406 protein-coding genes, 3 tRNA genes, 17 pseudogenes, 1 riboswitch and 1 other annotated feature (1 of these 428 only partly in view) are annotated in these 461,373 nt (G+C 43.5%); of the genes and pseudogenes, 270 read left to right on the top strand and 156 right to left on the bottom strand.

Annotation, left to right across the window (positions count from 1 at the left end; all coding sequences use genetic code 11):
- Nucleotides 1–143: 143 nt before the first annotated feature.
- From cmoB to KHN79_RS08905, 3 genes are all read right to left on the bottom strand, one after another.
- Nucleotides 144–1,115 (bottom strand): tRNA 5-methoxyuridine(34)/uridine 5-oxyacetic acid(34) synthase CmoB, encoded by a 972-nt coding sequence (gene cmoB / locus KHN79_RS08915; protein ID WP_182008452.1) that lies wholly within the window; start codon nucleotides 1,113–1,115, stop codon nucleotides 144–146.
- Nucleotides 1,116–1,189: 74 nt separating this feature from the next.
- Entirely contained in the window at nucleotides 1,190–1,927 is a 738-nt protein-coding gene (gene cmoA, locus KHN79_RS08910; RefSeq protein ID WP_182008451.1) for a carboxy-S-adenosyl-L-methionine synthase CmoA, read from the bottom strand.
- Between the two features lie 141 nt (nucleotides 1,928–2,068).
- On the bottom strand, nucleotides 2,069–2,950 hold the full coding sequence (locus tag KHN79_RS08905; RefSeq protein WP_182008450.1) for a DUF72 domain-containing protein: 882 nt from the start codon (nucleotides 2,948–2,950) through the stop codon (nucleotides 2,069–2,071).
- A gap of 271 nt (nucleotides 2,951–3,221) precedes the next feature.
- On the opposite strand from KHN79_RS08905, the gene aspS reads away from it, so the two are divergent.
- From aspS to KHN79_RS08800, 21 genes are all read left to right on the top strand, one after another.
- Entirely contained in the window at nucleotides 3,222–5,000 is a 1,779-nt protein-coding gene (gene aspS, locus KHN79_RS08900) for an aspartate--tRNA ligase (protein ID WP_182008449.1), read from the top strand.
- Nucleotides 5,001–5,083: 83 nt separating this feature from the next.
- Nucleotides 5,084–5,605, top strand: coding sequence for a crossover junction endodeoxyribonuclease RuvC (gene ruvC / locus KHN79_RS08895; protein WP_182008448.1), 522 nt, complete (start codon nucleotides 5,084–5,086; stop codon nucleotides 5,603–5,605).
- A gap of 128 nt (nucleotides 5,606–5,733) precedes the next feature.
- The gene (locus KHN79_RS08890; RefSeq protein WP_182008447.1) at nucleotides 5,734–7,185 is read left to right on the top strand and encodes a methyl-accepting chemotaxis protein; all 1,452 of its coding nucleotides are present in this window, start codon (nucleotides 5,734–5,736) and stop codon (nucleotides 7,183–7,185) included.
- Between the two features lie 78 nt (nucleotides 7,186–7,263).
- Nucleotides 7,264–7,878, top strand: a complete 615-nt coding sequence (ruvA, locus tag KHN79_RS08885; RefSeq protein WP_182008884.1) for a Holliday junction branch migration protein RuvA — start codon at nucleotides 7,264–7,266, stop codon at nucleotides 7,876–7,878.
- Between the two features lie 38 nt (nucleotides 7,879–7,916).
- Nucleotides 7,917–8,921, top strand: coding sequence for a Holliday junction branch migration DNA helicase RuvB (gene ruvB, locus KHN79_RS08880; RefSeq protein ID WP_182008446.1), 1,005 nt, complete (start codon nucleotides 7,917–7,919; stop codon nucleotides 8,919–8,921).
- 459 nt (nucleotides 8,922–9,380) lie between these two features.
- Complete coding sequence (cydA, locus tag KHN79_RS08875) at nucleotides 9,381–10,967, top strand: cytochrome ubiquinol oxidase subunit I (RefSeq protein WP_182008445.1); 1,587 nt, start codon at nucleotides 9,381–9,383, stop codon at nucleotides 10,965–10,967.
- Nucleotides 10,968–10,984: 17 nt separating this feature from the next.
- The gene (gene cydB, locus KHN79_RS08870; RefSeq protein ID WP_182008444.1) at nucleotides 10,985–12,121 is read left to right on the top strand and encodes a cytochrome d ubiquinol oxidase subunit II; all 1,137 of its coding nucleotides are present in this window, start codon (nucleotides 10,985–10,987) and stop codon (nucleotides 12,119–12,121) included.
- Between the two features lie 12 nt (nucleotides 12,122–12,133).
- A complete protein-coding gene (gene cydX / locus KHN79_RS08865) occupies nucleotides 12,134–12,241 on the top strand; it encodes a cytochrome bd-I oxidase subunit CydX (RefSeq protein ID WP_006075291.1) in 108 nt (35 codons plus the stop codon).
- Nucleotides 12,234–12,536: a cyd operon protein YbgE gene (ybgE, locus tag KHN79_RS08860; RefSeq protein WP_182008883.1), complete on the top strand. Its 303-nt coding sequence runs from the start codon at nucleotides 12,234–12,236 to the stop codon at nucleotides 12,534–12,536. The genes cydX and ybgE overlap by 8 nt, the downstream gene beginning before the upstream one ends.
- Before the next feature lie 172 nt (nucleotides 12,537–12,708).
- Entirely contained in the window at nucleotides 12,709–13,128 is a 420-nt protein-coding gene (gene ybgC / locus KHN79_RS08855; RefSeq protein ID WP_182008443.1) for a tol-pal system-associated acyl-CoA thioesterase, read from the top strand.
- A complete protein-coding gene (tolQ, locus tag KHN79_RS08850) occupies nucleotides 13,118–13,816 on the top strand; it encodes a protein TolQ (RefSeq protein ID WP_182008442.1) in 699 nt (232 codons plus the stop codon). The genes ybgC and tolQ overlap by 11 nt, the downstream gene beginning before the upstream one ends.
- 3 nt (nucleotides 13,817–13,819) lie before the next feature.
- Nucleotides 13,820–14,263, top strand: coding sequence for an ExbD/TolR family protein (locus tag KHN79_RS08845; RefSeq protein WP_182008441.1), 444 nt, complete (start codon nucleotides 13,820–13,822; stop codon nucleotides 14,261–14,263).
- Between the two features lie 13 nt (nucleotides 14,264–14,276).
- Entirely contained in the window at nucleotides 14,277–15,347 is a 1,071-nt protein-coding gene (gene tolA, locus KHN79_RS08840; RefSeq protein WP_182008440.1) for a cell envelope integrity protein TolA, read from the top strand.
- A gap of 10 nt (nucleotides 15,348–15,357) precedes the next feature.
- Nucleotides 15,358–16,710 carry a Tol-Pal system beta propeller repeat protein TolB gene (tolB, locus tag KHN79_RS08835; RefSeq protein ID WP_182008439.1) on the top strand — a complete coding sequence of 451 codons (1,353 nt, stop codon included), beginning with the start codon at nucleotides 15,358–15,360 and terminating at the stop codon, nucleotides 16,708–16,710.
- Nucleotides 16,711–16,760: 50 nt separating this feature from the next.
- Nucleotides 16,761–17,288: a peptidoglycan-associated lipoprotein Pal gene (pal, locus tag KHN79_RS08830; protein WP_182008438.1), complete on the top strand. Its 528-nt coding sequence runs from the start codon at nucleotides 16,761–16,763 to the stop codon at nucleotides 17,286–17,288.
- Between the two features lie 18 nt (nucleotides 17,289–17,306).
- Nucleotides 17,307–18,065, top strand: a complete 759-nt coding sequence (ybgF, locus tag KHN79_RS08825; protein WP_182008882.1) for a tol-pal system protein YbgF — start codon at nucleotides 17,307–17,309, stop codon at nucleotides 18,063–18,065.
- Between the two features lie 189 nt (nucleotides 18,066–18,254).
- A complete protein-coding gene (gene nadA / locus KHN79_RS08820; protein ID WP_182008437.1) occupies nucleotides 18,255–19,316 on the top strand; it encodes a quinolinate synthase NadA in 1,062 nt (353 codons plus the stop codon).
- A 116-nt stretch (nucleotides 19,317–19,432) separates the two neighbouring features.
- On the top strand, nucleotides 19,433–20,476 hold the full coding sequence (locus KHN79_RS08815) for a potassium channel family protein (RefSeq protein ID WP_182008436.1): 1,044 nt from the start codon (nucleotides 19,433–19,435) through the stop codon (nucleotides 20,474–20,476).
- Nucleotides 20,476–20,892: a DUF350 domain-containing protein gene (locus KHN79_RS08810; protein ID WP_182008435.1), complete on the top strand. Its 417-nt coding sequence runs from the start codon at nucleotides 20,476–20,478 to the stop codon at nucleotides 20,890–20,892. The genes KHN79_RS08815 and KHN79_RS08810 overlap by 1 nt, the downstream gene beginning before the upstream one ends.
- An 8-nt stretch (nucleotides 20,893–20,900) precedes the next feature.
- A complete protein-coding gene (locus KHN79_RS08805; protein WP_182008434.1) occupies nucleotides 20,901–21,470 on the top strand; it encodes a DUF1190 domain-containing protein in 570 nt (189 codons plus the stop codon).
- A gap of 8 nt (nucleotides 21,471–21,478) precedes the next feature.
- Nucleotides 21,479–22,645 carry a glutathionylspermidine synthase family protein gene (locus KHN79_RS08800; protein ID WP_182008433.1) on the top strand — a complete coding sequence of 389 codons (1,167 nt, stop codon included), beginning with the start codon at nucleotides 21,479–21,481 and terminating at the stop codon, nucleotides 22,643–22,645.
- A gap of 69 nt (nucleotides 22,646–22,714) precedes the next feature.
- On the opposite strand, the gene KHN79_RS08795 is transcribed toward KHN79_RS08800, so the two are convergent.
- Nucleotides 22,715–23,326, bottom strand: coding sequence for a YecA family protein (locus KHN79_RS08795; RefSeq protein ID WP_182008432.1), 612 nt, complete (start codon nucleotides 23,324–23,326; stop codon nucleotides 22,715–22,717).
- Between the two features lie 415 nt (nucleotides 23,327–23,741).
- Between KHN79_RS08795 and KHN79_RS08790 the strand changes: the two genes are divergently transcribed.
- The gene (locus KHN79_RS08790; protein WP_176291262.1) at nucleotides 23,742–24,191 is read left to right on the top strand and encodes an L-alanine exporter AlaE; all 450 of its coding nucleotides are present in this window, start codon (nucleotides 23,742–23,744) and stop codon (nucleotides 24,189–24,191) included.
- Nucleotides 24,192–24,335: 144 nt separating this feature from the next.
- A tRNA-Ser gene (locus KHN79_RS08785) sits at nucleotides 24,336–24,423 on the top strand.
- 358 nt (nucleotides 24,424–24,781) lie between these two features.
- On the opposite strand, the gene KHN79_RS08780 is transcribed toward KHN79_RS08785, so the two are convergent.
- Nucleotides 24,782–25,699: an IS5 family transposase gene (locus tag KHN79_RS08780; RefSeq protein ID WP_182008431.1), complete on the bottom strand. Its 918-nt coding sequence runs from the start codon at nucleotides 25,697–25,699 to the stop codon at nucleotides 24,782–24,784.
- A gap of 478 nt (nucleotides 25,700–26,177) precedes the next feature.
- Here KHN79_RS08780 and dptF point away from each other — a divergent pair, with 478 nt between their 5' ends.
- The 5 genes and pseudogenes from dptF (at nucleotide 26,178) to KHN79_RS08755 (ending at nucleotide 36,489) form a co-directional block, all read left to right on the top strand.
- Complete coding sequence (gene dptF / locus KHN79_RS08775) at nucleotides 26,178–27,773, top strand: DNA phosphorothioation-dependent restriction protein DptF (RefSeq protein WP_182008881.1); 1,596 nt, start codon at nucleotides 26,178–26,180, stop codon at nucleotides 27,771–27,773.
- A 1-nt stretch (nucleotide 27,774) separates the two neighbouring features.
- A pseudogene (dptG, locus tag KHN79_RS21745) lies at nucleotides 27,775–29,114 on the top strand (DNA phosphorothioation-dependent restriction protein DptG).
- Complete coding sequence (dptH, locus tag KHN79_RS08765; RefSeq protein WP_182008429.1) at nucleotides 29,095–34,245, top strand: DNA phosphorothioation-dependent restriction protein DptH; 5,151 nt, start codon at nucleotides 29,095–29,097, stop codon at nucleotides 34,243–34,245. The pseudogene dptG and the gene dptH overlap by 20 nt, the downstream one beginning before the upstream one ends.
- Nucleotides 34,238–34,573, top strand: a complete 336-nt coding sequence (locus KHN79_RS08760) for a hypothetical protein (protein WP_182008428.1) — start codon at nucleotides 34,238–34,240, stop codon at nucleotides 34,571–34,573. Before dptH ends, KHN79_RS08760 begins: the two co-directional genes overlap by 8 nt.
- Before the next feature lie 14 nt (nucleotides 34,574–34,587).
- On the top strand, nucleotides 34,588–36,489 hold the full coding sequence (locus KHN79_RS08755) for a DUF262 domain-containing protein (protein WP_182008427.1): 1,902 nt from the start codon (nucleotides 34,588–34,590) through the stop codon (nucleotides 36,487–36,489).
- A 93-nt stretch (nucleotides 36,490–36,582) separates the two neighbouring features.
- Here KHN79_RS08755 and KHN79_RS08750 read toward each other — a convergent pair.
- Together KHN79_RS08750 and KHN79_RS08745 are read right to left on the bottom strand one after the other, a co-directional pair.
- Nucleotides 36,583–36,699 (bottom strand): annotated as a pseudogene (locus KHN79_RS08750) (DndE family protein); the annotation flags it as partial.
- Between the two features lie 17 nt (nucleotides 36,700–36,716).
- Nucleotides 36,717–37,822, bottom strand: a pseudogene (locus tag KHN79_RS08745) (IS3 family transposase).
- A gap of 272 nt (nucleotides 37,823–38,094) precedes the next feature.
- Between KHN79_RS08745 and KHN79_RS08740 the strand changes: the two are divergent.
- The 5 genes from KHN79_RS08740 to KHN79_RS08720 are packed head-to-tail and all read left to right on the top strand — an operon-like array spanning nucleotide 38,095 to nucleotide 43,437.
- Nucleotides 38,095–40,185, top strand: a complete 2,091-nt coding sequence (locus KHN79_RS08740; RefSeq protein WP_211907239.1) for a DEAD/DEAH box helicase family protein — start codon at nucleotides 38,095–38,097, stop codon at nucleotides 40,183–40,185.
- A 2-nt stretch (nucleotides 40,186–40,187) separates the two neighbouring features.
- Nucleotides 40,188–40,355 carry a hypothetical protein gene (locus tag KHN79_RS08735; RefSeq protein ID WP_182008426.1) on the top strand — a complete coding sequence of 56 codons (168 nt, stop codon included), beginning with the start codon at nucleotides 40,188–40,190 and terminating at the stop codon, nucleotides 40,353–40,355.
- Nucleotides 40,345–42,420, top strand: a complete 2,076-nt coding sequence (locus KHN79_RS08730) for an AAA family ATPase (protein ID WP_182008425.1) — start codon at nucleotides 40,345–40,347, stop codon at nucleotides 42,418–42,420. Before KHN79_RS08735 ends, KHN79_RS08730 begins: the two co-directional genes overlap by 11 nt.
- Before the next feature lie 2 nt (nucleotides 42,421–42,422).
- Complete coding sequence (locus KHN79_RS08725) at nucleotides 42,423–42,890, top strand: DNA phosphorothioation-associated protein 4 (protein WP_182008424.1); 468 nt, start codon at nucleotides 42,423–42,425, stop codon at nucleotides 42,888–42,890.
- Nucleotide 42,891: 1 nt separating this feature from the next.
- Nucleotides 42,892–43,437, top strand: coding sequence for a hypothetical protein (locus KHN79_RS08720; RefSeq protein ID WP_182008423.1), 546 nt, complete (start codon nucleotides 42,892–42,894; stop codon nucleotides 43,435–43,437).
- Nucleotides 43,438–43,684: 247 nt separating this feature from the next.
- Here the strand turns inward: KHN79_RS08720 and dndE are convergent, their stop codons facing one another.
- From dndE to KHN79_RS08675, 9 genes and pseudogenes are all read right to left on the bottom strand, one after another.
- Complete coding sequence (dndE, locus tag KHN79_RS08715) at nucleotides 43,685–44,035, bottom strand: DNA sulfur modification protein DndE (RefSeq protein WP_182008422.1); 351 nt, start codon at nucleotides 44,033–44,035, stop codon at nucleotides 43,685–43,687.
- Nucleotide 44,036: 1 nt separating this feature from the next.
- Nucleotides 44,037–46,046: a DNA sulfur modification protein DndD gene (dndD, locus tag KHN79_RS08710; RefSeq protein ID WP_182008421.1), complete on the bottom strand. Its 2,010-nt coding sequence runs from the start codon at nucleotides 46,044–46,046 to the stop codon at nucleotides 44,037–44,039.
- Nucleotides 46,047–47,813: a DNA phosphorothioation system sulfurtransferase DndC gene (locus tag KHN79_RS08705; protein WP_211907238.1), complete on the bottom strand. Its 1,767-nt coding sequence runs from the start codon at nucleotides 47,811–47,813 to the stop codon at nucleotides 46,047–46,049.
- A complete protein-coding gene (gene dndB / locus KHN79_RS08700; protein ID WP_182008420.1) occupies nucleotides 47,806–48,915 on the bottom strand; it encodes a DNA sulfur modification protein DndB in 1,110 nt (369 codons plus the stop codon). The genes KHN79_RS08705 and dndB overlap by 8 nt, the downstream gene beginning before the upstream one ends.
- A gap of 242 nt (nucleotides 48,916–49,157) precedes the next feature.
- A pseudogene (locus tag KHN79_RS08695) lies at nucleotides 49,158–51,153 on the bottom strand (DNA phosphorothioation-associated putative methyltransferase).
- Between the two features lie 26 nt (nucleotides 51,154–51,179).
- Complete coding sequence (locus KHN79_RS08690) at nucleotides 51,180–51,719, bottom strand: hypothetical protein (protein ID WP_244812551.1); 540 nt, start codon at nucleotides 51,717–51,719, stop codon at nucleotides 51,180–51,182.
- Between the two features lie 195 nt (nucleotides 51,720–51,914).
- Nucleotides 51,915–53,252, bottom strand: a complete 1,338-nt coding sequence (locus KHN79_RS08685) for a hypothetical protein (protein WP_182008418.1) — start codon at nucleotides 53,250–53,252, stop codon at nucleotides 51,915–51,917.
- A 10-nt stretch (nucleotides 53,253–53,262) separates the two neighbouring features.
- On the bottom strand, nucleotides 53,263–53,616 hold the full coding sequence (locus KHN79_RS08680) for a hypothetical protein (RefSeq protein ID WP_182008417.1): 354 nt from the start codon (nucleotides 53,614–53,616) through the stop codon (nucleotides 53,263–53,265).
- A 118-nt stretch (nucleotides 53,617–53,734) separates the two neighbouring features.
- Nucleotides 53,735–54,490 (bottom strand): hypothetical protein, encoded by a 756-nt coding sequence (locus KHN79_RS08675; protein ID WP_182008416.1) that lies wholly within the window; start codon nucleotides 54,488–54,490, stop codon nucleotides 53,735–53,737.
- 435 nt (nucleotides 54,491–54,925) lie between these two features.
- Between KHN79_RS08675 and KHN79_RS08670 the strand changes: the two are divergent.
- From KHN79_RS08670 to KHN79_RS08650, 5 genes and pseudogenes are all read left to right on the top strand, one after another.
- Nucleotides 54,926–55,177, top strand: a pseudogene (locus KHN79_RS08670) (transposase); the annotation flags it as partial.
- Nucleotides 55,178–55,670: 493 nt separating this feature from the next.
- Nucleotides 55,671–57,791 (top strand): anti-phage ZorAB system protein ZorA, encoded by a 2,121-nt coding sequence (zorA, locus tag KHN79_RS08665; protein WP_182008415.1) that lies wholly within the window; start codon nucleotides 55,671–55,673, stop codon nucleotides 57,789–57,791.
- On the top strand, nucleotides 57,784–58,515 hold the full coding sequence (locus KHN79_RS08660) for an OmpA family protein (protein ID WP_182008414.1): 732 nt from the start codon (nucleotides 57,784–57,786) through the stop codon (nucleotides 58,513–58,515). Before zorA ends, KHN79_RS08660 begins: the two co-directional genes overlap by 8 nt.
- Complete coding sequence (locus KHN79_RS08655) at nucleotides 58,515–59,966, top strand: EH signature domain-containing protein (RefSeq protein ID WP_182008413.1); 1,452 nt, start codon at nucleotides 58,515–58,517, stop codon at nucleotides 59,964–59,966. Before KHN79_RS08660 ends, KHN79_RS08655 begins: the two co-directional genes overlap by 1 nt.
- Nucleotides 59,957–63,420: pseudogene (locus KHN79_RS08650) on the top strand (SNF2-related protein). Before KHN79_RS08655 ends, KHN79_RS08650 begins: the two are co-directional and overlap by 10 nt.
- 521 nt (nucleotides 63,421–63,941) lie before the next feature.
- Here KHN79_RS08650 and KHN79_RS08645 read toward each other — a convergent pair.
- Nucleotides 63,942–64,778, bottom strand: a complete 837-nt coding sequence (locus KHN79_RS08645; protein ID WP_244812641.1) for an IS3 family transposase — start codon at nucleotides 64,776–64,778, stop codon at nucleotides 63,942–63,944.
- Nucleotides 64,779–64,780: 2 nt separating this feature from the next.
- Nucleotides 64,781–65,086 carry a transposase gene (locus KHN79_RS08640; protein ID WP_182008412.1) on the bottom strand — a complete coding sequence of 102 codons (306 nt, stop codon included), beginning with the start codon at nucleotides 65,084–65,086 and terminating at the stop codon, nucleotides 64,781–64,783.
- Nucleotides 65,087–65,164: 78 nt separating this feature from the next.
- Between KHN79_RS08640 and KHN79_RS08635 the strand changes: the two genes are divergently transcribed.
- Complete coding sequence (locus KHN79_RS08635; protein WP_182008411.1) at nucleotides 65,165–65,377, top strand: hypothetical protein; 213 nt, start codon at nucleotides 65,165–65,167, stop codon at nucleotides 65,375–65,377.
- A 131-nt stretch (nucleotides 65,378–65,508) separates the two neighbouring features.
- On the opposite strand, the gene KHN79_RS08630 is transcribed toward KHN79_RS08635, so the two are convergent.
- A complete protein-coding gene (locus KHN79_RS08630) occupies nucleotides 65,509–66,165 on the bottom strand; it encodes a HEPN domain-containing protein (protein ID WP_182008410.1) in 657 nt (218 codons plus the stop codon).
- Nucleotides 66,166–66,237: 72 nt separating this feature from the next.
- On the opposite strand from KHN79_RS08630, the gene KHN79_RS08625 reads away from it, so the two are divergent.
- The 9 genes and pseudogenes from KHN79_RS08625 to KHN79_RS08585 all read left to right on the top strand — a co-directional run bounded on the left by KHN79_RS08625 (nucleotide 66,238) and on the right by KHN79_RS08585 (nucleotide 75,414).
- Entirely contained in the window at nucleotides 66,238–66,393 is a 156-nt protein-coding gene (locus KHN79_RS08625; protein ID WP_182008409.1) for a hypothetical protein, read from the top strand.
- Nucleotides 66,394–66,844: 451 nt separating this feature from the next.
- On the top strand, nucleotides 66,845–67,132 hold the full coding sequence (locus tag KHN79_RS08620; protein WP_211907237.1) for a DUF1778 domain-containing protein: 288 nt from the start codon (nucleotides 66,845–66,847) through the stop codon (nucleotides 67,130–67,132).
- Nucleotides 67,128–67,226 (top strand): annotated as a pseudogene (locus KHN79_RS08615) (GNAT family N-acetyltransferase); the annotation flags it as partial. The gene KHN79_RS08620 and the pseudogene KHN79_RS08615, both read left to right, overlap by 5 nt.
- An 847-nt stretch (nucleotides 67,227–68,073) precedes the next feature.
- On the top strand, nucleotides 68,074–68,487 hold the full coding sequence (locus KHN79_RS08610) for a VF530 family DNA-binding protein (RefSeq protein ID WP_182008408.1): 414 nt from the start codon (nucleotides 68,074–68,076) through the stop codon (nucleotides 68,485–68,487).
- 478 nt (nucleotides 68,488–68,965) lie between these two features.
- Nucleotides 68,966–70,480 (top strand): chondroitinase-B domain-containing protein, encoded by a 1,515-nt coding sequence (locus KHN79_RS08605; protein WP_182008407.1) that lies wholly within the window; start codon nucleotides 68,966–68,968, stop codon nucleotides 70,478–70,480.
- A 411-nt stretch (nucleotides 70,481–70,891) separates the two neighbouring features.
- Nucleotides 70,892–72,097 carry a hypothetical protein gene (locus KHN79_RS08600; RefSeq protein WP_182008406.1) on the top strand — a complete coding sequence of 402 codons (1,206 nt, stop codon included), beginning with the start codon at nucleotides 70,892–70,894 and terminating at the stop codon, nucleotides 72,095–72,097.
- A 5-nt stretch (nucleotides 72,098–72,102) separates the two neighbouring features.
- A complete protein-coding gene (locus KHN79_RS08595) occupies nucleotides 72,103–72,546 on the top strand; it encodes a hypothetical protein (protein WP_182008405.1) in 444 nt (147 codons plus the stop codon).
- On the top strand, nucleotides 72,509–74,110 hold the full coding sequence (locus KHN79_RS08590; protein ID WP_182008404.1) for a sensor domain-containing diguanylate cyclase: 1,602 nt from the start codon (nucleotides 72,509–72,511) through the stop codon (nucleotides 74,108–74,110). The genes KHN79_RS08595 and KHN79_RS08590 overlap by 38 nt, the downstream gene beginning before the upstream one ends.
- A 359-nt stretch (nucleotides 74,111–74,469) precedes the next feature.
- The gene (locus tag KHN79_RS08585) at nucleotides 74,470–75,414 is read left to right on the top strand and encodes a LysR family transcriptional regulator (RefSeq protein WP_182008403.1); all 945 of its coding nucleotides are present in this window, start codon (nucleotides 74,470–74,472) and stop codon (nucleotides 75,412–75,414) included.
- Here the strand turns inward: KHN79_RS08585 and KHN79_RS08580 are convergent.
- Nucleotides 75,409–76,467 (bottom strand): AraC family transcriptional regulator, encoded by a 1,059-nt coding sequence (locus tag KHN79_RS08580; RefSeq protein WP_182008402.1) that lies wholly within the window; start codon nucleotides 76,465–76,467, stop codon nucleotides 75,409–75,411. The two genes, KHN79_RS08585 and KHN79_RS08580, sit on opposite strands and share 6 nt — an antisense overlap.
- A gap of 264 nt (nucleotides 76,468–76,731) precedes the next feature.
- Here KHN79_RS08580 and KHN79_RS08575 point away from each other — a divergent pair, with 264 nt between their 5' ends.
- Nucleotides 76,732–78,138, top strand: coding sequence for an aspartate aminotransferase family protein (locus KHN79_RS08575; protein WP_211907236.1), 1,407 nt, complete (start codon nucleotides 76,732–76,734; stop codon nucleotides 78,136–78,138).
- Between the two features lie 336 nt (nucleotides 78,139–78,474).
- On the opposite strand, the gene KHN79_RS08570 is transcribed toward KHN79_RS08575, so the two are convergent.
- From KHN79_RS08570 to KHN79_RS08560, 3 genes are read right to left on the bottom strand one after another with little or no spacing between them, the layout of a single operon-like run.
- Entirely contained in the window at nucleotides 78,475–79,149 is a 675-nt protein-coding gene (locus KHN79_RS08570; protein ID WP_182008401.1) for a DUF1028 domain-containing protein, read from the bottom strand.
- Nucleotides 79,150–79,165: 16 nt separating this feature from the next.
- On the bottom strand, nucleotides 79,166–79,576 hold the full coding sequence (locus KHN79_RS08565) for a RidA family protein (RefSeq protein ID WP_182008400.1): 411 nt from the start codon (nucleotides 79,574–79,576) through the stop codon (nucleotides 79,166–79,168).
- Nucleotides 79,577–79,624: 48 nt separating this feature from the next.
- Complete coding sequence (locus tag KHN79_RS08560) at nucleotides 79,625–80,875, bottom strand: NAD(P)/FAD-dependent oxidoreductase (protein WP_211907235.1); 1,251 nt, start codon at nucleotides 80,873–80,875, stop codon at nucleotides 79,625–79,627.
- 225 nt (nucleotides 80,876–81,100) lie between these two features.
- Between KHN79_RS08560 and KHN79_RS08555 the strand changes: the two genes are divergently transcribed.
- A complete protein-coding gene (locus KHN79_RS08555; RefSeq protein ID WP_182008399.1) occupies nucleotides 81,101–82,588 on the top strand; it encodes an aldehyde dehydrogenase in 1,488 nt (495 codons plus the stop codon).
- 110 nt (nucleotides 82,589–82,698) lie between these two features.
- Here KHN79_RS08555 and argE read toward each other — a convergent pair whose 3' ends face one another.
- From argE to KHN79_RS08530, 5 genes are all read right to left on the bottom strand, one after another.
- On the bottom strand, nucleotides 82,699–83,868 hold the full coding sequence (argE, locus tag KHN79_RS08550; protein ID WP_182008398.1) for an acetylornithine deacetylase: 1,170 nt from the start codon (nucleotides 83,866–83,868) through the stop codon (nucleotides 82,699–82,701).
- 100 nt (nucleotides 83,869–83,968) lie between these two features.
- Nucleotides 83,969–84,835 carry an ABC transporter ATP-binding protein gene (locus KHN79_RS08545; protein WP_182008397.1) on the bottom strand — a complete coding sequence of 289 codons (867 nt, stop codon included), beginning with the start codon at nucleotides 84,833–84,835 and terminating at the stop codon, nucleotides 83,969–83,971.
- On the bottom strand, nucleotides 84,823–85,626 hold the full coding sequence (locus KHN79_RS08540; RefSeq protein WP_211907234.1) for an ABC transporter permease: 804 nt from the start codon (nucleotides 85,624–85,626) through the stop codon (nucleotides 84,823–84,825). The genes KHN79_RS08545 and KHN79_RS08540 overlap by 13 nt, the downstream gene beginning before the upstream one ends.
- Before the next feature lie 14 nt (nucleotides 85,627–85,640).
- Nucleotides 85,641–86,573 (bottom strand): ABC transporter substrate-binding protein, encoded by a 933-nt coding sequence (locus KHN79_RS08535; RefSeq protein ID WP_211907233.1) that lies wholly within the window; start codon nucleotides 86,571–86,573, stop codon nucleotides 85,641–85,643.
- 324 nt (nucleotides 86,574–86,897) lie between these two features.
- Entirely contained in the window at nucleotides 86,898–87,440 is a 543-nt protein-coding gene (locus KHN79_RS08530; RefSeq protein ID WP_182008396.1) for an XRE family transcriptional regulator, read from the bottom strand.
- A 100-nt stretch (nucleotides 87,441–87,540) separates the two neighbouring features.
- Here KHN79_RS08530 and KHN79_RS08525 point away from each other — a divergent pair, with 100 nt between their 5' ends.
- The 4 genes from KHN79_RS08525 to KHN79_RS08510 all read left to right on the top strand — a co-directional run bounded on the left by KHN79_RS08525 (nucleotide 87,541) and on the right by KHN79_RS08510 (nucleotide 94,071).
- The gene (locus KHN79_RS08525) at nucleotides 87,541–88,710 is read left to right on the top strand and encodes a benzoate/H(+) symporter BenE family transporter (RefSeq protein ID WP_182008873.1); all 1,170 of its coding nucleotides are present in this window, start codon (nucleotides 87,541–87,543) and stop codon (nucleotides 88,708–88,710) included.
- A 484-nt stretch (nucleotides 88,711–89,194) separates the two neighbouring features.
- A complete protein-coding gene (locus KHN79_RS08520; protein ID WP_182008395.1) occupies nucleotides 89,195–90,334 on the top strand; it encodes an efflux RND transporter periplasmic adaptor subunit in 1,140 nt (379 codons plus the stop codon).
- 2 nt (nucleotides 90,335–90,336) lie between these two features.
- Entirely contained in the window at nucleotides 90,337–93,492 is a 3,156-nt protein-coding gene (locus tag KHN79_RS08515; RefSeq protein ID WP_182008394.1) for an efflux RND transporter permease subunit, read from the top strand.
- A gap of 126 nt (nucleotides 93,493–93,618) precedes the next feature.
- The gene (locus KHN79_RS08510) at nucleotides 93,619–94,071 is read left to right on the top strand and encodes a MarR family transcriptional regulator (RefSeq protein WP_182008393.1); all 453 of its coding nucleotides are present in this window, start codon (nucleotides 93,619–93,621) and stop codon (nucleotides 94,069–94,071) included.
- Nucleotides 94,072–94,129: 58 nt separating this feature from the next.
- On the opposite strand, the gene KHN79_RS08505 is transcribed toward KHN79_RS08510, so the two are convergent.
- Nucleotides 94,130–95,086 (bottom strand): AEC family transporter, encoded by a 957-nt coding sequence (locus KHN79_RS08505; RefSeq protein WP_182008392.1) that lies wholly within the window; start codon nucleotides 95,084–95,086, stop codon nucleotides 94,130–94,132.
- 594 nt (nucleotides 95,087–95,680) lie between these two features.
- On the opposite strand from KHN79_RS08505, the gene KHN79_RS08500 reads away from it, so the two are divergent.
- Nucleotides 95,681–97,321 (top strand): methyl-accepting chemotaxis protein, encoded by a 1,641-nt coding sequence (locus KHN79_RS08500; protein WP_182008391.1) that lies wholly within the window; start codon nucleotides 95,681–95,683, stop codon nucleotides 97,319–97,321.
- A gap of 81 nt (nucleotides 97,322–97,402) precedes the next feature.
- On the opposite strand, the gene KHN79_RS08495 is transcribed toward KHN79_RS08500, so the two are convergent.
- Nucleotides 97,403–98,173 (bottom strand): tRNA isopentenyl-2-thiomethyl-A-37 hydroxylase MiaE, encoded by a 771-nt coding sequence (locus KHN79_RS08495; RefSeq protein WP_182008390.1) that lies wholly within the window; start codon nucleotides 98,171–98,173, stop codon nucleotides 97,403–97,405.
- Between the two features lie 418 nt (nucleotides 98,174–98,591).
- Complete coding sequence (locus tag KHN79_RS08490; protein ID WP_182008389.1) at nucleotides 98,592–99,362, bottom strand: DNA repair protein; 771 nt, start codon at nucleotides 99,360–99,362, stop codon at nucleotides 98,592–98,594.
- Nucleotides 99,363–100,030: 668 nt separating this feature from the next.
- Between KHN79_RS08490 and cysB the strand changes: the two genes are divergently transcribed.
- Both cysB and KHN79_RS08480 read left to right on the top strand, forming a co-directional pair.
- Nucleotides 100,031–101,005: an HTH-type transcriptional regulator CysB gene (gene cysB, locus KHN79_RS08485; RefSeq protein WP_182008388.1), complete on the top strand. Its 975-nt coding sequence runs from the start codon at nucleotides 100,031–100,033 to the stop codon at nucleotides 101,003–101,005.
- A 57-nt stretch (nucleotides 101,006–101,062) separates the two neighbouring features.
- Nucleotides 101,063–102,259: a methyltransferase gene (locus tag KHN79_RS08480; protein WP_182008387.1), complete on the top strand. Its 1,197-nt coding sequence runs from the start codon at nucleotides 101,063–101,065 to the stop codon at nucleotides 102,257–102,259.
- 92 nt (nucleotides 102,260–102,351) lie between these two features.
- On the opposite strand, the gene ald is transcribed toward KHN79_RS08480, so the two are convergent.
- A complete protein-coding gene (gene ald / locus KHN79_RS08475) occupies nucleotides 102,352–103,476 on the bottom strand; it encodes an alanine dehydrogenase (protein WP_182008386.1) in 1,125 nt (374 codons plus the stop codon).
- 156 nt (nucleotides 103,477–103,632) lie between these two features.
- Between ald and lrp the strand changes: the two genes are divergently transcribed.
- The 6 genes from lrp (at nucleotide 103,633) to KHN79_RS08445 (ending at nucleotide 111,891) form a co-directional block, all read left to right on the top strand.
- Nucleotides 103,633–104,127, top strand: a complete 495-nt coding sequence (gene lrp / locus KHN79_RS08470) for a leucine-responsive transcriptional regulator Lrp (RefSeq protein ID WP_005378234.1) — start codon at nucleotides 103,633–103,635, stop codon at nucleotides 104,125–104,127.
- Between the two features lie 151 nt (nucleotides 104,128–104,278).
- On the top strand, nucleotides 104,279–107,335 hold the full coding sequence (locus tag KHN79_RS08465) for a DNA translocase FtsK 4TM domain-containing protein (RefSeq protein WP_182008385.1): 3,057 nt from the start codon (nucleotides 104,279–104,281) through the stop codon (nucleotides 107,333–107,335).
- Between the two features lie 76 nt (nucleotides 107,336–107,411).
- A complete protein-coding gene (gene lolA / locus KHN79_RS08460) occupies nucleotides 107,412–108,038 on the top strand; it encodes an outer membrane lipoprotein chaperone LolA (RefSeq protein ID WP_182008384.1) in 627 nt (208 codons plus the stop codon).
- 66 nt (nucleotides 108,039–108,104) lie between these two features.
- Nucleotides 108,105–109,394: a replication-associated recombination protein A gene (locus KHN79_RS08455; RefSeq protein WP_280519662.1), complete on the top strand. Its 1,290-nt coding sequence runs from the start codon at nucleotides 108,105–108,107 to the stop codon at nucleotides 109,392–109,394.
- 97 nt (nucleotides 109,395–109,491) lie between these two features.
- Nucleotides 109,492–110,799, top strand: coding sequence for a serine--tRNA ligase (gene serS, locus KHN79_RS08450; protein WP_182008382.1), 1,308 nt, complete (start codon nucleotides 109,492–109,494; stop codon nucleotides 110,797–110,799).
- 192 nt (nucleotides 110,800–110,991) lie between these two features.
- On the top strand, nucleotides 110,992–111,891 hold the full coding sequence (locus KHN79_RS08445; protein WP_182008381.1) for an N-acetylmuramidase domain-containing protein: 900 nt from the start codon (nucleotides 110,992–110,994) through the stop codon (nucleotides 111,889–111,891).
- 530 nt (nucleotides 111,892–112,421) lie between these two features.
- On the opposite strand, the gene bioA is transcribed toward KHN79_RS08445, so the two are convergent.
- On the bottom strand, nucleotides 112,422–113,699 hold the full coding sequence (gene bioA / locus KHN79_RS08440) for an adenosylmethionine--8-amino-7-oxononanoate transaminase (RefSeq protein WP_182008380.1): 1,278 nt from the start codon (nucleotides 113,697–113,699) through the stop codon (nucleotides 112,422–112,424).
- A gap of 130 nt (nucleotides 113,700–113,829) precedes the next feature.
- On the opposite strand from bioA, the gene bioB reads away from it, so the two are divergent.
- From bioB to bioD, 4 genes are read left to right on the top strand one after another with little or no spacing between them, the layout of a single operon-like run.
- Nucleotides 113,830–114,882 carry a biotin synthase BioB gene (gene bioB, locus KHN79_RS08435; protein WP_182008379.1) on the top strand — a complete coding sequence of 351 codons (1,053 nt, stop codon included), beginning with the start codon at nucleotides 113,830–113,832 and terminating at the stop codon, nucleotides 114,880–114,882.
- Nucleotides 114,869–116,020, top strand: coding sequence for an 8-amino-7-oxononanoate synthase (gene bioF, locus KHN79_RS08430; RefSeq protein ID WP_182008378.1), 1,152 nt, complete (start codon nucleotides 114,869–114,871; stop codon nucleotides 116,018–116,020). Before bioB ends, bioF begins: the two co-directional genes overlap by 14 nt.
- Nucleotides 116,020–116,829 carry a malonyl-ACP O-methyltransferase BioC gene (gene bioC, locus KHN79_RS08425; protein WP_182008377.1) on the top strand — a complete coding sequence of 270 codons (810 nt, stop codon included), beginning with the start codon at nucleotides 116,020–116,022 and terminating at the stop codon, nucleotides 116,827–116,829. The genes bioF and bioC overlap by 1 nt, the downstream gene beginning before the upstream one ends.
- 3 nt (nucleotides 116,830–116,832) lie before the next feature.
- On the top strand, nucleotides 116,833–117,510 hold the full coding sequence (gene bioD, locus KHN79_RS08420) for a dethiobiotin synthase (RefSeq protein WP_182008872.1): 678 nt from the start codon (nucleotides 116,833–116,835) through the stop codon (nucleotides 117,508–117,510).
- Nucleotides 117,511–117,596: 86 nt separating this feature from the next.
- On the opposite strand, the gene KHN79_RS08415 is transcribed toward bioD, so the two are convergent.
- Complete coding sequence (locus KHN79_RS08415; protein WP_182008376.1) at nucleotides 117,597–117,764, bottom strand: hypothetical protein; 168 nt, start codon at nucleotides 117,762–117,764, stop codon at nucleotides 117,597–117,599.
- 348 nt (nucleotides 117,765–118,112) lie between these two features.
- Between KHN79_RS08415 and htpX the strand changes: the two genes are divergently transcribed.
- The 9 genes from htpX to KHN79_RS08370 all read left to right on the top strand — a co-directional run bounded on the left by htpX (nucleotide 118,113) and on the right by KHN79_RS08370 (nucleotide 125,295).
- Nucleotides 118,113–118,979, top strand: a complete 867-nt coding sequence (gene htpX, locus KHN79_RS08410) for a protease HtpX (RefSeq protein WP_182008375.1) — start codon at nucleotides 118,113–118,115, stop codon at nucleotides 118,977–118,979.
- A 201-nt stretch (nucleotides 118,980–119,180) separates the two neighbouring features.
- The gene (locus KHN79_RS08405) at nucleotides 119,181–119,600 is read left to right on the top strand and encodes a nuclear transport factor 2 family protein (RefSeq protein ID WP_182008374.1); all 420 of its coding nucleotides are present in this window, start codon (nucleotides 119,181–119,183) and stop codon (nucleotides 119,598–119,600) included.
- Nucleotides 119,597–120,322: an SDR family oxidoreductase gene (locus tag KHN79_RS08400; RefSeq protein WP_182008373.1), complete on the top strand. Its 726-nt coding sequence runs from the start codon at nucleotides 119,597–119,599 to the stop codon at nucleotides 120,320–120,322. The genes KHN79_RS08405 and KHN79_RS08400 overlap by 4 nt, the downstream gene beginning before the upstream one ends.
- Before the next feature lie 12 nt (nucleotides 120,323–120,334).
- Nucleotides 120,335–121,627 (top strand): NAD(P)/FAD-dependent oxidoreductase, encoded by a 1,293-nt coding sequence (locus tag KHN79_RS08395; protein ID WP_182008372.1) that lies wholly within the window; start codon nucleotides 120,335–120,337, stop codon nucleotides 121,625–121,627.
- Nucleotide 121,628: 1 nt separating this feature from the next.
- A complete protein-coding gene (locus KHN79_RS08390) occupies nucleotides 121,629–122,444 on the top strand; it encodes a DUF1365 family protein (RefSeq protein ID WP_182008371.1) in 816 nt (271 codons plus the stop codon).
- Nucleotides 122,438–123,694 (top strand): cyclopropane-fatty-acyl-phospholipid synthase family protein, encoded by a 1,257-nt coding sequence (locus KHN79_RS08385; protein ID WP_182008370.1) that lies wholly within the window; start codon nucleotides 122,438–122,440, stop codon nucleotides 123,692–123,694. Before KHN79_RS08390 ends, KHN79_RS08385 begins: the two co-directional genes overlap by 7 nt.
- A gap of 5 nt (nucleotides 123,695–123,699) precedes the next feature.
- A complete protein-coding gene (locus KHN79_RS08380; RefSeq protein WP_182008369.1) occupies nucleotides 123,700–124,212 on the top strand; it encodes a DUF2878 domain-containing protein in 513 nt (170 codons plus the stop codon).
- A gap of 25 nt (nucleotides 124,213–124,237) precedes the next feature.
- Nucleotides 124,238–124,768 carry a chalcone isomerase family protein gene (locus KHN79_RS08375; RefSeq protein ID WP_244812640.1) on the top strand — a complete coding sequence of 177 codons (531 nt, stop codon included), beginning with the start codon at nucleotides 124,238–124,240 and terminating at the stop codon, nucleotides 124,766–124,768.
- Complete coding sequence (locus KHN79_RS08370) at nucleotides 124,765–125,295, top strand: DUF3833 domain-containing protein (RefSeq protein WP_182008367.1); 531 nt, start codon at nucleotides 124,765–124,767, stop codon at nucleotides 125,293–125,295. Before KHN79_RS08375 ends, KHN79_RS08370 begins: the two co-directional genes overlap by 4 nt.
- A 77-nt stretch (nucleotides 125,296–125,372) precedes the next feature.
- On the opposite strand, the gene purB is transcribed toward KHN79_RS08370, so the two are convergent.
- From purB to mnmA, 3 genes are all read right to left on the bottom strand, one after another.
- Nucleotides 125,373–126,743 (bottom strand): adenylosuccinate lyase, encoded by a 1,371-nt coding sequence (gene purB, locus KHN79_RS08365; RefSeq protein WP_182008366.1) that lies wholly within the window; start codon nucleotides 126,741–126,743, stop codon nucleotides 125,373–125,375.
- Between the two features lie 139 nt (nucleotides 126,744–126,882).
- Nucleotides 126,883–127,500, bottom strand: coding sequence for a high frequency lysogenization protein HflD (gene hflD / locus KHN79_RS08360; RefSeq protein WP_182008365.1), 618 nt, complete (start codon nucleotides 127,498–127,500; stop codon nucleotides 126,883–126,885).
- A gap of 10 nt (nucleotides 127,501–127,510) precedes the next feature.
- Entirely contained in the window at nucleotides 127,511–128,635 is a 1,125-nt protein-coding gene (gene mnmA, locus KHN79_RS08355; protein ID WP_182008364.1) for a tRNA 2-thiouridine(34) synthase MnmA, read from the bottom strand.
- 191 nt (nucleotides 128,636–128,826) lie between these two features.
- Here mnmA and KHN79_RS08350 point away from each other — a divergent pair, with 191 nt between their 5' ends.
- Both KHN79_RS08350 and KHN79_RS08345 read left to right on the top strand, forming a co-directional pair.
- Nucleotides 128,827–129,096 carry a hypothetical protein gene (locus KHN79_RS08350; RefSeq protein ID WP_182008871.1) on the top strand — a complete coding sequence of 90 codons (270 nt, stop codon included), beginning with the start codon at nucleotides 128,827–128,829 and terminating at the stop codon, nucleotides 129,094–129,096.
- Nucleotides 129,097–129,213: 117 nt separating this feature from the next.
- Nucleotides 129,214–130,518 carry an inosine/guanosine kinase gene (locus tag KHN79_RS08345; protein WP_182008363.1) on the top strand — a complete coding sequence of 435 codons (1,305 nt, stop codon included), beginning with the start codon at nucleotides 129,214–129,216 and terminating at the stop codon, nucleotides 130,516–130,518.
- A 123-nt stretch (nucleotides 130,519–130,641) separates the two neighbouring features.
- Here KHN79_RS08345 and KHN79_RS08340 read toward each other — a convergent pair whose 3' ends face one another.
- Nucleotides 130,642–131,049, bottom strand: a complete 408-nt coding sequence (locus KHN79_RS08340) for a DNA-binding protein H-NS (protein WP_182008362.1) — start codon at nucleotides 131,047–131,049, stop codon at nucleotides 130,642–130,644.
- 574 nt (nucleotides 131,050–131,623) lie between these two features.
- Nucleotides 131,624–131,804: riboswitch (Lysine riboswitch) on the top strand.
- A gap of 108 nt (nucleotides 131,805–131,912) precedes the next feature.
- On the opposite strand from KHN79_RS08340, the gene tet(35) reads away from it, so the two are divergent.
- On the top strand, nucleotides 131,913–133,514 hold the full coding sequence (tet(35), locus tag KHN79_RS08335) for a tetracycline efflux Na+/H+ antiporter family transporter Tet(35) (RefSeq protein WP_182008361.1): 1,602 nt from the start codon (nucleotides 131,913–131,915) through the stop codon (nucleotides 133,512–133,514).
- A gap of 308 nt (nucleotides 133,515–133,822) precedes the next feature.
- Here the strand turns inward: tet(35) and KHN79_RS08330 are convergent, their stop codons facing one another.
- Nucleotides 133,823–134,776, bottom strand: coding sequence for a sigma-54 dependent transcriptional regulator (locus KHN79_RS08330; protein WP_182008360.1), 954 nt, complete (start codon nucleotides 134,774–134,776; stop codon nucleotides 133,823–133,825).
- A 379-nt stretch (nucleotides 134,777–135,155) separates the two neighbouring features.
- Nucleotides 135,156–135,293: a sequence feature (His leader region), on the top strand.
- 52 nt (nucleotides 135,294–135,345) lie between these two features.
- Between KHN79_RS08330 and hisG the strand changes: the two genes are divergently transcribed.
- From hisG to hisIE, 8 genes are all read left to right on the top strand, one after another.
- Nucleotides 135,346–136,242 carry an ATP phosphoribosyltransferase gene (gene hisG / locus KHN79_RS08325; protein WP_182008359.1) on the top strand — a complete coding sequence of 299 codons (897 nt, stop codon included), beginning with the start codon at nucleotides 135,346–135,348 and terminating at the stop codon, nucleotides 136,240–136,242.
- Between the two features lie 5 nt (nucleotides 136,243–136,247).
- On the top strand, nucleotides 136,248–137,540 hold the full coding sequence (gene hisD, locus KHN79_RS08320; protein ID WP_182008358.1) for a histidinol dehydrogenase: 1,293 nt from the start codon (nucleotides 136,248–136,250) through the stop codon (nucleotides 137,538–137,540).
- Between the two features lie 15 nt (nucleotides 137,541–137,555).
- Entirely contained in the window at nucleotides 137,556–138,596 is a 1,041-nt protein-coding gene (gene hisC / locus KHN79_RS08315; protein ID WP_182008357.1) for a histidinol-phosphate transaminase, read from the top strand.
- Nucleotides 138,597–138,688: 92 nt separating this feature from the next.
- A complete protein-coding gene (hisB, locus tag KHN79_RS08310; protein WP_182008356.1) occupies nucleotides 138,689–139,762 on the top strand; it encodes a bifunctional histidinol-phosphatase/imidazoleglycerol-phosphate dehydratase HisB in 1,074 nt (357 codons plus the stop codon).
- A 35-nt stretch (nucleotides 139,763–139,797) separates the two neighbouring features.
- The gene (hisH, locus tag KHN79_RS08305; RefSeq protein WP_182008355.1) at nucleotides 139,798–140,412 is read left to right on the top strand and encodes an imidazole glycerol phosphate synthase subunit HisH; all 615 of its coding nucleotides are present in this window, start codon (nucleotides 139,798–139,800) and stop codon (nucleotides 140,410–140,412) included.
- A gap of 13 nt (nucleotides 140,413–140,425) precedes the next feature.
- Complete coding sequence (gene hisA, locus KHN79_RS08300; RefSeq protein WP_182008354.1) at nucleotides 140,426–141,163, top strand: 1-(5-phosphoribosyl)-5-[(5-phosphoribosylamino)methylideneamino]imidazole-4-carboxamide isomerase; 738 nt, start codon at nucleotides 140,426–140,428, stop codon at nucleotides 141,161–141,163.
- Nucleotides 141,145–141,918, top strand: a complete 774-nt coding sequence (hisF, locus tag KHN79_RS08295) for an imidazole glycerol phosphate synthase subunit HisF (protein WP_182008353.1) — start codon at nucleotides 141,145–141,147, stop codon at nucleotides 141,916–141,918. The genes hisA and hisF overlap by 19 nt, the downstream gene beginning before the upstream one ends.
- Nucleotides 141,915–142,550 carry a bifunctional phosphoribosyl-AMP cyclohydrolase/phosphoribosyl-ATP diphosphatase HisIE gene (gene hisIE, locus KHN79_RS08290; RefSeq protein WP_182008352.1) on the top strand — a complete coding sequence of 212 codons (636 nt, stop codon included), beginning with the start codon at nucleotides 141,915–141,917 and terminating at the stop codon, nucleotides 142,548–142,550. The genes hisF and hisIE overlap by 4 nt, the downstream gene beginning before the upstream one ends.
- A 252-nt stretch (nucleotides 142,551–142,802) precedes the next feature.
- Here hisIE and KHN79_RS08285 read toward each other — a convergent pair whose 3' ends face one another.
- The 4 genes from KHN79_RS08285 to KHN79_RS08270 form a co-directional block, all read right to left on the bottom strand.
- Complete coding sequence (locus tag KHN79_RS08285; protein ID WP_182008351.1) at nucleotides 142,803–143,306, bottom strand: YchJ family protein; 504 nt, start codon at nucleotides 143,304–143,306, stop codon at nucleotides 142,803–142,805.
- A gap of 100 nt (nucleotides 143,307–143,406) precedes the next feature.
- A complete protein-coding gene (locus KHN79_RS08280; protein WP_182008350.1) occupies nucleotides 143,407–144,621 on the bottom strand; it encodes an EAL domain-containing protein in 1,215 nt (404 codons plus the stop codon).
- 109 nt (nucleotides 144,622–144,730) lie between these two features.
- Nucleotides 144,731–145,459, bottom strand: coding sequence for a UDP-2,3-diacylglucosamine diphosphatase (gene lpxH / locus KHN79_RS08275; RefSeq protein ID WP_182008349.1), 729 nt, complete (start codon nucleotides 145,457–145,459; stop codon nucleotides 144,731–144,733).
- 61 nt (nucleotides 145,460–145,520) lie between these two features.
- Nucleotides 145,521–146,015, bottom strand: a complete 495-nt coding sequence (locus tag KHN79_RS08270) for a peptidylprolyl isomerase (RefSeq protein ID WP_182008348.1) — start codon at nucleotides 146,013–146,015, stop codon at nucleotides 145,521–145,523.
- A gap of 204 nt (nucleotides 146,016–146,219) precedes the next feature.
- On the opposite strand from KHN79_RS08270, the gene cysS reads away from it, so the two are divergent.
- From cysS to KHN79_RS08225, 9 genes and pseudogenes are all read left to right on the top strand, one after another.
- Nucleotides 146,220–147,602, top strand: coding sequence for a cysteine--tRNA ligase (cysS, locus tag KHN79_RS08265; RefSeq protein WP_182008347.1), 1,383 nt, complete (start codon nucleotides 146,220–146,222; stop codon nucleotides 147,600–147,602).
- Between the two features lie 76 nt (nucleotides 147,603–147,678).
- Nucleotides 147,679–148,257 carry a thymidine kinase gene (locus KHN79_RS08260; protein WP_182008346.1) on the top strand — a complete coding sequence of 193 codons (579 nt, stop codon included), beginning with the start codon at nucleotides 147,679–147,681 and terminating at the stop codon, nucleotides 148,255–148,257.
- A gap of 366 nt (nucleotides 148,258–148,623) precedes the next feature.
- Nucleotides 148,624–149,886, top strand: a complete 1,263-nt coding sequence (locus KHN79_RS08255) for an imelysin family protein (protein ID WP_182008345.1) — start codon at nucleotides 148,624–148,626, stop codon at nucleotides 149,884–149,886.
- A 94-nt stretch (nucleotides 149,887–149,980) separates the two neighbouring features.
- Nucleotides 149,981–151,379, top strand: a pseudogene (locus KHN79_RS08250) (di-heme oxidoredictase family protein).
- A 10-nt stretch (nucleotides 151,380–151,389) separates the two neighbouring features.
- Nucleotides 151,390–152,427, top strand: a complete 1,038-nt coding sequence (locus KHN79_RS08245) for an imelysin family protein (RefSeq protein ID WP_182008343.1) — start codon at nucleotides 151,390–151,392, stop codon at nucleotides 152,425–152,427.
- Nucleotides 152,408–153,490, top strand: a complete 1,083-nt coding sequence (locus KHN79_RS08240) for a DUF1513 domain-containing protein (protein ID WP_182008342.1) — start codon at nucleotides 152,408–152,410, stop codon at nucleotides 153,488–153,490. The genes KHN79_RS08245 and KHN79_RS08240 overlap by 20 nt, the downstream gene beginning before the upstream one ends.
- 147 nt (nucleotides 153,491–153,637) lie before the next feature.
- Nucleotides 153,638–155,194, top strand: a complete 1,557-nt coding sequence (locus KHN79_RS08235) for a L,D-transpeptidase family protein (RefSeq protein WP_182008870.1) — start codon at nucleotides 153,638–153,640, stop codon at nucleotides 155,192–155,194.
- 242 nt (nucleotides 155,195–155,436) lie between these two features.
- The gene (locus KHN79_RS08230) at nucleotides 155,437–155,985 is read left to right on the top strand and encodes a DUF882 domain-containing protein (RefSeq protein ID WP_182008341.1); all 549 of its coding nucleotides are present in this window, start codon (nucleotides 155,437–155,439) and stop codon (nucleotides 155,983–155,985) included.
- Nucleotides 155,986–156,067: 82 nt separating this feature from the next.
- Nucleotides 156,068–156,724 (top strand): MBL fold metallo-hydrolase, encoded by a 657-nt coding sequence (locus tag KHN79_RS08225; RefSeq protein ID WP_182008340.1) that lies wholly within the window; start codon nucleotides 156,068–156,070, stop codon nucleotides 156,722–156,724.
- 15 nt (nucleotides 156,725–156,739) lie between these two features.
- On the opposite strand, the gene KHN79_RS08220 is transcribed toward KHN79_RS08225, so the two are convergent.
- Complete coding sequence (locus KHN79_RS08220; protein ID WP_182008339.1) at nucleotides 156,740–157,405, bottom strand: DUF2982 domain-containing protein; 666 nt, start codon at nucleotides 157,403–157,405, stop codon at nucleotides 156,740–156,742.
- Nucleotides 157,406–157,690: 285 nt separating this feature from the next.
- Here KHN79_RS08220 and KHN79_RS08215 point away from each other — a divergent pair, with 285 nt between their 5' ends.
- The 6 genes from KHN79_RS08215 to KHN79_RS08190 all read left to right on the top strand — a co-directional run bounded on the left by KHN79_RS08215 (nucleotide 157,691) and on the right by KHN79_RS08190 (nucleotide 163,793).
- The gene (locus KHN79_RS08215; protein ID WP_182008338.1) at nucleotides 157,691–158,092 is read left to right on the top strand and encodes a MarR family transcriptional regulator; all 402 of its coding nucleotides are present in this window, start codon (nucleotides 157,691–157,693) and stop codon (nucleotides 158,090–158,092) included.
- Nucleotides 158,093–158,659: 567 nt separating this feature from the next.
- Nucleotides 158,660–159,748, top strand: a complete 1,089-nt coding sequence (locus KHN79_RS08210; protein WP_182008337.1) for a TRAP transporter substrate-binding protein — start codon at nucleotides 158,660–158,662, stop codon at nucleotides 159,746–159,748.
- Between the two features lie 128 nt (nucleotides 159,749–159,876).
- A complete protein-coding gene (locus KHN79_RS08205) occupies nucleotides 159,877–160,416 on the top strand; it encodes a TRAP transporter small permease subunit (protein WP_182008336.1) in 540 nt (179 codons plus the stop codon).
- 12 nt (nucleotides 160,417–160,428) lie between these two features.
- Nucleotides 160,429–161,715, top strand: coding sequence for a TRAP transporter large permease subunit (locus KHN79_RS08200; RefSeq protein ID WP_182008335.1), 1,287 nt, complete (start codon nucleotides 160,429–160,431; stop codon nucleotides 161,713–161,715).
- 97 nt (nucleotides 161,716–161,812) lie between these two features.
- Nucleotides 161,813–163,168 carry a cache domain-containing protein gene (locus KHN79_RS08195; RefSeq protein ID WP_182008334.1) on the top strand — a complete coding sequence of 452 codons (1,356 nt, stop codon included), beginning with the start codon at nucleotides 161,813–161,815 and terminating at the stop codon, nucleotides 163,166–163,168.
- Nucleotides 163,161–163,793, top strand: a complete 633-nt coding sequence (locus tag KHN79_RS08190; protein ID WP_182008333.1) for a response regulator transcription factor — start codon at nucleotides 163,161–163,163, stop codon at nucleotides 163,791–163,793. Before KHN79_RS08195 ends, KHN79_RS08190 begins: the two co-directional genes overlap by 8 nt.
- A 61-nt stretch (nucleotides 163,794–163,854) precedes the next feature.
- On the opposite strand, the gene cosR is transcribed toward KHN79_RS08190, so the two are convergent.
- Nucleotides 163,855–164,331 (bottom strand): MarR family transcriptional regulator CosR, encoded by a 477-nt coding sequence (gene cosR, locus KHN79_RS08185; protein ID WP_182008332.1) that lies wholly within the window; start codon nucleotides 164,329–164,331, stop codon nucleotides 163,855–163,857.
- Nucleotides 164,332–164,762: 431 nt separating this feature from the next.
- On the opposite strand from cosR, the gene KHN79_RS08180 reads away from it, so the two are divergent.
- Complete coding sequence (locus tag KHN79_RS08180; protein ID WP_182008331.1) at nucleotides 164,763–166,334, top strand: BCCT family transporter; 1,572 nt, start codon at nucleotides 164,763–164,765, stop codon at nucleotides 166,332–166,334.
- Between the two features lie 206 nt (nucleotides 166,335–166,540).
- The gene (locus tag KHN79_RS08175) at nucleotides 166,541–168,424 is read left to right on the top strand and encodes a methyl-accepting chemotaxis protein (protein ID WP_182008330.1); all 1,884 of its coding nucleotides are present in this window, start codon (nucleotides 166,541–166,543) and stop codon (nucleotides 168,422–168,424) included.
- Between the two features lie 102 nt (nucleotides 168,425–168,526).
- Here the strand turns inward: KHN79_RS08175 and KHN79_RS08170 are convergent, their stop codons facing one another.
- Both KHN79_RS08170 and KHN79_RS08165 read right to left on the bottom strand, forming a co-directional pair.
- On the bottom strand, nucleotides 168,527–169,246 hold the full coding sequence (locus KHN79_RS08170) for a 3'-5' exonuclease (protein WP_182008329.1): 720 nt from the start codon (nucleotides 169,244–169,246) through the stop codon (nucleotides 168,527–168,529).
- 8 nt (nucleotides 169,247–169,254) lie between these two features.
- Nucleotides 169,255–171,144: a DUF294 nucleotidyltransferase-like domain-containing protein gene (locus tag KHN79_RS08165; RefSeq protein WP_182008328.1), complete on the bottom strand. Its 1,890-nt coding sequence runs from the start codon at nucleotides 171,142–171,144 to the stop codon at nucleotides 169,255–169,257.
- Between the two features lie 192 nt (nucleotides 171,145–171,336).
- On the opposite strand from KHN79_RS08165, the gene KHN79_RS08160 reads away from it, so the two are divergent.
- Nucleotides 171,337–171,978 (top strand): outer membrane beta-barrel protein, encoded by a 642-nt coding sequence (locus tag KHN79_RS08160; RefSeq protein ID WP_182008327.1) that lies wholly within the window; start codon nucleotides 171,337–171,339, stop codon nucleotides 171,976–171,978.
- A 72-nt stretch (nucleotides 171,979–172,050) separates the two neighbouring features.
- Here the strand turns inward: KHN79_RS08160 and KHN79_RS08155 are convergent, their stop codons facing one another.
- Both KHN79_RS08155 and KHN79_RS08150 read right to left on the bottom strand, forming a co-directional pair.
- Nucleotides 172,051–173,241, bottom strand: a complete 1,191-nt coding sequence (locus KHN79_RS08155) for an amino acid aminotransferase (RefSeq protein ID WP_182008326.1) — start codon at nucleotides 173,239–173,241, stop codon at nucleotides 172,051–172,053.
- Between the two features lie 692 nt (nucleotides 173,242–173,933).
- Entirely contained in the window at nucleotides 173,934–174,185 is a 252-nt protein-coding gene (locus tag KHN79_RS08150) for a hypothetical protein (protein ID WP_182008325.1), read from the bottom strand.
- 174 nt (nucleotides 174,186–174,359) lie between these two features.
- Between KHN79_RS08150 and KHN79_RS08145 the strand changes: the two genes are divergently transcribed.
- Nucleotides 174,360–175,757, top strand: coding sequence for a PLP-dependent aminotransferase family protein (locus tag KHN79_RS08145; RefSeq protein ID WP_182008324.1), 1,398 nt, complete (start codon nucleotides 174,360–174,362; stop codon nucleotides 175,755–175,757).
- 86 nt (nucleotides 175,758–175,843) lie between these two features.
- Nucleotides 175,844–176,053 (top strand): hypothetical protein, encoded by a 210-nt coding sequence (locus KHN79_RS08140; protein WP_182008323.1) that lies wholly within the window; start codon nucleotides 175,844–175,846, stop codon nucleotides 176,051–176,053.
- A gap of 85 nt (nucleotides 176,054–176,138) precedes the next feature.
- Here KHN79_RS08140 and asnS read toward each other — a convergent pair whose 3' ends face one another.
- Both asnS and KHN79_RS08130 read right to left on the bottom strand, forming a co-directional pair.
- The gene (gene asnS, locus KHN79_RS08135) at nucleotides 176,139–177,539 is read right to left on the bottom strand and encodes an asparagine--tRNA ligase (protein WP_182008322.1); all 1,401 of its coding nucleotides are present in this window, start codon (nucleotides 177,537–177,539) and stop codon (nucleotides 176,139–176,141) included.
- A 187-nt stretch (nucleotides 177,540–177,726) separates the two neighbouring features.
- Nucleotides 177,727–179,352, bottom strand: a complete 1,626-nt coding sequence (locus KHN79_RS08130) for a methyl-accepting chemotaxis protein (protein ID WP_182008321.1) — start codon at nucleotides 179,350–179,352, stop codon at nucleotides 177,727–177,729.
- Between the two features lie 284 nt (nucleotides 179,353–179,636).
- Between KHN79_RS08130 and queD the strand changes: the two genes are divergently transcribed.
- A complete protein-coding gene (gene queD, locus KHN79_RS08125) occupies nucleotides 179,637–179,999 on the top strand; it encodes a 6-carboxytetrahydropterin synthase QueD (protein WP_014232353.1) in 363 nt (120 codons plus the stop codon).
- Between the two features lie 190 nt (nucleotides 180,000–180,189).
- On the opposite strand, the gene KHN79_RS08120 is transcribed toward queD, so the two are convergent.
- From KHN79_RS08120 to pabB, 4 genes are all read right to left on the bottom strand, one after another.
- Complete coding sequence (locus KHN79_RS08120; protein WP_182008320.1) at nucleotides 180,190–181,551, bottom strand: L-serine ammonia-lyase; 1,362 nt, start codon at nucleotides 181,549–181,551, stop codon at nucleotides 180,190–180,192.
- A gap of 97 nt (nucleotides 181,552–181,648) precedes the next feature.
- The gene (locus KHN79_RS08115; protein ID WP_182008319.1) at nucleotides 181,649–182,902 is read right to left on the bottom strand and encodes an aromatic amino acid transport family protein; all 1,254 of its coding nucleotides are present in this window, start codon (nucleotides 182,900–182,902) and stop codon (nucleotides 181,649–181,651) included.
- A 331-nt stretch (nucleotides 182,903–183,233) separates the two neighbouring features.
- Nucleotides 183,234–183,833: a CoA pyrophosphatase gene (locus tag KHN79_RS08110; RefSeq protein WP_182008318.1), complete on the bottom strand. Its 600-nt coding sequence runs from the start codon at nucleotides 183,831–183,833 to the stop codon at nucleotides 183,234–183,236.
- Between the two features lie 213 nt (nucleotides 183,834–184,046).
- On the bottom strand, nucleotides 184,047–185,408 hold the full coding sequence (gene pabB, locus KHN79_RS08105; RefSeq protein ID WP_182008317.1) for an aminodeoxychorismate synthase component I: 1,362 nt from the start codon (nucleotides 185,406–185,408) through the stop codon (nucleotides 184,047–184,049).
- Between the two features lie 288 nt (nucleotides 185,409–185,696).
- Here pabB and KHN79_RS08100 point away from each other — a divergent pair, with 288 nt between their 5' ends.
- The 8 genes from KHN79_RS08100 (at nucleotide 185,697) to KHN79_RS08065 (ending at nucleotide 193,562) form a co-directional block, all read left to right on the top strand.
- On the top strand, nucleotides 185,697–187,214 hold the full coding sequence (locus KHN79_RS08100) for a fumarate hydratase (RefSeq protein ID WP_182008316.1): 1,518 nt from the start codon (nucleotides 185,697–185,699) through the stop codon (nucleotides 187,212–187,214).
- Nucleotides 187,215–187,386: 172 nt separating this feature from the next.
- Nucleotides 187,387–187,572, top strand: a complete 186-nt coding sequence (locus KHN79_RS08095) for a hypothetical protein (RefSeq protein WP_182008315.1) — start codon at nucleotides 187,387–187,389, stop codon at nucleotides 187,570–187,572.
- A 255-nt stretch (nucleotides 187,573–187,827) separates the two neighbouring features.
- Nucleotides 187,828–189,204, top strand: coding sequence for a YcjX family protein (locus tag KHN79_RS08090; protein WP_182008314.1), 1,377 nt, complete (start codon nucleotides 187,828–187,830; stop codon nucleotides 189,202–189,204).
- Nucleotides 189,201–190,241: a TIGR01620 family protein gene (locus tag KHN79_RS08085; protein ID WP_182008313.1), complete on the top strand. Its 1,041-nt coding sequence runs from the start codon at nucleotides 189,201–189,203 to the stop codon at nucleotides 190,239–190,241. The genes KHN79_RS08090 and KHN79_RS08085 overlap by 4 nt, the downstream gene beginning before the upstream one ends.
- A 91-nt stretch (nucleotides 190,242–190,332) precedes the next feature.
- Nucleotides 190,333–191,874 (top strand): transcriptional regulator TyrR, encoded by a 1,542-nt coding sequence (tyrR, locus tag KHN79_RS08080; RefSeq protein ID WP_182008312.1) that lies wholly within the window; start codon nucleotides 190,333–190,335, stop codon nucleotides 191,872–191,874.
- A 27-nt stretch (nucleotides 191,875–191,901) separates the two neighbouring features.
- A complete protein-coding gene (gene rimJ, locus KHN79_RS08075) occupies nucleotides 191,902–192,483 on the top strand; it encodes a ribosomal protein S5-alanine N-acetyltransferase (protein WP_182008869.1) in 582 nt (193 codons plus the stop codon).
- A gap of 4 nt (nucleotides 192,484–192,487) precedes the next feature.
- The gene (locus KHN79_RS08070; RefSeq protein ID WP_182008311.1) at nucleotides 192,488–193,075 is read left to right on the top strand and encodes an HD domain-containing protein; all 588 of its coding nucleotides are present in this window, start codon (nucleotides 192,488–192,490) and stop codon (nucleotides 193,073–193,075) included.
- Between the two features lie 13 nt (nucleotides 193,076–193,088).
- The gene (locus tag KHN79_RS08065) at nucleotides 193,089–193,562 is read left to right on the top strand and encodes a DUF2947 domain-containing protein (protein ID WP_182008310.1); all 474 of its coding nucleotides are present in this window, start codon (nucleotides 193,089–193,091) and stop codon (nucleotides 193,560–193,562) included.
- A gap of 58 nt (nucleotides 193,563–193,620) precedes the next feature.
- On the opposite strand, the gene KHN79_RS08060 is transcribed toward KHN79_RS08065, so the two are convergent.
- Entirely contained in the window at nucleotides 193,621–194,583 is a 963-nt protein-coding gene (locus KHN79_RS08060; protein WP_182008309.1) for an integron integrase, read from the bottom strand.
- Nucleotides 194,584–194,838: 255 nt separating this feature from the next.
- Here KHN79_RS08060 and KHN79_RS08055 point away from each other — a divergent pair, with 255 nt between their 5' ends.
- From KHN79_RS08055 to KHN79_RS07970, 16 genes are all read left to right on the top strand, one after another.
- Complete coding sequence (locus KHN79_RS08055; protein ID WP_182008308.1) at nucleotides 194,839–195,297, top strand: hypothetical protein; 459 nt, start codon at nucleotides 194,839–194,841, stop codon at nucleotides 195,295–195,297.
- 152 nt (nucleotides 195,298–195,449) lie between these two features.
- Nucleotides 195,450–196,085, top strand: a complete 636-nt coding sequence (locus KHN79_RS08050; protein WP_182008307.1) for a hypothetical protein — start codon at nucleotides 195,450–195,452, stop codon at nucleotides 196,083–196,085.
- Between the two features lie 145 nt (nucleotides 196,086–196,230).
- The gene (locus tag KHN79_RS08045; RefSeq protein ID WP_182008306.1) at nucleotides 196,231–196,575 is read left to right on the top strand and encodes a hypothetical protein; all 345 of its coding nucleotides are present in this window, start codon (nucleotides 196,231–196,233) and stop codon (nucleotides 196,573–196,575) included.
- A 145-nt stretch (nucleotides 196,576–196,720) separates the two neighbouring features.
- A complete protein-coding gene (locus KHN79_RS08040) occupies nucleotides 196,721–197,365 on the top strand; it encodes a hypothetical protein (RefSeq protein ID WP_182008305.1) in 645 nt (214 codons plus the stop codon).
- 135 nt (nucleotides 197,366–197,500) lie between these two features.
- Nucleotides 197,501–197,923 carry a hypothetical protein gene (locus KHN79_RS08030; RefSeq protein ID WP_182008304.1) on the top strand — a complete coding sequence of 141 codons (423 nt, stop codon included), beginning with the start codon at nucleotides 197,501–197,503 and terminating at the stop codon, nucleotides 197,921–197,923.
- A 136-nt stretch (nucleotides 197,924–198,059) separates the two neighbouring features.
- The gene (locus tag KHN79_RS08025) at nucleotides 198,060–198,593 is read left to right on the top strand and encodes a cysteine hydrolase family protein (RefSeq protein ID WP_021706455.1); all 534 of its coding nucleotides are present in this window, start codon (nucleotides 198,060–198,062) and stop codon (nucleotides 198,591–198,593) included.
- Nucleotides 198,594–198,732: 139 nt separating this feature from the next.
- On the top strand, nucleotides 198,733–199,194 hold the full coding sequence (locus tag KHN79_RS08020) for a GNAT family N-acetyltransferase (protein WP_182011756.1): 462 nt from the start codon (nucleotides 198,733–198,735) through the stop codon (nucleotides 199,192–199,194).
- 153 nt (nucleotides 199,195–199,347) lie between these two features.
- Nucleotides 199,348–200,208, top strand: coding sequence for a hypothetical protein (locus tag KHN79_RS08015; protein WP_045626588.1), 861 nt, complete (start codon nucleotides 199,348–199,350; stop codon nucleotides 200,206–200,208).
- A 136-nt stretch (nucleotides 200,209–200,344) separates the two neighbouring features.
- On the top strand, nucleotides 200,345–201,226 hold the full coding sequence (locus KHN79_RS08010) for a hypothetical protein (protein WP_025818695.1): 882 nt from the start codon (nucleotides 200,345–200,347) through the stop codon (nucleotides 201,224–201,226).
- 139 nt (nucleotides 201,227–201,365) lie between these two features.
- Nucleotides 201,366–201,746, top strand: coding sequence for a VOC family protein (locus KHN79_RS08005; RefSeq protein ID WP_182011766.1), 381 nt, complete (start codon nucleotides 201,366–201,368; stop codon nucleotides 201,744–201,746).
- Between the two features lie 146 nt (nucleotides 201,747–201,892).
- Entirely contained in the window at nucleotides 201,893–202,864 is a 972-nt protein-coding gene (locus tag KHN79_RS08000) for an HNH endonuclease (protein ID WP_182011757.1), read from the top strand.
- Between the two features lie 130 nt (nucleotides 202,865–202,994).
- Nucleotides 202,995–203,534 carry a class I SAM-dependent methyltransferase gene (locus KHN79_RS07995; protein WP_244812548.1) on the top strand — a complete coding sequence of 180 codons (540 nt, stop codon included), beginning with the start codon at nucleotides 202,995–202,997 and terminating at the stop codon, nucleotides 203,532–203,534.
- Nucleotides 203,535–203,796: 262 nt separating this feature from the next.
- Nucleotides 203,797–204,456: a hypothetical protein gene (locus KHN79_RS07990; protein WP_182011767.1), complete on the top strand. Its 660-nt coding sequence runs from the start codon at nucleotides 203,797–203,799 to the stop codon at nucleotides 204,454–204,456.
- Nucleotides 204,457–204,617: 161 nt separating this feature from the next.
- Nucleotides 204,618–205,319 carry a hypothetical protein gene (locus tag KHN79_RS07980; protein ID WP_182011759.1) on the top strand — a complete coding sequence of 234 codons (702 nt, stop codon included), beginning with the start codon at nucleotides 204,618–204,620 and terminating at the stop codon, nucleotides 205,317–205,319.
- A 197-nt stretch (nucleotides 205,320–205,516) separates the two neighbouring features.
- Nucleotides 205,517–205,798: a type II toxin-antitoxin system Phd/YefM family antitoxin gene (locus tag KHN79_RS07975; RefSeq protein WP_017420803.1), complete on the top strand. Its 282-nt coding sequence runs from the start codon at nucleotides 205,517–205,519 to the stop codon at nucleotides 205,796–205,798.
- Nucleotides 205,795–206,082 carry a type II toxin-antitoxin system RelE/ParE family toxin gene (locus KHN79_RS07970; protein WP_029865673.1) on the top strand — a complete coding sequence of 96 codons (288 nt, stop codon included), beginning with the start codon at nucleotides 205,795–205,797 and terminating at the stop codon, nucleotides 206,080–206,082. The genes KHN79_RS07975 and KHN79_RS07970 overlap by 4 nt, the downstream gene beginning before the upstream one ends.
- 398 nt (nucleotides 206,083–206,480) lie before the next feature.
- On the opposite strand, the pseudogene KHN79_RS07965 reads toward KHN79_RS07970, so the two are convergent.
- Nucleotides 206,481–206,612: pseudogene (locus KHN79_RS07965) on the bottom strand (IS110 family transposase); the annotation flags it as partial.
- A 123-nt stretch (nucleotides 206,613–206,735) separates the two neighbouring features.
- Between KHN79_RS07965 and KHN79_RS07960 the strand changes: the two are divergent.
- Nucleotides 206,736–207,089 carry a DUF1428 domain-containing protein gene (locus KHN79_RS07960; protein WP_182011760.1) on the top strand — a complete coding sequence of 118 codons (354 nt, stop codon included), beginning with the start codon at nucleotides 206,736–206,738 and terminating at the stop codon, nucleotides 207,087–207,089.
- Between the two features lie 359 nt (nucleotides 207,090–207,448).
- Here KHN79_RS07960 and KHN79_RS07955 read toward each other — a convergent pair whose 3' ends face one another.
- The gene (locus KHN79_RS07955; RefSeq protein ID WP_182011761.1) at nucleotides 207,449–208,828 is read right to left on the bottom strand and encodes an L-cystine transporter; all 1,380 of its coding nucleotides are present in this window, start codon (nucleotides 208,826–208,828) and stop codon (nucleotides 207,449–207,451) included.
- Nucleotides 208,829–209,017: 189 nt separating this feature from the next.
- Nucleotides 209,018–209,710, bottom strand: a complete 693-nt coding sequence (locus tag KHN79_RS07950) for an NAD(P)H-binding protein (protein ID WP_182011762.1) — start codon at nucleotides 209,708–209,710, stop codon at nucleotides 209,018–209,020.
- Between the two features lie 506 nt (nucleotides 209,711–210,216).
- Between KHN79_RS07950 and KHN79_RS07945 the strand changes: the two genes are divergently transcribed.
- From KHN79_RS07945 to btuD, 4 genes are all read left to right on the top strand, one after another.
- Entirely contained in the window at nucleotides 210,217–212,013 is a 1,797-nt protein-coding gene (locus tag KHN79_RS07945) for a M3 family oligoendopeptidase (RefSeq protein ID WP_182011763.1), read from the top strand.
- Nucleotides 212,014–212,312: 299 nt separating this feature from the next.
- Nucleotides 212,313–213,341 carry a succinylglutamate desuccinylase gene (locus KHN79_RS07940; RefSeq protein ID WP_182011764.1) on the top strand — a complete coding sequence of 343 codons (1,029 nt, stop codon included), beginning with the start codon at nucleotides 212,313–212,315 and terminating at the stop codon, nucleotides 213,339–213,341.
- 132 nt (nucleotides 213,342–213,473) lie between these two features.
- Nucleotides 213,474–214,469: a vitamin B12 ABC transporter permease BtuC gene (gene btuC / locus KHN79_RS07935; RefSeq protein WP_211907232.1), complete on the top strand. Its 996-nt coding sequence runs from the start codon at nucleotides 213,474–213,476 to the stop codon at nucleotides 214,467–214,469.
- Nucleotides 214,456–215,241 (top strand): vitamin B12 ABC transporter ATP-binding protein BtuD, encoded by a 786-nt coding sequence (gene btuD / locus KHN79_RS07930; protein ID WP_182007656.1) that lies wholly within the window; start codon nucleotides 214,456–214,458, stop codon nucleotides 215,239–215,241. The genes btuC and btuD overlap by 14 nt, the downstream gene beginning before the upstream one ends.
- A 78-nt stretch (nucleotides 215,242–215,319) precedes the next feature.
- Here btuD and KHN79_RS07925 read toward each other — a convergent pair whose 3' ends face one another.
- From KHN79_RS07925 to KHN79_RS07915, 3 genes are all read right to left on the bottom strand, one after another.
- Nucleotides 215,320–215,895: a nucleoside triphosphate pyrophosphohydrolase family protein gene (locus KHN79_RS07925; RefSeq protein ID WP_182007657.1), complete on the bottom strand. Its 576-nt coding sequence runs from the start codon at nucleotides 215,893–215,895 to the stop codon at nucleotides 215,320–215,322.
- Nucleotides 215,896–216,046: 151 nt separating this feature from the next.
- Nucleotides 216,047–216,634, bottom strand: coding sequence for a DUF1415 family protein (locus KHN79_RS07920; protein ID WP_182007658.1), 588 nt, complete (start codon nucleotides 216,632–216,634; stop codon nucleotides 216,047–216,049).
- 50 nt (nucleotides 216,635–216,684) lie between these two features.
- Nucleotides 216,685–217,908: an MFS transporter gene (locus tag KHN79_RS07915; RefSeq protein ID WP_182007659.1), complete on the bottom strand. Its 1,224-nt coding sequence runs from the start codon at nucleotides 217,906–217,908 to the stop codon at nucleotides 216,685–216,687.
- A gap of 112 nt (nucleotides 217,909–218,020) precedes the next feature.
- On the opposite strand from KHN79_RS07915, the gene KHN79_RS07910 reads away from it, so the two are divergent.
- Nucleotides 218,021–218,890, top strand: a complete 870-nt coding sequence (locus KHN79_RS07910; RefSeq protein WP_182007660.1) for a LysR family transcriptional regulator — start codon at nucleotides 218,021–218,023, stop codon at nucleotides 218,888–218,890.
- 32 nt (nucleotides 218,891–218,922) lie between these two features.
- On the opposite strand, the gene KHN79_RS07905 is transcribed toward KHN79_RS07910, so the two are convergent.
- On the bottom strand, nucleotides 218,923–219,153 hold the full coding sequence (locus tag KHN79_RS07905) for a glutaredoxin family protein (RefSeq protein ID WP_182007661.1): 231 nt from the start codon (nucleotides 219,151–219,153) through the stop codon (nucleotides 218,923–218,925).
- Between the two features lie 162 nt (nucleotides 219,154–219,315).
- Here KHN79_RS07905 and KHN79_RS07900 point away from each other — a divergent pair, with 162 nt between their 5' ends.
- From KHN79_RS07900 to KHN79_RS07880, 5 genes are all read left to right on the top strand, one after another.
- Nucleotides 219,316–219,831 carry a M48 family metallopeptidase gene (locus KHN79_RS07900; RefSeq protein ID WP_182007662.1) on the top strand — a complete coding sequence of 172 codons (516 nt, stop codon included), beginning with the start codon at nucleotides 219,316–219,318 and terminating at the stop codon, nucleotides 219,829–219,831.
- Nucleotides 219,818–220,939: a 23S rRNA (adenine(1618)-N(6))-methyltransferase RlmF gene (gene rlmF / locus KHN79_RS07895; protein ID WP_182007663.1), complete on the top strand. Its 1,122-nt coding sequence runs from the start codon at nucleotides 219,818–219,820 to the stop codon at nucleotides 220,937–220,939. The genes KHN79_RS07900 and rlmF overlap by 14 nt, the downstream gene beginning before the upstream one ends.
- Nucleotides 220,940–221,273: 334 nt before the next feature.
- Nucleotides 221,274–222,422 carry an OpgC domain-containing protein gene (locus tag KHN79_RS07890; RefSeq protein WP_182007664.1) on the top strand — a complete coding sequence of 383 codons (1,149 nt, stop codon included), beginning with the start codon at nucleotides 221,274–221,276 and terminating at the stop codon, nucleotides 222,420–222,422.
- A gap of 247 nt (nucleotides 222,423–222,669) precedes the next feature.
- Entirely contained in the window at nucleotides 222,670–223,005 is a 336-nt protein-coding gene (locus KHN79_RS07885; protein WP_182007665.1) for a hypothetical protein, read from the top strand.
- 246 nt (nucleotides 223,006–223,251) lie between these two features.
- Nucleotides 223,252–223,509, top strand: a complete 258-nt coding sequence (locus KHN79_RS07880; protein ID WP_182007666.1) for a hypothetical protein — start codon at nucleotides 223,252–223,254, stop codon at nucleotides 223,507–223,509.
- Between the two features lie 87 nt (nucleotides 223,510–223,596).
- On the opposite strand, the gene KHN79_RS07875 is transcribed toward KHN79_RS07880, so the two are convergent.
- Both KHN79_RS07875 and KHN79_RS07870 read right to left on the bottom strand, forming a co-directional pair.
- A complete protein-coding gene (locus tag KHN79_RS07875) occupies nucleotides 223,597–224,367 on the bottom strand; it encodes an ABC transporter ATP-binding protein (protein ID WP_244812546.1) in 771 nt (256 codons plus the stop codon).
- A complete protein-coding gene (locus tag KHN79_RS07870) occupies nucleotides 224,367–225,419 on the bottom strand; it encodes an iron ABC transporter permease (protein ID WP_182007667.1) in 1,053 nt (350 codons plus the stop codon). The genes KHN79_RS07875 and KHN79_RS07870 overlap by 1 nt, the downstream gene beginning before the upstream one ends.
- A gap of 189 nt (nucleotides 225,420–225,608) precedes the next feature.
- Between KHN79_RS07870 and KHN79_RS07865 the strand changes: the two genes are divergently transcribed.
- Nucleotides 225,609–226,691, top strand: coding sequence for an ABC transporter substrate-binding protein (locus tag KHN79_RS07865; RefSeq protein WP_182007668.1), 1,083 nt, complete (start codon nucleotides 225,609–225,611; stop codon nucleotides 226,689–226,691).
- Between the two features lie 104 nt (nucleotides 226,692–226,795).
- On the opposite strand, the gene KHN79_RS07860 is transcribed toward KHN79_RS07865, so the two are convergent.
- Both KHN79_RS07860 and KHN79_RS07855 read right to left on the bottom strand, forming a co-directional pair.
- Nucleotides 226,796–227,224 (bottom strand): hypothetical protein, encoded by a 429-nt coding sequence (locus tag KHN79_RS07860; RefSeq protein WP_182007669.1) that lies wholly within the window; start codon nucleotides 227,222–227,224, stop codon nucleotides 226,796–226,798.
- A 254-nt stretch (nucleotides 227,225–227,478) separates the two neighbouring features.
- On the bottom strand, nucleotides 227,479–228,585 hold the full coding sequence (locus KHN79_RS07855) for a M20/M25/M40 family metallo-hydrolase (RefSeq protein WP_182007670.1): 1,107 nt from the start codon (nucleotides 228,583–228,585) through the stop codon (nucleotides 227,479–227,481).
- A gap of 490 nt (nucleotides 228,586–229,075) precedes the next feature.
- Here KHN79_RS07855 and hppD point away from each other — a divergent pair, with 490 nt between their 5' ends.
- From hppD to maiA, 4 genes and pseudogenes are all read left to right on the top strand, one after another.
- Nucleotides 229,076–230,149 (top strand): 4-hydroxyphenylpyruvate dioxygenase, encoded by a 1,074-nt coding sequence (hppD, locus tag KHN79_RS07850; RefSeq protein WP_182007671.1) that lies wholly within the window; start codon nucleotides 229,076–229,078, stop codon nucleotides 230,147–230,149.
- Nucleotides 230,142–231,272 (top strand): homogentisate 1,2-dioxygenase, encoded by a 1,131-nt coding sequence (locus tag KHN79_RS07845; protein ID WP_182007672.1) that lies wholly within the window; start codon nucleotides 230,142–230,144, stop codon nucleotides 231,270–231,272. The genes hppD and KHN79_RS07845 overlap by 8 nt, the downstream gene beginning before the upstream one ends.
- Nucleotides 231,273–231,297: 25 nt before the next feature.
- Nucleotides 231,298–232,336, top strand: a pseudogene (locus KHN79_RS07840) (fumarylacetoacetate hydrolase family protein).
- 26 nt (nucleotides 232,337–232,362) lie between these two features.
- Entirely contained in the window at nucleotides 232,363–233,031 is a 669-nt protein-coding gene (maiA, locus tag KHN79_RS07835) for a maleylacetoacetate isomerase (protein WP_182007674.1), read from the top strand.
- Between the two features lie 206 nt (nucleotides 233,032–233,237).
- Here maiA and KHN79_RS07830 read toward each other — a convergent pair whose 3' ends face one another.
- Nucleotides 233,238–233,852, bottom strand: a complete 615-nt coding sequence (locus KHN79_RS07830; protein WP_182007675.1) for a 3'-5' exonuclease — start codon at nucleotides 233,850–233,852, stop codon at nucleotides 233,238–233,240.
- 224 nt (nucleotides 233,853–234,076) lie between these two features.
- Between KHN79_RS07830 and KHN79_RS07825 the strand changes: the two genes are divergently transcribed.
- From KHN79_RS07825 to KHN79_RS07810, 4 genes are all read left to right on the top strand, one after another.
- Nucleotides 234,077–234,739, top strand: a complete 663-nt coding sequence (locus KHN79_RS07825) for a DUF2726 domain-containing protein (protein WP_182007676.1) — start codon at nucleotides 234,077–234,079, stop codon at nucleotides 234,737–234,739.
- A 123-nt stretch (nucleotides 234,740–234,862) separates the two neighbouring features.
- Nucleotides 234,863–235,198, top strand: a complete 336-nt coding sequence (locus KHN79_RS07820; RefSeq protein WP_182007677.1) for a hypothetical protein — start codon at nucleotides 234,863–234,865, stop codon at nucleotides 235,196–235,198.
- Between the two features lie 178 nt (nucleotides 235,199–235,376).
- Nucleotides 235,377–235,453 (top strand) — tRNA-Val (locus tag KHN79_RS07815).
- Between the two features lie 33 nt (nucleotides 235,454–235,486).
- Nucleotides 235,487–235,563: transfer RNA gene (locus KHN79_RS07810), tRNA-Val, on the top strand.
- Nucleotides 235,564–235,647: 84 nt separating this feature from the next.
- On the opposite strand, the gene KHN79_RS07805 is transcribed toward KHN79_RS07810, so the two are convergent.
- Both KHN79_RS07805 and KHN79_RS07800 read right to left on the bottom strand, forming a co-directional pair.
- Nucleotides 235,648–235,914, bottom strand: coding sequence for a hypothetical protein (locus KHN79_RS07805; protein ID WP_182007678.1), 267 nt, complete (start codon nucleotides 235,912–235,914; stop codon nucleotides 235,648–235,650).
- Nucleotides 235,915–235,962: 48 nt separating this feature from the next.
- A complete protein-coding gene (locus KHN79_RS07800) occupies nucleotides 235,963–236,916 on the bottom strand; it encodes a homocysteine S-methyltransferase family protein (RefSeq protein WP_182007679.1) in 954 nt (317 codons plus the stop codon).
- Nucleotides 236,917–237,212: 296 nt separating this feature from the next.
- Here KHN79_RS07800 and KHN79_RS07795 point away from each other — a divergent pair, with 296 nt between their 5' ends.
- The 9 genes from KHN79_RS07795 (at nucleotide 237,213) to KHN79_RS07755 (ending at nucleotide 245,588) form a co-directional block, all read left to right on the top strand.
- The gene (locus tag KHN79_RS07795) at nucleotides 237,213–237,839 is read left to right on the top strand and encodes a TetR family transcriptional regulator C-terminal domain-containing protein (protein ID WP_182007680.1); all 627 of its coding nucleotides are present in this window, start codon (nucleotides 237,213–237,215) and stop codon (nucleotides 237,837–237,839) included.
- Between the two features lie 132 nt (nucleotides 237,840–237,971).
- Nucleotides 237,972–238,907: a PDR/VanB family oxidoreductase gene (locus KHN79_RS07790; protein ID WP_182007681.1), complete on the top strand. Its 936-nt coding sequence runs from the start codon at nucleotides 237,972–237,974 to the stop codon at nucleotides 238,905–238,907.
- 2 nt (nucleotides 238,908–238,909) lie between these two features.
- Nucleotides 238,910–240,121, top strand: a complete 1,212-nt coding sequence (locus tag KHN79_RS07785; RefSeq protein ID WP_182007682.1) for an amidohydrolase family protein — start codon at nucleotides 238,910–238,912, stop codon at nucleotides 240,119–240,121.
- A 35-nt stretch (nucleotides 240,122–240,156) separates the two neighbouring features.
- Nucleotides 240,157–240,615 (top strand): RidA family protein, encoded by a 459-nt coding sequence (locus KHN79_RS07780; protein ID WP_182007683.1) that lies wholly within the window; start codon nucleotides 240,157–240,159, stop codon nucleotides 240,613–240,615.
- A 29-nt stretch (nucleotides 240,616–240,644) separates the two neighbouring features.
- Nucleotides 240,645–241,493 carry a creatininase family protein gene (locus KHN79_RS07775; RefSeq protein WP_182007684.1) on the top strand — a complete coding sequence of 283 codons (849 nt, stop codon included), beginning with the start codon at nucleotides 240,645–240,647 and terminating at the stop codon, nucleotides 241,491–241,493.
- Between the two features lie 72 nt (nucleotides 241,494–241,565).
- On the top strand, nucleotides 241,566–242,555 hold the full coding sequence (locus KHN79_RS07770; RefSeq protein ID WP_182007685.1) for an ABC transporter substrate-binding protein: 990 nt from the start codon (nucleotides 241,566–241,568) through the stop codon (nucleotides 242,553–242,555).
- Nucleotides 242,552–243,391 carry an ABC transporter ATP-binding protein gene (locus tag KHN79_RS07765; RefSeq protein WP_182007686.1) on the top strand — a complete coding sequence of 280 codons (840 nt, stop codon included), beginning with the start codon at nucleotides 242,552–242,554 and terminating at the stop codon, nucleotides 243,389–243,391. Before KHN79_RS07770 ends, KHN79_RS07765 begins: the two co-directional genes overlap by 4 nt.
- Nucleotides 243,388–244,203: an ABC transporter permease gene (locus tag KHN79_RS07760; RefSeq protein WP_182007687.1), complete on the top strand. Its 816-nt coding sequence runs from the start codon at nucleotides 243,388–243,390 to the stop codon at nucleotides 244,201–244,203. The genes KHN79_RS07765 and KHN79_RS07760 overlap by 4 nt, the downstream gene beginning before the upstream one ends.
- 32 nt (nucleotides 244,204–244,235) lie before the next feature.
- The gene (locus KHN79_RS07755; RefSeq protein ID WP_182007688.1) at nucleotides 244,236–245,588 is read left to right on the top strand and encodes an FAD-binding oxidoreductase; all 1,353 of its coding nucleotides are present in this window, start codon (nucleotides 244,236–244,238) and stop codon (nucleotides 245,586–245,588) included.
- Nucleotides 245,589–245,929: 341 nt separating this feature from the next.
- Here the strand turns inward: KHN79_RS07755 and KHN79_RS07750 are convergent, their stop codons facing one another.
- A complete protein-coding gene (locus KHN79_RS07750; RefSeq protein ID WP_182007689.1) occupies nucleotides 245,930–246,520 on the bottom strand; it encodes a response regulator transcription factor in 591 nt (196 codons plus the stop codon).
- 204 nt (nucleotides 246,521–246,724) lie between these two features.
- Here KHN79_RS07750 and KHN79_RS07745 point away from each other — a divergent pair, with 204 nt between their 5' ends.
- Nucleotides 246,725–247,660, top strand: coding sequence for a LysR family transcriptional regulator (locus KHN79_RS07745; RefSeq protein ID WP_182007690.1), 936 nt, complete (start codon nucleotides 246,725–246,727; stop codon nucleotides 247,658–247,660).
- Nucleotides 247,661–247,791: 131 nt separating this feature from the next.
- Here the strand turns inward: KHN79_RS07745 and KHN79_RS07740 are convergent, their stop codons facing one another.
- Nucleotides 247,792–248,022, bottom strand: a complete 231-nt coding sequence (locus tag KHN79_RS07740) for a PAS factor family protein (RefSeq protein WP_182007691.1) — start codon at nucleotides 248,020–248,022, stop codon at nucleotides 247,792–247,794.
- 278 nt (nucleotides 248,023–248,300) lie between these two features.
- On the opposite strand from KHN79_RS07740, the gene KHN79_RS07735 reads away from it, so the two are divergent.
- The 4 genes from KHN79_RS07735 to KHN79_RS07720 all read left to right on the top strand — a co-directional run bounded on the left by KHN79_RS07735 (nucleotide 248,301) and on the right by KHN79_RS07720 (nucleotide 252,629).
- Nucleotides 248,301–248,690, top strand: coding sequence for a hypothetical protein (locus KHN79_RS07735; RefSeq protein WP_182007692.1), 390 nt, complete (start codon nucleotides 248,301–248,303; stop codon nucleotides 248,688–248,690).
- A 263-nt stretch (nucleotides 248,691–248,953) separates the two neighbouring features.
- Entirely contained in the window at nucleotides 248,954–250,387 is a 1,434-nt protein-coding gene (locus tag KHN79_RS07730) for a diguanylate cyclase (RefSeq protein ID WP_182007693.1), read from the top strand.
- A 7-nt stretch (nucleotides 250,388–250,394) separates the two neighbouring features.
- Nucleotides 250,395–251,771: a GGDEF domain-containing protein gene (locus KHN79_RS07725; protein WP_182007694.1), complete on the top strand. Its 1,377-nt coding sequence runs from the start codon at nucleotides 250,395–250,397 to the stop codon at nucleotides 251,769–251,771.
- A 9-nt stretch (nucleotides 251,772–251,780) separates the two neighbouring features.
- A complete protein-coding gene (locus KHN79_RS07720; protein ID WP_182007695.1) occupies nucleotides 251,781–252,629 on the top strand; it encodes an HD domain-containing phosphohydrolase in 849 nt (282 codons plus the stop codon).
- 140 nt (nucleotides 252,630–252,769) lie between these two features.
- Here KHN79_RS07720 and puuE read toward each other — a convergent pair whose 3' ends face one another.
- The 3 genes from puuE to KHN79_RS07705 are packed head-to-tail and all read right to left on the bottom strand — an operon-like array spanning nucleotide 252,770 to nucleotide 255,165.
- Entirely contained in the window at nucleotides 252,770–253,699 is a 930-nt protein-coding gene (gene puuE, locus KHN79_RS07715; protein ID WP_182007696.1) for an allantoinase PuuE, read from the bottom strand.
- A 56-nt stretch (nucleotides 253,700–253,755) separates the two neighbouring features.
- Nucleotides 253,756–254,487, bottom strand: coding sequence for an aspartate/glutamate racemase family protein (locus tag KHN79_RS07710; protein WP_182007697.1), 732 nt, complete (start codon nucleotides 254,485–254,487; stop codon nucleotides 253,756–253,758).
- A 6-nt stretch (nucleotides 254,488–254,493) separates the two neighbouring features.
- Complete coding sequence (locus KHN79_RS07705) at nucleotides 254,494–255,165, bottom strand: GntR family transcriptional regulator (RefSeq protein WP_182007698.1); 672 nt, start codon at nucleotides 255,163–255,165, stop codon at nucleotides 254,494–254,496.
- A gap of 337 nt (nucleotides 255,166–255,502) precedes the next feature.
- On the opposite strand from KHN79_RS07705, the gene KHN79_RS07700 reads away from it, so the two are divergent.
- The 9 genes from KHN79_RS07700 (at nucleotide 255,503) to KHN79_RS07660 (ending at nucleotide 267,220) form a co-directional block, all read left to right on the top strand.
- A complete protein-coding gene (locus KHN79_RS07700) occupies nucleotides 255,503–256,936 on the top strand; it encodes an NCS1 family nucleobase:cation symporter-1 (RefSeq protein ID WP_182007699.1) in 1,434 nt (477 codons plus the stop codon).
- 107 nt (nucleotides 256,937–257,043) lie between these two features.
- Nucleotides 257,044–258,225 carry an amidase gene (locus tag KHN79_RS07695; RefSeq protein ID WP_182007700.1) on the top strand — a complete coding sequence of 394 codons (1,182 nt, stop codon included), beginning with the start codon at nucleotides 257,044–257,046 and terminating at the stop codon, nucleotides 258,223–258,225.
- 2 nt (nucleotides 258,226–258,227) lie between these two features.
- Nucleotides 258,228–259,796: a gamma-glutamyltransferase family protein gene (locus KHN79_RS07690; protein WP_182008284.1), complete on the top strand. Its 1,569-nt coding sequence runs from the start codon at nucleotides 258,228–258,230 to the stop codon at nucleotides 259,794–259,796.
- Nucleotides 259,793–261,022 (top strand): alanine--glyoxylate aminotransferase family protein, encoded by a 1,230-nt coding sequence (locus tag KHN79_RS07685; protein WP_182007701.1) that lies wholly within the window; start codon nucleotides 259,793–259,795, stop codon nucleotides 261,020–261,022. The genes KHN79_RS07690 and KHN79_RS07685 overlap by 4 nt, the downstream gene beginning before the upstream one ends.
- A 20-nt stretch (nucleotides 261,023–261,042) precedes the next feature.
- Nucleotides 261,043–262,296 (top strand): allantoate amidohydrolase, encoded by a 1,254-nt coding sequence (locus tag KHN79_RS07680; protein ID WP_182007702.1) that lies wholly within the window; start codon nucleotides 261,043–261,045, stop codon nucleotides 262,294–262,296.
- Nucleotides 262,286–263,188 carry a DUF5718 family protein gene (locus tag KHN79_RS07675; protein ID WP_182007703.1) on the top strand — a complete coding sequence of 301 codons (903 nt, stop codon included), beginning with the start codon at nucleotides 262,286–262,288 and terminating at the stop codon, nucleotides 263,186–263,188. The genes KHN79_RS07680 and KHN79_RS07675 overlap by 11 nt, the downstream gene beginning before the upstream one ends.
- 20 nt (nucleotides 263,189–263,208) lie before the next feature.
- Nucleotides 263,209–263,793 carry a chromate transporter gene (locus KHN79_RS07670; RefSeq protein ID WP_182007704.1) on the top strand — a complete coding sequence of 195 codons (585 nt, stop codon included), beginning with the start codon at nucleotides 263,209–263,211 and terminating at the stop codon, nucleotides 263,791–263,793.
- 2 nt (nucleotides 263,794–263,795) lie between these two features.
- A complete protein-coding gene (locus tag KHN79_RS07665) occupies nucleotides 263,796–264,323 on the top strand; it encodes a chromate transporter (RefSeq protein WP_182007705.1) in 528 nt (175 codons plus the stop codon).
- 314 nt (nucleotides 264,324–264,637) lie between these two features.
- On the top strand, nucleotides 264,638–267,220 hold the full coding sequence (locus KHN79_RS07660; protein WP_182007706.1) for a mechanosensitive ion channel domain-containing protein: 2,583 nt from the start codon (nucleotides 264,638–264,640) through the stop codon (nucleotides 267,218–267,220).
- A gap of 49 nt (nucleotides 267,221–267,269) precedes the next feature.
- Here KHN79_RS07660 and KHN79_RS07655 read toward each other — a convergent pair whose 3' ends face one another.
- Both KHN79_RS07655 and KHN79_RS07650 read right to left on the bottom strand, forming a co-directional pair.
- Nucleotides 267,270–268,172, bottom strand: a complete 903-nt coding sequence (locus KHN79_RS07655) for a response regulator (RefSeq protein WP_182007707.1) — start codon at nucleotides 268,170–268,172, stop codon at nucleotides 267,270–267,272.
- A 146-nt stretch (nucleotides 268,173–268,318) separates the two neighbouring features.
- The gene (locus KHN79_RS07650) at nucleotides 268,319–271,396 is read right to left on the bottom strand and encodes an ATP-binding protein (RefSeq protein ID WP_244812544.1); all 3,078 of its coding nucleotides are present in this window, start codon (nucleotides 271,394–271,396) and stop codon (nucleotides 268,319–268,321) included.
- 442 nt (nucleotides 271,397–271,838) lie between these two features.
- Between KHN79_RS07650 and urtA the strand changes: the two genes are divergently transcribed.
- From urtA to KHN79_RS07570, 16 genes and pseudogenes are all read left to right on the top strand, one after another.
- Nucleotides 271,839–273,113, top strand: a complete 1,275-nt coding sequence (gene urtA, locus KHN79_RS07645) for an urea ABC transporter substrate-binding protein (RefSeq protein WP_182007708.1) — start codon at nucleotides 271,839–271,841, stop codon at nucleotides 273,111–273,113.
- Between the two features lie 183 nt (nucleotides 273,114–273,296).
- Complete coding sequence (urtB, locus tag KHN79_RS07640) at nucleotides 273,297–274,913, top strand: urea ABC transporter permease subunit UrtB (RefSeq protein ID WP_244812542.1); 1,617 nt, start codon at nucleotides 273,297–273,299, stop codon at nucleotides 274,911–274,913.
- 2 nt (nucleotides 274,914–274,915) lie between these two features.
- Nucleotides 274,916–276,001, top strand: a complete 1,086-nt coding sequence (gene urtC / locus KHN79_RS07635; protein WP_182007710.1) for an urea ABC transporter permease subunit UrtC — start codon at nucleotides 274,916–274,918, stop codon at nucleotides 275,999–276,001.
- On the top strand, nucleotides 275,998–276,834 hold the full coding sequence (urtD, locus tag KHN79_RS07630) for an urea ABC transporter ATP-binding protein UrtD (RefSeq protein WP_182007711.1): 837 nt from the start codon (nucleotides 275,998–276,000) through the stop codon (nucleotides 276,832–276,834). Before urtC ends, urtD begins: the two co-directional genes overlap by 4 nt.
- Nucleotides 276,831–277,526, top strand: a complete 696-nt coding sequence (gene urtE, locus KHN79_RS07625) for an urea ABC transporter ATP-binding subunit UrtE (RefSeq protein ID WP_182007712.1) — start codon at nucleotides 276,831–276,833, stop codon at nucleotides 277,524–277,526. The genes urtD and urtE overlap by 4 nt, the downstream gene beginning before the upstream one ends.
- A gap of 4 nt (nucleotides 277,527–277,530) precedes the next feature.
- Nucleotides 277,531–278,388 (top strand): urease accessory protein UreD, encoded by an 858-nt coding sequence (locus KHN79_RS07620; protein WP_182007713.1) that lies wholly within the window; start codon nucleotides 277,531–277,533, stop codon nucleotides 278,386–278,388.
- Between the two features lie 82 nt (nucleotides 278,389–278,470).
- Nucleotides 278,471–278,773 carry an urease subunit gamma gene (gene ureA / locus KHN79_RS07615; protein ID WP_182007714.1) on the top strand — a complete coding sequence of 101 codons (303 nt, stop codon included), beginning with the start codon at nucleotides 278,471–278,473 and terminating at the stop codon, nucleotides 278,771–278,773.
- A gap of 8 nt (nucleotides 278,774–278,781) precedes the next feature.
- Entirely contained in the window at nucleotides 278,782–279,087 is a 306-nt protein-coding gene (locus tag KHN79_RS07610; RefSeq protein WP_182007715.1) for an urease subunit beta, read from the top strand.
- A 13-nt stretch (nucleotides 279,088–279,100) separates the two neighbouring features.
- Nucleotides 279,101–280,807: an urease subunit alpha gene (ureC, locus tag KHN79_RS07605; protein WP_182007716.1), complete on the top strand. Its 1,707-nt coding sequence runs from the start codon at nucleotides 279,101–279,103 to the stop codon at nucleotides 280,805–280,807.
- 16 nt (nucleotides 280,808–280,823) lie between these two features.
- The gene (gene ureE / locus KHN79_RS07600) at nucleotides 280,824–281,285 is read left to right on the top strand and encodes an urease accessory protein UreE (RefSeq protein WP_182007717.1); all 462 of its coding nucleotides are present in this window, start codon (nucleotides 280,824–280,826) and stop codon (nucleotides 281,283–281,285) included.
- Nucleotides 281,285–281,947, top strand: coding sequence for an urease accessory UreF family protein (locus tag KHN79_RS07595; RefSeq protein WP_182007718.1), 663 nt, complete (start codon nucleotides 281,285–281,287; stop codon nucleotides 281,945–281,947). The genes ureE and KHN79_RS07595 overlap by 1 nt, the downstream gene beginning before the upstream one ends.
- Nucleotides 281,948–281,949: 2 nt before the next feature.
- The gene (gene ureG, locus KHN79_RS07590; protein WP_182007719.1) at nucleotides 281,950–282,591 is read left to right on the top strand and encodes an urease accessory protein UreG; all 642 of its coding nucleotides are present in this window, start codon (nucleotides 281,950–281,952) and stop codon (nucleotides 282,589–282,591) included.
- A gap of 11 nt (nucleotides 282,592–282,602) precedes the next feature.
- On the top strand, nucleotides 282,603–283,133 hold the full coding sequence (locus KHN79_RS07585; RefSeq protein ID WP_182007720.1) for a HupE/UreJ family protein: 531 nt from the start codon (nucleotides 282,603–282,605) through the stop codon (nucleotides 283,131–283,133).
- A 334-nt stretch (nucleotides 283,134–283,467) separates the two neighbouring features.
- Nucleotides 283,468–284,885 (top strand): annotated as a pseudogene (locus KHN79_RS07580) (SLC13 family permease).
- A 19-nt stretch (nucleotides 284,886–284,904) separates the two neighbouring features.
- Nucleotides 284,905–286,242, top strand: a complete 1,338-nt coding sequence (locus KHN79_RS07575; RefSeq protein ID WP_182007721.1) for an ATP-binding protein — start codon at nucleotides 284,905–284,907, stop codon at nucleotides 286,240–286,242.
- Entirely contained in the window at nucleotides 286,229–286,702 is a 474-nt protein-coding gene (locus KHN79_RS07570; RefSeq protein WP_182007722.1) for a response regulator, read from the top strand. The genes KHN79_RS07575 and KHN79_RS07570 overlap by 14 nt, the downstream gene beginning before the upstream one ends.
- A gap of 1,087 nt (nucleotides 286,703–287,789) precedes the next feature.
- On the opposite strand, the gene KHN79_RS07565 is transcribed toward KHN79_RS07570, so the two are convergent.
- On the bottom strand, nucleotides 287,790–288,731 hold the full coding sequence (locus KHN79_RS07565) for a LysR family transcriptional regulator (RefSeq protein ID WP_182007723.1): 942 nt from the start codon (nucleotides 288,729–288,731) through the stop codon (nucleotides 287,790–287,792).
- A 178-nt stretch (nucleotides 288,732–288,909) separates the two neighbouring features.
- Between KHN79_RS07565 and KHN79_RS07560 the strand changes: the two genes are divergently transcribed.
- Nucleotides 288,910–289,512 carry a 2OG-Fe(II) oxygenase gene (locus KHN79_RS07560; protein WP_182007724.1) on the top strand — a complete coding sequence of 201 codons (603 nt, stop codon included), beginning with the start codon at nucleotides 288,910–288,912 and terminating at the stop codon, nucleotides 289,510–289,512.
- A gap of 155 nt (nucleotides 289,513–289,667) precedes the next feature.
- Here the strand turns inward: KHN79_RS07560 and KHN79_RS07555 are convergent, their stop codons facing one another.
- On the bottom strand, nucleotides 289,668–290,531 hold the full coding sequence (locus KHN79_RS07555) for an AraC family transcriptional regulator (protein ID WP_182007725.1): 864 nt from the start codon (nucleotides 290,529–290,531) through the stop codon (nucleotides 289,668–289,670).
- A gap of 188 nt (nucleotides 290,532–290,719) precedes the next feature.
- Here KHN79_RS07555 and KHN79_RS07550 point away from each other — a divergent pair, with 188 nt between their 5' ends.
- The 4 genes from KHN79_RS07550 (at nucleotide 290,720) to KHN79_RS07535 (ending at nucleotide 294,651) form a co-directional block, all read left to right on the top strand.
- Nucleotides 290,720–291,556, top strand: a complete 837-nt coding sequence (locus tag KHN79_RS07550; protein ID WP_182007726.1) for a DUF481 domain-containing protein — start codon at nucleotides 290,720–290,722, stop codon at nucleotides 291,554–291,556.
- 219 nt (nucleotides 291,557–291,775) lie between these two features.
- Complete coding sequence (locus tag KHN79_RS07545) at nucleotides 291,776–292,981, top strand: aromatic amino acid transport family protein (RefSeq protein WP_182007727.1); 1,206 nt, start codon at nucleotides 291,776–291,778, stop codon at nucleotides 292,979–292,981.
- Nucleotides 292,982–293,221: 240 nt separating this feature from the next.
- Complete coding sequence (locus KHN79_RS07540) at nucleotides 293,222–294,340, top strand: HD domain-containing phosphohydrolase (RefSeq protein WP_182007728.1); 1,119 nt, start codon at nucleotides 293,222–293,224, stop codon at nucleotides 294,338–294,340.
- A 104-nt stretch (nucleotides 294,341–294,444) separates the two neighbouring features.
- Nucleotides 294,445–294,651 (top strand): hypothetical protein, encoded by a 207-nt coding sequence (locus KHN79_RS07535; RefSeq protein ID WP_182007729.1) that lies wholly within the window; start codon nucleotides 294,445–294,447, stop codon nucleotides 294,649–294,651.
- Between the two features lie 279 nt (nucleotides 294,652–294,930).
- On the opposite strand, the gene KHN79_RS07530 is transcribed toward KHN79_RS07535, so the two are convergent.
- From KHN79_RS07530 to KHN79_RS07515, 4 genes are all read right to left on the bottom strand, one after another.
- Nucleotides 294,931–295,479 carry a hypothetical protein gene (locus tag KHN79_RS07530; protein WP_182007730.1) on the bottom strand — a complete coding sequence of 183 codons (549 nt, stop codon included), beginning with the start codon at nucleotides 295,477–295,479 and terminating at the stop codon, nucleotides 294,931–294,933.
- 245 nt (nucleotides 295,480–295,724) lie between these two features.
- On the bottom strand, nucleotides 295,725–297,503 hold the full coding sequence (locus KHN79_RS07525) for an ABC transporter transmembrane domain-containing protein (protein WP_182007731.1): 1,779 nt from the start codon (nucleotides 297,501–297,503) through the stop codon (nucleotides 295,725–295,727).
- Between the two features lie 3 nt (nucleotides 297,504–297,506).
- Nucleotides 297,507–299,246 (bottom strand): ABC transporter transmembrane domain-containing protein, encoded by a 1,740-nt coding sequence (locus KHN79_RS07520; protein WP_182007732.1) that lies wholly within the window; start codon nucleotides 299,244–299,246, stop codon nucleotides 297,507–297,509.
- Nucleotides 299,247–299,593: 347 nt separating this feature from the next.
- Nucleotides 299,594–300,280: a DNA-3-methyladenine glycosylase I gene (locus KHN79_RS07515; RefSeq protein WP_182007733.1), complete on the bottom strand. Its 687-nt coding sequence runs from the start codon at nucleotides 300,278–300,280 to the stop codon at nucleotides 299,594–299,596.
- Between the two features lie 93 nt (nucleotides 300,281–300,373).
- Between KHN79_RS07515 and KHN79_RS07510 the strand changes: the two genes are divergently transcribed.
- Nucleotides 300,374–300,568, top strand: coding sequence for a hypothetical protein (locus KHN79_RS07510; RefSeq protein ID WP_182007734.1), 195 nt, complete (start codon nucleotides 300,374–300,376; stop codon nucleotides 300,566–300,568).
- A gap of 92 nt (nucleotides 300,569–300,660) precedes the next feature.
- Here the strand turns inward: KHN79_RS07510 and KHN79_RS07505 are convergent, their stop codons facing one another.
- The 3 genes from KHN79_RS07505 to KHN79_RS07495 are packed head-to-tail and all read right to left on the bottom strand — an operon-like array spanning nucleotide 300,661 to nucleotide 306,135.
- Nucleotides 300,661–303,483 (bottom strand): Hsp70 family protein, encoded by a 2,823-nt coding sequence (locus KHN79_RS07505; RefSeq protein WP_182007735.1) that lies wholly within the window; start codon nucleotides 303,481–303,483, stop codon nucleotides 300,661–300,663.
- Between the two features lie 55 nt (nucleotides 303,484–303,538).
- Nucleotides 303,539–305,503 carry an Hsp70 family protein gene (locus KHN79_RS07500; RefSeq protein ID WP_182007736.1) on the bottom strand — a complete coding sequence of 655 codons (1,965 nt, stop codon included), beginning with the start codon at nucleotides 305,501–305,503 and terminating at the stop codon, nucleotides 303,539–303,541.
- Complete coding sequence (locus KHN79_RS07495) at nucleotides 305,503–306,135, bottom strand: DUF2760 domain-containing protein (protein ID WP_182007737.1); 633 nt, start codon at nucleotides 306,133–306,135, stop codon at nucleotides 305,503–305,505. Before KHN79_RS07495 ends, KHN79_RS07500 begins: the two co-directional genes overlap by 1 nt.
- Before the next feature lie 533 nt (nucleotides 306,136–306,668).
- Here KHN79_RS07495 and KHN79_RS07490 point away from each other — a divergent pair.
- Nucleotides 306,669–307,199, top strand: coding sequence for a 3'-5' exonuclease (locus KHN79_RS07490; RefSeq protein ID WP_182007738.1), 531 nt, complete (start codon nucleotides 306,669–306,671; stop codon nucleotides 307,197–307,199).
- A gap of 220 nt (nucleotides 307,200–307,419) precedes the next feature.
- On the opposite strand, the gene KHN79_RS07485 is transcribed toward KHN79_RS07490, so the two are convergent.
- From KHN79_RS07485 to KHN79_RS07475, 3 genes are all read right to left on the bottom strand, one after another.
- Nucleotides 307,420–307,860, bottom strand: a complete 441-nt coding sequence (locus tag KHN79_RS07485) for a TerB family tellurite resistance protein (RefSeq protein ID WP_182007739.1) — start codon at nucleotides 307,858–307,860, stop codon at nucleotides 307,420–307,422.
- A 145-nt stretch (nucleotides 307,861–308,005) separates the two neighbouring features.
- A complete protein-coding gene (locus KHN79_RS07480) occupies nucleotides 308,006–309,955 on the bottom strand; it encodes an alkaline phosphatase D family protein (RefSeq protein WP_182007740.1) in 1,950 nt (649 codons plus the stop codon).
- A 9-nt stretch (nucleotides 309,956–309,964) separates the two neighbouring features.
- Nucleotides 309,965–310,327: a hypothetical protein gene (locus tag KHN79_RS07475; protein ID WP_182007741.1), complete on the bottom strand. Its 363-nt coding sequence runs from the start codon at nucleotides 310,325–310,327 to the stop codon at nucleotides 309,965–309,967.
- Between the two features lie 261 nt (nucleotides 310,328–310,588).
- Here KHN79_RS07475 and KHN79_RS07470 point away from each other — a divergent pair, with 261 nt between their 5' ends.
- From KHN79_RS07470 to KHN79_RS07435, 8 genes and pseudogenes are all read left to right on the top strand, one after another.
- Complete coding sequence (locus tag KHN79_RS07470; protein ID WP_182007742.1) at nucleotides 310,589–311,893, top strand: MipA/OmpV family protein; 1,305 nt, start codon at nucleotides 310,589–310,591, stop codon at nucleotides 311,891–311,893.
- A gap of 131 nt (nucleotides 311,894–312,024) precedes the next feature.
- Nucleotides 312,025–312,417, top strand: a complete 393-nt coding sequence (locus KHN79_RS07465) for a hypothetical protein (RefSeq protein WP_182007743.1) — start codon at nucleotides 312,025–312,027, stop codon at nucleotides 312,415–312,417.
- 59 nt (nucleotides 312,418–312,476) lie between these two features.
- Entirely contained in the window at nucleotides 312,477–313,736 is a 1,260-nt protein-coding gene (locus tag KHN79_RS07460) for a hypothetical protein (protein ID WP_182007744.1), read from the top strand.
- The gene (locus KHN79_RS07455; RefSeq protein ID WP_182007745.1) at nucleotides 313,723–314,418 is read left to right on the top strand and encodes a DNA alkylation repair protein; all 696 of its coding nucleotides are present in this window, start codon (nucleotides 313,723–313,725) and stop codon (nucleotides 314,416–314,418) included. The genes KHN79_RS07460 and KHN79_RS07455 overlap by 14 nt, the downstream gene beginning before the upstream one ends.
- Nucleotides 314,419–314,622: 204 nt before the next feature.
- On the top strand, nucleotides 314,623–314,838 hold the full coding sequence (locus KHN79_RS07450; RefSeq protein WP_182007746.1) for a DUF4177 domain-containing protein: 216 nt from the start codon (nucleotides 314,623–314,625) through the stop codon (nucleotides 314,836–314,838).
- Nucleotides 314,799–315,065 (top strand): membrane protein insertion efficiency factor YidD, encoded by a 267-nt coding sequence (yidD, locus tag KHN79_RS07445; RefSeq protein WP_348541281.1) that lies wholly within the window; start codon nucleotides 314,799–314,801, stop codon nucleotides 315,063–315,065. The genes KHN79_RS07450 and yidD overlap by 40 nt, the downstream gene beginning before the upstream one ends.
- Nucleotides 315,065–315,451: a TM2 domain-containing protein gene (locus KHN79_RS07440; RefSeq protein WP_182028363.1), complete on the top strand. Its 387-nt coding sequence runs from the start codon at nucleotides 315,065–315,067 to the stop codon at nucleotides 315,449–315,451. The genes yidD and KHN79_RS07440 overlap by 1 nt, the downstream gene beginning before the upstream one ends.
- A 166-nt stretch (nucleotides 315,452–315,617) precedes the next feature.
- Nucleotides 315,618–316,067 (top strand): annotated as a pseudogene (locus KHN79_RS07435) (DUF3291 domain-containing protein).
- Nucleotides 316,068–316,156: 89 nt separating this feature from the next.
- Here KHN79_RS07435 and KHN79_RS07430 read toward each other — a convergent pair.
- Nucleotides 316,157–316,741: an FMN-dependent NADH-azoreductase gene (locus KHN79_RS07430; RefSeq protein ID WP_182007748.1), complete on the bottom strand. Its 585-nt coding sequence runs from the start codon at nucleotides 316,739–316,741 to the stop codon at nucleotides 316,157–316,159.
- Nucleotides 316,742–316,926: 185 nt separating this feature from the next.
- Here KHN79_RS07430 and hrpA point away from each other — a divergent pair, with 185 nt between their 5' ends.
- The 5 genes from hrpA to KHN79_RS07405 all read left to right on the top strand — a co-directional run bounded on the left by hrpA (nucleotide 316,927) and on the right by KHN79_RS07405 (nucleotide 324,863).
- A complete protein-coding gene (gene hrpA, locus KHN79_RS07425) occupies nucleotides 316,927–320,907 on the top strand; it encodes an ATP-dependent RNA helicase HrpA (protein ID WP_182007749.1) in 3,981 nt (1,326 codons plus the stop codon).
- A 193-nt stretch (nucleotides 320,908–321,100) separates the two neighbouring features.
- Entirely contained in the window at nucleotides 321,101–321,580 is a 480-nt protein-coding gene (locus tag KHN79_RS07420; protein WP_182007750.1) for an outer membrane beta-barrel protein, read from the top strand.
- A gap of 348 nt (nucleotides 321,581–321,928) precedes the next feature.
- On the top strand, nucleotides 321,929–322,444 hold the full coding sequence (locus KHN79_RS07415) for an outer membrane beta-barrel protein (protein WP_182007751.1): 516 nt from the start codon (nucleotides 321,929–321,931) through the stop codon (nucleotides 322,442–322,444).
- Between the two features lie 323 nt (nucleotides 322,445–322,767).
- Entirely contained in the window at nucleotides 322,768–324,372 is a 1,605-nt protein-coding gene (locus KHN79_RS07410) for a BCCT family transporter (RefSeq protein ID WP_182007752.1), read from the top strand.
- A 101-nt stretch (nucleotides 324,373–324,473) separates the two neighbouring features.
- Nucleotides 324,474–324,863, top strand: a complete 390-nt coding sequence (locus KHN79_RS07405) for an ATP-binding protein (protein ID WP_182007753.1) — start codon at nucleotides 324,474–324,476, stop codon at nucleotides 324,861–324,863.
- A 484-nt stretch (nucleotides 324,864–325,347) separates the two neighbouring features.
- Here the strand turns inward: KHN79_RS07405 and KHN79_RS07400 are convergent, their stop codons facing one another.
- The 8 genes and pseudogenes from KHN79_RS07400 to KHN79_RS07365 all read right to left on the bottom strand — a co-directional run bounded on the left by KHN79_RS07400 (nucleotide 325,348) and on the right by KHN79_RS07365 (nucleotide 332,326).
- Nucleotides 325,348–325,731, bottom strand: a complete 384-nt coding sequence (locus KHN79_RS07400) for a hypothetical protein (RefSeq protein WP_182007754.1) — start codon at nucleotides 325,729–325,731, stop codon at nucleotides 325,348–325,350.
- 242 nt (nucleotides 325,732–325,973) lie between these two features.
- Entirely contained in the window at nucleotides 325,974–327,386 is a 1,413-nt protein-coding gene (locus KHN79_RS07395; RefSeq protein ID WP_182007755.1) for an ATP-binding protein, read from the bottom strand.
- Nucleotides 327,373–328,032: a response regulator gene (locus KHN79_RS07390; RefSeq protein WP_182007756.1), complete on the bottom strand. Its 660-nt coding sequence runs from the start codon at nucleotides 328,030–328,032 to the stop codon at nucleotides 327,373–327,375. Before KHN79_RS07390 ends, KHN79_RS07395 begins: the two co-directional genes overlap by 14 nt.
- A 3-nt stretch (nucleotides 328,033–328,035) precedes the next feature.
- Nucleotides 328,036–328,670: pseudogene (locus tag KHN79_RS07385) on the bottom strand (hypothetical protein).
- 13 nt (nucleotides 328,671–328,683) lie between these two features.
- The gene (locus tag KHN79_RS07380; protein WP_182007757.1) at nucleotides 328,684–329,478 is read right to left on the bottom strand and encodes an SDR family oxidoreductase; all 795 of its coding nucleotides are present in this window, start codon (nucleotides 329,476–329,478) and stop codon (nucleotides 328,684–328,686) included.
- An 8-nt stretch (nucleotides 329,479–329,486) separates the two neighbouring features.
- Nucleotides 329,487–330,170: an iron-containing redox enzyme family protein gene (locus KHN79_RS07375; protein WP_182007758.1), complete on the bottom strand. Its 684-nt coding sequence runs from the start codon at nucleotides 330,168–330,170 to the stop codon at nucleotides 329,487–329,489.
- Between the two features lie 10 nt (nucleotides 330,171–330,180).
- The gene (locus tag KHN79_RS07370) at nucleotides 330,181–331,713 is read right to left on the bottom strand and encodes an AMP-binding protein (RefSeq protein ID WP_182007759.1); all 1,533 of its coding nucleotides are present in this window, start codon (nucleotides 331,711–331,713) and stop codon (nucleotides 330,181–330,183) included.
- Nucleotides 331,714–331,720: 7 nt separating this feature from the next.
- Nucleotides 331,721–332,326: a thermostable hemolysin gene (locus tag KHN79_RS07365; RefSeq protein WP_182007760.1), complete on the bottom strand. Its 606-nt coding sequence runs from the start codon at nucleotides 332,324–332,326 to the stop codon at nucleotides 331,721–331,723.
- Nucleotides 332,327–332,505: 179 nt separating this feature from the next.
- Here KHN79_RS07365 and KHN79_RS07360 point away from each other — a divergent pair, with 179 nt between their 5' ends.
- Nucleotides 332,506–332,877 carry a hypothetical protein gene (locus KHN79_RS07360; RefSeq protein ID WP_182007761.1) on the top strand — a complete coding sequence of 124 codons (372 nt, stop codon included), beginning with the start codon at nucleotides 332,506–332,508 and terminating at the stop codon, nucleotides 332,875–332,877.
- 171 nt (nucleotides 332,878–333,048) lie between these two features.
- Here KHN79_RS07360 and KHN79_RS07355 read toward each other — a convergent pair whose 3' ends face one another.
- On the bottom strand, nucleotides 333,049–333,618 hold the full coding sequence (locus KHN79_RS07355; RefSeq protein ID WP_182007762.1) for an NnrU family protein: 570 nt from the start codon (nucleotides 333,616–333,618) through the stop codon (nucleotides 333,049–333,051).
- 166 nt (nucleotides 333,619–333,784) lie between these two features.
- Nucleotides 333,785–334,306, bottom strand: a complete 522-nt coding sequence (gene thpR / locus KHN79_RS07350) for an RNA 2',3'-cyclic phosphodiesterase (RefSeq protein WP_182007763.1) — start codon at nucleotides 334,304–334,306, stop codon at nucleotides 333,785–333,787.
- Between the two features lie 294 nt (nucleotides 334,307–334,600).
- Here thpR and KHN79_RS07345 point away from each other — a divergent pair, with 294 nt between their 5' ends.
- On the top strand, nucleotides 334,601–335,443 hold the full coding sequence (locus KHN79_RS07345; protein WP_182007764.1) for a DNA ligase: 843 nt from the start codon (nucleotides 334,601–334,603) through the stop codon (nucleotides 335,441–335,443).
- Here KHN79_RS07345 and KHN79_RS07340 read toward each other — a convergent pair.
- A complete protein-coding gene (locus tag KHN79_RS07340) occupies nucleotides 335,433–336,374 on the bottom strand; it encodes a DUF3080 domain-containing protein (protein WP_182007765.1) in 942 nt (313 codons plus the stop codon). The two genes, KHN79_RS07345 and KHN79_RS07340, sit on opposite strands and share 11 nt — an antisense overlap.
- A gap of 433 nt (nucleotides 336,375–336,807) precedes the next feature.
- The gene (locus KHN79_RS07335; protein ID WP_182007766.1) at nucleotides 336,808–338,178 is read right to left on the bottom strand and encodes an MATE family efflux transporter; all 1,371 of its coding nucleotides are present in this window, start codon (nucleotides 338,176–338,178) and stop codon (nucleotides 336,808–336,810) included.
- A gap of 272 nt (nucleotides 338,179–338,450) precedes the next feature.
- On the opposite strand from KHN79_RS07335, the gene KHN79_RS07330 reads away from it, so the two are divergent.
- Nucleotides 338,451–339,062: a riboflavin synthase subunit alpha gene (locus KHN79_RS07330; RefSeq protein WP_182007767.1), complete on the top strand. Its 612-nt coding sequence runs from the start codon at nucleotides 338,451–338,453 to the stop codon at nucleotides 339,060–339,062.
- 86 nt (nucleotides 339,063–339,148) lie between these two features.
- Here the strand turns inward: KHN79_RS07330 and KHN79_RS07325 are convergent, their stop codons facing one another.
- Both KHN79_RS07325 and KHN79_RS07320 read right to left on the bottom strand, forming a co-directional pair.
- A complete protein-coding gene (locus KHN79_RS07325) occupies nucleotides 339,149–339,343 on the bottom strand; it encodes a CPXCG motif-containing cysteine-rich protein (RefSeq protein ID WP_182007768.1) in 195 nt (64 codons plus the stop codon).
- A gap of 247 nt (nucleotides 339,344–339,590) precedes the next feature.
- A complete protein-coding gene (locus tag KHN79_RS07320; RefSeq protein WP_182007769.1) occupies nucleotides 339,591–340,457 on the bottom strand; it encodes a fructosamine kinase family protein in 867 nt (288 codons plus the stop codon).
- A 224-nt stretch (nucleotides 340,458–340,681) separates the two neighbouring features.
- On the opposite strand from KHN79_RS07320, the gene KHN79_RS07315 reads away from it, so the two are divergent.
- From KHN79_RS07315 to KHN79_RS07305, 3 genes are all read left to right on the top strand, one after another.
- The gene (locus KHN79_RS07315) at nucleotides 340,682–341,656 is read left to right on the top strand and encodes a response regulator (protein ID WP_182007770.1); all 975 of its coding nucleotides are present in this window, start codon (nucleotides 340,682–340,684) and stop codon (nucleotides 341,654–341,656) included.
- A complete protein-coding gene (locus KHN79_RS07310; RefSeq protein WP_182007771.1) occupies nucleotides 341,656–342,624 on the top strand; it encodes a sensor domain-containing diguanylate cyclase in 969 nt (322 codons plus the stop codon). Before KHN79_RS07315 ends, KHN79_RS07310 begins: the two co-directional genes overlap by 1 nt.
- Nucleotides 342,625–342,755: 131 nt before the next feature.
- A complete protein-coding gene (locus KHN79_RS07305) occupies nucleotides 342,756–343,100 on the top strand; it encodes a DUF3802 family protein (RefSeq protein ID WP_182007772.1) in 345 nt (114 codons plus the stop codon).
- A gap of 95 nt (nucleotides 343,101–343,195) precedes the next feature.
- On the opposite strand, the pseudogene KHN79_RS07300 reads toward KHN79_RS07305, so the two are convergent.
- Nucleotides 343,196–343,690 (bottom strand): annotated as a pseudogene (locus KHN79_RS07300) (NlpC/P60 family protein); the annotation flags it as partial.
- A 141-nt stretch (nucleotides 343,691–343,831) separates the two neighbouring features.
- Between KHN79_RS07300 and KHN79_RS07295 the strand changes: the two are divergent.
- Together KHN79_RS07295 and KHN79_RS07290 are read left to right on the top strand one after the other, a co-directional pair.
- Complete coding sequence (locus KHN79_RS07295; RefSeq protein WP_182007774.1) at nucleotides 343,832–345,838, top strand: methyl-accepting chemotaxis protein; 2,007 nt, start codon at nucleotides 343,832–343,834, stop codon at nucleotides 345,836–345,838.
- Nucleotides 345,839–346,216: 378 nt separating this feature from the next.
- Nucleotides 346,217–346,597, top strand: coding sequence for a hypothetical protein (locus KHN79_RS07290; protein WP_182007775.1), 381 nt, complete (start codon nucleotides 346,217–346,219; stop codon nucleotides 346,595–346,597).
- 105 nt (nucleotides 346,598–346,702) lie between these two features.
- Here the strand turns inward: KHN79_RS07290 and KHN79_RS07285 are convergent, their stop codons facing one another.
- Entirely contained in the window at nucleotides 346,703–347,521 is an 819-nt protein-coding gene (locus KHN79_RS07285; RefSeq protein WP_182007776.1) for a sterol desaturase family protein, read from the bottom strand.
- 320 nt (nucleotides 347,522–347,841) lie between these two features.
- Between KHN79_RS07285 and KHN79_RS07280 the strand changes: the two genes are divergently transcribed.
- The 3 genes from KHN79_RS07280 (at nucleotide 347,842) to KHN79_RS07270 (ending at nucleotide 350,355) form a co-directional block, all read left to right on the top strand.
- Nucleotides 347,842–348,588 carry a tRNA-uridine aminocarboxypropyltransferase gene (locus KHN79_RS07280; RefSeq protein ID WP_182007777.1) on the top strand — a complete coding sequence of 249 codons (747 nt, stop codon included), beginning with the start codon at nucleotides 347,842–347,844 and terminating at the stop codon, nucleotides 348,586–348,588.
- Between the two features lie 171 nt (nucleotides 348,589–348,759).
- Complete coding sequence (nagK, locus tag KHN79_RS07275) at nucleotides 348,760–349,668, top strand: N-acetylglucosamine kinase (protein ID WP_182007778.1); 909 nt, start codon at nucleotides 348,760–348,762, stop codon at nucleotides 349,666–349,668.
- 174 nt (nucleotides 349,669–349,842) lie between these two features.
- Nucleotides 349,843–350,355 (top strand): DUF6515 family protein, encoded by a 513-nt coding sequence (locus KHN79_RS07270; protein WP_182007779.1) that lies wholly within the window; start codon nucleotides 349,843–349,845, stop codon nucleotides 350,353–350,355.
- 69 nt (nucleotides 350,356–350,424) lie between these two features.
- Here the strand turns inward: KHN79_RS07270 and KHN79_RS07265 are convergent, their stop codons facing one another.
- The 3 genes from KHN79_RS07265 to mobA all read right to left on the bottom strand — a co-directional run bounded on the left by KHN79_RS07265 (nucleotide 350,425) and on the right by mobA (nucleotide 353,211).
- Entirely contained in the window at nucleotides 350,425–350,691 is a 267-nt protein-coding gene (locus KHN79_RS07265; RefSeq protein WP_182007780.1) for a DUF2960 domain-containing protein, read from the bottom strand.
- 157 nt (nucleotides 350,692–350,848) lie between these two features.
- Nucleotides 350,849–352,627: a bifunctional molybdopterin-guanine dinucleotide biosynthesis adaptor protein MobB/molybdopterin molybdotransferase MoeA gene (locus KHN79_RS07260; protein WP_182007781.1), complete on the bottom strand. Its 1,779-nt coding sequence runs from the start codon at nucleotides 352,625–352,627 to the stop codon at nucleotides 350,849–350,851.
- Nucleotides 352,624–353,211 (bottom strand): molybdenum cofactor guanylyltransferase MobA, encoded by a 588-nt coding sequence (mobA, locus tag KHN79_RS07255; protein WP_182007782.1) that lies wholly within the window; start codon nucleotides 353,209–353,211, stop codon nucleotides 352,624–352,626. Before mobA ends, KHN79_RS07260 begins: the two co-directional genes overlap by 4 nt.
- Before the next feature lie 467 nt (nucleotides 353,212–353,678).
- Between mobA and KHN79_RS07250 the strand changes: the two genes are divergently transcribed.
- Nucleotides 353,679–353,966, top strand: a complete 288-nt coding sequence (locus KHN79_RS07250) for a hypothetical protein (RefSeq protein WP_182007783.1) — start codon at nucleotides 353,679–353,681, stop codon at nucleotides 353,964–353,966.
- Nucleotides 353,967–354,284: 318 nt separating this feature from the next.
- On the opposite strand, the gene KHN79_RS07245 is transcribed toward KHN79_RS07250, so the two are convergent.
- The 3 genes from KHN79_RS07245 to KHN79_RS07235 are packed head-to-tail and all read right to left on the bottom strand — an operon-like array spanning nucleotide 354,285 to nucleotide 356,571.
- The gene (locus KHN79_RS07245; protein WP_182007784.1) at nucleotides 354,285–355,004 is read right to left on the bottom strand and encodes an energy-coupling factor ABC transporter ATP-binding protein; all 720 of its coding nucleotides are present in this window, start codon (nucleotides 355,002–355,004) and stop codon (nucleotides 354,285–354,287) included.
- A gap of 43 nt (nucleotides 355,005–355,047) precedes the next feature.
- Nucleotides 355,048–355,746: an ABC transporter permease gene (locus tag KHN79_RS07240; protein WP_182007785.1), complete on the bottom strand. Its 699-nt coding sequence runs from the start codon at nucleotides 355,744–355,746 to the stop codon at nucleotides 355,048–355,050.
- 6 nt (nucleotides 355,747–355,752) lie between these two features.
- Complete coding sequence (locus tag KHN79_RS07235; protein ID WP_182007786.1) at nucleotides 355,753–356,571, bottom strand: substrate-binding domain-containing protein; 819 nt, start codon at nucleotides 356,569–356,571, stop codon at nucleotides 355,753–355,755.
- Nucleotides 356,572–357,093: 522 nt separating this feature from the next.
- On the opposite strand from KHN79_RS07235, the gene KHN79_RS07230 reads away from it, so the two are divergent.
- The 3 genes and pseudogenes from KHN79_RS07230 to KHN79_RS07220 all read left to right on the top strand — a co-directional run bounded on the left by KHN79_RS07230 (nucleotide 357,094) and on the right by KHN79_RS07220 (nucleotide 362,412).
- Entirely contained in the window at nucleotides 357,094–358,545 is a 1,452-nt protein-coding gene (locus tag KHN79_RS07230) for a sigma-54 dependent transcriptional regulator (RefSeq protein ID WP_182007787.1), read from the top strand.
- Nucleotides 358,535–360,588, top strand: a pseudogene (locus KHN79_RS07225) (cache domain-containing protein). Before KHN79_RS07230 ends, KHN79_RS07225 begins: the two are co-directional and overlap by 11 nt.
- 231 nt (nucleotides 360,589–360,819) lie before the next feature.
- Nucleotides 360,820–362,412, top strand: coding sequence for an ABC-F family ATPase (locus KHN79_RS07220; protein WP_182007789.1), 1,593 nt, complete (start codon nucleotides 360,820–360,822; stop codon nucleotides 362,410–362,412).
- A gap of 250 nt (nucleotides 362,413–362,662) precedes the next feature.
- Here the strand turns inward: KHN79_RS07220 and KHN79_RS07215 are convergent, their stop codons facing one another.
- Nucleotides 362,663–363,487: a formate dehydrogenase accessory sulfurtransferase FdhD gene (locus tag KHN79_RS07215; RefSeq protein ID WP_182007790.1), complete on the bottom strand. Its 825-nt coding sequence runs from the start codon at nucleotides 363,485–363,487 to the stop codon at nucleotides 362,663–362,665.
- A 335-nt stretch (nucleotides 363,488–363,822) separates the two neighbouring features.
- On the opposite strand from KHN79_RS07215, the gene KHN79_RS07210 reads away from it, so the two are divergent.
- From KHN79_RS07210 to KHN79_RS07165, 10 genes are all read left to right on the top strand, one after another.
- Complete coding sequence (locus tag KHN79_RS07210; protein WP_182007791.1) at nucleotides 363,823–364,290, top strand: DUF3305 domain-containing protein; 468 nt, start codon at nucleotides 363,823–363,825, stop codon at nucleotides 364,288–364,290.
- Nucleotides 364,280–364,879: a DUF3306 domain-containing protein gene (locus KHN79_RS07205; RefSeq protein WP_182007792.1), complete on the top strand. Its 600-nt coding sequence runs from the start codon at nucleotides 364,280–364,282 to the stop codon at nucleotides 364,877–364,879. The genes KHN79_RS07210 and KHN79_RS07205 overlap by 11 nt, the downstream gene beginning before the upstream one ends.
- 303 nt (nucleotides 364,880–365,182) lie before the next feature.
- A complete protein-coding gene (locus tag KHN79_RS07200) occupies nucleotides 365,183–366,847 on the top strand; it encodes a 4Fe-4S dicluster domain-containing protein (protein ID WP_182007793.1) in 1,665 nt (554 codons plus the stop codon).
- Nucleotides 366,848–366,856: 9 nt separating this feature from the next.
- Nucleotides 366,857–367,483 (top strand): molecular chaperone TorD family protein, encoded by a 627-nt coding sequence (locus tag KHN79_RS07195; protein ID WP_182007794.1) that lies wholly within the window; start codon nucleotides 366,857–366,859, stop codon nucleotides 367,481–367,483.
- Nucleotides 367,484–367,556: 73 nt separating this feature from the next.
- Nucleotides 367,557–367,757, top strand: a complete 201-nt coding sequence (locus KHN79_RS07190; protein ID WP_182007795.1) for a twin-arginine translocation signal domain-containing protein — start codon at nucleotides 367,557–367,559, stop codon at nucleotides 367,755–367,757.
- 10 nt (nucleotides 367,758–367,767) lie between these two features.
- A complete protein-coding gene (locus KHN79_RS07185; protein ID WP_182007796.1) occupies nucleotides 367,768–370,623 on the top strand; it encodes a formate dehydrogenase subunit alpha in 2,856 nt (951 codons plus the stop codon).
- 11 nt (nucleotides 370,624–370,634) lie between these two features.
- The gene (gene fdh3B, locus KHN79_RS07180) at nucleotides 370,635–371,243 is read left to right on the top strand and encodes a formate dehydrogenase FDH3 subunit beta (RefSeq protein ID WP_182007797.1); all 609 of its coding nucleotides are present in this window, start codon (nucleotides 370,635–370,637) and stop codon (nucleotides 371,241–371,243) included.
- A gap of 14 nt (nucleotides 371,244–371,257) precedes the next feature.
- Nucleotides 371,258–372,313, top strand: a complete 1,056-nt coding sequence (locus KHN79_RS07175) for a formate dehydrogenase subunit gamma (protein WP_182007798.1) — start codon at nucleotides 371,258–371,260, stop codon at nucleotides 372,311–372,313.
- The gene (locus KHN79_RS07170) at nucleotides 372,297–372,713 is read left to right on the top strand and encodes a hypothetical protein (protein WP_182007799.1); all 417 of its coding nucleotides are present in this window, start codon (nucleotides 372,297–372,299) and stop codon (nucleotides 372,711–372,713) included. The genes KHN79_RS07175 and KHN79_RS07170 overlap by 17 nt, the downstream gene beginning before the upstream one ends.
- Nucleotides 372,714–373,097: 384 nt before the next feature.
- Nucleotides 373,098–374,318: an ammonium transporter gene (locus KHN79_RS07165; protein ID WP_182007800.1), complete on the top strand. Its 1,221-nt coding sequence runs from the start codon at nucleotides 373,098–373,100 to the stop codon at nucleotides 374,316–374,318.
- Nucleotides 374,319–374,351: 33 nt separating this feature from the next.
- Here KHN79_RS07165 and KHN79_RS07160 read toward each other — a convergent pair whose 3' ends face one another.
- Entirely contained in the window at nucleotides 374,352–374,531 is a 180-nt protein-coding gene (locus tag KHN79_RS07160; protein WP_182007801.1) for a hypothetical protein, read from the bottom strand.
- A gap of 120 nt (nucleotides 374,532–374,651) precedes the next feature.
- Here KHN79_RS07160 and cobB point away from each other — a divergent pair, with 120 nt between their 5' ends.
- Nucleotides 374,652–375,383, top strand: coding sequence for a Sir2 family NAD+-dependent deacetylase (gene cobB, locus KHN79_RS07155; RefSeq protein WP_182007802.1), 732 nt, complete (start codon nucleotides 374,652–374,654; stop codon nucleotides 375,381–375,383).
- 71 nt (nucleotides 375,384–375,454) lie between these two features.
- Here cobB and KHN79_RS07150 read toward each other — a convergent pair whose 3' ends face one another.
- From KHN79_RS07150 to potA, 5 genes are all read right to left on the bottom strand, one after another.
- Complete coding sequence (locus tag KHN79_RS07150) at nucleotides 375,455–376,492, bottom strand: extracellular solute-binding protein (RefSeq protein WP_182007803.1); 1,038 nt, start codon at nucleotides 376,490–376,492, stop codon at nucleotides 375,455–375,457.
- A gap of 235 nt (nucleotides 376,493–376,727) precedes the next feature.
- Nucleotides 376,728–377,759 (bottom strand): extracellular solute-binding protein, encoded by a 1,032-nt coding sequence (locus tag KHN79_RS07145; RefSeq protein ID WP_182007804.1) that lies wholly within the window; start codon nucleotides 377,757–377,759, stop codon nucleotides 376,728–376,730.
- A 104-nt stretch (nucleotides 377,760–377,863) separates the two neighbouring features.
- A complete protein-coding gene (potC, locus tag KHN79_RS07140; protein WP_182007805.1) occupies nucleotides 377,864–378,634 on the bottom strand; it encodes a spermidine/putrescine ABC transporter permease PotC in 771 nt (256 codons plus the stop codon).
- The gene (gene potB, locus KHN79_RS07135) at nucleotides 378,634–379,494 is read right to left on the bottom strand and encodes a spermidine/putrescine ABC transporter permease PotB (RefSeq protein WP_182007806.1); all 861 of its coding nucleotides are present in this window, start codon (nucleotides 379,492–379,494) and stop codon (nucleotides 378,634–378,636) included. The genes potC and potB overlap by 1 nt, the downstream gene beginning before the upstream one ends.
- Nucleotides 379,475–380,590: a spermidine/putrescine ABC transporter ATP-binding protein PotA gene (gene potA, locus KHN79_RS07130; RefSeq protein WP_244812540.1), complete on the bottom strand. Its 1,116-nt coding sequence runs from the start codon at nucleotides 380,588–380,590 to the stop codon at nucleotides 379,475–379,477. Before potA ends, potB begins: the two co-directional genes overlap by 20 nt.
- 564 nt (nucleotides 380,591–381,154) lie before the next feature.
- Here potA and KHN79_RS07125 point away from each other — a divergent pair.
- From KHN79_RS07125 to ttcA, 3 genes are all read left to right on the top strand, one after another.
- Complete coding sequence (locus tag KHN79_RS07125) at nucleotides 381,155–381,958, top strand: hypothetical protein (protein WP_182007808.1); 804 nt, start codon at nucleotides 381,155–381,157, stop codon at nucleotides 381,956–381,958.
- 66 nt (nucleotides 381,959–382,024) lie between these two features.
- On the top strand, nucleotides 382,025–382,684 hold the full coding sequence (locus KHN79_RS07120) for a DUF2987 domain-containing protein (protein WP_182008286.1): 660 nt from the start codon (nucleotides 382,025–382,027) through the stop codon (nucleotides 382,682–382,684).
- Nucleotides 382,685–382,876: 192 nt separating this feature from the next.
- A complete protein-coding gene (gene ttcA / locus KHN79_RS07115) occupies nucleotides 382,877–383,770 on the top strand; it encodes a tRNA 2-thiocytidine(32) synthetase TtcA (RefSeq protein ID WP_182007809.1) in 894 nt (297 codons plus the stop codon).
- 99 nt (nucleotides 383,771–383,869) lie between these two features.
- On the opposite strand, the pseudogene uspE reads toward ttcA, so the two are convergent.
- The 10 genes and pseudogenes from uspE to ccoN all read right to left on the bottom strand — a co-directional run bounded on the left by uspE (nucleotide 383,870) and on the right by ccoN (nucleotide 392,874).
- Nucleotides 383,870–384,818: pseudogene (uspE, locus tag KHN79_RS07110) on the bottom strand (universal stress protein UspE).
- Nucleotides 384,819–384,999: 181 nt separating this feature from the next.
- A complete protein-coding gene (locus KHN79_RS07105) occupies nucleotides 385,000–385,746 on the bottom strand; it encodes an FNR family transcription factor (RefSeq protein ID WP_182007811.1) in 747 nt (248 codons plus the stop codon).
- Between the two features lie 90 nt (nucleotides 385,747–385,836).
- The gene (locus KHN79_RS07100) at nucleotides 385,837–386,514 is read right to left on the bottom strand and encodes a sulfite exporter TauE/SafE family protein (protein WP_182007812.1); all 678 of its coding nucleotides are present in this window, start codon (nucleotides 386,512–386,514) and stop codon (nucleotides 385,837–385,839) included.
- Nucleotides 386,515–386,525: 11 nt separating this feature from the next.
- On the bottom strand, nucleotides 386,526–386,690 hold the full coding sequence (gene ccoS / locus KHN79_RS07095) for a cbb3-type cytochrome oxidase assembly protein CcoS (RefSeq protein ID WP_182007813.1): 165 nt from the start codon (nucleotides 386,688–386,690) through the stop codon (nucleotides 386,526–386,528).
- A 15-nt stretch (nucleotides 386,691–386,705) separates the two neighbouring features.
- Nucleotides 386,706–389,069, bottom strand: a complete 2,364-nt coding sequence (locus tag KHN79_RS07090) for a heavy metal translocating P-type ATPase metal-binding domain-containing protein (RefSeq protein WP_182007814.1) — start codon at nucleotides 389,067–389,069, stop codon at nucleotides 386,706–386,708.
- Nucleotides 389,070–389,073: 4 nt separating this feature from the next.
- On the bottom strand, nucleotides 389,074–389,550 hold the full coding sequence (locus KHN79_RS07085) for a FixH family protein (protein WP_182007815.1): 477 nt from the start codon (nucleotides 389,548–389,550) through the stop codon (nucleotides 389,074–389,076).
- 105 nt (nucleotides 389,551–389,655) lie between these two features.
- The gene (ccoP, locus tag KHN79_RS07080; protein WP_182007816.1) at nucleotides 389,656–390,630 is read right to left on the bottom strand and encodes a cytochrome-c oxidase, cbb3-type subunit III; all 975 of its coding nucleotides are present in this window, start codon (nucleotides 390,628–390,630) and stop codon (nucleotides 389,656–389,658) included.
- Complete coding sequence (locus KHN79_RS07075) at nucleotides 390,630–390,803, bottom strand: CcoQ/FixQ family Cbb3-type cytochrome c oxidase assembly chaperone (RefSeq protein ID WP_182007817.1); 174 nt, start codon at nucleotides 390,801–390,803, stop codon at nucleotides 390,630–390,632. Before KHN79_RS07075 ends, ccoP begins: the two co-directional genes overlap by 1 nt.
- 9 nt (nucleotides 390,804–390,812) lie before the next feature.
- Complete coding sequence (gene ccoO / locus KHN79_RS07070; protein WP_182007818.1) at nucleotides 390,813–391,433, bottom strand: cytochrome-c oxidase, cbb3-type subunit II; 621 nt, start codon at nucleotides 391,431–391,433, stop codon at nucleotides 390,813–390,815.
- Between the two features lie 13 nt (nucleotides 391,434–391,446).
- Nucleotides 391,447–392,874: a cytochrome-c oxidase, cbb3-type subunit I gene (ccoN, locus tag KHN79_RS07065; RefSeq protein WP_182007819.1), complete on the bottom strand. Its 1,428-nt coding sequence runs from the start codon at nucleotides 392,872–392,874 to the stop codon at nucleotides 391,447–391,449.
- Between the two features lie 256 nt (nucleotides 392,875–393,130).
- On the opposite strand from ccoN, the gene KHN79_RS07060 reads away from it, so the two are divergent.
- The 6 genes from KHN79_RS07060 to KHN79_RS07035 all read left to right on the top strand — a co-directional run bounded on the left by KHN79_RS07060 (nucleotide 393,131) and on the right by KHN79_RS07035 (nucleotide 400,119).
- Nucleotides 393,131–393,487, top strand: coding sequence for a hypothetical protein (locus tag KHN79_RS07060; protein ID WP_182007820.1), 357 nt, complete (start codon nucleotides 393,131–393,133; stop codon nucleotides 393,485–393,487).
- 113 nt (nucleotides 393,488–393,600) lie between these two features.
- On the top strand, nucleotides 393,601–394,782 hold the full coding sequence (locus KHN79_RS07055) for an FIST N-terminal domain-containing protein (protein ID WP_182007821.1): 1,182 nt from the start codon (nucleotides 393,601–393,603) through the stop codon (nucleotides 394,780–394,782).
- Nucleotides 394,772–396,508 carry an ATP-binding protein gene (locus KHN79_RS07050; RefSeq protein WP_182007822.1) on the top strand — a complete coding sequence of 579 codons (1,737 nt, stop codon included), beginning with the start codon at nucleotides 394,772–394,774 and terminating at the stop codon, nucleotides 396,506–396,508. Before KHN79_RS07055 ends, KHN79_RS07050 begins: the two co-directional genes overlap by 11 nt.
- Nucleotides 396,509–396,789: 281 nt before the next feature.
- Nucleotides 396,790–397,200 (top strand): hypothetical protein, encoded by a 411-nt coding sequence (locus KHN79_RS07045; RefSeq protein WP_182007823.1) that lies wholly within the window; start codon nucleotides 396,790–396,792, stop codon nucleotides 397,198–397,200.
- Complete coding sequence (locus KHN79_RS07040) at nucleotides 397,197–397,499, top strand: hypothetical protein (RefSeq protein WP_182007824.1); 303 nt, start codon at nucleotides 397,197–397,199, stop codon at nucleotides 397,497–397,499. The genes KHN79_RS07045 and KHN79_RS07040 overlap by 4 nt, the downstream gene beginning before the upstream one ends.
- A gap of 1,189 nt (nucleotides 397,500–398,688) precedes the next feature.
- The gene (locus KHN79_RS07035) at nucleotides 398,689–400,119 is read left to right on the top strand and encodes an endo alpha-1,4 polygalactosaminidase (RefSeq protein WP_182007825.1); all 1,431 of its coding nucleotides are present in this window, start codon (nucleotides 398,689–398,691) and stop codon (nucleotides 400,117–400,119) included.
- 75 nt (nucleotides 400,120–400,194) lie between these two features.
- Here KHN79_RS07035 and KHN79_RS07030 read toward each other — a convergent pair whose 3' ends face one another.
- The 4 genes from KHN79_RS07030 to matP form a co-directional block, all read right to left on the bottom strand.
- The gene (locus KHN79_RS07030) at nucleotides 400,195–400,545 is read right to left on the bottom strand and encodes a RidA family protein (RefSeq protein WP_182007826.1); all 351 of its coding nucleotides are present in this window, start codon (nucleotides 400,543–400,545) and stop codon (nucleotides 400,195–400,197) included.
- Between the two features lie 45 nt (nucleotides 400,546–400,590).
- A complete protein-coding gene (locus KHN79_RS21595; RefSeq protein WP_244812538.1) occupies nucleotides 400,591–400,917 on the bottom strand; it encodes a hypothetical protein in 327 nt (108 codons plus the stop codon).
- A gap of 115 nt (nucleotides 400,918–401,032) precedes the next feature.
- On the bottom strand, nucleotides 401,033–401,344 hold the full coding sequence (locus tag KHN79_RS07025; protein ID WP_182007827.1) for a DUF3634 family protein: 312 nt from the start codon (nucleotides 401,342–401,344) through the stop codon (nucleotides 401,033–401,035).
- A gap of 10 nt (nucleotides 401,345–401,354) precedes the next feature.
- Nucleotides 401,355–401,804, bottom strand: a complete 450-nt coding sequence (gene matP / locus KHN79_RS07020) for a macrodomain Ter protein MatP (RefSeq protein ID WP_182007828.1) — start codon at nucleotides 401,802–401,804, stop codon at nucleotides 401,355–401,357.
- A 211-nt stretch (nucleotides 401,805–402,015) separates the two neighbouring features.
- On the opposite strand from matP, the gene KHN79_RS07015 reads away from it, so the two are divergent.
- Both KHN79_RS07015 and fabA read left to right on the top strand, forming a co-directional pair.
- Nucleotides 402,016–403,656 carry a Lon protease family protein gene (locus KHN79_RS07015; RefSeq protein ID WP_182007829.1) on the top strand — a complete coding sequence of 547 codons (1,641 nt, stop codon included), beginning with the start codon at nucleotides 402,016–402,018 and terminating at the stop codon, nucleotides 403,654–403,656.
- A gap of 70 nt (nucleotides 403,657–403,726) precedes the next feature.
- Nucleotides 403,727–404,245, top strand: coding sequence for a bifunctional 3-hydroxydecanoyl-ACP dehydratase/trans-2-decenoyl-ACP isomerase (fabA, locus tag KHN79_RS07010; RefSeq protein WP_182007830.1), 519 nt, complete (start codon nucleotides 403,727–403,729; stop codon nucleotides 404,243–404,245).
- 132 nt (nucleotides 404,246–404,377) lie between these two features.
- Here fabA and rmf read toward each other — a convergent pair whose 3' ends face one another.
- The 14 genes from rmf to KHN79_RS06940 all read right to left on the bottom strand — a co-directional run bounded on the left by rmf (nucleotide 404,378) and on the right by KHN79_RS06940 (nucleotide 425,525).
- Nucleotides 404,378–404,551 carry a ribosome modulation factor gene (gene rmf, locus KHN79_RS07005; protein ID WP_014231881.1) on the bottom strand — a complete coding sequence of 58 codons (174 nt, stop codon included), beginning with the start codon at nucleotides 404,549–404,551 and terminating at the stop codon, nucleotides 404,378–404,380.
- A gap of 170 nt (nucleotides 404,552–404,721) precedes the next feature.
- A complete protein-coding gene (locus tag KHN79_RS07000; RefSeq protein WP_182007831.1) occupies nucleotides 404,722–406,446 on the bottom strand; it encodes a DUF3466 family protein in 1,725 nt (574 codons plus the stop codon).
- A gap of 7 nt (nucleotides 406,447–406,453) precedes the next feature.
- Nucleotides 406,454–408,373 (bottom strand): ABC transporter ATP-binding protein, encoded by a 1,920-nt coding sequence (locus KHN79_RS06995; RefSeq protein WP_182007832.1) that lies wholly within the window; start codon nucleotides 408,371–408,373, stop codon nucleotides 406,454–406,456.
- Nucleotides 408,351–408,593 carry a glutaredoxin family protein gene (locus KHN79_RS06990; RefSeq protein WP_182007833.1) on the bottom strand — a complete coding sequence of 81 codons (243 nt, stop codon included), beginning with the start codon at nucleotides 408,591–408,593 and terminating at the stop codon, nucleotides 408,351–408,353. The genes KHN79_RS06995 and KHN79_RS06990 overlap by 23 nt, the downstream gene beginning before the upstream one ends.
- Nucleotides 408,594–408,606: 13 nt before the next feature.
- A complete protein-coding gene (rlmKL, locus tag KHN79_RS06985) occupies nucleotides 408,607–410,730 on the bottom strand; it encodes a bifunctional 23S rRNA (guanine(2069)-N(7))-methyltransferase RlmK/23S rRNA (guanine(2445)-N(2))-methyltransferase RlmL (protein ID WP_182007834.1) in 2,124 nt (707 codons plus the stop codon).
- Between the two features lie 526 nt (nucleotides 410,731–411,256).
- Nucleotides 411,257–411,799 carry a cell division protein ZapC gene (locus KHN79_RS06980; RefSeq protein ID WP_182007835.1) on the bottom strand — a complete coding sequence of 181 codons (543 nt, stop codon included), beginning with the start codon at nucleotides 411,797–411,799 and terminating at the stop codon, nucleotides 411,257–411,259.
- Nucleotides 411,800–411,966: 167 nt separating this feature from the next.
- A complete protein-coding gene (gene pyrD, locus KHN79_RS06975) occupies nucleotides 411,967–412,977 on the bottom strand; it encodes a quinone-dependent dihydroorotate dehydrogenase (RefSeq protein ID WP_182007836.1) in 1,011 nt (336 codons plus the stop codon).
- Nucleotides 412,978–413,286: 309 nt separating this feature from the next.
- Nucleotides 413,287–418,128 (bottom strand): NAD-glutamate dehydrogenase, encoded by a 4,842-nt coding sequence (locus KHN79_RS06970; protein WP_182007837.1) that lies wholly within the window; start codon nucleotides 418,126–418,128, stop codon nucleotides 413,287–413,289.
- 200 nt (nucleotides 418,129–418,328) lie between these two features.
- Nucleotides 418,329–418,547 (bottom strand): DUF2835 domain-containing protein, encoded by a 219-nt coding sequence (locus KHN79_RS06965; protein WP_182007838.1) that lies wholly within the window; start codon nucleotides 418,545–418,547, stop codon nucleotides 418,329–418,331.
- 59 nt (nucleotides 418,548–418,606) lie between these two features.
- Nucleotides 418,607–421,213, bottom strand: a complete 2,607-nt coding sequence (gene pepN / locus KHN79_RS06960) for an aminopeptidase N (RefSeq protein ID WP_182007839.1) — start codon at nucleotides 421,211–421,213, stop codon at nucleotides 418,607–418,609.
- Nucleotides 421,214–421,438: 225 nt separating this feature from the next.
- A complete protein-coding gene (locus KHN79_RS06955) occupies nucleotides 421,439–422,107 on the bottom strand; it encodes a hypothetical protein (RefSeq protein WP_182007840.1) in 669 nt (222 codons plus the stop codon).
- A gap of 195 nt (nucleotides 422,108–422,302) precedes the next feature.
- On the bottom strand, nucleotides 422,303–424,309 hold the full coding sequence (prc, locus tag KHN79_RS06950) for a carboxy terminal-processing peptidase (RefSeq protein WP_182007841.1): 2,007 nt from the start codon (nucleotides 424,307–424,309) through the stop codon (nucleotides 422,303–422,305).
- A gap of 17 nt (nucleotides 424,310–424,326) precedes the next feature.
- On the bottom strand, nucleotides 424,327–424,953 hold the full coding sequence (gene proQ / locus KHN79_RS06945; protein ID WP_182007842.1) for an RNA chaperone ProQ: 627 nt from the start codon (nucleotides 424,951–424,953) through the stop codon (nucleotides 424,327–424,329).
- Nucleotides 424,954–425,051: 98 nt separating this feature from the next.
- Complete coding sequence (locus KHN79_RS06940; protein ID WP_182007843.1) at nucleotides 425,052–425,525, bottom strand: GAF domain-containing protein; 474 nt, start codon at nucleotides 425,523–425,525, stop codon at nucleotides 425,052–425,054.
- 92 nt (nucleotides 425,526–425,617) lie between these two features.
- On the opposite strand from KHN79_RS06940, the gene KHN79_RS06935 reads away from it, so the two are divergent.
- From KHN79_RS06935 to rsmF, 4 genes are all read left to right on the top strand, one after another.
- A complete protein-coding gene (locus tag KHN79_RS06935) occupies nucleotides 425,618–427,414 on the top strand; it encodes an ABC transporter ATP-binding protein (RefSeq protein ID WP_182007844.1) in 1,797 nt (598 codons plus the stop codon).
- A 24-nt stretch (nucleotides 427,415–427,438) separates the two neighbouring features.
- Nucleotides 427,439–428,686 carry a paraquat-inducible protein A gene (locus KHN79_RS06930; RefSeq protein WP_182007845.1) on the top strand — a complete coding sequence of 416 codons (1,248 nt, stop codon included), beginning with the start codon at nucleotides 427,439–427,441 and terminating at the stop codon, nucleotides 428,684–428,686.
- Nucleotides 428,679–431,327: an MlaD family protein gene (locus KHN79_RS06925; protein WP_182007846.1), complete on the top strand. Its 2,649-nt coding sequence runs from the start codon at nucleotides 428,679–428,681 to the stop codon at nucleotides 431,325–431,327. The genes KHN79_RS06930 and KHN79_RS06925 overlap by 8 nt, the downstream gene beginning before the upstream one ends.
- 140 nt (nucleotides 431,328–431,467) lie before the next feature.
- Nucleotides 431,468–432,904: a 16S rRNA (cytosine(1407)-C(5))-methyltransferase RsmF gene (gene rsmF / locus KHN79_RS06920; protein WP_182007847.1), complete on the top strand. Its 1,437-nt coding sequence runs from the start codon at nucleotides 431,468–431,470 to the stop codon at nucleotides 432,902–432,904.
- 304 nt (nucleotides 432,905–433,208) lie between these two features.
- Here rsmF and KHN79_RS06915 read toward each other — a convergent pair whose 3' ends face one another.
- Nucleotides 433,209–434,042 carry a S1-like domain-containing RNA-binding protein gene (locus KHN79_RS06915; protein ID WP_182007848.1) on the bottom strand — a complete coding sequence of 278 codons (834 nt, stop codon included), beginning with the start codon at nucleotides 434,040–434,042 and terminating at the stop codon, nucleotides 433,209–433,211.
- Nucleotides 434,043–434,225: 183 nt separating this feature from the next.
- Here KHN79_RS06915 and KHN79_RS06910 point away from each other — a divergent pair, with 183 nt between their 5' ends.
- On the top strand, nucleotides 434,226–435,578 hold the full coding sequence (locus KHN79_RS06910) for a hypothetical protein (protein WP_182007849.1): 1,353 nt from the start codon (nucleotides 434,226–434,228) through the stop codon (nucleotides 435,576–435,578).
- 39 nt (nucleotides 435,579–435,617) lie between these two features.
- Here KHN79_RS06910 and KHN79_RS06905 read toward each other — a convergent pair whose 3' ends face one another.
- Nucleotides 435,618–436,115, bottom strand: coding sequence for a DUF4442 domain-containing protein (locus KHN79_RS06905; protein WP_182007850.1), 498 nt, complete (start codon nucleotides 436,113–436,115; stop codon nucleotides 435,618–435,620).
- Nucleotides 436,116–436,530: 415 nt separating this feature from the next.
- On the opposite strand from KHN79_RS06905, the gene KHN79_RS06900 reads away from it, so the two are divergent.
- Nucleotides 436,531–437,583, top strand: a complete 1,053-nt coding sequence (locus tag KHN79_RS06900) for a 3-deoxy-7-phosphoheptulonate synthase (protein ID WP_182007851.1) — start codon at nucleotides 436,531–436,533, stop codon at nucleotides 437,581–437,583.
- Nucleotides 437,584–437,631: 48 nt separating this feature from the next.
- The gene (locus tag KHN79_RS06895) at nucleotides 437,632–438,114 is read left to right on the top strand and encodes a YajQ family cyclic di-GMP-binding protein (protein ID WP_182007852.1); all 483 of its coding nucleotides are present in this window, start codon (nucleotides 437,632–437,634) and stop codon (nucleotides 438,112–438,114) included.
- Between the two features lie 105 nt (nucleotides 438,115–438,219).
- Here KHN79_RS06895 and KHN79_RS06890 read toward each other — a convergent pair whose 3' ends face one another.
- Entirely contained in the window at nucleotides 438,220–439,140 is a 921-nt protein-coding gene (locus KHN79_RS06890; RefSeq protein WP_182007853.1) for a bifunctional precorrin-2 dehydrogenase/sirohydrochlorin ferrochelatase, read from the bottom strand.
- 460 nt (nucleotides 439,141–439,600) lie between these two features.
- On the opposite strand from KHN79_RS06890, the gene KHN79_RS06885 reads away from it, so the two are divergent.
- The 5 genes from KHN79_RS06885 to KHN79_RS06865 all read left to right on the top strand — a co-directional run bounded on the left by KHN79_RS06885 (nucleotide 439,601) and on the right by KHN79_RS06865 (nucleotide 444,849).
- Entirely contained in the window at nucleotides 439,601–440,629 is a 1,029-nt protein-coding gene (locus KHN79_RS06885) for an amino acid ABC transporter substrate-binding protein (RefSeq protein WP_182007854.1), read from the top strand.
- Between the two features lie 229 nt (nucleotides 440,630–440,858).
- The gene (locus KHN79_RS06880; protein ID WP_182007855.1) at nucleotides 440,859–442,064 is read left to right on the top strand and encodes an amino acid ABC transporter permease; all 1,206 of its coding nucleotides are present in this window, start codon (nucleotides 440,859–440,861) and stop codon (nucleotides 442,062–442,064) included.
- A gap of 1 nt (nucleotide 442,065) precedes the next feature.
- Nucleotides 442,066–443,163 carry an amino acid ABC transporter permease gene (locus tag KHN79_RS06875; RefSeq protein ID WP_182007856.1) on the top strand — a complete coding sequence of 366 codons (1,098 nt, stop codon included), beginning with the start codon at nucleotides 442,066–442,068 and terminating at the stop codon, nucleotides 443,161–443,163.
- Between the two features lie 23 nt (nucleotides 443,164–443,186).
- Nucleotides 443,187–443,933, top strand: coding sequence for an amino acid ABC transporter ATP-binding protein (locus tag KHN79_RS06870; RefSeq protein WP_182007857.1), 747 nt, complete (start codon nucleotides 443,187–443,189; stop codon nucleotides 443,931–443,933).
- A gap of 253 nt (nucleotides 443,934–444,186) precedes the next feature.
- Nucleotides 444,187–444,849, top strand: coding sequence for a Bax inhibitor-1/YccA family protein (locus KHN79_RS06865; RefSeq protein ID WP_118118594.1), 663 nt, complete (start codon nucleotides 444,187–444,189; stop codon nucleotides 444,847–444,849).
- 72 nt (nucleotides 444,850–444,921) lie between these two features.
- Here the strand turns inward: KHN79_RS06865 and KHN79_RS06860 are convergent, their stop codons facing one another.
- The gene (locus KHN79_RS06860) at nucleotides 444,922–445,296 is read right to left on the bottom strand and encodes a chromosome partitioning protein ParB (RefSeq protein WP_182007858.1); all 375 of its coding nucleotides are present in this window, start codon (nucleotides 445,294–445,296) and stop codon (nucleotides 444,922–444,924) included.
- A 361-nt stretch (nucleotides 445,297–445,657) separates the two neighbouring features.
- Here KHN79_RS06860 and KHN79_RS06855 point away from each other — a divergent pair, with 361 nt between their 5' ends.
- Nucleotides 445,658–445,987, top strand: coding sequence for a TusE/DsrC/DsvC family sulfur relay protein (locus KHN79_RS06855; RefSeq protein WP_065299691.1), 330 nt, complete (start codon nucleotides 445,658–445,660; stop codon nucleotides 445,985–445,987).
- Between the two features lie 2 nt (nucleotides 445,988–445,989).
- Here the strand turns inward: KHN79_RS06855 and yccX are convergent, their stop codons facing one another.
- Nucleotides 445,990–446,262 carry an acylphosphatase gene (yccX, locus tag KHN79_RS06850; RefSeq protein ID WP_182007859.1) on the bottom strand — a complete coding sequence of 91 codons (273 nt, stop codon included), beginning with the start codon at nucleotides 446,260–446,262 and terminating at the stop codon, nucleotides 445,990–445,992.
- A gap of 175 nt (nucleotides 446,263–446,437) precedes the next feature.
- On the opposite strand from yccX, the gene KHN79_RS06845 reads away from it, so the two are divergent.
- The 3 genes from KHN79_RS06845 to KHN79_RS06835 all read left to right on the top strand — a co-directional run bounded on the left by KHN79_RS06845 (nucleotide 446,438) and on the right by KHN79_RS06835 (nucleotide 450,348).
- A complete protein-coding gene (locus tag KHN79_RS06845; protein WP_182007860.1) occupies nucleotides 446,438–447,631 on the top strand; it encodes a class I SAM-dependent methyltransferase in 1,194 nt (397 codons plus the stop codon).
- Nucleotides 447,632–447,828: 197 nt separating this feature from the next.
- Nucleotides 447,829–448,182 carry a DUF2750 domain-containing protein gene (locus KHN79_RS06840; RefSeq protein WP_182007861.1) on the top strand — a complete coding sequence of 118 codons (354 nt, stop codon included), beginning with the start codon at nucleotides 447,829–447,831 and terminating at the stop codon, nucleotides 448,180–448,182.
- A 183-nt stretch (nucleotides 448,183–448,365) separates the two neighbouring features.
- Complete coding sequence (locus KHN79_RS06835) at nucleotides 448,366–450,348, top strand: diguanylate cyclase (RefSeq protein WP_182007862.1); 1,983 nt, start codon at nucleotides 448,366–448,368, stop codon at nucleotides 450,346–450,348.
- Nucleotides 450,349–450,352: 4 nt separating this feature from the next.
- Here the strand turns inward: KHN79_RS06835 and queC are convergent, their stop codons facing one another.
- Together queC and queE are read right to left on the bottom strand one after the other, a co-directional pair.
- Nucleotides 450,353–451,048 carry a 7-cyano-7-deazaguanine synthase QueC gene (queC, locus tag KHN79_RS06830; protein WP_182007863.1) on the bottom strand — a complete coding sequence of 232 codons (696 nt, stop codon included), beginning with the start codon at nucleotides 451,046–451,048 and terminating at the stop codon, nucleotides 450,353–450,355.
- Between the two features lie 14 nt (nucleotides 451,049–451,062).
- A complete protein-coding gene (queE, locus tag KHN79_RS06825) occupies nucleotides 451,063–451,713 on the bottom strand; it encodes a 7-carboxy-7-deazaguanine synthase QueE (RefSeq protein WP_182008287.1) in 651 nt (216 codons plus the stop codon).
- A gap of 201 nt (nucleotides 451,714–451,914) precedes the next feature.
- On the opposite strand from queE, the gene KHN79_RS06820 reads away from it, so the two are divergent.
- A complete protein-coding gene (locus tag KHN79_RS06820; protein WP_182007864.1) occupies nucleotides 451,915–452,724 on the top strand; it encodes a Cof-type HAD-IIB family hydrolase in 810 nt (269 codons plus the stop codon).
- A 236-nt stretch (nucleotides 452,725–452,960) separates the two neighbouring features.
- Entirely contained in the window at nucleotides 452,961–453,497 is a 537-nt protein-coding gene (locus KHN79_RS06815) for an outer membrane beta-barrel protein (RefSeq protein WP_182007865.1), read from the top strand.
- Nucleotides 453,498–453,620: 123 nt separating this feature from the next.
- Here the strand turns inward: KHN79_RS06815 and KHN79_RS06810 are convergent, their stop codons facing one another.
- Both KHN79_RS06810 and KHN79_RS06805 read right to left on the bottom strand, forming a co-directional pair.
- On the bottom strand, nucleotides 453,621–454,340 hold the full coding sequence (locus KHN79_RS06810) for a hypothetical protein (protein WP_182007866.1): 720 nt from the start codon (nucleotides 454,338–454,340) through the stop codon (nucleotides 453,621–453,623).
- Between the two features lie 374 nt (nucleotides 454,341–454,714).
- Nucleotides 454,715–455,878, bottom strand: a complete 1,164-nt coding sequence (locus KHN79_RS06805) for a threonine/serine exporter family protein (RefSeq protein WP_182007867.1) — start codon at nucleotides 455,876–455,878, stop codon at nucleotides 454,715–454,717.
- 263 nt (nucleotides 455,879–456,141) lie between these two features.
- Between KHN79_RS06805 and KHN79_RS06800 the strand changes: the two genes are divergently transcribed.
- The 4 genes and pseudogenes from KHN79_RS06800 to KHN79_RS06790 form a co-directional block, all read left to right on the top strand.
- Nucleotides 456,142–457,098 carry a GntR family transcriptional regulator gene (locus KHN79_RS06800; RefSeq protein WP_182007868.1) on the top strand — a complete coding sequence of 319 codons (957 nt, stop codon included), beginning with the start codon at nucleotides 456,142–456,144 and terminating at the stop codon, nucleotides 457,096–457,098.
- A 322-nt stretch (nucleotides 457,099–457,420) separates the two neighbouring features.
- Nucleotides 457,421–459,577, top strand: a complete 2,157-nt coding sequence (locus tag KHN79_RS06795) for a TonB-dependent receptor (RefSeq protein WP_182007869.1) — start codon at nucleotides 457,421–457,423, stop codon at nucleotides 459,575–459,577.
- Between the two features lie 292 nt (nucleotides 459,578–459,869).
- Nucleotides 459,870–460,122: pseudogene (locus tag KHN79_RS21590) on the top strand (hypothetical protein).
- 638 nt (nucleotides 460,123–460,760) lie between these two features.
- Nucleotides 460,761–461,373 carry the start of a hypothetical protein gene (locus tag KHN79_RS06790; RefSeq protein WP_182007871.1) on the top strand. The gene runs 674 nt beyond the window's last position, so the window shows 613 of its 1,287 coding nt (coding positions 1–613); its start codon is at nucleotides 460,761–460,763; the stop codon falls past the right edge of the window.

Here is a 461,373-nt window from a genome sequence, read left to right as displayed (position 1 = left end):
ATTTCTCTGTCTCTTATAGAGTGAGGATTAGTGATAAAAAGCTTAAAAGCAAGGATGCGAGCTGCATCCTTGCAGAGAATGGAAGAGAGGGTAATGTCTTAATAGATACGTTAAGTTAGGAGAATGTCAGAAATCTCAGTTAATTACAGTTTTTTTGCGACTAGAACCGCACGACGAGGCGCTGGATAACCTTCAACTGTTTTGCTTGGGTCGTTAGGATCGAGATAATCTGGCAAAGAGTTATGTGTCATCCAGTCGGTAGTGCGTTGCTCTCCAACCGAGGTAACGTTCTCATCAACAATTCGAACATCTTCAAAACCAACCAGTTCCAACCATACTTTCAGTGCCTTAGCTGACGGGAAGAAGTAAACGTTGCGCATCTGGGCGTAGCGAGAAGTAGGTACAAGTACAGCATTTTCATCGCCTTCAATAACCAAGGTTTCTAAGATGAGCTCACCACCAGATACCAGTTGGTCCTTCAGTTGAATCAGGTGATCCAACGGAGAACGACGGTGATAAAGGACACCCATGCTGAATACAGTATCGAACGCTTCTAGTTTTGGAAGTTGCTCTATCCCCAGGGGCAAAAGGTGCGCACGCTGGTCCCCGCCCATCAGCTTACGAATGGCTTCGAACTGGATAAGAAACAGGTGGGAAGGGTCGATACCAACACAGAGGCGAGCACCTTCACCTAGCATGCGCCACATGTGGTAACCATTGCCACAACCAACATCGAGCACGCTGCGATTTTTCAGTGGTGTGATATGCGGAAGCACACGATCCCACTTCCAGTCACTGCGCCACTCGGTATCGATATGAATACCGTGCACGGTGTATGGGCCTTTTCGCCATGGATGGAAAGTGCGCAATAAGTTCTCTAACTTTTTCAGTTCACCTTCATGGAAAGGGGTGTCATTGCTGATGGTCACAGAGTTCTTGATATCAATCTGATTCGGGGAACCTTCCGGAATCTTATTCAGTGCTTTCAACCAGCGACCAAAGTCACCGTGCTCTGCATTTTGCCAATCCGTTAACTGTTGTGGTAACACATTCAGCCAAGGTTGAAGACGGGTGTCTTGGGCAATCAATTGGTAGAAATTTGCAAAGTTAAACATAGTTAGTTAATCGCTGAGTTGATGGTGTAAAAGTAAAGTGGATTTATGTTTTAACGGTGTTTTAGTCACCAGCTCTATTTAATCGCAAACATAGAGCCGAAGTTAAAGCACTGGAACCAGACGTCATAGCTGGAGAAGCCGATTTTCGCGAAACGCTCTTTGTGGTCTTTCTTAGAATCCGGGCGCATTACATTTTCAATCGCGCTGCGTTTTTGACTTATTTCCAGTTCGCTATAGCCGTTTGCACGTTTAAAGTCGTGGTGAAGGTCAATCAATAGCTCATTAGATACTTCGTCTTCAAACACAAATTTTTCCGACAGAATCAGGATGCCGCCCGGACGCAGCCCTGCGTAAATTTTCTCTAGCAACACATAGCGATCTTCCGGAGAGAGGAACTGTAGTGTGAAGTTCAGAACCACGACCGAAGCGTTATCTATCTCAATATCACGAATGTCTGCTTCAACAACGTTTACAGGCGTGTCGCTACGGTAAGCGTTTACGTGGAGCTTACAGCGTTCGACCATGGCTGGTGAGTTATCAACGGCAATGATCTGGCAGCCTTCTTGTTTGATATGGCGACGCATCGACAGCGTTGCCGCACCTAAAGAGCAGCCAAGATCATAGATATTGCTATGAGGTTTAACAAAGCGTTCAGCCAGCATGCCGATTGCAGAAATAATGTTACTGTAGCCCGGTACTGAGCGCTGAATCATGTCCGGAAAAACTTCCGCTACACGTTCGTCAAAGGTGAAATCCCCAATTTTATCGATTGGAGCCGAAAAAATAGTATCTGGATTGCTCTTAGGGTTCATAACCAAATCTCTGTTTACAAGCTGACGGGGCGATTCGCCTTCAAAAAACTATTAGCCTAGTCTTCAAAAACGTCAGGCATTAAAAAAGGCGCGTATTTTATGAGAAATTTGCGCCACTGTCATGTATTGCTTTGGGTTGCGTCAGAACATCTGCAACTGCGTGTTGCCATCATTGGCAGGGAAGGGCGCTAAATCAGGGAGTGTAATGCGCTTTTGTATATTCTTATACAGATTAGCCGCCAGTTCGGGAGCAATAATATTATCGGCAGTGTGGATCATCACATAGGGCTGCTTACCTTCTTCAATCCACTGCGGCAGTTTACTTAACCACGGATTGAAAAAGTCATAATTCTGTTGCTCTTCGGGATGACCAATAAAGCGAACCATAGGGTGTGATGCAGTCGCAATGGCGTGAACAGGAACTTTGGGTTTTTTCATCTGTGCATCAATAATGGCTTCGTTATTTGGCTTAGCAGCGCTCGTTTTAGCTGAGAACAGGGGGCGGCTGTCCATAATTATTCTGTCGATACCATTTTCTACCAACCATTGATTGAGCGCTCGTTCATCGTCACCTTTGGAGAAAAATGCCATATGACGTACTTCTACGCCAAGTGGAAAGTTAGGTGGAAAGCTGGCGCAAAACTTTTTCAACCTATCGAGATGTTCCGGGCCAAACGCCGCAGGCAATTGGATTGTCCACTGTCCAACACGTTCATGAAGAGGTTCCATGATTTTCATGAAGTCTCGTAACTGCTCATCACAACCTCTGAGCATCTGTTCATGGGTAATAGCTTTAGGCAGTTTAAAAGTAAACTTGAACTTATCGTGTGTTGCTGCCTTCCAGTTTTGTACTGTGTGAATGGTTGGCGTAGCGTAAAACGTAGTATTACCTTCTACCGTGTGGAATACCTGCGCATACTTTTCCAGACGCTCTGCTGGTTTAGTGCCACTGCCATAAAAGCTTTGCTGCCAAAGGTTGTGTGACCACATGGTTAATCCGAGACGAAGGGGTAAATTATCCATTATTCTTCTTTATCTTAAATCCAGCGCTCACTTTACGAGAGTTTTGCTGAAATAGGTAATTTCAAGTTATAATTAGCGCCAATTTTTCGCTTTGATGCGGTTTTGAACAGTTGTTGTTCTAAAAAGCACCAATGAATGATAAAACACACTTAATTGTACGTTGAATAGTCGATTTTCAAAGACTTTCAGCGTATAAATGAATTTTTACTCTGCTTGGCAATGAAGCTGACAGAACGTAGTCAACAATATTTGAGAGATTGGGAATTTCATTATGCGTACCCATTACTGTGGTCACCTGAACAAGTCCCTTGCAGGACAAACTGTAGAACTTTGCGGCTGGGTTAACCGTCGCCGTGATTTAGGCGGTCTTATTTTTATCGATATGCGAGATCGCGAAGGCATCGTTCAGGTAGTTGTAGATCCAGATATGGCAGATGCGTATGAAGTAGCTAACACACTTCGTAATGAATTCTGTATCAAACTTACAGGTGAAGTTCGCGTTCGTCCAGACAGCCAAGTGAACAAAGATATGGCGACAGGTGAAGTTGAGATCCTGGCAAAAGGTCTTGAGATCATCAACCGCAGCGACGTTTTGCCTCTAGACTTCAATCAGAAAAACTCAGAAGAACAGCGTCTAAAGTACCGCTATCTTGATCTGCGTCGCCCTGAAATGAGTGACCGCATCAAGCTACGTGCTAAAGCGTCAAGCTTTGTGCGTCGTTTCCTAGATGACAACGGTTTCCTAGATATCGAAACGCCAGTACTAACTAAAGCAACGCCAGAAGGTGCTCGTGACTACTTGGTACCAAGCCGTGTTCACAAAGGCAGCTTTTACGCGCTTCCTCAGTCACCACAGCTATTCAAACAGCTACTGATGATGTCTGGTTTCGACCGTTACTACCAAATCGTTAAGTGTTTCCGTGACGAAGATTTACGTGCAGACCGTCAACCAGAATTCACTCAGATCGATATCGAAACGTCATTCATGACGGCTGATCAAGTACGTGAAGTAACTGAGAAAATGGTTCGCGATATGTGGCAAGAGCTACTAAACGTAGACTTGGGTCAGTTCCCAGTAATGCCATTTAGCGAAGCGATTCGTCGTTTCGGCTCTGACAAACCTGACTTGCGTAACCCTCTAGAGCTAATGGACGTTGCGGACCTAGTTAAAGACGTAGACTTTAAAGTCTTCTCTGGTCCAGCTAACGACGAGAAAGGCCGCGTTGCAGTTATCCGTGTTCCAGGCGGCGCGTCTCTGACTCGTAAGCAAATCGACGGCTACGCTGAATTCGTAGGTATCTACGGCGCGAAAGGTCTGGCTTGGATGAAGGTTAACGACCGTGCTGCAGGCGTAGAAGGTATTCAGTCTCCAGTGGCTAAGTTCCTAAACGAAGAAGTGATCAACGGCATTCTTGAGCGCACTGAAGCTGAGTCTGGCGACATCATTCTGTTTGGTGCAGACAAAGCAGGCATTGTTGCAGAAGCAATGGGTGCGCTACGTCTGAAACTAGGTAAAGACTTAGAGCTAACAGATGAATCAGCATGGGCACCACTATGGGTTGTTGACTTCCCGATGTTCGAAGAAGATGACGAAGGCAACCTGCACGCGATGCACCACCCATTCACATCGCCTCTAGGTGTTAATGCGGAAGAGCTGAAAGCGAACCCGGCGGCAGCAAACTCAAACGCATACGATATGGTTCTGAACGGCTACGAAGTAGGTGGTGGTTCTGTTCGTATTCACAACGCAGAAATGCAAGCGGCGGTATTCGATATTCTGGGTATCGAGGCAGACGAGCAGCGACTAAAATTCGGCTTCCTGTTGGACGCGCTGAAATTCGGTACGCCTCCACACGCAGGTCTTGCATTCGGTCTTGACCGTCTAGTGATGCTGCTTTGTGGTACTGAAAACATCCGTGATGTTATCGCGTTCCCGAAAACTACCGCAGCAGCGTGTCTATTGACAGACGCTCCAAGCGTTGCAAACCCAGCAGCGCTAGAAGAGCTAGCAGTTGCAGTGACAGTAGCGAAAGAAAAAGACGCAGAGTAAGTGCAAATCTGTTAAAGAAAACTCCCGCATATGCGGGAGTTTTTGTTTTAATGTACACAGATAGTTGTTTAGCAGGAAACTTCATGTCAATAATTTTGGGCATTGACCCCGGTTCTCGCATTACCGGTTACGGTGTCATTCGCCAACAAGGCCGCCATCTGCACTATCTTGGTAGTGGTTGTATTCGTACCTCCGAAAAAGAACTTCCGGGTAGGTTAAAACAAATCTACGCAGGTGTGTCGGAAATCATCACTCAGTTTCAACCGGATGTCTTTGCTATTGAACAAGTCTTTATGGCGAAGAATGCGGACTCTGCTTTGAAGCTGGGTCAGGCACGGGGAAGTGCAATTGTAGCTGCGGTAAATTCAGATTTGCCCGTTTATGAGTACGCTGCGCGTCTGATAAAGCAAGCTGTTGTTGGAACGGGTGGCGCGGATAAAGCTCAGGTTCAGCATATGGTTCAGCAGATGTTAAAACTGCCGGCAAAACCACAAGCCGATGCAGCCGATGCATTGGGTGTGGCGATCTGTCACGCCAATACTAACAAAACGCTGGTGGCTCTGGCTGGAAAGGCGACCAGCGCACGAAAAGGGCGTTACCGTTAATCGTACGATTATAATAAAAGTGAGATATATCAAATACGTTTAGATGTTTGCGTTGTTGTTAATATGTTAAATGTTTATAATGGTTAGACTTTTGACTCTAATAAGAAATCAATCAAGGAAGATTGAACATGAACCCAGCAACGCTGTGGCGCAGTGCATTTTTGCCGCGCGAAACTCAATGGACGAAGGCGCAACAACGTCAAGCAGACATTCTTTACCTGTTTACATTTATTGCTTTTCTAGTCGGGATTTATAGCCTGGTTAAATGGTCCAAACATGGGCACGACAGTCTGATCTTTACCTCAGTAATCCTTATCGCACTCGAATTGCTTTCAGCATTCAGTCTTAAGTGGTTTAAACAGCCTGCATTATCACTCAACCTTGGTTTTGTAGGGATGACGGTTCATGCACTCAACATCGTTTATCAGACTGGCGGGATTGTAGTGTCTACACAAACCTTTTGGTTACCTCTACTTGTTGTTGCCTTCTTTTTGTCAGGTACACGCATGATGGCCATGTCATGGAGTGCAGCCGTGATAGCGGTTTCTGCTGGGATGACTTATCAACATGTATCCGGTTTTAACTTCCCCCAATTAAACCTTTCAGAATCTGCACAGCGAGTAGAGATTTGGTCAGGTACCGTGTTGCCGCTGTTGGTGATATGTATTGCACAAGCCTTTACAGTGAGACAGCGAGACATTGCGATTGACAGCGCTGAGCAAGCTAAAATTGAGAGTGAGTTGGTTGCTCAAAAGGCGACACAAGGTGAACGGTACTTAGCGGAAGTATTAGCGCAAGCGAATCAAAATTCCACCGAACTCAAACAAGTGTCGCAAGTGCTCGATGCGCAATCCTCACAACTGGACAAGCAAGTGACATCGCTCAATCTCAACAGTGAGTCTCAAGCCAGCGCTGCGGAGCAGATGAGCCAGCAAGTGCATCACATGGCAAGTGGGATTGAGGAGTCAAGTAAGTTCGTTGAAGAGCTCCGCGAAAAAAGTGAAGACGTTCATCAACAAGCAGAGAAAAGCTCCGAGCTTTTAGAGCACTCGACCCAAGCGATCGGCCAAATCATTACAAGCCATGAAGAGATTATGAAAGTCGCAGATTTGATTACTTCTGTCGCGGAACAGACGAACTTGCTGGCACTGAATGCGGCAATTGAAGCCGCTCGCGCGGGAGAACATGGCAGAGGCTTCGCCGTTGTTGCCGATCAGGTCCGCGAGCTTTCGGCTAAAAGTAGCCAGTCGGCGGTTGAAATTCGTAATTTGCTTGAACGCAGTGAACAAGAAGTGAAACATGGACAAAGCGTGGTAACTTCAAGTACTGAGCGGATGAATAACATCATTCAACAAGTCACCACTATCTCTCATGATGTGCAAAGCCTATCGAGCATAATGACGACTCAAATGACTGCGTTAAAAGAACTGGCTGAAGCGAGCAGTGAAGTGGCTAATGGTGTGGTAAACACTAAATCTATTGCGGAAACTGTGACTCAATATGGTACCGAGCTGAGTGTTCAAGTGGTCGCGGTACGCAATCTTACCCTGCAGCTTGATCAAGTTGTCTCAAAAATCTAGCCTTTCTGAATAAAGAACTGGATGTCTATCCAGTTCTTTATTATCCTGTCGCAAATTCATTTCCAAAGAGTATTTATCGTGATTGGACGTCTTCGCGGCATCTTGCTTGAAAAGCAACCACCTGAAGTTTTAATAGAAGTTAACGGCATAGGTTATGAAGTACAGATGCCAATGAGTTGTTTTTACGAGCTGCCAAATCTCGGCGAAGAAGCCATCATTTATACTCATTTTGTTGTCCGTGAAGATGCACAGTTACTTTATGGCTTCAACACTGTAAAAGAGCGCGCTTTGTTCCGTGAAGTGATCAAAGCAAACGGTGTTGGTCCTAAACTAGGCTTGGGTATTCTTTCTGGTATGACGGCAAGCCAGTTTGTTACCTGTGTGGAACGTGAAGATGTATCTACACTGGTTAAGCTGCCGGGTGTTGGTAAGAAAACTGCAGAACGTCTGGTTGTTGAAATGAAAGACCGCCTGAAAGGGTGGGGAGCTGGCGACTTATTTACGCCATTTACAGATGCAGCTCCGGCAGACTCGGGTGTCGCGGCTTCAAACAACGCTGAAGATGAAGCAGTCAGCGCGCTTCTTGCTCTTGGTTATAAGCCAACACAAGCATCTAAAGTCGTTGCACAGATAGCTAAACCGGATATGAGCAGCGAGCAGCTGATCCGCGAAGCGCTAAAGTCAATGGTGTAAAGGCAGTCTCAAGGTAACCATTTCCTCAAGGTAACAACATGATTGAAGCCGATCGTTTAATCGCTCCAGAAAATCCGGCGTTTCGTGACGAAGACGTTATCGACCGCGCAATCCGTCCTAAGAAGCTCGAAGATTATCAAGGGCAGGATCACGTACGTGATCAGATGGAAATTTTCATTAAGGCGGCGCAGCTGCGCAGTGAAGCCTTAGACCACCTTCTTATATTTGGTCCTCCGGGGTTAGGTAAAACCACACTTGCTAACATCGTAGCTAATGAGATGGAGGTGAATATCCGAACTACCTCCGGCCCGGTGTTGGAAAAAGCAGGTGACTTAGCGGCGTTGCTGACTAATTTAGAAGAAAACGACGTTCTTTTTATCGATGAGATTCACCGCTTAAGCCCTATGGTTGAAGAGGTGCTTTATCCTGCGATGGAAGACTACCAGCTGGACATTATGATTGGTGAGGGACCGGCTGCCCGTTCAATTAAAATCGATTTACCGCCGTTCACCTTAATTGGTGCAACGACGCGTGCTGGTTCACTGACATCGCCACTTCGAGACCGTTTTGGTATTACTCAGCGCCTTGAGTTTTACAAAATTAAAGATCTCCAGGATATCGTCCAGCGCAGTGCGAACTGTTTGGGCCTTTCTATGGATCCCGAGGGGGCGTTAGAAGTTGCACGTCGTGCCCGAGGTACTCCGCGTATCGCAAACCGTTTACTGCGACGTGTACGGGATTATGCCGAAGTAAAAGGTAATGGTCATATCTGTGCTGACGTGGCAGACAGGGCGCTTAACATGCTTGATGTTGATGCTCAGGGCTTTGACTACATGGACCGTAAACTTCTTTTAGCAATTATGGAGAAGTTTGGTGGAGGACCTGTCGGACTAGACAACATGGCTGCCGCAATTGGTGAAGAGAAAGACACAATAGAAGACGTTCTAGAACCTTATCTCATCCAGCAAGGTTATTTACAACGCACACCGCGCGGAAGAATAGCGACTGATCGTGCTTACCTTCATTTTGGTATTGATAAATAGAACTCAGAGGGCTGGACAAAATGTTCAGCCTTTTTGTTTGGTGATCAATGTCACATTTTTTCAATTTCCTTACAATCCCAAAAAGTAACAGATAAGCGTTGATTGTTAAGTCAATGTACAGCTGCAACTGTTTAATATTTCTTCTGATTACCCTTCATTAACATTCTCGCCTAATGCGGTTTGATCTAAATCAAACTGATGGATTTTTGTTCAAATTCGGCGCATAAACATTGATGTGCATCAAAGCGTTATTCAGCTATAAATCTTTTGAAACAATCTGCTTTTACAAGTAATATTAGCTCCAGCTATATTAGCTGATGCTTAACAATTAACTAACTAACGAAGTACATTTTCGCAACAAAAAGTTGTGACAATTCAACATATTTCAAGTGTGAATAACACTTGATTACGGATTGTAATATGTAGAGAGTGTCATTCAGCCGACACATAGGAGTTACCATGATTGACGTAGTTGATCTATCGCGGTTGCAGTTTGCACTGACTGCGATGTATCACTTCCTATTCGTACCATTGACCCTTGGTATGGCTTTTTTATTGGCCATTATGGAGTCGTTGTACGTAATGACGAACAAGCAAATCTATAAGGACATGACCAAGTTCTGGGGTAAGCTGTTTGGTATTAACTTTGCACTTGGTGTGGCCACCGGCCTTACCATGGAATTCCAGTTTGGTACTAACTGGTCGTATTACTCTCACTATGTAGGCGATATCTTCGGCGCGCCACTAGCGATTGAAGCACTTGTCGCTTTCTTCCTGGAGTCTACCTTTGTTGGTCTGTTCTTCTTCGGGTGGGATCGACTATCTAAACGTCAACACTTAGCGGTAACCTGGTTGGTTGCTCTGGGTTCTAACTTCTCAGCGCTTTGGATTCTTATTGCAAACGGCTGGATGCAAAACCCAGTAGGCGCAGAGTTCAACTTCGAAACCATGCGAATGGAAATGGTGAGTTTTGCTGAGGTTGTGTTTAACCCGGTAGCTCAGGTTAAGTTCGTTCACACGGTCGCTTCTGGCTACACCTGTGGCGCAATGTTTGTTCTAGGCATCAGCTCATACTATCTACTGAAAGGTCGTGATGTTGCGTTTGCTCGCCGTTCGTTTGCTATTGCTGCTTCTTTCGGTATGGCTGCAATATTGTCGACTATCGTACTGGGTGATGAATCTGGTTACGAGCTTGGTGAAGTTCAGAAAGTGAAACTGGCTGCTGTAGAAGCAGAGTGGCACACTGAGCCAGCACCAGCGGCATTCACTCTATTCGGTATTCCTAACCAGGAAGAGATGCATACTGACTACGCGATCAAGATCCCTTACGTAATGGGTATCATCGCAACTCGTTCTATTGATGAAGAAGTTACGGGTCTGCGCGATCTGCGTGACGAACACGTTGAACGAATCCGTACCGGTATGTATGCCTATGAGCTGCTAGAGAAGCTGCGTGCGGGTGATAAGTCTGATGCCAACATGGCAGAATTTGATGAAGTTAAGGGTGACCTTGGCTACGGCTTACTACTGAAACGCTACACAGAAAACGTTGTTGATGCGACGGAAGAGCAAATTCAGGCAGCTGCTGATGACTCTATCCCAACTGTATGGCCTCTATTCTGGTCATTCCGTATCATGGTTGCTTGTGGTTTCATTATGCTGTTTGTTTTCGGTATGGCGTTTATCCAGACCTGCCGTCAGAAAATTACGCAGAAACAATGGCTGCTTAAAGCTGCACTGTTTAGTATTCCACTACCATGGATTGCTATCGAAGCCGGTTGGTTTGTTGCGGAATATGGTCGTCAGCCTTGGGCGGTTGGTGAAATTCTACCGGTACACGTTGCGGCTTCAGCACTGACAGCTGGTCAAATTTGGACGTCACTATTCGCGATTCTGGCGCTTTACACGGTATTCCTGATTGCAGAAGTTTACCTGATGGTGAAATTTGCTCGCAAAGGACCAAGCAGCCTGAAAACAGGTCGCTACCACTTCGAGCAAAATGCTGACTCTGTTGAAGACAAAGTTAGTCGCCAAGTAGAAGCGTAAGGGAAGGAGACAACAAGATGTTTGATTATGAAATCTTGCGATTCATCTGGTGGGTACTGATCGGTGTTCTGCTAGTTGGTTTTGCGGTAACAGATGGTTTCGATATGGGTGTAGGCGCGCTTGTACCTTTTATCGGTAAAAACGACACACAACGTCGTGTAATGATTAACTCAATTGCTCCTCACTGGGATGGTAACCAAGTTTGGCTTATCACCGCTGGTGGTGCATTGTTCGCGGCGTGGCCGTTGGTTTACGCAACATCGTTCTCTGGTTTCTATCTGGCAATGATCCTGACACTTGCGGCGCTGTGGTTGCGTCCACTGGGTCTGGATTACCGCTCAAAGATCGAAGATCCAAAGTGGCGTAACGCCTGGGATATCTGTATCTCAATCAGTGGCTTTGTTCCACCAATTATCTTTGGTGTTGCGTTTGGTAACCTTCTACAAGGCGTGCCATTCCAGTTAAGTGATTTCTTAATGCCTACTTACCATGGTTCATTCTTTGGTCTACTAAACCCATTTGCTCTGCTATGTGGTCTGGTAAGCCTGTTTATGATCCTTATGCAGGGTTCAAGCTGGCTACAGATGAAAACGACTGGCGATGTACACACTCGTGCACGAAATGTTGCTCAGCTAACCGGTTTGTTAACAGTGGTGACTTTTGTCGTGGCAGGGTTTTGGGTACAGAATATCGAAGGCTATGTCATTGTTGGTGGTATCGATACCAATGCGGCTTCTAATCCTCTGAATAAAGAGGTTATTCGTGAAGCTGGCGCGTGGATGAAGAACTTCGAAAGCTACCCGCTACTATGGGCAGCGCCAGTTCTGGGTGTTGCGATGCCACTTCTTGCTGTTTTGGCATCTCGCCTGGAAAAATGTGCAATTTCATTCATCACATCAAGTCTGGGTGTTGCGGGTATTATCTTTACAGCTGGTTTTGCGATGTTCCCATTCATCATGCCATCAGACCTAATGCCTAATCACAGCTTGACGATGTGGGATGCGACTTCTTCTGAACTGACTCTGAACCTAATGACAGGCGTAGCCTTTGTTATGGTTCCAATCATCCTTGGTTACACGTCTTGGACTTACTACAAGATGTTTGGTCGCCTGGATGACAAGTACATTGAAGACAACAAAAACTCACTTTACTAAGGAGCTGTTACTATGTGGTATTTCGCATGGATTCTAGGTGTGCTACTTGCTTGCGCATTCGGTATCATCAATGCTCTTTGGTTAGAGCACTCAGAAATGATGGATGAAGACAGTGAGTGATCTCGCTGAGAAGATAGCCAAGTTACATGAACCAATGGATAAGACTCTGCTAAGAGTCTTATCTCTCATCCTCGGCTTTATGCACGTAGGATTGGTGATGTGGGATCCCGAAGCGTATCATCAGGCGATTGGTGGTTTTAACGCAGTGATTGCACCAGCACTCATTTGGGCGGTCTGCTCAAGTATGGTGTTTGGCGTTGGATTCAAGCCGAGAAACTGGTACTGGCAAGTATTGTTCAGTCCATACTTCTCGCTAGCTATCTTGCTTTACTTAACGGCGCTTTATTTCCTGTAGCTTGAAACAAGTTGAAATAAAGTCGTTGTTCAAATCATCTTATTGAAGCCAAGCATATTGCTTGGCTTTGATTTTTGTAGAAAAAATCAAAAATATTCTTTCCACTCGGTGTCAATTACTTTTGCTTCAGTTATAGTGACTACTTTAAAGAATTGAACTTATTGGTACTCTCTTGCAAGGCACATCTAACTCGTTCTGCTGGCCGATAACTGTGTACTATGAAGACACAGACGCGGGTGGCGTTGTATATCATTCAAATTATCTCAAATTCTTTGAGCGTGCCCGAACTGAGATGTTGCGCGCGAAGGGTATCTCTCAACAAGTATTGCTGGAACAAAATATTGGTTTCGTTGTCCGACACATGGATATCGATTTCAAACAAGGGGCAAAACTGGACGATCATTTAACCGTCGTCACCCGAGTGTCAGAAATAAAACGTGCGTCTTTACAATTCTGTCAGGAGTTGGTCAATGATCAAGGTGGCGTATTGTGCAAGGCCTTTGTTAAGGTAGCATGTATCGATAATAAGAAAATGAAACCTATAGCTATTCCAGCGTTTATTAATTCGGAGCTAACAAATAGTGACTGCTGATATATCCATTTTAGACCTCTTTCTTGAAGCAAGTCTGCTAGTAAAACTTGTGATGTTGACACTGCTTGGCATGTCAATAGCCTCTTGGGCAATGATCATCAAGCGCAGTAAAGTGCTTTCTCATGCATCAAAAGATGCGGAATCATTTGAAGATAAGTTTTGGTCAGGTACGGATCTTTCTCAGCTTTATCAAAAAGTGAAAAGCCGTAAAGAAGACATCATCGGTACAGAAGAAATCTTCTATGCCGGTTTTACTGAATTTGCTCGTCTGCGTAAGAGTAACGCCAACTCTCCTGCATACATTATGGAAGGTACTGGTCGTGCAATGCGCGTTGCAGTAGCGCGCGAAGTAGACGAGTTGGAAACCAGTTTGCCATTCCTGGCAACAGTCGGTTCTATCAGCCCATACATCGGCCTGTTTGGTACCGTTTGGGGTATTATGCATGCGTTTGTTGCGCTGGGCGAAGTGAAACAAGCAACGTTATCAATGGTTGCTCCAGGTATCGCGGAAGCGTTGATCGCGACTGCAATGGGTCTGTTTGCTGCGATTCCGGCAGTAATGGCTTACAACCGCCTAAGCAACAAAGTAAGTAAGCTTGAACATACTTACGCGACTTTCTCTGAAGAATTCCACAGTATTCTTCACCGCCAGGCAATGGCTGGCCGAGATAGCGCAGATAAGGAATAAAGCATGGCGGGTTACCAACCTAAAAAGCGAAAAATGACGGCAGAAATTAACGTTGTTCCATATATCGACGTGATGTTAGTGCTGCTGATCATTTTCATGGCTACCGCTCCATTTGTGACTCAAGGTGTGGACGTAGATTTACCACAAACGTCGAATGCAACACCTGCTCAGGAACTAGCCGGCGATACTGACAGCAGTTTTATCATTATCGAAATTGATCGCGATGGTAACTTGGGGCTAAGTGTCAACGACGAAGACGTTCAACGTGGCCTATCGCTGCAAGACGTAATTGTCCGCGTTAAAGCAGAACGTTCACTTAAACCTGATTCGCCTGTTGCGGTAGGTGGTGATGCGGCGACACCTTATGCCGAGGTAGTCCTTCTACTTGATGAATTGAGTCGTGCTGGTATCCCTAAAGTAGGGCTCCTGACCGATATTAGGGAATAGACGTCTACCATTCATGAAAGAAAAAAAGAACAGAACGAAATCGTACACTAAACCGATAATGATCTCGGTGGGTTTGCATGCCCTCTTGGTCGTTGCATTACTTTGGGGTACGGATTTTACCATGTCAAAACCTGAGCCAACCGGACAGATGGTTCAGGCTGTTGTTATCGACCCTAAACTTGTAAAACAGCAGGCAAACGAGATTCGTCAGCAACGCGAAAAAGCGGCTAAAAAAGAACAGGATCGTCTTGATAAACTGAGACGCGAAGCCGAACAGTTAGAACAAAACCGTAAAGCTCAGGAAGAGCAGATTCGTCAGCTTAAAGAGCAGCAAGCCAAAGATGCTAAAGCGGCTCGTGAAGCAGAAGCTGAACGTAAGAAGAAAGAGCAGGAACGCAAAGCGGAAGAAGAGCGTGTTCGCAAGGAAAAAGAGCGGGCTGCCAAGCTGGAACAAGAGCGTAAAGTTAAAGAAGAGGCCGTACGTAAAGCTGAGCAGGAGCGTATAGCTAAAGAGGCTGCGGTTGCGAAAGCGGAACAAGAGCGCGTAGCACGTGAGAAAGCAGCGAAAGAAGCTGAAGAGCGAGCGAAACGAGAGCGAGAGGCTGCGCAGAAAGCAGAGCAAGAGCGTATAGCGAAAGAAAAGGCCGCGAAAGACGCTGCAGAACGCGAACGTAAAGCTCGAGAAGCTGCAGAAAAAGCAGAGCGTGAACGCAAAGAGCAAGAAGCTGCGCTTGATGATATTTTTGCGGGCCTTGAAAGTGAAGCTAGTGCAAATCAGCAGGCACAGGGGAAATTTGTGGCTGATGAAGTCTCCCGTTACAGCGCAATCTATACTCAGCTTATTCAAAGCCGATTGCTAAAGGATGACTACCTATTGGGAAAGGAGTGTAGAGTTAACATTAAGCTGATTCCTACGGGGACTGACATGATTGTTGCGTCAGTTAACGTGCTTTCTGGTGACTCTAAAGTATGTGCGGCTGCAAAGAGCGCAATCGCACAAGTGTCAAGCTTCCCAATGTCAACCGATTCAACAGTTAACAATAGGCTTAAGGATATTAACCTTACGGTCGCACTACAACAATAAGGGATAAGCCGTGATTAAACGTCTTTTACTAGGATTGTTTTTACTGCTAAGCAGTATGACGAATGTAGCAAATGCTGCATTGGAGCTGGTCATTACCGACGGTATTGATTCAGCAAGACCTATAGCGGTAGTTCCGTTTAAGTGGGAGGGTACAACGCCTCTTCCTACGGACATTTCCGCTGTGATTACCTCTGACTTACAGCGTAGCGGTAAGTTCAGCCCGGTACCAACCAACAAGATGCCTCAAACTCCATTTAATGAATCAGAAGTGAATTTTGATTCATGGACTAGTCTTGGTGTTGATGCGTTGCTGACTGGATCAATTACCCAAAACGGACAGGGTGATTACGTTGTGAATTACCAGCTTGTGGATGTTGTGCGTGGTCAGTTGACCAGTGGTCAGGGTAAGGCACTAAGCAGCGACGGTGAGTTGGTGCTTTCTAAGGACCATGTGTTATTCAATAAAGTCGCAACGGTAAAAGAATCTCGTATGCGTGAGTACGCACATCGCATTTCTGACTTGGTTTACGAGCAATTAACCGGTGAGCGTGGTGCTTTCATGACGCGTATCGCTTATGTCGTTGTTAACGACCAAGAGCGCTTCCCTTACCAGTTGCGTGTCGCTGATTATGATGGTTTTAATGAGCGTTTAGTTCTTCGCTCAAAACAGCCGTTAATGTCACCTTCATGGTCTCCTGACGGACAGAAGCTTGCTTACGTAAGTTTTCAGAATGGGCAGTCAGAAATTTACGTCATGAACATCTATACGGGTGAGCGTGAAAAAATTACGTCGTATCCTCGACATAATGGTGCGCCAAAATTCTCACCAGATGGCAATAAGTTAGCTTTGGTACTGTCTAAGTCGGGCTCGCTACATGTCTACACTTTTGACCTTAAGTCTCGCAAGCTCACAGAAATTACGCGCGGCAGATCAAATAATACAGAACCGTTCTGGCACCCAGACGGGAAATCACTGATATTCACGTCGGATAGGGGTGGAAAACCTCAGATTTATCAAGTAGATTTGGGCAGCGGCAATACTAATCGACTGACTTGGCAAGGTAGTCAGAATCTAAGTGGTCAAATCACGCCTGATGGTCGATTCCTGGTGATGGTGAATCGCAGTGATTCAGGTTTCAACTTGGCGAAACAAGATTTAGAAACGGGCGCTCTTCAAATACTGACAAAGACATTGCTTGATGAGTCTCCGAGTATCGCTCCAAATGGTGGTATGGTTGTATATAGCTCGATTTATAATAAGAAAAATGTACTGTCTATGGTCTCCATTGATGGTCGCTTTAAAGCGAGATTACCAGCAACAAACGGGCGTGTCAGAGCGCCGGCATGGTCACCGTTTTTATAATAATTAGCGTTTTTTAAATACTAAGATTGATTTAATAAAGGAAAAATAAGATGCAACTTAACAAGGTTCTTAAAGGGCTATTAATCGCGCTTCCAGTAATGGCAATGACGGCTTGTAGTTCAAGCGACGACGCAGCTTCAAGCACTGGCGCTGCGACTACTAACCAAAACGGTGCGGTTGAAACTACAGTGGCAACACCTATTGATCAAAACGGTCAGCTATCAGAGCAAGATCTAAAAGAGCAAGCTCTACGTGAAACTCAGACAATCTACTTTGCATTTGATAACTCAACAATTGCAGGTGATTACGAAGAAATGCTAGCGGCTCACGCTTCTTACCTAAGCAAAAATCCAGCACTAGGCGTTACTATCGAAGGTCACGCAGATGAGCGTGGTACTCCTGAGTACAACATCGCTCTGGGCGAGCGTCGTGCACAAGCGGTTGCTAACTACCTACAAGCTCTGGGTGTTCAGGCAAGCCAAATCTCAATCGTTAGCTACGGTGAAGAGAAGCCACTTCTTCTGGGTCAATCAGATGATGTTTACGCTAAAAACCGTCGTGCGGTTTTAGTATACTAATTCGAGGAAATCCTCATGTTGTTCAGTAACACTAAGCGCGCTGTTGCGCTTACGTTACTGGCAAGTGCAGCGAGCATTGCGTTCGCTGCACCAGCTCCAGTATCCGATCTCAACAGCACATCTTCAGTATCTGGCGTTCGCTCATCCGAAACGGATGTACAGCGATTAGAGCGCTTGCTACAAACTCGCAGTCGTCTACAGTTGCAGATGCAAGAACAAATTGACCAAATGTCACGTGAGATCAGTGATTTAAGAGGTCAGTTGGAAAGAAATAACTACGAAATGCAGCAAATGTTACAACGTCAACGAGAGTTGTTCGTTGAGCTTGACCGCATGCGTGGAGAGATGAAGTCTACGCCAGCAACTCAGGAGACCGCCCAGCCTGCAGAAACTGGTGGGCAGTACACTCCCAATGCTGACGAGCAAACGGCCTATCAGAATGCCGTCGATCTTATTCTCAAAAAGCGTGATTACGCTGGCGCAATTGCTGCCTTCCAGCAGTTCCAGAAGGACTACCCTGATTCTACTTACTCAGCGAACTCACACTATTGGTTAGGCCAATTGTATTACGCTAAGAAGCAAGATAAGGAAGCCGCTCAGAGCTTCGCTGCTGTGGTGTCTTATAAAGACTCTAACAAGCGTGCAGACGCCCTGGTTAAGTTAGGCGATATCGCTGAACGCAACAATAATGCAGAGCAGGCGAAGAAGTTCTATCAACAAGTGGTTGATGAATACCCGGACAGTGCTTCAGCGAAAATCGCTGGCTCTAAGCTGTAATAAACGTTGTTGGTTGTATTAAAAAGGAGCGTAATGCTCCTTTTTTATTGTTTGAGTGCATGCAGTAGAACTGTCAATTAGAACAAAGATATACGGCTAGACCTCTATTATTCCTCGTTACGGGTTGGTTTTTAAAAATTAACAAGGTTACAATACGCGGATTAAAGGAAGTTGCGTAGAGCAAGAGCAATGAGCCATATACTAGATAAAATCGACACTGTTTACCCATTCCCTCCAAAACCAGTTCCGTTAAGCGAAGAAGAGAAAGCTTCTTATATTGAGCGTATTAAAAAGCTGCTTAAAGAAAAGGATGCCGTACTTATCGCACACTACTACACGGATCCAGAAATTCAGGCTTTGGCCGAAGAGACTGGCGGTTTTGTCGGTGACTCGTTAGAAATGGCGAAATTTGGTAATCGTCACCCAGCAAGTACACTGATCATCGGTGGCGTGCGCTTTATGGGTGAGTCAGCTAAGATCCTGACACCAGAAAAACGTATTCTGATGCCAACATTGGAAGCAGAATGTTCACTTGATCTCGGGTGTCCTGCAGATAAATTTAGTGAGTTCTGTGATGCTCATCCTGACCATACAGTAGTGGTTTACGCGAATACTTCTGCAGCGGTAAAAGCGCGTGCTGACTGGGTCGTAACTTCAAGTATTGCACTTGAAATCGTGGAACACCTTGACGCTGAAGATAAGCCGATTATCTGGGGACCAGATCGCCACCTTGGTTCATACATTGCGAACAAAACCGGTGCAGACATGCTGTTATGGCAAGGTGAGTGTGTCGTTCATGATGAGTTCTCTGCTGACGCGCTGCGTAAGATGAAGAGCGTTTATCCTGATGCAGCGATACTTGTTCACCCAGAATCACCGGCAAGTGTGGTTGAACTGGCAGACGCTGTTGGTTCGACGAGTCAGCTTATTAAAGCCGCCAAAGAGCTTCCTCACAAGCAAATGATTGTTGCGACAGACAAGGGCATCTTCTTCAAGATGCAGCAACTTGTTCCTGAAAAAGAGCTTATCGAGGCTCCGACAGCGGGCGCTGGCGCGACATGCCGCAGTTGTGCACACTGTCCGTGGATGGCAATGAACGGCCTGAAAGCAATAGAAAAAGCACTTAGTGAAGGTGGTGAAGAGCACGAAATCTTTGTTGATGAAGCGCTGCGTGTTAAATCTCTTATCCCGCTCAACCGCATGTTAGATTTTGCGGAACAGTTAAATATGCAGGTGAAAGGTAACGCGTAAGATTCCGCGTTACCTTAAGACAAATATCAAAAACCAGCCAGTTAAGGCTGGTTTTTTTGTATCATATAATCAATAGTTTACTTTGATTTTGGTTGTTTTATTAGGGACAGAAACTTATGGCAGTGTGGCTGGTTGTTAAAAGGTGGTTGAGTTCTAACCTTTTTAAGTTAAGCACCCGCAATCTACTTATCATTAGCCTTGTTTATATCAGCCTATCGTGGGCTATGTTGGTTTTAGCCGGAGAAGAGGAACTCACGGGTAACTTTTCCAGCTTCATTTACTATCTGATGGTTACGGCGAGTACGGTTGGCTATGGTGACCACTCACCGGTTACAGATTTGGGTAAATGGATTGTAGTGTTGTTCGTTATTCCCGGAGGCCTAAGTCTGTTCGCTGCGCTATTGGGACGTGTTGCGGGGACAGCAGTAGATTATTGGCGCGCGGGTATTATCGGTAAGCGGAGAGTAAGAGTGGAAAATCATATCGTTTTGTTAGGGTGGAACGGGGCAAGAACAATGCATCTGATCCGTATGTTACAGCATGAAGAAGCGGGTAAGCGCCCGATCGTTTTGTGCAGTCGTTCAGATATTGAAAACCCGTTACCGGGCGAGATTAACTTTATCAGCGTAACCAGTTATACCGATTCTCAGGAGATGAAAAATGCCAACATCACAGAGGCCAGCTGTATCATTGTTGATAATCTTTCTGATGATATCACTCTCTCTGCGGCGCTTTATTGTGCTTCAGTCAATCCTGATGCACACTTACTCGCCTATTTTAAAGACGAGGCGTTAGGGCGTTTACTGAGTCAACACTGCCCGAAAGCTGAATGTATTCCCGCTGTTGGTGCCGAGATGCTGGCAAAAGCCGCTGTTGACCCTGGCTCAAGTGCTCTTCATCAAGAGTTACTCGCCTCAACTCGTGGGATGACTCAATATTCCGTCGTTTATCCTGAAGAGCAACCGACGACTAAGATAGAGAATATCTTTAGCTTTATTAAAAAACATCATCATGCAACGCTAATCGCCTTGGATGTTGGCAGTGGTATTGAACTTAACCCTGATTTAAGTACCGAAGTGCCGCCGAACACTAAACTGTTCTACATTTCAGATGAGCGAATAGAAAAATTTGCATGGAATGAAATGAATAAGGACAAATAATGGACATTATCGCCGACCTGTTGGCAGGTTTTCCCTATTTCTTACTCTATTTCTCTGTGTCGATCGTGTTCGTTCTGGCATTCAAATTCGTCTATATCAAGCTAACACCTTACGACGAATGGCACTTGATCAAAGAAGAGCAAAATACGGCGGCAGCCGTTGCTTTAAGTGGGGCATTAGTTGGTTATTGCCTGGCAATAGCGGGCGCGGCAAGCAACTCTGTCAGTATTATTGATTTCATGTTGTGGGGAATAGTTGCACTGTTAGCGCAGCTAATCGCATTTGGAATTGTTCGATTTATATTAATACCCCAAGTCTCTGAACGGATTGAAAACAACGAATTGCCTGCTGGTATCGTACTGGCGGCAGTCTCGGTGTCGGTCGGTATGCTCAACGCCGCTTGTATGACTTACTAGGAGGAATAATGAAACGCAGCTCTGACGTTAAACGTTCTTCTATGGATAAAAGCTTTAAAGTGAGTCGACTGATTCCGTTTGCTGCCTTTGGGGGGATGTTTTTTCTTGCTACTCAGCAGTCGCAGACTGAAGGGACAATTTACCTTGATGCAGACGAGTGTAAGTCTTCTGAGCCCGAATTTAGCGAACAATGCGATATCGCTTATAAGGACGCGATGGAAAGGGCAGAGCAGAACGCGCCCCGTTATACCACCGAGTACGAATGTGAGACTGATTTCGCTCAAGACAACTGTTATCACAGTAACCGCTACAACTCTTATGTCCCTTTCCTCGGAGGGTTCTTTTTCAGCCGCGCCATTAGCGATATGAAAGGGTATAACAAGAGTTACTACTCGGAGCCCATGTACCGTTATCGATCAAAGTACTATAACGGGGACGGGCAGTTTTATGGTTCTTATCGGAATCAACCGACTAAAGTCGCTACGAGCAGATTAAACCAACGAGCAGGTGGTACGGTTGGGCGTGCTATGTCTCGTGGTGGATTTGGTAAAGCCGTTTCAGTTAGTCACGGTGGATAACCAGCCCTATGTTTCGTCGCGAAATCCAAGAGCGAGATAATTGGCGCGAGTTAGCTCGCCAGTATGGTTTTGGATTCCATTCCATGTACGACCAACCGTATTGGGACGAGACTGCTTATTACCAATTCACGCTTGAACAAATTGAACGAGATCTTGAAGCGCCGACAGAAGAGCTTCATCAGATGTGTCTCGAGATTGTGGATGAGGTGGTACGCAGCGAGCGATTACTTACTCAATGTGCAATCCCAGAATCAATGTGGTCACAAGTTGCTTCTTCATGGCAACGTAAAGAGCCATCGCTTTATTCTCGGATGGATTTTGCTTATAACGGCTCTTCTCCCGCTAAGTTATTAGAAAATAACGCTGATACGCCAACGTCACTGTTCGAAACCGCTTTCTGGCAATGGGTGTGGCTGGAAGATGTCGTTAATAAAGGGCGTATTCACCAAAGCGCGGATCAGTTCAATATACTGCAAGATTTCCTTATTGAGCGGTTTACTGAAATCGCAAAGTTCCAACCCGGGCAAACGCTGCATTTTAGCTGTTGTAAATATACGGAAGAAGATAAAGGCACAGTGCAATATCTTGAGGACTGCGCTCGAGAGGCAGGATTGTCGACCGCTTTCGTATACGTTGAAGATATTGGTGTAACAGAAGACGGAGCGTTTGTTGATACCGATGACCGGGCAATACGCTGGATGTTTAAGCTTTACCCGTGGGAGTTTATGTTTGAGGAGGAGTATAGTGCTTACCTCAAAGACGCTCGTGTTAACTGGCTGGAACCGATGTGGAAATCCATTCTTTCTAACAAAGCTTTACTTCCGCTACTTTGGCAACGCTTTCCTAACCACCCTAATTTATTACCCGCGTATTTTGCAGATGATCCTGAGGCGGGAAGCTTACAAGACTATGTAGTCAAGCCACTCTTTTCCCGTGAGGGGGCGAATATCGAAATCGTTAAAAAAGGTCAGCGTATAGTGAAAACACCTGGACCTTATGGATCTGGGAAAAATATTGTTCAGCAGTATCATCCTTTACCCAAGTTTGGGCAAAGTCATACTCTAATCGGCAGTTGGTTAGTCAATGACAAAGCGGCGGGAATTTCAATTAGAGAGGACAGCAATATAGTGACGCAGGATATGGCGCGTTACATCCCGCATATCATTTTGAGTTGATCAAAAAAGCTCTCCGAAGAGAGCTTTTTACTTTTTATTAGTGCCGTATCGCTGGCAGGTGCCTGGCGCTTACTGCTCTTCTGCTAACGTGACGCCACGCTGAGTCAGACCACAAAGCATTACCGGCATGGCGTTGAAGATCTCTTCGAATTGCTCCAGTCCTTCCATTCCTTGTTCTGCTAGTGTTTCGATGGTGGTTTCTGGATCATAGAGCATAGTAAGAGAAAGCAGAACGCCACCAAGCAGTGCGTTGTCTTCACTGTCTTCAGGCATTAGTGTTTCCCAATCATCGCGGGCTAATTGCCAACCCTGTAAAACGCCTTCACAGAAATCACGAGTCGTCGCCGTTACGATGTCTTGCTCATCCAGTGCACAACCTTCAGGCCACTCCCAAGCTCCATCTAGTAACGCCGGACGAGTTTGATTCCACATCTGAACAATTTCATCAATGTACTGTTCTAGCTGTTCTCCATCACTAAAAGGTGCGGTTTCTTCTCCGCCCCAAAGGAATGGCAGCCAGTCTTGTGGCATCAGAACATTTGGCGCTGATGCCATTGCAGTTACAAAGCCTTGAGTTTTAGCCAGATTGAGTAATTTTCCATCAAGCTCGGGAAGGGAGAGAATGTCTTGTAGTTTCAAAATAGAATACCATTTGTTAATGGGCTGGTCAGTTACGGCCATATTACCAATCAATTTGCGATAAATCGATATCAGGTAGTAATTCGAAGGCTTCTCACGTTAAGTTAACTCTGAATTCTTGTCAGTTAATAGCATAACTTTACGATTTCCTATCTAACAAGCCGCATTTTGTTCTGAAAAATGGCGTTGACCCATTTTGTAACTCTCTTAAAGCACTAGAATTTTTGTTTTTTTACTCCATTTTTTGCCTAAAAAGACCGTTTTATATTCGAAATGGTGAAATGAACTACTTTTGTGCGGAAATTTGGTCATTAATTTACTTCTTTAATTTAAAAATGGAGCCATAAGCTGTAAATTGTATGCTCTAATGGAGATATAATCTGGATGGTTAGCTATATGGCAGTTGATCATGTGTATTTTGTTGTTAATTACAGTGTTTGATTTTAGAGGTTGTTGAATGAAGTCGCGTGGACCATTTTGTATTCGTAATGCTGCAGCGGATACCTTTGCTATGGTGGTTTTTTGCTTTGTCACAGGAATGATTATTGAGATTTTGATTTCAGGTATGACGTTTGAACAGTCTCTAGCATCACGTACACTGTCCATTCCAGTTAATATTGCTATTGCATGGCCGTATGGTGTTTTTCGTGATTGGGTATTACGTCAAGGTAATAAAGTTTCACCATCATCATTTATGAAGAATGTATCTGACCTTATCGCTTACGTACTTTTTCAATCTCCTGTGTATGCAGGTATTCTGCTTGCGGTAGGTGCATCTACAGACCAGATCATTACAGCTGTTGCAAGTAATGCGGTTGTATCTTGTGGAATGGGTATCTTGTATGGCTACTTTTTAGATATGTGCCGTCGCTGGTTCCGAGTCCCTGGCTACTATCAAGGCATCTGATTGACACTGTTTTGTTCAATTTAGTTACTTAGTGAGCAAACAACAGAAAAACAGCGCTTTTTTTCATGTTTGGCCTTGACCGTTGGGCACATAATCATTAAATTAGCGCCTCGTTAGCCAACAATGCTAACCACAATTTGATTCGGTGAGTTGTCCGAGTGGCTGAAGGAGCACGCCTGGAAAGTGTGTATACGGCAACGTATCGAGAGTTCGAATCTCTCACTCACCGCCACATTCCAAAAGGTCTGATTTATCAGGCCTTTTTTTGGTTTTTACAAGGTCATGTGAGCTACCCAAGGTACAATGGAGCGCACAATGGCACAATTTTCTTCCAAACCTTCTACCATCCGTGAATGCACATACCTAGTGCGTAGTAAAACGGGTGTTTACTCCTTTCGCTGGAATGTTTCTGAAAACAATAGATACCGCCAGGTAAAGCTCAGCCTCAAAACCCGCAATTACCTTACAGCATTGAATCTAGCGTCTTCTCTAGCATTAAAGATAACTGAGTTAAGCGAGCCAACACTTAGTGACGTGGCTTTGTTGCTTAATTCTGAGATAAGACATACTTACTCCATTGTGCTTAATTCTTAAACAATATACTGAGTTTCAGGCATACCTAGCCTCGTAAGTTTGTTCAGCGCTTTGATCATGGCGTAAGGCTCGCCAACTTGAGCGTTGTAGTTCCTCAGGCTTAATTTCCCACCTAATAACTGTTTCACTCGATACATTGCTGTCTCTGATAGCGAGCGCTTATGGTAGCCATAGCGTTTTTTCCACTTCTTATTGGAGCCGTAGAGCTTCTGACAACCTACTGCTAAATTACGAGGGTGTCCTTGCTCCCAGAAAGCTGCCCCTTCTCGTGGTGGGATAAGCGGAACCGCTCGCTTGACCCGTATGGCATTATGGCAATTCCTTGTGTCATAAGCGCCATCGCCTGATATCTCGATGATTTTCCGATGTGTCTGCTTAAGCAAGTTGGGAAGCACTTCAGCACCGGTTACGTTAGATAAGCTCAGCTCTGCTGCGACTATTTCGTGGGTGCTTGTATCTACTGCGATATGCAGCTTACGCCAAACCCTACGTTTCCCGTCAGTACCATGCTTCTTAACCTTCCATTCACCTTCTCCATAAACCTTGAGGCCAGTGGCATCAATGGCGAGGTGTTGTATCGCACCTCTGGTTTTAGTTTTAAATGAAACCTCAACTTCCTTGGCTCGACGGCTTATACAGGTGTAGTGCGGACAAACTAGCGGGATAGCAATCTTAAACACTGAGTCTAGAAAACCTTGCAGTGCTCTCAATGGCATGGAGAAAACGCGTTTCACCATCAGTGCAGTGGTAATGGCTAAGTCGCTGAATCGGCGAGGTCTACCACGTTTACCTTGTTTGTTTTGCTTCCACTCGGCTATCGTTTCCTCATCAATCCAAAAGGTCAGAGAGCCACGGTTGATTAGCGCTTTGTTGTACTGTTTCCAGTTGTTTGTTTTGTTACGAGGTTTAGGCATGAGACTACGATGATTGATGGGTGTAGCCGATCAGCTCGTAGCTTCTTGATTTAGTTCCATCGATTTAAGCAACAAAGCCCTTGCGTATGATAAATCCTATTGGTCAGTAAGAGGCGTCTCTATCAATATTCACCTAATACATCTTGCTAATATTTTATGAAACTATAACGGTATGCTTTTACAACCATTTTATTTTATGGTCCTAGAATATACGTACATTTCTGCGGAGTTACAGCATATCTCTCGCACATAAATGTAATGCCTTCGTTTAAAAGAATCTCAGTTAGCTCTAATTTTCAAAAGGTTAGAGTACAACTTTAGTGCAAGAGTAAGTAATATGCCTTAGTTGCATAATTAATGGTTGTGAAATACTCATTTAGTCAATTTTTATCTGAAGCGTTGTATCTGACAATCCCTCCGTTTGATAAAACCTAACCCAGAATTTTTGTGGTTAATTAACTGTTTAAGAGAAATATCTTTGAATTTAGCACAATCCCTCAGCATTCTCTCTAAATCTTCGCCTTATGCGGTAAGTACTGAAAGAGATCAAAATCAAGATCTTCTGGCTGAATATAAAAGTCATATCTATATCAAAACTGACATTGAAGCTGATTTTAAGCGGGCACTTTTGTCTGCTAAAAAGGACGAAATCATCTTTTTGTGTGGCAGTAGTGGCGACGGTAAGTCGGAAATTTTGACTCAATACAGCCAAAAACATAAAGCAACGCATGATTTTCATCTTGATGCGACACACAGTTTCAATCCGAGTCAGACGGCTATTGACGCGCTAGATGAACGTTTTTCACAGTTTAAAGAAAATGACAAGCCACTCGTCATCGGCATCAATATTGGTATGTTGGGTAACTATGCTGAGGAAGGTGCTGACCAACATTACGACGTGAAAACGTCGATAAAGGCTTTTCTGGAAAATAAAACGAACGACATTCCACCAAATCATCTATTTCTAGATTTCGAACGCTACCCTAAGTTTACCCTTGGTCATGAAGTGAGCACTTCCGATTTTGCCGCTCAATTTCTTGCTCGCTTAACTGAGCCAACTTTAGAAAACCCATTTTATGCGCTCTATGCGAATGAAGTGGAAAAATCAGGTCATAGCACGTTGACTGCCAATTACGCTTTATTGGCTTTGGACTCTGTCCAGAAGAATATTATTGCTTTGTTGTTGAAAACTCGTTTAATTAAAGACCAATTTTTGACAGCACGTGCCTTGCTAGATTTTGTCTTTCAGATTTTAGCAATGGACGGTTATTTATTTGATAATTTGTTCTCTGGTGCTGACAACGAGCTTTTAGAGCATATCCAAAGTTTCGACCCAAGCAACATTCATACTCGCAAAATTGATGAGTTTGTTTTGCAATTTGGTCTAGGTATTGAAAATGAAGGGTTTACAAATCTTAAAAATCAAATGAAGTCTATAGGTGTCTTTGACGTATCAAATGCTGCATCGTACTTGCGTATGGTGTATTTGTTAAAAGATGAAGAGCAGTTCGCTAACGCTTACATCAACGAACTAAAAGCGGATTTTGATAACTCCTTAGTAAATAAGTATGCAAACACTTGGTTGCTTCATAGCGAGTTTGACGGCTCAGGCAAGCAGAAAAAAGAGTTAAACAAATTCTACAAGGATATCCTAATTGCGGCTATCCACCGCTACTGTAATCGTAACTCGCCAACTCTTGATAAAGACCAATTTTTCATTTCTGAATATAACGGTTTTAAAATTGCAGCTGAGCTAGAAGTTAAGTCGGATTTTACTGCAATCAAAACGCGAGGTGTCAGTAAAATTGGTTCCTTTAATACGTATATCCGTGCAGATGACAACGCACTTCTCCCAATTCCAATTAGTATCAATTTGTTTGAACTGTTAGAAAAAATCAATCAGGGCTATCGACCTAACAAACATGATAAGAATGCGGTGCTTTTGTTGGATGAAGTGATTGAGCAAATCATCACTGTAGCGAACGAGAAAAACACCTTGTTTATTCTGAAAAACGATAAGCGTTACAAGATCGTCAATGAAGATGATGAATATTTCGAAGTGAGTGGTATCTAAGATGACAATGGATAAATACATCAAACCGTTTAATCCGAACTTGCCACAAACGGCGGAAAACGTACCGAATAAGAACAGCTTAAACAGCTATTTACCAATTCGTACCAAAGGTAATGACTTTGACAGTGATGCAGTAATTGGCTTGGTATTACGTGGTTTATTTCGCAAGAAAATTGAAGGGTACAAATATGAAGATTTTGTATCTGATTGTCAGTCTGCGTTTGAAGAGAAGCTAGGTGAAGAAGGCTTTTGGGAAGTACTAAGCGAAATGTACTTTGATGACAAAGATATCTTTTCTGTTAGCCCTGAGTTATTGCTGTTTCGTGCGCAAAAAGGCGAATTTGTTGCTGGTGACTCTCGTATCGCCGCTATGTACATAAATTTACTACAGAATATGCGTGTCGAAGATTTTGATGCAAAATTAAACTTCATTGAACGCGAGATGCTTTCTACGTTGCGCGGTAAGATGAAAGCTGATTCATCGATGCAAGCGACTGAGCACCCATATCTGCCATATCTATCTAAAGCATTTCGTGATGATTTGAAGTTTTTGGCAAGTCGTCCTAAGTACCTGTTAAGTGAAATTGAGTCGTTCTTGTCTTTTTATGGTTTTGCTTACACCGCTCAATTGAGTCTATCGCTCACAGATTGGCGCTCTGGCGAGGCGCCAGTTGCTAAGCCGCTGTACTTTATCATGGATCATGAGCGTGCTAGTAATGAACGTACACACATAAAAAATCACGGTTATAAGCTATTCAATGAGTCTGCGACTCGTTTATTCCCGATGCTGACAATGTTAGAGCTTTTACAACCAGGTATGGGATATAAGAGTGCAACTAAAGTGCCATTGTGGGCGATTTCAAGGGTATTCAAGAATCCCGTTATGAACACCTAAAGAGTGATCTAGAGAACTTTGCTCGAGCATTTAAAACGCAACGTAATTTAGATACATCACTTGATGAGTCGGAATCTGCCCTTGATTGGCTTGGTCATATTATGAAGTTAGCCACGGCTCAGTTTAGTGTTGGTGAGCGATTCAACATCAACAAAAAATACGTTTCAGAAGTAGAGAAGCATCTCGCATCTCATTTTATTCAAAGTCGAGGCCGTAGTGGTCGAGTTTTGGTTCTCAACCAAGACTACATCATTTTATTAACCAACCTTGTTGTTGGAGAAAAAGACAAGCTCCGTTTCCACGAACTGATCGCTGCATTTAAACAACGTGGCATTTTCGTTGATAAACAAACCGAACAAGAACTAATTAAATTCTATGAGCGCATTGGCAACGTTGAGCGCATGAGTGATAGTGGAGACGCAGTTTATGTCCGTAAAACAATTTGAGACCTTTCTAGTTGAACAGTTTTTAGCTGACGCTGAAACTCACATCAAGGCAGGCTTCCGTTATCAGTTCAAGTCACCAGATAGCGAAAACAGTGTGCGTTTGTACAAAGCGATGAGCGCACATTCACAGAGTAGTATTAGTGCGAGCAACGGTATCGAGCTGCCATTTATTCAGTTGTCTAACTGTAAGATCGTACCTGTTATTCATAGTGAAGATCCTGCTGAGTACCAAGGCTTTACCGAAAACTATGTTTCTCACCTACGTGATGAAGTTGCAAGCCAGTCCGGCTACTTGAAGGGCTGCGCGCTGGTTGTAATTCACAATAGCTTGTTGGATACCTTGATTAACTCGGCAGAAGATCTGGCACAGCTTGGTCAGGTGTGGAGCCCAAGTAAAATCAAAGCAGCGATGAAAGGGCTGATTGAACAACAAGACAAAGGCCGTGATGTGTCTAATTGTCTTTTGGATGATCAGTTTGATGCGATCCTTGACGATGGCGCGACCATGTTCGGTTTCGAATCATTATATAAAGCTGTGGAAGATGGTGATCTGCGCTTTAATGAACTTGGTATGTTTGAAGACCCGCTCGTTGCAGAGATGAGTGGCAATCCAAAGCAAATCAAAAAACGTCTGGAAGACAACCGTGCACTTTATGAAGAACTTTCTTTTGAAGTGGAACACTTCGGCGACCAGCTTCAGGACCGTTTGAAGTCGTTTGGTGAAAAATTCATTAACGAAAACTTCTCTGAAACTGATGCGTGGAAAGATGTTGAATTTGAAGCGTTTCTGCAAGAGAAAAAACGCAATGCACAGCAGCAACTTGTCCTTGAAGAAGAGCAAGCTAGCGAAGGCATGACCATTACTGCGCGAAACCGTGCAGAAACCAAAGCAGGTATGCGTGATCGTCACCTTATCATTGAGCTAGATGAAGGTGTCAATGACTTTGAATTAAAGTTGATTTTCCAAGGTGCAAGCAATCTAGAAAAGAGCCAGTTTAAAATTCAACCAGCTAAAGCACTTGGTAATCAAGAGGTGATTTCAACGCTGAATGGCTTGAAGACGACTCGAGCAAGCTTGAAAGGTACTTACAATAACGAACCGTTGTTTTTCAACCTAGCGTTGAAGCGTGAGAATAAATCGGAGGTCTACAACTTTCGCTGTCTTGTTATTCGCAAGGGTGAGTTTTACATCGAGCCATTCAAAAACATCTTTTTGATCGAGCCTACTCCTGCTAAGCAGCGTTTAACCTTGAACATGGAAGAAAATAAGCTTCAGATTCGAGCTGAAGAGGGTACAGCTTGTTCTTTGGCGGATGCAAAGCAAGTCGTAGACGTAGCAGAGTATTCTCTGGTGGATTTCGAGGCGCTTGCGAACGAAGCAGATGAAATCGACTTTGCAGTAAAATCGGGCGACAACAAACTGAAATTTAATGTTGAAGGCGCAGTCGCGACAGACTCGCTGAGCTTGCCATTGTTACTTAACCGAGGCCGTTACCATAAGTTATTCAAAGATGAATACAACGGCGAGTTTTACTCCCAAAAAGGCAAAGTCGGCATCGATAACAGCGAATTTGTTGTACCTGGTGTTCGTTTAAAACTGCTGCGCTGGGAAGAAGCCTTCATCAATGACAAAGTCGTGTCTATTTCTGACTCTGACAAAATCAAGTTGGATGATGTTCAAGCCATTGATGACGCGATGCATTCATCCTATGTCGAACTATATGATTACCTTGAACAGCGCCGTAGTACGCCATCTCTAGCCTCTTGGGGGGATGATTTCACGACGCTTATACAAAATGTAGTAGATGCAAGTCTTGCTTATTTTGAAGCGATTCCAACGGGCAGTATGCTGACCAAAGAGCAAAAAGCGGCGCTGCAAATTGGTTTGGTTAAATCTGAAGGTGAAGAATATTACTCTCCGTTCCACCCATTAATCTTGGCTTACTACCTAAACCTGCGCAAAGTGATTCGTGAAGATGAAAGTTTCGCTAGCTTGCCAGATGTGACGTTTGAGCGTTTATCACCAAAAGGCTTACTGCCTTATGTTTATCATCCTCAGCACGAGTTTGCTTACAACCAACAAGTGAAAGAAAACGCGTTTTGGATCAAGAGTGTCCCTCAAGAGAAGAGCTCACTGACATTCGTTCGTAAACTCGTCAAAGAAAAAATCGACGAGTTCCAAACCGCATTTAGTCAATTATTCACAGGTTCAGAGAAGAGCATCATCATTAATGCAGTGAATCAAGACAGCGCTGAAGAACTGTTCATGGGGTTAGTGGATTACATCCGTAGTAATCAAGAACAAGCGGCTTCGATTCACATCAACCTTTATGATGACAAACTGACGTTTAATGCGTTTGACCGCTTTGCAGAAACAGCAAACTACGATGAACTGAAAGAGTGGTTAGAGCTGAACAAAGGCAAGGTACGTGAAGTGGCGGATACTATTATTGATATCCTTCGCACTCGTTTAACCTACAGCAAATTCACCAATACACAAGCTGAAAAAGGCGGTCAGTCTTATGCTCATCTTACTTTCTTTCGTAACAATGAGGATGTTGATTGTTCGGAAGTTGGCATTGAAAGCATGGCATCAGGAATAGCATGTGATGGTTTATTAACAGGCGATGCGTCTGAAAATCAAGCTGAATCTTACTTAACTGGCTTTGGTTTGAGAGGAACTGATTATCAGGACTTCCAGCATTTACGGATGGCAAAGCTAATTGGAGAACTGAGACTTCCTTCACTCAAGCCAAATACGCAATACGATGGTAAAAAAGCTATTGTGCTTGCTGTTAACGATTCTTTTAAAGATGATTTGGAACGTTCATACGACAGCTCCATTTGGACAACCATCATTGATCCAAAAGTGACATTAGACTTCTTCCATAGCAATGAAGATGTGGTGCTGATTCACTATTCCGATCAGTACACCAGCTCATCCAGTTATGATGCGATTACCGTAACGGCGCAGCGTGGTCTGTTTGAAAAAGTCATTAAGCAGGGTGATGGTGGTCAAATCAACGAGTTCAATGCCTTTAATGGCGATTGGCTGTTGAAGATGATGACCTGTGCGCCAACCATTAACAAAGAGCGCAAAGGTGTTATTGGTGCTTATAAGTTTGTAACCAGCTTAGTGCACAACTCAGACATTACTTGGGTTCCGCTTTCAGTAGCAGAAATGATCCGTGTTTCAGGTAACATCGGCCTGAAAATGTCCGACAGTGAATTCTCGCGTAACGTTCATGGTTACAAAAAAGGCGAGATTTCTGATGATGTATTGCTCGTAGGCTTTAAAGGGCAAGACATGTACTTGCTGCCAGTGGAAGTAAAAACGGGTTCAATTCCGGACTACAAAAAAGCAGTTAAGCAATCAAAAGAGTTGTTGCGTTACCTGAGCGAAGATCTGCTTGGGAATGACAACCTTGCCAGCAAACTTTACCGCGGCCTGTTCATGCGTCAAGTGCTAATGCAGGTAGACAAGTACCGCTTGTACAACGTGTTCGATCCAAACTACTTTGACGCACTACTAGACAACAAAGAAGAGTGGCTGAAAGGCGATTACTCGCTAGCAAAAGTTGCTGATTACCCAGATGGATTTGTTGTCAGCCATCTTGAAGGCGCAAGTTGCTTGCAACCAGAATACCAAATGTTGGAAGGCGTGCTAAAAGTCGACCTTCCGATGGGCTTGCTTCCTCGCTTAGTAGAAACGCCATTACAAGAAGTACTCGGAGACTTAGATATCGTCAAGCTTTGCCACGTGCCGACTGAGTATGTACTCAATGGAAAAACTCAGGCTGAAGTTATCGAAGCCGACAGTCACGCTGATGCTATTCGTGATAAGGTTTCTCACGATGCTGTTAGTTCTGAGACGGAGAAAAACACCGAAACTAAAGGGACTAGCGCTGAAATAGAAGAAGGGCAAGCAGATTCAGAGAGAGATGCTTCGGTGCAAGGTGCTTCAGAAGCCGTAGATTCATTCAAAGCACAATCATCGGGCACCAACTTAAATGTGCTCTTTGGTCACAATGCTTTGACGCAAGCACCGCTGAACTGGGAGCCAACCAATACCGCCAAATTTATGAATACCAATACCGGTATTATTGGCACCATGGGTACGGGTAAAACTCAGTTTACCAAGTCGGTGATCACTCAGCTTTACCGAAGCCAAGCAGACAACGTGAACAGCGCATCAATAGGTATGCTGATTTTCGACTACAAGTCAGATTATGTAGACGATAAATTCCAGCAAGCAACAGCGGGTAAAAAGTTTAACCTTCACAAACTGCCATATAACCCACTGAGCCTGTTTGGTGATACGCCAATGCTGCCAGTGCATACCGCACGCGGTTTCTCAGAGACCATGGGCAAAGCGTTCAATCTAGGTCAAAAACAGCAACTGCGCCTGCGTAAGCTGGTGGGTGAAGCTTATGAGTTGGCAGGTATTCGCAAGGCGGATCCAAGCACTTGGACAAAAGCAGCACCAACAATTGCAGATGTTTGGGCGTTGTTTATTGAAACTGATCCAGATGAAGATTCATTATATGCGGCACTTGAAAGCCTATACGAACTAGAAATTTTTGAAGACGATAACACCAAGTGTATGAGCCTTTACGATCTCGTTGATGGCATTACAGTTGTAGAGCTGGCAGGTTACCCGTCAGAGATTCAAAACCTCGTAGTAGCTTTAACACTGGATTTGTTCTACTCACAAATGCAGAAGAAAGGTAAGCCAGAAGTTCAAGGCGATTTCCGACAAATCACTAAGATGATCTTGGTGGACGAAGCCGACAACTTTATGTCTCAAAACTTCCCAAGTTTGCGCAAGATCTTAAAAGAAGGTCGTGAGTATGGTGTTGGTGTGATTCTGTCTACTCAAGATATTACGCACTTCCAAACTGGTGAGAACGACTACTCAAGTTATGTGCTTACATGGGTAATTCACCGCGTTGCGAAGATCCGCCCGCAAGAGCTTAAAGCCATGTTTGGTGTAAACGAAAAAGCAGAGCAAGAGAAGCTCATGGAAACCATCAATAAGCTAGAGAAGCACTACAGCTTATACATTGATGGCGCGAAGAAGATAGTTAAGATGCGCGATAGGGCGTTTTGGGAGTTGCCAGTTTATGAATAGCAAAAAAGTAAGCATTCGTAAAACACCTGAGGTGTTAGCGAAAATTGAGGAAGTAGAATTAGCAAAGCGAAATGCAGAAGTAGTTACGCTACGAGAATGGTATGAAACTACCGATGATCATAGCCTAGAGATAAAAATTTATATGAAAAAATATAAGCAATTGGGACGACTTGGTAAAGAATTGCACAACCGAGGAGTTCCAAGGGTTAATGAAAGGTTTGGAGACGGTATTAGGACTTTAGTTGAAGCTACCTATACAAGAGCAACTTTAGATTATGCAGCCCCACTTTGTGCGTTGGCGTGTACACAAAAAATAAATGTAGAGTAAAGGTCAGATTTTAAATGATTTCAATAGAGAAACTTCTTGGGGCAAGAGCTTTTGTTATACCAAAAAACCAACGTGGTTATAGTTGGACTTATAAAGAAATTGATGATTTGTTTAGTGATATGGAATTAATGGGAGATAAATGCCACTATTTAGGCACTATAATATGTTCAAAAATAGATCACTTTATGGAACAGGAAACTCAAAGTCCTAATTATCGCTATTCTTTAGAAGATGGTCAGCAAAGATTAACTACATTTATGATTTGTCTTAAGTTGTTAAGAGACCGATTCCTAGAAATTGATGGTAAGGAGACTATTGATTCTCAACAATTAGAGAGATTATATACTTATAAGCAAGATGGTGTTAAGTTACGACTTTCGAATGAAAATGTAAAAATTAACGATTTTTTGTCTTATTTGTTGCTGAATAGTCCATCTGAGCCACCTGCTACAAAAACACCACCGATTAGATGCCTAGAAAAGGCATATCAACATATCAAAAATAGACTTGTTTCAGAGCTTACTACCAGTGAAAGTCTAAAAAAATTCAGAAATAAGATCTGTCATCAAGTACAGTTAATTGATGTGGATTTATCCGATTTGATGATAGACAGATATTTGACATTTGATGCTATAAATTCACGTGGCTTACCACTTACAGAGTTTGATAAAATTAAAAACTTTTGCATCTTAGTGTGTGAAAGAAGGGGAATAGATATAAAGGTAGATGATGTTTGGTATAAAGCGATATCCAACTTAGAAAGTTTTGGGGTTGGGAGTAGAAATAGTGAAAATGCATTTATTTCCGAATTATTCTCAACTTTCCATGGATATTCTTCAAGTAATTCAGATGTGCATGAGAAGTTTGTAAGTGAATATAGAATATTACTTGAAGGAAATAGTGATAGCAAAGCTAATAATCTTAAAGCTTTTATTCAACTATGGGACTCATATTCTAAATCATATGGTTTCATCAATTGTAAACGTAAAGAAAAATATTATGAAGAGCTTTGTAGTAAGCAGGCATTTGATTGGTTAACGAAAATAGAAAGACTTGGTTTAGTCGGTATAACTAGAAGCCTTTTAGCTGCATCTCATTATGCTATCACAAATAAGGAAGATTTCTCAGAAATTTCTAGAGCTTGTGAGATATACACATTTAGAATGCATGCAATTTCTAGATATCGTACTGATAAAAACTCGAAAGAACTATTGAAACTATCACATCGTGTTTTAAGAACTAATTTTTCTAAAGATGATGTTTTAAATGAAATAGCTCGTATGCTTTATAACAATTCTCCACTTTTAACTAATGTAGAAAAATTAATTTCTGGAGAGATTAATTATAGAAATTGGTCTTATGGGTATTATTTCCTTTACGAATATGAGCTTTTTAATTCTTCTGTTGCAGTTGTTGAGTGGAAAAATAGTGATGATGAGAAGCAGTCAAGTATTGAACACATCTTACCTCAATCGATATCAAGTTCTGAATGGTGGAAAGCTCATTGGCCTGACAGCTTAGTGGCAGAAAAATGGTGTCATAGACTAGGTAATCTAGTAATTACTAATGGAAACAGCCACTTAGCTAGAAAGTCTATAATGCTTAAGTTGCATGATCCTGATTGTGAATACGACTATAATTCACATTCAGCCACAAATAGCGAGAAGTTGATTAAAAACCATACAGATGGCTCTGTGTGGAAAGAGCATCAAATTCTTTCTAGGGAAATAGCGTATATTGATTTTATTATTAAGCGATGGGGTATTCCTTGTATTCAAGATTCTGGATGTATTAACTTTCCTTCTGAGTACAGTAGCTTTAGTCCAAGCTTAACATACCCAAAAATTGAAATTTCTGAAGGAGTAGATCTTTTTCCGACAAGTGAAGAATTAATAAGTGACGAGGAAATCGATTAAATATCTTACTTCTTAGGAATATATTGGTTTTAATTAGGTCACTAATTCGGTTTAGAATGCATAGCCCTTGAATAGGGCCATGCTAATGAGAATCTATATTGATGTTGATAAATCACTAAGATTTCGCTGAGTACGAATCGAAGCAATCCCATCCTCAACATGTGCTGCCCAAGCTTGTTGGTATTCTTTACTATCAAGCTCTGGGTAGTACTGACCTGCCCCAAGAACTAATCCAGAACTTTATTAGTAATGCTTGTTAAATTACCGCTGTTTCGTGCCGTTCTTGTTGTCGCTGAAAATTCAGAAGGAGTTAGGTAACCCAAAGCTGAGTGGGGGCGATTTTCATTGTAATCCATTCGCCAGAGGTTGATTAGGTCACGAGCATGACTCAAATCCCTAAACCAGTGCTCGTTTAAACATTCATCTCTGAACTTACCATTAAAACTTTCAATATAAGCATTTTGTGTCGGTTTTCCTGCTTGGATTAATTTCAAAATCACATCATGCTGATGAGCCCATTGGTCGAGCGCTTTCCCTGTAAATTCTGGACCTTGATCCGTTCGAATCGCTTCTGGATAACCTCGAAACGCAGCGATAGACTCCAGCGTCATCACGACTTCATACCCCGAGATCCCCGTAGCAACAGGTATATCTAGACACTCCTTTGTGTAGTCATCCACAATCGTCAGGCATTTAATCCGTCTGCCGTTACTGAGCGCATCCATCACTAAGTCCATAAACCAAGTGTGATTTGGTACTGAAGGAAGCAAGAGAGGCTCTCGCTCAACATACTGTGATTTTCTACGTCTCCGTTTGCTGACCATTAAGCCTAATTCGCAGTACAAGCGATAAACTCGCTTATGGTTAACATCAAAACCTTCTCGCCTCAGAAGGCGATGGATTCGACGATAACCAAATCGACGTCGTTCTAATGCCAGTTCTTTTATACGAGCCTGAAGCTTATCATCCTCGCGATTAGATTGAGGTTGATATCGCACTGACGCGCGTTTAATACCGACGAGCAGACAGGCTCTGCGTTCTGAAAGCTGGGTGCCTTTCTGAATGACTTTAACAGCCTTGCGCTTGTCCTCGACGGTCAGTCATTTTGGCTGAGAGCGATTTTAAGTGCTTCTGCATCCAGCAGCGTTTCAGCCAGCAGCTTTTTAAGCCGAGCGTTCTCGTCTTCCAGAGCCTTGAGGCGACGGGCTTCAGAGGCATCCAGTCCTGCGTATTTCTTGCGCCATGTGTAAAACGTCGCATCCGATATCCCATGCTTGCGGCAAAGTTCTCGTGCGGGGATACCTGCTTCCGCTTCCTTTAAAATGGCAATGATTTAATGAACAGAATATCACTGCCACCTTAAAAACAAGCGGAAACTGGTATATCTGTTTGATAACTCTATTGTAAGCCTGTGATACCAGATACGATGTTCTATCATAGCGTAAAAATATGCAGGGATGAATGTGTGGAAGTGCGTCCTCTGTATCCGCTTTATAGCAATCTTACAATATGTAGTGAGTCACAGAAATATCAATTGACTATCTAAAATACCATCCTTTTAACTATGCTATATAACAAGACACTTATATAAAGCTCTAAGAGAAAATGAACACATATAAAGCTTTAAGGGATATTGAACTAGATATTGAGTACAGTAGCGAGCGTTCCGATATGCTTGGTGCTTTTTATAGACCTTGTTTCTCTGTCTCACAATCATATTGTCGTGCTGTGGGATATTTTACTAGTGACGGCTTAGGTCTGGTTACATTTGGTATGGAGCAGTTTATTCGCTCTAAAGGTAGCATTCATATGATCGCATCGCCAAAGCTTACAGAAGAAGATATAGAGGCGATTAATTTAGGTTACAAATCTAGAGAAGAAATTGCTAAAGCCCACTTTGAAGCATCAATAGATAAAACAGGCCGTAATGAGCATCTCAACTTACTCTCTTGGCTAATAGCAAATAAAATATTAGATATAAAATTAGCGATTAGAGTAGATAGAAATGGCCGCATCGCTAGAGGTATGTTTCATGAAAAGTTTGGATATTTTCGTGATGTAAATGGTGACGTTGTTGCATTTACAGGCTCTGCAAATGAAACAGTCGGCGGGCTGATCGACAACCAGGAATCGATAGATGTTTATTGGAGCTGGGACGACCCTCATAAACGAGTTTCAAGGAAAGTAGCGAGATTTGAAGAGCTTTGGGATGGAAAGCCAACTTCGCTAGAGGTTTTTGATTTTACAGATGCGACGGAAGAGCTCTTAGAGCCATATAAAAAGCCAGTACCTCCAGCTTTTGAACATATAGACATCGAGTTCTCCCAAATTAACCGCTTTTCGGTGCCTCCAAGTATTAATTTACGAGATTATCAGCGCCAGGCCATAAATAATTGGTTTAAAAACCAAGGAAAGGGAGTATTCCAACTTGCAACAGGTACGGGTAAAACTATTACAGCATTAGCTCTTGCCAGCGCTTTATATGAAAAAATTAATTTAAAGTGGTTAATTGTCGTTTGTCCATATAAGCATTTGGTATCGCAGTGGGGTGAGGAATGTAGGAACTTTGGTTCTAACCCCATATTGGCTTTTGATAATAAGAGAAAGTGGGTTTCGTTACTGGGCAATCAGCTACTTCAAAGTGTTATTGAACAAAAAAGTAATCAGCAATTAAATGTAGTTATAGCTACAACATCAACATTTATGACGGATACTTTTCAGTCGAAATTAGAGCATTTTCCCAAAGAGACACTCTTGGTTTCTGACGAAGTTCATAACATGGGAGCTAAAAAGCTACGTGGTGTACTTCCTCATTCAATCCCTATGCGATTAGGGCTTTCTGCGACACCAGAGCGCTTGCACGATGATGAAGGTACGTCCAAAATAATCGAGTATTTTGGCAAGATTTTAGAACCCAAATTAGGTATCGCAGATGCTATAAAAATGGGAGTGCTTACGCCTTATTATTACTATCCAATATTAGTAGAACTAACGGATAGTGAGCACGATGAATATCTTGAGCTATCGATGAGCATCTCTAAACTCGCATACTCGGAAGAGGAAAGTGAAAGAGGGCAAGCGTTAAAAAGCTTGCTCATCAAGAGAGCTAGGTTGATGTCCTCAGCATATAACAAACTTGAAGCATTACATGAAGTTGCAACTTGTTTGCAAGATGAATCTCATATGCTTTTTTATTGTGGTGATGGAAGGGTTGATAGTGATGCTGACCAAAGTGAAATTCGTCAAATTGAGGCTGTAACACGACTGCTTGGCGTAGAGCTAGGAATGAAAGTGAGTCAGTATACGGCCTCAACTAGCATAGAAGAGCGTGGGAACCTTAAGAAGTCACTTGCTTCAGGAGAATCACAAGGACTAGTGGCAATAAGATGTTTAGACGAAGGTGTTGATATTCCAGCAATAAAAACTGCTGTTATTTTGGCTAGTAGTACCAACCCTAGACAGTTTATTCAACGGCGAGGGCGCGTATTACGAAAATATGAAGGAAAACACAGTGCCACAATTTACGACATGATAGTACTTCCACCTATTGATGAAGAAGTGACTCAGATTGACAGAAAATTAATTAGGAAGGAACTTCAACGAGTGGTTGAGTTTGCTGATCTGGCTCTAAATTCAGGAGAGGCGCGATTGAAGTTGGTTCCTATACAAAAAAAATATGGCTTAATGGAGTTGTAGAAATGATAAAACCAGATCCTCATAAACCATTTAAAGAAGCTCCTCAGTATATACAATTAATCATGAAAGAAGTACTTAAGCTGGAAACTGATGTATTACATCAAAACCGTCCAAGATTAAAATCAGAAATAATCCAAATCATTAAAGAGGCGGTAAAGGATGAAGCTTGATTACATAAAGATAAGTAATTTTAGACAGTTTTATGGTGATACACCAAAAATTTCCTTTTGTTCAGGAGATAAAAATGTAACTGTTTTGCATGCTAACAATGGTTCAGGAAAAACTGCTTTATTAAATGCGTTTACATGGGCACTTTACGAGAGTTTTACATCAGGTTTTAAATTAGAAGATCAACTAGTAAATAAAAGAGCTTTAAGAGAAGCTGGAATCGGCGAGACAGTAACAGCATGGGTAGAAATTAAGTTTGAGCACAGTAGTAAGAATTACGTTATTCGACGTGAGCAAAAAGCAATGCGTACGGATAGCGACCCTGGTTTTCAATCTGCAGCTGAAAGCGAAGTTACTTTGCAGTGGGAAGCAGGAGACGGTAATTGGCGTTATGAAGATAAAGTTTCTGATAACGTTGGCCGAGTGTTACCTAAAGATCTACATAGTTACTTCTTTTTTGATGGTGAGCGTATTGAGCGAATTGTGCAGCCAGACAAAAAGCAACAAGATGAAATAAAAGCAGCTGCCAAGAAATTATTAGGATTAGAAGTTATTGAACGCAGTGTTCACCACCTAAATGAAGCTAGAAAAGAACTAGAATTAGAGTACAAGTCAATTGGCTCCCCTGCAGTGAAGAAAGAGTTAGAAGAAAAAGAAGAATTAGAGATATTTATTGAAAGGTGCGAAGAAAGAGTAAAATGCATAGAAAAAGAAAAAATCAATAATAAAAAAATAGTAAAAGAAATCGAGGAAAGGTTATTAGCTCACCAAGAGGTTAAAGAAGCTCAGGAAAGAAGGAATAAGTTAAATTCTGAAAGTGAAAATAATAGAAATCTAATAAGAGAGAAAAAAAAGAGCCTTAAAGAGAGTATCTCTAAAAATGGTTACCTAGTCTATGCTTCTAATTTAATAGATGACTTTAAACAACAAATAGAGTTAATGAGAACTAAAGGTGAACTTCCAGCAGGAATCAAGAAGCAGTTTGTCGAAGATCTCCTAGAGCAGCATGAATGTATTTGTGGAAGTAAATTAATTCCCAGTACTGAACCGTATAGCAATGTTGAGCGCTGGAGAGAGCAAGCCGGATTGGCTGATGTTGAAGAAAAAGCCCTTCGTATGGGAGGAGAAACGAGAAATTACGAACAACGTCTTAATGATTTTTGCGACACATTTTCAGGTATGCAAAGTTCACTAATTGAAATTAAAAAAGTAAGTAGCGATATTGAAAGAGAACTAGAAGATATAACAGCTGAGCTGAAGAATAGCCCTGAAGAGCAAATTAGTGAGTTGGAAACTCGACGAAGTGAATTAGAAGCGGCAAGTTTAGAGTTAGCTCGTGAGCAAGGTAGTAAAGAACGGGACATTCAGGTTTCGAACGAACGGATTAAAGTGATTGATGATGAGATCCAAAAAACTAAAGCAAATGAGAGAAAACAGCAAATCGCGCAAGTGAGAGTAGCCGCCGCTCAGGAAGCTCATGATCGTATGAAAGAAATGCTCGGTCTATACGATAAATCGTTTAGGCTATCACTTGAAAATAAAGTGCGAGAATTGTTTGCTCACATGTCACTAACCCCCTACATAGCTACTTTATCTGAAAATTATGCGATTCGGCTTAGTGAAAAGGCTGGGGGGGAGCTAATGGATGTAGCTGCATCTCAAGGTGAAAGTCAGATTCTAAGCCTTTCTTTTATTGGGGCCATTATCGATGTTGTAAGAGAGCAAAAAAAGAGAAATGAGGATTTAGGTGTAGCAAACGCAGCTAGTTACCCGGTAGTAATGGATTCGCCGTTTGGGGCTTTAGACCAGAACTATCGCACACAAATAGCTGATAACTTGCCAAAAATTGCAGATCAGGTCGTAGTATTAGCATCTCAAACACAATGGAGGGGAGAAGTATCTGACACGATGGGGGCAAAAGTAGGAAAACAGTATGTACTTACCTACTATACGCCTAGACAAGACATTGATATTAACGACGAAGCAGTTATTAATGGTTCAGGCTATCCATTGGTAAAAAGAAGCCCGAATGATTATGAATTCACAGAAATCATAGAGGTCTCGTGATTATGATTGATCGACGTATACAGTTTGACAAAGATAAGCAGTCCCTTATTGAGTTATTGTGTTCTGGAGAAGAGCATAAAAAAGTGTTTTCTAGTATGGCTGATTGCTTAAGCTTTGCGGCTGCGTATGGTTTTTTTCACAATGAAAGAAAGAAAATTGAGAAGGCATCCTCTAACCCTATTAAGTTTAATGTATTTGAAAACTCCAGCCACGATACACTTGTATATTTATTAGCAATGAAAGATGAAAAAGATGCTCACATCTTGGCTGAGGGTGATGATAATGTGAACAAAAGAGCGACAATTTTTGAAGAATATGCTAATGGTGGGCTTGAGAGGTTAAGCAGGGAGTTGGCTGGCACTTTGGAGTCATTAGACCATTTTTTGTTAATCATTAACAAAGAACTATTATTTAAAAATAATAGTCAAGATGGCTCTGATAGCTTTAATTTAGGTGACTTGGAGATTTAATTTGGACTTTTCAACGAAATCAGTCAGATTGATAGCAAAAATGGATCTTTCTCAAAAACGTTATAAAAATGGTGAATTGTTATTCTGTCTAATAGAAGAAGAGGATGGAAGCATTATTGGTTATGATATTCGTTATTTTTATCTAGACAATGACAATATAAGAAAGGCTAGTAGATCTGGCTTCAGAGTGCCTCTAGAAAAGCTCAAGTTATTTATTAAAACATTAAGTCTAGATTTTTGCGAGCTCGTTGATATATGCCTTTGGGATAAAGGGAATAAAAAGTTTCATGTTAGATATTCTGAAAGTTATGGAGGAGGAATAGATTTTCGTAGATATGTGGATTCAGAAAAGTACGTAGGTTGGGAAAAGAGCGGAATTCGTATATCTGAAAAGGACTGGCCACTATTTTTGAGAAAACTCAAAATGTTGGACAACATTCAACAACCTAAGTTTTATGAACTTCTAAGTCAAAGTAAAAAGCAAGATCATGGCGACTCAGGTAATAGACACGTAGCTCATGATATTCTACTATTATTAAAAGATTGATAATTGGGTGTACTTGTATTATTCCAAGATGATAGTATCTTGACCGGCGAATTACCTACCGTCTTTATGTAGCTACTATTGTAGCTTTTCCTAAATGAAAAAGGGCCTATGGTAATTATTAAACTAAATACGGGATCGTGAACTGAAGTATACTTTAGAAGCATAGAAGCATAGAAGCATAGAAGCATAGAAGCATAGAAGCATAGAAGCGTGGGTATTTGAAAACCCACGCTTTAATTTTAATATTTTAAAGTGAAGAAGAAAAATCTTTTAAATTCCGAAGGTTTCGAATAGAAGCTATGCCATCCTCAACATGCGCAGCCCAAGCTGCCATTGTTTCTTTATCATCAAGATCTGGGTAGACTTGCTTTAGTAGCAACTCAGTAACTAACTGGGTATCGCCGAGCCAAGTCACTTTATCAAGTACTGAGCTACCATCAAGCTTTTTTGCGGCTGCAGGAGAATACTTAAAACCAGATTCAACCGAACGGAAGAAAGCGATACGTGATGAAACGTTAGGGGAGATACCCGTATATCCCTTTAGCTTCTTTAGCTGTTCTTCAGTTGTTTTCGATAAATTCATTCTATTTGGCAGCATCTTAGTTTACCTCCGCAGCTGATTTTGCTTTCTGTTCCCAGAAATAGCCTTCTTTTAGTTTGGAAGACTTTGTGGTGCCATCAAATTGGATTTCAAAGGCGTGTGAAATACCGTATTTGAAATCGGCTTTGTTAAAGTAGCTTTCATCAATCTCTGTATCAGTTGATAGGATGATGACCTGATGGCTAGCTTCAGGGAAGTAATGCTGAATAAGCTTGTCGCGATGTTTAGAATCTAAACGTCCTAACGGCGTATCAATAATGATTGGTAATTGATTACCTGAAGTGCGGCCTAATGCTTCTAGAATCGAGATGGCATAAATTTGCTTCTCGCCAGCAGATAGGGCTTTACGGCTTATCGTATGGCCTTTTTCATCAATCAACTCAACATCAAAGGATTTGGTGTTAATACGTGCTGATAGCTGCAAGTCTTCTTTGCGAGCAAGTTTCTGGTAGCTTTTAATAAACTCAGATTCAAGTTGCTTGACACGTACTTGCGTTAGTTTTTCGCTGAAGTCAGCTAGCATAATGTGTGCGTTTTGAGCATTAGTTAATGATGCTTTAGCATTATGTGCTACTTTATGTTTATCGTGAAGCTTTTGAATTTTACGCGTTAATTCAATTGCTTCACGATATTTACGTTTTGCATCTTCGGTTGTAGCTTTGTGCTCTATAATCGCTTCAGTGCGTTTATTGGTGAGAGACTTAATTACCGCTAATTGTGATTCAACTTGCTCTTGCTCTGGAGCGCGAGCAATGTTGACAGAAAGGCTTGCGATTTCTTCTTCAACAATACTTAAGCGCTGGCGCGCAGCATCAAAGTTTTGGAATGACTTTGGTGCTTGAACGTTTACTTGTGAATAAATTTGATTGAATTCACGATCAGAAATATCAAGTAAAATATCTGTTTCTTGTTGGGAAGCGTTGCGCTCATTCAAACAATCTTGAATGGTATCAAGTGCTGTTGTTGCATTCGCAAGTCGGAAAGTTAGCTGTTGGCTAAGCTCATTCATAAAGCCTTGTAATTCATCATTAAAATTTTTAGCCTGTTTCGCCGATTTTTCAGATTCAAGTTGTGTAAATAGATTCGCTAATACTGTTGGTGCAAAAGAGTAGGGAAGGTTGCCCTCAATTTCAGAACGAAGTACTTTCTCGAGCTCTTTGCGTTCAGCCTCAAGTTCATTTTGCTTTGCTTTTTCTTGTTCGCGACTGTTTGCCCATGCGCCACCACGCACTGATAATTCATTCTCTGCTTTATCAATTTCAGTGGCTATTAGAGCTATTTTCGCTTTACAAAGAACAGCTTCATTTGCTATTTCTTTTGCGGCATTTTCAGCATTAACTCGTTCACTTTCAAGCTTTTCTATTTGCGATTTGATGTTTGCTGGCATAGCGGCAGCATCGTTACGCTTTAAGTAAATGGCTAGGTCATTACGAAGACGCTCTACAACATCAATACCCAGCAAGCGTCTTACAGCTGTCTGAAGAACTTCTCCTGACTCATCTTCAGCAAGCTCGGCGATTTTTTCGCCATCAAAGAAGAATAAATCAGCGATACCTGATGGGATAAGTTCATTAAGGAAGCTCTGGCATTGGTCGTAGTTCATTTGGCTTAGTTCTACAGAGTCTTTCTCAAGAACTAGACGGTCTTTTTGACCTTTGGACCAAGCTCTGGTGATTTTATATTCACTTTCAATGCCGTTTTGGCTATGTGTGAAAATAAGTTCAATGGAGGATTTACCCTCACTGATTCCAACGCCTTTATGAATTAGTGCGTCAAGTTGTTCTTGGTATTCTGATGCCGTCATGCCACGACCAAAAGCAGCGCGACCATAAAGAGCGACACGTACCGCAGTTAGGATCGATGTTTTACCTGCACCATTTAAACCACCAAATAATACGATTGGCGCTGGGGCTTCGTGGTATTCACGTTGTTTCCGAGGGGCAAGGTCAATTTCGTGTACACCACGGAAAACACGGAAGTTATTGACTACAAGCCTTTTAATGATCATTTATAATTCCACCTTGGCTAAGAGATCCAGTTTTGCAATTTCATCTTCGTATCTTTTAATCTGATCTTTGTGAATATCGAAGTCAGCTTTGCTTTGAAGTTCAGCGTGCTTTTCTTTGATCTCTTCAAGTGAGCCCCAGTCTTGTTTCAGTAAGCTACCGATTTTATCAAACACACCGGTTCGACGGCTTAAGCCTTCAAGTGATACTTCAAGATCGAGCAGCTTTTGGATCATTTCAGGTGATACATTGTATTCATCACCTAGTTGTTGCAATATTTGAGCTTCTACTTCGCCAAAACTGTTATTGTCATTGATTATCCAATCAAGATCTTTCCCGTAAATTTCACGGTAAATTTGAGGAAGCGAATCAGCCCAATCTGGCTCATTTGGATCGTTTAACCATTCTTGACGAATTGCATGGAGTTCAGGTTCAGTAACCAGCGTGACTTGATAGCCTGTTTCATTGAAGGCTTTTTCTTGTTCCAGTAATTCTTTTAACCATTTCTTACGGAACTTGAGCATGTAAGGGCCAGGTACGTGGTTACGCTCGGCTGCTAATTCTTGGCCTTCTTTCGCTCTCTGATAACTAACACGGCCTGTACGTCGCTTGAAGTTGCGATACAGCGGTTTGTTTTCTGGAATGTTGGTTTCAGCTAACATGTTTCGGAAATCAAGTAGTGGACGCATCCACTCTTCACCGTTTTGGATCAAGCTTTCCATAGCTCGGTCTTTGGTCACAACGGTACACGTCCAGCAACCAAAACGTGAGTTTCCGCATGATGGAGTACTATCATCGATAACCATTGGGCATTCGCCTTGATCTGATGAATCTTTGTACAAGTTCCATAGGGTAAGATTCTTACCACCCCATGGGTTTTCCCATTCTAAATCATAGTCATTTGACCACTTTTTGCCGATGCCCATCGGTGAAATCGTGACTTCTAACTTACATGCGCGAAGAATCTTCCAAACATCATCCATGCTCCAAGTATCAATTGGCGTATAGATGAATGCATTGGCTAGAGTTGTATGACGAGCTAATCGCGAGTTTTCGATTTTGTGCTTGGCTATAACCTGAGCACGAGAAGCGCTTTCTTGACTACGAGAGCCAAGTACAACAATAACTTCGTCAAACTTAGCCACTTTATCGGTAATGAAATCGCTTACAGGATCAATTTTCATGCGCTCAGTACACCAACGGAAACTTTTTGTTGGTGCAGGGTAGCCCTTGCCTAGCAGGCAAGACCAAAAAGTTTGATGAGGCTTCGGTAGCACTTTATGAGTGGTTATAGGTAAACCATCACGACGTGCTTGATTACCTATAGACTCAAGTGATTTATTGACGTGATCAACAACAAGGGGTGTTTCTACTAATGTATCCGAGGCAACAACATACACTTGTTTAGTGCGCTTCGACTCGTTTAATGCTTGCAGAGCAAGGTATACAAGAGTTACGACTGCAGAGGAGTCTTTACCACCGCTGTAGCCAATAACCCATGGACGATTGTCAGCGCAGTACACTGCCTGGATATCATCAATGAAGTGTTTTAATACAAACCCTTCATGCTTTTCATGTTCACGTTGAAGTTCGCGACACAGATTCGTGCTGCTAACGTTTCTTAATTCTTCATCCAGATTCGCATAGTGATCTAACTTTGCTGGTAACGATTGATGATTGCTATACCGTTTAAAGCCTGCAAAAAACTCATTCTCGATATATTTAATCTGTTCTTCTTGCAGACAGTCGGCTTGATACAACTCAGCCATTAGAAGCCTCACTACTTGTTATATGTTGGTTTTCTAGCGCTCTTTCATCTGGTGTCAGTGGGAGCGATAACGCTTGCTTTAGGGCATTTGTTGTAAGCATAATGTTCGTTGATGCCTTGCTTAGTTTGCCATGTAGCATGCTACGATTTGCCCAATTTGGATTGGATTTTCGCCAATCAACATCTTTTAGTTTTTTGATTGTTTTTTGCCATTCCGTTGGCTGAGCTGTGATCAATGCACAACCAAGTGCCCCCAATGCATGTAGCCCTACACCATGTGCGTGAATATAATCTTGACGGAATTGAGATGGTGATAATTCTTTATTTAAAACCATTTGCCATTCGGGTGTAGCATTATAGACGGCTTGCCAGTAATCATTGGCTAATGACTTTTCTTCCTCAGTAAAGCCTCCTTTACCGTTCTTACCTAGCAGTGCTTTATTTGCTTGCTTTAGGCTACTTAATGTAAACAGCTTCCCACTTTTTGAGCTGATACTAGATTTTTCCATCTCAGTAAAGCCTTTAAACGGTGCAATATTTTGAGCTTGATAACGCGCGAGTTCTGAACTTTGATCGCGATGATCATATAGTGCGCCCAATGATGGACTTGGTTTCACTGCATATTTATTTAAGTCAGCAAACATTTGCTGACTGCGTTTCAAGCCTTCATCGACGAAAAACAATACTGGGATATTGTCATGCGCTAAATCTGGGTTTTCTTTCAGGGCTGCTTCAATAGCAGCACGGCGATGTTGTCCATCGTTGATTAAAATTTGAGCATTCATAGGAACCTTTAAGATACCTAGATTAGGCATATCCAAACTAGAGTTTTCTTCAAAGCTGACTGAGGATGCTACAGATACCGTCAAAGCAGAGAAAACATAGTCTTTTGGGTTTTCAACAAGGTAACGTACCATTTCAGGAATACGTGATTTGTTTAACGTGCGCTGAGCACGAAGATCCGGTGGAACCTCATCTTCATCAAAGACAAAAATTTTAGGGATTGTACTGAGTGGGCAAGTTGCGATGTAAAATGGTTTTCCTGCTTGAAGTCCCCTTACTGCAGGGAAAGAAAAACAGTAACCGTCTTGTGCATTTCTCATTCCTTACCTTATAACGTTATTTTTGACGTTGTTTCATCATAGTTTGTTATTTTTTTGACGTCAATTTTGTTTTTTAACGTTATTGTGTTTTGTCAAAGGAGCGATATTTTAATAGAGATATATAAAAATTGCACGGAAGAAAAATATCTTTACACCATATGTGCCTGTAAACGCTTTCCTAAAGCAGAGTTGTTTAAAGGCATCGTTTTTACTTTGAGCGTCAGCAAAATTGTTATTTTTCTTTATGGTACAAGTTGTATCTTGATCCAAAGGTTTTCAAACTCCGCTCGAATCATCTGAGTTTCTTCTGTTAGTTCAAACTTCATCAACTTTGCTAAACGCTTATCAAAGCTCAACTGCTTTTTATAGCTATTGTGGTCTGCTGACATATATAGATGTTTATTCAACAAAGGCGGCCTACGCTTTTCATCCACATAATCAAAGAAATCGATATCCTGTTCGGTCATTTTGATTTTTATTCGTTCAACCAAGAATGGGATTGATTTTTCGAAGTCATCATAAGCTGTTAAGGTAAGCTTACCTGAAGTGGTGTGGATTTTGATAAGGTCGATTTCTTCATAAAGCTCACCATACATTTGCAATCCTGCGGCAACGTATACGCGAAGCAGCAAAGGTAAATCATCTATAAAATCGCGATGAAAGATGAGCGAATGCCCTTCATTCAACAAACTTGCGGATAGCTGTGTGTGCGCTTTTGCACATTGCTCGTTTATCAGTTCGGTATCGGCAATTGAGAATAAAAGTTCTGTAGCAAGGTTTATCGCGGTTTTGTAATCACCAAAAAGTGCTTTTATATCTCTCTTGAGGGGTTCTGGCTGTTGCGTGTATGGCTTTCTTTTCTCGAATAACCCAACAGCAAAGTAAAGCAATAAGTCTTCTTTACGGCTCTTCTCTGCTTGCTCAAATTCTTTGGTATCAAACATCTCTTGGAGCAAACTGAACACTTTTTTGTGTGAGCCGATCAGTTCTCGGACTGTGTTAGATTGCTCAAATTCATCAATGGCCGGTATACGACCTAGTTCTAAGCATGTATTCCAGAAGGCGTTAAATAGCTCCTGATTTTGGGTGATTAAGAGCTTGGCTTTGTCTTTCGCTTCGACCGGTTCTGGAGAGGTGAGTTGCTGCCATTGATGATGGCGCTTGTACTTACTTTGTAGATACTGTTGTTCTTCTAGTTTGTCTTTGAAAACGTAAAAAATACCGGGTGCAACAGTGATGGCATCTTCTTGCAAACTTCTTTCTATGTAGGCTTTGATTTCAGACTGTGCGTAGTATTTTTGAAAGGTGTTGCGAGAGGTAATAACGCCGTCTTTATAGGGTTTAAATTGGGCGATATAGCTTTCATTTGCAAGCATTACTGACACCACTAGAAACTTCTCGGAAAGGTCCCACGCGCTAAGCAGTGCTTCTAATCGTTCGTCCTGATCTTCAATGACATTCAGTACAAAGCCTAAGTTGACTATGTCAGATGATACTTTGTCGTTGTCTGGCTGAAAATTAGGGTCCCAACCTAAAGCATCTAGGCCATGTGCTTCTAGCTCTCGTAAGTCATCGCCTCGGCCACAACCATAATCAAAAATGGAGTGGGAGCCTTCTAGATAGCCATGTTTTACTAGTGTTTTCATTGGAGCAGAAAGCTCGTGCCTCACCAAGGCGGTTTTGTGTCGGTCAATACCAGACTCTTCTAGCGGAATAACAGCGGAACTTCGAAACAACCGCCCGTCGACAAGTTCATACCCATGATGCGAAATGAGGTTTTCCCAAGAGCGCTTAAAACCGATTAGGCGGCTGTTTTCATATAGTCCCGCGTTTTCGCCTTCTTGTGTCAGTGTTATAAAGTGTTCGTAATGTTCGCTCTCGGGCAAAATCATCGTTTCTTTTCGGTGCAAAATGGGGGGGATTATCAGCATCCTTGTAACTTGTGATTTTGTGGCTCAGCTTTGAAAGGTCGACATTTAAGCTCTGTCTCAGTGCAGGGTAAGAATCAGTATAAAAGTCAGGGTAGTGCAGTAAGGATAAACGGAACTCTTTTTTAAACAGTTTAACTAAATTCCAGCTTTCATCGTCTAAGCTGACGGCTTTTGCTACCGCAGGAATGAATTGATTGAGAACACTAGGTAGAGCGCTAAACGCATCTTTATGAAGGTAGATAGCATCCGGTAGTTGTTTTCCTATTTTGATTTTCCCAATAAGATCCGCAAACAGTTCTTCGTTCATTATCGGTCCTCAATGATGTTTTTCGATTATAAATGATCGAATAAGGTCTGTGTGGCGTAGCCTTTTGCACTTTTCTTGTTTACGCGAAGCCCATCACTTCGTTTTTCTCGAATTAAGGCATAGCGACTGTTATCAGGCCCAATGCTGATATGGATCGGCTTGTCCTTACCGTAAAAATAGAGTCGGTCGAACTCAAGGTTTTCGCAAATGTATTTCGCGATCTCGTCCATTCGCTGCTCATAACCTTTCACATAAAAATCACAGGAGGCTCCATCACGTTTGCATATACGGTTATCTTTGCTGTTTAGCTCCATCGAAGCGTGTTGATCGATGTCCGGAGCCATATCACCAGGACTGTTCTTTAGGATATAACGGAGCAGAGAATGTCCGGTGAAGCCGTATGTAATTTGTACAGATCCGAATTTTTCCTGGAGGGGAAGTAATATATTTTCTGTTAGGTATTGAAGCTGCTGTGTCGATTTCGCATTTGCTAGGTTTTCACCCGAGAAATTTGGGTGACGCTTTCTATGCCAATTAAGTAATGATATTTCCAATTGATTTTCCATGGGATGCATATTAGCCCGGGTTGTATATAAATGTAGGTGAGTAATGAAGCCTCTGTTTACAAAAGTATCATCCTAGAGGCAACTCACTTTTGGACAAAATTATTCCTCGTCCGCATTCGGCTATCTTGAATCGCCCTATTATTGAACAACAATGAACAATTCAAGATAGAGTAAGCGCTCAGTAGCCTGCTTTTCTTACTGACCTTCAAGGTACTGTTTAAAAAACGAAGTTAACGGATGGTAACCAGCCGACACGTCAACAATATAAGCGATGGCAATATGCTCATTAGTCTTAATTTCAGTAGAGAACCCTTTGCTCTTGAAGTCTCGATAGTTTGAGCTTGATATATAACGAGACTCTCTACCAACCTTAATGGCCACATTATCTAATTGCTGTACTCGGCTATCCATCTGGTTTTTATATTTTGGATGTAGACAGATGGTTAGTTTGGCGTCTTTGAGTCCGGTGACCCTACTAATGTAGGCTATAACAGAGCCACCTGACGTTACGGCAAGTTCTTTCGACTGCCGTGACTTGATAGGGTTAGTGGTTAAACCTAGCTTAGACAATGACGCCCTCAATTGCTTTTCTACATCGTCGCGCATAAATCTATCATTTGGAGAACGTAGATCGCTCATTTGTTTAGCGCAGGTTGAAGTGTTCATGGTCTTTATACCTTCTGTAGGAATTAAATTAATGTGTTTGTACGGTTCTTCTTGGCTAAGTTTGGAAATCGAGTTATCTGTACATTCAGCGCGAGGCACTGTAACTCCAAGACCTTTTAGTTGCTGGAATAAAGCCGACTTCATTTCATCCAATGCCTTACTATTGGTTTTGCTAGACAAGTTTTCTTTGTCTTTTCTGCCCATGTAGTAGGCTATCCTTTCTGCGTTGGCGCCTGATGGATGTGGAATGCCAGTTAAGATCTGCTCGTGTCCAATGTGGCCCTGCTCGGCTAAATAACTAAGGATCTCTGCCGTTCCCTGACCAAGCGGAATATACAAGACATCGGAGGATAAAATCTGGCATTCACTCGTCAGATAGGTGTCGACCATAAATTTTAAGGTTGCCTGTTTAAGTCCTTGCTGCGCCGAACTAATAGGCTCGCCATTCATTAACACTGGGTAGCGAAAAACGGAGGTGCTATGCAGTAGATGCTGGTCTGTTGTAAATAACTGGTTGGCGGATGTTAAGCCCCAATGTTTGCTCAGTCCAATGTAGTCTAAAAGAGCAACCAAGTTGTTACGAAGCGTACCTGAAAAGCTAGCGGTAGTTTTGGCATTCTCTAGGATCGTTGAGGTTGATGCACCACGATTTAGCCACTCGCACGCGCACGCATTCGCATTATCAGCTTGCGTTTTCCCAGGCGATATCCCAACGATGCATATCTTGGCTCTGGGGTTTATCGCATCAAAGGGGGAGTAGTAAACCTCGATCGGTCCATCACTCATCATCTTCAATTCAGGAGTGAAGGGGTTATTTTTTTTGTAATTCAATAAGTACGGTTTGTATGCTTCAAATTGATTTTTCATAATATCCTACTTAGTTTCGTTGTATTTTGCCGCTAAAGTGATAGCCGCATGTAATCATTGAATTACCTTCTTCGCAGATGATTAGATAAGGTGGATGCTTTGCGCTGAGCTTGTCGATTAAGTGTCTAATTGCTTTCTGTTTGCGTTTCTTAATTCCATGCGGAATTTCGTCTGAGCTCCCCAGGTAGTTCAGGACTTCCTTGAGTGCGTCCAACCACCGGATTTTTTCTTTCTTCGAAATGGTGCAAAGTAATGTACCTCCTTTTTGATAGAAGTCTTGGCCTATGGAAGATAAAACATTAAGTTCATCTTCACCTAAACCTCGCTGGCCGGCTCTAATGCTTCCGTGCTTAGTTGTACGCATCTTGGTTCTCCTATTTTAGTCCTAGGGCTCTTAAGATAAGTGCGGCGTCTTTTGAGACTTGTTTGCTTGACGTTTGTTGTTTTGAATTAGCCATAAGTTGTTCCTGTCATAATCAGAATTACTTGCGGTTTAAGCTATTTAGCCATCGAATTGCTTCTTCACGCGTTACGAACGTCGATCGGCCTTTCTTAACGACGGAAAGCTTTCGATGTTCTGGTGTTGAAGGAGAGGCGAGGTTTCTGACTGCACGCTCTGTCTGGTAGCCGCTCAATAGCGTTAATTCACGAAAGCTAAAATGTTCAAGGTGAAGACCAAGACTTTCAATATGTTCATAAGGTAGCTCCAAATGAAGATGCTTTTCATCTGGTTCATGTAAACAGTAAGGAAAGCCAGATGAATCTCCAAAAGCCATTTTTAAATTGGCAATGAATATTATGAAAAATCGATGAATACTGTCTGATGAATATTGAGTTTCTAAAACACCATGTTGGACAAGGGACTCATAACTCAAGCAGGGTGCTATAGTTTCGGCATAAAACATATCTAAGCCGTTATTAATATCAATAAAATGCTCATACAAATATTTCTTCTTATCTTTCGTAACAAAACAAAACTCATAGATCTGCCTAAGATTCCGAAGTAAAAATGATTGAGCGTATTCCACAAGTTCATTCTTATTAGGGTCAAACTGAGTCGTTATCATGCTACCTATTTCATCATCTTCGAATCTTGATTCTGTATCCAAATATCCGTTATTCACCATTTCTAGATAACGCTCTAAAGTCTGCTTCACATAAAACGCCATCTCAGTAATATCTTGTTCTTTGAATGCAGGATTTTGGGTAATTTCTTTAACGTTGATTTTGAAAGCCATGCTAACCCCTAGGTTCTAGTTACATTATCAATGTAATCTTAGTTTAGGTTTCATTATCGATATAATGCAAATTAAAATTACATTAAAAATGTAACCGAGAGGAAAGTATCTGTTTTATATAGATAAACTGTAAAAATAAAATGCGAGGGTTGGTGAATGTATTTAAGGGAAAGACCGTGAAACTACTATTTGAAAGTTTACTTTTGATAGAAAATGATTGGCGTGGGGCACTGATGAGTCAGCGTAGGGCTTGTTAACGACACCAACTAGCTCGACCCAAAACCATGTCAAAGCCAAAATGAAACATGGCACGGTTGCAGAGGCAGATGGCTTTGTTGCGTAATTCAATAGAACTTAATCAGGAACTTACGATCTGATCGGCTACATCCATAATTTCATGTAGCCTCATGCCAGACCTCGTTACAAAACAAACAACTGGAAGCAAAGCAAACAGAACAAAGAAAAATTCATATCGCCGTAGATACTAGCGCTAACGAAATAGTTGCAGCAGAGCTGAGTTTATTTAATGTCACTGATGCTGAATTGTTACCGAATTTACTTAAGCAGACACGAAGAAGGGTCCTAGAGATATCTGGCGATGGTGCTTATGATACAAGGGATTGTAACGATGCTATACGGTTCAAGCGAGCGGTTCCGCTTATCCCTCCGAGAGAAGGAGCTTCCTTCTAGGAGAAGAAATGCATGATAAGGTTATCGAACGGGAGTTCTATCGGTAGAAAAACCTATTTGAATCACGACAGAATATCACTTCTTAGGAGTGCATATAATGAGAGTGGAATTGGTTAATATTATGCACTTATTCTAATATTGAGCTTCATGTCATTGTCTATTCTAAAATTTTTTCATATTCTTTTTGTTATAAAACTTAACACTCTGAAATTACCAACCAAATATTAAATTTGGGTGACATGGAGACCTATCTGAAGTTAGCTACAACGGCTGCACTTTAAGTTCCTAGATAAAGTGCTCCCATAGTTATTCAGAAATTCTGGACAAAGCTACGGCCACATCATGTGATATTACTTATGGCTTGCATGGGAATAAAACAGTGGTTATGTAGAGGGGACTAAAGTTTGCTAATGATGCTCATTGCTGCTGAAGGTTACTAATTTTTTAGTCGGTATGTTTAAGATTAGCTCGAAAAAATGGAATTTGTTTAATGGAAAATAGTATCAATCTCTGGAGCTTATGGCCGGACTTAAGTCAGTTGGGGGGAATACCACCTCAAACACCGGGTCAACTTAGTGCTTTATTTGTTGTGGTGTTATGGAGTGTCGCGGGACTGTTCTTGGTAGTTTCGTTAGGAGCGTTACTTAGGTCTTTAAAAAAGGTTTTTTGGGTAAATAAGTTGCTAAATTCCGCTGAAGAGTCAGATCTCGTGACGTCTCGTGAGGATTTGTTATCCATAGCACGTAAACAGAATGACTCTGTAGGCCATCTGTGGTTAGAGTTTGATGAAACCCTTATTGAAGTTAAAGGAGTGGATGATGTAGTTCGATTACACAACACTTTTGATGCTAGTTACTTCTTTAATACATCCTCACTTGCTGGTGGTAGTACTGAAAACCGTATGATCGCTGCCGTACCGGGATTTTTGACCGCGCTAGGTGTCATCGGTACTTTTGTTGGCTTGCAGCTTGGCTTAGCAGATCTGAATATTGCAGGTAATGTTGATGTTAACGAAATGAAAAATGGCGTAGCCGGCGTAATTAATGGTGCAAAAATTGCGTTTATGACATCGGTGTGGGGAGTATTTCTCAGTGTAATTTTCAATTTTGTTGAAAAGATTTTTGAACAGATAATCAGAAGAAAAATTAATACCTTACAAATTCGTATCGATAGACTATTCCCTCGCCTGAGTGCTGAAAACCAATTGCAATCGATAGCTAACAACAGCCAGCAATCTCGAGAAAGTTTACAAGGACTTGCGGAAAAAATTGGCGAAAAAATGCAAGAATCCTTATTGCAGGCTACTCAAGGTATACAGCAAGGCTTAGAAAGCAGTCTAGAAAAAATCATGGCACCGGCTATTAATAAGCTTGTTGATGAAACCTCAGACGGAAATCAAAAAGCACTCGAAAGTGTACTTAAATCTTTTATGGATGGCTTTGGCCAGCAAGGAGAGCAACAACGTCTGGCTATGGATTCTGCATCTCAGAATGTGAACAAGACACTAGAGTCAATGAGCACTTCAATGGAGGCGTTTGTTAATAGATTAGAGGTCCAGCAGAATGCTTCATCTGAGAGAGAAAAGGAGCTGATTTCCTCTATATCTGTGCAAGTATCTGAGCTTGTGACTCAAGGAAACGAGCAGAAGCGGGTGCTGACAGAATTTGTAGAAAGACAAGTTTCTGAAATGGGTGAGCAACTTTCCAGAAGAGAATCTGCGGCATCAGACAGGGAGCAGAAGCTGGCATCTTCCATAGAAGCGAGTATCACGGAACTCGTGGATAACGTATCTGCACAGAGCCAAGTATTAACTGATTTCGTGCAGAACCAAGTTGGAGAGCTTACGCAGACATTTTCAAGACGAGATGAGTTGTCCAATCAGATGGAAAAAGAACGAAATGAGATTTTCCTGAATCAAACTCAAGCCATGAAGCTTGGTACGGATGAACTGCTCGCCCAAGTTAGAGCGAGCTCTGAATCTCAGCAAGTCGCGTCGAACGATATCATCTCTCAAGGGAAACAATTACAAAATAGTATTGAAACTTCTGTTTCTGCTTCGGCCAAAGCTACAGACAGTATGTTGCAGTCTGCCAATGAGTTAAGAGCGGCGGCAGACAGCATGAATGTGTTCGGATCGAATATTAAAGATGCAGGTAACAAGCTGTCAGGAGCTGTAACTGAGGCTGTAAGCAGTACTAAAGATCTGGCACAACAAAATCAGCTTAGCAGTGAGAAGATTGAGTCACTCAGGGAGCAGTTACTTGAAGACACCAGTAAGTTCGGTGACATAGCGGCACAGATTGACCGTATGTTAAATACTGCTGAAGAGTCATTCACTACATTACGTAGTTCGCAAAGTCGCTTCTTAGAGGAACAAAAGAGCACCCTGGCTGCGTTAACAGCTGGGATGAAAGACAATGTTCTTGACTTGACAAAGCAAATGACAAAGTTACTGGAGGACTACGCCAACGAAGCTAATAGTCAGACAACGGAACACCTTAAGGTCTGGGCCACCGGTACTACGCAATATGCCGAGACTATGAACCATGCAGTAAAAGCGATTGCAAATGTTGTTGATGAAATTGAAGACAAAGTGAGTCAGTATGCATAAAGGCGCTCGTTTTAATTCTCAAACATCTGTAGATGAAGAGAATCCCTACTGGATGTCATTTTCTGATTTGATGTCTGCTTTACTTGTTATTTTTATTCTTGCGGCGGTTGCGTTGATTATAGAGTTAACACAAAAAACAAATGATGTAGAAGCGGGAATTGAAGAATTAAGAAAGGCAGAACTAGCGAGAAAGAATATTATTTACGATGTTAGAGATGAGTTGGCAAAACGTAACGTCATTGTCGAGATCGCCGATAATGATACGGTAATACGAATCCCAGAAAGAACACTTACCTTTGCTTCTGGCAAAGACACAATTCCGGATACTCAAGAAGTTCAAAAAGCAGTAAAAGACATTGGCTTCGTTCTTCATACTGCGATACAAAAAAATAACCGTTTTCAATACCTTGATACAGTTTTTGTCGAAGGCCATACTGATAGTGATGGCATTCATTATAGAGGGAAAGGAAATTGGGGGTTATCAGTCGATAGAGCAATATCGGTGTGGAATGTTTGGCAAACTGAAATTGAATTGACTCCTAAGTTAGGCGATTTGGAGAACGCTTTTGGACAAAGACTATTTTCTGTAAGTGGTTATGCGGAAACACGACGAGTGAACCTAGCAGAAACAACTCAAACGGAAAAAAGTAAAAATAGAAGAATAGATATTCGGTTCACGGTTAAGAAGCCTTCGATTTCAGACCTTGAGAGGATTGTTAATTAGTGAGTCTTAACATAAAAAAGCTGAAAGTAAATCTGCCCGACAATCCGTTTGGTAAAGCTATCAAGGATTTGGATAAACTATCACAACAGCTTGATATCTGGTCTAAAAAAACAGGCACAGAGAACAAGAAGTTCCGAGCTGCTTATAATGATGTCTACAATGCATTAGCAACGAACTTGCCTGTTGAAGATGTTTTGGATACTTCAATACATGTACGTGCATTAGCACTTTCGTTACAGACGGAAGTCAAAGAAAAGATCAGTTTTACTCGCAGGTTACTTAATAAAATTACTGAAATAGTAGGAAAGCCTAGTGCGCTGGTGATTGAGTTGTTTTATCAACACTTTTTATCAGAATATGATCAACTTACCGATCTTGAAGCTACAGCTGAGTGGTTGTTGGATTCTAAAAAGAAGCGAGGTTATGACGAAGAGTATGATGCTAAGTTATTGTCAATGAATGGACCTCAATGGGTTGCACATCAAGCCATTGAAAGGGGCATCGATTTTGATAATTGGATTACTAGTATTGGTTTAGCTCATTACTCCAATGGCCGCTACTTAACCACCGCGAAAGGTATATATTATATTGAGCAGTTACGTTCTATACCTTTAGGTGATGCACACCCTCTACTTGCTGAAGTTCAAAAAGTAACGGTTTTCGAATCCCAATATAACTCCGATGAATTACTTGGCCATCAGGTATTAAGAATTTTAATCGAGCGTTCATTAGGTTCACAAATAAGTGACCCTTGGATGAATGTTGTGCTTTCAATTGCTGGTGACCCAAGAGTCCCAAGTTCTAATCCTCGATATATTAAGTGGTGGAGAAACATTGACCAGCACTTAATTCAAGCTGTTCGAGGTTGGCTATCAAAGCTAGATTTGAAGTTATTTTTGGAAGCATTAAAGGATTACTCGCATTCCTCTTTTAACTATGAATTGCAAAGAATGTTTCCGTCGAGAAAGCACTTTTTAGAAGGGATGTTCGATGCTGGAGTAATTACTAATACAAGGCTTTACTTGAGCCGGGATGCTGCCCGTTACCTGAAAAAAAATTATGATCCTAAGCACTTACCTAACTTCTCTTTTGTAAGGGATGGTGAAAAGTCGATTATTTACGTTCAGATGAATGGTGCACACATGGTTGAGGGAAGCCATAGTTGTTATTTGTGGTTGTATCGAACGTTAGACCCTTCAATTTGTGTGTTCAATTATGACATTGATAGACCGACATATTCACAGTTAACTAGCGGCATTCATAATCAAATGACTCAGTTATCGACCGGTGCGGTGGCAAAAATAACACACACACCAAGTAGTTATTTATGGCAGCGAAATGCGCTGACGACGCTTCGAAAGCTAGGGGTGAACTTAACGCCTAGAGATGTACTTTCAGACGAAGACTATAAAGATTTTAAACAGCGTTTCGGAGTGAGAGAGTGGAGTTAACATCTTTAGTTAGTAAGTTTTTTTCTGGTCTAGACAAAACGTCAAAGTTCGAGCTTATCTGTGATGGTAGTCTTGACTTTACAACTTCGAAAAATACCTTAGATAAAATTAAAAGTGGACGCGCAAACGAGTGGATAACCGCTCAATTTGTCGCACTAAAAATGCTTGAAGAACAAGGCGAAATAACATCATTCCCAGATGGTTTTATGATGCCAGCAGATACGGCTGTAAGACTTGATTCTGAATTAAGAGAGCTTTTTGAACTGCCGAAAATTTGGCAAGGGGTCATTGATGCTGATATTCAGGGTAAAGCTAGTATACCTACCTTCAATATAAATCTTGCAGCCACCACTAAACAGGGGAGGACAACACTAAATTACAAAGTTGATGGCCCTTTTATTAGTTTTAGCAAAGATGAACGTTATCTGTTAACTCCTGAGCAGTTGATGGTGTTTGAGGCACAAAAAAAGCACAGTCAATCTGAAAAATCTGAATACGAAAATTTGCTGTTTCTACATTCTTTACAAGAAGCACAAAAGAATGGCTGTAGAATAAAACTTAAGCACTTTGAAAAGTTACAAATACTGACACCAAGCAAAGTAACAGTTGAAGCTGAGATAAATTCGAATGGTGACTTAGTCTTAACACCTAATATGGGGCAAAGTGCTAGTCATGAAGCGATTCAAAGAGTTTTGGGACAGCTATATAGTGATAGTTCAGTATCTTTAAAAGTAGGTAATGAAATTGTCCTTTTTTCTGAAGAGAAACTGATGGCGGTAAAAGAAATTATCAGTAATAGAATTGTTCCCAAAAAACAAGTCAAAGCTTTTCTTGAGAATCCTACTGCATTCATAGATGCAAGTTTGGTTGATCTCGATTTGGGCTTTTCTTTGAGAGTGCATGGTGCAACAGTATTTAAGCATGCATATTTTGGGGAAACTGACGAGTCAGGGATCGATTGGTTTGGTTCCGCACCTCTTAGAGGAGTGACCCATCCTATTCCAACGTTGATTACTGTTATTAATGATGGTCCTACTTTCATTGATGTATCCAAGAAACTTGAGGATGCTCAACAAACCGGAGCAACTGTTTTTGACTATGATGGTAAGTCTTACGACATTAGCGATCCTAGGGCCGTTGAAGAGACTTTAAAGGAGATTGAAGAAAAGCTTTCTAGTCCTGCTATCGATGTGCCTAGTGATGAAGCTCCTGAGCTAACAGATACTGAATCGGAAGCCCCCGAATCTAAAGAGCCTGAAATACATGTAGTTGATATTGATCTAAATGATGAAGAGCTCTCTGAAAATTCACCGCTAGTAGACCAATTGATTGCTAATATTTCGTGGGGTGGGAAATTAAACTGGAATAATTATAAGCGTAAGCCATTTCCACATCAGGAAGTTGGTGTGCGTTGGATTCTGGGGGTTGGAAAGAAAAGTTCATCTGAACCAAGTATAGGTGGTGCATTGCTAGCGGATGATATGGGGCTAGGGAAAACATTTATGGCTCTATCTGCTATCGAGCATCTCTATCAGCGCTGGGCTTGCGAGGAAAAAACTAAAAAGCCGGCACTCATTGTGGCTCCTTTGAGTTTGCTGGAAAACTGGAAAGAAGAAGTAGATAAAACGTTCGAAAACTCTCCGTTTAAAGATATTGTTATTTTGCAGTCTGCTGCCGACCTCAATAGCTATAGAGTTGGTGGTGTTGAGATTAGAGAGCAGAATACTTCAGATGATATGTTTGAACCTAGGTATTCTCTTAAAGTCGGGCAAAAATATGGTCCATCACGATTAGACTTACCAGAGAGACTTGTTATTACGACATATCAAACATTACGTGATTATCAATTTTCACTGTGTTTAATCGATTGGGGCGTAGTTGTATTTGATGAGGCTCAGAATGTAAAGAATCCTAATGCACTTCAAACGCGAGCAGCCAAAGGGCTAAAAGCTGACTTCAAGTTGATGGCGACAGGTACACCTGTTGAAAATAGCTTGGCCGATTTTTGGTGTTTAATGGATACCGCTTGTCCAGGCCTACTAGGAAGTTATCAGGAATTTCGTTCTCGCTATATTTCTCCCATTTTGAAGGCGGCTGGTGATGAAGTTGAAGAAACTAGAGCAAGACTAGGTAGAGAGTTGCGTATTACTGTTGGTGCCCTGATGCTTAGACGAGTCAAAGAGGATAACTTGCAAGGGCTCCCAACTAAACATATGTATGCTGGAGGACAATTTGAACGGTGGGAGTATCTCAAGGAACTTGAGTCGACCATGACAGGGTATCAGCGCGATGTTTATGAAGGCACAATCAGTAGTCAAATCGAAAACGAAGATAGCCACGCTCTCACAACATTGATGAGGCTTAGGGACAGCTCCCTACATCCGAGACTGACGGATGGTGGAAGGTTAGACATTCCTAAAGTGGTAACGTTGCTCGCGAACTATATTCGGAGTCAGGAAAACTAATCTCTTTGCTGGGCACTTTAGATAGAATTAAACGAAAGCAAGAAAAATGTATTATTTTTGCTGTTAATAAGCGCTTACAGAGCTTTTTAAGCGTCACGCTAGGGCAGATATATGACTTGGGGCCTCTTTCAGTAATAAATGGAGATACGAAGGCTGTTGCAAAACGCAAGTCTGTTCCTACTCGGAAATCGATGATCGCAGACTTTGAAGCTAAAGAAGGATTCAATTTGATAATTATGTCTCCGGTTGCTGCTGGTGTTGGATTGACCGTCGTAGGTGCCAATCATGTTGTTCATCTCGAAAGACATTGGAACCCGGCTAAAGAGGCTCAAGCTACAGATCGTGTATACCGTATCGGACAAACCAAAGATGTGCATATTTATATCCCACTGCTGCACCATCCTGAGTTCGAGTCATTTGATGTAAATCTTCACAGGCTTTTGACTCAGAAAACTTTGTTAAAGGATGCTGTAGTAACGCCAGAAGATGTAATTCCTAACCCTTCTGGCATAGGGAATGGGATCTCTGGAGAGTTAATCAATAAACGCATAACAGCAGAAGAGATAGACAAGCTAAGTTGGCAACAATTTGAAGCATTATGTGTGGAGTTACTCTCTAAAGTGATGAATAGTGATAGTGCATGGCTCACAAATAGTGGTGCTGATCATGGCGCTGATGGGGTCCTTTTGTGCCAGTCTGGTAATACATTGATACAAGCCAAGCACACACATCGACGATATGATGGTTATAAGGGTATACAAGAAGTTCATTCTGCAAAACCTGTATATGAATCAGGGATGCAGAAAACATTCGAGCGTCTAGTATTTATGACAAATTCACCATCATTAGCTAATCGGACTTACGATGTAGCTATGACGTGTGGTGTTGAAATTCTAGAGCGAGCAACGCTGCTTAACTACCTAGAAGAGCATGAGGTGACTTTTAGAGAAATATTAACTAGGTTAGCGAAATCGAGAATGAAAGTGTAGGGATCTGATATGCCTCCTATACGCCATTGTAGTGGTTTAATGACACCTTTATTATAAATAATGTTGACACCATCTCTATGTCGATGGTTATGCAGGAATTTACTAATAACTATAAGTTTAAAGTCAAAAATTTAAATATTTATCAGTGGGATAGTTAAACACGAGCGATTAAGAAAGTGAGATAAGACGTATTCATTGTCAGAAAACTTTACACATTCTAATTGTTATCAAATGTGGCAAAGTATTTTGCTGATATTGTAAAGATCACGGCATTGTGTTGATTGATTGATTGATTGATTGATTGATTGATTGATTGATTGATTGATTGATTGGTGGTTACAGTTAGATAGCCCGACGTCTGGAGAGTATGCGTCTGTGTGGCTCCCTAAGGATGAGCCAAAACTGTTGAGTACAACAATGGATATAAAGTTGTATTCAGAAGAAGAGGGTCGACACAGTTGTACGCACAAAACACGCGGTCTAGAGAAAGGTGTAATGGTCAACTTAAATTGGAGACAGTTTTAGGCAGCTTTTCTTAAATTCATCTCGTATTGAGCTGGCGAGATATTTCCCAACTTATGGTGTTTTCGTTTCTGATTATAAAATGGCTCTATATAGTCAATAATATCTGCCATTGCCTGAGAACGTGTTTCATAGCGTCGATAGTTAACTCGTTTTGACTTTAAGCTTCTAAAAAAACGTTCTGTTACTGCATTATCTAAACAATTTCCCCTTCGACTCATGCTAGATTCAATACCATTTTCCTGTAAAGTCCTTTGAAAGTAGTCACTGGTATACTGGCAGCCCTGATCTGAATGAAAAACAATATTACCTGCTGTTTTTCTTTTCTGTGCGGCTAAACGTAGAGATCGTGCAGTCAGTTCACTATTTGGTTTGTCGGAGAATGCCCAACTGATAACTCTACGTGAACATAAATCCATGACGATAGCGAGATATAACCAGCCTTGTTGAGTTCTGATGAAAGTAATATCACCCGACCAATAACGATTAATCTCTTCTGGATTAAACTGACGATTCAGCTTGTTAGGAGCTATCATTGATGGTGTTCCACCTGATGGGTAACGGTGCTGCTTCGGTCGCTTAGCGACTAAATTTAAGCGTTTCATCCAACGGCGAACTTTATCGATACCAAGCCTAAATCCCATATCCAAAAGCTCTGAAAGCATTCTCCGCTTGCCATAAGTGGCATCCATATCTGCATGAACCTGCTTCATCGCGGCTTCTAACCGAACACGTTCTGAATCAATAGCTTTAGGCTTGCTCCGATAATAAAAAGTACTCGATGCAAGCGATAAACAACGGCATACTTGGCGTACACTGTATCCCGCCTTCTTCAGATTTAACGCGACTTGTTGCCGTTGTTCATTTCCATGGCGAAGAAGGCCGATGCTTTTTTTAGCAGCTGATTGTCACTTTGAAGTTGTTTAACTTGTCTTTCTAGTTCTTGGATCCGTTGTTGCTCTGGGGTTAGCGCTGCAGGCTTAGGCGTATGCCCTGATTGTTCTTTTTTGTACTGGCTCACCCAGCGTTGAATCGATGACAATCCAACCCCCATCGCTTTTGCTGCATCTTTATGTTTATAACCATGAACGAGAATGAGTTCGACACATTCTCGTTTAAATTCGGTGGAAACAGGTCTTGGCATTGTTATCTTCCTTACTAGTCGTATTAAATAATACCTCTAACTAGCTCTCCAAGATAAGTCTACCGTTACAATTTGGATATGGATTGTAATGTTGTAAAAGACGAAGCTCTAATTCATTTGTTAAATGAGATGATTAAAAACAATACAACAGAAGATATTCTCAGAGAGCCTGATGATTTGTTGTCTATTCTTGAAGTGGCTAAGGGTTTTTTATCTGAACAAGTATTGAGCCTCGGGTTACCTTACAAGTTACCTACAGTAGAGCCTTTGACTGCTTTCTATAAAGTCTAGGTATTAGAGGGCTAGATCGCCTTATTCTATCCCTCAATTTCAACTCAATCCATGCTCCTTGAGATGGCGCACCGTTAGGGCGGCACTCGTTGGCTTACGATGATTCTCAATGCTTTTAATTATCGGTCAAGCTAGTTCTGGCTGATAAGCGGATAAACAGCTTCTCCCCAAACTTTGTCTGCGGAGTCCATCATGATTTCAATAATACTGGGTACCAGTTTTTCTAGAATACCGCAGCAGTCTTTGAGCTGCTGTCTATTTGCCGAGCTCAAGTAAGTAGCTCCGCCATGGATTAGCTGGTTACGTAGGGTGTAAAGGCGAGAAAACAATACCGATAGAACTTTTGCCGTATCATTTTGACCCAGTGCTTTGTTAGCGGCGACTTTGGCTTTGCTGCGTTCGCTCTTCCAGCTATCTTCACTAATTCTTCCAGCATGATAATCCCAATATGCCTGGAGGATAAACTCGTTATCCAAAATCACTCGAATAGTGTTGGAGTACTCGTCCCAAACTAAACTGTGTAATTTCTGTCGCTGATCACAAGTGATGAGCTTTTCTAAGAACTTGCCATAGAGGCCTTGTTCCCCAAATTGTTGCCGTTGTTTAAATTCTTGCGCATAAGCGGAGTTAAAAGCTATCCAAAGGAAAATAAACTTGGAGTCTTCATCGTCACATAGTTCTGACTTCTGTAGCCAACTTAGTGCTCGATGAACACGGAGACTAAGGTTTTGTGGGTAGCCATCTCGTTCAATTCTTTGACGCTGTTTTAATACTTGGTAGGTTTGCATGTTGTTATCCAGAGCATATTACTATTGTCCTGTTAGTGTATAAGCATTTTGATGCTTATAAGTTGACATGTTATGCAATTTAGGCAAGTAAAGTTAAGGGTAGCGGACTTGTTCAGACTAGAGTTTGTCGTCGCCAAACAAGGGCTGCAGCAAGAGCCGTTTGAAGATATTGATAGCGCGGCTTCTAACGGAACTGATCCGCACCAGCTGCTTTGGACACCGAGTTAAGTGAGTACAATCACTAAGCCACTACATTGATTGCGTCGTAAGTAACTTGATTTACTCTTGAATCACCTTCTTTAAACGCGCAAAGGTTTTCATTGAATCATCCGCACGCATGAGTGAGTCACCAAGCTGAGCGTTGTAACTTCTTAGGCTTAATTTCCCGTGGAGATCGGAGTTAGTTGTCAATACGTGATCTAATCGGTGGACTTCTAAATTAGAAAAAACACTGACACGTTTTGTCTAAAAGTGATGTGTTGAACGTTAGGTTTGTTCATTTTGATAGCTATATATTTGCTACATTTATTGTTGTTTAGGGTTTGTATTAAGTTTTTGTATTTAAAGGGTTTGTTTGTTCATGGTGCCCCCCTTGATTGGGTATATCCTCCCACATTCCGTAAGTTCCCCGTACACATTGAATGCGTGCTATTTTTTCTATAATCTATGAAATTACGGAATGTATCCGTACATAGGTGGGGCAACGGCACGTTTAGATATCCGCCTTGATGAAGAGATCAAGGCAAAAGCCGAAAAAGCATCGGTTTTACTTGGTTTAAAAAGTCTCACTGAATATGTAGTGAGACTTATGGACGAAGATGCGACTCATGTTATTGAACAGCATGAAAGCATCGTGGTTAAAGACAGTGTCTTTGATGAATTTATGGCAGCTTTTGATAAAGCAAAAGCACCGAACCAAGCTTTGCTTGAAGCTGTAAAATTTACAGATGAGAGTGGTATCAAGTGAGTTCGGCTTTGAAGTACTGTGCGAACATGAACATAATGGGCGTATTCGTATGTTCTTACCAATGAGAATGGTAGAACAGCTTTTTAATCCATAGGCAATGAACTTAGTATCAAGTTTGAAGTGCGATTTGACCATTCAAGTGTGTCGAGGAAAATATGCGGCCTTGAAACTTATCGTTGAAATGTACTATTTTAACGAAAAAGTCCCTAATCCGAGTGGCGAAAAGGCACAACCTTTATGCGTTAATATGTTTAAAATGTGACCTCTGTAACAGGGTTGAAAATGTATAGATGGCCGTATAAATTTTTTAAAAATTACAAATTTTCGTTTCTATATCAATAGTATAAATTTAGCGTTCGCCGTTCTCACTCCCACATTCCCTAAAAAAGACGTCCTTGGACGTCTTTTTTGGTTTATAAATCAACATATTGCCTCTCATTAACGTCCATACGCCTCATTTAAATCCACGCATTTGATGTATAGGAAATGTATAATTTATTGTTCTATTGTGGCGTCGAGTCTGGTTGAAACGTGCGCGACGAAACATGTATCAGCTGAATTCAAAGAGATGATCAGATCGTTTACTCCGATTTAGAAGTAACAACACTTGAAAGCGTAGCGAATACAGTATGCTACCTTGCGAGTGAAGTACGCTCTCACATTACAGATACATTTAACCCAGTATGTGGTGGTACGTATACTCGTAATATGAAGCGTAAACGCCGATATGAATACGAAAAAGCAAGGTGTTCCGCTCGCTTTTCTGGAAGTAGTGTATTGGTCGGCTACGATTGAAGGTGCCTCCTATTTAAGATTAGGGAAGGAAGGCTAACTCTGCTAGAATCCGCTCCCTTCCTATCTTTATGACAAAATATGATTGTCTTATTAAGAACGGAAATCATACCCACAACCCCAGTTAGTTAGATACTTAGGAACTCGTTATGATGACTGATGAAGAAAGAATTGAATTACAACAAAATAATCCATTACACGGTCTTAAGTTAGAAACAATGCTACAAGAGCTGGTGGATTTCTATGGTTGGGACATTCTCGATACGGCTATGCGTTTTAACTGCTTTCATACCAAGCCATCGATTGCCAGCAGTGTTAAGTATTTGAAGAAAACCGACTGGGCGAGGGAAAAGTTAGAGAACTTTTATTTATACCGCTTTAAGCGCATGCCTCGCGCTTCTAGCGAAGAATATGATTTATCTCCTCGCGCCCGCACGTTCCCACATGGCCTCAAGCCTAAAGAGCCGATGGAACTGACGGTTGAATCAATTTTGAAGTCTCAAGCTAAAGCTGCATCTGCTCATAAAGAGCGCTCATCTCGTAATCGTAATTTTCGCCGTTAATTCAATTCACAATATCGATTTGTATAAAAGAGCCATGCATAGTTTCTACACGCACAGTCACTATGTTTGGCTCTTTACTTTTTAGTTTATTTCTTGAGAGCTTTTTACGAAATAACTCATGTCTATTTCTGTCATGAGCGGCAAAGTGAAAAATATTTTCCTAAGATCTATACCGATGATGTGAGCGGTTGACATGTGGCACCTTCTTAGTAGCGCTAACGTAGTTAAAGTTTAGCTGTGAAGAGGGACGTACCATCTTATTAAACGGGCTGGAACACGAACTGATCTGGAGTCGATATAGGTTATCACTCAAAGGTTGTATTCACAGAAATTCAGCTAGAGGTAAACACTGTCCTGAAATTGTTGGCCACTACAAGCAATTTTTATCACGGAAAGTGGCGAGCAAGTGACCTGTAACAATAAGAGATCTAATTTGAAGCTATACTGTTTTAGTCTGCTTAAATTAGGGCAGTAAGTTATGGATAAAAATACGTCTAAAAGTAAGTTAACGTTCTACTTAAAAAATTATTTTCTTATCACTGGCGTTTTAACGAATCTGATTCTATGCATGGTCTTGCTTTACGGGATTAAAGCGTTTTTTCATAGTGGACCCACTTTAGCAAAAGCAACCGCAAACGTGGGCAGAACTATACAAGGTTACCCATTTATCTCACCGATGGGGAGCGCGTTGATTTCACTGGGTAACTATTTCCGAGTTGACGACTACTTTGGGCATGATTTTAATCCGGGCTACTGGCCAACTGTAGGGCCGAAAAAAGGTACGAGCTATCATGAATTTGTTCCTGAGTCACTATGGAGTAATACGATATTCGTCGATGATGTTACAGAACTTACAGAAGCGGTTAGAAATGCAGAGCCCGGCAGAGTTATTGTAGTTAAAGACGGGGATTATGACTTTGCAGGAAATCGCATAATGATCAGCAAGCAGACTCCCAGCCAAGAAAAGCCTGTTTATCTCGTTGCCGAGAATATCGGCAAAGTAAATATAACTCTAGATACGCGCGAAGGTTTTTATATAAATAAACCGCATTGGCATGTTATAGGGTTCAACTTTACCGGTGTCTGTAAATCACAATCAAGGTGTGACCACGCATTTCATGTTGTCGGAGAAGGGTCAGAGTTTTACGCTGCACATAATGAATTTTGGGATTTTAATGCCGCGATAAAGGTTAATCGATTAAAAGGAAAATATCCTGATAATGGGCGCTTAGAATATAACTATTTTTCATTTACCGCGCCCAGACAAGTTAGGAATTCAGTGACGCCAATAAATTTGGACCACGGGAATAACTGGCGTACTTCATACAATATAATCCGGGACTTCGTTAAAACCGGAGGTAATAGAATTTCATACGGGCTATTTTTCAAAGGAGGGCTTGTTGGAGGAGAGATAAGTAACAATTTAATTATTTGTAATACGAAACAGGAAAAACCTAAATCTGCACTAGTTGGGATGTCTATTGGTGGAGGGGGAATGTCAACAAGAAATCGACGAAATAATGTTGATTTTGAAGCTATGGATGTTGTAGTAAAAAACAATATAGTAATGCATTGTAATGATGTTGCTTTATATGTGAATAAAGGCAAAGACTCCGTTATTCATAATAATACATTTTATAATACCAATGGACTGGATCTGAGGTATCCGGAGAGCTCTGGTAAAGTATTTAATAACGTCCTCAATGGCAAGATACGTTTGCGCGATGGCGGAAAAGGTGACGTAGTTGATAACTTATTAGTGGAAGTGGACTATTGGTCTGGTGAGAATAAGATGCAAGCTTTATATCAAGCCCCAGAACGAGGGGATTTTACATTAACAAACCTAGATATGCTTTTGCAGGAAAACAGTTCTTTATTATCACTTTCTCCAGACAGGTCTTCCTCAGTTGATTTTTGCGGAGATGAAACGCCAAAAGCTAGAATCGCAGGCGCTGTCCAAGTGAACAGTCGATGCTTTTATACCCAAGAATAGGGATTTATTACCGAACTCTTCACATCTTTGATGTATTGTCACCAACGTGGCAAGCCTACTGCTATTCTAAATTACTCCTACTATCTTCCACTTTCAGTGTATTGTTGATACTACCGTTGTAACTGCTGATAACCTTTTCTTATTAACATCGAACTTTTAAAAGCAGTAAGAGGGCTTAAGAATGCGATAAGCGTCTTTCCTGGGGCTGAATTTTCAATAACAAGGGCTGGCCACCGGACGGTGGTTAATGTGTCTGTACAAATTTTCTCTCGTTATATCAGTAGGAAGAGCTTCAAATTCAGATAAACTAATGTACTATTTACGGGGTTTTTATAATCAATGCTTATTAAACAATTTGCTTAGCTGTTTTTAGTGGTTTGACAGCGGTTGTTATGGGGTAAGGGAGCAACCATGAGGTTACAGTTACGGGGAGTGCTACTCGGGGCATTAATGCTTCCGTCAGTAAGTTATTCCAGTACTGATATGGTGGAGTTTCGAGGGTTTGGGTCTTTAAGCGGTGCCTATTCAGATTCAGATACGTTAGGTTTCCGTCGAGATATCACTCAAGAGGGTAAAACAAGGCAGTTCAGCTTAAGCCAGGACTCATTGATTGGGCTGCAAACCGATTTACAGTTAAGTGATGCCTTTAAAGCATCAGTACAAGTCGTCGGTAAAGACCGGGTTAATAACAGCTTAGATGAATTAGTGACATGGGCTAATGTCAGTTACGACTTCAATAATGCCTGGAATATACGCGTCGGCAGGATTGGCAGTGATTTAACCCTGATAGGCGACGTCGGAAATATCAGCTATGCCTACGATTGGGTAAGACCTCCTGTTGAATTCTACGGTGCAATACCTTTCTATCACTTTGATGGAGCGGAGGTTTTGTATCGTCGCTCTATTGAGTATGGTTACTTTTCAGCTAAGGTGTTTTATGGACGATCCGGAAGTACTTACAAATATGAATCCGGTGAGTCGGAGTTTGAACTTGCTCCTTTTTCCGGAGCTGCGCTTCAGTATGAAAACGGTGGTTTCACTTATAGAGCCGCATATGCCTGGACCAAGCTAGATTCTGCCCACAATACAGGGTTGGATTTAAGAAGCTTTCTTGAGCAAAACGTGGATTTGTCAGGAATGCCGGAAACCATAGCCCAGTACGCGATTGATCGCTCGCCTATTCAATATTATACGACCGGGTTCGAATATCGTAATTCGAGCTGGAAGTGGTTAGCGGAGGCGTCTTATATGTACGCGGATTTAGCGTCAATATTGCCGTCATTCTCAGCATACACGGGGCTAGTTAAACGCTATGACAGGGTCGCTTTTTATGGACTGTTTGCACATATTCAGTCGACGAAATCGCCTGAATCGGCCAACTCGAAACTACCTGAACCTTATCGTACTTATATGCAATCTGCGTTGGATGAGGTTGATATAAAACAGAGTACCGCGTCTTTGGGCATGCGTTGGGATGTAGTACCGAATATCGCTATCAAAGGTCAGTGGGATCACTCCTGGGTCGCCGCGGGTAAATCTTTGCTATGGGATGGTAAAGAGTCTGTGAGTGATGAGCAGATAAATGTGTTTACCTTGGGTGTGAGTCTTATATTCTGATGCTGATGAAACGTTATCTTGCTCTACTTTTTTTATTGCTGTGTGCTCTCCCTGTCCGGGGCTGGAGTCAGGATCTAGTGGTCATCGTTAACAGAGACAATCCACTCGATACTATCTCAAAGCAGCAGCTGATTGACCTTTTTATGGGGCGAACTCCTTACTTCCCTAGTGGTAGTGCTGTGGTGAAACTCGATGCACCCAGTACATCTGCTGTTCGCAAAGCGTTTTATCACTCGCTGGTGGACATGTCTTTGAGCGAGGTGAACGCGTACTGGGCGAGGCTCATGTTTAGTGGCCGGGCAACGCCTCCAATGCAGGTTCCTCGAGAGCAGGATATCGTAAAACTCGTGACTGACAATTCAAATGCGATTGGCTATGTCCCCAAAAGTACTTCCGGAGACTTGAATAACAATGTCAAAGTTGTTTTCGTTATACCAGTGGATCAATAGTCGAATCGGGTTCAAATTGATGGCATCGATTCTTGCTGTTGCTATCATTTTTATTCCGATAACCAGCTTTATAAGTTACCAGTACACTTATGGCGAAGTTCAGCAACTTGCTCAGGAGCGGGTTCAGCGTCTGGTATCGATGATCAAATATAACGCGTCAATGGCAGCATATTTATCGGATGTCGATTTAGCAGCAGATATTACCGCTAGTCTGGTTGGTAACCCTGAAATAAAAGGGGTGCGTTTTAATGTTAATGAAGAGATTCTCGTAGTTAGCGGTGAGATATCGCGGGACAAGAGTGACATTACAGAAGTCCTTACGCCGCCATTTGGGGATGCTCAGTTCGGCTCTCTGGAGGTGTTTCTTAATCGAACTTTTCTTCACCAGCAAGCTCGTGATAAGGGGATATCATTAGTTATCTGGCTGTCTTTTTTGTTGATAACGATACTGCTCTGCGTTTACGTGATTTTCCGACAGCTTGTTTCTCGTCCGTTAAGCCAACTGCTTGAGCAGATCCGTAGTGCACCTGCTGACGGTGTTCAGGCAGAGAACAGTATTCAAGTTGCTTCAAGTGATGAAATAGGCTTTCTTGCTCAAAACACTGATAATCTGATGAACCGAATCGCGAGTTTTTATCGCAGTGAAGCGGAAAAAAATCTGCAAATTATCCAACTGGAACGTCAGTTCAGGATTATATTTGAGCATTCACATGCTGGCATTGCACTTATCGACAACAATAACCAAGTCTATCTGGCAAACCAATCGTTTAAGTCGACCTTTAAGCATGATGAGCTAGCTTTGGAACAGCTTGATTTACCAGAATTTTTTGATGATCAAAAAGAGTTTGAATCACTTTTGGAAGAGGTAAGAGAGGGGTGCTCCAGTTCGTTTCAGGATTTCCGTTTAAGTGACAAAGAAGATGTGTGGCTCAGGGTTATCTGTTCTCCGGTAAAGCACAAGCAAAATAGAGAGTTGGAACGCTTTGTTGAGTTAGTGGTTTATGACATTTCTGATAGAGCAAACAAAGAAAAAGCCTTTATTTATAATGCCACTCACGATGCTTTAACCGGAATATATAACCGCCGGGGAGGAGACATTCGTTTTAAAGAGATGTCAGCAATCGCCGAAGAGAATGGTTCACACCTGGTCATGATCTGGCTGGATCTTAACGATTTTAAAATCGTTAATGATGAACACGGTCATGAAGCCGGAGACATCGTTCTGAAGGAACTCAGTTCTCGTTTACGAAGTATCTCGCGGCCAAACGATATAATCGTTCGCTGGGGGGGAGACGAGTTTGTTGTTGCTACGCAATTAAATGATCTTTCGGTATTACCCAATATCCTGAATGATATGGAAATGGTGTTTACCCAATCTATTGAAATCAATAACGACCTTTTTGTTTCAGTAGGTGCAAGTATCGGAGTCAGCACTTCTTTACATTCCGGATACGATGTTGAAAAGTTGCTTATACGCGCCGATAAGATGATGTATCAGGTTAAGCGAGAAGGAAAAAAAGGCGTGCTTGTAGACGGCGCTGTCCTATCAGAACTACACACCTAATACTAAGTTGTTTGAGAGTGAAAGTTTACAACTGGTTAACCTTTAGCTTCTTCAATTACTTATTATGTTAAAGCTTACTAAGCCCCGGTAGCTTTGTTTGGGCTTTCGAGTATGACTGGTTCTAGGTTAATACACTATAAGGGACTAAAGCGTGAGCTACTGAAAACTATCGTGATGCACCAAAATAGCGCCCTGAATTGATGCATTTGTGAATGAAGTTCTCTAATTAAGATCGCGATGGTATAGATTCCCGTTAGCCTGTTGAGTGGCAGAGATTTTGCTTGTATGTTAATGCTTCGTTAAATTAATTTTTGATGGACAGAAGTAAAGTGTATAAAGCTCATTAAGGAAAACTATAAATGACAACTAAATTTACCTTAAAGCAACTGAGGTATTTTGTCGTCGCAGGGGAGCATCAGAGTGTAACCAAAGCGGCGTCGTTAATGTTTGTTTCTCAGCCTTCGATCTCTTCTGCTATTCAACATCTGGAACACGTTACCGGGCTTCAGCTGTTTGTTCGTCATCATGCGCAAGGCTTATCGCTTACACCCCAAGGATATCGGTTCTTTCATAAAGCGAAGTTGTTACTGAATGATGCTGATGATTTATCCCGTTTTGCGGAAACACTGGGGACAGAGATTTCAGGTATTCTAAATGTGGTTGGCTTTCCTACGTTTACCTCAATGATGATGCCGGCAATGCTCAAGCAGTTCGTTGAAAAATACCCAGCGGTCGACATTCAGTGTGATGAACTCCACCAGCAAGATATTATCCAGGGGTTAAGTAATTGCAAATACGAGCTTGCTATCACTTATGACATGCAGCTTCCTGAGAGTATTGAGTTCATTCCGTTGATGGTGATGCCACCTTATGCCGTGGTCAGTAAAGATCACGCTTTGGCAAAACGATCATGTTTATCGATAGAGGAACTGGATGAGTACCCGATGGTGATGCTCGACTGGCCACTGAGTAAAGAGTATTTCAATTCTCTGTTTTATAGTCATGGAATCGAGCCAAAAGTGGCTTTCAATGCGCATTCACTGGGTATGGCTCAGGGGCTGGTAGAGAACGGGTTAGGATATTCTCTGCTTAATACACCGATGCCGAGCGAAGATGGCGCGAACGGAAAGCTCGTATCTATTCCGCTCAAAGGTAACTTGCTGCCCCTGACCATGGGAATTGCAAAGCTGAAACAGTCTCGCTTATCTCCGGTAGGGAATGCGTTCGTGGAAGTACTGAAAGAGTTTAACTCCTCTGCACAAAAGCAATCCCCTTATTCTGTTATAACCTCACTTGCCTCATAAATTATTCTGCTTAAGTTTTCTAAATTCGGTCGGGACTAATCCCGACCAACGCTTAAACGCATGACGGAAACTGGCGGTATCACTGTAGCCTAGTTGATCAGCGATATTTGAGATAGCCGTGCCTGTCGTTTCCAGTAATTCTGTTGCTTGTTGGTAACGTACTTGATTCACCAGTTTCTGGAAGCTTATCCCTTGTTCTTTTAAGCGTCTTCTCAGTGTTCGTTCGGTCATCCAGAGTTCTTTCGCAACGACCGGCATTGAGTTCGACGCGGGATTCTGCGAAACGATGTATTTAATTTTGGATACCAGATCCTGAGACGTTCTGATATGCCATTCGTTTTCTCTGAGCTCGCATTGTCGATAAAGGTCTTCAAAGCTCACTTTGTTCGCAAGCGTGCAGCGGGTTAAGAACGTACTCAGTTTAAAAGTAATGCCATCGTAATTACCATGCTCGACGTTACAGTCAAGAAATGCCGCGACGGCTTTAAGGTGCGTAGTAGAAGGACATGCGAGTGTAAGAGCTGGTTTCACTGCATGACCAAGCAGATCCTCAATCAATGTCAGTACGGAAGAAAGCGCCATCTCAATACTGAACTGTCGCAATTCGTCCGAATAACAGTAGTCACTGATTTTAAGCGTTACGCTGTCATCATCAGACTCTACTTCAATATTGAAGTACCAGCCAAGCATTAGCGGAAAGGCTATCAGGCAGGATACCGCCTGTGCGACGTTTTCGCTGACTAACATTGCGTAACCGGGCAAACCGAGGCAGGAGACTTTAATCGATCTCCCAATTTGCAGGCCCAGAATGTCACTTTGTGTGATGTTTAGCAGGCTTTCAAAGGTCGCTAGTTCGTGAAAGCGGTTGAACTCTGTTTCAGGTAAGTAGAGTGACTCGCTGGTTAACCCAGAACGGGCGAGTACATCGTGAGTACTTATTCCGTTTTGTCTGGCAAGTTCGATCGCGATAGCAATCACATGAGACGTAGCGGGAATATGCCTGGGATCTACTTTGTTAATTAAAACATTATTCTCCGTTTGAACATTGCTCATCTTTAATGGCGACGTGTACGGATGTTCCTTGTAGTTGCTGATAGTGGTGAATCCTTCATCACGTTAAATATCGGGAGCGAATTCCGTATCCTCCCTGTGAATAGTATCAATATTACACATTGTCCGAAATTATCCCATTTTTGTCCTGATTTTGTATGACGATATGTCGGGTAACGCAAGTAATGTGGTGGTGTGAGTTGTTAATTAAAGTCAGTGGCTGAAATTACCCCCTGACAAAAAACAGGACATCTAGGAGAAATTGATATGGATATTGATACGCAGTCGATGCAAAAAAACAATGAAGAGCTGCAACACTTGGCAAAAGAACACCTGCTGATGCACTTCACACCTCGCAAGTATTACCACGAAAAAGCACTGACCGTTATGGACAAAGGTGAAGGTTGCTGGATTTGGGATACTAACGGTAAGAAGTTTTTTGATGCCCTGGGCGGACTGTTCTGTGTGCAGGTTGGTTACAGCCATGGCGAAGAAATTGGTGAAGCGGTTAAACGCCAAATGAGTGAGTTGCCTTACTTTACCAACTGGAGTGTTGCTCATGAGCCTTCTATTCGCTTGGCGGCAAAAATAGCGTCGCTCGCTCCGGGTGATCTGAAGCGTGTGTTCTTTACCTCCAGTGGTTCAGAATCAAATGAAGCGGCAATCAAGCTGGTACGTCAGTACCACCAGGCTAACGGTGAGCCTTCAAGACGTAAGTTTATTGCCCGACGTGTCGCTTATCACGGCACCAGTTATGGCGCGCTATCTCTGAATGGTATGACCGATCTGCGTAAAGATTTTGAACCTCTGATGGCGGGCGTTCGTCACGTTTCAAATACCAACCGTTACCGCCGACCTGAAGGCGAGACTGAAGCTCAGTTTACCGCTTTCCTGCTGGAAGAAATCGAGTCGCTGATAATTCAGGAAGGACCGAGCACGGTTGCAGGCATCTTTATCGAACCGCTGCAGAACGCAGGCGGAAGCTTCACACCACCAGCCGGATATACGCAAGGTCTGCGTGAACTCTGTGATAAGTACGGTGTGCTGCTGATTGCTGACGAAGTGATTTGTGGTTTTGGGCGTTTAGGCGAATGGTTTGGCTCTAGCCGCTACGGACTGGAGCCGGATGTCATCACTTTTGCTAAAGGTGTCGCTTCAGGTCATGTCCCTCTAGGCGGTGTGATTACTTCGAATAAAGTGATGACTCCAATCCTCGACAATGGTGCCCAGATGTTCCTGCACGGACTGACCTATGGTGGTCACCCTGTGGCTTGTGCTGCGGCGCTAGCTAACATCGCAATACTCGAGCGAGAAAACATCATCGGTAACGTAAGAGAGAATTGCAATTACTTTAAAGAGTCACTGCAAAGCTTACGCAACATTGAACTGGTTGGTGACGTTCGTGGTGATGGTTACCACTATTCGGTAGAGCTGGTAACTAACCGGGAGAACTGCAGTTGGGAAGGTCAACTGGCTGTTGCTGACTTTGTAGCGGACTATCTGGAACCTGCGTTGTACGAGAAAGGTTTGCTGTTCCGTGTTGCGATTGATCAGCGTGGCACGCCATTAATCCAGATGTCTCCACCGCTTATCATGAACCGCGAAGAGATTGATTGGCTAGTGAAAGAGCTTAACCAGGTTCTTGACCAGTTGACAAAGTTAGTTGCTGTTTAAATACATATTCAGAGTAAGAAGCGCACATCTTTTTGGGATGTACGCTTTTTTATTTTGGGGGGAAGTTCTTTTTAAATTTGTAGTTAAGTACGCCATATGAGTTAGAGCTTAAAAGGGGTAAGCGCTAATAGCTGGTATCTCTATTTCACGTTCAGTCTTATGTAAGCTCGCCAGAAAGCGGAGTAGCCGGCGCTCTCCCGGTAACATGGCGCTGAAATCGTAACAATCACATACCCCCGAAGGGAGAGTCGCTTCTGAGCAAGTTGAGGGAGGAGTAGATAAAAAGAAACCAGAGCATCAAAACTCTGGCTTAACACAGGAAGAAATAAAACCCAACTACTCGTTCCCAGGTACACCGTAACTTGGTGCGCTGTTTGGATAGTCAGCTCTTAAAATGTAGTCCTTCATCTGAGGTTTATACACTTTCCACGCTTCTTTAAGTGCATCAATGGGAGATTCGTTCCAATCAACTCTCAAATCGACTTCTGGCCAGGAGTGATCAATGCAAACCATCAGTCCCGCTGACTTGAGATCGCCTAACTCGCCCCCTTGGACAACACCAGCATTTAACGCATGAATAAGCCTGGATGGTAGATCCATATCCGCTGCTGATTCAAATGTATTAATCATGGCCTGAGGTACCTGATCATTTGCTAGCAAATTGCCCATAGCAATGCAGTTATTGCCCTGGCTGGTGCTGAAAATACCAAGCGCATTTTGCCCACTGAATGTCGCGCCATTTCCCGAAGCGTCCAATACGCCAAGCTGTCGGTGATCGATATGCTCATCAGCGTGTTTAAGTTCCTCAAGAGCTTGTGACGCTGTAGCACCTTCACTCAGTAGTAAAAGACCGAGTGGCCCTAAAGCCGGATTAGTGACGTTTTGCGTTAGCGTTACGCCCGTTTTCGCTTTAACAAAAGCACAGCGGCTTGCCACGCTAATGCTTGATGACGAAATAGCACAGCCAAACATTCCGGTTTTTGCGCAGTAACCTGCTATCGAAATGGTCATAAAGTCTCCTGTGTGGTTATTCTGGTATCACGGCAATAACATCAATTTCCATCAGCCACTCTGGCTGCGCTAGACCCGCAACCACAAGTCCGGTGGAGATAGGGTAAACGCCTTTCAGCCACTTACCGACTTCGCGATAGACCGGTTCACGGAAGCGAGGATCGGTAATATAGGTAGTGGTTTTCACGATGTGAGTCAGGTCAGACCCACATTCTTTTAGTAGCTGCTCCACATTTTGCATCGCTTGTCTTGCTTGCGCTTCCGGATCACCCAGACCGACAAGTTTTCCTTCGAAATCGGTACCTACCTGACCACGAAGGTAAATCGTGTTGCCAGCAATAACTGCTTGGCATAAATCATTATCAAGAGATTGATTCGGGTAAGTTTCTTTTGTGTTGAACATGCGAATACGAGTATGCGTCGGCATAATTACAGTCCTTTATGAAATCTTCTAATTGTGCTTAACCAAGCGGAATTACAGCGCGTAGTCTTCGTAACTACGTTGTGTGTCAATGTGGCCGGCAATGTATTTTGCGTCATGCCAAACACCCCAGATAAAAGTGGATCCTCTGCGTGACAGCCAAGGCAAACCAAGGAAATATACGCCCCGAACCGGGGAAATGCCGCGCTGATGAACTGGGTAACCGCGTTCATCCAGCACATCACATTTGAGCCAACTGTAGTCGACGTTAAATCCCGTCGCCCAGATGATGTTTGTGATGTTGTTTTGCTTCAGATTGAGTGATAAAACCGGGCTGGTCATACACTCAGGATCGTCTAAGCGAATACGGGCTTGCGGTTCTTGTGGGAAGTCCAGACCATTACGCTCAATGTAGGCATCCGCTTCATCTAATAATGACAGGTAGTTTTCGTCTCCCTGAGCAATATTTCTGTTCAGGTCGTTGGTAAAAGTAAGTACACCCTGGTTGAATGTTTCGGTTCTGCCGAGCAGAGTAATTCCGTCATGGGCAAGCTCGCGGAAATCAACAGTCTTACCGCCTTCCGCGCCGCTTACGGCAATGGTCACGTGCTCTAAGCCAGGTTTCATTGCTGCTTCGTCCCATTTACCAAGCACACCGAGCCACCAGACAAAGTCTTTGCCGCGGTATGCGCGAGGCGGTCGGTCGTGTGGACCAACAGAAAGGAATACTTCTTTCCCAGACTGGCGTAACTCCTTAGCAATTTGAACGCCGGAAGAGCCGGCTCCTACCACCAAGACTGCACCGTCGTTAAGTTGTTCCGGATTACGGTATTGAGACGAGTGAATTTGATCGATCTCTTCGTCAGGTACGATTGCAGGGATTGACGGCAACTGAAATGCACCAGTCGCTGATACAACGCGCTGAGCAATGATAGTGCCTTGTGATGTTTCGACTAAAAAGCCTGCTGAGTTTTTGATTGGTGTTACTTGTGTGACTTCGACGCCTGTGTGGACCGGGGCTGAAAACTTCTCGGCATACTTTTCAAAATAGGCAGCGTCGCGTCTTGTATCAAATACAATGTCTTTGTCGAAATCAGTAAACTCAAGGCCCGGAAAGCGGTCGTGCCACGCCGGACCGTTTGCGACCAGGGAGTCCCAGCGCTGTGTTCTCCAGCGTTCGGCAATGCGGTCTCTCTCTAAAACCACATGGGAAATATCGTGTGCGCTTAAGTGCTCACTCATTGCAATGCCAGCCTGACCGGCACCGATGACCACCGTATCTACTTTTGTATTGTCAAATTTCACTACTAAATCCTTTTAGTTATAACGGTCAGTTAACCTTTCTCCGTTGGGAAATAGTAGGGCAGTGATATAGAGCAATAAAATATTATTAATTGAACCTCTGTATAAAAAAATACTATTCAATAAAGTCGTCCCTAAAGTTTAACTAATACTCTATTTACGGTATTACTAATAAGCGAGAAAGAAAGTTGATATTTCAGTTTTAAAGGAATAAACGAGGAGAATATCTTGGACAAATATACAAAAAGTTACTGGACGGATAAGCTTTCAACGATCGAATTAAAAAATAAAGCCTTCATCAACGGAAGTTATGTTGATGCGACGGACGGTGGCACTTATGAAGTAATGAATCCGGCTACAGGCAGAAAATTAGCGGACGTAACGGCATGCACATCTGAGGATGTTGATGTGGCTGTCGAAGGGGCTCGTCAAACGTTTGAGCAAGGCGTCTGGTCAAAACAAGCTCCCAGTGACCGTAAGCAGGTGATTAAAAAACTGGCTGAGTTGATTTTAGAAAATCGCGAAGAGCTCGCGCTACTGGAAACAATTAACGTCGGCAAGCCAATCTCAGATGCATTCAATGGTGACATCCCGGGCGCTGCAGGCTGTTTTGAATGGTATGCAGAAGCAGTAGATAAAATTTATGGTGAAGTCGCACCAACAGACGGAAACAACGTTGCGATGATCACCCGAGAGCCTATTGGTGTAGTCGCAGCTATCATTCCCTGGAACTTCCCGTTGGACATTGCGGCATGGAAATTAGCGCCCGCTTTGATTTCAGGTAACTCTGTGGTTCTTAAGCCGGCAGAACAGTCGCCACACAGTGCGTTACGCCTTGCCGAACTGGCTCAGCAAGCAGGTTTACCAGATGGTGTGCTTAATGTAGTAACAGGGACTGGTGAAGTAGTCGGCCAGGCGCTGGGCCGACACAATGACATAGACAGCCTGACGTTTACCGGCTCAACAGCAACGGCGAAACGCCTGATGTCTTACTCTGCCGAATCTAACATGAAACCGGTATGGCCGGAGACAGGAGGTAAGAGCCCGAATCTTATCTTTGCTGATTGCGATCTCGATGCTGCGGTTCAACATGCTGCTTCGGGTATATTCTTTAATCAGGGTGAGGTTTGTTCGGCTAACTCCAGAATATTGGTAGAGCGCAGCATTCAGGAGGCATTTACACAAAAACTGATTGCTCATACTCAAGAGATGAAGTTGGGTGACCCACTTGACCCGCAAACCCAGCTAGGTTCGCTCATCAGCGAAGAGCACGCGCAAAAAGTCAGGAGTATGGTTGCCGCGGCAGAAGAAGCAGGAGCGACATCCGTATGTGGCTTCGATAAAGCAGATTCGAACAGTAACTTTGTGGAACCGACTATCTTAACCAACGTTTCTCCGGAGATGACTATTGCGCAAGAGGAAGTCTTCGGGCCAGTGGTTGTAATTATGCCTTTTGATACTCAGGAAGAAGCAGTATCGATAGCGAACAACTCGATTTACGGTTTGGCTGCATCGGTATGGACGCGAGATCTGACGCGAGCGCATTTGGTATCAAAGGCGCTAAGAGCAGGAACGGTATCGGTGAATACCATGGATGCATTAGATTTCTCAACGCCATTTGGTGGCTATAAGCAATCTGGATTTGGACGTGATCTTTCTCTGCATGCGTTTGATAAGTTTACGCAGCTAAAAACAACCTGGATTAAATTAGGCTAATTCGCACTCAGCTAGGTCAAACTCAGAGAACACTTAAAAAGTAAGTAAAAAAGGAAGCAATAATGTAATGCTTCCTTTTTGTTTTCGTCAGTTTTAAAACCAAATAAAAACTAAATAAAAGCGTTATCAGCTAATGACCGGGCGAGTTTATGAATAAATGCCTCGGCTTTTTCTAATTGCTCGAAAGTAATATATTCATTTGGTTTATGGCCCTGTTCCATATTACCCGGACCGCAAACTAACGTCGGTATTTTAAGCTGCTCTGAAAACAGGCCACCTTCGGTTCCGAAATTGATCCGGCTGATCTCAAAGTCCTGCGCGAGATTTTGTACATAATCAATCAAACGGGTATTTTCGGATGTATCTAGCCCAGGGTATTCGGTCAGGATCTCTATTGTGATATCGCACTCTTCGCTGGTTTCGCGCATCTCTTCAACCAGTTGTTCCGTGTATGTGCGTAACTCACTCAATATTTGCGCTGGATTATCACCGGCGATATTACGCATTTCGAAGTCGAACTGACATAGATCCGGGACGATATTCAGTGCCTGACCACCTCGGATTGTCCCGGTGTGAATGGTGGTGTAAGGGATCTCATACTCAGCGTTAAATGGGCCGTGATCCCGCTTGGTCAATGCCATGTTCTCCAGCCAGTTAACGAGGCGCGCTGCATAGTTGACCGCGTTAACCCCGTAAGGAGCCATGCCTGAGTGACAGGATTTACCGGTTACCGTCACCTTAGCTGCCAGCTTTCCTTTATGGCGGGTCGCGACTTGCATTGAAGTAGGCTCGCCAACGATACAAGCAACAGGCTTGATGGAGAGGTGTTGCAACTGTTCGATTAATCCGCGCACCCCGAGACAGCCAATTTCTTCATCATAAGAAAACGCAAAATGAACGGGATAGTGCAGGGGACGAGCCAAAAACTCCGGTATAGCGGCCAAGACCACTGCGATGAACGATTTCATGTCGGTTGTGCCACGACCAAAGCAGCGCTGATCATCGATGACAAGTTCAAATGGGTTGGTGTCCCATTGCTGACCGGTTACTGGAACCGTATCGGTGTGTCCGGACAACATTACTCCGGCTTTGTCTTTCGGTCCTATGGTCGCAAACAGGTTCGCTTTGGTTTTGTCGTGATTAAAAACCAACGTTGATTCAATTCCGTAATCGCTTAAATAGGTTTGAACGTAATCGATAAGCGGCATGTTGGAATGTGCGCTGGTGGTGTCGTAACTAATGAGCGTTGAGAGAATATCTAATGTACTTTGATTCGGCATTGCAAATACAACTCGCTTCCGTCTGTTGAGTAAAAAGTGATGACTGACGATATAAAACCCATGATGTCTGATGAGGAGCATCATGGGTTAAAAAGAAAGATTAATGTACTTCAAGCAAGTCGTCGTGCAGAAGTGACAGTATTTCTTTCTTAAGTGTGAGGAACTCTGGCTCCATCGCCATATCAAGTGTTCTCGGGTGAGGAATATTAACGTCCAGAATCTTTTGAATGCGCCCCGGTTTAGAGCCCATTACAAACACCCGGTCACCGAGCATGATCGCTTCGTCAATATCGTGAGTTACGAACACCACGGTTTTACGGCTCTTTTCCCAAACCTGTAACAGCAGTTGCTGCATTTGCAGGCGAGTCTGGCTATCCAGTGCTCCGAACGGTTCATCCATTAACAGAATTTTCGGGTCGTTAGCCAGTGAACGGGCGATAGCCACACGTTGCTTCATACCACCAGATAGCTGTTTTGGAAAATGATTCGCGAAGTTTTCCAATCCAACTTGCTTGATGTAATCATCAACGATTTTCTTGCGCTCAATTGCCGGCATTTTCTTCTGCTTCAGACCGAACTCAATATTCTGCGCAACCGTCAGCCAGGGGAATAGAGTGTAGCTCTGGAAAACCATGCCGCGTTCTGCACTCGGTCCCTTAACGGTGTCACCGGCAACCCGAATTTCGCCGTCTGTCGGGTTATTTAGGCCCGCAGTTAGATAGAGCAAGCTCGATTTACCGCAGCCCGAAGGGCCGACAATCACGACAAACTCTTCATTTTTTACTTCTAATGACAGGTTTTCGATTGCCGTGAACTCGCCACCGTCTTTGGTTGGGAACTTCAGCGTAATATTATCAATATGAAGTTGGGTTGGTTGCTCAGAAACGGATTTTAAACGTCTGGTTGATTGTGAGTCATCGCTCTCGTCCTCGTTAAGGGGCTTAGTATTTGTGGCTAGTTGTCCCATGCGCTTAACCTCAATCGTAAAACTTTAAAGAACTGGTCGGTGATAAGTCCGAGCAGGCCAATGATGACAATGGCAAGGAAAATAATGTCGACCTGGAATCCTCGCATTGCTTTGAGGCTGATATAGCCAAGACCACTGTTTGCCGCAACAAGCTCTGCAACTACCAGGTAAGTCCATGCCCAACCTATAGTCACTCGAAGTGCATCCAGAACGCCCGGTACTGACGCAGGCATAATGATTTGAGTGAGCACTTTTCTTCGGCTCGTACCCAGAGTGTATGCCGCGTGCAGCAGGTCTTTAGATACGCCGCGTGAAACGTCTGCAATCATCACCACTTGCTGGAAAAACACGCCGAAGATAATCACGGTTACACGTTGTTCGATACCGATACCAATCCAAAGGATAAACAGGGGTACGAACGAGGTGACCGGTAAGTAACGGATGAAGTTAACCAGTGGATCCAGGAATGCCTGTACGATTCGGAAGCTGCCCATAAGCAGCCCCAGCGGGATGGCGACCAGGGATGAGAGCCAGAAGCCGATGATCACGACTTCTAAGCTCGACCAAATATGGGTAAACAGTGAACCATCTTCGGCTAAACGCATACCCGTTTTGAGTACTTCAAGCGGCGAAGGTAGGAACATACTTGGCACCCACTCGGTGTACGAGAGGATAACCCAAGCTGTCAGTAGCACTATCCAACTGATAGCGCCGGCACTGATGACAAACTTGCTAGGGATATCCTCTTTAGGTGCAGTTAACTGCTGTAAAGAGAATGATTGATTAGCCACAGATGATTCTCCAATTATTGTTTAACGAATCGGTTGTCGACTAATTGTTCGTAGGTTACTTGGTAATCTTCTTTTTTCAGCTCACTCCAGGTTTCATTCGCTAGTTTAATCACAGGTGCGATCTCGCCTTCTTTGCCCAATTCGCCAAGAAGTTTGGTCGCCATTTCCTGGTCGTAGAAACGTACTGTCGCTGCGGCTTCAGCTAAGTCTTTTGGATCCGATAGGTAGCCACCAAGTTGTTTTGCCATGATCTCGTAGGCTTTTTCCGGGTGATCTTTGGTGTACTGAACCGCGCGGTATAAGCCGTCTACCAGGGCTGCTACGTCGTCAGCTTGCTTTTCAATGACATCACAGCGCAGGTTAACGACATCAACAATGACACCAGGAGTTGCTGTACTATCGATGAGAATTTTGCCAGCATTTTGTGAGCGGGCAAAAGACAGGTTTGGTTCCCACGTCACCGCTGCCGGAACACGACCAGAAATAAATGCACTCGCAGCGTCGTCCGCTGTCATGTTCTGCACCGTGATATCAGACATGCTCATACCAGCATCTTTAAGCAGATTAGATAACCAGAACTGAGATACTGAACCTTCGTTTACTGCGACGGTTTTGCCTTTCAGATCCTGAATCGAGTTAATACCGTCCTGAACCAGGATACCGTCACCACCGTAGCTGTCATCCAGTACAGCAACAGCTTTAAAGCAGAATTTTGGTCGGTATTTCAGAATTTCGTCGATGGTTGAAGCGGAGCCGTCAAGGTGACCAGAGGCGGTTGCAGCCATATACATTGACGCTTCTTCGATAGTCTGAAGATCGACTTCCAGCCCTTTTTCTTTGAAGTATCCCAATTCGTCTGCAAGATAAAGTGTGCCGTAACCAACCCAAGTGGTCATTCCCAGTGAGAGTTTACCTGCGTGTGCTAGTTGGCTTGACAGTGCAAGCACAGAAAGAACCTGAGCAGCCGTTTTTACGTGTTTTTTTTACCGCGCTTTGCTGTTTACGCATATTCAATTTCCTTTTGAATCGATGGGCTTTAATTGAGCAAATTCAGTTAAGCACGAGTAAATTTTGTGAACAATTATTAAAAACTTAGCTTTTGGATAGGTTTTTTTTATCCAGTCAGGTTTGAGAGAAACAAGATTGATGTCAGGCGCGAGAGGCTAAATGTGGGAAGGCAACCTAGCGTTGCAACGCTGAGCCTGTTTGCAAAACGGAGGTTTGTTAACCTTTACCTTGCTACAGGCTAGCGCGAATTTATTTGCAGTGGGTTATCCTCTTGGATAACAAACAATATTCTGAAATGTTGTGGTTTTCGTTGCGGCTTCGTATCCATGCGGTTGATCGCTAAAAAAACGAATACTATCTCCGGTTGTCAGGTGGTGCCATTCATCATTGAAGAAGACATTCATCTCGCCGCTTAGCACGTGGATATGTTCGATCACACCCACACCATGTGGTGAAGACATTTGGCGATGATGATCAGTTAAAGTTATCTCAAACATCTCCAGACCAGCGTCCGCCTTATAAGGAAATAGCGTGTTCACTTTCATTTTGGCGTCATCAGGGAAAGCGCGATCACTGGAACGTAACTCCGGGTCATTGGCAAAGAAGGCTGAGAACGAAGTGTCCAGTCCGCTGGCTATCTTCCAGAGCGTCGAAATTGTCGGGCTAGACTCTTCTCGCTCAATTTGTCCCAGCATTGCTTTAGAAACGCCTGTCAGCTTAGACGTAGCATCTAAACTCAAGCCTCTCTTTTTCCTTTCAGATTTCAGATGGTGAGCAATTTCAGATTTAAATGCTGATTCATTCATAACCAAATACCTTGTTGTGCGTTATTGCGCACGATGTTATCTTTTCGTTGTATGTTATAGCGCACAGAAAATATTATCATAAAGCAGGGAAGAGCGAATGATGAAAAAGCTATTCAATTTAAGTCATGCATCTGCGGGGTTTACCGCTGTGTTAGTCGGCTATACCAGTTCGGTGGTGATCATCATTCAGGCAGCAACTTCGGCCGGTGCAACGCCGCTACAAATCGAGAGTTGGTTACTGGCGTTGGGCGTCGCAATGGGGGTTACCTCCATCGGGTACTCCTGGTTTTATAAAACGCCGATTTTAACCGCGTGGTCCACACCGGGTGCAGCGATGTTAGTGATCGCTTCGCAGCAGTATGAATTACCCGTTGTGGTCGGGGCATTTGTTGTCTCAGGGGTACTGATCTTGCTGACCGGGTTAATTACACCTTTAAGTAGAGCGCTTGAGAGAATTCCTCCTCAGTTAGGTACGGCGATGCTTGGGGCAATCTTGCTACCTTTCTGCCTGAACAGTTTTAAAGTGGTGAGCAGTGCGCCCATCTCTTTTCTGCTGATGTTTAGCGTTTTATTGTTAGCAAAGAATGTGATTCCCAGATACGCGATGCTTGTCCTGCTTATTATTGGTGTCTTCTGTTCTGTTGGCGTTGAAGATGCAACAATTGATATTACGGGGTTATCTTTCGCGCAGCCGGAATGGGTGACGCCGGGAATCACTGCCAGTGCGATACTTAATCTGTCTGTTCCTCTCTACATTATCACCATGCTTTCACAAAATCTTCCCGGCATTGCGATGATGAAAAGTTACCAGTATGACACCCCCGTAAAACCGATTCTTATCGGTACAGGATTAACGAATATTCTTGCCGCACCTTTCGGCGGTTTCAGTGTTAACCTTGCCGCGATTTCAGCTGCGATCTGCATGACAGAGGAAGTAGATTCAGACAGACGGCAGCGCTACCGGGCTGTCATTTGGGCTGGAGCGTTTTATCTGATTGCCGGCGTATTCGCGACAACGGTCGTTGCGGTATTTTTATCCTTACCTGACGCAGTAACAAAAATTCTGGCGGGATTTGCGCTGCTGGGCACCCTGATGATGTGCCTGCAAACCGCTTTTCATGATGAAGGCTACCGTGAATCTGCGCTGCTTACCTTTCTTATCACTTTGTCGGGTTTTAGTTTTCTAGGCCTGAGTGCGACCTTGTGGGGCCTGTTGGTCGGCATCGTCCATTTACGTTTATTGAGTAGCCAAAAAAGCCGAGTTGCTTAGCGAGTTTAGGTTCCGTATTTGCCTTTGTTAGCAGGTCAGGAAGTTTGATCTGGTAATAAAAATAAGAATCTACGTATAAGTTGAATTATTTGCTAAGGCTTTAACTAAGATTAGTTCGAATACTTCTTGTTATCCGTGGACTGTTTTTAAACGTTTACTGAATAAAAGTGGACTTGAAGACAAAGTTTTGTACACATTTCGGGTGGTTTTGGCATCACTTTGGTTGCAAATTCACCTTTGTCCTTGCACACAGAAAAATGTGATTTCCAACGCAAAATGATCGTTAATGAGATCTAGAGCACACCTTTTAGACAAACGTAATCTTTAAGCGTATAGAACTGTAAATGTTGTTGTATGTACAACACTGGATAACTATCATCCTAGCTAATTTTTGAATGTAAACTCATCAATTATAACCACAATTTTTAGGTGGCTTTTAAGGTGCCTAACTGGTTTCTAGATCAAGTAAGAAGAGAGATGTTTCATGAGATGTAAAACCACGCTATCACTGCTGATAGCGTCAAGCCTGTTCATGGCTGGATGCCAGCCAAGTCAAGAAGCAACAAATCAAAGTAGTGGCGCAGCGCGAACAGCTGAGGTTAATGTATTAACGGTAGAGCCTGTACGCCAGATGCTAACGGTAGAGTTACCGGGTCGCAGCAGGGCATTTAAAGAGGCGGAAGTACGTCCTCAGGTGAGTGGTATCGTTTCAGAGCGTAACTTTGTTGAAGGTGGTATCGTTAAACAAGGTCAGTCTCTGTATCAGATAGATGACTCAACATACCAAGCCGCTTTGCTTAGTGCAGAAGCGGAACTGATCCGCGCTAATGCGGCTGAAGACTCAACCTCTGCAACGGCTAAGCGTTACCGTGCCCTAATTTCTAAAAAGTCGATCAGCCAACAAGATCTTGATGAAGCCGAAGCTGCTTTTAAAGAAGCGAGAGCTCAGGTTTTAGTGGCGAAAGCAGCCATTAATACTGCGAAAATCAATCTTTCTTACTCTCAGGTAAAAGCACCTATCAGCGGCGTTATTGGTAAATCTAGCGTGACAGCTGGTGCCCTAGTTACTGCAAACCAGTCTGACAAACTGGCGACGATTCAACAGCTTGATCCAATCAATATTGATATCGTGCAGTCATCAGCTCAATTGTTACGTCTGAAAGCTGCATTGGCTCAAGGTCATATCGAGCAGGATGAGTCTGCGGAAGTAACATTACAGCTTGAAGACGGCACGACATACGCCCATAAAGGCACGATGAAATTTGTCGAAGTGAATGTGGATGAGAGTACTGGCAGTGTGACACTGCGTGCGGAGTTCCCAAACCCTGACGGTCTGCTGCTACCGGGTATGTTTGTTCGCGCAACTGTCATTACCGGTGTCGATCCTGAAGCAATTCTTATTCCGCAAAATACCGTAACACGTGACGCGCGAGGTCAGGCAACAGTGATGACTGTTAGTGCGGACAACAAAGTTGTTGCGACTCCTGTTACTACCGCAGAGACGGTAGGCAATCAATGGCGCATTATTTCAGGCCTGAAAGCGGGTGATAAAGTGATTACTGCTGGTTTACAAAAAGTAGGTCCGGGTAGTCCTGTCAGTATTCAAAGCGGTGAACAGGAGTAATCATGGCACGATTCTTTATCGATCGTCCGGTCTTTGCTTGGGTACTGGCTATTCTGACCATGTTGGCAGGGGTAATGTCGCTGACCAACTTGCCAGTTTCGCAGTACCCAACCATTTCACCGACTACGGTCAACATCTCGGCTCGATACCCGGGTGCATCAGCAAAAACAGTTGAAGATTCGGTTACTCAGGTAATTGAACAGAATATGACTGGTCTTGACTACTTACGCTACATGTCGTCAAGCAGTGATGCGTTTGGTAACGCAACAGTAACTCTGACTTTTGACAGCGAAGCCGATCCGGATATTGCTCAGGTACAGGTACAGAACAAGCTTCAGTTGGCGCTTACTTCACTTCCGAGTGAAGTTCAGAGCCAGGGCATTGTTGTTGAGAAATCGAATTCCTCTTTCTTGATGGTTGTTGCGCTGTATTCAGAAGATCCGGACTATACCCAGAACGATATCGCTGACTATGTTGTCTCGAACATCAAAGACCCGATCAGCCGTGTATCAGGCGTGGGTAAGGTTCAGGCGTTTGGTTCTCAGTACGCGATGCGAGTTTGGCTTGACCCGTTTAAGTTAACCCAATTTAATCTGACGGCCATTGATGTTGCCAGCGCGATCAGAGAGCAAAATGCTCAGGTATCGTCGGGTCAGCTTGGTGCGGCTCCTGCGCAGAAAGGGCAGTTATTAAACGCTACAATCTCTTCTGCGAGCCGTTTAAGCAGTGTTGCAGAGTTTGAAAACATTATCCTGAAGTCAGATACCAGTGGCGCGAACGTGTACCTAAAAGATGTTGCACGTATCGAGCGCGGTGCTGAAAGTTACGATATTAAGGGGCAGTTCAACGGTTACCCTGCGTCAGGTTTGGGCCTTTCTCTGGGTACTGGTGCTAACGCATTAGAAACCGCCGAGGCAGTAAAAGAGCGCTTGGCACAGTTACAGGAAAACTTCCCTGAAGGTTTGCAGATAGCGTATCCGTTTGAGACGACACCATTCGTTCAGGCGTCGATTCACGAAGTGGTGAAAACGCTGCTTGAAGCGATTGTTCTCGTGTTCTTAATCATGTACCTGTTCTTACAGAACTTCCGTGCAACGTTGATCCCGACTATCGCTGTACCTGTTGTATTGCTTGGTACTTTCGCGATTTTGTACGCTACCGGATTCAGCGTGAACACGTTAACTATGTTTGCTATGGTTCTTGCCATCGGCTTGCTGGTGGATGATGCCATCGTTGTGGTAGAAAACGTTGAACGTGTCATGCACGAAGAAGGCCTTGAACCTAAAGAAGCCACGAAAAAGTCGATGGGACAGATCACCGGAGCTCTGGTTGGTGTCGGTCTGACCTTGTCAGCGGTATTTGTACCAATGGCGTTTATGTCGGGTTCAACCGGGGTGATCTACCGTCAGTTTTCTATCACCATTGTTGCTGCGATGACGCTTTCTGTACTGGTTGCAATCATCCTGACGCCTGCTTTATGTGCGACATTATTGAAGAGAGGTGATGCAGAGTTTACAGAGAAGAAAGGATTCTTCGGTTGGTTCAACCGCAAGTTTGACTCGTTAACTGCGGGCTATGAATCAGGCGTAGCGAAACTGCTGAAACGCACTGGCCGAATGATGCTGTTGTTTGTTGCGATGACGGCTGGCGCTGGTTGGCTGCTTACGAACCTGTCGACGTCATTCTTACCAGACGAAGACCAGGGAACCATCTTCTCGATGGCGATTCTTCCGCCGAATTCGACTCAGGAACAGACGGAAAAAACGCTTGATAAGATGCGTACTTACTTCCTGGAAGAAGAGAAAGATGTCGTCAGATCCTTGTTTACTGTGGCTGGCTTTAGCTTCGCTGGTCAGGGACAAAACATGGGTATGGCGTTCATCAACCTGAAAGATTGGTCAGAGCGTAAAGAACCGGGAATGGACGCAGGGTCATTAGCGGGTCGCGCGATGGGGTACTTCTCAACGATTAAAGAAGCACTGGTATTTGCTTTTGCTCCTCCGGCTATCCAGGAACTGGGTAATGCGACTGGTTTTGACTTCTATCTTCAAGATGCCTTGAACCAGGGACATGGTGCACTAGTTGCGGCACAAGGGCAGTTACTTGGAATGGCTGCACAAAACCCGAAACTGGTTGGTGTACGCCCGAATGGCCAGTCTGATGCGCCAATGTATCAGGTTCATGTTGACCACGTTAAGTTACGTGCGCTGAACGTGAGCATAGATGATGTTAACCAGATCCTTTCCTCGGCGTGGGGCGGTGCTTACATCAACGATTACATTGACCGTGGCCGCGTTAAAAAGGTAATGATGCAGAGTGATGCTCCGTACCGTATGCAGCCTAAAGATTTTGACTCTTGGTACGTGCGTAACTCAAACGGCGATATGGTTCCTTTCTCAGCCTTTGCTCATGGTGAGTGGACGTACGGTTCGCCTCAGCTACAGCGCTTCGATGGTCTCCCTGCGATGAACATTCAGGGCGGTGCAGCGCCGGGAGTAAGTACTGGTGAAGCGATGGCAGAAATAGAAGCACTCGTAGATCAGTTACCTGACGGTTTCCAGGTGAAATGGACTGGCATCTCTTATGAAGAGCGCCTATCTGGTAACCAGGCTCCAATGCTGTATGCGTTGTCGATTCTGGTGGTATTCCTGGTACTGGCGGCATTGTATGAGAGCTGGTCGGTGCCGTTTGCAGTCGTACTGGTTGTGCCTCTTGGCGTGCTGGGTGCCGTGTTAGCCGTCATGGGACGTGGGCTGGATAATGACGTGTTCTTCCAGGTCAGTCTGTTGACGACGGTTGGTCTGGCAACGAAGAACGCTATCCTGATCGTTGAATTTGCAAAAGAATACTACGAGAAAGGTGCAGGCTTGCTGGAAGCGACTCTACATGCGGTTCGTGTACGTCTTCGTCCTATCATCATGACATCACTGGCGTTTGGTCTGGGTGTTGTTCCTCTGGCGATCAGTTCAGGTGTAGGTTCTGCGGGTCAGAATGCGGTTGGTACAGGTGTACTTGGCGGTATGATCAGTGCGACTTTGCTGGGTATATTCTTTGTACCGATTTTCTTTGTTGTGGTAGAGCGATTATTTGACCGCCGGGCAAAAAAAGAGCAGCAAACTGAACAACTAGAAGAGACAGCTTCAGAATCTGAGTCTTAAGAGTAGTACTTAATGGTTTTAACTAAGTTATACTACTGATATCTAATGTAATCACAGAGCGCTTCGGCGCTCTTTGTTTATGTGAACAATAGGACTTACCGCCAGTCACTGGTTGTTTAGAAAATTATGAAAGAAAAGAAAGTTTCTCCTATTACCATTTTGGATCAAAGCCCGATGTTTGTTTGCGGAGTTATGCAGCGTATGTATCGCAATCGTGCACAGGCAGAGCTGTCACGCCTGAATTTAATCACCTTAGAGATGGCGAGTGCGTTAGCTGCGGTAGAAGAGTTTCAGCCTATGAGTCAGCAAGCTCTTGCTAATGCGGTTCTCAGTGAACGCAGCGTCGCTAAACGCATGGTGGATAATTTAGAAAAACGCGGCTTAGTACATGTTTCAAAAAGTGAAACTAACCGCAGACTCAAGATGTTGAGTATTACGGCAGAGGGGGAGAGGGCGCTGCGTCAGGTTCAGCTAATCATGAGCAACCTCCAAAAGGAGTATTTTGCAAGTTTAACTGAAGCTGAGTCGGCTGAGTTCTTTCGGTTGGTACGTAAAATCACTCTGGCCAATCAAGCGTGATCGTGACCAGGTGATGTATTACTGCAAGATAAGTAATACTCAACTAACCATTTGATTGTTAGATTAAATTAAAAGAGTTCAACACAACAATACCTAGTGTGCACGTTAGGGTAGAAAGAACAGTTGTTAAAGCAATAATGTTTGCTGCTAAAACAGCGTTTCCCCCCATGGAACGAGCCATTACGTAGCTTGCGGCTGCAACTGGCGATGCATTCATAAAAAACAAAATCCCCAGCTCTACACCACGGAAACCCATCAAATACGCTCCCAATGTCACGACTAAAGGTGCGACGACCAGCTTATAACTGCTGGCGAACCACGATGGCCCTTTTTCTTTTCTCATCAGACTAAAATTTAACGAGCCTCCTGTACACAAAAGTGCGAGTGGCAGGGTCATTTTTGACAGGTAATTTCCCGCATCAATAGCGATTTTCGGAACAGGGATAGATAGTAAATAAAATGCTATGCCAAGCAGGATCGCGATAATTAACGGGTTTTTGGTCATGGTTCTGACCATTAACTTCGCTGCCTGTGAGGCGGAGGTTGCTCCTTTGGGAGATAAGCAAATGACCGCTTGCACATTGTAGATGAAGGTCGTCACAGCAACGTAGAGTGCAGCTAATGCAACGCCTTGAGAACCGTATGCACTGGCTACATAGGCGATACCTATGATACCGGTATTAGCACGAAAGCCACCTTGTATTAGTACGCCTTGATCAGAGGATGCCGGAAAAAATAGCTTAACGGAGGCGTACGTGAAAATGAAAAAGGAGATACTCGCGATTACCCCGTAGCGAATAAAGCTGCTGGCGGCAGAGAAATCATGTTCAGATGAGACAATGCTTATAAACAGCATTGCTGGCAGAGTAACTTGAAATACCAATTTAGAGCCGACATCGATAAAGTGTTCGTCAATAAGGCCGATTCGTTTGAAGAGTACACCCAGCAATAACATTAAGCAGATAGGGCCAGTTATCGACAAAGAAAACTGTAACTGGTGTAAAACAAAATCCATGTAAGTGTCCGCAGGCAAACAAGTTTTATGAGTCACTATTAAGCCATAACTCAGAGGCGGGGGATAGACATCGGACGGATTTTTCTTGCTTAGCGAATTTGTCGCATTAGCTTGCCATTTATACTACGGCTGAAGATAGAAAAGAGCAGTTGTTTCTTCGGTCAAACTTATCGCTTTAATTGATATTCATGTTAATTGTTAGAGGTTATACTCTGCCCGCTAAAAAAGTATGGTTATTGGTTGCCACTCTTATCTAAATTTTTCAGAACATTATCCCCAAATAACCTCAAGATGCTAGGTTCAGCGAGAATGACTTGGCTTACAGGCGCGGCAACGATTTGAAGATCTAGTGGTTCTAAATCAAGAATCGTAAACAAAGACTGTGAGCCCAGTCAGCTCGCCCTTCAGGAGCGTGTCACAGACACTATTTCAGCGTAAAATAACTTGGAAATAGCTTGCTATTCCACTGCGTTATCTTCCTTGAACTTGTGCCAGTGACAACGTTCTGAATCCTGCATATTGAGGTCATTTGGGGATATAAAGAGGTTGCCAGTGAAGCATCCTCAAAAATCTCATTGCGTTTAGGAGTATAGAATGCAATACCTTGCACACTTGAAAGTGAGAACTCGCTTAGCTCTCGGATTTGGGGTACTAGTAGCATCAATGGTCGTGCTTACTATTGTCGGAATTCAAAAAGTTAATTTTATAGACAAAACCCTTTCTGAGGTGACGGATATCAACTCAGTAAAACAGCGTTACGCAATTAATTACCGCGGCAGCGTTCATGACCGCGCAATTACAATTCGGGATATCGCGGTAGCTCGCAATGTGCAGGAAATCGGGCTTTTTGAGGATGAAATTCATCGGCTGGAACGCTTCTACCGTCAGTCTGAGCAAAATATGCAAAGTATGATGGAAAAGAATGTCCCGTTTTCATCGGAAGAACGGGCTATTCTCCAACGTATTGATGAGATACAAGCGAAAACGCTACCGCTGGTAAAAGAAGTCATTACGAAGAAACGTAATGGAGAGGAAGTCACTGCGCTTTTACTTGACCAGGTGCGTCCTAGCTTTAACCAGTGGTTACAAGTGATCAATGAGTTTATTGATTACCAGGAATCGCTCAATCAAAATTTAACTCCGGTGGCTCGCTCTGAAGCAAGTGGTTTTCAGAATCTGATGCTGCTTTTGACAGGAGTCTCGCTTCTTATTGCGCTTGTGGTGGGCAACATCATCGAGCGCAGTTTCCGTCGTTCGTTAGGTGGTGAACCCTTTGTTGCGCAGCATGCGATTCAGTTGATGGCAAAAGGGGAACTAACTCAAGAGCATAAGAGCAGTGAGACCGGGAGTATTTTACACTCACTCTCTTTGATGTCTGACAAAGTGAGTAATATCGTGCGCAATATACGTATTGCATCGGAGCAACTCGCGGAACAGGTGGCAGAAGTTTCACAAGGTTCCAGCTCAGTTTTTGACTCAGCACAGCAGCAATCTTCTTTGACTACGCAAATGGTAACAAGAATAGAAACCATGCACGCCAGCATTGATGAAATCGCCAAAATCGTGAATATGTCCGAGCAAAACTCTGCGAAAACATCTGATCATGCCCGTGATGGTAAAGAGCGTATTGCTGCTGTCGCAGAACAAATGCAGTCGGTTACTGCCGCAGTAAACAGCTCTGTTGAGCAGGTGAAGGAGCTGGAGGCGAAAACGCGGGATATCGGTGGCATAGTAAATATGATCAGCAGTATCTCTGAGCAGACAAACCTGCTAGCGTTAAATGCAGCTATTGAAGCGGCGAGAGCAGGGGAGTCCGGCAGAGGGTTTGCTGTTGTTGCCGATGAAGTGAGAAACCTGGCAAAGCGTACAGGTGAAGCGACGACTCAGATCGAGACTATGCTGAAAGAAGTTCAGGCTCAAACTCTGGTTAGTGTATCTGCGATGGAAAATACGCAGCCACAAGTTGAAACTTGTCAAAAGAATACGGAAGAAGCCAGCCAGCTTCTGATGAGTATTGAGGCGCAATCTCAAGATTCACTGAGTCGTGTCCGGGACATTGTAGTTGCTACGGAAGAGCAGGTAGGAGTCGTCAGTGAACTTGTGGTAGCGATGGAACAAATCTCTTGTATGTCCAATGAATCGATCAATTCGATGAAAAACAACGAAGTAGCAAGTCAGAATCTGGATGCGTTATCCAATCAGCTAAAACAAGAAGTGGCATTTTTTAAAGTTTAAGGTGGTTTAGTAACGTACGCTAACTTGAAAAGAAAAAGCCGGACATGAAGTCCGGCTTTTTCTTTTATAATAGGTATATTTTTAAACAGGTACACCACTGTGGAACTTGAAGTCTGAATCTGGTGTTGAGATTAGGTCTGCCTCAACACGTCCAAAGTAAGCGACGCGTTCACTGATGTCTTTACCGGCAATCTGCTCTGCTAATACCAGGTAGTCTTGGTAGTGGCGCGCTTCGGAACGTAACAGAGAAACATAGAACTTCGCGATGTCCTCTTCCATGTGAGGAGCAAGTTTAGCGAAGCGTTCACACGAGCGAGCTTCGATATACGCACCGATAATCAGTTTGTCGATCAGTGTTTCCGGCTCGTGAGTTTTCATATGGGAAATAAGCCCTTTCGCGTAACGACTCGCTGGAATGTTTTTGTACTCAATTCCGCGGCTTTCCATGATTTCTAATACTTGATAGAAATGGTGTAACTCTTCTTTAATCAGCAGAACCATCTTATCAATAAGCTCTTGGCTATACGGCGAATCAGACTTTGCCATGATGGCTTTAGAAATATTGCTCTTACCTTTTAGCGTCTCTAGTGAGCCGACATTACGATAAGCGAAATCTTCATAGGGCTTGAACCAGTCAAGCAGTGCGTGTGAACTGGTTTGATCAACATCGTATTTTCGGATTAAAAACATCGCCGACTGGCCTGCTTTAAGCTCACACAGCAGGTGGTCTAATAAAATGGTTTGGAGGTTGTCTGGTTTCTTCGCTTCCTCTACCCATTCATCAGGGGTACTGCAATGTAGAAACTGATTGATAGGAGTGAGAAGTTCTTGGTAAGCGTTGAGATTAATCATTTTAATGTATAGGGTCTGTTGACCTTTCGCGGTTAAATTTTGTTCGAGATAAAAGCGTTTTAATCGCGGCGAGAGGCGGACGGCTAGTTGTTTGTAGCCTAGCCATTCTAAGCAAATACCTCTCAACAAAGAGTAAAACGCTTTTAGTGGGGGCGCCTAGCTCGAACCCTTCGGGCAGCATTTGTGGCTTCTATCTATTGCGTTATCGGCTTATCAGGTAGAGTAACTACATTTCAAAGCCTCTGCCTTGTATAAAGCACCCACAAATTGCTGCAAAAATCAGCTCGAAAGGTCAACAGACCCTAAGACTTTACTTTATTTTTGGGGTTATCCCGCCACTACTTGTCGTTAAAGGCATGGATAGAAAAAGGCTGCAAGTGCAGCCTTTCATCGAATATTATGCAAACTTGATGGGATGTTACCACTTTTTCTTCTCGCCGAAGAGCGCATCCATATCATTATTACGCTCTTTATCTGCATCGACTAGCTGTTGCATTTCTTCGTTGTTTTTATCCTGACGTTTTCTATCCAAATCACCCAACATATCTTCGAGGTTTTTCTTAGCCTGAATAGAATAAGCGTCGCTTTTAGTACTCAGAGCATCAATACCTTTGCGCAGTAATTGCAGCGCGGTACCTGGCTGACCTCTGGAGATAGAGTCTTTGGCTCTTTTGATCACGTTTTCAATATTGATGCGTATTTGCATGGTTTCCAAACGTGCATTTTCAGTCACGTAAGTTTGCGTATCCAGGCGGCCTTTATTATGTTCGTTACGAATGGTATCTCTGAGGCGTTTAACCAGTTTAAGCATAGCGATAGCTTGTTTATCGCTACTTGGCATTTTGAAGGTAGTGCTCTCTCCAACTTGTTCACTGTCTTTTAGTTGAACAATTTGTTGTTTGAGGTTTTCAATGCGCTGTGCGAGCTGTTTGTTCTTAGGATCAAGTTGCTGCATGTTTTGCAACGCATCGAGAATACGATTGTTGAGACAAAGCAGAAGCTCTTTACTGAAAGGAATATTGTGGGCATGACCAATTAAATCTTCGGTGCCGTCAATTAATGAAACGTAACGAGCGGCTTCTTGACGCTTCGTCGTTTCTAATTTGACCTTGTATTGCAACATGATGTTATAGCCAAGGATTAATACCAATAAGATGGCTACCAAAGCGATTATTAAACCAATACTCATATTCTTTGCGTCTGCTTTTAGTTTCTGCGGCTAACGATTAAGAATACATGAATCTCATCCTACAAGGCACCCCTATTTGTTTGATTATTTGTACTTCATACGCGTTTTAGTCTCTTTGGAGCACACAATTATAAATTTTAGGTAACTAGTAGTTTCAATTAATTGCATATCATTTTCATGTCAAAGCACGTTTTGAGTGGTTCTTCGCTTTCAATACTTTGTTTTTTTTTTAACTAACTCCAGTGCTAGAAACAAAACTGACTATAGTGAGGTAAATTGGCTATATGTTAGAAATAGCTGTTCATTTTAATGCTATGGCGTTATAACTAATGATTATATTGATATATACCCAAGTGACTTCAAGATGCAGGATTCAGAGCGTTGTCACTGATTCAAGTTCAAGGAAAGCAACGCAGCGAAATAGCGAGCTCTTTCCAAGTTGTTTGACGATGAAATTGTGTCAGTGACACGCTCCCAAAGGGCGAGCTGTCTTGGCTTACATACTTCGTTAACGATTTTTGATTTAGGGCCGCTAGATCATCAAATCGTTGCCTCGTCTGTAAGCCAAGACATTCTCGCTGAACCGAGCATCTTGAGGTTACTTGGGTATAGCGAGTGAGCAAATTTAACACAACTTTTAGTGTCTCGAGAACGAGTAAGGGATTACGATGAAACTGCAACAACTGAAGTATATTGTTGAGGTTGTAAACCATAATTTAAATGTTTCTGCTACCGCAGAGAGTTTGTATACCTCCCAACCGGGCATCAGTAAGCAGGTCAGATTACTGGAAGATGAACTGGGTATCCAAATCTTTGAACGTAGTGGAAAGCATCTGACGCAGGTGACTCCCGCTGGTGAAGAAATCATACGTATTTCTCAGGAGATACTTGGACGTGTTGAGAGCATTAAAGCAGTGGCGGGAGAGCACACACACCCAGAAATGGGTACGCTGAATATTTCCACGACACACACTCAGGCACGCTACGCGCTACCGGATGTGATTAAAGGTTTTACTAACCGTTATCCAAAAGTTTCCCTGCACATGCATCAGGGAACGCCTTCACAAATGTCGGAAGCAATCGCGAAAGGTACGGCTAATTTTGCGATTGCAACAGAGGCGCTGCACCTTTATCAAGATGCAATCATGCTGCCTTGTTACCACTGGAATCGCTCGATAGTGGTACCAAAAGATCATCCATTGGCCAAAAAAGACAATATCACTATTCACGATCTGGCGGCTTACCCGCTCGTAACCTATGTGTTCGGTTTTACCGGTCGCTCAGAGCTCGATACTGCGTTCAACCGCGAAGGGCTGACTCCGCGAGTTGTTTTCACCGCTACGGATGCTGACGTCATAAAAACGTATGTACGCATGGGTATTGGTGTCGGTGTGATTGCAAGCATGGCTGTTGATGAGAAGCAAGACAGCGACCTGGTCGCGATTGATGCGAGTCACTTGTTTGGCGCAAGCACCACGAGTATTGGTTTCCGTCGCGGCACCTTCCTTCGTTCTTACATGTTTGACTTCATGGAGCGCTTTGCTCCGCATTTGACTCGCCCTGTGGTTGAGCGAGCGATTTCTCTCAAATCGAATGCTGAAATTGAAGAGATGTTTAAAGACATTGATCTTCCGGTCAGGTAATACTTCATTGATGTCGAATTTCCCTCTACAATGCGTCGGCTCATTGTAGGGGGAGCTATGAACACGCAATTTCAATTTATTAATGACTGCCTAATCGAAAACCAATCACTATGGCGTTTCGATCCCTTCCAGAGCAGTGTTCAACAATTGTTACCCTGGCAAGATTCCCACCCTGATCTTTGTCAGTGGTTAGAATCTCTTACCCCCTCTGAAGTTGAGTGTTTGAAGGAAAACCCAGAACAAGCATTGGCAGAGCTAAGCGTTTATTTGCCTGTATTACAGTCACTCGCTATCCAGACACAGTTGGAGTCTGTACCTCTAAATGGACTGAATCTTGGACGCGGGCTCGATAGTGGTATACCGGGACGTAAACTAGAACAAATCAGTGCAATGGGTGAGGCTGCGATTCAGAATCATCATGGTGAAGAGTGGCTTGAATGGTGCTCTGGAAAGGGCTATCTCGGGCGAGTTCTCACTACACAAACTAACCAGCCAGTCACGAGTTTCGAATATCAACAAGCGTTGTGTGATTCGGGGCAAAAATCAGCTGATGAACAACACTGGAAGATGACCTTTATACAAGGGGATGCGTTTGATACAAAGGCGAAAGCGGTTTTCAAGCCTACACAACACGCAGTGGCATTACATGCTTGCGGGGACTTACACGTTCGTTTGCTTCAGCATGCTACTGAAGCTGGTTTGGCGGCGATAACGATTTCTCCTTGTTGCTATCATCTTATTCAGGCAAATACCTACCAGGCATTATCAGAGATAGCAAAAGTCTCCACGCTCACTCTCTCTAAACAAGAGTTACGCATTCCGCTGCAACAAACTGTCACGGGTGGGGAGCGCGTACGTCGACACCGACGACGAGAAATGATCTTTAGGCTAGGGTTCGATTTGATTACTCGTCAAGAAATGGGGTTTAAAAAGTATCAACCTGTGCCGAGTATTCGGAAATCACAGCTGAGTGAGGGATTTGAAGCTTTTTGTCGTTGGGCTGCTGAATATAAAGTGTTTGAGATAGATCCACAGCTTAACTTCGGCGAGTATGAGGCATTAGCTGAAGCTCGCTTCTGGCATATGGAAAAAATGAGCTTAGTTCAACTGGTTTTTCAACGTCCGCTGGAAATCTGGCTAGCATTAGATAAAGTGCTTTATCTTGAGGAACGTGGTTATTGTGCCAGATTGTTGGAATTTTGCGCTAAATCAGTTACGCCGCGAAATATTTTAATTTTTTCATATAGGAAATAGTTATTATTTATAATCAAATGCTCTATATGAAAAAGCCCACTTAACAGTGGGCTTTTGTAAACAAAACGTGACAAATGTGGATTAATTGATTGTTAATTGAACATTGCAATCGCTTGCTCTGCTTCCACATACTCAAGGTCAAAACTCTCTGCCACTTCTTTACAAGTTACTTTTCCGTGAATCACGTTCAGACCTTCAAGGAAGCCTTTCTCGTCTAGAAGTGCTTTTTGGTAACCCTTGTTCGCTAGTTTCAAAATGTAAGGCAATGTTGCGTTATTCAATGCAAAAGTAGAGGTGCGAGCAACGGCGCCTGGCATGTTTGCTACACAGTAGTGAACAACATCATCAACGACATACGTTGGCTCAGCGTGCGTGGTAGCATGCGAAGTTTCAAAACAACCGCCTTGGTCAATAGCGACGTCAACCACTGCCGCGCCTGGCTTCATCTTAGCAATGTGTGCTTTTGTTACTAGTTTAGGAGCTGCTGCGCCAGGGATTAGAACCGCACCGATCACCAAGTCTGCTTCTACAACATGCTTCTCAATAGCGTCTTCTGTAGAATAAACGACTTTAGCGCGACCTTGGAATTCTTCATCTAATTTACGCAGTGTGTCTACGTTACGGTCAAGAATAGTGACATCAGCCCGAAGGCCAACTGCCATACGAGCAGCATTCGCACCAACCACGCCACCACCAACGATAACGACTTTTGCAGGCTCAACACCCGGTACGCCACCAAGCAGTAAACCTTGGCCACCGTGTGATTTTTCCAGTGTTTGTGCACCTGCTTGAATAGACATCCGACCTGCCACTTCTGACATTGGTGCTAACAGTGGTAAACGACCCATATTATCTGTTACAGTCTCATACGCTATACAGACAGCTTTGCTCTTGATTAGCTCATCAGTTTGTGGAAAATCTGGTGCTAGGTGTAAATAAGTAAATAAAATTTGTCCTTCGCGGAGCATTGCTCTTTCAACAGCTTGGGGTTCTTTTACTTTTACTATCATGTCTGCTTGCGAGAAAACGTCCGCAGCATGAGGGAGAATGGATGCGCCGACAGCGATATAATCGTCGTCTGAAAAACCAATGCCGGCACCTGCATTGGTCTCAACTAAAACTTGGTGACCATGTGAGATTAGTTCTCTCACGCTAGCTGGGATCATGCCAACGCGATATTCGTGGTTCTTGATTTCCTTTGGTACGCCAATGATCATCCTGTATCCTCTTTATATAATGGTTGTATTAACTGTTTGTAGGGTGTTATTGTCGAATTAATAACTAGTATAGTTATTAGTTTGTAAAATTTGGCACCAAATATTAAAAAGTTGTAGTATATTTTTTTGCAAGGAAGTAATAAGGTGGAATAAAAAATGGCAGACAACTATAAAAAGCCGTCCAAGGAACTAGACCGTATCGACCGCAACATTCTTAATGAATTGCAGAAAGACGGTCGTATTTCGAACGTAGAACTTTCAAAACGTGTAGGTCTTTCTCCAACACCATGTTTAGAACGTGTACGTCGATTAGAACGTCAGGGGTACATTACAGGGTATACTGCGTTACTGAATCCGCAGTTTTTAGACGCTTCACTATTAGTGTTCGTTGAAATTACGTTAAACCGCGGAGCACCGGATGTGTTCGAGCAGTTTAACTCTGCGGTTCAAAAACTGGATGACATTCAAGAGTGTCATCTTGTATCAGGTGACTTTGACTATCTTCTGAAAACTCGCGTATCAGATATGGGTGCTTATCGTCGATTGCTTGGCGATACGCTTCTGCGTTTACCTGGTGTAAATGACACTCGTACATACGTAGTAATGGAAGAAGTGAAACAATCTAACCAGCTCGTGATTAAAACTCGTTAATTTCTTGCAAAGAAAGCGGAATATGGTTCCGCTTTCGGCACAGAGTAATTGGGTTTTTCTCTTTGATATGGTTAAATCAATTTACCGAGCGGCTTTGTGCCGCTCGGAATGTTTATAAAGTCCTATTCCATTTCCATATTCAAGTTGATTTATGTTCAGAGAGAACGCAAAGAAAGTCGAAACCATCATCAAGACCAGTGAAGAGCCTCAGTCTTCACGTTTAAATGGCTTCCAACGCTTAAAAGAGTGCTGCTTTATCGTTGGCGTTCTTAGCTCGGTATTGTTAGCCGTCGCGCTATTTACCTTTAGTCCTGCCGATCCTTCTTGGTCTCAAACTGCCTGGGGGGGAGAGATCAATAATGCTGGCGGCCTGTTTGGTGCGTGGTTAGCCGATACTCTATTTTTCACTTTTGGTTCACTTGCTTATCCACTGCCTGTATTAATAGCGGCAGCAGCATGGGTGATTTGCCGCAAACGAAGTGCAGACGAGCCAATTGATCTGATGCTGTGGGGTACAAGAATACTTGGCCTTACCATTCTAATTTTGACCAGCTGTGGTTTAGCCGATATCAACTTCGACGACATCTGGTATTTCTCATCCGGGGGCGTAGTCGGTGATGTGCTCTCCAATCTTGCTCTTCCAACACTTAACGTACTTGGTACTACGCTTGTGCTGCTCTTTCTTTGGGGCGCTGGCTTTACCTTATTTACAGGTATCTCCTGGCTAAATATCGTAGAGTGGGTGGGGGAGCGTACGCTAAGTACAGTTGGTGCGCTAGCTAATATGCTAAGAGGCTCGAAGCAAGAAACCTTAGAACCTCAACTGGATGATTTTATGGAAGATAAAGTTGTTCAGAAGAACTCAGAGCAAGATGCAGACGAAGAGTTACTTCCTCACCTCACCGCATTCGATGTTGAGGAGCCTAAAGCTGGGGCTAAGCCACATGAATATCCTATTTACGTACCTCAAGCTAAAAAAGAATCGCCGATAGAAAAAGCTAGTGAAGATTTAGTTAAGCCGGTAGTAGCATCTGGCGTTATTGCTGAACCCGCTAACGTTCAACCAGATATACCAAAAGCTGTTGATACTCATAATGTTGACCCACTAGTTGAACGTACTAAGCAACTTAACGTAACAATAGAAGAACTAGAGGCCGCTGCCCAACAAGCAGACGATTGGGTAACAGAAGAGCAACCAGCTCAATCAGTATCTCCAGCGTCATCATCTTATACAGAGTCGGCACCTCAAGCGAAACAAGAGTCTGACTCCGATGTATTCCAGAATGAGTCGGAATACTCCGAGTATGCCCAATATGCAGCTCAGCAAGAACAACAGACTCCAGTTGAACCTGAACTGTTTGAAGAGCCGGTCATCGATACCGAGGCACTGGATTATATTTCTGAGCAAACAGAACCGAGCCAACATATTGAGCCGACGATTTCAGACTTTGATGTCCTTGATGAAGAAGATGAATATGTTGAGCCTCAACAGGCGAGAGTTGAACAATCGGTACAAACTAACCTCGCATCTCAAAAGGTTCAGCCAGTTGCCACATCGACAATAGAACCGGCTCCTGTAGTGGAAATCGAAGAGGTTGTTGAAGGTGATCAGGATGTAGCAGCTTTCCAGGACATGGTTTCGGATGCCCAGGCGAAAGTTGCCGCCACACAGAATCCATTCTTGATGAAACAAGAAGAAAACCTGCCAGTGCCAGAAGAACCTCTGCCGACATTAGAACTTCTTTACCATCCGGAAAAACGAGAGAACTTTATTGATCGTGAAGCTCTGGAGCAAGTTGCTCGTTTAGTAGAAAGCAAACTTGCAGATTACAAGATTAAAGCAGATGTGGTGGGTATTTATCCTGGGCCTGTAATCACTCGTTTCGAGTTGGATTTAGCACCTGGTGTAAAAGTCAGCCGTATTTCAGGACTTTCTATGGACTTGGCGCGTGCGCTATCGGCTATGGCTGTACGTGTTGTTGAGGTTATCCCAGGTAAACCTTATGTTGGTTTGGAACTGCCGAATATTAGCCGTCAGACCGTTTTCTTATCTGATGTTGTCAGTAGCCCGCAATTCCAGCAAGCGAAATCACCAACAACGGTAGTACTTGGACAGGATATTGCCGGCGAAGCCGTGATAGCTGATATTGCTAAAATGCCTCACGTTCTTGTAGCTGGTACAACGGGTTCAGGTAAATCTGTCGGCGTAAACGTTATGATCCTGAGTATGCTTTACAAAGCGTCACCAGAAGATCTGCGCTTTATCATGATTGACCCGAAAATGCTGGAGCTTTCTATTTATGAAGGAATTCCTCATCTTCTGTCCGAAGTCGTAACTGACATGAAAGATGCATCTAACGCGCTGCGTTGGTGCGTTGGTGAAATGGAACGTCGTTACAAACTGATGTCGGCGCTCGGCGTGCGTAATGTAAAAGGCTTCAACGAGAAGTTGAAGATGGCAGCAGAAGCAGGTCATCCAATTCATGACCCGTTCTGGCAAGAAGGTGACAGCATGGACACAGAGCCACCGCTGTTAGAGAAGTTGCCATATATTGTCGTGGTAGTTGACGAATTTGCTGACCTGATGATGGTCGTAGGTAAGAAAGTAGAAGAACTGATTGCGCGTTTGGCACAAAAAGCTCGTGCAGCGGGCATTCACTTGATTCTTGCAACACAGCGTCCTTCGGTTGATGTTATCACTGGTCTTATTAAGGCGAATATTCCAACGCGAGTTGCGTTTACTGTATCGACGAAGACAGACTCACGCACGATCCTAGACCAAGGTGGCGCAGAGTCTCTACTTGGTATGGGTGATATGCTTTACTTGCCGCCTGGATCTAGTCACACAACTCGTGTTCACGGAGCGTTTGCATCGGATGATGATGTTCATGCCGTTGTGAATAACTGGAAGGCCCGTGGTAAGCCGAATTACATCGATGAAATTATAAGTGGCGATCAAGGACCTGAAGCGCTACTTCCTGGTGAGCAAATGGAAGCTGACGAAGATGTCGACCCGCTGTTCGATCAAGTAGTTGAGCACGTGGTTCAGTCACGTCGAGGTTCGGTTTCTGGTGTACAGCGTCGCTTCAAAATTGGTTACAACCGTGCAGCTCGAATTGTTGAACAGCTGGAAGCGCAGGGGATAGTGAGTGCTCCTGGTCACAATGGTAACCGTGAAGTTCTGGCTCCGGCGCCTCCAAAAGAATAATGAACTTGTCTTACTCACCTCAGTCTCAAAAGAGGTGAGTAACAATAGGTCTGTTGACCACTTCATAGGTATTTGAATGAAAAAAATATTTTCAGCGAAAGTCTTCTCTGCGCTAGTTTTGAGCTTTTCTCTTTTTTCTACTGCAAATGCAGCTTCTCCAAAATCTGAGTTAAGTAAGCGTTTATCAATAAATGAAGGCTTTAGTGCGGATTTCTCTCAGCAGGTTATCAGCCCTGAAGGTGAGACGGTCATGGAAGGTGAAGGGACCGTAGAAATTGCCCGTCCGAGCCTTTTCCGCTGGAGCACGACGTTCCCGGATGAAAACTTGCTGGTGTCTGACGGTAAAACATTATGGTACTACAGCCCGTTCATTGAACAGGTCAGCATATACTGGCAGGAACAAGCTGCAGAGCAAACGCCATTTGTACTCTTAACGCGCAACCGTGCAAGCGATTGGGATAACTATACTGTATCGCAACAAGGTAACGAGTTCACATTGATTCCTACTGCAGTCGACTCAACTCAGGGGCGTTTCCAGATTAATATTGATGCAAAAGGTATCGTGAAAGGCTTCAATGTCATTGAGCAAGATGGCCAAAAAGGTCTGTTTAAGTTCAGTAATGTCAAACTTGGTAAGCCAGATACCAAAAGATTTACATTCTCCATTCCAAAGGGAGTGGAAGTGGACGATCAAAGGAATTAACGGGTAGTGTCAAATTACACATTAGATTTCTCGGGGGACGAAGATTTTCGTCCCCTTGCTGCACGTATGAGACCGCAAACGGTTGAGCAGTACATCGGTCAGCAACACATTTTAGGGCCAGGCAAGCCTTTGCGTCGTGCACTGGAAGCGGGACATATTCACTCAATGATCCTGTGGGGTCCTCCTGGTACAGGAAAAACAACGCTAGCTGAAGTTGCTGCTAATTACGCTAACGCTGAAGTAGAGCGTGTTTCCGCCGTTACATCGGGTGTGAAAGAGATACGTGCAGCAATTGAGAAAGCACGCGAAAATAAAATGGCTGGTCGCCGCACGATTTTGTTCGTGGACGAGGTGCACCGTTTTAATAAGTCTCAGCAAGATGCATTCTTACCGCACATCGAAGACGGTACCGTTACCTTTATCGGCGCTACAACAGAAAATCCATCGTTCGAACTCAATAACGCTTTATTGTCTCGTGCTCGCGTTTACAAGCTGACCTCTTTAGATAAAAGCGAGATTTTGCTCGCGCTCAACCAGGCGATAAACGATACGCAACGTGGGTTAGGTGAGATATCAGCGCATTTTGCCGATAACGTTCTTGAGCGATTAGCGGAGCTGGTTAACGGTGACGCCCGAATGTCACTTAACTATCTCGAACTGCTGTACGATATGGCTGAAGACAACGCTCAGGGTGAGAAGGAGATTACGCTCAAGTTGTTGGCTGAAGTTGCGGGAGAAAAAGTCTCTCGCTTCGATAACAAAGGCGATATTTGGTACGATCTGATTTCCGCTGTTCATAAATCGATTCGTGGCTCTAACCCCGACGCCGCTTTATATTGGGCGGCGAGAATGATTGCTGCGGGTTGCGATCCGCTTTATATCGCGAGACGATTACTTGCCATCGCCTCAGAGGATGTTGGCAATGCCGATCCTCGCGCAATGCAAGTAGCACTCTCGGCGTGGGATTGTTTTACGCGCGTTGGTCCCGCCGAGGGGGAGAGAGCGATTGCACAGGCGATTGTATACCTAGCGTGCGCTCCTAAGAGTAATGCGGTATACGTGGCGTGGAAACAAGCACTCACAGATGCGCATAACCTACCAGAGTATGAAGTGCCTTATCACTTGCGAAATGCACCAACAAGTTTGATGAAAGACATGGGCTATGGCGAAGAATACCGTTACGCTCACGATGAGCCGGGTGCATACGCCGCGGGTGAACAGTATCTGCCACCTGAAATGGCAGAGCGTAAGTACTATCAGCCGACAAATCGTGGTCTTGAAACCAAAATCGGCGAAAAGTTAGATTACTTGGCTACTTTAGATGCAAATAGCCAACAAAAGCGCTATGAAAAGTAGGCGTTTTTGGATACATTTATTCGATAAATTTTTTATAGCATGCTAGCGCGATGTCAGCTGGTATGCGATTTCATAAATACAAAGCATAGGATTAACAATGCTGGATTCTAAATTACTTCGAACTGAGCTGGATGAAACAGCTGCAAAACTTGCGCGTCGTGGCTTTAAGCTAGACGTAGAAACAATTCGTAAACTTGAAGAACAACGTAAGTCCATTCAAGTAGAAGTTGAAAATTTACAATCCACGCGTAACTCCATCTCCAAGCAAATCGGCCAAAAAATGGCAGCTGGTGATAAAGAAGGTGCAGAAGAAATCAAGAAGCAAATCGGTACACTAGGTAGCGATCTTGATGCGAAAAAAGTTGAGCTTGAGCAAGTAATGGCTCAACTAGACGAAATCACTCTTTCTGTTCCTAACATCCCTGCGGATGAAGTGCCTGATGGTAAAGATGAAGATGACAACGTAGAAGTTGCTCGTTGGGGCGAACCAAAGACTTACGATTTTGAAGTAAAGGATCACGTTGACCTCGGTGAGATGGGCGATGGTTTAGACTTCGCAAGCGCAACTAAGATTACTGGTGCACGTTTCATCGTAATGAAAGGCCAGTTTGCCCGCCTGCACCGCGCAATTGCACAGTTTATGCTTGACCTGCATACAGATGAGCATGGCTACACAGAGATGTACGTGCCATACCTTGTGAACTCTGACAGCCTATTTGGTACTGGTCAGCTACCGAAGTTTGGTAAGGATCTTTTCCACACTGAACCGCTAGTAGAAAAAGCAAGTGATGAAGAGCCACGTAAACTATCTCTGATCCCAACTGCAGAAGTACCTGTGACGAACCTGGTTCGCGACACGATTACTGATGAAGCGGATCTACCGCTTAAAATGACAGCTCACACGCCATGTTTCCGTTCAGAAGCGGGTTCATACGGTCGTGATACTCGTGGCTTGATCCGTATGCACCAGTTCGACAAGGTTGAGCTAGTACAAATTACCAAACCAGAAGATTCAATGAACGCTCTTGAAGAGCTGACTTGCCATGCAGAGAAAGTTCTTCAACTGTTAGAACTTCCTTACCGTAAAGTAGTTCTGTGTACTGGTGATATGGGCTTTGGGGCACGTAAGACTTACGACTTAGAAGTATGGGTACCAGCTCAGGAAACTTACCGTGAAATCTCGTCATGTTCTAACATGTGGGACTTCCAGGCTCGTCGTATGCAAGCTCGTTTCCGTCGTAAAGGCGAGAAAAAACCTGAGCTTGTACACACGCTAAACGGTTCTGGCTTAGCAGTTGGCCGTACAATGGTTGCTATTTTGGAAAACAACCAGGAAGCAGACGGCCGCATTGCAATCCCGACAGTACTACAGAAGTACATGGGCGGCGCAACGCACATCGGTTAATTTCTTAACCTGTAGAACATTAAAACCCAGCTTTTTAGCTGGGTTTTTTGTTATCTGCGTCGAGTAAAACAAGGTTACGATGTAATTCAATTATGGGCGAATGCATAGTTAACCGAAACTATATTAATGATATTTTTCTAAGCTTCTTTGAACTGACAAGCTCCTCCAATACTTACGTAAGGAGGTAGCTTTATGGGTTCGTTAAGATTAAATGGATCCGTTGGTTTAGGTGGCAAAAACGCAGATGCTGATGTCCGGATGGTACAAAGGTCTATTAACCAATTGCTTAGTTCATTGAGAGGAGTAAATGAACTTAAAGTTGATGGAAAGTTAGGCTCAAGACCGGAGAACTCGAAGACTGTAGCTGCAATCAAGGTTTTTCAAAAAAGCGTTGTTGGAATGGTTCGCCCTGACGGACGTATAGATGTTAATGGGAGAAGTCATCGTAAGTTAAGTGGACAGGTTGTCCGACAATCTCTTGCCACTGTATATACACTGCCAATAGTTAGTTCTAAAGAGTCTTTAACTGAGTCTGATTATATAAACGTTGCCCAAAAACTTGGCTGTGAAGCTGCTGCTATTAAAGCTGTATCAGAAGTAGAAAGTCATGGTGACGCTTATTTTAGTAATGGGAAACCAAAGATCTTATTTGAAGCACATATATTTTCTAGGCTGACCTCAAGGGTATATGATACGAGTTATCCAAGCATTTCAAGTAGAAGTTGGAATAGAAGTTTATATATTGGTGGTGTCTCAGAATACACTCGCTTGAATAAAGCTATTAAGCTAAATCCAAATGCAGCCATTCAAGCGGCGTCTTGGGGACGTTTCCAAATCATGGGGTTCAATTTTAAACTGGCAGGCTATTCGACAGCAGAGTCATTTGTAGAAGGGATGTTTAAATCGGAGAAAGCGCAATTATATGCTTTCGTTGCATTTATTGAAAAATCCGGTTTAGCGGAGCATATCCGTGATAAAAACTGGGCGTCTTTTGCTCGTGGTTACAATGGATCTCAGTACCAAAAAAATCAATATGATTTGAAATTAGAAAAGGCTTATAGAAAATATGCTTCGATTAAAGTTGCTTCATAAAACAGTAGTACTTTGGTCTCTTATTAGTTCTTCGGCATGTGCTTCAAGTGACATGGAGTCTCTAGTATTCGAGTGTTTTTCATCACAACCTATCCTTATAGAAATTACAATACACCAGAAAAATAGTCATTTAGAGTTGGTGGCTTTTAGTTTTAAGGGAAAAAGTTTAAGCCAACCAGAGCTGCTAACTGACTTTACGTTGGATCAATATCATCGAGCCTTAGTTGACGAAAAGTCAGTAACATTTAATCTAGGTGAGCGCTCCATATTGTTAAGCGAGTATCATAGCGAAGAGTTTGGTGAGGCTGAAACGATAATTAGCGTTACTCTAAAGCACTTAAAGCAAACTCAATATTTCGAATGTGAAGCGGGTAGTTCCAGTAACTTAAGTCTACTTTTCAAAGAGTAATGCAAATTTTTCCCGAATAGTAAAGATGCAACAAGAATACGTTATTAATCTAATTTACATCGGTGTGTAAGAAACGGTTTGACCAAGTCCTCAAACCGTTTTTCCGTTTTCAAAGAGCTTGTTAAATGAAACAGTCTTGGCGTTGAAGCGCGGTAGCAATCGCATTAACCAGCTTTTCAATGTGCTCTGGCTCGCTTATAAATGGTGGCATCATATAAATAAGTTTTCCGAACGGTCGAATCCACACACCTTGTTCAACAAACAACGCTTGGATTTTTTCCATGTTGACGGGACGATGAGTTTCTACAACGCCAATTGTACCAAGCCAGCGTGTATCTTTGACTAATTCGTACTGTTCTAATTTTGGTAATAACTCCGAAAATAGCGTCTCGATTTGTTTGGTTTGCTGCTTCCAGTTACCTTGCTCTATTAGCTCTAAACTTGCCGTTGCGACGGCGCAAGCGAGTGGGTTACCCATAAAAGTTGGTCCGTGCATAAAACAGCCAGCTTCGCCGCCACACACGGTATCAGCAACCTGCTTGGTTGCTAACGTAGCGGATAACGTCATGTAGCCCCCCGTAAGTGCTTTACCGACACAGAGGATGTCTGGCTGAATATCGGCATGTTCACACGCAAACAGTTTACCGGTACGCCCGAATCCCGTTGCAATCTCATCAGCTATTAATAGCAAGTCATGTTGGTCGCAAAGTTTTCGAACGCCTCTTAAGAACTCTGGATGATAGATTCGCATACCACCTGCACCCTGAACGATAGGTTCTAGGATCACGGCGGCGAGTTCGTGTTGGTGCTGCTTAAGTTTTTGTTCGAAATCTGCCAAGTCTTGCGGGTTCCATTCATCCCAGTAACCTGTAGCTGGTGACTCAGCGAAAATGTGCTCGGGTAAAAATCCTTTATACAGTGAATGCATCGAGTTATCTGGATCGGTGACTGACATTGCAGCGAAAGTGTCACCATGATAGCCGTGTTTTAGAGTAAGGAACTTAGGTCTGCGTTCGCCTTTTGCATGCCAATATTGCAATGCCATTTTCAGGCTGACTTCAACAGCTACGGAACCAGAGTCTGCCAGGAAAACATGCTCAAGATTACTCGGCGCGAGGGAAAGAAGCTTCTTACATAAATTGATGGCTGGCTGGTGGGTAATACCACCAAACATGACGTGCGATACCTGATCAATTTGTTGGTGTGCGGCTTGGTTTAAATGAGGGTGATTGTAGCCATGAATCGTTGACCACCATGATGACATGCCATCTACGAGCTTAGTTCCGTCTTCTAGTTTTATGTGGACACCACTTGCCGAGGCGACTGGGTAACAGGTCAGAGGTGTAAGAGTCGAAGTGTAGGGATGCCAGATGTGCTGGCGGTCAAAGGCAAGATCCATGTCTAATTCCAACTATCGTCTAGATTAAAGTATAACCAAATGTAAACTTTGTTGTTTTTGGTTGTGTTGACAGTTTATCGAGACTCAGTAGACTGTCAACACAACAAAAAAAGTGATCAAAGGAATACACGTGGAAGTTCGTCACAACTGGACGCATGCAGAAGTTCAAGCTCTAATGGAAAAACCATTCATGGATCTTCTGTTCGAAGCTCAGCTTGTTCACCGTCAATACCAACAAACTAATCATGTTCAAGTCAGCACACTGCTATCAATCAAGACGGGTGCATGCCCGGAAGACTGTAAGTACTGTCCTCAAAGTGCCAGATACACAACAGACATAGAAAAAGAGCGCTTGATGGAAGTGGAGCGCGTACTCGACGCCGCTCAAAAAGCAAAGAATGCTGGTTCAACCCGATTCTGCATGGGTGCAGCGTGGAAGAATCCGAAACAGCGTGATATGCCACATTTGACGGATATGATCAAAGGCGTGAAAAGCATGGGCTTAGAAACCTGTATGACGCTGGGCATGCTGACACCAGATCAAGCGCAGCAACTTGCCGATGCAGGCCTGGATTACTATAACCACAACCTAGATACTTCGCCTGAGTTTTACGGCAATATCATTACTACTCGCACTTATCAGGATCGCTTGGATACCTTGTCTCATGTCCGCGATGCTGGGATGAAAATTTGCTCCGGTGGCATTATTGGTATGGGCGAAAGTGCTAATGACCGTGCTGGTCTATTAGTTGAGCTGGCAAATCTACCTACTCATCCGGAAAGTGTACCTATCAATATGCTCGTGAAGGTCAAAGGTACGCCACTAGAAAAAGTGGAAGACGTTGATCCATTCGACTTCATTCGCCTGATCGCCATCGCACGCATCATGATGCCTCAGTCTGCCGTCCGTTTATCCGCAGGTCGCGAAAACATGAACGAGCAGATGCAAGCGCTGTGTTTTATGGCAGGCGCGAACTCAGTTTTCTACGGCTGTAAGCTTCTGACGACCCCAAACCCTTCAGAAGACAAAGATATGATGCTATTTAAGAAACTTGGGATTAACAGCCAACAAGTTTCTCAGAAGCCAGATGAAATCGAAGAGAACGAGTTGCTTGACCGCGTAGTAGAGCGTGTTGCGGCTCGACCGACGAAAGACGATCTTTTCTACGATGCCAGCGTTTAAATCCCGTATCGAATCAGCACTTTCTCAACGAAAAGAGCAGGGACTTAATCGTTCCCTCAACCTAGTGTTTGCCGGTAATCAGTCCATTCTGGAACACGATGGCAAACGCTATATCAATTTTTCCAGTAACGATTATCTCGGATTGGCTAATGACCAAGCGCTGATCCGTGCTTGGCAGCAAGGGTTAAGTGTTTACGGTAGTGGTAGTGGTGCTTCACCGATGGTTACTGGATTTAGTGCTGCCCACAGCAACTTAGAAGCAGCGCTGACTGAGTGGCTAGGTTATGAACGGGCAATACTTTTTGGTTCGGGATTCAGCGCCAATCAAGCCTTACTGTTTACCTTACTGGAAAAATCCGATGTCTTACTGCAAGACAGGCTCAATCACGCCTCTTTGATGGAGGCTGGTGCTTTGTCTCCGGCTAAAATGAAACGTTTTAAGCATAATGATCTAGTTCACCTGAAGTCTTTGATTGATGAAGAGAGCAATCATCTTGTGGTTACGGAAGGCGTCTTCAGTATGGATGGTGACTGTTCGCCATTAGATGAGATAGCCAAACTTACCCAAGCTAATGACGCTTGGCTTGCTGTGGATGACGCGCATGGTATTGGTGTCCTTGGTAATACTGGTGGTGGTTCCTGTGAGTACGCTAACGTCAAACCTGAGATTCTGGTTGTTACCTTTGGTAAAGCATTCGGTATGTCCGGAGCGGCTATTTTATGTGATCGAGTAACTGGTGACTTTCTGACTCAGTTTGCGAGACATCATGTGTATTCTACGGCCATGCCACCTGCACAAGCTTTTGCGTTAACGCATGCCGTTTCTATTGTTCAAGAGCAGAGCTGGAGGCGTGAAAAACTGGCTGAGTTAGGTGCTTACTATAAAGAGTGCTTACAAAATACGGAGGGCTTTGTAGATACCATGACTCCGATTAAGCCTTTCGTTGTTGGTGAATCAGAACAGGCATTAAGTGTAGCCAACTCTTGTCGGCAGCATGGTTTTTGGGTTACAGCTATTCGACCGCCTACGGTACCTCTAGGTACGTCCCGGCTGCGTATCACCGTGACCGCGAATCACAGCAAAGACCAAATTAAAACACTGTCTCACGCACTTGAACAAGCATTAGGAGCGCGGTAATGGAGCATGCTGAACAAATAGCATCACAACTTGAAGTACAAGACAAGAAAGCCATCGCGACTTCCTTTGGTAAAGCTGCTGAGACTTATGATAAGCATGCGGCTTTTCAAAGAGATGTAGGGCATCGGCTATTGGAGAAACTCCCGAGCGATTTATCTGGCAAGCGGGTGTTAGACCTTGGATGTGGAACCGGCTATTTCTCCGCGCTGTTACAGGAACGTGGAGCAGACCTGGTATGTGTTGATATCTCGCAAGGGATGCTAGATAAAGCTCAGCAACGTTGTGGAAAAAAAGGCAGAGCAACCTTTGTTCTTGCCGATGCGGAAAACTTGCCCTTTGGAGAAAACAGCTTTGACTATGTGTTCTCAAGCCTGGCACTTCAGTGGTGCTGTGATTTGAGTTATCCCCTTAAAGAAATACGAAGAGTATTAAGAGAGGGTGGTAAGGGACTTTTTTCCACACTTACAGACGGCTCACTCTACGAGCTACGTGAATCCTGGAAAAAAATTGATGCATATCAACACGTGAATAACTTTATAACTATCAATCAGGTAAAAATTGCGTTGGCGCAATCTCAATGCCATAACCATCATCTAGACTTGAACTTGATCACAGTTTGGTACGACGCTGCATTTTCTGTAATGCGTGACTTAAAAGGCATTGGTGCAAATCACGTCAGTGGGCGTTCACCTGCTCTTACGAGTCGAAGCACTTTGTTGCAAGTAGACCGCGAGTACCAAAAATTTAAAAACGATAAAGGTCTTTTACCTGCAAGTTATCAGGTTTGTTTTGGAGTAATACATCTATGATTGATGCTTTTTTTTATTGCTGGTACGGATACTGATGTAGGAAAAACAGTCGCTTCGAAAGCTATTTTACAAGCTTTGGCGGCTAAAGGGTTGAGTACCATTGGCTATAAGCCGGTGGCTGCAGGAAGCGAAAAGACAGAGCAAGGCTTGCGTAACGATGATGCGCTGCATCTGCAAAAGGTCGCGACGGTAGAAGCGGCTTATGATGATATTAATCCGTACGCCTTAGAATTGCCTACGTCACCTCATATTGCGGCGAAACATGAACACGTGACGATCGAGTACAACGTATTAAGCGAGAAACTAGCTCAGCACAAAGCAAGAGCAGACGTTGTATTAGTTGAAGGAGCTGGTGGGTGGCGTGTACCTGTTTCTGACACTGACAGCCTGTCAACTTGGGTCAAACAAGAACAGTTACCGGTTGTCTTAGTGGTAGGGATCAAGCTTGGGTGTCTGAGCCATGCACTATTAACAGCAGAGACGATTAGAGCTGACGGTCTGAACCTTATAGGATGGGTAGCTAGCCGAGTAAATCCGGGTACTGAGCATTACGCAGAGATTATTGAAATGCTGGAGGAGAGACTGGATACACCTAAGATAGGTGAAATCCCTTATGTCCCAAGTGCTAAGCGTCAGGAACTCGGTAAGTACATTGACGTCGAGCCATTGCTCAATCTTTGATTACCAGGTCAATAGACCCGAAATTAAAATACTGAAAGGGCTGCGTAGTGCAGCCCTTTCCTTTTTATATTCAACCTTATTAAGGTTTACTTCTCGTTACTAAGTCCCATTAGGGCATGTTGTGTTTCTGCGACACGATTGGCCATGTGGTCATCAGTTGAAATACCAAGCTGTTGCTTTGCCTCATCCTCTGAGATCCCTAGGTGACAGCGCAGTAAATCGATAGCCATTTGATAGTCGTTAGTTTCTACCATGATTTTTCCCTCATGACATGGAAGTTTTGAGCCACTAAACTTTAGTTAGCTCTTTACCGTTCGTTTGAATTGAATTTAGCATGCTTATTGATGAGGGCAATAAGACCAAAGTCTAAACCTATTCTAATATACTGTTTTTAAGCTATAAAAATGTTTGAATAATTCAGCTAAGAAAACAAATGTTGCAATTTATTGCTTAACCTTGTTTTTAATAGAGATAAACTATATCTATAAGGCACGGAGCGCGAAACCAAGCGGAATCGGCTTTTAGAGCAATAATTTCTAAGGTCAACAGACCCTAATAACAATCCGTTTTAAAAAAACGATAAGCTTCCTCGGAGAAAAGAAATGAAGCGAATTATGTTATTCCTGGCAACAAACCTAGCAGTCGTGCTGGTACTAAGCGTTGTTCTGAATATTGTTTACGCTACCACTGGAATGCAGCCAGGCAGTCTGTCTGGTCTACTCGTCATGGCAGCAGTCTTTGGTTTTGGTGGTGCACTGATTTCGTTAATGATGTCTAAAGGCATGGCATTACGTTCAGTTGGGGGTATGGTCATTGAAAGCCCGCGCAACGAAACAGAGCACTGGTTATTAGAAACGGTCGGTCGTCAGGCTCAGCAAGCGGGTATTGGTATGCCAACCGTAGCTATCTACGACTCACCTGACATTAACGCTTTCGCGACAGGTGCAAAGCGAGATGACTCTCTCGTAGCAGTATCAACGGGGCTTTTACACAACATGACCCGTGATGAAGCCGAAGCGGTACTAGCACATGAGGTTAGCCATATCTCGAATGGTGATATGGTTACTATGACCTTGATGCAAGGCGTAGTGAATACGTTTGTTATCTTCCTTTCTCGCTTTATTGCCAATATTGTCGCGTCGAATGACAATGAAGAAGGCGAAGGCGGTTCAAACATGATGGTGTACTTTGGTGTCTCCATGGTGTTGGAACTAGTGTTCGGTTTCCTGGCAAGCTTTATTACCATGTGGTACAGCCGTCATCGTGAGTTCCACGCAGATGCGGGTGCGGCTAGATTAGTCGGTAAAGAGAAAATGATTGCGGCACTTGAACGCTTGAAAATGAGCCAGGAGTCAAAGTTGGACGGTACCATGATGGCATTTGGGATCAACGGTAAGCAGTCTCTGACTGAGCTACTAATGAGCCACCCGCCATTAGATAAACGTATTAACGCATTACGTAATCAATAAGCTTAATTAACTAATTTTCTGAAAAGGCTTGGTTTTTACCAAGCCTTTTTTTTCGCCTGTCTGATCGTTCGTTTACTCCTTCACGTATCAATCCTCAGTAATAAAGTTATACAAAATATTTTTTGTATAACTTTGTGTGATTGCGCTAAGTTATACATATGATGTTTTTGTATAACTATTTTAAGTAAGCAGGAGCAAAACATGGAGATAGGCTCTGTTGTCGAGGTTTACCAAAAACTCGATAAGCAAAACTTACATCTATTGGAAGAGATTTATCACCCTGACGTGGTTTTTGAGGATGCGGCACATCGGCTTGAAGGGAGAACTGCGCTTTATGATTACTTTCAGTCACTTTACGCCAATGTAAACCGCTGTGACTTTGTGATAGATGAGCAACAGCAGGTCGGAGATACTGGCTTTCTCACCTGGAGAATGGAACTCCAGCACCCTAAGCTCCAAAACGGTGCTCCTATTCTGGTTAATGGAGCGTCCCATCTCAAGTTTTCTCAAGGGCAGGTTATCTACCATCGCGACTACTTTGATCTCGGTGAAATGCTCTATGAAAACCTACCTCTACTTGGTTCGGTGATAAGGCTCGTTAAGCAGAGGCTAGGGCAATGAGTAGTACAGTATTAATCACTGGTGCCACGTCAGGTATCGGTAAGCAGCTTGCGCAAGATTATGCGCAGTCAGGCTGGAAAGTGATTGCCTGTGGACGTAACGAAAGAGTGCTTACTGAACTGAGCAACGGCTCTGCTCTTATCGACATGCTTAAATTTGACGTGACGGACTACGATGAAACTCTTAGAACGTTGTCATCACTGAACGTTGTCCCGGATACCTGGATATTTAATGCCGGTGATTGTGAGTACATGGACCACGGCCAAGTAGATGCGAAACTCATGTCGAGAGTACTTAATGTCAATGTGCTTGGGGTAGCGAATTGTGTTGAAGGGTGTCAGGGCTATTTCAAGCCTGGCCACCGAGTTGTGATTATCGGTTCGATAGCATCCGAGGTTGCGCTGCCGAGAGCGGAAGCGTATGGCGCATCAAAAGCGGCCGTTAGTTACTTTGCTCGTTCACTGGCGCTAGATCTGCAAAAGAACGGCATTAAGGTGATAACTGTATTTCCCGGTTTCGTGGAAACCCCGTTAACCGACAGAAATAACTTCGAGATGCCAATGATTATCTCCGTAGAACAAGCGTCTGAGTCGATAAGAAAGCAACTCTTGTCGAACAAAAATCATATCTATTTCCCGACGAGATTTACCAGCATTCTTCGTTTTATTTCATTGCTTCCGTACAACTGGCAAGCTCGTTTAACGCGTAAACTTTTGTCGTAAAAAGGATTAAATATGAAAATTGCAATTGTAGGGACTGGAATATCAGGATTAACGTGTGGTTATTATTTGCACAAGGAACATGAAATTACCTTGTTTGAAGCAAATGATTATATTGGTGGGCACACAGCAACGGTTGATGTAAATATTGACGGCAATGATTATGCCGTTGACACGGGGTTCATCGTTTATAACGACCGCACTTATCCTAATTTCATTAACATGATGAAGGAAATTGGTGTCGAAGGCGTACCGACCCAGATGAGCTTTAGTGTGCGAAATAACGGAAGCGGATTAGAGTACAACGGACATACAATTACGACACTATTTGCCCAAAAGCGTAACTGGGCAAATCCAGCTTTTTACCGCTTTATTTTCGAGATCCTTCGCTTTAACAAGTTAGCGAAGTCGTTCGCAGACAAAGAAGATACCAGCATACAAACGCTGGGTGAGTTTCTCGATGAGAACAAATTCAGCGCATACTTTTCGGATAATTACATTCTTCCTATGGGGGCGGCGATTTGGTCTTCTACCTTGGCAGATATGCGCGCCTTTCCCTTAATGTTTTTCCTGCGTTTTTTCCTGAACCATGGATTGTTAGATGTGACGAATCGTCCGCAGTGGTATGTCATTAAGGGAGGTTCACGCGCTTACATCCCACCACTTACTAAAGGGTTTGCAGATAAAATTCGCCTCAACAGCCCTGTCGAAAGTGTTACACGCAGTAAAGGTCGTGTCTTACTGCACGTCAATGGTACAACGGAATGGTTTGACGAAGTAATCTTTGCCTGCCATAGCGACCAAGCTATGAAAATGCTTGATGACTCAAGTGTTGATGAGCGCACTATTCTTGGCGATATGGCGTATCAAGCTAATGAAGTTGTGTTGCATACAGATACCAGTTTGCTTCCAAAACGTAAAGCGGCTTGGGCATCGTGGAATTATCTTCTCGACGGTAAAAAGGGTGATCATCTAAAGTTGCCGTCACTGACTTACAACATGAATATCCTCCAGCATTTGAATTCGGAGCATACCTTCTGTGTGACGTTAAATAGTACAGAGCAAATAGACGAACGAAAAATGTTGCGTACGTTCACGTATCATCATCCTGTATTCACCACCGAATCTATTGCTGCTCAACAAAGAAAAGACGAAATTCAGGGCATTACGAATACGTGGTTCTGCGGCGCTTATTGGTACAACGGATTCCATGAAGATGGTGTGCGTAGTGCACTAGATGTGGTGAAAGCGCTGGAAAATAAATATCAACAGCGTGACGCGGTCACGTTGCACCAAGGCGCGGCGTAATATGGCCAGCGAAATTAAGAGTCGGCTATTTATTGGTAGTGTGCGACATCGTCGATTCACCCCCGTTTTGCATGAGTTGAACTACTCGTTATTTATGCCGGCCATTGATGTTGATGAGATTGATGAACTTGAAAGCAAAGTATGGGGATTCGGTACGCGCTGGTGGCATTGGGCAAGGTTTAAACGAAGCGATTACGTCGGTCAAGGTAGTTTAAAAACAGCGGTACGGGATAAATTAGCAGCGTTAACTGGCAATAAATGTGACGGTAAAGTGATCGCTGTTTGCCATTTGCGCTATTTAGGCTTCTATTTTAGTCCTGTTAATTTCTACTATGTTTATAACAAGAAGGGGGAGTGGAAATACATTCTGGCTGAAGTGAGCAATACGCCTTGGAATGAGCGTCATTATTATGCGATAGCGGCAAATAGTGATGACGAACACTTTGGTTGGAAACAAGATAAAGCGTTCCATGTTTCTCCTTTTAATCCTATTGACCAACAGTATTTATGGAAGATAAAACCGCTGACGGATAAGTTAAATATTCATTTGGAATGCCACAAAGGCGAAAAGCATTTTGATGCCACGATGGCAATGAAAGCGAAAACCTTGTCGAGCAAGAATCTGTTGAAGTGTTTGATAGTCACTCCGATACAAACCATAAAAGTGGTCTTCGGAATCTACTGGCACGCATTAAAACTCTGGGTCAAAGGTGCGCCTTTTTATTCTCATCCTAAATATTCCGTTAAGAATGAAAATAAAACTAAGCCAGAAGAGAAAAATAAGGAAAGCAATAACAAGGAGAATTCTGCATGTTGAATAGTGGTGCTATAACATGGCCGTGCGAACTAAGTACGACTCAAAAAGCGGCTCGCAGAGTTATCGTTCAGTGTTTAAAAAACATGGAAGTGGGCAGTTTAACTTTGATTGAGACCTATGCTTCAGAAAGCAACCAAACGAGTGAACGTTTTGATGCTGAGGTTGAAACTCATCTCGGAAAAAAAGTGTCGGCGACCATAGAGGTGAAACATCCCGGCCTGTATTCACGCGTACTACGTGGCGGCAGTATAGCGGCGGGAGAGGCTTATATGGATGGCTGGTGGGATAGCCCGGATCTTACGGCATTGATGAAACTCATGGCGCTCAATATGCGAGCGTTAGATCAGATTGAAGAGCGGGGAAGCTGGTTAACTAAGCTGCTGTACAAAATCAGTCACTGGGCAAATCGAAACTCCCAGGAGAATTCCCGTCAAAATATTCACGCACACTACGATCTGGGTAATTCTCTATACGAGTCATTTCTCGATAGCTACATGCTTTATTCGTCAGCTCTCTACTTACAAGACTCTGACTCGTTGGAGCAAGCGCAAATAAACAAAATGGAGCGTCTGTGCCAGCAGCTCAACCTCCAGCCATCCGATCATGTTATCGAGATTGGAACGGGTTGGGGTGCTATGGCTATATACATGGCTGAGCAATATGGTTGTCAGGTGACGACAACGACGATATCTGAAGAGCAGCACTTGTACACGCAACGTAAGATAGAAGAGAAAGGGTTGGCTGACAGAATTACGTTGTTAAAAGAAGACTATCGAAACCTTTCCGGCAGTTACGACAAACTTGTGTCAATTGAGATGATTGAAGCCGTAGGGAAAGCGTATTTGCCATCTTACATAAAGAAGTGTGAATCGCTACTTAAGTCTGGCGGTATAATGGCAATACAGGCAATCACCATCGCCGATCAGCGTTATGAATACTACAGCAACAACGTCGATTTTATACAGAAGTACATTTTCCCAGGTGGCTTCCTGCCCTCTGTCACTTCGCTTACTCACGCGGCTACTAAGTACAGTGACCTAGTAGTCAGAGACTTGTTCGATATTGGTATCGACTACGCGAAAACACTCAGTGAATGGCATTCCCGTTTTAACCAATCAGAACAAGTTGTTCGTCGTTTTGGCTATGACGATAAGTTTATTCGTATGTGGCGCTTTTACTTGAGCTACTGTGAAGGCGGTTTTCTTGCACGTACTATCAGTGCGGTTCATATGACGTTTCAGCGTCCGTAGGCCAGATGAGAGTGTTTCTGGCGTCAACATGGTTTCAACTCTGTTGGTTTGCCGCTGTTCTCGGTACCTATCAATGGCAATGGGTTACTGTTTTGTTGACGTTAGTGACCCTGGGGTATTGTGTTGTCAGCGATGCCGCTTCCCTGAAGAGTATCGCTGTAGTTACCTTGATAGGGTTGGTTGTTGATACTCTGAATCAACACTTTACCCTTCTTAAATTTCCAACTTCATGGTTGCCAATTTGGTTACTCTGTCTGTGGGCTTTGTTTGCGTGGTATGCCTATCAACTTAAGCCAGTTTTGCATCGTTTCCCAAAAGTTTACGTATCACTAGTAGGTGGCTTTGGGGGAGGGGCTAGTTATTACGCTGGTTACCGGCTACAGGCCGTTGAATTTAACTATGACGTCACCGTTACTTTAATGGCGCTGTTCATCGAGTGGTGTGTTGTGATGTTTTTGATACTTAAGGTATACGGAAATGAAACGCTTACAGGGAAACTTAACCGAGAGACTGATTAGAGGGGTAATACTAGCCTGCTTACTGATGGGTACTTCTTTACAAGCCCAAACTGTAAACAGCAGTTCTGGTAAGTCGAATAGCTCAGACTGGCGTGAATGGAAAACCGTTGGAGAGGCGAAGCTAACCTGGTTTATTTTCGATATCTATACTTCTCGCTTAAAGACGCCAGACGGTGAGTACAAATTGTCGGGTGATATTTCACCTCATCCGTTCGCGCTGGAAATAAACTATCAACGTGATATCAGTAAGCAGCAGTTACTCGATGTTACCGACGAGCAATGGCAAAAGCTTGGATTCACTGACTCTTATCGTCGGCAATGGCTTTCAAATCTAAATACTCTCTTCCCAGAAATTAAAAAGGGAGATGAACTGACTTATCTGACAGACGGTAAAGTAGGGCAACTTATTTACCGTCAAGCGGGCAAAAGTGTGGATCAAACGCTTGGATACGTAAGGGATGAGAAACTTAATGATGCGTTTCTTTCTATCTGGTTGTCGCCTAACACTGAGTACCCAAAACTGCGCAAACAACTTATAGGGCAGGTGAGACCATGATCCTTTTTAAGCGATTAGCTGTTGCTGTGTTAGCTGTTTTTCTGGGTTCTTGTTCTGCCGACATAGATAATTATCAATCATCCGCACCACGTTTTGACCTGTTTGGATACTTCGAAGGAAACGTAAGAGCGTGGGGGATGGTGCAAGACTATACCGAACAGCAGACGCGTCGCTTTGAAGTGGAGATAGTTGGTACTGTAGAAGGCAACAGGCTTACGCTGGTGGAAGACTTCGTTTTTGATGATGGAGAGCTAGACCAGCGAATATGGTTTATCACCAAATTAGATGACGGCAGTTACCAAGGCGAAGCGGATGACATTATAGGTCTAGCGGCGGGGCAAGAACGAGGTAATGCTCTGCAATGGCGCTATGATTTTGAACTGAAAACGGATGATTCAACTATCACGGTTGCGTTTGACGACTGGCTATATCGTCAAGACGATAAGCATGTGTTTAACCTTACCAAAATTAAGAAATTCGGCGTAGAAGTGGGGACAATAACGCTGTTTTTCCAAAAGCAGCCTTAAGCGTCTATACCCTGCTAACAAAAAAAGGTTGACGCTTTCACGTCAACCTTTTCAATTTCTGGCTAATAGTTTAGTACTTATAGCTTGTCAGTCAGCTCGATTGCCTGACCAATGTAATTTGCTGGCGTCATCTCTTTAAGACGTACTTTCTCATGCTCAGGAAGCTCAAGGCCGTCGATGAAGTTACGCATTGCTTCGCCGTCTACACGCTTACCACGAGTTAGCTCTTTTAGTTTCTCGTATGGTTTCTCGATGCCGTAACGACGCATTACTGTTTGTACTGGCTCAGCAAGTACTTCCCAGTTTTGGTCTAGCTCTTTAAGCAGTGCTTCGCGGTTGACTTCCAGCTTACTGATACCTTTCAACGTTGAAGTGTATGCAATTACTGCGTAGCCAACACCAACACCTAAGTTACGTAGAACAGTTGAGTCTGTCAGGTCACGCTGCCAGCGAGAGATAGGCAGTTTTTGCGCAAGGTGACCGAATACTGCGTTCGCAAGACCCAGGTTACCTTCAGAGTTTTCAAAGTCGATTGGGTTAACTTTGTGCGGCATTGTTGAAGAGCCGATCTCACCAGCAATCGTTTTTTGCTTGAAGTGACCTAGTGCAATGTAACCCCAAACGTCACGATCGAAGTCGATAAGGATTGTGTTGAAACGTGCAACTGCATCGAATAGCTCTGCGATGTAATCGTGCGGTTCGATCTGCGTGGTGTATGGGTTCCAAGTTACGCCTAGAGACTCAGTGATGAACTCTTCAGAGAACTTGTGCCAGTCTAGCTCTGGGTAAGCAGACAGGTGTGCGTTGTAGTTACCTACCGCGCCGTTGATTTTCGCTAGGATCTCAACGTTCTCGATCTGTTTGTATTGACGTTCCATGCGGTACGCCACGTTAGCCATTTCTTTACCCATTGTAGATGGAGAAGCAGGCTGACCGTGTGTACGAGACAGAAGGGGAATGTCACGGTACTCAACAGCAAGTGCTTTAATCGCATCGATCAGGTTGCGGATTTCTGGAAGAATTACCGTTTCGCGCGCTTCTTTAAGCATTAGAGCGTGAGAAGTGTTGTTGATGTCTTCAGAAGTACAAGCAAAGTGGAAGAATTCGTTTACTGCGTGCAGTTCAGGAACATCAGCCACTTTTTCTTTTAGGAAGTACTCAACCGCTTTTACGTCGTGGTTAGTGGTGCGCTCAATCTCTTTGATTCGGCGCGCATCTTCTTCAGAGAAGTTTGCAGCAAGGTCGTCTAGGAATTGGTTAGCTTCTGCACTGAAGGCTGGCACTTCTGCGATTTCAGCAGTAGCAGCTAGCTTTTGTAACCAGCGGACTTCAACGATAGTGCGGTATTTTAGCAGACCGTACTCACTGAAAATTTCGCGTAACGCAATCGTCTTACTTCCGTAACGGCCGTCTACTGGTGAAACAGCAGTCAATGCTGACAGTTCCATGATGTTCTCCTGAATTGGGTTTCTAAATTTCGTGAGCGTTATACCAATAACTGTGGCAATTGTCACGAACATTGCGCAAACGTTTGCGCGAGATTTGTTTTAGTCAAAAAATTAGCTCGCGATGAACGCGAGCTATCAATTAGATTCGGGCTAACAGGATCTGCGCCTGCTCGACCATTTTTTTGCGTCCGAAGATTAAGTGACGACGTTTGCCACCAACCTGACGCCAAAGAACTGAACAACGAATGCCAGACAGCAGTAGTGCTCGAACTTTATGCTGAACAGATGTCTGTTGTAGGACTGCCGGTGTACCTGTTACTTGGATACGAGGGCCAATCGGGCTAACTACATCCAGGTAAATGCTTGCTAGATTACTGATCATCTGATCTTCCAGCAACTCAAAATGTTCTGTTTGGCGTTGGGCCATTTGGATACGATCACCAAGCTGCGACATCGCATCGTTGCGAGATGTCAACTTACGTTCCAATGCCATCAGGCTAATAATATAACGAGTGATCTCACTGCCTGATGGCGTGCTATCAATACCTTTTACCAGACATTCAAGGCCGAGTCTCAGATCTGCTTCGCGACCGAATACGCCAATTGTGTTGGCTGGATTCGTGTTCAAAATGGCGTTGATGGATGTTTCAAAAGCATCTTGGTCACAATGTCCGTTTCTCGCAACTTGTTGAACCAAAGCTACAGCTTGGCAAATGCCAGCAAACGCGATAGTACGGTCATAAAGTGTATTCGCCACGTAACAACTCCTAAGCTTGAGAATATTTAATGCGTTGCTCGATGATGCCGCCACCAAGGCAAACGTCATCTTTATAGAACACAGCAGATTGACCCGGAGTCACTGCAATTTGTGGTTCATCAAAGATAACTTTAATGTTCTCATCATCAATTGGAATGATTGTACAAGGAATATCTTGTTGACGGTAACGGGTTTTTACCGTGCACTTCATAACATCGCGAATTGGCTCACGATCTACCCAATGAAGTTGTGATGCAAGTAGACCTTCTGATTTAAGCATTGGATGGTCTTTGCCTTGTACCGCTATTAACACGTTACGTTTTAGATCTTTTTCACCAACAAACCATGGTTCTTCATTACCACCACCGCCTTTGCGGCCTCCAATATGCAGGCCTTTGCGTTGACCTAGCGTGTGGTACATCAGACCTTGGTGCTGGCCAATGACTTCACCTTCTGGTGTTTCGATGTTACCAGGTTGCGCTGGCAGGTAACGACCTAAGAAGTCAGTAAACTTGCGCTCTCCGATGAAGCAGATACCAGTTGAGTCTTTCTTCTTCGCCGTAATTAAATCTTGCTCTTCCGCGATACGTCGTACTTCTGGCTTTTCTAAATCACCAACAGGGAACAGACTGCGAGCAACTTGTTCGTGGCTTAGTGTATACAGGAAATAGCTCTGATCTTTATTACTATCCAGACCACGTAGCATTTGAGGTTTTTCACCGTTTTCCGGGAAAGAACGACGTACATAGTGACCCATAGCGATGTAATCGGCATCGAGTGCTTCGTCAGCAAATTCTAGGAATGCTTTGAATTTGATTTCTTTGTTACAAAGAATGTCAGGGTTAGGCGTACGACCTGCTTTGTACTCAGCAAGGAAGTATTCAAACACGTTATCCCAGTACTCTGCTGCAAAGTTAATGGTGTGTAGGTGGATGCCAAGTTTGTCACATACTGCCTGAGCGTCGGCTAAATCTTCTGCCGCTGTGCAATATTCTTCGTTGTCATCCTCTTCCCAGTTCTTCATAAACAGGCCTTCTACCTGGTAGCCTTGTTGCTTTAGAAGATACGCAGAAACAGATGAATCAACGCCGCCGGACATACCGACGATGACTTTCTTTTGGCTGTTATCAGACATTACTAAACACCACTAAAATAAACGGGACGCAGATTCTAACAGAAACCACACACCGGTGACAGATCCGAGACGGAAATCACAATTTGTTTTTGCTGTATTTTCAAGCAGCAAAACTATCGATTGATAATTTCCCTAAGTATAGAGGACTTATATATGGCATAGTTACCCAAAATCCAAGAGGTAATATGAAGATGACAGACGAAAATAAGTTCATGCAAGAAGCTGAGTTAATTGAGATTGTTGAAAACCAGTTAGAAGATGGCAACCCAATCAAAGTAAAAGAAACATTAATGCGCTTAATGATGACGGGAACACCGCGTGAAGACGCAATCGCCATGATGGCTTGCGCTATGTCAATTGAGGTGTTTGATGTTATGAAAAATGAAGGTGAATTTAACCTGAAGCGTTATAGCGAGCACCTGGAACAGCTTCCGGATTTAAGCTTTATGGAAGGGGAATAACTCGTCGAAAATAAAAAAAGAGGAAGGTAATCGTTTGCTATAATTGCTTTTATTGCTGCTTTGTTAATAGCGTTATAGAATCCGTTCTCTTTTTCTTCCCTTACTCAGACGAACAATATGAAATTTCCTGGACAACGCAAATCCAAGCATTATTTTCCTGTACATGCTCGCGACCCATTAGTGAGTCAAGCACAAGAAAGCAAGAAGATGACGCGCACTCATATCATTGGCATCGACCAAACTTTGGTAGATATTGAAGCTAAAGTTACCTCAGATGTGATTGAAAAGTACGGGTTGAGTAAAGGTCATTCGTTGGTTATTGATGATGCAACAGCAGAAGCACTTTACCAGCACCTGAGAGAAGAGAATCTCATCAGCAACGAATACGCCGGTGGTACGATTGGAAATACGCTCCACAACTACTCGGTTCTCGCTGATGACCGTTCGACGCTGCTGGGAGTGATGAGCCAGGACATCAAAATTGGTAGTTACGGCTATCGATACCTTTGCAAAACGTCCAGCCGCATGGATCTAAATTATCTTCAAGGCGTTGACGGTGCGATTGGGCGCTGTTTTGCCCTGATCACTGAAGATGGTGAACGCACCTTTGCAATTAGCGAAGGTCAGATGAATCAGCTTCACCCTGATAATATCCCTGAAAAAATCTTCAAAAATGCTTCTGCATTGGTGCTCACATCGTATTTGGTTCGTTGTAAAGAAGGCGACCCAATGCCTGAAGCAACGATGAAGGCCATTGAGTTTGCGAAAAAATACGATGTGCCAGTTGTATTAACGCTGGGAACTAAATTTGTTATTCAGGATGATCCAGAGTACTGGCAAGAATTTATTCGTGACAATGTTTCTGTTGTTGCAATGAATGAAGATGAAGCAGAAGCGTTAACAGGAGAGTCTGATCCGTTAGCTGCATCAGATAAAACGCTAGAATGGGCTGATTTAGTGCTTTGTACTGCAGGGCCTGTTGGTTTGTTTATGGCCGGTTACACGGAAGAAAGTGCGAAACGTGAAACGACGTTGCCATTACTTCCAGGCTCAATAGCGGAATTTAACCGTTATGAATTTAGTCGCCCAGCGAAAAAAGAGTCATGTGAATCGCCAATAAAAGTGTACTCACATATATCTCCATATATGGGCGGGCCTGAAAAAATTAAGAATACCAATGGGGCAGGTGATGCTGCATTATCTGCTGTTCTTCATGATATGGCTGCCAATAAATACCACAAAGAAAATGTGCCTAACTCAAGTAAGCATAGTCATGAGTATTTAACTTACTCTTCTTTCTCACAGGTTTGTAAATATGCTAACCGCGCGAGCTATGAGGTTCTTGTTCAGCACTCTCCACGTCTCTCACGTGGTCTTCCTGAGCGTGAAGATAGTCTTGAAGAAGCATATTGGGAACGTTAATTTATTTATGAATTAACAGTTTGTTCATGAATGTAAATATGGCGCGTTAGGATATGCGCCATATTTATTTGTTGTTACAAAAAAAAAAGGCTCCCTGAGGAGCCTTTTTTATAAAAAGCAATTTTAGATTAGGAAATCGTCCAGCGATTTACCAGCATCAAGCTGCTCTTGGATTGCAGAAGGTGTACGACCTTGACCTGTCCAAGTTTTTTCTTGGCCATTAGTGTCAGTGTACTTGTATTTTGCAGGGCGAGGAGCACGCTTAGACTTGGCTTTAGACTTAGTTTCGCCAGAAAGTGCACTAATAAGTGCTTCAACGTCGATGCCGTCTTGAGCAATTTTATCTGCAATTTCAGCTAGTTTAGCTTCTTGCTCAGCTTGCGCTGCGCGTTCTGCTTCTTCCGCTTCGATGCGTTCTGCTACAACAGTAGTCAGTTTATCTAGAGCTTCTTCCAATTGTTCTAGAGTCAGCTCACGAGAAAATGCACGAAGGCTACGGATATTTAGAAGTGTTTTAGTCAGCTCTGACATAACGATTCCTATTAATAGATTAATGTGTTTGGCACTTTTTATCGCTACGACCGAATAATGCCATTCTACAAATAAATAGTAAGTCCTTATATTTAACTTTATCTTTTGGTTATGTGCAAATACTAAATTGAGTTTTTGTTTAATTTTTGCGAGTTTTTCTAGATAAGTAATATTATTAATTAGTAAATATTACTTAATGAGATGAAAATTCAAGTTCTGTCGCATTATCGCGTGTTCATTACTATTGATAATTTTTGTTAATAAATCTAAATCGCGCTTTCTCCATCGTGTAATAGCAAAGTAATCGAAGTTTTCCACTTCTCATTAACCTTATTTATCAAATCAAAGTGAATTATGACATTTGTTAATGGCAAAGAGGTTTCATAATAGATTCAATTGAAATGATGCTAGTTGCACAATAATCACTTAAGGTTACTGAATTTAAGCGTTTGTTATAGATTTATTTTAGTTTGATGTGTTGCATTGGTCCTCATCATGAGTACAATAACGTCACCTGATGCAATATTGCAGATATATTGTTGCTAAATTGTTTATTTAGTGGTCGATTGTTTGTTATTGCCGTAGAGGTGCAGTCTCGAAGAGTAGCTATTATTGGGGTGATGCCAATGAATAATAGTGGAAGGCGAAGATTGCCGAAGTAAGTAATCCATCAAAGTTACTTGCTGGGGTTGTATTCGAAAGGAACAACACTGCCATAGTATATTTACATTAAACTATGGAGCGCTACTGTAGGGTTGGGTGGAGTGTTCGCTTCCCTGTCGCTAAGTTCAACATGAGCGTGCTTTAAAATAGCATGACTTGTCTGCAGTAGATCTCTAGCCAAACTTTGGTTTTTGAAGATCATGAATTTAATAGATTTCTCTAGTGACCCTGTTTCGTTATTACCGCCGCTTGTCGCATTGACACTGGCGATTTTGACTCGAAAAGTATTAATTTCCCTGGGCGTAGGTGTCGTACTGGGTGCGATTCTACTCAACGACTGGTCTATCGTTGATTCCGCCAGTTATGTCAGTTCAAAAGTGTCTTCTGTTTTTATAGAAGATGGTGGTCTGAATACTTGGAATATGAGTATTGTTGGCTTCCTTATTCTATTAGGGATGACAACGGCTTTGTTAACGCTATCTGGCGGTACTCGTGCATTTGCTGAATGGGCTCAATCTCGAGTAAAAAGTAAGCGCGGCTCTAAACTTCTTGCTGCCTTTTTAGGTGTGTTCATTTTTGTCGACGATTACTTTAACAGTCTTGCTGTTGGCGCGATCTCACGTCCGGTAACGGATCGCTTTTATGTCTCGCGAGCTAAACTAGCGTATATCCTGGATTCCACAGCAGCACCAATGTGTGTGATTATGCCGGCTTCTAGCTGGGGTGCTTATATCATTACAATTATTGGTGGGATTTTGGTTTCGCATGGTATTACCGAGTACTCGGCTCTAGGGGCATATATTCGCTTGGTTCCGATGAACTTTTATGCGGTATTTGCCTTACTAATGGTTTTTGCTGTTGCTTGGTTCGGGCTAGATATTGGTAAGATGCGTGAGCATGAAATTTCTGCATCTCAAGGCCGAGGCTTTGATAAAGATACCGAGAATGATGCTCCCGAGGCACATGAGATCAATGAAGAGCTTGATATCCGTGAGAGCGATAAAGGCCGGGTTTCTGACCTAGTGCTGCCTATCGTAACGCTCATCGTCGCGACCATCGCTTCTATGCTTTACACCGGTGGTCAGGCGTTGGCTGCTGACGGTAAAGAGTTCGCGTTGCTAGGCGCATTTGAGAATACAGATGTCGGTACTTCTCTTATCTACGGTAGCTTACTTGGTTTAGCGGTTGGCTTGTATACAGTGCTTAAGCAAGGCATCCCAATGGCTGAGATTATCCGCACGCTTTGGATTGGTGCTAAATCAATGTTTGGCGCGATTCTAATCCTTGTTTTTGCATGGACGATTGGTTCTGTTATCGGTGACATGAAAACAGGGTCTTACTTGTCTACACTGGCACAAGGTAATATTAACCCACACTGGCTTCCAGTAATTCTGTTCTTATTGTCTGGCTTGATGGCATTTTCGACCGGCACATCTTGGGGTACTTTCGGTATCATGTTACCTATTGCAGGCGATATGGCAGGCGCAACTGATATTGCTCTTATGCTACCAATGCTAAGTGCGGTGTTAGCGGGTGCGGTGTTTGGTGACCACTGTTCTCCAATTTCTGATACTACGATTCTTTCATCGACTGGCGCACGTTGTAATCATATTGATCACGTAGCTACACAGTTACCTTATGCATTGTCAGTCGCGCTTGTATCTTGTGTAGGCTTTATCAGCTTAGGCATGACAGCATCTGTGGCTCTCTCTTTCATGGCGGCATCGATTACGTTTGTTATTGTTTGTGCGGTTTTGTCGTGGTTGTCTAAATCTAAAATGGCATCGTACCAAAAAGTATAATGAATTTAGGTTAGCTAAAAATTAGAAAGCTCCGCTAGAAATAGCGGAGCTTTTTTGCGATTTAGTGTTTAAAATATCGCTTGGCTTGTGAGCAACTTGCGCTACTCATTGACGATGTAGCCCAAAGAGGTTGTTGTGAATATGATGGCGTCATCCAACCTCGTAAAAGTCGACATTGAATATACGAGATCCATGGAAGATATCACTACAGTCGTTACTTAGGTTGGACTGTTTAAGCGATCAGAGCTTAAGTAAATGAAATGTTTGGATAATGCTGTTACACAATGTCACGTTACAGGTTTACAAATCTAAACACTCAAATTGTGTTTTTTGATCAAACGATACAACGTGGTTCTGGATATGCCGAGGCTACGGGCGGTAGCCGTCATATTATGCTTATTTCTTTCTATAGCTTGTAAGAGGTAGTTAAGGTCAATTTGCTTACGGGGAGAAGGAGACGTACTTTCGATATTTTCAAGACCCAAATTCTCAGCAAGTAGCGTACGATCCTCACACAAAACAATCGCGCGCTGAATTACGTTCCGCAACTCACGGACATTTCCCGGCCATTGGTGTTTTAAAAGTATCGCCTCTACTTCTGGAGACATAGTATTTAACGGTCCGCCTGATAGGTTTCTCAAGAAATGCTCCGCTAGCATAAGAATATCTAGTCCTCTTTCTCTAAGTGGCGGTATAGAGAGGGGTAAAATATTAAGTCTGTAGAACAAGTCTTCCCGAAAGTCACCATGTACTACTTCACTTAGTAAGTTTACGTTACTGGCCGCTATGACACGGCAGTCTACATTAATCTTTTTAGCTGCTCCGACTTTGCTTATTTCTTTGCTTTCCAAAAAATGTAAGAGGTGAGTTTGAAGTTCAGGAGGCATATCTCCGATTTCATCCAAAAACAGAGTTCCTTTATCCGCTTTTTGAATAAACCCGATGCGATCAGAAATGGCGCCGGTAAATGCGCCTTTTTCATGCCCAAATAATTCTGTCGCTACTAGGCCACTTGGTATCGCACCACAATTTACTTCGATAAAAGGTTTCAATCTTCTCGTCGAAAATTGATGGATGAGGCGAGCACACAAGCCTTTGCCTACACCTGTCTCACCCTGGATGAGTACTTCGGCATCGCATTGGGCGTACTTCCTGATTACCTTACGGAGTTTTTGAATACACTCGGTGTTTCCAATTAATGAATGTATATCAGCATCGCAGACACCCGCATCTCGGTTCGCGTTATTGGTATGCCATTTCATATAATTCTAATTTTATTGGTTATTTAGGTTTAGTTTAGACCCGCTAAAATAATAGTTTTTAATGAGTGGCCTGAAGGCGAAGTGATTGTCTCTTTATTGAGACATTTATTGATTTCATATAGCAAATGTGTCTAAAAATATGCTTATTAACAACTTAGTAATTAGTTTGATTTACGATTAATGAGCTAAATTAAACGTTAGTTACCTAATTGCTTACTTATTATTTTGGATGATGATTGTTCAAAATCAATGGTTTAGGTTGATGGAACAAAGAAAGATAAATTTTTGGTTGAAAAAAATCGAATCCTTGGTTAGTGTGGTTGTTAACAACTCAACGGATATAAGTTTAAATAACTATGCGCAATTTTGTAATGAACATTCATCACCATCATCACCCAATCTAGTCTTTCGGGAGATGCGCGCATACCCGGGAGGCAGGAAGCTCCCGGCGGTTGAAATCAAAGAAATTCAGATTTAAAACCCTCGGGAGAGAACAATCTCCCGAGGGTTTTTTCGTTTTTGGCTTTTAAAATAATTTAGATTTCAATATCTTGGATAGGGACAAAGCAATGCAAACACAACGCTTAAGAATCGCAATTCAGAAAAAAGGTCGCCTTAGCAAAGAGAGCCAGGCTCTACTTAAACAATGTGGTGTCAAATTTAATTTAATGGGTGAGCGACTTGTGGTTCATTCAGAAAATATGCCAATCGATTTGTTGCTAGTTCGTGATGACGACATTCCAGGACTGGTTATGGATGGTGTCGTAGATCTTGGCTTTATCGGTGAAAATGAACTGGAAGAAGTACGTTTAGACCGCAAAGCGCAGGGAGAACCATCGGAATTTGTTCAGCTTCGTCGTCTTGATTTCGGCGGGTGTCGATTGTCTATTGCCATCGACAAAGACGAAGAATACAACGGTCCCCAAGACTTAGCAGGTAAGCGTATTGCTACAACCTACCCACACTTACTTAAAGCGTATATGGATCAAGCTGGCGTAGCTTTCTCAACCTGTATGCTAACAGGCTCGGTTGAAGTTGCTCCACGAGCAGGTCTGGCTGATGCGATTGCGGATTTAGTTTCTACCGGTGCAACGCTGGAAGCAAACGGGCTAAAAGAAGCTGAAATCATCTTTAAATCAAAAGCAACGTTGATTCAACGTACCGGTGAATTCGACGCGGATAAGACGGCCCTGATTAATAAACTGCTTACGCGTATGCAGGGCGTACAGCAAGCCAAAGAATCAAAGTACATCATGCTGCATGCTCCAGCCGACAAGCTTGAGCAAATTAAAGCCTTGTTACCAGGCGCAGAAGATCCAACGGTGTTACCACTCTCAGCAGACAAATCAAAAATGGCTGTTCACTTAGTAAGTTCCGAGAATCTGTTCTGGGAAACAATGGAGCAGCTGAAAGAGCTTGGTGCTAGCTCAATTCTAGTGCTACCAATTGATAAAATGATGGAGTAAGCACAATGAGAACAGTCGTTTGGCAATCGTTAAGTGAAAATCAGCAAGATTCAATTTTGGAACGTCCGGCTATCACAGAAGGTGCAAATATTACTGCTGCGGTCGCAGAAGTAATTGCGAAAGTTCGTAACGAAGGTGATGCTGCACTTTTAGAGCTGACAGAGAAATTTGACCGGGTAAAACCAGATTCAATTCGCGTTTCAGCTAAAGAGATTGATGCTGCATCAGAACGTCTATCAGAGCAGATGAAAGGAGCTCTAAACCAAGCTTATGCAAACATCTCCAAATTTCACAAAGCGCAAAAGCCTCAGCCTATCAAGGTAGAGACACAGCCTGGTGTCATGTGTGAGCAAGTTACCCGTCCAATTCAAAAAGTGGGTTTATATATTCCTGGTGGTAGTGCACCACTGCCATCGACAGTGCTGATGCTTGGTGTACCTGCCAAAATTGCTGGTTGTCGTAAAGTAGTCTTGTGCTCTCCGCCACCTATCGCTGACGAAATCCTCTACGTAGCGAAACTTTGCGGTATCGATGAGGTATATAACGTTGGCGGCGGTCAAGCTGTTGCTGCGATGGCTTACGGAACAAAAACAGTGGCTAAAGTCGATAAAATCTTTGGTCCGGGTAACGCCTATGTCACTGAGGCAAAACGTCAGGTAAGTAATGATTTCCGTGGTGCAGCAATTGATATGCCTGCAGGTCCTTCTGAGGTACTGGTACTTGCTGATGAAACCGCTGACCCTGACTTTATTGCGGCTGATTTACTTAGCCAGGCAGAGCACGGTCCAGATTCACAAGTGGTATTGGTTACTCCTTCACCGATCATTGCTGATCAAGTGACAGATGCGGTTCAACGCCAATTGAAGCAATTGTCGCGTGCCGATATTGCTGAAAAAGCACTAGGTTCAAGTTTAATTATTATTGCCGAGTCCTTAACTCAAGCTGTGTCTATCTCGAACTTTTACGGCCCTGAACACTTAATTGTACAGACTAAAAATCCGCGTGAGTTGCTACCACTTCTTGATAATGCAGGCTCTATATTCTTGGGCGACTGGTCACCTGAGTCTGCGGGTGATTATGCGTCAGGTACTAACCACGTACTTCCGACGTATGGTTACACGCGTACCTATTCCAGCTTGGGTTTAGCGGACTTCTCCAAGCGTATGACGGTACAGGAACTGTCTGAAGAAGGGCTTAAGAATCTGGCTCCAACAGTTGTTACGATGGCAGAAGCGGAAGGTTTGGATGCACACAAACGTGCAGTGACGATACGTGTAGAAAAACTGGCAGCGAAGTAAGAAGGGAATATTGAGATGGAAAAGCTAGCGCGTAAACAAGTCCAGAAACTAACACCTTACCTATCTGCTCGTCGTATTGGAGGTAGTGGTGATGTGTGGCTCAACGCCAACGAATCACCATTTGATAATGAATACAAAACGGAATTTGCTCGTCTTAACCGTTACAGCGAATGTCAGCCAAAAGAGCTTATTTCTGCATATGCTGCTTATGCTGGTGTCAAACCAGAACAGACTCTGACTTCTCGCGGTGCAGACGAGGGTATTGAACTACTTGTTCGCGCCTTTTGTGAACCGGGTGAAGATGCCATTCTCTACTGTCCGCCTACTTACGGTATGTATGCGATTAGCGCAGAGACTATCGGTGTTGAGCGCAAAACAGTACCTTTGACTTCGGACTGGCAGCTGGATCTCGCTGGTATCGAAGCAAATCTGGAAAACGTTAAGCTTGTGTTTGTATGTTCGCCGAACAACCCGACGGGTAATTTAGTTAAGCGCGAAGATATCGTCTCATTACTTGAGATGACTAAAGACCGGGCCATAGTGGTTATGGACGAAGCGTATATCGATTTTTGCCCGGAAGCGTCAACCGTAGACTTATTGGAACAGTACCCGAACTTAGCGATCTTACGTACGTTATCGAAAGCCTTTGCTCTCGCTGGTCTTCGCTGTGGCTTTACGCTTGCTAATGAAGAGCTGATTAATGTGCTTCTTAAAGTCATTGCGCCTTATCCGGTTCCGGTTCCGGTTGCAGAAATTGCAATACAAGCGTTATCAGAGGCCGGTCTGGCCCGCGCTAAATATCAGGTTCTTGACCTCAATGCGAACCGAGCTTACCTGCAAGTCGGGTTAACTATGATTCCGGGTCTTGAGGTGTTCGAAGGATGGGGGAACTACTTATTGGTTAAGTTCCCTGACGGCGATGCATTGTTTAAAGCTGCATGGGATACAGGAATTATTTTACGTAATTCACCAATCGAAAACTGTGTACGTATCAGTGTTGGAAACCGCGAAGAATGCGAAAAGACACTTGGATTTATTCGAAACCACTATTCGTAAAGTTGTACAGCCGTAAAGTAGTAAAGCCGTAAAGTTACCAAGCTTCCATTCTTGAGTGGGGGCCAACGAAGATTAGCAATAAGGATGTTCCAGTGAGTAAACAACAAAAAATCCTTTTTATCGACCGTGATGGCACATTGATTGTTGAGCCGCCGATTGATTTTCAAGTAGATCGCTTAGACAAGCTGCAACTCGAGCCATACGTGATCCCGAGCCTGTTAGCTCTTCAGGATGCTGGTTACTGTTTAGTGATGGTGACCAACCAGGATGGTTTAGGTACAGACAGCTACCCACAAGAAGACTTTGATGCGCCACACAATATGATGATGGAGATTTTCGAATCTCAAGGCGTAAAGTTTGATGACGTACTGATTTGTCCTCACTTTGATGAAGATAACTGTTCTTGTCGTAAGCCTAAGCTTGGCATGGTGAAAGAATACCTTCAGGGTGGCAAAGTAGATTTCCAAAACTCGGTAGTGATTGGTGACCGAGCAACGGACCTACAACTTGCTGAAAATATGGCGATTCGCGGTATTCAATACAACCCTGAAACCATGGGCTGGAAGCAAATCCTTAAAGATCTGACTGTGAAAGCTCGTGTTGCCGAAGTTACACGCACGACTAAAGAAACTGATATTAAAGTGGCAGTCAACCTTGATGAACAAGGTGGCAATGAGATCTCAACTGGTTTGGGGTTCTTTGACCATATGCTTGATCAGATAGCGACTCACGGTGGCTTTCAGCTTGTGTGTAAGGTCGAAGGCGATCTTCACATCGATGATCACCACACAATCGAAGATACAGCACTGGCCCTTGGTCAGGCATTGAAAGAAGCATTAGGTGATAAACGTGGTATAGGTCGATTCGGTTTCAGCCTTCCGATGGATGAATGTCTGGCGCAATGCGCGTTGGATTTATCCGGTCGTCCATACCTCAAGTTCGATGCTGAATTTGGCCGCGATCAGGTAGGTGATTTATCTACGGAGATGGTTGTGCACTTCTTCCGCTCTCTAACGGATACTCTGGCATGTACGCTACACCTTTCTTCTGCGGGTGATAACGATCACCACATCATCGAGAGCTTGTTTAAAGCGTTTGGTCGCACTCTTCGTCAGGCGATCAAAGTAGAAGGTAATGAGCTGCCAAGTAGTAAGGGCGTTCTCTAAGGTATGCCTCAGAGTAAAGTTAGGAGATGAGTACAGTGACAGAACAAAAAGTTGTGATAATTGATACTGGCTGTGCCAACGTTTCTTCGGTGAAATTTGCCATTGAGCGTCTTGGCTACAAAGTAACAATTTCGAAAGATCCTCTAGTCGTATTGTCGGCCGACAAACTTTTCTTACCTGGTGTTGGTACAGCAAGCGAAGCGATGAAAAATCTTAAGGAACGCGACCTTATTGAGCTGGTTAAGAAAGTTGAAAAGCCGCTTCTTGGTATTTGCCTCGGAATGCAATTACTCGGTAAAGTTTCTCAAGAAAAAGGCCAGAAAGCGGACGAGTTAGTAGAGTGTTTGGGGCTTTGCGATGGAGAAGTAAAATTGCTTCAAACCGGCGATTTACCTCTCCCTCACATGGGCTGGAATACGGTGTCAGCGAAATCTGGTAATCCGTTGTTTAAAGATATTGAAGAAGGTGAGTATTTCTACTTTGTACACAGTTTTGCTATGCCAGTGGGGGATTACACAATTGCAGAGTGTGATTATGGAAATCCGTTTACTGCGGCAGTACAAAGTGGCAACTACTATGGTGTTCAGTTCCACCCAGAGCGTTCTTCAAAAGCGGGCGCGAAGCTTATTCAGAACTTCTTAGAACTATAAAAAGGGATTTAGTGTGATTATTCCAGCTCTTGATTTAATTGAAGGACAGGTGGTTCGTCTTTACCAAGGTGATTACGGCCAAGTAACCGAATACAAAGTTGATCCAGCAGAGCAGTTCAACTTATACCATCAGGCAGGTGCAAACTGGCTTCACCTAGTGGATTTAACTGGTGCAAAAGACACATCAGCACGTCAGCTTGATTTGATTGCAAAACTGCTTGCTAGCACGCCAGCAAATATCCAGATTGGTGGTGGCGTCCGCAGTGAGCAAGATGTTATGGATTTACTTGAAGCCGGCGCTCAGCGAGTCGTAATTGGCTCGACGGCAGTTAAACAGCCAGAGTTAGTTAAAGGATGGATGGAAAAATACGGTGCAGAAAAGATTGTACTGGCTTTGGATATTAACATTGACGCGGACGGAACGCGTAAAGTGGCAATTTCTGGCTGGCAGGAAGATTCAGGTGTTACGATTGAAGCACTGATTGATGACTACCTAACTGTTGGTTTAAAGCACGTACTGTGTACGGATATCTCCCGAGATGGAACGTTAGAAGGGTCAAACGTTGAGTTGTACGTGGATCTTTGCAATCAGTATCCTCAAGTGCAATTCCAGTCTTCAGGTGGTATCGGCTCACTGGCGGATATCGAAGCACTTAGAGGTAGCGGAGTGGCTGGTGTTATTGTTGGCCGAGCGTTACTCGACGGTAAGTTTACAGCAGAGGAGGCATTTGCATGCTGGCAAAGCGAATAATCCCATGTCTAGATGTGCGTGATGGTCAGGTAGTTAAAGGCGTTCAATTTCGTAACCATGAAATCATCGGTGACATTGTCCCTCTGGCGAAGCGTTATGCGGAAGAAGGCGCAGATGAGTTAGTATTCTACGATATCACCGCATCTAGTGACGGACGTGTGGTAGATAAAAGCTGGGTGAAACGCGTAGCCGAAGTTATTGACATTCCTTTCTGTGTCGCAGGTGGTATTAAATCAGCAGAAGACGCAGCACGAATCTTGGAGTTTGGTGCAGATAAAGTGTCTATAAACTCTCCTGCGTTGGCTGATCCGCAATTGATTACTGATCTTGCAGATAAGTTCGGTGTGCAATGTATCGTTGTTGGTATCGACTCATACTACGACAAAGATACTGGTAAGTACCAAGTTTACCAGTTTACGGGTGATGAAGAGCGAACGAAAGCGACGCAATGGGAAACTCGTGATTGGGTACAAGAAGTGCAAAAGCGCGGAGCCGGTGAAATCGTATTGAACATGATGAACCAAGATGGCGTGCGCAACGGTTACGATATTGAACAGCTCAATATGGTACGCGAAGTATGTAAAGTTCCTCTGATTGCTTCTGGCGGCGCTGGTGCAATGGAGCACTTCGCAGAGGCGTATCAAAAAGCGAATGTCGACGGTGCATTAGCTGCGTCAGTGTTCCACAAACAAGTCATCAATATTGGCGAGTTGAAAAAGTATTTAAAACAGCAAGGGATAGAGGTACGAGTATGAGTTTTACAGCCGCCGAAGTAAGTTCGCTACAAGAGCGAATCAACTGGGAGAAGGTGGATGGTCTGGTACCTGCTATTGTCCAGGACTTCCAGTCCAGCCAAGTGCTGATGATGGGTTACATGAATCAGGACGCGCTAGCTAAAACAGGTGAAACAGGTCAGGTAACGTTTTTCTCCCGTACTAAAGAACGTTTGTGGACCAAAGGAGAAACCTCAGGTAACGTTCTTCAGTTGGTGAATATCTCACTGGATTGTGACGATGATACTTTGCTTGTGAAAGTTAATCCGATTGGTCCTACGTGCCACACAGGTACCACAACATGCTGGGACGGTGATCCACAGGAAGAGTCTCAGATGGTGTGGCTTCATCAACTTGAGCAGTTACTGGCTGCCCGCAAGAACTCCGACCCTGAATCCTCGTATACCGCGAGTCTTTATGCCCGTGGCACGAAGCGTATTTCGCAGAAAGTGGGCGAAGAAGGTGTTGAAGTCGCGCTTGCGGCAACGTCGGGTGATAAGGCGGAACTAGTGTGTGAATCCGCTGATTTAGTTTATCACTTGCTGGTGTTGCTTCAGGATCAGGGCTTGTCGATGAATGATGTCGTAAACAAGCTGAAAGAACGCCATAAGTAGGAAAAAGAAAGGAACTAGGATCCTAGGTTTTAGGATCCTAGGTTTCTAAGGGAGAGCGCTGAAGTTTATGTGCCAACTAGCGATTTTTGTTCTTGTTGTTTTGGAATACTGATTACAGAGTACAGACGTATTTGATATTATATTGAACAATAATCCGTAATATCATGCCGCTACCCACTTAACCTTGCGTTTATTACTGAACTACCAATAAACTCCTCTAGGATCCTAGAACCTAACATCTAGGACCTTCTTTTACCCACAACACTTCTTAAATTTCTTACCGCTGCCGCATATACACGGATCGTTACGGCCGACTTTAAGAGCGTTCACTGGCTGGCTGAGGCGAGGATCTTGCTCCGTTTCTTCTTCTGGAAATGTACCGTCAATGTAGTACCAAAGACCATTTTCTTTAACAAAGCGTGAGCGTTCAGTGAGACAGTATCGTTTACCGTCTTCATTGAAGTAAGCGTTAAACTCTACAAAACCTTCATTTTCGCTACAGCCTGGTTCGGCCTTTATTACTTCGAGTTTGCACCAGTCGCTATCAATAGATTGTGCAATACCTTCACGTTGTTCTTCTGCATTGCAACTTGGGTGGTAAGTGGCAACAACAAAATCAACCAAACCTAAAACATGAGCGCTGTAGCGTGAGCGCATGAGTTGTTCTGGTGTTTTTACGTTGGCGTGGTCGTTGTGAGCATCTTCGCAGCATTGCTGATAAGTCAGAGTAGAACCACATGGGCAAGAAGAAGACATAAAAAGAAATCTCGAATGAATAATAATCTAGTAGGGAAGGGGCATTATACACCCATATTCGTCGAAACTTCGAATGTCTATATAAATCTAGCCTGTTGGTTTAAGCGCTTTGGGACATTAAATCCTGAGCCCATTCCATAGACTCATTAAATGCTTCTACAAGTTGGGTTTCTGAAAGTTTCAGGGCTGAACAATATTTCTCGATGGTTTCCCAGTCAGCTTGCTCGTAAGTAATAGAGAGGGAGAGTAGGTAGCCCAAAACCCCTTTTCGGCTGGTTAACGCGAGCTTAATATCATCGTCTACAGGGATGTCGTCTATCACGTCTGCAAGCGGTTGATCGAGCAATGAGCCCAGTAGTGAAAACATGCCAGTCAGAAAAGCTTGCCCGGGATCGTATTTAGTCTTCATCTGGCTTAGCAAAAGTTCACACATGCGAGCACGCTGAATAGCAAGTGCATACAAGGAATCGGGCTTGTCGTCTTGTACTGATGCGATAGCTACGAGTGATATAAAGCGTCTTAAGCGATCTTCGCCAAGATAAATCAAAGCTTGTCTGAACGACTTAATTTTCGTGCTAAGCGTATAACCAGAATTGACGAAAGTAAGCAGTTTGTATGAAAGCGTAATATCAATTGAAAATAGTCGTTCTACTTCATCAAAATCGATAGGCTTATCTGCAATCTCTTTACACAGTTGGATGACAGCCAAAAAAGAGGGCTTCAGGCGTTTTTTCTTTATCATTTCTGGCTTACTAAAGAAATAACCCTGAAAGTAGTTAAACCCAGCATCTAGTGCTTGTGTAAACTCTTCGTATGTCTCAACTTTTTCAGCAAGAAAGCTAATTTTGTATTGGCTGAGTGCTTTAATATAACTCGCTGCTTTATTGATAGGAACCATACGAATATCAAACTTAATGATTGATATGTATGGAAGGAATTGTATCCAGGCTTTAGTTGGGACGAAATCGTCCAGAGCGATTCGATAGCCTAACTTATGTAGGTGCTTTACAGCTCCAAGAAGCGCTTCAGTTGGCTCGCAATCCTCCAGAACTTCAATAACTAATGAGTCTTTTGGAAACAGGGTCGGTACTAAATTTATTAGGCTTTGCTGCGGGAAGTTAACAAACCCGAGCTTATTGCCCAAAGTATTGTAGTGTGTCGACATAAAATGGTCAGATAGCAAACGACTAGTAGCCAGTTCTGGTTCTACTTCAGGGAAGGTATTTTTAGGGCCGTCGCGAAATAGAAGCTCATAACCTATGGTTCGCTTTTCTCTATCTAAAATTGGCTGACGGGCTACGTAAGAATACTTCAATTAGGTACTTCTTTTGGCTTAACTGACTGATGTGATAATAATTACTTTTTTGTGAAATATCTATGCTTAACGTCTTAATATTGTGAGTGATAGAGGGGTTTTGTGTAAATTATGTGTCAAATGGCCTTGTTTTAAGGTCTAAACCGTTGTAATCCACATGCAATACAGACCCTTGCGTATACCAATCACCTAAAACGATACGAGTTTTGGGCATGCCATTGACGTCAAACACATGAGTCTTCGGACGATGCGTGTGACCATGAATCATGAGGTCGACAGAATATTGTGACATCACTTGCTCAACTTCACTCTGATTCACGTCCATAATATCCATAGGCTTACTTTTTTTGTCATCTCGAATATCCGACTGAACTTTCGCAACTATCTTTTTCTTAATAAACCACGGGATATGATTGAATACCCATTGTAGCCAAGGTTGGTGAACAGTCTTACGAAATTTTTGGTAATCCACGTCGTCAGTACAGAGTGTGTCGCCATGCAAAATCACAGCTCGGGTTCCATAAAGATCAATGGTACAAACATCTTCAAGTAGTGTTATTCCGGTCTGTTTACAAAAACGCTCACCCAATAGGAAATCCCTGTTTCCCTGAATAAAGAATACCGCGACACCATTATCAGTAAGATTTTTAAATTCTGACCGAATTTGATTCGCGAAAGGGGTCTTATCATCGTCGCCGACCCAAAACTCGAAAAGATCACCCAATACGTAAAGTGCATCGGCAGTTTTTGCTTCTGTACGCATAAAGGTCATAAAACACTGCGTAATGTCAGGACGCTTAGGAGTAAGGTGTAGATCAGATATAAATAATGTCGTCATAGAAATAAGGGGAGGCGATGCCTCCCCATTTAAATTAGTTCTGGGTAATAATTCTTACGAATTACTCTTCAATTGTTGTACCAGTAATGACTACGTCTTCTAGTGGTACGTCTTGGTGCATGCCGTAAGAACCAGTGCTAACGCCTTTGATCTTGTTTACGATGTCCATGCCTTCAACTACTTCACCAAAAACACAGTAACCCCAACCGTCCAGGCTTTCGCTACGGAAATCCAGGAATGTATTGTTATTTACGTTAATGAAGAACTGAGAGCTTGCTGAGTGCGGCTCCATTGTACGTGCCATAGCAAGTGTACCGACTTTGTTGCTCAGACCGTTGTTTGCTTCGTTTTTGATAGGTGCACGTGTTGCTTTTTCACGCAGACCTGATTCCATGCCACCACCTTGGATCATGAAACCATCAATAACACGGTGGAAAAGCGTGTTGTCGTAAAAACCGTCGCGGCAGTACTGAAGGAAGTTTGCGCTTGTTTCTGGCGCTTTTTCTTCGTTTAGTTGAATCTTGATGTCACCAAAATTAGTGTGAAGGGTGATCATGCTACTGTCCTTTACTGTGTTGTATTGAATCCGAGATTCTAGCCTAAGTTGTCACGCTTTAAAAACTCAGGAAGAGGAAATTAATCGTTGTATGGATGAAGTTTAGCCAATTATCCTTTTTATCGATCAATTGTTATTACCTAATAAGGCTGGAATTGTTATACTCGGCCTTCTTTTATTCATTCACAATCATAGATAGAGATCATGTTAAAGATATATAACACACTCACAAGACAGAAAGAGGAATTCAAACCAATTACGGCCGGTAAAGTTGGCATGTATGTCTGTGGAGTTACCATCTACGATCTCTGTCACATCGGCCACGGTCGTACTTTTGTCTCTTTTGATGTTGTATCACGTTACCTGCGTTACTTGGGTTACGATCTGACATTCGTTCGTAATATCACGGATATCGACGACAAAATCATCAAGCGCGCGGCAGAAAACGGTGAATCTTGTGACTCACTGACCGAGCGTCTTATCGGTGAAATGCACGCTGATTTTGATGCGCTGAACATGAAACGTCCAGACGTTGAGCCTCGTGCCACGCAGTTTATTTCTGAAATCATCGAGTTAGTTGAAAAGCTGATTGAACGTGGTTTTGCATACGTTGCAGATAATGGTGACGTAATGTTCGAAGTAGGCAAGTTTGACGAATACGGTAAACTGTCTAAACAAGACCTTGATCAGCTTCAGGCTGGTGCTCGTGTCGATATCGAAACCGCAAAACGCAGCCCACTGGATTTTGTTCTGTGGAAAATGTCTAAGCCTGGCGAACCGACATGGGAATCCCCATGGGGCCCAGGCCGTCCGGGGTGGCACATTGAGTGTTCTGCGATGAACTCTTCTATTCTGGGGAACCACTTTGATATCCACGGCGGCGGCTCTGACCTTCAGTTTCCTCACCATGAGAATGAAATCGCTCAGTCATGCTGTGCTCACGACACTCAGTACGTGAATACCTGGATGCACAGCGGAATGGTGATGGTAGACCGCGAGAAAATGTCTAAGTCTCTGGGTAACTTCTTTACGATCCGTGACGTATTAGGTCATTACGATGCTGAAACAGTGCGTTACTTCCTAATGTCAGGTCACTACCGTAGTCAGCTGAACTACAGCGAAGAGAACCTGAACCAAGCGCGTGCGTCTCTTGAGCGTCTGTATACGTCGCTGCGTGGTCTTGATTTGAAAGCTGCACCTGCTGGTGGTGAAGAGTATGTTACTCGCTTCACTGCTGCGATGAATGATGATTTCAATACACCAGAAGCGTACTCAGTGCTGTTCGACATGGCGCGTGAAGTCAACCGTCTGAAGACCGAAAACCTTGAGAAAGCGAGTGAGCTTGGCGCATTAATGCGTGAGCTGGCTGAGGTTATCGGCATTCTTCATCAGGATCCTGAGGCCTTCCTTAAAGGTGATGCGGGTAACGATGACGAAGTGGCAGAAATTGAAGCGCTGATCAAGCTGCGTAACGATTCTCGTGCTGCTAAAGATTGGGCAAATGCAGACATGGCGCGTGATAAGCTGACTGAAATGGGCATCGTACTTGAAGATGGCCCTGAAGGTACAACGTGGCGTCGTAAGTAATTGAATTTTATAAAAGGGCTGATGATTCAGCCCTTTTCTTTGCTAGCTATTATATATTTTAACAAGGTAATGCACTGTGGCTCAGATGTATTTCTATTACTCGGCAATGAATGCGGGTAAATCGACAACTCTTCTTCAATCTTCTTTTAACTATCAAGAACGTGGTATGACGCCAGTGATCTTCACCGCAGCGCTCGATGACCGCTATGGTGTTGGCAAGGTGAGTTCACGGATTGGTTTGCAGTCTGATGCGCACCTATTCCGCCCGGACAGCAATTTATACCAGGAAATTGCAGCTTTAAATGAAGTGGAAAAACGTCATTGTATTTTAGTCGATGAATGTCAGTTCTTATCAAAAGAGCAGGTGTATCAGTTGACTGAAGTGGTCGACAAATTACACATTCCCGTACTTTGTTATGGTCTTCGTACCGATTTTCTTGGTGACCTTTTTGAAGGCAGCAAGTATTTGCTTTCCTGGGCTGATAAGTTGGTTGAACTTAAAACAATTTGTCACTGTGGCCGCAAGGCAAACATGGTTATCCGTACTGATGAGCTCGGCGTGGCAATTAAAGAGGGTGACCAGGTTGCGATTGGTGGTAACGATCGTTACGTTTCAGTTTGCCGTCAGCATTACAAAGAAGCATTAGGGAAGTAACTCCTTGATTGTCAGAGCAGGTTCTGAAAAGTCTCTTAGGTTACTTACTACACATTATCAGGCTTTCCAGCGTACTGATTAGGCATATTCACTCTTCCATACGGTCCTTTATTAGGGCCGTTTTTTATATCCGTAGTCTGCTTTTATCGTACTCATCTTCGAACATAGCCTTCGAAATCCCAATTCCTTTACGAAACACGTTAGTCAGGAACTCACATAGACGACTCTGTCACACAGACAACGCTTTTTTTTGAATCTCAAGTTGCAAAAAAATTGTAAATTTGTATTATCTCGTGATTAAAAGTGTAAATAAGAATAATTAGCACTATTACTACAGAATTACATTGCTCAACAAGGATGCTTCAAATGAATGCAAAAACAGTTTTAGTCCAAGCTATTGCTGCCTCTTTTCTCATTTCCAGTGGTGCTGCGGTTGCTACTCAGATAACTGAACAACAAGTTGTCGAGCACTACGCTGATGTTGCTCATGCAGTATTTGCAGACTCACTGACAACGGCAAAAACGCTTAATGTAAAAATTGATGAATTTCTGAATACTCCTTCTGCTGCAAAGCTTGAAGAAGTAAAGCAGGCTTGGCTTGACTCTCGCGTACCTTATCAACAATCTGAAGTATTCCGTTTTGGTAACGCAGTTGTAGACGACTGGGAAGGTCAGCTTAATGCATGGCCGTTAGATGAAGGCCTTATCGATTACGTTGCAGCAGATTACCAATATGAACTCGGTAACGAAGGTGCAGCGGCTAACATTGTTGCAAACACAAACCTCACTATTGGTTCAACGAAACTGGATGTTTCAAAAATTACCCCTGAACTGATTGCAGATCTAAATGAAGTCGGTGGTTCTGAAGCGAACGTTGCTTCTGGCTATCACGCAATTGAGTTTCTGCTTTGGGGTCAGGATCTTAACGGTAACAATGCGGGTGCTGGTCAACGAGCATACACGGACTTCGTTGTTGGCTCTGGCTGTACTAACGGCAACTGTGACCGTCGCGGTGAGTACCTTAAAGCGGCTGCGGGTCTGTTAATTCAAGATCTGGAGTGGATGGAGAAGCAGTGGTCTTCTGATGTAAAAGACAATTACCGTCAGGAGCTATTAGCAGATTCAGCTCAAAATGGTCTGCGTAAAATGCTGTTCGGCATGGGTTCTCTTTCTCTTGGAGAACTGGCTGGCGAACGCATGAAAGTAGCTCTGGAAGCTAACTCAACAGAAGATGAGCACGATTGTTTCTCTGATAACACGCACAACTCTCATTACTACAATGAGCAAGGCATCTACAACGTTTACACCGGTTCGTATAAGCGTCAAGACGGTACGCTACTTAGTGGCCCAAGCATTGCTAATTTAGTTACACAGAAAGATGCGCAAGCAGGCAAAGAGATTCAAAAGCAGTTTGATGATACACGTAATCAAGTCGGCGAGCTGGTGACATCTGCTGAGAAGAATAACCAGCACTTTGATCAGCTGATCGCTGCTGGAAACGAGCAAGGCAACGCGCTGGTTAATGAGACTATCATGGCTCTTGTTGCGCAAACTGGTGCAATAGAACGTGCTGCCGGTATCGTAGGCATTGATAGCCTGAGCCCGGACACTGCTGACCACGAGTTTTAAAATCAAAGTAAAGTAATTACCCAAGGGCTCATCTTACAGATTGAGCCCTTTGCCGTTTGAGCTCGCTGTTATCAATTCATTTAAGAGCAATGATATGAAGCCATCCATTAATCAATTCAACTTAGCGCTAGCATTTACCGCTTTGCTTTCTTTTTCTGCATCCGCTTATGACGTTCGTTCTGGCGGGAGAACAAGCGTTAAAAAAGACGGCGCGAATGCCTATTCTCTTCCAGCTGCGAATTTACCAATGAGCAAGCGACTGGATTTTAGTGTGGGGAATAGCTTTTTCAGAAACCCTTGGGTGCAAGCTCCCGCCTCAACCGACGCACGTGACGGTCTTGGGCCACTATTCAACACCAATGGTTGCCAAAACTGCCATATTAAAGATGGCAGGGGCCATCCGCCGGAAGAAGGTGACATTCATGCGGTTTCAATGCTAGTGCGTCTGAGCATCCCTGCGGTAACACCAGAGCAAAAAAAAAGCATACATCCTTGATGGCGGTATACCTGAGCCGACCTACGGCGGTCAGTTACAAGACTTCGCCCTTCAGGACCAGAAGCCAGAAGGCAAAATCAAAATTACATATAAGGAAGTTCCGGTACAGTTTAACGATGGCACAACGGTGACGCTGAGAAAACCGGACCTCAAGATAACGGACTTAGGTTACGGAGCTATGCATCCGGATACTGAGTTTTCTGCTCGTGTTGCACCGCCAATGATTGGCTTAGGGTTATTGGAAAGCATTCCTGATGAAACGTTGCTTGCCTGGGCGGATGAAAACGACAGCGATAACAATGGTATTTCAGGCAAAGTGAATAAAGTCTGGGATATCGAGAAAGGAGATTTCGCACTCGGTCGATTTGGCTGGAAAGCGGGCCAACCGACGTTGATGCAGCAAAATGCAGCAGCCTTTAATGGCGATGTCGGTTTGACAAGTCATTTGTTCCCAAATGAAAACTGCACTTCAAAGCAGACAATCTGTAAAGAGTTGCCAAATGGTGGTGATCCAGAGGTAAGCCAGAATATATTGGACTTTGTTGAGTTTTACAGTCAGCACTTAGCAGTGCCGATTCGTCGCAATATGGACGATCCTAAAGTTCAGCTCGGTCAGAAACTTTTCGCGTCGTCCGGTTGCGAAAGCTGCCACAAAACCAACGTAAAAACCGCAAAGCGCTCAGGTTTACCAGCGCTTTCTGAGCAAAATATTCACCCATATACAGACTTGCTACTACACGATATGGGGGAAGGGCTCGCGGATAATAGACCTGAATATCTTGCAAACGGTCGTGAGTGGCGTACTCCGCCTCTATGGGGATTAGGATATACCGAAGAAGTTAACGGGCACACATACTATCTGCATGACGGTCGCGCACGTAATGTCATGGAAGCCGTACTTTGGCACGGTGGTGAGGCGGAAGCTTCCAAGCAAAACGTATTGGCTTTAAGCAAGAATGAGCGTGATGCCCTTATTGCTTTCTTAGATTCTTTATAAGGAACTCATCTTGAATAAAACACTATTAGTTAGTTCTGTGACTGCAGTACTCGGCCTGACTGGTTGTCAATCGACATTGAGTTCAGAAACAAGCATTGCTGAGAAAACGAACCATATTTCGCAAAGTGTGTATGAAGTTGAGTATCAGTCAGCACACAGGTTTTTAAACCAAAGTCAAAAACTAAAGCAGAGTTTCAGTGCCTACTGCCAAGCAGAAAACAGAGACCAGACAGCAGTCAAACAACAATGGCATGAAACCATGCGAGCGTGGATGGCTTTGCAAGGGCAGGAGAGAGGCCCTGCCAGGGCATTAGAGCAAAGCTGGAATGTGCAGTTCTGGCCGGATAAGAAGAACACGACGGGTCGAAAAATGTCTTCACTCATCAACGCTGACCATGCTTGGATCTCGGAACAGATATCGACCCAAAGCGTTACTGTACAAGGGCTAGGTGCTCTTGAATGGCTGCTTTATGATGAATCTTCAACACTAGCTACTAACGATCTAACCTGTTCCACAGGCGTATCAATTGCACAAAACTTACAAGACAAAGCACAAATCATCGCGGACTCTTGGGCTCAGAATCCATGGAAGTCGCTGAAAAAGACCGAGTGGGAATCAGAATATATTTCACTGCTGTCTAATCAGCTTGAATACAGTATGAAGAAGCTAAGCCGCCCAATGGCGAAAATCGGCCACCCAAGACCTTACTTTTCTGAGTCGTGGCGGTCAGGCACCTCTTTGGCGAATTTGAAAGCGAATCTACAAAGCATGCAAGCCCTGTATCTGGCCAACGGCAGTGGTTTGGATTCACTTTTACGAGAGCAGGGTAAGGTAGAGTTAGCTGATAGAGTTGCTCGACAGTTTGAGCTGACACTTGATACCTGGCCAGAAGAGCAGAGCCTGTTTACAGCGTTACAAACCGTCGATGGTTATCGCAATGTATTGGCTCAATACAATAAGTTAGAGCAGCTGAAGTACCTTATCCATGAAGAGGTAGCGATCGAGCTTGGAGTAGTTATAGGATTCAATGCTACCGATGGTGACTGATAAAACGCGTCGTACTTTACTCAAAGCCGCATTATTTGGTGCGGCCATGCCAATACTGCCGTTTGGTTGTGCGGCAACTGAACGACGGATACCGGCTTTAATCGGCTGCTCTATTATAGGACGGGATAAATTTGCTGCGGTCGTTGCAGACGAGCATGGTATGCCGATTTCCACATTTCCCATTCCTGAGCGCGGTCACGGTGTCGCGATAAATCAACACGGTCATGCGGTGGTGTTTGGTCGCCGTCCTGGTACCTTTTTTATGGTATTTGACTATCGTACCGAGCAAGTGATTAAACTTCAGCCTGCTTTAGGAAGCCGCCACTTCTATGGTCATGGCGTTTACTCGCACGATGGGCACTATCTGTTCGCAACGGAAGGCGAAAGCGGGACGAGTCGCGGTATTATCGGCGTTTACGATGCGCGTAACCAATATCAAAAAATCGATGAATTGTCAGGCTTTGGGATAGGCCCGCATGAAGTCATTATGATGCCTGATGGAACATTAGCGATTGGTGTCGGTGGGGTACATACTAACGGGCGGGAGCCGCTGAACCTAGAGTCAATGACACCCACCCTTAGCTATCTTTCTCAGGACGGAGAGTTGCTCGACCAAGTCTCGTTGTCCGACCATAAACTGAGCATTCGCCATTTGGCTCACGATGGATCTGAAACCGTGCTATGTGGGCAGCAATATCGAGGGGAACCTGATGAGTATCCGGCACTGATCGCTACGCATAAGCGCGGTGAAGGTATGTCTGAACTGAGAGCAGAGCCTGAGCAATGGGCACGGTTCAACCATTATGTCGCCAGTATTGCGGCAACCAAAGACTGGATTTTGGCTACCTCTCCTCCCGGGAATTGCTATGGTATTTGGTCTAAAGAAACGGGTGAACTGGTAGAACTGAACGCACTGCCTGATGCATCAGGCGTTGTTATCTATGGTGATGAGTTCCGCGTCAGTTCAGGCGCAGGTAAAGTGGTTGAACAGTTGCCGGGAGAGTTTAAGAATACCTTCTCAAGCGGAATACAATGGGATAATCACTGGTCTAGGATTAGCTAATATTCATCTGGTTTTATACTGTGCTGTAAAACAGATTGAGCAAAAGATTATTGGGATCTTGTTTTTAAATCTGCAAGACATGGGATCTTTGCCATACTTTTAATATCGTTAGATAGAGAAAGGGGCGTCTCAGTGTTTGCTAGATTAATGATAATAACAGCACTGTTAGTGCCGTTTTGCAGCTTCTCTACTACAGTTTCGTTCGATAATGCGTCAGAAACAGAGCAGAAAGGAGCGGTACACCAACTCTCAATTGAAAAGATGATCCACTATCCAGGGGTTATCGATCAGTTATACCAGAGCACCAATTATCGCCTGAACTGGAAAAACGAAAGTGATATAGAGCAATTCATCTTTCAGTTAAAACTGGTCGCGCTTGCAGATGTCACAAGAGAGTTTGAGAATCAAGTACAGAGAATTAATCAGATCAGATTTCATGGTGATAATCTAGATTTTGATCTGGTTATGACTGACTCATTACTTATGTATTTGAGCTATCTCGAGCAGCTTCCACTCCAAGGGGTTAATTGGTTGTTTGCTAACAAGACCAACGTAACACTTCCTTCTCCAAGTATCGAAACACTCTCAGTTCTTAGTAATGAACTTACGGTTGGTAAGCTAGGTAGTTTTTTGGCTAGTCTTCGTTCGCCGCTGCAAATGAACTCCGACTTTAACGCCGCTTTCTCCTCGTTGACAGAGCATACGCAATACCAGTATCCGTTATATCTGCAATCGGGTTCTCTGAAAGTTGGGGAGCCGATGAAAAATAAAAGTTGGTTGGTCGAGCGTATAGCCGTAGTGGGCGTTGATGTTAGTTATGTTTCTTTGGACAAACCGTGGTACGACGAAGACCTGGAACTGGCGATAAAAGAGTTTCAACGAATACATGGATTGAAAGAGGATGGTGTAATAGGGCCAAATACTCTACGCTGGATAAACTTTTCTCCAAAGCAACGTTTACATTTGCTCGCACTTAATTCAGAGCGGTCCAGGATCTGGGCAAAAGAGCGCGATAATGTCGTGTTTGTTAACGTTCCGGGATATCAGGTGACATATTGGCACGATGGCAGACCTCTGTTTGAATCGAAAGTCGTGGTTGGAAAGAGCTCCAGAAAAACGCCAATTATGACCGTTAACATGGAATCGGTTATTTTGAATCCAACCTGGAATGTGCCATGGAAAATCATGGTGAAAGACATCATTCCTAAAGTTAAACGCAATCCAATGTACCTGGTTCATCATAACATTGAAATTATCCGCTCCTGGACGTCTCCTGAAGTTATTGACCCGACAACGATTAATTGGGCTGAGGTCAACCCCAGAACTTTCCCTTACCGTATGCGGCAAGACTCAGGAACCAAGAACGCACTGGGGCTCTACAAGTTCTATATGCCAAATCCACAGGCGATTTATATGCATGATACCCCAAGTAAGTACTTGTTTGAGAAGGACCGACGCGCATTCAGTTCTGGCTGTGTCCGAGTGGAAAATGCGGATCAACTTGCGGAAATGCTTTTTAGAACGCAAGGACTGGAAGAGCGTTTCGCTAAGAAGAGGGAAAGTGCATACCGCTCATATAGTTCGAACACGTCAGTTCCATTAGGTGAGCGGATTCCGGTGCATTTCATCTATCAAACTGCTTGGCTGGAAGAGGGAGTACTGAATTACCGCGATGATATTTACTCTTACGATAGTAAAGGGTAAGCGAGTGTACCGCTTTGCTAAAACGTGTGTTCGAGAGTATTTTTCGCTAAACCAGCATTCAGTATTATTTAGCTGAAAAATTTTGAATAAATTTACATTGCTGAAAATTTACTTGCCGTTCAATAAGTAAACAATCTGCCGTTGTCGATTGGTACGTTCTATGCTGGTTGGTGCGTTTGACGACAGTGACTCGTTTGGTTACTTTTCACTGCTAATGGAGTTTTTAGAGCAGTGTTTCAATAATGGTAAGTCGTAATTTTTCTCGTCGTGATTTCCTTAAAATGACCGCTGGCGGTATTGTTTTGTCATCTGCTATGCCAACGTTTGCGTGGGCGTCCCTTCCCGATAAACCCCGTGTTTTGGCAATGAACAACCTTAATACAGGTGAGCAATTAGAAACGTGCTATTTTGATGGCAACGGGTACGTGAAAAAAGAGCTTCAAAGGTTAGATCAGTTCTGCCGCGATCACCGCCGCAACGAGGCTTTTCCGATGGATCGCCGATTGTTTGATCAGATCAGCCAAATTCAGAAGCTGATAGGTAAAGACTCTGAAGTTGTTGTTATCTCAGGCTATCGTTCACCTGCAACAAACACCGCTTTGCGCAGCCGTTCATCCACGGTGGCGAAGAAAAGCTTTCATATGCAAGGTAGGGCCATAGATTTCCGCTTGGATGGCGTCAAGTTGTCTACCGTTCGTGAGGCTGCGTTGAGTTTGAAAGCAGGGGGAGTCGGCTACTACCCAAGTAGTAACTTCGTTCATATTGATACAGGACCAGTGCGTTCTTGGTAAATAGCTTATTCTTGAAGTCACCTAGGCTTAGTGTCATAGTTGCCAAAGTTTAAACGTAATTTTATGTGTTAATAGGTTCTCTATGTCTCTGCAATATCAAATTGTCCCTGTGACTTCTTTTTCTCAAAACTGTTCTATCGTCTGGTGTGACGAAACAATGAAAGGCATCGTGGTTGATCCGGGTGGCGACGAAAAGCAACTTGCGATGCTAATTAAAGAGCTGGGTGTCGAAGTGGTGAAATTGGTATTGACGCATGGCCACTTAGATCATGTTGGTGGTACTCAGCCTTTAGCTGCATTGCTAGGCGGAACAGAAATTGTAGGGCCTCATAAAGCTGACAACTTCTGGTTACAAGGCCTTGAAGGGCAGAGCAAAATGTTTGGTTTCCCTCTTACGGAAGCATTTGAACCCCATCAATGGTTAAATGAGGGTGACGTTGTCACTTTTGGTAATCAAGTTTTGAATGTCATCCACACTCCGGGGCATACACCTGGTCACGTTGTGCTTTACAGTGAAGAAGCGCGCTTAGCGTTTGTGGGGGATGTTCTGTTTAACGGAAGTGTTGGCCGAACAGATTTCCCGCAAGGTGATTTCAATACATTGATCAGCTCGATAAAAGAGAAATTGTGGCCACTTGGAAACGATGTCACTTTTGTTCCTGGTCATGGCCCGCAATCTACTTTTGGTCATGAGCGCAAAACTAACCCGTTTGTTGCTGATGAGATGCCACTTTACTAATAACAGACGTTAAAATTAGTCCGGCTCGGCTGCTGCTAAGTAGCGCCGAGTCAATCCGACAAAGTCTTCTGCTTCTCTGTCTAAATCACTGGCAGAGATAAATATGTCATAACCGTAGAAATCTCTTTGATATTTCATTCGGTTTGCTAGCATAGCCTGCAACCCTTTATATTGCATGCCGTTACTATTGGTGTACGGACTTGGGTCCAACACCATATCCTCAAACTTTTCTTCACACTTATTTTGTCTCGCCCCTAAATAAAGTAATGCTCGTTGGCCAAGAAGTATCTCTGTGGCTATCCGGGGACATATTGCGTCAAGGTAAGGGGAGTAGTGTTTTAAACGGACACCAATCCAAGGAAGGGGCTGATACCAACCATCCTGCTGGTATCCACATATCCCAATTGACTCGATGTTGCGCCAGCGTACTACCCAACCACCTTTAAACAAATGTTGCTGAAAATGCGTTGCGGTTAGAGTGAAAGCGACCTGGCTTTTTTTAATCATCAGTACAGCAAAACCAACGATGGCGGACATCAAAATTACAGACAGCATGGCTTGTTTCCATCCCGGTGCCATCAAAACCAGAAAGAGGGTAATCAGAGCGACGAGCAGTAAGATGATTCTGGTAGTCGGGGAGTCAGATTTAAAATGTGAGTTCGTCAGATACAGCGTTTCCATACCATCTACCTCATTAGCAACTATCTTGTTAGATAGGAGAATAAACACACCACTGTTATGTGTGAAACTAAGTGCATCTCGTAGGAAAGAAGCCTCTGTTTTTATATCCAGTATTCAATAAGAATAAGCACAATTTGTTTGATTAAATAGTAGTCGCTCTGCACTTTGGACGCATTTTTCCTCTCGTTTAGACGCCAAAACCTACAAATTGCTTGTGAATTTTGGTATAAAACGCGCTTCAAATTTTCATCCCTGCTGAGATGCAGTGAACTGGAGAAATATTCAATGAGACTTGCTCATAAGCGTAAAGTGCAAATGAAACTGCAAAAGCGCACTAAAGCGACAGTAGCAAAGACTGCTGCGGTACAAAAACCAGCTAAGCCTGTTGCTGAAAAAGCAGCGCCTTCTGTAGCAGAAAAAACTGTTGCGGAGAAAGTAGTAGCTGAGAAGAAAGTTGCTGTAGCGAAAACTGTTGATGTTGCCCTGACTCCTAAGCAACAACAAGTACTGGATATCGTTGTGGCGAATGCGGAAGGTATTAATCCTAAAGGTATCGGTCTGGCTGCGGGTCAGGAAGAAGCGAAGGCGGCATCATGGGCTACAGGCGCATTGAAGAAGCTTCTTGAAGAAAACCTAGTTCAAAAAGAGCAGTTAGCAGGTAACAAGGTTATCTACAAAGCAGTGTAATAGCTGCTGTATATCCAAATAACTTCAGGATGGCCGATTCCTCCTGAAAAGTTACTTCGGTATCATTCTGTTTCTAATAGAAACTATCTAATACCTCGACGAATGTCGGGGTATTTTTTTAGGTTGAATTTATCCAGTTCCATTCATTCGTTCGGCTAGTCTAGCTTCGTCAAAATGCCTTTTGTCACATTTCTTTAAATACTATGCAAATTTTAGGAAAATTAACGCGTACGTATTAATCTCGCTATGAGATTTTGCTTCCAAACTAAAAGATGCCTTTTTTCAGGAGTATGTCGTGGTTTATGGAATAAATACTACGTGTTTATACGTAAGACCAATGGCTAATATCAGGTTTGTCACTAAAAGAAACTGCGTGTTCACGCCGATTTCGAAATAAACATTATTGTTACATCTTTAGCACCAAGTTACGTCAGGTGATGACAAGAGAGCGCATTGGTACCGTTTAAGAAGCGGTCAGATGACACTCATTTTGTTTTTAGTTGGTCGTAATAAAAATCCTTATCAAACGGATGATAACAATAACCTTGGTGACAAAGGACGTGAACGATGAGTCTAATCCAAAAATCTTTGAAACGAGTGCTTAAAGCGACTGCTGTAGTTGCAGCGATGACGTTAGCCGCTACTTCTGCTAATGCTGCTGATAAAGTGTACCGTCTTAAACTTGCTGAAACTTGGGGGCCTAACTTCCCAATCTTTGGTGATACAACTAAAAATATGGCCAAAATGGCAGAGGAGATGTCGAACGGACGTCTTCAAATCCGCATTGATTCAGCTAACAAACATAAAGCGCCATTTGGTGTATTTGACATGGTCAAATCAGGTCAGTACGACCTGGGACACTCTGCTTCTTATTACTGGAAAGGCAAAGTACCAAACACACTTTACTTTACCTCTATGCCATTCGGTATGCTGCCAACAGAACAGTATGCCTGGTTCTACTACGGTGGCGGTATGGAGCTGATGGAGAAAGTGTATGCTCCGCATAACATGATGTCATTCCCTGGCGGTAATACGGATACTCAGATGGGTGGCTGGTTCCAGAAAGAGATTAAAACACTGGATGATCTTCAAGGCCTGAAAATGCGTATTCCGGGTTTTGCTGGCGAAATCTTAGCGGAACTGGGAGCGAAACCAACCAACATCGCACCTGGCGAGCTATACACCTCTTTAGAGCGCCGCACAATCGATGCTCTAGAGTGGGTTGGTCCTTCACTGGACTTACGTATGGGTTTCCACAAAATCGCGCCTTACTACTACACAGGTTGGCATGAGCCAGCAACAGAGCTTCAGTTCCTTGTAAACAAGCGTACCTGGGAAAAGTTACCTGATGATCTCAAAGCAATCTTACAAGTAGCAATGAAAACGGCTGCTTACGACATGTACACTCAGTCTAAGCATGAAAGCGGTAAGAACTGGGCGTCTATCAAGTCAGAGTACCCGAACGTAGAAGTTAAAGATTTCCCGCCTGAAGTTATGGCTGCAATGGCAGAAGCCAATGACCGACTTCTTAAAAAGCACGCAGATGAAGATCCGTTGGCGAAAGAGATTCAAGAGTCACAAGCGGCTTACATGAATCAAGTACGTCCATGGACCAATATCTCACAACGCGCTTACCTAAACAGCCAGGCTGATTAGTAAGTCTATACGCTGACCAAGCTATATCGTTTGGTCGGCGATGAAGCCCAAGAAAACTTCTTTTGAAATCATAATAATGCTCCGTGAAAGAATTTGCGGAGCCCATCATACGTTCCACGGAGTTCGGAATGAGAAGTCTTATTTATATTGAGCGAATCTTTAACCGCTTCAGCGATTTTTTAGGTTGGCTGTCCAGCATCCTATTTATCATTTTGCTATTGAACGTGGTTTATGACGTCATCATGCGTTACGTGTTTAACGATGTATCTATCGCCTTTCAGGAGATGGAGTGGCACCTATTTGCGTCGGTATTCTTACTTGGTGTGCCATACGCCATTAAATCTGGCGGCCATGTTCGGGTCGATATTTTCTATGAGCGTCTGTCTTATAAAGCGCAATCCATCATCGACATTATAGGCACGCTACTTTTCCTGTTTCCTTTTTGCTTATTGGTTGCGTGGTTCGGAATCGACTTTGCTAAAGAGAGTTATGCTCTGGGCGAAACATCGGGCGACCCAGGTGGTCTTCCTTATCGCTGGATAATTAAAGCCATGATTCCAGTTTCGTTCTTCTTTATGGCGGTCAGTGGTATCGGTTTGCTGCTGCACTCTATCAATAAGATTGTTAACCCCCACCTCATCTATGCCGGTACTTCCGGTAAGTCGTAAAAGGAAGTCATTATGATCGGTATAGTGATGTTTTTCGTAGCCTTGTTTGCGCTACTTTTAGGTTTCCCTGTCGCCTTTACTTTTGGCGGTATTGCCCTGATTTTTGGTGTCTGGGCAGAAGGTATCGAAATGTTTGCCTTCATGCCATATCGCATTCAGTCCATCATGCAAAATACGGTATTGATGGCCGTACCTCTGTTCGTGTTTATGGGGCTGGTTTTACAAAAAACCAAACTGGCAGAGCAGCTGCTTGAATCAATGGGGCGCTTGTTCGGTGGCGTTCGTGGCGGTATCGCAATTTCGACGGTACTTGTAGGTGCTTTGCTTGCAGCCTCAACTGGTGTTGTTGGTGCATCTGTAGTAGCGATGGGCTTAATCTCGCTGCCAGTAATGCTCAAATATAACTATGATAAAGGGCTTGCCTGCGGAACCATCTGTGCGTCCGGTACGCTGGGGCAAATTATTCCGCCGTCTATAGTTTTAATCTTGTTAGGTGACGTGCTCGGTGTACCCGTTGGTGACCTTTTCCAAGCCGCAGTATGGCCGGGTATAACACTAGTCGTTGCGTATGTTATCTACATTCTTATCTACGCAAAATTTAATCCCGAGGCTGCTCAGCCTATTGAACGTGACGAATCTGTCAGTCGACAAGAGGAAGTCATCAGCGCGCTGAAAGCCGTGCTACCACCACTTGCGTTAATCGTAGTCGTATTAGGTTCTATCTTTGCCGGTGTTGCTACACCAACAGAATCTGCTGCTCTGGGCGGCGCGGGTGCAATCGTGCTTGCACTGCTATACAAGCAGTTCAGCTGGTCTATGGTTTATGATGCTTCGAAAGAAACCGTAAAAGTAACGGCAATGGTATTCGCCATTTTGCTCGGTGCGACTGCGTTTTCAATGGCCTTTACCTATACAGGTGGTGACTACCTGGTTGAAGAATGGATGCTCAGTATTCCTGGTGAGAAGTGGGGCTTTTTGATCATAACTATGGTCGTCATTTTGATTCTGGGTTTCTTTATTGATTTCGTAGAAATCTGTTTCATCATTGTTCCTATTATTGCCCCTGTTGCTGAAACGCTGGGCATCAATATGACTTGGTTTGCGATTCTCGTAGCAATGAACTTACAGACATCCTTCTTAACCCCGCCATTCGGATTCAGCTTGTTTTACCTGAAAGGGGTGGCACCTTCCGGCGTCACAACGCGTGATATCTATAGGGGGGTAATGCCGTTTATTGCTATCCAGATTGCTGTACTTGCGTCACTACTATTCTTCCCAGGCTTCTACGGTATGGGTTAAAAAGAGATTTTGTGAACTGAGAGTTTCCACCTTCTGAAACAAGTTGTTAAGCTGTTTGTCAGTTGAGCGTTCGGCAGCGGTTTCATGGAGTGAAGGGATGCCTCTCAAAGCAAAATTAATTCTGCTGGCACTGATACCTGTGGTATTGGTGTCAGCCAGTATCAGTTGGATTTCGATCTACCAGGCAAAAACTCTCGGCCAGCGAGAGGTAGAACTCTTTCAACAAAATCTCATTCAATCAAAAGAAGCAGCACTGAAAGACACAGTGAATGTTGCTTTTGACTCTATCTCACATATCTATAACGACCCGACCATCGAAGAAAGTGTTGCCAAAGAGCGTGTAAAGGCGATTTTGAATCGTTTAACTTATGGCTCAGATGGCTATTTTTTTGCTTACGACAAATACGGTACTAACCTTGTTCATCCTGCCCAACCGAATTTGGTGGGACAAAACTTATTAGGCCTAAAAGATGAGAATGGCGATCGGCTCATCGAAGCTTTGCTGTATCAGGCACAATCCGGCGGTGGGTTTCACCAATATTTGTGGCAAAAACCGTCGACAGGGGAAGTTGTTCCTAAGTTGAGTTATTCAGGGTGGTTAGACAAGTGGGAATGGATGGTTGGAACCGGATTGTACATTGAAGATGTGAGCCGTGAAGTCGCAACTATGCGCGCAGCTGTAAATAAAAATATTGAAACTACTTTTTTCTCGGTGGTTATAATTCTGGTCGTGACGGTCGCGGTAATTATTGTGCTCACTCTTGCTATTAATCTGCATGAACATCGTTTGGCCGACAAGAACCTTAAAGAACTCGCCCATAAAACCGTGATGTTTCAGGAAGACGAGAAAAAGCATCTTGCTCGTGAGCTACATGATGGAATTAACCAGTTGTTGGTTTCCAGTAAATGCCATTTAGACCTGATGAGTCATCGTCTGGAAGATGAAAAACTCAAATTACATTTAGAGAAATCCCAACGTTCATTACTCACAGCGATTAACGAAGTCAGGCATATTTCTCATCAGCTACGACCTAGTGCACTAGATGATATAGGCTTAGAGGCTGCACTGACGACCTTACTTCAGGATTTTCACTCACATTCCGGTATTGATATCGACAGTCATTTTGATACCCAGCAACAGCGTCTGAGCTCTGAAGTGGCTACGACTCTTTATCGTATTGCTCAAGAGTCGTTAAACAACATCGAGAAACATGCAAAAGCAAAGAAAGTGACGGTTACTCTGCAAAAAATGGGCAATATGCTCCAATTGCTGATCCGTGATGACGGGATAGGTTTTATTGTAAACCAGGCAGTACATCGTCAGGGAATAGGGCTCCGCAATATGCAGGAGCGCGTAGAGTTTATAGGTGGCGAGTTTGAGCTTATCAGTGAGCTGGGCCTCGGGACGGAAATTACAGTGCTACTGAATTTGGATGAATTAATTTATGGGTAAGATTAGTGTTCTGATCGTCGATGATCATCAGGTTGTAATAGATGGCTTTCTGGCTCGTTTGGAATTGGAATCCGATATTGAAGTTGTCGGTACTGCTAGCAACGGAATGGAAGCCGTAGAAATGGCTAAATCGCTTCAGCCCGACGTTATTCTGATGGATATCAGTATGCCTATAATGAACGGGATAGAGGCGACGGGTATCATTAAAGAGGAGTTACCCGAGAGCAGAATTCTGATGTTAACCATGCATGATAATCGAGAGTACATCATGAAGGTCATGCAAGCGGGAGCAGTGGGTTATATGCTCAAAGAGATCTCAGCAGAAAAAATGGTGCAAGCGATCAAAACCGTGAATCAAGGTTCGACATATTTTTGCGAGTCGGTCACGCAAACACTTTTCACTCAAGAAGTTGCGCCTGTAACTCAAAGACCTAATCCACTGAGCCGTAGAGAAGAAGCCGTTTTGAAGCTTGTTGCACAAGGTCATAGCAGCAAAAAGATCGCTTCACTGCTGAATATAAGTTACCGGACGGTAGAGACTCACCGTCATAACATCAAACATAAGTTAGATCTACATTCGACGGCTGAGTTGGCGAAATATGCATTTGAAACGGGGTTAACGTAAGAAGGCATTGTTGAAAAGTGCCCGCTTGATGCGGGCGCTGAGATTTGTAAAGAGTGCGTAACTATTCTGCTTTAGTGATGCTGCCAATCTCAAGCATTGGCGCTACATCAATGTCTTCAGCGTTCATCATGGTCGAGATACGCTGTACAGAAGATAAAAGAAGAGATTGTTCCCATTCTTCCAGCTTCTGAAATCGGTTAATGAAGTGTTCTTGCAGAGGGGTAGGCGCTTGTTTCAGAACCTCTTGCCCCTTTTCTGTCAGTACAGCATGTACTTTTCGTTTATCTTCGACACTACGACGTCGCTCTACAAACTGATTACGCTCTAATCTATCTAGAATGGTTGTCGCCGTTGCCTGACTCATATTGGTATGGCTAGACAGCTGCTTGATAGTAACGTTGTCTAGTTCGTCGATAGCACGCATTAAAATCAACTGAGGTGCAGTCAGACCAGACTCTTTGCTCAGCTTTTTAGAATGTAAATCAATAGCGCGGATGATCTGACGAATCGAGACCAATACTTCTTCGTATTTTTCCAATTTATTCATCCAGTCTGTAGTAACAATTAACTAGGCGACACTAACTCAAAAGCCTTGTTATTTAAAGCTCTGTATTAAAAATACCTCGATAATCTTTCACTACTCGCTCGGGTGTTCTAATTTGTTTGTATACTCAAATAAGCGGCTTGTTGAGCTCACTTTGATATCGATGTCAGAGCAACTAACACACCAAGACTTAGAATTATTATAGCAACAATTATTTGTGGTCTAATTAATAAAGCAATCAGTCGCACTGTTTTGGTAGGAAATTTCTGATGTTAGAGTAGTAAATTAGGTTTTTTTTCGCGTAATTCTAGACAAAAACACCTCAAATGTTAGGATCTTAGGCTTTAAGAAGATGTGAAGTGTATCGTGTTCGAACTATTTTTCTGTTTGATGCGTTAGAGATTACAAGAGTTAAGAGAGGGACCATGACAAAAGGTGTAGATAAGTACAGTATCGACAGTACTGACTATACAGTGGGTCAGGATAACGTTCAGAAATGGGGCTTTGATGTTCACAACCCTGTTTTTGGCATAAGTGCGGGCTTTATTGCGCTGTTTCTTGTTGCCGCTTTGGTACTGGATGCACACACTGCTAAGACGGTACTTGATGGGATCAAATGGCAGATCATTGGCACATTTGATTGGTTGTTTATTATTTCGGGTAACATTTTCGTTATTTTCTGTTTAGCGCTGATTGTTTCTCCGCTGGGCAAAATCCGTTTAGGCGGCAAGGATGCGGTATCTGATTACTCGTTCATGTCTTGGCTTGCAATGTTGTTTGCTGCAGGGATGGGTATTGGACTTATGTTCTGGAGTGTTGCGGAGCCTGTGGCTTACTTCACCGGGTGGTATGAAACACCACTTGGTGTTGAAGCGAATACACCGGAAGCAGCAAGACTGGCACTTGGTGCCACTATGTTCCACTGGGGCCTTCACCCTTGGGCAATTTATGGTGTAGTAGCTCTTTCTCTGGCATTTTTTTCCTATAACAAAGGACTGCCACTGTCGATGCGCTCGATCTTTTACCCGTTACTAGGTGATCGTGCATGGGGTTGGGCTGGACACATTGTTGATATTTTAGCGGTATTGGCTACCTTATTTGGTCTGGCGACCTCGCTGGGTTTAGGTGCACAACAGGCTGCGAGCGGTATTCATCATGTGTTTGGTATCGACTCGGGTATAGGTCTTCAGGTTGTCGTGATTACAGTGGTTACACTGTTGGCGGTGATCTCAGTGGTACGCGGTATCGATGGTGGTGTGAAAGTCATCAGTAACATCAACATGATCGTGGCTTTCTTGTTGCTGATTTTAGTCGGTTTGATTGGTTGGGCGACGACGCTTGGTTCGATTCCGACGACATTAATGGCGTACGCAGAAAATATTATTCCACTAAGTAATCCGTTTGGTCGTACCGATGAAGCGTGGTTCCAGGGGTGGACTGTATTCTACTGGGCTTGGTGGATTTCATGGTCACCATTCGTTGGTATGTTCATCGCACGTGTTTCTCGTGGTCGTACTGTTCGTGAGTTCATTACTGCAGTTCTTCTAGTACCTACTGCGGTAACGGTTGTTTGGATGTCAGTGTTTGGTGGTCTCGCGATTGAGCAGGTCGTTGATAAAGTCGGTGATCTTGGCGCAAATGGTCTGACCGACGTTTCACTAGCAATGTTCCAAATGTTTGATTCACTGCCATTCGGTCATATCTTGTCAGTCATTGCGATTGTTTTGGTACTGGTATTCTTCATTACCTCTTCAGATTCAGGTTCGTTGGTAATTGATAGTATTACTGCTGGCGGTAAGGTAGATGCACCGGTACCACAGCGTATTTTCTGGGCAGTAATGGAAGGGGCAGTTGCAGTTGCTTTACTTTGGGTCGGTGGCTCAGAAGCAGTTCAGGCTCTGCAAGCTGGTGCTATTTCGACGGCATTACCTTTCACTGTTATCCTGCTTGCAATGTGTGTCAGCTTGCTGATGGGTATGAGAACCGAGCGTCAGTAAACAATACCGTCCGTACAAAATTGTAAAAGCCAGCTAAGCTGGCTTTTTTGTGCGAATTTTCTGACGCAGACAAAATAATGACGCTAATAATCCTATTGTTTACAAGGGCTTATGCCAGAACCTAAAGTTGTAAAATTTAGTGAATAGTTGTAGGAATGTGTGTAATATTCACGCTCCTTGGTTGTCCTCCCATTTTAAAAATAAATATGAAACTTTCACTAAAACAAAAGCTTATTGGAGCGAGTCTGTCCGCTGTTGTCGTAATGGCTGCAGCGCTTACTTGGTTGTCGGCTGGTCAATTGTTTGATCAGACTTCTTCAGGTGTCTATTCCCGGGCACAAAGCCTGAGCACTGTCGCGTCAGAAGGAATTTCTGACTGGGTTACGATCCGTAAAGACATTGCTAGTGCATTTAACGATTACTCAACTGAGCAAGATGTTGTACCGTTCTTGCAGCAAGCACGTAAGGCGGGTGGTTTTGATGACATCTTCCTTGGTACGCCGAAAGGCGATATGTTCCGTTCTCACCCTGAACGTAATCGTGCGGGTTATGATCCGAGAACCCGTCCTTGGTATAAAGATGCTAATGCAGCTGGTAAGCAGATCATTACTGAGGCTTATCAGGATGCAATTACTAACGCACTGTTAATCACGATCGCTGAACCAGTAATGAAAAATGGTCAGTTTGTTGGTGTAGTGGGTGCAGATGTACTTATCGATCAGCTTATCAATGACGTGATCAATTTGGATGCGGGTAAAAATGCCAATGCAATGCTGATTGATATGAATGACAGTACTTTCCTCGCGCATCCCGACAAAAGCTTAACACTAAAACCTATCACTACCTTATCAAAAGACTTTTCAAAACAAGCTATTGAGCGTGCTGCTGATGAAGCCAAAATTGAAAGCACGACCATTAATGGCGTAGAAAAACTGTACTTCTTCCACAAGGTAGAGGGAACACATTGGATGTTCGCGATAGAGATGGATCGCGCAACCGAAGAAGCGGCGAATACAGTGCTATTGCGTGATTTGCTGATCACTGCTGTGATGATCACTATCGCTGTCATCGCTGCTGTATCTTGGCTGGTGGGTTTCTTATTCCGCGACCTAAATCGTGTATCACAGGCACTAGAAGAGATTGCTTCTGGTGAAGGTGACCTGACTCAGCGTCTTGAGCCGCGTAGTGACGATGAAGTGGGTAAGTTGGCTGAAAACTTTAACCGTTTTGTTGGTAACATGCATACCATGGTAACGAAACTAAGCCATGTTTCTTCGTCTTTGTCTGAACAGGCTCGTACAACAGCTCAGCAAGCAGAAGAGCGTAGTCAGCGTATTTCTTACCAGCAAGATGAAATCAACATGGTTGCAACGGCTGTTAATGAAATGGCTGCAGCGACGCAAGAGATTGCAGGTAATGCAGACAGCACCGCGAGTAACTCGGAAGAAGCAGTACAAGCCTGTTCTCACGGTTCTAGCCAGGTGTCACAGACGCAAAGCTCTATTCAGAGTCTTGCACAAGAAGTTCAGGTCGCGACTGATGTTATTCAGGATCTGGAAGCGCACGGAAACAGCATTAATGCGATTCTTTCGACCATCCAGGGTATTGCAGAGCAAACTAACTTACTTGCGCTTAATGCGGCTATTGAAGCTGCCCGTGCCGGTGAACAGGGGCGTGGATTTGCAGTTGTTGCCGATGAAGTGCGTGTGTTGAGTCAACGTACACATGCTTCAACGAAAGAGATTCAAGAAACAATTGAATTGTTGCAGGGCACAACAGCGAAAGCTGTAGGGATTATGGGTGATAGCCGTCGTTTGGCTGACACCAGTGTTGATGACGCAAACTCAGCAGCAGTAAGTCTGACTCAGATTCACAGTGCAGTAGAGCAAATCAGCGACATGGCGACGCAAATTGCTTCAGCAGCGGAAGAGCAAGCGTCAGTTACTACTGAGATCACTCGTAACACCGAAGGCATCCGTGACGTTTCTAATGAACTGGCTACAGAAGCTCATCATGCCGCTGAGCAGGCCGCTCAGTTATCTGAGCTGTCACACGAGCTAGAACAAGAGATTAAACGTTTCAAGCTGTAGTTAATAAAGCTTTAGAAACGTAATTCAGAGTGAAATACGTTAACTGCGAAAATCAAAAGGAGCCGTTTGGCTCCTTTATTTTTTCTTTTACTTTAGCGTTATTTACAGCCAAAACTCACTGATGGCCTGACTATCACGATAATGATGAGCTATCTGTGCCTGAAACAGCTCAGCAGTTGCTATAGCATCCGTCAGGGCATGGTGAGGGGTGTAATCAGGTAAGCCATAGCGGCGTCGTGATTGTGCCAGCCTTAATGACTCCGGTTTTTTACCTTTTATCTTGTCCCACAGGCTACTGGTGAGATTTTTCTGAATATCTTCCTCAAGTTGCAAGGTATCCAGTACCGGGAATTCAATCCCTTCTCCGATACGATCTCTGAGTGCTTTATCAAGAAATTCCCGCTCAATACGGCGGTAATGCACGACGACTATTTTGCCACTCAGGCAAGGTAGCAGTTCGCCGAGAATATCGCCTAAATCCGGCGCGTCGATAAGTTCGCTATGCGTAATACCATGGATGATGACAGAATCTTCATCCAGTTTTTGTTTGGGTCTCACTTTCCAATGGCGGGATTCTCGCAAGTAAATCCGCTTTAAATTGAAAGGGACGAGACCGATAGTAATAATATCGTTTTCATCCGGGTCCAGACCTGTGGTTTCAAAATCTATCGCAACGAAATCCACCTCAGAAAGCGGCGTATCAGGCGCGGGCAGACCAGCGCTATAGTAGGCGACTAGATTTTGATCAGAAGTCAGCGCAAGCTTTTGCTCAAATTTAGAGTTCCATTGAATACTTGGTTTTTGAAAGAGCTTTTTCAACATGATAAACCTCACTGAAAGCTCTTGTTCGCTTGATAGCGGAATTTAAGGAAGTTCTGGCCGTTACTCAGGTTTTGGAATGCGTCCTTTAGGTTTCTACGTTCAAAATCGGACAAGCTCTCCGGCTCGATGTTGTTGTCCGGCTCAATACCCATCTCAACATCATAAGCCTGATGTCGGATCCTGACCATAGAGATAAACTCCAATGCGTCCTTTAGGTCCTGAGCTCGTCCTTTCGGCAAAATACCCGCATCTATAATGTCATCTAAGCGCTCGAAGGAATTTTGGGCACGCGAGCCAACAGCAAGTGCATGGACACGGATTAAGTCGACTAACGGAGCTGTACCACGACGTTTCAAGTTTATGGAGTTTTTATGCTGGCCGTCTTTCTCAACCACAAAGCTTTTGAAGAACCCGAGTGGCGGTGTGCGGTTAAGTGCGTTTCGCGCCAGACATGCGAGGAAACGATTGTTTTTACGTGCGCGACGCACAATGAAGCTGGTCAGTTGCTCTGCCCATTTCAGGCGACCGTAGACACCATCTAGATCGAAGAAAATGGAAGCGTTAAGCAGGGCTTTCGGGTTTGGGTCATCAATCCAGTCTGCAAAGCACTCTTCCCATTCTGATCGCGTCATGCGCCACATCGGATTGGTTGCCATGATATCGCCGGTACAATATTTGTAGCCACAAGCATCTAAGCCATCGCTGACAAATTTGGCTAGTTCTTCAAAGTACTTACCGTGTTTTTCTGCTTCATAGCTTTCGTCGAGAATGATTGCATTATCCTGATCTGTTACTAGAAGTTGCTCATCCCGACCCATCGAGCCTAAAGCGAGGTAACAGTATGGAACCGGTGGTGGACCAAGTTTTTCTTCGGCCATTTCTAACAAGCGTTGTTTGAAACTGCGGCCAATCACCGACATAGCAGTGCCTACCATGTGTGAGTTTGCGTCTTCGTTTACTAATCGAACAAAACTACTCTTTACTTCCTCAGCGACAGCAGCAAGATCTTCAATCGATTGTTGCTGGAAAATACTGCTCACTAACAGAAGCGAGTTTTGTGATTCATAGCGAACAATATCTGTCGTTTCAATAATTCCGATAGGCTGCTGGTTTTTGACTACAGGAAGATGGTGCACGTTGTAGCGCAGCATAGTCAGCATTGCTTCATAAATGTAAGCATTGTGGTCGAGCGAGATGACTTCGGTGGTCATCGCAGTAGAGACTTCATCTTGTGGTGATAGCCCTTCTGCTAATACCCTGGTACACAAGTCTCTGTCAGTAATAATACCTAATACCGGAGATTGCGGGTCATCTTCATCTCTTACAAAGTCTGGATCGATGACGAGCAGGGCAGAGACGTTCTCGTTTGCCATGATTTGCGCTGCTTGCTGTATTGTCTGGCCACGCTCAATGGTTGGTGTATCGCCGGTCAATAACGTCTTTACTTTCGAAGTTGTGAGATCATTGGCGTCTTTGTTCTCAGAAATTGCCTGGCGTAAACGCGCACTGTCTTCTACCTCAACAAAGTCGGCAAATGTGTCGAAATTGTCGTATAAATCCTGGAAAACATCACCAGGGATACAGTAGAGCAGAGTATCTTCTATCGCCTTGACTGGGAAACGAACCTTGTTGTTGGTGAGCAGGCCCATTTGGCCGAACAGGTCACCTTCATCCAGACGGTTATAGAGCTCACCTTTACGTCGGTACACTTCCACAACGCCACTGCGTACTACATAAAGGTCTTGAATGTCATCACCAAAATGGATTATGGGGGTATCTTGTCGGTAGTATGAGATCTCGACACTTTCCGTGACTTTACTTAGCTTTTCTTCAGGGAGTTCATTGAAAGGGGGATACTTGGCGAGAAAGTTAAAAATCTCAAGTAGCTCTGCATCCATCTGGTTGCCTTTTGATTTTCAGGTAATAAAGTAATCTTAACTTAGTTTTAAAACAGAGTCTTACTCGATTGCTGTTTTGGGGTATTAATCATAAGATTCTGACATCTGGCACGACAGAGCAATGCCATTCGTCTAATATCGAATTAATCTAGTGGGTACAGAGTTTTTAATAACTCTCAGAAAGGATATCGAATGTTGAGAAGTTTATTACTTGTTTCACTGTTAGCTGCTCCTGCCTTAAGCAGTGCTTCTGAATTGGAACAGGCTGAGAGATTTGGGTATGAGCACATTCATCTGAACATTGGTGCTGGCACAACAGACAAAGAGTGGTTAGAGAATTCTAACGTTACAACCATGGTTTTAGGTGGTAACTATCTGTATACGAATAACTGGCTATTTAACTTTGATTATACGGCGCAATTTTTTCATCCTGACACTTACACTCTGCGAATCGACCGCTTAACATTTGGTGGTGGTTACCGCTACGGCTTGGCACCACAATTTGATATATACGGCCTGTATCGATTAGGTGCGATAAAAGCAAAAGCGACCGATAACGACACAGATAAAGCCCTGGTATCAGACACCGATTTTATTCATGCTGCTGTTATTGGCGCGAGTTACCTGCTACGCGAAAACTTTATTGTAACTGCTGAGGCCGAAGCCAACCGCAGTGATATTGTTGATGAAAACAAAATAACCGTCGGTTTCAACTACCAATGGCATGACGTTATAGGTACGGGGCTTTACTACCAGTATCGAGATACCGATTATGCGGGAGCAAGCTCAGATTACATCAACGAGGTTGGTTTGAGTCTCAAGTTTCTTTACTAAGCGTGCGAACATCAGCGAAAAAACAAAAAAGGTCAGCGAGTGCTGACCTTTTTCTTAATGTGGGGCTACAGACTAAAGAACCGCTGCAATGCCTTTACATAGAGGGCCCATGTTTGACTTAGTCATACCAGCCACACTGATTCGGCCTGAGCCTACGATGTAAATAGCGAACTCTTCTTTCAGACGGTTTACCTGCTCTTTAGACAGACCAGAGAACGAGAACATGCCGTTTTGACGTTCGATGAAGCTGAAGTCTGCGTCTACGCCTTCCTCTTTCAGTGTCGCCACAAACAACTCACGCATCTCCTGGATGCGGTCACGCATTTCTGCGACTTCCGCTTCCCACTCTGCGCGAAGCTCAGCGTTGTTCAGGATGTGTGTAACCACTGCGCTACCGTGAGCTGGTGGGTTAGAGTAGATAGAGCGGATGATCGCTTTAACTTGCGAGAACGCTGTTGTTGCAACTTCTTCAGTTTCAGCAACAAGAGTGAAAGCTCCTACACGCTCGTTGTACAAACCAAAGTTTTTAGAGAACGAGCTAGCAACAAGGATTTCTTTGTTGTATTTAGCAAAAGTACGCAGACCCGCAGCATCTTCCTCAACCCCTTTCGCGAAACCTTGGTAAGCGAAATCAAATAGCGGCAGTAGTTTTTTCTCTGCAACTAGCTTAGCCAGTGTTTCCCACTCATCTGCTGTTGGATCAATACCCGTCGGGTTGTGACAGCAGCCGTGAAGAAGAACAATATCACCTTCTGATGCAGCTTGAAGGTCGCTAAGCATTGCATCGAAGTCTTTATCTTTAGTTTCAGCATTGTAGTAGCTGTATTGTGCTGTTTCGATACCAGCAGCAGTGAAAACACCGTTATGGTTTGCCCAAGTCGGGTTACTGATCCAGATTTTTACATCGCCTAGCTGACGCTTAATGAACTCGCCTGCTACACGCAATGCACCTGTACCACCAGGAGCTTGAGCTGTTTTAGCACGCTTGCCTGTAACAACTTCTGCGTTATCACCGAATAGCAGTTTTTGTACTGCCAGAGCGTATTCCGCTGTCCCTTCGATAGTTAGGTAAGATTTGGTTTTTTCAGTTTCAATCAGAGCTGCTTCAGCTTTCTTTACTGTTGCAAGAACAGGGGTTTCGCCTTGTTCGTTCTTGTAAATACCTACGCCAAGGTTGATTTTTTCTGAGCGAGTATCTTTTTTAAATTCTTCAGTAAGACCAAGAATAGGGTCGGCCGGAGCGGCTACTACTTTTTCAAACATAATCTTCATCCATGTTAATCGAAGGGTGTGCTCGTATTTATACCTTTCAGCATTACTTGTTACAACACTTAGTGTTAAGAAAACTTAAAAAAGATGCGATTTGAAATTGAAATCTACGATAAGCCAGACTTTTACTATGCAAACATAGCTGATAAAGACAGTTCGACGCGCGCTTTATCTCGAATTGGCGTTAAATTACCCATCTAATGCAATCGTTTTCTTTGTGGGCTAGGTTAAGCGTTGTTGTTACAAAAAGCTCACAAATTTTTTGTCCTGATTTAACAAATAGCCATTGTTGGCTCTATACAAATGGCGGTATAGGAATTGACACCGGAACATCAAATAAAGATGCAATCAATCTTCATTTCTTATTCATCTTAATAACCAGTTAATGCTGTATTTTTCAGGTTTACATGCATTGGGTTAAATATCCGAGCTGATGGTTCATTTTCTACATTAATATATCGGATGTGATAATGGATAAGGTTAAATAGAGGGGGGCTGGAACTTACCAAACTTAACAGGCTACAGTCGTACAGAACAACGACATTCGTTGTACCGAGTGGAGGGGTGCACCATCATCACTTACTCAGATTGCGGACTCAATGCAAATAGCATAGCTAATCATCGAGTTGAGACACTAGTTCGTCGACAACGATGCACAGAAAATACTTTTGATCTGTCAGCTAGTCTTACTTTTCTTCTTCGTCAGCACCTTCTTCATTAAGGTGTTTAACAATTGCCTCTTCAGCGTGTTCTTTTGTCGCTTCTTCACCCGGAGGCACGACGAGATCCGCTGTTTTGTGTACGCCCATTGCGTCTTCAGCTATATGGAGCCAATCGGGGTGCCAGTAATAAGGATTAGTGGCTCCGGGATGATCCCAGCTATGAACGCCTTTATGTGCACCTCTGTAAGAGAGGTCATCCATGGTAAACACTTTCATGACTTCCTCCAAAAAATTGTCATTCCCTTGAAAGTATGGAACATAATTTTGTATTTAGGATCGGGAATTTGTAGTACCAAGTTTGAGTAATTACCTTGCAAGAACGAGACGCACGATATCAGTATGTCGGCGCGAAGTATGCTAAGGTGCACTCGAATGTGGAGTGAGAGATAGATGAACCGATACCGTCAATTAGCAGAGCTATTTAAGAGCCAGATTCAGCAGAATACCTGGAGGGCGGGGGAGAAACTGCCCTCTGTGCGTGCCACTAGCCGCAGTCATTTAGTAAGCTCAGGTACAGTTTTGCAGGCCTACCAGTTGCTGGAAGCCCAAGGATGGGTAATGGCCAAGCCTCAATCTGGCTATTATGTTACCGCAGAGTTAGAACGCCTAGAGCCAACCTGTGCAACAAAAAATGTCGCTCATTCTAATATTAATGATGAATTGTATACGTATCTCAAACAGCAAGGATTGCCCAATGCTGTTCGGTTAGGCTCTGCTTTTCCTGATCCTACTCTGTTCCCGTTAGAAGCGCTTAATCGCAACCTCGCTAGTTCCGGACGTAAGATGGCACCGGAAAGCCTGCTTGATAACTTGCCCCCAGGCAGTGAGTCATTACGCCGGCTCATAGCCCAGCGTTACATACAGCAAGGTATATCGACTTCACATGATGATATTGTGATTACATCCGGGGCATTAGAGGCGCTTAATCTGAGTTTGCAAGCGGTTACCCGAGCGGGAGATACGGTCGTTATGGAATCGCCAGCTTTCTACGGCGCTTTGCAGGCCATCGAACGTCTCGGACTGAAGGTAATAGAGGTCCCTGTTGATGCTCAGAAAGGGCATGGCCTAGAAAAATTAGAGGCGGCATTTAGCAATCATAACGTTCGGGCTTGTTGGTTGATGACCAACTTTCAGAACCCTACTGGTATTTCGCTTTCTGATGAACAAAAGAAGCATGTAGTCAGATTAGCCGATGAGCACGACGTGTTCATAATCGAAGATGATGTGTATTCAGAGCTCTATTTTTCTGAAAATAAGCCCGCGTCTTTGAAAAGCTTCGATAAACAGGAACGTGTACTTCATTGTGCTTCATTATCAAAGAGTCTTTGCCCGGGATACAGGTTAGGGTGGGTAGTGAACAAGCGCTTTAATGAGCAAATTCAAAAGCTTCAACTTGTCTCTACTTTATCCGGAAGCGCGCCAATTCAGCAGGGTATTGCACATTACCTGCAAAATGACAGCTACGATAATCACTTGCGAAAGTTACGTAAAGTCATGAAGCAGCGTCAAAGTAGATTTATCGAACTATTAGAACAGTATTTTCCCAAACAAGTGCAATATTCGATCCCTGAAGGTGGCTATTTTTTATGGGTGAAGCTACCTGATGGCGTTGACAGTAAGGCAACTTATCAGGCTTTATTATCACAGCAAATAACGGTTGCGTACGGGAATCTGTTTTCTACGGGTGCAGATTATAGTAACTACCTGAGACTCAATACCTCGATGTCAGTTGATAAAGATATAGAAAGTGCCATTAAGAAAATTGGTGAGTTGCTGACAGCTGTTTAGCTGTTTTTCATCAAAACTGTATCAGTTCGTTTGGCTTAGAGTGTGGTTAAATCACTGCAATAACAATTTCCTGGCTAGGAGTGATGATGAAAAAACAGTTGGTAAAGGATGAGTTAAAGCTGATCGTGGTGGCGATATTTAGCGCATTTTTGTTAGTGTTCGCTCACCTGATTTTATCGAAATCTTTTGCTCATTACGCCTGGGTGGAATACACCGCTGCGGTGATTCCGTTCGTGATATTTGGCCTCTGTTTTGTCGGTGTGAAATACGCGCAGAAAGCTGACCAGGAAGAATAGATCAACACGCAGACAAAATAAAAGGCCTCCACTAGGGAGGCCTTTTGCTATTTGTATCACTTACTTCTTTATCACTAATGTGTGATTAGAAGTTCGCTGAGCGAGGAGTACGTGGGAATGGGATCACGTCACGAACGTTGCCCATGCCTGTTACGTAAGAAACCAGGCGCTCGAAGCCCAGACCGAAACCAGCGTGTGGCACTGTGCCGTAACGGCGTAGGTCGCGGTACCAGCTCATGTGCTCAGGATCGATACCCATATCACGCATACGTGAATCAAGAACGTCCAGACGTTCTTCACGCTGAGAACCACCGATGATTTCGCCGATACCAGGTGCCAGAACGTCCATTGCCGCAACAGTCTTACCATCGTCGTTCATACGCATGTAGAATGCTTTGATGTCTTTCGGGTAGTTCTTCACGATTACTGGTGCTTTGAAGTGCTCTTCAGCCAGGTAACGCTCATGCTCAGAAGACATATCGATACCCCACTCAACAGGGAATTCGAACTCACGACCAGAATCCAGAAGGATTTGGATTGCGTCTGTGTAGTCTACCTGCGCAAAGTCAGAAGAAACGAACTGCTCAAGACGAGTTACTGCTTCTTTGTCGATACGTTGTGCGAAGAATTCAAGGTCATCACGACGCTCTTCCAGTACAGCTTTAAACACGTACTTAAGCATGTCTTCAGCAAGTTTTGCTACATCGTCTAGCTCAGCAAACGCAACTTCAGGCTCAACCATCCAGAACTCAGCTAAGTGGCGGCTTGTGTTTGAGTTTTCAGCACGGAAAGTAGGGCCGAATGTGTAAACTTTGCTTAGTGCACAAGCGTAAGCTTCCGCGTTAAGCTGGCCAGATACCGTCAGGAATGTTTCTTTGCCGAAGAAGTCTTCGTTGTAGTCCACTTTGCCTGCGTCTGTGCGAGGCAGGTTTTCCATGTCCAACGTAGAAACGCGGAACATTTCACCAGCACCTTCAGCGTCAGAAGCTGTGATTAGCGGAGCAGATACCCAGAAGTAACCTTGCTCGTGGTAGAAACGGTGAATTGCTTGAGATAAACAGTTACGAACGCGAGCAACAGCGCCAATCACGTTAGTACGTGGACGAAGGTGCGCTACTTCACGTAGGTACTCGATTGAGTGACGAGTTTTCGCCATCGGGTAAGTTTCAGCATCTTCAACCCAGCCAACAACTTTAACGTCAGTTGCTGCTAGCTCAAAGTCTTGGCCTTTTGCAGGAGACTCAACAATCTTACCAGTTACTTCAACAGAGCAGCCGGTTGTTAGCTTTAGCACTTCGTCTTCGTAATTATTAAGATTACTTGGGACCACGGCCTGAATCGGGTCGAAACAAGAGCCGTCATAAATGGCAAGGAAAGAGATTCCAGCTTTGGAATCACGACGTGAACGGATCCAGCCACGAACAGTAACTTCACTGTCTACTGCTAGCTGACCTTTCAAAACGTCTGATACAGGCGCGTAAGTCATGTTTTCAATATTCTCCATAGAGGTATAAATTCAACTCAATGCTACTAAAGCCCTTGTTTAATCATGTTTTTGTTTAAAAAACAGGCAAAGCACTGAGTTGGGTAGAATTTCACAGATTCAACGAGACATATTACCTGTCAATTCGTCAGCTTCAACCTTTATATTCACTTTAAACGTCAGAAAAGGCTTATTTCGCCTTCGTTTGTTGTTCTGAAAGAGTGAATTGGTTAAGTAAATGCTCTAAACGCTCCGAAAGTGATTCTAAGTCCACGCTAATATCTCGCGTGTGAGCAGCTGACTGAGAGGTATCATTCGCATGGAGAGTGATTACGTCTATTTTAGATTGAATATGCTTACTTACATCTGACGTCGCCTGGGTTTGATGTTGAATGCTTTCCGCATGCTTGAGAACCTGAGACATTTCACCGACCACATTTCTCATTGTCCCAGATAGTGCTTCAACATCAACAGAGCGTTGGTGGGCAAACTGACAAACCTGATCCACAGAGGCAAGTGATGCTTCGCTACTTTGCTGAAAGTGAGAAATGATAGTTTCGATGCTATTGGTTGCCTCTGCAGTGCGAGAAGCTAGATTGCGCACTTCTTCAGCTACAACGGCGAATCCACGGCCTTGGTCGCCGGCACGGGCGGCTTCAATTGCTGCATTTAGAGCCAACAGATTAGTTTGTTCCGCAATGCCTTTAATTACGCTGAGAATAGAAGAAACTTCGTTCGTACTTTGGTTTAGCGAGTTAATCTTTTCACGTACCTGATCGATATCACTGACTAAATTCTTAATATCTTCACTCACATTGTGAGCCTGATCGGCACTGTGTGTGGCGACTTCTACGGTATGGTTCACCAAAGTGGTCGCATCAATCGTAGCGTGCTCAACAACACCTTGCTGCTGCAGCATGTCGGCGATGTTGTTTTGAACTTCACTGGTTTCGCTTTGCTGGTTGTTGGCAGCCTGATCAGTAGAGTGCGCTACTTCAGTCAGACGACCGGCCGAGCCTGAAACAGAGTGTGCGGTTTCTTGTACTCTTTCCAGGCTCTCCACTACGGTATCCATAAAAGAGTTAATCGACGTTGAGAGTTGGCCGACTTCGTCGTTCTGTGTTTGTTTCAGGCGGTGAGAAAGGTTTTTGCTTGCACTGACGTTCGACATAAAGCGTGAGGTTTGCTGAATTGGGCGTACGATAATTTTTCGGATCAGGCCTACCGTGATTAAAAAACCAATCAGCGCGATAGCAGACATAATACCTATAGCGAACAAGGCTTGCTTATTGATCATTGAGTCAACGTGGTTGGTGTTGTACTCCAGACGAATTGCACCGAGTACTTCTCCTTCAGGTGCCATATGGCAGGCAACACAGTTGGTGCCGCGATAATTGTTACTTGATTTCATTGGGAGCGCGACGACAATGCCTTGTCCCCAGTCTGCTTCGATGGGTTCAATAACCAGTTCACCGTTTAGAGCACGGTGATCGATTTCATCCACCGGTTGCTGATCAGAACCGCCTTCACCGTACAGTTTCTTTACCGCGTCTGCACGAAGCACCCTGACTTGCTCTATACCTTCCTGAGCAAGTGCTTTTTCACGGAGAGTATCTTTCTGTGCCATTGTGCCAGTTAACATCATCATGTTAAGACTATCAAAATAGTTACTTGCTTTATCATGTAGCTGTTCACTTAGAACATCATTGATTAGAGTTTTTTGTTGGTAGTGTTGATAGGCAGTCGAAACAGCGAGTACACAGCCGAATACAACAGTAAGTGCGAGCAGAAGCTTAAAAGTAATTGTAGAGCGCATATTTTTATTAGTGTAATTGGAATAAACCGCACAATATTAATGTTGATAACACGGGTTTGCGATTAACCAGATCAATGACTGTGACCACACTCATGTTGTGGATATGTAATTGTGATGTGAGTATCATGTAATCAAATAATTGGCGGATGACAAAAGTTTGACGGCGCAAGCCGCGGGCGGTGAAAAATGCAAAGGGTTTATGGCTCAATCGGGGGAACTAATGCTTGTCTCTTGGCTGCGATTTCCTTAGTATGTCGGGTCTTTTTTAAAGCCTGAGAATCAAGATGAAAACAGAGTTGTACAAAGAGTTTATGTTCGAAGCGGCACACCACCTGCCACATGTACCTGAAGGGCATAAATGTGGGCGTTTGCACGGACACTCTTTCCTTGTTCGTCTTTATGTAGAAGGTGAGGTAGACCCGCATACGGGTTGGGTTGTGGACTTTGCAGAAATCAAAGCCGCTTTTAAACCAATTTACGATCGTTTAGACCACTACTACTTAAACGATATTGAAGGTTTAGAGAACCCGACTAGCGAAGTGCTAGCAAAGTGGATTTGGCAGCAACTCAAACCAAGCCTTCCGTTGCTAAGCAAAGTTGAGATTAAAGAGACCTGTACCGCGGGTTGTATCTATAAAGGCGAGTAATCGCGGTGAACACTTTTACCAATCTTAATAAGCAGAGCACTTACTTATCTGGGTTGGTATTAAACAAAGGCAAGCCTCGTGCTTGTCTTTGTTGTATCTGTAACCGTGAAAATGACTTAGGCGGCCGTTCGTCCAACAAAAAAGCCCAAACAAATTGTTCGGGCTTGATAAAAGAGAGTAGGGGTTAGGGCTAGCAGATAACTTTAATTGCCAGTCCACCTTGAGAGGTTTCGCGGTACTTCGCGTTCATGTCCTTACCAGTCTCTAGCATGGTTTCGATAACCTTATCCAGAGATACAGTCGGAGCTGAAGAACGACGCAGTGCCATACGGGTCGAGTTGATCGCTTTCACTGCTGCGATACCGTTACGCTCGATACAAGGAACCTGTACCTGACCAGCTACCGGGTCACATGTCAGACCAAGGTTATGCTCCATTGCGATTTCCGCCGCCATACAAACCTGTTCTGGGCTACCACCCATCAATTCTGCTAGACCAGCAGCAGCCATCGAACATGCCACACCAACTTCACCCTGACAGCCAACTTCTGCGCCAGAGATAGATGCGTTACGTTTGTACAGACCGCCGATTGCACCAGAAGCAGCAAAGTAACGGATGTAGTCTTTTTCAGTAACGGTTTGGATGAACTTATCGTAGTAAGCCAGTACCGCAGGGATGATGCCACACGCGCCGTTAGTTGGTGCAGTTACAACACGACCACCGGCTGCGTTTTCTTCGTTTACTGCAAAAGCAAACATGTTTACCCAGTCAACGACGGACATTGGGTCATTGGTGGTTTTTTCTGAAGTGAGCAGTTGTTGACGAAGTGCAGCTGCGCGGCGAGGTACACGTAGCGGACCTGGCAGGATACCTTCTTCATTCATACCGCGATCCATACACTCACGCATTGTGCGCCAGATATTCGCAAAGTACGTGCGAGTTTCTTCGTCAGAATGAAGCGCTTTTTCGTTCTTCATTACCAACGTACTAATAGACAGACCACTTTCGCGACACTGACTTAGTAGCTCTTCCGCTGAAGTGAATTCGTAAGGTACTTTAATCGGATTCTCAACTTCTTTACCGAAGCTTTCTTCGTCAACGATAAAGCCACCACCGATAGAGTAGTAGGTTTTTGAGTAGGCTTTCTCATCGTCAATCCACGCGTGGATTTGCATACCGTTTTCGTGAAGTTCCAGGTTAGTTTTGTGGAAGTTCATTCCACCTTCACGCGGAAACGATACTGTATGACAGTGCATGCCAACAGGAAGACGCTCAGTTTCTTCTACGCGAGCAATAAAGCCCGGGATAGAATCGATATCTACTTTCTCAGGGGAATTACCTGCAAGACCCATGATGATAGCAATATCTGTGTGGTGACCTTTCCCTGTCAGTGATAGTGATCCATAAACGTCAACGGTGATTTTAGTGATGTCACGCAATTTTCCCATTGCGCGCAGATCATCAATAAACTCTTTACCCGCTTTCATTGGGCCTACAGTGTGTGAGCTTGAAGGTCCAACACCGATTTTATAGATATCAAAAACACTAATCATATCGATTACCTCAGAAGAAAGCCTCCCAAGGGGAGTTGGGAGGCTTAATTTTTATCGTTATATTTTTAAATTAATCACGCTGATATTTCAGCTGAGATTAAAGAGCGCCGTAGATTACAGAACTAATCGCTGCAAGACCACAGATAGCTGTGAAAATTTGCACAGGTGCTGAAGTTTTGTACTTCGCCATTGCCGGAACTTTTTGCATAGCGAAAACAGGCATCAGGAACAGGATTGCCGCAATCATTGGCGCACCCATAGTTTCGATCATGCCCAGGATACTAGGGTTAACGATAGCAACGATCCAGGTAGTCACTACGATGAAGATCAAAGACGCTTTTTCGATCTTGCTTATCTGGGTGTTAGAACGAGACTTGATTAGACCAACCAGACCTTCATGAGCACCCAGGAAGTGACCAAAGTAGCTAGAAGTGATTGCTGCAAACGCAACCAGCGGACCTAAGTAAGAGATCAGCGGAGACTCATGAACGTTCGCCAGGTAAGAAAGCACAGAGATGTTTTGTGACTGTGCAGTTGCCAGTTGCTCCGGAGACAGAGAAAGAACGACAGAGAACACGAAGAACATAACGAAGCCCATTAGCATCATCGCTGCGCCACCAGTGATCGCATCAGTTTTCTTCACTGCGTCATCACCGTACACACGACGTTGTTCTTTAGAGAACTGCGAAATGATAGGGCTGTGGTTGAATGAGAATACGATGATTGGAATTGCTAACCAAACGATAGAAGGCATTTCACCCCAGTTTGGCGCTACAGACATCATTGATGTGTTCCAGTCAGGAATCAGGTAGAAAGACAGTGCCAGCAGGATGAATACCAGTGGGTAAACCATTGCTGATGTTGCTTTCAGCATTAGCTCTTTACCAAATACCACACCCGCTGTCATAGCAGCGATAAGTGCACCAGACAGTAGCCAACGAGGAATTGACTCCATGCCCATTTGGTTAACCAGGAATGAATCAACCGTGTTTGTAATACCAACACCGTAGATAAGTACGATTGGGTAAATAGCAAAAAAGTAAGCGAAAGTAATAAGGTTTGCGCCAGTTTTACCGAAGTGTTCTTCTACCGTGTCAGTGATATCTGCTTCTGGGTTCTTAGCGGAAAGAACGAAGCGGGCAAGAGATTTGTGTGCGAACCAAGTCATTGGTGCTGCAATTAGGGCTAGGATAACTAATGGCCAAAAACCACCTGCACCAGCTTTAATAGGAAGGAATAGTACACCTGCACCTACTGCCGTACCGAACAGAGACAGACACCAGGTGAAGTCTTTGTAAGAAAACTTACTAGACGATTGTGCGGTTTCAACCGCTGAATTAATTGAATTCATTTTACGTTTACTCATTTTGGGAACAGGAAATAAGTCGGTCGCAATTTTGCAAGATTTTGCATTTGGAAAATTAGATCTAGGTCATGTATTGATTTTAGCTATTGAATGATATGTCAAAAACCTGTTTTTAATCACGAAAATGATGTGCTACTGGTGATTATTGCTAATGCTTGGGATTAGTAAATATAATCTGAAAGGTGGATTGTGTATATTTTGTTCTCTGCAAACGCTTGCTTTGGGGATCGACAATTAAACTAATCTGAACGGTTCGGTATAAGGTGCTGGTTTATTAGACAAATATTGTTGTTCTTACAGAAAAAATAGCAGTAGGTCAGTGTGAGATGATGTGCTTTTGCATGGATTCGATGATTTGAGCAGTCATGCCCCAAATGAAGTGCTGGCGGTAGGGAATCGCAAACACGCGGTGACTGGTTTGTTTTAGTTCAAATTTAGAACTGTAGAGCTTATCCGGATTCAAAATATGATTGGCAGGAACTTCGAAGACGTACTCTACCTCATTTGGGTCTATATGAGTGGTGTAGTCCGGAGAAACAAAAGCCAAGAACGGGGTTACATTAAAACGGCTAATAGTAGGCAGTTTAGGTAACTGGCCAAATACGCGGATGCAACTATTATCGATTCCGACTTCTTCTTTCGTCTCCCGGAGAGCGGTATTGACCAGTTGAATGTCTTCAGGTTCGAACTTACCACCCGGAAAGCTAATCTGTCCCGGATGATGACGTAAATGTTCTGCGCGTTTGGTTAAAATTACCTGTAGCCCTTCTGGTCGTTCGACAAAACCAATCAACACCGCCGCGTCGCGTAAAGGCTTTCCCTTTAAAAAGCTAAAGCGGGCAAGTGATTCCTTGTGATAACCGGTAGGTAACTGCAATTGAAAGTTTTGCAGCAGCTTAGTTTTGTCGATAACCAAATTGTGTCCTTTAACCTAACATCTATTGTCTAGCGTCTGTTTATAAGTATATAGAGGCTTGGCTCTGTGGCTCAACTTGTAATCAAGATTATGACGATACTCTAACGTAGTAATTTATATAGTTGTACAACATTGGCATACACTGTTTGTTCTAAGAAAAAACGCCTCCATTCTTGGAGGCGCTGAAACAAGGTTGAAGATAAGATTGCTGGGTTATTTTAACGCCGGCAGTATTTTCGAGAGCTTATCCAGTGTCTCCTGGTATTCAGCAGCGCATTCACTGTCTGCGACAACACCACCGCCAGCCCAGGCATACAGGTTACCGTTCTCTGCAACCAAAGTGCGAATGGTAATACTGGTGTCCATGCGACCATGGCGGGAAATATAGCCAATACTGCCACAGTAAGCATTGCGGCGATGAGGCTCTAACTCTTCAATGATCTGCATTGCACGCACTTTAGGAGCGCCGGTGATTGAGCCGCCAGGGAAGCACGCCCGCAACAAATCTGTAGGACTGTACTGTTTGTCCAAATCGGCGCGGATAGTGCTCACTAGGTGATGAACGGCAGGGAAGCTTTCAATATCAAACAATTTAGGCACATGAACACTACCCGGCGATGCCACTCGGCCAATATCATTCCGCAATAGGTCTACAATCATCAGGTTTTCAGCCTGATCTTTCTCTGCGGTTTGTAAATCGTATGCGTTCGCCTCATCCTGTTCAGCATCCAAGCTGCGTGGTCGTGTACCTTTGATCGGCTTTGTCTCGATGACACGATCTTTAAGCTCTAAAAAGCGCTCTGGCGAGATACTTAAAATTGACGACTCAGGCATGCGGATAAAGGCAGAAAAAGGCGCCTTATTAGCCGACTCCAGCTTCAGGTACGCTTGCCATTCACTGCCTGTATATGGTGCATTAAAACGCTGAGCTAAGTTAATTTGGTAGCAATCTCCACTCAACAGGTAGTTCTGAACGCAGTCAAAGCGAGAGGCATACGACTCTTGAGTCATGTTCGATTGCCAAGGGCCACTTAAAGAGAACTCAGCATCTTTGCGTTCTGTCTGCTCATTAAACCAATCCCAGGCTTGCGCAATGTTTTGCCCGACCATAACGGCTTTTTTAAGCTTATGATCGACAACGAACGCCCACTCATAGAGTCCAACGGCCATATCGGGCGTCTGCAGATCTTTCTCCGCGAGCTCAGGCATAGTTTCAACGCGGCGACCTAAATCGTAGCTAAAATAACCCAGTGCGCCACCAACAAACGGCAGATCCCATTCTGAGTTGAGCTCTATACCCGGCAGCCATTGCTGTTGCAACTGATCGAGCAGGGTAAACGGGTCATCAGCTGACACATACTCGTCAGTGGGTGTTTTGATATGAGTGTTATTGGCAATGGTTTCTATCGTCGCTATCGGTTTAGCAACAATAATATCGAATCGACTGTCGATATGAGTCTCTGATGCTGAGTGTAGCAACATGGCCCAAGGCTGGTGCTGAATACGAGAAAAAAGGTGAAGCGCTATGTCTGGTGCGTAATCCAACGCTTTAAAATCAACGAATTGATTATCCATGTTGTTCATTTGTTTAAATTGTGACAAAGAGATCGTTCACTGCATGGCATGTCATGGGCAGCAAGAGTATCATATTCCTCGGTATAGCCAAACTTCCTCTACACAATGGTTCCTGGGTAGGTTTGACTATACAGCAGGCGACTTCAGCAATTCGTGTGTCGAAATCAGCCATTCGACGATTGTTTACAAATATGTGTTTATAAAAATGAAGCTCAACAGAGCAACTCGCTCAACAAACACGATTGAAGTTAAGCCACTATTGGAAGCATAACTATAACGAGGCATGTAATGACGGTAATTCGCAAGCAGGATGTCATCAGCAGTGTTGCTGATGCGCTACAGTACATTTCTTACTACCACCCGCTAGACTTTGTTCAAGCCCTTGAAAAAGCCTACCACCGCGAAGAGAGCCAAGCCGCGAAAGACGCGATTGCGCAGATTTTAATTAACTCCCGTATGTCGGCAGAAGGCCATCGCCCAATCTGTCAGGATACGGGGATTGTGACCTGTTTTGTTAACATCGGCATGGGTGTTCAGTGGGACTCAACGGACATGACGGTTCAACAAATGGTGGATGAGGGTGTGCGTCAGGCTTACACGAACCCGGATAACCCATTGCGTGCGTCGGTTCTGATGGACCCTGCTGGTAAGCGTATTAACACCAAAGACAACACACCGGCGGTCGTTCACATTAACATGGTACCGGGTGATAAAGTTGAAATTCAGATCGCTGCAAAAGGCGGCGGTAGTGAAAACAAAACGAAGATGGTGATGCTAAACCCATCTGACGATATTGCCGAGTGGGTAGAGAAAACGTTACCTACAATGGGAGCAGGTTGGTGTCCACCGGGCATGCTGGGTATTGGTATCGGCGGTACGGCTGAAAAAGCAGCCGTACTGGCAAAAGAATCTTTGATGGAGCACATCGATATTCAAGAACTTATCGAGCGTGGCCCACAAAACGCAGAAGAAGAACTTCGTCTTGATATCTTCAATCGCGTGAACAAACTTGGTATCGGTGCACAAGGTCTTGGCGGTCTGACTACTGTAGTTGATGTTAAGATCAAAACAGCGCCAACGCACGCAGCTTCTAAGCCAGTGTGTTTGATCCCGAACTGTGCAGCGACTCGTCACGTACACTTCACGCTAGATGGTTCCGGCCCGGCAGACTTAACGCCGCCTAAGCTAGAAGAGTGGCCAGATATAACGTGGGAAGCGGGCGCGAATACTCGTCGTGTTAACTTAGACGAAGTGACACAAGCAGATGTTGAGCAGTGGAAGACCGGCGAGACGGTTCTTCTTTCTGGTAAGATTCTTACTGGTCGCGATGCGGCACACAAACGCATCCAGACGATGTTGCAAAATGGTGAGGGTCTACCTGAAGGCGTCGATTTTAAAGGTAAGTTTATCTACTACGTGGGCCCTGTCGACGCTGTGGGTGATGAAGCCGTAGGTCCTGCTGGCCCGACAACGTCGACTCGAATGGATAAATTCACTGACATGATGCTTGATGAAACTGGCATTATGGGCATGATTGGTAAAGCGGAGCGCGGCCCTGCGACAGTTGAATCTATTAAGAAGCACAAAGCGGTTTACCTAATGGCGGTTGGCGGTGCGGCTTACCTGGTTGCGAAAGCGATTAAGAAAGCTCGCGTAGTTGCGTTTGAAGATCTGGGTATGGAAGCGATCTACGAATTTGAAGTGGAAGATATGCCAGTTACTGTGGCTGTGGACTCGAATGGTGTGAATGCCCACCAGATCGGTCCGGACACTTGGAAAGTGAAAATTCAAGAGATGGAAGCATAATGTAGATGGCACTTTGCCAACACCTCAATCGTGAGAATGTGACAAGGTGCTGATTTACCTAGCAAACAATTGACAAAAGTGCAGCGCAAGCTGCACTTTTTGTTTGTATAATGTAGATATCAACCTTAGCGCATAGCTACAGGCGTTATGCAAACAATGATTAGGAGAGGGCATGACTCGCTTTATTAAATTTCTACAGATTCTTCTTGCTGTTGTGGTGGGTGGCTTTATTGGCTATGACATGGTTCTTCGCGGTATCAGTATCTTTAATGAAAAATATGTCGTTATCACCTCGGTGCTATGGGTGTTGGTTGAGATTGCTCTGTTTGTAATCTACAAACTGATTGAAGATGACTAGGACGTTCAGGCTAGAGTTGCTTTAGCGGTAGTCAGAATATTGAAGCCTCTGAGTGTACTCAGAGGCTTTTGTGTTTCTGGTTATTTAATTTTGTTCATCTTTGATTAAGGGATGTAAAATTAAACTCATATTAACTTTATATCGTGAAACGTGGTCAAGGTGCGATATTCTCAGCAATGCCACTAATGCTAGAGATAGAAAACATGAAAGTTTCTATTTAAATCGAGTTGGCACAATAAAAGAGATAATAAAAATATGAAAAGCATAACCAGAGAAGTGAATGATTTTATAAGCCGTGGTCTGGATTCGAATGTTCGAATTGCCGTTACAGGTTTGTCCCGGGCAGGTAAAACCGCCTTTATTACTTCTTTGGTTAACCAACTTCTCTACACCGCTACGCATGACAATTTACCCTTGCTCAGGGCTGCGAGAGATAAGCGCCTGATTGGTGCTAAGCGTGAGCCGCAGTCTAATATGATGGTCCCTCGTTTTGCTTATGATGAAGCGATAAGCCAACTGCATGCGACTCCACCTCATTGGCCTGTACCGACACGCGATGTGAGTGAAATTCGCTTATCACTTAAATATAAGCCCAACAAAACCACTAAAAAGTTGTTGAGCAAAACCGCGGTACTTAACGTGGACATCATCGATTATCCGGGGGAGTGGCTGCTTGACTTACCTTTGCTGGATATGGACTTCACCACATGGTCGAAAACGCAGTTGAATGCACTTAAAGGACAGCGTCACGAGTTGGCTAAAGCGTGGCTTGCTGAACTGGAAAGCCTCAATCTTAATGAGAGTGTCAATGAAAAGCAGCTTGAGAGTATTGCTCATACGTACACAGAATACCTTCATGCATGTAAAGCGGCAGGACTGCATTGGGTACAACCGGGTAGGTTTGTATTACCTGGTGAGCTTGCTGGTGCGCCGGTACTGCAATTTTTCCCCTGTGTGCTTGAAGATGAAGCTAAACCAGCTAAAGGAAGTAACTTAGCGATGCTTGAAGCACGTTTTCAGGAATATCAGCAAAAAGTGGTTAAGGCATTTTATAAGCATCACTTTGCGACTTTTGACCGTCAGATCGTGCTGGTGGACTGTTTACAGCCTTTAAATGCTGGAGACGAGGCGTTTCATGATATGCGTCAGGCGCTGGAGCAAATCATGCACAGTTTCCGCTACGGACGCAGCAGTTTTTTGCGCAGGCTGTTCTCGCCGAAAATCGACAAAGTACTTTTCGCTGCGACCAAAGCGGATCATGTAACGCCTGAACAGCACCCCAATTTAGTTTCTCTGCTTCAGCAAATTGTACATCCTGCCTGGCAAACCGCAGCGTATGAAAATATTGAGATGAGCTGTATGAGCATTGCCTCAATTCAGGCAACGACGCCGGGGTTCATCGCCTCTGGTGATAAAACAATTCCTGCGTTGCAAGGTACAACACTTGATGGCGAACCAATGACGATGTTCCCGGGAGAGGTGCCGAAAAAATTACCGAGCGCTGCGTTTTGGCAAAGCAGTGGTTTTGATTTTACCTCTTTCCGTCCAATACCCTCGGCCAATGATGAGCCAATGAACCACATACGTTTAGACAAAGCACTGGATTACCTGATCGGAGATAAGTTGAAATGAGTGAATTTAAACAGAAGCAAGTATTCTCCGATGATGGTTTAAAGAAAGAGCAAGACATCGAGTTGGAGGAACTGACGGCTCAGAAAGCTTTTAGCGAAGAAGAAACTTTCGTTCCCGTTAAGGTGCAGGAAGAAGAGCCTGAAACCGAGCAGGAGTTGGAGCTTGAGCATGTTATTCGTCCGAAACCTGGTCGAAAGTGGTTAGCAACGGGCATGCTGGCAACATTTACGGGTCTTATCGGCTGGCAGGCGGTGGATTCGATCGTTACTGCAGTGCAAACATCCGACTGGCTGGCATTAGGCTGGACAGGTTTTATCTCGACCATCGCGCTGTTTGGTGTCGGAGCACTGAGCAAAGAGTTGTGGAAGCTTCGTAAACTTAGAAATCACTTCAGTATTCAGGAAGAAAGCGAGCTGCTGTTACACAGCGACAGTGTCGGAAAAGGTGAAGCGTTTTGTGAAAAGGTGGCGGCGCAGAGCGGTATTTTAGCGGAGAATCCAGGTTTTGACCGCTGGAAAAACAGCATCAACCCAGCTCATAGCGATGCGGAAATTCTGGATATGTACGACTCGATGGTCGTTAGTCAGCAAGACAAACTCGCAACTAAAATCGTATCTCAGCATGCTACTGAGTGTGCTGCATTAGTGGCTGTTAGTCCTCTCGCGATTGCAGATATGCTGTTGGTTGCGTGGCGCAATTTCAAGATGCTCGATAACCTGTCAAAAATTTATGGTATTGAGCTAGGCTATGCATCGCGGATTCAATTACTTAAATCGGTATTTGTCAATATGGCGGCCGCTGGAGCCAGTGAGTTGGCGGTTCATGCAAGTATGGATTTGATGTCTATGGATCTTGCCGGAAAAGTATCAGCACGGGCAGGGCAGGGGCTTGGAGTCGGCATTATGACTGCGCGCTTAGGTTTAAAAGCGATGGCGCTGCTGCGTCCGCTCCCTTGGAATCCTGAGCGTCAGGTCAAACTGGGAACCATTCGTAAAGCGGTAGCGGCGAAAGTTGCATCAATCACGATGAAACGTTAACTAATAGAGATAGGATTGCTTGACGCCATCACTGGCTTGATAGAAACTACTGTCAACTTTTCCTGACAGTTTATGAATTGGGATATTTTCAGTGCGTCTTGAAGTCTTATGTGAAGATAGACTCGGGCTTACCCGAGAACTGCTCGATATTTTAGCGTCTAAGAGTATCGATTTACGCGGTATCGAAATCGATATCAGTGGCATTATTTACCTGAATTGCCCGGATATTGATTTTGACACCTTCAGCGAGTTAATGGCCGAAATTCGTCGTATTTCGGGCGTAAAAGACGTACGTAAAATCCAGTTTATGCCAATGGAACGTCATAACACTGAATTGCTTTCTCTGGTAGATAATCTGCCAGATCCAGTATTTGCTATCGACCTCAAAGGTGCGGTGGATATGGCCAACATGTCTGCATTATCTTTGTTGGGTTTGCACAAGCAAGAAGTCATCGGCACGCAGATTGGTACTCTACTGCCAAGCATGCAGTTCTCACGCTGGTCAGAAGGTGTGAATGCCAGAACTCGTGAAAATCTGGTTATCGAAGGCTTGGATTATATTCTCGAACTAATGCCTGTATATATCAAAGATGAAGCGCAGAATTCGACATTAGCTAGCACCTTAATTACGATTCGCTCCAGCCAGCAAGTTTCGAAAATTGAAGAAGCTGTGCCGCTGCATAACCCTCTTGGCTTTGAACATTTTGTTGGGTTATCCAATCGTCATAAGGCGCTGATTACTCAGGCTAAGAAGTTGTCTGTTCTCGACCAGCCATTACTGATTGAAGGTGAAACAGGTACAGGTAAAGAGATGCTGGCAAAAGCATGTCACAGCCGCTCTGGTCGCGCGAGCAAGCCATTCCTTGTACTCAGTTGTGCGTCTATGCCCGACGATGTGGCTGAAACCGAGTTGTTTGGCCATGCTCCGGGGTCTTTTAATCATGAGCAAGGGCATAAAGGTATTTTTGAGCAAGCGAATGGCGGCACTGTTTTCTTAGATGAAATCGGTGAGATGAGCTCCCACCTGCAAATCAAGCTGCTGCGTTTTCTTCAGGATGGTAACTTCCGCCGTGTCGGCGCTGAAGATGAAATGCATGTTGATGTCCGCATTATTGCTTCTACAAAACACAACCTTGCTGAGCTATCTGAAGCCGGTATGTTCCGCGAAGACTTGTATTATCGCTTGAATGTACTGACGCTGAGTATTCCTCCTTTACGTAAGCGTTCTAATGATGTCGCACCGCTACTGGAGTTGTTTGTTACTAAACACTCACAACAACTGGGTATCGACAAGCCTGAACTTGACGAAGGCCTGGTGGATGCACTGGCAAATTATCAATGGCCGGGCAATATGCGTCAGCTAGACAATATGGTACTGCGGGCCTTGACTGAGATGGATGACAATCTATTAAAGGCTGAACACTTCAATTTGCCTCAGCCACAGTCTGTTAGCGGTAGTGCGACGATTAACATCGATGGTTCACTTGATGAAATCATGCGTGATTACGAGTCACAAGTATTAGAGCGTTTGTATCAGTCTTTCCCGTCGAGCCGTAAGCTGGCTAAGCGCCTGAATGTGTCACATACCTCAATTGCTAATAAACTTCGCGATTATGGTATTCGCAAGAATTAATAAGAGTAACGAAAGTTGTCATTAGTCATGGAAGATAAAAGCTCATCAGTCGCAGTTCATAAACTGGACGGCGGATTACTTCTGCGTACGGCTGAAATTGCTGACGCAGATATGATCGCTGACTACTTTAAAGCGAATCGTGAGTATCTCAAACCGTTTGAACCTACCCGAGAAGAGGCATTCTTCACAGTGAATGGTTGGCTGCAAAGGCTGATTAAACTCACTGAGCTACACCGTTTGGGATTGGGTTATTATTGCCTTCTCATTGATGCGAAAACTCAGCGTATGTTAGGTACGATTTCATTCAGTAGTATTACACGATTCCCGTTTCACTCTTGCAGCGTGGGTTATTCTCTCGCTCAAGCGGAACAAGGTAATGGTTACATGAGTCGGGGCCTGAAAATGGCATGTGACTATATGTTTGACGTACAAAACATGCATCGGATTCAGGCTGGTTATATGCCGCATAACAAATCCAGCGAAGCCGTTCTTGAACGTGCGGGATTTATCAGAGAAGGTTACGCCAAGGACTATCTTCTGATAGATGGTAAGTGGGAAGACCATATCTTAATGTCTCTGACTAAACTTAACTGGCAACCTAAGGCGTAATGATATGGACAGGTTAGAGAAGCAACTCAAGCTTTTGATAGAACTGGATCAGTTGAAAAGCGTGCTGCGCCGCACCCGCGTTAAAAGCGCCGATGGCCGACTGGAAAACAGTGGTGAACACAGCTGGCACGTTGCCTTAATGGCCGTTTTGATGGAAGAGCACGCCAATGCTCCTGTTGATATTTGCCGTGTGATGAAAATGCTGTTGATCCACGATGTTGTTGAGATCGACGCGGGTGATACCTTTGTCTATGATATCGCTGCTGCAAAGGAGCAGGCGGAGAAAGAAGTCAAAGCCGCAGAGCGTTTGTTCGGTATGTTACCAGGTGAACAGGGCGATGAGCTTTTAGAGCTGTGGCATGAATTTGAAGCTGCGCAGACTGATGACGCGAAGTACGCGAAAGCACTTGACCGGTTAATACCGATGCTTCTTAACTATCACAATAATGGTCAAAGCTGGAAAGAAAATGGCGTATCGCGCGAACAAGCGATTACTATAAATAAACGAATTGAACTTGGCTCTGTCACTCTGTGGGACAAAGCCAAAGAAATGATTGAAGATGCCACCGAGAAAGGTTGGCTGAAGTCGTAATAAAGGAGACTTGATGTCTTATTTGCCTTTGGACGAATACCAAAGAAAATGGATTTTTACTCACCAGTCGATGCCGGTGCCGGAAGAAGACTTAGCGCAGATCAAGCCAATGAGTCAGGCGCGTTCTGCTCAGTTCTGGAAAGAGAATATTAGTGCGCAAAGCCCTGATATGGACCGCTTGAGCTCTCAAGATTGGCCAATGAACGAGTCCAATTGGTCAGACACTGTTGACTGGATGGTCGCATGGGAGTCGGATGATCCTGAAATGCCTGTTGATGTGGAAGCGCACATAGATTGGCAAGATGATGTGACGGTTTATTTCTGTTACGAGAAATATAACGTTATCGAAACTAAATGGTCGATCTTCAAAAAGCACTGGAAGAACTTCCTCTTCTACGATGATGGTCCAATGCTACTTGGTCGCCGCCGATCTCAAGCGCTTTGGTTCGACTCAAAAGGTAACGTTAAGCTGGGTGAACGCCAGTAAGTTGCTTAAAATTAGAAATATAGATAAAGCCACCAATCTCAAGGTGGCTTTTTATTGTTTATAAACTTGATAGGGGACTTAGAACCCCACTTGCTCCCCGCTCTATAACGTGAGTGTAAATTTGTGTGGTCTTTACATCTGAGTGGCCTAACTGTTCCTGAACCGTTCTGATATCGGCTCCTGACTCAAGTAAATGCGTTGCAAAGCTATGACGAAGAGTATGGCAAGTGACCGTTTTTGCTATGCCTGCTTCTTTTGCTGAATGCTTAACTGTTCTTTGAATAGCACTCTCATTGATATGATGCCTTCGCAACTGGCCAGTTTCTCGATCCACACTGAGCTTGGCGGATGGAAATAGAAAGTGCCAATTAAAGTCCAGTTGAGCGTCAGGGTACTTACGCTGTAGCCCTTCCGAAATAAAGACACCAGCATAACCAGGAACGTGCAGGTCCTTTTGATAATAGTTTCTCGCTAAAACAATTTGAGCTTTAAGAGGGGCGTGTAACTCTTTCGCCAAGGTGACTGTGCGGTTCTTTCCACCTTTGCCTTGCCAAATCCGAATTGCGCCATAATCAAAGTCGATGTCCTGAATTCTTAATCGCAAGCACTCCATCACTCGAAGCCCCGAACCATATAGGAGGAGTGTGTGAAGCTTGTATTTTGGATCGACATGTTGAATAAACCTACGGATTTCATCCCGTGTTAATACGACGGGAAGTTTTCTCTCAGTAAGTGATTTTTGAAATTTCATTTCCAGTGAAAGAGGTGTCTTAAGAAAATCTTTGTACAAGAATACGACGGCACTAAGTGCTAAAGCTTGTGTTTTGACCGCGACTTTATCTTTGACCGCAAGGTGGCTAAGAAATTGAACCACATGTTCATCTAATAACTTAGAGGGGTGAGCAAACTCATGGAAGACGATATATCGTTTTATCCAAAACAGGTAGCTTTTGATCGTCTTGTTTGAATAATGACGCGTAAGCATATGCTCTTTTAAACTGAGTAAAAATTGGGATTTCATGAAGTGGGTAGTTGCCTGTTTATTTGTACAGTTCCATTAACTTAGCACTTCAAACCGGATTAACCTGCATTTAGCCGTCTAATTGCGCGTTCGAGCACACATAGTCATACTAATTCTCTAACTGTTTCAGATATATAACTGCTACCATCCATATTTGCTTTTGTGGGAAAGAAGGCGGTAGCATTGCCTGAAAGACGGCAAAAAGCCGTATAGAAAGCGTTATGCAACAATGAGGAACTAGGGAGTGGCAATCAAATGAGGAAAATATCTAGATCACCTTTCTTATTTAAAATAATACTTCCGAATACAATTGTGTTTGGTGCGTTGCTAATTTTCATAGCTATGCTTCCATCTTTAACCGAAAACTTGGTTAATTTAGTTTTCCTAATGCTGTTTATTGCTTCAGGATTAGCGTTAAAAAGGCACTTCAAAAACACAATTTTAGATGAGGTTTATGACTGTGGGAACCATTTGAAAGTTTGGAATAATAGTGAGTTTTATATCATTGATTTTAAAGATATTGTTCATGCGCAGTACATAACTCGGGCTGGTAATTTATTTACGGTCAATTTGTTACTTAGAGATGGAACATTTAGAGGGAAATCAGTGAGTTTTTCCGCAAAGCGAAGCAAAGGTTTCATTAATAAAAAGCATAAAGGTGTAACTGATTTTATTGAAAGAATAGATAAGGTTAAATTTCATGGCTTGGGCTGATGCATAACAAAGCGTTTAAGGCGGATTCACAACGCTTGGCATTTTTAGTTTGAATCGGCTTTAGTGTTTACGGCACAAAGGTTTAGGTTAGGTGGTTACGTTGTTCACCACTTAACGCGGCGTTATACGTAGTCAGAGGAAAATAAGAAAGAATGAATTGGATACCAGGTAATACTAAGCAGGGGACATTTACCATCGTGATTGTCATCCTACTGTTAGTGTGTATCCGAGTTGGGTTCTATATAAATGAACCAGCGGAGTACTTTTCGGGAAATCTGTTGCCCGAACTGACCGGCATGCTGATCGAGCTATGTATTATATTGTTCATCGTAGATCGATGGCAGGAACAAAACCGAATACAGCTTTTAATCGTCAAAGAGAAGCGTCTACGCGAGTACTTGATTTTTTTCTTACGACACGGATTTAAAACATTACCCCGTAAGTATCGTGTAGGTAACTTTTATGGTGAAGAACATGAACAGAACATTGAGTACCTAGACAATTTGTTCGATTTTATCAAAGCAAATGGCTTAGCTACGCAAGAGATTGATGCAATTCGTGCTCAATGTGACATTGACCTAAATACCTTTGGCAACTTGCTTCCGGTAGCATCTGAATTAACTGATGACCACTTCAAAGCATGGTCTCGTATCGTGTATTTCATGGTACGTATATCTAAAGGTTTGGGTGATGATGAAGAGAGTATTAAATACATAATCACAAATATTAAACGTTATGAAAGCGCCTCCCATGCAAGTGGCATATATGTTGGGTCAAAAAGCGTATAACAAACTGTTTAAGAGGGATTCGCAACGCGTGGCATTCTCACTATGCGTTGGTTTAAGTGATTAAGGTGGTATGCGGTAACTTCGGTATTGCGTTGCTCACCCCTTAACAGGGCGTTAGGTATCAGTGTTAACTATTAGGTGTACTATGACAAAGAACTTAAAAAGATCTATCCGAGAAAAATATAAAAGACGTGAGTCAAATCTACACCACGCTATAGAACAATACATGCTATTCGCTGACGATAGATTAAATGAATCTATCGCTGGTAAAGCTAGAGATAAACAACAGATTTTAAAGGTCATTGAAAAATGTAAGGAGCTATTAGCTGAACTTCCTGAACCAAATGAATTTAAAATAGATCAAAATATTGATATAGAAGAGTTACTTGGGGATAACAATACTGAAGAGATAATAGAGGCAGGCAAAAAGTGGTTTGCGAGCTTAACCCCAGAAGAGCTTGAAGAAATTAAAAATTATAAAGGCGAGTAAGCTACCTAACAAACAATTCAACAGTGATTCGCAACGCTTGGCGCTCTCACTTCGAGTTGAGTTTAGTGTTTACGGCGCAGTGTTTAAGTTCAGTGTATGCGCTGCTCACACGTTAATTGGGCGTTATATTTTTGAGGATACATTGGTGGAAGATATTGTACTTGCAGTCTTGGGCTCTGGTGGAATAGCTGCATTTTTTACTATGCTGTTTACTCGGAAGTCCCATGAAGACAATGTTACGTTAAAATACGTTACAGACGAGCGTCGAAAATGGCGTGAAAATATTAAAGTAATAATGGGTGACTTATGTGATGCAGTTCATGCACCGCGTTTGCATGATGTCCATATACAGAAAACCCGGAAATTAGCTACATTGCTTAAACTGAACTTGAATAATGTGTCATCAGAGTCCTTGGATCGAGATATTTTAAGGTTGCTTAATAAACTTTGTAAAAACCCACAATATATCTACTTTCAATGCTTGGAAAAGCAGATTTGCACACTACTCAAGCATGATTGGGAAAGGGCAAAATTAGAGGCTGACACGCGTTCAATATCAATAACCACTATTGGTCTAGCTTCTCTTGTCATTTGGGGTGGGTTTTCCACTTTACTCTTAGACAGTAAACTTGTGGGTAAATTACAAAGCTATAGCTTACTAGCTGGTATATACGAAGAATTGTTGATTATTTGCTTGCTCTTTGTTGTATCCGTATTTGGCACGCCAAGATTGATCAAGAAAATACAGTTGAACAAATGTAAAAATAAATACTACAAAACAAAAATATAACAAACTGTTCAAGAGGGATTCGCAACGCGTGGCATTTTCATTATGCGTTGGTTTTAGTGATTAAGGTGATATGCGGCGGCTTCTGTATTGCGTTGCTCACCCCTTAACAGGGCGTTATGTACTTTGGAGGAAAAAGTGGAAATTTGCTCAAACGAGAAATGTGGAAAGGCATTTAAAGTTTTTGTTTCTGGTGCAGGCTTTGCTGGTGGTGAAGAGCTAGAAGATATCGACTGCCCTTACTGCAAACAAACAGTTCGTCGTGAAAGGACAAGCGGAACTTATCTTGAATCTAAGCTGGATGTACATAAAGTTCTCAACGAGTCGAGCTCAATCCGTGATTTTGCGGAGGTTTTGCGTGCCATGTATCAGGATGCTCCCCGCGGTGAGCAGGTGTTAATGATTCATCTGTTTGGTATTAAATTTGGTGACGTAATCCGAACAAAAAGCATAAGTATCAGTACATTAGTCACCGAAGCTAGAATGAGCACAAACTATGTAACTGAGCTAAATAAAGGTATTGGCTTGGCTAAATATGTGCAACTAAAAGAACGTACATAACAAACAATTTAAGAGTGATTCCCCACGCTTGGCACTTTTGGTTTGGGTTTAGTTCAGTGTTTACGGTGTCCAAATTGAGTGCAGTGGTAGCGTGGCTCACACCTTAATTGGGCGTTAGCCCTATCAGAGGAAAATAATGAAATCTGCAGTATTAGTTATTGATGTTCAGTCGATTCTGTTCGACCCGGAACCTCAACCATTTGAATCACAAATCGTACTCACCAAAATTAATGAGGTTACGAAATTGGCGCGTGCTAAGTCTGTCCCAGTTATCTTTGTCCAGCACGAGCAAACTAAATCTGTTATTGAATACGAAAGTGCTGGTTGGGCATTGCAGTCCAGCTTAATTACACAAACTGGTGACCATTTCGTCCGCAAAACAACACCAGACTCGTTCTTGAATACTAATCTTCAAAGTGTTTTGAATGAACTTGATGTAGATAGCTTAATTGTGTGTGGTTACGCATCAGAGTTTTGCGTTGATACTACCATTCGCAGAGCTGCAGGTTTAGGCTATCCCGTAACTTTGGTTTCGGATGCTCACACAACTCATGATAAGGAGCACGCCAGTGGGGCTCAAATTCGAGAGCATCACAATGCCACGTTATCTAGTATTTCTAGTTTCGGTGTCAAAATCGAAGCGGTAGAGGCGCGCAACCTTTGGGCATAGGGCTAACAATCAATTTAAGAGTGATTCAGCACGCTTGGCATTTTTAGTTTGGGTTAAGTTTGGTGATTACGGTGGTTAAATTGAGTGTCGTGGTTGCGTGCTTCACACCTTAATTGGGCGTTATATTTATAGGTAAGTTATGCGATTTCAAGTAGTTAAAGAATCGGATGTAGAATTACAGAAAGAGTTTCTATTGATAGCTCTTTGGACTCCTGATAATGAGCCAAACCATAAGCCTGATATTTTGGATATTCCTCATATCAAAGAGTATTATGCAAACTGGGGCAAGGATGGTGACCTTGGTTTCTTTGCTTTTTCATCTGAAGACAAGCCGGTGGGTTTAATCCAATTACGCCACAAATCTAGCCAAACTCAAAAATATGCTGACTACCCTGAAATTGCGATTGCTGTGCATCCGGAATATCGAGGTTTAGGCGTAGCTTCTTCTTTGATGCAACACTTGGTTGAAAACTCAGTCTCGGGTTTAAGGCTTGGTGTGCATCCTCAGAATACCTCAGCGATAAAATTGTATGAAAAGTTTGGATTTCGTGTGTATGAAGTAGCCCAAAGTGGATACCCACAAATGGTTCGAGAAAAATAAATATAACAAAGCGTTTAAGGTAGATTCCCAACGCATGGCGGTTTCAGTTCAAAGTTTAGCTTAAGTGTTTATGGCACAATAGTTTAGGTTCTGTGGTGGCGTTGCTCACTACTTAACGCGGCGTTATGCGTCATTCAGAAATTTAGGAATAATATGCGAGTAAATTACGAAGAAAAAACTTTTGAAAGTTACTTCAATAATGAACTAGATTCATGTACTTCAGTTTACTTTCCTTTTGGACAAGTTCAGGAAGGTAGTATTGGCGCTGACTCTGCTGCCTTTTCAAAAAATCGACGACTATGGTGGAGGTTAGGGCACCCATTTATTTTTAGCTTACCATTTGAAGGTGTAGAATTTTCAGAAATGGCTGGCATCATGGAAAAGTACATGGGACATGAAATTAAAAATCTGCCAAATATTAAAACTAATATTTTATTTCAATATAAAAAGCCAGAATATATAGCAAGCCATTTGGGTGGTGAGTGGAAACATTGGTCTCAACCTTATTATAGGTATGATATTTATCAGAAACAGCAACTTATGCTTGAAGAGTTAAGCCAAACACTCAAAGGTAAGGCTCTCATTTTATATGCTTCTCCAGCGATAAATGATGTGGATGAGTTAGTGAAAACAAAGCAACTAAGAAAAATTATAAAATCGACAAACTTTCGACCTGCAGAGGAACTTAAAGGTCACCATAAAAATACTTATATAAAATCGGGCTTATATTCAATAGCATGTAGTGAGCCAGAAAAGCTGGAGAGCTTCGACTTGCTAGAGCACCTAGCACGGTTAGATACAAATACAGAAAATACAGAAGAGCAGCTACATGAGTTTGTTGAAAATGTAGTGAGTGTGATTATGAAGACCGAGCTAAACCGGGCATTCGTAGCATTGTATGAACCGTTTGTTGAGAGAAACATTAAACAATACCCTATACTAAATAGTATCTTGCAATTGAAACTAGTACGAGATATCACGGGCTTACAATGGTGCATAGCATTTGACGCATAACAAACAATTTAAGAGTGATTCAGCACGCTTGGCACTTTTGGCTTGGGTTTAGCTCAGTGTTTACGGTGGTCAAATTAAATGTCGTGGTTGCGTGCTTCACACCTTAATTGGGCGTTAGCAGTATTAAGAGGAAACAATGAAGTTCTCACATAGATTTGGGTTTGACCCGGAATACAAGAATGAGCCTATCAGTCGAGATGCGCCCAAATGGCTGAAGAATATGTTTTTTCTTAAGGTGTTAGAGCCATTGCTGTACGTAGATGGCGATAGTCGCGTTAGCAATAATGAACAAAAGCCCTTAGGAGTTAAGTCTCTCATAGAGCGTCTTTGTGCTGAAAATGGTCAGGAAACAGACCAAGAAGACTATGATTCTTGGACGTGTTGGGACGCTCTAAAATTTAGGATAGGTGCTTTGGAGTGGTATCAATTCTATGATGCCGTTGAGATCATAGGTGAATTAATCAAAGCTAATGAATACTTGTACTCTGATATACTGAGCAGCAACGACTTTGAGTCATTTATGTATGCATCATATCGGCAGAAAGTGAATGACTTGTTCTCTCAGCATAAAGTGCAATGGAAACTTAGTGAATCGGGTTGCCTAGAAAGCTCTTTACCAAAAGATCTAGAAATCAGAGTTCAGCAAACGGATAGCCAGCTAAAAGACCAATTTGAGCCAGCAAGAAAACACTATGCTAAGGCTAGAGCTTATATCCTTAGCCCATCAACAGATCCTGAAAATTCAATAAAAGAATCAGTAAGTGCTGTAGAAAGCGTGTGTAAGGCATTGTATCCAAAAACAGCAACGTTGGGTGATGCTCTGAAATCGATGAAAAAAGAGCAAATGATTTCACCAATGCTAATTACAGTCTTTGAAAAATTTTATGCATATACAAATTCAGAGCCTGCAGTCAGACATGGAAGTGATAAAGAGTCAAAGGTGCTCGAGTATGATGCAGAGCTTGCGCTTCATATGTCGGCGGCTTTTATTCGTACGATAATACAGCGCAGACGTTAAAAAATACTGCTAACAAAGCATTTAAGAGTGATTCGCAACGCTTGGCGCTTTCGCTTCGCTCAAGTATAGCCAAGCGCCGCTCACACCTTAATGCGGCGTTATGTTTATTGCACAATTTGACTAGCAGGAGAGTTTAATGATCCTAGAAAGAATCCACCATGTAGCCATAATTTGCTCTGATTATCTTAGATCTAAAGCATTCTACACGGAAACCCTAGGCTTAAAGATCATTGCGGAAAATTATCGAGAACATCGAAATTCATACAAGTTAGACCTAGCATTACCAAATGGCGAGCAAATAGAGCTCTTCTCTTTTCCATCATCACCAAGACCTAGTAGCCCAGAAGCACAAAGTCTTAGGCACTTAGCCTTTGTTGTTAGCTCCGTTGAGTCCACAGCAAATTATCTACGTTCGCATGGTGTGTATGTTGAGCCTATCCGCATTGACGAATTTACAGGTAAAAAATTCACGTTTTTCAAAGACCCAGATGGTTTACCTTTAGAGTTGTATGAAAAATAAACATAACAAAGCGTTCAAGAGGGACAGTCAACGCGTGGCGAGTTTGGCTTAAGTCTTGGTATTTGTGTTTACGGTGGTAAATTGAAGTTTGGTGGTGGCGCGTTTCTGCCCCTTAACGCGGCGTTAGCTCTCATTTGGAGTAAATAATGAATTTTGATGAAAGATTGGATTATTTCGACAAGAACTATGACATTTTGTGTAATAAGTTCCTAGGAGGTGGTCGAAATCAATATATTGGAGACAAAGGCCTTCCATGTCGATTTTGTGGCCAAAGTGAACCAGACGTTACATTTAGAACAATTGCTCATGCTGTTCCAGAATTCTTAGGCAATAAGCAACTTATACTTCGTAATGAATGTGACGCGTGTAACGAATTTTTCTCTAACAACTTAGAGGATCATCTAGACAAATATACAAAGCCTTATCGAACTTCTGCGCAGATAAAGGGCAAGAAAAAGGTACCTTCAAATAAATCGAAAGATAAAAGAACACGGTTTGACTTCAAGCCAGGAGATAAGTCGATAATTGTGTCTCCCGAGGACAGCGAACTGACGTGCATTGATGTGGAAAATAAAACTCTAACGTATAAGTTTGAAATTGAGCCTCATATACCAGCTGCAGTCTATAAGTGTTTAGTGAAAATTGGACTTTCTGTTATAGAAGAAGGTGAACTGGATAACTTTAAGCATACTATTCGATGGATACTAACTGAAGACCATAGTGTAAAGTTCTTGAATCCGTTACTTTTAACTCAGTCTTTTGTTCCCGGTCCAAGACCAAATCGCAAGTTAGTTGTATTGGTTCTAAAAAAACGAGATCTAGTCAGTATTAAACCAAATTATCTTCTCGTTGTCGGATTTGGCAACGTAGTGTTTCAGTTAATCTTACCATCAAGTTTAGATGCCTTGTTGAATGGTAACAAAATTCCATCAATAACAATGCCACTGCCATTTGAGCAGCATTGGCCTTATGGTGCTGTTAGGTCCGATATCATAGATTTAAGTAGTCACATACTTTTGAGAGATAAAGTCGTACCCATGGCGTTTTCTGCTGACAGTATCGTAGAAGCACCTGAGCTCAAAGGTAAGTCAATCGACGAATTGAGGAAGAAGAGCTAACAAGCAATTTAAGAGGGATTCACAACGCTTGGCACTTTTGCTTCTACTTCAAATTTAGTGTTTATGGCACAATGCTTTAGGTGTGGGTGGTAGCGTTGTTCACCCCTTAATTGGGCGTTAGCAGTCAAGGATGAATATGAAACCAAATTATCACGTGCATGAATCCATGTATGTTGAAGCTCGCCAAGCTGGCTGGGAAGGTTGGGGTGGTAACGAGCGAATGTCTAAAGCAGTTATAGTGGAGCGTTTTCTAGATCTATGTGATCGACCAAAACAAGGTAAGCTGCTCGAATTAGGGTGTGGTGAAGGGCATCATTGCCGAGCTTTTCAGAAGTTGGGTTTTGAGGTAACAGGTATTGATATCTCGCCAACAGCAATTGCGTGGGCAAAGGAAAAGGCTAAAGCAACAGGAATTGAGGGTAAATATTACACTGCTGACCTAACGGTAGAGTCTTTTCAACTTCCAGAACGTTATGATGTAGTGATTGATGGCAATTGCTTACATTGCATTATCGGCGCAGATCGAGCATATTCTTGGATCATGTTTACCGTAATTTATCTGAAAGTGGTGTTTTTTTTGTCAGTAGCTTGTGTTCTAAAGATGAAAATAGCTATGAAACTTATAGGGATAGCAGTCCATATCGTCACATTGCCTCTCAAAGTGGTTTAGTCATTGAACTAGAGCAAGCGGGGTTTCAAGTGCTCAATGTCAGAGTCTACGAACGTGATACTTCAAACCACATAACGTTGTATGCAATAAAAGCATAATCTGTTGTAGAAAAAACTGCTAACAAACGCTTTAAGACGGATTCGCAACGCTTGGCGGTGTTGGTTTGACTTAGCTTTTGTGTTTACGGTGCAATAATTGAGTATTGTGTTAGCGTTGCTCACCACTTAAGCGGGCGTTAGGTATTTCATTGAGAAAGAGTTGAATGAAAGTAATTGATAAAATTAATAAGATTGCGCTCGATAATTACTTTAAGAGAGTCAACTTTAAATATCATTTGCTCCCTTTAGTCAGAGAAGCTGTCGACAGTTACTCCGAGTCTATCCAAGATTACGGAGCTGTAGGGGTTGATCTAGAAGTGCTTAGTGAAAACTGGAAAACATACTACGAAGCTCAGGAAAATGAAATCTGGTCTGATTCCATTTTTTTATCCCTTGGGCATTTACCAGTATTTGGTATACGTGCAGTAGTTCCAGTGAAAGGTAGAACAAGGGTGTTAAGTGAACAGCAAGCTAGGTTGGTGTTTTCTCAAACAATATCAGGTGATGTATTTGCAATATTGTATCCTCCTAAATCAGAAGTTATGGCGATGAAGAAGGACGGATATATCATTGATAGATGGGGTAATCCATTAGATATAAGCCTGAAACAAGTTGTTAAGTTACTTAAACTTACATTGCTGATAAATGCCTATTGTAAGGCAGTGCTGTTTCCAAATAGAAAAGCACTTAAGCTGATGGCACAAGTAGAAGCAAAGGATAGTGTAATGTCAAACGGGGGATCACGTTTGTGGGTATTGATTATGTATCTAGTTAAATCAGTCAAAGGTGTAGCAAGGCTATATGGTGTTGGCACACCGAAATAGAAATACCTAACAAACTGTTCAAGAGGGATTCGCAACGCGTGGCATTTTTACTGTGCGTTGGTTTAAGTGATTAAGGTGGTATGCGGCGGCTTTGGTATTGCGTTGCTCACCCCTTAACAGGGCGTTATGGCTCTGATCAAAAATGAACTATAGAGGGAACTATGTTTTTTAATCGAAGAAAAAAATACAACGGAAAGGTGTCAGCGTTGCTGCCCGCATTTGGATTTGATCTAGAGGAAGCGGGAGTTATGAAAACCCTGAATGTATTGGATATTGCTTGGCAACAGAAGTACAACGAATATGAGGGAGCGCTCTATGTGTCTTATCTCGTAGTATCTGGTTACCTCAAAAGAGACAAAAACAAAGCGCTAGAGATCCTAAATCAAACAAAGTTTGTTCAACAAGATTGGTTGTCGAAAGGTCTTGTGGAACAGGCTTTGGTTCAACGGTTTACTGACAAAGCAAATGAGTGGTTGGGAATAGATATTGATGCAGAAAATAAAGGGTTCGAGTTTACCCCTAATATGCCAGATATCATGTCCGCTCAGCCTGTTGCAATGCAAGAATATGATGGAACAATCTTAATCCAAGTAGAGAATGTTCCTTCATTATTCAAAAAGTTTGGCGGCGATGGAGAACACCCGTTATTTTATTTACAGGTTGTAGCCCTTATAAGTAAGACCACAAATAAACCAATAGCAATGTTTACTCTCGAAACAGGTATGACAGATGCAAATTTCTTTGGTCTCTTTGATGGTGCTGGGGAGCACTTGAATCTTGGTAAACAAGACCGAGAGTTATCTCGTCAAGACTTTCTTAAGTTAGCTAAAGAGAAACTAGGGCTATCTGAAACTGCGCCATAACAAACAATTCAACAGTGATTCGCAACGCTTGGCGCTTTCACTTCGGGTTGAGTTTAGTGTTTACGGTGCATTGTTCAAGTTCAGTGCATGCGTTGCTCACACGTTAATTGGGCGTTATAACACAGAATCAACCTCTTGCTCAAAACGGTTGGTTGAACTATTATTTGTACGTTATTTTGTACTAGTTGGAGTTCAATATGAGTCGTATTCATTTCGATCAAGATATTCAGCCGTTATCTGAATTTCGTGCAGGTGTAGCTTCTTACATAAAACAAATCAATGAGACTCGCCGTCCATTGGTCATTACACAACGTGGTAAAGGTGTTGCTGTTGTTCTTGACGTTGCAGAGTATGAAGCAATGCAAGAGAAAATTGAGTTACTAGAAGAAATGCGTACAGCTGAAGCTCAATTAGCTTCAGGTCTTGGTGTTTCCAATGCTGATGCTCGCGCTCAAGTATTGGGACGCATTAAGAAATGAAAGTAGTTTGGTCTCCTTTAGCGCTTCAAAAGCTAGGCGATGCAGCGGAGTTTATTTCTTTGGATAATCCATCTGCGGCAGAAAAGTGGGTAAATGAAGTTTTTGATAAAACTGAACTCCTTGGAAGTATGCCTGAAATGGGGCGCTTTGTTCCTGAAATGCCCCATACGAACTATCGCGAAATCATCTTTGGTCACTATCGTATTATCTACAGTTTAAGTCATGAAATTCGCGTACTAACAGTTCGTAATTGTCGCCAAATATTGTCTGAAGATGACGTGTAAAACTGTGTTATAACAAGGCGTTTAAGACGGATTCACAACGCGTGGCATTTTTAGTTTAATTTGGCTTTAGTGTTTACGGCGCAATGGTTTAGGTAAGGTGGTTGCGTTGTTCACCACTTAACGCGGCTACATGGATTCCCCCGGTTGTCAAACATCCGCTAAACTTCAAGTGATGGGTTTTGGACTGCCGCTCTACATTCGGTCTTTATATCAACGATTCACATACGTTGTGACCCTGATGACTTTGCGCGACAGCGGTGCCTTATTCGTTAGATGACATCTAATGTGTCCGCCGCATTAACAGGCTCTCCGCTATTGGTCTTAACCTATCTCCATCCATTGCGTCTGCTATGACCCGGTGGGTGTACTCTTGTTACGCTACTTGAGTTAATGCTTTCTTAAGCAGCGTAATTCTCATATACCGTTTGGTTGTGTAATAGTGACCAGATAATTCGAGCATTCTTTGCTGCGAGAGCGACAATAGCTCGGTTCATGCCCCGACGTTCAAGAACGCTGCGGCACCACAAGGTGCCTCCAGTGAAAATAATTACTATATAAGTGTGGGCGAACCTAGGAGAGGTAGTCCATGTCATTCGTTATGTGCTCTTGCGTCGTTGGACTATGGTTATAACTCCAACTAAAGGAGTTAACTTATGTCATATGTCGATGGTTTTGTAGCAGCAGTACCAACAGCAAATAAAGAGCAGTACATTGCGCATGTGGAAATTGCTGCAGAAATGTTCAAAGAATACGGAGCTTTAAAGGTTGTAGAGGCTTGGGGAAGTGACGTGCCTGATGGTGAAGTAACTTCATTCCCAATGGCTGTCAAAGCTGAAGATAATGAAACGGTGGTGTTTTCATGGGTTATCTGGCCTTCAAAACAAGTCCGTGACGACGGTTGGCAGAAAATCATGAATGACCCCCGCATGAACCCTGAAAACAATCCGATGCCATTTGACGGTAAGCGCATTATTTATGGTGGTTTTGACGTCATTTTAGACAAATAGTAGAAAAAGACATAACAGAGCATTTCAGAGTCATACTTAATGCTTGGCTTAGTTTATTCGGCGTGCGTTAGTTTGGGCTGGTTTATAAAAACTAAATAGTAAAGCGTTTGTGGGCGAAGGTATGAGTGTTGTTAAGTCGGGTGGTAAGAAAAGAGTTTGTTGTTTTGACAATTACGGTTACTACAGTAAGGCGTTTAGCGCGCCCGACGAGGATAATGAAAGTTAGTTAAGCCAGTGTTTTAGAGTGAATGGATGATTGAGCCGTTAAATATGTTACAGAATACAAGTCGTGAACAAAAAAGCCGATGGTTTCCCAACGGCTTCATTAATTTTAGTGAAATGCTTTGAAATCTGGCAGGTTACGCTTGTTTCTCTTCCAGAGTTGCTTCACCTTCGGACTCGGTTGATTTGAATAGTCGGCTGGTAATAGTACCTGCCGTCATTGCACCTGATACGTTTAGTGCAGTGCGAGCCATATCGATTAGTGGTTCGATAGAGATAAGCAGTGCAGCGATAGTCACTGGTAAGCCCATTGCCGGAAGTACAATCAGAGCAGCAAAAGTAGCACCGCCACCCACACCTGCGATACCAAATGAACTGATAGTAATAATTGCGATCAGTGACAGAATGAAGTTGAACTCCAGAGGGTTAATGCCCATTGTCGGCGCTACCATTACAGCCAGCATTGCTGGGTAAATACCCGCACAGCCATTTTGACCGATCGTCGCTCCAAATGATGCTGAAAGGTTCGCAATTGCTGGTGGTACGTTTAACTTAGTGATTTGCGCTTCTACGTTAAGAGGGATAGTTGCTGCCGAGCTGCGCGATGTGAACGCAAACGTCAGTACAGGCCAAATTTTCTTAAAGTATTCTGCCGGGCTAACGCCAACAAAAGAAACAAGAATGCCGTGTACAACAAACATCAGTGCAATTGCAATGTAAGACGCAACGATAAAGCCAAGCAGGTTTAGAATGTCTCCTGCGCTTGATGTCGCGACTACTTTAGTCATCAGCGCTGCAATGCCGTAAGGTGTTAGCGCCATGATCATCTTAACTAAGCGCATTACGATAGATTGAGCCGCTTCAACGAAAGTACGGATAGGGTATTCCAGCTCTGCTTTCTCTGCCATTACTTTACGTGCCGCAATACCGGTCAGGACACCGAAGATAACAACAGCAATGATAGAGGTTGAGCGCGCGCCAGTCAGGTCAGCAAATGGATTAGTTGGAATAAAGCTAACCAGCATTTGTGGAATGGTCAGGTTGCTAACTGCGCCAGCACGGTTTTCAAGTACAGCGATGCGAGCGGTTTCACGAGCACCTTCAGTCAAACCTTCAGCCGATAAACCAAAAGTAGTCGTGACCAGAATACCGATTAGTGCAGAGATTGCCGTTGTGATAAGCAGAACCGCAATTGTCAGGCCAGAAATCTTGCCTAGCGAGCCACCTTTTTCTAGCTTAACTACAGCTGAGATCATCGATACCAGCACAAGTGGCATGATCACCATTTTCAGTAGGCCGACATAACCGCTACCAACGATGGCAACCCATGAAAGTGTTTCTGAGATGATGCTGCTGCCTTCACCGTGGATCAGTTGAAGTGCAAGACCAAAAAGGGAACCAGTTACAAGACCAATTAAAACGAGACGAGAAAGGGTGTTTTGCTTTTGTTGCTGGCTAAAGAGAAAGAATAATATGCCTATAAATACTGCTAAAGAGGCAATTACTGCAAAATTCATAATCTTACCTTTATTATTCAGAGCTGAAGCGCTGAATGCTTTTATATGAGGTTGTATAGAGGAGCGGTAAGATATCTCTCAAGATATAACTTTAAAAATGACAAACAGGTATTAGTTAGAACAAAAGTGAATATTAAAATGAGAGACAGATCTGGCTAAAGTCTGGTTTTGTTTGAAATTTATGCGCTTTCACAAGTCATAGTGTTGCAGTAAATCGAGCATTTCTCTGCGATGTAAGTAAACCACCGGATCTTGCTGATAACTAAAAATTTGATAAATCATTGCTTTAGCGACGTCTTCTGCATCGATAGGAACAAAATTGGCCAATTTTCCCAACATGAAAGGGCGAATTACGCTGAATATACCTTGTACGATTTTTTCGTCTGTTCTTGATTGGACTCGTTGGCCTACAAGTGGACCCGGACGAACAAAAACTACTTCATCAAATCCTAATTCTTTAATGTTCTCTTCCATTTGTCCTTTACATGCAAGGTAATGGGACGAAGACTTACTATTTGCTCCGAGACTGGAAACGACCGCTAACCGCGTTACTCCAATCATCTTCATTTGACGTGCGACGTTCGTTACCAGGTCTACATCAACCTTGCGCAAGTTCTCTTTGCTTCCGGCTTGTTTGAGCGTTGTACCCAGACAGATAAAACCGATTTCCGGAGTTGATTGCTGGTCATCCCAGTTAAGAATAGAAAGATCAGCATCTATCATCGGGATGATTTTATTTTTAGGATCAGAGATGTTGTCGAGAGGGCGTCTTGAAAGTGAATATAAAGTGTGGATACCCGGCTGGGAAACAAGGTGCGTAACCACTTTGCTGCCAACTAAGCCGGTCGCTCCGGCGATGATTACACAGGTATTGTTGCTCATATTCCTTCTCCTGTCAGACAACGAGTACCAAACAATTGTAGCTGATTTCAATTGCTTATACTTGTTTTTTGCTAAAGGTGTGGAGCGCGGTGACGGTAGTTCTATTCAGGGCTGCGATAAATTGAGCAACGAGGAGTAGGTGTCTCTGTACAAAAGAAATTCAGAAATCGCGATCTTGATGGTTGGAGCCCATTTTGTGAGCCCTTAAGTTATGTTTGGTCTCAAAATGTTAGTCGTAATAATGACAACTTGTTATTTTTCGCGCATGGTAGTTGGCTATTAGAATGATTTTCGTTCACGTGTCGGCTTCTCGATAGCTGATTGCCAGATTAGTGCATACTTTACTTAGCGGTAAAAGTCGGCTGCACTTAAATCATTACGATTAAAGGCCAAAATCAAAGCCTCCGCTCGTTTGATTAATTAGTCACGGAAGAGGTTAGCTTCTTTACCTAACGTAATATTAATGGGAAGGCGTTGACCAGATTAAACATAGAAAGGAAATAAAGATGACCACTCCAAGTTGGGACTTATCCATCGCATATCAGGATCTCTCAGATCAACGAATTCAGGATGACATTGCGCTAGTCGAGCAATGTATTGAGCTTCTCAATAAGCAATCTGCGGATTGCCAAAATGTTGAAGTGATGCAAAACGCTATTTTGACTAAGGAAGCTGCGAGCAGATTAGCAGGTACTATCTCAAATTTTGCTAACTGTTACTCATCTGTTGATGCAACTAATGCTGACGCAAAAGCGTTGTTGGGTCGCATGACCCGTATCTTTTCTGAACTATCTCAGGCATTCAGCGCGTTTGAACTTACTTTAACGCATGCAGATGATGAGTTCATAGCGCGTGTGTTGGATCATGAAAATCCTGATATCAGTGGTCAGGCATTTTCTATTTTGAATTTGAGAAAGTTAGCCAATACTCGCTTGAGTAACGATGAAGAAAAGCTGTTGTCGGCAATGAGTGTCGATGGAAAATCGGCTTGGGGTAAGTTGTACGACAATTTGACGGGGTCGCTAAAAGTGACCCTGGATTACGTCGATGGTAGTAGTGAAGAGCTCGGTTTTTCTCAAGCTGCAAGTATCCTATATGGCTCTGAGTTTAACCGACAAGAAGCGGCCTGGCGCGGCGTACAAAAAGCGATGGAAACGCATCAGGAGTCATTTGCTGCAATCCTTAATGCACTTGCCGGTTGGCGTCTCACCGAAAATAAAAAACGCTCGACCAAACGTAATGTTCACTTCTTAGAGCCGAGTTTGCACGGAAGTCGTATTCAAGCTGAAACCTTAGATTATATGATGAGTGTGGCGAAAGCAAACCGAGATATTGGTCAGAAAGCGGGTTTACTGATGGCGCAGGTACATGGTCTGGATGAGATGAAGCCCTGGAACCATCTCGCAGCAATGCCAGCCCTTAGCGGAGATGCAAAGGTTTATGATTTTGACGAAGCGATTAATGTAATTTGTGAAGCGTTTGAAACGGTTAACCCTGACATGTCAGAGTTCGTTCGAATGATGGTGAAAAATGGCTGGATAGACGCCAAACCCAGTGCGAATAAACGCCTTGGCGCGTACTGCACTAAACTACCCGCAACACGTACGCCACTGGTATTTATGACCTGGAGTGGCAGTCGCTCCGACCTGATGACACTGGCTCATGAGTTAGGTCATGCTTTCCATAACTGGGTGATTCGTGATTTACCGCTTTGTCAGACGTACTATCCGATGACTCTGGCGGAAACCGCTTCTATCTTTGCTGAAAACATCGTTCGCGATCATCTGATTGCAAAAGCAGAAAGTACCGACGAAAAACTGGAAATGCTCTGGGAAGAGTTATCTTCTGCGCTTGCTCTTATGGTGAATATCCCAGTACGTTATGAGTTTGAGAAAGCGTTTTATGAACGTCGTCAATCTGGTGAGCTGACCGCACAAGAGTTCTGTGATTTGATGTCCGAGACTTGGAAAGAGTGGTATGGCGACGCAATGAGTGAAGCTGACCCGTATTTCTGGGCAAGCAAACTGCATTTCTCTATTTCCGATGTTAGCTTCTACAACTATCCATACTTGTTCGGTTTCTTGTTCAGTAAGGGCATTTATGCCCAGCGCGAATCAAAGGGCGAAAACTTTTACGCCGATTACATTAATCTGCTTCGCGATACGGGTAACATGACTGCAGAGCAGGTTGTTGAAAAACACTTATCAATGGATCTGACTAAACCAGATTTTTGGCTGCAGAGTGTGGCTCTGGTTCGAGAAAAAATTGATGAGTTTGAACGCCTGCTAACCCAGAGAAACTAAGGTGGTCGGGTTTATGATTTCACCTGCAAAAATTTTGTGAAATGATAACGAACTTAACTAGGGCTGTGTTAAAATTCGCAGCCTTATACTTAGGTGATTTCAGGATTTAATCACTCCCGAGTTGTTTAGGTATAAGTGATTAATTAGCGACCAGTTTACCGCATGGTTCGAGCGTATAGCGCGAAACGGTATTGGGTTTTCAAAGAAAACCCTGACTTCTGCTCATAAGTGGGATCGCAGCAACAAAAATCCATTGTACAATTTATTAACATGTCCGCCGTGCAATTAAGGAGTAACGCATGACGAAGTCTTTCTTTCGCCAATCGTTTTTAGCTGATACGTTAGATATGCATATTGATGTTGAGCCAGCGGAGCTGAGCTTATCTAACGGAGTAACACTAAAACTCTATCAGCGTGGCGTACTAGAAGTTCTCCCGGAGAATTACTCTGAGGAGACGAAAAATATTATCATCTCAACCGGTATTCACGGTGACGAAACAGCACCGATGGAACTGGTGGACTCAATGGTTAAAGACATTGAGTCCGGCTTTATGAAGGTCGATGCACGTTGCCTGTTCATCATCGCTCATCCTGAGTCGACACTGGCTCACACTCGTTTTCTTGAAGAAAACCTCAATCGTTTGTTCGATGAAAAAGAACATAACCAAACCAAAGAGTTGGTTATTGCAGACACCCTGAAGTTGAAGGTGTGTGATTTCTTTAAAGGAACTGCGCCTGAAACACGCTGGCATCTTGATTTACACTGTGCGATTCGCGGTTCTAAACACTACACGTTCGCCGTGAGCCCTAAGACCCGACACCCGGTTCGCAGCCAGGCGTTGATGGACTTCTTAGATAGTGGTCATATTGAAGCGGTTCTGCTTTCTAACTCCCCGGCAAGTACATTCAGTTGGTACAGCGCGGAAAATTTCGGTGCTCAGGCGCTCACCATGGAGCTTGGACGTGTTGCCCGCATCGGTGAAAACGATCTCGATAAGCTAACGGCCTTTGATCTGGCACTGCGTAATTTAGTATCAGGTGCTAAAGCAGAACATTTGTCTAAGCCGTGTATCAAGTACCGTGTCAGCCGTACGATTGTGCGTCTGCATGATGATTTTGACTTCATGTTTGATGACAATGTTGAGAACTTCACTTCATTTGTTCATGGTGAAGTTTTTGGTCACGACGGCGACAAACCACTGATGGCTAAAAACGAAAACGAAGCAATTGTTTTTCCGAACCGCAATGTTGCCGTTGGCCAACGTGCCGCTTTGATGGTTTGTGAAGTCAAAACCCGTTTTGAAGACGGCGAACTGGTATACGATTAATAGGTTAACCTGAGATCAGGATGATTTAGCCAGACCTAAATAGTAGGGTTTTTCCGTATAACGATTCGAAGTCGTTGCAATCTACTGAGGCTTAACTGTAAGGTTAGGCCTCGTTTGTTTTTATCGGCTATTATGGATTTTCAACAACTTATCCTGAACAAAGAGCGACGTTGGCAGAGAAATCTTTTGATCATGTCCGTTGTGCTCATAATGCTCTCTGCCATACATCTTATGGTCGGAGAGGTTTTCCTTTCTCCTTTTCAATCACTTTCTTCATTTGAGCAAAAACTATTGCTGGATCTGCGCCTGCCAAGATTACTAGCTGCAGCTATCATTGGGGCGGCTCTTGCTGTTTCTGGCGCGACGCTGCAAGTGCTGTTAGGAAATGTGCTCGCAGAGCCTGGAGTGCTTGGTATCTCTGGTGGTGCCAGTCTTGCCATGGTATTGGTGATGTTTGCGATTCCTTCGATGCAGACGCCGATGATCTTTATGCTGGCAGCCATTGCAGGATCTATGTTGTTTACTTTTATATTGGTCGCGATCGCGAGAGGGATGCACCTGACAACAACTCGACTACTGCTTGTTGGTGTTGCATTGGGAATTCTATCTAGCGCGATTGTCACCTGGGCATTTTATTTTAGTGATGATTTGAGCCTGCGCCAGTTAATGTACTGGCTCATGGGCAATATTGGTGGTGCCAGTTGGTATCAGCACTCAGTGACTCTGGTGATGCTGCCTGTGCTGGTGTGGTTGTGCTGTAAGGGAAAACCACTCGATAAGCTGATGCTTGGTGAAATCCATGCAACTCAGCTTGGTATCGATGTAAATCAGTTGCGCTGGAAACTGATATTGGCGATTTCCATTCTTGTAGGCGGTTCGGTAGCACTTGGAGGCATTGTAAGTTTTGTCGGTTTGGTTGTCCCACATTTACTGCGACTTGCCTTTGGCTCGGAGAACCGATACTTATTACCGCTATCTGCAATAGCAGGCGCGACTCTGCTCGTGTTTGCTGATATCGGCGCGAGACTCTTACTCGACTCGGCCGAGCTGCCATTGGGCGTTATGACAACTTCGATTGGTGCGCCTGTTTTCATTTGGATGCTGGTGAAAAGTCATGATGCACGTTAAGCACATTGCAGTTGGTAATCGCCTATTACCTCTTTCATTTAACTGTACCCCCGGGGAAGTAGTGCATGTAGTCGGGCCTAATGGTTCCGGTAAAAGCACATTACTCTCTGCGATATCAGGGACACTCTCCAGTCAGGATTCAGTGAGCGGCGAGGTCTATATCAGTAATGGCGATAATGGCAATAATAGCGATTTACTCGCGATGCCACTTTCTGAGCAAGCTTACCTGAGAGGGTACTTGTGTCAGCAATCCAGACCAGTATTTAACGTCGATGTATTCCAGTATCTGGCACTGTCTCTACCATTTGGTGTGAAGATTACAGACAGTAAAGCACGCGACGCTGTCAATGAGGTCATACAACTGGTGCAGTTGCAGGAAAAATTACACCGAAGCATTCAGACACTTTCGGGAGGTGAATGGCAACGGGTTCGGCTTGCAGGCGTCTGTTTGCAGGTTTGGCGTAGCATTAATCCATACTCGCAAATACTGATACTGGATGAGCCTGCTGCGCCTTTAGATATCGCTCAGGAAGGTTTGCTCTATCAACTTATTGCCGAAGTTGCAGCCCAGGGTATTGGTGTATTGGTTGCAAACCACGACCTGAACCGAACCTTAAGACACGCAGATAAAGTATTGCTGTTAAGTAACGGTGTACTGCATTCTTCAGGTAAAGCGGAAGATGTATTAACGGAAGAGGGATTAGGTGAGGTATTCAATACTCAGGTCAGGAGAGTGATGGTCGAGGATAAGCCTTACCTGTTATTTGAATAAAGTGATCTGACCGATTCCTCCCATAAAATAAAAACGACCCATCAGGGTCGTTTTTCAATGTAATGTGTTCGCGACTGCTTATTGTGTCAGCGGCTTAAGATCCGCAGGACGGTAGTAAACTGATTTCAGCACCTTACCTTTACGAACTGTTTTACCTTCAGATACGAAGTCTTCTGCACACTTAGCGATGATGTACTCACCCTGGTGTACCGCCATCAATTTGATGCCTTGCTCTGCGTAGAATGCTTCTGTTTCCGTAAACTCTTTTTCGTTACGGCACACTTTGCTCATATTGCTCGAATGCACTTCATCCCAGCAAGGGATAAAGTCGATACCACGGTTTACCGCAACATTGAGCAGCAGGTCAATTAGGTAGCTGATTGCCAGATTGTCTTCGACTTTACTATTACCAAGGTGAACAAGGCGACCCATAAGAACATAAACGCTGTCTACGATTGCGTCTGCTTGTTCTGTTTTACAATCTGCTTCTGCCAGCTCAGTAAGCTCTTCGATCGCCAAAGATGTGTGTAGCGTATCTGCCTGTGCATCCAGACTAGCTTCGTCTGCGACTGGTAGGTCGAACGTACTACGGAATTCGGTGATGTCACGGTATAGGTGATCAAAAATCTCTTGGGTTAGCTTTGACAGTTGCATTCTGGTATCCATTGAATCAATTGAAGCGGCAATGATAACAAACCGCTCTTTATTCCCCAAGTGACAAGAGTCTAAGTGATTAGAAATCTGTCTCTCGAGTGATGCTTAATTTTTCTTATCTAAATCGCTGTTTCTATCTGAACAACTATCTCTATCTGAATAAATAAGGGAAAAGCTTTTTACGCTCTTCTTCTGAGAGGGCGGAAACACGGGCGATGTTGGTGTCTGGAATCGACTCAGGATCAGGGTAGTGCTTCAACACCTTTTCCATGCTCTCTTCACGAATAAGGTGGAAGACAGGATATGGAGAACGGTTGGTCAGGTTCTCGTCGTCTTCTGGCTCTGCGCCGCCAAAACAGTAATCCGGGTGGAATGTTGCTACCTGGAAAATACCTTCCCAATCTTGCTGTTTAATCAATCCTTCAACCCAATCAATGTACAGGTTGTAGTCCCAGAAGTCGTTCAGCATGTTTGGAACCACAACTAAAGTCGTTTCCAGTGTTTCGGGCTCGGTATTACTTAGATCTATGAGCTGAAGGAGAATGTCTTCAAGTAAGGCTTCTTCTTCAGATGCTTCGCTAACGAAAATTTTTATCTGTTTGTTACGTTGTGGCTTAGCCGCAAACGGGCATAAATTGAGTCCTATAACGACATCGTTTAACCATTGATCAACTTGTTGAGCGATGGCATTGATATCTGTGCGTGGGACTGTTGTTTCTGGTGTTGAGCGCGTTGACATAATATGCTTTTAGACTTTTAAAAGTGGCGCAAGCATAGCAGAGAAGTCATCTAACTTCTTCTCAATCCGGTTATATCTGTATTTTCTTCGGTATCGTAAGATTTTTCTACGCGTTTTAAGTATGCCATCGCACTGAACATTGCTAGGTATAACGTACTGCCGCCAACCAGTACTGTTGGCCATCCACCATGCTGCCAGCAGTAGAGTAGTAAGAACCCACCAAGACTTCCGCCCACATAGTAATGAACGAGATACAAAGCGGTTGCCGTCGCTTTCGCGGTTGTTGCTTTTTGACCCACCCAGCCGTATGCCAATGTGTGGGTGAAGAAAGCGCCGAAACTTATCAGCAGTAAACCAAACAACATCGCTACCACACTCTCAATGGCCGCAATCCACATACCACTCAGGCTGATAACTGCGCCTAAGAACATGCCAAGGATTGAAGAGTAACGTTTACTCCAGTGACCTGCGCAACGGGATGAGAAAGTTCCCCCTAAATAGCAGACAAAGATCAGTGATGCCAAACCAACAGGAATACTGTGCGGTTCACTCACTAGTCGGAAGCCCATTACCGAATACAGGTTGACGAATAACGCGAAATTGAGGCCACCAATTAACATGGCGAACCATACACGTTGGTTTCGGAAGTGGCCGATTATGGCGCGGTTTTGTTGTCTTAACCCACTAGAAGATGGTGTGAAGTTGCGTTGCTTTGGCAGTAAATAATGCACGCAGATAACACCCAGAAGTGTTACCACCATAATAGCTTCAATAGCGACATTAACACTGAAGTTGTCGGCCAGCAGACCACCACTAATACGTCCGGCTATTCCGCCTAACGAGTTCGCGGCAATGTAGGTGCCTATCGCCATTGAGAAAGCGTGTCTGTCGAGCTCTTCTGCCATATAAGCGACTGCAACGGCAGCAAATGCTGCTAGCGCAACACCAATTAAGGCGCGGCAGATGACCAAAAACAGGAAAGAATCTCCAAGCAACATCAATGCAGAGAGTGCTGGAATGGCGAACAAGCCAGCCATCATAACCGGCTTACGTCCGATAGACTCGGAGAGCACAGCCATTGGCACTAAGCTGAAAGAGAGCGCTAAGGTGGAAGACGCGAATAACCAGTTAACCTGAGTTTCTGAAATAGCAAACACCTGAGCAAAGGTCGGCAGCATTGGCTGAAAAAGATACAAATTTGAGAAGACCAAGAATGAACCAAGCGCTAGGGCTAACGTGATTCGTTTGTATTCCGGCGTGCCGAAGATGACCATATGTCCTGCCTGATGCGCGAACGCAAATAAAAAGAAACTGTGATCAATGTATCAGCGAATTCGGAATTAAAAAAATATATTAAAAATATGGAAACCATATATTTTTGATCTAGTGGAATCGAAGCAGCTCAAACATTTTCTTGCTGTCGCAGAGCAAGGCAACATAACCCATGCCGCTAAGGTGCTGAACATTGCTCAGCCAGCCTTAAGCATCTCTATTAAAAAATTCGAGCAGTCACTGGGAGTGACACTTTTTCGCCGTGAAGATAAGAAAATCAGTTTGACACAAGAGGGAGAAACCTTGCTGGTGCACGCTAAACGTGTCATTCAGCAGTTGCACGATGCACAGCTCGCGATTAACGAACTGAAAGGGTTAGCGAAAGGTGAGGTGCGTTTAGGAACACCTTCGATGATGGGAAGCTATTTTTTCCCGCGTATAGTCATGGCGTTTAAAAGTCAGTTTCCGGATTTGAAATTAACGCTGGTGGAAGCGGGGACACAATCGGTCAGAAATATGCTTCTCAACGGGCAGCTAGATATCGGCGTTATCAGTTGTGACAATGTTCCCGACGATCTCGAAACTGACCACCTGTTCACGAGTCAGATGGTTGCTGTTGTTGCGCCAGAGCATGAGCTGGCTCATCGAGAATCACTCACCTTTGACGAGTTCTTTGAACATGACCTGGTGATGTTTCAGCGTGGTTATTTCCATCGTGAGTTTCTAGATCACGTCAGCGAAGAACACGGTTTTACCATGAAGTCGTCTTTTGAGACTAACTTACTGCCCCTGATCCTCAGCATCGTAAAGCAAGAGTTTGCGATCACCGCTTTACTAGAATTGGTCACACAGAATGAAAAAGAGGTAGTAGGGATTCCGTTTAATCCGCCAGTCACGCTTGATCTTGCGTTAGCATGGCGGAAAGAAGGCTATCTATCGATTGCTGACAGAACGTTTATTGATTTCATTAAGCGCTACCTGTAATAGTCCTGTGTCGGATTAGATAGGTTATGAAGTTAGCTGTCTTTGTACATCTTTTCGAAGTTCTTCGGATTCCAGCCAATCATCACCTGATCACCAATCTTTAGTACTGGGACTGAGCGTGCACCCAGTGCATCCAGCTCCTTGCGGCCTCGTTGCATTTTCGCATTACACAGTCGGTAGTTGATGTTTTTAGAGTCCAGATAACGTTGAGCATCTTTGCAGTGGGGGCATTTATCTTTGATGTACAACACAACACGTTTCATTGAATTTCTCTCCATTATCTTTGGGAGGCGAAGTTTAACTACCTTTGCTAACAATTAAAAGGCGAAAACGATTACCCAGGGTAAGAGTTAAAGCTAAGGTGAAAGTATCGATTATCTCAGGTATATTTAGCGCCTTTATTTTGTCATAGCAGACTTTATATCATGCATCCGTCACTTCGCTATATTCAAGGTTATCCGCAGAACATCGTTGATCAGGTGAGCTCACTCGTCGATAACGGGAAACTGATCTCCTGGTTCGAGAAGCGCTATCCTGACAGGCATCAAATTAAAAGCGAGAAGGCACTCTATGAGTATGCGATAGCGATTAAAAACCGTTATATGAAGAAAGCCGCGCCGATCAGTAAAGTGATCTACGATAAGAAGATTCATGCGGTGAACAATGCACTTGGGCTGCACAGTGTTATCAGCCGCAACCATGGTGGCAAGCTCAAATCAAAGAATGAAATTCGTATTGCGAACGTGTTCAAAGACGCACCTGAAGCGTTGTTACGCATGCTGGTGGTACATGAATTGGCCCATACTCGCGAAAAAAATCACGATAAAGCGTTCTACCAACTGTGCTGTTACATGGAGCCTGAGTATCATCAACTCGAATTTGATGCACGTCTGTTTATGATTTACCTCGATTTGAAAGCGAACTCGAATGAAGAAGAATAACCATACCGCTAAACAAGAAAAGTCCCCAAAAGTAGCTAAGCCAAAGCAGGTGAAAGGTGACGTGAAAGCGCAGAAGCGTGTGAAGAACAAATCTGCTACCAAAGTGCAATCTTCAGCAGTAAAGAGCGATGTGGAGTTTATAAAAGTTGCAAAAAGTGGACTGCATGAGCGTAACCCGCATCGCGGACGCTATGATTTTAAAAAGCTGACGGCGAGTGAGCCACGATTAAAACCCTTTGTGATTAAGAACCCTAAAGGGGAAGACTCAATCAATTTCTCTGATCCAAAAGCAGTGAAAATGCTCAACAGAGCTTTACTCGCTGCGCATTACGGTATTGAGTTCTGGGATATTCCCGAGCACTATTTATGCCCACCAATTCCGGGACGTGCAGATTACATTCACCGTGTCGCAGAGTTGCTGGATGGTGAAGTAAAGGGTAAATACCCGCACCATGAGGTCCGTGCTTTGGATATTGGTGTTGGTGCCAACTGCATCTATCCGATTGTTGGGGTGACAGAATACGGATGGCGCTATACCGGTAGCGATGTTGATCCAAAGTCAATTGAATCGGCGCAGGCGATAGTCGATGGTAATGTTTCTCTGAATGGCAGAATTGAACTGGTTCGTCAGACGAATCAGGCAAACATCTATCGCGGAGTGATTCAGCCCAATGAGCGTTACGATGTCACAACTTGTAATCCGCCATTCCATCGCTCAGCAGAAGAAGCGGCGATGGGCAGCCAGCGTAAAGTCGATAACCTAAGAGCAAACCAACGCAAAAAAGGTGTGAAGCCTGCGCATGCCAATTCTAGCAAACCAACCCTTAACTTTGGTGGACAAAATGCGGAGCTCTGGTGTGAAAGGGGAGAAGCCGCATTTATCCGTAAGATGGCGAACGAGAGTCAAGCCTTTAGTGCTCAAGTACTTTGGTTTACGACACTGATCTCTAAGAGAGATAATGTTCGTCCGATGCGTAAGCAACTTGAAAAGTTAGGTGTAAAAGCCATTCGCGTCGTAGAAATGAGCCAGGGACAAAAGGTAAGTCGTTTTATTGCCTGGTCTTACATGGATAAAGAAGAGCGAAAGGTATGGATGGCTCTGAAATAATTAAATAAATTGAATTAATTAGTGCTTAATTTCACTATCTATCACTCTCTAATGAGAGCGGGTAGATAGTGTCTAGACTAGCCACAAGTCGTTTTGACTAACCTCCTTTCGTTAACTAAGCTGATTTTTAGTATTTCAAGAACAAATAAACCTTATTACTTCACAACATTGAATCGAAGGATTTATCTTCCGTAGATCTTTGGCTTAACGCAGAAAACAGCAATTTAAGCAGGCATGTTTGGTTCGCAATATGCTGCATGCCTATGCTGCTTTGCTTTTGGCGTTTTACAGAGACTCGGTATTGGTCTCCTCAACTTAACAGGATGTAATGGTCTTGGCTCATACTTCGGTTCAAGGTGGCATGGAAAACAAATCAGACAGGTTAGTGTTTATAGATGTTGCACGAACTTATGCTGTTATTTTAGCTTTACTTACTCACGCACTTGAAACGATAAATCTATTTGATCAGTTAGGATCCGATAGTGTGTACATAAGACAATTCACGCGAATGGCTACCCCAATGTTTGTCTTTATGTTTGGGTTCATGGTGGAATTAGTCTACGTTAAACGCGTAGAGCAAAAACAAAGTTCTGTTTCTAAGTGGTTATACATTAGGAGTTTTCAATGTTATGTCGCGTATGCTTTAACAAGCTTAAGTGCGTATTTTGGAGGATATAAGACAATAGAAGATGTTTTAGCCTCTCTTGTTTTTCTTTCTAATGCACATTTTGGAAATATCTTAAGGGTTTACTGCATTATATTGCTTTTGACTCCGACTATTATAAATATAAGAATAAAGCATGGGATTAAGTCATTGTATTTTTTTATTACTTTGCTTCTCATTGTGCTTTTCTACTTACCACCACTCCAGTCCTTTGATTTTAATCTGGCAGGTAGGCCGTTGAATATTCTTTTTGGAATCGGCAATAGTTTAGGTGGGCCAAGCATTGTGGGAGCCTTAGTTTTCTATTTTTCAGGAATGATTGCGGCCTCAAGCTTACGGTCAAATTCCAGTAAGCAACTTACGTTTAACTTCTATAAACAAACAGCAATACTCTTTATTTTCTTTGTGATTGCTGGCTGGGTGCTAATTAGTGATACACCAAAAGATGCCTGGACTTACTTTTCTGATTTTACTTACAGAAAACACAATGCCCCAGCTTATTTTATTATTGGAACGATATGTAGTTTAATTGTAATTTCAACACTTGCATTTATTTTTGAAAGGGTAAAGGTACCAAGGTTTATTTTATATTTATTGCCAATCGGTACTTCTTCCTTGATTTCATACACGTTGGGTAATGTCATACTTAATATTTTTGGTCAGTATGCAGAAAAATTAAACTTATTTTTATTCCTTGTCTTATTTTTATTTTCAGTGGTGTTTATTACGAGACATCACCACAAAATTCCGTTCTATCAAAAAATAAAGGGACTAATGAACCTCGAATACAACAAAGTATTTCAGCGTACAAGTGGTTGAGTCAATCGTTAAAAATCTATTGAAGATTAGCCAAAGGCTGGGAAACATTGTTGTAGTTCTTATCTGAAATCGGGGGGTTGGAAGCAAACGTTTATTGGCGGTTAGGTATTAGGTTGGGCAATATTATGAGATCTCGGTTCGGATATTAGAAATCGACTTTCTCGTATTCGCAACATGAGTCAAGGACTGGGTGAACCAATGGAGATATGATGTTCCCAACTCCCCACGCAGTAGAAGGATTTAAACAATGGTGGGAAATATACTTATAGCACTGCTGTTTCTTGCTGTACCTGTTAGCTGCGTCGTTGGTGGCGTTGAACGGTATCTTTGGTTTAATAAGAACGTAGAAGTGGTGGTCTCTATTCCTGCTTCCAACTTGGACCGGGAGTTAAGTTCACTCATCCCTGGCTTATGTTTGGAGCACCTTGCTTCACAGAATATTGAGATGAAGCGAACCACTGACAACAAATCAGAAATGCGCTGTTCAACGACTAAGACACAGATGTCATGGTGGCCATTCATTGAGAAAAAGCAAATTGACAATCAGCTGTTTGATTCAGTTTACGAAAAATATAAAAGCTGAATAGTAAAAGCAACTTGTAGCCGTCACCCTGACATGAACAAATCACCATAACTGTAAATCCACTATTCAATCTGTCAGTTCAGGAACCGGTCGGAATCAGAGCGGATGGATTGTTACCTTCTTTCCTGCCTAAACCTCATGTCAACTCTGAACTGAATATGCCGTGTTAGACGATGACTTTCTGTTTTGACGTACTTTCAGAGCATTACTAATATTCAATAAACTTCCTTGTATGAGTGGATAAACATGAAGGTAGGAATTGCCAGAGAATATTCTTCAACCGGCCAAATTGAAGAAGACGAATGTATTGTCGTATTGGGTAAGGCGGAGTTAGTCTCCGGAGAGATTCTAATCAGTGGCAGCGGTGAAAGAGATCCAACGTCAAAACATGACGGGTACGCTTTGAAGGGGTACGTAATGCTTCATCCGGCTGAGTTTCAAAAGGTGGTTGATATGGCGCTCGAAGCTGGTTTGATCACAATAAATGTATCGGATGATCAGTAGCCTCAGCTCGGGATAATTTAAGCCAGCCATTTTGAGCAATAACGTTATTGCCCAAAACTAAGCCTTACTGAACGCTTTTGGTCCTCATTAACTGGCTTTCATCGTCCTTACGAATGGCACGCCGTCTTCATCATGATGGACGCTCGCTTCAACCTGATAGATGTCCTTGACTAGGTCTGTGGTTAGAACATCTTTTGGTGATCCTACACTGACTAATTCACCTTGCTTTATCACTAAGAGGTTATCCGCGTACTGAGCTGCAAGGTTGAGGTCGTGCAACACCATGATGCTCACGTAGCTTTGCGCGCGAGTTTGGGTCACAAGGTGGTTGAGCAATACGTGTTGATGGTGCAGGTCGAGCGCGCTGACGGGCTCATCAAGCAGCATGATTTGTGGATTACGCATGATGGCTTGTGCGAACAAAATCATTTGACGCTGACCACCACTGAGAGAACTTACGTTACGGTTTGCAAGATGTGCCATGCCGATACTGTTCAGTATCTGTAAGCCTTCACCCAGTAACTTGTCATCAATACGTAAACTTAAGCTGTCTAAACGTCCCATCAGTACGACTTCAATAACAGTCAAGCTTACTTCTAAGCCAATATCTTGCGGCATATAGCCGAATTTGGCACGCCATGAAGAGAGAGATTTGTTATTTAGTTCGTCATCGTAGTGAGAAATCGATCCACTGGCCATATTTACATCACCAAAAATGGCTTTAAGCAGGGTACTTTTCCCCGCACCATTCGGACCTAGCACGGCAGTTACCTGACCAGGTACCAGCTGGAAATTGAAGTTATTAGCAAGGGTAAGTGTATCAATCTGAATATTTACGTTGTTCGCGACTAACATCATTAACCTCGCTTCGCCAAAATTAGCCAGAAGAAGAAAGGTACGCCGATGATTGCGGTAACGATACCAATAGGGAATAGCGCGCCTGGGACGATGATTTTAGACAGAACAGATGCGCCAGAAAGAAGGAAAGCACCAATCAGGAAGGAGAGGGGTAAGAAGAAACGTTGATCTTCACCCACCATGGATTTCGCCATGTTTGGCGCAACGATGCCGACAAAGCCAATGATACCAACAAAGCTAGTTACGGTAGCAGTAATAACCGCGACGATAAACAACGTTTTCAGACGTAAGCGAGTGATGTTTACACCAACACTTTTGGCACGTTCTTCACCGAGTCGAAGCGCAGTCAGTTTCCAGGCGTCTTTAAGTAATAGTAAGCCACCAATAAGCACAACCGCAGAGGTAATTGCGACGGTATTCCACGTTGCTTTAGTTAAGCTACCAAACAGCCAAAACAGTATCTGTTGGCTAAGTTCCGGAGAAGACACGAACTGAACCAGTGAAAGCAGTGACTGGAACAAGAATAACAGGGCAATACCAGCCAGAATAAGCTGTCCCGAGCTGATATGACGAGCTGACGCTAACGAGAATAGGAAACAGGCAGACAACATACAGCATAAAAACGCCCCCATCGGAACAGCGTAGTAGCTGCTCAATCCAAATGATCCCATATACAGAGTAATAGCAGCACCAAAGCCAGCTGCGGCCGCCATGCCTAAAGTGTACGGGCTTGCCATCGTGTTATTGAGCAAGGTTTGCATCTCTGCGCCGCCCATTCCGAGCGCACCACCAACCACAATCGCCATGATCGCAATCGGCAATCTTAGCTCCGTCACTATGATTTGAGTGGAAGGTTCTACCTGGTATGGCAAGCCGATAAATTCGAACAGAGAGTGGAGAACTTTTGTTGCATCAAGTAGGGATGGGCCTGTCATGATGTCGAGAACGAAAGTCATCAGAATGAGCGCGCTGAATGCACCAATGACCAAAATACGACGCTTTTCGCTCTTACGCTGTTGTTGGATGAGCTCTTCTAAAACTACAGATTGCACGACTTACTACCTAATTAGTGTCTACTTATTATTTGATTACGGCCAGTAGATAGACTTACTCGGCTCGTTGGAAGGTCGTGATATTATCATTAATGATAGTTAGTTGCATTATCATTAATAAAAGAATTAATATACGCCACAACGGCGGAAGTAGATCGTCGACTTATAGAATAAAAAGGAATCTTCTTGATGTTGAAAAACTTATTTGCGCTTGCTGCCGTTTGCGTCAGCTCGATGTCTTTTGCCCAGCAAACCACCGTTACCGATGTATTAGGACGTGAAGTGACGTTTGAGTCACCAGCACAAAGAGTGGTAGTAGGATTCTACCCGGAAGATTACATGGCGATTGGTACTGAAGCGGCGTACGACAATGTAGTCGGCATGTCTAAGTACATTTGGCAGGCACGTTCAGCAAGCTGGAATGCGTATGTGGCACATCGCCCATCACTTGATAAGATCCCGGAAATAGGTCGAGTAGACACTAATGCGTTTTCAGTTGAGAAGGTAATCAGTCTTAGCCCAGATGTAGTTATGCTTGCAGACTGGCAGTTCAAAGCACTGGAAGCGGACGTAGAGCGCATTAAGAGTGCGGGTATTGCGGTCGTTGTTGTCGATTACAATGCGCAAACCGTAGAGCGCCATGTTCAGACTACGAAGCTTATTGGTGAAATCACCGGTCAACAAGACCGCGCAAAAACGATCGCTAATGAATATAAGCAAAACGTTGAGATGATCACCGAGCGATTAGAGAAAGCAAACCTGACTAAGCCAAAAGTTTACACTGAATACGGCGCTTCTGGCGTTGGTGAAGTCGGTTATACGTTTGGCAAAAACATGTGGGGCGCAATCGCAACAATGGCGGGTGGCGACAACATTTCTGCTCCATTCGTTGAGTGGTGGGGCAAGCTGAACCCAGAGCAAATCATTGCTGCAAACCCGGATGTTATCGTAATGACTGGTTATGAGTCAGGTAGTGCTGATGATTCAATGATCATGGGTGAAGGCGTTGACGAAGCATTAGCAAAAGAAAGATTAGCTGGCTTTAAAAAGCGCATTGGCTGGTCTTCTATTTCTGCCGTACAAAACAATCGTATGTACGCGGCTTACCACGGCGCTTGCCGTACTATCATTGATGGTGCGTTGATCCAGTTTTACGCTAAGGTGATGTACCCTGAAGTATTCAGTGACTTAAACCCGGAAGCGGCTTACGAAAGTTTTTATGACAAGTACCTGCCGATTAAACCTGCTGGTACGTTCATGACTAAGCTTTAAACTAACGATGTAATCATTTTAGAGCCGAAGATAATCTTTCTCGATTAACTTCGGCTTTATTTTTTCAATTCATTTCCCGAAATCTGCTCATTCACACACTTCTCTTAAATCGAGATGCCTGCCAGCTCAAAGCGCGCATTTAACGGCTTTTCATCTTCCTGATACCAACTCGCTGGCATATTTGGCTTCAACTTTGTTTGCTCTTGCTTAGTGATCACTACGTAGTACGAAAAATCTTGTACTGTTTGTGCCATTGCATCGAAAGACATTTCTCCGTCTTTACTCAGAGTTTTGAGTAAACCGACCACGGCATCTTCGGGAACCAAAGATTCAATAACACAGTTCTTGCGAGTCTGAACTGCGCTTGATGCAGGTAGAGTTTTTCGGGCTGTTTCCCAGCATGGTTTGTTGGTTTTGCTAACGTGTTTATGTTTGTAGCAATAGTAGCTGAACAGAAAACGGGAGATGTTGTGCCAGCGTTGTGCCTGAACTTCGAGCCAGATGTGTTGAAGTTCGATGTCAGCGTCGGTCATAGAGTCTTACGAAGTTGTCAAAGATGGTGCATTTTAGCGTGAGGCTGAGAGGCGCGTCTATAACGCAAATACCAATTACTTTATGGGTCATTCCAGCGAACTTAAGCGAGATTAGGAACCTAATATAAGCGCACTGAAAATATATAGAATAGTCTTTGGTAGCAAGGTGCTCGATAAAATAATACAGGCTCTCGATGAGAGCCTGTGAATTAGTGCAAGCACCGTTAACTAGGAACGATGTGGTCTGCTCACGATTACTTAACTAAGTAATGTTTGATGAACTGAGTAATTTTCACCATGTCATCAACCGCGATGTACTCTTCAGTTGTATGAACTTTTGCCATACCCGTAGAGATGTTAACCGTAGTTAAGCCTTTCTTCGCAAAGTTGTTCGCATCGCTACCACCGCCAGTGCCTGTGGTTAATGCTTCAATACCCATGTCAGCAAATGCCGCTTTGATGTCCATGACGTGCGGATTACTGTCTTCAATAACGAATGCATCGTACGCGCGGCTGGATTCGATCTCCACTTCTGCACTGTGTTTTTTCGCCACAGCTTCAAATGTCGAGATCATGTGATTAACCTGAGCTTCCAGTTTATCGCTATTTAGAGAGCGCGCTTCCGCTACGATTTTTAGCTCTGGCATAACAATGTTTGTTGCCTGACCGCCGTTTACCATGCCGATATTCGCTGTCGTTTCTTCATCGATGCGCAGTAGTTTCATCTGATTGATTGCGTCTGCTGCCACCATGATTGCACTGATGCCTTCTTCGGGAGCAAGACCAGCGTGCGCTGGACGGCCTGTAATTGTTACTTCGATTCGTTGTTGACCCGGTGCCGCTGTGACGATGGTACCGATTGGACCGCCTGTATCAAGAACGATCGCTTCTTTAGATGTTACGTGCGCCATGTCGAAACACTCAGAGCCATGCAGTCCACCTTCTTCATGAACCGTGAACGCAAGCTCTAAGGTTTTGTGCTCCAGGTTTTCTGCCTGGATGCAGCGTACCGCTTCCATGATTGCAGCGATACCGGATTTGTCGTCACCACCAAGGATGGTATTGCCTTTTGAACGAATAATGCCGTCTTCGATGATTGGCTCAATACCGATACCCGGCGTTACCGTGTCCATATGACAGCTCATTAAAATTGAGCCTTCTTTTTTGCCTTCCAGACGTGCATAAATGTTGAAACCGTTTGAAATATGCTCCGGAACAGGAAGTTTGTGAACGGTAAATCCCATCTCGCCTAGTTGCTCAACCAGAGTTTCTGCGATTTGTTTTTCATTCATCGTTTCGCTGTCTATGCGAACCAATTGGCAGAAGTGTTCAACTAGACGTTCTTGATTAATTTGTGTCATTTGGATGCCTCATTTTGCAGGGGCGAGGGCGCTAACAGTGACGCTAGTGAACGACCTCTAAACGGAACAGGGCGGTTGTTATTACACAGGAAAGGGGCACGAATACTGAGATGAATCAAAAAAATGAGCGACCTGACCCAATTATCACCAGATAGGTAAGGGACTGTTGTCAGTGTGTAGTTTGTTTAAAACAGCACCACACTGCCAATAAAAATCGCCATGGTAACAACTTGTTTACATTTTGGTGGCGTGCGTAAATATCAACATGACAATTTAAGATAATGAAATTATTAAATTTATATATATTCATGATGTTTGCATGAAAGATTTTTATTTTGCGTAACAATTATTTTACATTCAGGTATTCAAAACTCAAAAACAGAGATTTTTGTTGATGTATTCCATTTTTTCTCCGCCTGCGCCAAGTTAGAAAAATCAGTTAAGGCGGCTTAGACAGCTGCAAATAAATTAATGACGCAAGGAGAAAGTCATGGTGGATGCATACAACCCATTAGGTACAGACGGATTTGAGTTTGTTGAATACACAGCGGCAGACAGCAAGGGCATTGAACAACTGAAAGCGTTGTTTGTCTCGTTAGGCTTTGCAGAAATCGCCAAACACCGTTCTAAAGAAGCATGGCTGTATCGACAAGGTGATATCAGCTTTATTGTTAATGCTCAGCCTCATAGCCAAGCGGAGGAGTTTGCTAAAGTTCATGGTCCATCAGTGTGTGGCATGGCGTTTCGTGTGAAAGACGCAACGGTTGCGCTGGAGCATGCAATTCAAAACGGCGGTACAGAGTACAAAACCGAAATTGGTCCAATGGAACTGAGCATCCCGGCCATTTACGGCATCGGTGAGAGCCTGCTTTATTTTGTCGACCGTTACGGTAAGCAGAGTATTTATGCCGTTGATTTCCGTTTTTACGACGATGCTGACCAGCGTTTATCGAAATCTGATGTCGGCCTTTACGAGATTGACCATCTGACGCATAACGTTAAACAAGGCAACATGGACGTGTGGTCCGGTTTCTATGAGCGTATCGGTAACTTCCGTGAAATCCGTTACTTCGATATAGAAGGTAAACTGACCGGCCTTGTCAGCCGAGCAATGACGGCGCCGTGCGGCAAAATTCGTATACCTATCAATGAATCGTCTGACGACAAATCGCAAATCGAAGAGTTTATTCGCGAATACAACGGCGAAGGCATTCAGCATATCGCTTTGACAACGGATGATATCTATCAAACCGTACAGACACTGCGTGATCGCGGTATGGACTTTATGCCAACGCCGGACACCTACTACGAAAAAGTTGATGAGCGCGTGAAAGGCCATGGTGAAGACGTAAGCAAACTTCGCGACTTGCAGATCCTGATTGATGGTGCGCCGACGAAAGACGGTATCTTACTGCAAATCTTTACCCAGACTGTAATTGGCCCTGTGTTCTTCGAAATCATTCAGCGTAAAGGCAATGAAGGCTTTGGTGAAGGCAACTTTAAAGCGTTGTTTGAATCGATTGAAGAAGACCAAATCCGCCGTGGAGTACTGAGCGATGCATAAATGGATCACATTCCCTCATCGGGAGGGAGTGTGCTCTAAACAAGCACATGCTGATTTCCCGGAAGAGGCAATTTTTGAGCGAGAAGCAGGCCGGAGTGGATTCTTTGGCCCTGCGGCACACTTTCATCATCGACATGCCCCAACAGGTTGGGCTGAGTGGGAGGGTGAGTTACGCCCGCGTGCTTTTGATTTCACTTTAGTGGATAAGGCAAGCCAGATTTCGCCCTGGGCAGTACCACATTTACTGCATAACGCAGACTGTAAAATCCGTGTTTGGCGAATGGATGAAAAGATGGATTTCCTGGTAAGAAACGCTGATGGTGATGAGCTGTTGTTCATTCACCAAGGTACGGCGGATCTTTACTGTGACTACGGTCATCTGAAGGTGAGCGAAGGGGATTATGTGATGATCCCGCGTTCGACCAGTTGGCGTTTAGAGCCCAGCGAACAGATGTTTATCCTGATGATCGAAAACACCGATGCTGCCTATTCATTGCCTGAAAAAGGCATGGTGGGGAACCACGCCGTGTTTGATCCGGCCGTATTGGAAGTCCCTTCGATCAACGACGAGTTCCGCGCGCAATATTCTGAGAATCGAACTCAGGTACAGGTTAAGCGTCACGATAAAGTCAGTGTAATTACCTATCCGTTTAATCCTTTAGACGCAATTGGCTGGCATGGCGATTTAGCAGTGGTGAAGGTGAACTGGCGTGATATTCGTCCCCTTATGTCACATCGCTATCACTTACCACCGTCCGCGCATACTACATTTGTAGGAGCAGGTTTTGTGGTGTGTACCTTTGTGCCTCGTCCGATTGAGAGTGATCCCGGCGCGCTTAAGGTACCGTTCTACCATAACAATGATGATTATGATGAAGTCTTGTTCTACCACGCAGGTGACTTCTTTAGCCGCGACAATATTGAAGCGGGCATGGTGACATTCCACCCCGCCGGTTTTACTCATGGCCCACATCCTAAAGCTTTCAAAGCGGGGCGGGAGTATAAGAAGAAGTTTACTGATGAAGTAGCGGTGATGATTGATACCCGCCACGCACTTAAGTTTTCGGATGAACTGGAAAAAGTAGAAAACAAAGAATACGTCTACAGTTGGCAAGAGAAGTAGCAGCCAAGACAAGTAAGAGGCAAGGATGAAACTAGCAACTAAAAAAAAATGGAACTCGCGATGGCCTGTTGATGGTCGTGAGTAAAGACTTAACACGCTGCGTACCGGCGACAGAAGTTTTCCACCCAAGAAATTTAGCACCGACCATGCAAGTCGCACTCGATAACTGGGAAACCGTTGCGCCGCAGCTGGAAGAGCTATACACCGCGCTGAATAGTGGAACCGTCGCAGGCTTTGAAGAGTTCGAAGCGCATTATTGTGAATCACCGCTTCCTCGTGCTTATCAGTGGGCGGATGGCAGTGCGTACGTCAACCACGTAGAGCTGGTTCGCAAAGCCCGTGGCGCACAAATGCCAGAGAGTTTTTGGACCGATCCACTGATGTATCAGGGCGGGTCGGACGCTTTTATTGGTCCTTGCGATAATATTGAGTTTGCCAGTTCCGAATGGGGCATCGATTTTGAAGGTGAAGTTGCAGTGGTAACTGGTGATGTGCCAATGGGAGCAAGTATTGCTGAGGCACAAGAATCGATTCGCCTCATCATGTTGGTGAACGATGTTTCGCTGCGCGGATTAATTCCGGCCGAGTTAGCGAAAGGGTTTGGCTTCTTCCAATCTAAGCCATCTTCAGCGTTCTCTCCGGTCGCGGTCACCCCTGACGAATTAGGTGATGCATGGTACGAAAATAAAGTCCACTTGCCACTGGTTTCTACCTATAACCACAAGTCGTTTGGTTGTCCGAACGCAGGTGTGGACATGACGTTCGACTTCGCGGACTTAATTGTACATGCGACCAAAACACGTCCGTTGTCAGCAGGCGCAATCATCGGTTCAGGTACGGTGTCGAACAAGCAGGGAACCGAATACGGTACTTCGATTGAAGAAGGTGGCGTCGGTTACTCATGCATTGCTGAAGTGCGTATGATTGAAACCATTCGTGACGGTAAGCCATCGACAAACTTTATGGCGTTTGGCGACTCAATCAAGCTTGAGATGTTCGATAAAGAGGGCAACAGTATCTTTGGTGCGATCGACCAACAAGTTAGCCAGTATCTGAAGCACTAATTACAATCTCACATGGGAAATAATAGATGAGCGAATCAATCACGCTTTATGGATATTGGCGGTCTTCAGCGGCGTATCGCGTGCGTATTTGTTTGAACCTTAAAGGTCTGAAGTACGATTCCAAGTCGGTTCATTTAGTCCGCAATGGGGGAGAGCAGCATAGCGACGAGTATCATGATTTGAATGCTTCGGAACTGGTTCCTGTGCTGGTGGATGGTGAACTTCGGTTAAACCAGTCGCTGGCTATTATTCAGTATCTTGAAGAAACTTATCCGGAAGTTGCTGTGATTCCCGAGAACGCTCCACAGCGATATCAGGCACTGGCATTAGCACAGGACATTGCGATGGAGATCCATCCGCTGAACAACTTGCGTGTCTTGCAATATCTGGAAGGTGAGTTAGCATGCGATCAGGGCAGTAAAGTCGCCTGGATTCATCATTGGATTAACAAAGGTTTTTCGTCACTAGAAGAGAAACTGGCTAACCATCGTAAGGAGCATGGAGATTGCCAGTTTAGCCTGACTGATTCGCCGTCTATTGTTGATATTTGTCTGGTACCACAAGTTTACAATGCGCTGCGCTTTGGTGTCGATTTAACTCCGTATCCAGTCATTAACTCGATTGTTGAAGCGTGTTACCAACTTCCTGCTTTCATTGATGCTATGCCTGAGCATCAACCGGATGCCAATAGTTAGACCTAAGATGAGTTAGCCCGGACACAACCTGTCGGTATCAACATACGATAAATTTGGATACGGCAGGGTGTGATCTGACGGGCTGTCCTAACTCGCTCCGGTCTAATATTTTTCTTAGAAAAATAGTCTTTGATAAAAGAATTTTGCGAAGGCAGCTTCAAGTCAATTAAAGTTTTGTTTAGTGCACGCAACGAGATTAGGGTGAATTAAAGACGACTTTTAGCAAGTAGCTCGTTCACTTTCCCTTTCGCGGTTTTGCTCACGGTTTGCATAAACTGAAAGCTTGGCGTGACTATTCCGGATTGCTCTAACTCCTCCACCATTCGAATCCAAAGTTTGGCTGTCATTTGTGCGTCAGCTAATGCCCGGTGAAAAACACCATTGTTTTCGATATTTTTGTAGCGAACAAGCTCACCTAGTTTGTGGGACGGAGCGTCCTGAATTAGCCGTCTGGCTACTAATAAAGAGCAAGCAAACTCTCCTGAATAACCACAGTTAATTCTTTCAAGTTCAGCGTCCAGAAATCGTTTATCGAACGAAGCGTTGTGCGCGATAAGATTCTCACCGGCAATAAACTCACTAAATGATGCCATCACCTCGTCGCAGCTTGGTGCTGTACGCAGCATGTTATTAGTGATGCCGGTATAACCTTCGATGAATGAACTCACTCTGAAGCCTGGATTCATTAGTTGCTGAAAACTATCTACAATCTCACCATCGACTAACTTAACTGCACCAATCTCAATTGCCCTATCTCCAAGGTTGGGAGAGAGGCCAGTGGTTTCAAAGTCGAGTACGACGACAGAGTTAGCTTGAGGCATAAGGTTTTCCAACTAAAAAATAATGTGCAAGAGTATCACCGAAAGCGATAGAAAAAAAAGCGGTGACTCTCCCTTAAAATTGCGTTGTTACGACAGGAGAGCCTAATCAAACTCTTCTCACTGTAAACATAAAGCTAAGCACACAAATCTGAGTCGATAAGTTGCTCTGGTTGGCGTTTCCATTTACGCTTTGAGCAACTTGTTGTTTTAGGCCCACTTTATCTATGACCAACATCTTTATCATCGTTGCTCTTTTAGTTGTCTTTTTCTTAATTATTCAAAAGTATGTACTCAAGCAGGACGATACTCGTGACTATCCGTATCGCTCTAAAGGTGCGTTGCTAAAAGGGCAAGAGGGGGCTGTTTTTAATGCGTTAAGGGCTGCAGTCGGAGATCATGCCGTCGTATTTGCCAAAGTGAATATGTCCAGTTTGGTGGCACCGAAGGAAATTAAAAACAAGAAGCAGCTGTTTGTCGCTAGTAACCGTATTTCAAAAAGCTATTTTGACTATGTTATATGTGACCCGCGTACATTAGAGCCACGGGTGATACTCGAACTGGATGACGGAAAGCCGCTTAATAAAGGCAAGGCAGAAAGGCAGAAGCTGCTTATTCATGTGTGTAAAACTGCCAACTTGCCATTAATTGGTACCTCAATAAAACACAGTTACCAAGTGGGTCGTTTGCGGCGTTTGCTAGCTGCGCACTTAGATTTGATAGAACCGGAGAAAGAGGTTCGTTTTTGTAAAAAATGTGGCAGCCCCATGATAATCAAAACCGCCAATCAAGGTGAGTTTAAAGGGCGACGCTTTTTCACCTGTAGTCGTCAGCCAAACTGTACCTACACTGAGAACTACAACGTGGTGTTTGACGTCGAAGGCGAGTAGCAAACATATAAAATTTCGAAAGGCTTTGGCTTGCATGAGTCAAAGCCTTTTTTAACGCTTGTAATTAGTTGCGGCGCTATCACACCTATACTTTAAGAAACTTTAATAAAGTGGGTACGTGCTATGCGATATGGATGGATGCTTTCTCTGCTGCTCGCATCAAACGCGAATGCGTCACCGAACCTGAAACCATTGGAATGTCAGCTTAATGACTCGCCTCAAGATCATTTTTTGTTTTACCGTGAACAGATGGTTTATCACAGCGAGCAGTTTGTTATCTTTCAAAATTTTAAAGGACGGGTAAGTACTCAGGTAGATTTAAAAACCGGGGAGCTGGTTCGTACTACCTATATTGGCGAACCGTTTGAGCCTAAATATCAAATCCTTTTCGGTTCTTGTCCGGATGTTTCCTACACTTTGCAGATCTGGATGTTGAGTGATGTTCCTTTCGATGAGTAAGCGCGAAAGGAACGTCACTCAGATCACATTCTTAAAGCGTTAGCAGGTGGATTTCGCTGATAAAATCACCGGAAAACGAGTGTTGAGTTTACATTTTCAGCAAACGATTCAAAGTTAGCGAATTTATACTTGCACCCTAGAAGGCTTATAGCTAATATCCTTGTCGTTCCAGAGAAATGCGTCCGTAGCTCAGCTGGTTAGAGTATCGCCTTGACATGGCGGGGGTCGGTGGTTCGAGTCCACTCGGACGCACCATTCTGAATTGAATGGTACTGGAAACAAAAATTTGGGTCCGTAGCTCAGTTGGTTAGAGTACTACCTTGACATGGTAGGGGTCGGCGATTCGAGTTCGCCCGGACCCACCAAATTTTGTTCTTCATGAACGCACAAAGCCCGCTTTTTAGCGGGCTTTGTTGTATCTGAGTTTCAAACATCTCTTTTTCGCTTGTCTACTTTACGCGCATTAATCGGTGTTGAACGTCGTCTAGGTCAAACTCAAGTATTTGAGAGCGCTCCATGGTTTCAACTTGTTGAAGCATAGCCGTGTTGTAGCCTTTGCGTTTCATCCATTGCAAAGGGGCAGAAAATGAATCCTCATTGACGATAAAAGATTCGCCCTTTTGCGGACCTCCATAAACGTTAACGACCCAAATCCGAGATTGAAAGTCCAAAACTTCACTCAATGTGTTTTGTATTTTTTTCAGTAAGTTTGCCATCAAATGATCCCCGTTTAACTGGGGCGCAACTATATCATTTATTTGACCTCATTCGTTACTTTTTGCTTTGATGACTTGTTTGGCAATCTGATCCAGATGGCTGTCCCAAGTGCCGCAGCAGCCACCCCAAATGTCCATGTGCGGGTAACGTTTAGCAAGGTCGCCACACTGCTCGCCTAATTCTACCGGATCACCGTCTTCTAGGTGTCCGAGTTTACACAGTGCTATTTTTTCCATTTTGGACGCGTTTGGTCTGACGCCCCTAATCCGATGAATCCACTCTCTATCTTCAATCGCAGGTTCGTATTCCACTGGGTGAGAGCAGTTGATCAAATAAAACTCGGCTGCGTTATCTGTTTCGCGATCAATGGTTGTGATGGCTTCGGCTAAGCTTGGTCCGGAATTCAGTTTGGAAGTACTATCTAATGTGAGTGAAATGGCAAGTGGTACGCCTAATTTCTGCGCGGCTCGGACGACGCCGATGGACTCCGGGATGTTGTTGAAGGTTATGGCCAACGCCAAATCGACGTCTGCTTTTTTCAAGGTTTCGAGTTGAACCGAGTGATAGTCTTCGGCTTCATTCTCTGTGATCTTATGATTGGTTGAGTATGCATCACCACGGGGGCCAATCAGTCCTTGATATAAAATTTCGGGGATATCAGCAGTGTACTCTTTTGCGACCTCACGCAAGAACTCAATACATTGAATATTTGCATCAGCCAGGCTTTGTGGGGAGTAACCTAATAATTTTCCCCAATCAGGACTGGCACGATAGTCAAGCCCACCCATGAGAGCACACATGTTGTGTTTAGCCGCGACGTCCAGATAATTGCGAAACATCTCTTGCATCTTTTCAACAGCGGCAGGGTTGTCGAGTAGGGGGTACATAGCAAACTGAGGTAACTCAAAACCATATTTGTACATGAGTTCTGTTTCTGTGCCACCCTCAGTCAGATAGAATCGTCCATCTTGTTGAGTGGGAAAGGATTTTTGCATGACCATGTCGGACCTCCATCTTATCAAGATGAGAAATACATTCTTTGTAGTTTAGGAATAAATAGTCATTAGTGGTAACTGTAGTGATTATTTTGTCATTAATGGTTTGTGGCATGGTTTTTCCAAAGCGTCATAACGTATCTACGATAAACTGAGTCATGTTTGAAAGTGCTCATACATCTGGATTCGTAATGGTAGGTTTATCTCTGCCCAATCCATATGGTGTCGTTGCAATAATTGTGTGTATTTTGTGGTGCAACTATGTGCCTGTTTGCACCAAGCTAGAATAAATGGAAGTCGATATGAATAACAAAGGACTAGTAAAAGCTAATCGTGAGCAAATAAAGGAAAAAATTCTTCAAGCCGCAATTACTGAGTTCAGTCTGCACGGTTTTGTTGGTGCTTCAACCCAAGGAATAGCGCTTCGGGCAGGGATGAAAAAATCTCAGCTTCACTATTACATTGATGATAAGGAGGCCCTTTATTATCAAGTACTTGAGACGATATTTAACACTTGGGATGCGCTGTTTGAATACAACCCAGAGCAGGGCGATACACCGGAAGAGACACTCAGCCAATACATCAGTCAGAAGTTTGATTTTGCAGTCACTTACCCGGAATTATCGCGTGTATTTACCATGGAAGTGATGGGCGGGGGACGTTATCTGGAAACGTATTGGGATCGTACAGTGAGCAGCGCGCTAATTAGAGCTGATATCATAGATTTATGGGTTAAGGGCAATAAAATCAGGGATTTAGACGGGCGACTTTTGCTCATGAATATTTGGGCGATGACACAACATTACGCTGACTACGCTCTACAGGTAGAGAAAATACTTAAAAAACCGATCACCGACCCAGAGGTACAAGAAGAAATTAAGCAGGAATTAATAACATTTGTACTAAATGGCATTTCTTTAACTAATTGAATTTAATAAGTATCTCTAAATCTCTATATTCCATTTACTACTTAAAAACGTTAACGGTTTGTTGCTAAGAAACTGTAGGTGGCATTGTTCATGCATTGATTTGACCGATCGGACAAACTGGTTGGTTAAAGAATGGTTGCGAAAGAAAAATTTGAAGTAGTTGTTATTGATAAGCGCGAAATTGCAGATGATGTAGTGTGCCTGACGTTAGCGTTAGAGAATGGAGGGAAGCTGCCGCCGTTTGATGCGGGCTCTCATATAGAGTTGAAGTTAACCGATACGATGACTCGCGTTTATTCGCTCTGTAGTGATCCTGACGAACGTTCAATATATCGAATTTCGGTGAAACGAGAGTTGGTAAGCAGAGGTGGCTCGGATTTTATCCATGACCATCTCCGCCAAGGCGATAAAGTCACGATATCGCAACCGAAGAACTATTTCTCCCTAAATGAAGAAGCTGATCAAGTATTGTTAGTTGGCGGCGGGATTGGTATTACACCTTTGTTAAGTATGGCCTATGTGCTTAAGCGTAAAAACATTCCGTTTAGTGTTATATTTTGCTCTTCACGTTATTCAAAACCTCTTTTTGAAACTGAGTTAGAGAACCTTGGCGCCGACTTACATTTCATGAATCAGGGTAAAGATAGTTTGTGTTTAGAGCATTTTATTTCTCATCATAACAATAAGTTAGACATCTACTGCTGTGGGCCGAATGAGTTTATGGAACACATACGTCAGATAAGTGGTGTTGAGGACGAGCGCTGGCACCAGGAGAGCTTTACACCAACTAATGAAACTGTCGTTGACAGCGCGGTAACGCTAACGCTTTCAGAGAGCAATAAAGTAATTAAACTGCCTTCCGGCGGTAGCATGATAGATGCGATACGCTTGGCAGGAATCCCCGTCGATACAGTATGCGAACAAGGGGTCTGTGGCAGTTGCGTTGTCTCCTGGCGTGATGGAGAGCCCATTCACAACGACGAATGCATGACTGATGAAGAGCGCAGCGAATATGTAGCACTGTGTTGTGCAGGTTGCAGTTCCAAGTCACTGACATTGGAGATCTAGCCATGACTTACTGGATGAACAATGTAATTTTACCCAAGTGGTTATCTGGTCGCGCGAAGTCAGAACGTGTATCCGTTGCTATTGAAGATGGCCTTGTCACCGCCATTGTTCGTACAGATGACTTGTTAGTTAATGAGCATGATCCGGTTTGGGAAGGCGATGGCAAGCTCGTTATCTCTGGGCTTTGCGAAATGCACACGCATTTAGATAAGACCTACACCCGTCACCGATTAGGCGATATTAAGCCTGGTCTATTAAATGCGATTCAGGCGATGGATACCGACAAACGTAACTGGAATGGTGTGGACCTGTTACCGCGTATGCAGCAAGCATTAGAACGAGCCTATATCAATGGCGTAACTAAAATGAGAACGCACATTGACTGGTTCGATTTAACGCAGCCTTTGGCATGGCAAATCCTTGATGATTTATCGACGCAATGGCGCAACAAGATTGAGATTGAGCGCGTTGCTTTGATACCTCTGCCAACGTTTGAGAATGTTGATATTGCGATGACCATTGCAGCGTTAATTAAACAGAGTCAAAACAGCTTGTTAGGTGCTTTTATCCATTCAAGTAATTTTAGCCCAAGTGCGATGTCAAACTTACTGGCAATAGCGAATGAATTTGAGCTCGATTTAGATCTACACATTAATGAAGAATTACACAGTGCAGATGGTCTGGTTTGGTTAGCGGAGTATCTCAACAATCACTCATTCAATCAGAAAATTACCTGTGGTCATGCGTGCGGTTTACACGCCCTAAATAGTGATGAAGTCGAATATATTCTTTCTACCTTCGCAAAGCACAAAGTGACAATTGTTGCGCTACCGACGACGAACTTGTTACTTCAGGATGCAGTGACTGATGCAACACCTAGTCACCGAGGTATTACCTTAGTCAAAGAAGCATTAAACAGCGGTGTGGATGTGATGTTCTCCAGTGACAACGTAGCGGACGCGTTTTGTCCATACGGAGATTACAATCCAGTATCAGTGTTAAAGCTTGCTTGTATTACCTCTCAGCTAGATAACCCTTTTGAAGATTGGTCCCAGGCGATCAGCACAATCAAACCGCTTTCAGGTTCTCCACATTCAGTTTTGATCGGACAGCCAGCAGACTTTGTCGTGTTCGACCATGGCAATGTTCACATTTGGCCCGAACATCAGCATGTGCAGATTATGAGAAAAGGACAGTGGTTAAAGAGTGATTAAAGCAATTAAAACAAGTAGAAAATTAGGACAGATAAATGGAAAAAGCAGTGACAGATGGTGCGCCGCTCGCAAGGTACGCTTCGTTTCGCAGAGTCGGTGATCTGATTTATTTTTCTGGTGTCATCGCGGTAAACCCAGAAGAGAGAAAGATCGTCAAAGGGTTTGAAGACATTCCATACCACGCCGCTCAGATGCTTGGACAAACAGGGGAGTTTTCAAGCGATATCAAGAAAGGGCCGATTCTGGCGCAAAGTTGGTATGTGCTTAACGCGATCAAAAACATGATCGAATCCCAGGGCGGGACAATGAATGATGTGTTCAAGTTAGTTCAGTACTTCAAAAACTTAGATCACTTTCCATATTACAGTGAAGTTCGTAAACAATTTTTCCCTGATGAGTCGCCGGTCTCAACCATTGTTGAAGTCAGTGCCATGTTGCCGACCGAAGATATTTTGATTGAAGTCGAAGCGACTGCGTATTTGCCACTGAATTAATAAAGCATCAATTTTAAAAGGACTTAATTATGCTACATGGATATACACCCGCAGACCGTTTTCTTCCTTACCTTACCTGGACTGACATTGATGCCATCGAAGACAAAGAAAATACCGTAATCGTATTGCCCGTTGGCGCGATAGAGCAACACGGTCCACACCTTCCTTGCTCTGTTGATGCGACAGTCGCTGCGGGTGTGGCTGGTAAAGCGTTGAGCTTGTTGCCAGATAACGTATCGGCATATGGACTCGCACCAATTGTATATGGCAAGTCTGATGAGCATCTCCATTTTCCCGGTACGATTACGCTAACTGGTGAGCTTCTGCTTCACACTATTACTGAAATCGGTGAGTCAGTGTATCGCGCAGGGTTTCGTAAGCTTGTCATGATTAATGCTCACGGGGGACAGCCGCAACCTTTGGAAATGGCAGCGAGAGAACTGCGTCTTCGCCATGGAGATTACATGGTGGTCCCACGTTCGGCTTGGAGTGTGCCTCACGACAACAGTGAGTTTAGTGAGCAGGAAAAACAGTTAGCTATGCACGCAGGACATGGTGAAACTGCGATTATGATGGCACTGCTTGGTGAACATGTTCACATGGACAGAGCCGAATCTCACTACCCACAACCCTTCCCATGCCCGACATTAACGACGGGTCGCCCTGCTGCAGCTTGGGCAAGCTTTGATTTTGGTCCGACAGGCGTTATTGGCGATCCGACCCAAGCTACGTTGGAGCTTGGAAAGAAGCTGCTTGAACAGTTAGGTACGCAATGGGCGAATGCCATTACCGAAGTTCATCAGGCGCAATGGATAAAACGCTCGGAACCTTCCTGGGGGAAAGGGCATTACAACGGCTTTATTCAACGCCATCTCTAACGGAACTCTAGATAAACCGAAACTATAACGACAACTTAAACATCATAAAGTCAGAAATAAGAAGGAAGCAACATGGAAGTTAAAAACGTACTTAATCGCTCTTTACTTGCTGTTTTGGTCGCTGGATCTATGTCATCGGCCGCGTTTGCAAAAGAGACACCATTTACCTTAATAACAAACTGGTATGCACAAGCTGAACATGGTGGTTTTTATCAGGCCAAAGAGCAGGGTTTGTACAAACAAAAAGGGTTAGATGTCACGATCAAGATGGGTGGCCCGCAGGTCAACAACACACAGTTGCTGGTGGCAGGTAAAGCCGACTGTATTATCACTGATGATATTGGCGTGATGATGTCGCAGATACGTGGACTGCCTGTTCAACTTGTCGGCACCAGTTTCCAGTATGACCCTACGGTAGTTATTACTCACAGCGACGTCAATGCGCTTGGAGAACTAAAAGATCATACCGTTCTTATTTCGACGGCGGCACACTCAAGCTGGTGGCCATGGGCGAAGAAAAAATACGGTTTTACTGATGAAATGACGCGTCCATACACCTTTAATGTTCAGCCATTCGTTATGGATAACAAGGTTGCTCAGCAGGGTTATATGACTTCAGAACCATTTGCCCTGCAAAAGACCGGAGTTGGATTTAACGTTTATTCTATTGGTCAGGAAGGCTACCCACCTTACGGCAACTCTGTAGCGTGCCGTCAAAATGTCATTGATGAGAATCCAGAAGTAGTGAAGGCGTTCCTATCGGCTTCGATGAATGGCTGGAAAAACTACCTCGCAGACCCAAGCCTCGGTAACAAAGCAATTCAGCAAGCCAACCCAAGTATGGCGGACGATCAAATCGCATACTCTGTCGAAAAACTTCGCGCATCAGGCATCATTACTGGCGGTGATGCTCAGACTAAAGGCATTGGTATCATCACCCCAGAGCGTATGAAAAAGACCTGGCAGATGGCGGTTAATAACGGCTTGTTCAAAGCAGAAGAGGTTGATCTTAATAAAGTTTACACCACAGAGTTCATCAATGACGTGAAGGTGACGCCATGAGTTTAGCCGTTATTAAAAATAACAGCGAACAGGAGCTCAATGCAAACCACACCGAAGAACCGATAGCAGCAGTTGAGCTGCTATCGACCGAGAAGGTTTACAGCAATGGAACACGGGCATTATTGCCCGTGGACCTGAAAGTAAGGCAGGGTGAGTTTGTCACCTTGCTGGGTCCTTCTGGTTGTGGCAAGAGTACGCTGTTAAAAATGGTAGCAGGGCTGGAAGAACCTTCAGACGGACGTTTGCTGTTGTGGCGTAAACCGGTTGATAAACTGGCAGCCCAGAATCGTTCGCTGTCGTTTGTTTTTCAGGAAGCATCTCTGATGGTCTGGTCGAGTGTGCGTAAAAACGTGCAACTCGCACTTGATCTAGAGGGGATAAAAGGTGAAGAAGCTGATAGGAGAGTCGATCAGGCATTAGAGCTGGTTGGCTTATCTAAGTTTGCTGATGCGCTGCCTAAAGAGTTGTCGGGCGGGATGCAAATGCGCGTTTCTATCGCGCGAGGCTTAGTTGTTAACCCAGACTTACTCTTGATGGACGAACCATTTGGTGCTCTTGACGAAATTACTCGTTTTAAACTCGATAGTGAGCTACTTCAGTTGTGGCGTGAGAATGGCCTCACAGTGATGTTTGTGACCCATTCAATACATGAAGCAGTGTTCCTGTCACAACGTGTTGTCGTCATGGCAGCAAGACCCGGGCGAATCATCGAGGAAGTTATAATTGATGAGCCTTTCCCTCGCTCAGAAGACTTCCGTTTAACTAAGAAGTTCTCAGAATATTCGATGAAGTTGCATCGATTACTAACGAAGGCTTCGGTCGAGGAGGTGATATGAGCAGTGCCGTAAAAGAATCTATCTGGCCACTGATGAAGCATGAGAAGTTTCGCAAGGTAGCCTTCCCAACGTTGGTAACCATGGTGCTTTTAACTGTTTGGCAGTTAACCACCGATATCGCGCAAATTCCTGAGTACATTCTACCTTCGCCAATCAGAACCCTGGAAGCGATGTGGCAGGATTGGGCGCTACTTGGACCTTCGTTGCTTTATACGTTGAAGATCACTGCGTTGTCATTTGCATTAGCCATTGCTATTGGTGTTGTGGTGGCGTTCTTCTTTGTTCAAAGTCGCTTTATAGAGAACGCATTTTTTCCTTATGCGGTTTTGCTACAAGTGACGCCAATAGTCGCGATCGCACCGCTTATTATTATCTGGATTAACAATACCACCGCTGCGCTGGTCGTTTGCTCAACGCTTGTAGCAGTGTTTCCGATCATTTCTAACACCACATTGGGATTAAGAAGTGTCTCTCCCAACTTACTGGCGTACTTTAAACTGAGAAATGCCTCAAGAATACAAGTGCTGCTGCGTTTGAGAATTCCCTCGTCAATGCCGTATTTCTTTGCGGCGCTGAAAATTGCTTGTGGCTTATCACTTGTTGGTGCCGTAGTTGCAGAGTTTGTTGCAGGTACCGGTGGCGCGAACACAGGTTTGGCGTATCAAATCTTACAAGCTGGTTATCAGCTTAATATCCCACGGATGTTTGCCGCTCTTGCGCTGATTTCATGGACTGGTGTTGCACTGTTTGTTGCGATGTCACTTTTAACCAAAGTGTTTATCGGCCATTGGCACGAGAGTGAAGTCCATTAAACGGAATTGTAAACGGATTAGGAAAGAGAAATATGGATACCAAACAAAGTAGTCTACAGGTGATGAACCAACTGGCTCACCTGGAATGGGTTAAAGTGCCCATTCACGTTAAACGATTATCAAAAGATTTTCATTGGTTCAGCCCTGTCTTAACAGAGCAGTTAGCCGGAAAGGTGGCTGATGTCATTGTAAAACCCAAGTCACTGGAAGAACTGAAAGAGCTCATCAGTAAATGTGTCGAGCTTGATGCTCCTGTCACGGTTCGAGGTGGCGGTACAGGCAACTATGGTCAATCAGTGCCATTGTGCGGCGGAATCGTGATTGACATGACTAAGTATGCTTCACTTGTAAATTTTGATGAAGGTGTTGCGACGGTTGAGCCCGGCCTTAAAATATCCGAACTCGAAGGCAAAGCTAAAGAACATGGCTACGAAATGCGCTGTATGCCATCAACCTACAAGATGGCGACGGTAGGCGGACTGTTTTCCGGTGGGTTTGGTGGCGTTGGCTCCATCAATTACGGTCCGTTGGCTGCAAGTGGCACCATACTCGGAATCAAAGTATTGACCATAGAGCCTGAGCCGAAAATCATCGAACTCAGTGGCGCGGAGATTTTAAACTATCATCACACTTATGGTACCAATGGCATCGTTGTCGAGCTGGAAATTGCCTTAGCACCTAAGCGCCATTGGGACGAATATATGCTGGCGTTCTCTACTTTGGAATCTGCATATCAGGCAGCTTACTCATTGGCCTACAGCTCAGGTATTGATAAGCGCAATGTCGCGCTATTTAGCTATGACAGCGCGAAGTATCTGCCGAATGGCGAGCAGTTAAACTCTGGCGAGTACTTGGTCATCGCGATAGTAGCGAATAATGGACGAAAATCCCTCCAAGGCTTGTTGAAAGATCATGGCGGACGAATTGCCTGGAATCAACAATACACCGAGATGACTGAACAATCAGAAACCATGATTGAAAGTTGCTGGAACCATTCTACTCTCCATGCATTAAAGCACGACAAGTCGTTAACCTACCTTCAAGCGAATTATGATGTGACCAGAGTAGTCGATCAGCTGAAGGAGATTGAATCTCATGCTCGTGGGGAAGTAACCATCCACCTTGAGTTTATTTTGAACGCGATGAAGGAGCCTATGGTCGCAGGACTTCCTCTGATTCAATATTCCACACCAGAGAGGTTAGAAGCGCTTATAGACCTGCACCGCCACTGCGGGATCTCAATTAATAACCCACATGTGTTTACTCTAGAGGATGGAAAACATGCGGGTTTATTGAGTGAAGATATCCTTAAAAGTAAGCGAGAGAACGATCCTAAAGGGTTACTTAACCGGGGAAAGATTCGCTCCTTAGCTGATGTGCTATAAACCCAGGCATCTTGAGGTTATTTGGGTATATACCCAAATAACCTCAAGATGCCTGGGTTCAGCGAGAATGACTTGGTTCACAGACGCGCCAACGATTTGAAGATCTAGTGGTTCTAAATCAAAAATCGTTAACAAAGGCAGTGAACCAAGGCAACTCGCCCTTCGGGAGCGTGTCACTGGCCCAATTTCTGCGTCATATAACTTGGAAAGAGCTAGCTATTCCACTGCGTTATTCCTTTTGAAACTGAAGGCTTTGACCTCATGCCTGTGACAATGCTCTGAATCCTGCATCTTGAGGTCACTTGAGTATAACAACGTCGTAATGTACTACTTATAAGCTATTAATGCTGTTCACAAAGTTCCGGTATATTTTTAATATTATATTTTGTTTGAATTCTAGATTTAATCTGATTAACCAAGGTTTCATCTAAGGCTAATGTATTGCTAATGATATGTGTTGGCTGACCTTGAAGTAGAAGTAGTAATACCATTAACTTATTTATGTAAAAATAAGGGTGGGTGCTGTCTGATTTTTGTGCCTCAAATAGGATATAGCCATTTAATACGTTATTAATGCAAGAAAATACAAAGCCCATCGTTTCTTTCTTAGAAATGTACGCGTCCACACTTGATTGCATATATATTTCAGAATGCAAAGGGTTAATAAATGGTGATAAAATTATTATTTTTCCGTTAAAGTTTTCTTGGAAAATTCTTTTTAATACAACCAGGTTTTCAAAAATGTCAAAACTTTCATCAATAATTACCAAGTCTATGTTTTTCTGTGATAAAGTTTTTATAATTTGAGTTTCTGATGACTCAGTTATGACTTCCTTAAATCTTTTTGAACCTTCTGATAAGAGTTTAGCTGAGAAATCAGAGTCTAGGTTTCTATCTAATATTAGACATGTAATCGTTTTCTTATCTGCCATAGCCCAACATTCCGTTACTTTAAATCCTGCTTTATAAAAATAAAACTTCTTTAAGTTGTTGTTTTTAGTTGTTTTTTGTTTGTTTCTAGGTTGCTATGATATAAATCAAAGCTCTTTTTATTCCCTGTTAGTATATTGTAAAGAGTAGATTGATAACATTAAAGGGATTTGTATTCATTAACCCAAGTCCTATTTGGAATTGTTGTGATAAGCGAAAGAGTATTAATAAAAAAAGATCTGAACTTATTTTTAGTTCTTGTCGTTTTATATAAAGAAAGAAATACAGAAAAAACAGCAGAAAGGCTGTTTGTAACTCAATCAGCAATCAGTAAGGGATTAAAAAAACTGCGTGAGCAGCTTAACGATCCTTTGTTTGTTAGGGTAAGAAATGGATTTGTGCCCACACCATTATGTGATGAGATTGTTGCAGAAGTTGAACCGGCATTGTTAACTATCGAGCAAATATATAAGATGTCTGGCTCTGTGAACCCAGAAGTTAATAATCGTGAACTTAGTGTCGCCATTAGTAGCTCGTTTGCTCATGGATTTAGTGAAAAGCTATATAGTTGTCTTCGCGAAAAGTTTCCTAATACGACTATAAGTATCAGTATTTGGTCTGATGCTACGGAAAAAAACCTATTAGATGGAAAAATTCAGCTGGGCATTAACTACTCTTCGGTTCGGATATCTAAGGACCTAAAATCAAAAAGAATTATTAGACCTATCGACTTTAGTTTTTTGGTGAGAAAAAGTCATCCACTTGCCAATCAGATAGTAAGTGCTAAGGAGCTGAGCCAGTATCCATTTGTCACGTCGGTTATTCCTAACTACACACATCAGGGTAGTAAGATAGAACGAGCACTCTATAAGTTAGGATTACCTGCAAATGTCATATTAAGAAGCGATAATGCAAACGTTCGTTTGGCTTGTATTAAAAATTCAGATGCGATTCTTCCGGTTCATAGCTTTACGGCAAAAGCCCTATCAGAAGAATATTTTGTTCTACAAATCGATTTTGACCCGAATGATTATACGACTGAAGAGTATGCAGCTATCTTTTATTCTGATAAGTTTTCATCAACTGAATGTAGGCGTTTGGTAGAGTCTTGTATCGAAAAGTGTCTATCTTTCCATGCCTAAATATTGATGATTTGTATTTATAACATGGAAACATATTGTCGGGGTGGATATAAATTATAGATAAATATAGTGCTATGAGGATTTATGAACAGGCTCGTTTGGGGTTACGAGCCTAGATATTCAGGTTTAAATCAACGCTCAGGAGTTTCTAACATCTTAACTACGGCTTCAACAGTATTGTTGAGCGCTTCATCATTATCAAGTTTGCCAGACCCTGCAGGGCCAAGTGCACATGTATACAAAACTAGTTGTTTCTCGAAGGGTAGATCCAACTGCTCGTATAAATGCTGACGGATTTGTGCATGCTGTTCCGGTTCCTGGTTCGCAAGGCTAACTAGCGTGTCATAAATAAGGGTTTTCATCTTAATCACATTTATAGTCTTAGGGGATTGATTAGTGTAATGCATTACAAGTCGAAAATCCGACACTTTGGTCACATATCAACGTGTTTTAAATCTCTTTGTCTTTATTGTTGAAAGAATGCTTTGTTGTGAATTTTATTGTTAGTAGGTTTGACTAGTAAGAATAGATCTACTGAGTACTCGAAGAATTCAGTAAAGTTTAGAATAAATCCAACTTAACTACTCCTTTATAGGCTTTACTTTAATGTACACAAATGAGAGTAAAGATAGGTGGCACCATGTTAAGTAAACTAAACAATCGTCTTTCTACTGTCGCTGAGCACATGGCTGATCTCGAGTTTCAGCTTGGCACATATCTTCAACCTGGTCGTTACTCGTGCAGAGTGCGAGGCGATGAGGTCTTCATTGAATATCAGCATAATCTGGATTTTGACAACGCCTCCTATCAAGCTGAAACGTTCCTGCGACTATTCAACATCCCCTTGGAAGGTGACGAACGAAAACTTCTGGTTGAAGTAGCAGGTAAAGGAAGTACAACGAAGCTGCATCTGGACTTATCGTACGATACAGAAAGTGACCTTCTGTTTAAGTTTGTTTGTTGTGAACTTTTAACCGCGTTTATAAAGCTTGAGGAACAATCCAACTCCAGTTTACCAGTGAGCTCTTAATGGAAATCTAAATACTGTATACCCAAATAACCTCAAGATGCTTGGTTCAGCGAGATTGCATTGACTTACAGGCGCGGCAACGATTTGGCATTGACCAAACTTACTGGGCTAGGTATGCCTGAAACTCAGTATGTCGTTAAAGAATTGAGCATAGGGCAGGTATGTCTTATCTCTGAAGTAAGCAATAAAGTCTATGGTTTTCGGAAGTATCTTACAGGACAGGAGGGGGGTGACTACGTGGGTTGAATCTGGAGGCTTGTATAATGTCCAGCCTCAAAAATAAATGTCATCTAGCTCGAAGTAAACCTGATGGCATTTTATTTTACTTAAATTTTAGAGTAAAAACTTTAGGCTTGTTATTTTCGATGAAATCACAAAGTATATTTAAAAAAACATCTACAACGATAGTGTTAGTGGTGTCTCTGCTAATTGTTTCCATTTTGTTGCAGTTATCCATTAAAATCTTAGCGAAAGAGATGATTAAATTGCAAAATGAGCAACTAGAGTTCGTTCATATTAGTAGTATCATCCAAAAAATATCTGATGATTTATCACATTTGTCAAAAATGTATGTACTTACTGGGGAATCAAAGTACAGACAAATTTATGATGAAATTAAAGATATCAGAGATGGGAACAGTGGTTTGCCAAATATGTACCATGGTTTTATGTCTAAGAAAATTATACATTTGGGCTATATTCCGGAAGTGATTGATTCGAATAATATTTCTGATTACTTTAAACATCTATCTTCAGAGAATCCTGAGTTGAGTTACATTTTTAAAGCAAGAGATGAATCTAATATTTTGTCTGACGTTGAAATTTCAGTAATGGACTCTTTAGAGGTTGTAGGTCAGGAATTATCTTTATCAAAATTACAAGATGAATCGTATTTTTATGCAAAATCTAAAATTATTAACAAAAGAGAAGTTGCTGTAAATTATATTAAAAATAGACTTAAAGGAAAGGCAAATACAATTCAATTTGTTGTTAATGTAATAGATGTTGTAAATAAGTTAATCATGATTGCTTTAGGGTTGATTATATTTATTCATTTTAGAAAAATTAAGTCTACAATTAAGTTTTATATTGAAAGGTTATCAGGGTGGGGAGCTGAAATATCCAAAGGTAATTACGATAGTGAAATTTTAGTTGATCTTCCTGTTGAACTGAATTCAATAAAAGTTGTCATTAGTGATATTGCTACTAATGCTAAAAATGAATTGTCTGAAGCTAAGCTACAATCTAGAGTCGATTTTTTAACTGGTTTACCAAACGTAAGGGCGATTGATCACTTTTTTATCGAAAAACAAAATGAAATTGAAAGATATGGCTCAACTTATTCTGTTGTATTAGTGAATATTAAGGGGTTAAAACAATACAATATTGAATATGGATATGAACTAACAAACGATATGCTTGTTAGATTTTCAACATTAATAAAGGAAAATATTAGAGCATCAGATTTTTATGCTTATTTAGGTTCTGGTGTCTATATCATATCTCAACCTTATGCTACTGAAGAAAAGGTTGTCTCTATGATTGAAAAGTTAAAAGTAATCATCGAAGGATTTGATGTTTCATTAGGTAATAAAGAACTTCACGTTGATGCAACTTTTGTTTATGGCATAACAGATAACAATAATATTAAACAAACTTTTGATCTTGTTGTTGACGACTATTTAAAAGTTAAGTGATTGTCGTATGAATAAATTTTTAAAATTGGCATTGATATCTGCGGTAATGAGTGTGGTAATATTTGACTTTGTCGTTAAAGATTATTACAAAAGTGTGGATGAAACTAAGCGACTTATTTTTAATGATTTTACCTCCATGATGGAAGCGAATAAGCAAAAGCTTATCTTGCTTAGTTTATTGGCGGAGACAGAGATTAATCTTCCGGTGTTTTCAAAAAATGAAAATGACGTGAATATAGTATATGTCTCATCAAAAGATACAAATAAAGATACTGCATTAACCGATGAAGAGTTGGTTGTGTACAGAATAATGCAGATGAGTGTTAACTATATTCCTAGGCTGTTTTTAGAAGAAAACTCAAAGTATTATTACAGATCTTATCAGAATGAAAAAGTTTTTTACTACAACGAAAGTGACGATATATTATCTCGTTATAAAATAGCTAATGTTGAAAATTGTTCAATTAATGAATCATGCGCAAAGTATGCAACGAAAGAACAGCTTGAGGATAGGGTTATTTTCTCCACATTCTATCAAGATAAGGTTTCAAAAAAAGATGTGATATCAATTTCTTCTCCTGTTATAAATCAAAATACAAAAGAAATCATAGGCGAGTTTGTAGTGGATGTTTTTTTAGAAGACTATATTTCAAGCGATTTTGATTATGTTGCCTATATTGAAGATAATGTGAAAACTAATTTAATAATAGAAAGATCGTTCTTTGATAGTTACGATTCTAGAATTTATCAAATAGATAATCTTTCTGTGTTTAAATATCAGATTTCTACTGTGAATAGATATTTTGAATACTATTGGGTTTTTGTTGGTATTTTTGTTTTTATTTTTTATATTGGTTACAAATGGTACGATTTAGTCATAAAAGACAAAGAGTTAATTATGGTTAAAGCAGATATTTTATTAGATGAACTTACGGGTTTAAATAATAGAAAAATACTTTCTGACGAAGAGTTTCTGAGTATTGCGGATGGAACGTGTATTAGTATTATCGCATTTGATGGAAACCATATAAAGAAAATAAATGATCGACTTGGTCATGCCTACGGAGATCAGGCTATAAAAGCAATGGCTGATTCACTTAAGTTTGTTTTCAGTGATAAAGACTATTTAATTCGGATGGGTGGTGATGAGTTTTTAGCAGTCTTACCGAATTGCGATCTAACTAAGGCCGAGTTATTAGCTCAAAGAGTAAAAGACTCGATAAAGTCGAAAACTATCAAGAGCATGCCTCTATCGATATCTGCTGGTGTCGTGGAGTTAGATAATTTTGAGCCAATAGATAAAGCCATAACCAGAGCAGATGATGCGCTGTACGTAGATAAAGCTAAGTTTAAACCTGAAATTTCTAGAGTTACGTTTTATTAAGTTACTAATATGTTTATTCGTCATATAAAGTTGCCCAATGTTTTTATTAATACTTGTGGGTTGATTGCACATATTGTCATTTTATTATGCCCTATTTATTCGTGGGCGAGTTTTGATAGCGGGATAAGTGGAAAGAGCTTAGTAATAGTTGAGTCATCACACCTTGCTTTAATGTTTTTCAGTTTTAGTTTATTAGCATTAATGCATGTTAAGTATAAAAATAGGCTGCAAAATGAAATTGAATTCAAAAGTTTACAGCTAATGAAAAGTCAAGAAGATATGATTTCTATGTTTGCTGACTCGATAGAATGCCGCTCTGGAGAAATGGGAACCCATGTGAAGAGGGTCTCATTAATATCGGAAAAATTAGCAGAACTGTATGGATTGCAAGATGAAGAAGTTAAACAGATTAAGATAATAAGTCCATTGCACGATCTTGGCAAAATTAGTGCACCGGACGCGGTGTTATATAAAGAAAGTAAATTGACTGAAGAAGAGTTTGAAATTATAAAAACTCATACCACAATGGGGTATAAAATACTCCAAGGGAGTGATTGTGAGTTGATACAACTAGCCTCTATCGTTGCACATGAACATCACGAAAAGTGGAATGGAAAAGGTTATCCACTCGGTAAGAAAAAAGAAGAAATTCACATTTTTTCTCGAATCGTTGCTGTTGCAGATGTTTTTGAAGCTTTGTTGAGTGAGCGTCCTTATAAGAAACCTTGGTCGATTGACAAAGTTTATGAACTGTTCGAAAAAGAAAGAGGTCATCACTTTGATCCTGAACTGGTCGATATATTGCTTAACAACTTTGACGTCTTTACTGAAATATATGATAAGTGGGAACGCAGCTAATCTTTGATTGCTTTCTACTTCAGTCATTGATTTTGGGTGTAAGACTTGATCATACCTAGAACGGTGTAATTTTAGGGATGTTCCATCGAGAGTGATGTTGACACTCTCGATGACATCACCTAGCTTATTCCTTCATCTCGTTAAGATACGGGATGATACTCAATCCAGTGTCTAGCGATGTCCTCTCGCGTCGCGACCCATACGGCATCGTGAGATTGAATGTAATCTAGGAAACGAGTTAACGCTTTAAAACGACCTGGCTTACCAATTACGCGGCAGTGCAGGCCGACCGACATCATTTTGGGTTTTTCTGCTCCTTCCTCATATAAACAATCAAAGTGATCTTTCAGGTACTGGAAAAATTCGTCGCCGTGGCTGAAGCCGTAGGGAGACGAAAAACGCATATCGTTAGTATCCAGCGTATAAGGGACTACAAGGTGTGGTCGGTTAATACCTGCGTTATTTGCGTCTGGTACTTGAGTCCATAAAGGCAGATCATCACCGTAGTAATCGGAATCGTAAAGCAAACCATCTTGTTCAGCGACTAGCTGACGAGTATTGGGTGAGTCACGACCAGTATACCAACCGATAGGGCGTTTACCTGTAAGCGCTTCGATAATATCCAGCGCCTGAATCATGTGCTCGCGTTCAATATCAATTGGTGTATTTTGGTAGTGCAGCCATTTCAGACCGTGACAGGCGATTTCGTGTCCGTCTTCTACGATTGCTTTAGTAACTTCTGGGTTACGTTGTAATGCAGTGGCAACACCAAACACGGTGAGTGGCAGTTCTCGACGTTTAAATTCATTAAGAATACGCCAAACACCTACTCGGGAACCATACTCATAGAGCGATTCCATGCTCATGTGCCGGTCTTTGTAGGCTTCGGCATTAGCGATTTCAGACAAGAACGTTTCGGAATGCTCGTCACCGTGAAGAACACAGTTTTCACCACCCTCTTCATAGTTAAGTACAAATTGTACAGCAATCTTAGCGTTATTAGGCCAGTTAGCGTGAGGGAGGTTATCTCTTCCATAACCGATATAATCTCTAGGGTTATTTTCTTCCATAAAGCAAACCTTGATATTAATTTCTTATAAAAAGTAGGGGGGTGATTCTGTTGAGCCTATTGAGACCAGTGTTCGAATATACCGTGGATTGGCTTTACCAAAGGTGCAGCGTATTGGCCGCTTTTTGATGTTGTGAGCTTAAGTTGGTGCAGTGACTCTGCGAGTTTAACCGCTGCGGCAACGCCATCAATTACGGGGACATTCAGCTCTTCTGAAAGCTCACTGGCTAAGTCAGACATACCAGCGCAGCCAAGTACAATTGCTTCGGCACCATCTTCTTGTATCGCTTTGCGACATTCGTCGGCTAGTAGCTGATACGTTTGTGCACTCAGAGTTTCAAGTTCCAGTACCGGAATATCTGTCGCCCGCACGCCGCTGCACAAGTGGTGGTAACCATACCGTTGGAGAAGGTGCTCGCTTGCAGGCAAAGTTCTGGTCATTGTCGTGACGACACCGAATCGGTAAGAGACCAAACTCGCAAGTTGGAAAGCCGCGCCCGCGATGCCAATAACTGGCTTGGTTGCAATTTCACGTGCCGCGTCGAGCGCCGGATCGCCAAAGCAGGCAATAATGTGCGCGTCCACACCTTGCTCTTCTCCTGCACGAATCACATCAAGAAGTGCGGCAGCAGCGAGCGTTTCATCAAATGCACTTTCAATACTTTCCGGACCGTTAACTGGCGAAGATGCAATGATTTCAGTGCCAGGCAAGGCCACGGTTTGTGCGCTGATCGCAATTTTATCAGTCATACCCTGACAAGTATTTGGGTTGATCAAATTGATTTTCATTGTGTGTTAGTCCATTTCACAAAAAAGTTGATGAAAGTTCACCGGCTGTTTAGATTTCGACTCCAGCTCCAATGACGATTTGATCACGATTAGGTGATGTTTCATCCATTGCTGAGCTTTTTCATCCTGAAAACTGTCGAGCAGTTCTATAAATTCTGAGTGAGAGCCACAATCGCAGCTAACACTATGTTTTGAGCCGTATGCAGCGATAACAAGAGAAGACCGGTAGCAAAGCTGCTCTACGAATTCGGCTAAGACGGAATTGCCTGATATCTTGGCAAGTTCATAATGAAACCTTGCTGTTAGTTGAATAGATTCGGCTAAATCACCATGCTGATTGGCTTTATTTTCTTGAGTAACAATGGAACGTAAGTAGTTAGACTGTTTTTCATCCCAGTTACGCAGAATGTCGCTGATCAGCAAGGGTTCAAGCAAAATCCGGCTGTTCAGTACTTCTTCTGCTTCTTGTTTGCTTGGGTTGTTAACGTGTGCGCCTTTATTAGGTTGAATCACGACAAATCGTTCCAACGCCAATCGCTGCAATACTTTTCGAATACCCGTGCGGCTTACACCAAAAGCTTCTGAGAGTTTATCTTCCGGAAGACGCTCTCCAGGCTCAAGTTTATGCTCAACAATTGCTTTCAATATTTGTTGATAGATCTTTTCATCGTTTGACATAGTTAATCGATCCAATTTTGTATCCAACCTAACAAAGCAATATATATACCACCAAACAATCCTGCATGCATTATTGTATACAATAATCCTTTAATTGTTTGCCGGTTCTAGTGTGTTTACTATATATCGATTCAAATTAGTTGACTAAAAGGACAGGTAGACTGAGTATGGTGATGAGTTTGAAAGCACCAAAAAGAGGCGTTGTGTACAAAGTTGGTGCGTTATAGAGGTGGTTTTTTGGAGCGATTTTTATAGATTCCTTGTATGACAAGGTTTTTTATAATTGGCATGCTAATTGTATTTAGGATTGTATACAATCAGTAATGGAGATGAGCTCATGGAAAAGGAATTACCAATTAGCCCAAGGCTAAGCAACGCAGATCTGGCACCAGAGAAAGATCAAAAGTGGGGGTGGTATAGCATTTTCGCTTTCTGGATGTCAGACGTTCACAGCGTGGGGGGATATGTATTTGCAGCAAGTTTATTTGCGCTTGGATTAAACGGTATTCAAGTCTTTATTAGCTTGTTAGCAGGTATATCAATTGTATTAGTATTTGCCAACTTAATGGGTAAACCAGGACAGAAAGCGGGTGTCCCGTTCCCTGTTGTTGCCCGTATGTCCTTCGGGGTATTTGGTGCGAATATACCGGCTGTTATCCGAGGCATCATTGCAGTTGTCTGGTACGGTATTCAAACCTACCTGGCATCAAGCTCATTTATTATTTTGCTGTTGTACTTCTTCCCGTCGATGGAGAATTTGGCGAATGACTCGTTCTTAGGGTTATCTTACCTGGGTTGGGTCGGTTTTAGCTCGATGTGGGTAATTCAGGCTATCGTATTTATGTTCGGTATGGACATGATTCGCAAAGTGATTGACTGGTCTGGTCCTGCGATTTATATCGCGATGTTCGCACTTTGTGCTTACATGATTAACCTTGCGGGATGGGAGAACATTAGTTTTAACCTGGGTAAAGAATCGCTGGTTGGTTCAGACGCGATTATTCAAATGCTTGTCGCTACGGCTTTGGTCGCTGGTTACTTTGCAGGCCCGACACTTAACTTCAGTGACTTCTCACGTTACTGCACAAGTTATAAAGACCTCAAGTTCGGCAATCTGTTAGGTCTGCCAGTGAACTTTATTGTGTTCTCTCTGTTCAGTGTTGTGATTGTATCGGCGTCGATTCCGGTGTTTGGTGAGATGATTGTTGATCCGGTTGAAACGGTAAAACGTCTTGATTCAGGTTTGATTACCGTGCTTGGTGCGCTGACATTTATCTTCGCAACTGTGGGTATCAATATTGTTGCTAACTTTGTGGCTCCGGCATTTGACTTTTCGAATGTGTCACCGCAAAAAATCAGTTTCAAAATGGGCGGTTTTGTCGCAGCGTTTGGTTCAATCCTGCTGACACCCTGGAACCTATTTAACAACCCAGAAGTTATTCACTACACGGTTGACGTTCTGGCGGCGATGATTGGCCCTCTATACGGCATCATCATTGTTGATTACTTCATTGTAAAGAAAGGACAAATCGATGTTCCTTCACTTTACACAGAGTCGCCACAAGGTCAGTATTGGTACAAGAATGGTGTCAATATGAACAGCGTCTACGCGTTAGTTATCGCAAGTGTGGCGGCAATTATCGCAACGTTCTTTGTCACTGAACTAGCGAACTATGCGTTGTTTATAGGCGGCTTCGTTTCTGCGATAGTGTATAAGCAACTGATGCTGAAAAGATTGTTTTGGGTATCTAAAACAGCTTTAGCAAAGTAATAAAAAGGACTTTAAGCAGGGATTTAAGTTGAACTAAATCGACGACTTAAGGAAAAAGTAAACAAGCGACTTATGGGTTGCTTGTTTACTTCAAAGGAATTAAAAGAATGGAAATCGATAAACGTATTTATTGTACTCAAGGTCCTGAATATCTCCCTGCGTTTAAGAAAGGAGATTTGAGTGGACTCACTTTTGTCTTTAAGGACCTCTTTGATGTCGAAGGATTTGTTACTGGTGCAGGAAATCCTAAATGGCTAGAGACTCACAATAAGGCGCAAAGTACTTCACCACTTATAACCTCGCTTCTCAATGAAGGGGCAGAGTGTCTGGGACGGGTTCAGACCGATGAGCTGGCTTACAGCTTAAATGGTATCAATGTTCATTATGGCACCCCGGTTAATCCGTTAGCTCCGGATTGTTTACCTGGAGGTTCTTCAAGTGGTAGTGCTGTTGCGGTAGCAAAAGGCGATGTCGATTTCTCTATCGGAACAGATACTGGCGGTTCGGTTCGTGTACCTGCGAGTTATTGTGGTCTGTTCGGTCTGCGCCCAACATTGGGTCAACTGTCGTTAGAAAGTAGCTTCACACTTGCAGAAAGCTTCGATACAGCTGGCGTATTTAGCCGAAGCCTATCAACACTAGAAAACGTGTACGCATGCCTTGGACCAAAACGTCAGTCCTACAGCATAGCGCATACCCTTATTCTGGATGAAAGTTTGGCAAAGACGTTAGGCAGCGAGCGTCTTACCGAGCTGAAACGTTGGGCAGATAAGGCCAGCATTCAGATTGAGCACAGCAATGCTTTACAACAAGCGGGCTATGATCTGGGTACTTTAAGCGCATTATTCAGAACCATTCAGGGGTATGAAATCATCGCTCGTCATGGCGAATGGCTAGACAAGTGGCAACATACACTAGCCCCAGCCATTCAAGAACGCGTGGTTTGGGCGCGTACGATTACCGCTCAAGCGTACGAGCAAGGTAAAGATCAACAAGCTGAGTTTACTAACTGGCTGACAGAGCAACTGTCGGGCAAGGACACGTTATGGGTGTTGCCTACCACACCAGGAAAATCACCTAAACTCACGACCGCAGACGCAGATTTAGCGGAATACCGCTCAGATCTGATGGGCTTAACCAGTCTCGCGGGTTTAAGTGGATTCCCTCAACTTCATATTCCAATGACAAACATCGCAAATGGACCCAGTGGCGTGTCGTTACTTGGTTCTGCCGGCAGCGAATATGATCTTATTGCGACAGCGTCGACCTTAATTAAAGGAGAGTCTTAATGGTGTTTCAAACTGCATTTACCGCCCCCCATCACAAAGCAACTGAAGTGGGAAAAAAAATCTTGGAGGAAGGCGGAACAGCATCTGAAGCCATGGTTGCTGCTGCATCAATGATTGCTGTGCAGTACCCGCATATGAACAGTATTGGCGGTGATGGCTTTTGGTTGATCAGTAAACCGGGTGAAGCGCCAGTTGCCATTGATGCGTGTGGGGCCGCTGCGTTATCCATCGACCCTGACTATTATCGATCTCTGGGGACTGAACTGCCAGAGAAGGGCGGTGAGGCTTCTATCACTATGGCGGGTACCGTCGCCGGCTGGCAAAAAGCCCTGGAAATTAATGGTGGCGAACTACCTCTAAGCACTCTTTTACAGCCTTCTATCGACGCAGCGCGAAACGGCATTGAGGTGACTCAAAGTCTGGTTGATGCGAGCGTTAAAACCTTTGAACGCTTAAAAGATCAAGCCGAATTTGCCCGTTTATTCCTCGACGACGGTGAACCGCTGAAGCTTGGTGGCAAGGTAGTAAACCCTGCACTGGCAAAGACACTCGAGAGACTGGCAGAAGTAGGATTGGACGATTTCTACCGTGGTGAGATTGCAGCACTCGCTACGAAAGAGCTGCAAGAGGCGGGAAGCCCGCTAACCATTGAAGATTTTCATCAGCATCAAGCTCTGGCTACAACGCCTTTGACTGTCGCAACGTCAAAAGGTCAGCTATATAACCTGGGTGCACCAACGCAAGGGCTGGCGTCACTGTTAATTTTAGCGATATACGATCGCTTAGCTCCGCAAGCTAACTCTGAACTGGATCATATGCATTTGCTGGTTGAAGCAACCAAGCAGGCATTCATTATCCGTGACAAAGTAGTCACCGATGAACGTTATCTGAGCAAGCCTCTGCAAGATTATCTGGATGACCGTGTGGTGGCAGAGTGCGCTGAACGTATCTCATTAACCCAAGCCCAGCCGTGGCCTCATCAGGCAAAACCAGGTGATACCATCTGGATGGGCGCGACGGATCAATACGGCACAATGGTCAGTTTTATCCAGAGTGTGTACTGGGAGTTCGGTTCCGGCCTGGTGCTTCCCTCTACCGGGATTATGTGGAATGTCAGAGGCAAAAGCTTCTCACTCGACACAGAGCATCACAACACTTTAGTGGCAGGTAAAAAACCATTCCACACGCTAAATCCAGCTTATGCGGAGCTCAAAGATGGCCGACGTATCGTTTACGGAACGATGGGTGGAGAAGGACAACCACAAACACAGGCTTGCTTGTTCAGCCGTCATATTTACCAAAACATGTCTCTGCAACAAGCCGTATCTATGCCGCGCTGGTTATTGGGCAGAACATGGGGTGACACCACTAATAATTTACGACTTGAAGAAGATTTGTACAGCGAATACGGCCAAGCATTAACGCAGATGGGCCACGAAGTCACTCAGGTTGAAAACTTGAACGAACTGATGGGACATGCTGGAGCAATAGCCTTAAATCTGCAAGGACAGGCAGATGCGACGAGCGATCCTCGTAGTGATGGCGATATATTTTTAGGAGAACAAGAATGACAGCTCAGACGCTATTTGAAACTTTGAACCCGCCACAACGTTTGTTGATGGGACCAGGCCCAATTAATGCCTATCCACGAGTACATCAGGCCATTTCGCAGGCGCTGATTGGTCAGTATGACCCAGTCATGACTGGTTACATGACACAAGTTCAGTCGTTATACCGTGGTGTATTTGAAACACAAAACCAACAGACCATGCTGGTGGATGGCACGGCTCGCTCTGGCATCGAAGCGGTACTTGTCTCAGTCATTAAGCCGGGCGATAAAGTACTCATCCCAATTATTGGTCGTTTTGGGCACCTTTTGTGTGAAATCGCCAATCGTGTTGGCGCTAAGGTGCAAACGATTGATGTTGAATGGGGTGAAGTGTGCCCCCCTGAGTTGGTTGAAAAAGCGATCAAAGAGTTTCAGCCAAAGTTACTGGCAACGGTACAAGGTGATACATCGACAACCATGAACCAACCACTAGCAGAGTTTGGTGAAATCTGTAAACGCCACGGAGTGTTGTTCTACTGTGATGCAACGGCATCGATCGCTGGTAATGAACTTAAAGTTGATGAATGGCATCTTGATGCGGTTTCTGCTGGTTTGCAAAAATGCCTTGGTGGACCGTCTGGTAGCGCTCCTATTACGTTAAGCGACCAATGCGCTGACATTATTAATCGTCGCAAACATGTAGAAGCTGGTATCCGCGCTGATCACCATGAAACTGGTGAAGAGGAGATCATTCGCTCGAACTACTTCGATTTATCGATGATTATGGATTACTGGGGGCCTGAACGTCTTAACCACCATACAGAGGCAACCAGCATGCTTTATGCCGCGCGTGAATGTGCACGAATCTACCTTGAAGAAGGCGCAGATAACGTGATTGCTCGTCACAAACTGGCGGGCGATGCAATGGCGTGTGGTCTGAGAGCAATGGGGTTAGAGCTATTTGGTAACCAAAAGTACAAGATGAACAATGTTGTGGGTGTCTACATTCCTGAAGAAGTAGACGGCAACAAAGTACGTCAGGAGTTGCTTACCAGTTTCGGTATTGAGATTGGTACGTCATTTGGTCCGTTGGACGGCAAAATCTGGCGCATCGGAACCATGGGATATAACGCACGTCAAGAAGCAGTACTAACCACGCTCGCGGCACTAGAAGCGATTTTAATCCGAAACAAAGCCAAAATCATACCGGGGCAAGCAGTGATTGCCGCTATGGAAAAATACGTTTAACACCAGAGGGTATATCAAGGATGAGTAAAATAGATGCCCAACACGTAATGGAACGTGCTGATCAACTAGCGAGGTTTACTTCCATGCAAGATGGTCTAAAGCGCACCTACTTATCGCCAGAGCATAAGCAGGCGCACCACCAAATCGGAGAATGGATGCTGCAAGCCGGTCTTGAAACATGGCAGGACAGTGTTGGCAACCAATGGGGAAGGAAGGTTTCTTCCAACCCTACTATGCCAACGCTCATTATCGGCTCTCATAGCGATACTGTTGCGGATGCGGGCAAATATGACGGGAACTTGGGTATTTTGCTCGGTATCTCTGCGCTGGAACAACTGAAAAATGTTGAGCTGCCATTTCATGTCGATGTGGTCGCGTTTGCTGATGAAGAAGGCACCCGCTTTAACAGCACATTGATTGGATCAAGTGCAGTTGGGGGGGTGTTTGACCCAAACTGGTTGTCCCTGAAAGATCAGGATGATATCACGATGGCGCAGGCGATGATTGAGTTTGGTCTGTCTCCGGAAGAGGTAGGGAAAGACAGCCGCTCACCAGATGAGGTTATGGCTTACCTAGAAGTGCATATCGAGCAAGGCCCTGTACTAGAAGCGCAGAATCAGACTGTTGGTGTGGTGACTGGCATTGCGGGAGCGAAACGTTTCCAGTTTCAGGTGAAAGGTTTAGCGGGGCACGCAGGTACGGTGCCAATGGGCATGCGTATGGATGCGTTGTGCGCCGTGGCTGAAATGATCACGACGATAGAGAACTATGCTACTGAACAGAGTGCGACTGAAAACAAAGTTGTAGCGACAGTCGGTAAGTGTGAAGTTTCACCTGGGTCAGTTAATGTTATTCCCGGTGAAGTGAACTTTACTCTGGACATTCGCAGCCTGGAGCAGGCGCAATTAGAGAGTGCGTGTGATGATCTACTCACCGCATTAAACGCGATTGCTGAGCAACGTGGTGTCGGTTTCTCGGAGCGACTTCTTTACCAAGCCAGTGCAGTGCCTTGTGATGAGACTTTGCAGAGCCAGTGGGGCGATATTGTCTCACGGGTAACAGAATCTGAGCCTGTATTTCTGCCAAGTGGTGCAGGGCATGACGCACTTGCGATGGTGCACTTAACATCCGTGGGTATGTTGTTTGTTCGTTGTGATAAAGGCATTAGTCATAATCCACTGGAAAGTGTTCAAGAGGATGATGTTGCCGTTGCCTTACAGTGTTTAACACAAATGATCCTCGCCCTGCAGGAGCGCAAAACGGATGGAAACTAAACAAGAACAGATTCATTCTATCGTGCTTGGTATTGCAGGAAACTCGCCGGGTTACCTGGCACAGACAGGGGAGATATCCGCTTTTAGTGATCAGCTCACACCAGAGCAAGAGCGAGCAAAGCAGCAGGAAGCACAGCGCCCGCGAGCATTATTTCCGATGTTTGTCCGTCAGCTTAGTGCCCCGTATCTTAGAGACAGGTATCTTAGTGAGATGCCATTCAGTTCTTCTAAATTATTGTTACCGGAAGAATCAGACGCCAAGGTTCAGATTGAGCCAGAGATAGCGATTAAATGCGGCGTCAGCTATACCGAGCGAGGCCTGGTTGCGGAGCTTACTCCTTATGCACTCACCTTAATTAATGACGTAACTTACCGAAATAAAGCGGTAAATAAGTTAGCCGAAAAGAAAAACTGGGGCCCTTTTAGTAAGGGAATCGCTGACCAAGAGCTGATGATAGAGTCATTCGTCGAGAAATCGCCACTTGATCATCTGAGGTTGTGTGGTTTTCATAGCCGCAACGGGCAATGGCAACTGTGCAGCCAGGATGTGTCGGTGACAGAGTACAACGTGTTTTATCAATCCCTGACAGACTGGCTGGTCGAAACGCTGAATCAGCAAACCGATGCAGGCGCACTGCATAATACACAACTTTTGCTTGCTCAAGCGAATCGCCCAAATGAAATCACCATAGCGATTGGCGCACCATGTTACACCTCATACGGAGAAACCCATCAATTAGTTGAAGGTGATCAAGTGTTTATTTGTGCGTATGACGAGAGACACTTTCAATTAAGTGATATTGAAACCATGTTGTCGAGTCCAAGGCAGCAGTGGATTCAGGAACCGCATATAATGTGGTTAGAACAAACGGTTTATAAAAAGTCAGTCTAAAGAGATAGGTAATAATAACGATGAAAACACAACGAGACCTTGCCATTGCATTTTTTCGCATAGGCTTGTTCGGGTTTGGTGGCGGGCCTACGATGATCCCTCTGGTTCATAAAGAAGTAGTCGACAACTATAAATGGATGAGCGATGACGAATTTGCCAACGTACTTGCTATTGGTAATACGCTGCCAGGTCCTATTGCGACAAAAATGGCGGGCTACATTGGCTACAAAGTGGGTGGCAAATTTGGATGTGTCAACGCTGTTATCATGACGATTATACCGCTCATTATTGCCATGATCGCCGGTTTAGGTCTGTTAAATGAGTACCGCGACAAACCTTGGGTGGCAGGTATGGCACAGGGTGTTTTGCCCGTTGTTGCCTGGATGATGGCCAAGCTTACCTATGACTTCTTGATAAAAGGCTATAAGGCGCTGGGCGCGCTTGCAACTGGCATCGGTATTGCTCTGTCTATCTTATTTATTGTGGTTCTGGGTGTTCATCCAGGGCTCGTTGTAGGAGCTGTTCTGTTAGCAGTATTGGTGAAACCTGACCCAAAGCCTAGTACGGCTGAGGAAAGTCTGAATACAGAAAATAAAAAGGGATAAACATGCAAATTTATATCGATATTTTCCTGGCATTTTTTATTCCGAACATAGTCGGTTACGGCGGCGGTCCGGCTATCATTCCTTTGGTTGAAGCGCAAGTTGTTGGCCATTATGGATGGATGAATGCGAGCCAATTTGCAGAAGTACTGGCATTGGGTAACGCATTACCAAGCCCTATTGCGACAAAGATGGCTGGTTATATAGGTTACGAAGTCGGTGGAACATTAGGTGCAGTTATCGCCGTTTTTGCCACGGTTGCTCCTACTATTATCATCATGATTGCGGCGATGAGTGTGCTGTATAAATACCGCGAATCACCAAAAGTAAAAGCGTTAGGGGCATGGGTTCTGCCGATCATTTTTGTTCTGATGCTATTGCTGAGTTACAAATTGATCATGTCCGGTAGTGCGGCTGGTTGGGGACATTTTGTATTTCTGTTCGCTGTGGCTGGACTGTGCTTGGAAAAGTTGAAAGTTCACCCAACTTACGTGATTTGCGCAAGCTTAATATATGGTGCTGTTCTGCTTTGAGTTGAATCGGTCTCAATCTGACAAAGGAGCAAGTGCAGTGTCGCGCTTGCTTTCCTTCCTTCTCCCTCCCACTCTTTATCCTTGAACTTTTGTTGCGCCTCTATATCTGGTGGATACCTTTACCTAATAAGCAAGGCAATGACACAAATCTAAACCTGAAGAATTTGTCTATGGAATTAATCAATTAGGCTCACTTCAGGTCATGAAACGTTTATTTTTTGACTAGAATTAGAAGAGTTCATCATTCGTCGCCTGGACTGGCACTCCATCATGTCTTGGCGAACAACATATATCGTAGTTGGCGAGAGGTGTTTGTGATTAGAAAAAAGGAAATCTATTCATACGTCATTGTATTCATAGCAATGATCGTTATGTCGATTACCATTTATCTTTTAACCACTGAAGATGACACAACATACACCAATGTACTAAATCGAGAAAGCTTCATAGAGAACGAAGTCGCGTTCAACCAACCAAGTTTTTTAGACACTCATGAACTTAAGTTGGAGGTTGATAAAGTTAAGCGAGAAGTCACCAAAATGTCGTCAGATTTGGAGAGAGTGAGTTTAGAGTATGCTGAACTCATCGGTGAAATGGAGGTGATTAAAAATAACCTAGACTGGCTGAGTAAGAGTACCACTTTCGGTTCCTATACGAGGGAAATGTTACAGCAGTTGCCTCAAGGAATAGACATGGAACGTCTTCATGATTACCGTTCTCAGGTCAATATCAGACTGTACGAAATGACTAAAGCTGAGAGGGCTGTGATCTTGGTACGTAGAGGCAGTTCGAGTAACGACGAAAGTGTTGACTTAGAAAAGCTTCAGCAATTAATTTCTCTGTATACGTCTCTTTCAAACCAGATAGATACTCTGATCTCTGTTTCTAGTGACTATTCCATCGTACTGGAAGAAGCCAGATCCTTTCTTCAAGAGCGTGTCGTCTGGACTTATAGTAGCTCGCCCATTTGGAAAAATGTTTTTAGTCTGAATACCAAAAAGTTATTTGGTGTGACTTCCCTGAACAGTTCAGTTTCTCGAAATGTCGACTTGGCAAAGGTTCGAATTTCACTCGTTTATTTTGTGGTGATCTCGGTAGTTTTGTTTGTTTTAAATTGGTGGGTAAAGTTAAAACTTGACTTTGTCTCATTGCGGCAAGAGAAGGTGTTTGGTAATCCGTTAAGGGACAGCTTTTCAAACAGTATCGTAGTGTTAACGATCACGTTCGTTGCCTCTGCAATCCTACCGGTATTTTTCTTCACTTGTGTATGGTTTCTTGACTTCAATTGGACACGTCAGCCGTCAATTTTATTTGATGAAGTTATGATTGCGAGTTTCATCTTGCTATGGAGTATTGGGTTCCTTTACCATTTTTCTAGGGATAAAGGGATGTTGGAGTTGCACTTTCGTTGGTCTAAAGAAGTCTGCCAAACAATCCACCATCGAGTAAGAGTCATCATGTATCCGCTACTCGTTATTCTGATTCTGTTTCACTCTTTACGTTTGATAGCTCAAGAAAATGATGCCGAGATCTTGCGTCTTCTATTTTTACTCGTCGTTGCTTTACTCTTTATCTTGTATAAGAGTGCATTAAATTTGAAAGAAATGAACGTTCATCTACCTGCCTTTTTTCAATCGGGGGTCGGGTTCTTTTTTATTTATTATTCCGTCTTGGGGTCATACTTTATTGTCATGATGATGGCGATATTGGGTTTGTATGTCGCTTCTTGGAAAATACTCGTTCTTCAACAGTTAAACATATTCGTGTTAATCGGCGTGTTTTTGGTTTATCAGCTTGGTGAACGTTGGCTGATACTTGAACAGAGGCAATTGATCTATCAGCGCTTTCTTGCAAAGCGAGAAGAGAAGATCGCTCGTGAAAGTGAAGGGTTAACGGAAGAAGCGTCAGCATTTGAAACTGAAGATCAGGGGTTAGATAAGGCTTTAATTAGTGAGCAGTCGATGACGTTGTTGAAAGGGCTTTGTTTGGTCTTATTAGTCACCGCGCTTTCTACAATATGGTCAAATCAGCTTGAGCTAACCAACTGGATGGATAACGTTGTTTTGTGGCAGTCTACTCCGTCTGCGGGTACTGGTGCAGAGCCGGTTGATATCACGTTGAAATCGTTGATGTATGCACTACTGACTTTAATCATTTCTTTTGTCAGTATTCGTAATATCCCCGGCCTGTTAGAGTTGTTGGTTTTACGTCGGATGAGCCTAGCGGCTGGAACGGGCTATACAATTACCACACTGTTACGATACGCCATACTGATGCTTGGTATTACTATCGCATTCACGACTATCGGCATAGAGTGGGAGCGATTGCAATGGTTAGTCGCTGCGATAGGTGTTGGTTTAGGCTTTGGTCTTCAGGAAATCTTTGCCAACTTTATCTCTGGTTTAATACTTCTCTTTGAGAGGCCAATAAGGATAGGGGACACCGTCACTATTAATGAACTTTCAGGAACCGTCAGTAAAATTCAAACTCGTTCAACAACGATAATCGATTGGGATAATAAAGAGATAGTCGTCCCTAACAAAGTGTTTATTACAGACAAACTTATCAACTGGTCTTTAACCGACTCGGTCACCAGGGTGGTGATTCCTGTTGGGGTTGCCTATGGTTCAGATATCGACCTTGTCGAAGAACTATTGTATCGCGCAATAGAAGGCTCCCCACTCGTCTTAAGCGTCCCTGAACCACAAGTGTATTTTCTGACTTTTGGTGATAGCAGCTTAGAGTTCGAACTTAGACTCTATATCAATTCAATTGACGACCGCTTACCAACCCTTCATTTAGTCAATAAAAAAATCAGTCAGCTGTTTAAAGAGAGCAGTATTGAAATTGCTTTCCCTCAGCTTGATGTGCACCTGAAGGATGTAGAAAAGTCATAAAGCTTCTCGCGTAGTATTGAGAATGTAAAGTCGAGCATAGAGCGGATATTCAAGTCCGTTCTAAAATCCTGATAGAGACACTTGCCGCCGACGTACGGTTATCAACGTCGAGCTTTTTGTACACTTGCTCAAGATGTTTGTTCACGGTTCGAGGGCTCATCTCCAAAATTTGGGCTATTTCCCAGTTGGTCTTGCCAAATGATAGCCAGTAAAGCACCTGTGACTCGCGTTTTGTTAAACCTAAATGGGTTTGCAGATCTTTTTCACAGCCGTTTTGCTTTGGCGTCGAAATACGTACAAGCGAATGGATTCGATTGTAATCACCTGCATAACTGGCCTCTAGCGGAGGCGTAAATTGTTTCAATATAAGTGGCGCATCCGCTGGCGTTTGCATCAACCAAATGGCGATGTCTTGCTGAATACTTTGCCAGGTAGCAGCAAAGTCGTCACCGAGCGTAGAAAGTAACTCTTGCGCGTGTGGGGTGGCCCATTCGAGGTTACCATTACTGGAAACACAAAAAATATATTGCCCAGCATAATCCAATGCTGCTTGCGCGGATTTCGCCAGTCGAGCGGACTGACTATGGACTTTAATTCGCGCTAACACCTCATCTGGTACCACTGGTTTGGTTATGTAGTCTGTGCCGCCGGACTCAAAGCCCCGCATGACGTGTTTCGAATCATTTAACCCTGTCATAAAGATAATTGGAGTCGAGGGCAGAAGCTCTTTGAGTCTGACGCAAGTATCAAATCCATCCATCTCAGGCATGATGGCATCGAGCAAGATTACATCGGGCTGTACTTTTTCAATAATTGAAAGTGCCTGAACTCCGTTGAGTGCGACCAGTACGGTAAGCCCTGCCTGATTTAACGTCGCATTAAGCATGCTCAGTGATTCAGGTGAGTCATCAACGACCAAAACTGTAATGTTATTGCTTGTTATAATGCTCATTAAGAATTCCGTTTATTTGCAAAATAATATTATTGAAATTACATTCCTGCAGGTTCTGTTTTAACTTCACAATCCAATCATTACTTCCAGACAGAGCCTGTTCTATCTTTTCTAGCTCGCTGCTTACTCCGGATAAAAAGCCAATCTCAGCGTGCTCTTTTAGCTGAATTAGTTGCTCGTAACTCGGGATCGCGTCCAGCTGTTTTTTTTGCATCGACATCAGCGGTATCCGATACATGGTCATCTGCTTCATCATATAGCCAGTGAATGTTGAGCAAGCGATTGAGCTTGGCCAGTAGCATGGGTACTGATACTGGCTTGGTTAAATAGTCACTGTGATAGCGTTGTAGTTGGTTGTTGGTTTCCAACTCCTGAATATTTGCCGATAGCATCAGAATGGGCTGCCGGAAGTCTTCTTTGCGTAGTTGTATTGCCAGCTGCCAGCCATTGACCTGCGGCATGAATATATCCAGCATAAACAGATCAACATGGTGCTGTTTTATCAACTTGAGAGCTTGTGGGGCATTATCCGCTAACAAGACATTAAACCCTAATGGAGTTAGTATGCGAGAAATCAACTGGCGCTGATCTTCGATATCATCTACGACCATGATTGTCTTGCGTTCGCCCGTATATCCAGTTACCGCGTCACTTAACAACTCCGGTTCTGGCAACCCATCTTTGACTTCAGGCAACATTAGCTTTAATACAAAAGCACTACCGTGGTCGACTTTACTGGTGCAAGAAATTTCCCCGCCCATTATTTCGGCTAACGCGTTTGAGATGGTTAAGCCCAAACCGGATCCCGGAATTGCTTCGGTTTTCTGATTCTTAATACGCTCGAAAGGTTTAAATATCAGACGTAAGTCTTGTTCTGATAAGCCTATTCCGGTGTCCTGAACTGTGAAATGCACCACTTGGTTGCGGTAACTCACTTTAAACAAAATCGTACCGTTTTCGGTGTATTTAATGGCATTACCGAGAAGGTTAATCAATATCTGACGCAGTCGCTGTTTGTCTGTGGCAACAAATGTAGGTAAATAACCGGATGCTTCGTATTCGAAATTTAATCCTTTGCGCTGCGCCTGCATCGAGAACATGCTGACCAGTTGTTCTAGCAATGCGGTTAGGCTGAACTCGTCACGATGAAGTTCTAAACGTCCGGCTTCAATTTTTGAAATCTCTAACAAGCCTTCAATCATATCGGACAGGTGTTTACCATTACGCTTGAGCACCTCTGCATACTGTCTCGTCTGGTTGTCGAGTTTGTTGTCGGAACTCAGTAATTGAGCGTAGCCAAGCAATATATTTAAAGGGGTACGCAGTTCATGGCTTAAACTGGCAAGGTAGCGGCTTTTGGCGTTATTTGCGGTTTCTGCCGAGCGTTTCGCCTGCTGCAGGGCCTGAGACGTTTTGTGGTGCGCATTGACCTCTTTTGTCAGCAGAGCGGTGTGTGATTTGAGTTCTTTTACTGCAGTTCTGTTACTTGTGCGCGCCAATACGAACAACCAGCTGATGATACCAATCGGTATAAGCAGAAGGGCAAAAGCGTTAACTAAACCATTCGATATGGCAGACATATGCGTTTGTTCAAGCTGAGGTATTTGAGAATACGCCAGCGCGAGAATCGCTCCCATCGCCAGGCTGACCGTCAACATAACTACCACAAAATGGGCGACTGTTGACGATAACCGATTGACCCAGATGGTGGAAAAGTAGGGTGAGAGTACTTGTTTTATCTGCGCACTGAATGTTGCATTGGGGCGGCAGTTATCCTGGCAACGAACGTCTAACGAGCAGCACAGAGAACAGATGTGGCCACCGTAAGCTGGGCATAACGCCATATCTTCATGCTCAAAGGTGTGTTCGCATACAGAGCATTGATGCTCCTCATCTGCACTGGAAATGATGATGTCGCTGTGAACCAGTTCGTTACGGACAAGGTAGTAACGGCTTTTGGTGAGCATCGCGATGAGTGGTGCAGTAATAAATGGCAGAACAAAAGCAATATAGGAAGCAAAGGCTTTAGTGATTTCACCATAAAAATCGAGATGGGCGGTAATGCCGATCCCCGATGCAATTAGCATTGAACCGACACCAACCGGATTAACGTCGTAGAGTTTCGAACGTTTAAACTCGATGATTTTAGGGCTGAGACCGAGAGGCTTGTTGATCACCAGATCTGCGACAATAGAGCCTATCCACGCTAGAACCAGGACGGAATAAACCTGCAATGTCTGCTCAATCAGTTGATAAACACCAAGCTCCATGAGAAGTAGGGCAATCAAGACGTTGAATACCATCCACACTACTCGCCCGGGATGGTGATGGGTGAGTCGGGAAAAGAAGTTTGACCAAGCTAGCGAGCCGGCATAAGCGTTCGCTACATTAATTTTTAGCTGAGAAATGATCACAAACAGCCCGGCAGCAAGTAAGGCGAGTTGGGTGTTGTCCGAGGTATAGCTAAATACAGTGAAATACATGTGTGCAGGGTCACCGGCCAGATTCGGTAATACACCATGGCTGATGGCAAGCCAGGCCAAAAAGCTGCCCAAAACAAGCTTCATCGAACCGAAAATCATCCATCCCGGACCACCTAAAAGCATGGCACTCCACCACTTCAGCTTTCCGCAACGTTCTTTAGCAGGGAGAAAACGTAAGAAGTCGACCTGTTCGCCTATTTGAGCCACAACCGAGAGTAATACCGCCGATGCAGATCCAAAAAGCAGCCAGTTAAAGTCGCTGCCAACATCATTCACTCCGGTGTAATTTAACCATTCATCTATTTTGGCGTCTTCATGAGTGAATACATAGAGCAACGGTACGATCTGCAGCATTAACCAAATGGGTTGAGACCACATCTGAAAGCGCCCGATATTGGTAATACCGAGCACGACGAGAGGGATGACGATAACGGAACTGATTACGTAAGCAATGGCGAGCGGAATATCAAACAGTAGCTCGATAGCCATCGACATGATGGCGGCTTCCAGCGCGAAAAAGATAAAGGTAAAGGAGGCGTAAATCAGTGAAACAATGGTAGAACCGATGTAGCCGAAACCTGCGCCACGGCTTAATAAATCAATATCGACGCCGTGCTTTGCGGCGTAATAACAGATTGGAATTCCAGAAAAGATGACGACTAAGGCGACGGCGAGGATAGCCCAAAGCGAGTTCGTGACACCGTAGTTAAGAGTGATGGTGCCACCAAGTGCCTCTAGCACCAGAAATGAGACGATACCTAGCGCTGTGTTCGCAATCCAACTTGCTGACCACTTTCTGGCGCGCTTGGCGGTAAAGCGTAACGCGAAATCTTCAAGCAGCTCGTTACCGACCAGTTTATTGTAGCGGCGCCTCGTAACGTGGACTTTTTGTTGTGTAGAGATAATTCATCATCCTTGAGAATTAAAATGTTGGTTTCAACACGGTACTGATACAAATAACAATGCACATCCTGTGCGAAAGCAAGTATAGCTCGCATTTGATAGTTCAACTATGCGTAATTTAACGTAGTTTTTGTGCGCTAACCACGCATATTCAAGATCATCATTCTGGTCGATACTCAATTTTGTTCATTTAGTCAACAGGGTTTATCCATTGGATAAGTACGACCGTGACATGAATTAGTGTTTGTAATTAACAAAATTAATGAAAGGAAGAAGACGAATGAAACGGAATTTCCTGGCGACTTCGGTATTAGCAGCGTCACTACTAAGCGGATACGCAATGGCAGAAGACACCATTAAAGTGGGTGTACTTCACTCTCTATCAGGCACCATGGCAATCAGTGAAACCACACTGAAAGACACAATGCTGATGCTGATTGATGAACAGAATAAAAAAGGCGGCTTGTTAGGCAAAAAGCTTGAAGCGGTTGTGGTAGACCCGGCTTCAGACTGGCCTCTGTTTGCGGAAAAAGCGCGTGAGCTGATCTCCAAAGATAAAGTCGATGCTGTGTTCGGTTGTTGGACATCGGTATCGCGTAAGTCCGTACTACCCGTATTTGAAGAGCTGGACAGTTTACTGTTCTACCCAGTTCAGTATGAAGGTGAAGAGTCTTCGAAAAACGTATTCTACACTGGCGCTGCGCCAAATCAGCAAGCCATTCCTGCGGTCGATTATCTTCTTGACCAGGGTGTACAGCGTTGGGTTCTGGCAGGTACAGACTACGTTTACCCGCGTACTACCAACAAAATTCTTGAAGCGTACCTAAAAGACAAAGGTGTGGCTGAAGCCGATATCATGATCAATTACACACCATTTGGTCACTCTGACTGGCAGTCAATTGTTTCAGACATTAAGAAGTTCGGCTCTACTGGTAAGAAAACTGCCGTTGTATCGACTATCAACGGCGACGCGAACGTACCTTTCTACAAAGAGCTGGGTAACCAAGGTCTTTCTGCAGACGATATTCCAGTGGTTGCGTTCTCAGTAGGTGAAGAAGAATTGTCCGGTATGGATACCTCTGCATTGGTAGGTCACTTAGCTGCATGGAACTACTTCATGAGCGTTGAATCTGATGTGAATGATGAGTTCATCGAGAAATGGCACAAATTCATCAAGAGTGATGAGCGTGTGACTAATGACCCTATGGAAGCGCATTACATTGGCTTCAACATGTGGGTGGAAGCGGTTAAGAAAGCGGGAACAACTGACCCTAAAGTTGTGGGTGATGCACTGATTGGTGTCACTGTTCCTAACCTGACTGGCGGCTATTCAGCAATGATGCCTAACCATCACATTACTAAGCCTGTTCTTATCGGCGAAATTCAGGACGATGGCCAGTTTGAGACCGTATGGAAAACATCGGGCTTAGTGGCTGGTGATGCATGGTCTGATTTCTTACCAGGCTCTAAAGACCTTGTCTCGGATTGGCGCGCACCGCTATCTTGCGGTAACTACAACACCAAAACCGGCAAGTGTTCGGGCCAAAACTTCTAATCCGGATTGTTAAACGTTTTTCAGCTTAGGTGGCAGTGCCCGAGTAATTTAGGTCGCTGCCACTAAGCTGAGTGTCTTAATTCATTTTCTTGTTATGTAGAGAAAACTATTCGTTTAACCAGAGGTTTGCCCGCGATGTTTCACATCTCCAGATTTCAACGACCAATGCATTTATGCGATGGAATGGTCTCTACCATTTCACGCGTTTTCGTTGTGATTTTTAGCTTCATTATAGCGACGCATGCGTTCGCCCAGACCACTGACTTTGAAAGTGAGTTACAGCGTCTTACTACGAGAGACTACAATCAGATTCGTATCGCAGTGAATAATATTGGTGAGAGTGGTGATGAACGCTCCATTCAGGTTTTAGAGTTATTGTTAGGTGGCGACATCTACCTAGATAAAGAATCTGAGCAGTTGGTCAAAATCGTCGAGAAAAAAGGTAGTAATTATCTTGTTACCCCACTTTTTGCCGAAATCTCGGCAGAGCCAGAACAAGTAAAGCGCCGTTCTGTTAAGAAAATCGGTATTAACAACCAGATTCGCGGTGATATTAAAGCACAGTTAGCGTCACTTAATATTCGTCATCCAGACTCGAGTGTCCGCATTAAAGCGGTAACACAGTTGATGGGAGAGTTGGATGAGCAGAGTTATTCCTTACTGGAAAAAGCTCGCATCAGTGAGCAGGATTCCGATGTTCAGCAGGTACTGGATACCGCATTAGCGATTTATCAGTTGGAACATTCAAGTGACCAACTGGGGCAGGAAAACGCGATAGCGACGCTAGGTGAAAGCTACCAACCAAGTGCTCGTAATGCACTTAACCAGTTTTTAGCCACAGAACCTAATGAAGCGCTCACAAGTGCGACGAACCGGGCACTCGGAAAAATAGAGCAGCGCGTGAGTCTGGCCCATTTTGGCGAAACGCTGTTTTTTGGTTTGAGCCTTGGTTCTGTATTGGTGCTTGCGGCTATAGGTCTTGCGATTACGTTCGGTGTTATGGGCGTGATTAACATGGCGCATGGTGAGCTAATCATGCTAGGCGCTTATACCACTTACGTTATTCAAACATTGATGCCGAATCATATTGGTTGGTCAATCGTGGTTTCAATACCTGTGGCATTTCTGGTGTCAGGAGCCGTGGGGATCTTAATCGAAAGAGGGGTGATTCGCTTTTTGTACGGACGCCCGCTGGAAACACTGCTAGCGACATTTGGTATCAGTCTGGTTTTACAACAAACCGTGCGTACTATTTTCTCGCCGCTTAACCGCTCGGTGTCGACACCCGAATGGATGCAAGGCGTGATTGAAATAAATCCTTTGCTCAGTCTGACACTCAACCGTTTCTACATCATTGTTTTCTGTCTAATTGTGTTTGCGCTCTTATTTGCCGTATTACGTTATACCCGCTTAGGTATTGAGGTACGTGCCGTTTCCCAAAACCGCAGCATGGCGCGCGCGATGGGCGTACGTTCGGAATGGGTCGATGCAATGACCTTCGGCTTGGGCTCTGGCATCGCAGGTATTGCAGGCGTGGCGCTCAGCCAACTTACCAACGTAGGACCAAACTTGGGTCAGCAGTACATCATCGACTCATTCATGGTGGTGGTGTTTGGTGGTGTCGGTAACTTGTGGGGAACACTGGTGGCCGGTATGTCGCTTGGTATTGCTAACAAAGTGATGGAGCCCTGGGCTGGCGCCGTTCTGGCGAAAATTTTGGTGCTGGTATTTATCATTCTCTTTATTCAGAAGAAACCCCGAGGCTTGTTCCCTCAGAAGGGTCGCTCGGCGGAGGGTTAATCATGGATCTTCAATCAAAATTGTTTGATCGTTCTACATTGCTGTTTTTGATTGTGCTAGGTGCAGCGCTTTGTTTGATACCTGCATTGAACCTGTTCTTTGCTGAAGGTTCGGCGCTTCATGTTTCCACTTATACCGTGACGCTACTGGGTAAATATCTGACTTATGCGTTACTCGCTGTCGCGGTGGATTTAGTCTGGGGTTATTTGGGTATTCTGAGCTTAGGTCATGCGGCGTTTTTCGCGATGGGTGGTTACGCGATGGGCATGTATTTAATGCGTCAGATTGGGGACCGGGGTGTGTACGGCAACCCAGAGTTACCTGACTTTATGGTTTTCCTTAACTGGCAGGAGCTGCCTTGGTTTTGGCACGGGTTTGATCAGTTCTGGTTTGCAATGTTGATGGTGGTGTTAGCGCCGGGCCTACTCGCGTTCGTGTTTGGCTGGTTTGCATTTCGTTCTCGTGTGACGGGTGTTTATCTATCCATTATCACTCAGGCACTGACGTTCGCCTTACTGCTGGCTTTCTTCCGTAATGAAATGGGCTTTGGTGGGAACAACGGATTAACCGACTTTAAAGATATCTTAGGTTATGACCTGCAAGCCAATGCCACGCGCTTAACTTTGTTTGTTCTGTCAGGTATCGCGCTCGGATTGGGTTATCTGGCTTGTCGATTTATCGTTGTCAGTCGTTTGGGGCGCGTCGCCATGGCAGTGCGTGATGCTGAAGCTCGTACACGCTTTACCGGTTATAAAGTCGAGTACGTCAAGCTGGCGATTTTCACCTTTTCTGCTGTGCTCGCTGGCATTGCTGGTGCCTTGTATGTACCTCAGGTTGGCATCATCAACCCATCAGAATTTTCTCCGATTAACTCAATTGAATTAGTGGTTTGGGTAGCACTGGGCGGACGCGCAACTCTGTACGGTGCGGTAGTTGGTGCGTTAGCGGTCAACTACGCTAAAACCTATTTAACGGCAGCTCTGCCAGAAGTATGGCTGTTTAGTTTGGGTGCGATGTTTGTTCTGGTTACTTTGTTTTTGCCTCAGGGAGTGACAGGCTTAATAAAACGTAAAGAGGTGCAGGCATGAGTATTTTAAGCATTGCTAAAGAACTGACCGACCGAGAGCACGTTTACGAGTTTATGAAGCCTCAAGTCAACCCGATGCTCAAAGTGGGGCACGGATGCTTGTTGTATCTCGAAGACATCAGTGTGTCGTTCGATGGTTTTAAAGCGATCAATAATCTGAATCTTTACATCAAAGAAGGGGAATTACGCTGCATCATTGGACCCAATGGTGCCGGAAAAACCACCATGATGGACATCATTACGGGGAAAACGCGACCTGACGCTGGTACCGCTTGGTTTGGGCAAAACATTAATTTGCTGCAAATGAGTGAGCCTGAAATTGCCCAGGCGGGCATAGGCCGTAAGTTCCAGAAACCGACCGTTTTTGAATCGCAATCGGTATTCCACAATTTAGAGCTGGCAATGGCCGGACCGAAAACGGTGTTTTCAACGCTGTTTGCTTCCCTCTCTCCGAGCCAGGTGGATCACATTGATCATGTGCTTAAACAAATTGACTTATACGAACAGCGCGCTCTGTTGGCTGGCGCTTTATCCCATGGTCAAAAGCAGTGGTTAGAAATCGGCATGTTGCTGATGCAAAACCCGAAACTGCTGCTGGTGGATGAGCCTGTTGCGGGAATGACCCATCAGGAGATGGATAGAACTGGTGAGCTGCTGACTTCATTAGCGGGCGATCACACTATTGTACTCGTCGAGCACGATATGGATTTTGTTCGCTCGATAGCGCGTGACGTAACGGTGTTACACCAAGGCAGTGTATTAGCGGAAGGCTCTATGGATCAGGTGCAGAGCAACCGTAAGGTGGTGGAAGTCTACCTTGGAGAAGAAGCATGATTGAGATTAAAGCATTAAACCAGTTCTACGGACAGAGCCATACGCTTTGGGACCTCGACATGCAGATTCCAGAAGGAAAATGTACCGTTTTAATGGGACGCAATGGCGTGGGCAAAACCACGTTATTGCAATGCATTATGGGACTGCTGCCAACCAAGAGTGGTGAGATTAATTTCCTAGGGAACAACATCACTAAACTGGCTGCTGAGAAACGTGCACCGATTGGAATTGGTTATGTGCCGCAGGGGCGTCAGATCTTTCCATTGCTAACCGTAGAAGAGAACTTACGTATCGGATTACCGATGAGAAAAGATGGTACCAGACAGATCCCTGAATTTATTTACGAACTTTTTCCGGTGCTTAAAGAGATGTTACACCGCCGTGGTGGTGACTTATCTGGTGGTCAGCAGCAACAGCTGGCGATAGGCCGTGCGTTGGTGATAGACCCTAAACTGCTTATTCTGGATGAACCGACCGAAGGCATCCAGCCCAATGTCGTCGCTGAGATTGGCGACATTATCCGCCGCCTTAATAAAGAGATTGGTCTGACGGTGTTACTGGTCGAACAGAAACTACCATTTGCACGTAAAGTCGCTGACAACTTTTGCATTATCGACCGTGGACGCCAAGTGGCGACGGGTGAAATGCAAGAGCTTAATGATGCATTAGTGAAGAAATATCTGACGGTGTAAGCGGATGAATAGTGTATTTAACATGTCGACCCAAACGCAGCGTCATTGGCCTGCTTATCTCTCGCTTGGTTTTAGTAAGTCGGATGACAAAACTCAGATGAAGCGTATGGAGTTTCAGGGGCCGTTGCGCGTTCAACGTCCGTTTTATCCAGAAATGGATGTCTGCCATGTTTACCTGCTTCATCCTCCAGGAGGGCTCGTTTCGGGAGATGATTTAAGTATTCAGATCCACTGTCAGAACGAGAGTCATGCGCTTATCACCACGCCTTCTGCAGGAAAGATTTATAAGGCAGACAGCAAAAATATTGAGCAAAAGCAGCGTGTTGATATTGAAGTCGAGAATGCCGCGTGTGAGTGGTTACCGATGGAAACGATTGTTTTCGATGGCGCACACGGCAAGTTGACCACTAACGTTAATCTTTATGGTGACGCTAAGTTTGTTGGCATTGATGTCTTCTGCTTAGGGCGTCCCAAAAGTCACTTTCCGTTTACTCAGGGAAGTGTTGAGCAACACTTGTCTATCTATCACGACGGCACACCACTATTGCTTGAGCGCCAATATCTAGCAGCGGACGACCCACTGCTGACGGCGATCAGCGGTTTCAACGGACAGCTGGTTTCAGGAACCTTAACCGTAGTTGGATTAGATGATGGGCAGGCAATGGTGGACTTACTGCGTCACCACTTTTCTGCAGAGACACAAGGTACGCTGAGTATGACTTATCGACTTAACGTCTTGTTGGTTCGCTACCTAGGTGATTGTAGCGAACAAGCGCAACATCAATTACGTGCATGTTGGCAAATTATTCGCCCGGAACTGCTTCAGCGTCCAGCATGTGCTCCAAGAATTTGGAACACCTAAGCCGCAGCCCGCTGCGCAAAATAACTCAAAAAGTAACGATGTAATAAATAGAAACGTAACGCAGAGTTTAGAGGATTTACCGATGGAACTATCTCCAAGAGACAAGGACAAGTTATTGCTGTTTACCGCGGCGTTAGTGGCTGAGCGTCGGCTAGCGCGTGGCGTCAAACTCAACTACCCGGAAGCGTCGGCTTATATCTCCGCTGCGATTATGGAAGGCGCACGTGATGGCAAAAGTGTTGCCCAGCTGATGAGTGAAGGTCGCAATCTGCTGACTAAAGATGACGTTATGGAAGGGATTTGCGAACTGCTGGAGGAAGTTCAGGTAGAAGCGACATTTCCTGACGGTACAAAGCTTGTCACTGTCCACAATCCGATTCAATAGGAGCAAGTATGAAGCCTGGTGAATACATTTTAAATGACGCGCCAATTGAACTGAATAAAGGACGTAGAACGCTGCAACTGGCGGTGATCAATCATGGTGATCGTCCAATCCAAGTTGGCAGTCATTACCACTTTTTTGAAACCAATCCAGCGCTGGACTTTGAGCGTGAAAAAGCCAAAGGAATGCGGCTCAACATTGCTGCTGGTACTGCTGTACGTTTTGAACCGGGGCAGACTCGTAACATTGAATTAGTTGAGATTGATGGTGCGAAAGCCATATATGGCTTCCGCGGCGAAGTGATGGGCAAGGTTTAAGGGGAGTAGACCAATGGCAGAAATTTCTCGTCGAGCCTATGCCGATATGTATGGGCCGACAGTCGGCGACAAAGTTCGTCTTGCCGACACTGAGCTGTTTATTCAAGTTGAGCAGGATTACACCGTATACGGTGATGAAGTGAAGTTTGGTGGCGGTAAAGTCATTCGCGATGGGATGGGGCAAGGTCAGTTATGTCGTGATGAAGTCGTAGATTGCGTGATCACCAATGCGTTAATTCTCGATCACTGGGGTATCGTCAAAGCCGATATTGGTATTAAAGATGGCAACATCGCCGCTATCGGTAAAGCGGGTAACAAAGACATTCAACCTGATGTCACGATTAATGTTGGCGCAAGCACCGAAGTGATTGCTGGTGAAGGGCATATCGTCACTGCTGGTGCTATCGATGCGCATATCCACTTTATCTGCCCGCAACAGATAGAAGAAGCGTTAATGGCGGGCACCACAACCATGATTGGTGGTGGTACAGGCCCGGCTACGGGCACGAACGCAACCACGTGTACACCCGGTGCGTGGAACATGGCACAAATGCTGCGCAGTACCGACCAAATGCCGATGAACTTTGGTTTTCTTGGTAAAGGTAACGCGAGTTTGCCTGCGCCACTTGCAGAGCAAATTGAAGCCGGTGCTTGCGGGTTAAAGCTGCACGAAGACTGGGGCACAACGCCAGCATCGATCGACAACTGTTTGTCAGTCGCGGAGAAATACGACGTGCAGGTTGCTATTCATACAGACACGCTAAATGAATCCGGCTTTGTCGAAGATACACTTGCTGCATTTAAAGGACGTACGATACACACCTACCATACTGAAGGCGCGGGTGGTGGTCATGCTCCGGACATCATTGTTGCCTGTGGTCAACCAAATGTTCTGCCATCGTCAACGAATCCAACTCGTCCTTACACGGTCAATACGGTTGACGAGCATTTAGATATGTTGATGGTGTGCCATCACCTTGACCCAAATATTCCGGAAGATGTCGCATTTGCCGATTCTCGTATCCGCAAAGAAACCATTGCTGCGGAAGACATTCTCCACGACTTGGGCGCGTTCTCTATGATTGCCTCGGATTCACAAGCCATGGGACGAGTAGGTGAAGTCATTACCCGAACCTGGCAAACCGCGCACAAGATGAAAGTGCAGCGTGGTTATCTTGAGCAAGACAAAGCGATTGAGGCAGATAACTTTCGTGCTAAACGCTACATCGCAAAGTACACCATTAATCCGGCTATTGCACACGGTGTGGATCATACCGTTGGTTCACTGGAAGTCGGAAAATTGGCGGATATCGTGCTTTGGAAACCAGCGTTCTTTGGGATTAAGCCAGCGTTAATTATTAAAGGCGGTTTTATTGCGGCGGCACCGATGGGCGATGCCAATGCGTCAATACCAACACCGCAACCTGTTCATTATCGCCGGATGTTTGGTGGATTTGGTAGCGCCGCTTCTGCAACGTCTGTCACCTTTACCAGTAAAGTCGCGAGTGAGAATGGTCTCAAAGAAAAGTTAGGTTTGCAGCGCGAGCTGGTGGCATGCAAAAACTGCCGCAGCGTAACCAAGAACGACATGATTCTCAACGACTACATGCCGACAGTGACAGTAGACCCACAAACTTACGAAGTTCGCGCCGATGGCGAGCTATTAACCTGCGACCCAGCGACAGAATTGCCGTTGGCGCAGCGTTACACCTTGTTCTAAGTGAAGGAATAGAAATATGTACCGAGTAATTAGTCGCTCAGATCATCATCATGGCGAAATAGATGACTCAATTGTACTTGCCTATGAAGTTCGTCAACGAGGACGCTTCAGAGCAACAAGCAAAACGGGGATGGATGTTGGTGTTTTTCTTCCGCGCGGCGATGTTTTGCAAGATGGAGACTGCCTGTTTACCGAATGTGGAAAAGTGTTTCTGGTCGAAGCGCAAGAGGAAGAGATCGTGACAGCCAGTGCGAAAGACTGGTTAACGTTTTCCAAAGCTTGCTACCACATGGGAAACCGTCACGTGCCAATGGCAATTGGTGAGCTGTGGCTGGCTTTTCAGCCGGATCATGTTCTGGAGGAAATGGTGGAACTCTTCGGTCTGGAATGTCGACACCATAAAGCGATGTTCAATCCAGAGTCAGGTGCTTATCACGGCAGTGGCCATAGTCACAGTCATGAGGAGCATAGTCACTAATGAACGTACAGTCATTGCTCTCTCTGTTGCATCTTAGCAGCCCGAGCCTGCCTATCGGGGCGTTCGCTTATAGCCAGGGGTTAGAAACGGCAGTGGATCTGGATTGGGTAAGTGACGAAGCCACATTACAAACCTGGTTAGAGCCAATCCTCAATCATGCGCAAGCGAACTTGGAAGTGCCAATTTTGGTGCGTTGTTATCGAGCGTGGCAAAAAGACGATTTAGCAGCACTTGATCATTGGCAAGCGGTGTTACTGGCGAACAGGGAAACCGCTGAGCTGGTAATGGAAGAGCAAAAGCTTGGGCAGACTTTTTATCGTTTGTTGGTGAGTCTGGAAGTTGACTTGCCACCAGAGGCGAAAAAGATGACTTATTTGCCACTGTTCGCCAAAGCATGTCAGCACTTTGGTGTTTCACTGGAGCAGGCGGCGACGGGGTGGCTTTGGTCATGGCTAGAGAATCAAATTACGGTGGCATGTAAGACCGTTCCGTTGGGGCAAACATCAGCGCAACGCGTTCTGATTACTTTGATGCCACAAATTGAACATGCAATTAAAACAGGGTTTTTGGTCGAAGATGAAGCTATCGGGCTGACATTACCGAATTTTGCAATGGTCTGTGCATGGCATGAAACTCAATATTCAAGATTATTTAGGAGCTAATAATGAGTACACAATGTTTACGAGTTGGTGTGGGTGGTCCAGTTGGCTCAGGTAAAACAGCACTGTTGCGTCAGCTATGTTTAGCCATGCGTCAGCACTATGAATTAGCCGTGGTAACCAACGACATTTACACCAAAGAAGATGCGGAGTTTTTACTACGCAATGAAGCTCTGGAGTCCGATCGTATTCTTGGCGTGGAAACCGGTGGCTGTCCGCATACTGCGATTCGTGAAGACGCCTCGATGAATCTGGCGGCAATTGACGAACTGCAAGAACGTCATCCTAGCTTAGAGTTCGTACTGGTTGAAAGCGGGGGAGACAACTTGAGTGCGACCTTTAGCCCTGAGTTGTCCGATCTGACGCTATACGTAATTGATGTCTGTGCGGGTGACAAAATCCCACGTAAAGGAGGCCCAGGCATCACCAAATCGGATTTGTTGATCATCAATAAAACTGATTTAGCACCCATGGTTAATGCATCGTTAGAGGTAATGGACCGTGATGCTAAAAAGATGCGCGGTGCTAAGCCATTTGTGTTCACCAACCTGATTCGTGGTGACGGTTTACAGGAAGTAATCGATTTTATTGTTGAACGCGGCATGCTGGAAAAGCGTGGCGTGAAAGTTGAAGTGACGGAAGCATAAGGAATAGCGAAATGAAAGGATTAATCAACGGATTGACGGCAAGTTTAGTATTGGTAAGTGCTAGCAGCTTTGCTCATACAGGGCACACCATGCAGGCTAGTTTTTCTCAGGGCTTTTTACACCCGCTGACTGGCTGGGATCATCTATTCGCTTTATCGTTAATCGGTTTGTTTCTCTCCAGTTTTGCACTTCGCCGAGCGAGTCAGATTTCAGCTGGTATCATGGCAGCAATCATTGGTGGCTACGCTATTGGTTTAGAGTGGAGTAGTGCAAGCTCAGCAGAAACTTTAGTGGCGAGCTCATTAATCGGCTTACCACTTGCTCTCCTTGTTTTAAAAAAAGGTGGCCTGAAGAGCGTGATAGCTGCGAGCGCAATATTATTGTTCAGCTTAGCGCATGGGTTAGTTCAAGGTGCCGAGGCCCAAGGCGCTTTTGCACAATTTGGTCTGGGTGTGATGCTGGCTAGTGTTATGGTCGTTGGTGCTACCTATTTTATCTCAAGACAATTAGCTGCTCTGAAGGTACGCCTTACCCATCAATAAAGCAGTCTTTCTATAAATATGCCGACTAACGTCGGCATATTAATTTACTCAGAATTACTCGTAGCAATATAACTTTGAGGCGCAATAATTGAGCTTGAACACATATAAACGATGTTTTGTGATTTGAATACAAGTTCATTGATCTAACACCACCCCTTTGTTTCCAAACAGTGTGCATAATTGTTAACTGGAGTCACTTGATACCACCTTTTTATCTCTTTCGGATAAGCCTCAGTTACTCAGTTACTCAGTTACTCAGTTTCTGTACGAGATAGCTATACGTTTCAGTGAACTCCGAATGTTAATACACCATCTCAGGAAGAGAAGTAGCACTATGCGCCCTTATCTCAAATACATCATCCCAACGATCATCCCGTTAATCATCTGGCTGATGCCTCTGTCTGCATTTCCATTCGATGGCATAACCATCATCCAACAGCGAGTCATTGCAATATTCTTACTTGCCGCTCTATGCTGGGTGTTTGAGCCTATCCCTATCTATGCGACATCGGTAGTGATCATCGTCCTGGAACTATTGCTGGTGTCGGACAAAAGTATTGTGCTGTTTCGGGGGCAAGAAGGGCAGCCACATTTCGGAGAATTACTGCATTACAATGAAATTATGGCAACGTTTGCCAGTCCGATCATTATGCTGTTCTTAGGCGGTTTCTTCTTAGCGATGGCTGCCACTAAGTATCGTTTGGATGTTAACTTAGCGCGCGTGTTACTAAAGCCCTTTGGGCAAAACCCTAAATACGTAATGCTGGGATTAATGCTGATCACGGCTATTTTTTCCATGTTCATGTCTAACACCGCAACGACTGCCATGATGTTGTCTATCCTCACTCCGGTCATTGCCGTTTTTGGCCCCAAAGACCCGGGTCGTATTGCGTTCGCTTTGTGTATCCCTGTTGCGGCTAATATTGGTGGTATCGGAACACCGATTGGTACGCCACCGAACGCTATCGCCCTGAAATATCTTGTTGGCGATAATCTGATTACGTTTGGTGAATGGATGATGTTTGGTGTGCCTTTTGTTGTTGTGATGATGGCACTCGCATGGCTACTTATCAGTGCACTTTATAAAGCGGATCAAACCACCATTAACCTCGATATTAAAAGTAAGTTTTTAAAACGCCGAAAGCAATGGTTGTGTACATTACCTTTGCAGGCACGATCATTCTTTGGCTAATGGGCTCGGCTCATGGCATGAACTCGTACACGGTAGCGCTTATACCTGTCGCAGTTTTCTCTTTAACCGGCATTATTAATAAAGAAGATTTAAAGAAAATTTCCTGGGATGTGCTTTGGTTAGTGTCTGGTGGTATCGCGCTTGGTTTGGCGCTGGATAAAACCGATTTGGCTAAATTGGTCGTCCACAGCATCCCATTCGATGAGTTCTCACCATACGTGGTGTTGCTCGGTGCGGCTTTCCTCTGTTTGCTTATGGCTAACTTTATGTCCCATACCGCTACGGCTAACTTGTTGATGCCCATTATGGCAGCACTGGGCGCTTCTATGGCATCACTAACGCCACTTGGTGGTGAGGTTACCTTAATTCTCGTGGTTACCTTTGCCGCTTCGTTAGGTATGTCTCTGCCTATCAGTACACCGCCTAATGCACTGGCACACGCAACTGGTCATGTACAAAGTAACCAAATGGCACGTGTTGGTGTGGTGCTTGGTGTAGTGGGAGTGCTGCTAAGCTTTGTGATGGTTTGGGTACTGCATTCGGTAGGATTTATTGGATAACCTATGTACGAAATTAAACATGTATGAAAGTAAGTTAGATGCGTTAGTAGAGCGATATTTTAATCAACCAGAGCGTCGCATTACTGTTGCGGCCGGCTCGGCATTGATTGAACAAGATGGCTATAACGATCGTCTGTATTTTGTTCTTTCGGGGCAGTTAGCAGGTTACTACGCTGAGGAGGAGAGAAAACCAATTCAGGTTTTCTCGGCTTCTGAAGGGGCATTTATCGGTGTACACAGTTTCTTCTCAGGGACCTGGACAGCGTCATCGACGGTGGTGGCTCAATCGGATGCCGAACTCGCATGGATAGAACGTAGCACTCCTGCGGTGGAAGAATCCAAGTTTGGCCCCCTGACAACGCAGTTCATGCCAGTCATGGTTAATGAGCTATCACGTCGTCAGCATCGTGCGATGGAAGAGGCGCTTGCCAAAGAAAAAGCGCTGCAAAAACTCCACACTGCGGAACAAATGACAACGTTGGGACAGCTTGCCGCAGGCATTGCCCATGAGCTTAATAATGCAATTGGTGTTGTAAGCAGCAAATCCGAACGATTAGAAGCGGTAATCATGGACTTGTTAGAGGAAGTGCATCCCGAGGCAAGTCAGTTCTTTGATTTTGGATTATTACAGGGTCAGAAAGTCTCGTCGAGCGAGGCGCGGGCCCGAGGCCGTGAATTTGAAAAGCATTACGGCCTATCCAGAGGACTAGCGCGAGATTTAGCAAGGGCGGTTCCGGAAGGTTATCTCTCAGAACATTGGTTGAAAAATCCTCAAGATGCCATCCGCTACTGGCAAATGGGAAGAGACCTACACGATCTGCGTCTTGCGTCTAAACACACTGTGGGCATAGTGCGTTCCGTCAAACAACTGGGTCGTACCGATATTGATGTGGATGAAACACTGAATATCAATGATTCAATCAACCGGGCGTTAGCTTTACTACAAAGTGATTTGAGACGGGTAAAAGTTCGTTTTCGTCCGGCAGAGTTACCACTGTTCCTCGGCTCACAGACGGAACTTGTGCAGATTTGGGTAAACATCTTAAAAAATGCGTGTGATGCATTAGTTAATGTTGAATCGCCTACGATAGAGATACAAACACGTTTCAGTAAAAGCAAAATTCTAGTGACGATTAGCAATAATGGCCCGGAGATAGATGAATCCACACGAAGAAAGATTTTTCAGCCAAATTTTACGACTAAGAAGGGCGGGCTGTCGTTCGGATTAGGCCTGGGGTTGTCGATCGTAAAACGTATCGTTGCAGGCTACAACGGATCAGTGGTTGTGAAAAGCGACAGTGACAAAACTATTTTCAGAATCAAATTACCGGTAGAGGGTGAACATGGAGAAGCTTAATTTAATTTGCGTTGACGACCAACGAGAGGTGTTAAGTGCGGTTCTGCTTGATCTAGAACCATTGGCTCAGTGGCTAAACATTGAAGATTGTGAATCAGCCATTGAAGCACTGGAATTAATGGACGAGCTTGATGCTGAAGGTGAAATGATTGCCCTAGTTATTTCAGATCATGTAATGCCAGGTAAAACCGGCGTTGAGTTCTTGGCTGAAATATCTAAAGACAGTCGATTTGTTCATACCCGTAAGGTTTTGTTAACGGGGCAGGCAACCCATTCGGACACCATCAATGCGATAAACGACGCTGGTATTGACCGTTATTTCGAAAAGCCCTGGCAGGCGGTTCAATTGGTAGAGTGCGTCAGAAACCTTGTAACTAAATACATCTTCGATATGGGACTCGATTACACGCAATATCATGAGCACCTTGATCAAAGTGTGGTTTTTGAACGGCTTAGGTAGATGTAGTTTACTAAAACAAAACAAATTACCTCCTATACCAAAATGACTTCGAGATGCCGGACTCAGAGCATCTTGAAGTCATTTGTGTATATAAAACTAAAACTGTAGCTAGACTTGGGTCTCAACTACGTAAGTGAAGATATTCTTGATGTCATACTAATTTCTTTTTTGGAAAAATGTAATACTGTTCCTACATTGAGACTTTCTTGAATAAACCGCTTCTTCCGAATTGATTCATTTTTGATTCAAAATGTTTCTAATCTCACTTATTTCAGAGTGTAATATCCCAATAAACGAGTGCTTTATACCCATTTTCCTTTATATGGTGCTAATTTTTCCTTCCTGTCTCAACTGTGTCTTTTCTTGTGTTTGATTATTCTTCTGTTGTAAATTATTGAATTTGTTGGATTATTGTTTATATCAAAGGTCGTTGTCTGTCAAATATGGAAGAAATTCATAGAGCATGAAATGCTAATGTAGTGACTGCTTATTTCCAATATGGAAAAGGTGGTTTTATTTTTTTTCATTAGCGATTACGGGGTCATGAGGATAAGGTTTGGAAGTGACTTCACAAAATTTTAATCACACGTGTGGTCATACGAAGAATATTATGGTTTGCCTTAAAGAGGGTGAGCTGTAGGTTACACTGAGTTTTTCATTATGTGTAATAAGGTCAAGATGTTTAGGCGAAGTGGTTTGTGTTTCCAGCACTTAATTCCTTTTACCCTTTGTTAGCGTTTAGAGGGTTTCCTAGTCATCTTTCTACTGGGTTGTAACTATCGATGTTGAAACAGGCGTATCGCTCCAAATTTTTGCCGCAGTTGCTAGCGTGGTGAAAATATGGGTGCCAGAGTACACAACATTGAATGTTCAACAATAGCAACAACGTTGTTTGGCTTAAAGAGGAGTGCACCCACTGCGCGCACTGTAACGAGATAGATCAGCAATAATCTAATTTAAAATGCCTGGCTATATAGTAATAACAGTGTTCGATTTGATGACGTCGTGACATATTTTTTAATGTATGACGGAATCCGGTGGGGAATCACCTTTCATATCTTCTTTAACCTCATACGTCTTGCGTTGCTTATGCGACTTCACAAGCGTCCAGCACTTTACAGGCATCAAGTAATTGCTCCTGTAGCCATCGTAATGCCGGATCATTCAAACTCGCCTTGTTCCAAACTAAACTGTAAGACACTTGGCCGAAATCAAATGGAAGGGGCTGTTCAATTAAGCCTTTGGTTTGTAATGCGGTTCTTGCCCAGAGTTTAGGGCAAGTGAACAAATGGTCTGAGTGGTGGCACATAACTGCTGCAGAGCCAAAGTCCGCCACTTTCATCGCGAGGTTACGCTTATGGTATTTCTGCTGAAGGTTTTGCTCAAAGTAGGGCTGAGAAAGATCCTTATCGTGAATGCCTAAGTGTCGTGAACAAAGGTATCCTTCAATGGTAAGCGGCTTTTGCGCAAGTGGATGGGATTTTCTCATTAAACATACTAACTCGTCTTTCAATATGGTCTGCCAAATCAGGTCTTTGTTATGTGTCGGCGGCTGACTCAGATCGTGGGGCAACAGCAAAAAGTCAATTTGTCCCCTGATTAACGCATCGAAACTCATCTCATCTTTCGAATGAACATTTAAAACCGTATGGTTACCAAGTTGCTTTGATAAATGTTCTAGGACTGGCGCAAACAGTTCAAATGAACTTTCACGCATTGCAATCGAGAATTCTCCTTGATAATAAGCAGGATTGAAAGAACCCTGGTGTAGCAAGCCATTCATACTAGACAAAATGCCATGAATCGATGGGCCAATTTTAGTCGCAAACGGGGTAGGTACTAAGCGTGTTCCATCACGGTAGAACAGTTCATCCTTTAATGTTTCGCGCAGCTGGCTAAGCGTTTTACTCACACTTGATGGCGTCACACAGAGACGTTCAGCTGCTTGCGTAACGCTATGTGTAGATAGCAACATGTGTAACACAGTCAGGTGCTTCAAACTGATTCTGGATAGAGTGATGTAGTCCATAGTTTATTGTCTTGGTGGATGTGTTCGTTTATTCAATTCTATCTGTATTCATGCACTAAGTGGAATAGTTATCTGCGGTCATTCTCAAATCGTTATCGTGTCGACAAAAAATCCCATTTGTTGTTATTCGTTGAATTACTTATATAAACGCTCCAATTCAAACGATGAACAAATAAAAATGAATGAACTGATCGATGCCATAGCGACCGATGGATATTACATTTGGGACGACTTTCTATCAGACGAAGAAGTTACGCAGCTGAGAGATTGTATACCTGATAACTGGAAAAAAGCACGTATCGGTCGAAATGAAGAAGTTACTCGTGAAGAGTCTATTCGTAGTGACAAGATTCAGTGGCTAAAGCCTGAGATGGGTAGCCCAATCGCATCTTATCTAAGCAAGCTGGAAGAGGTTCGACAAGCGGCAAATCGCCACTTGTATCTTGGCTTGTTCGAATATGAAGCGCATTTCGCTAAGTATGAGAAAGGCGATTTCTACAAGAAGCATCTGGATAGTTTTAAAGGAAATGAAAATCGCCGTTTAACCACAGTGTTTTATCTCAATGAGTCTTGGAGCGAAGAAGATGCCGGCGAGCTGGTGGTTTACGATTTAAATGATAAGACCGTTGCGACAATACCTCCCAGAGGAGGCCGTCTGCTCGTATTCTTGTCCGAACAATTCCCCCATGAGGTGTTGCCGACTAACGCTGATAGATTCAGTATCGCAGGTTGGTTCCGAATCAATGGTGTGCGCGACAATATGTTGGATATTGCCAGTTGAGGTTAGTTAGCAGAGCGTTACTCTATTGGGTTTCCGATTCATCTGCATTTGCAGTTAGCGTAGTAGTAGGATTTGGAAACTCAAACCAGGAAATACAAAAGCCGACGGTGCTGAGTTTTTGCATCAATGTTCAGGCCATCAGCTAGAGTAAGCCACTATTCTATCGGCAAATAGACCTCTGTTATTAAGTTACATTCATTTACTTCATGAACGAAATTTAAGTAACGGAAGAAACAGGGAAAATCTCTTAAATCTTCGCCACTCTCCGGTAGCCACTTTTGATATAGGTAATAGACAGTATCACCAATAGTGTCATGACTACCCTTGTGGATAGCAACCGCGCACCTGCCACCAGGAATCATTCCGGATTTAACGCCAAAGCTATTTTCTGGTACATCTCCTTGATGTGAACCACAGATATCGAACCGGAATTCTTCATCAGGAGTATTACTCGGGTCAGAATAAGGAATGCCAAATGTCTCACTGGTTTTTAAGGGGGATAATCCTGTAGATTGTCTCCAGTTGATGAATTTCGAGGCTGTTTCAAAGACGAGCTTTGGGCTCCCTCTGTGCTCTATGAGTGCGACTTCTCTATTGTCGAAATCGATGACTTTTATATCCATCGTAGTTTCTCCTGAAATAAGGGGTTGATATTCATATTTTGCGTGCCAGGAACTCCAATCTGGCTGAGCTCTAAACTGGGAAGGAGTCTGGCCAAATACTCTCGAAAATGCGCGAGAAAAGGCCTCAAGACTTTCGAAGTGCGCTTCAAAAGCAATATCAGTAACACTTGCCTTAGGTTCAAATGTTAACCTGAAAGAAGCTCGCTTCATGCGGGCTAGCAGAACGTATTGTATGGTGCTAATTCCCATAAACGATTTAAAGATACGGTGAAAATGGTACTTAGAACTGGCAGCGACTGAACTTAGCTGATCTAGAGAAAACTCTTTATCTAAGTTACTGTTGATAAAGTTACATACTTTCTTTACCTGTCGTTGATGGCGACTCACTACATTCATTTTCTTTTAATACCCCACTAAGAATTCATAAACATAATATCTATAGAGAATAGTTTTTTCCTGACTGAAATTGCGGAGTAGTCAAACTTAGATGCTTCTTACCTAACGTTACGCTCCATTTCCTTTCTTAAAATAATACTACTGTCTACACTTTCTTTACGCATAGATAGAACAGCTTAGGTTCAAAGATGTTAGATAAAGCGAGTTGGATAATATACCTAGCGGTATTCTCCTCATTTTCCACTTTTGCAGGTGATTGGGAGATGGAAATCGGCGGCTTTTTCTCCTATACAGACACTAAACTCAACGCTTACGATCCTTATTTCGACAAGGTCCGTGAAATTGATTTCGAATCAGACCTCGAATTAAAAGAGTTTACAGTGCTCCCTTATCTTAAGTTGGAGTATTACTTCAATCAAAAACACAACGTTTATCTCGATTGGCGCAGCCTTGATCGTGAAGCGACGCGTACCTCCATCAGTAAACCATTTGAGATCACTTCTGATTCAGTGACGTATGTAGTGCAGGTTGGCTCAAGGCTGACAACGAACTTAGATATAGATATCGCGCGAGTTGGCTATGGATATCAGTTTTATACCTCTGATAAATGGGCTTTGGATGTGTTGGTTGGTATGCACGTAATGTGGTTGTCGCTTGGTTTGGATGGCAAGCTGGGTGCAAAAGCCAGCGGTATTGAAGAAGTTCCCACGTTGTTTGTTGATGAGACGTTATTCAGTGACTTAACCGCGCCATTACCCGATTTAGGCATCAGGGCAGAGTACTTGTTGAATCAAGATTGGACGATAAAGAGCGAAGCGCAGGTGTTCTACTTGTCGTATGACAATATTGAGGGGTACTTAGTAGAGGTTGATGTCGGTGCGAAGTATTTTTTTACTGACAATCTAAGTATGACGGGGTCATTTAACTACTACGAAGTTGGCGTTGATTACGAGAGTACTAATAAGGCGTTAGATATCACCTATCGCTTTTATGGTCCGATGCTTACCTTGGCTTACAAGTTTTAAAATTTGACTAGAATCTTCTCGTTTTAGGCAAGAATTCGCTAGAATTACCCGTCTGTAAACTGTGGTTTACGCTTGTGGTTTTTAATTCTTACACTTCTCTTGATCTTCTCATGAAGATCCTACAGTATCGTGCTCATAACAAAATATGGTATCAGTTAGGTTGAAAATTGCCCGATTTGGTACTGATAATCTTCAATGAGATGTAAAGATAAATATACAATGAGTAGTTCTAAAGTGTTTGGTAGTACCCTGATTATCGCAGGGACAACAATTGGTGCTGGTATGTTGGCACTTCCTCTTGCTTCCGCTGGTATCGGTTTCTCTACCTCTCTCATCATTATGCTGGGTTTGTGGGCTCTAATGGCATTCACAGCGTTGCTCATGTTAGAGCTTCATCAGTATGCTGAAAGCAGCGCGACGCTGCATACTCTAGCCAAACAAATCCTCGGCCAGAAAGGTAAGTGGATTGCGAGTTTTTCAATGTTATTTTTGTTCTACTCGTTATGTGCAGCATACATCGCTGGTGGCGGTGCTCAATTTGGTGACCGCTTAACTCAATGGTTTGATCTGGAATTTTCCGGTTCTACGTCAACTATCATTTTCACTGTGATTGTCACTTTGGTTGTAACAGTAGGCACGGGCACGGTAGATAAAGTTAACCGTGTGTTGTTCACCATGAAGCTTGTTGCGATGATTGCAGTGCTATTTTTCTTGGCACCAAACGTGACACAATCTTACTTGCTAAGTATGCCGATTGAGCAAGGTCTTATTGTGGCGGCAATTCCTGTTATTTTTACTTCCTTTGGCTTCCACGGCAGTATTCCTACAATTGTAAACTACTTGGATGGTGACACTTCGTCATTGCGTAAAGCGGTCATCATTGGTTCTACCATTCCGCTAGTTATTTACATTTTCTGGCAGATAGTGACGTTGGGAGTAGTAAGCCAAGATACCTTGATTCAGAACGGCGGCTTGAGCTCGCTTATTGGTCAGTTATCTCAAACTGTTGTTCAATCTAATCTGGGTAATATAGTTGGTGTATTTGCTGATTTAGCGCTACTGACATCTTTCCTTGGTGTAAGTCTTGGTTTGTTTGAGTTCTTGGGTGACACGATCAAAGGCAGTAGCGAAAAACCAAATCGAATTATCGCCGCGTTAATCACATTTACGCCACCATTAGGCTTTGCTCTGTTTTACCCGCAGGGATTTATCATGGCGTTAGGCTATGCAGCGATTGCTCTGGCGATCCTCGCTATCTTTTTACCGCTGGTTATGGTTATTAAGGTTCGCCGTTCTGATGATTTTGTCGGCGAGTACCGGGTAGCTGGAGGGCAGGGTGCATTAATTCTTACTGGTTTAGCAGGAACGGGAATTGTCACCGCACAGATGTTAATCACGCTCGGGGTGTTGCCTGCGCTAGGTTAGATTTTCAGCTCAATAAAATCTTAAAAGCCAATGAGTCATGCTCGTTGGCTTTTTAATTTGGATCAAGTTACTGAGATATATTGGCTGAAAAAATTGGCGAAAATCTATGTTTATTTTGTACACTTATGTTGTGGTGTATCAAAAATTTGAGTGGAGAAAAGTTGCTCTGATAACACAATAAAGTTGCTAATAATAATGAGCTTTTTCGCCTAGTAACAAGCATGACTGGGGAGTAAAAGTATGACACACCGTAGTTTTTACCCGTTTGCAAAACCGCTAAATGAGCAGCTGCAAGCGTTGAAAAATAGAATGCAGGCTCATTTACCCTGCATTGATAGGGTGTCATTCGCAAAATATCACCCCCAACAAGATATGCTCAAATCCTTCGCGGACACTGAATTTGATAATTGGGACTTAGCCCACTTTGAAGCTCCTCTGCGTAAACTTCCTCACTTATATGCTGCCTCCCAAACTGGGACTCCACGTGTCGTCGATGACCTGTACGAGATTGACCAAAACTCACGTGTTAAAACCTTACTAAAACATGGCTATCGGTCATCTGTTGCAATTCCATGCTACGAAAATAAAGCATTCTCTGGTTTTGTCTTTCTAAATTCAGTGCAGCCTGGTTCATTTAAGTTAGAAGCACTTGATAGCCTTAAACCTTATATCGATATGGTTGAATTCGCAGTTGAATCGGAAGATCACGTTGTTCATGAGATAGAACGACAATTGGATCGAAAACACAGCATGATGGCGGGCTACTGCCCTGAGTGCTACGCGCACGCCAGACGCATGCGACTCTACGCCCAGTTGATAGCGGCTAAAGTTGCTGAGCGTCATCAACTGACGGATGAAATCGTTGAGCAAATCGGTATTTTTGCGCAGTTTCATGCTGTAAGTGATACGAGACTTCCAATAGATATTGCTTGTTATCGTACTCATTTCAGTAAAGAGCAAGAAGAGGTATTAGTTCAGCATATAGAGCAGTGTATCGAATCTGCTAGAGCTATCGTTGCTAATATTGGTAGCCCTGTCCATCCGAGCGTAGAGCTCTTCATGCAAATCGTAAGCTATCAATATGAGAACTTAAATGGCTCTGGCTACCCGTATGGATTAGAAGAGCAAGATATTCCAATCGCAGCGCAAATTGTTGCTGTAGCAAATTCATTCGATGTATTGACCACACATCATCCACATCGTCAGGCGTGGTCTATTCCGTATGCATTAATTGAGCTAGAGAAATGGGTACAAGAAGGTCTGTTGTCTGGCGAGTGTGTCAACGTTTTACGCGATCACCAAGTCTATCTAAAACAAATTATTCAAAAGTATCCTGAGCACTGTACTAGTTCGGTTTAAATTCTACGAAAATTAAAGGAGCAGAAATATTGACTAGGGGAAATTCATAAACAATACTGTATGTATAAACAGTGTTGTGGTTTAGATTAGTTTGGAGGTGAAGTATGCTGTGGGAAACCATTGAAAGAGTAAACCGCTTACGCCAACAAGCACTTGCGAACCCTGAGTTTGTTGAGTCAGCCAAAGAGCATGAACAAGCATTGCAGGATCAAGAGTATCATTACCAACCAAAGAGAGCGCGCTCAGCAAAAGAAAAATCACTGGCTGATATCTATAAGGAAGTAGAGTTTCGCGCCGACTCTCATCATTAATCCGATCTGTCATCGTTGCGGCTTTCATTCGTTTTATCAATGCCGCAGCATCTCTCACAAGTAAAATGTTGAATGCAAGCTCGCTGTTGTAATGTCTTATTAAACAGAGGGCTTCTAGTTTGCTACCTTAGGCAAATTAAAGGGCTGGAGTCGTGCGGTTGGACATATACAAAAGCCTGGATTCGATTCCAAATGTGTTCAGCGATACGTACGATGGGTGCTTTGCGGAGGAATAAGAGCAGTGACAAAACGCTGTCACTGCTCATTTATAGCATGAAATTAAAAGTCCGCTTTACGGACGTAGTGTGGGTTTTTGTATTTCTTAGCTGGACCAAATGAAGAGACAACCAGTTTATTCCACAATGACTTGTCAAATTCGCCTTTAGGAATAGAAGGGTAGAGTGTTTCCTCTTCTTCTCTTGAGAAGTTCATGTACTGCTTTTTCTTAATCTGGTTGTACTTTTTCGCGATTTGATTGTGTTTCCTGACCCACTCCAACTTATATTCACGAAGCACTTTCTCAGCTTGATCTTCACTCATGCGGGAGAGGAAAAGCCTTTTATAAGAGACTTTTCTGTCTAGCATGGTTCTCATAACCGTCTGAATGTATTTGCCGTGATGCGTAACGGTGATGTCTTTTTCATCAATTGGAGCAATACACCAGCCTTTAGGAAGAAAGTCTGGTTTCTTGAATTGTTTGTTACGTTCCATTAACGCCTGATGTAAAACTAAATCAGACGTACCACGAAAGGTTTTTTGCCATTTACCAATTCGAATTTGAATCGAGCCTGGTAAACGATAAATATTAGTAAACTTATCTTTGTCCATTGACTTCAGTCGTGAGAATAATACGCAAAATTAGAATGATGTATGCAGCCCAACAAACACTATTTAAATAGGCAGGCTGAATTTATTGATGATTTTACAACGACATCGGGTTACTTAGCGAGTGGTTATGTCAATAATTGGCAAGGAAATAGAAAATTAATGTCGTTTATCGATATGAAGGCCCAAATAACATCAGGAAATGAATCTTGAGGTTATTTGGGTAAAACTGTTCACGGGTGGTTATTTCAGACAGCCACTTCCAACTGATTTGCCTCTTCTTCCTCAATTTCTTGAAGATGCCGACTCGCTTGCTGTAACTGGTACATTTGCGAGTAGCGTCCGTTCTGAGAAAGAAGCGATTTGTGCGTTCCTTTTTCTACCAAATCACCATGGTGGAGAACGACTATTTGGTCTGCGTCCAGAATGGTAGAGAGTCGGTGAGCGATAACGACGAGTGTCATATTCTGACGCAGTACCGACAAGCTTTTTTGAATCAGTGCTTCGGTGCCAGAGTCAATGTTAGCCGTTGCTTCATCTAAAATGAGAATCTTAGGTTTAGCTACCAGTACTCGAGCTAAAGCAAGTAGCTGCTTCTGACCCGCAGAAAGGTTGGTTTCACCCTGACCTAACTGAGTATCCAACCCGTTAGGGTAGCGACGGATTTGTTCAGACAATCCTACTTTATCTAGTGCATCCCAAATCTCGGTATCGTCTACCGAACGTCCCAATGAAATGTTCTCTCGCACGGTATCCGGAAGAATATGAGGATCTTGCTGAACCATAGCTACATCTTGACGCAAAACGTGCTTCGCTAAGGTCTTGAGTGGACGGCCATCAATCATCAGTTCGCCTATTTCAGTCGGGTAAAAGCCCATTAGCAACGAGGCAAGGGTGCTTTTACCACTACCGGTATGGCCAACCAGTGCGATGAAATCCTGATGAGCAGCTTCCAGTGAGACACCTTTTAAGACATCTTGTTTGCCATCGTAGCTAAACGTCAGGTTCTTGATTGCAATTGATCCAGTTTGAAGTTCTTGGTTATCGTCACCATAAGTTTGTTCTTTCGCATCAATAAGTTCGAAAACACGCTCGCTTGAAACTAATGCCTGTTGCAGTAGGGCAAGTTGCTGAGTCATTTCAATCAATGGTTCAGTAACACGAGCCAGGTAACTGATGAACGCATATAGTACACCAACACCAATCATCTCAACGCCATTGAAGCCAAATATAGCCACTAAACTCATCAGAGCCAGACCCGCTAACAGATCCATCAACGGTCGCAGTAGGTAGCCGTTTAGACGAATGACTTGCTTAGACGCAACCAGATGCTCTGCAGTGAGCTCGTTAAACTGCTTGTTAAAACGTTCCTCTTGCTGCATCAGCTGAATTACACTCATACCTTGAATTGATTCACTCAAGTTAGCGTTAATGTCCGTGAGCAAGTCACGCATTCTACGATAACTCTCCGTACTGAGCTTCTTAAACAGGTACATAAAGCCAATCACTATTGGCAGCAGAACAAGCACAACCAGAGTCAGTTGCCAGCTCATAAAGAACATGACGCCCAACATTACGAGTATCATGACTGCGTTTTTAACCACAGTTGCGATTAAAAGCTCGTAGAACTGCTGGAGTGACTCAGTATCATTGGTGATTCGAGAGACCAGTTTACCCGCTGGAGTGTAATCGAAAGCCGAAAGTGGCTGCTTGATTACTCCGGAAAACACTTGTTTACGAATCGTCTTAATCGTGTTTGTTGCGACAAGACTGAACTGCAGTGACTGGAAGTATTGGAACGTCGCTGAAATTATCTGAAGCGAAATGTAACCTGCGGCTAGCGTGATCAAAACACTGTGCGAGTAATCACCTTTAGCAATGTGTTCATCAATAAAATACTGAATTAACCAGGGCCCGCCTGCGCTTGCTAATGCTGCGATAAACAGTAACGCTAATCCCTTGAGCATAGGTTTGGGCTGAGACAATGGATAAGATAACAACCGCTTAAATGTACTCGTCTGTTTCATCTGTTACTCCTCCATTGCCTGTTCTAATTTTTGGTACTGTAACATTTCTGCGTACCACCCTTGGTTCTGTTCTAATAGAGAATGACGACCGCGCTCGGTAATGTGACCGTGATTTAAAACGATAATCTCATCTGCGGCTTTGAGTGCCGTTAAGCGGTGCGCAATAACAATCAGGGCTTGATCACGATAGTGTGTTTCAAGGTTCTTCAGGATCTGGTGTTCTGTTCGACCATCGACGGCAGATAGCGCGTCATCGAGAACAAGTACCTGAGCATTGAGTAGCATTGCTCGTGCAATTGCAATACGCTGTTTCTGACCGCCTGAAAGTGTAATGCCTTTCTCGCCAACTTCGGTGTTGTATCCATCTGGAAACTTCTCTATGTCATCATGAATACAAGCCAGTTTCGCTGCACGGTAAACATCTTCTTTAGACGCATTTGGACTACCTAATGCGATGTTGTCGAAGATCGATTTCGAAAACAGAAACGGGCTTTGATTCACCACGGCAAAACGGTTTCGCCATTGTGGCAGCTGAGCGTCTTTAATTGATACATCACCAAATTTAATCGTGCCGTTTTCTAAATCGTGCTGACGAAGAAGCAGAGTTAACAAGGTTGATTTACCACTTCCCACTGGACCTGCAATACCAAGCATCTTTCCTGGTTCTAGCGTCACATCGATATCAGCTAAAGCCGGAGGCAAATCACCCGACCAATGAAACGCATTAATATCAATTTTTAGTGGCAGAGGTTTGTCTTGCAGTGGGATATGACCACTGACAATTTCCGGTTTTTCATCAAAAATCTCCTGCAGGCGATTCCAGGCCGCAGAGCCACGTTCTAAAATATTAAACAGAAACGCAAATGCCAACATTGGCCAAATCATCAGACCGAGGTACATGGTGAAAGCAGTTAAATCACCAAGGGAGATCTCTCCCTTGTCGACCAGATAAGCACCTGCAGCAATGCTAAGCAAGAACGAGAGTCCGATAGTCAGTTGAATCGCGGGATCAAAACGCGCATCTACACGCGCAACCGCAATGTTTTTTGCACCTGTGTCGTCTACGACATCTTCAAAACGTTGTTGTTCTTGTTTTTCTAACCCGAAAGCACGCAGCATGCGTACGCCGTTTAACGATTCTTGAGTCATATCTGACATCGTAGAGAAGGCTTCCTGTGCAATGCGGAAGCGCTGATGAAGAATTCGCACAATATAGAAAATGATGATCGCAAGAAACGGCATAGGCAGTAGTGCCATTACCGTGAGTTTCCAGCTCACCTGCGTCACCATAACAATAAGTACTGCGATGCCTGTAATTAAGGAATCTGCGGCGGTAAGCACACCTTCGCCGGCGGTCATTACTATGTTTCTCACGTCATTGGTGCCGCGAGCCATTAAGTCGCCGGTTTTGTAACGTTCGAAAAAGCGGGGAGGCTGGGTTGAAAGGTGGCGATATAGTTTGTTCCGCAGGATAGTGCCCAGCTCCCAGCTTGCGCCAAACAGCCAAATACGCCAGAGAATTCGGCAGATATAGATTGTGATAAATATAGCAGTAAGGCCTAACAGCCACATAACTAGGGTATTTGTGTCTAAAGTGTTATCGACAACACCATCAACGATAACCCCAACTGCTTTTGGTGGTATCAATTGGAGGACAGATATCAGTGCCAGTAATAAAATTGAGCCAACATAGTGTTTCCACTTTTGTTTGAAATACCAACGTAGCTGCCAGAAAATCCTCATCCCGCCTCCCGACTTAAATTATTGAAATTGTTATGGAACCATTATTGAACGAAATGGGAAGTTTACAAGCACAAATAGTAGGCAGACCCAAAAACGATACAATGTTTCGATTTTGAATATTTGCTCTATGGAAATATTCGTTTTATTGCTGCAACCCAGCAGTGTAACAAGATTATGTGAAAATGATGTTAATTTGCCATTTTAGCTAGCTTGATAGAAATCAACGCTCAAAGAGGAGAAAAAGTGAGTTAAGTATACGTTTTATATGTGCTAGAGGAAGGTTTGATAGTATTTAGAGATAACAAAGCTCGGTATCATTGGATTAGAAAACCGAGCTTAGGTATGTGTTAGATTCGGTTATCACCGGTGCTGAATGCAATGATTTGGCTGATTTCCGTTAAGCTTCTGCCACTTTCTTGCTTCCACTGCATAAACGCTTTGGTCGCCGCATCCAGTGACTTTTTAGTGTCTTTACCGCCTTCGATGATCTTGCAGTTACGAAGGTAAGACTCGACGTCGTTGGAGATAATAAAAGTATCAGCGCCCATCGTGCGTAACGTATACGGCCCGGTATTACCACCTAAGCGGTTTCCGTGCTTTTTCAGATAGCTCCAAAGCTCAGTAATCTTTTCTTGCGGCCAGTCTGCAACCATTTTCCCGAAAGAACCATATTCGATAGTAGCTTCATGGATCATGCGTGCGTTGGCAGGGATAGACATAACTTTGGCGTGATGACGAATAATACGTGCGTCGGTTGCCTTCGCTTCCCATTGTTCGTCTGAGAGCATCAGTAATGGTTCGATTTTGAAGCCAAAAAAGACTTCTTCAAAGTTAGGCCATTTCTTACGTACTACACTCCAGGAAATACCGCTCTGGAATACTTTCATTGAAAATGCCGCTAACCAGCGATCGTTAGGGATTGCCGCTAGTTCTTCTTTACTTAGCGGCAGCGTAAGCAGGTCTTCAAGTTGGTCGTCACCACCTTTACGCTCGGCAGCGCGTTGGTAAATGTCGTCAAATCTTTCGATACTCATATTAGAAATTTGTCCATGGTGAAGTCACTTGGGTATACATGCCAAACATACTACGCTTAAGTGGCTGAATCGCAAATTGATGGAGTGTCACAAATGAAGAAGGTCACATTAACGTTTGTTGGAGAAGGTTCGGAGCGCGTCGCAGATAAATTTTATGAATGGTTAGCCGATGGCGGATTAGAAGACAGCTTGATTGAAACTCTATCAGATCGCGAGGTCTCAGTGGTCGGAATCAGCGATATGGATAACGAGACGCGCGATGTGGTGATTACAACAGAAATGAACTAACACGCGTTTGTTGAGCAAGTGAGATAAAACAACGCCCTTCAGTGAGAAGGGCGTTGTGCGTTTGGGGCATATCTATTTTCTGCAGGCAGGGTTTAGTGATGAACGAGCGTTAAACCATTTGGCAGAGCATCACCAAAGACACGTTTCGATTCACTTTCGGAAAGCTCTTTCACTTCTTCAACCAAAGAAACCCAGGAATCAGGCACTTTACTTTGTTTCAGCTTTGCCAGAACCTGCACACGGTAGTCATCTGAAATATCGAACAATCGGTCTCCGGTTTTACGACAAATCATCACTGCTGCAAAGGCAATCATTGGTTCTTTTTGCCAGTTTTGTTCTAACAATTTAGGAAGCCACTGTTCTGCTTGTTCACGTGGAATCACGTTGTGTTGACTGCCGTAAAGCGGCGTACGCGATGCCAGACGGCCCAATGCCCACCAATGGCCTTGCTGAAACTGATTGTGATTAATGGCTTTGCTCAGGAACCAGGTTGCTAGCAGGACTTTATCTTCAACTTCGAGATGTTCAAGAGAAGCTGACAGGCGCACCATGGATTCGTAACCCATCTCTTGTGCCGCTTTAGCTGATTGAGGGTTTTTCATTGCGCCGGGATGTAAATATTTGGCGATGTCAGCCAGAATGGTTTCTTGCTGTTCCTGGCTCAGTCCGCCGGCGATACGACGCCAGAAAACCCACCAGTCAGTCCATCCTTGATGGTTTTTAAACTGAATGTTCTGTTGATAGAGACCCCAGACTTGTTCAATACGCCAAGAGTCAGTCGCATCACCAAAGCCAGGACGCAATGCAAAACCTGCAAGACGAAGCCAGTTTTTCTCATGTTGCTCTGAGCGGCGGCGACGTTTTCTGCCTTGAGCAAAGGTATCGAACAGTTGACGTAGGGTAGTGAAATCCCATTCGTCTCTCTTGCCCAATCGCTTCTCAAGATCTTTGGCTAGCGTTTTGATTTCGTTGCTGTCGGCACTTTTCTTGTTGCCACTGTACAGGCGAGCAACCAGTTCTTTACATTCATTCAGTCTTGGATGAAGTTCGGCTTCTTCACTGCCGTCTGCTTGCTTATTACGAACTTCAAACTCCAATCCCCAGCGTTTGCTGTCGTCTTCTGCGCTGACACATTCCATCTTGAGTGTGCCCACTTCAGTCAACTGGCAAGCAAGTTGTACTTCAACACGCTCTTTCTGATTCGCATGCAGCGCTGCGCCTTCACCTTCTAGTGTGGTGATGTATGGCAGCAGAGGTTGAAATAAGTCTGGGTCGACATCAACCATGACACCATTCTGAATAGCGGTGTTGTTAGTGAGAGTGTCATGCGTTGAAGTAAGCAGGTTAAAGCGGACTGGTTCACCAAGTGTGAGAGAAAAGCGACGCCCGCTCAGGCGAATTTCATGACCTTCTTCTGTACCTTTTGCAAGTAAACAAAGGGCTTTGCCCATCTTGTTTTTTTCTTGAAGGTGCAAGAAGTATGAACGAGCTGCGCCACCACCTATTTTTAGTTGTGCGCCACGACGAGCTTTACCGAACGCCACTGCACCAAGCGCGACTGACCAATCAGGATGTGGGTTATCCAAAACAGTGACAGGTGCGCTGCGCCAGTCAGAGAGCAGGGTGGTGACACGCTGCGTGACAAGATCACTGTTAAACACACCACCATTAAGTAGTAAGCCAACCGGAATTGCGTTTTGTTTTTCGTCTTCGATGCCAAGTGCAGCGCGGGAGACTTGTTGATGTTGAGAAAGAAATTCCGCGACGTGTTTACTAACCGCGGGGTCAGCAACATAAGGCAGTCCGAACTCTACGACCGCACTACGCCGCTTGTCTGGCACTTCACTGAAATCGGAAAGAGGGAAGAATCCGTCAAGTGCTATTTGATGAACTTCTTCTTTGCTCAGCGCAATACTCTTCGTACCACCAAGTAGTTTTGAGCCGCTGCCTAGCATGGTAATTTTTACTTCTTCGGGAGCATTTGCAGAAAGCAGGTCTTCTTTCGCTTTGCGGGTTTGCTGAATCAGCTTAGTCAGGCTTGCTGCTGTCAGTTTCTTGTTTTGTTCCCCGTTACTTAAAGAAAGGCGACTTTCCGCCAGATGCGCCAATGCCAAGTCGAGGTTGTCGCCACCCAGCATCAAGTGTTCACCAACGCCAATACGGTCCAGTGCTAAATCACCTTCGTTAAAGCGGGCTTCAATCAAACTCAAGTCGGTTGTACCGCCACCCACATCGCATACGAGGATTAGTGGCAGCTCTTTTAGCTCATCCGCTGCAGTTTGTTGATGGCGGGCATACCAGTCGTAACATACCGCTTGTGGTTCTTCGAGCAGTACAATTTTTTTCAAGCCTGCCAGTTCTGCGGCTTCAAGCGTAAGTTTGCGTGCTGTTTCATCGAACGATGCGGGCACAGTAACCACCACGTCTTGATCTTCCAGCTTGTTGCTTGGATGACGGTAATTCCACGCTTGTCGAATGTGATTGAGATAACTTGCGCTGGCAATAACCGGCGAAACTTTATCAACGTCTTGCGCGCCGGCCCAAGGAAGAATATCTGAGCTACGATCGACGGCTTGATGTGATAACCAGCTTTTCGCACTGGATACCTGGCGGCCTTCTACTTTTGCGCCTAGCTCACGAGCCCACTCACCAACAATGACGTTTTTGATATCGCCGGAAACGGGTTCGATTTCCCAAGGGAGCGTTAGGTCAGACGGGGAGATTTGCCCTACTGCAGGGTGGTAGCGGAAAGAGGGTAACAGTGGTTTACGAACCACTTCACCGGGGCCAATCAATTGGTCAATGTCAAATAGGGATACTTCGGATTGTTCAAGGTTGTCAGTGATTTCACAGTAAGCCACCACAGTGTTTGTGGTGCCAAGGTCAATACCAACAAGGAAACGAGGAGATGTCATACAAACCTTCGCGAATTTAAAAACGGCACCCGTTTGGATGCCGTTTGATTTTTACTTATTCTTCTTCGTTTGAGTCGCTTTTCGCGTCTTCACGCACATCGAACTCAACGTGCCATTTTTGACCGTTATCGGTGGCAATGGCTTCTAGGTAAAGCGTACCAAGTTCAGTAACGCGAGAAGCTAAAGTAACAGGAACTACTTCACCTTCACTACGGCCTTCGGAAACTGGTAGCGTTACCTGAATCTCCGGAAGCTCTTCAAGTTCTTCCGGTGCCCAATGATCCAGATGGGTACCTGCCAGATCTTCACGACGAACGGTTGAGCCGAAGAACTGGAAGTTAACCGGTTGGCCGATGACCAAACCGAACTCCTGGCTTGGTACATCCACGTCAGAACCTTCTTCCATACCAAATGGAGCCACACAAAGTGCTTCCATAGGAGGAGCCATACCCGGAATCGCTGGCATCGCACTTTCAATACCAACATAATAAGCCGAAGCAATACCACCACGGATACGAACACCCTGGCCACGGCGAACTGAGCCGTAGTAAGCTGCACCGCTTGCGACTGCAAGGTCAAGATCAACACCAGTCAGACGTTTTGCCATTTCGGTATCTGCTTCGATTAACCATTCATTAATGGTTTCTTCTAAGCGAGAAGCCAATAATGTCGACTTTAATACGCCACCGTTAAACAGAATAGCCGTTGGCTTGATGAAATCAGCTGATTGATTCGTGTCAGCGCCTGGCATACCAGGCATGTTAGCGAATGGATTATGCTCTTGATCTGCTGTTGGTTCCGCACCACTTAGCGCATTTGCCTGCTTAGACAAGAATGCGGCAATGTGACGAGTGATCCCAGCATCTTGTGCGTAAGGCAGCCCCATTTGTGTCAGTGCACCACGATTACGCTGGACAGGGTGGTCAGACACCGCAACTTTCGGGAAGAAACCATCAACCAGCGTTTGCTGCACTTCTTCCTGGGTCAGTTCTGTTTTCAGCGTTGCACCTAGCAGCTTAGAGCCACGGCTAGGAACCACAATTGGCACAGATTGTAGATCACTGTCGTTCAATAGTGCTTCTTTCGCATCACGACACGCGTGCGTCATCGCCTGTATCTGCCACGGTTGTAGCTCTTTACCATCTTGCGCCAGCTTCATTTTCAAGCGGTACGCAAGAGCAAGATCCATGTTGTCACCGCCAAGTAGGATATGTTCACCTACTGCGATACGATTGAGAGTCAGGTTGCCTTCTTCTTCAGTAACTTCAACTAAAGAAAGGTCAGTGGTACCGCCGCCGATATCAACAACCAGAACGATGTCGCCGACTTCAACTTCATCACGCCATTTATCATTGCTGTTGTCGATCCAGTTATACAGTGCTGCCTGAGGCTCTTCTAATAGAGTCAGGTGCAAAAAACCAACATTACGCGCCGCTTCAGCGGTGAGATCGCGTGCTGCAGGGTCGAACGACGCAGGAACAGTAATCGTTACATCCTGATCTGCCAGTTTGTGATTTGGATGAGTGTGATTCCAGGCGTCTTTTAAATGTTCTAGGTAAAGTTCAGTGGCACGAAGCGGTGATACTTTTTCTACTTCTTCAGGACTGCCTGCCGGAAGGAATGCATCACGACGGTTTATACCAGCGTGGCAAAGCCAGGATTTTGCACTGGCAACCAAACGAATTGGGGTTTTTGAGCCCAGGTTACGGGCAATGGCTCCCACCAATGCTTTAGGTTCACTTGACCAAGGCAGTACGCGAGACTGCGGATTCATTTCGTGCTCGTGGGGTTGGTATAAAAACGAGCCTAATTGGCTGTGCGTCTCTACCGTACCAGGTGCCGTCAACTGTGGAATCGGCATGACTTCAACACGAGCGTCTTCATCGTGAGCGTCAACGAATGACATAACACAGTGGGTGGTACCCAAGTCGATACCAACGCTAAATTTAGGAGACTGATGCTCCGAAGTTTCTTGGATGTTTTCTTCTTGAGAAGGATTTTCTTGATTCATATCTTCCATTAGAGCTCAACCTCAGCAGGGGCGATCACAGACGCATCGTAGTTCTCAGCCAGTTTAGGTAGGTTCATAGAGGTTGCTTTCCAACCTTTGTGAACAAGAGTGCCATGAAAAGGTGCGCTACCTGTTACGTTGCCTGTCAAACGGATTTGTTGTGAGTTGAAGCCTTCTTCAACAGTGATACGAGTTTCTTCATCCTCATTACGTACGTGTGCAAGTGTTACGTAATCGTTTAATACTTTTTTGCCGCCAGTGTGGATAACACGAGCTGCTGCACCCACTTCTTCATCTGAGAATGAAGTGAGGTCTTCTTGCAGAAAGTCAATCAGGCGAGCTTCTTGTTGCATAATAGAAAGCAGTTGCATCGCAGAGTCGGTAGATGCTGTTGCAAGTTTGGATTCTACCTCAACGACTTTTTCTACGACTTTCTCTACTTCAACGACTTTTTCAACTTCAACAATCTTTTCGACTGGTTTTTCCACTTCGACAATTTTTTCGACCGGCTTTTCTACCACTTTTTCGATTACTTTAGATTTGCGTGATACCGCAATCAGAAGAAGTAACGCGCTCGACGCTGCAAGACCTGCGTGAAGCATGTCGAACGTTTGAGGAATTAGGTTCAAATCAATGTTCATGATGTTTTTTCTCTTTCTATTGATTTTATGGTGTTAAGTATTAGTTCAAAGTATTTACTATTAATGAACGATTTTGAGATCTTACACCAAGTTTAGACACTAAAATGATGGCGGATGTTAGCATATTCAAGGCTTAACGCTGCAATAATTCTGAATTTGCTGTACGACTAGCGTGAAAAACCAACAATTGAAGCAAGCTTTTTAGACTCGTGTGCGTTGTATGCACACTATTTGCTCAAACAGTGGTATCCATTTGTATTAGCAACATCAATACACATATCGAAATTCTATATGAGATTATAAACCAGACCTGCTTTACGTAATGGCTTGTTGATTAACTACTTCCGACATGTTTAGTCGTTACAGATCCTAGGTATACATGCTTACAAAACGGGCAATAACCTTAACTAAGATTAGAAAGTGGTGGCTAAACCGTGCAAGTGGTGATTTATTCAGCGAGCAAATTCGAGATTTAGATGCCATTGAGGTAGAATCTTGCGCTTTCAAATCTAAGTTAGGAATCAAGACAAGCTATGAACCATAACCGCATTGTGTGCTTCGATTTAGAAATGTGCTGCTGGAACGAAAATGGCGTCGGTCGTACAGGTGAGATCATCGAAGTCGGGTTAGCTGAAATAGATTTGTCTAAAGGTGAGATTGTTAAACGAGCTCAATATTACGTTAGGCCTGAGCATGACGAAGTCTCTCTATTTTGTGCTGAGTTAACCGGTATCACGCCACGTAAAATCGAGAAGCAAGGACGTCCACTCGAAGAAGTACTGAAATCCATGGTTAAGAATTTCGGCGGCCGTAACAAAATTTACGCGTCATGGGGCAGAGATGACAAAATTTTGCTGGACGAGTGTGAGCAGAAGGGGATTGAGGCTCCGTTTACCGAGTTTATTAACTTAGCAACACTTTACCGAATTCAAAACCGCCTTAAAGATAAGCGTATCGGTCATCGCGCGGCTCAGGAAGCTAAAGGGATTGACTGGGAAGGTCGTCAGCACTCGGGCTATGTTGATGCTTATAACTTAGCAAAGCTCGCGCTGACGATGCTTTAAATACTAAGCTAGTCAACTGAGTGAATAAGAGTTTGCCTCGTAACGATTTTGTAATCTAACTGTTGTTTTTCTGTCATCTGAAGGATTTAGTTTAGGCTCTGTTAACAGATTTCAATCTTGGCCACTAATTCATAGTGGATAATAACAACACGTTGGCTTCCATATAAAAAAAAACGCGCTTTAAGCGCGTTTTTTATTGACCTAGATACGATAAATTAAGTTACTGCGTTTGCAGCTTAGCACGAATAAAATCATGGTGGTCGACATACAGCAACTCTGCAGTTTTTCGAATCACGGCGTCTTCAAGCGGATCGATTTCACCGTCAGCGTACGCTACTTCCCACATGCTTTTAATCAGGTTGTATCGGGTGTCCTGACTCAGTTCCCGGAGATGAGAAGTAAAGTCATATAAAGACGTCGCTTCTTTTGTTTTCAGTGTGGCTTGATCTAGTAATTGTGTTGCCTCTTCTGCGCTCAGTGACAACAACTTCATCAGTAACGAGTGTTTTGTTTCTTGCTCTTTTTCATCAACGTTATGGTCAGCACCGGAAACTTCACAGAGTAAGCAGGCAATGGCCATGTTAGGTGACAAAGTATTGGCCTGAGTTAAGTCTGAACCATCTAGCAGCTGCTTAAATAGAGAAGTAAGAGAATTGAACATATAGAGCTCCAGGCTGTTTACTATTTAGTTAAGATGGTCACTGAATCTGCAAATCTCAAGGTTTGTTGCCAGAAATGTAACAATCTTTGGAGCACTTTTTACGAAGCTTGACGCGCCTTAGTTCAAGTTCTCTCGGTTTCACGCCTTATTTCAGCTCATTCTGACTTTTCGTCGGCGGAAAATGAACCTCTTTATTGTCCCCGGTTAATATACTGATTTGGCTGGGCTTACCATTATCAGCGAGGTGTAACTCTCCGATGGCACTGTGGTTAACCAAACGGTAGAAATTGTGCGTACTTGGTGCTCGTTTATATATTTTTAGTCGCTTACGTTTTGTAAACCAGTTCAACGGTGAGCGCGGGCTGTAAAGCATTCTGTCCAATGCATCAAATACGGTCAGTGGCCGTGTTGGAAACTGATTTTTGATACCGCTACAAGTGATCTGATAGATATTAGGGCTGTTTTTCCGGTAACGTAATTTGATGTCATAGGCAAAAGAGTAGTGGACATCGCCAGACAAAATAACAAAGTTTGTTGGCGTTTTGGTATGAGTAAAGATACTGATTAGGGTGTTCGCACTGCCTGGGTGCGCCATCCAGTTTTCCGCATCGACCATTAATGGTTTACCGAACATAGTAAACACACGTTGTACTGATTCAATAAACTTAACGCCGAACATGGGGGCAGCAGACACAATGATGACTTTATCTTCGTGGACGAGTTCCTGATGGAACTCAATCATGGCTTCCCAGTCCATCAAACCAGAAGGTTTATTCATCTTAGACTCAGAACGCCAGCGTCGGGTTCGGGTATCTAATACCACAACTTTAGGTGAGGTAGGGATGGTGTAATGCCAGTCCTCAAACCGATACAAGTACTGAATCAGCGCATCTTGCGCTTCCGGGGTACCTTGTTCAACAAAACGATTGAGGTGAGACATAAACCGGTCGTCAAACTTTTCCGGCGCGTTTCCCCAGCCTTGGCAGAACCAGTATGCAATAAGGCTGTTGCCGATAATGCGTTTCGAAAAGCGATTACTGTAAGCTGCTTGTTCCCAACCAATGGTCAGGTTCCAGTCATCAGTAACATCATGATCATCGAAAATCATATAGGTAGGGATATGCGCAAGCAGGCGCTGAACGTTATCTAACCCTTCAATGAACTTATCTATCTGAGTTTTCTCATCGCGCCATTGTTGCTGCCAGTTTGGATCTAATGTCTTGCCACCGACATTAAACTGTTGATCCAATAAACGGTCTCGGTTAATTAATTCCCATAAAGCCGGTGACCAGACCAACAAGTACATGGCAAAACATTCTGCAAAACTGATTAGGTGGTTTTCGCACTCTTTTGAGCTGAAAATCGGTATTCCGCGCTTAGGCAGAAACTTACTTAACAGACTTCCGTCATCCACGTAATGTGGCAACAATTTATCGCGTCCGTAATAACAATCAGGATGTTGATAAAGCGCTTGCGTGTCTGCTATTGGCGCTTCTTCGAATTGTTCATCCGGTAAGCCCAATAGATTGATCACTTGCTCAATGGTATCAAGAGTCGGTCCTGCAACGTGGTCTACGTAAATTTGATCACCACTCATAATAAGCATGTCAGGGCGAGAATCGGCGTCTTGGCGGGCTAATTTCGCGTCTGCCGCGACTAGGGCGTCTTCACTGAAGTGATGTGGGTTACGGCAAGAACCGTGGAGAACATAGTCTGCCTTTTCGCTGATCACAAAGTCTATACCTTTGTGTGCTTGGTTATCCTGCTCATAATTGATATGAGGCAACAGCTCTGTCAGAAGTCCATCTTGCGTATGAAGTTGATATCTGAGCGGTTGATGAGTCGGGAACTCGGCTGTGAGAGTCAGTAAACAGACCCAAGCCCGTTGGCCAACCTGAATTTGAGTGAGTTGAGTAAGATCTTCAGAATAATACGAATTGTCAGAATTTCCATCCTTGACCTCTATATGTCCCTCTAAATGTTTTGTTGTGACTAACCAGAGGTTCACTTCTGATGAAGTCACTTTACGGAGAACGGGTCCCGCAATGATAAGAGGAAGGTCAGGGGATTGGATAGTGTCTAACGATGCAGCCAAACTGGTTCCTTATTTGTCGGATTGTTCAAGTTCAACAGGCCCTAATGCTTCTATGACTTCTGAGCTACTCAGTTCGTGGCCTGCGAGAAATAAGCCAAGCATCGCGTCTGCTTTCGAAGCGTTATCACTGTCTTCGTCCAGCACTTGTTGCAGGCGGGTGCGGATCAGGTCAATTTCATGGTCAACAAAACCACGACCTTCTTCCTCTCCTTCACGCTCATCTGGCGCATTATCAAAGTTTAAAAATAACAGTTCGCCGTCAAGTCGTGTTTCCACCAGTCTTTCAGGTAGCCACTCTTCTCCCATAACAATATCTGGGTCTGTATTGGTCGGCAAACTATTGAGGATGGAAATGAGTTCTGATGCTTTCACTTTTTATTCGTTATAGTTAATTTCAGGCTGGGCTAAAAAGTCTATTTATTGCAGACGATTTTTCGATATATCTTGCATTTCACCGCGTTGGGTGAGTATCCAACTCGGAAATACCAAGGAAATTTATCAACATAGATGAGACGTACTGTCACATTTATGACAACTTTTCACATTGTATCGGCTAATATCGAAAGAACATAAGTTAAAAGTCGCAATTCGGGAACGATTGCTTTTTTCTCAACCAATTTTTATTGATAACTCATGAAGAGATTACAAAGAGCTTCCTTAACTTTACCTCTTGTCGTAGCGGCATTTTCTGTACAAGCCGATGAAGAACAAAACTGGGGAATCGCAGTAATGTACCGCACTGCATCCATCCCGTTTTACACGTCTACTGATGACTCGACGGTGAGTACATTAGTACCCATGATGTTTTTTGAAAATGAACACTTTTATATTGATGGTACGGAAGGCGGCGTGTACCTGTTTAATGACCCGGAGTCAGAATGGCAGGCGAGCGCCATCGCGCGTATGCGTTTCGTGGATATTCCGAAGTCAGTACAGAATGCCTTTGAAGGGGATCGGGTCGATTTCGGAGGCCAACTTCGTTACAGCTTTGACGAAAACTTGCGTGCAGAAGTAGAACTGATGACGGACGAAGAGTTTCAGTTCCACTCTAATTATCGTCTTGCGGCAAGTTATGACTTGGGGAAATGGGAATTGTCGCCATCGTTTACTGTACGTTATAAAGATGCTGACTTTAACAGTGAGTACTATGCATTTAAGGCGTTAACCAAGGAAAGTATCGGTGCTGGTGTTGACGCCAACTTAAGACTTAAGGCTCGTTACCATGTCACATCAAATCTGTATTTATTAGGGGAAACCAGCATTACTCGTTTGGACAATGCAGCATACGACAGCCGCCTGGTCGACGAGCGATATCAGGGTGAAGTGTTTGTCGGCTTTGGATTCTTTAATGATAAAGGTCAGGACTACAAGACAGGTCTGGGAAATCGTCCTTATCTACGTGTAGCTCATGGATGGGCTACACCATCAAATATGGGTGATATCTTCCGTTTTGACCGTGTGAAAGATGAATACAATAACCAGTTAACATCGCTTTTTTACGGGCACCCTTTAACTGACGATCTATTCGGCTTACCTCTGGATATTTATTTGACTCCGGGTTTGGTGCATCACTGGTCGTCTGACGTACAGTCTTCCAGCACTGAGTATGTAATGGCGATAAAAGCTTACTACACCTTTGATTGGCCGACGAAGTGGCGCTTCGGACTCGCGGAGGGGATGTCGTACATCGATAATGTTACTTATATCGAAGGTACGGAGATGGAAGAGAAGGGATATACGCCAAGCAACCTGCTTAACTACCTGGATTTTTCATTCGATGTTAACGTTGGTGATCTGTTCAAGAAGAAATCCTGGAATAATATGTGGGTCGGGTACTCTCTTCATCATCGCTCTGCGATCTTCGAAAAAGCATCTCAGTTTGGCCGGATTAAAGGCGGAAGTAACTACAATACTATGTACATCCAGTACGAATTCTAAATCAGTTGGTGCCGATCCCCTCCAAAGGAACCGGTTTGGGGATTGCCTAATTAGCTAATTCAATTTCGTACCTTCGCAAATAACGCAGGTCGGATTTGCTCCTTGTTCAATTTTCTCCCATCATCTGTTGCATGAAAACTATAAACGTACTGTCTCAGTTGAATTTTGTTTATCGTGCAAAGGTTAAGGCCGTTTGTAATGCGACCGATGAGTTTGACGGCATCAGTGTGATGAGTATTGATTCCGCGTTTAATATTCAAATCGAGGCAACTAACTGCACTAATGATGAGTTCGCCAAGCGTTTCTTCGTGGTTCACGGAGAGGGGCATATGGAGGGCGACGGCTGGTTAGTGCTTTACGTTAAGTCTGTCGACCTGAGTATCGGTGACGAAATCGAGATACCCAGCGACGTGGCCTTTGATGCAATGATTGAGAGCATGGTGCAAGAGGCAGAGGAAGAGCTAGAACAACTTTATATTGATGCTATCGAAAATATAAACAATGAGTTAGAAGCCTCAGGTTAAAAGAAACGGTTGTTATTCTGTCTATACTGATTTAATAACTTACTCTGAAAGGACAACTTATGAAATGGATTTTCGCAGTAGCAGTACTCTTGCTAACGGGATGTGAACAAAAGAAAGAAGAGATTGAGTTAGAACTCCCAACAAGGAGTTTTGAAAACAGGGTTGGGACAGTATTCTCCGCATTACCAGAAGATATATTCGCAGCGCCTGCGGTCGAAATCGTTGAGCTACCAAGAACGAGCAGCGACTTAGATGCAATATGGGGAGCTAGCGGAAAAGATGATAACGGTAATATCTACTTTGGTGTATCGTCACATGACGGCAATTATGGTTCATCCTTCCTCTATCAATATAACCCTTCAACACAAAAGATAACCTCACAGGGTGATACGGTTCGGGAGTTAAAAAATAACGATCTTTATAAAGAAGGCTCTAGGCAAAATAAACTCCACAGCAAAATCTATCAAGCAAATGATGGCTACCTTTATTTCAGCTCTTTTGATGAGACAGGGGAAGACGAAGGTGTAAACCCTTTGTGGGGCGGTCATCTATGGCGAAAATTACCAGACAGTCAGAACTGGGAACATGTAATGTCTACACCGGAAGCTCTCATTGCCGTGAATACCAATGGAAGGTATGTATATGCATTGGGCTACTGGGATCATGTTTTATACCAATATGACACCAAAACTGAAGAGACAAAAAGAGTCGTTGCAGGTTCTGTAAATATGCATGTTTCAAGAAACTTTATTGTCGATGAGAACGGACATGCTTATGTACCCAGCTTGAGCCATATAGACTCTGAACAGATTAAAGCAGAGTTGATTGAATATGATACTCAGTTGAATGTTGTCGCTAAATACCCACTACCAAGTTATAAGTCGAAAAATATTAATCACCATCATGGTATTGTCGCTTATACCAGTATGAAAAATGGCAATATCTATTTTACTACTGCCGATGGAGGGCTGTATTTAATCTCGCCATTTCATGATACAAATCCAAAGTTGCAATACATGGGCATGATGCACCCTGATGGTAAAGCTTATATTTCTTCACTATTTACTATAGATGGTGAAGAATTGCTTGTTGGCGTAGGAAAGAGAGCGCGCTACGAGTGGATAGTTTATGAAACCACCATAGATATGAGCTACACCTCAAAACTAAACCTTAATAAACTAAACAATCCGGCACTCTTTGGCAGCTTAACTAAAAACAATAACGGTGATATGTATGTCGTGGGAAGACATCACACACAAGGTGGCTATCAGCCTATTATGTTAAAAATACATACCAAGGATGCGGATGAGTTGTACTAAGAGTAGTGAGGTTCCTTGGCACACTGCAGTTAAAACAATGCTTGAACCTATGGCGAGTAGCGACAAAGCATTACAGATGCAGAAGTACATGCGTGACCAGTTTAAATTCTATGGGATTCCTTCGACGTTAAGGAGAGAGTCGTTGAAGCCTCTTTTTACAAAAGAACGACTTCCTGAAACAGAAGCGCTACCTGGCATTATCAGAGAGCTGTGGTTACTTCCGCAGAGGGAGTTTCAAATGGTTGCGATCGATTTGCTAATTAAACGAAAAAAACAACTACCAGAAACTTACTTGCCTGAAGTCGAGTGGCTAATTACTACCAAATCTTGGTGGGATACCGTTGATCTGCTAGCTACTCATATTGTCGGCACGCTATTTATCAACTATCCCGAGCAAACTAACGAGTTCATAAGACGTTGGCGCTTTTCAGACAACGTCTGGTTAAGACGTACGGCATTACTTTATCAACTGAAGTTCAAACAGCAGACCAACGAAAAACTTCTTTTTGAGATTATTAAAGAGAACAAAGCGGATAAAGAGTTCTTTATCCAAAAAGCAATCGGTTGGGCGTTGCGTGAATTCTCTAAAACCAATCCAGCCGCTGTTGTATCTTTCATTGACCAACATAACATTCAAGGGCTTGCGAAGAGAGAAGGCTTAAAGTGGTTAAGTGAACATTGAGCCAAGTGATTTATTGCAATTAATTTTGCCGACTCGATCGCTATCGAACTGACTATACTTTGAAGTGTTCTAAGAAAGACCGCATCATTATGAAAGTAAAAAGCGGCTAAGTGCCGCTGAATAAGTGTTTACAGCGCACTGTTTATTGAAGTGTCTTCTTTGTGCTGTAATAATTTGTTTTTATTACAATAGTTGGTTAAGAAAATGACAAAATTTACAGAATATAAAGTCGTTCACATTGTTGAAGGCGGTTGCGGCACTATCTTCCTCGGCGCAAGTGGTCTGCCGATACAAAAGATGGAGTCAGAGTTAAACAAGTATGCACAAGATGGTTGGCAGGTTGTGTTTCAAGTCGTTGAACAAAAACGCTTTATGCTATTTTGGGATCGCGAGTCTGTACTCATCACTCTTGGTCGTTAACTTTGCTTAAAATTCTTTCTTTGAAGCTAATCCACCGCTACCAGGCTAGCGGTGGCTCTAAGCAATTACTGAACATTGAATGTAACTTTGAGCCAACTTGCTCGGAGTACACTAAGCGGTGTATTGAGAAGTATGGTGCGATAAAGGGCTGGAAGCTTGGGTTGGCAAGAATCAAACGCTGCAATCAACCTGACCTCGTAGAAAAAATTGTTGATGATATCCCCTAATGCGATGGTTCGAGCCAATGGAACAATTGGAAAAAAATGAAGAGTTATTGAGAAAACAGGTAAGTCTGTTACCGGAACCTCAAAGAAAGGAATTCTATAAGCGCCAATCTGAAGCTCTCAAAGATCCCGATACTTACGCCGCGTTAAACTGGCTTTTTCTCGGTGGCTTTCATCATTGCTATTTGGGTAAGTACACTTCATTCGCAGTTGAGCTGATACTGTTGTCTGTCAGCATTATTGGGTTTATTTTAGGGCACCCAAGCGCACTTCTTATACTCATATTGCTCGTTGCATACGAGTTACCGCAGTTGTTCTTTTCGCAGAAAATAGCAAGGCAGCACAACTACCATGTGTCTTGTGAAATCTTTAATCAGATTAGGAGATAGAGCCGCGCCGATACACTGAGTCAAAGTAAAAATTGTTATTTGTCTCTTTCGTAGTTTAAACAGGGACTCGTGTTAATAATCTGTTCACTCGGTAGTTAATGATTTGATGACTACTACACTAGACGTGGCACTTATACATTTTTATCGCATTCAAGGAAGAAGCATCATGAAACTGGCTCAGTTAAACATAGCGTTAGCAAAATATTCGCTAGACGCCCCAGAAATTAAAGAGTTTGTCGACAATTTAGAGTTGGTTAATGGTATTGCGGAAAATAGCGATGGATTTGTCTGGCGTCTTAAAGATGAGTCGGGTGATGCGACAAATATCAAAGCGTTTGATGACCCTAACATGATTGTAAATATGTCAGTTTGGGAGTCGGTGGACTCGCTAAAGAGCTTCATGTTCTGAACGCATCACCGTGATTTTATGCGTAGGAAGGGGGAGTGGTTTCATCGCTTAGCGGAGGACACTTACGTTTTATGGTGGGTTGAGGATGGACATATCCCAACGTTAAATGAAGCATTAGAGCGCCTTGAACATCTCAGAAATAATGGTGATACGCCTTATTCCTTTACTTTCAAAACAAATTTTACGGCGGCAGAAGCATCGAAGTAATTTGCGCTCAGTTTATCTAAGCTGTGTAGATATGAAAAAAGGGATGGCATTGAGCTATCCCTTTTGTGTTTATTAGCTTTGACTAAAACTTACGCTAGCGTTGCCAACTGGCTTTGTGCTTCATTGATGCCTTTCGCAGCTGCATCTTCACCCATGTTGAGCGCTTCCGCGTAAACAAATTCAACGTTCGTGATGCCCACAAAACCAAGAACAGCGCGTAAGTATGGAGTAACGATGTCTGACGGAGCGTCTTTGTGAATACCGCCGCGAGTCGTTACAACGATCGCTTTTTTACCTTCAATCAGGCCTTGAACGCCATTTTCAGTGTATTTGAAAGTTACACCTGCGCGAGCAATCAAGTCGATCCAGTTTTTAAGCTGAGTCGGAATAGTAAAGTTGTACATAGGTGCAGCGATAACCAATGTATCAGCCGCTTTCACTTCCTCTATCAGCGTATCAGACAGGCTAACAACTTCTTGTTGCTCTTGAGAAAGATCTTCTGTTGCACGTAACGCTGTAGCTACTGCGAAGTCTAGAACAGGAAGTGGGTTTGCTGCTAAGTCGCGAACGGTTAGTTTGTCCTGATCTATATTTTTGATGAAGTCTTCAACCAATTTGTTTGATTGAGAGTAATCGCCAAGGATGCTTGATTTCAGAGCTAGTACACGAGACATAATTATTATTCCTTAAATGAGTGCTTTCGACTATGGGAGCTATTATAAGCAAGACAAGCTGATTCAAAATACTAGCGATTCGCTTAAGATATTCGAAAATATTGAATAGCCTTCGGTTGTTTCGTTGTAGAGCTTGTGTGATACAATCCGCGCAGTTTTATGTAATGAAAAGAATAGGAAACGCTTTGACTTCGTCACAGCCCTCAAAAAATAATCCCGCTGAAGAGCATGAAGCTCCGTCGAATGGCGCGCAAAAGGCGACAGCGAACCAGGTACCTCAAGCTCAAACAAACAGCGCAGCGTCATTACGCAAAGCGCTGGGTCAGTGCATGATGCGTGACCGCTTCCGTTTGAGTAAGCGAATTTCTGGTGCCAATAAAATCAAGAAAGACGCTGCTCGTAATGCAGTGTTCGATGAAATCGCACTCGATATTGCAAAATCTATGATGGTTGCTGAGCAGCGTGGTAGCTTCCAGCCAAAAATTGAATACCCGGAAATCCTGCCAGTTAGTCAAAAGCGTGACGACATCGCTAAGGCGATAGCAGAAAACCAGGTGGTTATCGTCGCTGGTGAAACCGGCTCGGGTAAAACGACGCAGCTACCAAAAATCTGTGCTGAACTTGGCCGTGGAAAGTTTGGCTTAATTGGTCACACTCAGCCACGTCGACTCGCAGCACGCTCGGTTGCTAACCGCATTGCGGAAGAAATGGAAACCAAGCTGGGTGAGTTTGTTGGGTACAAGGTTCGATTTAACGATCAGATTTCTGAAAACACCCAAATTAAGTTGATGACGGACGGTATTCTGCTAGCGGAAATTCAACACGACCGTTTCTTGAATCAATACGACACCATCATTATCGATGAAGCGCACGAGCGCAGTCTGAACATCGATTTCATCTTGGGTTACCTGAAAGAGCTATTGCCACGTCGTCCTGATTTGAAAGTGATCATCACATCGGCAACCATCGACCCGGAACGTTTCTCCAATCACTTCAATAATGCACCAATTATTGAAGTGTCTGGCCGTACTTATCCGGTAGAAACCCGATACCGTCCATTAAGTGGTGATGAGGATAACGATCGTGACCAGCTAGAAGGTATCTTTGAAGCGGTTGATGAACTGTGCGATGAAGGTTTAGGCGATATCCTGATCTTTATGAACGGTGAACGTGAAATTCGTGATACGGCAGATGCGCTTTCAAAGCGTAATCTGAAGAGTACCGAAATCGTGCCTCTGTATGCACGCCTGTCAGCAGGTGAGCAGAACAAAATATTCCAACCGCACGCTGGTCGCCGCATCGTACTGGCAACCAACGTAGCAGAAACCTCACTGACGGTTCCGGGTATCAAGTACGTTATCGATCCGGGTACGGCACGTATCAGCCGATACAGTTACCGTACTAAGGTTCAGCGTCTTCCAATCGAACCTGTTTCTCAGGCAAGTGCGAACCAGCGTAAAGGTCGTTGTGGTCGTGTGGAAGAGGGTATCTGTATTCGCCTGTACTCAGAAGAGGATTTTGAGTCACGTCCGGAGTTTACTGATCCAGAGATCCTGCGTACTAACCTGGCGTCAGTTATCTTGCAGATGACGGCTCTTGGTCTGGGTGATATTCAAGCCTTCCCATTTGTCGAAGCCCCTGACAAACGCAATATCCAAGATGGTGTGCGTCTGCTGGAAGAGCTTGGTGCGATTAATGCTGAAGCGAAAGACCCGAAGAAACGCCTGACCAGCATTGGTCGCCAACTAGCACGTCTACCAATCGACCCACGTTTAGCGCGTATGGTGTTAGAAGCCCCGAAATACGGTGCACTAAAAGAATTGATGATTATCGCATCGGCGTTGTCGATTCAAGATCCGCGTGAACGACCTTCAGACAAACAACAATCGTCAGACGATAAACATCGTCGTTTCTTCCACGAAGAATCCGACTTCCTGACGTTTGTTAATTTGTGGGACTACATCCAGAAGCAGCAGAAAGCGCTAACGGGTAACCAGTTCCGCAAGCAATGTAAGCAAGATTACCTGAACTACTTGCGTGTGCGTGAGTGGCAGGATGTGTACTTCCAGATCCATCAATCGATGCGTGAAATGGAATTTAAGCTTAATGATGAGCCTGCTTCGTACCATGGCGTACACAGTGCGATTCTTGTCGGCTTGCTGTCACACATCGGTATGAAAGACCAAGAGAAGAATGAATACCAGGGCGCGCGCAATGCCCGTTTTCATATCTTCCCTGCATCGGGTTTGTTTAAAAAGCAGCCGAAGTGGATCATGTCAGCTGAGCTGGTGGAAACCTCAAAACTTTGGGGTCGTATCATCGCTAAAATTCAGCCAGAGTGGATTGAGCCGTTAGCGAAACACCTAATTAAGTGCAGCTACAGCGAGCCGCACTGGTCGAAGAAACGCGCAGCGGTTATGGCATACGAAAAAGTGATGCTGTACGGAGTGCCAATCGTACCGAAACGTTTGGTGAACTACGGCAATATTGATGCGACAGTCAGTCGGGAGATCTTTATCCGTAGTGCGCTGGTAGAAGGCGAGTGGGAAACCAAACACGCGTTCTTTAAGCAAAACCGTAAGCTATTACAAGAAGTCGAAGAGCTGGAACATAAATCTCGTCGCCGTGACATCTTGGTGGACGATGATGAACTATTCGATTTTTACGACCAACGAGTCGGCACCGAAGTAGTATCTGGTAAGCACTTTGATACTTGGTGGAAGAAAGCGTCGAAAGAGAACCCTGAACTGCTCAACTTTGAAAAAGAGATGCTGTTTAAGGGCGATGCCAGCCATATTACCGATTTGGATTACCCGAACTTCTGGCATCAAAATGGCCTAAAGCTCAAGCTAAGCTACCAGTTTGAACCTGGTGACGATAGTGACGGCGTAACAGTACATTTGCCGTTGCCGATTTTAAACCAGGTCGAACAGGCTGGTTTTGACTGGCAAATTCCGGGTCTGCGTCATGAGTTGGTTGTGAGCCTGATTAAGTCACTACCAAAGACAGTTCGTAAGAACTTTGTACCTGCGCCAAATTACGCCGATGCATTCTTAGCACGAGTCACGCCAATGGAAGCGCCGTTGCTTGATTCTTTAGAGAAAGAGCTGCGCCGTATGACTGGCGTTGAAGTGCTGCGTGAAGACTGGAAAATGGAACAGGTGCCTGATCACTTAAAAGTCACGTTCCGCGCTGTCGATCATCGTAATCGTAAATTGAAAGAAAACCGGGACCTTCATGAACTGAAAGAAAGCCTGAAAGACAAAGTTCAGGAAACCCTTTCGAAAGTGGCTGACGACGATATCGAGCAGCAAGGTCTGCATACGTGGAGCTTTGGAGAACTGCCGAAAGTTTACCAACAAAAACGCGGTGGTTACGACGTTAAAGCGTACCCAGCGTTGGTTGATACTAAAGACAGCGTTGAAATCAAACTATACGAAACTGAGTACGAACAGATCTCAGCAATGCGTGCCGGCCAGCGCCGTTTAATTTTGTTGAATGTACCGTCGCCTATTAAATATCTACACGCCAATTTGCCAAATAAATCAAAACTAGGTTTATACTTTAATCCGTACGGTAAAGTGCTGGATCTTATTGATGACTGTATTGCGTGTGGTGTTGACAAGCTTATCGAAGAGCAGGGTGGCTTGGTTTGGGAGCCAGAAAAGTTTGAGGCGTTGAAAGAGCATGTTCGCGCTGAACTCGGTGATACGGTGGTGGAAATTGCCAAGCAAGTGGAAACCATTCTGACGACGGCTTTCAACATAAATAAGAAGTTGAAAGGTAAGATTGATTTCACCATGGCATTTGCGCTTTCGGACATTAAAGCTCAAATTGAAAGCTTAATTTTTAAAGGCTTTGCAACCGAATGTGGCTGGAAACGCCTTCCTGATATTCTGCGCTACATGCGTGCGATTGAGCGTCGGATGGAGAAGTTACCAATCGATCCTAACAAAGACCGTCTGCATATGCTGAAAATTGAGTCTGTCACCAATGACTACAAAGAGTTGTTGAACAAGATTCCGAAAGGGATGGCAATTCCGGAAAACGTGAAAGAAGTACGTTGGATGATTGAAGAGCTGAGAGTCAGTTTCTTTGCTCAGCAATTAGGCACTCCTTATCCGGTTTCAGATAAGAGAGTTAAAAATGCGATTGATGCTTGTTGATCGCCCGGTAAAATAACCAGAACTGGGCTATTTTAATCCTGACTACTGGCAAGTTACTGGTACAGTAATTGCTTGCCTATTAAGTTATGTTGTTTTTTTGACTATGGGAGGCAGTTCACCGCCTCCCTGATATTTGCAGTACCAACGTCTGATGTAAGAAGGCGTGGGGAATAATAAAGAGTAAAGGTAAATGATGAAAAAGACTCTATTAGCAGTGGCTTTACTTGGCGCATCTTCTGCGGCAATGGCTGACTCTTGGATTTATGGTGGCGCTACTGTTGGTCAATCTGACTACAAAGGTGAGACAGATACGTCTTACTCTGTGCACGTAGGTACTGGTATCCTGCCGATCATCGGTATTGAAGCTGGTGTGACTCAACATGGTGAATTTAATGTTGACGGTAAAGACACTAAGCTGACTTCGTACTACGCAGCACTGAAACCAAGCATCGATTTCGGTCCGCTACACATTTACGCTAAAGGTGGTTTCCACCAGTGGGATGAGAAAGTAGATGGCGGCAGCGATGATGATGGCCTGGATCTTATGTACGGTGTAGGTGTTGAGTACTTTGTGTTTGGCCCAATGTCTATGGGTGCAAGCTACATGAACTACACGACAGGTAGTGATGATGTTGGTACATTCTCTCTGAATGCATCTCTGCACTTCCTGTAATTATCGAGTTTTTCGATAGTTCAAACACCGGCAACTGCCGGTGTTTTTGTTTATCTATCCAAATGACTTCTCGCTGTGGAAACGTCTCACTGCTTCTTTGGTGAACTTAGTTCCTGTACACAGTAATCACCACAATATCTTCAAATCCTAGCCTCGCCTGTAAGCAGAGTTATTCTCGCTGAACCTAACATCTTGAGGTTATTCGGGTATAAATGTCACAATACAACTAATTGAATATAAATTATTCATGGTTTGATCTTAAAATATCTATGTTTTCCGATATATTGGCTATTACAAAGGAAGTGTGATTTCTGATTTCATGTAATAACCGGACAGGATAGTTTAAGTATGAAAACAAAAATATCGTTATTTGCTCTAGCATTGTGCTCAACGTCTGTTCTTGCTGACTCGTGGCTCTACGCAGGCGGTCAAATCGGTCAATCTGATATCGAAGGCGAAAGTGATACAACCTATGGTATCCATGTCGGTACCGGCATTTTACCTCTTATTGGCATCGAGGCGGGTTACTTTAACCACGGCAAAGTCGGTCTGAATTTGGATGGTAATCGAGGTGACGGAGATTTTTCTTCCCTTTATTTAGCCATAAAACCAAGCATTGATTTGGGGCCGTTCCACATTTACGCAAAAGGTGGCATCAACGCTTTTGATGTTGACTATAAAGGCACTCTGAGTTTTCTCGACAAGGACGACGGCGTCTCTTATATGTATGGTGTAGGGGCAGAATACTTCGTTTTCGATAACCTTTCTATCGGCGCTAGTTACCAGGCATTTGGGGTCGATATTGATAGCGATAGTAACTCTGTAGACAGCTTTACTGGTAACGTTACTTTTCACTTCTTATAGAGTTACTCCTTTTAAGATTTCAATAAATGGTCGTGCTGTATGGTACGGCCATTTTTATTGGTTCTGTCTATTTTTGATAGTTCTATTATTAAAATTAACTATGCTCTAATATTCATTAGACGTCGTAGTTATTTATTTCAAGCCATTGCATGGTTTGGTCTGATTTTGTCTATTTATACTGCAAAAAGTGGTGTTTTTGCATGTTTTTGTGACTTGTGTTAGAGTGTGTTTCGATTTTAAAGATTAGTGTTCAAATTAATGGAGGGCGCGATTGGAGTACTTCTCATCAGAGAAGCGTTTCAAATTACGTTAAATTTGTATTTATGGATAACAATTCATTTAAAAAATATAGTATTGAGACAACCGATTATCAGGTAGGACAGGACAACGTACAAAAGTGGGGATTCGATATACATAACCCCGTCTTCGGCATCAGTGCTGGTCTTATCGTTTTATGTCTCGTTTCTCTTCTTCTAGTCGAACCTAACACGGCTCGTGATGCATTAAACGGTGTTAAAAACGGAATTATCGAACAGTTTGATGCATTCTTTATGTGGTCTGCTAACTTCTTCGTACTGTTCGCTGTTGTTCTACTGCTATCACCTCTTGGTAAAATCCGTTTAGGCGGTAAAGACGCAACACCCGATCACTCTAAAGTTTCCTGGCTATCTATGCTGTTCGCAGCCGGCATGGGTATTGGTCTACTCTTCTGGAGTGTTGCGGAACCGACAGCTTACTTCACTGACTGGTGGGGCATGCCATTAAATGCACAGCCTTACTCTGAAGAAGCAAAGTCTCTGGCAATGGGCGCTACCATGTTCCATTGGGGATTACACGGCTGGGCAATTTATGCGCTTGTAGCCCTTTCTCTCGCCTTCTTTACATTCAACAAGGGCCTACCACTTTCTCTGCGTTCTGCCTTTTATCCAATTTTTGGAGATCGGGCATGGGGCTGGCTAGGCCATGTCATCGACATCTTGGCGGTACTTTCTACGCTGTTTGGTTTAGCGACTTCTCTAGGTTTAGGTGCACAACAAGCGACAAGTGGTATTAACCATGTATTCGGTCTTGAAGGTGGTGTTGGTACACAAATGATCGTCATTGCTTTTGTCACCTTTATAGCAATACTTTCAGTTATTCGCGGTATTGATGGTGGTGTAAAGGTATTGAGTAATGTCAACATGTTGGTCGCATTTGCGCTGCTTATTTTCATTACTTTCATCAGTTTTGATACTGCATTCAGTTCAGTTGTTGACGCAGCTAAGTCGTATGCCGAGTACATTATTCCACTGAGTAATCCTCATGGTCGTGAGGACGAAACCTGGATGCAAGGCTGGACGGTGTTCTACTGGGCATGGTGGGTATCCTGGTCTCCATTTGTGGGTATGTTTATCGCTCGTGTTTCTAAAGGTCGTACAGTAAGAGAGTTCATCTTTGCAGTTATTATCATTCCGACAGTCGTGACACTGATCTGGATGGCAATCTTCGGTGGTATAGCACTCGATCAGGTAGTAAATAAAGTCGGTGAATTGGGTACAAATGGTCTTACGGATATTTCCCTGACACTATTCCATGTTTATGACCAACTGCCATACAGCTCGGTAATTTCGATTTTGTCTATCGGTCTGATTCTTGTTTTCTTTGTTACGTCATCGGATTCAGGCTCTTTGGTTATCGATAGTATTACCGCTGGCGGTAAGATCGACGCTCCGGTACCGCAACGAATTTTCTGGGCATGTATAGAGGGTTCTATTGCCGCAGTAATGCTCTGGGTTGGTGGTAAAGAAGCCTTGCAAGCATTGCAGTCAGGCGTTGTGGCAACAGGTCTGCCATTTACGTTAGTGCTTCTGGTCATGTGTGTCAGTCTGGTGAAAGGTTTAAGAACCGAGTTACCTGCTTACAGGCAACAACTGGCCACGAGCCATTAATCTTCAATGCCGGGCATATCGCTCGGCATTTTTTATTTCTTCTTTCCTTTTTAGAAAATTCCTTTACAGTCTGACCGTTTACTACTTCATACCTATAATGCATGACTAACTCCAAACTCATTCTTATTCGTGGTCTTCCCGGTTCAGGGAAAACGACACTAGCAAAACAGTTAGCTATTAGCCTCAACGCTGAACATTTTGAAGCAGACATGTACTTTGAAACTGCGGATGGTGAGTATTGTTTCAACCCGCAACAATTGCCACAGGCGCATGAATGGTGCTTCCATCAAACTCGCAAATGGTTAAACAAAGGCAAAACCGTTATTGTCAGTAATACCTTTGTTCGCCATTGGGAGATGAAGCGCTACTTAGATTTCTGCAACAAGAAGGGGATTGAAGTTGATATACGGATTTGCGACGGTGATTATCAGAGTGTTCACAATGTGCCACTGGAAACAATTAGTAAAATGCGTCAGCAGTGGCAGGATTAAGCATTTAAATGCGAGCTAACTCTCTGATTCGATTTTGAGGTTATGCGCGAAAGACAGCATTATAGGATTACTGAAAACGAATTAGGAAATCAGTGTGCTAACTTACCTGGTAACTCTGTTCCTTGTTGGAATGCTTGTTTATTTGAATCTCGTTGTGTCGTATTGTGTTGTCCTATCCGATGGGTTCAGTCTTCAGCAAAAGATAAGTGCGTTAGCCTTATGCTGGCTGCTTCCGGTTATTGGCTCTTGTCTTATTCTCTATTCGGTATTGGATGATATAGCAGAGATTAGAAAAAGAGGGTGCGGATTAAGTAATTTCCTGTTTCTATCTTGGGTTTTAGCGCTGAACAAAAATGGCACTGGCGATGATTGCCGTAGCGGAGATAGTACAGAAGACGGAAACGATATGTAGGTCAGTCTTTTTGTTTACCGAGAAGAAAAAAGGAGCACGCGGTGCTCCTTTTCTATTTCGTAAAGAAATTAGTTAGATACGTGATGCATCGTAGCCTGAAGCTAGAAGTAGTTCACGTTCGCGTTTAATCAGTTGTGCACGATCTTCAATTAACTCGTGCAGCGCTTGAGAAGGCTTTCCCGCAAGAGCTTTAAATTCAACGAATGAACTCGCTTTGTCAATTTCATCAATCATACTGCTTATGGCGTTACGAGCTGCACATGGGTTATCGATGGTTTTAAAGTACTCGACCTGTTGAGCAGCCGCCTTCATCTCCGCAAGTAACTCAAGAGGACTACTATCCTTAGCGACTGCCATGTAGTTATCAAGCACGCGTTTTGCGTACAAAAGTTCGGTAAGTGGGATATCTCTTCCGCTTTCGATCAGGGATTCATTAAGGATCATACTTGAGCTCATTGCCATTCCTTTTTGTCTTCTACACAGCTGTTGGTTTTCATTCGAGTCTAATTTATTGCAGACGTTAAGGGAATGCTTAGGTTGGGATTTTTAGTCTTTTTTAGTGAATAATAATGCGACTCGGTGATTTTGATTATAAGACTGATGTTTACCGCCTTGGATTACCACTCGATATCTTACGGACAGGAGTGTAGCTCAGGACTAGTAAATCCATTAAAATCGGATCCGGTGAACTCCGGGGACTACCGGCGAGGAAACAGAACAACAAAAGTGTTCGTTCCATTTTTCCGAGGCGTTATTTCAATTGAGGCACTATGCCGTTCAGCAATATCTTTGCAAATAGACATCCCTAATCCAGCTCCATCTCCGGTTTCGGAGTGACCACGATAAAATTGTTCAAAAATTCTTTCGCGAGTTTCTTGCGTAATTTCTGGCCCAGTATCAGATACAGATACGCTGATGGTATCAGGCGCCTGAGAAACCCTTATCTGAATTTCACTGTGCGTTCCGGAATATCGAATGGCGTTGTCGATAAGATTACGGAATAGGACTCCGAGTAAGAGCGGGTCTCCCGATAATTTAAGATCCGGCGAGCTCAGGCTGATGTCTTGACCCTGTCTTAAAGCTAAAGGCGCGAGTTCGGCAATCACTGTTTGCAGTAGTGGTTTAAGTTCGATGGTCTCAAAGACACCTGTAGAAAGCGTGTCTACTTTCGCTAACGTCAATAACTGATGGATAAGTCGGTCCGTTCTATCTATGCCTTTGAGAATGTTCTCCAGATCGCCGCGCAGTTGCTCCGGGTCATTACTTTCAAGCGCGTTTTCTGCATTAAGGCGCAGGATAGTCAGCGGCGTTTTTAACTCGTGTGCAGCAGCACGAGTAAATCGCTGTTCGCGTTGCCATGCCTGTTCTAGTTCAGACAGTAAAGAGTTTAACGCATCCACTAGCGGGTCTAGCTCTGTAGTGCTGTCTTTGACATGAATTCGATCCAGACGATGCGCATTTCGCTGAGTGATCGCACTGCGAAGCTCGTTGATGGGACGAAAGTAGCGGTCAATCAACCAAAAGAGCAGCAGTAACAGAGTAGGTAGTAGCAAGACTTGTTCTAACAAGGTCGACATTGCGATTTCACGAATGATTTCGTCTCTTATTTCTTGCTTTTCAGCAACCACTACGTATTCATTTTTATGCACGCTTTGTGGAAACGAGAGTTGGAAAGTGCGCCATGTAGTACCTTCCTGTTCTATGTCAGAATAGCCATTATTATTTGATGAAGAGGAGAGAGGACTTAAGCGAGGAGTCGAGCTCCATAGCAGTTGATCGTCTCGGAAGAACTGAAACACGAGGTTTTGTTCATATGGATGCCCGAACTTTGTCGCTTTGTCATCGTCTTCTTTGGACAGCAGTTTAATATTCTGCATCCATCGCTGGAACAGCTCGCTGTGATTGGCAAGCTTACTTTCTTCTTTGGAAACTGAGAGGGTGAGAAACATTAGCTTAGCCGACTGACCAAGCCTTGCATCATAGACTTCTTCTACTTCATGTTTGGCCGATTGGAAACTGAAAAATAACGAGATGAGCAGCAATGAGGAGACCAGTAATCCAACGGAGAGAGTAAGCTTACGTTTGAGAGAGTACGGCTTATGATCTTTCAAGAATGTACCCCACACCGCGAATGTTCTTAATGGCTACGTCCGGCGCTTTTTTGCGTAAGTTATGAATATGCACCTCAATGGCATTGTCACTGGCTCCTTCGTCCCAACCGTGAATAGATTGCTGTAGTTGTTCTTTACTTTGGACGCGGCCGGCATTGGTGATCAAGCTTGTCAGGATTTTGAATTCATTTCGAGTCAGTTTTAGTGGCACGTTATCATAGCGGATGCTCTGCTCAGACAGTGACAAGGTCAACAAGCCTACTTGAATGAGCTCATCAGCGCTTCCGGATTGGCGTCTTATCAAAACTCGTAATCTGGCCAGTAATTCTTCCAGAGCAAAGGGCTTCCCGAGGTAATCGTCAGCGCCTCCGTCTAAGCCCTGTACGCGGTCACGAATGTCATCTCTTGCGGTGAGTATCATTACTGGTAGTTTATACCCGCCTTTTCGAATGTGGCGCAAAACTTCTAATCCATCAATATCGGGTAGGGTCAGGTCTAAAATCACGGCTGTGAAAGCTTCCGTTTTTAGTGCGCTTGTCACGCCTGACCCTTTTTCAACCCAGTCAACGGTATATCCATGACGACCGAGAGATGTCACCATGGACTGACCGAGTAATTTGTCATCTTCTACCAGTAATAACCGCATAAATTATTTGAGTCTCCGTAGCGTTGCTTCTATTTCCTGTTTTCTGCCTCTATCTGCTAAAGGACGGTCAGGGCGAGGAGAGGCGTGCATTGCGCGAGTGAGGTACACTTTCGCTTCTTGCTCTCTTCCTTCTTCTGCAAGGAAATCACCATAAAAATAGTTCGGATCGATACCGTTTGGGTTGATCTCTAAAGCTTTTTTCAACATTTGTTCTGCTTTATCGTCGTCACCGAAGGCAACTGGCCATCCCGGTACTTTATAATAGAGCGATCCTAAGCTGGTGTATGCCGATCCTTCAAGAGTTTGTGGCGAGGTGTTAATGACCTGCTCAAGCAGAGACTTTGCTTCTTTCACCAAAGATACGCACCCATGCCACCCTGAGCGCCGGCAAGAGAGGCTTTATTGATGGCAAGCCAAACGGTCAACTCCGGATTTCCTGGTTCTCTTTTTAAATAAAGATTGGTTCTTGTGATCGCGTAGTTAAAGCATTGTTCCTTTTCATCACCGCTAGGAGTGCTGTACTGGCATTCTGCCCATTTTTGTTGTACATCTTGAAGCGGCGTATTAGCTGCCAACGCTACGGTTGAAGCCAACGTTGAACATACAGTTAAAGTACATAGTAATTGTTTAGTATTCATCGCTTCTGTCCTTTTAATGGCTTACTCGGTTAACATATTGATGGATGGTCTGTTGCTGTTTTTTAATTGCTGAAGAAACAACATGCGGCAGTAGTTGATTTAGACGTGCAAATAGCTTTTCCGGCCAACCAATCCATTTGGCTGAAATCTCTTTCTCAAGCATGTTGATGACATGCTCGGCGACCACTTGTGGAGAATCTGTTTTGTTGCCAAGTTTGTGGTTCATTTCACTAACGGCATCGCTATTGAGTGATGTTTGTGTTGCTCTTGGTGCGAGATATAAAGCTCGGATGCCAGTGGAAAATAACTCGCGATCCAGTGCTTCCGTAAATCGGTGCAGTCCAGCTTTTGCTGCGCAGTAGGAGGTATATCCGGGATAACCAATCGATCCGAATGTAGAACCAATATTGAGTATCACCCCAGGTTGGTTGAGCCAGGTTAGGGCAGATTGACACAGCAGCATTGGAGCAACCAAGTTTAGCTGAATATCTGCTTCGATTTGTGTCGGGTGTTTTTGGCTTAATAGTGAGAAGTCGTTACACCCTGCATTGTTAATCAATGCATCTACTTTGTTATGTTTCCTTGCCAGTTCTTTTATTGCTCTCTGGCCTGCTGATGTTGTGATGTCGGCAACCAACACGTCATGAGATTCCGGGTTTTTCAGAGCGTTTTTCAGAGCGATTAGCTTTTCTTCGTTTCGCGCGATAAGAATCAATTTAGCGCCTTGCTTGGCCAACTCAGCCGCAATAGACTGGCCGATACCGCCGGTTGCACCAGTGAGTACAATAGTACTGTTTTTTATTATCATGGCTCACCTCATGCTGCTTGCTGGTTTGTATAAGATGGCAAAGCGCGTAGCATTTCTCCGTAAAGAGAAAACACCATGTTGGCGGATTCGATGATTGCGCGCTTGTCTTCCTCTTTGGTGATTCTGTTCATCAGAGATTCGAAGAATTGCAGGTGGTCGAGATCCAATATGCTATGGGAAACGAGGTAGGTCATCGCCGAAGGAGGAAGCTCCAACGTAGATTGAATATTCTCAGCCATCTGTCCACCGATACTCACACTTGTGCCTTCCAGTACCCATACCATGCCAAAAAGGGATAACGGATTATTCCGGTCAATGTTGTGGTAGAGGTAGGAGACCATTAACTCTATTGCTTGTCCGGCTTTCCCTTCGCCTTGGTTGTTGCGGACCGCATCGGCGTTACCGCCACATGCCCGTATGTCGTTGAGAATCCATTCCTGATGTCCTTTTTCTTCTTCAATGTATTCAGCTATTGCTTCGCGTATCCATTCGTATTCAGCGGACAGTCTGCCGCCACAGGACATCAATAAAGGCACTGTGTGTTTAACGTGATGGTAAGCCTGTGTAAGAAAGGCGATGTACATCTGTTTAGATATATTCCCTTGTTGGACGTCAGCAATCACGGGCGCATTGAGCATGGTTTTCTGAGCTGACGAAGTCTGTTGTTTGAGTTGTTCAAAAAAAAGGGTCATAACCTTCTCCTTAAGAAGTGACAGATTGCTGTAGAGCCAGGTCTATTCTTTTTACCTTTTGACCTTCCAGCAGTAATTTGGAACTGGTGTTATTGAGCAGCTGAGTAACGCTATGTTCGATGTTGATGCGTTTGAGTTTGCCGTTTTCGGTGTACCAACTTGTTATAGCTCTCGGGTTATCAAGGACGATTAAAGTTTGTATGCGGGCGTAATCTGGGAGTGTGCTGTTTAATTCAGAAACTTTCGCCGTCAAGTTGTCGTTTTCCGCTACAACGGCACATAAAGTTTGCTTTCCGTCACCTGTGACAATAAGCGGTATATTGGGCAGAAATGCCATTGCTTCGGACTCTACCCACTCTGGTGAAATATTCCGTCCATACGCAGTGACGATGAGGTTTTTCTTGCGTCCGGATAAAGTAACAAAACCTAGCTCATCAAGCTGAGCTAAGTCCCCGGTTGCCAACCATTCTTGATTAAAGGGCTCATTTAAATAACCTAGAGCGGTGTTGCCTTTGACCTGTAGTTCACCGTCCTCGGCGATTCGAATTTGTGTGTGAGGCAGTGGTTTTCCGCACGTACCGGATTTGAATGAAGAAGGTGTGTTTAAGCAAACCACCGAGCCACATTCTGATAATCCGTAACCCTCGAATGCTGGAATGTTCAGCGCATGAGCGGCATTCATCAGTTGAGATGAAACACGAGCGCCCCCAACTGCGACGAAATTCAGTGAGTGGGCAAGTGATGGTTGTTGTTTGACTAGCTGGATAAGGGCGAGTAGCAGAGCAGGAGTTAACACTAAGCTGTGAGGTTTTATCTCGGCCAAGGTATGAGCAAATAAAGTGGCGTCAAATTGGCTGGAGCCGATCAAGCCAGTTTTAGTACCGGGTAGAATACAGGACGTCACACCTAATATGAGCGGGACATAAATACCGGTAATGTTTTCCAGAAGCGTAGAAAGCGGAAGCAATACCAAGTGAGAATGAGCGAGCCCACTGACACTGTTTGCGAGTGAATTTGCAACCTGCAACAAGTGCTCGTTGCTTAAGCAGACGCCCTTCGGATGTCCGGTCGAGCCCGATGTATAGGTTATCTTTCCCGTTCCATCAATATACGTATTAGAGCTTTGAGCTGTTCTGCGTAACACAGTTAACCCTGCGATTGTAGAAACACTCTGGTCTATTACCGAACTCATTTGTGTCGGAAGCGATACGTCTCGCCAGTCGCCAATCAGAGCGTCAACGTCGGATGTATTTAAAGTGTGTTCCAGTTGTGTCTCAGAAAAGAAAGTCGGGATAGGCACTACGACGATATTCGCGCTCATTGCTGCCAAATCGATAATTGCCCAGTTCACACAGTTTTCAGAGCGCAGTGCCAGTGCTTTGACATTTCGGGCCCTTAATTCATTTGAAGTGTACTGGATTTTCTGTAGCAACTCAGAATAGGTGATATTTACGTTCTTTCCTTGCTCATCAGCACCTATAAGCGCTGTTTGGTTTGGAATAGTTTCCGCCCACTTTTTAATCGCAGTAAGGAGATTGTTCATACTGTACCTATGCTTGTTTTCGTTCTTTTACTAATCGAAGGCGTTCTAATCCTTTGACCAGGCTTCCTGCTAGTACGCGTGGTTGGTGCTCGTAGTAAGAGCCCCAAGTGGATTGCGCGTCGGGGACTTTATTCGGGTCTGCGTGGGTTATGACCTGCGGCTCTAAACCTAGGCGGGCCATCATGGCATGAAGAGGGTCAGTGGCGGTGAAGATGCACCACTCGAAACCGTGTTCCACCAACATCTGAGCGATGAGGTAAAAGTGCAAGGCAGACATCCCTTTTGCAAATGAAGCAAGGTGACCGAATTCAACAAGGTTGGAACGTTTCACGTCACATTGAAAAATGCTGGAGACAAGGTTCTGGGCTTCATCGTCTAAGTATTGTTCCAGGAATAGTGGTTCCTGTTCGGCGATGCGAAATCCGCACACGGAAATAATGCTGTCGTTATCGGTGAGTGTTAAGTAAGCGGGCATAAATATCTTGAGTTCGGCAAAGAACGCTTTTTGGTAACGCAGTGAAACATGCTCGATCACTTTATGCCAAAGTGGGTGAGTTGGACTGACGATGTCTAAAGTAAAACCCTGTATAGAAGTCTGTTCTTGATTTTTCATTAGCGCTTCCACTTTTTTGTTGAGTCACCAACAAAATAAAACGCGAAACTTAAGAAACTCTTAAGGAAGCAAATCTAAATGAGTTTTAACGGTGGATTACAAAGAAATTTATCCTGTCACGACATTCGGGGAAATTATCGTCTATTACTAAGAGGGGACCGTAAATGAGGAGAAATTTTATGTTGATACGTAAACAGGCTCTACTGGTGCTAGCACTGATGGCAAGTTTTCCTATAGCTAGCTGGGCAGCCCCAGAAAGCACTCAACCCGACAAATATAGTAGTAATGCAGTGTGCCCATATGGTGGTCCAGGCATGATGGGGCGAGGTTATGGTCATGGAATGATGCAAGGACGTTTTGATAGTGACGACTTCCATCATCGCGGACACCGAATGGGCTATATGCATGATACTGACAGCCTAAAAGCACACTTGGATAAAATTAAGGACCCAAAAGTTAAGGCTAAATATATTGATATGGTTAAAGCTCGAATAGCGTTTGAGCAAAGCCAGCTAGAATCTATCAACGCAATGCTAGATAGCCAGAAATAATATTGACTGGATAAGGCAAAGTTAATTAGCTTATATGCCTCTTTTGTTAAGACAATAATGTAAAGTTTGCATGTAATACTCAGTGCGGCGTTGAAGTTAGATAAAAATGAAATGGCTCTGCTATTTGTGAGCCTCGAAGATATTCTTCGGGGCTTACTTTGCTTTTAACTATTAACTCACCAAGGGAACACCGATTAAAGAAGTATGCAAAAACTTAACAAATAGGCCGTAAATGACCGATCCAATTACTATCGCTATCACATCATTTACCCACGAGGCTTTTAAAGGCGTCACAACTCTTTGCTGACGTTTTTTCATCGAAACAAGGTCAACCACTGCCCATACGAAGAAAGAGCCGAACAACATCAGATCCGCTATGCTTCCATTCACTAACAAATGAGAAAACGCCCAAAGAACTACCGCTATTAACTGTGGGTTCTTTGTGACTGCTTGAATTTTGCCGGGGAAATAGGGAGCCCAGAACAAGATGAACCCGATAAGCATCAAAATGGAGACTAGTGGCCTTAAAGATTGAACTCCAAAATAGATAATGTTCGGATTTTCCCTTAGAGAAGCATACCCAGTAACAATCAGGTAAAGACCTAAAAACGACACTAATGCATAAACCGCTTTGTAAGCTTTTTCATTCATCGCTACGAATCTCTCGCGATGTTCTGGTGCGACAATAGAAATCGAGTGAATACCAAAAAACAATACTATACCTAGTATTAAACTAAACATTTCGCCGCTCCATTGCTAAGAGATAGGTTTTATTCCATTAATATAGTTCGTAATTCACTGTTTAAGGCAGTGAGTTAAGAATGTATCTATAAATCGAGATGCAACTCAGGCAGGAAGTATCGTTTCGCTCAAACGAAGTCAAATATGGCTATCAAATGAAAACAAACTATTGAACAATTTCATCTATAACCTGATAAACCAGCTTACTCTCTCGGTAACTGCTCTCCATCAAAGCAATTGAATAAACGCTGATTTGTCTTGGCGTAATGTGGATGTCTCTGACTTGAGAGCCTCCGGATACGTGACGAAACAGTGTAATGTGTGGAATGAAGTCTCTTGATTCTATAACAAAATTTTGAGTTAACAGCGCAGTGTCGAGTTCTTCTTTAAGCTGAGTTAGTGCGTGATTATGTTCTATACCCAACCAAAGTAATTTGCTTCGCTTTTGGCGGAAAGAGCCTAAACGATGAATGCGTAAGCTGCCACACTCTGACTTGAGTTGGTGTAAAAGGTTAATTAACGTTTGTTTCTCTTTTTCTGAGCACTCGCCGATGAAGGCCAATGTGATATGAAAGTTTTGTTTACGAGTATTATGTCCTTCCAAACCGTGGCTACGAACAAGTTCCTGATAGCGCGTCAAATCCTGTTTGGTCGCATCGTCAAATGTCAGTGCAAAAAATAATCTCATATCAACACCTGGTCAAAAGCAGACTCCACTCATCTAATTAATATTATGCTCGTAACCGAGCAATCATCAAATTTGGGAATTTATAAGCGTTGGTAAAGGGCAAAATAAAAAAGTCAGCGTTTTAAAGTAGGCACTATTGCAATGATAAGGAGCAGTTTGTCTAAAGACCGAAAAAGAAGTTGCAATCTATTTCTCCCAATTATTGTTGTGAGTCGAAGAATAGCTACTGACAAATAGGTAATCGAATAGAGTTACGCTTCAATGTAGACGGTTTTTTGTACTAAGGTTAACCCCATGCCCCTGAAAATGACATTGATTGCTCTTGCTGTTATGGCATCCTCTCAGTCCCAAGCAGAATCATCTTTCACGCCATTTGTCTCTTTAGCTGAAACCTATCAAGTTGGAATTGATATCTCTGAATATTGGTACAGTGAAAAGTTGGATGGAATCCGTGCATATTGGACAGGGCAGCACTTAGTGACCCGCAACGGAAACAGAATTTACGCACCTGCCTGGTTTACTGATCCACTTCCTGATTACCCTCTTGATGGTGAGCTTTGGGCCGGGCGGGGTAATTTTCATCTGGTGCAGCAAACCGTGCTGGATAAGACACCAGTGGACAAAGCATGGCAAAAAATAGACTTGATGTTATTTGATATGCCTTACTCGGCGGGTGACTACCGTAAGCGTTACTACAATATTCAAAATTTAGTGTTTGGTATTGATGAGCCGCACATCAAGTATGTTGAGCACAAAACGATTCAGGATGAAGCACACTTGTTTAGTCAGTTAGATAAAATTTCATTGTCTGACGGTGAAGGGGTTATGTTAAGGAAAGTATCAAGTCGTTACCAGGCTGGCCGGGGAAGTGACTTGCTCAAACTAAAGCGATATGAAGATACTGAAGCTACCGTAATAGGGTACAAGCCGGGAACAGGGCGGCTATTAGGTATGATGGGTGCACTACTCGTGCGCATGCCAGATGGCACAGAGTTTTATATTGGAAGTGGTTTTACTGATGAAGTGCGCCGTAATCCGCCCCGACTTGGATCTACCATCACATTCAGATATAACGGATTCACTCATACCGGTAAACCGAAGTTCGCCCGTTTTTTACGTGAGCGCTTTAAAGAATAGCTTGATTGCTATTACCTACTGATACATTGCAACGTTTAAAAAGACCCTGCCAAAACTTTACATGTTCCAAGGTCTTTTTTCTAAACGTACTGTGTACTTCTATAAGTCCGTAACTTTTTCCGTGAAGATCCATTCTCGTTTCAATCAACTCAATACCGACATTTAAGCGCTGATAGGTACTGTCTAAGTAGGCTAAATATGGCTGAACTTCTTTTACGTAGATCAACTGAAATACATTATTTAAGTACCGAAACTGGGTGGTATCCCGATTTTTACCACAAAGGATTTTATCTTGGTTAGACTCAAGCATGCGAGTCGTTTCACTTAACCAAAGCGTCGTGTTAGCAAGGGAATAATAAAGTCTACCGACCAGGCGAGACTTTTCTATTTCTTCCTGGTAATCCACCAAGTTGACATCAGGCAAGCGAGATACTGCTTGGTTTGGAATGTCATAGAGTTCATTGAGAGTATTAAATAGATCGCTGACGGGAGCTATTTGGTTTTTGCTCTTTATATCTAGCCAATCGGAAGCGGTTAACTGTTTTTGCATTGCGCCGCTTGTAAGTAGTAAGTTATCAAGATGCCTCTGAAGATGGTGCCATTTTTGTCCGTATATCTGTTCTAATTTTGTTCTCTCTCCATCGCTTAGTGAGAAATTCGTCAAACAAGAATTTAGCGTTCTAAGCAGAGATATCTGGTAATCCAGATCGTGAAAGGCATCCTGAACTTTTCCGAGCTGAGAATTTTTGGCTGCTACGAGATTAAATAATCCACATTGACGCAGTTGAAAACTTTCTAGAAGCCCGAGTGATAACCTTGGTAAAGACTGAAACAAATCACGCCGAGCTGGTATAGTAACAGGAGGTAAAGGCGTGATTTCTGCACTTGATACACCCAGTACATTGGCTAATCGTTCATGATATTTCTCCATTACTGCCTGTTCAGGGTTGAAGAGGTCACTGCACCCTGTAACAAGGGAAATGAAGATCAATAGGGTTAGTCGCACAATATTCCTTTTAGCTTCTCGGAGTTTAAAAGTATACCTGACGACAGCCTGGTTCGATCAAAAAAGCCAGCGAATGCTGGCTAGATATACCCAAATGACTTCAATATGTAGGATTCAGAGCGTTGTCACTGGCACAAGCTCAAGGAAAATGACGCACGGAATAGTGAGCTCTTTCCAAGTTATTTGACGCTGAAATTGTGTCAGTGACACGCTCCCGAAGGGCGAGTTGCCTTGGCTCACAGTCTTTGTTAATGATTTTTGATTTAGAACCACTAGATCATCAAATCATTGCCTCGCCTGTAAACCAAGTCACTCTCGCTGAATTTAGCATCTTGAGGTTATTTGGGTATATATATGATTACTGGATAGAAAAATTCAACTGAACTTCTGGTTTCTGGTGGTGCATCCAACGCAGTCTGACCCCTAATAGAAGAGCCGCTGAGGACAGGCCTATAATGAAGCCAATCCAGAATCCTTGGGCACCCATTGGTTCTACGATCCAATCTGTACGTCCAAGTATGTATCCCATCGGCAAACCACAGATCCAATAGGCGATGAATGTACGATTAAAAATAGCGCGCATATCTTTGTATCCACGCAAAGCACCAGCTGCAATCACTTGTATGGCATCGGTAAACTGGTAGACCGCCGCAAGGATGAGTAACTGCATCGCCAACTCAATAACTTCGGTATTACTGGTATAGAGCTCGGCAATAGATTCACGAAACACAACTGTTAGAAAAGCGGTGAACACTGTCAATACAGTACCAACCATGATCCCGACACGCGATGCGACACGAGCACCTGCAACGCTCTCTTCACCAAGTTTATGCCCCACGCGAATACTTACTGCTGCGCCGATACTCATTGGTAACATAAACACCATAGTAGAGAAGTTAATGGCAACCTGATGAGCCGCAACTATGATAGGTCCCAATGGAGATACCAAAAGCGCAACGACAGCGAATAGCGTGACTTCAAAAAACAACGCGGCTGCCACTGGAAAACCAAGCTTGAATAAACGAATCTGAGCTCTCATTTGCGGCGGGTGGAACTCGCCAAAAACATTAATGCTCTTTAAGCGTGGAGAGGTCACTACATAGAATAGAAGCAGCGCAAACATAATCCAGTAAACGATAGTGGTTGCAACGCCACAGCCGACACCGCCAAGTTCAGGTGCGCCAAACTTCCCATAAACGAAAATCCAGTTTAGCGGAATGTTCAAAAGCAGTCCGATAAAGCCGATTACCATCGCTGGTTTAGTTAGCGACATGCCGTCCGTAAAACTTCTTAAGGTTTGGAACAGTAGAAAAGCGGGTACAGCAAGAATTACCGCGTGAATATAACCAATGGTTTTTTCTGCCATTAGTGCTTCTACATCCATCAGGCCCAGAATAAACTTTGTTTGCAACAGTACGGCAATAATAGGAATGCTGACCACCAGCGCCAAAGCAATGCCTTGCTGGATTTCAAACGGTATCTTGACTCTGCGACCGGAGCCATTGAGTTGCGCGACCACTGGGACAAGCGTCATGAGCAAACCGATACCAAATAAAATGGAAGGAAGCCAAATACTTGAAGCAACAGAAACTGCCGCCATGTCGGTGGCACTTACACCACCAGCCATAACAGTATCTACAAATCCCATACCTGTTTGAGCAACAGAAGCGATTAATACAGGGGTAGCCAACTTTATAAGACTTGACGCTTCTTCTTTATAGTGCTGCACGAAAAACTCCACGACGGAAAGAGAAATTAAAAGAATTGGAGTACTCAAGAACAAAAGATGAGATGGGCGAACCTAGTGGTTGATTTTATCTGTGATAAGGTGAAAAAATGTCTCAGAGAACTTCCGCGCAAATGATAAACAATTGTATGTCCATATGCCATACCTTTAACAAGTAATCTTCACGAAAGCGAGTATTAAAGTATTACTATGCTGAATGCAAAGGGTGCGGAACCAAACCTCTCGAGCAGAGAACCAATAAGTAGGTATAAAAAATGTTTACTGGAATAGTACAAGGTACGGCTCAGGTCGTGAAAATAGAAAAGAAAGAGCGTTTTCAGACCCACGTAATCGAGTTAGAGGGACCGCTTCTTAATGGGTTAGAAATAGGTGCTTCAGTAGCTAATAACGGCTGTTGTCTGACTGTGACAAAAATTGAAGGTAACCGGGTAAACTTCGATTTGATGCAAGCTACCTTAGCTTTAACTAATCTAGGCGAGGTGAGTGAAGGTGAGCATGTAAACATCGAACGCGCTGCTAAATTTGGTGATGAGATTGGCGGTCATAGTATGTCTGGCCATATTAGTTTGATGGCGATAATCACCGACATCATCGATACACCAAATAACCGTACTATATGGTTCGAGTTACCAGCAGAATCAATGAAATATGTGCTGGCAAAAGGCTACATTGGAATTGACGGTTGCTCGCTCACTATTGGTGAGGTTGAAGAAACCCGTTTCTCAGTTCATCTTATTCCTGAAACATTACAAAGAACATTGTTCGGTGGAAGAGTAGTCGGTAACCAGGTAAATATTGAATTTGATCCGCAAACTCAAGCGATTGTGGATACAGTAGAGCGGGTACTGGCTTCTAAGAATATTTAAGAAGTCAAATTTGGGTTCAGTTGAAATGTAGAATTAAAAGGAGCATACATTACTGCTCCTTTGTTATTTTATACTAACCGAAATAGCTATTCGTAGTTGTCGTCAACATAGAGTTCTACTTTGTCATTCAGTTCATCCACGTGCATATTAAGATGAATGGCGTGACAACAGGCAGGACAATCATCGTAAAACTCTTGATCTCCATTACTAGCGTCTAAAGTAATACCAATAGAATGACCACAATGCGGACACTTTACATGCCTTTCAGTATAATTTTTCATACTACAGCTCCTAAAATTGCAGGGCTTTTTATTCTTTATAATAGAGGAAGTGCAGGCCTATCATTTACTTCACATCTGCAAGGAAACGAATCTAATGATAAGTTGCCTAAATTTTAGGTGTATTTGTTGCTAATTGAATCGAAATAAGTACAAAACTTGACCCCAAACTCAACCTTAAGTTTGGGGTTAAAGGCGAGGGTGACATTGCTCGAAATTTTACATAGCGTACAGTTGTATTGTTTCCAAATCAGACGGAAATAATCTTGTTTATGGATAACTGCGCCTGATCTAAGTAATGACCACCAAACAGGTTACAGTGGTTAAGGATATGATAAAGGTTATAGAGCTCTTTTCGTTCCTGATAACCAGGCAGTAATGGCAGGACTGATTCATATCCTTGATAAAAATCCGGTGTAAATCCGCCAAAAAGTTCTGTCATGGCAAGATCGCATTCTCTGTCTCCCCAATAGCATGCGGCATCAAAACAAATAGGGCCGACAGGTGTTAGCGCGGTATTTCCGTTCCACAGGTCACCGTGTAATAGCGAAGGTTTTGGCATGTGATTTGATAAAAGCTGTTTCACTATGTCCACAAAGTCTTCGATATCAACTAAAGTAACCCCCTTTTCTTTAAGCAATTGCAATTGCCAGCCAATTCTTTGCTCAGCGAAGAATACACTCCACTTTTTATGCCACTGATTGGGTTGTAGGGTAGAACCTAAGTAGTTATCTGTATCAAAACCAAACTCTTTCTGCTCGCCCCATTGGTGTAGACGGGCAAGTTGCTGGCCAAAGAGAAAACTGTTTTGTGCATCTTCTAACGGTTTAGTCGGTAGATAGTTGAGAATAATAAAAGAGGTGTTTTTGGTTTTACCAACAAGTACGACTTCTGGGACAAATACAGTCGATGTTTCTCGTAGTAAATGGAGACAATCGGCTTCAACTTCAAACTTAGACAAAAACTCTAGATCGTTAATTTTTACGAAGTAACGTTGCTCGCCATCATTAATCATATAGCTTTCACTGATATCCCCACCGGAAAGCCGAACTTTTTCGATGATTTGATATTCAAATAACAACGTATCAGAAAGTTGTTGCGATATTGCTTGCCACATACAAAACCTCGCGAACCTGTTTGACTACCAATAGTTTAGGATAAACGACGAACAAATGACGCGGTTGAAAGCATAGTTCAGCTACAAACTCGTTGTTCAGTATTGAAAATTTGTATAAGTGTGAATCAAATCGCTTATAACCTTATGATTTTTCGGCTTAGCATATGGAGATGCTTTCGTACAACGAGTATTATGATTTTTTTGACTTTAGTTCCATTGGTGGCATGAAAATACTGATATGTGATGATTCAGCAATCGCAAGAAAACTGATAATACGAACCATCGTACAAAGTGCGTCATTACATCTAATCGAAGCTCACGATGGTAATGAAGCGCTGAAAATCATGCAGGAACAAGATATCGACATATTGTTTCTGGATTTGACGATGCCAGTCATGGACGGTTTCGAAGTTCTAAAGTCTTTACCAGTCAGTAATTATCAAACAAAAATTGTCATAATTTCCGGCGACGTTCAGCAAGAAGCGAAACAGCGTTGTTTTGAGCTAGGTGCAATCGCATTTGTCGTTAAACCGCTATCAGTAGAACAAGTCGTACCGGTCTATGACCAACTTGGATTGCAGTACGCTTTCAAACCTGTTCTAGACCTGAGCCCTGAACAGCAGGAGAGGGATGAAGTCTCCTCACTGGCCAAGTTCCGAGAAGTCGCAAACGTTGCTTTAGGCAAAGGCGCTGCAATCATGGCTGATCACCTGCACGAGTTTATTTTGTTGCCGGTGCCTCATGTCGGGCCTTTGTCCTATGGCGAGCTCCACATGACGTTAGTTGACGTGATTGGGAGGGAAGACTCTGTCGCGGTAGCGCAGCGATTCGTTGGAGGAGGCATTCATGGAGAAGCTTTGGTTTGTCTCCGAGGAAAAGACATTAATCAAATCGGAGAAAGGTTAGGCTATCATTTAGAGTTTACCGCTCATAACGAAGTCATTCTAAACATCTCCAACTTGTTAGTTTCATCGTTTCTGACCTCGTTGGGTAATCAGCTGGATAAACAGTTCTCGCTCCGCCAGCCCGGTATCATCGATACATTGGTGCCATTTACAGAGGAACAAGGTAATAAAGGCGAACTCTTTACTATCGAGTATACCTACATGGCAGAATCATTTGACTTTGAGTGTGAAGTTTTATTTTTGATAGATAAGTCATCGGTACAAATCATATATGACATTATGGAGTTAATCTGATGCCAGAAATCAGGCTGGAGATGGCAGACTATCATTGGGTAACTCAAATCCTGGACACAATGGATGCAGGGCTTATTGTCCTAGACAGAAAGTATAACGTCTGTGTTTGGAACAGCTTTATGCAGTCCTACAGTGGTGTTTTGTCCCAAGATATTCTGGGTAAGTGCTTATTTGATCGTTTTGAAGAATTACCAAGAGCCTGGCTTGAGACGAAGTTAAAAACGTGCCAGGACTTGGAGACTCGTTCGTTCTCAAGTTGGGAAAATCGCCCATATCTCTTCAAGTTTAATAACTTTTCTCCGGTAACAAACAGCAGCGATTTCATGTTTCAGGACATCGTCATCACACCGTTGCGTTCGCTGTCCGGTGAGGTCAGTCATATTGCGATACAGATAAACGATGTGACAGAAATAGCCCGCAGCCGGATCTATCTGAAAGAGACCAATCAGCACCTATCGGAAATAAGTCGCAAAGATGGATTGACAGGCCTGTTTAATCGGGCGCATTGGGAACAAACACTTAAAGATGAGTTTGCTCAATTGCAAGTCACTGGCGGGAACTGCTCACTGGTGATTTTTGATATCGACCACTTTAAAAATGTGAATGATACTTATGGTCACCCTATTGGGGACGAAGTAATACGCCGGACCTCGACTCTACTTAAAAAGACCGTACGAAATAGCGATATTTGCGGACGATTTGGCGGGGAAGAGTTCACTGTTTTACTTCCTAATACGAGCGAAGAACAAGCAGGCTATTTTGCGGAGCGCTTACGCAACCGAATTGAGCAAGAGGTTATCAAGCTGGAAGGATTTTCGATTAGTTACACGGTCAGCATCGGAGTCTGCGAATATAAACCCCATTTTGAGAGCCACATACAATGGCTAAAATGTGCTGATGCCGCTTTATATTGCGCAAAAGATAAAGGGAAAAACACAAGCTGTGTGTATGAAAATGCGATGGCTTGATTGAAAAGTAAACGGTTGATATATAAATAATCATTATTATGAAATGAGTTAATGATTTTTTTTCGGCATGTCTTACTATTGAAGCAACTTCGCTTTCAGCTTTGAAGGTGTGTAATCAATGGAGAAAAACAGTGGTTGTCGAAACGGATGGATATCTCGCTCTTATTGAGCATTTGTCGCTTAACTTAGATATATTTACTACAGAATTTGGTGACACGGGCACAGAAAGCATTGAAGATGTTGTCACGGATTTGGTCGCATCAAACATTATGGCGATCTTTGAGCAAAACCCAGAACTGCATTCAAGCGTGCGCTTCAAGTTATTGAAAGAGGCTGATGCTGTAGTAGAGGATCTTGGTGAAGTGCTTGCAGGTGTTTGGAATAAAAAAGCAACAAACGAGCAAATTGCTTTTCTGGACGAGTATATTGCTTTGGTTAAGAACCTGTTTGATACAGCCGTTGCTATTTATGATTAGTTCTCATTAAACAAATGTGGTGAGTTGATCTCAAACAAAGCGTTAATTGCTTCACGGCTTTCTTGCTTCGCTAAGGCAAAGCTTTGTTTAGGCACGACTCTTCTGATTTGCCAAAATTTCGAGGCCCAATAGGGGTTGTCAGTTCTAGAAATAATCACACCTTTCTTTTCAGAAACGTGCATAAATTGTTTATTACCCAAGTAGATACCGACGTGGTAGCGTGCTCTTGAGGTTTTAAAGAAGACTAAGTCTCCATGCTCTGCATCTTTTCTATCTAATTTAACGCCTTGCTTTGATTGCAGCCTTGTCGTTCTTGGCAGCGCAACCTGATAAGCCTCTACAAATGCTTTTTGAACAAATGCAGAGCAATCAATACCCGATTTTTCTGTACCTCCCCATTGGTAAGGCGTTCCATACCATTCATCATAAAACACCATCAGATCTGGCTTAGTCACCAGCGTAGGAGTTGGAGCAGGAGTAGGCGCATTTTGTGTTGAGCTAAACTCCTCTTCGGGATCTGGTGCAGAAGAGCAAGCAGTAACTAGGGTACTGATTATCAGAGAAATATATATGCGACGCATACCATCCACCTGTCATCTTTGTGACTTAGAACTGAAATATTAGTGTCACAACCAATCCCTAGTATGGCACCCAATTCACGATTTTAGTTGGTTTGTGTGACATTTGCACAACTAAACCGTCTCTATCCTAATAAAGAATAAAAATAGATTATGACAGTGCGCAACCGCTTTTGCTCTTCTTTTTCACTAATTCAGGCCATTACTGCCACATTTTTAACTATCATAGCCCTCATTATTGCTCTTTCTGTCTCGACCTTAAAAGGAATGGATCAGATTAGTGGAGAGTTTGAAGAGCTATCCCATAAAGAGCTACCAATGGCGATGGCCAACGCCAAATTAACCCGGAATGTGCTGGAAATTGTCAAGCTACTGAATTTCGCTATGCAGGTAAGTGAAGCTAAAGAACTGGCTTTGGTTGAAGAACAAATAGAACAGTTAGCATTAAAGACTGAAGAGTTAGTTAAGCAGACTTCCGGTGTTTCGCAGCAGCTATCTGACGAGTTAGAAACGAAAATAGATAATTTGCATGGTATTACTCGTTCAATCCTTTTAAAACAGGCGGGTGTGACTCAGATACAGGCAGACATTAATGCCGCTGTCGGTGGGTTTCGTTATGGCCTAAGCTCAATAGGCCCTGAGATGAACAGAATCAGCTCTTTTCTTAGCGGAGACGACCCCGAGTTGAATGATGCGGCAAACCGGTTTATCGCTTCGGCAAGCTCAATGGAAAGTACTTTTCTTATGATGTTGACTCATACGGAACTTGAAAAAGCTGAAAACGAGTACCGCGAAATGCGTAATAGGATCGCTGGTATCAATCTCGCTTATTCAGACTTTCAAATGCTGCAGCCTGAGATTTCAGAGTTTTCAAGTTTAACTGCACCGTATGAAATGGTAAAAGCTGGATTTGAAGAGAAAGGAATTCTACATCTGATTCTTGCCAAGCTCGAGCAAAATGAGAACCAAAAAACCGAATTCCTACAAGCGTCTTTGCTTGCGGATGAAACGATGATTTTACTCGATAAAACTTCAAACACGGTTTCGGAACTACTGGCTGAGCGAGAGGGGGTGGTTAACGATACGATAACATCGGTGAGTATCATGGCTCTTATCGCCGCCGGGGTTATCTCGATGATTATTCTCTTTACTTGGTTCATTCTGAGAATCTGGACCAACCGTGGGCTGAATAACGTACTTAAAAGGTTGTCGGCACTTACCGAACATGATTTTCGTGGTAAAGCGGAAGAAGTGGGGCCCTATGAGCTGAAAGAGGTCGCTCGAAAGTTAAATCAGGTTATTGACTCCACACATGAGTCAATAGCAACGGTTACTCGCAACTGTGAAACCCTCTATCAAACCGCTGAAATCAGTCACTCAGCGGCCGAGCAGACGAACGAGGGATTAAGCACACAAAATGAAGCCCTTGCAAGCATGGTGACGACAATCACTCAGCTGGAAGCTTCCATCCGAGAAATTGCAACGGTGACGAACGCATCCTCAGAAGACGCCGAACTCGCAACTCAGCACACTGAGAAGGGCGAGAAGGTACTAGAGCAAAACCGCTTACGTTTAGAATCTCTGGAAAAGTCTCTTAACATAAACAGAGAGTCGATGTCGGAGCTGGATCTGAGAGTGAAACAGATTCGCGAAATGGTCGATATGATCAGTGGTATTGCTGAAAACACCAATTTACTGGCGTTGAATGCCGCGATAGAAGCTGCCCGAGCGGGTGAGCAAGGGCGCGGATTTGCTGTGGTTGCCGATGAAGTACGTAAGCTGGCAAGTGATACCTCTCAGCAAACGTTAAACATCCGGGAAATGATGAATGAGCTTATTACGGCTTCAGAGCGTTCTCGAGAGGCGGTAAGTGACTCAAGAGAAGAAATGGCTAACGCACTTCAGTCTAGTGATTACGTTAAATCAACCTTCTTAGAGATAAACGGTGCGGTAAAACATATTCAAGATCGTGTCGCACAAATCTCTGTCGCCACAGAGGAACAAGAGCGCGCTACTGCAGATGTGTCGCAGTCAATTACTCAGATTTCTGAACAGGGTGAACATACTAAGCAGCAGCTAGAATCCATGGTAGAGAGTTCAGAACAAGTTGCAGATATAGCAGGACAGCAGCAAACAATGCTGCACAAATATGTGCTTTAAGTAATAGGGGTTAATTATTCTCCTTATGTACTGATTAATAGCAACCTGTAAAGGTATATTATTAAGCATTAAATTAAGTTGATTATGAAAGCCAGGGTTTGCAGCCCTGGCTTTTTGTATGATTTTAAGTTGGGTCACAAATAAGGAATTCGTTAACGTTCGTATTTTATTACTCAATAGGTTGCTTATTTTATTAATCCATATTTAGGTTGCTTCTTATTTAAAATGGCCAACATCTCGTTTACAAATGTCTGCTTTTAACGTTCGTAAGTGCTCTAAAGGCATGATAGATCTCAAAAATCACTTAAGCGGTATGAATTGTTTGAATGGTTATATATGCTCTGCACTATTCACTAAATTGAAAATAAGGAAACGATGATGGATAAGTTCGTAGTGTTTCTCTTATGTCTTTGTTTAACTGTAGGCGGCGTTGTTCATATTTATGACAATCTCGTTGATGGTCTGGTAGCTTACGATTCTGAGCCATATTGGTTAATTATTTATTTGAAGTCGTTGGGGGCGCTATACCTATTAGCTGCATTTCTTTTGATCCGAAGTCGTCGCATCGGCTTGATTTTAATGGTAGCAATCTTATTAACCAATGTGACTTTAAGCTCACATATGCAATATGCGTTGGAAGTATTAAATAATCACACTGCAATACAGATGAACACCTTATTTTTGGGATTCTCTATTGGCGTTTCGATTTGGCTTTGGAACACAGGACAACAACGCCAGTCTCGTCAGATATTCCGTTAATACTATTGCAGTTCTTACATAGCGAATAATGGAGTGAACTGTATATAGAGCCAGGGAGGCAGGCGCAACAGTTCACTTATCACTCCTGACGTTATGTCAAAAACACTATTTTTTACTCTTACCGCGATAGCGAAAGGGCTGAGTTATCAGCTTATCAAGCCTTTGCTCCTTAGGATCTCTAATATCCGGTAAGCCAATCAGCATATGATCATGTCCGAGTTCTGGTTGAGCTTTATACGTGCCAAATATTCGATCCCAAACTGATAAAAAGAAACCAAAGTTAGAATGAGTTTCTCTCGGAATAACGGAGTGATGCACGCGGTGCATATCCGGAGTAACGATCAGTTTCCTCAACCAGCCATCGACAGCTAACGCCAGTTTCGCATTACTGTGATTGAACATCGCACTGGCGTTTAGAACGATCTCGAAAATAACAATAGCGATGGGTGAAACACCGAGTACAAAAACAGCGAAAATTTTCACAATCATGGAAAGCAAAATTTCAATCGGGTGAAAGCGCGTGCCGGTAGTGACATCAATGTCGAGATCAGCGTGATGCATTCGATGGAGCTTCCAGAGTAAGGGTACTCGGTGAAAGACCACGTGTTGGACGTAGATGACAAAGTCGAGCAAAACAACGGAAAGCAGGACATTGAGCCAAATCGGTACCGATGCTAAATTTAATAGTCCCCAGTGATTTTCAGTTGTAATCATGGCGGCCTGAAATGCCACGACAGGCATGACTATTACGATAACAGCGCTGTTTAAAGCAACTAGAGATAGATTGTTTACCCAGCGAAACGTACGCGAAACCGTCAGTGTTTTCCTAGGTAATTTGTTTTCCCACAATGTACAGAGTAAGAGCACACCAACAAAGCAACTGAGCCTTATCCATGATGGATCGTTAAAAGCCGTTTCTGTCACATATAATTCCTCTGCTTATAAATTCTGTCTATATAGACCGAACTTAGCACCGGTTCCTTCCGGTTCCTTCCGGTTTCTTTAATTCTTATATTTTATACCAATCACAGTGAATAAGGGTTCAGAAATAGCGTAGGAAAAATGCTCGAGAGCAAGGCACAATTTTTTGATAAGTAGTTATTCTACAATCAAAAATTGTAACGCAGTTATCGAATTTTTTAACAAGCTTGGATGACCACTAATTACTACGATTGGTATTACCTTGAGGCGAGGCGGTTATACCAGTAGAATCGCGCTCTAGTTTTTATTAGGCACTTCTATTCATGAGAATTCACGCTTTCCACCGTCTATTCCAACATCGTCAGTCGCTCTCAACAAAGCCTTTCAATGCGCGAGGTTGTAAAGTCAACCGTTGCCAGTATTGTCAGGTTTCACAGCAGCATTGTCTGTGTGAACTGCAACCAAGTATTGACTCAAATATAGCCTGCATGCTGATTGTATCGGAAAACGAAGTGTTTAAGCCGAGTAATACGGGTCGGTTGATCGCGGATACGATTAAGGAAACCTATGTATATCAATGGAACCGTACTGAGCCTTGCGAGGAAATGCTGGCGTTACTAAAAAGTGATGACTATCAGCCTGTTATCGTATTTCCTGCGGGTTATGTCGACGAGCCGACGCGATTAATGGAAAGCCTGACTCCTGAGCGATTAATGTCTGAGGGGACTCATAAGAAATGGTTATTGATCTTCATTGATGGCAGTTGGCGTGAGGCCAGGAAAATCTTTCGCCGTTCAGACTACTTACAGTCATTACCTGTACTCTCGATAAAGCCAGAGTCACTGTCAGAATACATCATGCGACGTTCCGATAATGAGCAACATCTGTCTACCGCAGAAGTAGCGAGCTTAGTGTTTCAGCAAGCGGGCGAGCAGAAAGCTTCTGAGTGCCTTCAATTTTGGTTCGAAGCTTTCAGAGAAACGTATATGCTGACAAAAACCCGGGTCAAAACGGATCCTAATCGACCGCACTTGAAACGTTTCAGAGAGTGGCTAAAAACCGAGAGCTGACTCTAAGGAATGATTTTTTGTTGATCACATGTTGTTCAACTAGCTTAAATGAAGGGATAAATCTGGATTCGGTCACGGTTTGTAGGCGTATAGATATGGATAATGCGCAAAGTTTATCTTTTTGACTCCAGTAAACTTTTTGGGAGTCGCACAATTTTTGGAGAGAATTGCATGTATTATGGCTTTGATGTCGGTGGTACTAAGATTGAGTTTGGTGCATTTAATGAAAAGCTTGAGCGTGTAGCAACTGAGCGTGTACCAACACCAACCGATAACTATGAACTATTGGTTGATACTATCGCTAAACTTATCAGCAAATATGATACTGAGTTTGCTTGTGAAGGTACGATTGGACTTGGACTTCCGGGCATGGAAGATGCAGATGATGCAACCGTGCTTACGGTGAATGTTCCAGCGGCAAAAGGCAAACCATTACGTGCAGATCTTGAAGCGAAGATTGGTCGCTCCGTTAAAATTGAAAACGATGCAAACTGTTTTGCGCTGTCTGAAGCCTGGGACGAAGAACTGCAAGACGAGCCATCCGTACTTGGTTTAATCCTTGGTACAGGTTTTGGTGGCGGTTTTATCTTCGACGGTAAAGTATTCTCTGGCCGTAACCACGTAGCAGGTGAGGTTGGCCATATGCGTCTTCCTATTGATGCATGGTTCCACCTAGGTGATAACGCACCATTGCTCGGCTGTGGTTGTGGTAAAAAAGGCTGTTTGGATAGTTACTTGTCAGGTCGCGGTTTTGAGCTGATTTACGAGCATTACAACGGCGAGAAGAAGAAAGCGATCGATATCATCAATGCCTACCGCGAAGGTGAAGCGGCAGCCGTTGAGCACGTAGAGCGCTTTATGGAGCTTCTGGCAATCTGCTTTGGTAATATCTTTACCGCAACAGACCCGGATGTTGTCGTTCTGGGTGGTGGCTTATCTAACTTCGATCTTATTTACGAAGAGCTGCCAAAGCGTATTCCTAAATACCTGCTTTCTGTAGCGAAATGTCCAAAGATCATCAAAGCAAAACACGGTGATTCAGGCGGCGTTCGTGGTGCAGCGTTCCTGAACATCAAGTAATGATTTGAGTTCAATATCTTATAAAAGCCCTGTTACCAGTAAAGTAACAGGGCTTTTCTGTTCTATCTGATTTAAAAACGTCTTTACCCAGCTTTACACTTCATTTACGTCACTTGAATTAGTCTCGGTTAATCTAAGCCCTAAGTTTTAGAGATCAAATCAGTGAGAACGGCTATGTTTAAACTTTCAACTTTTCGTAACAGTGCAATTGCGCTTGTCATGGTGAGTATGGTTACACCGGCTATAGCGAAACAACCTCCGGGCCATAGCAACAGTCACGGACATAAGCCTCAGAATCCAAATAATGTGGTTGTGGTAAAGCCGAATCATAGACCAAACCATAACCACAACCATCGCCCGAGCCATAATGCGCCATCGCATCGCTCGTATCATCGCAGTGTATTACCAGCAACTGCCGCATTTATGATGGTTGCGGGGATTACTTATGCAATTATTGATAATGCCTATTATAAGCAAAGTGGTGACCAGTATATTTATGTTGAACAGCCACCGGTCTCTTCTTCACAGCAGGTTAGTAGTAGTCAAGCAGGTCAGGTAGTGGATGTACTACCAAGCGGGGTAGCAACGGTAAGCGTTAATGGTGCTACGTATTATGTTCGAGGTAACGACTGGTACGCTCCGATTGCAGGTACTAGTAGGTTTGTAGTAGTTGCGCCGCAGGTTTAATGCTCATTTATAAATGTATATAAAAAGAAAAGCTCGCGGTTTAAATGCGAGCTTTTCTATCTGTGCGTTCTATTTCTTCTTTTTACCGACGCCCAAATTTTCTTTTTGAGCGAGTGTGATTTTTGTAAAACCGAGCTTTCTAAAGTGGTTGTCACGGTAGTTTCGGACAGCTTTAGTATCAGAAACCGCTTCGATTTGTTGTTCCATCTTTAGGTATTCAGAAATGTCGATACCTTCCGCTTCAGCAACTGCTTCCTGGATGTTACGGTGTTGCTGGTAAGAGAACGTCAGTTCTTTGTCTTCGTTCTTGTATGTATAAAGAATAGTGCGAGCCATAATAATCTCTCGAATGTTTTGTTAGCGTCTTTAACTTACCCGCGTTACTTCTTAACGACAGATATGAGCGTGATTACTTTACTGCTATGTATTGCTAAAGACGAAAGGTCAGCACTGCTGACCTTTATGGAAATATTGCTAGTAAAACCGCTTGGGGTTAGATTCTGCCTTGAAGCGGGATGATTGTCACGTTTTCTCCCACTTTTACCGTGTCGATAGCAGGGGATATCTCAATAAGACAATTCGCTTCACTCATGGAACGCAAAATGCCAGAGCCTTGTTTACCCGTGGTGCGCACAGTTAACCGACCTGTTTCGTCAAGTTCGTAAATACCGCGACTGAACTCTGTACGACCTTGTCGAGAGCGTAGGTTTTCGGTTGCAACTGCATTTACTTTTAACGGTTTCCAGCCTTGCTCACCCTGCATTTTACGTATTGCTGGCTCTACAAAGTTAATGAATGAGACCATCACCGCCACCGGATTTCCTGGTAAACCGAAAAATGGTTTGTCTTTAATTTTTCCGAAAGCGAGAGGACGGCCCGGTCGCATATTGATACGCCAAAAATCAATTTGACCAAGTTTATCTAAGGCTAGTTTGATGTAGTCCGCATCACCAACCGATACGCCACCAGAGGTTATTACCATGTCTGCTTGTTCAGATGCCTTTTCAAGTGCTTCTGTCATGAGTTGCTCATTGTCTTCCAGAATACCAAAATCCAGAATTTCACAACCTAGTTGTTCAAGCATTCCCATAATGGTGAAGCGGTTTGAGTCGTAGATTGAATTGGCTTTCTGTTCGGTACCCGGAGCTTGCACTTCGTCACCGGTGGAAAAAATGGCTACTTTAAGCTTACGAAAAACATTCGCTTGTCCAAAACCCAGAGAGGCGAGCATTCCCATTTCTGGTGAGGAAAGGCGTGTGCCTACAGTGAATACGTCGCTGCCAACTGCCAGATCTTCACCAGCCAGACGTACGTTTTGACCCGCTTTTATGCCTGATGCATTAAACGTTACCTTGTCACCGTCTTGTGTCGCCTGCTCACGCATTACTACGGTATCACCATAAACCGGTGTCGGTGCACCAGTCATTATTTTAACCGTCTGTCCCATTTCCAATGGCTTATCATAAGCGTGGCCTGCAAGCACTTCTGCCATCACTTGGTAGTGTTCGCGGTTAAGATCATCACTACGAATGGCGTAACCATCCATTGCTGAGTTTGTGTACTGCGGCACATTTACCGAAGAAACGATGTTATCTGCCAAGACTCGGCCGTAACTATTCTCAATGTTAGCGCTTTCAGTTTCAGCGACGGTGTGAACCAAGGACAGAATTTTTTCCTGGCCCTGAACAACAGAAAGGAAGGCCGGAGATAAGGTGTCGCAGCAGGCTGCTTCTTTCTCTTTCTGCCCAGGTTGTTTTTTCTCTTCAACGTAACGAAGCACAAACTGAGCGATGGCATCCAGATCATTGATGCTCATCTGGGGCAAATTACAATCCAGTTCACTGCTATCAGAAGCAATTGCGATGATGTTTTCATCATGTGGGTAAAGCCATGGTTTACCAACTTCTTCACGGTGAAGCTCGATTTTCGGGAACGCGATGTTTTTACAGCCTTCAACCAGAACGACATCCAGTTTTTCTTCATCGAAACGGGTTAGCAGGTAATCGAAATCTGCCTCGGCTTCTGGAGTCTCGGTCATCAAAGCAAAGCGATTACGAGAGGCGATCAGCATTTGCGAAGCACCTGCTTTGCGCAATCGGTAACTGTCCTTACCCGGTTTATCGACATCAAAATTGTGGTGCGCGTGCTTTAACATTCCGATGCGTAAGCCTGCTTCGGTCAGTTTGGGTAACAATGCTTCTAGCAGAGTTGTTTTACCAGTGCCCGAATAGGCCGCAAAACCAAGAATAGGGATGTTTAACGTATGTTTCATTGTTCTAATTGTCCAAATTGCGACAGCTCTTCTGGGGTGTTTAAGTTGACGAAACAGTTTGGTGAGTCACTAAAGTCAACGTAACGGGTATTACATTCTCTATAAAGCAGAATGATCTTTCGATCGCCACGTTCTAAAAACGCAGTCAGTTTTGGTAGTACACGTTTATGGTACATGGTGAATACCGGCTGCTGATGATCACCATCATGAGCGACTAAAATATCAGTATCATCTTGAGCTGCATGACAAAAACGCTCTACCAAATCGGTGTTAATTTGTGGACTGTCGCAAGGAACAAACCCAACCCAGTCTGTTTCGGCGTGTACTAAGCCCGCGTGGATTCCACCCATCGGGCCGGGGTAATCTTTAAACTGATCGCTGAAGACGAAACCAAACTGACCGTAAGCGTCCTGGTTCCGGTTCGCATTGATTAAAATGCTTGGTGTTTGCGGAGATAAACGATCGATAACGTGTGCGATGAGTGGTTTATGATTCAGCTCTATCAGGCCTTTGTCTTTTCCACCCATTCGGCTAGCTTGACCACCAGCTAAAATGACCCAACTAGTTTGTGTTGGTTGCAGCATAATCGCTCTCTTGGAATATTTTTTTTAGTGTGACTTACAACAACCGCCATTTTATCAAAATCAAAAATTCTGGTCAGCTATTAGTGCAATTAATTGTATACAAGTTTAATGCGGGAAGCATATAAGGCTAGACTCATCAATTAGTCCGCTTCCCGTCACCTTGCAATAATATCATATTAGAGGGAATAACGAAGTTAGATTACCTTTATCTCCACGTCATAAATCTTATATTTCTGATTGAATAATAGAGAGTTTTTACTCGCGTTCGGGGGAATCATTCAGGTGAAAATACCATTTAATAATAACTGATAACGGCCATAAAACGTACGTTCTTGAATTTATTGAACCTTATTTTTACTAATTGATTTAGGTCAATCGTGTGGGTTTTTTCTTACAAGATAAGTTGAGTCTGTAGGATTAATCTTATACAACATCTGTTCAGATAGTGAACGGTGAGAAGGTAAAGAATGGATAAATTAACAGTTGATCAGACTCAGCCAAACCAGATAGCGGGAAATGAAGTAAGAGAGTTAGCTGATGCTCGAAATGAGCTCTTGTGGCTTCAGCGTGAAGTATATATACAGAGAACGCTGGCAGAAGGTTTTACTCGTCAATCTAAAGAAGATGAAGCTGCTAAAGCTTATAAAGAATTAGATAGAGCTTTAGAACGTATGCAAGAAGTAAAATCCCAGATATCAAACAGCGTTGCAACCAGCAGTGTCTTCAGAGACGTAGAAAAGGTGCCTTATTGGTAATAGTGGACGACATACTTATCAAGTTAAACAAACAGCTGACGGGTACAAAAGCAATAATCTTAATAAATTGAACTACCTGAAGGCACTATTTTTACTTTTAGAGTATCAGGTTTAAATGAAGCTCCTTTTCGAAACTTTCAAATGACAAGGACGTCTTTTCTAATTATTAGAATGTCTTTGAAAAAGAATAAAATAGTTTCACTCAGTCTTAGATGAACAACTTCCTTGATGGTATTGTAATTAGGCTGTCTGAATTACCATACCTCAGCCTTAATGAAGGCGAGAAAATCGATATCTGACTACAGGTTAATATTTAAATTAGCTAGTTTTTGTTGAAGTATATGAGTTCTCATGTGATGCGTGTTTAGGTATGACATACAGCAGTGGCGACTCTATCAACGTCTTATCTTTAATCCACCACTGTTTCTTACATAAATCAGTCAGCGCATTGGTTTGATGGCTTGTTACTACGATGCTGGAACCGCGATCAAGAAGATCTTTAGCCATTGCGACTATTCGTTCGATGGATTCAACGTCCAATGATGCACTCGGCTCATCCATTAATAAAATCGATGGTCTTAAGATCCAGGCTCTCGCCATAGCTACACGCTGTTTTTCACCACCAGACAGAACAGAGATGTGTTCGTCAGCTAATGTTTCTAAACCGACCATACGCAAAGCGTTTATCACCTGAGCACGCTTATCTTTTGCGGTGTCATGCTGATATTTTACGCCATATACAACGTTTTCATATACGGAACCATCAAATAGGTAAGGGGACTGGTGAAGATAGATAACATCAACACGTCCGCTGCGTCGTGTCCATTTCTTAAGCCAGGAATCTTTTGGCGCTATGACTTCTCCGGTTGACGATTTTAACAGCCCGGCGAGAATTTTAAGCAGAGTAGTTTTACCGACACCATTATCTCCCTTTAGGTAGATGGCATCGTTCGGGCCAATTGCCAGCTCAGGAATATGAAAAAGCACACGTTCTTTAAAACGCATGGACAACTGCTTGGCGGTGATTTTTATAGTCATAATGCGCCTTTATAGAGAGTCGAGGACACTTCAATGGCTCGTTTCATGTTCTGAGGTAGCCTTTGCCTCTCATACTGGATAAGAAGAAATTTAACGCTAACGCTAACGATAGTAATACAATACCTAATGCAACGCCTTGCGCAAAAGCACCTTTACTGCTTTCCATTGCGATTGCGGTCGGTATATTGCGCGTAACGCCCATAATGTTACCGCCAACCATCATAGAACAGCCTACTTCAGTGACTATGCGAGAAAATCCTGCAATGATTGCTGCAAGCAATGGGAAACGAGTTTCCCAGATCATAGTGGCAGCAACTCGTGGAAGCGATACACCCAAAGTAATTGATGTTTCGACCATACGGCGATCGCTCGACTGCAATGCACCGTGCATCATAGATACCAACACTGGGAAACAGATCAGCATTTGACCGAATATCATCGCTTTTTGAGTAAATAGCATCTGCCAACCGCCCCAAGGGCCAGCTCGGGACAAAAGCATGTACAGCAACAAGCCAATAACAACGGTAGGGACAGCTTGAAGCGTGTTCACTATCGACAACAAAAACCATTTACCACGAAAGTCTGTATAAGCCAGAACAAAAGAGGCTAAAATCGCCGGCGATACCACTAACGATATCGCCGAGATAGAAACGCTAAAGGAGACTGCGACGATCTCCCAAAGCTCAGCATCAAAGTTGACTAGTAGTCTTAGCGCTTCCAGTGTTGTATCGGCAAGGTTCATATTGCGTTATTTAGTCTCTGCGTTGGCCACAAATAACTGCTTACCATTAAGACGGAAACTGTTAATCATCTCCTGACCGTGTGATGTGACCAACCAATCACTGAACACTTTCGCGCCTTTATGATTGATCGTAGGGTAACGCTCTGGATTAACTAAGATCACTTGATATGGGTTAAACAGCATTTCATCACCTTGGAACAAGATTTCAAGATCCAGCTTGTTCTCGTATGCCAGCCAAGTGCCGCGGTCTGTCATTGTGTAACCCTGCATCTCAGATGCCATGTTAAGAGTAGGACCCATACCTTGACCTACACTGCGGTAGCCACCGAAGTTTGGTTCAATTTTTGTCTGAGCCCAAAAGCCCATTTCTTTCTTATGTGTGCCTGAGTCATCACCACGAGAAATGAATGTCGCATTTTTATCTGCGATTTCTTTAAACACGGCGAGGACAGTTTCATCATCTTTGATTTCAGCTGGATCATTTTTCGGGCCGACAATCACAAAGTCGTTGTACATCAGTTTGCGTGGCAAGACACCGTAGCCTTTCTCAACGAATAAACCTTCTGCCTTTGGCGCGTGGGTCATAACCAAATCAACATCACCGTTTTCACCCATCTTCAGCGCTTTACCTGTGCCGGCAGCAATAATGTCAACTTTATAGCCGGTATCTTTTTCAAACTGAGGGAGTAGGTAATCAAGCAGGCCAGAGTGGTAGGTACTGGTAGTGGTTGCCAGGCGAATATGTTCGCCATCTTGAGCGGAAAAAGCGGAGTAGCTTACTAGCGTTATTGACGTTGCAGCCAACGTTAGCGCAATTTTTTTCATTTTAGTTTGTTTCCTTTCCAATGATGATTCGGCTTCTGATACGTTGATACTATAGTAGACGAATGATTCCGATGACTCGCCCCTCTAAAAGCAAATAAAATGCCAACAATTTGTAAGTGTAATATGTTTATACCCAAATAACCTCAAGATGCTAGGTTCAGCGAGAATGACTTGGTTTACAGGCACGGCAACGATTTGAAGATCTAGTAGTTCTAAATTAAAAATCGTTAACAAAGGCTGTGAGCCAAGGCAACTCGCCCTTTGGGAGCGTGTCACTGACACAATTTCAGCGTCAAATAACTTGGAAAGAGCTTGCTATTCCACTGCGTTATTTTCCTCGAACTTGAGCCAGTGACAACGCTCTGAATCCTGCATCTTGAAGTCATTTGGGTATATTTATACGTTAATTCATAGACTTGTTTGCATAAATTTACACGTTGGTACAAAATGTCTCATCTGTAGTGGGGTGCGCCTGTCCTGTGTTGGTACACTCTGTCCCATCTCAATCCATCTGGGGTAAATATGTCTGGTCAATCCCATATTAGTACAAACCAACAATATAATGCTTTTTCGGTTTTGGTCGTTGATGACGAAACTGGCATGCAAGCGATATTGAAGAAAGCGCTCGGAAAACTTTTTTCTCAGGTAGATACGGCGGGCAGCATTGAAGATGCCGAACAGCTTCGTCAGTCACGTCACTATGATCTGATATTACTAGACATAAACTTACCCGGTCGTTCAGGTATTGAGTGGGAAGAAATATTCGAAGATGAGGAAAAGCGAGCAGATGTGATTTTCATGACTGGCTACGCTGACCTTGAAACGGCCATTCGTGCACTACAGCTCGGTGCGTCCGATTTTATTCTTAAACCTTTCAATCTGGAACAAATGCTGAAGTCCGTTATCCGCTGCATGGATCGTCGGCTTAACGAGCGAATGCAGTATGCGATGAAGCGCGATTATCAGCGTTACAACAGTTCAGAAATCATAGGCAGTTCGGAGAAGACAAACCAGCTTAAGTTACTCATTACCCAATTTGCACCGTCACGTGCGTCGGTTTTGGTTGAAGGGGAATCTGGTACAGGTAAAGAGCTTGTCGCACGCGGTCTCCATCAGGCAAGTGGAAGAAGCGGGCCGTTTGTTCCGATTAACTGTGGCGCGATTGCACCAGAACTCCTGGAAAGTGAACTGTTTGGTCATACTGCGGGCGCTTTTACCGGAGCGAAGAAATCACGAGAAGGACTGTTCCGCGTAGCAAATGGCGGCACGCTATTCTTGGATGAGATAGGTGAAATGCCGCTATCAATGCAAGCGTCACTGTTACGCGTGTTAGAACAAAGAACTATTCGGCCAGTTGGTTCTGAAAAAGAGATCAGTATTGATGTCCGTGTTGTAGCAGCAACAAACCGAAATCTGCAAGAAGAGGTTAACCAGGGTAACTTCCGCAGGGATCTCTTTTATCGTCTAAATGTCCTCAAAATTGAAGTGTGTCCGTTACGTGAGCGTAAACAAGATCTTTTTGAACTGGTTCCTTTCTTCAGTAGCATGTTAACCCGCGAACTAGGTATGCCTGCGCTTAAGTGGGCACATGAAGATATGCAGGCAATGGGCGAATACGATTGGCCCGGTAATATCCGAGAACTAAAAAACCTGATTGAGCGTTGTATTTTACTCGGAAAGCCACCAGCGCATTATTGGAATGAAATCAACGGTGGTCGTACGTTACAACATTCCGCTATGACGATTTCGAGGACAAACGAAGTCGAAAAGTTCGAAGAGAATGTTGAGACTTCTGGTGAAGGTTACCCAAATGACTGGACACTAAAAGCCGTGGAAAAAGCCCACATTCAGCAAGTCGTTAGCCTGCATGACGGTAACAAATCTGCAGCGGCTCGTGACCTGGGAGTCGCGCGCAAAACGTTAGAGCGCAAATATAAAGAGTGGGATGCAGAGGAAGAGGAATATGCCGACTAAATGGCACCAACATATTGGACTGTCTAAATGGACACACCGGTTTAAAACATGGTGCGTTACCGTTTACTGATTCTGACATCTGCGCCAATTTTTATGACTTTGCTTGCTTTGATCGGTATCACTATCTATTGGTCCATTCAATACACGTGGCAAAACACCCTTCAGGATGTGTCAGAACGCCTGGGGGTTGCCGAAAACAGTGTCGAACTGCTGCAACAGAAGCAAGCGAACTACGTTAGATCTTTTGCTGACTCCTATGACTTTCGTATCCGCATTAATCAGAATTTACCAATCGATGAACTGCAAGACTGGGTAACAGAGCAGAAACGCCGGTATGGATTGGATTTCCTGTCTTTTAAACACGTTAATTCAATTGAAAACAAATTCCGCTTTATGGATTTAACTAAGCGGGAATCTTTCTTTGATGTATTAAGTAAAGAAGAGCTGGAACAACTTGAACCGGAGCTTGCTAAACGAGCAGAAGTAGCGATTGCCGCGCAAGGTGCTACGCAAGAGTCTGATGTAGAAACGAACGGATTGGTGAGTCGTACTGTTATACCTGTCTACAGTCGATTTAATGACTTGATTGGTTTCTTGGATGGCGGATTGCTTCTTAACAACAGCACGGTACTGGTGGATCAAATTCGTGATCTTATTTACCCAAACGATAATGATCGATTGCGTCCCGTTGGCACATTGACTCTCTTTCTCTCGGATTTACGAGTCAGCACTAATGTTCCTTTGAATAGCGACCACCGTTCAGGGCGCGCTATTGGTACGAAAGTAAGTAGCGAAGTCTCAGAGCAAGTACTTGCAGGAGGTGAGCAATGGGTAGGCCGCGCATACGTGTACGATGCTTGGTATATAACGGCTTATCAGCCGATTAAAGACCAGTACGATAACGTAATTGGAATGATCTACACAGGTTACCTGATGTGGCCATTTGTAAAAGCGTACATGACTAACATCGCTGAAATCAGTCTGGTAACGGTGATGCTTTTATTGGTTTCAGGTGCAATGGTATACCGCGGTTCTCGTGATTTGTTCAGACCAATTGAACGTATTCATAAAGTGGTAAAACTGGTTCAATTAGGCAAAGAAAAACGTATCGGTCCACTGGGGCTTGATGATGATCATGAACTGGCTCAGCTGGCAAAGCAGTTCGACAATATGCTCGATGCACTTCAGGAGCGTAAGCGTGAACTTAAGACCGCCGCCGCACAGCTCGAATGTAAAGTTCAGGAGCGTACCGCTAGCCTGAGAGAAAAAACCGAAGAACTTGAAATGCACATTCAGTTACTCAATCAGACAAGGGATAAACTTGTCGTTCATGAAAAATTGTCTGCACTTGGGGAATTAACCGCAGGAATTGCACACGAGATTAACAACCCAACGGCCGTTATTCTTGGAAATATTGAACTGATTCATTTTGAGCTTGGCGAGGATGCGGATCGGGTACAAGAAGAAATCGATGCTATTCATACGCAAATCGATCGAATCAGAAACATCACCCGGAGCTTATTACAGTACAGCCGACAGGGCGGTATCCAGGATGAAATTACCTGGCAGCATGTGAATCCGGTTATTGATGAAAGCATTACACTGGTAAAAACGGGAAGCAAAAAGCGAGATATTGAGTTTGTTACCGATCTCCAGGCTCATACATCGGTGGAGATTAACCGCCACCAACTATTGCAGATCTTGGTTAATTTACAAATGAATGCTATCCATGCCATGAACGGAAAAGGAAAATTAGTCGTTACCAGTGAAGATTGGATGGAAGACGGGGAGGTCAAAGGCGCTGTGATTCACGTTGCGGACGAAGGTTGTGGTATCAAGCCAGAAAACATCGGCCGTATCTTCTCTCCGTTCTACACAACCAAACGAGAAGGTACTGGCTTAGGACTTTCGGTTTCACAAAGTATTCTCAGCCAGACTGGCGGAGAGCTGAAGGTAGAGTCTGAACTTGGAAAAGGCAGTGTTTTCAGTATTTACCTACCAAATAAAGCAGAGTTAATGCTAGAAGTTATGAACATTGCATAATTCGCTTTAAACGAGAGTTGAAAAGGTCAGTATTGTCACTGGCCTTTTCTATTTTAACGGGAACTCAATACCCGGCAAGCTGAAGGACATGGTGTTTGAACCTCGCTTTTCATACATCTGAAAACAAAGTTTCTGATTAATTCATAAAAACAACACTTGCAGTGTGTAGCCTTAACAAGTACCGTTGCCCGGTTTTTCCCTAAATACACTCTAATTGCTAAGGTAAAGGTTTTGATCTCCACAGCGAATATTACTCAACAATTCGGCGCTAAGCCGCTATTCGAAAACATTTCAGTTAAGTTCGGTGAAGGTAACCGTTATGGCTTAATTGGCGCTAACGGTTGTGGTAAATCAACCTTTATGAAAATCCTAAGCGGTGAGCTTGAACAGACAAGTGGTAACGTAAGCTACGACCCAAATGAGCGTGTCGCTAAGCTGAACCAGGATCAGTTCGCATATGAAGAATTCACCGTTATCGATACGGTAATCATGGGTCATAAAGAACTTTGGGAAGTTAAAAAAGAACGCGACCGTATTTACTCGCTTGCTGAAATGAGTGAAGAAGACGGTATGAAAGTGGCTGATCTTGAAGTTCAGTTTGCCGAAATGGACGGTTACATGGCAGAAGCAAAAGCGGGTGAGCTTCTTCTGGCGGTAGGTATTCCAATGGAGCAGCACTTTGGCCTAATGAGCGAAGTTGCACCAGGCTGGAAACTTCGTGTTCTTCTTGCTCAGGTATTGTTTGCAGACCCAGACATCATGCTACTTGACGAACCGACCAACAACTTGGATATGGATACTATCCGTTGGTTGGAAGACACGCTAAACGCACGTAACTGCACAATGATCATCATTTCGCACGACCGTCACTTCCTAAACTCAGTTTGTACTCATATGGCTGACCTAGATTATGGTGAACTGCGCGTTTACCCAGGTAACTATGACGAGTACATGACTGCGGCTTCTCAAGCTCGTGAGCGTCTGCTTAATGACAACGCGAAGAAGAAAGCACAAATTGCTGAACTGCAAACATTCGTTGCGCGTTTCTCTGCAAACGCTTCAAAAGCAAAACAAGCGACGTCTCGTGCTAAGCAAATCGATAAGATTAAGTTGGACGAAGTTAAAGCGTCTAGCCGTCAAAACCCATTCATTCGTTTTGAACAGTCTAAAGAGCTGTTCCGTAATGCTCTGATTGTTGAAAATCTGAGCCAAGGCTTTGAAGATGATCTGTTCGCTAACTTCGATGCGATTTTTGAAGTAGGTGAACGTGTAGCAATCATCGGTGAGAACGGTGTGGGTAAAACAACGCTGTTAAACACTTTAGCTGGCGTTCTAGAACCGCGCACGGGTACTTACAAATGGTCTGAAAACTCAAACATCGGTTACTACGCGCAAGACCACGCTCATGACTTTGCAGAAGACATGAACTTAACCGACTGGATGGGGCAATGGCGTCAAGAAGGCGATGACGAGCAAGTGGTTCGTAGCTTCCTGGGTCGTATGCTGTTTGGTCAGGATGATATCAAAAAATCGGTTAAAGTACTGTCTGGTGGTGAGCAAGGTCGTATGCTGCTTGGCAAACTGATGATGCACAAACCAAACATGCTGCTGATGGATGAACCAACCAACCATATGGATATGGAGTCTATTGAATCATTGAACACAGCGCTTGAGCAATACAAAGGGACACTGTTCTTCGTATCTCATGACCGTGTGTTTGTAGACTCTCTTGCAACCCGTATTCTTGAAATTCGTGATGGTAAAATCACGGACTTTAAAGGAACTTACTCTGAGTTCCTTAAATCACGTGGTATTGACGGCTAATACCGCCACTGAAGTGAATTTTTCAAAACAAAAAAGACCTCATTACGAGGTCTTTTTTCTGTCTCTAATCTTTGAACTGACCGGTCAGATAAGCGTAAATACCGACAACGCCGAAGGTAATTATCATCGAAACCAGAATGCCGCTTGGCGTAAGCAAAAAACTCCATAGCTGGTCAATGTCCATTGTTCACGTCCTTTGTGAATCCCTATGATGCTTTAAGTCTAACTCATCTGACGACTTAGTGATTTGTTAATAACTGCCTTTTACGTCAAAGTCAATTTTCTCTGCGCCAGTAAAGACCTGGAAGCGTAAGCCTTTCGCCCTGGCGATAGTGGTAATGCCAAACTTTTTCGCTAGGTCCAAACCCATTTGAGTCACGCCGGATCGGGACAGCAAAACAGGGATACCCATTTGGGCGACTTTTATTACCATCTCAGATGTAAGGCGACCGGTAGTATAGAATATCTTATCTTCGCCTGTTTCCTGGTTGAGCCACATTTCACCGGCAAGTGTATCAACTGCATTGTGACGACCTACATCTTCTACGAACGAAAGTACTTGGTTACCTTTACACACCGCACAGCCATGCACCGCACCCGCTTTTTTATAGGTGTCGTTGTAATGAGTTAATGCTTCAAGTGCGGCGTAGATTTCTGATTGTTTAAGCGGTACTTGAGGCACTTGGTAATCTTCCAGCTGCTTCATTACGTTGCCGTACATGGTGCCCTGACCACAACCTGACGTTACAGTTTTCTTCTTCAAAGCACCTTCAAGGTGTTCAATGTTTTCTTGGGTGATAACCGCGGCAGAGTGCGTTTCCCAATCAATAATCACTGATTCAATTGCTTCTGCATCAGACAAGAAGCTTTGGTTTTTCAAATAACCCAATACTAACGCTTCTGGTCGTGAGCCAAGCGTCATCAGAGTAACAACTTCCTTCCAGTTCAACATAACGGTAAGAGGACGCTCACAAGCGATTTGCTTGGTCAGTTTCTCTCCGTACTCATCGTATACGTCTACTTCGATAGTCTGCAGGGGATTTTCACTGGTTTTAATAATATTTGGTTTTAGCACATGCTTGTCCTAATCAGTGAGGGAGTAATGAACTCCGCAAAGATTTTCTAAGTTTTACTCATTTTGTACAGCAAATCTCATTCCAACATAGTGGTTGAGACAAAAAATGTGAACCTTTGACTCAAATCGGAGTAAAAGCTCAGAGTTCGCATCAATGGCACTTTAATAAACTTAATTATCAACTAATTTGATAATAGAGGGATTATAGCGCTATACATCAAATTGCCCTGGCGTGTTTATTGCTTACTAAAGCTAAATTGTCTAAAGCAGATTCAAAACAAAAGGTCACAATATCTTTGTTGCCACAAGACTAAGAGAAGTGAATTGGATGAGTTATGTCACACAATATTAAAGAAATTAAAAACCAATACGAGAAGACAGAGGATTCGTGGCCGATTGGTGTAGAGCTGGTTGAGCACGAAATTGCAACAGGAATTTGGGTTACTACCCAATGGCAGTTAACAGGTTTTCAGCTTGTCCCGAATGAGGACACGCCGGATGTATGCCTGCTGCAACTTCACAGAGATGAGCGAACAGATTATCGATTTAATCTTAGCTCCCAAAACCCAAAACTCTTCCTTGTTATGGATAACCTCGACTCCGTTGAAAAACCAGTTATACAGCTAATTACCGCATCACAAGCTGTCGCTGCGCGGTATATGGATAGTGATAACCTGGTCTTGTCTAATAACATGCCTTTACCTGTCCAGGCATGGATGGAGGCTTTCATCGGGCGTCACGGAGAAATGTTAGAAATAAAACGTAAGAAACGTAAGGGTGCGGGTCGATCAAATGGCAACTAGTTCTTTTTTAAACCGCTGGTCGCAACGTAAACTAGAGCGAACCTTGGGCCAGCAAGACGAAGAGCAGCTAACTAACGATCCTGAGTTGATTCTTGAAGATAGTCATCCTCAAGCCGTGCAGGTTGAAGATTCAACTCCAGCTGTTGATACTGAATCAGATCCATCCTCTAAAGTGGAAAACACGGAAGAGATGTCGATAGCGAGTTTACTGGTCTCAGAAGCATCCGAAAGTGTAAAAAAAGCTGCGTTACGCAAGTTGTTCTTATCCGAAGAGTTTAATGTTCGGGATGGCTTGGACGATTATGATGACGATTACAGTAATCTGAAATCACTCTCTGAAGGGGTGGCTGATACACTGCGTGATTGGATAAAAGACAAATCTGAAGAAGAACAAGTGCAAGAACGGCATGCCATTCAGGCTGAAGACGAACCAGAGAGCAAAGGTCTTATCGATTCTGCACGGGAAGGTAAAGAAATCCCCGAACCTGATAACGAACTGTATGAAAATACAGTTACCACTAATACGGATACTTCGGAATTAAATACAGCCCCTGAACTGATAGGACAAAATAGACCAGATCAAAAATAGGTACATTTTGACTAAACACTCAATGAGCCGAGTGGGACAAATTGTCTCGCTCGGCTTTTTTATTGACCAAAATCATCCTGATTTAATTTAAATGCATGAATTGATTGAATTTTTAAGTTGGCACATCCTTTGCTATTTGGTTGTCAATACCAACTGATTGTATGTTTCAGCCGGAAGCCTTGGCTTTAGGTTCTGTGTCGAGCTCCCAAAACAAGAGCTCATTTATAGTTTAATCAGCAAAATCTACGGCGCTAACTACAATGAAAGATGGACAATTATCCATGTTAACTAATGGAAACAAGCATGTTGAAACAATTATTAAAGCAAACGACGTCCAGTAAAAACGGTGAAGCAAGGTTATATGCGTTTGAAAATACTGTTGAGTTAACAAATTTAATTCCGCCAACGGTGAGTTACGAGAGCTGTGGTAATACGTTAATTGTTGGTCCGACAGCAATAATAGAAAGCGCAGCAGCTCAATTACCACAAATGAATAGCCTTACGCTGCTCTCTACAGATGGAGCGACGGGCACCAACTCAGAACTGTATTATGCCAACTCTGTTCAGGTCTCAGGGTTCCTGGGTACTTTTGAAGTTTTTATCGAAAATAATGGCTCGGTGAACAATCTTGCGAAAATTGCCATCAATAGTGATTGTTTTGATGTCGTTCTTGACCTGTGCCTTAACAGTTGTATGTCTGAAGAGGTACCAGTACCTGGCTACTATCCGGTAGGGCGAGGTTATCCAAAATTAGCAGAAGCGCTGGAAGAGATACCAACGCTTATGGGTACATTCGATAAACCAAAATTCTTCCGCTTGAATACGGATTTATGTGCGCACAGTTCGCGAGGCGTTAAAGGCTGCGAGCGTTGCGTAGATGCCTGTCCGGCAGGGGCATTATCCAGTGAAGGCAGTGACAAAACAGGACATCGTATTGAGATAAATCCATATCTTTGCCAGGGCGTTGGTACCTGTGCAACCGCTTGTCCTACTGAAGCTATTCACTATGCGCTTCCAGATCCTGAAGATACGCAAAAATTCATCGAACGTACGCTGGCTAATTATGAGAAAGCAGGTGGCGTCGATCCTATCGTCCTGATTTGCAGTTCACGTCATGAGACATACAACGTAATGGCACTTAAAGCTCTGCCAGAGAATATCATTCCGATTGTAGTAGAGGAACTGCCTTCAATTGGTATTGATACCTGGTTTGCGGCACTGGTCAATGGCGCTACTCAAGTTCTGTTTGCTGCCTCGCGTTTTATGCCGCCAACCATTCTGAGAGTATTGAACAGTGAAGTTGGTATTGCTCAAGAGCTGCTAGCGCAACTGGGTATCGCAAAAGAAACTATCGATATTCTGTATCTGGAGTCACTCCGTGAGGGCGCGCCAACAATATGTACAGATTCATTCGACTTAGCGTTAGGTGAGTTACAGGGTAATAAACGTCAGCGATTATTTACCGCTTTGGATGCACTGTCTGCTTCACGTATTCCTGTCGACAACATTGTCGAACTACCAGTCAATGCGCCATACGGTTCTGTTTCTTGTGAAAGCAAAGACTGTACGTTGTGCATGAGTTGTGTAGCGGTATGTCCGACTCGCGCCCTGCATACCGATGGAAAATCTCCGTCACTTAAGTTTGTTGAGCAAGACTGTGTTCAATGTGGCTTATGTGAGAAGGCATGTCCTGAAAACGTTCTTACTTTGTCACCACGTATGAACTGGGTGAAAGAAGAACGTCAGAAAGCGGTCGTAATTCATGAGGAAAAGGCTGCGGAGTGCCTACGTTGTCATAAACCTTTCGCGCCTAAATCCATGATCGATATGTTGCAGAATAAACTGCGTGGTCATTCTCACTTCTCAGACGAAGCCGCTATCAACCGTATCGCTATGTGTGAAGACTGCCGTGTTGTCGATATGTTCGAGTCGATGGCTAATGATCCATTAAAACAACTTAAATATTAGGAGCCTACGGTGGAAAAACAGCAAGAGCAGACACTGAGAACTGAAATTTATCTGATTCTATCGGCACTTTTCCGCAGTGCACCTAGTGAAGAAATGTTGGATTTTCTTAAGACACTGGAGGTTGAACCTTCAGTAAGTGCGATGCAACAAGCATGGATCTCAGTTAGGCAAGCCGCTGTTCAAGCTGAACGTGAAGCGCTTGATGACGAATATCAGAATCTTTTCATCGGTATCGGCCGTGGTGAAGTTTTACCCTTTGCATCATGGCATCGAACTGGCTCCATGATGGAAAAACCACTAGCAGATATTCGCCACGATCTTGAATTGTTAGGCATTGAACGTGAAGAAAACGTTAAGGAGCCAGAAGATCATATTTCCGCACTTTGTGAAGTGATGTCCATGCTCACAAGTGAAGAGGAAAGGCTGCAACAAGCCGTGTTTAACAAACATATTTCACCTTGGTTTAGCGCGTTTAATCATCAGCTGGTAAATGCTGAGAGCGCAGATTTTTATAAACCAGTCGCACAACTTTGTGAGGCATTTTTAACGCTGGAACAAGTTCGATTCAGTGAGAATACCAAAAGCAGTAAAGCCAAATTAAAAATTGATGTGAAAAACGTCACCGATTACGACTAATCGAGCAGTACTTAATCATATCGATAGAGAGGCATGAACCTCCTCAGATCTACCGGAAGGTAAGGAAGCAATGATGAAAGATAACAAAGTAATAAACCCAAGCCGCAGGGAGCTATTGAAAGGCTTCACAACCGCTGCCGTAGCAGGTGCAGTCGTAGCTGGAACCACAAAAGTGGCCAATGCTGCAGAATCGGCAGTGTCTTCAGAAAAAGATGAGAAGACGAAAGGCTATCGTGAAACTCAGCACATTCGTGATTACTACGACACACTATAGGAGATAAAGGATGAAACTTGTCAAACGCTCCGACAGTGTGAGCAAAGAAACTAATCAGCTTGGTGTATCACGCCGTGCGTTCATGAAAAACACATCAATCGCCGCTGGTGGCGCAGTGGTCGGTGCGAGTCTGTTTGCACCGGGCATGATGAAAAAAGCACAAGCTAAAGCGGTAGACCCTGATGCAAAAACCGAAGTGAAGCGTACGATCTGCTCTCACTGCTCGGTGGGCTGCGGTATTTATGCTGAAGTACAAAACGGTGTCTGGACAGGCCAGGAGCCTGCTTTCGACCACCCGTTTAACGCTGGTGGACACTGTGCTAAAGGTGCGGCACTGCGTGAACACGGCCACGGTGAACGTCGCCTGAAATACCCGATGAAACTGGAAAACGGTAAGTGGAAAAAGCTGTCTTGGGACGAAGCGATTGAAGAAATCGGTAATAAGGTGCTCGATATTCGTAAAGAGTCAGGTCCTGATTCGGTTTATTTCTTAGGTAGTGCGAAGCACAGTAATGAGCAGGCGTACTTGTTCCGTAAAATGGCGTCACTTTGGGGCACGAATAACGTTGACCACCAGGCGCGTATTTGTCACTCAACAACCGTAGCCGGTGTAGCAAACACATGGGGTTACGGTGCAATGACGAACTCTTTCAATGACATGCATAATTCAAAATCGATGCTGTTTATTGGTTCTAACCCTGCCGAAGCTCACCCTGTAGCGATGCAGCACATTCTTATCGCTAAAGAGAAAAGCAATTGTAAGATCGTTGTTGCTGATCCTCGTCGTACGCGCACAGCAGCAAAAGCCGATCACTATGTATCTCTACGCCCAGGTTCTGACGTTGCATTCATCTGGGGCGTGTTATGGCACATTTTTGAAAATGAGTGGGAAGACAAAGAGTTTATTCGTCAGCGTGTATTTGGTATGGACGAAATCCGTGCTGAAGTCGCGAAGTGGACACCGTCTGAAGTTGAACGCGTTAGTGGTGTCAGTGAAGAAGACGTTTACCAAACAGCTAAACTGCTATCTGAAAACCGTCCGGGTTGTGTTATCTGGTGTATGGGTGGTACTCAGCACACCACTGGTAACAACAATACCCGTGCATACTGTGTTCTGGAACTTGCACTGGGCAACATCGGTAAATCCGGTGGCGGTGCGAACATTTTCCGTGGCCATGATAACGTGCAGGGTGCAACTGACCTTGGTGTTCTTGCTGATACGCTACCAGGCTATTACGGATTGGCAGAAGGTTCTTGGCGTCACTGGGCAAAAGTTTGGGACATCGACTACGAGTGGATCAAAGCACGTTTTGATGACACCGAGTATGGTGGTCAGAAACCAATGAACAGTGCCGGTATTCCAGTATCTCGTTGGATTGATGGTGTTTTAGAAAACAAAGACAACATTCGTCAGCGTGAAAACATCCGCGCTATGTTCTATTGGGGACACGCCGTAAACTCTCAAACCCGTGGTGTTGAGATGAAAAAGGCGATGGAAAAACTGGATATGATGGTCATCGTCGATCCTTATCCGACCGTTGCCGCGGTAATGAACGATCGTACTGATGGCGTATACCTGTTGCCGGCGACGACTCAGTTTGAAACTTACGGTAGTGTTACTGCTTCAAACCGTTCTCTGCAATGGCGTGATCAGGTTATTGAACCATTATTTGAGTCGAAACCTGACCATGAAATCATGTACCTGCTATCGAAAAAACTTGGTTTCGATGACGTACTGTTCAAAAACATCAGTGTAGAAAATAACCAACCTTTGATTGAAGATCTTACCCGTGAGTTCAACAAAGGCATGTGGACTATCGGTTACACAGGTCAAAGCCCAGAGCGTCTTAAAGCGCATCAGCAAAACTGGCATACATTCCACAAAACCACGCTTGAGGCGGAAGGTGGTCCAATCAATGGCGAGACCTACGGTCTACCTTGGCCGTGTTGGGGCACTCCAGAAATGGCTCACCCTGGCACTCACATTCTGTACGATACCTCTAAGACGGTTGCTGAAGGTGGCGGTACTTTCCGTACGCGCTTTGGTGTGGAGTTTGAGGGTAAGAGCCTTCTGGCTGAAGACAGCTACTCGAAAGGAAGCGACATCAAAGATGGCTATCCAGAGTTTACTGATAAGCTAATCAAGCAGCTTGGATGGTGGGATGACCTGACTGCGGAAGAGAAAGTTGCCGCTGAGGGTAAAAACTGGAAAACCGACTTATCCGGCGGTATTCAGCGCGTAGCAATTGCACACGGCTGTATGCCATTTGGTAACGCGAAAGCGCGAGCGATTGTCTGGACTTTCCCAGACCGTGTACCGCTTCATCGTGAGCCTCTATACACACCAAGACGTGACCTTGTCACTGATTATCCAACATGGGACGACAAAGACGCGATTTTCCGTGTTCCGACGCTGTACAAGTCAATTCAGGATCAGGATAAATCCGGTGAGTACCCGATAGTTCTTACTTCCGGACGCTTAGTTGAGTACGAAGGTGGTGGTGACGAAACACGTTCAAACCCTTGGCTTGCAGAACTTCAACAAGAGATGTTTGTAGAAGTGAACCCTAAAGACGCAAATGACCTTGGCTTCAAAGACGGTGATGATGTTTGGGTTGAAGGTGCAGAGAAGGGACGTATTAAGGTTAAAGCGATGGTAACACGTCGTGTTAAACCAGGGTTGGCCTTCATTCCGTTCCACTTTGGTGGTGAATTTGAAGGTAAAGATCTTCGCCCTAAATACCCTGAAGGCACACAGCCTTATGTTAGTGGTGAATCTGCAAACACAGCAACCACGTACGGTTACGATCCGGTTACCTTAATGCAGGAAACCAAAGTAACTCTATGTAACATTCGTAAAGCGTAAGGAGTCTGAAAATGGCACGAATGAAATTTCTATGTGACACCAAACGCTGTATCGAGTGTAACGGCTGTGTTACTGCATGTAAGAACGAAAACGATGATGCTCTTGAGTGGGGTATTCAGCGCCGCCGCGTTGTCACCCTTAATGATGGTGAAGCGGGTGAGAACTCAATTTCTGTCGCTTGTATGCACTGTACTGACGCGCCTTGTATGGCAGTTTGTCCGGCAGATTGCTTTGAGCATACAGAAGATGGCATTGTACTTCACAACAAAGATCTTTGTATCGGTTGTGGGTATTGTCTGTTTGCCTGTCCATTTGGTGCACCTCAGTTCCCTAAACAGGAAGCGTTTGGCGAGCGTGGCAAAATGGATAAATGTACCTTCTGTGCCGGTGGGCCGGAGACTGAGTCAGGTTCAGAAGAGGAGCGTTTAAAATACGGTGCAAACCGCATTTCTGAAGGCAAACTACCTATGTGTGCAGAACTATGTTCAACAAAAGCTCTGTTAGCAGGTGACGCAAACAAGGTGTCCGATATTTTCCGTCAGCGTGTGGTAGAGCGTGGCGCTAAGAATGCAGGTTGGACAGACGGAAATGATCTTTCTTACGATGCAACAAAAAGCTAAGTAAGGAGAGGCTCATGTTAAACACACTTAAACGTGCGTCTCTGGTAATGCTGTCAATAATGACAGCATTACTGCTGACTTTCTCTATACCAGCTTCTGCAGAAGATAAAGCTTCTGAAGTGGCACAGCAGGAGATGACGCAACTTGCAGGTGCGGATTTCTGGCGTCAACTCAGGCAAGGGGAGTCGGGGTACACCACATCCCAATCGGCAGAGCATGGTGTGCTAATCAGTAAACCTGGAGAGACTTGGTACATTCTCAAAGAAAAATGGATGTCACCAGCCGGTGCGATTGCTATTTTCGGTAGCATTGCGTTGGTCGTGTTGGCTTATATCTTTGTAGGGCCGCTGATGTTGAGTAAGCCGCGTACGGGCAAAACCATGAAACGTTGGTCTCGTTTGGATCGAGCTCTTCACTGGTCTATGGCGTTTACCTTTTTAACGCTTGCATTCAGCGGATTAATGCTGGTTTACGGTAAGCATTTCCTTAAACCGTATGTACCAACAGAGTTCTGGGGCTTTATCGTGATGTTGGCCAAGCAGTATCACAATTACATGGGGCCGCTGTTCTTTATCTTACTCATTCTGATCTTGCTTAAGTGGTGGCGTAAATCTATCCCGAATATGACCGACGTACGTTGGTTTATGAAAATGGGTGGCATGGTCGGTAAGCACAAAGGTACTCACCCTTCAGCGGGATTCTCCAACGGAGGTGAAAAAGCAGTTTACTGGCTGTTGATTTTCGTCGGTGCAATCACGGCTGCGAGTGGTTTGGTTTTGGATTTCCCTATCTTCGATCAAACTCGCCGTGATATGGAATTGTCCAACCTCATCCATGCAATATCAGCGCTGATTCTTATTTGTGGATTTGTCTTCCACATCTATATTGGTCTGTTCGGTATGGAAGGTGCGCTAGAGGGTATGGTCACAGGTGAAGTTGATGAGACCTGGGCTAAAGAGCATCACGATCTTTGGTACGAAGAGGTGAAATCTCAGCAGGCAATGGGAGAGGAGCATAAAGCACAGGTAGAAGATGGCAAAGGAGCGAAAGCGAATGAACAAACATCATAACGGGATTTGGGTTGCATATATCCTGAGCTGTTTCACCCCGTTTACGTTTTTGATCTCTGGGATTGTCGCAATCATCTATGCTGGATATCGTTTGGATAAAGGAGAGGATAGTGAGGTTGTTAACTCACATTACTATGGGTTAATCCGTACTTTCTTCTTGTATCTGACGTTCTTTGTTGTCTTGATCGTAACGGTAGCAACCTCTAACGGAGTGTTAGTCGGCGTTAGTGACTATTGGGTAAAAAGCACACTACTAGATAACATTGCTCATATCATTCCTTATATCGGAATGTTCTTTGCAGCTGTTGCGATAATTGTCTGGTTAATGCGTATGTTCCAGGGGATGCACCAGTTACGCAACAATAAACCGCATCGCCCTTCAGTTACCCCAAACCTCTAGCAAGAGAAGTTCTACTAAATAAAACCGCCTTTTCTGGCGGTTTTTTTCGTTTAGAGGAGTTACCAATCCCATATGCACTTAGGTGGTGCGTTTGTCGTCGCTGTATATGCCTGAGCTACATTTAATTAACAAAAGCAGTGCGTTTTAATATGGTGCAATGCGTCCCAGTTTGGTGCGAAAGTCTGGTTATATACATACTGTCTATATAAGCACATTTGGTTTAATTGAATAAAATCAATTAGTTAAATTTAAAGTGTGTAATTGACATTCTTTGGAACAATATTTGCTCTCCTAGACGTTTTACAAATTCGATTCACCAATATGGTGATGGTTATTTCTTATTGCACAGGATAAGTGCGCTACACGTTTACGGAGACAATCATAATGAGTGTAACTGCCGATCAAGTACACGGCGCTGTACAAACTCTCACACAAAGTTCCGATACTCTATTTTTACTATTAGGTGCCATCATGGTGTTTTTGATGCACTCTGGTTTCGCGTTTCTGGAAGTGGGAACGGTACGCCAAAAAAACCAGGTTAACGCGCTGGTTAAAATATTGGCTGATTTTGGTGTTTCTGCCATTGCTTACTTTTTTATCGGTTATTGGGTCGCTTACGGCGGTACTTTCTTTGCGGATGCAGAGACTCTGTCTCAAGGTAATGGCTACGAATTAGTTAAGTTCTTTTTCTTGCTGACCTTTGCTGCAGCTATTCCTGCAATTGTTTCTGGCGGCATTGCCGAGCGCGCTCGTTTTTATCCGATTCTTATCGCGACATTTTTTACCGTTGGTGTCGTTTATCCGCTATTTGAGGGCATTATCTGGAATGGTAATTATGGCGTTCAAGACTGGTTCGCAGAGAGTTTTGGTTTTGGTTTCCATGATTTTGCCGGCTCTGTGGTTGTACATGGTGTCGGTGGTTGGATTGCACTCGTGGCTGTTATTTTCTTAGGGATGCGCAAAGGTCGTGTTCGTGCAGGTAAGCACACTAACTTTGCGCCATCAAACATCCCGTTCTTAGCATTGGGTGCATGGATTCTATGTGTTGGCTGGTTTGGCTTTAACGTCATGTCTGCGCAAGCAATATCCGGTATTAGCGGCCTTGTTGCTATGAACTCTCTGATGGCGATGGTAGGTGGCATTATTGCATCACTTATCGCGGGTAAAAATGACCCTGGTTTTATTCATAATGGTCCTTTAGCGGGCTTAGTAGCGGTGTGTGCAGGCTCTGACCTTATGCATCCTATCGGTGCACTGATTACTGGTGCAATTGCAGGTGTACTGTTTGTCTATTTGTTTACTTACCTGCAAAACAAGACCAAGATCGATGATGTGCTAGGTGTATGGCCTCTGCACGGTATTTGCGGTGCATGGGGTGGTATTGCAGCTGGCATCTTCGGACAAAGTGCATTGGGTGGCATGGGTGGAGTAAGCCTTGTTGTGCAGATTATGGGTACTCTGCTAGGTATCTCCATTGCTGTTTTGGGGGCGTTAGCTGTGTATGGTGCAATTAACGCAGCTACAGGTATCAGACTATCAGAAGAAGACGAGTTCAATGGAGCGGATTTAGCTATACATAAAATATCCTCGACTAACGAAGACTAGCGCAACTTAAAAGAGCGGCTTCAAGCCGCTCTTTTAGCAATTCCCTTTCTTAGCCTGACCCGGAGGGCAAAAGTTACCATTTCCTTTACTATGTCGGTCATCATCATTGGTACTGACTTTCACTCGAACGTCGTCAAATTCACCTTCTACGTGAGTTAGCTGACAACCTGCCAAAGTGCTCAGCAAGATAAGAGATAAAGATACACCCCTCATTGTTTTCCCTCTCAAAAACTAATTCTAATAACGGCAACTACTACCATGGTCTAATCCATAGTACTACTGCATATAGGGTTTCAGTGTTAAGCTAGTGAAAAAGAACGACAAGGATCAGTTATGAATTTCCCATACAGAAACATCGTAGTACTAACTGGGGCGGGTATCTCAGCGGAGTCCGGCATTCAAACATTTCGCGCTCAAGATGGACTTTGGGAGAACCACCGTATTGAAGATGTGGCGACTCCAGAAGGGTTTGATCGCAATCCGGATCTTGTTCAGGAATTTTATAATCAGCGTCGTAGAAAGCTCCAAGACGAGTCAATTCAGCCGAATGCTGCACATATAGCATTAGGTCGCCTCGAAGCCGAAATAGACGGCAAAGTGACGGTGATTACGCAGAACATCGACAACCTACATGAAAGAGGTGGTAGTCACAATGTTATACACATGCATGGTGAACTGCTAAAAGCTCGGTGCAGTGAATCACATCAGGTGATTGAACATAGTGATGACATTAAAACCGGTGAGCTTTGCCATTGCTGCCAAATTCCGTCTCAGATGCGTCCTCATATTGTTTGGTTCGGTGAAATGCCTCTGCGTATGGGAGATATTTATGAAGCCCTGGAAGAGGCTGATTTATTTATTTCCATCGGCACTTCTGGTGTCGTTTATCCAGCGGCCGGATTTGTGCATGATGCAAAAATGCATGGCGCGCATACCATTGAAATTAACCTTGAGCCAAGTGCAATAGAAAGTGAATTTGAAGAAAAACGCTACGGTAAGGCAAGTGTAGAAGTACCAAAACTGGTAGAAGAAATATTGAAACTAGAAGGTAAGGCGAGAGCTTAGGGCTTTCACAGTTTGTCTCTTCAAAAATAATAAAAGCGGCGATTGGCCGCTTTTACTTTATATCGAAACGATTAGTTGTTTACTTTCAGCTTCTGGAAGTACTCATCGTACAGAACGCTAGCTTCACCAACTTCATCTTGCCAAGTTCCACTGTCCATAACTTCTTGTGGAGGGAAGATGCTTTGGTCGTTCACAAATTCTTTCGGAAGTAGATCAAATGCCGTCTTGACCGGAGTCGGATAACCAATCTCCATTGCAATCTTAGCTGCATTTTCTGGGCGAAGCAGGAAGTCGATCATCTTATGTGCCGCTTCGATGTTCTTCGCACCTGAAGGGATTGCCAGGCTATCCATCCAGAAAATAGTCCCTTTCTCAGGCCAAATGATATCGATGTTTGCACCTTCTTCACGAGCCATGTATGCAGAGCCGTTCCAAAGCATGCCAAGTGAAACTTCACCTGCCAGGTATGGGTTTGCAGGGAAGTCAGAGTTAAATACCAACACATTTGGCATTAGCTTTTTCAACTCTTCGTAAGCTGCTTTAATTTCATCTGGGTTGGTTGTATTCGGTGAGTAGCCAAGCTTAGTTAACGCGATATGGAATACTTCACGAGAGTCATCCATAAGCATTAGCTGACCTTCCCATTTACTATCCCAGAAATCGTCCCATTTAGTGACAGACGATTTGTCCAGCATATCAGAATTAATACCAATACCCGTCGCCCCCCAGATGTATGGGATAGAGTAGTTGTTGCTCGGATCAAATGGTTTATTTAAGAAGTTAGGATCGATATCTGCAAAATGGGGCAACTTCTCTTTGTCGATCTGCTGAAGCATGTTTTCTTTACGCATTTTAGATACGAAGTAGGTAGACGGTACTACCAGGTCGTAACCAGAACCCTGCGTTTTTAATTTTGCGTACATGCTTTCATTAGACTCGTACGTTGAGTAAATAACTTTGATTCCAGTTTCTTTTGTAAAGTCTTCAAGAACTTCGTTTGGAATGTATTCAGACCAATTGTAGAAATACAGTTCTTGATCAGCCGCTATTGCTGGAGTAGCGAACAGAGTCGCTGCACATAGAGCGCTTGCGTAGAATTTACTTTTCATTAGATTTCCGTTTTGTTTAGCGATTGGACAAATCAATACTAGTGGTAATTATTGAGGTGAGCCAAATTGCATTAAGTACAATTCTGTCTATTTAGTTAGATGATACTCATTACATCGAAATGTTACGAGCCGGGCCAAATAAACGTAGCAAGGTATAATTATATCAGTCAATTATAAAAATAGGCAGCGATTGCTGCCTATTTTAACTTAGGGTAATTGTCTTAGACAAATTGGATTACTGACCTGCTTTAAGCTTAAGGAAGTAACCTTCGTACTTCACTGTTAGGTCACCAACTGCGTCTTGCCATTCAACGCGGTCAAGATCTTCTTGAGACGGGAACAGTGGCTCTACGTCTTTGAACTTGTCGTTAGATGCTTTCACCGCTGTCAGGTAACCAGTATCACGAGAGATTTGCTCTGCAATTTCTGGGCGTAGCAAGAAATCAATCATCTTATGCGCCGCGTCTACGTTTTTCGCGCCAGAAGAGATAGCGAAGTTATCTACCCAACCGATACCACCTTCTTTAGGAAATACCAGCTTAAGGTTAAGACCTTCGTTTTGTGCAGCTGCAGCACTACCGTTCCAAAGCATACCTACACCAACTTCACCAGACATGTATGGAGCGCCCGGGTTGTCAGAGTTAAATACCAACACGTTAGGCATTAGCTTTTGTAGCTCTGCATACGCTTCGTCAATTTGTTTTGGATCCGTTGAGTTACCAGAGTAACCAAGTTTACGCAATGCAATGTGGAACACTTCACGTGTGTCGTCCATTAGCATAACCTGACCTTCAAGCTCAGGTTTCCACAGGTCAGCCCAGCTTTGGAAGTCGTTTGGATCGTACATGTCTGTGTTCACAGCCAGACCAGTAATCGCAACAACGTGTGGGATAGAGTAGTCGTTATTTGGATCGAATGGCTTGTCCAGATAGTTCTGGTCAAGGTTATCGAAGTTTTTCAGCTTCGACTTGTCGATCTTCTGTAGCATACCTTCATCGCGCATTTTCGCTACGAAGTAAGTTGAAGGCACTACTAAGTCGTAACCTTGGTTATGAGTTTTTAGCTTTGCATACAAAGTTTCATTTGACTCGTATGTTGAGTAGATCACTTTGATACCAGTTTCTTTGGTAAATTGCTCAAGGATATTACTGTTGATGTAAGGACCCCAGTTCATAAATACCAATTCGTTATCGTCCGCTGCCGCTGAACCCGAGAACAGAGAAAGCGCACATGCACTACCAGCTAATAAAGTAGCCCATTTTTTCATTGACGTTAGCTCCAAACCAAACGTTGTCCAATTCATTTGGACGGTAGATAGAAAAACAGAATGGCATGTAACCATTCTGTCTCGTGATTGAACGGATACGATGTTTATTTTACTTTTTCTCTTGCAAGCAACTGAGAAATCACTACAAGAACCAAAGAAACGATCAGCATAACCGTTGCCAGAGCATTCACTTCCGGTGAAATGCCCACTTTCACCATTGAATAAATCTTCAACGGTAGAATTTCGTATGTTGGGCCTGTCACGAACGAGCTGATAATCACATCGTCCAGTGATAGGGTAAAGCTTAATAACCAGCCTGCAGCAACTGCAGGTTTCGCTAATGGCAGGATGATCTTTTTCAAGATAACCCATTCACTTGCGCCCAGGTCTTTTGCTGCTTCCAGCATTTTCACATCAAAGCCATTTAAACGGCTGTACACTGTAACCACTACAAATGGTAAACAGAATGTGATGTGTGCAATTAACAACGTCAGGAAACCTAGCTGTGCACCCAACACTAAGAATAGTGCCAACAACGAAATCGCCATCACAATGTCTGGTGACATCATTACAACAAACAGCATGCCATTAACTAAACCTTTTCCTTTAAAGGAGTAACGGAATAGGGCTACTGCCGTCAAACTACCAATAATAGTAGCAGCTGTGGCAGAAAACACTGCAACGTTGATTGAGTGCCACGCAGCCTGCATAAGGCTGTCGTTGTTAACTAAGGTTTCGTACCATTTAGTGGTAAAGCCACCCCATTTCATGCCGAACTTATTGGCATTAAAAGAGTTTACGATAAGCACGATGATTGGCAGGTACAAAAATGCGTATACCAGAGCCATAAAGCTAAATCTAACTGTGCGTCCCATTAGTCTAGCTCCACTTTCTTATTCAATAACTTACCCGCTCTGTAGTAAGCGTACAGCATGATTGCCATGGCGATGGTGAGAGCAATACTGGTTGCTGCCCCAAATGGCCAGTCACGCGCATTCAATACTTGACTCTTAATGACGTTACCAATCAGCAGGTTCTTTGCTCCGCCCAGAAGGTCAGAGATGTAGAACATACCGAGTGCCGGCAGAAGAACCAGTAAGCAACCACCGATGATGCCAGGCATTGTCAAAGGCAGAATAACTTTAGTCATGGTTTGCAACTTGTTCGCGCCAAGATCTTTTGCAGCCTCGATGTAGGTGTTGTCTAGCTTTTCGATAGCCGAGTAAAGCGGCAGAATCATAAATGGCAACAGAATGTAAACGAGGCCAATCATAACTGCTGTTTCGGTATACATCAGGCGTAATGGCTTATCTATTATTTCCATCGCCATCAGTGATTTGTTCAAAATGCCTTGAGTACCAAGAACAATTTTCAATCCGTAAGTGCGAATCAAAGAGTTTGTCCAGAAAGGGACAATCACCAAAAACAGCATGAAAGGACGCCATTTCTCAGGCATTTTCGCAATAATATACGCAAACGGATAACCAATCACTAAACACAGTAATGTCGCAATGATCGCCATATAGAAAGAGTGCATCAGCACTTTTGCGTACAATGGATCGAACAAGCGAACATAGTTATCCAGCGTGAATGTTAACTCAATTAAATTAGCTTCATCACGCGTTAAGAAACTGGTACCGATAATCATAAGGTTCGGTACCAACACAAACAGTGTTAACCAACCGACAATTAGCGTAATGATTGCGTTCTGAAGATTAATCTTCTTGCTGATCATTGAGTACTACCTCCCAGCTCTCAACCCAAGTGATAGCGACTTTCTGGCCGAGTGAGTGGTCCACATCCGGATCATCTTCGTTAAAGAATTCGCTTACCATTACACGCATGCCTGAATCGAGTTCGATTACAGAGTCGAGTGTCATACCTTTATAGGTACGCTCTACCACATGACCAACAATGCCTTTTTCTTCAGACTCTTTGATTTCTTCGATACGTAAATCTTCAGGGCGCAGTAGTACTTGTAGCTTATCGCCAGCTTGCGCTTCTTCATCGTAGTAGACCACTGAATCAACACCGTCAATTTCAGCGCGGATACGTTTTTCATCAATACGTTCCAGCATAGTGGCATTGAAGACGTTGATCTCGCCGATAAAGCGAGCGACAAACAGGTTTTTAGGCTCTTCGTAAATTTCACGCGGAGAACCGTCCTGCTCGATAACGCCATCGCGCATCACGATAATTCGATCCGACATTGACAGTGCTTCTTCCTGATCATGCGTAACGAATATAAAGGTGATTCCAAGTTGACGCTGCAACTGTTTAAGTTCGATCTGCATCTGTTTACGTAATTTGTAATCCAGAGCGGATAGGGACTCGTCCAGCAGGAGAACTTTTGGTTTATTTACAACTGCGCGAGCGATTGCAATACGTTGCTGCTGGCCACCAGAAAGCTGATGAGGCTTGCGTTGCGCCATATCGTCCAAGCGAACCATACGTAATGCTTCCATCACGCGCGGCTCTACTTCAGCAGAAGGCGTTTTCTGCATACGAAGACCGAAAGCAACGTTGTCGAAAACAGTCATATGAGGGAATAACGCATAGCTTTGAAATACGGTATTGACGTGTCTTTGCTCAGCAGGAACCTGAGTTACATCTTGGTTATCCAGTAAAATCTGACCATTATCTACCGTTTCAAAGCCGGCGATCATGCGTAAAACTGTCGTCTTACCACAACCAGATGGGCCGAGGATCGTCAGAAACTCGCCATGATTTACATCCAGATTTAATTTGCTGATGATTTCTTTACCATCAAAACTTTTACTGATGCCAGATAAACGAATAACTGGCTGTCCTGCTTGCTGTTTAGCGTTCAACGTCTGTATTTCTCCCACATTCTAATTTGGGTTTACGCCAATTTAGGTGACTCTTTCCCATGCGCAGTAAATAGCTGTTCAATATAGCTTGCTAAAACACTCGATAATGCTGCCAAGGTTTTTGATAGTAAGATAACTACTCATCGAAAAATATTTCTTGTTCTTGAGCATTTTTCCCCACCATTTTGGAGCACATATTTACTGTGACTTGGTATTAATCATTCACATTTTAGGCGCGCATCATAATCAGCAAAAGTGTGAAATCAAAGCATTTTTTTACCCTAAGACAGAAATAATTTTGCGGGTAAAAGTACTCGTTCGTTACCATACTGTTTTTACGAGATTAATTGGAATTTAAACAGAGTTTTGTAACGTTCTGAGCCCTGTAATAATTACTTTCAATTTCATGGCCTTGTGATTGGCTAATTATCAACCAAATGATGAATATTGCAAGGTAGAAGCAACGGTTATGATTTTAGACTTGTGAAGTTTTCTTTATAATGTCTGGCACATTAATTAGCTGGTACTCCAGTGAAAATTTCGCAAGTTAATCTTGGATAATATATGAACAACGATTTTGAAAATGACTTCAACCTTGGAGGAAGTGTAGAGCGAGCTTTGTCTGGCGACTACAAGCTAAAAGCCAGCGCTGTTTTTAGTGAGGCCTGGCATACGACCATTAAACACTTTTTGTCTTTTTCTCCAGCCATTATCGTTTTGCTTTTGGTTCAGGTAGGCATTTTTTACATTGCGCTACAACTTCAGTTGGGTGACCCAAGCGTAATTTTAGATGCGATACAAAATCCGGATAGTTTCTCAAATGACATCGTATCTGCTGTTTATGTTGCGAACTTTAGCTATGAAGTGATCAGTGCTCCGATTTACGCCGGGATCAGCATGATGGCAATGAGCCATATTGCAGGTTTAAAGACCAAACTTCGACATGTAGGTAAGGGACTGCAGTTTACGGTTCCGGTCATTCTAGCAACGCTAATGAGTCTAATGCTTCAGGGTATTGTTGGGATGCTTTTCGCTCCACTATCGTTATATCTTTCTTTAGCATTCAGTCACTCTATCTTGCTGATTTGTGAAAAACGAGTGCCACCTATGCAATCGCTGTTGTTATCACTGCGAGCAGTAAACAAAAAAATCTTTGTGGTAGCGACGCTTTATCTTGGTGTAATGCTTATGTTTATTGTCGCAGCAATGTTCTACGGAATTGGTCTCATTTTTGTTCTGCCATTCTTCTTTCATATGAAAGGGATTCTTTACCGCGAAATGTTCGGCATCAAGCTAAAAGTGGTAACGACACAAAAAAATGACAATGATAACGGTCACGATGGTCAGTCTCAGACATTTGATGCGTAAATCAGCGTGCTGATGACATATGGTCACAGATTTACCATAACGAAAGAAACTAAAATAATGGTTCGAATGAAGAAGTTAAGCCTAAGCATACTTGGTAGTGCTGCTCTGATGTTGGCAGCTCCCATCACACACGCTCAAGAATATATGTTCACATATTCGAAGCTATACACTCAGCTCAAAAACAACACGAAAGAAGGTCACGATGATGTAAAAGTTGGCGTATTTTTCGTTAATGCAGACACTAAGCAGCTTTGTGATATTGAAAAAGCTTGGATGGAAAAAGAAGAGCACTATGAAGAGTTCGTAATTCCAGCATCGAAAGAGTTGCCACTACCAGTCGATAAAAACCTTAAGTCGGCGAACCCTTTGGTGTTTGTTCAAACGCCTATGGACACCCGTTGTGATTACTCTTTAGTTGTTCTGACTAAGGAGCCGTTACAGGGTAATGTGCCTTACGAACAACTTGCCCCGTTAATGCCTCAAATGCAGAGCATGCTTGAAGATTTAGGTGGTATGTTTGCCAGTTGGTTTACCCCTGAAGTTCAGGGTATAACGATGGAATTTGCCAACGGGCTTAATAGTCACATCACTTTCTCTAACGGAACACAAAAAGAGATTGTTAATGGTAAAGTACAAGTAGCGTTGAGTGAGATTGGTGAGGGCGGTTATATGAGTCTTCCTGAAGTCACGACAAGAGTTCTGCCTTACTTGCCAAATGCTAAATAAGTTATAAGAACATCACACCAGAGCCGCATTAGCGGCTCTTTCTCGTTCAGTAGAAACAAATCTGAAGATTTATACAGACTCAATCAATACAAACATTTAATCCTGTGTAAAAAGACCGTATAATCCACGCCCCAAAGAAAACCACGTTAGGAAGTCCTACTGTCGATTTTATCGGCGATGTGAGAGCCCGCAATGAACCAGAAAGATACAAGAAAAGAAACCCTAGAATTCAACAAGCTTCAGAAACGTTTAAGAAGACATGTTGGAAATGCCATTACTGAATACAACATGATCGAAGACGGTGATGTTGTTATGGCATGTATTAGTGGTGGTAAAGATTCGTTCGCGATGCTTGATATCCTGTTGAATCTTCAAAAGGCTGCACCAATTAAATTCGAAGTGGTGGCAGTAAACTTAGATCAGAAGCAACCTGGCTTCCCTGAACATATTCTTCCAGAGTATTTTGAGACGCTGAATATTCCTTACTATATCGTTGATAAAGATACTTATTCGGTTGTTAAAGAGAAAGTGCCAGAAGGTAAAACTACATGTGGCCTATGCTCACGTCTACGCCGTGGTACGCTCTATTCTTTCGCTGAGAAGATTGGTGCGACCAAACTGGCACTAGGTCATCATATGGATGACATCGTAGAAACCATGTTCCTCAACATGTTCCACGGTTCTCGTCTTAAAGCTATGCCACCGAAATTACGTTCTGATGATGGCCGTAACGTTGTTATCCGCCCGCTGACTTACTGCCGCGAAAAAGATCTGATCAAATATGCAGAGCACAAGGACTTCCCAATAATTCCTTGTAACTTATGTGGTTCACAAGAAAACCTTCAGCGCCAAGCCATCAAAGCAATGCTGATCGAGTGGGATAAGAAGACACCTGGTCGTGTTGAAGCTATCTTCAAATCGATTCAGAACGTTAGCCCAAGTCAATTAGCTGACAGAGAGCTGTTTGACTTTGTAAACCTTCCGCTTGATCGAGAAGGCAACCGTGAAGAGTACGAGTTTAGTGAAGCGGTTGTGTCTTCAACAAACATAGATGAGTCTATGTTTATTGATGTGACTAACATCTAATTGAAAACACAATGAAAAAGGAAGGCTACAATGCCTTCCTTTTTGTTATCTGAATATTCCCTCTCGATGAGTGATTATATTCGATTCGAAAAGTCTGAGTTAAGTTGCCGTGTTAGGATCAAGCGGGCTAATGTAGCCTTTTGGTTTCAATGCTAGAACGTCGCAGTTAATCTTATCTATGACATGCTCCGCAGTGTTACCAATAAAGACGGCAGACAAACCTGTACGTCCAGTGGTTCCCAAAATGACCATTGCCGCATTGAGACGTTCTGCAGCGGCTGGGATAACATCTTCTGGTAAGCCTTGCTCTACGATGGTTTGCTCTTCATCCATGCCGTGCTTTTGACGCAGTGCTTTCATCGCAGTTAAGTGATGCCCACGGACTGCATCTGTGTATGTTGTCGGATCAAATTCAGGTAACTCAATCGTGATATTGGCAGGAGTGACCGGATAAGCATTTACCAGGTACGGTTTGGCATCAAGACGATTAGAGATTTCTTGTAAGCGTTCAACCATGGAGTCATTCAGATCGATGTGGGTCGGGTTTTCTGAGCCGATATGAACAGAAGCCATAATATTTGCTTGCTCTGGCCAATCCGCATTCTTGATTAGAAGTACAGGAATAGGGCATTTACGAAGCAGGTGCCAGTCTGTGGGCGTAAAAATGACGGACTCTAGTACATCATGTTTACGTGTACCTTTAATCAAAAGGTCATGCCCCCCGGAAAACACTTCAGCAATAATCGCTTCGTAAGGACGATTATGCCAAACCACACATACATCAAAATCAAAACTGTCGTTTAAGTATGGTTGAGCGATTTTTTGCATCCATTGTTCGCGTTGGTGAATAACGCCTCGTCGCATCGCATCTCTTTCATCAATCGACAGCATTGATGTCATGTCATACGAGAAATCATAGATGGATAGAAAAAAAAGTGATTCGGCTTCTGGATACACTTTTTTGAGCTAACTGAACTGCTCTTGCGAGTGCCGGTTGTTCATCACTATTGATGTTTGCAACAACTAGAATCTTACTGTATATACTCATAACTAAGCCCACCTATCTTGCAAGACCAACTACTGAATATAAAGCAAATCAGTATATTGGAGTACTCACCGTACAATTTTAATGTAGCTCAGTTTGAAGAAGTTTTTGAGGACTTTCGAAGGGATTTTGTGAGAAATATGATGTGGCTCAGTATAAAGCCACATCTATATAAAAGGAGAGGTTACTCTTTCGTTACGCCAGCCAGTTCCATCAGCGCATCGTGATCTAAGATAGTGATATATTTACCTTTTACACTTAGTATCTCAGACTTTTGGAAACGCCCCAGAAGGCGGCTGATAGTTTCAACTGTCAAACCTAAGTAGTTACCGATATCACCACGAGTCATGGTTAAACGGAATTCTCTAGGGCTGAAGCCACGTTGAGAAAAGCGCGTAGACAGGTTGTAAAGGAATGCAGCTAAGCGCTCTTCAGCGTTCTTCTTAGAAAGAAGCAGGATCATCTCCTGATCGCCTTTGATTTCATTACTCATCAAACGCATGATTTGCTGACGAAGTTTAGGCATTTTCCCAGACAGGTCGTCTAAGATTTCGTAAGGAATCTCACACACCATCGAAGTTTCAAGTGCTTGAGCGAAACTAGGGTGGCAATCACCAGTGATAGCATCAAAGCCTACAAGGTCACCGGCTAAGTGAAATGCTGTGATTTGCTCGTCGCCTTGCTCAGTGATTGTATAGCTCTTAATGGTGCCAGAACGGATAGCATAAAGAGACTTAAGCTCGTCACCTGCTTTAAAAAGCTCTTGGCCTTTTTGGATAGGCTTTTTACGCTCAATGATTTGGTCAAGCTGGTCAAGTTCCGACTCATTCAGAGTGAATGGAATACACAACTGACTGATACTACAGTCTTGGCAGTGAATCGCACAACCACCTGATTGGACACGCTTTGTTGCAGGTTTTTCAGAAATCATAACAACCTTTCACTATTTGATATACATCAAGATTTTAGCATTGCTTAATCCTAAAGGATAGCAAAAATATCATCGCCATAGAGTTTGTAGTTATATAAAACCAAGCAGTTGCATGGCTCCGACAGCAGTATACCCGCCGTAGCCAATTAAAATTAATGCCGAGATATTTCTAAATATTAATGACTTTTGTAATTTTTGGAAGTAGTTCGCACCATAGCTAACTGCAAGCATAGATGGAAGCGTTCCGGCTCCAAAGGCGAGCATTATCATTCCGCCGGTCTCAGCACTACCGGAGACTGCGGACCAGGTTAATGCAGAGTAAACTAAACCGCATGGTAACCAGCCCCAAATGAAACCAAATGGTAATGCATGCAAAGGGCTTTTTAGAGGTAATAAACGCTTCCCGGAAGGGGAGATGAACTTCCAGATATGTTGACCAAGTTTTTCAATCGCGAGCAGGCCTTGCCACCATTTAGCGATATAAAGAGCAACTAAAATCATGAACATTGCTGCGACCAAGCGTAACCAGGCAAATGATTGAGTTAGTCCACTTAGTTCAGTCAGTCCAGAAATAGCTCCCCCAACGATTGTTCCTATTAACGCATAGCTGGCTAAACGACCTAAATTATAAAATAAAGGGATAAGCGGCGAAGTTCTGTTTTGCTGTGCCCCCATAGAGAGTAGAGAGGCTATACCGCCACACATGCCAATGCAATGACCAGACCCGACCAATCCGATCATTAGCGCACCGATAAAATCAGAATTCATATAGGGATATACTACGATTTTTTGTTATCTGTCTTGTCTTCTTCGTCCAGAAGTATGTTATGTCCCTGACGCTCAAGATCTTCAAACTGATCACTTCTTACAGCCCAGAGAAAAATAGCGACCGCAACACAGACCAGAACAATAGCGATGGGGATTAATATATAAATACTTTCCATGTTAGCTTTCTCTATTTATTTCTCTTTCAGTAAGCGTAAAGAGTTAGACACTACGATGATTGAGCTTGCTGACATACCAACAACGGCAATATACGGGGCAACCAAACCTGCAACCGCCAGTGGCAAAATTAACAGGTTGTAGCCCAAAGACCAAGCCAAGTTTTCACGGATGATTTTTCGGGTACGTAGAGCAAGTTCTCTGGCTTCCAAAAGCTTCTCCAGATTATCACCCAGTAGTGTCATGTCTGCAGAGGCTTTAGCTACGTCTGTCCCTCCGCCCATTGCTACCGAAAGATGGGCACCAGCAAGGGTAGGCGCGTCGTTAATACCATCACCAACCATCATGGTAATGTCATCGCTGTCCAAACTCTTCAGGTATGCAAGTTTGTCTTCTGGTTTGGCCGAAGCAATAACATGGTCAATACCGATCTCATCCGCAACAGGTTGGGCGTTTTGGATTGAATCACCAGTAAGCAACGTTGTCTTTATACCAGCCTGTGCAAAGCGCTGAATGAATGCCTGACTTTCTTTACGGATAGGATCGCGGTAGTAGAACGTAGCAACGTGTTCGCCACCTAAAGACAGATACACAGCATTACTTTCTTCACGGTTTTCGCCGATGACATAGGAGGCACTGCCAATTCTGGCAACTTTGTCACCCCACATACCTTCTATGCCTGAGCCGATGATATTTTTCACATCAGAAACTGAAATCTCATCGTCTGAGTAACCCAAAAATGAACGTGCGATTGGGTGGTTTGCGTGAGCTTCTAAAGCAGCCGCGATTGAGAGACATTTGGCTTCAGAAAGCTGACCAAATACGCTTGTATGACTAATTTCGATATCACCCTTGGTCAGCGTTCCTGTTTTGTCTACGACGAGGTGATTAACTTTACACAAAGTTTCAAAAACATGACCCTTACGCAGTAATATTCCAAAATTACCCATCCGCGAAGTCGCACACGTCAGTGCCGTTGGTGTAGCTAAAGATAGAGCACACGGGCAGGTTGCGACTAGTACAGACAGCATTATCCAGAAAGCATCATCGGGCTTTGTCTGATGCCAATAGAACCAGGTTCCTGCAGAGATAATCAGAATTACACCAACAAAGTAACGCGCGACTACATCTGCAATTTCAGCAATTTTTGGTTTTGAATGCTGGGCTTCATCTTGAAGTCGTACAATGTTTGAAATCATTGAATCTGCTTTGGAACTGAGCACTTCAAGTTCGAATGACTCGTCACCGTTTAAAGTACCAGCGTAAACGGCATCGCCTTCTTTTTTCACTACGTGGACTGACTCGCCGGTTAACATCGATTCATCGATATGTACGCGCCCGGAAATCACCTTACCATCTGCTGGAATATGTTCACCAGGAAGCACGCGGATACGATCGCCAATTTTAAGTGTTTTTACAGGGATTTGCTCGCCGTCTAACGTCGTAGCGATAGCTGGAATCAACTTAAGCAGGTTACCACTTGCAGCTGCCGCTTTACGGCGAGCTCGCATCTCTAAGAAGCGACCTACAAGTAAGAAGAAGGTAAACATCGAAATTGATTCGAAGAAGACTTCACCTTGCTCTGTAATTGTCGCGACCAAACTGGCGACATACGCAAAGACGAGAGCTATGGAGACTGGAACATCCATCCCTAATGTTCGCCCTTTGATACTGCGCCAAGCGTTTAAGTAAAAGGGAAGTGCTGAATAGAGCAGAACCGGTGTTGCGAATATCAAACTAACCCAACGAAAGTAACTCTTGAACTCCGGCTCCAGATCACCGAAAACTTCAAGATACAAGGCAACGGCCAGCATCATGACCTGCATGGTTGCTAAGCCCGCAATACCCAGACGATATAGGTATTGCTTCATCATCCGATGGTAAGACGCTTCTTGCTTGTCTGCTTCGAATGGCGCCGCTTTATAACCCAGTTTATGAATTACAGAGAGCAGTTCACTCAACCTGACTTGTGTTTTATCCCAAGCTAATAATGCGCGGTTAGTAGTCGTGTTTACTCGAATAGAAACCATACCTTTTGTGCCGGAGACTTGCTTTTCTATCAGCCAGGCACACGCAGCACAGGATACGCCTTCTAAAGAAAGCGTCACTTCAGAAACGTTGTCTCGATTACGTACAAACTCCGACTGAACATCTTCGTTATCGTAGTGAATAAGTGCCTGCAATTGTTCCGGAACAAGTTCAGCCTTTTCCGCAGGAGCGGTGCGGTACTGATAATAAGAGACCAAGCCACTATCTACGATAGTCTGCGCCACCGTTTGGCAACCAGGACAACACATTTCACGAACTTCATCGAGTATTTCAACTTTAAAATCCGTGTTGGCTGGTACATCTTCACCGCAGTGATAACAGGATTTGCTCATAGGATTACTTCATTAAAAGTGTGTCAGCGGCCGGGAATTCAACTTTACCCTGGATCATCCAATGCTTGTCGTGAGGTTGTAATTCAACAAACCAAGGACCGATGATTTCGTGGTCTAGTGTGACTCGGTAATTACCAGAAGCGTCTGCTGTCAGTAATTTAGAAAAATCGCGATCAGGAAGCGTGCGATGGGTAAATGTCGCTGTTAAAGCAGGATAATGAGGTAATTCACCTTTGTTAAAGTGAATTACAACCGTATTACTTTCAGAAGAAACATTAGCGTTAAGACTCAGGTCGCGAGCGACATTCATTTTACTGATGTCGATGTTAATACCTTTACCTTTTTTATAGTAATCCTCAGCAACTAAAGAAACAGAGTTGTTCGAGAAAATGACCACTGTAATGACCGTCCAACAGATAACAGTAAGTGGCAAGATGATCAGGAACCACGGCCAAAATTGTTTATACCAAGGCTTTACCATAAAAATGTTCTCAACAGCTAAATGAAAAAATAGGAGGCTTTAAATTTAAAGGAAAGACAGCCCCTATGAAAGGGGCTGTTATTGCTATGTTACTAAATAGACTGGTTACTTATTCTCGGAGTTGCTTAAACTCCAGACATATGATGCAACGAGCTGAATCTTGTCTTCACCCAGAATATCTTTCCAAGCTGGCATAACGCCCGAACGACCATTCATCACAGTTTCAGTAACAGCTGCACGTGAATCACCAAACAGCCAATCCTGGTCAGTCAGGTCAGGTGCACCAACTGCTGGGTTACCCTTACCATCTGTACCGTGACACGCTGCACATACAACAAAGCGAGCTTTACCTGCTGCTGCTTCACGAGCATTCACTTTACGTCCAGAAAGGCTCAGCGCGTAGCTAACCACTTCTTGAACGCCTTCTTCACCAAGCGCATCTTTCCATGCAGGCATTTGGCCAACACGGCCATGCATGATGGTAGTTACGATTGCTTGCGGTTCACCGCCATATAGCCAAGCGTCATCAGTCAGGTTAGGGAAACCTTGCTGACCACGAGCATCTGAGCCGTGACATTGTGAACAGTTTTGCAAGAACAAACGTTGACCAACTTTAAGTGCTTCAGGATCTTGAGCAATTTCAGGAACAGGGCGTAAGCCGTTTTCGTTATGCGCAAGTTTGCGGAATGCTTCACCAAAGTAAGCATCTGCATCATCCAGCTCTTTAGCGTATTGGTTAAGCTGTTTGTTCGTTTGTGCTGCAGCAATGGCTTGTTTTGACTCTTCTAGAGAGCGAACTTCTTGAGCCGAGCTTTCCCAGTTTAGGAAGCCTTTAAAGCTACCCAGACCAGGGAACAGAGCTAAGTACACCGCAGAAAATACGAAAGTACTAACAAAAAGGTATGTCCACCACTTAGGTAGCGGGTTGTTTAGCTCGCGAATACCATCGTACTCGTGGCCCATGTCAGCTCCTTCCTCAACGCCCATTTTATCTTTAGAGCACCAAGTCAGGAGGATTGCACAGCCCACTAGCGTACCGATAGTAATCACGATAATCCAGAGACTCCAGAATGTAGTCATTACTTCTTCACTCCTTGATTATGTGGGGTAGTCTGTTCTTCGTCGGCAAAGACCAAGTAAGCATCTTCTTCGAAGCGTGCTTTACGCTTCTTACTGAATGCCCACCAAACGATGCCAATAAAACTAGCGAAGAGCACAACGGTATAAACACTATGAATCGTACCGAAATCCATAACTCCCCCTTACTTCATTGCATGACCAAGAGACTGAAGGTAAGCGATGATTGCATCCATCTCTGTTTTACCTTCTACTTCTTTAGTCGCATTCGCGATTTGTTCATCGGTATATGGAACACCAAACTGATCACGGAATAGCTCAAGTTTCTTCTGGGTTAGTTTACCGTCTAATACGTTCTCAGCTAACCAAGGGAAACCCGGCATGTTTGATTCAGGAACCAACTCACGTGGATCAATCAAGTGAACTCGGTGCCACTCGTCAGAGTAACGACCGCCTACGCGAGCCAAATCTGGACCAGTACGCTTAGAACCCCATAAGAATGGGTGTTCCCAAACACTTTCACCGGCAACAGAGTAGTGACCGTAACGCTCAGTTTCAGAACGGAAAGGACGAATCATCTGGCTGTGACAAACAGTACAGCCTTCACGGATATAAATATCACGACCTTCCATTTCTAAAGGAGTATAAGCGCGCAGGTTTTCTACAGGCTCAGTAGTTTGTTTTTGGAAAAGCAGAGGAGTGATCTCAACAAGAGCACCCCAGCTAATAGCAAAAACGATGAAAATAGCCAACAAACCGACATTACGTTCTAGGATTTCATGGCGATTATTAGAATTATTACTCATTCTTTAAATCTCCTTATGCCGGATGCGGGATAGCCTTAAGGCTTTCTTTTGGCGCAGTAACAGTTTTGTACGTGTTGAATGCCATTAGAAGCATACCTGACAGGAAGATGAAGCCTCCCAAGAAACGTACAAAGTAGAACGGGTATGATGCTTCTACAGACTCAACAAAGCTGTAAGTTAGTGTGCCGTCAGAGTTAACTGCACGCCACATCAGGCCTTGCATTACACCAGAGATCCACATCGCTACGATATATAGAACCGTACCGATTGTTGCTAACCAGAAATGCACGTTGACCAAACCAACAGAGTACATACGTTCTTGGCCGAACAGACGAGGTACCAAGTGGTAAACTGAGCCGATAGAAACCATCGCAACCCAACCTAAAGCACCAGAGTGAACGTGACCAATGGTCCAGTCTGTGTAGTGAGAAAGTGCGTTTACTGTCTTGATTGCCATCATTGGGCCTTCGAAGGTAGACATACCGTAGAAAGACAATGAAACAATTAGGAAACGTAGGATTGGGTCATAACGAAGCTTATGCCAAGCACCAGATAGCGTCATGATACCGTTGATCATACCACCCCAAGATGGAGCGAACAGAACCAGTGACATCACCATGCCCAGAGACTGAGTCCAGTCTGGCAGAGCAGTATAGTGAAGGTGGTGTGGACCTGCCCAAATGTACAGCGAGATCAAAGCCCAGAAGTGAACGATAGATAAACGGTAAGAATAAACAGGACGTTCAGCTTGTTTAGGGACAAAGTAGTACATCATACCCAGGAAACCAGCGGTTAGAAGGAAACCTACCGCGTTGTGTCCATACCACCATTGAACCATTGCATCCACAGCCCCGGAATAAATCGAATAAGATTTACCCAACGAAACAGGGACAGCCATGCTGTTCACGATGTGAAGTACTGCTACGGTGATGATAAACGCGCCGAAGAACCAGTTCGCCACATAAATGTGGGACGTGTTACGTTTTACCAACGTTCCGAAGAACACCACTGCGTATGAAACCCATACAATCGCGATTGCGATATCAATAGGCCATTCCAGCTCAGCATACTCTTTACCTGAGGTCATCCCCATAGGTAAAGTCAGTGCTGCTGACAGAATAATTGCTTGCCAACCCCAAAAGGTGAAGGCAACGAGTGGGCCACCAAAAAGACGTGTTTGACACGTACGCTGAACAACATAATAAGATGTTGCGAACAGGGCACTAGTACCAAACGCAAAAATTACCGCATTAGTATGCAGCGGACGTAAACGACTGTACGTCAACCACGGCGTATCAAAGTTTAGCTGTGGCCAAACTAATTGAGCGGCAATCAAAACACCAACAGCCATACCAACTATGCCCCATAAAATGGTCACAAGGGTAAATTGGCGAACGACTGTATAGTTGTAGTTTTGTTCAAGCTGCTTTACTTGGCTCATTTGCATGCTTCCAATTTCTAATTAACTACACTTTACTTCCAACACGACTTGCGTCGTAATACCACCCAAGTAAACTTTAGAAACTAAGTGTTATCATCACTTTATTCCTATCGCTGACTTTAATAAAAAGTGGTATTTTCAGGCCGACACTATACTCGAATTAACAATTCAATGACAGGGTAGTAACCTTATTGGAGCTAGGGAACCCAGTTTTTATTTAAAAAGTTTGAAGTTTGTAACAAGGATATTGGTAATTATGCCGGCACAAAAGTTAACAAAGGCGCGACTCGCACAAATCTTAATCATGCTCGTGGTTTTGGTCGTCGCATTTTTCTGGCGAACCTTTACGCACGAGACGCCTGGTCGATTCGACTGTTCACAAAAAGAACGATGCGATGTAACAATTTCAGGTGAGATAATTACAATTAATCGTAATACGAATGGAATTTTAATCGAAACACCAAAAAGTAGCAGTCTAAAAATTGATCTGGATCAATCTGGTGTATTTATAAATGCTAACAATAAACATCAATTATTCGAATGGAAATCCATCTCAAACAACAAAATAATTAACCTGAAAATAAATAAAAGTACTGTGAGCGTTCAGCTATAAATAGGATATACCGCACGATAATTAGAACTTCTTTCAGAAAACCTTGCCTTGTTGCTTATCGGTAATGAGGTGTAGTGGTATAACAATATAGTCAAAATTAATAATATAAGCGTATGCAGTGCCAATCAGTTTTTACTCATATCACCGATGAACATACAGCCGTTAAAGCGCTACGCTCAGAACTGGCCTCAAATCACCTGGCATACCTAGTATGTTATTACACTGAAGAGTACGACTGTGAAGTCATTCGTTCAGCACTTTTAGAACAGTTTCCTGGCATTCCTTTCCATGGCTCCAGCTCTTGTCAGGCAGTAATGACCGACCAAGGATTTCATTCCGGTCCTGTCATTGCTGTTTTAGCTATCTATGATCCGGGCCCGCATGCGTACGGGACTGGGATTTCCCAAAACGCTCAAAGCGAAGGGGTTATGGAGGCGTTGGATATGGCCCTTGAGAGTGCAAATAGAATAGGGGAAGCGCCTGACTTAATTCTTCTTCACGCGACGCCCGGACAGGAAGAATCTATTATCGAATCTGTGGATGAAAGGTTTGGCACTCTGATACCAATCATCGGTGGTTCTGCAGCAGACAATAACATCGTTGGGAAGTGGTCAGTCATTACCACTCAAGGACATACCCGAGATGGAGTAAGCCTCACACTGTTCTATTCCTCTCAACATGTCGATGTAGCTTTTAGTGCAGGACATTCGCCTACCAACATCAAAGGTACTGCGACTAAAACGAAAGGCCGATGTCTTCTGGAAATTGATGGCGTACCCGCATTAGAACGCTATCGGCAATGGACAAATCATCAATACAATCAAAAAGATAAAGACCCGTTTTTATTTACTAATTCCAGTGCTTATCCACTCGGTAGAATCGCTGGTTACCTTTACGACAGGCCTTACTATAAACTATCTCACCCTATACGAGAGACTAAAGAAGGTGGAATCGAACTCTTCACGAATATTGATGAAGGTGATGAACTTACTTTGATGAAAGGGAATCGCGAACATCTATTGGCTCGAGCTGCGAAAGTAGTAAACATCGCATTCAACCAAAAGTTAGAAGAGTCTCGAAAAATTGGTGTTATCAACATATTTTGTGCCGGTCCTATGTTGCACTTAAAGCAGGACATGAATAGCGTTTGTGAACAAATCAACCAAGAACTTGATTCCCTACCATTTATTTGCCCGTTTACGTTCGGGGAACAAGGACGATTTATCGGTGGTGAAAACGGACATGGGAATCTAATGATCTCATCGGCGATATTCCATAAACCTTATGAAAGATAAATATTTAGATACGTACCAGCAGGAAGCGCTGCAAGAAGCGTTGGTTGAACTCCAACAGGCAAAGCAGAGGGAAAAGCTATTAGCAGATGAAAACAAAGCAATTCTCTCTGCAATATCGGCGATGAGTGAAGCCAGACATAGAAATGAGATTTTCACCGGACTAAGGACAGTCTTAAAAAAGTACATCAATTTTGAAGACTTTATCGTTATCTCTCGCGATGAGAACAGACAAACATTCAAAACCTTAATTTCAACCAATAGGGTATTCGATAAAGTTAAATGGTTACAGGGTAACACAATGGAGCGAGCCCTTAACGGCGAATGTATTCTGTTGTTCGAACCATTGAGACTAGATGAGTTCTCTAACTTAAATGTTTTCGTTAAGAGTCATGTGAATTCAGTAATTATGACTGGGATACGTTCTGAAGTAACACAGAGCATCATCTTGTTGATAGGTGCACAGAAAGGGCACTTTAGTATTGAAAACAAAGAGACTCTTAGGCGTTTTCGTCCACTGATTGAACGTGCTGTTATCGATATTGAAACGAAAGAAAAGTTACAACGTATTGTTGATGTTAGAACCACGCAGCTTGCCAGAGCCCGCGAAGAAGCCGAACTGGCCAACCAATCGAAATCTGAATTTTTAGCGATGATGAGCCATGAGGTCCGAACGCCACTCAACTCTGTTTTGGGTATGCTAGACATCCTTAGGCAATCAACATTATCAAATGAGCAGTTCGAAGCACTCTGTCAAATGGAATGTTCAGCAGAGCTTCTCCTCGCCATCATCAGTGACATACTCGATCTATCCAAAATAGAATCGGGGAGCTTTCAGCTAAATGAACAGTGGATCAATTTAAGTGACACTGTAATGTTTGTAATTTATCAACAAAAACAAGTAGCTAAAAACAAAAATCTCGAATTTCATCTTAAATGTACAATAGCACCCGACAAACAGTATTGGATCGATTCGACAAGATTATCTCAAATTCTATTTAATCTGATAGGAAACGCTATTAAGTTCACTGATAGCGGTACCGTGAATGTTTCGGTATTAGACCAGAAAGATGAGCTGGTTATTTCCGTATCTGATACGGGGATTGGGATTTCCAAGTCCAAACAATCTCGACTCTTTACGGCATTTCACCAAGGTGACAGATCGATAACCAGACGTTTCGGTGGCACGGGATTAGGCCTTGCTATCACAAAGCATTTAGTAGAAATGATGCGTGGTACTATTTCTGTAGAAAGTGAAGAACACGTAGGTTCATCTTTTATCATCCGGATTCCAGTTTTAACCCGTTTTAGTCAAAATCGACCAGTGAAATTTGAAACGAGCGGGCCTACGAAAACACTAAACTTATTAATCGTAGAAGACACGCATTCAAACCAACTTGTTATCAAATTAATCCTGAACAAACTGGGTCACAATGTCCATATCGCAAGTCATGGAGCCGAAGCATTATCTTTCTTAGAAAATCACGATGAAACTATCGATATGATATTAATGGACGTGTCTATGCCAGTAATGGATGGCATCACTGCAACTCGTCTAATTAGAGGAAGAGGAATAACCATACCGATCATCGCCTTGACGGCTCATGCCTTAGAAAGTGATCGGGACAAATGCTTGGAAGCTGGGATGGACAGCTTTATTTCTAAACCAGTTCGCCGACAAGATATTTACGAAGCCATACAAATGTTTGTGGGAAATGAAGAGTCTTAATATAGATCTTAACAATCGATAGATTATTAAGATCTATATTAAGTATTTTATGGTAAATAGCGATTATGTTTAATCACGGCTTCAAAATCCCAGATGAAATTCAAATAGTAGCGGGATAGGAGGCTAAACTATAAAGATTTGGCGTAGCGTTATATTGTATTTAACATAACACATATAATGCGCACCAAATCTGTTAGAGCAATTTAGTAATGTCAGGTTTTAGCTACTTTAAAATGTCCTCCTAAGATTAACAACATTGTTTGCTTTTGAGGCTTTAACAGATGTTGATTACTATGAGTGAAAAAGATATTTATCGATTCAAGGTTCTGGCTGACGTCCGTGAACAGCGATTACGTCAAGTTGATGTTGCGGTTATTCTGGCTCAAAGGATCACACATGCGGCTCATGACCGTCCAAGCAACTGTCGTTACTCTGAAGACTTTAAAGCTAACATACAAAAAATCATTCACGAGCATTACTCAGATTTCTCACCAGCACTTGCTCTAGAGAAGCTCTCTGATCAACACAACCTCGTTGTATCTAAAGAGACTCTTCGCCAATGGATGATCGCCGGCGGACTTTGGGTTCCGCACGCTAAACGCAAACTTCGAGTTTACCAACCTCGTTACCGACGTGATTGCTTAGGCGAGCTTGTCCTAATTGACGGCTCGCACCACGATTGGTTTGGATGAACTTACGATTTAGTGAAACCGAGTCCGCTTTTGATTGCATGCTAACAACGATAGAATATCTCAATGAACTCGGTAAACCAGTAGCGTTCTACAGCGATAAGCACTCGATTTTTCTAGTCAACCAGGAGAAACACAAGCAAGTTGGTCAAACCCAATATGGCCGAGAGTTAAAGGAGTTAGGTATTGAACTTATCTACGCTAACACTTCGCAAGCCAAAGGCCGTTTGGAACAGGAAAATAAAACGTTACAGGATCGCTTAATTAAAGAAATGTACTTGCAAGGTATTGATATTATATAAGAAGTTAATGTGTAACTTCCCTACTTCATCGCTGATTTTAATCGCTATTTATGCAAGCCCGCTCATTATCTAAAAGACATGCATCGCAGAGTTCGGGAAGCAGCCGAAGAACTGCACGACATATTCAGTTGGCCGGAAATTCGCAAGCTATCTAACCCATTGACTTTCCAATATGACAAATTGGTTAATTTCATTGAATGTTCTGAAATTCGATATAATCTTCAATAATTTGAAGTGTATTTTTAAATTTAACCTTCATGAAACAGTTGGTTCTAGCACTTAGGGAATATAATTAGATTCATTAAGAAAAGTATGATTTAAAAGCTACATTTTTAATTACTCTTATTTTGCATTTATATTTTTTAATTAAAGTAAAAAACTCATAGTTACGGTTTCGCTTCGGTCTAAGAAGAAAGGTACGGTTCGAATCCCTACTCGCTGTGTAAAATGCCAATAGTCTGGTTTCGATGTTTTTCTCGTCAATTTTTTCAGATTTAGTTGATGCTTTCTTATTTAACTATGGTTGGTACTACACTCAACGCATTTGAGAATAATAACCTTACTATTCGCGCTGGATTAAAGCGTTTGGTTCGCAACGTTCATAGGCTTTTCGAGAGTAGAAACAATGTAGACAACTGTTCAAGGCATTGCTGAAACATAACCTTAATCGATAAATTGCCTCGTTGAATTCACACTAGAAATCAATAACCTTGATATCAACTAGTTTCTTAGGGTGTTCATCCAATATGCGCTTAGTTTTAAACAAAGGCCGTTTATATAAATCAATTTCTTATTTAATTCATAAGTTTTTCATTAACAATATGTGTTTGAACACACATTTGGTCTCCATCTTCGTAATATATCACTCTGTTTTTTATATCAAAAACTAATTTAACTTTAAATTGACCTAGTTTGTTTGAGTTTTAAACAATTTAACTGGTAACATTATTCCGCTTCATGAATTAAAGCGTATTCATATACGTTTATGAATACGCTGTACGTTAAATTATATAAAAACATCATGCAAACATAATAAATACTTTAACCTCCTCCCTTAAGATAATAATCTAATTTATTTTCTACTTGGCGAATTTTTTCGTCAGGGGAAGTTATTTTTGTTATTTAATCTTTAACTCAATTTTATAGGTATTAAGTTGAAAAAATAAATTTTACGCGAACTGAAAATAAAATGAACCAACTCACTAAATTTAGTATGGCAGTTTTGGCTCCTTTTTATTTATTTGCAAATCCAGGTATATCCATTGCTGCAACAGATAATTTAGTTGCTGTAAACGATTACGTTGAAATCACAGAAATAACCAAAACTACGATCAACGTATTAGGCAACGACACCTATGCTACAAGCCCAAGGATTACCGTCACTCAGCCTTCTCGCGGAAAAGCTCGTATCAAAAACAACGGTAAGATAGTCTATTCACCTAACAGAAAGTTTAAAACGACAGACTCATTCACATATACTATCAAGAGCGGTGGTATTAGTTCGACTGCGACGGTTAATATAGCTCTAGTTTCAGACGATATCATTATTGATACCGGTACTGATAATAATACCGATGGTACAGACAGCACTGATAATACTGGTACAGATACCGGAACCGACGGTACAGACAGCACTGATAACACTGGTACAGATACTGGAACTGACGGTACAGACAGCACCGATAACACTGGTACTGATACTGGAACTGACGGTACAGACAGCACCGATAACACTGGTACAGATACTGGAACTGACGGTACAGACAGCACCGATAACACTGGTACAGATACTGGAACTGACGGTACAGATAGCACTGACAATACGGGAACTGATAGCAGCAGATGGGTTCCTGCTCCAGGTACAACATGGACGTGGCAACTTGAAAACTACAGCAACCTGACCATTGACCCAGAAGTAGAAGTTTACGGCGTTGACCTTTTTGATGGCATCGACCAAGGTGTAATTTCAAAACTAAAAAACCAAGGCAAGAAAGTAATCTGTTACTTTAGCGCTGGTACACGTGAAGATTGGCGACCAGACGCTAACGACTTCTCTGCGGATTCTGTGATCGCAAACGGCGAAATGCAAGACTGGGCTGGTGAAGTATGGTTAGACATCAGCAACCAAACTGCATTAAACGATAGCATCAAACCAATTATGGCGGCGCGTATCGAGCTTGCTGCTCAAAATGGATGTGACGGTGTAGAACCAGACAACGTTGACGGATTTGAAAATACAGAAGAAACTCAAGGTTACATCAGCTCAGCTGATCAGCTAAGTTACAATAAATGGCTTGCGACCACTGCGCATGAGAAAGGTTTAAGTATCGGCCTTAAGAATGATGTTGGCCAGACAGACGAACTAGTCGACTATTTTGATTATGCAATCAATGAACAATGTTTTGCTTACGGAAATGAGTGTACTACGTACGAAGACAACTTCCTAAAACAAAATAAAGCCGTATTTAACCAGGAATATTATACTCGTGGTAAAGGCGGTGAAATTGACGAATATACATTCCAATACACAGCATGTCCTTACTTTAAAGATGTAAAAATTTCATCAAACTGGAAAGTTGGATATGCGCTAGATGGCAAAGAAGTTGTTCGTTGCGAATAAATAAAACTTCTTTATCTTAGCTATTAATACTCGACCAGCAGCCTATGCTGGTCGACTTTTATATGTCGAGATACTTTAACCTCTTATGGCTGTAACTGTAACTTCAATAAGAACGTCACCTTCTAATGCTACGCCGAGACAAGCTCGCTGCGGCCAGTTTTCTGGGTAATCGCCCAACCATTTGCACCAAACGGAATCCATTTTGTTTTTATCTGACATGTTGGCGATATATACCTGAGCGCTGACGATTCTCGTTTTGTCTGAACCTAGCTCTTTCAGGTTTTGTTCTATCTTTTGCAAGGTAAGATGGGTCTGACCTGTAATATCGAGAGTTGTATCTGCTGCTGTGGCTACAGTCCATACTAAGTCTTTATACGCTGAGGACTTGTTTCTACCCTGGAAAGCACCCTGCTTTCTTTCTATCATTACGCTGTCCATAAATAAATTCGTTACTCACTTCCAAAATAAAAACTAATTTGTCGAGATATGAAGCCGTATGTATTTCTCTGGAAATTTGTAGCTATACCGCTTGCCCACTTTTAAGTTCGATTTGATGTAACGACAAACAGTTTGGTCTCCAGTCCCTGATACTCGTTTGATTAAAGCTTTACTTCCTTTGTGTTCCATTTCTATCATGACGTCACAGTATCCCTGATAGTTGTCGAACTTTTTACTTACTTTACTTTGCAGTTGTTTTTTAATTTTTTTAGCGACTGGGTTAGATTCAGAATCATCAGAAAAGGCTGACTGACTCAATAAAATCAGAGCCAGTAAAGTGACAACGTAATTAATCTTCATTTGGATGGTTAGGTCTATAAATCATAAGCCTATAGTGATTTTATCGTTGGTTAAATACAAAAATGGGACGCTAATTTGCGTCCCATTTAACATGAACTAGTAATTGGCATGTAAGCTAAGCGTGCTTCTTACCTTTTGCCGTCTTAAAGCCTTGGTGCGGGAAAACATTTCTTATTCTTTGCTGGGTTTTCTTTGGTACTGCTTTAGAGAAAACCAAACGCATTCCAGTACGCTGATTATAGACTTTCAGTTCGCCAGTAAATGGATTGTGTTCACTAATATCTTCCAGGTTGTGTTTGAAAGAAGGAGGAATATGGCCTTTTACTTTACTGATACGTCCATTTTCAAACGAAACTTTAAGGACTGGACGGTCAACAGCAATCAGCCAAAAGATAACTACAGCGGCAATCAATATTACGTATAACATTTAATGCTCCTTAACTGGATAGCAACTTATTCAAATCTTCTTTTATGGAAGTGACCTTCTGACTGGCCTTTTCGCTTCTCGATGCCTCAGAAACTAAATATTCAATTGCATCAGAAAGCGTACAACCGAGTTCGTTTGCCCGGTTTGAAAGTTTTTCCCATACCCGGTAATCCAGGTCGATGGATTTCTTTTTGGTATGAACTTGCTCAGCATTGAAATGACGCTTTCGTTTTGCTCGTATCGCTTGCTTAAGCTTGTTATCAAGCTCTTCAGACATGTGGTTCTCTATCCACTTCAGAACCTGAGTAGGCTCGTGTTCAAGGCGTCTTAGCTCTGCTACCGCGGCGTCTGCTTCACTGGAATCAATATGACGTGTAATTGCTTCACCATCTTTCCATTTTTTGATCAGATAGTTCCACTTCCACCCACATTCCAAATTTTCAAGTTGCTGATATTTCATCCTTTCCGACCTATAAACCATATCTAGTGACAGCGTAACCCAGATAAGTAAAATCAGCAAATAAATCTCTTAGAAGTATCGAGGTTGATCACTCATTTGTCTATCTCTTACACATTGAATCTTCTCTATTTTGTGATTGATCAAATTGGGACTAGGGACTTATTGACCGTTTCGCTATAATGTCGCCAAGATTGAATTATGATGAATTTTGATGAACCAACTTAACTGGCAAGACGTTACACCCTCGTTCGACCAATACGAAGCATTATTAGAGTCTGCTTCGACACTACCAAAGAAAACTTTTGTTGATCTGCAGCCACGTATGTCAGCAAGCATATCTCGATTTACAAAAATCAGTGGTCTTACCCGTATCCTTCTGATTAATTGTGTAGATAACTCGATATACCGTGGTTTTATCGGTGCTTCGGTTGAACAAAGCGCTTCTTCCCCAGTGGTTAAAACCGAGTCTCTTGATGTAAAGCGCTTATTCGATCGTTACAGTATTGCTGAAAACGGCGAAGTTACGATGGAATCGGGACTCATCGCTCAAGCGGATGGCGGTTACCTTATGGTTCCCGCAAATTTAATTCTGGCAAACCCTGGTTCCTGGCCAAGTATTAAGTCTGTGATTCAAAAGCAGCCACTTATTCCGATGAACATGAGCCCTACCCGCATCGCCGATCCTGCTGTTACTGTAAATACATATGATGTAAAGCTTATTGTGACCGGCGACAGAAGTCAGTTAGCAGAACTTGAGTATGTCGATGAAGACTTCACTTCGGGCTTGAGCATGTATACCGAAGTTGAAGAAGACATTCATTTGTCTCAGGATAACCTGGCTGCTTACTTAGGGTTTGTGAACTGGGTATGCAGTGAATACAAACTGCCAGCTTTAGATAAAAAGGCCTATCAAAGACTCATGCTTGCTGGTATGCGTGAAATGGAAGACCAGCATTATCTTCCCCTTGGCGTGATGTGGCATTGTCAGCTACTGTCGCTTGCGAGCCAGTACTGTGAAAGTGATGTTATTGATTTTAATGCAATAGATAATGCCATTGATGACAAATACTATCGCGAGTCTTACTTACCACAACGTGCCGTATACGATATTCTTGATGGACAGGTGATCATCGAAACAACTGGCGAGCAAGTAGGACAAATTAACGGCTTGACTGTCATTGATATGGCTGGACACCCTGTTTCGTATGGTGAGCCTGCACGTATTTCTTGTGTGATTCACTTTGGTGATGGCGATGTATCTGACGTGGAGCGCAAAGCCGAACTGGGCGGTAATCTGCACGCTAAAGGTATGATGATCATGCAAGCATTTTTGAGTGCTGAGCTAAATCTTGATGAACCATTGCCTTATTCTGCTTCCATTGTGTTCGAACAGTCCTATAGTGAAGTAGATGGAGACAGTGCTTCTCTCGCTGAACTGTGTTGTTTAGTGAGCGCATTGTCTGAGTGCGCTGTGAATCAGCAGATTGCCGTAACAGGTGCAGTAGACCAGTTTGGTCGTGTTCAGGCTGTTGGTGGCTTGAATGAGAAAATTGAAGGCTTCTATCAGGTGTGCAAGCATCAGGGCTTTACCGGACATCAGGGCGTAATCATGCCAGAGTCTAACCTCAAGCATCTGGCTCTTCATAAAAGCGTGATAGAAAGCATTAAAAATGGTGAGTTTAATATTTGGGCAGTTTCTACTGTCGATGAAGCCATCCCTATCTTGATGGATAAACCATTCAGAGGCGAAGACGACAGTATCATTGGAAAAATTGCTGAACGTATTGAAAACTTTGAAAGACATGAACACGCAGAAGGAATTGTGCAGCGTATCAAAAACTGGTTTGTTTAGTACTGATCGGAGTTGTTTAGCGTACACGTGTTCACTAACATGCATCTGTCAAAAATTGGAGTGATTGATAATGCAAAACAAACGTGATTCTTATAATCGTGAAGATCTTCTAGCTTCGAGCCAAGGTGAGCTTTTCGGTCCGGGTTACCCACAACTACCTGCGCCTAATATGCTTATGATGGATCGTATTACCAAGATGTCAGAAACGGAAGGTGACTTTGGTAAGGGCTTAATTCTAGCGGAATTGGATATTACTCCGGATCTTTGGTTCTTTGATTGTCACTTCCCTGGTGACCCTGTAATGCCTGGCTGTCTAGGCTTAGACGCAATGTGGCAACTTGTAGGCTTCTTCCTAGGCTGGGTTGGCGGAAAAGGTAAAGGCCGTGCTCTGGGTGTAGGTGAAGTGAAGTTTACTGGTCAGATCCTGCCAACAGCGAAAAAAGTAACTTACGAAATCCATATGAAGCGCGTAGTAAACCGTAAACTGGTTATGGGCTTGGCTGATGGCCGTGTATGCGTTGACGGCAAAGAGATCTACGTAGCAAAAGATCTTAAAGTTGGTTTATTCCAGGATACTTCAAGTTTCTAAGATCCTGCTTTCTACCATTCTAAAGGCGTCCCTAGTTGGAGCCTTTTTTGTGCTTGTTCGTTTAACCTTTCTCTAAACGTAGAAAAGGCTCTTATCAGAGCCCTTTCAAATCCTTATAGTTGTATGTGGGAGTTATTTGTAGAGACCAGAGTTTTTTTCATCCCTGGCATCACGCCAACCACCTAACCAATACGACCGAGCATCAACTTGTTGATATGGGCAAGCCTCTTGGGACCTTCCATTCAACCCAGCTTTATAGCCTTGAGATTGAGCTCGTTCTAGGCGATCACGCTTTTGTCTCTTCATAGGTAATTCCTCATACAGATCCATTTAAAAATTGCTTCTGTTTTTGTGAAACTTTGATGGAGTTTTTATGACTCCACCTACAAGAATCGATCAGGTTTGAGAATTTCTCAAGACATAAAAAAAGCACAGACTCATTTCTGTGAGTCTGTGCTTGAATTGAAATTTTTTGACTATTTTCTGCGGAACCCAAACAAACCAAGCATGGTCAAAGCTAACCAACCTAGGCCGGCACCTTCACGTGTTGCGCTCTCTGATTCTACGCTTCGAGTGACAATGTCATCCTGTGTCTTACCACCAAGTGGCAGTAGTTTTACAGCAACAACCGTTTCAGTATCATCACAAGATGCGTTGTGAGCGGTTGAGTTATATCCGCCTGCACACTTAAACGCAGTACCTGAAATAACCCCAGCATCGTTGATGTCAGTTGCATCGATAATACGGAATTCGTTATTACCTTCAGAAATATCGTCGTCACTATCACCATTCGTCAAGTCATCTAAGAACCATGCTTTATTCTGAAACAGTGATAAACGTTCAGATACCGAGCTATCTGCGTTGTATGGGTAAATAAAGCCGCGTTTACGACGTGGCTTACCATCATCTTCACGTGTGGAGTCTGCATCTAACTGGCCGACAATTTCATTGTAGGCGTTAATAGCGCCCATTTTACCGCCGGCGCCGCTAAAGAAGATGCCAGAGTTTAGGTAAGTCGCACTTAAAGAGTCAGCACGAACATCGCTTACGATAAATAAACGATTAGGATACGCGCCAGATGTCGATATACTGCGCTTTGCCTCACCGATACCAATAAAGTTTTCGTTTACACCTGTTAAACGAGAATTCGAGTGAATGTTGTCACCGTCTTCTCGTTGGCGCGCACCAGCAACTACTTTACTTGACCATGTCACACCGTCTGCAATCGAGGTTTCTGATTGCAAAGACCCGACAAATACAGCTGCGTTTAACTGGTTGCGATCTGAATCGAATGTATTATAACCAACACCGTATACTGTGGTGCCGTCTACGATAAAGTCACGCATACTGCCCTGAGCAAGTCTCTCGTCCTCATCAAAGTCATCAGTCTCCCAAGATATCTCTGATTCGGTGCCCGTCTGGTCCCAAATTGCCGCTTTAGAGGTGTGATGCGTACCGTTAGTATTAGTTGCAGAGCGAGAAATACTACCTACAGTGAAAGTTCCGTCTGTTTTCCATGCGTGACTTTCAACAACGCCTGAATCAGTTTCAACGACAGCCGGAACTACCGGAGCAACAATTTTATTTCGAGTTTCTAAACTCGAAGAGTCATCAGGATCAATAATACTTTGGTTACCAACTGCTTGACCGTCTTCAGTTAAGCTGTTGATGACATTATTGTATTCATTGACATAAGCTGCACTATCACCTTCAACAAATGCTAAGGCATTGGAGGTAAAGTCTTTGTAATAATACTCTTGACGCCAAGGCGCGTAGTTCACCGAAGCCCATGTCTCACAAGTGTTGTAGCCCAAGTGATAGTAACAGTAGCTTTCGAAGTCATCTTCATCATCTACATACGCAAAACGAGCGTCCATCGCAAATGGCAATTCTTCTCGATAGCTAATACCGTCCACTGCCTGACCAGAAGATAAAGGTGTTGTGCGAGTCTCAACAGCTAGCTTAAATTGCTCTTCGGTACAGCCTGCAGCTGAATCAAAGCAGCCAAGAGCTGCTGCAGAGCCTGATACTTCTACATCACCTTGCTGAATAGCAACACCGTAAGCAGTCTGATAATCGACGACGTCACCATTTACCTCAGGTGATACTTCGATAACTTGATACAATGCGGCATTTGCGCTCATTGATGAACCCACCATCATCGCGATGGCAGTTAGTTTGAATTTGTTACGACAATTCATTGAATTCTTAACTATCCTGTTGCATTGCTTCGAGTTCTTCCCATCTCTCGAATGCGATTTCCAACTCCTGCTCAACAGCAGCAAGCTGTTCCAATACCGGTTGAGTTTGCTCTACAGACTTAGTGAAGAACTCTGGATCGTTCACTTGTTCTTGCAAAGTCTCAATATCCGATTCTAATTGCTCTAGTTTAGCCGGAAGAGCTTCTAATTCTCTCTGCAGCTTATATGATAATTTCTTCGAGTTGTTCTTAGGCTGAGGTGTTTTGGGAGTCTCCTCAACCACTTTCTCTTTATTCGCTGCTTTTTCAGCCGACTGGCGCGCTACAAGTACCTGCTCACGTTGCTGTCTTGCATCATGATAACCACCAACAAATTCTTCAATGATTCCATTACCTTCGAAGATCCAACTTGTTGTAACTGTATTATCAACGAACTCACGATCGTGACTTACTAATAGTAGCGTACCCTGATAATTGGCAAGCATTTCTTCTAAAAGTTCCAACGTTTCGATATCTAAATCGTTCGTTGGTTCGTCAAGAATAAGTAAGTTGTTTGGTTTCAGCAAGATACGAGCTAATAATAGTCGGTTTTTTTCACCACCGGAAAGCGCTTTTACAGGCGTTCTTGCACGTTTTGGTGCAAATAAAAAATCCTGTAGATAACTAAGAGCATGGCGCTGACGGCCTCCGACCATTACTTCCTGCTTACCATCAGCTAAGTTATCAATAACCGTCTTTTCCGGGTCTAAAATTTCACGGTACTGATCGAAATACGCAACTTCTAGCTTAGTACCGCAGTGCAAGCGACCAGATTGTGCTTCTAGCTGACCAAGCAATAACTTAAGTACTGTACTCTTACCACAGCCGTTCGGACCGATCAGAGCGATTCGGTCACCACGCATAATATTGAAACTGAAGTTATCGACGATCTTCTTGCCTTCATAAGCAAAGGCGACGTTTTCGGCTTCAAATACGATTTTGCCTGAGCGAGATGCATCATCAATGTTCAGGTTTACTTTACCTTGTACTTCTACACGGCTTCGACGCTCTTCACGTAGCTTCTTCAGAGCACGCACACGGCCTTCGTTACGGGTACGACGGGCTTTAATCCCCTGACGGATCCACACTTCCTCTTGTGCAAGTTTCTTATCGAATTCTGCATTTTGCATTTCTTCGACACGAAGCATCTCTTCTTTTTCTGTTAAATAATTGTCGTAATCACCAGGGAAAGAAGAAAGTTGGCCACGATCCAGATCCACAATACGAGTCGCCATCGACTTAATGAACGCGCGATCGTGTGAAATAAAGATGATCGAGCCTTTGAAATCTTTAAGGAAGTTCTCAAGCCACTCAATTGTGGTTACATCTAGGTGGTTAGTAGGCTCATCAAGAAGCAATACATCTGGGTCACATACAAGCGCACGAGCCAACGCGGCTTTACGCTGCCAACCACCGGACAGGTCGCTGAGTTTAGTTTCAGCGCTTAGCTTCAATGCAGTAAGAACGTTTTTAACCCTGTCATCAAAACGCCAGGCATTGGAATGGTCTAGTTGCTCTTGGATCTTAGACAAACGATTAATGTTCTTTTCGCTTGGGTCTTGCGCCACAAGATCGAGAAGATCGTGGTAGATCTTTAATTGCTCACCGACTTCCGCTAAACCGCCAGATACGTATTCGTATACAGTGCCTTCCTGATTTCGAGGTGGATCCTGCTCTAGACGTGAAACAACAACATCTTGTGTCACCTGAATTTTGCCGTCATCCAGCAGGATGTCACCAGCAAGCACTTTCATCAACGTTGACTTACCGGCACCATTTCGCCCAACTAAACAAACACGTTCGTTTTCTTGCAAGGCAAATTCTGCGTGGTCGAGTAGCGGATGATCTCCGAATGCCAGCTGTGCATTATGAATGGTAAGTAATGCCATTTTTTTCCAACCATTTTGTAAGTTGCTCTATGTCGAACGGCCAGTTCAACTCAGATTCTTGATATTTGAGTACGGGTATTGTGACGCCGTAACGAGAAAATAGTTCATCATCGAATGCAATGTCGACAATATCGGTCTGTTCGGCCAGGCCCACCTGACCTACCAGAGCAAATGCCATCTCACATAGATGGCACCCCTCTGTGCTATACAATGTCAGCACGTATTAAATCCTTTTACTCTGCGTGCGTTACCAGCCAACAGTTATGAATCTGTTTGTTACGCGAAAAATCCAATGGCAGTGTCTGAGACGAAATATTTTGAGCCTTCAAACCCAGTTCAGCCAGCGCCTCTTCATCCATCTTAAAGTGACGCTTATTGTTTGAGAACACAATCGTCCCTTCACTTCTTAACAGACGCTTCAAATTCTTCATCAATTTAATGTGATCGCGTTGAACATCGAATGAAGTATCCATACGCTTTGAGTTCGAGAATGTTGGTGGGTCGATAAATATAAGATCGTATTCACCTTTTGCATTCTCTAACCATTGCAGGCAATCCGCCTGCTCGTAGCGATGTTGACGCCCTACACAGCCGTTAAGCTGCATGTTGTCTTTTGCCCAGTTCAGATAAGTATTAGACATATCGACTGTCGTTGTAGAGCGAGCACCACCTACAGCAGCGTGAACCGTCGCACTACCTGTGTATGCAAACAGGTTAAGGAAATCTTTCCCTTTTGCCATTTCACCAAGACGACGACGCGTGATTTTATGATCAAGGAAAAGACCTGTATCAAGGTAGTCGTGAAGGTTTACGATCAACTTCACACCGTACTCATTTACCTCAAGCGTTTCTGAAACCTGACCCAGTTTTTGATACTGGCTGCGGCCTTTCTGTTTCTCACGAACTTTAAGTACGACTTTATTTGCTTCAACGCCAGTCACTTGAATCGTAGCGCGGATGATGTCAGTCAAACGACGTTTGGCTTTTTCTTCAGGGATATTCTTCGGCGCAGCATATTCTTGAATAACGATTTGGTCTCCATACATATCGATAGCAACGTTATATTCTGGAAGATCTGCATCGTAGATACGGTAGCAATCTAGCTCTTCTTTACGAGCCCACTTACCGATTTTGCCAATGTTCTTTTTAAGACGGTTTGAAAAGTCCGGTGCGATTTGTACGTTAGTATCCGCGCCTTTCACTTCTTCAGCACTACGCTCTGAAATGCTGTAGTTTTTCTGGTGACACGGTAACGCACCGTTATTCAGCTTGAACTGTTTGTCCGCACGCATGCGCAGACAACTAAGCAACTCATCAGAACTGGAGAAAATAGAGGCTTTGCAACCACCAAACTCAGACTTCAGCTGCCCACCGAATGCTGTGTATAGCGCAATCAAGCCTGGCTCAGTACCTAAACGTTCACCGTATGGCGGGTTTGAAACAATTACGCCATTTTCAAAGCCAGTCGGACGGGTAATCGTCGCTGCATCACCTTGAGCAAATTCAATCAGCTCTTCAACACCTGCTCTACGTGCGTTGTCTTGCGCCACTTTCAATACTTTAGGGTCGTTATCGAAGCCGAAAAACTTAGCGTCAACTTTTTTGACGCCACGGCGAGCCTGTACATTTGCTTCAGATTTTATCTCTGCCCATGTATCTGCTTCAAAATCTTCTAGTGACTCAAAACCCCATTGTTTTCGCTTAACGCCTGGTGCCATATTTGCCGCCATCATAGCGGCTTCGATAAGCAATGTACCTGAACCACACATTGGGTCGAGCAGTGGCTGGTGGCCATCCCAACCACAACGCATGATGATAGCCGCTGCTAGTGTTTCGCGCAGAGGTGCACGACCCGACTCTGGACGGTAACCACGTTGATGGAGTCCACTACCGACCATATCAACACCAAGCAGAGCTTTATCTTTGTGCAAACGAACATGAACGCGAATATCCGGGCGCTCTTTGCTGATGTTAGGACGTGGTAAGCCTTTCTTTTCAAAGCAGTCCACGATGCCATCTTTTACTTTCATCGCGCCGTATTGACTATTACGGATTTCGCGGTTTGTACCGTTAAAGTCGACAACGAAACGCTTTGAGCTGTGGAATTGGTTCACCCAGTTAATCGCAGATGTTGATAGGTACAAGTCCATATCATCATTACAGGTGAACTCGGATAAAACACGTACAAATCGAGACGCCAAGCGGCTCCACAAACAACAGCGATAAACTTGTTCGTTTGTCGCTTTAAATTTTACGCCTGCCTGTACTGGTTTCGCATTTTCGATGCCTAGTTTAGTCAGTTCTTCAACAAGCAAATTTTCCATGCCATTTGAAGTTACCGCGAGATATTGATTCATAGTGTTCTTTCGCTGATAAAAAATGGTTTCAATTATACCTGACTTTACGATCAATGCCTCGTTTTTAAAGGCATTTCCCTATCTATTAGAACAAAGACTCACCAGTTAAGTGATCTGAAACTTCCTACATTTTAAATCCGCCAAGAAATTCCTCTATCTAAACAGTAAACGCAAACCACGTAATCAAAGCGATAGTGAATACTTATTTACCATTATTTTGGTGTATACCAGTTGTAATTTGATGTTGTTATTTAATTACATTTAACGCTTAAAGAGGAATAAATAGGTAATTGTTAAGTGTTCGGTTGCTTAACTTTAGAGAAAGCTAAGATAAAAAAAGTGAGATAAAAGTGACCCGCTTCATGGTTCCATGCGCGATAAATGTACACTTGCAGAAGTGGGATGACAGAAGATAACGATATTAGGGGCAAAAAAAAAATCGACCTGAAAAGGTCGATTAAGGCAAACAAAGGAACGAAATAAAGAAATTAAATTGAATTAGCTGATCATGTTTAGCCAGCTATATTTAACCAACCATAGCCATAGGTGCCATAACAAACAAATGACTAGCGCAGGCCATACGGTCATGCATAACTTTAATTGGTTGTCCGAACGGTAGGGATTTATTTCCATCGAGAATGAACTCATCCTGCCCAACATAAAGGCACAGACTGGACGTTTCTCCTAGCTCCAGGACGATGAATACGCCTTCAGAATGTTGATTAGTCAGGAACACCATGTCCCCTTCTTCTGGCTCATACCCAGTAGATTGAGCGTCGAAAAACCAGCTCTTTGGTTGTACTGGTTTATGGAAGCGTTTTGCCGCTACACAGTACAGTGTCAATTCTGCCTGGCGGTATTGATTGATGTCGAGACAGCGAATACGTTCATTGAAAGTCTGGAACGCACTGGCATCATCTACAGTGAATTCATTATTTGAGAAGGCACAGTTAACTAACAGCTTTCGGGACAGATTGGTTTGGAAAATCATATCCTCCCCCAAGTCCAGCATTAAACAAGCCTTCTGCTCATCATAATACCAATTCCATTTGTCGCTGGGTTTAAGCATTATTCCGTTCTCTCTTGACTAGTTAAATCCGTGGTAAAGAGGTAAGACGCTTAATTACCTACTCATAATTCCCCCAATTCTACAAATCAACAGACAAAAAAAAAGAGGAAACAATATCCTCTTTTTTTGTAATAACTACTGAAAACTCAGCGATTTGTTAAGACGGCTTATAGATTTTTAACAATATCACGTACTAAACCTGGGCCGTGATAAATAAAGCCGGTGTAGACTTGAACTAATTGTGCACCGGCCATCATTTTCTCTTTCGCAGCTACGTAAGAGTCGATGCCACCAACGCCGATAACAGGAATTTTATCTCCAAGCTCATTGTGCAGCTTACGTACAACTTCTGTCGAACGGGACTGAACAGGACGGCCACTTAACCCACCCGCTTCATTCGCGTGTTTCATTCCTTCAACAACCGTACGATCCAAAGTCGTATTAGTTGCAATTACACCATCAATGTTGTTCTTAACCAAAGAATCACAAATCTGGACGATCTCATCATCACTCAGGTCTGGTGCAATCTTAAGAGCTAAAGGTACATACTTACCGTGTTTCTCAGCAAGCTCTGCCTGTTTCGCTTTTAACTCGGAAAGCAGTTCATCTAATGCTTCGCCATACTGGAGAGAGCGTAATCCCGGTGTATTTGGAGAAGAGATATTCACCGCGATATAACCTGCGTATTCATACACTTTTTCCATACAAATCAGGTAGTCTTCTGCCCCTTTCTCAATCGGCGTGTCTTTGTTTTTACCGATATTGATACCTAGCACACAGTCGAACTTTGCTTTCTTAACGTTTTCAACCAAGTTATCAACACCAAGGTTGTTAAAACCCATACGATTGATGATACCTTCAGCTTCTACCAGACGGAACAAACGTGGTTTATCATTTCCCGGTTGAGGACGCGGAGTTACAGTACCGACTTCAACGAAGCCAAAACCCATAGCATCAAACGCTTCGATACATTCACCATTTTTGTCCAAACCAGCCGCCAGACCTACAGGGTTACGGAATGTTATTCCCATGCACTCTACTGCGCGATTTGGTAGTTGTTGACGATAGAAAAGATCAAGAGGAGTGCCGTTAAAGCGTTGGAAGTTCTTAATTGCAAGATCATGTGCCTTTTCGGCATCAAGTTGGAAAAAGCCAGTTCTGGCTAGACGGTAAAGCATTGTGCCTCCGAAAGAAAAAAGCCCCGTGTAAACGGGTCAGTATTATTTACTTTTTTCAGTCGTAATTCAATCAAAATGCATGAATTAAGTAAAAACATATTTCTCGAAAATAAAAATCACATCATATCAATAAGTTAATCAAAAATATCAAACTCAAAAATCATAACAAATATCAATATAGCAATCGATTTCAGCGCATTTAAAATTTTTAGAATAATTACAGTGTAACGTCAAACTTCTAAAAATACAGCTGTCAGTTACAAAAAAGCCCCGTATTTCTACGGGGCTTTGCTTAAAAGACTAACTCTCCTACTCGCTTGGAGCGCAGTTCAAGCTGAGAAGAACCAGTTCACGAAGTGCTACTGAGAACTTAGCGAACTCATGGACAGAACCAACTTTAAATTCGTTCAGGATACTTTCCCAACGTTGTAATGAAGGCTCATTAGTTTCGATCCATTTATCGAGTGCTTCCATGACATCGAACTCTTCAGCAGCGCACGCACAACCTAGAACCTGAGCCGTTAGCTGACGTTGCTGCCAGTCTAAGTCTTCACGGAATGCTGCACGAGCCAAAGCTTGCCAGTTGTTATCTGCTGCTTGGTTGTTGATTTGCTTCAAGAACCAATGCAGTGATAAACGGTCACCAAGGTTAAAGTACAACTTAGATGCTTGCTCAACAGTTTTACCGGTTTCGCTCGCCACCGCAGAGATATCCAGTGCAGACTGAAGGCTAGATAGACGTGCAACTTTATGAGCAAGTGTCTCTTCTACGCCCTTCTCAATCCAAGCCAGCGCGACTTCGTTGTGCTCTTCTACTTCTGACTCAACAAGCATTTCATCCAATGTTTCGCTTACAACATTCACATCTTGTTTGTAAAGTTCGATCAGTTCACCCACTGTGTACTTACCACTACGATTACGTAGTAGCCAGCGCGCAATGCGGCGAAGAGCGCGACGAACGTAGAACATGATCTCGTACTGAGCTTCTGCTGTCGCAACGTTGTCTAATTCACGAGTCTGCTTCAGAACTGATTCCAGCTCAAAGATTTCACGAGCAGCACTGTACGCATTCGCGATATCAACAACACTTGCTCCAGTCTCTTCTTGCAGACGAGTAACAAAGTTACAGCCCATTTCGTTAACCATCTGGTTTGCCAAACCTGTTGCGATAATTTCAGCACGCAGCGGGTGATTCACCATTTGATCTTTGTAGTTACGGCGTAACTCGCTTGGGAAGTAAGCAACAAGCTGTTTAGCGTGGAACTCATCATTCGCAATTTCGTCATTAGCCAGCAACTGCTTCAGCACCATTTTACCGTAAGCAACAAGTACTGAAATCTCTGGGCGCGTAAGGCCTAAACCCTGCTTCTCACGTTCAAGAAGCGTTTCATCATCTGGAATGTATTCCAACGCACGATCCAAGTAACCTGCTTTTTCCATAGTATGGATAAAGCGAATCTGCTCTTTAACTACGCCAACACCTTGCTGTTCAGTTACCGAGATAGACTCTGATTGGCAGTACGCATCATCCAGTACGATTTCGCCAACTTCGTCTTCCATAGACTCTAGAATCTGGTTACGTTGCTTAACAGTGAGATCACCATTAGATACTAATCCGTTCAGGAAGATCTTAATGTTTACTTCGTTATCCGAACAGTCAACACCGCCTACGTTATCAACGAAGTCTGTATTTACGCGACCGCCAGTTAGTGCGTATTCGATTCGACCTTGTTGAGTCATACCCAAGTTACCGCCTTCACCAACGACCTTCGCTCTTAGATCACGACCATCGATACGCAAAACATCGTTCGCGCGGTCACCAACCTCAGTATGGGTCTCATGAGAAGCTTTAACGTAAGTACCGATACCACCATTCCACAGAAGATCCACTTTCATTTTTAGGATCATTTTAATCAGATCGTTTGGTGCTAAAGATGCCTTCTTAGTACCTAACATTTTCTGAATTTCTGGTGTTAGCTGGATCGATTTCGCGCGACGAGAGAAAATACCACCACCCTCAGAGATCAAGTCTTTGTTGTAATCTTCCCAGCTTGATCTTGGTAGATTAAATAAGCGGTTACGCTCTTCCCAGCTAGAAGCTGAATCCGGATTTGGATCAATGAAGATGTGCATGTGGTTAAACGCTGCCTGCAGACGAATATGCTTAGAAAGCAGCATGCCGTTACCAAATACATCCCCTGCCATGTCGCCAACACCGATAGCCGTAAAGTCGGTAGTTTGACAATCAACTCCCATTTCACGGAAGTGACGTTTTACTGACTCCCAGCCACCTTTCGCAGTGATACCCATCGCTTTGTGGTCATAACCATTAGAACCACCCGAAGCAAATGCGTCACCTAGCCAGAAGTTGTATTCGTCAGAGACTGAGTTAGCCAAATCTGAGAATGTTGCGGTACCTTTATCTGCTGCAACAACCAAGTATGGATCATCTTCATCGTGGCGCACGACACTTTGTGGAGGAACAACTTCGCCTTCAATGATATTGTCTGATACATCAAGCAATGCTCGAATGAAGCGTTTGTAACAACGTTGACCTTCAGCAAAGATTTCATCACGGTTGGTTAGTGATGGTTGACGTTTACAAACAAAACCACCTTTTGCACCTACAGGAACAATAACGGTGTTCTTAACTTGCTGTGCTTTAACCAGGCCAAGAATTTCAGTACGGAAGTCTTCTTGACGGTCAGACCAACGCAGACCACCACGAGCAACTTTACCACCGCGAAGGTGAACACCTTCAATATCCGGTGCGTAAACAAATATTTCAAATGCTGGAACAGGTTGTGGAATCTCAGGGATTTCGCTAGGCTTCATTTTCAACGACAACCAAGGCTTCGGCTGTTTATTTTCGCCTGTTTGGTAGTAGTTGGTACGTAGCGTCGCCATGATCATTTCCATGTAACGACGAATAATACGATCATCATCTAGACTTTCTACATGATCCAACTGCTCTGTCAGTTTCTTAATAAGATCGTTTTGACCTTTCTCACTGCCCTTGTGTTTAGGATCGAATCGTTTAGTAAACAGAGTTACCAGGCCAGTAGCCAAATCTGGGTAATGGCTTAGCGTATCTTCGATGTACTGTTGACTGAATGGGAAACCAACTTGACGCATGTAACGTGCGTAAGCACGAAGAACTGAAATTTCACGGCCTGTTAGAGATGCACCAAGAACAAGTCGGTTAAAACCATCGCTCTCTAGATCACCAGCCCAGATAGCCGCAAATGCTTGTTGGAATCGATCACGTGCTTCACGAAGATCAACCGTCTTTTCGCTCTTATGAAGCATCGAGAAATCTAGGATCCAGAATGTCTGGCCATTTGTCTTCTCGATCTCATATGGTGATTCACCGATCACTCGCAAGCCAAGGTTTTCTAGCATTGGCATTACGTCAGAAAGGTGGATCGGCTCATCGCGGTGGTACAGCTTTAGACGAACCGCTTTTGAATCCGCTGCCTCTTCTTGAGGACGGTAGAACAACATACCCAGTTTGTTGTCATCACTCAGCGCTTCTAAACGCTCGATATCTGCAACGGCAGAAGCTGGCATCATGTCTTCTTTGTATGAACGCGGGAATGCTCTCATGTACTCTTTTGAAAGTGGAAGACCCTTGCTTTCGCCGAAGTTAGCAATGATAGACTCTTTAAGTCTGTCGTCCCAAGAGGTGGAAACTTCCATTAAATTCTGCTCGATCTTTTTCACGTCTACGTCAATATTGTTGTTGTCTACACGTACAATGTAGTGAGTTCTAGCCAAAGGACTTTCTGAGAAGTAAGTAGTAAATTCAACTTCTTGCTCGCATCCAAAGTACTGCTTCAAAATACGTTGAGTGTGACGACGCAACTCAGTGTTGTAGCGCTCTTTAGTCACGTAGACCATACAGCTAAAGAAACGGCCGAATGGGTCTTTGCGCACGAAAAGACGAATCAAGTCACGATCCTGCATTTGAACTACACCCATACCTACTTCAAGCAACTCTTCTTCATTTGCTTGCAGCAGTTCATCACGTGGGTAGTTCTCTAGAATATTGTGCAGTGCTTTGTATGAGTAAGAACCGTGACGGTAACCACTAGCTACAAGAATACGATCTACTTTTTCACGGATCAGAGGAATGCTCTGTACTGCCTGGTTGTATACTGCCGATGTGTAAAGACCAGTGAAACGGTGTTCGCCAATCACTTTACCGTTTTCATCAAATTTCTTGATACCAATATAGTCAGTATAAGCCGGACGGTGAATACGACATGGTCGATTACCTTTTGTCATGATCAAAGCGTATGGTTTTTTCGCTTCTAGTCTTGCTGAATCTGACAGTTCCGCCAATTTAACGCTACGGACACGTTTATCATCAGCAAATAAGCCCAACCCTTTCTCTTCAACAGGTCTTAGCTCTGTATCACCATTATCTTCGTATAGGTCATACTCTTTGTAACCCATAAAGGTAAAGTTGTGCTCACCTAACCAGCGAAGGAACGCGATCGTTTCATCCATACGATCTTTTTGGATCGATACTCGATCTTTATTTTGCTCAAGCTCGTCAGTCACGACTTTTAGCTTATCGACCATTTGTTTCCAATCGCCGACAACCAAACGAGTATCAGATAAGATGTCTAATAATTCCGCTTTAAGCGCATGCATCTCTTCTTTACTCGTCAGGCGATCAACTTCGATATGAAACAGAGACTGAAGGACACCACCTTCACCGTTTACATCGATAACATGGCCTTTTTCATCTCTTTGTAGCTGAGTTGGATTATTCAGCATTAAGTGAGACACCAAGTCTAAGCGCGCTAACGCCATCTTGATTGAATCAACTAGGAATGGGCTATCTGGAACAACAATTTCTACGATTGTGTGAGTTGATTGCCAGCCTTGACGGCTAACAGTCGGGTTGAAGACTTGAACTGAAACTTCTTCTGGTTTCTTTTCGTTAATATGATGCCATAAACTGATAACAGCACCGTAGAGATCAGATTCGTTTCTCTGAATAAGGTCGTCATTAGAAATATTACTAAATAAGTGCTGAGCAAGTTTGGTTACAAGCGTCTGGTGAGAAAGCTCGAGTTTGTCTTGAATCAGTTGGTACACTTTTTCAAGCAGAACCGGCACTACATTTTCACGCGCGGTCATATTCACACTCCACAGGATAATTGTTGTTTTGTAGGGGGCTCAGTAACAGGTGGATATCCTGAAAACTAAGCATAGGTAATGCATACCGCCTATTGTAAAAGGATAATTACAAATGTTTAACAACTAATGGTGGTGGTTTTAGGTGAAATGTCCGATTCTGTGACTAAGATTCCTATTTAAACATCTAGAAATACCTTAGCTCACAGAGTTTCCAACTTGATAAACTTATTATTTTGGTCAGTTGTTAGCCGAAACTGCCCTCTCAGCCCCAATTGGCTAAGGAATGGTCTGAATTTAGCTGCAGGTAACTGTAACCTCAACCCGTTATGAGTAACGACTTGAACGGCGTTTGAAACACCAGAGTAATGTGACAAAAATGTTTGATATGAGATATTGAGGCTAAAATAGTAATGTTTCATGAGATAAACAACGTTAAAAATAAAGGGTGGCCTTTATCGCCACCCTATTGTTTTACAGATTATTCGTCTAGTGCCTTGGTCACTTTTTCAAACAAGTCTTTAGCCAAGTTATCCATCGCTTTAAGTTTTTCAAGTTCTGCACGAATTAGAGTTTGACGATCTTCATCGTACTTACGGAACTTAAGTAACGGATCGATCAGACGTGATGCCACTTGGGGGTTTGAATCATTCAGTTGGCGAAGAATTTCGCCTGCAAACTGATAACCAGAACCAGATTTATCGTGGAAACGAACTGGGTTTGCCGCTAAGAACGAACCAATCAAGCTACGTGTACGGTTCGGGTTCTTAATACTGAACGCTTCGTGAGACATGGTTGCTTTCACTTTTTCAAGTGCATCTGCTGAAGGGTTGCTACCTTGTAATGTAAACCACTTGTCCATTACCAAGCCGTCGTGTTTCCACTTGTCACTGTAATCAGCCATTAGTGATTCACGACATTCAAGTTGTGCACTGTTTGCCGCGCTCATTGCCGCAATCGTATCTGTCATATTATTTGCAGATGCGTATTGCGCTTTAACTAAATCATTACCCTTTTCGGTGTGCGCCAGGAATTGAAGGCATTGATTACGTAATGCACGCTTGCCAATCGAGTCGTGATCTACCGAGTACTCTGTTTGTTTTAACGTGTGGTAAGTCGCACTCAACTCATCTTCGAGCTCTTTGGAAAGTGACAGTGTAATTTCATTTAGTACTGTATCGACCGCATCAACGTCAATCTGCTGGTACCAACCTGTGATTTCATTCATCGAAGGTAATGTTAGCACTTGTGCGATAAACGCAGGCTCTAGGCTCTCATCCAATAATACACCACGGAATGCATCAATCAGTTCTTCTGAAAGTGTCACTTCCTTACCCGCTTGCACGTTGGTAACATTTTGACGGATATATTTCGCCAACAGCATTTGGCTGGCATCCCAACGAGCAAAATCGTTAGTCGCGTGTTTCATCAGGAAGACAAGCTCTTCGTCACTGTAATCGTATTCCAGTTTCACCGGAGCAGAGAACTCACGTAGTAATGATGGAACCGGTTTAACTTCTACATTCTCAAACACGTATGTTTGTTTGTCTTGTTTAATATCCAACACGTTGTGTACAGATTCACCATTAATAATCAATGGAATCACCTGACCTTGATCATCGTAAAGCTCGATATCAAACGGAATGTGCAGTGCTTGTTTATCGGATTGATCATGTGTCGCTTCAGTAAGCTGCTCTACTGTTAGCGCGTAAGTTTTCGCTTCTGCGTTGTACTCACTGTTCACTCGAAGTGTTGGCGTACCGGACTGGCTGTACCACAGGCGGAATTGTTTCAGATCGACGCCTGTCGCATCTTCCATAGCAGAGACAAAGTCTTCACATGTTGCCGCTGTTCCATCATGGCGTTCGAAGTAAAGCTTCATGCCTTTTTGGAAACCTTCCTCACCTAGTAAGGTATGGTACATGCGGATAACTTCACTACCTTTTTCATAAACAGTCAGCGTGTAGAAGTTATTCATCTCGATAACTTTATCTGGACGAATCGGGTGCGACATTGGACTTGAATCTTCAGCGAACTGAGGACCACGGATAATACGAACATTATCTATACGGTTAACTGCACGCGAACCTAAATCAGAAGAAAACTCCTGATCACGGAATACGGTTAAACCTTCTTTCAGGCTCAGTTGGAACCAATCACGACAAGTTACGCGGTTACCGGTCCAGTTATGGAAATATTCGTGGCCAATTACCGCTTCAATACCAAGGTAATCACGGTCCGTTGCAGTTTGGTCATTCGCTAGAACAAACTTAGAGTTAAAGATGTTCAGGCCTTTGTTTTCCATCGCTCCCATGTTGAAGAAATCAACAGCAACGATCATGTAAATATCTAGATCGTATTCCAGACCAAAGCGCTCTTCATCCCACTTCATTGAGTTGATCAGTGACGTCATTGCATGCGGTGCACGATCCAGATTGCCTTTATCAACAAAGATCTCTAGATCGACATTACGACCTGACATCGTAGTGAATTTGTCACGCTGTACGTCAAAATCACCAGCAACTAACGCAAACAAATAAGCTGGTTTTGGATGTGGGTCTTGCCATTGTACCCAGTGACGGCCATTTTCTGCTTCACCTTCTGCAATACGGTTACCATTGCTAAGCAAGTACGGGTAAGTTGCTTTATCAGCGATTACTTTTGTTGTGTATTTTGCTAATACATCCGGGCGATCCAGGTAGTAAGTAATGCGGCGGAAGCCTTCCGCTTCACACTGAGTACAGAATGCACCACCCGATTTGTACAGACCTTCAAGAGCTGTGTTCGCTTCAGGATCAATTTTAGTAACAATCTCAAGTTCAAATTCTGTAGGTAAATCAGAAAGCACTAAAGACGCATCTTTAACTTCATGGTGTGCCCAGTTTTCGCCGTTCACTTTGACAGAACGAAGCTCCAACCCTTCACCATCTAACTCTAATGTAGTGAGTTCATCTTTTTGAACTACTTTTGATACTGCAGTGACGATTGTATCGTTGTCAAATAGATCAAAAGTAAGATCGATTTCGGTAATAGTATGGGATGGCGCTTTATAATCTTTACGATATTTAGCTTGGGGAGCTTGGGACATGTCCATAAATCCTTGTATGTAGAAGAACAAAAAACCACTTCTCTAAGGACTAACACGCCGAAGTGGTATCAATATATAAGCTATTAGTAGGGGCTATGGTATCAGAATACAAGTCTTTCCAACAAAAAATAGAGCTAATAGTGCACCAGCTCTACTTTATTATTAACAATTGCACAACATTATGCCTCTAGCGGGCGTTACGTCATAGTTAAGTACTGATGAACATCATTGTTGTGTGACTCGATTTAAAACCGCATACATATCACCATTTGAGTCTTCTATCGTCAACTCGTTTTTATTGAGTTTATAGGTAGTACCGTGTTCACCATTTTCATACAGAAGTACGAGGTACTCATCCTCTGTGTAGAAAACACCTTGTTTAATCGATTCTTGTCCGGAGTCATTGGACACTCTGAACATAAACACAAAGTCAGGCTGAAGGATCAAGTCCATATGATTGACTTTACTTGCTTCTAATCCATCTCCTGAAACGTAAGAGCTTGACCAAATGCCTGCCAACGAATTAGACAAACCTTTCGTAAAAGTTACACCATTGAGATCGAGTGTGTTGTGGTTGTTCTGATACGCATAGATTTGTGGCTCGTCACTATTAAGGCCGAGAACGATGGTATCTTCATTGACGTTATACAACCCTTCCCAGTGATCAACCGAGTAGTCTTTCTTTTGAATATCAATGGAAAACGTATAGTCAGATCCTAGTGAGAGTTTAATGGCGCGGAAATTTTCCGTGGACTCTCCCGGGTTTGGATTCAACAGGTACCAATCCCCGATGAGGAACGGGGTGTCAAAGTGACTTAACTCTTCTTCTCTGTTGTTGTCTGCGCTAAACGCACTAAAGCAAAAAAAACTAAGCAAAATAAAGAACCATTTCATACCAGCATCCTTATCGTTTTCTTTTAGCTTAGGCTTTAGTCACCGTTTACGCGAAATATTTGACTTGAATCACGTAAATTGTTGAGCAAAAAAAGCACACATTTATCTCGAAATTTAGTTAAAACAGAGGCAAAAAAGACATAAAAAAAGAGCGAGTCTTCAGGACTCGCTCTTCTCGTATTAAGTTTCTAGTCGTTACGACTGATTCGTTGCTTTGAGCATATCAATCATAATTGAGACAGATTCATCAAGATATACATCTGGAGCTTCGTAGTCTTTAGGCACATCATCTAATGTCTTAAATGACTTTTTGCCCAGAGCAACCTGACGCTCATTAATGCGCTTGAGACGAAGTACATCTTCAGAATTTTGTTCATCTTTACGTACTTTTTCGTTAAGAGACAATAAGTTGTTATCTTTCTCTTTACGATATTTCTCAATATCTTCGTTGATGAATCGGAACTCCATTTCACCTGCGATACGCTTGTTATGAAGATCAGTAAGGGTCTTAACTAACGAGTCGTTACTCGGGTATAGCTCATAATTCGCTTTATCGATACTATCCCAAGGCAGCGCGTTATCCTCGACACTTTCACCAGTTTCCGAAGCTTCAATTGGCGTTGGATAAGCGATATCAGGCGCTACCCCACGATTCTGCGTACTTCCACCATCAATACGGTAAAACTTCTGAATCGTATATTGAACATAGCCAAGCTCGTTATCAAAAAGATCGTAGATATGGTTCAGTGATCGATGCTGCTGAACGGTGCCTTTACCAAAGGAGTTCTCACCAAGAATAATCGCGCGGTTGTAGTCCTGCATTGCGGCAGCGAAGATTTCCGATGCCGATGCACTATAGCGGTTAATCAACACCGTTAATGGGCCTTCATAACTGCTCTTTCCATCGGTATCGGCATTGACTTTGATGCGTCCATAACTATCGCGGACCTGAACTACTGGTCCTTCAGTAATGAAAAGACCAGTAAGTGCAGTGGCTTCTGTTAATGCACCACCACCGTTATTACGTAAGTCTACGATGACACCATCGACTTTCTTCGTTTTAAACTCAGCGAGTAATTTATCGGTATCTTTCGACAGACCAACATAGAAACTCGGCACTTCCAATACACCAATTTTCTTGCCGTCTTTTTCAATCACTTCCGATTTTACAGCTCGGTCTTCTAAACGAACCTTGTCTCGGACAATTGTGACAATGTAACTCTTAGCTCCAGCACCCTCTGGCAATATTTGCAGGTTAACCTTAGTCCCTTTCGGACCTTTGATTAGCTGCACAACATCGTCGAGACGCCAGCCAATGATGTCGACAATTTCTTCTCCATCTTGGCCAACACCAACAATGCGATCACCTTCACCAAGCTGCTTACTCTTAGATGCTGGGCCACCAGCAACTAATGAGCGAATCACCGTGTAATCATCGGTTAACTGCAGTACGGCGCCGATACCTTCCAATGAAAGATTCATTTCTGACTGGAACTGTTCTGCGTTACGAGGAGAAAGATAACTGGTATGAGGATCAACTTCTCTGGCGAAGGCATTCATATAAAGCTGGAATGCGTCTTCGTTATTGGTTTGAGTGATCCGCTTCATTGCATTGTTATAACGCTTCTCTAAAACTTCTTTTATTTCTGGCCACTCTTTGCCAGTCAGTTTTAAGTTTAACGCGTCATATTTAACACGTTTACGCCATAACTCATTAAGCTCAGCCTCATTTTTCGGCCATGCCTCCTCTGAACGATCAAGTTCAATCTCATCGTCATTATCAAACGTGATTTCTTTATCGAGCAGGGTTAAGGCGTAAGAAAAACGTGCAAAACGTTTTTGCATAGATAGGTTATAAACATCAAAAGCAATCTGGTTGTTACCAGCTTTAAGCTGATCATCAAGTTCGACTGACCATGATTTGAAGGAGTCGATATCCGCTTGAGTGAAAATATTTCGATTGTAATCAAGCATTTCTACATAGCGCTCAAAGATCGCTTTGGAGAAATTATCATCCAGACTGAAGTGCTTATAATGAGAGCGAGTAAATCGGGAGGTAACTCGTTTGCTGGCCGTTTCGTGCTGAACTTCAGGAGTAAGCACCGGCAAGTCATCTTTATGTAGTTTGGCTTCAAGAGCCTGAGCTGATGCTGCTAGCCATAAGCTAGCAGCAATCAGGGTCACTTTTGAACGGCAATTCATGCGTAGGAGTATCTCCCTTATGCGCGCAAGTGCTCCGCTTTTACAACCATTTGTAGGCCGTTAGCAAGTTGAACACGTACATCATCCTTATTGATTTCAACAATGGTCGCTGCCATGTTTCCTTTGCCCATGTTCACGTTAACTGCGTTACCTACTGTAATTTCATCAGCATTTAACGCGCGTGTTTCTACAGGCTGAGCTTGTTTTTGTGCTTTTGGTTTATTAGTACGACGAGGCTGTTGAGGCTTCTTAGCCGCAGGTTTTGCTTTTGCCTTGCCCTCTTCTCGAGCTTTGTGAGCTTGTTCTTTACGACGAGCCTGAACTTTCGCTTTGCTTTCTGCTAGCGTCGCTTTAGCGTGTTCTACGTGTTCTTCTTCCAGCTCACCACATGGGTTGCCATCGAGATCAACACGTACCGCACCTGGTTTTACACCGTGTAGGTAACGCCATGATGAAGTGTACTGTCTTAACGCTGCACGAAGCTGAGTTTTGCTTACTTTTTCGTCTTCATTTAGACGTTCCGCAAGATCTTGAAAAATACCAATTTTCAGAGGTTTTGCTTCACCTTCTAAAGTAAAGCACTTAGGGAAACATTCAGCAATATATGCAATAACTTCTTTGCTGTTTTTTAACTTTTCAGTCATGAGGTGTCCTGGTTTGAGCGGTTTTCCGCAGAGCATTAAGAAAAAATATTCTCGTATTATAGTGACATGCTAAGGAAAAACCACACTCATGGATGAATTTATGCGTTGTTCGCGTGTGAATTAAGCAGCTTTTCTACTTCAGACATAAAATGAGTCAGCCCTTCTTCATCTATTTCATTAAATCGGCCAATACTTGGGCTATCAATATCGAGTACACCTGCTACTTCACCATTAATTGAAAATGGAATCACAATCTCTGAATTACTTGCTGCATCACAAGCAATATGACCTTCAAACTCATGAACGTCATATACTCTTAGTGTGGTATTAGTTTTTGCTGCGGTACCACAAACACCACGTCCCATTGGGATACGTACACAAGCAGGCTTCCCTTGGAATGGACCAAGAACCAGTTCGTCACCTTTAGTTAGGTAAAAACCAGCCCAGTTAAGATCTTCTAGCTCCATAAACAGTAGCGAGCTCAGGTTTGCCAAGTTAGCAATAAAGTCTGGTTCTGATTCAATAAGTGCAGCGGCTTGTTTGGTTAGTCTTTGATATTGTTCTATGTTCATATTAACTTCCTAATTATTAATAACACTTCCATTCTTATGGGATAGCGCTAAAATGCTGACCTACTTTATAATAGGACTTATTCTCAATAACAATGATTCAGAAAGATGACACTATTAGCCGTTCTTGGTTGATAAAACAAGTAAAAAAGCACAAGTCCAAGCTGATTTTAGCCAACTTGATAGCTGTTTTAGCAACCTTGATTAGTGTTCCAATTCCTCTTCTTATGCCATTAATGGTGGATGAAGTCTTATTGGATCAACCGGCCTCAGGCCTAGCCGCAATGAATGCCGTGCTTCCAGAGACATGGCAGACTCCGATCGGCTATATTTTCTTCACACTTTTCTTGGTTGTACTCATGCGAGCAGTCAGCCAAGCACTTAACATTGTTCAGAGCCGACAATTCACTCTGGTATCGAAGACGATTACCTTCGATATGCGTAGTAGAATGATCGATAAGTTGGGTCGAATCAGCATCCGTCAATACGAAACTAAAGGTAGTGGTGGGATCAACGCACACCTTATTACTGACATCGAAACCATTGACCAATTTATCGGCTCAACACTTGCTAAATTTGTCATTAGTTTACTGACTGTGATAGGAACTGCAATTGTTCTACTTTGGCTTGACTGGCGTTTGGGTCTGTTTATTTTGCTGGTAAATCCTATCGTCCTCTATTTTTCACGTAAACTTGGCAGCAAAGTCAAAAACCTTAAACGTAGAGAGAACCACTCTTTTGAGGTTTTTCAAAACCGGTTGGTTGAGACGCTGGACGGTATCTATCAGCTACGTGCTGCAAATAAAGAGCGCGAGTTCTTAAGCCAGCTGAAAAGCAGCGCGAATCAGGTTCGTATCGATGCCGACAAATACGCTTGGCAATCTGAAGCGGTGGGACGTATTTCCTTCTTACTCTTTTTGACTGGCTTTGAACTTTTCCGTGCCGTCGCAATGCTGATGGTGCTATTCAGTGACCTGACTATTGGACAGATCTTTGCCGTATTCGGCTACCTTTGGTTTATGTTGTCTCCTGTTCAGGAATTACTTGGTATCCAGTTCTCTTGGTACAGTGCAAAAGCAGCCTTAAAACGAATTAATGATCTCCTACAGGTAGAAGAAGAACACAGGCCACCATCGAAAGTGAATCCTTTTACTGATGACAGAGAGGTGGACGTTAAAATAGAAAACGTTAATTTCTCTTACAACAATGAAAATAAGGTTCTGGATAACCTCTCATTGCATATTCCAGCGGGTAAAAAAGTCGCTCTGGTCGGTGCCAGTGGCGGTGGTAAATCTACGTTGATTCAACTCTTGATAGGTGTTTACCGTCAAAACTCAGGTAGCATACGTTTCAATGATGAGTTAACGGAAGATATCAGCTTCGATGTAATCCGAGATAAAATTGCCGTTGTTTTACAACAGCCTATACTATTCAACGATACCTTAAGGCATAATCTGACTCTCGGCGGCGATTTTGATGAGATTTCTTTATGGCGAGCGCTTGAAATCGCTCAGCTACAAGATGTTATCTCTCAGCTTAACCACGGGTTAGAAACACAGATTGGCCGCAATGGTATCCGATTGTCTGGCGGCCAACGCCAACGCCTCGCAATTGCGAGGATGGTATTGAGTAATCCTCAGTTTGTTATTTTGGATGAAGCGACGTCAGCGTTAGATACCGCTACAGAAGCGGCTTTGCATAAGGCCTTAACAGAATTCTTACGCGGGCGTACAACTTTAATCGTCGCACATAGACTGTCTGCGGTTAAACAAGCGGATTTAATCTACGTACTCGAAGATGGAAAAGTCACACAAACCGGAACTCATGGTGAGTTAGTTGAGCAGGAAGGCTTATATCAAACCTTGTATGGGGGCGTTCAGTCCCACGCTTAAATCGTTCCATGCAGAGAGGTCTTTATGACCTCTCTGTCTAAACACGCCATGAAGCCTAACCGGATACGTTTGTGCCAGGGTTGTGAGTTGCCTGTCGACATCATAGAATTACCCAAAGGCAGACATGCTTACTGCCCTCGTTGTGGAACGCAATTATATCGTAGTGGTCAGCACTCTCTGTCTGGCAATTTAGCTATCGCGATCACATGTCTTCTCCTTTTTATTCCCTCTCACTTTTTTAACTTCATCAGTATCCGGCTTTTTGGCGTCATGATTCCGGCGACCTTACCATCGGGCATGATTACTCTAATGGAAGAAGGCTTCGTTCTACTTTCATTGCTGATTCTGTTTTGCAGCTCTTTAGCGCCCCTCACCGTTTGTCTGTCTGTTGTGACAGCGCATCTGTCACTTTATAGACGCTGGTTTAATGGGCTGCGTGTGTCCCTCTGGCTTATACAACACCTTAAACATTGGGTCATGCTGGATGTGTTTCTGGTAAGCATTGCGGTCTCCTGTTTCAAACTTCAGGACTACTCGGATATTTTCGTTGGCCCAGGCTTAATCGGTCTCGCTTTACTGCAAATCTTCACAGTATTGCTCGTATCCCGAATCAGCGTTCGTCGATATTGGGAAATTTGGCAACCTGAGACAACCTATGATTTTGTACACAAAGATGTCCATTGCCATGAATGCCACCTGTCCCAACCGGAAAATGAAAGCTGCCAACGATGCGCGCACGAACTCTATCATCGTAAGCCCCACTCTATTCAGAAAACCTGGGCTTATCTGATTGCAGCAACGATAGCGATTTTCCCTGCGAATCTTATCCCTATCTCGATTTTAATTACTAACGGTCAGCGTCTGGAAGACACTATATTTTCCGGCGTTGCTTCTTTGGTTAACAGCGGTATGTACGGTATCGCCGCGATTATTTTTATCGCCAGTATTGTCGTACCTGTAATCAAAATTTTAGGCCTCGCCTACATCATGTTGTGTATCAAATTCAAACGTACCGTATTTAGGAGACAGCGAATGATGGTTTACTTCGCGGTAAAGTGGATCGGTAAATGGTCTGTAATGGACCTGTTTGTTATTTCTATCATGATGACCTTAATAGATCGTGGTCAGATACTTGATTTTACACCAGGGCTTGGCGCAGTAGCTTTCGGAATTGTCGTTGTGTTTACAATGCTTGCAGCAGACAGTATCGACCCTAGGCTTATCTGGGATGAAGTCCCAAAACAATCAGAAAAAGAGTCCATGAATGAGTGATCAGAATAGTTCTCAGACGTCATACGTGCCTGATATAAAGAAGAGCAAAGGCATATCTCCCCTATGGCTGCTTCCGGTTTTAACGCTGATTTTAGCCGGTTGGCTGGTGGCCAAATCTATTCATGACGCGGGTCAGCGAGTACAAATCTACTTTTCAGATGCTGCAGGCCTGGTAGCAGGACGAACTACCATCCGCTATCAGGGAATGGAAGTCGGTATGGTTCGCGACATCAATCTGACTGAGGATCTCGGCAGTATTTATGTAGATGCAGATATCTACCCTGAAGCGACCAAACTACTTAACGAAAAAACGCGTTTCTGGTTGGTGAAACCAACGGCGAGCCTCAGTGGCATTTCAGGCTTAGATGCGCTGGTTTCTGGTAACTATATTTCGATTCAGCCGGGCGACAGCACCGAACTAGAAACCGTTTTTCATGCTCTCGACACAGTACCTACCGATTTACGTGTAACCCAGGGTTTGAACATCAAGCTTAAAAGCCGTGATTTAGGCGGCGTATCCATTGGGTCACAAATTGTTTATAAAAAGATTCCGATTGGCGCAGTATACAGCTATCAACTGGATGAAGATGCCAAGTCGATAACGATCAATGCAAATATTCAAGAACAGTATCGTCACATTATTAACGACCGTAGCCGTTTCTGGAACGTGAGTGGATTTGGAGCAAGTATTGGTTTTAACGGTGTTGATGTTCATCTAGAAAGTATGAGTGCCCTACTGGGCGGCGCCATCGCAGTTGACTCACCGGACGATGGCGAGCCAGTTGAAGAAAATACCAAGTTCCGTTTATACAAAGACTTGAAAACGGCTGGTCGTGGTATCGCTGTTAAAATCGCCCTGCCAGACGACAACAACGTCAGTAGCGAAGGTGCTCCGATCATGTATCGAGGTATTGAAATTGGCCAGATAACTGATTTAAACCTTTCTGAAGGTCGTGAAGTCATTCTCGCTTCTGCCGCTATTCAGCCTGCTTTCAGTGACATGCTTACAACGGGGACACACTTTATTCTGGAGGAGGCAAAGGTGTCTCTTTCTGGGGTCAAAAACATCGCCAACCTGGTTCGGGGTAATTATCTCACGATCGCACCAGCAGAAGGTAAACGCTCTCGGCAGTTCACCGCCATTCGTAAAAATGTATTCGATCAACAACAACAAAAATCGATTGCAATTCGCCTTACTTCAGACAGTTCATTCGGATTAGATACAGGCACCAGTGTTCTATATAAAGGCATTGTTGTCGGCTCTATCATTAAAGTGGGATTAGTAGAGGAAGGTCAAAAGACGCAGCATGAAGTGTATATGGACGTTCTGATTGATCATCAATTCAAGCATCTTATTAAATCGAATAACCGATTCTACGTTACCGGCAGTGCTTCTGCTGAGTTAACCGAGACTGGATTGAGTATAACTGTACCACCTGCAAAGCAGCTGCTCACGGGATCGATAAGTTTCGTCAGTGCAGGTATTGCTAGTATCCAGAACGAGTACCAGCTATACCAGAGTGAATCATTGGCAGAGCTTGCACAGCACAATCGCAGAGGTTCAAAAACACTTACCTTATTTGCAGCTGAACTACCTCCGGTTTCAAAAGGTAGTCCTCTCCTTTACCGCAATCTTCCGGTCGGAAGCGTGGCGGATTTCCAACTGGTTGATGGTGGTGTGGTGATTAAGGTAACTATTGAAAATCGCTATGCGCACCTTTTAACGTCTCAGACAGTTTTCTGGAACCGTTCTGGTATAGAGATAGATGCGTCACTTGCAGGCGTAAGTGTTAAAACACACCCTCTTAAAACCATCATTCAAGGCGGCATTGCTTTTGACTCGGTGCCCGGCGTAGAGAATAAAATTGGTCAGCGCTGGAAGCTTTATGAAGATCAAAAAACAGCACGAAAATTTGGACGTGTTATTTCTCTGACGACAGATGGTACCCAAGAAGTTGTTAAAGGTATGCCTATCTCTTACCAAGGGGTACCAGTAGGTGAAGTAACACTTGTCGTACCGAACTTCAGACGTAACTTAGTCGAAATAACTGCACGTGTTTTACCAGAATACGTCACTGACATTGCAGTTGAAGGATCTCGCTTTTGGCTTACAGAGCCAGAAATTGGACTTAGTGGTGTAAAAAACCTGAGCGCTATAGTCTCCAAGTCCATCAGTGTTGAACCTGGTAAAGGAAAAGCAGCATTCGATTTTAAACTGGAGAAAGGCTTTGACCGCGTACACGGCGTAACCTTTACGCTGCAAAGTGAACAGCGTGGTTCTGTGCAGACCGGAACTCCGGTACTTTACCGGCAGATGGAAGTCGGTCAGGTTACTGATGTACGTTTAGGTGAGTTCGCCGACCGCATCGTAACGACAATAAAATTAAAGCCTGAATACGCCTATCTTGTCCGTCAAAACAGCGTTTTCTGGAACGTGTCTGGTGTCGATATCAACTTTGGCCTGACGGGGGCAAATATTAAAGCCGGTACTATTGATAGTATTGTCCGGGGTGGGATCGCTTTCTCAACACCAGAGCAATCACAGCTACCACCAGCGGCGAATAACGGGCAAACGTTCTTCCTCTACCCGCAAGCAGAGGAAAGTTGGGTACAGTGGCGCACACCTATTCCTAAGCCTTAAAGATTCTGAGTACAGAATAATCAAAGTCATCAAAAGAGCAGCAAGCGCTGCTCTTTTTTATTTCTCGCTCCCGGTGACTATTCGTTTCTGCGCTGCTTTCGTATATTATTTGCAGCAAATTTTGCAAACGAGACGTCACATTGCATCCAAATGTTTACATCCCAGACGCTTTTCTGGAAAAAATCCAAACCATCCTCCCTGCTCATCTGAACATGGACGACTTTATCTCTTCGTGTCAAAAGCCGTTGCGTAAAAGTATTCGTGTTAACACATTGAAGATCAGCGTTCCTGACTTCGTCCAGCGAGCAAATGAAAAAGGTTGGAAACTGTCGCCAGTGCCTTGGTGTGAAACAGGCTTTTGGATTGATGCTGATGAGTCCGTTGTTCCTCTTGGCAACACCGCAGAACACATGTCCGGCTTATTCTACATTCAGGAAGCAAGCTCAATGATGCCTGTCTCTGCCCTGTTTATGAATGATGAGTCTTACCACGCCGTGCTTGATACCGCTGCGGCTCCCGGTTCGAAGACGACACAAATAGCAGCACTCATGAATAACCAGGGTGTACTTGTTGCTAACGAATATGCAGCTAGCCGCGTAAAAGTGCTTCATGCGAACATCGAACGCTGCGGTGTACGCAATGCAGCCCTCAGTAATTTTGACGGCCGTGTGTTTGGTGGCTGGTTGCCTGAACAGTTCGACGCCGTATTGTTAGATGCCCCTTGCTCAGGTGAAGGGACAGTACGTAAAGATGAAGATGCAATGAAGAACTGGACACAAGCGTCAGTGTTAGAGATTGCAGACACACAAAAGGATCTGATTGAAAGTGCCTTTCACGCATTGAAACCAGAAGGCGTTTTGGTTTATTCCACCTGTACACTGAGCACAGAAGAAAACCAACAAGTGTGCCATCACTTAAAAGAAACGTTTGGTGATGCTGTTGAGTTCGAAAGTCTGGAACACTTGTTTGACAACGCCAAAGCGGCGCTCACAAAAGAAGGCTTTTTACATATCTTCCCGCAAGTATATGACTGCGAAGGCTTCTTTGTCGCACGTATTCGTAAACTCTCGACTGTAGAGGCTCCGAAAGTGAAAAAGCGCATGGGCAAGTTCCCGTTTGCTAAAGCCACCAAGAAAGAATCTACAGAAATTGCGAAACAGCTTACTAACGCACTCGACATTGCTCTTCCTGACAATAGCACCATTTGGCTACGTGATAATGATGTGTGGCTATTCCCTGACGCGTTGGAACCAATGATTGGCGAGCTGCGCTTCTCCAGAATGGGAATTAAAATCGCAGAAGCACACAAAAATGGTTACCGCTGGCAGCATCAGGTAGCAACTGCCTTAGCGACAGGCGAAGAAGGTCATGCTGTTGAGCTGACAACTGAGGAAGCCCGAGAGTGGTACATGGGGCGCGATGTTCGACCTCAGAACATTCCTGAAGGGATGAAAACCGGCAAAGGCGAAGTATTTGTGAAGTACGAAAACACAATCATAGGTTTAGGTAAATGGGTCAGTAACCGTATTAAAAACGGATTACCAAGAGAATTAGTCCGAGATAAAAACTTATTTTAATATTTTTGAAATACGGTAACTAAACGATAAATAAAAGAAAAGCCATCGTAAATACGGTGGCTTTTTTTATTGTCATCTGTAAAGCAGCCCAGGCCTCTAGCTATCCGAGAGGCGTGTACTAAACTAAGTGTAATAAGGGTGTACACTCATAATGCTTTCGTTTGTATACAACCGTACAAAAAGAGTTCAAAAAGATTTTAGCGTAGGCTCTAAGGAGCCATTTCCCCTAGGCCCAAAAAAAGGAAGCGTTTGGGCCATTTTTTTGTCTGTTACTATTTAGCTGATGACAACAGTGAAAACCCGATTACGCTAAGCGAATACCGTCTTTCTCAATAACAATCTTACCTTGTTTGTATAAGCCACCGATGGTTTTTTTATAGGTGCCTTTACTGGTACGAAATGCAGCAAAAATTGCTTCAGGAGAAGACTTGTCATTTAGCGGGAGGAAACCGCCCTTCTTCTCTAATTGGTCCAGAATTTTGCTGGACAGATCGTCCATCTTCGCCACGCCTACTTTCTGCAAAGCGAGATCAATTTTGCCATCTTCACGAATCTGCTTAATGAAGCCTTTCAGCGTCTTGCCGATAAACAACTTACCAAATACGTCAGATGGGAAAATCATTCCCCAGTGCTTACCGTTAACGATGGCTTTGTATCCCAACTGACTACGTTCAGCGATGATCAAATCAACTTGCTGGTTTACTTCATAATCTGCAGGTGTTTTGTCCAGCCACTTGTTGAACTTGGTCGTACCAACAATACGGCCTGATGCTTTATCTGAATACACATAAACTAAGATGGTTTGACCGGCAGAGAAACGCGTGCGCTGTTCACTGAACGGAACAAGCAAATCTTTTTCTTTAATGCCCCAGTTAACAAATGCACCAGTTTGGTTTACGCCTTCAATTTTCATCAGGCCCCATTCACCCACCTGGGCAATTGGTTTTTCAATGGTCGCAGCTAGTTGGCTTTCTGAATCGAAGTAGAGAAACACGTCTATTTTATCACCAATGTCTGTGCCCTCAGGAACATACTTGTTTGGCAGCAAAACAGAACCGTAATCATCGCCATCCAGAAATACGCCAAAATCAGCCTTCTTAATGACTTCTAAGCTGTTAATTTGACCAATTTTAATCATTGATTTTGTCTCTTTTTAAATTTACGTGGAATTATACCTAACTTGACATGAAAATCAGAGAGAAAAGCATGTCGGTCTGTTATGCTGTCATTTGCCCCATTCATTCTCTTAGCAATCTTGCACTTATATGGATAATTAGACTTTCAGGGGTAAGGATGCTTTAGCAAAGTCAGGAGTTTTTTTTTGGTCACCGTCGATAAACAGGACTCAATCACATTAAAAATTAACCATGCGCTGGCAAAAAGTAAAAGTGTCGACCTTGATGTTTACTTCTTTGTACCCGGTGAGCTTGGTTTAAATGCCGACATCATCAGTGAATCCGAATTTTATTACACTTCTATTACTCAACAACGCTCGTATTTTAGTACCGAGATACTTCTTCCGTTAGTACATAGTCGGCTGGCAAAACGCGGACTTCTCTCTAACCAACAGTACCGGGTTAGCTTGAGTTTATTTGCTTACCAATACGTCATAGCTCTGGACAAAGCAGTTGCGAGTCTCAATAAATTAGAGAAGGACTCCGTCACCGAAGATGAAGTCGATGAGGTGATTGAACTGGCGCTCGATATTTTAAAACGCCTACGACGTTCCATCCCTTACGAAGAGAACTTAAAACGCTACTACGTGAACATAGACAACTATTTATCGTGGTATACGGAGCAGAAATTCTTGTCACTCGTTGCCCATCTCCCGCGTGAGGGTGACTACAGTACGATTAAAAAACGGCTGGTTACCCTTTGTGAGAAAGAACAAGCTCACCGTAAGTTAAATAAATATAACTCTCCAAAAGTCGTTGAGGACGTGACACGCCTGTCTAACAAAATGCGACTATTGAGACGCCTTATCGAACACCCTGTGGTATTACGTGAGCAAACGGTCTCCATGGGTAAAAATATCAAACGTGCTATTAAAGGCATTGCGACTGGCTTAGTGATGGTTTTTGTAACATCCACAGTAATCCTCGCCCGTGACTACCTGGGTGAAATTTCTGCTTCCTTTATTATCGCTATGTCTTTCATCTACGCATTGCGCGAGATATTTAAAGATGACCTACGGGATGCAATGTGGCGCTGGATACGTAAAGGAAAACCCAAGTGGCGTAAGAAGTACATCGACCCGACGACCAAGAAAGTAGTCGGTGGAAAATTAGAGTGGCTCGATTACAGAACCCTGTCTAGCCTGCCAGATAAAATTCAGCAAATCCGAAAAAAGAGAGTTGTACAGCGAGAAGAGCAGATTCTTCATTATCACGAGAAAACCGAGATGGCCACGAGCATGTTTTTAAGTGGTTACGAACAAACCCGAGAAAGTTTATACATCAGTTTAAGACCTCTCATCAGACTAATGGATAAGAGTTCAAACCGCATATATAGATTAAATGAAGGCCAAGTTACCAGAGAGTCGGTTGAAAAACGCCATCTCATCAATGTGATCGTCAAAGAAGACAACCACACTGATGAACCAACATACTATCGTTGGAAAGTGGTATTAAACCGTTCGAAGATAGTCTCTATTGAGCAAATCGAGCTACGTTAACTCAATAACATCGGCTCGTTAGATTAAAAAATTCAAAGATTAAGCAGCCTTCTTCGTACGTTGTGCTGCTTTTTTAATGGAAAGCGTCAGATAAAACTCGGCCATTGGCTCGTCACCATGAAGGGTCGGACAAAGTGCTGTGATTTTTACATCACGGTTAATACGCTCGCCTGTCTCCATTGTGTGTGCAAGCATCTCATCGATCAGTTTACCGTCATGGCACACAAAGTGAACATCCGCTTCTGGTCGTTTAAGGAACTCAGCTTTTACACCTTTAAAGGCGAGTGAGATAGGCTCTCCCTGCTCTTGAGCTTTGCTCATCGCTAAAAAAGCACCAGCCACATCAGCACCTACAGCCAAAGCACCAAAGTACATACTGTTAAGATGATTCTTGGTTCTCTTACGTAGTGGGATTTTTACTTCAACATGTTGTTCATCAATGGCGATGATCTTCGGGCGACACAGCCAGATTAACGGAACTTTAGTGAAGCCGAATACTTTCAAGTACAGGTTTGCACGACGTACTGCAGATAACATTTTTGGTCTCCTTACCAACCTAACCCAGCCAGTGAATCAAACGCGCGTTTTAATGTCAAAGAGTTGTTAACAAAATAGAGATCTGAGTGTTAGTTTATCTCAAATACACAACACCACATGTGACAATGTAACGAAACACTAAGTTTCTTTATTCCAGCATATAACTTTGTTGATTTTCTTTACGTATTGGTTCGACTTAAGTACCTCACATTCAAAGAGAGCCGTTACCACGCCCCGTCAGGATTCTCTTAAGTTTAGTTCGACAGTTGAATGGTCAATTGTTGTGAAAAAGTAACATCTTCTATGCTGTTACAAACATTTTAGGATTTCTCAGCGAAGATTCCCGCGAAACGGTTTATTCCTGCCACTAATTCCGTTATCTTTACCCCTTCGCAATAGAGAATAAAGCTTTAAGATGCCTATAAAAACAGATGAATTGAGAACCCAGCCTTTGGGTCCTATGCCGACTCCAGCTGAGCTGAGTGGCATATATCCTATTACGGATGACGTTGCAGACCGTATCGCTCAATCTCGTCGTCAGATTGAAAACATTTTGGTGGGTAAAGACAATCGTCTTCTTGCCATTGTAGGTCCATGCTCTGTTCACGACACAGAAGCAGCAATTGATTACGCAAAACGCCTAAGCGAAATACAAGATAAGTACAAAGACGAATTGTTTATCGTAATGCGTACCTACTTTGAAAAGCCTCGTACGGTAGTCGGTTGGAAAGGCTTAATAACAGACCCTAACCTAGACGGCTCTTACGCATTAGAAGCAGGTCTTCATAAAGCGCGTAAACTGCTACTTGATATCAACAAGCTTGGCCTTGCTACAGCTACTGAGTTTCTTGATATGATCACTGGCCAATACATTGCGGATTTGATCACGTGGGGGGCGATCGGTGCTCGCACGACGGAATCTCAAATTCACCGTGAAATGGCATCTGCACTGTCTTGCCCAGTTGGCTTTAAAAACGGTACGAATGGTAATGTGAAAATCGCGATTGACGCAATCCGTGCTTCTCACGCATCACATTACTTCTACTCTCCGGATAAACATGGTCGCATGACTGTATATCGCACGAGCGGTAACCCATTCGGCCATATTATTTTACGTGGCGGTGAAAAAGGTCCAAACTTTGATGAAGCATCCATCAAGCAAGCTTGTGATGCACTAGCTGAGTTCGATCTGCCGCAACGTTTAGTTGTAGATTTCAGCCATGCTAACTGCCAAAAGCAGCACAGAAAACAGATCGATGTGGCTCGTGATATCTGCGACCAGATTAAATCTGGCAGCACTCGCATAGCGGGAATTATGGCAGAAAGCTTCATCGTAGAAGGTAATCAGCCAATGACTGATATCAATAACCTGACTTACGGTCAATCTATCACCGACCCATGTCTAAGTTGGGAAGATACTGTCACGATGCTAGATATGCTGGCAGACGCTGTAAAAACCAGTAAGTAACCTAAACTCGGGTTAAGTAATTTATAACAAGATAATCAAGGAATCCTCATGCCATCGTTTGATATTGTTTCAGAAATCGACACGGTTGAACTACGCAACGCCGTTGATAACGCTAACCGTGAACTGTCTACTCGTTTCGATTTCCGCAACGTTAATGCGAGCTTTGAGCTAGTGGAAGAAAACGTAAAAGTAGCTGCTGAAGGCGAGTTCCAGTTAAAGCAAATGCGTGACATCTTACGTGGCCACCTGGCAAAACGTAACATCGACGCAAACGCTATGGACGCACAAAAGCCAGAAGCAACCGGTAAGAACTGGCATCAAAACATTCAGTTCCGCCAAGGCATTGATACGCCAACTGCAAAAAAACTGGTTAAGCTGATCAAAGACGCAAAACTGAAAGTACAAGCCTCTATCCAAGGTGAGAAAGTGCGTGTAACAGGCAAAAAGCGCGATGATCTGCAAGCGACAATGGCTGCAATTCGCGAAGCGGAAATGGGCATACCTTTCCAATACAATAACTTCCGCGATTAATCTGCCTTTATCATTGATACGCAAGTATTGATGGGTAAACGGATAAAGCAAAACGCCGATGAGTGAGAGCTCATCGGCGTTTTTGTTCATATGCTTTAAACCCAATTAGATTACAAGGTCTTGTCCTTGCAGAAGAGCGAATTCACTGGTTCCCTGAGGAACAAGCACACAAACACGTAAATTATCCTGTTTCGCTTGAGATAGCATGTCTGATAACTCCGCCGCGTTGGAAAACGATTCTCGCTCTGCGTCTCTTCTTACCAGTTCCATAGCATCAGATTGACATCGAGTGGAGTGCAATACCAACTCAGCCTGCTGCATATAGCGTACGGCTTTAATAGGCAGCATCTCGATATCTTTCCCGACATAAATCCAGGTACAGCTGCCCTTTTCATCTAATGGATTCGCCATTGTGGCTTTATAGATGGTTTCCAGTTCTCGGTTGTCGCGCGCGTTTTCCACATCTGGGTTAGAGAAAAACAGTTCCCAAAATTTACGACGTAGATCGACACTTGGCAGGGCCTCTTTAATTGAATTTCGTTTGGAGTTTGCAAACTCTGCCACTAATTCCATGTTCTGCGGAAGAATCGTCTCAAGCTTCTCACGAATGTTACGAATTAAAACAGGAGAAGCACCACCACTCGAAATAGCAATCTGGATACGGCCGCGGTTAATCATTGAGGGCGTAATGAAATCACAATACGGCTTATCATCAACCACATTAACCAAAATGCCAAGCTCTTTGGCATCCTTATGAACCTGGTGATTCAGGTTTGGATTGTCTGTTGTCGCCCACACTTGAATGAAGTTTTTTGTGACAATGTCACTTGAATAAAAACGTTGGATCCAAGTCAGCTGATGCTCTTTCGCCAACTTGGAGAGATACTCGACTAAAGTCGGCGAGACAATCGTAACGTCAGCTCCTGCCTTCAACAAAGCCTCTACCTTACGGCTTGCGACTTCACCACCACCAACAACAAGTACCGGTTTATTTATTAAATCTAAGAACAGAGGAAAATATCGCATTTGAACCCGTGATTAATCTAATTAACTATTGAAACCATGCTACCAAAAATGGGGCAAGGTCTTCACCCCGTTTCAGTGTCACAAATAATTTTTGTTCGAATTTTGGACCAACATAACCTAGGTCAGCTAATGATAGTTTTAATAACGACGTTTTATTCTCTATTTCAACTATCTTTTTCGTCAATTATTCTGATGCACCAATTTGACCACACGTTGCACTATTTACAAACAATTAACATTTCGTCATTCTAAATCCTAAGGAATTACGTAAGTTCTCTCAAAATTCCATTTAAATTATATATTTGAGAATTCACAGATCCTTTCCTACGCTTATAAGTGTTTGATTACTCGATTACCGTTTATTCGAAAATCAAACATGTAGGATTAAACACCATAAAAAATTGGACACGTTGATTCAGGTCCGTCCTGACTTAACATGGATCATACAGGAAGGATACAAATGGCAAATAAACTAACAATTCTTGCTTCCGTCGTAGCGGCTTCTACTGCCATGATGGCAACATCCGCTCAAGCTGCAGACTCTACTTTGGACAAAGTAACAAAACAAGGTTTTCTTACTTGTGGTGTAAGTACCGGTCTACCTGGCTTCTCTAACCCTAACTCAAAAGGTGAATGGGAAGGCATCGACGTAGAATATTGCCAAGCAGTGGCTGCAGCCGTCCTTGGGGATAAAACGAAAGTTAAGTATGTACCTCTAACCGCAAAAGAACGTTTCACTGCACTTCAGTCTGGTGAAATTGATGTTCTTTCACGTAACACTACATGGACACTACACCGTGATACAGCACTTGGTCTTAACTTTGTAGGCGTAAACTACTACGACGGTCAAGGCTTCATGGTTAAAAAAGACCTGGGCATTTCAAGTGCTAAAGAGCTTGATGGCGCATCAGTTTGTGTTCAGTCAGGCACAACTACTGAGCTTAACCTAGCGGATTACTTCCGTAATAATGGCATGAGCTACAAGCCTGTTGTTTTTGATACAGCAGCTCAAACTTCTAAAGGTTTCGATTCTGGTCGCTGTGACGTTCTAACAACGGACCAATCTGGCCTTTACGCACTGCGCTTAAACCTTCAAGACCCTTCATCTGCGGTCGTTCTTCCTGAAATCGTCTCAAAAGAGCCTCTGGGCCCTGTTGTTCGCCAAGGTGATGATCAGTGGTTCAACATTGCTAAATGGACGCTTTCAGCGATGATTAACGCAGAAGAGTACGGCATCACTTCTAAAAATGCGGATGCGATGCTGAAGTCAGAAGATCCAAACGTTAAACGTATCCTTGGTGTTGATGGCCCTCAGGGTAAAGGCCTAGGTATCCGTGACGATTGGGGCTACCAAATCGTGAAACAAGTAGGTAACTACGGTGAAAGCTTTGACCGAACTGTCGGTAAAGGCTCGCCTCTGGACATTTCACGTGGCGTGAACGCGCTATGGAATGCTGGCGGCTTTATGTACGCTTCACCAATCCGATAGAAACGAAATAATAAGGGCGGTTTTGCCGCCCTTTTTCGTGACTATTAATCTGGATGAGTAAGGAACACTCATTAACTGGTGAAAGCTATTATTTGATCTGCTAATGGATTTGGCAGGCAACTGACGTTTGCTACGAACTAAAATTTCTAGTGAGCATAGTTTCTTATCCAGTACGTGTACTTGCTTATACAGAATGATATCTATAACTAAGGTTTGAGGTTATCGCTGTATGGAACCGACTAAAGACGCATCGCTAAGTACGATGTCCAAACCAAGCGGAAGTATAAGCCTGATATATAATCCTGCTTTTCGTTCTGCAATTTTTCAGATTATTGCTGTGGCGGCATTGGTATTTTTCTTTTATACCATCGTCAACAACGCTCTAAGTAACCTAGAAGCTCGTGGTATCGCAACGGGTTTTGGTTTTCTTAATCAGGAGGCAGGCTTTGGTATAGGGCTTACCCTGATAGATTATGATGAAACCTATACCTATGGCAGAACCTTCCTTGTTGGTCTGCTTAACACAGCACTTGTTTCAGTGTTAGGTATTATCCTGGCCACTGTAATCGGGTTTACAATGGGTGTTGCTCGTCTTTCTACAAACTGGCTGGTAAGTCGCTTAGCTGCTGTGTACATTGAGACATTTCGAAACATCCCCCTTCTTCTACAAATCTTCTTTTGGTATTTCGCTGTTCTTCAAGCGCTACCTTCAGCAAGACAAAGCTTAAGCCTTGGCGAAGCCATTTTCTTAAACGTTCGCGGTCTCTATTTCCCTGCACCTGTACTGGAAAACGGAAGCGGTATTGTTATCGCGGCGTTTATCATCGGACTTGTTGCCACTATATCTATCGCGATATGGGCTAAAAACAAACAACGTCTGACCGGTCAGCAAACTCCGATGGTACGAATTGCTCTCGGATTAATTGTAGGTTTACCTTTAGTTACTTATTTCCTTGCTGGTATGCCAATTTCTCTGGAATATCCTGCTTTGAAAGGATTTAACTTCAAAGGTGGTATCAGCATTATCCCTGAACTTGCAGCCTTGCTTATTGCGTTAAGTGTTTATACTGCATCTTTTATCGCCGAAATCGTGCGTTCTGGTATTAACGCGGTTAACCACGGACAAACCGAAGCAGCAATGTCATTAGGTTTACCACGGTCAAAAACGCTCAAACTTGTTGTTATTCCGCAAGCGCTTCGAATCATTATTCCTCCATTAACCAGTCAATATTTGAACTTAACCAAAAACTCGTCATTAGCAATGGCTATCGGCTATCCAGATCTCGTGTCTGTATTTGCGGGCACAACGCTTAACCAAACCGGACAAGCAATTGAGATCATCGCAATGACAATGGGTGTTTACTTAGCGTTAAGTTTGATTACTTCAGCATTAATGAACCTGTACAACCGTAAAGTCGCACTGGTGGAGAGATAATATGAGTACACATCAATTTCAGCCTGATCTCCCACCACCAGCTAATACTGTAGGTGCGGTAGGTTGGATGCGTAAAAACCTGTTTAATGGGCCAGTTAACTCGGTTGTGACCATTATTCTTGCTTACTTAGCGTTTACCGCACTCTGGAACATTATCGATTGGGCATTCATTAATGCGGATTGGGTCGGAGCAACACGAGATGACTGTAGCCGAGATGGCGCGTGCTGGGTGTTTATCAGTGTACGTTGGGAGCAGTTCATGTATGGCTTCTACCCAGAGTCTGAACTGTGGCGCCCTCGCCTGTTTTATATCTCACTCGCTATTTTTACTGTATTACTAGCTTACGAGAAAACACCTAAGCGTGTTTGGATTTGGCTATTTTTCGTCAATGTATATCCATTCATTATTGCTGCGCTTCTGTACGGCGGTGTATTTGGTCTGGAAGTCGTAGACACACATAAATGGGGTGGCTTACTTGTTACCTTGATTATTGCGCTTGTTGGTATTGTCGTGTCATTACCTATCGGTGTGCTCCTGGCACTAGGCCGACGTTCAGATATGCCAATTATCCGCAGCATGTGTACAGTTTACATCGAAGTATGGCGTGGCGTACCTCTTATCACTGTTCTGTTTATGGCATCTGTTATGCTTCCACTGTTTATGTCAGAAGGTTCAGAGACAGACAAGTTAGTCCGTGCACTAGTGGGCGTGGTGATGTTTGCCGCAGCTTATATGGCAGAGGTGATTCGTGGTGGTTTACAAGCGATTCCAAAAGGCCAGTACGAAGCCGCAGATGCACTTGGTTTAAGCTACTGGAAAAAGACTGGGTTAATTATTCTTCCTCAGGCTCTTAAGATCACAATTCCTTCTATTGTGAACACGTTTATCGGCCTGTTTAAAGACACAAGTCTGGTACTGATCATTGGTATGTTTGACGTACTGGGCATTGGGCAAGCAGCAAACACCGACCCTGAGTGGCTTGGTTTTGCTACGGAAAGTTATGTATTTGTCGCGTTAGTGTTTTGGGTATTCTGTTTCGGCATGTCGCGTTATTCGATATGGCTTGAGCACAGACTTCATACCGGTCACAAACGATAACTCATTAAGATCAAGGACGTATTATGACGCAACAACACTATATGATCCAACTAAAGGACATGAACAAATGGTACGGTGAGTTTCACGTACTGAAAAACATCAACCTAAACGTTAAGAAAGGCGAAAAAATCGTTATCTGTGGCCCGTCCGGCTCTGGTAAATCAACTATGATTCGCTGTATTAACCGTCTAGAAGAGCATCAGGCTGGCAATATTTTTGTGTCGGGTACAGAGCTTACCGAAGACCTGAAGAACATCGAGGCAGTTCGCCGTGAAGTAGGCATGTGTTTCCAGCACTTTAATCTCTTCCCTCACCTTACGGTATTGGAAAACTGCACCCTAGCTCCTATCTGGGTGAAGAAGATGCCAAAAGAAGAAGCAGAAGCGATTGCGATGAAATACTTAGAGCGCGTTAAGATCCCTGATCAAGCGGATAAGTACCCGGGTCAGTTGTCTGGTGGTCAGCAGCAGCGCGTTGCGATTGCCCGCTCTTTATGTATGAACCCGAAAGTGATGCTGTTTGACGAGCCAACATCGGCGCTTGACCCAGAAATGGTACGTGAAGTACTGGATGTTATGGTTGAGTTGGCAGAAGAAGGCATGACCATGCTGTGTGTAACACACGAAATGGGCTTCGCGAAAGAAGTGGCCGACCGAGTGATCTTTATGGATGCCGGTGAAATCATCGAAGAAAATAATCCGAAAGACTTCTTCGAGAACCCACAATCTGATCGTACCCAAAACTTCCTGGCGCAAATTCTACATCATTAATTTTCGCCGCTTTGGATAGAACTTAAAGCACTGATTTAAAGCGAATCAGTGCTTTTTTCGTTATATCAGTTCAACAACTAGGAGGAACCAGCATCACCTTTGTATCGCAGACATATTGTGTTACAAGTTCACACATACATAACGCCCTATTTCTATTATTATTTTGTCATAGACGCACATGGCTAGGGCTTGATTTTTTGAACTTTCAACCCCATAAATGTACGTATAAGAAAGTCTCTTATTGAGGAAAATTATGAACAGTCCAATGTTTACCCGCACTTCAACACAAGAAAGTGCTCTGCAAACCAACAAAGTATTGCGTAATACATATGCACTACTGTCTATGACACTTCTATGGTCAGCAGTTGTTGCTGGCGTATCGATGGCATTTAATCTACCACGTCCGGGTATCATCCTTATGTTGGTTGGTTTCTACGGCCTGCTTTTCCTAACAGAAAAGAACCGTAACAACAGCCTTGGTTTGGTATTCACCTTCCTGTTCACAGGTTTCCTGGGCTACACAATCGGTCCAATCCTAAACATGTACATCGGTGCAGGTATGGGTGATGTTGTACTGACCGCTTTGGGTGGTACGGCACTATCGTTTATGGCTGCTTCAGCATACGCACTAACAACTAAGCGTGATCTATCGATGATGGGTGGTTTGATGCTGTCACTGTTTGTTGTACTTGTAGTCGGTATGATTGCGAGCATCTTCATTCAGTCTACAATCCTGCACCTGGCTATGAGCAGCTTGTTCATCGTATTCTCAACGATGGCAATCCTGATGACGACTCAAGGCATCATCCGTGGCGGTGAAACTAACTACATCTCTGCAACGGTTACGCTATACGTATCAATCTACAACATCTTCATCAGCCTGCTAAGCATTCTAGGCATCATGAACGACGACTAATCAGTCTGATTGAACTGAAATTAGAAAGCCCGAAGGTTTATTCCTTCGGGCTTTTTTATTCTCGGTTTATTTTCACACCTGCTCTATTTCTAACTCGACAACTTCATCCGCTTGCGGATTTTGTCTGAAGCGCCTCACTAAAATAGTTTGCTCTCCCATCATAATTTTCTTGGCGATTCGATGCATACCATCAAAGACTCTATAATCGCTCGTCAAGATAACCGGATACGATAAATCAGCATTGTTAATTCGCTGACAGTGCATCGCAACTTCACGGCACGTAGGCAGCGGCCCATCTAAGTTAAACCACGTTACTTCATCAGGACCTTTGATTTGAGCGATAGGAATCTCTTCCACAGCTAAAGATTCAGATAACTGCCAGATTCTTTCGATAAACCACGTTGATTTTACATTGTCGTTTATTTCAACGTATTTTTGTCTAGACACAACTGACTCCCTGTCATTATTAGTTATTTAATTAAGGTAATTGGCAAAGAAGTTAAACACAACGTAGTAACTCTCTCTTTTATAATAAAAAGATCTAATTCTTGGACTTTATAGAGATACGAATAGAACTCAAAATTCACTTCCCAACATAATCATTCACTTTTGCTTGTATTCACCCCGAAAATTTTCTAACAAACTGAATGAAACTACAAAAATTTGAATACATCTGATTAATATGAATATCGACGAAATTTGTATGCTTTTACTTCACTTAGAACGGCTTATCGATTCTTTTGTTGAGAACATCCTCGCCTGTACGCTAATCTATAAACATCAAAGATTACTTAACGGATAGAAGGTTATGTTCGTTTACAACGGCAAAGAAATTGAAACCGACGCTCAAGGTTACTTGTTAGACCACACTCAATGGGAAGAAGGAATGATTGAACTTCTGGCCGAGGAAGAAGGTATCGAGCTAACCGATGCGCATTTAGAAGTGGTTCATTTCGTGCGAGATTTTTATGAAGAGTTCAACACTTCTCCGGCGGTGAGAATGCTCGTTAAAGCAATGGAAAAAGCGCACGGCCCGGAAAAAGGCAATAGCAAGTACCTGTTCAAGCTGTTCAAAAAAGGGCCGGCTAAACAAGCAACTAAACTGGCAGGACTACCAAAACCAGCTAAGTGTTTGTGAGTTTATAGAATCTTAAAGCCACGGTATGGTTTATAGGAAGCTCCTTCATGAGATACGCTATCCACTGTTGCCGTCCGTGGTCCCTCTTTAAGCCACTCAGAAAACTCATCAATTTGCGAATCTGTACCACAGGCAATTACTTCAACATCACCGTTACTTAAATTCTTAGCATAACCAGTTAAACCCAGTTTCAGCCCCTGATGTGAGGTTTGGTACCGAAAGCCTACGCCTTGAACCACTCCTGTAACTATAAATTTTTCACACTTTACGCTCATCGTTTATGCCGCTTCTCGTTAGTGGACGATAAATTCATTCCACTAAGAATAGTGGATTTTGGTTTGGTTATAATAATAACAAATGGTGATCCACCTGTATTTCCAATGAATATTGCTTTTACTAGCAACATCCCGGACAATACGCCCCTTTCAAAATTCAACAAGAGCTAAAGAAATGACAGCTGCTATCTATTTGGTTAAAGGTCGTGAGAAATCGGTTAAGCGTAAGCATCCTTGGATTTTCTCCCGAGGCATCAGTAAAGTTGAGGGCGAACCTGCACTTGGCGAAACGGTTGATGTATTCACTCACGACGGTAAATGGCTAGCAAAAGCGGCTTATTCACCAGAATCTCAGATCCGAGCTCGTATCTGGAGTTTTGAAAAAGAAGAAATCAACAAAGCGTTTTTCGTTAAGCGTTTAAAAGATGCACAACTTCTGCGCGAAGATGTGATTGAACGCGATGGATTAACAGGCTACCGCCTAATCGCAGCAGAGTCAGACGGCTTACCTGGTGTCACTATCGACCGCTACCAAAACTACTTTGTATGTCAGTTACTGAGTGCCGGAGCTGAATACAACAAACAAGCAATTGTCGATGCCCTTGTTGAATGCTTCCCGGATTGTAATGTTTATGAACGCTCTGATGTAGCAGTACGTAAGAAAGAAGGCCTGAAAGAAACGACTGGTGTTTTACACGGCGAAGAGCCACCAAAATCAGTCGTGATTGAAGAGAACGGTGTGAAGATCAGCGTTGATATCGTAGGTGGTCACAAGACCGGCTTTTATCTGGATCAACGTGACAGCCGTCAGCAAGCGATGAAATATGTGAAAGATAAAGAAGTCCTAAACTGCTTTTCTTACACAGGAGGCTTTGGTCTTTACGCACTAAAAGGTGGCGCGAAACGTGTTATCAATGCCGACGTTTCTCAGCCAGCCTTGGATACAGCAAAATACAATGCGGAACTGAATGAGTTTGATATCTCGAAGAAACGCGCTGTATTCTTAAATGCAGATGTGTTTAAGCTGCTCCGTGAGTACCGTGATCAAGGTACTAAGTTCGATGTTGTTATTATGGACCCACCTAAGTTTGCAGAAAGTAAGGCGCAGCTTAACGGTGCATGTCGCGGATACAAAGACATCAATATGCTGGCAATGCAAATTCTAAAGCCAGGCGGCACTTTGCTGACCTACTCTTGCTCAGGTTTAATGGATCAAGTGCTGTTCCAAAAGATCATCGCGGATGCTGCTATAGATGCAAATCGCAAAGTGAAGTTTGTTGAACGCTTCGAACAAGCAGCAGACCACCCAACAGATACCGCTTATCCTGAAGGTTTTTACCTGAAAGGTTTTGCCTGTAAAGTACTTTAATCTTTTCCATGCGGTGCTAATGCTGGACGACTGAGTCATTATTATCGCGATAAGATTGCTTACGTGAATGCTATTAAACGTAACCATAAGGAGCTTCGGCTCCTTTTCTTTTTACCACTGAAGCGAAACCGTATTATGCTTTAGGAATCGGCACTTTAGTGTTAATCTAGCCACGTCATAACAATGAGAGTTTTGAAATGAGCAAACTTACATCAGATATCCAGGCAAACCTTGAACTTTTCGTCGCGGAAACCAAAGAAAACCAGTTGGTTTGGGGTTTACGTAATGAAGAAGGTTGGCTGTCTTGTGATTCAACTGAATTCGAAAATAGTGAAGTGATGCCATTCTGGTCTTCTAAAGAAGATGCAGAAGCGCATAACGTTGAAGAGTGGGCTGATTTCAACGTCCTGGAAATTCCGTTGGATATCTTTGTAGAAGATTGGCTTCTTACTCTTGCTGAAGACGGTGTTCTTGTTGGAACAAACTGGAACGATCAGCTAGAAGGCAAAGAAATGGAGCCACAAGATCTAGCGAAGCTTTACGTAGACTAATCAATGAAACCTCAGCTTACACGCTGGGGTTTTTTAATCTTGCGTTTTGAGGTTTCACTTCAAAGATCGACAAGGTGCAAAGTTTTCCCTCTCCTTTTTTCGCTCCTTAGCTTCACTCAATGCAGAGCCTCATTAGATAATGAGAAATCTGTTTATAATAAAGTAACACTATTAAACGACAATATGCGAACGCTGTATCCCCTGCTCTCCTCTTTGCTTTTATGCAGTCACGTTTTTGCTGGTGGCACCCAAAATGTTGAACAAAGCCAAAACATCACTCAATGGCATGGCGTTTATCAATCCACTCTAAAAAGCAATCCCAAGTCTGCACTTAACATGCTTCAAAACCGCTACCACAGTGCAACATACGACGATGAAAAACTGTACGTGAGTGGTTTGATATATGAATACATGTCTAACATAAAGCAGCCTTACTACGGGAACAGTCAAGGTCGCAACACCCCATTCGCAAAGCTCGAATCAGAATATATCCTCGCGTTAAGTGAACGAAAGCAAGGCAGTTATGACGCTTCCGTTAAGAGCTTTACTGCTTTAAGAGAGCAGATGAAGCAAAACTCTAACATCGAGGGTGAAAGCCTGATGAATTATCAGCTTTGTTACACCCTGAATCAGCAAGGGCGTTACCACAAAGCGCACTTTTACTGTTCATCCTTAGAGCGACACCTGGAAGACAATCATCAAGATAACTTCCCGAAAGATCTCGCTTTACGTATCATTGCTAATAACTACAATTTTCGCGGAGACTATAAAAAATCTCTAAGCGTTTATCGCCGACTGCTGGCAAACATGCCTCATCAAAGTGATCCTTCTGGTGTCTATAATGACGTAGGCAACCTCCTGTCAGAGCTTGGCCAGTTCGAGCAATCAGAGCAATACCTCATTCAGGCCCTACTTGCTCGCCAGCAAGAAGGCACGCCAGTTCAGGTTGCGCAAGTCGAGCACAGCCTTTCAGCAATGTATTCAAAAAATAAAGATTTTGATAAAGCCATTACTCATTATCAAAATTCGTTAACGATTCTGGAGCAATTCGAATATCCGTATGGTCAGGGGCTGGTATACTTAGGCCTTTCGTCAGCGATGGTAGAATCCGGCCAACCAGAACAAGCAATAACGTATATTAATAAAGCCCTCTCTCTTGGTGAGCGCTATGAGAATAATCATCTTCAGGCCGAAGCGCATTTAGCGGCCGGCTTTGCTTACCTTAAAAACTCCGAGTCAGAAACCGCCATCGAGCATGGCACTTCTGCGCTGGCATTAGCCACCGAAAATGTAAGGCCGTTACTGCAAGCAAAGGCTCAATTACTCCTTTCTAATGCCCATCAGGCACAGGAAAATTACCAGGCAGCTTTACAGCATTATGAAGCTTATTCATCGCTCGAACTCGCTAATCGTGACGCTAATAACATCAAGGCGATGGAAGCATTGGATTTAACAAAAAATGAATATGAGTACGACCTTGAACAGACACGCCTGAACAACGAACGAAATCTAAAACAACGCGAGTTTGAAAAACTCACAGACCAACAGATCATCTACAATTTCGTTGTTTTATGTTTGCTTGTCTTACTAACACTGGCCATTATTTTACAGCGTCAGACACGGAAAAAAGCGCGTTTAGATAGTTTGACTTGTGCTCTGAACCGCTCCACCAGTATCGATACGATAAAAAATCAAACCACTAAAGCGTCAGATGATATGCGCTATGTGCTTGCATTGATTGATCTAGACAATTTTAAATCCATTAACGATACATACGGTCATCCCGCGGGAGACTCCGTTTTGGAACATGTTTGTCAGAAGATAAACGAGAAGTTACATAAGGGCGAGTTTATCGGACGTTTGAGTGGTGAGGAGTTCATCCTATTGCTGAAAAATGTCGACGTCATTGATGTACCATTCAGGATTCAAAGTCTACATAAAACCATCTCAGAGAAGCGGTTTACGACAGACAACAATGAAGAAGCGAGCGTGACAGCAAGCTTGGCCTATCTATCTACTTCACAGCCATTAACCAACTTTGATGAGCTGTATTCGATATTAGACCAAGCGTTGAGTAAGGCAAAGAAGCATGGGCAAAACATCATTATTGATGCCTACGATGAACCCGTAGACCTCAACACTGAGCAAAGCATTTACGTGGGTTAGGAATCTATGCTTCTGAGTTTTGTTTTTGAATCAACGACTGCATGACTGCCTCTTTATTGTTGAGGTAGTCATCTAAACCCGCTTTACGCAGATCGCACGAAGGACAATCACCGCAACCATCACCAATAATGCCGTTGTAGCAAGTCAGCGTGTTTTCGCGAACCAGTTGCAACGCATCATACTGGTCTGCAAGTGCCCAGGTTTCCGCTTTATTTAACCACATCAACGGGGTTTGAATCATTAACTGACGATCCATCCCTTTCACCAATGCGGTATTCATTGCTTTCACAAAATCATCGCGGCAATCAGGGTAACCACTAAAGTCAGTTTCACATACACCAGTGATCACCGACTCTGCTCCGATTTGGTAAGCGTAGATACCCGCGAGAGTTAAAAACAGGATATTGCGCCCCGGAACAAAAGAATTCGGTAATCCATTGTCCTGAAGTTCATGAGAGACAGGAATATCGTCACGGGTCAAAGAGCTGATAGCCAGTTCGTTTAACAGACCCACATCCATTACTTTATGCGCAGCAACGCCAAGATCTTTCGCCAGCTTTTGTGCCACTTCAATTTCCAGCTTATGGCGCTGACCATAATCAAAAGTAATAGCATGGACTTCATCAAACTCTTTTAGGGCTTGTACAAGACAGGTTGTTGAATCTTGTCCACCACTAAAAACAACGACGGCTTTTTTCATTTTTCTCTCCGGGCTTAAGCAATACTTAGGTATTTATGAGTTTGAATAGACAAGCGCCAGTTACGAGCAACACAGGTATCAATACACAATTGAGTCGCGCGTGGTTTCTGGCTAATAGGCTGTAAGGCGATGATCGTTTCAGGCGAAATTTCAGCAGAAGCTAACAGCTCATCAAGATGGTCAATATCTTTCTGCGTGCCAACCGGATGCTTAATCTCATTAGCTCTTTCTAAGGCACTTTTCAGAACCGGTAATTTACCTTTCATTGCCACTTTAGGTGACACTGTAACCCACGTTTGTTCTGAGGTCACAACTTCTGACGTACCACTGGTTTCTATCTGGCACTGACAGCCCATCTCTTCAAATACTTGCGCTAGCGGGCGTAAATCATAAATACACGGCTCACCACCAGTTATAACGATATGCTTCGCATTGAAACCTTGCTTCTTATATTGCTCTGCAATGTCTTCGGCTGATGCAACACACCACGTCGGAGAATCTTCCGTCTTAACCAGAATATCACCAATCGAACGTTGGTCTTGCTCCATCGCTTCCCATGTTTGCTTGGTATCACACCAGGAACATCCAACCGGACACACTTGAAGACGAACAAAGACCGCAGGAACGCCAGTGAAGATTCCTTCTCCCTGGATGGTTTCAAACATCTCATTTAGCTTATACAACGCAGAACTCACTTTACTCACAAAACTCTTACTTACAAAAACTGTTTACTTACGAAACTATTTTTACTACGAAACATAGAGGCGAAGACCTTAATGGAGAGGCGTGTTTAGGTCAATCCAAACCCCAAATTATTTGTTAAAATAGACCATTTTTCCGTTTTCCACTTTTGAAGGTAAGCAAAGATGTACAAATTGATCGCCCTAGACATGGACGGCACGTTGTTAAACAGCGACAAAGTAATCTCAGAAGAAAACAAACAAGCGATAGCTAAAGCTCGCGAATCAGGTGTCACCGTCGTTTTGGCATCAGGACGTCCACTAGAAGGTATGCAAGACAAACTGGACGAACTCAACATCAAGTCAGATAAAGACTTTGTCCTTTACTACAACGGCTCTATGGTTAAAAACGTGGGTACCAATGAAATCATCCACCAGCAAATCATTGATGGTAAATCAGCAAAATTAGTCGCTCGTAAGGCGAAGGAATTAGGTGCTTACGTACACGCGTTTAGTCAGATTCACGGCTTGATCACTACAGAACACAATCCGTATACGGACATCGAAGCAAACATTAACGGCCTCGAAATCACAGAGATGAACTTTGACTCGTTAGAAGACGACCATCCAATTATAAAAGCCATGATGGTTGCGGAGCCAAGTAAACTCACCGAAGTCATTGCCGCTCTGCCTTCTGAACTTCATGAAACCTTCACCGTGGTTCAAAGCGCTGCATTCTTCCTGGAGTTCCTCCACCCTTCCAGTAACAAAGGGGTTGGTGTTGCTGCGATTGCCGAGTACTTGGGCATTCAACCTCAAGAAGTGATTTGTATGGGAGATGCTGAAAACGATCACCATATGCTTGAGTACGCGGGGTTAAGTGTTGCGATGGAAAACGCAATGGATGAAACCAAGAAAATTGCCGACTACATTACCGAGAGCAACGACAATCACGGTGTCGCCCGAGCGATCGAGAAATTTGTTCTGAACGTTTAATCGTAAGGGGCTCAGACCTTTCGCGGTGAATATTAGCTTGAAAGATCAATGGCCCCTAACATTTAAGGTGCTCAGACCAGTCATCTTTACTTCGACCAACCTAGATACCGTATGGCCTCATAAAAAACATTAAGACAATCTAAAGAAAAAATAGTTCCATTATCGTCAAGGCGATTACGCATTTTTTTGATTTAACACCTATGCTTATTTTGACTACGTCAAAAGGAGTAATAGTCATGAAAAAACATGCAGTGGCCATGGCAATAATCGCGGTATTAAGCGCACCCTCAGCGCTCGCGGCAGTGAATTTAGATCAAGGTACTCAGGAGTTCGGCCTTCAAGGTAGCTTAGATCTTGATTATGTCGATGATTATCTATTCGTGCTCAATACTTCCTACGGGTATTTCATCTACGACAAATGGGAGATGGGCGGCGTGCTGGATATAAGCATGAGTGACAGTACTAAGCAATTCCAACTTGGTGGATTTACTGAATACAACTTTACTAACAGTAGTAACTGGGTTCCCTACGTAGGGGCAGCGATTCAACTCGCAAACCTCACTGGTGATGACGGTGACTATGATTTTGACTTTGAAGATGTGACAGCTATGAACGTCAAGCTTGCAGGTGGTGTGAAATACTTCATCAACCCACATGTGGCCATAAGTGCCGAGGTGAACTATAACATCGCCACAGACGATATTAATGTTACTAAAGACGGGGTTGAAGATAGCTTTACCCGCTTCATCTTCGGTACCCGTTTCTACTTCTGATCGCTTTATCCAAAGCACCAAATACAAACGCAAAGGCTTGAGCTATAAGCTTTCGTGACACGAAAAAAGAGCGCGTTGAGCGCTCTTTTATTATTTACAAAAGTAAAACTGTTTCTTTGAGTATCAACGGAATATGGTCTGATATTCGCCTGTGGTTTTGTTTATAACGTGCTGCTCTTGTAGCTGTTCGCTTTCTTCTTCGTCATCGTTCCAGTAGCCATCGTAATTGTTCACACAAGTTACAGAATCGCCACTGTCCCAAGTATCGGAAACGGATACTTTACCCACAGTCATATCATGTACTTTTAGGATGTCTGCGTATTTTTCGCCGAAAGCCATACAGAACTTTATCTGTTCACTTTTCTCTGCATCACGCCTGGCTTTCTCTTCGCGTTGCTTTTTTGCGTTCTCTTCACGCAATTTTTCTGCGCTTTGTTCACGCAATTTTGCTGCATGATCGCTGTTTTGCATTTCTTGCTCTACCACAGCTACTTCTTTAGTAAGATCTGTCAGAATTTCGGTCTTGTTATTACCACTAAACTTTTGATGCAAAAGCACATCTGACTTCACTGAATAAGCAATCGCGTAGCTGTCTTCTGAATGACCATCAAGGCTACAAGTCAGAATGCCATTTTGAAAATCTTCTGCGACTACTGGCAGTTCATTCCATACTAGTGAAGATAATGAAAGCGCGGGACGAAACTCATTATCCTGGGCAGTAACTCGTTGCCCAAGGGCTTTACATAGTTCCAGATGTGCGTCCGATAAAGCGGGATTAGTGTTAGGTGTAGCCATACACCCAGCAAGAGCGAACAACACAATCAAGGAGATAATTTTTTTCATATAATACTGTAACTACTGAGCGCTATTCGTTCACAATGAAATCGGTTCGAGTAAGGAAAATTCCTAAAAACAGGTATTTAACACTGAACTCTGCTACATCACAGAGGTAGTATTTCTACTCTATTCCACTCGGAAGCTAAAAGCCTACAGATGCTTAATAGAAATTACAAATTTAATTGCTATTAGTACATAGATTGAGCGCTGGTAATCCTGCTTCACTTCTCAGTTCTAGCGTTACGTTTTGTAAATAACAGTTTGATGACGTAACAAAGTCTTAGAAGTAACAAAGAATCAGTTCAACAGCATGATTGGAAATATTGGAAAGCGCTCTGTTCTCATAACAAGAACAGAGCTAAATGATTTGGATTAGGATTTTAACGTTCAATCTGAGGGGAATAAATCGAATATGCGGTTATCTGCCCAGCCACAATGGCAGAGAACATAAATAACGCAGAAAGCCCGATGCTTGGGATTGGCAAGATAGACTGCTCAAACACCGACTGGCTGGCGCTGATAAGTACGCGACTGCCCGGTACCAAAATAATAATGCCCTGAACGATGTAAATGGACCCTGTAAGCTCCATTTTTTTTGCAACCCAGGTACCATATAGCGTAATCAGAACAGTGGTAACCCAGGTGCCGGCAACCCAACCAGCATCGAAGCCCAGGTAAAACGGCCCCCACATTCCCAATGCAGCAACGGGTAAACCAAGCAGTATATCTTTTGGTCGGGCATTAAAAAGAATGCTCAGTGATATTGATATCAAGAAAAGACCAAATATATGTAAGGCCAGTGGGACTTCATTCTTGTATGTTGTCGCAAGCGCCTGTCCCCAAATCGCTTCACCGATGTTGAGGCCAATAACAATACCGACAAAGAGCTTCATCAACGTTAAAGCACTTTGTCCTAACAGGCTGGTTCCGGAAACTAAATCGTTAAATGCGAGACACTCCAGAGAGTTCGCAATCGATAAACCAGGAACGAATAGCACGATAGCGGCAATGCATAACGCCCAGACAGGGATTGGTAGCCCGGTACTTGCCAAAAACGCTACGATGATACCTGTAAGTAGTGCTGCGATAAATTCGACCGCAATAGAGCGACGGGAGTGGCAAACTCTCTGACATCCCCAAATTAACAGGCCGAGCATGGCGGAGATCATTACAGCTTCTAACGTACTGCCTACCAGCATCAAGTATGCTGGTGGAATGCCCATATTGGCCAAAGCAATCACCCAGCTAGGATAACCAACTGATTCGGGAACGGGCTCATGGCTTGGCTGATTAATCCGTATGATGGTATTCGCCAATAAGCTAAGGTTTATTGATGCGGGCTTTAAACGCTTCATCACCACCGCATTATTGTCATCAGGAAACTGATAGTTGATGCTAGTGGGTGTTGCCTGAATCATGACATCTACGCCGTGCTTGTTAGCATAAAATTGAGTGTACTTTTCAACTTTATAAGGAGCACATCCGCTACGGTGAAGAGTGTCGCCAATCTCAACGATTTTGTTGATTCGATACTGTGACGGCATGGGGTAAAAATGTGGTTGGATCAAAGTGGCGCAAAGGTATCAGAGAGTTCTGATAAAAACGAGAAACATCGTATTACAAAATCGCATCATGATCTAAAAGTGTGATGTATAGCCAAACACTTTCCCTGTGCTTGGTTCTGTCAGAGTGACCATTGTTTTGATACTCGATATGTATGTATTTATGCTGCGAAAACACAATTAATGGCAAGTCAGCTCGATTGTGTTTACCATGAAGCGATAACAAACACCTCTTTTTGGATCTCATGGACACGACAGGAATTACCAAACTTCAACAAACTCTGTTATTCAAAGTCGTTGCAAGCCTTAAAGTCAATGATGCTAAAGCTGGTAGCAGCCTCAATGAATCCTCTCTGGCGCAGCAATTTGAAGTGTCGAGAACCCCGGTTCGTGCGGTGCTCAAACACCTGTGCGCGCAAGGCATCACGAAGGCCGTTCCTTACAAAGGATTTGTATTGCAAGTCGACGCAGCAAAGATCAAAGGCACCGACCAAAACGCGAATCAGAAGTCGCGCGAAGAGCAATTATACCTGCAAGTGTTAATGGATTTGTTTTTTGACGAGCTGGAATGCTCCTTTTCTGAGAAAGATCTGCAACAACACTACGACGCCAGTCGCGGAGAAATACAGGCAGTTCTTAGGGTATTGGAGAACGATGGTATTTTGCGCCATAGCCCGGGATATAAGTGGCAGCTTGACGGTGTATTGAACACGCTCGATAGACATACAGAAAGTTACCGATGCCGGTTAGTTTTCGAGCCTGCGGGACTGCTCGAACCAAGCTGGTCTCTTGACCGTACAGCACTTGAACGTTGCCGAGAACGTCACAATCAGGCCATCGAAGAACCACATACCGTAACGGCCAATCAACTATTTAATTTAAGTGCAGAGTTTCACGAACTGCTTGCGGCTTGTTCAGGCAACCGTTTTTTCTTATCCATCATGCAGCAACATAATCGACTGCGTAAAGCGACCGACCTGGTCTCAATGCAGCTTCAGTCTTCTGTAGGTTCTTCCTGCCAGCGCCGGTTAGACATCATCGAGCTGCTGCTTACCGGAAACAACAAAGAGGCAGCTGATAAGCTCGTACAGTTACTGGAAAATGACGTTCGTGTGATGAAACGGACGTACAACGACGTGATGAACATACCTCTTTCAGAAAGGCAGAAACTGGTAAACAGTATTAGCGGGATAAATCGTTAACCCAGACACTTCTACCCTATTTTTCTCTTTTCAAAGAGAGCCTTATTATTAGTGGCTCTCTCATCCCTTCACCTGACTAATCCTTATTTTTAAATCTTCTCAACCTTCATTTCTAAAAAACGAAAACAAAAAAATACATTCCCATATTGTATTTTCACATCAAAAATACAATAATAATGATTCTCATTTAAATACAAGTGAGACGTGGTTAGAATCTACGTAGAGAAGCATCTGTCCAGAACTGATTAAAAAAACAGAACAAAAATCAGCAAATCGCTCAGGGGGTCAGTAGGCCCTCTTTTCAATTAACATAGAGAAGAAAATGAACATTAAAAAAGGACGTTTACAAATTTCCACAGTGGCTATGGCTGTTAGTGCAGTCTGCACTGTGTGCGTTGCTCAAGCACAAGAAACCATCACCGACGAAAAAATCGTTGTCGTCTCCAGTCGTACTCCCAAAGCAATTAGCGATATACCGGGAACAGTTTGGTATATCAGTTCCGAGCAAATCGAGCGGGAATATAGAGGCGGAAAATCGCTTGGTGAGATACTCGCATCAACCGTCCCTTCTTTAGATGTAAGTAGCGGCGCCCGAACCAATTACGGACAAAACCTGCGTGGACGTAAGATGCTCGTGATGATTGACGGTGTCTCTCTACAGTCATCTCGCCAAATCAGTCGTTACCTGGATTCGATTGACCCGTTTAACATTGATCGTATTGAAGTCCTGTCAGGAGCTACCTCTATATACGGTGCCGGCGCATCTGGTGGTGTGATTAACATCATCAGCAAAAAAGCTTTGAGCGAAGACTTAGAGTTTGAATCATTTGTTAGTGGCTCATCTGGCTTCAACTCAGGTGAAGATTTTGATTACAAACTTGCCCAGGCGCTTGCTGGCGGTAATGATAAACTTCAGGCTCGTGCGTCTGTCGTTTACAGCGAAACTCAAGGTTACTTCGATGCGAATGGTGATATCGCTACCCCAGATATTTCACAAGGTTCATTGCAGTTCAACCAAACTGTCGATTTTCTCACCACGGTTGGTATTACGCTTTCTGAGACAAAGCAGTGGAACCTTCTGGGGCAATACTACGACAGCCAACAAGACTCCCCTTACGGCCTCTATATTGAAGGCAGTGACTTCATCGATGTTCGTGAAGGTTTTGATTCAGACCGCGAGCACGGAACAGAACGCATCATGCTAAGCGCATCTTATATTGATGAGAAGTTCCTGGGGCACCAGTTGATTGCCGAAGCTTCATATCGTAAAGAAGATCAGACGTACACGCCCTACTATCAATCTTCTGGTCAGCAAATTACCGATGTCATTTCATTAAAAGCGGCTCTTGCCAAAAGTATACAACGCTTCAACATCGTTTATGGCATAGACGCATATCAAGACAAACTCGATAGCAACCAAGCGCTGTACGATTCTACCATCGCCAACAATTCCGGAAATCTAATCAATAAAACTTACGCCAAAGTCGGTCGGTATCCGGGCATTGAGGTCAGCTCAGTTGCTGGTTTTGTTCAAGCGGACTATGCAATCAGCGACGATTGGAATGTTGAAGGCGGATTTCGTTACCAATACATTGAGAACGAGATTGACGATTTCGTAGGTTACAGCCAACAGAAAAAGATAGCGGCAGGAAGTGGTACCTCTGCAGATGCTGTTCCGGGAGGTAAAACAGACTACAGTGTCGGACTGTTTAACTTAGGCACGATCTATCACTTAAATACAGACTCTCAAATCTGGGCCAACTTCTCTCAAGGTTTTGACCTTGCCGACCCAGCGAAATACTACGGACAAGGTAACTACACTTTAGTTGGCGACCACTGGCAGTTGAACGACAGTATCAACGTAAACAAGTCTAAAATGTCGGGGATCAAAACCGACAGTTTTGAACTTGGCTACCGTCTTGACACTGGTGAACTGAATATACAAACCGCTGCTTATTATTCACAATCTGATAAGTCGGTCACCTACAATAAAACAACATTGCTGATCAACGAAATAGACGATAAAAAGCGTACCTATGGGCTAGAGGCACAGGCCTCTTACTGGGTGGACGACAACATCCAGATCGGTGCATCTGGCCACTACGTTGTTTCTGAAGTGAAAGGTGATGATGGCTGGGAAGATTTCACTGCTGGTGAAGCCAGTACCTCAAAAGCAAACGCCTGGGCGGGTTGGTACGACACAAACCTGGCTTTAAAACTTCAAGGCCAAACCATGTTTGATTACGAAGATGATTCTGATAACAAACTTGATGGCTATACAGTATTTGACTTAGTGGGAAGTTATCAGCTTCCGGTTGGAAGTCTGGGATTTGGTATTCAAAACCTGTTTGATAAAGATTACACAACCATATGGGGCCAGCGCGCTGAAATTGTGTATTCCTCTCACTACGATGCCGCAGCCTATGACTATAAAGGCCGTGGTCGGACTTTTACTTTGAACTACCAAGTAAGCTACTAATTCTTTACAACTATAGATATAGCCTCGCGATTGCGGGGCTATCTTATGCCCTAAAAGTCCTATAAGTTTGCAAATACCCCCTGCCAGCACTATTCAATACCGCAACGATAACGGAAGTATCATTAACAATAAAAGCGCCATTAGACAACACAGTAGATAGTGTTATTTTCTAAATAACATCAGATCAACAGAACTCTGAAATACTAATGTCATACGTTACATATAGATTCTGCGGCAAGAATATGTGTTTTATTTCGCATTGTGAATCGGATATAAAACCTGGAAGGTCCGTATGGCAAGAAAACCACACCCTTTGGATAAAACAATCATTAAACTGATGCAAGAAAACAAAGGCTTAATAAAAAAAAGAAGCAGAAGCTCAGCTAAAAAAAGAAGTGTATCGACTGAGCTCAGATGAAATCCAGAAAGTGAAAACTTACACAGAGCATTTTGGCTTAAATTCTCAGAAGCAACTACTGAATGAAATTCTGGATCTGCGCCGTGAGGCCCTGATTTCTAAACTACACAAGTGCCAGATGATCTAAGTGATTCGATCCAGATAATAAAAAACCTCGCACTAGCCAAGCTATTACGCTTTTGTGTTGATTAATAGCTAGCCAGAAATGATCAAAGCCTCTAATATACTGGATGTACACTCAGTATGTTGGAGGCTTTCGTGAGACAAAAATCTGTCCAGAGCAAATCGCAACCAAGAGTTCCCCATGAGTCGCATGGTATCAACGTGAACTCATGTAGTAACCCTACCTGTCCAAACTTCAGCATTCCTGCCAGCAACATACGCTCTGACCCCAACTACCGAATCAGTGGGACTAAACGAAACGGTTCTTCTCTGCTTTGCAAGGCGTGCAATAGCTACATGACCATTAAAAGCAACCAAGCTATTCATGAGGAAGTAGAACGAGCTAGATATCTAACTGAGAGAAAACAAGTCATCAGACAAGATGGGGCTGCGTGTCACAACCTTTCGTGCGTGAATTTCGACAACAAGGTTTCAAGCTCGCCAGAGTCATACCAGCGCTTTGGGAAGACCTCAAAAGGTCATCAAAGATACCGATGTCGTGAGTGTCTAACGACATTTACTGCTGATTCGGATAAAAGAAGATCACACCCAGACAGTAAATCACACCTCAATACCACATTATTTCGGCTGATAGTCAACGACATGAGTATTAATCGAATGATGGAAATTACAGAACTCAGTGCTCCTACGATATATCGCAAGATCGATATGTTTTATGAACGCTGTATTAGCTTTACTCAAAGTAGAGAAGCACAATTAAGGCAGATGCCTTTAGGTTTCATGAGACTATCTACTGATAGACAAGAATACCGAGTTAATTGGACTGACAGGAAAGACAAAAAGAACGTTGTCATTAATGCTATAGGGACAGCAGACAAATCAAGCCGATATGTATTTGGGATGGATGTAAACTACGATCCTTCAGTAGTGCTTGATGATATTTTGACCGATGAGCAGTATGTAGTGGATCAGAACTTGAAGGACTATAATCGCCAAAATGCAAGGTTGTGGCTTCCATATGAGCACGCTCTTGGTAAGCAACTATCAAAGGAAGTTGAGAATAAGCGAAATGAACTGATTAAGTATTATTCCAGCGTACCGCTCCCAATAAGTGAAATCAGCTTGGGTTACTTCATAGAAGAGTTAGCCGAAGATTATGGTGTTGAAGCTCTAGACCAACTGACAGCAACAAACCTTCCGAACAAAGGTGCTCAAGTTCATTCTGAGTATACGATGTATGCTCATTTCATTCATT

Source organism: Vibrio sp. B1FLJ16, from assembly GCF_905175385.1.
In the GTDB taxonomy this organism is placed as follows: Bacteria; Pseudomonadota; Gammaproteobacteria; order Enterobacterales; family Vibrionaceae; genus Vibrio.
This window is presented reverse-complemented; position numbering and strand designations above follow the sequence as displayed.

Coding starts and splice junctions, on each gene's coding strand:
- KHN79_RS08905 (WP_182008450.1), bottom strand. CDS start 2,950: ATGGATAATTTACCCCTTCGTCTCGGATTAACCATGTGGTCACACAAC.
- KHN79_RS07160 (WP_182007801.1), bottom strand. CDS start 374,531: ATGAGGGGTGTATCTTTATCTCTTATCTTGCTGAGCACTTTGGCAGGT.
- KHN79_RS07460 (WP_182007744.1), top strand. CDS start 312,477: ATGAAATGGATTTTCGCAGTAGCAGTACTCTTGCTAACGGGATGTGAA.
- KHN79_RS07100 (WP_182007812.1), bottom strand. CDS start 386,514: ATGAATTCTGATTTTATCGGTGCGCTAATGATCGGATTGGTCGGGTCT.
- KHN79_RS07210 (WP_182007791.1), top strand. CDS start 363,823: ATGTCACACAATATTAAAGAAATTAAAAACCAATACGAGAAGACAGAG.
- KHN79_RS07470 (WP_182007742.1), top strand. CDS start 310,589: ATGAAGAGATTACAAAGAGCTTCCTTAACTTTACCTCTTGTCGTAGCG.
- KHN79_RS08395 (WP_182008372.1), top strand. CDS start 120,335: ATGAAAATTGCAATTGTAGGGACTGGAATATCAGGATTAACGTGTGGT.
- cmoA (WP_182008451.1), bottom strand. CDS start 1,927: ATGAACCCTAAGAGCAATCCAGATACTATTTTTTCGGCTCCAATCGAT.
- KHN79_RS06930 (WP_182007845.1), top strand. CDS start 427,439: ATGACCTCTCTGTCTAAACACGCCATGAAGCCTAACCGGATACGTTTG.
- KHN79_RS07885 (WP_182007665.1), top strand. CDS start 222,670: ATGGTGGGAAATATACTTATAGCACTGCTGTTTCTTGCTGTACCTGTT.
- KHN79_RS08480 (WP_182008387.1), top strand. CDS start 101,063: ATGAACACGCAATTTCAATTTATTAATGACTGCCTAATCGAAAACCAA.
- cmoB (WP_182008452.1), bottom strand. CDS start 1,115: ATGTTTAACTTTGCAAATTTCTACCAATTGATTGCCCAAGACACCCGT.
- KHN79_RS07610 (WP_182007715.1), top strand. CDS start 278,782: ATGAAGCCTGGTGAATACATTTTAAATGACGCGCCAATTGAACTGAAT.
- KHN79_RS08610 (WP_182008408.1), top strand. CDS start 68,074: ATGATGACTGATGAAGAAAGAATTGAATTACAACAAAATAATCCATTA.
- KHN79_RS08165 (WP_182008328.1), bottom strand. CDS start 171,144: ATGGATGCAGAGCTACTTGAGATTTTTAACTTTCTCGCCAAGTATCCC.
- KHN79_RS07905 (WP_182007661.1), bottom strand. CDS start 219,153: ATGAAACGTGTTGTGTTGTACATCAAAGATAAATGCCCCCACTGCAAA.
- KHN79_RS08585 (WP_182008403.1), top strand. CDS start 74,470: ATGACAACTAAATTTACCTTAAAGCAACTGAGGTATTTTGTCGTCGCA.
- KHN79_RS07405 (WP_182007753.1), top strand. CDS start 324,474: ATGACTAACTCCAAACTCATTCTTATTCGTGGTCTTCCCGGTTCAGGG.
- KHN79_RS06895 (WP_182007852.1), top strand. CDS start 437,632: ATGCCATCGTTTGATATTGTTTCAGAAATCGACACGGTTGAACTACGC.
- KHN79_RS08055 (WP_182008308.1), top strand. CDS start 194,839: ATGAGGAAAATATCTAGATCACCTTTCTTATTTAAAATAATACTTCCG.
- hisF (WP_182008353.1), top strand. CDS start 141,145: ATGCTGGCAAAGCGAATAATCCCATGTCTAGATGTGCGTGATGGTCAG.
- KHN79_RS08690 (WP_244812551.1), bottom strand. CDS start 51,719: ATGGAAAATCAATTGGAAATATCATTACTTAATTGGCATAGAAAGCGT.
- KHN79_RS06815 (WP_182007865.1), top strand. CDS start 452,961: ATGAAAAAACATGCAGTGGCCATGGCAATAATCGCGGTATTAAGCGCA.
- KHN79_RS08155 (WP_182008326.1), bottom strand. CDS start 173,241: ATGTTTGAAAAAGTAGTAGCCGCTCCGGCCGACCCTATTCTTGGTCTT.
- KHN79_RS07190 (WP_182007795.1), top strand. CDS start 367,557: ATGAAAGATAACAAAGTAATAAACCCAAGCCGCAGGGAGCTATTGAAA.
- KHN79_RS07955 (WP_182011761.1), bottom strand. CDS start 208,828: ATGAATTTTGCAGTAATTGCCTCTTTAGCAGTATTTATAGGCATATTA.
- dptH (WP_182008429.1), top strand. CDS start 29,095: ATGTCCGTAAAACAATTTGAGACCTTTCTAGTTGAACAGTTTTTAGCT.
- KHN79_RS08215 (WP_182008338.1), top strand. CDS start 157,691: ATGAGACTTGCTCATAAGCGTAAAGTGCAAATGAAACTGCAAAAGCGC.
- KHN79_RS08175 (WP_182008330.1), top strand. CDS start 166,541: ATGAAACTTTCACTAAAACAAAAGCTTATTGGAGCGAGTCTGTCCGCT.
- KHN79_RS07790 (WP_182007681.1), top strand. CDS start 237,972: ATGGTTGCGAAAGAAAAATTTGAAGTAGTTGTTATTGATAAGCGCGAA.
- KHN79_RS07290 (WP_182007775.1), top strand. CDS start 346,217: ATGGATAAGTTCGTAGTGTTTCTCTTATGTCTTTGTTTAACTGTAGGC.
- queE (WP_182008287.1), bottom strand. CDS start 451,713: ATGTTTGAAACCATCCAGGGAGAAGGAATCTTCACTGGCGTTCCTGCG.
- KHN79_RS07725 (WP_182007694.1), top strand. CDS start 250,395: ATGAATAAATTTTTAAAATTGGCATTGATATCTGCGGTAATGAGTGTG.
- aspS (WP_182008449.1), top strand. CDS start 3,222: ATGCGTACCCATTACTGTGGTCACCTGAACAAGTCCCTTGCAGGACAA.
- bioF (WP_182008378.1), top strand. CDS start 114,869: ATGCCAGCGTTTAAATCCCGTATCGAATCAGCACTTTCTCAACGAAAA.
- KHN79_RS06935 (WP_182007844.1), top strand. CDS start 425,618: ATGATTCAGAAAGATGACACTATTAGCCGTTCTTGGTTGATAAAACAA.
- KHN79_RS08790 (WP_176291262.1), top strand. CDS start 23,742: ATGAAGTCGCGTGGACCATTTTGTATTCGTAATGCTGCAGCGGATACC.
- KHN79_RS08060 (WP_182008309.1), bottom strand. CDS start 194,583: ATGAAATCCCAATTTTTACTCAGTTTAAAAGAGCATATGCTTACGCGT.
- ccoS (WP_182007813.1), bottom strand. CDS start 386,690: ATGGAAAGTATTTATATATTAATCCCCATCGCTATTGTTCTGGTCTGT.
- KHN79_RS06795 (WP_182007869.1), top strand. CDS start 457,421: ATGAACATTAAAAAAGGACGTTTACAAATTTCCACAGTGGCTATGGCT.
- KHN79_RS08235 (WP_182008870.1), top strand. CDS start 153,638: ATGATAATAACAGCACTGTTAGTGCCGTTTTGCAGCTTCTCTACTACA.
- KHN79_RS06845 (WP_182007860.1), top strand. CDS start 446,438: ATGACAGCTGCTATCTATTTGGTTAAAGGTCGTGAGAAATCGGTTAAG.
- urtC (WP_182007710.1), top strand. CDS start 274,916: ATGGATCTTCAATCAAAATTGTTTGATCGTTCTACATTGCTGTTTTTG.
- KHN79_RS08380 (WP_182008369.1), top strand. CDS start 123,700: ATGAGAGTGTTTCTGGCGTCAACATGGTTTCAACTCTGTTGGTTTGCC.
- ccoP (WP_182007816.1), bottom strand. CDS start 390,630: ATGACTACATTCTGGAGTCTCTGGATTATCGTGATTACTATCGGTACG.
- cydB (WP_182008444.1), top strand. CDS start 10,985: ATGTTTGATTATGAAATCTTGCGATTCATCTGGTGGGTACTGATCGGT.
- KHN79_RS08635 (WP_182008411.1), top strand. CDS start 65,165: ATGGATTGTAATGTTGTAAAAGACGAAGCTCTAATTCATTTGTTAAAT.
- KHN79_RS07980 (WP_182011759.1), top strand. CDS start 204,618: ATGTTTTTTAATCGAAGAAAAAAATACAACGGAAAGGTGTCAGCGTTG.
- KHN79_RS07720 (WP_182007695.1), top strand. CDS start 251,781: ATGTTTATTCGTCATATAAAGTTGCCCAATGTTTTTATTAATACTTGT.
- KHN79_RS07860 (WP_182007669.1), bottom strand. CDS start 227,224: ATGACCGACGCTGACATCGAACTTCAACACATCTGGCTCGAAGTTCAG.
- KHN79_RS08195 (WP_182008334.1), top strand. CDS start 161,813: ATGCCTCTCAAAGCAAAATTAATTCTGCTGGCACTGATACCTGTGGTA.
- KHN79_RS07925 (WP_182007657.1), bottom strand. CDS start 215,895: ATGCAACTGTCAAAGCTAACCCAAGAGATTTTTGATCACCTATACCGT.
- KHN79_RS07875 (WP_244812546.1), bottom strand. CDS start 224,367: ATGATGTTAGTCGCGAACAACGTAAATATTCAGATTGATACACTTACC.
- KHN79_RS07845 (WP_182007672.1), top strand. CDS start 230,142: ATGCATAAATGGATCACATTCCCTCATCGGGAGGGAGTGTGCTCTAAA.
- KHN79_RS07915 (WP_182007659.1), bottom strand. CDS start 217,908: ATGGTCATCTTCGGCACGCCGGAATACAAACGAATCACGTTAGCCCTA.
- KHN79_RS08845 (WP_182008441.1), top strand. CDS start 13,820: ATGGCGGGTTACCAACCTAAAAAGCGAAAAATGACGGCAGAAATTAAC.
- KHN79_RS07375 (WP_182007758.1), bottom strand. CDS start 330,170: ATGACCCTTTTTTTTGAACAACTCAAACAACAGACTTCGTCAGCTCAG.
- KHN79_RS08270 (WP_182008348.1), bottom strand. CDS start 146,015: ATGATCACCCTTCACACTAATTTTGGTGACATCAAGATTCAACTAAAC.
- zorA (WP_182008415.1), top strand. CDS start 55,671: ATGGAAAATAGTATCAATCTCTGGAGCTTATGGCCGGACTTAAGTCAG.
- proQ (WP_182007842.1), bottom strand. CDS start 424,953: ATGACTGAAAAGTTAAAAAACAGCAAAGAAGTTATTGCATATATTGCT.
- cobB (WP_182007802.1), top strand. CDS start 374,652: ATGAATTTCCCATACAGAAACATCGTAGTACTAACTGGGGCGGGTATC.
- KHN79_RS07705 (WP_182007698.1), bottom strand. CDS start 255,165: ATGTCAAACGATGAAAAGATCTATCAACAAATATTGAAAGCAATTGTT.
- maiA (WP_182007674.1), top strand. CDS start 232,363: ATGAGCGAATCAATCACGCTTTATGGATATTGGCGGTCTTCAGCGGCG.
- KHN79_RS06900 (WP_182007851.1), top strand. CDS start 436,531: ATGCCTATAAAAACAGATGAATTGAGAACCCAGCCTTTGGGTCCTATG.
- tolA (WP_182008440.1), top strand. CDS start 14,277: ATGAAAGAAAAAAAGAACAGAACGAAATCGTACACTAAACCGATAATG.
- KHN79_RS08815 (WP_182008436.1), top strand. CDS start 19,433: ATGGCAGTGTGGCTGGTTGTTAAAAGGTGGTTGAGTTCTAACCTTTTT.
- KHN79_RS07710 (WP_182007697.1), bottom strand. CDS start 254,487: ATGAAAATCAATTTGATCAACCCAAATACTTGTCAGGGTATGACTGAT.
- KHN79_RS07820 (WP_182007677.1), top strand. CDS start 234,863: ATGCGATATGGATGGATGCTTTCTCTGCTGCTCGCATCAAACGCGAAT.
- KHN79_RS07570 (WP_182007722.1), top strand. CDS start 286,229: ATGGAGAAGCTTAATTTAATTTGCGTTGACGACCAACGAGAGGTGTTA.
- ureC (WP_182007716.1), top strand. CDS start 279,101: ATGGCAGAAATTTCTCGTCGAGCCTATGCCGATATGTATGGGCCGACA.
- KHN79_RS08180 (WP_182008331.1), top strand. CDS start 164,763: ATGACAAAAGGTGTAGATAAGTACAGTATCGACAGTACTGACTATACA.
- KHN79_RS08755 (WP_182008427.1), top strand. CDS start 34,588: ATGATTTCAATAGAGAAACTTCTTGGGGCAAGAGCTTTTGTTATACCA.
- KHN79_RS08375 (WP_244812640.1), top strand. CDS start 124,238: ATGGGTACTTCTTTACAAGCCCAAACTGTAAACAGCAGTTCTGGTAAG.
- KHN79_RS08680 (WP_182008417.1), bottom strand. CDS start 53,616: ATGCGTACAACTAAGCACGGAAGCATTAGAGCCGGCCAGCGAGGTTTA.
- ruvC (WP_182008448.1), top strand. CDS start 5,084: ATGTCAATAATTTTGGGCATTGACCCCGGTTCTCGCATTACCGGTTAC.
- KHN79_RS07695 (WP_182007700.1), top strand. CDS start 257,044: ATGGAAATCGATAAACGTATTTATTGTACTCAAGGTCCTGAATATCTC.
- potB (WP_182007806.1), bottom strand. CDS start 379,494: ATGATCAGCAAGAAGATTAATCTTCAGAACGCAATCATTACGCTAATT.
- hppD (WP_182007671.1), top strand. CDS start 229,076: ATGGTGGATGCATACAACCCATTAGGTACAGACGGATTTGAGTTTGTT.
- cydA (WP_182008445.1), top strand. CDS start 9,381: ATGATTGACGTAGTTGATCTATCGCGGTTGCAGTTTGCACTGACTGCG.
- KHN79_RS08500 (WP_182008391.1), top strand. CDS start 95,681: ATGCAATACCTTGCACACTTGAAAGTGAGAACTCGCTTAGCTCTCGGA.
- KHN79_RS06890 (WP_182007853.1), bottom strand. CDS start 439,140: ATGCGATATTTTCCTCTGTTCTTAGATTTAATAAATAAACCGGTACTT.
- KHN79_RS08340 (WP_182008362.1), bottom strand. CDS start 131,049: ATGTCAGAGCTGACTAAAACACTTCTAAATATCCGTAGCCTTCGTGCA.
- KHN79_RS08095 (WP_182008315.1), top strand. CDS start 187,387: ATGACTCGCTTTATTAAATTTCTACAGATTCTTCTTGCTGTTGTGGTG.
- KHN79_RS07530 (WP_182007730.1), bottom strand. CDS start 295,479: ATGGACAAAGATAAGTTTACTAATATTTATCGTTTACCAGGCTCGATT.
- KHN79_RS07540 (WP_182007728.1), top strand. CDS start 293,222: ATGACACACCGTAGTTTTTACCCGTTTGCAAAACCGCTAAATGAGCAG.
- KHN79_RS06870 (WP_182007857.1), top strand. CDS start 443,187: ATGACGCAACAACACTATATGATCCAACTAAAGGACATGAACAAATGG.
- KHN79_RS08890 (WP_182008447.1), top strand. CDS start 5,734: ATGAACCCAGCAACGCTGTGGCGCAGTGCATTTTTGCCGCGCGAAACT.
- KHN79_RS08220 (WP_182008339.1), bottom strand. CDS start 157,405: ATGGAAACGCTGTATCTGACGAACTCACATTTTAAATCTGACTCCCCG.
- KHN79_RS08140 (WP_182008323.1), top strand. CDS start 175,844: ATGAAAAAACAGTTGGTAAAGGATGAGTTAAAGCTGATCGTGGTGGCG.
- KHN79_RS07880 (WP_182007666.1), top strand. CDS start 223,252: ATGAAGGTAGGAATTGCCAGAGAATATTCTTCAACCGGCCAAATTGAA.
- ureE (WP_182007717.1), top strand. CDS start 280,824: ATGTACCGAGTAATTAGTCGCTCAGATCATCATCATGGCGAAATAGAT.
- KHN79_RS07550 (WP_182007726.1), top strand. CDS start 290,720: ATGTTAGATAAAGCGAGTTGGATAATATACCTAGCGGTATTCTCCTCA.
- KHN79_RS07830 (WP_182007675.1), bottom strand. CDS start 233,852: ATGCCTCAAGCTAACTCTGTCGTCGTACTCGACTTTGAAACCACTGGC.
- nadA (WP_182008437.1), top strand. CDS start 18,255: ATGAGCCATATACTAGATAAAATCGACACTGTTTACCCATTCCCTCCA.
- cydX (WP_006075291.1), top strand. CDS start 12,134: ATGTGGTATTTCGCATGGATTCTAGGTGTGCTACTTGCTTGCGCATTC.
- KHN79_RS07250 (WP_182007783.1), top strand. CDS start 353,679: ATGGATAAATTAACAGTTGATCAGACTCAGCCAAACCAGATAGCGGGA.
- KHN79_RS07735 (WP_182007692.1), top strand. CDS start 248,301: ATGTTAAGTAAACTAAACAATCGTCTTTCTACTGTCGCTGAGCACATG.
- KHN79_RS08400 (WP_182008373.1), top strand. CDS start 119,597: ATGAGTAGTACAGTATTAATCACTGGTGCCACGTCAGGTATCGGTAAG.
- matP (WP_182007828.1), bottom strand. CDS start 401,804: ATGAAATATCAGCAACTTGAAAATTTGGAATGTGGGTGGAAGTGGAAC.
- KHN79_RS07045 (WP_182007823.1), top strand. CDS start 396,790: ATGTTGATTACTATGAGTGAAAAAGATATTTATCGATTCAAGGTTCTG.
- KHN79_RS08730 (WP_182008425.1), top strand. CDS start 40,345: ATGAAGCTTGATTACATAAAGATAAGTAATTTTAGACAGTTTTATGGT.
- KHN79_RS08225 (WP_182008340.1), top strand. CDS start 156,068: ATGTCTCTGCAATATCAAATTGTCCCTGTGACTTCTTTTTCTCAAAAC.
- KHN79_RS06915 (WP_182007848.1), bottom strand. CDS start 434,042: ATGATTAAAATTGGTCAAATTAACAGCTTAGAAGTCATTAAGAAGGCT.
- KHN79_RS08620 (WP_211907237.1), top strand. CDS start 66,845: ATGTATCCGTACATAGGTGGGGCAACGGCACGTTTAGATATCCGCCTT.
- cysS (WP_182008347.1), top strand. CDS start 146,220: ATGTTAAAGATATATAACACACTCACAAGACAGAAAGAGGAATTCAAA.
- KHN79_RS08025 (WP_021706455.1), top strand. CDS start 198,060: ATGAAATCTGCAGTATTAGTTATTGATGTTCAGTCGATTCTGTTCGAC.
- KHN79_RS07380 (WP_182007757.1), bottom strand. CDS start 329,478: ATGATAATAAAAAACAGTACTATTGTACTCACTGGTGCAACCGGCGGT.
- KHN79_RS07780 (WP_182007683.1), top strand. CDS start 240,157: ATGGAAAAAGCAGTGACAGATGGTGCGCCGCTCGCAAGGTACGCTTCG.
- KHN79_RS07800 (WP_182007679.1), bottom strand. CDS start 236,916: ATGGTCATGCAAAAATCCTTTCCCACTCAACAAGATGGACGATTCTAT.
- KHN79_RS07775 (WP_182007684.1), top strand. CDS start 240,645: ATGCTACATGGATATACACCCGCAGACCGTTTTCTTCCTTACCTTACC.
- KHN79_RS08045 (WP_182008306.1), top strand. CDS start 196,231: ATGACAAAGAACTTAAAAAGATCTATCCGAGAAAAATATAAAAGACGT.
- KHN79_RS06885 (WP_182007854.1), top strand. CDS start 439,601: ATGGCAAATAAACTAACAATTCTTGCTTCCGTCGTAGCGGCTTCTACT.
- pal (WP_182008438.1), top strand. CDS start 16,761: ATGCAACTTAACAAGGTTCTTAAAGGGCTATTAATCGCGCTTCCAGTA.
- KHN79_RS07595 (WP_182007718.1), top strand. CDS start 281,285: ATGAACGTACAGTCATTGCTCTCTCTGTTGCATCTTAGCAGCCCGAGC.
- KHN79_RS08600 (WP_182008406.1), top strand. CDS start 70,892: ATGAGGTTACAGTTACGGGGAGTGCTACTCGGGGCATTAATGCTTCCG.
- KHN79_RS08350 (WP_182008871.1), top strand. CDS start 128,827: ATGACAGACGAAAATAAGTTCATGCAAGAAGCTGAGTTAATTGAGATT.
- KHN79_RS07270 (WP_182007779.1), top strand. CDS start 349,843: ATGTTTAAACTTTCAACTTTTCGTAACAGTGCAATTGCGCTTGTCATG.
- bioD (WP_182008872.1), top strand. CDS start 116,833: ATGCTTTTTTTTATTGCTGGTACGGATACTGATGTAGGAAAAACAGTC.
- KHN79_RS07415 (WP_182007751.1), top strand. CDS start 321,929: ATGAAAACAAAAATATCGTTATTTGCTCTAGCATTGTGCTCAACGTCT.
- urtB (WP_244812542.1), top strand. CDS start 273,297: ATGGTCTCTACCATTTCACGCGTTTTCGTTGTGATTTTTAGCTTCATT.
- KHN79_RS07455 (WP_182007745.1), top strand. CDS start 313,723: ATGAGTTGTACTAAGAGTAGTGAGGTTCCTTGGCACACTGCAGTTAAA.
- KHN79_RS08085 (WP_182008313.1), top strand. CDS start 189,201: ATGAGTGAATTTAAACAGAAGCAAGTATTCTCCGATGATGGTTTAAAG.
- KHN79_RS08495 (WP_182008390.1), bottom strand. CDS start 98,173: ATGATTAATCTCAACGCTTACCAAGAACTTCTCACTCCTATCAATCAG.
- KHN79_RS07450 (WP_182007746.1), top strand. CDS start 314,623: ATGACAAAATTTACAGAATATAAAGTCGTTCACATTGTTGAAGGCGGT.
- KHN79_RS08000 (WP_182011757.1), top strand. CDS start 201,893: ATGAATTTTGATGAAAGATTGGATTATTTCGACAAGAACTATGACATT.
- KHN79_RS07205 (WP_182007792.1), top strand. CDS start 364,280: ATGGCAACTAGTTCTTTTTTAAACCGCTGGTCGCAACGTAAACTAGAG.
- mnmA (WP_182008364.1), bottom strand. CDS start 128,635: ATGTCTGATAACAGCCAAAAGAAAGTCATCGTCGGTATGTCCGGCGGC.
- KHN79_RS08415 (WP_182008376.1), bottom strand. CDS start 117,764: ATGGTAGAAACTAACGACTATCAAATGGCTATCGATTTACTGCGCTGT.
- KHN79_RS21595 (WP_244812538.1), bottom strand. CDS start 400,917: ATGAAGATTAATTACGTTGTCACTTTACTGGCTCTGATTTTATTGAGT.
- btuD (WP_182007656.1), top strand. CDS start 214,456: ATGATGCACGTTAAGCACATTGCAGTTGGTAATCGCCTATTACCTCTT.
- KHN79_RS06865 (WP_118118594.1), top strand. CDS start 444,187: ATGAACAGTCCAATGTTTACCCGCACTTCAACACAAGAAAGTGCTCTG.
- KHN79_RS08760 (WP_182008428.1), top strand. CDS start 34,238: ATGAATAGCAAAAAAGTAAGCATTCGTAAAACACCTGAGGTGTTAGCG.
- KHN79_RS07975 (WP_017420803.1), top strand. CDS start 205,517: ATGAGTCGTATTCATTTCGATCAAGATATTCAGCCGTTATCTGAATTT.
- KHN79_RS06955 (WP_182007840.1), bottom strand. CDS start 422,107: ATGAAATGGTTCTTTATTTTGCTTAGTTTTTTTTGCTTTAGTGCGTTT.
- KHN79_RS07525 (WP_182007731.1), bottom strand. CDS start 297,503: ATGAAACAGACGAGTACATTTAAGCGGTTGTTATCTTATCCATTGTCT.
- htpX (WP_182008375.1), top strand. CDS start 118,113: ATGAAGCGAATTATGTTATTCCTGGCAACAAACCTAGCAGTCGTGCTG.
- KHN79_RS07120 (WP_182008286.1), top strand. CDS start 382,025: ATGAAGAAGTTAAGCCTAAGCATACTTGGTAGTGCTGCTCTGATGTTG.
- KHN79_RS06875 (WP_182007856.1), top strand. CDS start 442,066: ATGAGTACACATCAATTTCAGCCTGATCTCCCACCACCAGCTAATACT.
- KHN79_RS06965 (WP_182007838.1), bottom strand. CDS start 418,547: ATGAAACATTACTATTTTAGCCTCAATATCTCATATCAAACATTTTTG.
- ccoO (WP_182007818.1), bottom strand. CDS start 391,433: ATGAGTAATAATTCTAATAATCGCCATGAAATCCTAGAACGTAATGTC.
- KHN79_RS07050 (WP_182007822.1), top strand. CDS start 394,772: ATGAAAGATAAATATTTAGATACGTACCAGCAGGAAGCGCTGCAAGAA.
- KHN79_RS07040 (WP_182007824.1), top strand. CDS start 397,197: ATGAACTTACGATTTAGTGAAACCGAGTCCGCTTTTGATTGCATGCTA.
- KHN79_RS07315 (WP_182007770.1), top strand. CDS start 340,682: ATGAAAATACTGATATGTGATGATTCAGCAATCGCAAGAAAACTGATA.
- KHN79_RS07465 (WP_182007743.1), top strand. CDS start 312,025: ATGAAAACTATAAACGTACTGTCTCAGTTGAATTTTGTTTATCGTGCA.
- KHN79_RS08345 (WP_182008363.1), top strand. CDS start 129,214: ATGAAATTTCCTGGACAACGCAAATCCAAGCATTATTTTCCTGTACAT.
- KHN79_RS07680 (WP_182007702.1), top strand. CDS start 261,043: ATGAGTAAAATAGATGCCCAACACGTAATGGAACGTGCTGATCAACTA.
- KHN79_RS08795 (WP_182008432.1), bottom strand. CDS start 23,326: ATGGCCGTAACTGACCAGCCCATTAACAAATGGTATTCTATTTTGAAA.
- dndE (WP_182008422.1), bottom strand. CDS start 44,035: ATGCTGCCAAATAGAATGAATTTATCGAAAACAACTGAAGAACAGCTA.
- KHN79_RS07990 (WP_182011767.1), top strand. CDS start 203,797: ATGAAAGTAATTGATAAAATTAATAAGATTGCGCTCGATAATTACTTT.
- KHN79_RS08145 (WP_182008324.1), top strand. CDS start 174,360: ATGAACCGATACCGTCAATTAGCAGAGCTATTTAAGAGCCAGATTCAG.
- KHN79_RS07000 (WP_182007831.1), bottom strand. CDS start 406,446: ATGAATTGTCGTAACAAATTCAAACTAACTGCCATCGCGATGATGGTG.
- KHN79_RS08240 (WP_182008342.1), top strand. CDS start 152,408: ATGCTACCGATGGTGACTGATAAAACGCGTCGTACTTTACTCAAAGCC.
- KHN79_RS08580 (WP_182008402.1), bottom strand. CDS start 76,467: ATGAGCAATGTTCAAACGGAGAATAATGTTTTAATTAACAAAGTAGAT.
- fabA (WP_182007830.1), top strand. CDS start 403,727: ATGCAAAACAAACGTGATTCTTATAATCGTGAAGATCTTCTAGCTTCG.
- dndD (WP_182008421.1), bottom strand. CDS start 46,046: ATGATCATTAAAAGGCTTGTAGTCAATAACTTCCGTGTTTTCCGTGGT.
- KHN79_RS08205 (WP_182008336.1), top strand. CDS start 159,877: ATGAGAAGTCTTATTTATATTGAGCGAATCTTTAACCGCTTCAGCGAT.
- KHN79_RS07015 (WP_182007829.1), top strand. CDS start 402,016: ATGAACCAACTTAACTGGCAAGACGTTACACCCTCGTTCGACCAATAC.
- KHN79_RS07950 (WP_182011762.1), bottom strand. CDS start 209,710: ATGAGCAACAATACCTGTGTAATCATCGCCGGAGCGACCGGCTTAGTT.
- KHN79_RS07150 (WP_182007803.1), bottom strand. CDS start 376,492: ATGAAAAGTAAATTCTACGCAAGCGCTCTATGTGCAGCGACTCTGTTC.
- KHN79_RS07440 (WP_182028363.1), top strand. CDS start 315,065: ATGCGATGGTTCGAGCCAATGGAACAATTGGAAAAAAATGAAGAGTTA.
- KHN79_RS07920 (WP_182007658.1), bottom strand. CDS start 216,634: ATGTCAACGCGCTCAACACCAGAAACAACAGTCCCACGCACAGATATC.
- KHN79_RS08405 (WP_182008374.1), top strand. CDS start 119,181: ATGGAGATAGGCTCTGTTGTCGAGGTTTACCAAAAACTCGATAAGCAA.
- ruvB (WP_182008446.1), top strand. CDS start 7,917: ATGATTGAAGCCGATCGTTTAATCGCTCCAGAAAATCCGGCGTTTCGT.
- KHN79_RS08735 (WP_182008426.1), top strand. CDS start 40,188: ATGATAAAACCAGATCCTCATAAACCATTTAAAGAAGCTCCTCAGTAT.
- KHN79_RS08740 (WP_211907239.1), top strand. CDS start 38,095: ATGAACACATATAAAGCTTTAAGGGATATTGAACTAGATATTGAGTAC.
- thpR (WP_182007763.1), bottom strand. CDS start 334,306: ATGAGATTATTTTTTGCACTGACATTTGACGATGCGACCAAACAGGAT.
- KHN79_RS07785 (WP_182007682.1), top strand. CDS start 238,910: ATGACTTACTGGATGAACAATGTAATTTTACCCAAGTGGTTATCTGGT.
- KHN79_RS08800 (WP_182008433.1), top strand. CDS start 21,479: ATGTTTCGTCGCGAAATCCAAGAGCGAGATAATTGGCGCGAGTTAGCT.
- KHN79_RS08810 (WP_182008435.1), top strand. CDS start 20,476: ATGGACATTATCGCCGACCTGTTGGCAGGTTTTCCCTATTTCTTACTC.
- mobA (WP_182007782.1), bottom strand. CDS start 353,211: ATGCTGCAACCAACACAAACTAGTTGGGTCATTTTAGCTGGTGGTCAA.
- KHN79_RS07075 (WP_182007817.1), bottom strand. CDS start 390,803: ATGGATTTCGGTACGATTCATAGTGTTTATACCGTTGTGCTCTTCGCT.
- KHN79_RS08015 (WP_045626588.1), top strand. CDS start 199,348: ATGCGAGTAAATTACGAAGAAAAAACTTTTGAAAGTTACTTCAATAAT.
- KHN79_RS07185 (WP_182007796.1), top strand. CDS start 367,768: ATGAAACTTGTCAAACGCTCCGACAGTGTGAGCAAAGAAACTAATCAG.
- KHN79_RS07340 (WP_182007765.1), bottom strand. CDS start 336,374: ATGGAGAAATATCATGAACGATTAGCCAATGTACTGGGTGTATCAAGT.
- KHN79_RS08675 (WP_182008416.1), bottom strand. CDS start 54,490: ATGGCTTTCAAAATCAACGTTAAAGAAATTACCCAAAATCCTGCATTC.
- KHN79_RS07145 (WP_182007804.1), bottom strand. CDS start 377,759: ATGAAAAAATGGGCTACTTTATTAGCTGGTAGTGCATGTGCGCTTTCT.
- KHN79_RS07420 (WP_182007750.1), top strand. CDS start 321,101: ATGAAAAAGACTCTATTAGCAGTGGCTTTACTTGGCGCATCTTCTGCG.
- KHN79_RS07230 (WP_182007787.1), top strand. CDS start 357,094: ATGTCTGGTCAATCCCATATTAGTACAAACCAACAATATAATGCTTTT.
- KHN79_RS08370 (WP_182008367.1), top strand. CDS start 124,765: ATGATCCTTTTTAAGCGATTAGCTGTTGCTGTGTTAGCTGTTTTTCTG.
- KHN79_RS07970 (WP_029865673.1), top strand. CDS start 205,795: ATGAAAGTAGTTTGGTCTCCTTTAGCGCTTCAAAAGCTAGGCGATGCA.
- KHN79_RS07760 (WP_182007687.1), top strand. CDS start 243,388: ATGAGCAGTGCCGTAAAAGAATCTATCTGGCCACTGATGAAGCATGAG.
- nagK (WP_182007778.1), top strand. CDS start 348,760: ATGTATTATGGCTTTGATGTCGGTGGTACTAAGATTGAGTTTGGTGCA.
- KHN79_RS07665 (WP_182007705.1), top strand. CDS start 263,796: ATGCAAATTTATATCGATATTTTCCTGGCATTTTTTATTCCGAACATA.
- KHN79_RS07320 (WP_182007769.1), bottom strand. CDS start 340,457: ATGTGGCAAGCAATATCGCAACAACTTTCTGATACGTTGTTATTTGAA.
- KHN79_RS07325 (WP_182007768.1), bottom strand. CDS start 339,343: ATGAAAAATTATACTGAAAGGCATGTAAAGTGTCCGCATTGTGGTCAT.
- hisC (WP_182008357.1), top strand. CDS start 137,556: ATGGAAAAGCTAGCGCGTAAACAAGTCCAGAAACTAACACCTTACCTA.
- KHN79_RS07555 (WP_182007725.1), bottom strand. CDS start 290,531: ATGAATGTAGTGAGTCGCCATCAACGACAGGTAAAGAAAGTATGTAAC.
- KHN79_RS07765 (WP_182007686.1), top strand. CDS start 242,552: ATGAGTTTAGCCGTTATTAAAAATAACAGCGAACAGGAGCTCAATGCA.
- KHN79_RS07280 (WP_182007777.1), top strand. CDS start 347,842: ATGAGAATTCACGCTTTCCACCGTCTATTCCAACATCGTCAGTCGCTC.
- KHN79_RS08685 (WP_182008418.1), bottom strand. CDS start 53,252: ATGAAAAATCAATTTGAAGCATACAAACCGTACTTATTGAATTACAAA.
- KHN79_RS07260 (WP_182007781.1), bottom strand. CDS start 352,627: ATGAAACATACGTTAAACATCCCTATTCTTGGTTTTGCGGCCTATTCG.
- KHN79_RS07655 (WP_182007707.1), bottom strand. CDS start 268,172: ATGAGCATTATAACAAGCAATAACATTACAGTTTTGGTCGTTGATGAC.
- KHN79_RS08050 (WP_182008307.1), top strand. CDS start 195,450: ATGAATTGGATACCAGGTAATACTAAGCAGGGGACATTTACCATCGTG.
- KHN79_RS07855 (WP_182007670.1), bottom strand. CDS start 228,585: ATGACACAAATTAATCAAGAACGTCTAGTTGAACACTTCTGCCAATTG.
- KHN79_RS08115 (WP_182008319.1), bottom strand. CDS start 182,902: ATGAATTCAATTAATTCAGCGGTTGAAACCGCACAATCGTCTAGTAAG.
- ureG (WP_182007719.1), top strand. CDS start 281,950: ATGAGTACACAATGTTTACGAGTTGGTGTGGGTGGTCCAGTTGGCTCA.
- KHN79_RS08190 (WP_182008333.1), top strand. CDS start 163,161: ATGGGTAAGATTAGTGTTCTGATCGTCGATGATCATCAGGTTGTAATA.
- KHN79_RS07560 (WP_182007724.1), top strand. CDS start 288,910: ATGAATGAACTGATCGATGCCATAGCGACCGATGGATATTACATTTGG.
- KHN79_RS08505 (WP_182008392.1), bottom strand. CDS start 95,086: ATGGATTTTGTTTTACACCAGTTACAGTTTTCTTTGTCGATAACTGGC.
- KHN79_RS08780 (WP_182008431.1), bottom strand. CDS start 25,699: ATGCCTAAACCTCGTAACAAAACAAACAACTGGAAACAGTACAACAAA.
- KHN79_RS07750 (WP_182007689.1), bottom strand. CDS start 246,520: ATGGCAGATAAGAAAACGATTACATGTCTAATATTAGATAGAAACCTA.
- KHN79_RS07500 (WP_182007736.1), bottom strand. CDS start 305,503: ATGGAAGATATGAATCAAGAAAATCCTTCTCAAGAAGAAAACATCCAA.
- KHN79_RS07795 (WP_182007680.1), top strand. CDS start 237,213: ATGAATAACAAAGGACTAGTAAAAGCTAATCGTGAGCAAATAAAGGAA.
- KHN79_RS07030 (WP_182007826.1), bottom strand. CDS start 400,545: ATGATAGAAAGAAAGCAGGGTGCTTTCCAGGGTAGAAACAAGTCCTCA.
- KHN79_RS08545 (WP_182008397.1), bottom strand. CDS start 84,835: ATGGGACAACTAGCCACAAATACTAAGCCCCTTAACGAGGACGAGAGC.
- KHN79_RS07295 (WP_182007774.1), top strand. CDS start 343,832: ATGACAGTGCGCAACCGCTTTTGCTCTTCTTTTTCACTAATTCAGGCC.
- argE (WP_182008398.1), bottom strand. CDS start 83,868: ATGCCGAATCAAAGTACATTAGATATTCTCTCAACGCTCATTAGTTAC.
- pabB (WP_182008317.1), bottom strand. CDS start 185,408: ATGGATAATCAATTCGTTGATTTTAAAGCGTTGGATTACGCACCAGAC.
- KHN79_RS07865 (WP_182007668.1), top strand. CDS start 225,609: ATGTTGAAAAACTTATTTGCGCTTGCTGCCGTTTGCGTCAGCTCGATG.
- KHN79_RS08590 (WP_182008404.1), top strand. CDS start 72,509: ATGTCAAAGTTGTTTTCGTTATACCAGTGGATCAATAGTCGAATCGGG.
- KHN79_RS07055 (WP_182007821.1), top strand. CDS start 393,601: ATGCAGTGCCAATCAGTTTTTACTCATATCACCGATGAACATACAGCC.
- queC (WP_182007863.1), bottom strand. CDS start 451,048: ATGAAAAAAGCCGTCGTTGTTTTTAGTGGTGGACAAGATTCAACAACC.
- KHN79_RS07265 (WP_182007780.1), bottom strand. CDS start 350,691: ATGGCTCGCACTATTCTTTATACATACAAGAACGAAGACAAAGAACTG.
- KHN79_RS07730 (WP_182007693.1), top strand. CDS start 248,954: ATGTCCAGCCTCAAAAATAAATGTCATCTAGCTCGAAGTAAACCTGAT.
- dndB (WP_182008420.1), bottom strand. CDS start 48,915: ATGAGAAATGCACAAGACGGTTACTGTTTTTCTTTCCCTGCAGTAAGG.
- KHN79_RS08605 (WP_182008407.1), top strand. CDS start 68,966: ATGGATAAAAATACGTCTAAAAGTAAGTTAACGTTCTACTTAAAAAAT.
- KHN79_RS08455 (WP_280519662.1), top strand. CDS start 108,105: ATGAGACCGCAAACGGTTGAGCAGTACATCGGTCAGCAACACATTTTA.
- cysB (WP_182008388.1), top strand. CDS start 100,031: ATGAAACTGCAACAACTGAAGTATATTGTTGAGGTTGTAAACCATAAT.
- serS (WP_182008382.1), top strand. CDS start 109,492: ATGCTGGATTCTAAATTACTTCGAACTGAGCTGGATGAAACAGCTGCA.
- KHN79_RS06800 (WP_182007868.1), top strand. CDS start 456,142: ATGGACACGACAGGAATTACCAAACTTCAACAAACTCTGTTATTCAAA.
- KHN79_RS07575 (WP_182007721.1), top strand. CDS start 284,905: ATGTATGAAAGTAAGTTAGATGCGTTAGTAGAGCGATATTTTAATCAA.
- ureA (WP_182007714.1), top strand. CDS start 278,471: ATGGAACTATCTCCAAGAGACAAGGACAAGTTATTGCTGTTTACCGCG.
- KHN79_RS08160 (WP_182008327.1), top strand. CDS start 171,337: ATGTTGAGAAGTTTATTACTTGTTTCACTGTTAGCTGCTCCTGCCTTA.
- KHN79_RS07740 (WP_182007691.1), bottom strand. CDS start 248,022: ATGAAAACCCTTATTTATGACACGCTAGTTAGCCTTGCGAACCAGGAA.
- yccX (WP_182007859.1), bottom strand. CDS start 446,262: ATGAGCGTAAAGTGTGAAAAATTTATAGTTACAGGAGTGGTTCAAGGC.
- rimJ (WP_182008869.1), top strand. CDS start 191,902: ATGGAAGATAAAAGCTCATCAGTCGCAGTTCATAAACTGGACGGCGGA.
- KHN79_RS07490 (WP_182007738.1), top strand. CDS start 306,669: ATGAACCATAACCGCATTGTGTGCTTCGATTTAGAAATGTGCTGCTGG.
- KHN79_RS07940 (WP_182011764.1), top strand. CDS start 212,313: ATGACGAAGTCTTTCTTTCGCCAATCGTTTTTAGCTGATACGTTAGAT.
- KHN79_RS08570 (WP_182008401.1), bottom strand. CDS start 79,149: ATGACCATTTCGATAGCAGGTTACTGCGCAAAAACCGGAATGTTTGGC.
- KHN79_RS07175 (WP_182007798.1), top strand. CDS start 371,258: ATGTTAAACACACTTAAACGTGCGTCTCTGGTAATGCTGTCAATAATG.
- KHN79_RS07165 (WP_182007800.1), top strand. CDS start 373,098: ATGAGTGTAACTGCCGATCAAGTACACGGCGCTGTACAAACTCTCACA.
- KHN79_RS07310 (WP_182007771.1), top strand. CDS start 341,656: ATGCCAGAAATCAGGCTGGAGATGGCAGACTATCATTGGGTAACTCAA.
- KHN79_RS07565 (WP_182007723.1), bottom strand. CDS start 288,731: ATGGACTACATCACTCTATCCAGAATCAGTTTGAAGCACCTGACTGTG.
- KHN79_RS08705 (WP_211907238.1), bottom strand. CDS start 47,813: ATGGCTGAGTTGTATCAAGCCGACTGTCTGCAAGAAGAACAGATTAAA.
- asnS (WP_182008322.1), bottom strand. CDS start 177,539: ATGACTTACGCGCCTGTATCAGACGTTTTGAAAGGTCAGCTAGCAGTA.
- KHN79_RS06835 (WP_182007862.1), top strand. CDS start 448,366: ATGCGAACGCTGTATCCCCTGCTCTCCTCTTTGCTTTTATGCAGTCAC.
- puuE (WP_182007696.1), bottom strand. CDS start 253,699: ATGGAAGAAAATAACCCTAGAGATTATATCGGTTATGGAAGAGATAAC.
- KHN79_RS07400 (WP_182007754.1), bottom strand. CDS start 325,731: ATGAGCTCAAGTATGATCCTTAATGAATCCCTGATCGAAAGCGGAAGA.
- KHN79_RS06905 (WP_182007850.1), bottom strand. CDS start 436,115: ATGTTATCTGCAGTACGTCGTGCAAACCTGTACTTGAAAGTATTCGGC.
- KHN79_RS07805 (WP_182007678.1), bottom strand. CDS start 235,914: ATGGCAAACTTACTGAAAAAAATACAAAACACATTGAGTGAAGTTTTG.
- KHN79_RS07035 (WP_182007825.1), top strand. CDS start 398,689: ATGAACCAACTCACTAAATTTAGTATGGCAGTTTTGGCTCCTTTTTAT.
- hisIE (WP_182008352.1), top strand. CDS start 141,915: ATGAGTTTTACAGCCGCCGAAGTAAGTTCGCTACAAGAGCGAATCAAC.
- KHN79_RS08640 (WP_182008412.1), bottom strand. CDS start 65,086: ATGCCAAGACCTGTTTCCACCGAATTTAAACGAGAATGTGTCGAACTC.
- KHN79_RS07900 (WP_182007662.1), top strand. CDS start 219,316: ATGCATCCGTCACTTCGCTATATTCAAGGTTATCCGCAGAACATCGTT.
- KHN79_RS07520 (WP_182007732.1), bottom strand. CDS start 299,246: ATGAGGATTTTCTGGCAGCTACGTTGGTATTTCAAACAAAAGTGGAAA.
- fdh3B (WP_182007797.1), top strand. CDS start 370,635: ATGGCACGAATGAAATTTCTATGTGACACCAAACGCTGTATCGAGTGT.
- KHN79_RS07675 (WP_182007703.1), top strand. CDS start 262,286: ATGGAAACTAAACAAGAACAGATTCATTCTATCGTGCTTGGTATTGCA.
- KHN79_RS07545 (WP_182007727.1), top strand. CDS start 291,776: ATGAGTAGTTCTAAAGTGTTTGGTAGTACCCTGATTATCGCAGGGACA.
- KHN79_RS07620 (WP_182007713.1), top strand. CDS start 277,531: ATGAATAGTGTATTTAACATGTCGACCCAAACGCAGCGTCATTGGCCT.
- pyrD (WP_182007836.1), bottom strand. CDS start 412,977: ATGCTTTACCGTCTAGCCAGAACTGGCTTTTTCCAACTTGATGCCGAA.
- urtD (WP_182007711.1), top strand. CDS start 275,998: ATGAGTATTTTAAGCATTGCTAAAGAACTGACCGACCGAGAGCACGTT.
- KHN79_RS07170 (WP_182007799.1), top strand. CDS start 372,297: ATGAACAAACATCATAACGGGATTTGGGTTGCATATATCCTGAGCTGT.
- hisG (WP_182008359.1), top strand. CDS start 135,346: ATGCAAACACAACGCTTAAGAATCGCAATTCAGAAAAAAGGTCGCCTT.
- KHN79_RS08230 (WP_182008341.1), top strand. CDS start 155,437: ATGGTAAGTCGTAATTTTTCTCGTCGTGATTTCCTTAAAATGACCGCT.
- KHN79_RS08170 (WP_182008329.1), bottom strand. CDS start 169,246: ATGTTGAAAAAGCTCTTTCAAAAACCAAGTATTCAATGGAACTCTAAA.
- KHN79_RS07755 (WP_182007688.1), top strand. CDS start 244,236: ATGGATACCAAACAAAGTAGTCTACAGGTGATGAACCAACTGGCTCAC.
- purB (WP_182008366.1), bottom strand. CDS start 126,743: ATGGAACTGTCAGCATTGACTGCTGTTTCACCAGTAGACGGCCGTTAC.
- KHN79_RS07430 (WP_182007748.1), bottom strand. CDS start 316,741: ATGTCTCGTGTACTAGCTCTGAAATCAAGCATCCTTGGCGATTACTCT.
- pepN (WP_182007839.1), bottom strand. CDS start 421,213: ATGTCCCAAGCTCCCCAAGCTAAATATCGTAAAGATTATAAAGCGCCA.
- KHN79_RS07700 (WP_182007699.1), top strand. CDS start 255,503: ATGGAAAAGGAATTACCAATTAGCCCAAGGCTAAGCAACGCAGATCTG.
- KHN79_RS08575 (WP_211907236.1), top strand. CDS start 76,732: ATGGATATTGATACGCAGTCGATGCAAAAAAACAATGAAGAGCTGCAA.
- KHN79_RS08010 (WP_025818695.1), top strand. CDS start 200,345: ATGAAGTTCTCACATAGATTTGGGTTTGACCCGGAATACAAGAATGAG.
- KHN79_RS07235 (WP_182007786.1), bottom strand. CDS start 356,571: ATGAAAAAAATTGCGCTAACGTTGGCTGCAACGTCAATAACGCTAGTA.
- KHN79_RS07060 (WP_182007820.1), top strand. CDS start 393,131: ATGCCGGCACAAAAGTTAACAAAGGCGCGACTCGCACAAATCTTAATC.
- rmf (WP_014231881.1), bottom strand. CDS start 404,551: ATGAAGAGACAAAAGCGTGATCGCCTAGAACGAGCTCAATCTCAAGGC.
- KHN79_RS07125 (WP_182007808.1), top strand. CDS start 381,155: ATGAACAACGATTTTGAAAATGACTTCAACCTTGGAGGAAGTGTAGAG.
- KHN79_RS08465 (WP_182008385.1), top strand. CDS start 104,279: ATGTTCAGAGAGAACGCAAAGAAAGTCGAAACCATCATCAAGACCAGT.
- KHN79_RS07585 (WP_182007720.1), top strand. CDS start 282,603: ATGAAAGGATTAATCAACGGATTGACGGCAAGTTTAGTATTGGTAAGT.
- KHN79_RS07085 (WP_182007815.1), bottom strand. CDS start 389,550: ATGGTAAAGCCTTGGTATAAACAATTTTGGCCGTGGTTCCTGATCATC.
- KHN79_RS08515 (WP_182008394.1), top strand. CDS start 90,337: ATGGCACGATTCTTTATCGATCGTCCGGTCTTTGCTTGGGTACTGGCT.
- KHN79_RS07495 (WP_182007737.1), bottom strand. CDS start 306,135: ATGAACATTGATTTGAACCTAATTCCTCAAACGTTCGACATGCTTCAC.
- prc (WP_182007841.1), bottom strand. CDS start 424,309: ATGAATTGCCGTTCAAAAGTGACCCTGATTGCTGCTAGCTTATGGCTA.
- KHN79_RS06880 (WP_182007855.1), top strand. CDS start 440,859: ATGGAACCGACTAAAGACGCATCGCTAAGTACGATGTCCAAACCAAGC.
- queD (WP_014232353.1), top strand. CDS start 179,637: ATGAAAACAGAGTTGTACAAAGAGTTTATGTTCGAAGCGGCACACCAC.
- KHN79_RS06810 (WP_182007866.1), bottom strand. CDS start 454,340: ATGAAAAAAATTATCTCCTTGATTGTGTTGTTCGCTCTTGCTGGGTGT.
- KHN79_RS08520 (WP_182008395.1), top strand. CDS start 89,195: ATGAGATGTAAAACCACGCTATCACTGCTGATAGCGTCAAGCCTGTTC.
- KHN79_RS08385 (WP_182008370.1), top strand. CDS start 122,438: ATGTTGAATAGTGGTGCTATAACATGGCCGTGCGAACTAAGTACGACT.
- bioC (WP_182008377.1), top strand. CDS start 116,020: ATGGAGCATGCTGAACAAATAGCATCACAACTTGAAGTACAAGACAAG.
- KHN79_RS07670 (WP_182007704.1), top strand. CDS start 263,209: ATGAAAACACAACGAGACCTTGCCATTGCATTTTTTCGCATAGGCTTG.
- KHN79_RS07360 (WP_182007761.1), top strand. CDS start 332,506: ATGTTGATACGTAAACAGGCTCTACTGGTGCTAGCACTGATGGCAAGT.
- KHN79_RS08200 (WP_182008335.1), top strand. CDS start 160,429: ATGATCGGTATAGTGATGTTTTTCGTAGCCTTGTTTGCGCTACTTTTA.
- KHN79_RS07105 (WP_182007811.1), bottom strand. CDS start 385,746: ATGATTTCTGAAAAACCTGCAACAAAGCGTGTCCAATCAGGTGGTTGT.
- KHN79_RS08525 (WP_182008873.1), top strand. CDS start 87,541: ATGAAAAAGCTATTCAATTTAAGTCATGCATCTGCGGGGTTTACCGCT.
- KHN79_RS06980 (WP_182007835.1), bottom strand. CDS start 411,799: ATGCTTAAACCCAGCGACAAATGGAATTGGTATTATGATGAGCAGAAG.
- KHN79_RS08150 (WP_182008325.1), bottom strand. CDS start 174,185: ATGAAAGTGTTTACCATGGATGACCTCTCTTACAGAGGTGCACATAAA.
- KHN79_RS08660 (WP_182008414.1), top strand. CDS start 57,784: ATGCATAAAGGCGCTCGTTTTAATTCTCAAACATCTGTAGATGAAGAG.
- KHN79_RS08445 (WP_182008381.1), top strand. CDS start 110,992: ATGGGTTCGTTAAGATTAAATGGATCCGTTGGTTTAGGTGGCAAAAAC.
- KHN79_RS08120 (WP_182008320.1), bottom strand. CDS start 181,551: ATGATTAGTGTTTTTGATATCTATAAAATCGGTGTTGGACCTTCAAGC.
- KHN79_RS06840 (WP_182007861.1), top strand. CDS start 447,829: ATGAGCAAACTTACATCAGATATCCAGGCAAACCTTGAACTTTTCGTC.
- KHN79_RS08565 (WP_182008400.1), bottom strand. CDS start 79,576: ATGCCGACGCATACTCGTATTCGCATGTTCAACACAAAAGAAACTTAC.
- KHN79_RS08490 (WP_182008389.1), bottom strand. CDS start 99,362: ATGAGTATTGGTTTAATAATCGCTTTGGTAGCCATCTTATTGGTATTA.
- KHN79_RS07410 (WP_182007752.1), top strand. CDS start 322,768: ATGGATAACAATTCATTTAAAAAATATAGTATTGAGACAACCGATTAT.
- KHN79_RS07945 (WP_182011763.1), top strand. CDS start 210,217: ATGACCACTCCAAGTTGGGACTTATCCATCGCATATCAGGATCTCTCA.
- KHN79_RS07535 (WP_182007729.1), top strand. CDS start 294,445: ATGCTGTGGGAAACCATTGAAAGAGTAAACCGCTTACGCCAACAAGCA.
- KHN79_RS06925 (WP_182007846.1), top strand. CDS start 428,679: ATGAGTGATCAGAATAGTTCTCAGACGTCATACGTGCCTGATATAAAG.
- KHN79_RS06970 (WP_182007837.1), bottom strand. CDS start 418,128: ATGACCGCGCGTGAAAATGTAGTGCCGGTTCTGCTTGAAAAAGTGTAC.
- KHN79_RS07995 (WP_244812548.1), top strand. CDS start 202,995: ATGAATATGAAACCAAATTATCACGTGCATGAATCCATGTATGTTGAA.
- KHN79_RS07025 (WP_182007827.1), bottom strand. CDS start 401,344: ATGTTATACGTAATATTGATTGCCGCTGTAGTTATCTTTTGGCTGATT.
- KHN79_RS07390 (WP_182007756.1), bottom strand. CDS start 328,032: ATGCGGTTATTACTGGTAGAAGATGACAAATTACTCGGTCAGTCCATG.
- KHN79_RS07240 (WP_182007785.1), bottom strand. CDS start 355,746: ATGAACCTTGCCGATACAACACTGGAAGCGCTAAGACTACTAGTCAAC.
- KHN79_RS08625 (WP_182008409.1), top strand. CDS start 66,238: ATGCAATTTAGGCAAGTAAAGTTAAGGGTAGCGGACTTGTTCAGACTA.
- KHN79_RS08530 (WP_182008396.1), bottom strand. CDS start 87,440: ATGAATGAATCAGCATTTAAATCTGAAATTGCTCACCATCTGAAATCT.
- KHN79_RS06995 (WP_182007832.1), bottom strand. CDS start 408,373: ATGGCATTACTTACCATTCATAATGCACAGCTGGCATTCGGAGATCAT.
- KHN79_RS08065 (WP_182008310.1), top strand. CDS start 193,089: ATGTCTTATTTGCCTTTGGACGAATACCAAAGAAAATGGATTTTTACT.
- KHN79_RS06820 (WP_182007864.1), top strand. CDS start 451,915: ATGTACAAATTGATCGCCCTAGACATGGACGGCACGTTGTTAAACAGC.
- hisD (WP_182008358.1), top strand. CDS start 136,248: ATGAGAACAGTCGTTTGGCAATCGTTAAGTGAAAATCAGCAAGATTCA.
- KHN79_RS07505 (WP_182007735.1), bottom strand. CDS start 303,483: ATGACATCTCCTCGTTTCCTTGTTGGTATTGACCTTGGCACCACAAAC.
- KHN79_RS08210 (WP_182008337.1), top strand. CDS start 158,660: ATGAGTCTAATCCAAAAATCTTTGAAACGAGTGCTTAAAGCGACTGCT.
- KHN79_RS07825 (WP_182007676.1), top strand. CDS start 234,077: ATGACCAACATCTTTATCATCGTTGCTCTTTTAGTTGTCTTTTTCTTA.
- KHN79_RS07485 (WP_182007739.1), bottom strand. CDS start 307,860: ATGTTCAATTCTCTTACTTCTCTATTTAAGCAGCTGCTAGATGGTTCA.
- KHN79_RS07515 (WP_182007733.1), bottom strand. CDS start 300,280: ATGAGTATCGAAAGATTTGACGACATTTACCAACGCGCTGCCGAGCGT.
- ccoN (WP_182007819.1), bottom strand. CDS start 392,874: ATGAGCCAAGTAAAGCAGCTTGAACAAAACTACAACTATACAGTCGTT.
- KHN79_RS07365 (WP_182007760.1), bottom strand. CDS start 332,326: ATGAAAAATCAAGAACAGACTTCTATACAGGGTTTTACTTTAGACATC.
- btuC (WP_211907232.1), top strand. CDS start 213,474: ATGGATTTTCAACAACTTATCCTGAACAAAGAGCGACGTTGGCAGAGA.
- KHN79_RS07960 (WP_182011760.1), top strand. CDS start 206,736: ATGTCATATGTCGATGGTTTTGTAGCAGCAGTACCAACAGCAAATAAA.
- KHN79_RS07330 (WP_182007767.1), top strand. CDS start 338,451: ATGTTTACTGGAATAGTACAAGGTACGGCTCAGGTCGTGAAAATAGAA.
- KHN79_RS07370 (WP_182007759.1), bottom strand. CDS start 331,713: ATGAACAATCTCCTTACTGCGATTAAAAAGTGGGCGGAAACTATTCCA.
- urtE (WP_182007712.1), top strand. CDS start 276,831: ATGATTGAGATTAAAGCATTAAACCAGTTCTACGGACAGAGCCATACG.
- KHN79_RS08130 (WP_182008321.1), bottom strand. CDS start 179,352: ATGCGCTCTACAATTACTTTTAAGCTTCTGCTCGCACTTACTGTTGTA.
- KHN79_RS08630 (WP_182008410.1), bottom strand. CDS start 66,165: ATGCAAACCTACCAAGTATTAAAACAGCGTCAAAGAATTGAACGAGAT.
- KHN79_RS06940 (WP_182007843.1), bottom strand. CDS start 425,525: ATGAACATAGAACAATATCAAAGACTAACCAAACAAGCCGCTGCACTT.
- KHN79_RS08100 (WP_182008316.1), top strand. CDS start 185,697: ATGACGGTAATTCGCAAGCAGGATGTCATCAGCAGTGTTGCTGATGCG.
- KHN79_RS07345 (WP_182007764.1), top strand. CDS start 334,601: ATGCCCCTGAAAATGACATTGATTGCTCTTGCTGTTATGGCATCCTCT.
- rlmF (WP_182007663.1), top strand. CDS start 219,818: ATGAAGAAGAATAACCATACCGCTAAACAAGAAAAGTCCCCAAAAGTA.
- KHN79_RS08090 (WP_182008314.1), top strand. CDS start 187,828: ATGAAAAGCATAACCAGAGAAGTGAATGATTTTATAAGCCGTGGTCTG.
- KHN79_RS08070 (WP_182008311.1), top strand. CDS start 192,488: ATGGACAGGTTAGAGAAGCAACTCAAGCTTTTGATAGAACTGGATCAG.
- ttcA (WP_182007809.1), top strand. CDS start 382,877: ATGAACCAGAAAGATACAAGAAAAGAAACCCTAGAATTCAACAAGCTT.
- KHN79_RS07090 (WP_182007814.1), bottom strand. CDS start 389,069: ATGAGCAAATCCTGTTATCACTGCGGTGAAGATGTACCAGCCAACACG.
- KHN79_RS08595 (WP_182008405.1), top strand. CDS start 72,103: ATGAAACGTTATCTTGCTCTACTTTTTTTATTGCTGTGTGCTCTCCCT.
- KHN79_RS07770 (WP_182007685.1), top strand. CDS start 241,566: ATGGAAGTTAAAAACGTACTTAATCGCTCTTTACTTGCTGTTTTGGTC.
- KHN79_RS08285 (WP_182008351.1), bottom strand. CDS start 143,306: ATGTCTTCTTCTTGCCCATGTGGTTCTACTCTGACTTATCAGCAATGC.
- urtA (WP_182007708.1), top strand. CDS start 271,839: ATGAAACGGAATTTCCTGGCGACTTCGGTATTAGCAGCGTCACTACTA.
- KHN79_RS06855 (WP_065299691.1), top strand. CDS start 445,658: ATGTTCGTTTACAACGGCAAAGAAATTGAAACCGACGCTCAAGGTTAC.
- KHN79_RS07510 (WP_182007734.1), top strand. CDS start 300,374: ATGAAGAAGGTCACATTAACGTTTGTTGGAGAAGGTTCGGAGCGCGTC.
- KHN79_RS08510 (WP_182008393.1), top strand. CDS start 93,619: ATGAAAGAAAAGAAAGTTTCTCCTATTACCATTTTGGATCAAAGCCCG.
- KHN79_RS07200 (WP_182007793.1), top strand. CDS start 365,183: ATGTTGAAACAATTATTAAAGCAAACGACGTCCAGTAAAAACGGTGAA.
- KHN79_RS08330 (WP_182008360.1), bottom strand. CDS start 134,776: ATGAAATGGCATACCAATAACGCGAACCGAGATGCGGGTGTCTGCGAT.
- KHN79_RS08805 (WP_182008434.1), top strand. CDS start 20,901: ATGAAACGCAGCTCTGACGTTAAACGTTCTTCTATGGATAAAAGCTTT.
- KHN79_RS07245 (WP_182007784.1), bottom strand. CDS start 355,004: ATGACTATAAAAATCACCGCCAAGCAGTTGTCCATGCGTTTTAAAGAA.
- lolA (WP_182008384.1), top strand. CDS start 107,412: ATGAAAAAAATATTTTCAGCGAAAGTCTTCTCTGCGCTAGTTTTGAGC.
- KHN79_RS08390 (WP_182008371.1), top strand. CDS start 121,629: ATGGCCAGCGAAATTAAGAGTCGGCTATTTATTGGTAGTGTGCGACAT.
- ald (WP_182008386.1), bottom strand. CDS start 103,476: ATGATCATTGGCGTACCAAAGGAAATCAAGAACCACGAATATCGCGTT.
- lpxH (WP_182008349.1), bottom strand. CDS start 145,459: ATGACGACATTATTTATATCTGATCTACACCTTACTCCTAAGCGTCCT.
- KHN79_RS07355 (WP_182007762.1), bottom strand. CDS start 333,618: ATGTTTAGTTTAATACTAGGTATAGTATTGTTTTTTGGTATTCACTCG.
- KHN79_RS08725 (WP_182008424.1), top strand. CDS start 42,423: ATGATTGATCGACGTATACAGTTTGACAAAGATAAGCAGTCCCTTATT.
- potC (WP_182007805.1), bottom strand. CDS start 378,634: ATGGGACGCACAGTTAGATTTAGCTTTATGGCTCTGGTATACGCATTT.
- KHN79_RS07685 (WP_182007701.1), top strand. CDS start 259,793: ATGACAGCTCAGACGCTATTTGAAACTTTGAACCCGCCACAACGTTTG.
- rlmKL (WP_182007834.1), bottom strand. CDS start 410,730: ATGAATCAATATCTCGCGGTAACTTCAAATGGCATGGAAAATTTGCTT.
- KHN79_RS08020 (WP_182011756.1), top strand. CDS start 198,733: ATGCGATTTCAAGTAGTTAAAGAATCGGATGTAGAATTACAGAAAGAG.
- bioA (WP_182008380.1), bottom strand. CDS start 113,699: ATGGATCTTGCCTTTGACCGCCAGCACATCTGGCATCCCTACACTTCG.
- KHN79_RS06805 (WP_182007867.1), bottom strand. CDS start 455,878: ATGCCGTCACAGTATCGAATCAACAAAATCGTTGAGATTGGCGACACT.
- KHN79_RS08255 (WP_182008345.1), top strand. CDS start 148,624: ATGAATGCAAAAACAGTTTTAGTCCAAGCTATTGCTGCCTCTTTTCTC.
- lrp (WP_005378234.1), top strand. CDS start 103,633: ATGGCAGACAACTATAAAAAGCCGTCCAAGGAACTAGACCGTATCGAC.